The organism is Gordonia phthalatica (assembly GCF_001305675.1).
GTDB lineage: Bacteria > Actinomycetota > Actinomycetes > Mycobacteriales > Mycobacteriaceae > Gordonia > Gordonia phthalatica.
On record NZ_CP011853.1, the window covers coordinates 2860592 to 3313563 of the forward strand.

Below are 452972 nucleotides of genomic sequence, written 5' to 3' on the forward strand. Positions count from 1 at the left end.
CACCTGCGGCGCCATCGTCCTGAGTGCCGGCATCGGCACCTTCACTCCGCGCAAGCTGCCTGCCGGCGAGGACTTCCTGGGCCGCGGCCTGGAGTACTTCGTGCCCGACCCCGCGCCGTACGCCGGCCGCAACGTGGTGATCGTCGGCGGCGGCGACTCCGCCCTCGACTGGGCGCTGATGCTCGAGGAGTACGCGAGGTCGGTCACCGTCGTGCACCGCCGGAAGATCTTCCGCGCGCACGCCGCGACGGTCGCTCAGGTGGAGGCGTCGTCGGTCCGACTCATCACCGACGCCGAGGTCAGCGTCCTGGAGGGCGACGACCATCTGCAGCGCGCACACGTGCAGACCAAGGGCGTCGACGACGTCGAGGTGGTCGACTGTGAGCACGTGGTGGCCGCGCTCGGCTTCCTTGCGAACATCGGACCGCTGCGCGAGTGGGGTCTGGAGTTGAAGGACAACCGGCACATCGTCGTCGACTCGGCGATGCGCACCACGCGCCGCGGGATCTACTCGGCCGGCGACATCACCGAGTACGACGGCAAGGTCCGTCTGATCTCGGTGGGATTCGGCGAAATCGCCACCGCGGTCAACAACGCGGCGGTACACATCGATCCAGAGGCTCAACTGTTCCCCGGCCATTCGACCGACGAGCAGCCCGCCCCTGCTGCCGTCTGACAGCCCAATTACATATCGGGTTCCTGGGCGCGAAGCGTTCAGCGAACCACTTGCCACAGAGAGGAGTCGTCATGCCGTATGTGATCGCCAGCCCGTGCGTCGACGTGATGGACAAGTCGTGCACTGAGGAGTGTCCGGTCGACTGCATCTACGAGGGTGGCCGCAAGCTCTACATCAACCCCAAGGAATGCATCGACTGCGGTGCCTGCGAGCCGGTCTGCCCCGTGGAGGCCATCAGCCAGGATCGCCGTGTGCCTGACGAGGAGTCTGCGTTCATCGCCGACAACCGCGCCTTCTTCGAAACCGTTCTGACCGGCCGCGACGAGCCTCTCGGTGCTCCCGGCGGTTCCCACAAGGTCGGCCCCCTGGGCGTCGACACACCCATGGTGGAGGGATTGTGACTACTCCGATCGGGCGTCCGGCCCGCGAACTCAGCGACGAAGAGCTCGAGCATCAGGGCAAGCAGGCCCACGAGACCCGCAACTGGGTGTTCCTGCACGGCACGGCCGCGCAGTTCGCCACCCACACCGCGCGCATGCTGGAGCTGGAGCAGGAATACGTCCGCCGCTACCCCAAGCGGACGTGGCAGGGCTCCGGCGGCGCCCCCACTGCCCCGGGCGACGAGGTGGAGCAGATCAAGGCCGCGATCGCCGGCATCGTCGCGCAGCTGCAGTCCCTGCTGCAGATGACGCCGGTGACGGCCGACGAGCACTCCGGCGCCGCGCCCGACGACCCGATCAAGGCGCTGCTGCAGGCGATCGCTGACAAGCCCGACGGCCGTATGAACAAGCTGGCGGTCCACCAGTTGGCCCGCGAGCTCGGCATCCCCCGCGAGAACCTGGCGAAGCTCTACAAGGAGGTCCCCCACCTCCTGGAGACGGAGAAGTCCGACCGCGTGATCACGGACGCCGGCAGGGCTGCCATTTCCGCTGGTTGAGCGAGCGAAGCGAGTCGAAACCCCCACGCTCCTCGAGTACGCCCGCGAACGTAGTGAGCGAGCACATCGAGAGAGCCGCAGCTTCCCAAACAACCGAAGATCACGAGCGTTCCCAGTGACCAACCCGCAGTCACTGGGAACACTGCTGCCGCCGCTCCGTCGCCCCCAGGTCTGCCGAGTGCCGCCTGCGAGCTTGCGAGCACGCGGTGTATCGAGGCGACCGCGACGAACAGTGGTTCCCTCCGCCATCCGCTGGTTGAGCCTGCCGAAGCGAAGCGGAGGCAGTGTCGAAACCCGCAACGCGCGATCTGATCCAACAACTGAATGTCAACATCATTCTCAGCGACCAGCTGGCCATCCGTAAGTCACGCTGGCGGACGGAAGTGTCTGGTTGATCCTAATCTTGTCGGTACGTTGTGGTATTTAATCCTCGTGACGAGAGGACGTACCAGGCGATGAGCGAGAAGAAGCCGTCGACGGCGGTTGCAACCGATTTCGGGGTTCTTGATACCGCGATACGACAGGCCTCGAAGGTAGCGGAGTCGGCCGTCGGCAAACTTCGGAAGCAGTACCCGGACGCATCGGACGAGGTGCTGATCCGAAGGCTGGAAACGCTCTTCATCACGACTGTGACAAGCACCGGGACCGCTACCGGAGCAGCGGCAGCGGTGCCGGGGGTGGGCACCGTTGCGGCTCTTGCGGCAGCTGCAGGCGACGGCAGCTACTTCCTCGTCGCCGCCACATCCCATGTCTTGGCAGTTGCCAACGTCAACGGAATCCACATCGAGAACTACGAACGCCAGCGGGCCCTAGTACTGATGGTTCTTGCAGGAGGGAGTGTCGCGGGCGGCGTCGGCAAGGCCGCCGGTCGGACCGGGGCGCATCTCGGTAGCAAGGCAGCAAAGGCCGTTCCGATTGAGACGATCCGACAGATCAACCGAGTACTGGGCCCCCAATTCGTGACTCGCTACGGCACGCAGCGAGGCATCATCGTCCTCGGCCGAGCTGCACCGTTCGGGATCGGTGCAGCGATAGGTGGCGGAGGGAACTTCCTGCTCGCCAAGGGGATCGTCAAGGCTACGCGGCGAGTGTTCAAAGAGTCGGAGGACGAGTGAGTTCGCTCCACATCGGTGCCGCCGGCGAGCTACTCGTCCAATATCGACTCCTGCGGCTCGGCATTGACAGCGCCCGGCTCACCACTGACTCGGGCGTCGACCTGGTCGCATACTCATCGGAAGACAACACGGCTCGGACGATTCAGGTCAAGTCCACGGACAAGCCTGTGCGGGCTGGCGGCAAGGGCGCACTCGCCCTCGGCTGGTCCCTCCCAGTCGACTTGCACGCTGAACTGCTCGCCACAGTTCTGCTCAGCACTGACACAGTGTGGCTGTTCACACGCGACGAAGCGCGTGAACTCGCTAGCCCACGGGCGAGGGACACCATGCTGCTGAACTGGTATGTCGATCCGACAGTCCGCGGCAACCTCGCGCAACACCAAGTCGAGGCGCACAGAATCGAGCACAAAGCGTCCGTTCTGATCGGCTGAGGGCGACAGCAACCACCACATAATAGGTTCGGGCGTCGCGCGAGAGCACGAATTGCTACCGTCGCCCCATGGACGGGGAAGAAGCGTTCACCACTGCGATCGAGTTGCTTCGCGAGCACGGGCCGCTGAGCGAGGACGAGTGGATCGATCTCCTGGTGAAGCACGAGGTCGACGAGGACACTGCGACCGAGATCGTCGTCGACGGCGACCATCCCGCCGTGCTGCTTCTGGACAGCCGGCTGGCCGTCGTCGACGACCTCGTCGACCGGCTGCATTTCACTCACCGACTCACCGCCGACGAGATCGCGTCTGACATCCTGCTCGACACGATCGACCTGTACCCGATGACCGGCCGGGTCGCAGGGCTGACCGTAAGCATGCATACCGACCCCGACCTGTTCGCCGAACGCGGCCTCGACCCGGCACCCGATCAGTCCGGCATCGTCACCGAACGCGGAACCCTCAGCGAGTACCAGCCGGGCGACCTCGTCGAAGTCACCATCCGCTTCAACGCCGATCCCAACAAGGCGCAATCGCACGCCCACCTGATCGCACTCGAAGCGCGCCGCGAAATGCTCGGCCTGCCGGTCGCCGACATCGAGGTGACACCCGCCGACAACCCTGCCGAGGTCGACGTGACCGACGCCGTCGAGGAAGCACTCGCCGCCGGCCGCGGCGGGATCGTCTACTTCGACACCGTCGTCTGGCACCTGGTCGTGACGAAGGGCTTCTTCACCGAACCCACGCTGCCGCTGTCCGAACTGCTCGACACCGCGGGGTACATCGTCGCCCACGACTTCGTCGCCCGCGCCGGGACCGACGTCGACGACATCCTGGATCAGCAGCGCACCGCTCACATCCGCGAGGAGTACCAGCTGCCGTCCGCGCACGCCGCCGACGTCGCCCTCACCATTGGACGCCTGGTCGTCCGCACCGAGACCGAGCAGGATGAGCTGATCGAGAAGCGCATGCAGGCGGACCCGCACTACTTCGACGTCCTCGGCGACGACCGCGCTCACATGCCGGTGGTCGAGGTCGTCGTCAGTCGGATCAACCAGGCGCGGGACCGCTCCGATGATGACGGCAAGAGGGCGGTTACCGGCTTCCGTCGGGTCTCAACGACGCTCCTCCGGCACGTGTCCACCACCAAAGCGAAGGCGGGTGCCCTGTACCTCGCGGCCCGAGGCGCCGCGATCGACGGCGATCTCGAAAACGCCGAGAGACTTCTTCATGACGCCGCACGTATCGATCGCGACGCCTTCGCGCCGCGTTTGATGCTCTCGTCGCTCACCATCCTCAGGGATGACTTCACGCGGGCGCAGACGCTCCTCATCGAGATCGGAGCCTACGAGGGCGACCCGGTGCTCGACACTGTGAACGAGATCCTGGCGAACACCGGACCGGAACCCGGACGAAACGAACCTTGCTGGTGCGGGTCGGGTCGCAAGTACAAGTCCTGCCATCGGGGCAAGCCCCCGGTCAACGAGGAGCAACGCGCTTTCCTGGTGAGTCTGAAAGCCGCGGAGTTCCTCGGCTGGTCGGGCGGCCTCGATGCGGTCGAGTCCCTGCACGACCTCCGCGTCAGTTTCATCTCCGATCCCGACGTCTTCGACGTGCTCTCCGAAGACCGCGAACTCGCCATCGACATCATGCTGATCGAGGGCGGCGCTTACGCCCGACTGCTCGACGTGGCCCGCGACTACCTGACCGAAGACGACGTCACCTACATCGAGGGAATCCTCGAACGCGGACGGTCGGTCTTCGAGATCGAGGACGTCGAACCCGGTATCGGGATGACGCTGCGCGACCTCCGCGACGACCAGCGCTACCAGATCAGCGAGGAACGCGGGAGCAGCGCCGTCCAGCGCGGGACGTTCATCTGTACCCGCCTCGCACCGAAGGGCGACACGTTCACCGCTGTCGTGACGCCCGATCCGGTTGCTGCACACGATGCGCCGATTCTGACCCAGATGCTCGTCGACGGCATCCCGCCGGTCGAGCTCATCACCATGCTGAGCAGCCGATTCATCCAACAGTCCGCGCTCATCGACGACCTCGCCGAGAACGGCGCGCACCTCGCCTCACTACGCCTCACGCAGCCCGAGGCGGTGAAGGCATGGCTCGACGACAACCTCGAATGGTCCGTCGACTGCTGGATCATCGAGGACGACATGAATCTCCGGGGCCAGGTGCGTCTCGAAGTGATCGACAACGCGACCACAGCGAAGATCATCGCCTTCGCCGAAGACGGCCTCGAGTCGATCATCGACTCGATCGTCGAGGTCGATGCGGACGCGACCGTCGTCGACGAGCGTCACCTCACCGCCGACGAACTCGCGGACGAATTGGAGGCGGCGGCCGAGCCGAAGGGACCGCACTTGAGGTCGGTCGACTAGAACAGAGCGAATCGAGGGTCGCACGGAGCACCATGCGACCGACCTCCATGCCACACTCGTCTTCATGTCGACTCCACCCCGGATCAGTCTGGCGCGCCACCTGAACGACCAGCGACCCGAAGGCTCGTTCAGCACGCAATTGACGGCATCACCGGACGCCCTGGACATCCGTGTCGAGGGCGTCGGCGCTCTCCCCGCTCGCATGTACGCCGCTGACGCGAAGAAGCTGAAAGCCGTCGCCGGTCCCGCACATTTCGGCCGGGGCACGGAGACCCTGCACGACACCGACGTCCGTGACACCTGGGAGATCACCGCAGACAAGGTGACGCTCGGCGGCGTGGAGTGGGACGCCACTCTCGGACAGATCCTCACCGAGGTCCGCGACGACCTCGGACTCCCGTACGGTTCCACCCTCACCGCGGAACTGCACGGACTCCTCGTCTACGGCACCGGCCAGTTCTTCGCGCCGCATCAGGACACGGAGAAGGCCGACGCGATGGTGGCGACGCTCGTCGTCGTCTTGCCATCGGCACACAGCGGTGGCGAGCTCGTCGTCGCGCACGCCGGGCAGACCCGACTGCATCGTCCCGTCGACAGCCGACTCACGTTCATCGCGTTCTATGCCGACTGTCGGCACGAGATCCGACGCGTCCGTTCCGGTCACCGGATCACTCTCGTGTTCAACCTGCTGATCTCGGACGCCCAGGTCGGAGAGTCAGCGCCCGACGACGTCCTCGCAAGCCTGATCGCCGATCACTTCGCCACCCCCGCCCAGCCCCGGTGGCCGCAAGAACAGACGACGACGCCGTCGCGGCTCGTCGTTCTCCTCGATCACGAGTACAGCAAACACGGCCTCTCGCGCGGCCAGTTCAAGGGGCACGACGCCGAGCGGGTCTCAGCGATCCGGGCGGCCGCCGAGCGCACCGACTGCCGCACCGCGGTCGCGCTGACAAAGATTCACGAGACGTGGAATGAGGGATACGACGGCTATGCGGGCGACCTCGCCGACACGGAAACCGTTCTGAGCTGGTGGCAGCCCGTCGACGAGGACTGCGAGGAGATCGCCCTGCGCGTCGCCGAGTCCGAGATCTGCGCCCCAACGCCGACAGTGTCGCTGAACCCGTACGAGTCCGAGTACACGGGCAACATGGGGAACTACGGCAACACTGAGGAGTACTGGTACCGCCGCGCCGCGGTCGTAGTGTGGCCGCAGGCGCGCGACTTCGCAGTCCGCGCCGAAACCGATCCCGTCCGCGCGCTCGAGGACATCGCCGAACGGCTCCACGATGCGGATCTTGCGATGCGGACACAGTCCGCGATCGACGCGCGGGCGGTGCCGCTCTTCGTCAGACTGGCTCCAGCCGGAGCATTCTCGCCGTGCCTGAAGGTCGCCTCCAGCGTCGACGACACCGACCTCGCAACCCGCTTGCTCGAGCCGTTCAGCATCGCAAGTCTCCGGACCGACGACGCCCCGCACCTCGCCCGCGCCGCGCAGCGTCACGGTATGTCCTGGGTGTCCGAGATCGTCGCATCGTGGCTGTCGAGGCACTCCTTCGCCAGCGAACTCCACGACGACTGGACGCAGGCGACTCTGCCCGCCCTGTGTGACCGTCTGCGCGCGGAGGGAGCAGCCGACGTCGCCGACCTCGTCGCGACTCGCTTGCACGCGATGTTGCTCGCGTTCGTTCGCCGTTCGAGCAGCGCCGGCAATCCGCCGAGCAGGCGTCAGGACGGCTACCGGCACTCGGCTCCGACTGCCGCGGTGATCCTCGCCGAATGCGACGACGAAGCGCTGGCCGAGTTCCGTTCCGCAGTGGCCGAGAACCCGCGAGACGTGACTACCCTCCTCCTCGGCATCCTCGCAGCACTCCCCCAGGACGACCCGATCGCGATTGCCCTCGCCGAAGACACGACAGTCCTCCTGGAACGCCGAATCACCGAACTCACTCGACGGCACGCCGACTGGTCCATCGCGTTCGACGGGTGCGGATGCGACCTCTGCGGTCGCCTGGAACGGTTCGCGCGCTCGTCCGAATCGACGCGCACGGAGTGGCCGTTGAAGAAGGACTTCCGGCTGCACCTTCACCGCGAGATCGACAATGCAGAACTCCCAGTCGACCACACGACCATCCGCACCGGGCGCCCCTTCACTCTGGTCCTGACGAAGAAGAAGGCACTGTTCACCCGAGACGCCGCCGCGCGACGGCAGGCGACGAAGGATCTCGCGTGGGTAGCCGCCCGCCGATGACCTGACGCGACGGTGATTGTCCGACCCTTCTGCTTTCCTGTGCTGTTACCGCGAATGCGGGACGTACCGCGCCAGCGGTGCAGGCACCACAGGTAAGGCCCGACATGATCACGCGCGCAACGATTCTCACCGGCGACGCCGACTCCCCGGTCGTTCTGCACGTCCCGCAGTGCCCACCCGCGCCGGCTGCGGAGTTCACCCCCCGGATGCTCCTCGACGGGTCGCTCGACACTGTCGCCGACCGGATCGTCCACCATGCGCGGAAGCAGTCACGACGACGGCCTCACGCTGTGCTGAACCGGCTCCCGCGGTATCTGGACGATGCCGTGCCGGAGGCCGAGGAGAATGCACGTCGCGGCTGCCGCACCCAACTATGCAGTCACCACCACGTGGCCGTCGCGACCGCATCCGACCCCTACGTCGCCCTGCTACGCGGCATCATCGACGAGCGGATCGCGGCGGTCGGCCACGCCACCGTCATCGAGATCCGCACGATGTCCGTTGCGGCGGCAGATCCGATGCGGATCGTTCTCGGCGTCGACACCGGCATCACCCCGTCGTCACTGATCGACGCCGCCGCGACGGCATTCACGGGCTACGCGATCGACACCTGCCCGACGTCAGCGATCACCCGACGCGACGAATCCACGCCCGCCGGTGACAGCGCACAGGTCCAGACGCTCACCGTCACCATCGACTCGGGCGCCGTCTCCCCGTCCGAGATACACGGACTCGGCGATGCCCTCGCGACACTCGCGGACGGCGTCGGCTCCGCACTACCTGCGCCGACCAAACTCGCCCCACACCCGCACGATCGTCCTCCGATCAGACGAACGTCGGATCCGCGCGTATCGTACCTATTCACGAGTGACCCGTCCCACTTAGATTTACAGGTGGACATCACCCCGGACTCGATCGCGCGGTTCACCCAAACGGACGCATCCCGTCGAGCCCGATCCCGTCCGGGCCGTACCCTGCCGACCGTCTACCGAGGAGCTCCCCGTGGTTGCTGAACCCGTTCTCGGACACGAAGCGTCCACCGAATCCCTCCGGCTCGAGGTCATCGCGAACCCCGTCGCGAACCTCGCGCTTCTGCACAACCACGTGCCGATCGTGCAGCGGATCCAGGTCACCAACGTCTCCGACAGTGACCTCACCGAGCTTCGAGTCACCGCAGAGCTCACCGGCCTCGCCGACGGGTCCGCGCCCGAGTGGTCCGCGGAACTGCCCCGACTCGCCGCGGGGACGTCGCACTCGTGGGAGTTCCTCCACGACCTCGCGCCGTCGCGCCAGCACCTCGAGAGCCTGAACGAGGCGTACGACGCCCAGATCTCGTACGCCGTCACCGCCGACGAACAGAAGCTCTCACTCGATGTGCCCGTCCGCCTCCTCGCGCACAACGAGTGGTTCGCCGCCGCCTTCTGCTACGAGTCACTGGCCTCGTTCGTCCAGCCCAACACCGCAGGCGTGCACGCCGTTCTCAGCGAGGCATCGGACATCCTCGGCGCCTCCACCGGCGACAACTCGCTGCAGGGCTACCAGGCCGGCACACAGCGCGCAGGCACCATCGCAGCGGCGATCTACGCGGCACTGTGCGTGCGGAACATCCGCTACATCAACCCGCCCGCATCGTTCGAGAACACCGGCCAGAAGATCCGCAGCCCGCAGGACGTTCTCGATCAACGGTTCGGCACCTGCATCGACCTGACCGTCCTCTACGCCGCCTGCCTGGAGCAGGCCGGTCTGAATCCGCTGATCTGGATCGTCGACGGCCACGCCTTCGTCGGCTTCATGCGCGAGGAGTCGACACTCCCTCGCCCGGTCCTCGACGAACGCAACAGCATGCTGAACCTCGCCGAGTCCGGTCGCGCGGTGATCCTTGAAGCGTCCTTCTACGGCGGCGACAACGCCCCGACCTTCCGCGAAGCCGTCGACGCCGCAAAGGCGCACCTGCAGCAGCCGTTGGACCTGATGTTCATCGTCGACGTCCGCGCCGCGGGCAACGCAGGCGTCACCCCGTTCGTCGCCGGCGTGCAGACCGAGCAGCAGATCGCCGCCGCCGAAGCGTCCAAGGCCGCCGCCACCCGCGACCTCTCCCTCCCGGACGCGCTGATCGTCGAACGGGACGACGACCAGGTCCTCGACCTCGCCGACACCGCGCCCCTGCGCGTCAAGAAGTGGAAGCGCGCACTCCTGGACCTCAGCACGCGCAACCGGCTCCTCAACATGCGGCCGTCGCGCGAGGTGATCCCGCTCGCCCTTCCCGGGCAGGCGCTCGCCCTGGCCGACGACCTCGTCCACGCGGGCAAGAAGCTCACCATCCGGCCGAGCGACGACTTCAGCGGCGTCCAAGTCCTCAGCGGCATCCGCTCCCCGTTCGAGCTCGGCGAGCAGGTCCTGGTCGACGTCCTCGCCGACCGCCGCGAGGTGTTCGCCATCGTCACCGAGGCGAAGTACCTCTCCACCATGAAGCACCTGCAACGCACCGCGCGCACGCTGTACGAGGAGACCGGAAGCACCAATCTGTACATGGCGTTCGGTTCGCTGGTGCACACCACCACGACCGGCCGGGAGGCCAACGCGCCGCTGTTCCTGCTGCCGGTGAAGGTGGTCGGCGGCACCGGGAAGAGCCGGTACGAGATCATCGTCGACACCACCGGCATCGCCCTCCCCAACCACTGCCTCATCGAGTGGCTGCGGGTGAAGCACAACGTCGTCATCGACGCCCTCAACACCCCGCCGACCGACGACTCCGGCATCGACATCCCCGCAGCCCTGAAAGCCGTGCGCGCCGCCCTGCTGAAGAACCGTCTCGACTTCCGAATCGACGAGACGGCCGCCGTCGCCATCTTCAAGTTCGGCACTCTCGGCCTCTGGCAAGACCTCCAGCGCTCGTGGGACGTCCTCGAGAAGAGCCCGCTGGTCCACCACCTCACGCACACCGCCGGCGAGACCTTCGTCGACCCGGAGGCCACGTCCGACGACCCGCTCACCGCGATCCCCGTCCACGAGACCACCCACCCGCTGCCCGTCCACTACGACGCGTCGCAGCTCAAGGCCGTCGAGCTGTCGGCGATGGGCCGCACCTTCGTCCTTGAAGGCCCGCCCGGAACCGGTAAGTCGCAGACCATCACCAACCTGATCGCCCGCAACCTCGCGGCCGGTCGGACCGTTCTGTTCGTCGCCGAGAAGCAGGCCGCCCTGCAGGTGGTGAAGCGACGCCTGGAGGCTGTCGGCCTGGCGCCCTTCACGCTGGACCTGCACGGTTCAGCGCAGAAGAGCGACAACATCCGCAAGCAGTTGAAGGACGCACTGGAGTTCAAGCACGGCTACAACCAGCGCACCTGGGACACCGAGGTCGCCACCTGGCGCACCTACCACCAGAAACTCGACACCTACCCGTCGCTGATCCACGACCGCAACGCCGCGGGCGACTCCCTGTGGAGCGCCGCACAATCGGTCGCCGACAGCGCGAACACCCCCTACGTCGAGCTGCCGACCGTCTTCGTCGCTACCGTCACCGCCGCGCAGCTCCAACGCATCCGCGACGCGCTCCGCTCCTTCGGCCGTACCGCTCACCCGTCCGACACCGTCCCCGACAGCCCGTGGGTCATCGGCGCCGAGGTGGCCGACGACGCCGCTCTCAACGCCGCTGCCGATCGTGCGGCCGCCGCGCTCGCCCGCCTCACCGCCGACCCGACGGCCGACCGCATCGCCCGCGCGCTCGGTGATCCGGCTGCGATCGACGTCCTGGTCGCGCACGCCCGCACCGAGTTCGGTGCGCCCGTCGTGACCGTCGCCGAGCTCGCCCGTTTCAACAGCCCCGCGTGGCAGGCGCAGTACCAGCACGCCAGCCGGCAGTTCGCGACTTTCGTCGACCGCACCCGCCAATTCACGGAGCGGTTCATCCCGACCTTCCTCACCTCCGGAGACGCCGCGGGCATCGCCGCCCTCATCCGCGAATCCCAGCGCGGGCTGTTCAAGCGCAAGAAGATCGAGGAGGCGACCATCGCCCTCCGCGGTGTGCTGCACCCCGGCGTCGACCTTCCGCTCGACGACGCGCTCCCGCTCCTCGACTCCGTTCCCGGCCTCCGCGCCGAACACGAGAGCCTCCGCCAGACCGTCGCCGACGTCTTCGGTCCACACCTCCCGTACCTGTGGGATCCGCTCAGCCTCGACGCCCAGGGATCGCTCGCCGCGACAGTCGAACGCCTCCGCGCCGTGTTCCAGTTCGCCGAGCAGCATTCACGCGAGTGGGAAGTCCTCCGCGCCGAGCCGTCGCTCTCCCCTTCGTCGCTCGACGCTCTCATCGAGGCCACCACCGGCTGGCGCCAGTGGGCCGGTGCGCTCGGCGCCACCCCGGCGACCCTGCAGCGTTGGCAGCGCGGGCGCCCGTGGGTCGACGCGTGGGAGCAGACCCAGCAAGCGTGGTCGTCGGACATCAGCAGCCGCGGCATCGACGTCGTCCGCCGGTACGTCACCCTGCAGAATCAGCTCGAACCGCTCCGGCAGTCCGGGCTCGACGCCATCGCCGACGATCTGCTCGCCGGACGGATCCCGTCGGCGGAGGGCGAGACCCGGTTCCTCGCCGGCCTCGCACATGCGTCCCTCGCCGAGCGCACCCAGCACGGCGGCCTCACCCAGTTCCTGCACACGCAGCAGGACGGAAAGGTCACCGACTTCGCGGCCTCGTCGAATCGGATCCGCGAACTCCAGCAGGATGCACTGCCCGCCCAACTCGCCGCGCAGCGCCCCTTCGACCCCGACCGCCTCAAGGACAACTACGGCGAACTGCAGCGCGCGCTCGCCGGGAAACGCAACGCGGCGTCAGTCCGATCGCTGGTCCACAAGTACGGGCCCGAGATCCAGGCGGCGACGCCATGCTTCCTGGTGAGCCCCACCTCGCTCGCGCAGTATGTGCCGCCGGGCTCGATCATGTTCGATGTCGTCGTGTTCGACGAGGCGTCGCAGGTGACGGTCGCGCAGTCGGTCGGTGCGCTCGGTCGTGCCAAGTCCGCGGTCATCGTCGGAGACTCGAAGCAGATGCCGCCCACCATGATCGGCGTCGCGTCCGGCGGTGACGCTGACGACGAGGATGAGGAGGAGACCGTCCCCGAGGACCTCGAGAGCATCCTCACCGAGTGTGTCGAATCCGGTGTGCCGCGGCTTCCGCTGACCTGGCACTACCGGAGCCAGGACGAGTCGCTGATCGCGTTCTCCAACGAGATGTACTACGAGTCCAAGCTCGCCAGCCTCCCGAGTCCCGGCCACAGCGACGACGCGGGCATCCAGTGGCGCCGCGTCGACGGTCACTTCAACCGCGAGGACAAAAAGAACGACTACCGCACCAACCGCGTCGAAGCCGACGCGATCGTCCACGAGGTCACCCGCCTCGTGCACGCGACGCCGCCCGAGCGCAGCATCGGCATCGTCACCTTCAACCGCCAGCAGCAGGATCTGATCCTCAACCTCCTGGAGGAGACCGGAGACGAGACGATCCTCGAGCTGCTCGGCGACGACGTGGTCGACGGCCTCTTCGTGAAGAACCTGGAGAACGTGCAGGGCGACGAGCGTGACGTGATCCTGTTCTCCACAGCCTTCTCCAAGCGACCCGGCGAGAAGCAGATGCCGCTGAACTTCGGTCCCCTCACCCGGGTCGGCGGCGAGAAGCGCCTCAACGTCGCCGTCACCCGCGCCAAGCGGAAGGTCGTGGTCTTCAGTTCGTTCGACCCCACCGACATCGACCTCACCCGCACCCGCTCGGTCGGCATGGCGCATCTGCGCGGCTACCTCGAAGCTGCCGCTGCGCACACCAGCGGCGCCGACACCTTCGACCCGCGGACCGCAGACTCGCTGCAGACGCAGATCGCGGACGTGTTGCGCGACAGCCGTTTCGAGGTGCAGCAGAACTACGGGATGTCGGACTTCGTCGTCGACATCGCCGTCCGCTCTCCCCTGTCCGAGCGCTGGCAGGTGGCTGTGATGCTCGACGGCCCCAACTGGAATCGTCGCGAGACCGTCACCGACCGAGACGTGATGCCAGACCTGCTGCACGACCGCATGGGCTGGAGCAGCGTCCTGCGGATCTGGCTCCCCGAGTGGCTGAGCGACCGCGACGCCGCCGTCGAACAGGTGCGCGCCGCGATCGAGACGGCCGAGGAGGAACGGCTCGAAGAAGAGGCGGCCGACGCTGCCGACTCGGCCGCACCACAGCAGGACGGTGCGCAGCTTGAGCAGCCGTCCGGCGCCGCGGATGTTCCGCCGGAGGTGCCCACGTCGCCTGTCGCCGAGGAGTCTCAGGCCCCGACGGCGACCACGCCGTCCGCGAAGCCGACTCCGGTGCCGCCGGAGTTCGCTACTTCATCCGACGTCACGCCGCTGCCTCCGCAACCGGCCCCGGGCACGCCCGCTCCCGAGCACCGCCTCGTCGCCCGAGTCGCAGAACCTCCTGCGCCGCCTGCACCCGCCGACGCCATGATCGTCACACCGTCGTCGGCCGGTCTGCCGCCGATGGTGATCGCGTCAGCTCCGGCGTCCGATGCCGTGGCCGCGCCCGCACCGATTGGCCCGCCGGTCAAGGAGAAGTACCGTACCGCGCCGACCATGCCGCTCGGCACGCGCGATCAGCTCGACGGCACTCCCGACGCCGCGCTGCGCGAGACGATCCTCACCGCATTGCTGGAGACCGTCGACATCTGCGGCCCGATCGAGTTGGGGTCGCTGTGCGGAAGCATCGTGCGGCGGTTCGGATTCGAACGCGCCAGTTCGTCGCGCCGGCAGATCGTCGAGGCGATCCTGCCTGCCGAGCTCGTCCGCGACGGCGAGTTCGGAGCCTTCGTCTGGCCCGCGTCCCTCGATCCGGCGTCGTGGAGCACGTTCCGTGTGCCGACCGGTAGCAGTGGAAAACGGTCGCTCGACGAGATCGCGCCCGAGGAGCTCGTGAACGCGCTCGTCGCTGCCGCGAAACGCAGTCCGGGCGACGCGGAGAGCGTGATCCGCGCTGCCCTCACTGCGTTCGGTCAGAAGAAGCTCACGCAGGGCGCGAGAGATCGGGCATCGAGATGCCTAAGTCTTGCGGTAGCCAGCGGACGCGTTGCGTTCAAGGACGGAATCTTCCAAAAGCCGACTCCGGTTTAATGACCGCCGCTCGCGTCACTCCCGCTCCCAGCCCATCGCACGCTCAACGAGATACGGGTTGTGAACCGCCCGCTGCGTGGAGGGACCTACGCGGCACATACGCAGCGCGACCGTTGAGGCTGCTCGCGTAACGCGAGTGTCATCGAGTAGATCCTCCAGCGCATCCAGATCCGGCGCGTGAAGCAGGACCACCCCTGGACCGAACGACGCATGCGCCTCGTAGTTGATCCGAATGCCGGGGTGCTGACGAATCAGCCGCACCACTCCCAGGTCCTCGTCGCAACCCAGTTCTACTTCGTTCGCCGCGACGAAGCCCGAAACGTGTCCAGTCTGTTTGTTCCGCGTGATCGTCAGCGTTTCCGGCCGCGCGATCGAAAGGCAACAGAGGACCGACCACCGCTCCTTCTCGCCTCGTGCACCGCGAAGTGACTTCGGCATGCAACTGATCGCCCAGCTCGCGTACTCGGTCCGAGCCGGAAACGGCACACACCGTTCGAGGTAGGCACGGACGATCCGCAGTACCTGCTCCGCTTCAGACAGGTTGATGAACGCATTGAACGCCTGGCCGCGGGCTGCGGTGTGCTGCCGCTCCACCCTTTGGGCAACCGCGGAATCGTCGGCGTTGGCGGAAAGAGGCTGCGCCACCCATCGGTCGATCTCGTCCGCTGAGACAAGTTCGGAGAACGTCCTCGACACCTTGATCGGGTTAGCCATCTCCATCGTGTTCCGCAGAATCAACCCATCGTTCTGTGCCGCATGGATCAGCGCGCGTTCATCGCGTCGAAGACTGCGCTTTGCTGAGTCTCGGTTCCTGCTGATCAGTGTCTGTGCCGCTGCATCGGATCGAATATAGAAGGCCTCGATGTCGGAGTATGTAACGGAATGCTGTGCGAACCTCCCAACGAAGTCGATCGTTTCGCCGATGTATGCCTGCCCATCGGAGAAGGAGAGTAAGTAGTGGCCGGCTGCACTCGGACCGTCGGCGGAGAGATGGCTGCGCACCGCATCCCGATCAGGGAAGGGACCGTCGAATCCCTCATCGGCAAGCCACCGCGCGAGGCTCGCCTTCCGCCGGGCAAGTTCGTCCGCATCTGGTTCCGGTACAGGATGGAACGCGCTTGCCGGCAGCATCGACGCGGCGACATCTTCACCATCGGAGTGCTTCGTCGGTGCCCCGTTGGCTTCGTCCGGCATAACCCAGTCGGGCGCCAGCTCTAGACCCAAGATGAAGACATCCTCGGGGTGGAACGGCTCCGTGATCTCAGCGCCGAGCCGCCCCGACGTTCCGAGTTCCCAGTCCGCCCCATCGGTCGGCCTGACCCATTCAAATTTCAAGGCGGCCCCGGTCGGCAGAGCGAAGTACTTCCACGACCGCGCAGCCAAGTCACCGGTTCGCACCGATCTCGGCCTTGCGATAACGCTGCGGCGTGAACAGTCTGACGTGGCTTCAACCTGCCACCCCAAACCCAGCAGCGTGTAGGCAATACTCGGTGCAGCCTGCGGAGGCAGATCTCCCAGGACACCACGTCGTGGAATGTCTCGCCCATCGACGATCCACCCATCGTGATCATCCCAGTGCGCGACAAGTGTCGCCTCGCTGCGCCCAGTCCACAGCCCGGGTCGATCCTCCGTTGGGCCCAGCCGGAGTGTCACGGGCTCGCACCTGTCGAATGCTGCCTCAAACAGGGCAGGCATCGATGGATCCTCCGTCACCAGCACTGAATCGTCCGCAAGTTCTGCAGGCAGCACTTCATCCCCTTGCTCGACCACCGCCGCCGCAGTTTCATCACTCATTGAAATCCTGCTTTCCCCTCATCGAGAGTCCGAAGCACCATTCGCCCGTCGTACCGTGTCCTAGGATCGTTTCGTCGCTTAACAGGGTTTTCTCCCACGAACAACTGACGTTCGTCGCGGCCGGTCATTACTGGATACGCGTCGGCATCTTCAGCGGCGACAATCCGAGTTCCTCATCCGGTTCATCGATGCGTGACAACCTGTCCAGAATCGGCAGCACGTCCTGGTTCTCGAGCCTGCCGAGTGCCTCATCCTCAATCCGGACAACAGCTCTGGGTGCCAGTCCCAGTGCTTTCGCGGCTTCCCGAACCGAGTGCGTCGGCCCACCGTCGATCCCGAAGCGGAGAAGCAATACCTCGATCTGCTGTGCCGACAGGATCGACATGCACGACAACAGCAGGTCGAACGTCGCAAGGTCCGCGTGAAGCCCGCCGGCAAGCATGCAATCGCTGACTATCCCCGTACGCACCGGATCGACAACGTCCTGGCCCGCAATCACAGCGGTGAGCGCCTGCACACGGGGCATCGCACGCGCGGACTCAACCTCTGACATCGATTGCCCGAGCCAATTCGCCAACTGTCCAACAGCGTCTCCGGCCGGGACGTCAAGGGTCTGGTCTGCGATCTCCGTCAACTGTTCGAGGAACGATTCGTGCGCACCTCGCGCTGGATCCTCGATCGTGCCCTGGATGTATAGGACGATGAACGAGGCGGCGCGCCCGTCCGGCTTGGGCCGGATGATCCGACCGATGCGCTGAATCATCTGTCGGCGAGAAGAGCTGGCCGCCACGATGATGCCGACGTCCGCTTCAGGTACGTCGATTCCCTCGTCAAGGATCTTCGGGGCAGCGAGCGCCGTGACGTGGCCGTCTGAGAATCGGCGCAGCAACCTCGCACGCTCGTCAGACGTATTCGAACTGGACACCGATTCCGCATACACACCGGCGGTAGCCAACGCGTCCGCCGCGGTTTGCGCGGACGTTTTCGTCTCCGAGAAGACCAGCGTCCGGCCTGCGCCTGTCAATACAGAGCCAAGATTGTGGAGAACCTTTAGTTTGGCCTGACTGCTGGCCAGGAGTTCGCGCCGGGCGGAGAACGCATGCAGGTACGCGCCCGCCGATCGTGACGCGCGGTAGTCCCCGTCCTTCGCGAGGTCTTGCACATCTTGGAGGAACAGCCCGAACGGCTCGTCACGGCATCCGTACTCTGAGATCAACTTCCAGCGCTCACTAGAGAGCGTGCTTTCGATCTGCCGATACTTCGAGTACTCCATCGCGGAGAACTGCACCGGCACAGTCATGACACGGACTGGAGCGATGATCCCGTCAGCTCGCGCTCGCCTGAAGTCGCATCCGGTGATCGCCACACCGAAGAATGGAAGCAGTTTCTCTTCCACCCCACCATCCGAACGCTCCAGCGTTGCTGTCAGTCCCAATCTCTCACTGAAAGATGTCCGGAGCGCGCGGGAGAAGCTGTCCGAGCCATACCGATGGACTTCGTCAGCGATGCACATGGTCGGGCCATCAGGTATCTCGAAGTTGTCTCGGTACGCGGACTGCACCGTCGTGATCAGTACGTCGACGTCGCCGAAGCGGTCGCTATGCAGGTGCCCGCGACGACCGATGCGGACAGTCCCCAGGGTGCGACGTGCTGCGTGATACCACTGCTCGACAAGGTCGACTCCCGGCACGATCACGAGCACCCGGACGCCGCGGCCGAGTGCATCCGCAGCGGCCGCGAGTCCAAGCGTCGTCTTGCCGGTACCCGTGACGGCCTCGACAATTGCGCACCGATCGGCTGCGATCCACCGGTCCAGTGCTTCACGCTGCCATTCGCGCAACGAAAGTTGGGCATTGCTCACGGCCGCACCCACGTCTGTACCCCTCCATCTACGTTGCGAAGCAGTTCTCCCCGGATCACGAGGTCGTCGAGGATGTCCTCGAACTCGTCACCACTCAACCGTGTGATGGTCTTCGCTCGCTCGATGGTCAACGGCGCGCGGCTGGCGGCCGCTTTCAACAGAACCCTCGCAGACGCAGCTCGAGCAGGATCGAGTTTCTGCACCATGCGGGCTGCCTTCCGAAAGCGGTTCGTCACCGCAGCCGGCACCGCCTCCGGCTCGCTCGGCTTCTGCACTGAAGGCTCTGGCAGAACACCGCCCGTGTCCGGTTCCGTCGACGGACTCTTAGCCAAGTCGGCCAGAAGTTGCTCCAACCCATGACGGACAAGCCCGAAATCTAGTTGCAGTTCATCGGCGATGTCGTACGGATCATCAAGTCCTCGCGAGAGGCAGTCCGCTAGGAGCGCGCGCAGTTCTTCGCCTCCCGACGGCACGTCGCTTGCGGAGACCACTACCCACCCCAAAGGGACTTCCCAGTCCGGTGCTGGCGCGACGTCGTCGACTCCAATTTTCTGGGCCATCAGTCGATCGCCTCCGCTACCAGGTCCGCAATGGGTCGCCCATTGACCTTCCACTCACTCCAACCGTCACGAGGGAAGGGCACGTCCAAGCCAGTCTCTGCGACTACCGCGATCGCAGCCGAAGTCGGATCTAGGAACCTCCGACCGGCAAGCACCCCAGTCGTGATCGTCAGTCTTCCCGTCGAGGTGTCGCACACTGCACTCGCGCGGCGGTCACCGACCTTCAACGTCGCCCGCACGATCGAGCCGACCACTGCCGGCCATTCTCGCGCCAATCTCATGACGCCAGAGGTGTCCGAAGACTTCTCGTGTACGGGCTCGGCAGCGACGGCGGAGCCTGCTGCGGAGACGGATATCTTTGTGGCGGCCGCCGCCATGGCGAATGAACGCTCGTCGGCGTCAGCTCCGACAGCTGATTCGTCATCAGGCGTTGGACTGTCTGCAAATCCCAGTACATCGAGCAATGCCCTCGTTCGCGCCCCGCCGATGCAGAGCTCGAGTGCGTACTCATCGAGTTCGAGCTTGTCGCGACCGGATACTTCGTCGCGCGAGGCGATTGCTTGTAGCGCGGCGACGATCGGCCGATGCCCTGACTTCCCCTTCGCCGAAGACCACTTGACCACAACTGCGTGGTCGTGAACCTGAACCACCGTCGACAGTCCGCGGACGGCTTCCAGGACTTCTTCGGTCGCAGTCGTTCTGGAGTTCAGCGGTCCACGTCCGCCGCTGGTTCCAGCAATCAACTCATCCACGGTCGCAACACCCACGAGTCGATCAAGGCAGTCAACAACGGACCGCTTCGACCTGTGCGGGCGGTGCGGTGCTTGCTCTGCGTCTCGGGGCTCGGAGTTTCTCCGTTCTTTGCCCAACCGGGCTTCCCTCGCAGGATTGACGACGGGAATGCCGATGGTCTCGGCCCACGTCGTCAGTCTCTGGTACGCCCCGTACTCCAACCGAATCGTTGCAGTGTGCGGCACCGATTTCTTCGACGGGACCGGGCCTCTTACGTTCAGCCGGACCGAGTACGAGCGCGGATTCTCATGCTCGGAGACTGACAGGTTCTTTATCTGCGCGATCATAAGTCGGTGGGCGGCCCCCTCGTCAGTCCGGGTCATCCAGATGTGCTTACGATCTGCAACCAATGCGCCATTTCGCCCTTCGAACCGCCGCAAGTCTTTGAGTGCCGACACCACGTTCTCCTCGTCCGCGATCCAGTCCCTGTTCAGCCGGGGAATCGGAACTTTTGCAAGTTCGAATGCAGTGTTGCACGCCACTACGACAATCTAGGCAAGTCCCCTAAAGGGGTGACAGGCGAGGGTGCGCGTCCCGGTCTTCCTGCTCGACGAGCACCAGGTGGCGCGGCCGGGCGAAATGGGGTCGCTGGAGCAGATCACCGAGTATGCGGAGTCGTCAGGCCTCGAGGTGGTGCACATCGCGCTCGAGTCGCAGTTCCGGTGCGGCGGCAGCGAGGAGTACATCACCTGGGCCCAGCGACTGCTGGGGCTGGACCAGTCGAAGCCACTCACCCAGTGGTTCTGCAGACGCCTTCCCTCAGCCCAGTCGGCTCACCCCACCTACGACGAACCGACTATGTCACGCGCCACCGACAAAACGGCAGACGCACCCGGATCACCCTCGTCATGTCCCGATTGTCGCGTCGGATAGGTTGAAGATCAGCCCTGCACACGGAGGAGACAGCCACCCCATGCCCATGCGCGCCGACCTCAATCTCGCCCCCGGCTCCATCGTCGTGGTGCGGGACGAGGAATGGCTGGTCACCTCCGCCGAACAGGGCTCCGACGGTTGGCTGGTGCGGGCCCGCGGACTCTCGGAGTTGGTCGCCGACACCACCGCCACCTTCTATTCGAGCCTGGACGCCATCGACGTCCTCGATCCGCGCGACGCGCAGGTGGTGGCCGACGCCTCGTCCGGCTACCGCGACTCCCGGCTGTGGCTGGAGGCGCTGCTACGCAAGACGCCGTTCCCGTACGGCGATCAGACGCTCACCGTCTCCACCCAGATGCTCGCCGACTCCCTCGGATATCAGCGGGCAGCCGTCGCGAAAGCCCTTGACCCACAGCACATCCGGCCGCGAATCCTGATCGCCGACGCGGTGGGCCTGGGTAAGACCCTCGAGATCGGCATGATCCTGTCCGAACTCGTCCGCCGCGGGCGCGGTGAGCGGATCCTCATCGTCACCCCCAAGCATGTGCTCGAGCAGATGCAGCACGAGCTGTGGTGCCGGTTCGCCCTCCCCTTCGTCCGGCTCGATTCGGCCGGCATCCAGAAGGTGCGGCAGAAGCTGCCGGCCACGCGGAACCCGTTCACCTACTTCAAGCGGGCGATCATCTCCATCGACACCCTCAAGAGTCCTCGCTACAAGGCGCATCTGCAGCGTCAGCACTGGGACGCGGTGGTGATCGACGAGTCGCACAACCTCACCAACGTCGGCACCCAGAACAATGAGCTCGCGCGCGTCCTGGCACCGAACACCGAAGCCCTGATCCTGGCCTCGGCCACCCCGCACAACGGCCGCGAGGAGTCGTTCGCCGAATTGCTGCGGCTCCTCGACCCCACCGCGGTCGCCGCCGACGGCACCTTCACCAAGGACGACGTCGCGGCCCTACTGATCCGCAGACACCGCCACCATCCGGAGGTGGCCGCGGAGGTCGGCAGCGACTGGGCCGAGCGCGCCGAACCCGTACATCTGCTGGTCACGCCGTCACCGGCCGAAGACGCGGTGGCCCACGAGCTGTCGCAGACATGGCTACACCCGAGCGCCGGACGCTCCCCCTATTCGGGACAGACCGCCGCGCTGTTCCCGTGGACGCTGGCGAAAGCGTTCCTCTCGTCCCCCGCCGCACTGGCCGAGTCGATCAAGCAGCGTCGCACCAAGCTCGACGCCGCAGTTCCCGAGCAAGCCGCCGAACTCGCCGCACTCACCACCCTCAACGAGCTCAATGCGCAGGCCTTGAACGACGACGCCGGGAAGCAGGCCGCGCTCGTCAAGCGACTCAAAGACATCGGCGTCGGCAAACGCTCCACCACCCGCGCGGTGGTCTTCGCCGAGCGCGTGGCCACCCTGCGCTGGCTCACCGAGCATCTGCCGAAACAGTTGGGTCTCAAACCCGAGAACGTCGCGATGCTGCACGGCGGGCTCTCGGATGTGGAGCAGCAGGAGATCGTCGACAGCTTCAAACTCGAGACCTCCCCCATCCGGGTGCTGGTGACCGGCGATGTGGCCTCCGAGGGCGTGAACCTGCACGCCCAATGCCATCACCTGATCCACTACGACATTCCGTGGTCGCTGATCCGCATCGAGCAGCGCAACGGCCGCATCGACCGGTACGGGCAGCAGCATCCGCCGGTCATCTCGTCGCTGATCCTGGAACCCTCGGACGCGGAGTTCTCCGGCGACCTGCGGGTGCTCTCGCGTCTGTTGGAGCGGGAGAATCAGGCGCACGGCACCCTCGGTGACATCGCCTCACTGATGGGACAGCATTCGGTGACCGGTGAGGAGAACGCGATCCGCGATGTCCTGATCGGCGCCGCCACCCTCGACGAGCAGATCCGCGAAGTCGACGACGTGGCCGCCGGTGACGATCTGGACGCGTTCTTCGCGCAGTTCGACTTGGACGAGACCCCCGACGACGATCCGGCCTCCGCTCTGCCGCAGGCCCCGCGACAGAGCCTGTACACCGACGACCTCACCTTCCTCGACGAAGCCCTCAAGGCCGCCTTCCACGATGTGCCGCACGCCAACCCGGCGGCCGGCGGCGTCGACTGGACCATCCATCCCCATCATGCGATCGCCGAATTGACACCGCCGCGCGATCTGCGGCAGCGCCTGGGCCAGTTGCCGCAGAACTATCTGCAGCACGGCAAGGTCCTCGGACGCTTCACGCTCGCCACCTCCCCGGAGGTCGGCGGCGCACAGTTGGCCGCCGCGCGGGAAGGCAAGGGCGTGGCCAATACGACGTGGCCGGAGGCACATTTCCTGGGTCCGCTGCATCCGGTGCTCGATTGGGCCAGCGACCGCGCGCTCAGTGCCCTGGGCCGCAACCAGATCTTCGTGATCCGCGGCGACGTCGACTCCCCGACCGTGCTGCTGATGGGCACGCTGATGAATCGGCGCGGCCAGTTGATCTCGCGGGTGTTCTCCACCGCCGAGTTCCCGAACCCGAGCAATCCGTCGTTCTGCGTGGTCGAGACCCGCGAGAGTCTCGCCTTCCTCACCGAGGAGACGGGACTGCGACCGGGATCGGCCAATCCCGGGCCGGTGGCCGACGTCGAACGGTACGGGACATTGGTACCGATCGCAGTGGATGAGGCGACGACGGCGATGCAGTTGGTCCTGGGTGCACAGGAGGCGGCAGCCACCGAACGCCTGGATCGGTGGCGGGCCCGCGCCGACCGGTGGCGCAGCGGCGCCGAGCAGCTCGATCTCGTCGGCGGGCAACGCAAGAAGGTCGATACGCTCTCGCGCCGGATCGCCGAGGAGCAACGGCTGGCCGATTCCCTGGCCCCCACCCAGCAGTTGGTGCGTCCACTGCTGCTCATCGTTCCCGCCCACCAGCACTCCGGAGAGGACCAGTAGTCGTGGCGTCTTTCGATTCCATCGTCATCGGCGAGGCCTGGATCAGCGAGCATTACTTCACCACCGATTCGGCCAAGGAGTCATTCCACGGCAAGGTGCTGGAGCTGCGCAAACTGTGGGATGCGGAGAAGAAGGCCGACCGGGCGACGGTCCGCGACAGCCTGCTCGCCTCCGCCGGCGCCCTGCAGACCGCGCTCGCCGGGCTCGCGGAGAATCCGGATACCGCGCCGCAGGCGCACACCCTGATCCGCACGGCGTTCGGGTACCCGTCGACGCTGGGCACGTTCACCGCCGAGCGCGCAGGCTCCGAACTGGAGATTCCGAACGCCACACTCGGTGATGCGACGAGTGTGCTGTTCCTGCAAGCGGTTCCAGTCACCGCTATCGAGGATCTGCTCGATCCGGCAACGGGTCTGCTGATCTCGCCTGCCGTGGAGGACGGTAAGCCGATCGAGTCGGCGTCGAAGGCGGTGTCGGCGGCGTTCCGCTCGGATGCACCGCCGGCATTCGTGGTGGTGCAGGCCGGGCAGTGGCTGCTGCTGGCCGAGGCCGAACGCTGGGCGGAGGGCCGGTATCTGGCCGTCGACCTGCTGGTGGTCGCCGAGCGCCGACACGAGGCGCGCGGCGGCGAAATCGACCGTGTCGCCGCGATGTTCGGGCGGCAGGCGCTGCTGCCGGACGCGGACGGCAACATCTGGTGGTCGGGGGTACTGGCCGATTCGGTGAAGCACACCGTCGGGGTGTCGAAGGACCTGCGCGAAGGCATCCGCCTGTCGATCGAGATCATCGCCAACGAGGTGGTGCGGCGGCGCACCAAGAAGAGCTTGAGCCTGGACGGGATCGACGGGCAGGACCTGGCCAAGCATTCGCTGCGGTTCCTGTACCGGATCCTGTTCCTCCTGTATGCGGAGGCGTCCCCGGAGATGCGGGTACTGCCGACCGGCGCCGCCGAGTACGAGGAGGGCTACGGCCTGGACCGGCTGCGGGAGTTGACGCTCACCGAGCTGACCTCGGCGCGGGCCCGCACCGGCACACACCTGTACGAGTCGCTGGCGACGCTGTTCCGCCTCGTCGACGAGGGCCACACACCTGCCGTCCGAGCCGATGACGCCGACGATCCGGCACCGGGTCTGGAGTTTCAGCCGCTGCGTGCCGACCTGTTCGCGCCCGCGTCGACGGCCCTGATCGACGAGGTGGGGCTCGGCAACGAGGCGATGCAGCAGGTACTCGAACATCTGCTGCTGTCGAAGGAGTCCAAGGGCCGCCGGGGCGGCGATCGCGGTTTCATCTCGTACGCGGAGCTGGGCATCAACCAGTTGGGTGCGGTGTACGAGGGCCTGATGAGCTATACCGGTTTCTTCGCCGAGGAAGACTTGTACGAGGTCGCGAAGAACGGTGATCCCGAGAAGGGTTCGTGGGTGGTTCCGGTGGACCGCTCCGATCACCTGGATGAGAAGGACTTCGTCCGCGCGGTCGACGAGGCGACCGGCGAGGCGAAGCCTGTCCTGCACCGCAAGGGCACGTTCGTGTTCCGGCTCGCCGGCCGCGAGCGTCAGCAGTCGGCGTCGTACTACACGCCCGAGGTGTTGACGAAGTTCGTGGTCTCCCAGGCCCTGGAGGAACTGCTCGATCAGAACGATGAGCGGACCACGCCCGAGCAGATCCTGGAACTGAGCATCTGCGAGCCGGCCCTCGGCTCGGGCGCATTCGCCATCGAGGCGGTCCGCCAGCTCGCCGCCGAATACCTCAAGCGCAAGCAGGAGGATCTGGGCGAGCTGATCGACGCCGACCAGTACCCGATCGAGTTGCAGAAGGTGAAGGCGCACATTGCCCTACACCAGGTGTACGGCGTCGACCTCAACGCCACCGCCGTGGAGCTGGCGGAGATCTCGCTGTGGCTGGACACAATGGTCGCGGGCCTGCAGGCCCCGTGGTTCGGTCTGCACCTGCGCCGCGGCAACTCACTGATCGGTGCCCGCCGCGCGGTCTACGCCCCGAACCTGCTGACGAAGAAGCAGTGGCTCAAGGCCGTCCCCCGCGACGTCCCGCTGACCTCCCGCTGGTTGAGCCACGACGAACGAAGTGAGGAGTGTGTCGAAACCATAGGCACCGGCATCCACCACTTCCTCCTCCCCTCCGAGGGCTGGGGCGCCGTCATCGACACTACCGAAGCCAAGAAGTACGCGCCCGACAAGCGCGAAGAACTCCGTTTGTGGCGCAACGAAATCCGCAAGTCCCCGAACAAGGCGATCGTCAAACGCCTCACCGCCCTCGCACAGCGAGTGGAAACTCTCTGGGACTTCACTCTGCGCCGCTTGATGATCGCCGAATCGGAGATCCGCCGCGACATCCACCTGTGGGGCTCGGATCCTGTCGACCACACCCCCGCAGTGACGCGCGAGGACATCGAAACCGTCCTCCGCGACCCGAACGGCGCCTACCTACGCCTGCGCCGAGCAATGGACGCGTGGTGCGCAATCTGGTCATGGCCGCTGACCACCGATATCGAACCGCCGGACTGGGATCACTGGGTCGGTGGCCTGGAAGCCATTCTGGGTGTGTCACCGAAGGCCGGGAAGTTCGAGAAATACGGTCAGACCAGCCTCGCCGGCGACATGAACTGGCAAGAACTCGACGTCGCAGAAGACACCGACCGCACCTTCGCACAGGCGCAGCCGATCGAGAAGGCACTCAACGCATTCCCCTGGATGACGGTCGCGGCCGAGGTTGCAGACAAGCAAGGCTACTTCCATTGGGAGCTGGACTTCGCGCCGGTCTTCACCCGCGGTGGGTTCGATCTGCAGGTCGGAAATCCACCCTGGGTGCGACCAGATGTCAACATTGATGAATTGCTAGCTGAGGGCGACCCGTGGTGGCAACTCAAGACGAAGTCGACTCAGATCGAGGATGCTGAGCATGTCGAGATCGCGCTGAACCTCCCCGGGATGCGCGGCTTCGTTTTGGACTCCATCACCGAGACTTTGGCTGTGCGCGCCGCGTTGTCGTCTGCTCAGCTGTATCCGCTACAGGCGGGCCTGCGAGCGGACCTCTATCGCTGCTTCATGGAATTGACGTGGCGAAATGCCAAATCGACAGGTTCGGTCGGCCTCATCCACCTCGAATCCCACTTCACCGACGAGAAGGCCGGCAGCCTCCGCGCCGAGACCTACCGACGACTGCGGAGACACTGGCAGTTCATCAACGAACTTCAATTGTTCGAGATTCAGCACCAGAAGAGGTTCGGTGTGAACGTCTATGGTCCGACGCGTGAACCCAACTTCGTCCAGGCAGCGTCGTTGTACCATCCGGACACCGTCACCCGGTCACTCGAACATGACGGTTCAGGAACCGAACCGGGGATCAAGGATCCTGATGGAAACTGGGATCTTCGTCCCCACGCCGCTCGCATCGTTCAAGTTGATGTGGGGACTCTCCGGTCGTGGCACGCTGTCCTTGAGACTGACGATGTCCCGATCAACCAGACCCGCATGGTCTACGCCGTCAACCGATCCTCGGACGCGGTTCTCAACAAGATGTCGTCGGCACCGCGGTTGGCTGCACTCGATCTCCGCTTCTCCGCAGGCTGGAACGAAACAACCGATCGCGCAAAAAAGAGGTTCAAACCTGCTTGGGGCCGCGCGGAGTCATGGGGTGAGGTGATTCTCCAAGGACCTCACCTCTACGTCGGAAACCCATTCTACAAGAGCCCCAACGAGACGATGCGGAATCACCTCGACTGGACCGCGGTCGATCTGGAAAGCCTCCCCGCTGACGCCGTCCCGATCACATCCTACAAACCCATGGGCGACCGCGACCGCTATGACGCGGCTTACACGCACTGGCAAACCGAACCAGAGGATTCCGTATCGGCCCGTCAGTTCTATAGGGTTGCCTGGCGCAATCAGGCCGCGAACACCGGTGAGCGCACCCTAATCCCCGCCATCATTCCACCCGGCGCTGCCCACGTCGACGGCATCTATTCCGCGGGCGCACCCGATTCAAACATGACGATCATCCCGTTGCTGAACGCCTTCCTCTCCAGCCTCCTGGCCGATTTCAGCGTCAGATCTGCACCAAAGTCCAACATTCGGGCGAACGTCGCCGAGCGTATGCCGTTCGTAGACGACGCAGCCGGACGGAATGCTCTCATTCTACGGGCTCTTCGTCTGAACTGTCTGACGGACGCATATGCAGAATTATTTTCCGCCACTTGGCATAGTAACTTTCTTGAAGATTCATGGACGGACAGTCATCCCGTATTGATGGAGCGGCCTCTCGCCGTACCCGAGTCGGCCTGGTCGCCAGCCGTACCGCTCCGACGGGCCATCCTGCGTAGGCAAGCATTGCTGGAGATCGATGTCCTCGTCGCGATCTCGCTCGGGATCACCGTCGAGGAACTCTGCACAATCTATCGCACACAGTTCCCGGTGCTGGCAGGGTACGACCGCAAACAGGTGGCTTTCGACGCGAATGGGCGCACTGTGCCTACGCGGGTACTACAGGCGTGGAGAAGGTCGGGTGAGCCGTCCCAAGGGTTCCAGCAGGCTGAGATGCACCCGGGGAGCAAGATCTGGTATACATACCGGACGCCATTCATATTCTTGGATCGTGAGCAGGATATGCGGACTTCCTACGCGGAGTTCGTTATACGGCTCAAGAAAACTTGATGGGCGCGCCTTAGGTCATATTCGCGGTCGTAATTAACTGGCGAGGGCAACTTCAAGGATTTGCCGATGCTTTCTTGATGACCCGACTGGACTGTTACGCCCTGCAGCAGCCGACCGCGCGCGTCATACCAGTCACGCTTTCGATCGTATCCAAAAAGCACCGGGAACTGCGTACGGTACACGGATGCGAGCTCATCAGCAGTAATGCCGAGTGCAATTGCAACAAGCGCGTCTATTTCAAGAAGGGCCTGCCGTCGGTCTGACGCACGGCGGAGTGGAGTGGATGTGTTCCACCGATCTTCAGCGACACCGAGCGAGCCACCTACTACCCGCCTCTCATCGCAGGTCCAGGCGTCGTCAGCGAACTCGCTTGAGAAGCAGGCGGCCCATAGCGGTGCATACTTCTCTGTGAGGCAGTTCAGCCGCAATGAACGAAGCATGATCGATTTTGCAAGAGGGCTGCCGCGATCGCCTCCATCAGCTAGCGGAAGTCGACCTACTGTGGCAGCAGGAATTGTCGACTTCGGCGCGACCCGGATCGCAAAGTCTAATAGTAGCGAGGACATGCAGCCAGCAACCAGTGCGACATCTGTGGGTTCCCAATTGTAGCCGATCGAGAAGAGCCCGTGAACGTGGGCAGTGCCGGGTGGAATGATGGCGGGGATTAGGGTGCGCTCACCGGTGTTCGCAGCCATGTTTCGCCAGGCAACCCTATAGAACTGACGAGCCGATACGGAATCCTCTGGTTCGGTTTGCCAGTGCGTGTAAGCCGCGTCATAGCGGTCGCGGTCGCCCATGGGTTTGTAGGATGTGATCGGGACGGCGTCAGCGGGGAGGCTTTCCAGATCGACCGCGGTCCAGTCGAGGTGATTCCGCATCGTCTCGTTGGGGCTCTTGTAGAATGGGTTTCCGACGTAGATGTGAGGCCCTTGGAGAATCACCTCACCCCATGACTCCGCACGCCCCCACCTGGCGCTATAATATCCCTTTGCCTTTGTCGCATTGTTCTCCATCCAACCCAGCGAGAACTGGAGACCCAATGTCTCAATGCGCGAGGCCGCAGCGAGCTTGGCAAGCACTTCGGCAGAGGATCGGTTGACGGCGTAGACCATGCGGGTCTGGTTGATCGGGACATCGTCAGTCTCAAGGACAGCGTGCCACGACCGGAGAGTCCCCACATCAACTTGAACGATGCGAGCGGCGTGGGGACGAAGATCCCAGTTTCCATCAGGATCCTTGATCCCCGGTTCGGTTCCTGAACCGTCATGTTCGAGTGACCGGGTGACGGTGTCCGGATGGTACAACGACGCTGCCTGTCGAAAGGCCGGCTTCCTGCGTGAGGCATAGACGTTCACCCCGTATCGACGTTGGTTCTGGATCTCAAAGAGCTTGAGTTCGTTAATGAACTGCCAGTGTCGTCGCAGCCTCTGGTAGGTCTCGGCGCGGAGTCTGCCGGCCTTCTCGTCAGTGAAGTGGGATTCGAGGTGGATGAGGCCGACCGAACCTGTCGGTCTAGCGCCGGATACGCCTGCAGGTTCACAGTCGTCCCATGGCAAAGAGATTAGATATTCCCCCTCGATGGGCAGCTGAGGTGGTGGCTTGGCAGCCAGCGATGCACGCAATGCGACTGTCACCGCAGACCATCGAACTGCGGTGCTACCACGTGCGCCGACTAGCTCGTGCCGACCTTGCGCCAGATCCATGGAGTCTGGAACGCTCCGCACTCCTAGATTGGGCGGGCGGCCACGAATGGAGTCGCGAAACCGCACGTGCCATCCGATCCTCGTTCCGCAAGTTCTGGGCCTGGGGCGTTACCACGGGGCGTACAGACGACAACATCGCGGAAGTCCTACCACTTGTCAGACCTGAGCAACCTCGACCCCGGCCGGCGGGGAAGGCCACTGTATCGACCGCGATCAACACCTCGGACCACAGAGTGGTACTCATGCTCCGCCTCGCAAATGAGCTTGGCATGCGCCGCGGCGAGGTTGCTCAAGTGCACCCCGGAAACGATCTCGTTTGGGACGCCAACGGCTGGTCGCTAGTTGTACATGGCAAGGGAATGAAGCAGCGCATCTTGCCTGTTCCCGATGATCTGGCGTCAGCATTGCAGAGCGTCGACGACGGATTCCTGTTTCCCAGCCCCACAGGCGGTCACCTGTCAGCGCACTGGGTTGGGACTCTGGTATCGCGCGCGCTCGCTGACGGAACCACAATGCATCAACTCCGTCACCTGTGCGCGACTGAAATCCACAACGAGACCCATGATGTGCGGCTTGTCCAGACGCTCCTTGGACACGCCTCACTGGCGACGACCCAGCGCTATCTGGCGGTCGACGAGTCCCGCATGCGTGACGCACTTGTCCGCAGAGCGAAGGAGTGGTACGCAGATTGAGCGCCTGTAGGTTGCGCAGCGTCGCCCCTTCAACCGGGCACCGCAGCCCTGCAAAGGTGCGGCGCCCTCCATGAGGCATGATCCAGATAGCACTCATCTAGCAGGAAGGGCGGCAACATCCGTGGGGGTCCTACTGCCGACGATTCAAGCCAACCACTTGCGCGAAGGCCTCACCGACTACCTCGCGACCACCTTCGCCCTCACCGACCCGGATGCGCAGGGCGCGCTGTCGGACTTCGTCGGCCACCCTGACACCGGCATGTTCAAAGGCCCCTACGTGCGTCTGCGTCTGCCGTATGCGCCCGCCGGCGGCAACTGGAGGATGCACCTGGACTGGTGGCCGACGGGGTTCACCCCCTACGGCCACCAGGCCGCCGCCTTCGAGCGGTTGTCATCGAAGTTTCACGCGCGTCCGCAGCCCACCCTCGTCACCACCGGCACCGGCTCCGGTAAAACAGAGGCGTTCCTGTATCCGATCCTCGATCACGTCCTACGCGCCAAGGCTGCCGGCGTCACCGGGATGAAGGCGCTCATCCTCTACCCGATGAACGCCCTGGCCAACGACCAAGCCGAACGCCTCGCCCGGCTCATCACCGAGCATTCAGAGCTGTCCGGTGTCACCGCGGGCCTCTACACCGGTGAGCAGTCCACCGGTGGGCGCACCAAGGTCACCGATGAGGGTCTGATCACCGATCGCTCCCTGATGCATTCGGCACCGCCAGACATCCTGCTCACCAACTACAAGATGCTCGACCACCTGCTGCTGCACCCCGACCGCGCCGACATCTGGCGCCTGTCCGCCGACTCGCTGCAGTACGTGGTCCTCGACGAGTTCCACACCTACGACGGCGCCCAAGGCACCGACGTTGCCATGCTGCTGCGCCGCCTCGGCCTCACCCTCAAGGCCCACTGGACCGACGCCTCGCCCGTCACTGACGCCGACCGCACCCGCCCCCTCGGCCGCATCACCCCCGTCGCCACCTCTGCCACCCTCGGCTCCAAAGCCGAACCCACAGCGATGCTGGGCTTCGCCCACACCGTCTTCGGCGAAGCCTTCGACGCCGACGCGGTGATCGGCGAAACCCGGGTGACCGCCGACGCCTGGCTCGCCGACCGCGACCCCGCCCTCGGCCGGGATTACCAGCCCGCACCTCTGATCGTCACCGAGTCCGTCGACCGCCTCGACGCCGTTGCCGCCGCCTCCCCCACCAACAGTGCGCTCGCCGCTGCGGTGCTCGCCGAATTGTTCGAGCGGGCCGGGGTTTTCGAGCGCACCGAACTGTTCGAGACCACCGACCACCTCGACGCCGACCGGCGCCTGACCCCCGCCGACCTGCGTCGCCTCGACGCCGCCGAACAACTGCACCTGCTCAAAACTCATTCGCTGCTGGCAAAGGTCCTCGCCCACGCCGTCGACGCGATCTCGCTGGCCGACCTCGCCGACGCCGTCTTCGACACCCCGACATCCCCGCGCGAGCGGCCCCGCATCCACCACGCTCAGCAGCGTTTCCTCGACTATCTGTTCGCCGCGCTCTCACACCTGCGTGCCGAGGTCGGGCGCGCCGCACTGAATGTCGATGTGCACCTGTGGATCCGAGAACTGTCCCGGATCGACAGGGCCGTCACCGCCGTCACCGCCTACCGGTGGTCCGACGACGGCATCCACGACGACGCCGACGTGATGCACCTGCCCGCACTGTACTGCCGGCACTGCGGGCGCTCCGGATGGGGTGCCCGCCTGGCGCCCACCGGCCACACCCTGGATGTGACCGACGAATCCATCCGCGCCGACCACGCCGCCGGCACCTCCCGCTTCCGCGCCCTCATCTCAGCACCCGCCGAAGCCCTGCTCACCGCCACCCGCGCCGAACAGGTGGAGGGCCTGCGATGGTTCCGCATCGACGACCGCGAAATCGTCGACACCCCACCCGATCCCGACAGCGCAGAACAACTCGAAGGCAAAGTGCTGCCGGTCCTCGTCCTGACCGGCGATGCCGTGGAGGAAGCCTCCCAGAACGACATGTGCCCGGCGTGCGGTGCCGCCGACGGCATCCGCTTCCTCGGCAGCGCAGTCGCCACCCAACTCTCGGTGACCCTCTCGAACCTGTTCGGCGACGCCCGCCTCGACGCCGACGAGAAGAAGACGCTGATGTTCACCGACAGCGTGCAGGACGCCGCGCACCGCGCCGGCTTCGTCCAGGCCCGCTCCCACACCCTGAGCCTGCGCTCCACTCTCCGCAGCGCCATCGGCGACCAGGCGCTCACCCTGCCGGAACTGTGCGAGAGAGTCATCGCCCGCGCCGGCGACGACCCGGCCCGCCGCTACCATCTGCTGGCCCCCGACATCGTCGACCACGATGGATTCACCCCGTTCTGGAAACCGGATACCTCCACCGCGGCCCGGAAGAAGGCCGCGGGCAAGGTGCTGCGTCGCCTGCAGTTCGACATCGACATGGAGTTCGGGCTGCAATCACGGCTCGGCCGCACCCTCGAACTCACCGGCAGCGCCGTCGCCGAAGTCGACCTCGGCGGCGCCGAACGTCCCGCCCGCCTCGGTCGCGCCGCCCTCAACGCCGCCGAACACCAGCTCGCCCTCACCGCACCCGACTCCGCGGCCATCACCCGCTGGGTGCGCGGCACCGTCGAACGCGTCCGCACCCGCGGCGCCATCCACCATCCGTGGCTGCGCACCTACGTCGAACGTGACGCCAACCGCCGCTGGGTGTGGGGTGCTCGCCCCAAAGGCGAAGGCATGCCCGCCTTCCCGAAGGGCCGCCCCGCCGCCGCCTTCCCCGCCGTCGGATCCCGCTCGGTCCCCGAAGGATTCGACGCCATCACCGCCGTCTCGTCCTGGTATGCGCGGTGGGCCTCCCAATGTCTGGACGTCTCGCCCTACGACGGCAGTTTCCTGGCCCGCTCCCTGTTCTCGGTCCTGGCCGAACAACGCGTCCTGTCCGCAGTGCTCACCGAGAGCGGACTGACCGCCTACGGGCTGCCCGCGGCCGCCATCACCGTCACCGCCCCCACCGACGACGATCTCGCCGCCGGTCGGCACCTGCTGGTGTGCGCGGTGTGCCAGACGCCCACCCCCGGCAGCGTCACCGCCGTCGACCAACTCGACGGCGCCCCCTGCCTACTGGTCCGCTGCCCCGGCACCCTCGTCCGCGCCGCCAAGGGGCAGAACTTCTACCGTCGGCTCTACGACGGTTCGGAGATGAAACGCGTCGTCGCCCGAGAGCACACCTCGCTGCTCCCGACGCAGACCCGCCTCGGCTATGAGACCGCATTCAAACGCGGCGGCGCCGACCCGCAGGCCCCCAACGTCCTGGTCGCCACACCGACCCTGGAGATGGGCATCGACATCGGCGATCTGTCGACGGTGATGCTCGGCTCGCTGCCCCGCACCGTCTCCTCGTATCTGCAGCGCGTCGGCCGCGCCGGGCGCCTGACCGGCAACTCGCTGGCTCTGGCGTTCGTCCGCGGCCGCGGCGAGCACCTGCCCAAACTGTACGATCCCACCTCGGTGATCCAGGGCGAGGTCCGCCCGCCCGCCACCTTCCTCACCGCCGAGGAGATCCTGCAACGCCAGTACATCGCGCACATCATCGACCGCCTGGCCCGCGACCCGGGCACCGTCGCCCCCCGCGGTGCCCGCGCCGTCCTCGGCAGCTTCGACCCCGGCAGTTGGATGGCAGCCCTGCTGACCGCCGTCAGCACCGACGCCGACGCCCTGGTCGACGGATTCCTCGCCCAGTTCGACGATGTCCTCGACGCGCACACCCGAGACTCCCTGCGCGCCTGGGCCACTCCCGGCGACGACGGTGCCCCCAGCCCCCTCGCCTCGGATCTGCAGGAGGCGGTGCACCGCTGGAACCGGGACCTCACCGAGCTCACCGCGCGACGTGACACCGTCCAAGCCGAGATGCCCGAATTCGAACGACGGGCGGCATCGCCGGCGGCTACCGACGACGACCTGCGCGATCTACGGACCGCGAAGGGTTCGCTGCGGCTGCTCGGCGGCCAGATCCACGACCTCACCGACGACTACTGGATCTCCGTCCTCGAACGCTACGGTGTGCTGCCCAACTACACGCTGCTCGACGATTCGGTGACCCTCGACGTCGGCGTCACCTGGATCGACCCGGACACCAGCCAGTACATGGGTGAGGCCACCAGCTATCAGCGCGGCTCGCGCGTCGCACTCACCGAACTGGCGCCCGGTGCCACCTTCTACGCGCAGGGGCTGGCCGCCCGGATCGACGCCGTCGACCTCGGGGCCGGCGAGTCGAACATCCAGACCTGGCGGCTGTGCCCGCAATGCGGGTGGGCGGGCATCACCCTGGCGGGGGAACAGCCACCGACCATCACCACGTGCCCGCGCTGCGGGACCGGCGCCATCGCCGACGTCAGCCAGCAGTTGCCGGTGGTGGAGATGGCGCGGGTGTCCGCGGAGGTGCGTCGCGACGAGGCGTCCATTACCGATTCTCGCGACGAGCGGCACAAGGAGTCGTTCACCGTCATCACCGCCGCCGACATCGACCCGGTCAACGTCGGCCGGTCCTGGCATGTCGGCGACCTCGAATTCGGTGCCGAGTATCTGCGCCGCCTGGATGTGCGCTGGCTCAATATGGGGCGGCGCACCTCCCAGGGTGCCACCCGCACCGTCGCCGGGCAGGAGACCGCCACCGGACTGTTCCGGGTGTGCTCGGCGTGCGGGCAGCTCGACAAGTCCGCCGGCCGCAACTCGCGCTATGAGCATCGCAGTTGGTGTCGGCACCGCAATGCCGCCACCGAGCACGTTCGGGAGATCGCGCTGGCCCGCACCCTCCGCACTCAGGGGGTGCTGCTGCATCTGCCGAAGGCGTTGGAGTACGACCAGTTCGCCCATCCCAGCCTGTCCGCGGCGATCCTGCTGGGATTGCGGCAGGTGATCGGCGGTTCCCCCGAACACCTCGACGTCGCGACCATCACCGATGCTCTGCGGTCCCCCGACCAGCGGGCACTGCTGATCCACGACACTGTGCCCGGCGGCACCGGGTATCTCGCCGAGTTCGCCGACCCCGCGAAGGTGTGGGCGGTCCTGGCCGCGGCACGCACCGTGGTCCGCGACTGTGACTGCGCCGACTACGACCGGCTGGCCTGCCACAAGTGCCTGCTGCCGTTCGCGCCGCCGCACGAGCTCGACAAGGTGTCGCGCCAGACGGCGCTGCGGGTACTCGACCAGTTGCTCGGCGTCGACGACGGCGCCGAACCCGATGCCGCCCGGTGGCTCGACGCCGTCACCGCCGAGGCCCCCGCCGCTCGGGTCGGCAGTGAGGAGTCGCCGCTGGAGAAGGAGTTCTACGTCGCCTTCGTCGACCGGCTGCGCACCATGGGCGCCACCGTGAAGGAGTCTCCGGGCACCTACGGGCCGTCGGCGACGATCGTGCTGCCGGGCAAGAAGATTCGCACTTGGAAGCTCACTCCGCAGGTGCATGTGGCCAACTCGAAACCCGACTTCGAACTCGCGACCAACGATCCCGACGTGCCGCGGATCGCGATCTTCGCCGACGGCCGCAGGTATCACGCCGTCCCCGGCTGCAATCGTGTCGCCGACGACGCCGCCAAACGCGCGATTCTCCGCGGCAGCGGGCATCTGGTGTGGTCGTTCGGGCATGAGGATCTGCAACGGTTCATCACCGGTGAGTCGGTGGTGCCGTCGTGGTTCACCGAGAAGGGGGCGGCGAATGCGATGAAGGTCGGCGGTCTGCGGCCGGCGATCGTCCGACAGCTCACCGCCGACCCGATCACCGTGCTGCTGGCGTTCATCACCGATCCCGACCATTCGGCGTGGCAGGCGGTGGGCCGATCGTTGCCGATGATGTTCGTGCGACCCGACAACCGCGGCCCCGGTGATGCCGACGCCCTGGCGACCTCCGCACTCGGCCTCCTCGACGGCGAGGCAGCAGAGTTCGGTGTAGGCACCGACATGTGCTGGTGGTCCACCGACGGTCCCCTCGCCGTCACCGCCGCCATGCGCCCCGGAACCCGGACGCTCACCGCGGTTCTCGCCGTCGACGATCGCGACGAGAACCTCGAGATTCTCGACGGCCACGCCTGGAAGGAGTGGCTGCGGCTGTCGAACTGGTTCGGGCTCAGCGACGATTCCCGCATCACCACTCGCAGCCTCCTGACAGCCGACGGCAGCGGCCCGGCCGCCAAACCCAAGGCCGACCTCAGTTCGGAGTGGCAGGCCGTCTACGACTCCACCGTCTCCGACGAGGAGAAGCAGTTGGTCATCGCACTCGCCGCCGCCGAGCTGCCGGTGCCGACCCTCGGCTATGAGACCGACGACGGCGACGTCCTCGACTTCGCGTGGAGCGATCACAGACTCGGCGTGGTCCTCGACCCCGACGACAGCATCACCCATACGATGTCGGAGGCGGGGTGGACACTGTGTCCACCGAGCATTGATCAGATCGCGACCGCGTTGAAGAATGGAGCCACCCGGGCATGAAGGGCAGTATCAGCAGAATAGTCGAGCTCTTCGACGGAAGCAGCAAGCATCTCCTGATTCCGGTCTACCAGCGCAACTACGACTGGAAAATCAAGCATTGTGCCCGCCTGTTCGACGACCTCGTCGACATCATCCGTCAAGACCGCGAGACGCACTTCTTCGGCGCGATCGTCGGCCACCCCGAGACCTCGTTCACCTATGTGGTCATCGACGGCCAGCAACGGCTAACCACCACCAGTCTACTGATGCTGGCGTTGGTCCATTGCCTCGACGACGGCACAATCAGGTCGAAAGACCCTAATCTGGCGTCCGACATCCGCGAAAGCTACTTGGTTCTCAAGAGCAAGAACGACGCCGTCAAGTTCAAACTGAAGCCCGTCAAAAACGACAACGACGCGTACAGCCGCCTCCTGCGCGGCGATACCCCGATCGAATCATCCACGATCACCGCGAACTATCGCTACTTCCGCGAGCGGATTTCGCAGGGAGAGTTAGATGGCGACCAGATCTGGGAGGCCATCTTCCGACTGCAGGTGATGGCACTGGACTTGGAGAAACAGGACGACCCCCAGCGAATCTTCGAGAGCATCAACTCGACCGGACTCGAGCTCAGCGAGGCCGACAAGATCCGCAACGTGGCGCTGATGCACCAGCCGAGCCACGAGCAGGAGGACCTGTACGAGAACTACTGGAACCGCATCGAGACCGCTGTCGAATACCGTACCGACTGGTTCATCCGCTTCTACCTCGTATCGAAGACCGGCAAGACGCCGCGCCAGGATGCGGTGTACGAGGCTTTCCGCAACTTCCAGAACAGCTCGACCGCAACCACCCGCGAGCTGTTGTCCGAGATGCGCGACTATGCCGAGTACAGCCGCGAGCTGAACACCGCATCAACCGGTATCACACAGGCCGATCGGCGCCTGCGCCGTCTCAACATGATCAAGCATGATGTGACGCTGCCGCTCACCATGCCACTGCTCGGAGAAGTGAAGGCAGGGACGGTATCACCTGCCGATTTCACTGCAGTCATCGAGATCCTCGACGCCTACCTGTTCCGCCGATTCGTGTGCAGTGTTCCCACCAATGCGCTCAATAAGATCTTCGCCACGCTCTACTCCGAGATCCACCGCCTCCGCGGAGCCGATGACAGGTTTTCCGACGTTCTCATCTATTCGCTTCGCCGACGGGGAACGTCCGGAAGGTTTCCCGCAGACGATGAATTCACCGAAGCCTTCACCACCCGCGACCTCTACCACATCAAGGGCGAGAACCGAGCCTACCTGTTCGAGTGCCTCGAGAACAATTACTCTAACGACACTCATGACATTGCGACTGCACTCGAGAATCAGTCGATCAGCATTGAGCACATCATGCCCCAGACCCTGAGCTCGGCATGGCGGCAGGATCTCGGCGACGACGCCGAAGAGGTCCATGCGCTCTGGCGGAACCGTATCGGCAATCTGACCGTTACCGGCTACAACTCCAGCTACTCCAACGACCGATTCGCGGACAAGAAGAAGCGCGACAACGGATTCGACGAATCGCCTTACCGACTCAACGCGTTGCTCAAAGAAGTCGACCAATGGACGGCCGCAGAGATGGAGACTCGCACCCAAACATTGACCTCCGTTGCTGTTGGATATTGGGCTCTGCCGTCGACCACGTTCGAACCTCACATCCCGCCGATGCCGTCGGTTCCGATGGGCGATGACGAATCCTTCACCAATCAGACCATCGCTGCGTTCGACTTCGGTGACATCCACCAGACCGTCAGCAGTTGGAAGGATGCCCTCGTGCAGGTGCTCCGAGCGTTGGTCGATGAGCATCGCGAGGAGATCTTCGCCTATACCGCCGACGTAAACGACATGACACTGATCGGCGACTCATCTGACGTCCCCGCCGGGCAGTCGTTGATCGTTCCCGGGCTAACCGTCCAGTCCTCGACCTCGACGCACACCAAGCTGACCGTACTACGCAAGCTGTTCGACCACCTCGAGATCAGCACCGACGACCTCCTGTTCACCCTGCGCAATACAGACTCCGGCACGCCGGAATCATTGGAAAGCGAACCCTCCCCGTATGCAGAGCTGACCAAGTTCACCCCAGAGCTCGAACAGCTCACGTCCCCTGCCGTGACTGAGGAGGAGACTCGTCAGGTGCGCGCCGACTTCGCTGGCGCATTGACCGCGTTCAGTCTTCCCGACCCGAAGATCACGTTGCCGGGGCACACACTGCCCGATGTGGAGGCTCCCGATTTCACTGGTTCGGCCTCTCACGAGGAAGTACTCGCTGCTCTTCGACTAATGACGGAACTCGAATCGATGCTGCCTGGCCAGTTTCATCGACTGATCGTCTCCGGAGTCATCTGTCGTTGGCTCGCTGTACTGTCCGTGAACGGAGCTCGGTAATGGCAAACCTCGTCCTCGCGTCCAACAGCAAGTCGATGCCGAAACTCGACGGCTCCATCCGAGCCAAGGTGTGGGCGTTCATCGAGAAACTCAGTGCCGATCACACGGCCCCCGGACTGCACATCGAGCCGCTCAAGAGCGCCGTCGACAAACGGGTGCGCACCGGTCGGGTTGATCTGCAGTATCGCGCGATCCTGTTCAAAGTCAACGACAAGCTCGGCGACGACCCGACGTTCATCTACATGGGCACCTGGCCGCACGACGATGCCAACAAGCTCGCCGAACGCTCCTACCTGCAGGTCAATCCCATCAACGGAGTCCTCGAAGCCGTCATCGGCAAACTCGACGGCAATGACGATCGCAAGAAGCGAGTCGTGCTCCCCGACCACGATGGTGGTCTGGACCGTGCGCTCACCACTGAGACGGCGCCGGGTTACCTCGCCGGGCTCGGGTTCACCCTCGACGATTTCACCGAAAGGCTCGGCATCGATCCGCAGATCGCCGCCGACGCACTCGCAGCCGCCGATGAGAATGCACTGATGGATGTCATCGCGCGGGCAGTGACATGGCAGGCCGATGCCCTGCTCGAACTCGCCACCGGGATCGGCATCGACGAGTTGCGCGCCAAGTACGCACTCATCGACGCCACCACCGACGAGGAGCTCGACGAGGAGCTCGACGAGGATCGAAGGATCCTCAAGGCGCTCGATCAGCCGGCGTCGAAGATGCAGTTCCGTCTCATCGAAGACAACGAGGAACTCCGCCAGGCCATTGAGAGCGACGACTTCGCCGCCTGGCGGGTGTTTCTGCATCCCGAGCAGCGCAAGTACGCCGAGAAGAAGACCTACAATGGCGCGTTCCGGCTGTCCGGCGGGGCCGGTACCGGCAAGACTGTCGTCGCCGTTCACCGGGCGCGCAACCTGGCGCGCGAGAACCCTGATGCGCGAATCATTCTCACCACCTACAACAAGACACTGGCCGAAGCGCTGCACGGCGATCTGTTGGTGCTCGACTCCAAGGTGCCGATCGCAGCGCGTCCGGGCGACCCGGGCGTGTACGTCGGCGGAATCGACGCCCTCGGCTACGCAGTGCTCCGCCAGGCCGACAATCTCACCGAGGCGGCGCAATCAGTTCTCGGATATGCCGGTGTCGACTCGATCAGTTCACGGACGCGGTCGTCCCTGTGGCGTGATCTGCTGGCCGAGGCGTCGACCGATCTCCACCCCAAGCTGGCCACACCGACGTTCTTGGAGAACGAGTATGTCGCCGTCGTGCTCGCCAACCGGGTGACCACACTGGAGCAGTATGTGAAGGTGGCGCGGGCCGGTCGCGGCGTGCGGTTGAGCCGACCGCAGCGGATCGCCGTGTGGAAACTCGTCGACACGTACCGCCGACAGTCGCGGATGGACGGAACCCTCAGCTACGCAGAGGTTCTCGCGTTGGCCGCCGAATCTCTACGGTTGCGGACCGAGGCCGGTGGCGGACATCTAGTCGATCACATCGTCGTCGACGAGGCCCAGGACCTGCACGCCACACACTGGGCCCTGCTGCGCGATCTCGTCGCCGAAGGTGCCAACGACCTGTTCATCGCCGAGGATTCGCACCAGCGCATCTACGGTCAGCCGGTGGTGCTGGGGCGGCTCGGCATCAAGATCGTCGGCCGTTCCAAGCGGTTGACGTTGAACTACCGGACCACCGCCGAGAATCTGCACTTCGCGGTCAGCATCCTGCAGGGCGCCGAGTATCGCGACCTGGAGCAGGGCGATGAGTCGACCGCGGGCTACCGTTCCGCGCGCCGCGGCCCCGTCCCACAGTTGGTGGAATGTGCTTCGGTGGCCGACGAACTCGACACGGTCGCCGCCCAAGCGCAGGCGTGGATCGGCGACGGTGTCACTCCCTCGTCGATCGCGGTGCTCGCCCGTTCGGAAGCCACCCGCGATCAGTTCGTCCGCGCGCTCGGCGAACGCGGTGTGCCGGCGCGGGCCTTGGAGAACAAACCACTCAACGGCGAGCACGTGCGTGTCCTGACCATGCACCGATCCAAAGGCATGGAGTTCTCCCGCGTGGTGTTGGCCGGCATTGACGACACCCACGTCCCCTCGTCTGTGACCCTCAAGTCCGTACCAGAAGAGGAACGCACCGAGGCCCTACTGCGCGAACGGTCGCTGCTGTATGTGGCGGCCAGCCGGGCGCGCGATGAGCTCGTCGTGACGTGGAGTGGGACGAAGTCGGGGTTGCTTGGCAGTCCGATCACCGATCAGGGTTAGCGCATGCGATGTGTCTGCGGCTACTCGCCCCCGCCCGCGCTGGCGTAGCGGACTACCTCGGCGTCATGTCCGACATGCGGATACCGGCCGGCGTCGTCGACGTTGTCGGCTGTCGAGATATCGCTCCGCCACGTCCCCAGCGCATAAATGTAGGAGACGAACCGCCCCGGCAACACAGTTCAGCCCGAGCGTATGGATCACCTGCCGGACGGGTAGATCGACGACAGTCGTCCATCCAGCGTCCCCGACGGCCAGCCCGCGCGGAGACGGTGGGTGCAGTCGTCGAAGATCATCTGGCCGCCGGCCCGCTGAATGACCCCGTCAACGCCACCACCCGCCACGCATTCGGGTGTTCGCAGCGTTCACGGTCACGTCCGCGTCGACGCGGGTGATGTCTCCGGTGATGATCGTCAGGGGGCGGCATCGGTTCGTTTTGGCCTCCCTTCGGCATACGCGCGGTATGCGTCGCTACCGCAACGAGACCGCCGTGATCCGCAAATGAAGTTCCTCCACCCGCGGGCGTCAGACTTCAACGCCTGATAGGCGTGTTCGGCGCTCCGGGCCCGACCGAGTCCGGGCACATCGAAATCGCAGCGATAGAAGTTCGACAGTACAGAAGTACTCGCCCCGGAATCCGGTGATCGCGTCGGTCATCACCACAAGGTCTCATCCCGGTCCGACAACGCCGGACCACTGATGACACCGGGCGGATGGGGCGGGCTGCCAACGCAGGGCTGCTCCCCTCGTCCTCACCGCAGATCATGTGTCGACACGACACACAGATGGTTCGGCCCCGCTCGGTATCTTCCGCAAGGTCTCGTCGCGATCGCTCGACGGCACCGTCGACGGTTCGACCGTACGTCCGCGCCCTCGTCGCGAGCGATCTGTTCGAGACCGAACGCCGATGTCAACGAGGTCGGCGAGACTGTCGACCTCGACCAGCTGGTCGGCGCACACCCGTGAGCAGATGGAACCGACCGTCCGGCAATTCAGGCGAAGGCGAACACGGTCGTCCCGTCCGGTCACCGACCACGACACCTCGACCGCCCCGCGTAGCGTCATCACCTGGCCCGGCAGTGCCGAGTTGGTACTCGTATCAGTTGTCGATTCAAAGAGATAGTCTATAATGCCTTCGCTCAACATCGAGTTCGACGGTGCCGAGCATGCCTAGTGTCGGCAGCCACCTCGCGGGTGATGACCTCGTCGAGGGCGACGCCGTCGTTGAAGCCGATGGTGCCGCACCGGATGTCGAACTTGGCGGCAGGCTGATAGAAGACGATCACGGCGTCGTCCTTGGCGTACGACGGGAAGCCGTACCAGGTCTCGGCCGCCAGGTCGGGGCCCTCCTCGGAGACGATGACGCGCAGTCGTTCGGCGATGGTGCGGTCGGTGCCGGTCAGATCGGCGATCGCCGCCAGGCACGCCTCGTACTCGCGGGCGCGCTTGGCCGCCCCTTTGACGCCCTTCGTCGCCTTCAGCTCCGCGGCACGTTGGGCCATCGCCGCCGCTCCTGCTCCGAGAATCCCACTCCGCTGCTCATCGCCTTCTCCTCACTGTGCCGTGCGCGGGCGAGTCGTTCACCCCTTGCCGAAGGCCCTACGAGCGCACCGCCCCCGACGCTTCTTCATTCCTGATCGATCACCGATTGTTCGGTTCGGCTGCGCTGTCGGCCGAGCAGCACGGCGACGGCGACGGCCGCCGCGAAGGCGACACCGGAGGCGCCGAGCAGTGCGGCGTTGAGCCCCTCGGTGAAGGCAGCACGCGCCGGCTCGATCACCGGGTCCCCGATCTTGGCCGCCGCGGTGAACGACGACCGTGCGGCGTCGGCGACGGCGTCGGGCACCGCGGGCAGATGCAGTTGAGCGCGGTAGACGCCGTTGAGGATGCTGGCGAGGACTGCGATGCCGAGGGCACCGCCGAGTTCGCGGGCCAGGTCGTTGACCGCCGAGGCGACGTTCTGCAGGCGCGGCGGGACCGCGTCGGTGATCGCGGTGGTGGCCGGCGGCATCGCCAGCCCGAGGCCGGCACCGAGCGGGATCAGACCGGCGGCGATCGCCGGGTACGAGCTGGCGGCGTCCAACTGCGAGAGGACGGCCAGGCCGACGCCGAGGGCGAGCAGGCCGAGCGTCCACGGTCCGGGGACGCCGAATCGCTCCGACAGCCACGGGCTCAGCCGCGAGGCGGGCACCATTCCGAAGGGCATCACCAGCAGGCTCACCGCGGCCTGCAGCGCCGAATCGCCGCGCACCAGCTGCAGGTACTGCATGAGCACGAACATGAAGCCGAATAGCGCGAAGAACTGCATGGTCAACGACAAGGCACCGGCGGCGAAGTGTCGGTTGCCGAACAGCCGGGGGTCGAGCAGCGGGTGCTCGCGGGTGAACTCCCAGGTCACGAACCCGGCGATCAACGCCACGCCCGCACCGAGACCGGCGAGGGTGAGGGCGCTGGTCCAGCCGTTGACCGGCGCTTCGATGACCGCGTACACCAGGGCTGCGACGCCGGCGGCGGCCAGGACGGCGCCGACGACGTCGATGCGCGGGGCACCCGGTTCGGCAGATTCCGGCACCAGAACCAGCGCTCCGACGAGCGCGACGGTGACGACCCCGGCGTTGAACCAGAACACCGACGGCCACGACCACCGCTCCAGCAGCAGCCCCGAGGCCAGCATGCCGATGACACCGCTGGCTCCCGCGACCGCCGCCCAGATGCTTACCGCCCGCGACCGCCGCTCGGGCGCGAAGGTGCTGGTGATCGTCGACAGCGTCGCAGGCATTACCAGCGCCGCCCCGAATCCCATCACCGCACGCAGGGCGATCAGCATGTCGGGGCCGGAGGCCAGTGCGGCGCCGACTGCGGCCACCCCGTAGATCGCCAGACCGATGATCAGCGCGCGACGGCGCCCGAACCGGTCGCCGAGCGCTCCGGCGGGCAGCAGCAGCGCGGCGAACACCAGGCTGTAGGCGTCGATGATCCACGACTGCTGCGTCTGGTCGGCGCCGGAGGCGATCGCCATGTCGGGCAGGGCGACGTTCAGCGACGCCATCGCCGAAACCACCACGCCGAGGGCGAGGCTGGTGACGGCCAGAATCGGGCCGGGGCGCACCGTCCGGGCCGGAGCGGGGGCCGCCGCGGCGGCCGTTCGGCCGGTGAGCGGCGGCGGGGTGTGTGCCATGAGTGCAAGGACCTCCTGATCGATTCATCGGACCCGACCACGTTCGCTCGCCACCGACTAATATCTCAACCGTGATGAATTCCGGGGGCGGGCGGGGACGACGCCCCGGCGGCCCGGATACCCGCGGTCAGATCCTCGACAGCGCTCGTCGCCACTTCCTCGCCGACGGCTATCGCAGCGTGACGATGCGACAGATCGCCGCCGACGCCGACGTCGACCTTGCGCTCTTGTCGTACTACTTCGGGTCGAAGAAGGGACTGTTCAGCGCGGCCGTCACGGCGTCTGCCAATCCGGCGGAGGTCATCGCCCGAGCCCTGGACGGCGATCCTGCTCAGCTCCCCCAGCGCGTGCTGCGTGACCTGCTGATTCTGTGGGACGACCCGGTCACCGGTGCGCCGCTGAAGACGATGCTCGCCAATCTGTCGCAGGATGCGGCATTCGCCGATCTGATCCGCCAGATGCTCGAACGCGAGTTGATCGCCCGGCTGGCCGACCGCCTGTCCGGCGTCGACGCCCGCAGGCGCGCCGCAGCCTTCTGCACACAGATCGCGGGGATCGTCGTCACCCGCTATCTATTACGGCTGGAACCGGTGGCGTCGATGCCGGCTGATGAATTAGTGTCGCTGTTCGTTCCGGCCCTGCGCGACAGCCTTCAACCGACGCCCCGAAGGCCGCCGACGCGCGGACGGTGACGCGACCGAGCCATCCAAGCAGCCATATATCGCACACCTGTACGAGGAATCGTCAGCAGGATGTGGGACAGCAGTCCTGAACCGCACCACCGTCCTGAACCCCAGCACCGTCCTGAACCCCAGCACCGTCCTGGGCCCCAGCATCATGCTGAATCGTCCGCATTCGCGAAGGAGGCCCGCCATGCCTCCTCGTCGACGTCCGACCACCGAGCCCTCGGTCTCCGAGTCCCTGACCCCCGACGATCTGACCGCGCTGGCCGCCGCGGTTGCCGAAGGGCGCCGCGCGACGGTGTATCTGCGCGAAGGTACGCCGAGCCTGAATCTGGTTCCCGGCAGTTCGGCGCGGGTGATGTCGGTCTCGGGCAGCACCGTGGTGGTCCGGCCGCGCGGGTCGACGACGAATTGCCGTACGAGGCGGACGAATTGCGAATGACGAAGAACCCGTCCGCGGCACCGGAGCCGAAGAGCGCGGCGCCAAAGGCCAAGGCCGCTCCCCCGCGCCGCACCGCGACACCAACAACGTCGGCACCAACAACGTCGGCTCCGACGACCGCACCCACCACTCCGAACCCGACACCGGCGACCGCGAAACCCGCTTCCGCAGCAGCGTCGACGGCGGTGCCGACCAAGCCCCCGGCGAAGAAGAAGCCCCCGGCGAAGAAGGCGGCCCGCGCGAAGGCCACCGGCTCGAAGGCCGCCTCGGCGACGGTGACGCTGTACGGCTCGGCCGACAACGAGTGGGCGGTCGCCGCCACGCGCGGCGCACGCAAGCCGAACCGATCGCGGCCGGTGTCGGCGGAGACCGTGGAGGCCGCGGTCCGCGAACTCGGCGACGAGCAGACCGTCGACGCTGTGATCACGTCGACGCACGGTTGGCGCAGGCGCGCGAGGCGTTGGCCGCCCTGAGTGAGCCGCTCGGGGTTCGGTCGGCCGAGAACTCAGTAAAGTGGGTTCTGTCCGCGCAGTTCGACGATGGCGTCGATAATCTGCGCATCACGGCGCATGCAGCGACTGGGGCCGCGATTGGCATGCTCGAAGTACGTGGACCGGGCGATGGGCACACCATGTCCAGTGAGCACACGGCACATCGAACGACTCCTCAGACAAGACCATGGGCACCCGCCCGGTTTCCCTGGCGAGTGCCGACGAACACGCGCGATCAGCGGTGTGGCCGGTCGATCTCGGCCGCGAAAAGAGCCGACGCAGCCTTCAGGATCGGAGTTGGCGCGCTTGAGTTCCGCATCCTCCTTCCGCAACCGCCGGATCTGTTCGACGGCATCAGAAGGCCGCCGTCGGCGACGGCGACACCGTCGGCATCTTGCAGACCCACTGCCGCACCGCCTCACCCGATCCGACGCCGAGCAGAGCGGCGGTCTTGGTCATCGCCGCCCACTCAGTGAACCCCCCTGCTCCACCAAGTCCGTCACGTTCGCCACCGGGTCCCGCTTCAACTCCGCCGAGTAACGCTTCGACCCTCCCGCCATGAGGTTCATCCTTCCTTGACACGAACCCTCTGGAAACCCCGAGGGCCCACTTTTAAACACGGCCCGAACCGTATTTAATAGAGAGTGGTCGGCCGCACGTCTTCACCCTCCCCGCCGGCCACCACCTACGGAAGGACTCCCCACCATGCCGGACACCGTGGTCATGGCCTCGAACGAGGCCGATGCCAACACCGTCAACGAGCACAGCCAGGAACTCGCCTCACTGGTGGGTCGCGTGACGGCCCTGGAGACCGCGGTGGTCAACGCCGCACGCGGCGACACCGGCCTTGACGAAGCGACCACCGCACTCTCCGACTTCGCGGCCAAAGACCTCCGGCCCCGACTCGAAGTCGCCAAGACCGTCCTGTTCCCCGCCGCCGCGAAGGTCGACCGCGCCCGACTGCTCGTCGAAGGACTTCTCGGCGAAGCGCACGTGATCGGGCAGCTGCTCGACCGCGTGACCGGTCCCGTCGCCGACCCGGTCCAGGCCGCCGCCGACGCCCGAGGACTCCGCGTTCTCCTGGAAGTATTCTTCGGAAAGGTCTCTGACCTGCTACTCCCCGCTCTCGCCGAGGACAGTGCGACGTCGCTGACCGACATCATCCCCGACAACCCACTTCCCGACGCCGACGAACCGGCACAAAGCCACGGCCATGCGGGCTGCTCGTGCGGTGAGCACGACGACTACGAGCCCGAGCTCGATGTTCGCGAGATTCCCCACGCCATCCGGCACGCCACCGTTTTCGGCGCCTTCGACACCGTCGCACCCGGCAACTCGATGATCCTGATCGCCCACCACGACCCGATCCCACTGCTGCACCAGCTCGCAGACCGCAGCGGCGGCCGCATCCAGGTGGAGTACGAGGAGCGCGGGCCGGAAGCCTGGCGTCTGCGCTTGACGCGCGTCTAGAAGCCAGAGGCGACGGTCGCGCACCGTGCTCAACACCCCGCTCAACGTCCATCTCATCGAAGGCGCACCGCAGTTCCCCGTCGTCCTGCATGTGCCGCACGCGTCCCGCACCATCCCGCCGGAACTGCGCCGCGATTTCGCCCTCGACGACACTGCGCTCGTTCGGGAGCACGACGAGTCCGCCGACACCGCAACTGATCTCATCGCCGCGGCGGCGCGGCTGCAGCTGTCCCACGACGCGCAGCCCTGGTCGTTCGTCAACGGTTTGTCGCGGCTGGTGGTGGACCCCGAGCGCTTCCCGGACGAATCCGAACCCATGAACCGCCGTGGACGCGGCGCCGTGTACCACCGGTCGTGCGCCGACACTCCGCTGCGCACCCCGTCGGCCACCCCCGACGACATCCTGATCGACACCTATTTCCGTCCGTACGCTCAGGCGATGGCCGATCTGGTCACCGACCGCATCCGCGCCACCGGGCGAGCGATCGTCCTCGACATCCACTCGTACCCCATGCAGCCGTCGTGGTTCGAGGACGCCGGTCAGGCGCGGCCGGCGATCTGCCTGGGCGTCGATGAGCACCACACCCCGACCTGGCTTCATCGGGCCGCGCAGGAGTCGTTCTCGTCGTTCGGTGAGGTGGCCGACAACAGCCCGTACGCGGGCTGTTACGTCCCGCTGGACCGGTACCGCTCCGATACATCGGTCTCGGCTCTGATGATCGAGATCCGGCGCGACCTGTACCTGGACGAGAACGTCGCTCCCGTCCCCGACCGTGCCGCGGCATTGGGAGGCGCGCTCGCCGAGCTGATCGAGAGGATCGCTGCGCACTAACCGGGCTCTGCGTTCACCCCTGCACACGCTCCGCGGCCGCGTGCTCGGTGACCGCGGTCTGCCGCACCCACCGATGTCAGACCGCCGAGATATCTTCTCGCCATGACCTCAGCATTCGAGAACAACGGATCCGACCTCGGCCCGGGCATGCTCGCCATCATGCATCTCGACACGCTCGACGACCCACTCTCACCCGCCGAGCGCGCGTACCTTCTGGGGAACGATCCCGAGGCCATCGCCGCGGCCTCCGAGTTCGACGCCGCTCAGGAATCGCTGTGGAGCCAGCGTGCGTTGGCCGACGCGTCAGCCGACCCGGAACTCGGACAAGTGAATCTCGGCGAGGCGCGGTCGTGGGCGATCAGCGCCTCGCAATCGTCACGGGCGCACGACTTCGTCCGCAGTCGCAAACCCGCCGCGACCTCGTTCTCGTTCACCGAGGAGCTCACCGAGATCCGCCGGCACGAACGCGCCTGGCTGAGTATCCACACCGCGTGCGACTACCCGTGGAACAAGACCGAGGAATGTCCCCTCCACGGGGCAGAGATCATCGCCGGCCGGCAGCGGCAACATGAGGCGACCCTCGCCCTGCGCGAGGCGGTGCGGGCTGCCGTCGCATCGTCCTCGACCGAATTTCAAACCCGATCCGATCACACGACCGTGCCTCACCTCACCAGATCCTCTGCGAGCAGCGCGGCGACGGCCTCCTCCTCGACCGCGAGCCCGTGCTCGGCCATCGCGACGGAAAGGGCGGGATCCCACGCGGACTCGGCGCGGTCGTCCGACAACCCGATCGACGGCGCATCCGGCCCGATCGCCTCAAGGTAGTCCTGCACACCGTACCGCCACGGCGACCACGGAACCTTCGACGCCACGAACTGCGCGATCCGCAGGCCGGCCCAATCGAAGTCGCCGTGATACCGGCACCGCGCACCCCTGCTCGTGAGGATCGCGAGCACCTCCATCACCGCACTGCTCGGCTGCCCCTCGGTACACACCAGCACCGGGCTCCCGGCCCAGGCTTCTTCATCGTCGGCGGGCCCCGCACCGGCCTGCCCGTCGCCCGCCCGCGCAACGCCACCGCCGCGACGCCAGCCCTCCGACACCAGGTCCACGACGCTCGGATTCTCGCAGACGTGCACACTCTCGTGTGCGCCGAGCGGGTCGACGCCGCCGGACCGCACCTGGTCGAGTGTCAGGACCAGTGGACTCCGCGCAGCCCGCATCGCTTCCAGCGCCGCCGATGTCGCCGCAGCATGATCGGCCACACCCGCCCGGCCGCGGACACCGAGACACAACGCCGTCGACGACAACCCAGACATCACCACGCCCGCATCACCCCACACCTCGCGGGTCGACGCGTCCGCCGCGGACTCGAACGCGGCCGCGACCACGGCGCTCGTCAACCGGCCGAGCGGCCGCGCCTGATCGAGCGCATGGGCGTCGCCGAGCACGCGTCGCGCCAGCATCGCGAGCAGCACACCGTCGGCAGGCAGATCGTCGAATACGGCCACGACGGCCTCGACCAGACCGGCGCCGACGGCCGCGTCCGCATCACGCCCCATGCGCCGCGCCTCCGACTGCGCCACCCGCTTCAACTTCCCTGCCGCACACCAGGACTCCCACCACGGCCCGACTGCCGGAAAGCGTTCGACGACGGGTGCGATCCGCTGTGCGACGGCGGCCCAGCGAGCGTCGTCGGCCCGCCGCTGCGCGCTGCGATCGACCACCGGACCGCTCACGCTGACGACGAGGTCGGCGAGTCCGGCGGGCCAAGGACCGCGGCGCAGCATGGTTTCGACGTCGTCCAACTTCACCGAGAGCGTCACGCCCGACCGCCGCGGTCGACCGATCAAATCGGCCATCGCCGTCCGCTGCTGCGGCGTCGGATGAGGCAGCCGAACAGTCCCCGAGAGGGGTTCTCCGGCGACGGCTCCCGGCAGTCGGTTGCGGATGCGGTCGACGAACCACGCGAGCTCCGGCGCGCGCAGCAGCCGCTCCACGGAGCCGCGGTCTTCTCGCACCATCGCCGCCCCCTCAGCCGAACAGGGTCGCGTCGTCCGCGTCGACCGCCACCGGGTGCCCGGCGCGGGCGGCGGCGTCGACCTCCGGCATCGGCTCGCGGGAGATCCCGTCCCACCGCCAGCGCGTCACACCGACGGCGTCGACTCCCTCCACCCGCGACAGTTGCGCGATCGACAGCCCGGGAACCTGCGGGTAGCAACCCCATTCGCGCTCACTGGTCATGACGACGTCCAGATCGAAGGTCGCGAGCAGGCCGAGGGACTTGGCGCGCGAATCGTCGTCGACACCGGCGAACGCCTCGTCGAGCAGGATCAGTCGGGGCGCGAGGCCGCCCGCCGAGTTGTAGTGCGCGGACGCGGCGGCGAACAGCGGAATCGAGACGACGAGCGCACGCTCACCACCCGAGGCGGGACCCGACGCCGAGCGCCACTCCCCGTTCTGGCGGCGGTCGATCGCGAACCGGTGCCACTGCCGGTAGTCGAGCGCCTGCGCCAGATGCTCCTGCCATCCGCCCGCCGGGTCGGCGTCACGCACCTCGGCGATCTGGGCCTGCAGAAAGTCGCCGACCGCAGACCGATCGTCGAGCGTCCATGTGGCATCCGACCTGTTCAGGATGGCTCGCGCGGCGGCGAGACCCGCCGGACCGTCGGCACGCTCGCGCCACCGCACCCGCAACTGCATCCCGGTGGACGTCTTGCGCATCGCGAGCTCGTCGTTCATCCGGTCGATCTGTTCCTCCGCGGTGGAGATCAGTTCATGCAGATGCGCGGCGGCCTCATTCACCAGGCTGTTCTCCAGAATCTCCCGCTCACGCGCGCTGAGGAGCCGTTCACGCGCGTCGATGTCGAGGCTCAACCGCTGCGCGAGGACGTCCACGTCGACGTCCTCGTGGTTGTGCCGCACCCGCGCGACCAGGATCTCGCCGCGCTGCTCCATCGACGTGACGTGCCCGTGCACCGCCATCTGCGACGTCAGCTCGGTCCACGCACTCGACACCCGTTGCTGCACGCGAGCCCACTGATCGTCTTCTGCCGCAACGGAGTCGAGTCGCTGATCCACGGCCCGCGACAGCAGGACGGCGGCGCGCACGCTCGGATCGTCGACATCGTCGGAGTAGTCGAAGTCGGGTAGAGCGACGCGCAGCAGACCGGTCTCGATGAACAGCCGCAGTCGCTCGATCGCTCCCTCGCGCGTGGCCGCCGACTCCTCGCGGCGCGCCGTGAGATCGACGACGCGCTGGGCGAGAGTGCCCGACTCGGCGGCCGCCGCCAACTGGGCGACGCCGAGCCGATCGAGTTCGCTCGTCGCAGCGTCCATCTCGGTCGCGAGTGTCGCCAGTCGTTCCTGCAGTTCGGCGACCGTCGCGCCGACGGTCGCGAAGAGCTCGTCGTAGGTGGCGCGCAACGCGATCGCCTGCCCGCCGATCTCCTGCTGCTCGCGGGTGTGCCGTGCGCTGAGGTCGGCGGTCTCCGCGGCACGACGACCGGCCTGCGCCAACTCCGCCTCGGCGAGCGCCAGCATCGTGGCCGACGACCGCAGGGTCACCAGGCGCACGTCGTAGTCGGCGATGGCGACGTCGAGCACGTCGACGTCGGAATCGACCGCCGGCACCGACAGCTCCGCCGCCTGCTCGTGGAGCACCTGCGCTGCGGACTCGGCCCGTTCGACGGCGGCCTCCCACTCGACGCTGATCTCCGCCAGCCGCAGTTGCGCGGCATCGGCCTCGCGCTGCGCCGCCGCCACCCGACCGTGCGCGGACCGGACGTCGTGCTCGGCGGCCGACGGATACCGGCCGCGTTCGACGAGGATCTGCTCGCCGGCCCGCTCAGCGGCGGCGACACGCTCGGTCGCGGCGGCGAGACCGTCGGAGATCCGGTCCAACCGACGCCTCAGCTCCGCCAGCTGCTCGCGCCGGTACGCCTCGCGGGCGCCCGCGCCCACGAACTCCGCACGCGGCTTTCGCCACTGGCCGCGGGCGGGGCCGGCGCCCCACCGACCCGTGCCGTCGATCCACAGCGCGGCACCGGAGTCGGCACCCCAGCCAATCCGATCCAGCACACCGTCGACGGTCGCCGCGGAGACCTCGCTGTCCGGCCCGACCGCCGCCACCAGCGCCGACCCCGCCGACGGCACGACGACGGTGCCGACCGAACCGAGGACGACGTCACCGTCGGCCTCCACCGAACCGTCGGGGTGGATCCACGCGTCGAGCAGTCCGGCCGACGTGAGCGCCGCCTCCACGCCGGCGCGCGCGTCGTCGCCGAGGTCAGCCGCGAAATCGGCGACACGCCACAGCGGCGCACCGGGCCGCTCACCGCGATCGTCGGCGCGACCGGGTGCGGCGGACGGCGTCAGGTCGTCGCCCGCCTCCAGCCGTGCGATCTCGGCGACGGTGTCGTCGCGCTGGCCCGTCAACTCGCGTTCGGCGCTCTCGGCGTCGGCGAGGTCCCGGTGGATCCGCTCGGTGGCGCGCGCCGCCGAGCGGTCGAGTTCGGCCCGCACCGGGGACTCCCCGTCGAGGCTCTCCGCCCACACCTGTGCGTGGCCGACGAGTTCGTCCGGCTCGGCGTCGAGGCTGATCAGGCTCAGTCCGGTCGCCATTTCGCGGACCGCGTCACGGTACGCCTCGACGGCCGTCTCGACGCCCGCGACCTCACTGTGGAGCGCCTCGGCGCGCCGCGCGAGGTCGGACTCCGCGGAGTCGAGTCGGCTGCGCTGCTGGGCGGCCGCGGCGGTCGCGCGGTCGGCGTCGCGGATCAGTCCGCGCACGTGCCGGATCTGTTCGCGGCGTCGATCCAGGGCGCGACGCGCGGCCTGTTCGTCGTCGACCACCGACGGATGCTCGGTCGCCATCCCCGCCGCGGCGGCCGCAGTCAGCGCAGCGGCCGCGTTCCGCTGGTGGGCCTCGGCCGTGTGGGCGTGACGTTCGGCGGTCTCCTGGGCCGCGGCTTGATCGCGCTCGGCGCGCTCGCGGGACTGGGCGGCCTGGGTGGCCGCGGCCTCGGCGCGACCCTTGGCCTCGTCGGCCGAGCGTGCCGCGCGATCGAGGCTGTCGGCGTCCTTCATCTCCGGGCTGGCCCGCAGCGCCTGCTCCTGGCCGCGCAGAGCGCCCAGACGCTCCTGCGTCTGTACCTTCTCCGCGTCCAGCCGCGCCTCCGAAGCGAGCGCGGCCGCGCGCTGCTCCTGCGCTTCGTGCAGTTCGCGGCCCACTCCCTCGTACGCCGAATGAGCCAGCCGCACATCGGTTGTCGCTCGTTTGGATGCCACCGCGGAGTACCCGCGATAGTGCCGCAGGAAACCCTCCGCCGCGGTCAATGTCTGACGGGCGGCCGCGATGCCGACGCGCTCCTCGTCCAACGACCGGAACGATTCGGCGACGTCGGCGATCAGCGCCTGGCTCGGCGGCGCGAGGGCTTCGGTCAACGCCGACGACAGCGCCTTCTCGTCCGGCCGCTTCGACAGTTGCGGCTGACGCAGTTGGATCAACAGGTCGATCAGCGCGCTGTACCGGTCGGCTCCGAGACCGAACATCGCCTCGTCGACCGCACGGCGATACTGCTCCTGCGTGGTGTAGACCTGACCGCCCGAACCCGGTTCGAGCGCGTCGCGCAGCCGGTCCGGAGTCAGGACGGTGCGGTGCTCGTCGACCAGCAGCAACTGCTCGCCGATCCGCTGGGACGTGACGAAGAACCACTGTTTGACGATGCCGCGACCCGACGCCGCTTTGAGCCCGATGCCGATCGTCGTGAAGTGCTCCACACCGTCGTCGTCGATCCGCCCGAACTCGGCCCACGTGTAGCCGGTGCGTTCCGACTGCGGGTGCGCACCGCCCAGCAGCAGATTCCAGTCCATCTTCTTCTTGGGGTCGGCGTCCGGCTCCACCCGCCGCGACACGATCGACCCGTCGAGCAGGAACGGCAGCGTCAGCGCAAGCACCTTCGACTTGCCGGTGCCGTTGTTGCCGCGCAACAGCAGTCGGCCGTCGTGGAACCAGAACTGCTCGTCGTCGTAGTAGAACAGGTCCACGAGCCCGAGCCTGAGCGGCTGCCAGCGCGAGAGCGTCGGGCTCGGGAGGGAGTCCGGAACCGGTGTGCTGCGGACGGATTCGGTCATCGAGACTTCCTGTCGCGGGTGGGCTTGCTGCTGTCACGGATGGTCGGGGCGCTCACCGCGAAGCGTCGGAGAGCGGGCAGCGACTGCACGACGGCGCCCGCGCCGACGCCGGTGACGGACACCAGACCGAGGCCGACCAGGCGGTCGAGCGCCTCGTCGGTGAGGATCACCTCGGCACCCGGCTCACGGGTGGACTTGCGCCAGTACGACGAGTGGTCGGTGGCGAAGCCGCGCATCACCCGGTGCAGCGCACCGACGGTCGACGACCCGGCGGACGCCAGATGCTCGGCGAGCAGCAGCGTCGCATGGCCGTCGGTCCCCTGCTCCGGCATGCGCAGGTCGGTGAGCTGGTCGTCCGGGTCCACGAGGGCCACGCCCTCGGCGCGCAGTTCCGCGACGAGTCCGGTGGCCGCGACGAGACGGTTGGTCAGCGGCACCCGCTGCCCCGTGAGGTAGGCGCGCTCGGCATCGGGCAACTCGTCGTAGTAGACGACCGGGTCGCACAGCAGGCGACGGGAAACAGCTTGGCGCAGGAGACGATTCGATTCTTCGTCGGTGTACGCAGGCGGCGGCTCGTGGAGTGCTTCCTCGATCCGGTCGATGTTCGGCGAATCCCCGAGCGACGAGGCGATCAGGCCCGGTGAATGCCTGCTCGAGAGCATCGTCGAGAGCATGCGCCGGTCGACGTCGTACAGCGCGTCACCGTCGGCGGACACGTACGACTCCTCGTCGCCGGCGACACGGACGAGGACACCGTATTCGAGGAGCACCCGGATCGCGGCGACGAGATCGGACCGCTCCGCGCGCGTGCCGAGGGTGAATTCGATGCTCTCCAGTCCCGGTTGCCGCGCGGCGAGGACTAGATCACCGGCGAGTTTGCCGAGCGATGTCTGCAGGTCGGAGCGTTCCAGAACGGCCAGCGACAAGCAGAGCAGGACGTACCGGCGGCGGGTGAAGGGTGGATCGCCCTTCTTCGCGCGCGCCGGATGGCGCTCGGCGATCGCCGCGGCGGTCGGGCCGACCGGCGCGTACGAGGTCAAGAGGCGAATCGTCTCGCCGTCGACCACCAACCGCCAGCCGGTCTCCGCCGCGAACCATGCGCGCACGGCGTCGGCGTGACGTCGGGCCAGACGGAACAGTTCCCCGTCGCGTTGCGCGGACAGGACCGGGCGGGCCAGGAGCGCACGCACCACCCGGATGCGCGCCTCGGCGTCCCTGGCCTCGAGCACGTCGGCGACGCCGGTGCCGCGCTGCGTCATCGTGCCGCCGCCGGTTCCGCCGCCTGCCGACCGAGTAGTGAGCCGACGGCGGGGGCGATGTCGACGAGATGATCGGTGCCGACGAGGTCGCCGTCGGGCGTGCTGATCGTCATCTGGCCCGCGCCCTCGATACGGGTCAGCGTGATGACCAGTTCGCCGTCGGACGTGTTGACCTGTGCGTGCGTGCCCGTCGGACCGATCGCCGACAGCGCGTCGCCGAGCAGCCCGAGGAACAGGCGAAACGCCTGCGGGTCGAGGGTCCCGAACTCCGACATCAGGCGCGGCCCGTCGGTGAGGATCCGACGCCGCGCCTGTGCCGTCTGCTCGGACTCGGCGCGCGACTGCGCCGCCAGCATCGCCTTGGCCGCAGTCCGGTCGGCGACGCGCGATGCCTTACCGCGCCGCTCGTAGGATCCGGTGCGACGCAGTTGCGGACTGATCTCCACCGGTGGCGCCTCTGCCCACGGCACGTTGGTCGGCAGTTCGGCGTCGGCCCACGCGTCTTCGGTTGCCGTGGTCACGCTCAAGTGGCGGACCGGTGTCAGGCCGAAGGCGCTGCGCCACAGTCGATGCCGATCGCCGTCCGCGGGGAGCGTCGCGAACCAGGTGGCGAGGGTGAGGAAGTCGTGGGTGCGGTCGGTGCGGCCGCCCGCCTTCTCGTGCAGCGCTCGGACCACCGAGAGCAGCGCCGGGATCGCGGCGCGGGCGCGCGAGCGCAGGAGACGTGATTCGCTCTCGCGCTCGCGGGTGCTGACGAACCAGTCGGTCAGGCCCGACCACTGTCGCAGCCAGACCGACCGTGCCGCCTCGTACGCGGCGTCGGCGTCGCCCGGTGCGGCGTCGATCGTCTCGCGGGCGGCTGCCGTGTCGGCGAGGAAGTCGACGGCGTCCGGCGGAATGGCCGCGAGCAGTTCGCTGATCGCCGCCCCCTTGGTCAGCAGGTCGCCGATGAACCGCTCGAGGTACTCGATCAGTTGCTCCTTGTACGCCAGGAACGCTTCGACGTCGGCATCGTGCAGGTCGATGGTCCGCTGGATGGAGCCCATGAAGGCGACGGCGTTCTCCGCCAGCTCCGAGAACCGATCTCGCAGGCCGCGCAGCGTCTGATGCAGCAGTGCCGGGTCGGCGTCCGCGCGCGAGGCGGTATCGGCGACCGTTTCCCGCAGGGACGTCAACAGCACGACGATGTCTTCCAGCGCCACCGACTGGAGGGCTCCTCGTGATCCGAGGGCCGCATCGTATTGTGCGAGCGCGCGCTCGGCCGCCTCACCTTCGCGCGACAACTGGTACAGCATGCGCCGACGGTAGAAGTCCGCGAGCGCGGTGACGCGGCTGGAGTCCGCGAACGCGAGGACGTTGCCCCATTCCGGTCGTGCCAGCCGTTCGAGGGCGTCGCCGATCGTGTCTTCGTAGACCAGTTCGCCGCCGTCGGCGGAGACGGCGGCAGCCACCTGATCCGGTCGGACGTGGACGGTGAAGCGTTCCTTCTCGCTCATGAGCGCACGCATCACGCGCCGGTACAGCGGCGCGTTCGGCGCACTGAGGTATGCGAAGGGCCCATACCCGTCGAGGGGGAGGTCGGTGCCTTCCGTTGCATCGCCCACGCCGTGCGTCATGCCACCATGGTGTCATCTCCGTCTGACATCACCGGTACCCAGTGCTCGCTGAACTAGCCGTCACCCAGACGCATTCGCCTTCGGGCCTGTTGACGACCCGCGGGACCCTCGATGAGACTCTCGACCGGCGAGGCCGGCACGGCATCACCCGACGCTCGGCCACGGCGAGTCCCGCACCAGAACCCGGCATCGTGGGATGTGCTGCGGTTACGGCACCCGGTACGTCCACTCTCGGCTGCTGAACTTCGACGCCACCAACTCGCGCGCCTTCGTCAGCTCAGCCTCGGTGTAGGCGGCTTCGCGCGTCGCGTAACGGCTGCGGAAGTGCTGGAGGAAGGCATCGATGATGTCGGCGCGCGCCATGCCGGTCTGGGAGCGCATCGGGTCGACGCGTTTGCCGGAGCTGGTGATGCCCTTGTCGGACATCTTCTCCCGTCCGATCCGCAGGACTTCGGTCATCTTGTCGGCGTCGATGTCGTACGACATCGTCACGTGGTGCAGCACCGCCCCGTCGACGATCCGTTTCTGGGCGGCGCCGCCGATCTTGCCGTGCTCGGAGACGATGTCGTTGATCGGCACGTACCGCGCGGTGATCCCGACGTCGGCGAGGGCGCCCATCACCCAGCGGTCGAGGAACGCGTACGACTGCTCGAAGCTGAGGCCGTCGACCAGCGAGGTCGGCACCACCAGCGAATAGGTGATGCAGTTGCCGGGTTCCATGAACATGGCGCCGCCGCCGGAGATCCGCCGCACGATCCCGATGCCGTGCCGGGCCGCGGCCTCCTCGTCGACCTCATTGCGCACCGACTGGAACGAGCCGATCACCACCAGCGGTGAGTCCCAGTCCCAGAACCGCAGCGTCGGCGGCCGGATGCCCGCGGCCACCTCGCGGAGGAGCACCTCGTCGAGCGCGACGTGCATGGCCGGCGGCAGGACGACGGGTTCGATGACGTCGAAGACGTGGTCGTACCAGCCGGTCGCGTGGCCGAGGGCGCGACGGATCGCGATCCCCACCGACGTGGACGTGAAGCCGATCATCGACGCATCGTCGGGCAGGGCCGCGTCGATCCGCTCCCCCAACTGCGTGGCCGACGCCGACATCGGCGCACCGATCAACGCACCGGTGATGACCTCGAGGGCGTCGTCGGGTTCGAGGAAGAAGTCGCCGGAGAGCGCGACGCTCCTCAGCTGATCGCCTGCGATCTCGACGTCGACGACGACCAGCTTGCCGCCGGGGACCTTGTATTCACCGTGCACGCGATCCAGCGTATTCGAGGTGCCGCCTGTGACGTTTCGCTGTGAATGCCCGCACCGAACCGCCGACCGCGCGGCCTGACGGCGCATGCCTGACCGAACCCCGTCGAACAGATCACCTCGGACCGCTACCGTTACGCCATGGCCAGCATTCTGATCGGTGTTCTCGCCGCTGTCATCGGCGCCCTGTTCTGTTTTCGCGGCGTGGTCGCCATGCGCGTGGTGATCGCGATCTGGGGCGCGTTCGTCGGTTTCACCGTCGGTGCCGGCCTGGTCGCCGCGTTCACCGGCGACGGCTACCTGTCGACGGCGCTCGGTTGGATCGTCGGCGTCGTCGGCGCGGTGCTGTTCGCGTTCCTGGCGTACCTGTTCTACGTGGTCGGCGTGATCCTCGCGATGGCGTCGATCGGTTTCGCGATCGGCACCGCGCTGATCGCCGCCCTCGGCGTCACGTGGAGTTGGGTGGTGGTCCTGGTCGGCGTGATCGCCGGCGTCCTCCTCGCCGTCGCCGCAATCAAACTGAACCTGCCGTCCATCCTGCTCGTGGTGCTCAGCGCGGTCGGTGGTTCGACGGCGATCGTCGGTGGACTGATGCTCATCGTCCGCACCATCTCCCTCGACGACTTCAGCCGCGCCAACGTCACCGCGACCATGGGCCACGGCTGGTGGTGGTACGTCATCTACCTCGTGCTGATCATCGCCGGCGTCCTCGCTCAGGTGAAGGTGTTGGATCGGGAGAAGTCGCTGCAGCAGCAATGGTGACGCACTCCCTGACGGAGGCGCGACGACGGCATCGTTCAGGCCTATCGGCAGGTCGCTGCGGATCAGCGAGTTCGACTGCGACGGAGCGGACCAGACCCCACTGCTCGGACCTGCACTCTCCGGGCTTCTCGATACGCCGATTCCCGTCGTTGCAGCACAACACACCCGAGTTCGCACACCTGTGCGAAGGAGTCGGCTCGGTGTGCGAAAGTAGAGGAACCATTTCGTCCATGGGAAGGGCCCGCTCATGCCTCCGCGCCGTCGTCCGATCACCGCGTCTTTGACTGCCGACGACATCGCCGCTCTCGCCGCAGCACTGGCCGACGGTAAGCGTGCGACGGTCTACCTGCGTGAGGGAACGCCGAGCCTCGGCCTCGCCCCCGGTGCCTCGGCACGTGTCGTGTCGATCGACGGCACCACCCTGACGATCAAGCCGACCGGCGTCAACGACGAACTCCCCTACGAGGCCGACGAACTGCGGATCACCAAGGCCGCTCCCCCGGAACCGGAGAAGCCGAAGAAAGCGGCACCGGCCAGGAAACCCAGACCTGCCGCGCCACCGGCCCGCAAGCTCGCCGCGACGCCGACATCCGCCGCCCCGAAACCTATGCCGACTGACGGCAAGCCCGTGGCAGCATCCGCGAAGAAGGCGCCGACGAAACCCGCCCGCCGCTCCGGCGCCAAGAAGCCGCCCGCGTCCGTGACGGTCACGCTGTTCGGCTCGTCGGACAACGAGTGGTCGGTCGCGGTGACCCGAGGCGGCCGCAAACCGACCCGATCACGCCGCGTCCCACCGGATTCAGTGGAATCTGCAATGCAGGAGCTCGGCGACGCCGCCGCGCTCGACGCCGCCTCGTCGGTCTTGAACGCGGCTCGCGAGGAAGCACAGCGACGAGTCGAAGAGTTGAGTCGAGAGCTGCAGGCGGCCCGCGAAGCGTTGGCCGCACTGGAAGGCTCCGCCGACTGAAGCCAGTCGGCCGCCGTCTTCACCGGTCACGGATGCTGTGACCCCCGAAGCGCGACGGGCACAGCTGACCCCGCTGCGTTACTCCCCGGTAACTCCTGGGAGTGTCCCGGCACACAGACCCTCAAACCCTGAGATGATCAACATATGCGTTCGACGTGCAGCCTCTACATCGACACCGGATACCTCCTCGCCTCGGCCGCGACCCGCGTATCCGGAACCTCGCTGCGCGCCAGCATCAACGTCGACTACCCGTGCCTGATCAACACCCTGATCGACGCCGCAGAGGAGCTGTCAGGCCTGCCGATCCTGCGCGTGCACTGGTACGACTCCGCGCGGCACGGCGTACCCGACTCGCAGCAGGAACGGATCGGCGAGCTCGCCAAGGTGAAACTGCGCCTCGGCCGCTTCGGCTATGACGGCGAACAGAAGGGCGTCGACCTCCGCATCGGCCTCGACCTCGTCACCCACGCACGCAACAACACCTCCGACGTGTTCTTCCTGGTCTCCGGCGACGACGATCTGACCGAAGCCGTCGAAGAAGCCCAGGTCCACGGCGTGGAAGTGGTGGTGCTGGCGGTGCCCGCGACGGGCGGGAAGTCGCACGGCGTGAGCCGCCACCTGCTCCGCGCCGCCGACGACCTGCACACCATCGACGGCACCGCGATCGACAAGGCCGTACTGAAGGTGGAGCGGCAGACCGCCCCGCCTCCCGAGGAGCCGGTCACTGCGAAGCCCGGCCCGATTCCACAGAAGCCGGCCGCACGAACCCCGCTCGATGTCGCCGCTGCCGCCGCCGCTGCTCGCAACGCTCCGGCCGCACCGCAGCCGTCGGGAGTCCTCGCGTACAGCTCGACCACCGGTTCGGTGAGCCATGTGATGCCCGAGTACGACCTCGCCGAGGACGACGCCACGATCGACGGCGTCGTCGACCGCGTCCTCGTCGCCTTCCGCGAGAGCGCGACGCCCGAGCAGTTGCAGCAGCTCAAGCAAGCGCGGCCGTCGATCCCACCGGACATCGACCGCGCGCTGCTGCTCGATGCGTCCGAGGCGCTGGACCGCTACACGGTCGACGAAAGCGTCCGCTACCGTCTGCGCGCCCGGTTCTGGGAGATGCACGACGAGAAGTAGGCGGACCGCGCGTCTGTCCCGACGAGTCTTCAAGCACCTACCGCTGAAATCAGGCGTCTCAGCGTCCTCCGACGGCAATCTCGGGCTGTTGCAGTTTCGGAATTGACAATCGCGTTCCTCTCGTCGGCCGACTGGATACTCGGTCGTCGGGAGGGGCTGGTCCTTGCATTCGCCCTCTCAGGCGTTGGCCAGGTGGCCTCCGGTGATGGCCTTGTGGATGTTGTTGACCAGAGCGTGGAACGCGAATTCCGAAGCGGCCCGGTCGATTCCACGACTGGTGAATCGACGGAACCGCAGATTGTGCTTGGCGTGCCCGAACGGTGTTTCGGCGATGTGACTGCGCTGGGAGTACAACGCTCGCCCCTCCTCAGTGGCCAATTCGTAGGTCATCTTCTCGATCGGAGGAGCATCCCCGGCAGGCGGACTCAACTTGCTCGTGTCGCGTGGCAGCTTGTGTGATTTCGCGGTGGCGATCAACCGCTGAGGGCCGGCCGCAGTGATGTTGTCTTCGGAGAGATAGCCCGCATCGGCGAGCAGGGTCCCGATCTGAGCAGGGCCGGACTCAGGCCCGGGCGGCCGATGGGCGGCCAGGATCGCGGCGGCCTCGACGGCTTTGCCCATCATCGGAATGAACGTGGGTGCATCGATCGGACCGTCGCCGACGCTGGTGGCGATGATCAGACCGTCGGCGGTGGTGACGGCCTGGCAGTTGTAGCCCTGTACCCAACCGCCGCCTCGCAACGGCATCGGCCGCGACTGCGGGTCGGTGATGTTGCCGAGGTTGTCAGTGGTGGCGCGATGCGGTCTACCTGTCGCACGATTGGTCAAGATCCGCCGTTTGTACTCGCGCTGTTTCTGGCGTTCAGCATCCTGCTTGGCCTGCCAGGCCTGCGTTTTCGCGTGCGCCTTGGCGAGGCGATCGTGGGCATCGCGAACCCTCTTGGTGTCCTCGACCGGCACCGGCGGACGACCCAGCCCACTGGCGGCGTGACGGTCGATCTTGGCCTGTTGCCGATCACGCGCCTTCTGCACGCCGGCTTCGGCGACTGCGATGCGCATCTCGATCGGCGGAACACCGCCACGGCGAGAACCGTTGGCCCAGTCCTGTTTCCATTGCGCCACGAATTCGGCCCGCTCGGCGTCCTCGCCGGCCCGCTTGGCTTCGAGAGCGTCGAAATCGATCGGTGTGGACTGCTTGTCTTCGGCCGCCTTGTTCAACGCCCGAACATGCTCCAAGGCTGCATCGATGCGTGTGAGGCGATCAGATTTGAGCAGCTCGTCGGGAACGGACTGGTCATCATCGTCGTCGGCGTCGTTGGCCGCATGCTCGGCATCAGCCTCGCGAGCGGTTTCTGCGAGCTTGTCCCGCAACGCGGCCAACTCTGCCTCGCGGGCCTTCACCAACGATTTCTCGGTGCGGTTCTTCGACATCGAGGCGTTGGAGGCGATTTTGACCCCGTCCACGGCGACCACGCCGACCTTGCCCATCCCGAGCTGAGCGCACGCGGCCAGCACCTGCGTGAACAGGGCCGGCACCACCGGTGAGGCCTGCGCCCGGAACCGCGCGATCGTCGCGTGATCGGGCGGATCGCCACCACAAATGACCCGGAAGGCGATGTCCCGATGGCACAGGCGCTCCAACGTCCGCGACGAACGTTCCCCGTGCGCCCACCCCCAGATCAGCAATGTCAGCAGCATGTCCGGGTCATAACCGCGGCGCCCGACCCCACCGGTCTTGCGCAACGCATGCAGCCCCGAGGTATCCAAGCGCTCGACCAGCGAGATCACCAACCACACCGGATCCTCGGCCGGTAACCACTCCCGCATGCTCGGAGGCAACAGAAACTGCTGATCGCGGTCGACCGCCCGATAATCCTTCGCCACGCCACCATTATCGCAGGTCAGAGTCATATTCCGTGCAGATTTACTGACAAATCTCGTAAATCAAACTGCAACAGCCCGATCTTCCCTCGGAGGACGCTGAGAGGACTGATTTTTGCACTACCCGGCCGACGCACGCCAGCACAAAGGCCGACGCATCTCGTTCACAGACCGGCATCACCGCGGCGGCATGCCGGGCGGCGGGCCTCCGGTGCCCGGCCCAGGCATCGAACCGGCGGTCGGCGTGGTCCGCGTGTCGACGCCCACGCGCAGCGTCGCGGTGTAGCCGGCACCGGCCGACCCGGTGACGGTCGCCAGCTGGTTCTTGGCGCCGTCGTCGGAGAACACCGTGTCGGAGGTCAGCGAGACCCCCGCCAGGTTCGCCGCCGACCCGGCGTAGTCCGAGAGCCGATAGACGGTGTCGCAGATGTCCTTCGGGAGTGCGAGCTGCGAGGTGGCGACAGCCTTGGTGTGGTCGGTGATGTCGCCGACGGCGGGATAGACCTCGAAGTGGATGTGCGGCCATCGTCCCTGGTAGCAGCCGGGGACGATGGAGGTGAAGGTCACCGATCCGTTCGCGTCCGCGACCTGGACCCCGCGGAGGAACGACTCGTTCTCGACGCCGCTGGAGTACATCGAGTACCGCCCCTTGGCGTCGCAGTGCCAGATGTAGACGGCGGCGCCCTTGTAGGGCGCGTTCTTCGCGATGCCGGTCAGTTGCAGGGCCACGGTCAGCGGGACACCGGCGACGGCGGCACCGCCGCCGAGACTCTTAGTGATGTCGCGCCGGACGATGCCCGACCGGGTGAGGACGTCGGGTCCGTTGGAGCCGTCGCCCGGATAGGGACCGGCGGTCTCGTCGGGGATCTCGGCGAGGTCTCCGGTCTGCGCGGCGGTCGACGCGGCCGTGCTGGAGGCGCCGCCGTCGGACGATCCGGCGCCGCACGCCGCGAGCAGCGCCGTCCCGGCGCCGATGCCGAGGACGCCGAGCATGCGGCGGCGAGTCAGGAGGGTCTGGATGTCGAACGCGGCGCCCTGGTCGACGATGTCGTCGTCCGGGTGATGCAGTCGCCGCCCCTCGTAGGTCGGCCCCTGCGGGGTCGGTGTGGGTATCGGGAATCCTGGCATGGCACGTCCTTGTGCTGTCGGGTGCGGGTTGCTGGATTCGATCCTCACCGACGAACCGGACAGAAGGCTCCGCGGTGGCTGGGAGGTTGCTGTGGACCCAGCCCGGGACCCGGTGGCTTCGATACCCGACGTTGCTCGCAAGCTCGCATCGGCGGACTCGACCAACCTGAAATCAGCAACCTCGATGCCGTCGCCTGTCCCCGATCACCGCGGCTGCTGCCGCACCACGTTCTTCTGGATCTTCCCGGTGGCGGTCTTGGGGAGGGCGTCGACCACGACGACGCTCTTGGGCGCCTTGAAACCCGCGAGCCGTTCGCGTGCCCAGGCCTGGATGGTCTCGCCGTCGACGCCGTCGGTCGCGACGACGAACGCGGTCACCACCTCGCCCCAATGGTCGTCGGGAAGACCGACCACCGCAACCTCGCTGACCGCCTCGTGTCCGAGCAGCACGCGCTCCACCTCGACCGAGGAGACGTTCTCGCCGCCGGTCTTGATGATGTCCTTGGCGCGGTCGGTGAACCAGACGACGGCCTCGTCGTCGAGGTAGCCGATGTCGCCGCCGTGGAACCAACCGTGCGCGAAGGCCTCGGTATTGGCGGCGGCGTTGTTCCAGTAGCCCTCCATGAGTTGCGGTGCCCGGTAAACGATCTCACCGACTTCGCCGGTCGGCAGGAGGGTGCCGTCGCCGCCCATGATGGCGATATCGGTGCTGACGGTGGCCGGTCCCCACGAGTTGTCCTTGACGCCCTGGTGACCGGACCACTGGAGTTCGGACGCCGGGGTGGTCTCGGTCTGGCCGGAGCCGAGGATGAGCGCGGCCTTCGGGAAACGGGCGCGGAGCGCGGTCAGCAGTTCGGCCGGCATGGGTGCCATCGCGTACAGGCCGGTGATGAGGCTGTCGGTGTCGCCGTCGGCGAGGGCCGGCTGCTGCAGGAGCGCACCCCACATCATCGGCAGCATGGTCAGGTGTGTGACGGCCCGCTCGGTGAACACGTTCGCGAGTGCGGCGGGATCGAAGCCGCGGAGCAGGACGACGGTCGCGCCGACGGTCAGCGACGGCAGCAGCAGGGCGTCGAGCGCGGTGACGTGGAACAGCGGCAGGACGATCGGCTGGACGGCGGGCTCGGTATCCGGTCGGAGGCCGAGTCCGAGCGCGGAGCTGAGCGCCGAGACCTGCACGGCCACGTGGGAGGTGACGACGCCCTTCGGGCGCGACGTGGTGCCGGAGGTGTAGAGGCAGTGGACGATGTCGCGGTCCTCCACGATCACCTCGACCGACGACCGGTCGGCAGCGAACACGTCATCGTAGGCGACGGCCGCGACACCCGAGACATCGGCGGGTGCGGTGCCAGAGACGATCACCTCGGTGACGCTGGGACCCTCGGCCTGCGCGATTGCCGGCCCGAGGACGCCGAGGAACACGTCCTCGGTGATGACAGCGCGGACGCCGCTGTCGTCGAGCTGGTAGGCGATGTCCGACGCCGACAGCAGCAGGTTGACGGGCATGGCGACGACGCCGATCTTGGCCAGGGCGAAGAAGCTCGCCACGAACTGCCAGCTGTTCTGCATCTGGATCGCGACGGCATCGCCGCGCTGGTAGCCGCGGTCCAGAAGTCCGCGGGCGAGCGCGTTGGCGCGAGCGTTCAGCTCGACGTAGGAGACCTCGTCGGCACCGTCGACCAGCGCGATGCGCTCCCCGTAGTGCGCGGCGCTGCGCGTCAGCAGGTCGCCGATGCAGACGCGGTGGGTGAGGTTGACGGTCAGCGGATCGACTCCGGACAGGTCGGGGCGCATTCCGGACATCGGACATCTCCTAGCGGTGGCTCTCGTGGGAACACTGCCGACCGTAGTCGAAAAACAAGCGCGCTCGACTGTTTTTTCGAAACCGGTCTCGATCACCCAATTGACCAGGCATTCCACCTCCCAGCGACGCCTCCCAGCAATCGACGGTCACCGCCGCAAAAGCGGCGACCGCACCGACGCGACTACCCTGGAGGAGATGACCACCCCCGACTGGACCGCCGATCAGGTAGACGCGATACTCGCCGTCTTCGACTCGCGGACCCTGCAACGCGCGCGGCCGTACGCCGCCACGGGGATGATTCTGGACATCGAGTGGGACGGCACGACGCTGAAGGGCGTCTCCCGCGGGTCGGGCGCGCAACGGTACAACTGCCGCGTCCGTGTCGACATGAAGACCAAGCACGTCTCCGCCAGCTGCACCTGCCCGGTCGCGATCCGTTGCAAGCACTGCGCGGCCCTCGTGATGGCGGCGACCGGCGGCGGTGATCCCGAGGCCCCGGCCAAGCAGGAGGCCTCTCCCCTGACGCTGTCGCGGTGGCGAACCCTGGTGGACGAGATCACCAGGTCCGCCGCGCCCGCGGCCGCGAAGCCCGACGGGCCCGAACTCCAACTGGGACTGCAGTTCTCGATCCACCGCAACCGTCGCGGCGCCGACGACCTCACGATCCGCCCGCTCACCGTCAACGAGCAGGGCCGCTGGGTCAAGACCCGCCTCATGTGGAAGAACCTGGTGTCCGGTGCCGTCGCCGACCGCCACCCCGCCGCGGCGCTCGACGTCCTCACCCGCCTCGGCACCTCCCTCGCCGTCAACACCCCGAGCGCATCGGTCCGCGACGACATGTCGCTGCTCCTGGCCACCCCGAAGGTCTGGGACCTGCTCGACGACGCGCACGACGCCGGCGTCGCCTTTCTCAACGGCAACACCGCCAAGCACAGCCGCGTGATCTACGGCGACCACCTCAGCACCCGACTCCACGTGTCCGGGCAGAGCGCAGGCGTGCACGTCTCGCTGGAAGTCCTGGTCGATGGCGATCCGCTGCCGGAAGCCGCACGACGTTCCCTGTTCCCCATCGGGCGACCGCGCGCCCACGGCGTAGCGCAGGAGGTGGGCGACGACCTCTACGTGGGCCGCATCCCGCACCTGACGACCACCGAGTCCATGCTGCTGGTCAGCGGCGTCCCCCTCGAGGTGAGCGACGACGAGCTGTCCGACTTCCAGGCCGCCCTCCCGACCATCACCGCCGACCGGTCGATCGTCGTCGACCCCGACGCCTTCCCGTCCTCGTCGCTGACCGGCCCGTTCCCGATCCTGCGGATCCGGACCGGCGACGCGCCCGCGGCGGCGTGGTCCATCGGCTACGAGTCCGACGGCGAGCTCCACGAGTTCCCGGCGCAGGGGCCGCTGTCGGGCCGGTTCCGCACCGCGCGGACCGAGCAGGCGATGTGGGATTCGGTGGCTCCCGAACTGGAGATGGTGGCGCGCAGCAGTCACCGCTGGGTCGAGACCGCGGCCGCTCGCTTGGAAAAGCAGCTGCCCAGCTTCCGCGCCGACTACCGCCGTTTCAACCGCATGTACTCGGTCCTGCGGCAGCTCCGCGGGCGCTGCACCGTGCCCGACGCATTCAAGTCGATCCCCGAGTACCGGACCATCACCGCCCCGCTGTCGGAGCTCGAGGTCGCCATCCTCTGCGCCGAGACGCTCCCGAAGATCACCGAGCTGGGCCGCGTCCGCGTCGAACTCGAAGGCACCCCGCCCGACTACCGGCCCGCGCAGGCCCCGCCGGTCCTGAGCTTCGCCGGCGACGCGCAGAGCGACTGGTTCGACCTCCAGGTGACCCTCGACGTCGACGGCCACAAGATCCCGATCACCACCATCATCTCCGCGCTCGCCTCCGGTGAAACGCACATGGTGCTCGACGACGGCACCTACTTCTCGCTCGAGATCGCCCAGTTGCAGACCCTCCGCGACCGCCTGGAGGAGGCCCGCGAACTCGGTGAGCTCGACGGCGACCGCGTCCAGACGCACACCCTGAACGCTTCCCTGTGGGACGAGCTGCTGGAGCTCGGCGTGGTCGACGAGCAACTCAAGGAGTGGCGCGCGCGGATCGCGCAGTTGGCGGCCGCGAAGCCGCCGCACCCCGTCGTCCCGCCGGAGGGTCTGCACGCCGACCTGCGTCCGTATCAGCAGGACGGCCTCGACTGGCTCAGCTTCCTGTGGGACAACGGACTCGGCGGCGTCCTCGCCGACGACATGGGTCTGGGCAAGACCGTCCAGACGCTCGCACTGATGCAGCGGACCGTCGACGCCACCCCGAACGCCCGCTTCCTGGTCGTGGCACCCACCAGCGTCACCGCCAACTGGGCGGCCGAGGCCAAGCGGTTCACGCCCGGCCTGAACGTCGTCACGGCGTCGGCCACCGAGAAGCGGATGGGCTCCAAACTGTCCGAACGCGCCAACGACGCGCAGATCGTCATCACCTCGTACGCGCTGATGCGGATCGACTACGACGCCTTCGCGGCCGTCGACTGGGCGGGCATCGTCTTCGACGAGGCGCAGTTCCTGAAGAACCACAATTCGAAGACGTATCAGGCCGCACGACGGCTCGACGCTCCGTTCAAGCTCGCGATCACCGGCACCCCGATGGAGAACCGGGTGATGGAGCTGTGGTCGCTGGTGTCGGTGGTGGCGCCGGGCCTGTACAGCTCGCCGAAGCTGTTCAAGGACCATTTCGCGGAGCCGATCGAGAGCGGTCAGGCGCCCGAACGGCTGGAGGTCCTGCGCCGTCGCCTGCGCCCGATCATGCTGCGCCGCACCAAGGGGCAGGTCCTCGTCGACCTGCCCGAGAAGCAGGAGCAGCTGCTGCCGATCGAGTTGGAGCCGAAGCACCGCAAGATCTACGACACCTATCTGGCGCGCGACCGCCAGCAGCTCCTCGGTCTGCTCGACGACTTCGACGGCAACCGCATCCAGGTGCTTCGCGCACTGACCCGGCTGCGGCAGTTGAGCCTGCACCCCGGGCTCGTCGATCACGAGCACGACGCGGTGAAGGCCGCGAAGATCGAGTACCTGTCCGAGCAGTTGCCCGTCCTGATCGACGAGGGGCACAGCGCCCTGGTGTTCAGCAGCTTCACCGGCTTCCTGAAGTTGGTGGCGAAGGCGCTCGACGACCAGAGGATCGCCTACAGCTACTTGGACGGCTCCACGCCGATCGGCAAGCGCGGTGCGCAGATCGGGCAGTTCACAGACGGCACCACCCGCGTGTTCCTGATCAGCTTGAAGGCCGGCGGCTTCGGTCTCAACCTGACCGCCGCCGACTACTGCTTCATGACCGACCCGTGGTGGAATCCGGCCGCCGAGAACCAGGCGGTCGACCGCGCGCACCGCATCGGCCAGCACCGCGCCGTCAGCGTGTACCGGATGGTGTCGTCGGGCACCATCGAGGAGAAGGTCATCGATCTGCAGAACCGCAAGCGGCAACTCTTCGACGCCCTGATCGACGACGGTGCCGCCTTCTCCGGCGCGATCACCGCCGACGACGTCCGCGGATTGCTGAGTTGAGGACGCGGGCCGACGCCCCGCCCTTGATCGACTCCCGCGGTCATTCAGCCGATCGAGGGCTCGACTCTCCGAGTACGTAACCAGCGGTTTTCTCCGATACAGTCCGCATTGATGAAGAAGGTAAAGGGAATCGGCTACATCCTGATCGGGCTGATCTTGGGGACGGGAATACTCATCTTCGGCGTGCAGGAGGTGAGCTCTTCGGATGTGACGTGCAGCAGCAAGGTGATGTCGCCGGGTGACACGTGCACCACCACCAAGTCGGGTCGTCGTGGCCGCGGTGGTTCCAAGACCCGAACGTACGACGAGCAGCGCAGCCACAATCGCACCATCGGCTGGTCGAGCATCGGCGGCGGGTTGTTGCTGCTGATCGGCGGGACCTGGGTCGGCGTCACCGAGGTCCGCGGGGCGAAGCGGGATCCGCGGCAGGAACAACTGCAGCAGGAGAAGGCGAGGCACCTGGCGGAGTATCCCGGTGTGCCGCAGCAGACGCCAGCCTCTCCGGTCGTTCAGAATGCCGCCGCGCCCGCTGCTCCACAGTACCGGCCCGCGCAGCAGGCCCAGTACCCGCCATCCCAATACCCGCAGACCCAGTACCCGCAGGCCCCGTACCCGCCGGCGCAGCAGGCCGTGCCGCGACCCGCTCAGCCTCGACAGGGCCCGCCGCCCGGACAGCCGGCGCAGGACCCGCGCTACGGTCGCCCGGCGCCGACTCCCCCGCCTGCCCAGAACCCGTACCAGCAGTATCCATACCAGCAGAGCCCGTACCCGACCCCCGGTCGTCCGTATGACGTTCCGCCGCCGAGTCGGCCGCCGCACGGTCGCTGACGGCCCACGCACAACGCCGCCGTCGCCTCGGTGCGACACTGAGTAAGCAACCGCTCAGCCGACCCGAGGACTCGATGACCACCGCGACGGACCGCCGACATCTCTGGATCGTCCTCACGGTCCTGTTCACGGTCGGCTGGGCGACGAATCACTTCGTCGCGATGATGCCCGTCCTGCACGACCGCAACGGCATCAGCGACGCCGCCCTCGAAGCCGCGTTCGGGATCTACGCCGTCGGCCTGCTTCCCGGATTGTTGACGGGCGGCGGGATCTCCGACCGCGTCGGTCGCAAGCCGATCGTTCTACCCGGCGCGGCGGGTGCCGCCTTCGGCAACCTGCTGATGCTGGTCTGGCACACCGAGCCCGGCGTGCTGGTGGGGCGGTTCGCCGTCGGTCTCGGCGTCGGTCTGGCCGTCAGTGCCGGCACCGCGTGGTGCGCCGATCTGGGCGGCAAGCGCGGCACCGTGTTCGCGGGCGCCGTGTTGACGTCCGGTTTCGCGGCGGGTCCGCTGGCCTCCGGGTTGATCGCGCAGTTCACCGACAGCGTCGCGGTCCTCGCGCCGTTCACCGTGACCGTGGTGATGTCGCTGTTGGCTGTCGCCGCGGGGCTCACCGTCCCGAACGTCCGCCGCACGGTGACGCACGACGACCATCTCGTCGACTCCGGCACCGTCCGGAGCCTGGCTCGCGCCCTGTGGACCGGCATCCCGATGTCGCTGTGGGTGTTCTCGGCGATCACCCTGTCGATCGTGACGATGGCCGGTCGGATGACCGCCTTCAGCGGCCCGTGGGTGCCGGGTGTCGCCGCGGTCCTGTCGCTGGGGTCGGGTGTGGTGACGCAGGTGATCGCACGCCGCAGCATGTGGGGACCGCGAGCCGGTATCGGCGGCGCGCTCCTGGTGGCCGCCGGGCTGATCACGATGGCCGTCGCCGGTTCGGATCCGAGCCCGCTGCAGTTCATCGTCGCGTCGGTGCTGCTCGGCAGCGGCTACGGCCTCTGCCTCCGCGAGGGTCTGCTCGACGTCGAGACCTATGCTCCCGCCGCGAAGCGCGGCCTGGCGATCGGCGTGTTCTACGTTGGAACGTATCTGGGCTTCGGGCTGCCGCTGGTCCTCCGCGGTCTGGCGCCGTCGTTCGGCATCGTGGCGCCGATGATCGTGCTGGCGCTGATGGCCGTCGCGTCGGCCGCGATCCGCGGCGTCCAGCTGCGGACCGGCGTCCTCGACGGACGGTAAGTCAGTTCGGCGCGGTCCGCGTGCGACCGTCGTCGGTGCGGTAGCTGAGCGCATAGCTCGGGCACCGGTCGATCACCGTCACGAGGTCCTCGACGCTCGCCTCTTCCGGAGTGATCCACGGCCGCTTCTTCGGGTCGAAGACGCCCGGCAGCCCCATGACGCATTCGCGCGCGTGCTGGCAGCGCGTCGCCTCCCACGTGACGACGATGCCCGGCACCGGGTATTCCTTGATCGATTCCGACTCAGCCATGTCTGTGTCCTTCCCCCGAGGCGGGCGCGTGCCCCGACTATAGGGACCCGCGAAGACTTGCGTATGGATTCGTACCTCCCAGCGACGATTTCATACGCAAATCCAGTCGACTCAGTACAACCAGGTCGCGACGCCGTTGTGACCCGAGCACGCTCCTCGCCCAGTCCGTGAGTCGTGCGTCCCATCGTTGCAGATGGCACCGGTGCGACCGTTGGAACCAGGGTTCGCTGGAGGCGTGTACGCGGGCGGCGTGTACTCGGGGGTCGGCGTCTCGTACACGGGGGCCGGGCGCGGAGTGTGCGTCGTGCGCGGCGCAGGCGCCGGACGCCCCGTGGTTGTGACGTCGACGGTCTTCGTCACCGTCGCCGTGTGAGTGGTGGTCGACGTGGGCTTGGACGTCGTCGTGCTCTTCGACGTGGTGGGACGCTTCGACGACGTCGTGGTCGAGGTTGTCGGCTGCGAGGTGGACGCCGTCGTGGCGAGCAGCGGAGTGACCTTGTCGACCGGCTCCTCTGCGGGCTTCGGTGACAGTGCGCCGCCGATGAAGAGCAGCACCACGGCGATCGGTGTCGCGATCTTCCAGGTCAGGAACCGCCAGACGATTGCAGCCCCGGCGAACGCGAAGGCCAGTCCGATCAGGACGCCACCGAAGCCGCTTCCCGCGGGGATCGATGCGATCGCACCGATCGCACCGAAGGCCAGCAGCACCCAGCCGATGACCGTCACGATGCGATTCTTCGGCGCGGGCACAGCCGTCGGAGCCGGATCGTACGGGGCGGGCGAGGATTGAAACGGGTTCGTCGCCGGAGAATCTTCGCACCGACGACCTCGTATCGATCGTTCGAGCGATAGACCTCGTCAGCCCAGCGTCGCCTGCACGTCGGCGCCGGAACGGTCGAGCCGTTCCAGCCGCCCCTCGGTCATCGACGCGATCTGGTCGACGACGACGCGCATGCGCTCATCGTCGTCGGTCGCCTGCTTCCAGCGGACGGCGAACATGTGATCCAGCCCGCCCGGCGCGGTGACCAGGAGCATCTCGGCGACGCGATGGATGCGCTCGCGCTGGCGGTCCTGCTTGGCGCGGTGGCGGGAGTCGGAGAAGATGAAGCGCAGGGCGAGGGTCTTCAACACGGCGACTTCCGCGGCGACGTCGTCGGGCACCGACAGGTCGGCGTCGTAGCGACGGAGCGGTCGTTGCCCTTCGACAGCGCGGGTATGGGTGACGGCGGTGGTCGCGAACCGGCCGATCAGCTCGCTGGTCAGTCGCTTGAGCCGCACGTGTGCGTCGAGCGAGCCGTCGAACGCCCCGAGCGACGCGAAGATCTCCATCGCCGAGAGACGCTGGGCGGCGTCGACGAGTGGTTCGGACGTCAAGCCACTGAAATAGTGCATGCCGAGTTCGGCGAGGGCTCGTTGATCATCGGGCGACGACAGCTGCCGCAGATCGATTCGACCACCGATGACACCGTCCTCCAGATCGTGGACGGAGTAGGCGACGTCGTCGGACCAGTCCATCACCTGCGTCTCCAGCGGCCGCTTCCCCTCGGGAGCGCCGTCGCGCACCCACGCGAGCGCGGGCTCGTCCTCGATGTAGGCGCCGTACTTGGTGCCGGGCGCCTTGCGCGACCACGGGTACTTCAGCGTCGCGTCGAGCGAGGCCCGGGTCAGGTTGAGTCCGGCGCTGGTGCCGTCGGCATGGAGGATCTTCGGTTCCAGCGAGGTCAGGATGCGCAGGTTCTGGGCGTTGCCCTCGAATCCGCCGTGCTCACGCGCCACCTCTTCCAGGGCGCGCTCCCCGTTGTGCCCGTACGGCGGGTGCCCGATGTCGTGGGCCAGGCCCGCCAGTTCGACGAGGTCGGGGTCGCAGCCCAGACCGATCGCGATGCCGCGACCGATCTGGCCCACTTCCAGCGAATGGGTCAAACGCGTGCGCGGGTTGTCGCCCTCGCGGGGGCCGACGACCTGCGTCTTGTCAGCGAGCCTCCGGAGCGCCGCACTGTGCAGAACACGCGCGCGGTCGCGGGAGAAGTCACTGCGGTGATCGGCCTCCGGGTTGTCCCGGGTGGCGAGCTTCTGCCCTTCGACGACCATCCGTTCGGTGTCGTGGGCGTCGTACATCGCCACCGCGGGGTCGCCCGCGGCTCGATCGGAGTCGGTCAACTATTCGGACCAACCGCGCTGCGACGCGAGGTCGAGGATGCCGGCGCGAACCGCGAGGATCTGACGTGCGGTCAGATCGGGGGCCGCGTCGAGCAGGAGTTCGGTGATCTCGTTCGAGAGGCGGCCGCCGCTGCGCGGGCGACGCGGGCCGCGGTCGTCACGGCGGTCGTCACGACGACGATCGTCGCGGCGGTCGTGACGATCGTGGCGGTCGCCGAAGCGGCCGCGGCTGTCGTCGCGACGATGCGCGCGCTCCGCGGCGGGCGACTCGCCCTCCGGAGCCTCCTTGGTCACCTTGACGTTGAGGGCCTTGGAACCCCGATCGGTGTCCTCCACCTCGAACTCGACCTCGGCACCCGGACGGAGCAGGCTCTCGTCGATACCCACGTCGTTGATGTGCAGGAAGACGTCGTCTCCGCCCTCCGAGGGCGCGAGGAATCCGAAACCACGGTTGGTATCGAAATGCACAACCTTGCCGCTGACAGCCACCACAAACTCTCTCTCTACAAGCACGCCCACATCGCGAACCCCTTGCCCGCGCGACGAACTCTGTCCACAACTATGCCTCATCAGGCGTGGCAGACCCACCTGAAATGCCTGGTCGTGATCGGAATTTCAATCAGGAGGCCGCAGCGACGGCCATCGCGCGTGCGGAAGAGACGGCTTCGGCCCCCGCTCGGATCACGAACGGGGGCCGAAAGCACAGTGGAGGTTTACTCCGGCGAGACACTCTACTAGCCGGTAACTACGGTGGCCAATCGGGGTCCCTCAGGCCTGCTACTTGGTCGTGGCGATACCCAGCGACGGGAAGAAGAAGCAGGTGGCGTCACCCTTCTTGATGGTGCCGTAGATGGCGGAAAGAACTGTGCCGGAACCGGTCTCGACCAGGCCACCGCGGACGCCGTTCGACGGGAGCGCATCGAGAACCGGCTTCAGCGCCTTCTCGGCTGCTGCCTTCGCCAGCGGTCCCGAGAGGAGCGGGATCTTCGCTTCCTCGATCCGCTTGGTCAATGCCTTGACCAGAGTGTCGGCGAGACCGTCCATCGGCTCACCGATGTTGCCTTGGAAGGTGTTGACGTTGAACCACGCCACCTGCATGCCCGACTTGCTGCCGGTGTCGTCGAAGGTGCCGACCGGAACGAAGCCGTAGAGGACCTCACCCTTCTTCACGGCATTCAGATCAATCCCACCGATGGTCACATCGCCGACCAGCGGTGTGTTCGGACCGGGCATCGCGCCCCCGAGGGCCGGCGCCAGGGTGAAGTCGGTGCACGCGCCGAGAGTCGGCGTGAAGGGTGTGATCTTCAGTTTCTCCAACAGCGCGTTCGCTGCGGCGATGCCGTCGATGACGCCGGCTGCGTCAGTCGGCTTAATGTTGTCGAGTGCGGTCTTCGCGGCGAGCGCCTGACCGGTCGGAGCCGCGGGCGCGGCCTGGGCGGCCGGTGCGACCGCGCCGCCGAGCAGGGCGGCCGATGCGACGACGGATGCGAGTGCGAGACGAATCTTGCCGGTCAAGACAACCTCCGGGTATAGACATACTGAAGTGACAGTTGTTGCTGTTGTTTTGTATGAGTATGTCTGGAGATTCGCGCGTTACCACTTTCTGAGACCAACCTGAGACCGACACGCCGACCGACTCCACCGAGACGGAGGCACGAAAGCGGCGACGGACCTCTGCTCTTACGTCAGAGATCCGCCGCCTTCGAATTCCCCCAGCATCAATTACCGGAGGATTTGCCCTTCACCTTCCCGACGATCCACAGCAGGATCACCGAACCGAGGATCGCGGTGAACAGCGTGAACCACCAGCCGCCCTCCGCAGTGTTGAACCAGAAGCTCAAGATGAACCCGCCGAGGAAGGCGCCGATGATGCCGATGACGATGTTCATGAAGAAGCCGGAACCGCTGCCCTTCACGATCTTCCCGGCGATGAATCCCGCAATGGCGCCGATCACGACGTACGCGATCCAGCCGACGCTGGTCAGCGTCGTCGACCGTGCGAGAACCTCGCTCGCGATGGTGACATCCATGAAACCCTCCCCTTCTCCGCTGTGTCGGTCGCCTCACACTACGACTATCGGCGTCGTCATTTGAACAGATGGCGGAATGCGTTACCGCGACGCAATCGAAGCTCCACAGAGCGGACACGGTGGTGCGCAACATCGCGCCACGATCCCCAAGTCGATCGCGCCGACGCAAGCATCTCGTGGCATAGTGAGGACAAATGAAACATGTTCTAGTTTCCGGCGGGGGTCGGGGCAAAGGAGTCACCGATGACTGAGGTTCGTAGCGAGTTGGGCACCAGGCTGCCGTCGCGCATCCGACTGCCGGAGGTCGACGTCCCCGACGGCCGCATGGTGGACCTCCCAGGCCGCGGTACCACCTACGTCACCGACACCCCGGGTCCGACGCCGGACGCACCGCCGATCGTCCTTCTGCACGCATTGACCACGACGGGCCTGCTGACGTGGTTCCCGAGCATCCCGACCCTGGCGAAGAAGTTCCGCGTCATCACGCTCGACCAGCGCTGGCACGGCCGCGGCATCAAGTCCGACGAGTTCTCGCTCCGCGACTGCGCCGACGACGCCGTCGCCCTGCTCGACGTCCTCGGCATCGAGAAGGCGATGTTCGCCGGCTTCTCGATGGGTTCCCTGGTGGCGCAACGTGTCTGGCGTCAGCATCCGGATCGTGTCGGCGGCCTGGTGCTGTGCGCGTCCACCGACATCTTCCAGAGCCGCCCCAGCGAACGCGCGTTCCACAACGGGATGGACAGCATCGTCTCGCGGATCCCCGGCTTCGGCTCACGCAAGCGCGCCGATCGGGTGCACGCGGCGCAGGTGGACCCCGCGGTCGACATCAACCGGTGGGCGCTCAGCGAGTTCCGCTCCACCTCCCCGATCGCCGTCGGCAAGGCCGTCGGCGTCATCGGTCGGCATCACACGCGTCCGTGGATCGGGCAGATCGACGTGCCGACCGCCGTCGTCGTGCCGCTGCACGACCGCGCGATCCCACCCGCCCGCCAGATGGCGATGGCCCGGCGCATCCCCGGCGCCACGCTGCACACGGTGGACGCGGGGCACTCGTGCTGCGTGATGGACGCCGACAAGTTCGTGCCGGTGCTGGCGCAGGCGTGCAGCGAGGTCCTCGCGCGGTGGAAGGACCGAACGCAGGCCTGACGCCTCAGACGCGAGATCACCGCGGACTGGATGTTCCAGCCCGCGGCGATCTCGATGCGCTGCGCTTACTCGATCAGCATGGAGCGGCGTCGCTTACTCGGTCCCCGTGGGGGTCCGCTTACCCGACCCCCGTGGAGGGGCTGCGCTTACGCCCCGACTTCCGCCTTCAAGTGCGCGAGTTCGCTCGGGAACTTGGCGACCAGCTTGTCGGGGTTCCGAACGCTCTGATCGCAGGCGATGATCCCGACGTGGATGACGCCGTTGTTCGACAGCACCGTGATGTTGAGGCCTGCGCCGTGGAAGACGGGGCCCAGCGGGTACATGCCGTCGATCCGGGCGCCCGCGAAGTACAGCGGGATGGGCGGGCCGGGCACGTTGGAGATGACGAGGTTGTGGATCACCGGATGCTTCTCGGCCAACCGCATGCCGGCGTAGGCACGCACGGCGAGACCGAAGGTGCGCGGCGCGGCGAACTCGGCCCAGTCCTGCAGGGTGTCCGCGGAGATCGCGTTGTGGTGCTCCTTGGCGTTCTTGTTCTCCTCCGCCATCGCCTTGAGCCGCTCCAGCGGATCGGCGATGTCGGTGCCGAGGTGGGTGAACAACGCCGAGACCTTATTGGCGCCGCCGTCATGCTTGGACTCCCCGCGCACCGACACCGGCACCGTCGCCAGCAACGACGACTCCGGCAGCTCGTCGCGGTCGGAGAGGTACTCGCGCAAGGCACCGCCCGCGATCGACAGGACGATGTCGTTGACGGTGGCGCCGGTGGCGCGTCGCACGGCCTTGACGTCCTCGAGATCCATGTCTGCGGTCGCGATGACGCGGTCGCCCGTGATGGTGCCGTTGAACGACGTCCGCGGCGCGGTGAGCGGCGGTGCCATCGCGGTGCCGTGGCGGGCGCGTCCGATGGTCTCGGTGATGAGTCCGAGCGACGGCCCCAGCATCTTCGGGATGGTCAGCGGCCGGGCGAGAGTGTTGAGAACACCGCGGCCGAACAGTTCCAGCGAACCGGGGTCGCGACCGTCCATCTCCAGGACGTCGAGCGCCAGCGGCGGAGCGTCGGGCTCCAGGCTGCAGAGGTACGAGATGAGGTTGGCACCGGACGCGCCGTCGACCGTCGCGTGATGCATCTTGGTGAAGACGACGAGCTTCTCGCGACCGTCGGAGTCGCGGTAGCCCTCGATGACGTTCATCTCCCACAGCGGGCGACCGCGGTCCATCGGCAGTCCGGCGAGGTGTCCGCACATCTCCATGAGTTCGGCGTGCCCGGCCGGCTGCGGCAGCGCCATGCGGTGCAGATGGTGGTCGACGCTGAAGTGGTCGTCGTGTACCCAGACGGGGTGGCCGAGGTCCAGGGGAACCCGGCGCACCTTGCGGGTGAACTGCGGGACCTTCCGCACGCGCTCGTCAAGCGTCGACCGCAGCGTGGCATACGAGTATCCACCCGGCATCGTGTCCGGATCCAACACCATCACCGCGCAGACGTGCATCAGCTGCGAGGGGGACTCCAAGTACAAAAAGCTCGCATCCAAGCCGCTCAATCTCTCCATACGAGCAGGATAGCGCATGAATTAGAACTTGTTCTAGTTTGCAGCGCGAGGTTGGCGGAGGTCACATTTCCGGCGTGATCACCGTCGTCGCGAAAGCGCCACCGAGCCTTGGGTTCTGCGCTTTCACTACCCTGGAATCCGTGGGAACCCGGTATCAGCACATCGTTTACGGAGACGCCTCTCTCCTCCGAGAATACGACTCGGGCGGCCCGCGCGGATACGGTGCGGGAATCGATTCTCCCGACGAGGGACCGCAGGAGGTGACCGAGCGGGAGATCCGAATGCTCACCACCGCCTTCGCCTTCCACATGTCGACGGTGACGCCGTCGGGCTGGCCGTACGTGCAATACCGCAGCGGCCCACGCGGATTCGTCCATCATCTCGGCGGTAACCGATTCGGCTTCGCCGATTTCCGCGGCAACCAGCAGTTCGTCTCGGTCGGCAACATGAACCACGACGACCGCGTCGCCCTCTTCGTCGCCGACTACCCGCTCCGTCGTCGAATGAAGGCGTTCGGCCGGGCGACGACCGTCGAGGCCGCCGACGACCCCGATCTCCTCGACCACTTGCGTCAGGTGGACGGCGGGCAGATCGCCGCGCAGTGCGAGCGGAGCGTGGTGATCGAGATCGAGGCCTTCGACTGGAACTGCGGGCGCAGCATCGTGCCGCAGTACACGAAGGAGGAGGTGCGCGAACGCGTGCAGCCGTACATCGATCAGATCCACACCCTGCAGGACGAGGTGGCGGCGCTGAAGAAGCAGCTGGCTCAGGGCTGACGCCGCCCCACCCGCACCCACACGCCGTCGTCCTCCACGATCCGTGCCCGCACCCCGAACACCGCGTCGACGGTCTCCGCGGTGATGGTCCGGTCGGGCGTGCCGTTCTCGATCACCCGGCCGTCGGCGAGGACGACGACCCGGTCGCAGAACATGGCGGCGAGGTTGAGGTCGTGCAGCGCGATGACCGCCGAGGCGTCGGTCCGGCGGACGTGCGCGGACACCAGTTCCAGCAGGCTCAGCTGATACTTGATGTCGAGGTGATTGGTCGGCTCGTCGAGGAGCATGACCCGCGGTTCCTGCACGAAGGCCCGCGCGATCTGCACCCGCTGTCGTTCCCCGCCGGACAACGCGTTGTACTGCGCGTCGAGCAGACTCTCGATCTCGGTGTCGCGGGAGACGGCTCCGATGATCTCCGCGTCCCGCCTGGATCCGGCGCTCCACGACCTCCGGTGCGGCGTCCGACCCAGTTCCAGCACGTCGAGAACGGTGGGGTTCTGGTCGGTGACCGCGGCCTGTTCGACGACGGCGATGCGTTGTGCGACGGCGCGCCGCGGCAGCGCACCGATGGCGACGCCGTCGAGCGACACGGTCCCCCGCGTCGGTCGTCGCAGACCGGCGAGGAGCCGCAGCAGCGACGACTTCCCCGACCCGTTCGGCCCGATCAGCCCGACGATCTCACCGGGCGCCACGTCGATGTTCACCCCCGACAGGATGGTCCGTCGCCCCAGGTCCCAGCCGACCTCGCACGCCTGCAGGTTCATCGACGCCCCTGCCTGATGAGGACCAGCACGAACATCGGCACGCCGACGATCGCGGTGATCACGCCGATCGGGAGTTCGCGCGGCGCGATCACCACGCGCCCCACGACATCCGCCCACACCAGGAACAGCGCTCCCATGATCGCCAGCGTCGGCATCATGACCCGATGCCGCACGCCGACCACCGCCCGGGCCGCGTGCGGCAGCACCAGGCCGACGAACCCGATCGCGCCGGACACGCTGACGATGACCGCCGTCATCAGCGCGGTGACCGTCAGCAGGACCAGCCGGATGCGGGTGACGTCGATGCCGAGGGCCGCGGCCGCGTCGTTCCCGAACGAGAACGCGTCGAGCGCCCCCGCGGTCAGGACGCACACCACGAGCCCGATCGCCGTCGCCGCACCGCAGACGGCCACCTCCGTCCACGACGGCGACGACAGCGAGCCGAGCAACCAGAACAGCACGCTGCGCGTCTGTTCGGCGTCGGCCGACGAGTACACGATGAACGAGGTCAGCGCCGAGAACAGTTGGGTGGCCGCGATGCCCGCGAGCACGACGCGATCGGTGGTGCCGCCCGCGAGCCGGGCCAGCACCAGCACCACGGCGAAGGCGGCGACCGCACCGAGGAAGGCGCCGCCCGCCATGCCGATGACACCGGCACCCACGCCGAGGAGGATCACCGACACCGCGCCCACCGATGCTCCCGACGAGACTCCGAGGACGAACGGGTCGGCGAGTGGATTGCGCAGCAGCGACTGCAGGACGCCACCGCACACCGCGAGTCCGGCGCCGCAAACGGCGGCCAGCACCGACTGCGGCAGGCGCAGTCGCCAGATGATCGACTCATGCAGTTTCGACAGCCCCGAATCGCCGCCGAACACCTCGGCCCGCACCGACCGCACCACGTCCGACAGTCCCAGGCTCGACGGCCCGATGGTGATCGCGAAGCCGATCGACAGCAAGAGCAGCAGCAGACCGCCGAGCCAGAGCCCGGCGACTGCGGCGGGCCGCGTCCGGATCACCGTCACTTGCTCAAACCGAGCTTCGTCAACCCGTCGGCCACGTTCTCGACCCCGTAGGCGGTGCGCAGCGACGGGTTCAGCTCCGCGCCGGCCGCGATGATGTACCGCTTGTTCTTCACCGCATCCATTTCCCGGGTGACCGGGTTGGACTCCAGGAACGCGATCTTCGTGCGCGCCGACTCACCGGACTGGATGTCCCGCGTCAGGTCGCCGATCACCAGGACCTGCGGGTTGCGGGCGGCGACCTCCTCCCAACTGATCTGCGGCCATTCGGCGTGCGTGTCGTCGAAGACGTTGGTGAGGCCGAGCTCGCGGGTGATGACGCCGGGCGCACCGCAGCAACCCGCGATGTACGGCGACTCCGAGTCCGAGAACCAGTACAGGACAGTGGTGCCCTGCGCGTGCGTCGAGGCGGCCGCTGCCCTGATGCGTTCCTTCAGTCCGGCGACGACCTCGGCGGCACGGTCCGCGGTTCCGGTCAGGGCTCCGAGCTGCGTGATCTCCTTGTAGACCAGGTCCATCGTGAACGCGGAGGTGCGGGTCCCGTCGCCGCCGGTGTCGGACTGCTTCCCCTCACAGTCAGAGGGCGCTAGGTAGGTGGGGACGCCGAGCTCGGTGAAGCGTGCGCGGGGCGCGGTGCCGCCCTTGTCGAAAGTGGACGTGAACGAGGCGGTCACCAGGTCCGGCTCTTCGGCGAGCACCGACTCGAACGACGGCCAGTCGTCGGAGATGCGCTTGACCTTCGCGTTCTCGGCCGCGAGCGACGGCAGGATCGGGTCGGTCCATGTGGCGGTGCCCGCCATCCGATCGCCGAGTCCCAGCGACAGCAGCGCTTCGGTGGTCCCCTGGTTCAGGGAGACGATGCGCCGGGGCGGCGCGTCCACGGTGACCGTCTGGCCGCAGTCGACCAGCGATACCGGGTAGCCGGCGACGGCCGGGGTGGTGGACGGGTCGTCGGCCGATCCGCAGCCGACGAGCAGGGCGATGGAACTGGAGAGAGCCGCGGCGCCGATCAGCGCACGGCGAGAGTGGTACTGCATGGTGTCCTTCGGGCCGCGAGCTGTAGAACGCGAAGCTCGTCTGCGATCCCGCGGGGTTCTGGGCCCGCGCGAGCCAGCAGGTCTTCGGACTCGAGGTCTACCGCTGTCGGACGTCTTCCCAGATGCAATCCAGTGACATGTGCCCGGAGCGTCGCTCTCACCGCTGCGCGTCAGTCCCGGATTCCCACCGGATTCCCTACCCGACGAATCGGGTGCGCTGGCGGGGCCATCATATCCGGCGGTCGCGGCCGAGGAGAATCCCGCCCGGTTACTCGCGGGTGCGTTCGCGGTACCACCAGATGCCGAGGATCGCGAACCAGATCGGCAGCACGACGGCCATCATCGTCCACTCTCCTTTGCCCACCATCATTCCGGCGGCGATGATCATCAGCACGCCGCTCAAGATCATGATGAGTTTGGGATTCACGGACGGTCCTTCCGGTGGAGCGTGTCGGGTGCGGTTCGGTGCCCATTAGATCAGCCTCGGTGGGCGGCCGCGTCGTAGACTCTCATCCCATGGCACTGCTTCATCAGGCGACGATCACCCCGACCAAACTCGAACTCGTCACCGAGTACCTCGACAGCGTCCCGTGGGGCGAGGCCGGCGAGGTCGAGATGCTCGGCGGCTACCGGTTCGACGACCCCGACGGCGAAGTGGGCGTCGAGGGACTGCTGGTGGAGCGCGCCGGTCGCCCGCTGCACATCCCGGTCACCTATCGCGCGGCCCCGCTGCCGGGCGCCGACGAGTACCTCATCGCGACGATGAAGCACTCGGTCCTCGGCGACCGCTGGGTGTACGAGGCGGCCGCCGACCCCGTCGCCGTCGACTGCTACACCCGGGCGCTGCGCGGCGAGCAGCCGCAGGCGTCCCTCGAGGTCCGGATGGCCGACGGCACCGTGGTCCCGCGCGACAACCCGATCCGACTCCGCGTGGAGGGCGACGCCGCGACGCAGGCCCTCGCCTTCAGCGACGACCTCAGCTCCCCCGTCTCCGGCAGCGCCCGCCTGATCGCGTCGTGGGACGGCGGCGAAGGGATCGTCGCCGCGCTGCGGTAGCACTCAGACGACGAACCCCCGCAACCGTTCTGACGAACCGTTGCGGGGGTTTCGAGTCGTTGCGGTCAGCAGCCGATCAGCTTGCCGCCGAGGTACTCGACAACCTTGTCGAGGGCGACGCGCTCCTGGCTCATGGTGTCGCGCTCACGGATGGTGACGGCCTGGTCGTCGAGCGTGTCGAAGTCGACGGTGACGCAGAACGGCGTGCCGATCTCGTCCTGGCGGCGGTAGCGCTTGCCGATGCCCTGGGCGTCATCGAAGTCGACGTTCCAGTGCTTGCGGAGCTCGGCGGCGAGGTCGCGGGCCTTCGGCGACAGCTTCTCGTTGCGCGAGAGCGGCAGAACCGCGGCCTTGACCGGCGCGAGGCGGCGATCGAGCTTCAGCATGGTGCGGGTGTCGGTGCCGCCCTTGGCGTTCGGCACCTGCTCCTCGGTGTAGGCGTCGCAGAGGAAGGCCATCATCGACCGGCCGAGGCCGGCTGCGGGCTCGATCACATACGGCGTGTACTTCTCACCGCTGGCCTGATCGAAGTAGATGAGGTCCTCGCCCGACGCCTCACTGTGCGTCTTGAGGTCGTAGTCGGTGCGGTTCGCGACGCCCTCGAGCTCGCCCCACGGGTTGCCGCCGAAGCCGAACTTGTACTCGACATCGACAGTGCGCTTCGAGTAGTGCGACAGCTTCTCGGCCGGGTGCTCGTAGCGGCGCAGGTTCTCGGGGTCGATGCCGAGATCGACGTACCAGTTGTAGCGGGCCTCGAGCCAGTACTCGTGCCACTCCTCGTCCTCGCCGGGCTTGACGAAGAACTCCATCTCCATCTGCTCGAACTCGCGGGTGCGGAAGATGAAGTTGCCGGGCGTGATCTCGTTGCGGAAGCTCTTGCCGATCTGGGCGATGCCGAACGGCGGCTTGCGACGCGCGGTGGTCAGCACGTTCTTGAAGTTGACGAAGATGCCCTGCGCGGTCTCCGGGCGGAGGTAGTGCAGGCCCTCCTGATCGTCGACCGGGCCGAGGAAGGTCTTGAGGAGACCCGAGAACGCCTTGGGTTCGGTCCACTGGCCCTTGGTGCCGCAGTCGGGGCAGACGATGTCCGACATCTGCACCGAGTCCGGGTCGTCGATCTTCTTCTTCAGCGCGTAGGCCTCCTGCAGGTGGTCCTGGCGCTGACGCTTGTGGCAGTTGGTGCACTCGACCAGCGGGTCGGTGAAGACCTCGACGTGGCCGGAGGCCTCCCACACGCGGCGCGGCAGGATGACCGAGGAGTCCAGGCCCACCACGTCGTCGCGCGAGGTGACCATGCTGCGCCACCACTGACGCTTGATGTTGTCCTTCAACTCCACGCCGAGGGGGCCGTAGTCCCAGGCGGAGCGGGTACCGCCGTAGATCTCACCGCACGGGTACACCAGGCCTCGCCGCTTGGCGAGGTTGACGACAGCATCGACATTGGACTGGACAGCCACGGTTTACAGATCTCCACGACGTAGGGGGTTGGGACGTTGAGCAGTGCGCGACGGTGGTCGCGCACGTCGTTCTACAGGGTAGTCGGTTCGGCGCCGGTGGTGTGCGGCGCGTCGAACGAGCTCGGGAGAGGCTGGGATCAGGAGAGCTGGAGCTCGACGTACGGGATGTCGTCGATCCCGAGCCCGGTCGACTCTTCGATCACGCCGGCGAGTTGGGCGTACGCCTTCGGGTGGTCGTGCCGGTAGCGGAGCAGGACCTCCGCCGACTCCTCCCTCGACAAGGTCCGCGCCGTGGCCGGGCGGGCGCGGTCGAAGCCGATCCAGACTCGGCAGTTCGGGTCGGTCTGCAGGTTGCGATACCACTGCGCCTTCTCGCCGAAACCCGACGCGATGATGATGCGGTCCTTCGCCGGTCGGTCGACCTTCTCCAGCGCCACATAGCGCGGCTCCCCCGACTTCCTGCCGGTGTGCTGAAGCAGGAGGAGTCGCCGGCCGAAGAGGAATCCCAGACCCGCTTTGAACAGCGGGATCGGCGAACGGACGAACCATCGCGTCCGCAGGGCCTTCGCACCGATGCCGGTCATGATTCCACGGTACGCGGGCGGTCCAGCACGAAGGCAAATGAAAACCAATTCCCTTAGGATGGGGTGGTATCTCGGGAGAAGGAGCAGCGATGGACCACGCGGTGATGTCACCGTCATTGATCGCCGATCGGCAGGCGCACAGTTCTGCCAGCGACCTGCTGCGAGCGCTCGCTTCGCCGGCGCGGGTCTCGATCGTCATGTCGCTGCGCGACCGTCCGATGTGCGTGCACGAGTTGGTAGACGAACTCCAGTTGAACCAGCCGCAGGTGAGCCAGCACTTGAGCGTGTTGAAGAAGAGCGGCGTGGTGCTCGGCAGTCGCCGGGGACGCGAAGTGGAGTACTCCCTCGCCGACGACCACGTGGCCCACATCGTCGTCGACGCCGTCATTCACGCCACCGAGCATCAGACGGCGGCCGTGCCGTGACCGCACAGAAGCCCGTGGTCGGGCAGCGGTCCACCAAGCAGCGCGCGGCGATCGCCAGCCTCCTCGCCGACGCGAAGGACTTCCTGTCCGCGCAGCAACTGCACGACCGCCTGCGCGACCGCGGCGAGTCCATCGGCCTGACCACCGTGTACCGCAACCTGCAAGCGCTGACCGAGAGCAACCAGATCGACGCGATCTGGGACGGTTCCGGCGAGACGCGCTACCGCCACTGCTCCACCGATCACCATCACCACCTGGTCTGCCGCACGTGCGGCACCACCGTGGAGATCAAGGCCGACAAGGTGGAGAGCTGGGCCGACGCCGTCGCCACCGAGCACGGTTTCTCCGACATCTCCCACACCGTCGAGATCTTCGGCGTCTGCGCGGAGTGCTCGGCGAAGAGCTGAATCCCGAACGTTTCAAACTCTCTGCAATCTTCGTCCCCGTGACGCCCACTGTCGGGCAATATGTCCGGCAGCCGGTCTCACGGGGACGAAGTTTGCGCTGCCGATCAGGCCCGGCCGCAACAGACTTCGCAGCCGCTCGGCGCGTCGTGGAACCGGGTCGGCGCGCGCAGCGTCTAAGCATTATGGGCGAATTCGGCGTACATCGAAAACCGGAACTGAAGGCGCTGGGACTGGACGATGCGGCGATCAGGAGGGCGCAGGCCGCAGGCGACCTGGAGCGACTGCGATCCGCCTGGTACGCCGAGCGGCTTCACAACGCCGATGTGGCGGCTGCAGTGCGCGCGGGCGGTGTCCTCGGATGCGTCTCAGCACTCAGACTGCACGGCTTGTGGGTGCCACCAGGCTATTCCGATCTCCACATTCGAAGAACCAAAGCGCTCCGCGGACCGGGCGACCTGATCGGCTGCCGCCCATTTCGAGGTCGCCCACTGCCGGCGACCTCAGCAGTCGATCCTGTCGTGTACGCACTGGCGTGCGCCGCGCGATGCATGACCGCAGAGGACTGGATCGCGGTGTGCGATTCGTACCTCAACCTGCGCGGCGTCCACGTGGACGAGTTGCGCGCAGACATCGCGCCCTACGGAGGAGCCACTGTCGACGCGCTGCTCGGATAAGGTCGACGGCCGATCCCAGTCCGGAACCGAAAGCATCGCCAGGGTCCGGCTCCGCGCGCTCGGATTCAACGTTGTCGTGCAACCCAAGATCGATTACCGGATCTACGAAGGCCACCCGGACCTACGGATCGGCAAGTTGTTGATCGAATGCGACGGTGCGAAATTCCACTCGAAGGAGAAGGATCGAGAGAACGATTACACCCGAGATCGCAAGGCGTTGATCGAGGGATGGGAGTCCATGCGAGTCTCGTACCACCAAGTGATTCACAAAGACGAATGGGATGAGTTCGTCGAGGACGTCCGCGCATTCACCAACGAAGGCAGACACCGTTTTCGCGATCGACGGTCACTGGATGCACTGAAACGGTCACAGGAGATCTACCCGGACGAGGGCTACTGAAATCTTCGTCCCCGTGACGCCTACCCCCGGGCAATACGTCCGACAGGTCGCGCCACGGGGACGAACTCTGCACGCCGATCCCATCGTCAATCGATAGTTGACGATTGTCTCGCGTCAACCTACAGTTGACGCATGTCTGAGAACACCCCCATCACACCCACCGTCCGACTCGACGACCTCATCGCCGCCATCAAGAAGGTGCACGACGATCCGCTGGAGCAGCTCTCCGACGCGGTGCTCGCCGCCGACCACCTGGGCGAGGTCTCCGACCATCTCATCGGCCACTTCGTCGACCAGGCCCGCCGCACCGGCGCCTCGTGGACCCAGATCGGCGCGAGCATGGGCGTCACCAAACAAGCCGTGGCGAAACGGTTCTCGCCGAAGGACCCCGGGACCGGCGGCGACCTCGACGCGTCGCAGGGCTTCAACAACTTCACCCCGCGGGCCCGCAACGTCGCGGCCGCCGCGCACAACCACGCGAAGACGACCGGCAGCATCGAAGTGACGCCCGCGCACCTGCTGCTCGGCCTGCTCGACGACCGCGAGTCGCTCGGCGTCACCCTGCTGACGAAGCTCGGCGCGGACGGTGATGCGCTGGTCGAGGCCGTCGAGAAATCACTCCCGGCCCCGACCGAGACTCCCGAACTGATCCCCTACGACGCCGGCGCACGCAAGGCACTGGAGCTGACGTTCCGGCACGCGCTGCGCCTGGAGCACAGCTACATCGGGACCGAGCACATCGTCCTGGCACTGCTGGAGGTGGAGAACGGAACCGGTCCGCTGAGCGACGCCGGCGTCACGCCCGAGGCATTCGAAGCTCAGCTGGTCGACATCCTCGCCTCGTTCCACACGGTGAAGGAGGACTAGTGAAGCGCTAAGCGCTGCCGAACCGGCGGTCGCGCTTGGCGTATTCGAGGCAGGCGGCCCAGAGGTCGCGGCGGTCGAAGTCGGGGAACAGCTTCTCCTGGTAGACCATCTCGGCGTACGCGCTCTGCCACAGCAGGAAGTTCGACAGCCGCTGCTCGCCGGACGGGCGGAGGAAGAGGTCGACGTCGGGCATGTCCGGCTCGTCGAGGTACTTGGCGAAGCTCGCCTCGGTGATGCGGTCGGGGTCGATCTCGCCGCGGGCCGCGCGTCGCGCGATCTCCCGGGCGGCGTCGGCGATCTCCGCACGACCGCCGTAGTTGACGCACATGGTGAGGGTCATGACCGTGTTGTTCTTGGTCAGTTCCTCGGCGATCTCGAGTTCCTTGATGACGCTGCGCCACAGCTTGGGTCGACGACCGGCCCAGCGGACGCGGACGCCCATCTCGTTCATCTCGTCGCGGCGACGGTGGATGACGTCGCGATTGAAGCCCATGAGGAACTTGACCTCCTCGGGGCTGCGCGACCAGTTCTCCGTCGAGAAGGCATACGCCGACAGGTGGGTCACGCCCATCTCGATGCAGCCGCAGACGGCGTCCATCAGGACGGCCTCGCCGCGCTTGTGGCCCTCGGTGCGCGGCAGTCCACGCTCCTGCGCCCAGCGACCGTTGCCGTCCATGACCAGCGCGATGTGCTTGGGCACCAGCTCGGCGGGGATCTCCGGCGGCGTCGCGCCGGACGGGTGCGGATCCGGCGGCCGCACCGCGACGGGGGCGGGCGCGGACTTCGCGCGGCGGATGAGACGGGCCATCAGCTCCGGCCTTTCATGCGGTCTCGACGACTGCGGGTTCGGGGGTGGTCGGGCGCTCGATCAGCCTATGCGGCGCCTGCCGTTCGATGAGCGGCAAGGTGCGCAGCTGGCGCTCGAGATGCCACTGGAGGTGCGCGGCGGTGAGGCCGGTGGCCTGCCTGCGCTGGGAGTCGGTGGCGGCGGCGACCGCATCCCACTCCCCGCGCGCCAGCGACTCCATCAGATCCAGCACGCCGAGCGACGGGGTCGCCGCGCCCGCGGGACGACAGTGCACGCAGACTGCACCGCCGGCGGCGACGTGGAACGCGCGGTGCGGCCCGGGCTGCGCGCAGCGCGCGCACACCGTGAGCGCGGGCATCCAGCCGGCCGACGACATGGCGCGCAGCAGGAAGGCGTCGAGGATCAACTGGCGGTCGCGGCGGTTCTCGGCGAGCGCTTCGAGGGCGCCGACGGTCAACCGGTGCAGATGCTGCGCGGGCGCGCGTTCCTCGCCGGCCAGACGTTCGGCGGTCTCGAGGACGGCGCACGCGGTGGTGTACCGGCCGTAGTCGGCGACGATCGCGTCGCTGAACGCGTGCAGGCTGTAGACCTGCGTGATGATGTCGAGGTTGCGGCCGGGATAGAAGTGGACGTCGACGTGTGCGAACGGTTCGAGTCGCGCGCCGAACTTGGAGCGGGTCCGACGAACACCCTTCGCGACGGCGCGGACCAGGCCGTGCTCGGCGGTGAGGAAGGTGATGATGCGGTCGGCCTCGCCCAGCTTGTGCTGGCGCAGCACCACCGCTTCATCCTGATAGAACCTCACCGACCCATTGTGTCACCGGGTGCCGACAACTCCCAGCGGGCACGCGGGGAGTCAGGATGCACCGACGAACGCCCGGAGCTCCTCGGCGAACCGTTCCGGCTGGTCTTCGGGAATCAGCGTTCCGGAGTCGGCGATCTCCACGAGCGTCGCGTTCGGGAACTCGTCGACCATCTGCCGCGCATGCTCCACCGGCATCAACCGGTCGTCGGTGGCCCACAGCAGCAGGACCGGCCGATCGAACGAGACCACCTGTCGATGCCAATCCAGCAGCACGTCCGACGACGGCGTGCCGGTCACGAACTTCCGGAGATCGCGGCGGATGTCGGCGTCGTCGAAGGCGTGACTGAACCAGTCGTCCATCACGGCGTCCGGGATCCGCCCGTTCAGCAGGCCGCCGTACGCGGGCTTGCCGTGCCGGAACAGGGACAGCTGCGTCAGCCGGGTGAGCAGCCAGGTCCCGCCGGGGATGCGGCAGAGCGCGGCGGCGGGGCGAGCGGACTTGGGCGGGAAGTTGTCGTACGCCTCGCACGACGCGAGCACCATCCGGCCGAGCCGTTCGTCGCGACCCTCGGAGACGAGGAACTGGCCGCCGCCCCAGTCGTTGAGGATCAGGGTCACATCGTGCAGGTCGAGCGCCTCCATGAAGTCGGCGATGATCTGGCATTGTCCGGCGTGACTGAGGTCGGCGGACGGGTTCATCGCCTGGCGTTGCGCACCGAGCGGCCAGGTGGGAGCGATGCAACGATAATCGTCGAGCAGCGGGATCACCCGTCGCCACTGCGTCCGGTTCATCAGGAGCCCGTGCCCGAACAGGAGCACCGGACCGTCACCTCCCGTGTCGAGGTAGTCGATGGTCCCGGCGTCCAGTTCTACGCTCCCCATCTGTCGATGGTCGCGCACATCCGCGCCGATGTCGAGTGATCGGACTACGCTCGAGATCTCACCGCCCGCAGGCGACAGGAGTGCCCATGACCGCAATGATCGCGTTGGGCCTGGCCTCGCGCAGCATCCTCTCCATCGACGTCGACGACGGGTCGGTCCGCACGATCCTCAGCCGCGACGGCGCCTACTGCCCCGACGGCGTCGCGGTGGTCGGCGACACCGTCTATTGGACGACGATGGGCAAGCCCGCGATCCGGCCCGACGTCGAGGGCGAGGCCAAGTACGACTACTCCGCCGCCGACGGCGGACTCCACGCGATCGGACTCGACGGTTCAGGCCGCCGCGATCTCCTCCCGTCCGGCACCATCGTCACCGGCAAGCAGCTCGTGTCCGACGGGACGCGGCTGTACTGGGGCGACCGCGAGGGGCGCCGGGTGTCGTCGTGCCGACCCGACGGGAGCGACGTCGCCGACCTGATCGTGAATCCCGCCGAGCCGGACCGGATGGCCGAATGCGTCGGCGTCGCGGTGGCGGACGGCTATCTCTACTGGACGCAGAAGGGGCCGTCGAAGGGTGGGCGCGGCCGGATCTTCCGGGCCGGTCTGGCCGTGCCGGACGGGCAACCGCCCGAGTCGCGGACCGACGTGGAACTGCTGTGGGACTCGCTGCCCGAACCCATCGACCTCGCCGTCGCCGACGGGCACCTGTACTGGACAGACCGGGGCGCAGAACCCAACGGGAACACGCTCAACCGAGCTCTGCTGCCGATGGTCGGGCAGCCCGGCGCCGAACCGGAGATCCTGGCGCGCGGCCTGCAGGAGGCCATCGGCCTCGCGGTCGACGCAGCAGCGGGCGTCGTCTACGTCTCCGATCTGGGCGGGACCATCCGGGCGGTCGCGCTCGACGGGACCGGCGACCGTGTCGTGGTGGATCTGGGCGAGAAGGTGACGGGCGTGGCGCTGACCTAGAAGCCCAACCGCCCCAACTGCTTGGGGTCGCGCTGCCAGTCCTTGGCGACCTTCACGTGCAGGTCCAGATAGATGCGGGTGCCGAGGAGGCGTTCGATCTGCGCGCGGGCCGTGGTGCCGACCTCCTTGAGGCGGGAGCCCTTGCGGCCGATGATGATGCCCTTCTGGGAGTCGCGCTCCACGTAGAGGATGGCGTGGACGTCGACGATGTCGGAGTCCTCGCGCGGGATCACCTCTTCGATGACGACGGCCAGCGAGTGCGGCAGCTCGTCGCGGACGCCCTCGAGGGCGGCTTCGCGGATGAACTCGGCCATCAGGACCTGCTCGGGCTCGTCGGTGAGCTCGCCGTCCGGGTAGAACGCGGGGCCCTCCTCGCAGAGGGAGACCAGGACGTCGCCGAGGACGTCGAGCTGCTTGCCGGACTTGGCCGAACACGGCACCACCTCGGCGTCGGGCCCCATCAGCTTCGACAGTTCCAGCAGCTGCTCGACCACCTTGTCGTGGCCGACGCGGTCGATCTTGGTGACGATGCCGACTTTGCGGGTGCGCGGCGTGGTGGCCATGATCTCTTCGATGATCCGGCGGTCGCCGGGGCCGATGGCCTCGTCGGCCGGGATGCAGACGCCGATGATGTCGACCTCGGAGTAGGTCTCGCGGACCAGGTCGTTGAGGCGTTTGCCGAGGAGGGTGCGCGGCTTGTGGAGTCCGGGGGTGTCGACCAGGATCAGCTGCGCGTCGGGCCGGGTGACGATGCCGCGGATGGTGTGCCGGGTGGTCTGCGGCCGGTTGGAGGTGATGGCCACCTTGTCGCCGACGAGGGCGTTGGTGAGCGTCGACTTGCCGGTGTTGGGTCGCCCGACGAAGCACACGAAGCCGGAGCGGAAGGTACCGTCGCGGTTGGTGTCAGCGGTCTTGGTCACGGGTCAGTTCTCCTTCACATGGCCGGCGGGATCGGTGACGATCACCGTGGCGGCCGGGGAAATCTCGTGCAGCAGGGCGATGCCCGCGTCGTCGGCGCTGCCGCCGAACAGCAGACCGGCCTCGAAGCCCGGTGCGCCGGAGGCGAGGGCCGTCGCGGCCGCCACCTGCAGGGCGGTCAGCGTCAGATGGGTGCGCTCGACGGGGGCGCCGGCATACGTACGACCGTCCGTGTCGCGCACGGCGGCCCCCTGCCCGCCGCCGGTGCGGCCGGCCGCGCCGCGCGCCAGGATCAGCAGTTTGGCGTCTTCGTCATCGAGCGTCATGGGTGTCCCCTTCGGTGGTGTCGGCCGCGGCGACGGCCTTCTTGCTGCGCCGCACGACGACGGTCGTGATCCGCTGGCGGCCGAGTCGGTTGGGTCCGCCTTCGGCGGTCATCCGCAGGCCGTCGACCTTCACTTTGGCGCCGGGCAGCGGGACGCGCCCGAGGCGCAGTGCCAGCAGGCCGCCGACGGTGTCGACGTCGTCGAGGTCCAGGTCGATCTCGACGCCGAAGAGCTCTTCGAGGTCCTCCACCGGCAGTCGGGAGGAGACGCGGTAGACGCCGTCGGAGATCTCCTCGATGGGCGCGATCTCGTCGGTGTCGTACTCGTCGGAGATCTCGCCGACGATCTCCTCGAGGACGTCCTCGATGGTGACCAGGCCCGCGATGCCGCCGTACTCGTCCACCAGCAGCGCCATGTGGTTGCGTTTGGCCTGCATGTCGGCGAGGACGTCGTCGAGCGGTTTGGAGTCGGGCACGAACTCGGGGTCGCGCATCACGTCGCCGACGGTGATGCCGCTGGCCGCGTTCGACAGTTGCGGCAGCAGGCGTTCGACAACGTCCTTGAGGTAGACGACGCCGAGGACGTCGTCGGGGTTCTCGCCGATCACCGGGATGCGGGAGTGCCCGGACCGGACGGCCAGGCTCATGGCCTGCGCGGCGGACTTGTCGTTCTCGATCCAGATCATCTCGGGCCGCGGCACCATGACCTCGCGGGCGTCGGTGTCGCCGAACTCGAAGACCGACTGGATCATCCGGCGCTCGTCGGCGTCGACGACGCCGCGCTCCTGCGCCATGTCGACCACCTCGCGGACCTCCACTTCGGTCGCGAACGGGCCGTTGCGGTAGCCCTTGCCCGGTGTCAGTGCGTTACCGGTGAGGATCAGGACGCGGGTGACGGGCCGCATCAGGACGCCGACGGCGGTCAGGATCGGGGCGGCGACCAGCGAGATGGAGTAGGCGTTCTGCCTGCCGAGCGTGCGCGGACCGACGCCGACTGCCACGAACGAGACGACGGTCATCGCGACGACGGTGACGGTGATGCCCCATCCGCTGCCGAGGGCGTCGACGCTGACGACGGCGACCAGCGCGGTGGCCGCGACCTCGCACAGCACGCGCAGCAGGACGGCGAGTCCGACGTAGGTGGCGCGCTGGTCGATGACGGCCTTGAGTCGTCGAGCACCGGCGCGGCCCTCCTTGAGGAGGTCGTCGGTGCGGGCGACGGAGACGGTGGCGAGCGCGGCGTCGGTGGCGGCGAACGTTCCCGCCAGGATCGTCAGCAGCGCAGCGACGCACAGATAGACGATGTCGCTGAGCATCGGCGACATTCGCTAGCGTCCCTCCCGCTCGGAGAATCCGATGTTGTCGAGCAGTCGGGTGTCGCGGGCGGCCTGCTCCAGGAAGCGTTTGCGGTCGTCGCGCGCCGAGTACCAGTCGGTGATGATCTGGCCCTGCAGACCGAACATCTCGCGTTCGTCCTCGGGTTCGGCGTGATCGAAGCCGAGGAGATGCAGGACGCCGTGGACGGTGAGGACGGCGAGCTCATGCTCGAAGCTGTGGCGCTGCGACTTGGCCTGCTCGGCCGCGAACTCCGGACACAGCACGATGTCGCCGAGCATCGCCGGGCCGGGATCGTCGGCGTCGGGGCGGCCGCCCGGGGTGAGCTCGTCCATCGGGAAGCTCATCACGTCGGTGGGCCCGGGGAGGTCCATCCACTGCACGTGGAGTTCGGCCATCGAGTCGGAGTCGATCAACTGGATCGAGAGCTCGGCGCCCTGGTGCACCTCCATCCGGCGCATTGCGAAGCGCGCGGCCTCGATGATCAGCTGTTCGGGGACGTCGATCCCCGATTCGTTGAAGAGTTCGATGCTCATCGGCGACGGCCCCCGCTCGACTGGCGCAGTCCTTCGCGCCTCATGGTCCGGTTCCCGGCTTCCTCGGCGCGCCCGTAGGCCTCGACGATGTCGGCCACCAGCTTGTGGCGGACGACGTCGGCGCTGGTCAAGGTGGCGAAGTGGATGTCGTCGATCCCGTCGAGGATGCGAGCGGCCACCCGCAGGCCCGACTGCTTGCCGCCCGGCAGGTCCACCTGTGTGACGTCGCCGGTGACGACGATCTTGGCGCCGAACCCGAGGCGGGTGAGGAACATCTTCATCTGCTCGGCGGTGGTGTTCTGCGCCTCGTCGAGGATGATGAACGAGTCGTTGATGGTGCGGCCGCGCATGAACGCGAGGGGCGCCACCTCGATGACGCCGGCCTCCATCAGCTTCGGAATGGCCTCGGGATCCATCATGTCGTGGAGGGCGTCGTACAGCGGCCGCAGGTACGGGTCGATCTTCTGGTGCAGGGTGCCGGGCAGGAAGCCGAGCTTCTCCCCCGCTTCGACGGCCGGCCGGGTCAGGATGATGCGGCTGACCTCTTTGGCCTGCAGCGCCTGCACGGCCTTCGCCATCGCGAGGTAGGTCTTGCCGGTGCCCGCGGGGCCGAGTCCGAATACGATGGTGTTCTTGTCGATCGCGTCCACGTAGCGCTTCTGATTGAGCGTCTTGGGCCGGATCACCTTGCCGCGCCGCGACAGGATGTCGAGGCTGAGGACGTCGGCGGGGGTCTCGGCGTCGCCGGAGGCCAGGATCGACAGGCTCTGCCGCACCAGGTCGGGGGTGAGGGTGGTGCCGCCGCGGACCACGCGGAGCAGTTCTTCCATCACCCGCTCGGAGGCGGCGACGTCGGCGGCCGAACCGGACAGCGTGACGCGGTTGCCGCGGACGTGAATCCGGGCGGGCAGCTGCGTCTCCAGCATCCGGAGGTTGACGTCGGCGGACCCCAGAAGTCGCACCGCCAGGTCCTGCGGAACCTCGATATTCGAACTCACCACGGCGTCTACGGATTCGTCGCGGTTGTGGTCAGTCACTAAGTTTTCTCTCCCGAGGTGGTGCGGTCGGCGGTATGGGTACTTCTCTCGAGTCTATCGCCGCAGGTGCAACGGTGCGACCGGGTATCGGTGCGGGTCATATTCCGAGTACCCGCAACGTCTGCCTATGGGCGGCGCTCTTGAGGTCGAGGAAGGCGTTGTGCCCGCCGTCGGGGATCTCGTACAGGGTCGCGCGCTGCCCGCGGTCGGCGGCGTCCGCGACGTAGTGGCGGCTCATCTCGATGGGGACCGACTCGTCGTCGACGGTGTGGATCGCGGCGACGAGCGCGTCGAACGGTTCCTGCCTCGCGGGCGAGGCGGCCGCGTAGCGTTCCGGGATCTCGGCGTAGGTCCCGCCGAGGAGCCGCTGAACCGACGGGCGGTCGGTGGCGCCGACGGTGAAGTCGAGGACCGCTGACTGCGGGATCACCGTCGAGACGGCGAATCCCCTGGTACGCGCCTTCAACTGGGCGACCGCCCACACGGCGAGCTGCCCGCCCGCGGAGTGGCCGACCACGGCGACGTTCTTGCGGTCGCACTTGAGGCCGTCCATCGCGAGCTGGTCGGAGACGGGACCGTCGAGCGCATTGATGGCCGCGACCACGTCGCGACCGGTGCCGGGCCAGCCGCCGCCCTCCTCCTCCACGCGCCGGTACTCGACGTTCCAGACGACGGCGCCGCGGCGGGCGAGGTCGACGGCGACCGCGGAGTACACGATCAGCGAGTACTCGTTGGACCAGTAGCCGCCGTGCACCAGCACGACGACGGGCGCGCACTGGCCGGGCGCGGTGTTGGGCAGGTAGAGGTGACCGTAGGTGCTGTCGTGATCGCCGTAGAAGATCTTCTTGCGCCGCATCGTGTCGCTACCGGCTCCACCGGTCGGTGACGGCGCCGAGCGCGCCCAGCGCGACGGCGCCGGCCGCCGCGGTCCGCAGGACTTCGGGGCCCAGGACCACCGAGCGTGCACCGAGTGCGGCGAGATCGGCGATCTCGGCGTCGGCGAGTCCGCCCTCGGGGCCGATCACGAAGGCCACCTCACCGACGTCGTCGAAGCGGATCGACCGGAACGGAACGGCGCCGTCCTCGTGCAGCAGCGCGACGACGCCGCCGTCGGCCACCACGCGGGCGGCGAGGGCACGGACGTCGGTGGTGTTCGCGAGGTCGGCGACCTCCGGGATCCACGCGCGACGGGCCTGTTTGGCGGCGGTCGCGGCTGTGGTGCGCCATTTCTCGACGCCCTTGACGGCCTTGGCTCCGCTCCACCGGGCGATGCTCCGCGACGACTGCCACGGCACGATCGCGTCGACGCCGGCCTCGGTCATCAGGTCGACGGCCAACTCGCTGCGTTCGGCCTTCGGCAGAGCCTGGACGATGGTGACGACCGGCTTGGGCCGGGTCTGGAACTCGACCCGTCCGGCGCGGACGGTCAGCTTGTCCTTGCCCGCGACGTCGACCACTTCGCATTCGGCGGTGGTGCCGCGGCCGTCGCCGAGGATCACCGACTCCCCGGCCTTGATGCGGGTGACGGTGACGGCGTGCCTGCCCTCCGGGCCGCTGAGCAGCGCCGTGTCACCGGCGCGCGGGACCTCGTCGACCCAGAAGAGCGGGGGTGTCATCGGCCGGCGAACGCGTTCCGCAGCTTGGAGAACAGTCCGCCGTTCTCGGCGGCCTTGGACTTCGCGGTGACGAGTTCGACGTCCTCGCCGAAGGCTTCGCGGAGCTTGCCCAGCAGTTCGGACTGGTGGCCGTCGAGCTTCTTCGGGACCACCACCTCCAGGTGGGCGTGGAGGTCGCCGCGCACACCGGAGTTCAGATGCGGCAGGCCCTGGCCGCGGACGCGGACGACGGTGCCGGGCTGGGTGCCTGCGTCGACGGCGACGGTCGCGGTGCCGCCGAGGACGGTGTCGACGGTGATCTCGGTGCCGAGCGCGGCGTCGACCATCGGGACGCGGACGGTGCAGTGGAGGTCGTCTCCGTCGCGGACGAAGACGTCGTCGGCCTTCTCGGAGATCTCGACGTAGAGGTCGCCCGCGGGGCCGCCGCCGGGGCCGACCTCACCCTGCGAGGCGAGGCGGACGCGCATGCCGTCCTGGACGCCGGCGGGGATCTTGACGGTCATGGTGCGACGCGACCGGACACGGCCGTCGCCGCCGCACTTGAGGCACGGATCGGGGATGGTCTCGCCGACACCGCGGCACTCCGGGCACTCGCGGACGGTCATCACCTGGCCGAGGAACGAGCGCTGCACGGCCTGGATCTCGCCCGCACCCTTACAGGTGGCGCAGGTGACGGGCTTGGAGTTGTCGCGGGTGCCCGCACCGTGGCAGGTGTCGCAGAGGATCGCCGTGTCGACGGTGATCTCCTTGCGCGCGCCCGCCGCGATCTCCTCGAGGTCGAGCTTGACGCCGACCAGGGCCGGTTCGCCGGGGCGCACGCGGCCGCGCGGTCCACGACCGCCGCCGAAGCCGCCGCCTCCCCCGCCGAAGAAGGTCTGGAAGATGTCGCCGAGGCCGCCGGCACCGAACGGGTCGCCGCCGAAGCCGCCGCTGGGGCCGCCCAGCGGATCGCCGCCCGCGTCGACGATGCGACGCTTCTCGGGGTCGGACAGGACCTCGTAGGCGGTCGTGACTTCTTTGAACCGGTCCTCGGCGTCGGGGTTGACGTCGGGGTGCAGCTCGCGCGCCAGCTTGCGGTAGGCACGCTTGATCTCCTGGTCCGACGCGCCTCGCGACACGCCCAGGATTCCGTAGTAGTCACTAGCCACGGTGAGGTAGTTCCTTCACAATCACAGACATCAGTTATCGATCGGCGAGGATCTCGCCGACATACTTTGCAACCGTCGCAACGGACGCAATTGTTCCCGGGTAGTCCATCCTTGTGGGACCGACCACTCCGACACTGCCGAAGACAGTGCCCGAAGCACCGTACCCGGTCGAGACGACCGAGGTGTTCCGGAGGTTCTCGGTGTTGGTCTCCTCACCGATCTGCACGGTCACCTGACCGGTGCGTTGGGTGTGGGCCAGCAGTTTGAGGACGACGACCTGCTCCTCGAGGGCGTCGAGCACGATGTCCATGCCGCCCATGGACTGCGAGAAGTCCGCGGCCGACCGCGTGAGGTTGGACGTCCCGCCCAGCACCAGGCGGTCCTCCCCACGTTCGACGAGCGTCTCGACGAGGACGGTGGCGATGGTGATGACGACCGCGTGCAGCTCGGGCGGCGCGGAGTTGGCGAGTTCGGCGACGGCCGCCGACGCGTCTTCGAGGCGTTGACCGTCGAGTGCGGCGGAGAACATGTCGCGCACCAGCGTGAAGTGGTCGTCGCTGAGTTCGGCGGCCAGGTTCACCATCCGCTGTTCCACCCGACCGGTGTCGGTGATGACCACCAGGAGCAGTCGGCTCGGCGTCAGCGACACCACTTCAAGGTGGCGGACGCGCGCGGTGGACAGGACTGGGTACTGGATGACGGCGACCTGGCGGGTCAACTGGGCGAGGAGCTTCACCGAGCGGCGGAGGACGTCGTCGAGGTCGACGCTGTTGTCGAGGACGGACAGGATGGCTCGACGTTCGGCGGCCGACAGCGGTTTGATCTCGCTGATGCGGTCGACGAACGTCCGGTACCCCTTGTCGGTCGGGATGCGACCGGAGCTGGTGTGCGGCTGCGCGATGTAGCCCTCGGCTTCGAGGACCGCCATGTCGTTGCGAACGGTGGCACTGGAAACACCCAGCTGGTGGCGCTCGACCAGCGCTTTGGACCCGATCGGTTCCTGCGTGTCGACGTAGTCGGTGACGATGGCACGCAGGATCTCGAAACGCCTGTCATCTGTCGACGACGACAACTCGACACCTCCGCTCACGAGACTTTGCCTACAGTGGATACGACCATTCTACGAAACCGACGGAAAGACCAGGGCGGCGATGATCTTCAAGGGCGTGCGCGACGGCAAACCGTACGCCGAGCACGGTCTCACGCCGCGGGAGTGGGCACAGATCCCGCCGCGCCAATTCCGGCTCGACGAGCTGACGACGGTCACCACCGTCCTCGCGCTCGACAAGCTGCTGTCGGAGGACTCCACGTTCTACGGCGATCTGTTCGCGCACGTCGTCCTGTTCGAGGGAAACATGTACCTGGAGGACGGACTGCATCGCGCGGTCCGCTCCGCGCTCCGGAATCGGACGATCATCCACGCGAGGTTGCTGGACTTGGACGAGCGCCTCGCGGCGGGGGCGGTCGGACCGGCCGTCGGGTCCGGTGAGTCGCCGGTCGAGACGACGTCCCCCATCCCGCCCGTCGGCCGCGCGGTGCATCCCAGTCGCCGTCGTCGCGGCGGCGCACACCGGTTGGATTAGGCCCACCCTGCTGGTCGAGTGAGCGACGAAGGAGCGCATCGAGGCCGCCGCAGGCTGGGTCAGTCCACCAGGATGTCGCGCGTGATCCCGTCGGCGAGCAGACGGCCGGCGTCGGTCAGCACGTAGCGCTCCCCGTCGGAGACCAACAGCCCCTTCGCTACGGCGTCGTCGGCGCGTCCGCGCTCGTCGACGCTCAGCTCGGCGGCCGCGAGCCCGTCACGCATCCGCAACCGCAGCATGACGGCCTCGGTGTGGCGATCGTCGTCGGACAGGATCTCGGAACCGCCGATCGGGAGCGAGCCGGCTGCGAGCGACGCCGAGTAGGTGGCCGGATGCTTCTGGTTCCACCAGCGCACGCCGTTGACGTGCGAGTGCGCGCCGGGGCCGATGCCCCACCAGTCGTCGCTGCGCCAGTAGGCCTCGTTGTGGCGGCAGACCGAGTCCGGGATCGGCATGCCCACCGAGTCGGCGCGCGCCCAGTTCGACACCTCGTACCAGCTCATGCCGGCGGCCGTCAGTCGGGCGTCGATCATCTCGTAGCGGGCGGCGAGGACGTCGTCGTCGGGCATGGGGACCTCGCCGCGGCGCACCTTGCGGGCGAAGCGGGTGCCGTCCTCGACGATCAGCGCGTACGCGGACACGTGGTCGACGGGAACCGACAGCACGGCGTCGAGCGACGCGTCGAGGTCCTCGTCGCGCTCCCCCGGCGTCCCGTAGATGAGATCGAGGTTCAGGTGCTCGAAGCCTGCGGCCGCCGCCTCGCGGGCGGCGTCGAGCGCGCGGCCGGGCGTGTGCGTACGTTCCAGCACGCGGAGCACGTGGGTGGCGGCGGACTGCATGCCGAGCGAGATCCTGGTGAATCCGGCCTCGCGAAGAGTCGTGAAGAACTCCGGCGAGGTGGACTCGGGATTCGATTCGGTGGTCACCTCGGCACCGGGAGCGAGCGTGAAGGAGTGACGTACGGCACCCAGGAGGTCGGCGAGACCGTCGCCGCCGAGCAGCGACGGGGTGCCGCCGCCGACGAAGATCGTCGAGACGGGTCGACCGGAGTCGAGGAGCGACGACGCGTGATCGAGTTCGGCGCGGACGCCTTCCATCCAGCTCTGCGGCGACGACGAACTGCCGAGTTCGCCTGCCGTGTACGTGTTGAAGTCGCAGTACCCGCAGCGCGTCGCGCAGAACGGGACGTGGAGGTACAGGCTGAGCGGTCGGGTGGCGTCGGCGCCGGAGAGGGCCGCCAGAGCATCGTCGGAGAGCTCTTCGGGGGCGCGTCTGTCAATCACTCATCCATGATGACGCACGTCCTGTCAAGAGTATTAATCTCAGCGTGAAATAAAATAACCGCAAGTAGACGGCTTGGCCTCGGCCATGGCACCATGGCTCTCGTGACTTCCTCAGGAGTGTGGCTCGCCGAACGGCGGCACATCGATCTCAAGCGCGTCTGCAGCGCATTCTGTCGGCTCTGACCGACGGTTCGACCGCAGCGGTCACCCGCTGACCAGTCCCCACCCAGTCCGCACAGCCCGCGGATCCCTGAGGACGCCGACACCCGTCACACCTGATTTCAGCCCAACCGTTTCGTGCTGCCCGCTGGGCGGTGCGCTCAGGAGTTTTGATGACGATCACCCCGCCCCAGACCACCGCGCCGGCCACCGAGGCGCCGCGGAAGCGTGCGCGTCCCACCAAGCGCAAGACCGAAGCGCAGTGGGCGCTCGGCTACCGGGAGCCGCAGAACCCGGTCGAGCAGTTCAAGAAGGACGACCACCCGCTCAACGTCCGCGGCCGCATCAACGACCTGTACGCCGAGCTGGGTCACGACGCGATCGACAAGAACGACCTCCGCGGCCGTTTCCGCTGGATGGGGCTGTACACGCAGCGCACCGAGGGCTACGACGGCACGTTCACCGGCGACGACAACGCCGACCTGCTGGAATCGCAGTACTTCATGATGCGTGTCCGTGCCGACGGCCAGATCCTGGATCTGGACCGACTGCGCACCATCGGCGGCATCTCGCGTGACTTCGCCCGCGACACCCTCGACATCACCAACCGGCAGAACTTCCAGTACCACTGGATCGAGATCGAGAACGTCCCGGAGATCTGGCGTCGCCTGGGCGAGGTCGGCATGCAGACCACCTCGGCCTGTGGCGACTGCCCCCGCGGCATGCTCGGCTCCCCCCTCGCCGGCCTCGCGGTCGACGAGGTCCTGGACGCGAGCTCGGCGCTCGACGAGATCGTCCGCCGCTACATCGGCAAGCCCGAGTACGCGAACCTGCCGCGCAAGTACAAGACGTCGGTGTCGGGTCTGCAGGACCTGCCGCACGAGATCAACGACATCGCGTTCGTCGGCGTCAACCACCCCGAGCACGGTCCGGGCCTGGACCTCTGGGTCGGCGGCGGCCTCTCGACCGTCCCCCACTTCTCCGTCCGCTTGGGCGCCTGGGTTCCGCTCGAAGACGTCCCCGACGTCTGGGAGGCCGTCACCAGCCTGTTCCGCGACTACGGCTACCGCCGCCTGCGCAGCAAGAACCGTTTCAAGTTCCTCGTGAAGGACTGGGGCCCGGAGAAGATCCGCGAGGTCCTGGAGACCGAGTACCTGGGTCGCAAGCTGCTCGACGGCCCCGCACCCGAGCCGGTCACCAAGGTCCGCGACCACGTCGGCGTGCAGAAGCTGAAGAACGGCAAGTTCGCCGTCGGCGCCGCCCCGGTCTCGGGTCGCGTCTCGGGCACCATGCTGCTGCAGCTGGCCGACGCCGTCGAGCGGGCCGGCGCGAGCGAGGTCCGCACCACGCCGTACCAGAAGCTGATCGTGCTGAACGTCGACGAGGACAAGGTGGACCAGCTGGTCGCCGACCTCGAGGAGCTCGGCCTGCCCGTGAACCCGACGCCGTGGCGTCGCGGCATCATGACCTGCACCGGCCTCGAGTACTGCAAGCTGGCGTTCGTCGAGACGCGTCGTCGCGCCATCGCCCTGCTCCCCGAGCTGGAGGAGCGGATGGCCGACCTGAACTCGCAGCTCGACGTCCCGGTCACCGTCCATCTCAACGGCTGCCCCAACTCCTGTGCCCGCATCCAGACCGCGGACATCGGTTTCAAGGGTCAGCTCATCGAGCAGCCGGACGGCACCAAGGCCGAGGGCTTCCAGGTCCACCTGGGCGGCAGCCTGGGCGCCGACCTCGGCTTCGGTCGCAAGGTCCGCCAGCACAAGGTGCTCTCGGCCGACCTCGGCGACTACATCGAGCGCGTCGTTCGCAACTACATCGCCCAGCGCGAGGAGAACGAGCGCTTCGCACAGTGGGTGGCCCGCGCCGACGACGCGGACCTGCAGTGAGGAAGTGAAATGACAGTCACCGAAACCAGTACCGGCTTCGACACCGACGAGCTCAGGGCGATCGCGGAGAACGGCGCCGCCGAGCTCGGCCCCGACGCCAGCGCCGAGCAGCTCCTCCGCTGGACGGCCGAGACTTTCGGCCCCGACTTCGTGATCGCCGCGAACATGCAGGACGCGGTCCTGATCGACGTCGCCGACAAGGCGATCGAGGACAAGGCGACCGTCGGCGGCAAGCTGAAGGCGCTGTTCCTGGACACCGGCTACCACTTCGCGGAGACGCTCGGCACGCGCGACGCCGTCGCGCAGGTCTACGACCTCGAGCTGCTGAACGTCACCCCGGAGAACACCGTCGCCGAACAGGATCAGCTTCTCGGCAAGGACCTGTTCAGCCGCGAGCCGGGCGAGTGCTGCCGCCTCCGCAAGGTGGTTCCGCTGCGCGGTGCGCTGAAGCCGTACCGCGCGTGGGTCACCGGCATCCGCCGCGTGGAGGCGCCGACCCGCGCCAACGCGCCGCTGATCTCGTTCGACGACGCCTTCGGGATCGTCAAGATCAATCCGCTCGCCGCGTGGAGCGACGAGCAGTTCCAGGAGTACATCGACACCCACGGCGTCCTGGTGAATCCGCTGGTCGACGAGGGCTACCCCTCGATCGGGTGCGCACCCTGCACCGTCAAACCAGCCGCCGGAGCCGATCCGCGCAGCGGCCGTTGGGCCGGCAGCGCCAAGACAGAATGCGGGTTGCACGCGTCATGACCATCACTGAAAGCACTGACCTCCAGACCACGAACGCCTCGTCGTTCACGACGTTGGACGCTCTCGAGTCCGAGGCCATCCACATCTTCCGCGAGGTGGCGGGCGAGTTCGAGCGACCGGTGATCCTGTTCTCCGGCGGCAAGGACTCCACCCTGCTGCTGCACCTGGCGCTGAAGGCCTTCTGGCCCGCCCCGCTGCCGTTCACGCTGCTGCATGTGGACACCGGCCACAATCTCCCGGAGATCATCAAGTTCCGCGACGAGATCGTCGAACGCCACGGCCTGCGGCTGAAGGTCGCGAGCGTCGAGGAGTACCTGGCCGACGGTCGCCTGACCGAGCGTCCCGACGGCATCCGCAACCCGCTGCAGACCATCCCGCTGCTCGACGGCATCAGCGAGGGCCGCTTCGACGCGGTGTTCGGCGGCGCCCGTCGCGATGAGGAGCGGGCCCGCGCCAAGGAGCGGATCTTCTCGCTGCGCAACGCGTTCGGTCAGTGGGATCCGAAGCGTCAGCGTCCGGAACTGTGGAACCTGTACAACGGTCGCCACGCTCCGGGTGAGCACGTACGCGTGTTCCCGCTGAGCAACTGGACCGAGCTCGACGTGTGGCGCTACATCGCCCGCGAGCAGGTGCTGCTGGCTCCGCTGTACTACGCGCACGAGCGCGAGGTCTACGAGCGCGACGGCATGTGGATGACCGCCGGCCCGTGGGGCGGCCCCCGCGAGGGCGAGACCGTCGAGACCCGCATGGTCCGCTACCGCACCGTCGGCGACGGCTCCACCACCGGTGCCGTTCTCTCCGACGCCACCGATAACGAGGCCGTGCTGGCCGAGGTCGCCGCCTCGCGACTGACCGAACGCGGTGCCACCCGCGGCGACGACCGCGTCTCCGAGGCAGCCATGGAAGACCGCAAGCGCGAAGGATATTTCTGATGAGTGACCACAACCTCGCCCAGCGCGACAACGCGGATCTGCTCCGCATCGCGACTGCGGGCAGCGTGGACGACGGCAAGTCGACGCTCGTCGGCCGCCTGCTCTACGACACCAAGTCGGTGCTCGCCGACCAGATCGACGCCGTCACCAAGGCGTCGGTGGACCGCGGCATGGACACCCCCGACCTGTCGCTGCTGGTCGACGGCCTGCGCGCCGAGCGCGAGCAGGGCATCACGATCGACGTCGCGTACCGCTACTTCGCGACGCCGAAGCGGTCGTTCGTCCTCGCCGACACCCCCGGCCACGTCCAGTACACTCGGAACACGGTGTCGGGCGCGTCCACCGCGCAGCTGGTGATCCTGCTGGTCGACGCCCGCAACGGCGTCGTCGCGCAGACTCGCCGCCACGCCGCCGTGATGGCGCTGCTCGGCGTGCCGCGACTGGTGCTGGCCGTCAACAAGATCGACCTGGTCGAGAACCCGGCCGAGGTCTTCGCGGCCGTGTCGGCGGAGTTCAAGGAGATCACCGGGGCGCTCGGCTACGTACCCGATCAGGTGCAGGAGATCCCGGTCTCGGCGCTGCTCGGCGACAACGTCGCGATCCGCTCCGAGAACACGCCGTACTATGACGGCCCGACGCTGATCGAGCACCTGGAGACGGTGCCGAACGAACTCGACCGCGGGAACGTCGGCCTGCGCTTCCCCGTGCAGTACGTCATCCGCCCCCGGACCGCGGAATACCCGGACTACCGCGGGTACGCCGGCCTGGTGTCGGCGGGCAGCGTGTCCGTCGGCGACGAGGTCGTCATTCAGCCGTCCGGCAAGCGCACCACCGTCGCGAAGATCGACACCGCCGACGGCGAGTTGGAGACCGCGCACGCGGGCCGCAGCGTCACGTTGCTGCTCGCGGACGACATCGACATCTCGCGCGGCGACCTGATCGCGTCGGCCGCCGATGCTCCCGAGCCCGCCCAGGAGTTCACCACCACGGTGTGCTGGTTGGCCGAGAAGCCGCTGCGTCCGGGCGCCCGACTGCTGCTGAAGCACGGCACCAAGACCACGCAGGCGATCATCGGTTCGCTCGACGCCACGTTCGACGAGCAGAACCTCGCCCTGGTCGACGCGCCGGAGTCGTTGGAGCTCAACCAGATCGGCCGCGTCTCGCTGCTGACCGCGGAGCCGATCGCCGCCGACGACTACTCCGTCGACCGCGACTCCGGCAGCTTCCTGCTGATCGAACCGCAGACCGGCAACACCCTCGGCGCCGGCCTGATCGGCGACGCATTGGAGTCGCTGAAACTGTCCGCTCCGGCCCTGCTCTGATGTCGGCCCCGCTCTGATGTCCACGCTTCTGCTCGTCGCGCACGGCAGCCGCGATCCGCGCTTCGACATCACCGCGCGCCGCGTGGTCGACGCGGTGCGCGTCGCACTGCCGGGCGTGCGGGTGGAATTGGCGTATCTCGACCTCACCGCTCCCCTGGTCGCCGACGTGCTCGCCGACCTCACGGGGGAGGTCGTGGCGGTGCCGCTGCTGTTCGGCGACGGCTTCCACAGCAAGGTGGATCTTCCCGCCCTGATCGCCGACGCCGCGGCGGCGAATCCGTCGCTCCGCGTGCGGCAGACACCGGTCGTCGGGCGATACTCCCCCGTGCCGGCGCTCGCCGACCGACTCGTCGAGTCCGGCCTCTCCCCGCGTGACGGCGTGCTGATGACCGCCGTCGGATCGTCGGATCCGGGCAGCGACGCCTCGGTGATCGAGCGCGGCCACGAACTGTCGGGCGTGATCGGACTGCCGGTCCACACGCTCTTCGCGACACGCTTCGGGCGCGACGGTGCTGCCGTGCGCGCCGCCGTCCGGTCGTTGGCAGCCGCCGGCGCCGAGCGGATCGCGGTGAGTCCACTGTTCCTGTCGGCCGGTCTGCTGAGCGATCGCGTGGAGCGCTACCTCGACGCCATGAACGTTCCGATGATCGTCGCCGGTCCCGTCGCCGAGCACGCGTGCCTGATCGGTGCGGTGACGCGGTTGTACGCCGCGGCCGCCGTCGACTCGGTGCACACTGTCGTCTGATGGCCCTCCCCGGCTTGTCGAGTGCCGCCTGGGAGCGAAGCGAGCAAGCGGTGCATCGAGACGATCGTGAGTTCTGCTGGGACACAGACGTTCTCGTCGATTCCCACCCCGCTCGCCGATCGTGCGACCGGAATTTCTACGCCGACGCCATCAGCAGCGCCGCGAGCACCGGATTGTGCGCGTCACGCTCCTTGCCGATGCTGGCGGCGCGCATACCGATCAGGGCGGCGGTCGCCGCCGCCCGCGTGACCGCGGTTCCGATAGGCGTCGCCGACGCGGCGAACATCGTGCTCGCCGATGTCTACCGGACCCGCCTGATCGCGACACTGGACCGGAAGCACTTCGAAATTCTGCGACTTCGAGACGGAACTGCGCCGACATTGCTCCCGTGACAACGCAGTCGCCCCGTCAGCCCTTGATCCGCACCTTGGCACCACCCCAGGCTGCGTCCCGAAGCTCATTCTTACGAATCTTGCCGGTCGAGGTCTTGGGAAGATCGTCGACGAACTCCACTTCGCGCGGCGCCTTGTACGAGGCGATCTGGCTCTTCACGTGGGCGATCGCCTCGGCTTCGGTGAGCTCAGCGCCCGGCCGCAGGACCGCGAAGGCCTTCGGGCGCTCGCCCCACTTCTCGTCGGGGACACCGATGACGGTGACGTCGAGGACCGACGGATGGCTCAGAACGGCCTGCTCCACCTCGATGGTGGAGATGTTCTCGCCACCCGAGATGATGACGTCCTTGGCGCGGTCGAGGAGCTGGACGTACCCGTCGGGGTGCATGACCCCCAGGTCGCCCGAGTGGAACCAGCCGCCGGCAAAGGCCTCCGCCGTCTTCTCCGGATCCTCGTAGTAGCCCTTCATCACCACGTTGCCGCGCATCACGATCTCACCCATCTGCACGCCGTCGGGGGCGACGTCGACCAGCGAGCCGTCGTCGGCCTGCTCCGACAGCACCACGCGCAGGCGATCGGCGGTCAGCATGCCGACGCCCTGGCGCGACATCTTGACCGCCAGTTCGTCGGCGGACAGGTCCGACCATCCGTCCGACGGCTCACAGACCGAGTACGGACCGTAGGTCTCGGTGAGGCCGTAGACGTGGATGATCTTGATGCCGAGATTGCCGATGGCGCGGATGATGGTCGGACTCGGCGGCGCGCCTGCTGTCGCGATCGACAGCGGGCGGTCCATCGCGTGTGCTTCGCCCGCGGTCGCGAGCGTGGTGAGCACGGTGGGAGCGCCGCTCATCTGATTCACCTTCTCGGTGTCGATGAGGCGCCACATGTCCTCACCGCGCACCGCACGCAGACAGATGTGCGTGCCCGCGACGGAGGTCAGGCTCCACGGGCCGCACCAGCCGTTGCAGTGGAACATCGGCAGCGTCCACAGGTACCGCGAGTTCGCGGTGAAACCCTGCGTCATCGCGTTGCCGAGCGAGGCGAGGTACGCGCCGCGATGGGTGTACATGACGCCCTTCGGCTTACCCGTGGTCCCGGACGTGTAGTTCAGCGTGATGACGGTGTTCTCATCGGCGACCTCCCACGCGATCGGGGTGTCGTCGCCGCGGGCCAGCAGCTCGTCGTAGCGGGTGCCGGACCCGGTGTACGTGCCGTCCTGCTCCGGCGCCTGCACCACTTCACCGACGGTCTGGAAGTCGATGTCGGCGACGGACGCGAGGAGGGCCGGATCGCCGACGAGGAGTTTGGCACCGGAGTGATTGCAGATGTACTCGACCTCGGCGGGCGCCAGGCGGGTGTTGATCGCCACGAGGACGCCGCCCGCGAGCGGCACCGCGTAGTGCGCGACGAGCATCTCGATGGAGTTCGATGTCAGGTAGGCCACCCGCTCTCCCCCCGCGATGCCGGACGCACGCAGGGCGTTCGCCAGTCGCGTGGCCGTCGCCGCCAGGTCGCCGTAGGTGATGCGGCGGTCGCCATCGACTGCGGCCTCCTTGCCCGGGTGCACCTCCGCGGCGCGTTCCAGGAACCGGAGCGGCGTGAGAGGAGTGTCGAGTCCGGAACGGGTAGGCAGCGTCATGATGTGACCTCTTCGAGATTCCTGGTTGCAGTGTGACGAGAACATCATAATCCCATGGCACTCAGTGCCATGGGGGTTCGGCACGTTGTGCGACGAGCGGTCGTCTCACTGCGACGTGCGGTATCCACGCTCACACTCAGTGCCGTCGGTCGAGCTCCGGGACCTTGGTGGCGCGGGCGAAGATCTCCTCACCGGCGACCAGACCGAGTGCGTTCTGGTCGCCGCGCGTGATCTGGGCCAAGAACTCGTCACCGGTCGCCGCGGCGATCAGCTCCACTCGCGTCTCGAAGCCGAGGTTCACCACACGCTTGACGGTCGCCTTGATGACGCCGGTGTCGAGCGCGGTGTCGGCGGGCGGGTACACCATCTCCGGCGAGCGGCCCAGGCGGATGTCGTGCGGGCGGACCAGCTCGCCGTTGAGCCGCGACACGGAGCCGAGGAACGACGCGACGAAGACGTTGTCAGGACGGTCGTAGAGGTCGTCGGGTGCGCCGACCTGCTCGATCCGACCCCTGTTAAGCACGGCGATGCGGTCGGAGACGTCGAGCGCCTCCTGCTGATCGTGGGTCACCAGGACGGTGGTCACGTGCATCTCATCGTGCAGCTGTCGCAGCCACTTGCGGAGGTCCTCGCGCACCTTGGCGTCGAGGGCGCCGAAGGGCTCGTCGAGCAGCAGCACCTTGGGATCGACGGCGAGGGCGCGGGCCAGGGCCATGCGCTGTCGCTGGCCGCCGGAGAGTTGCGCCGGGTACCGCTTCTGGAAGACGGTGAGACCGACGATGTCGAGCAGCTCGTCGACCTTCGCCTTGATCTCGACCTTGGGCCGCTTGCGGATCTTGAGGCCGAACGCGATGTTGTCGCGCACGGTGAGGTGCTTGAACGCGGCGTAGTGCTGGAAGACGAAGCCGATGTCGCGCTGCTGCGGCGACGCGCCGGACACGTCGACGCCGTTGATGCGGACCGTGCCGGAGTCGAGGTGGTCGAGTCCCGCGATGGCGCGCAGCAGCGTCGACTTGCCCGACCCCGACGGCCCGAGCAGGGAGGTCAGCGAGCCCTGCGGGATGTCGATGGAGACGTCGTCGAGCGCCGCGAAATCGCCGTAGCGCTTGTTGGCGCCGGTCACCGTGATGGACATGTCAGTTCTCCTTGCCTGCGGCAGTGGTCAGAACGGGCTCGGGGGCCGGGGACTCCGCGTCCTCGGCGGCACGCTGGGCGGAGACGGCCTTGATGGTCTCCTCGCTCGCCTCGACGAGCTTGCCCTTGGCTCGGCGTTCGATCAGGGTCATGACGACGAGCACCAGGATCGCGACGAGCATCAGCAGGGTGGCGGCCGCGTACGCGCCGTACTCGTTGTAGTCGTCGGTGTAGCGCGAGTTCACCAGCAGCGTCAGCGTCTGCGAGACGCCCGGGAAGTTCGACGACACCATCGTGACGGCGCCGAACTCGCCGAGCGCACGGGCGATCGTCAGGACGACGCCGTACGTGAGGCCCCAGCGGATGGCGGGCAGGGTGACACGCGAGAAGGTCTGCCAGCCGGTGGCCCCCAGCGTGGCCGCGGCCTCCTCCTGTTCGGTGCCGATCTCGCGGAGCACCGGCTCCACCTCGCGCACGACGAACGGCAGGGTGACGAAGATGGTCGCGAGGACCATGCCGGGGATCCCGAAGATGACGCGGAAGCCGAGCGATTCGACGCCGCCGAACCAGCCGCTGCTCCCCCACAGCGCGATCAGGGCCACGCCCACGACCACCGGCGACACCGCGAACGGGAGGTCGACCACCGACTGCAGGAGTCCCTTGCCGGGGAACCGGCCGCGGGCCAGGGCGAGGGCGGTGAGGACGCCGAAGATCACGTTGAGCGGCACCACGATCACGACGATGAGCACCGTCAGCTGGAGTGCCGAGATTGCGGCGGGCGTGGTGATCCAGTCCCAGAACTGGCCGAGACCGTGCTCGAACGACCTCCAGAAGATCAGCGTCACCGGCACCACGAGCAGCACCAGCAGGTAGACCAGCGCGATGGTGCGCAGCGTCAGTCGAGTCAGACGCGAGACGATCATTCTTCAGCCCTCCCGACGGATCTGGACCTTGGCGATCACGCGCAGCACGAACAGCACGACGAACGCGATGAGGAGCAGTGCCACCGAGACGGCGGCCGCGTTGACCGGCTCGTCGACCTCGATCTGCTGCTGGATGTACTGCGAGGCGACCTGCGTCTTGCCCGGGATGTTGCCGCCGATGAGGACGACCGAGCCGAACTCGCCGATCGCGCGGGTGAACGCGAGGCCCGCTCCGGACAGGATCGACGGCAGCAGGGCGGGCAGAACGATCTTCGCCCAGATCACGCGGTTGCTGGCGCCGAGGACGGCGGCGGCCTCCTCGACGGAGGTGTCGAGTTCCATCAGGACCGGCTGTACCTGCCGGACGACGAACGGCAGCGTCACGAACGTCAACGCGAGGACGACGCCGGGCTGGGTGGCGGCGAGGTGGATGTCGAAGGGACTGTTGGGTCCGTACAGCGACAGCAGCACCAGGCTGGCGACGATCGTCGGCAGCGCGAACGGCAGGTCGATGATCGCGTTGACGACGCTCTTGCCGGGGAACTCGTCCCGGACCAGGACCCAGGCGATGATGGTGCCGAAGACGACGTTGACGGCGGCGACCAGCAGGGAGATCACCAGGGTGATGCCGAGTGTCTGCAACGCTGCGGAGTCGGTGACGCCCGCCCAGAAGCCTGCGGGGCCGTCGTCGAAACTCATGGCGGCGATCGCGGCCAGCGGCAGCAGCACGATGATCGACAGCCACAGTCCGGTGACGCCGAGGGACAGCGGGCCGTCCGGACGCCAGCCGCGGCGCGGCGCGAACGACGTCGTGACGGCGGATGGGGCGGTCATCGGCCGGCCTCCTTCTGGTAGATCTTGCTGATCGCGCCGTCGTTCCCGAAGAGCTGCTTGTCGACCTTCTTCCACCCGCCGAGGTCGGCGACGGTCCACAGCTTGCGGATGTTCCCGGGGAACAGGTGCGCGGTCCGGGCGGCGACGGTCGAGTCGACGGGCCGGAATCCGGCTTCGGCCCACAGCGTCTGGCCGCGCGGCGAGAACAGGAAGTTCACGAAGGCGCGGGCGGCGTCCTCGTCCTTGCTGGTGTTGACGACGGCGACCGGGTTCTCGATCTTGAAGGTGGTCGACGGGACCACGTAGTCGATCCGGTCGGCGGGCGGGGCTTCGGCGTTCTTGCGAGAGAGCATGATCGCTTCGTTCTCGTAGCTGATCAGGACGTCGCCCTGCCCCTGTTGGAAGGTGGAGGTCGCCTCGCGGCCCGACTTCGGCAGCACGGACACGTGGTCGCGGACCAGGCTGGTGATGTAGTCGAGACCGGCCTGCGGGTTCTTGCCGCCGTCGCTCTTGGCCGCGTACGGCGCCAGGAGGTTCCATTTCGCGGAGCCGGAGCTGCCCGGATTCGGGGTCACCACTTCGACGCCGGGCCGCAGGAGGTCGTCCCAGGTGCGAATGTTCTTCGGGTTGCCCTTGCGGACGACCAGCGCGACGACGGAGCCGAACGGCACCGAGTCGTGCGGCGCCTGCTTCTGCCAGTCCTCGTCGACGACGCCCGCCTTCACCAGGCGCGTGACGTCGGGTTCCACGGACAGGTTGACGACGTCGGCGGGGAGCCCGCGGGCCACCTTGCGCGACTGGTCGCCGGACGCGCCGTACGACTGCGAGAAGCCGATGTCGCCGCCCTCGGGGGTGCTGCGGAACGCCGGGATCACGGTGTCGAAACCGATCTTCGGCGTCGCGTAGGCCACCAGGTTCAGGTGTCGGCTGCCCGACGAGATGTCGTTGCCTCCCGGACGGTCGGTGGACCCGCCGCCGCATCCGGTCAACGCGACGACGAGTGCGACGACGACCGCGACAGCGATCGTCGCGGTCCGTGCCCGCGTGTTGGTTCCCGTACTCACCGGATGAACCTAACCGCGACCGCCGGTCGGTCTCAACGGTCTCCGGCGGGCGGTCGCGACGACGCCGCCGGACGCGAACCGATGTGCTAGCGGAGGAAGAACCAGGCGATCACGACGAGGACCAGCAGGGCGATCAGAGCCAGCGTGACTTTGGAACGAAACATCGACTCAGATTCCCAATCCGTGATCATCGTCGGCCTCTGCGCGGCCGAGCTTGGAGAAGAGTGTCCCCACCAGGTAATTCACGCCGTACGCGGCGAGGGTTGCGAGGGGGATCAGGACGAGTGCGGTGACGATCAACTGGGGTATGAAGGGCAGCCCGGTGAGCCACTCCTCCACTCCGTCCCACCAGGACAGAATGCCGTTCATCCTTCGATCACCTCATCTTCGCCGCGCGCACGCGGTTACGCCCACACTGATTTGAAACCCTACTCGTCAGGCCGCTGCGACGGCGCTCACGCCGGTCCGATCAGGCCAGCCCGCGGCGAACCAGGAGCGGTTCGATCCGCGCGGGATGTCCGATCATGGCGGCGTGCGCCTCGACGGGGTTCACGCTGTCACCACGCGAGAGCACCGCGTCGGCGAAGGCCGCGCCGAGGGCCGGTTTGAGGCCGCCGCCCGCGAGGAACCACTGCTCGGTCTCCGCGTCGAGGATCTCCGACCAGATGTACGAGTAGTACGCCGACGAGTAGCCGCCGCCGAAGACGTGGTTGAAGTAGGTGCTGCGGTAGCGCGGCGGGATCAGGTCGGAGGCGAGTCCGGCGTCGGCGAGCGCCTGCGCCTCGAACGCCAGGACGTCGGTCGGGATCTCGGCCTCGGTCAGGCGATGCCAGGCCAGGTCGAGGGCGGCGGCCGCCAGATATTCGATGGTGGAGTGCGCCGACTCGGTACCGCCTGCACCGCGGACGGCGTCGAGCAGTGCCTGCGGCGCCGGCTCGCCGGTCTCGTGGTGGCGGGCGTAGCGGCCGACGACGTCGGGATGCAGCGCCCACATCTCGTTGACCTGCGACGGGAACTCGACGAAGTCGCGCGGGACCGAGGTGCCCGACTGCGAGACGTAGTCGACCGACGACAGCAGCCCGTGGATCGCGTGACCGAACTCGTGGAAGATCGTGGTGAGCTGATCCAGCGAGAGCAGGCACGGGCGGCCGGGCTCGGGCTTGGTGAGGTTCAGGACGTTGACGATGATCGGCGACGTCCCGAGCTGGTGCGACTGGTCGACGATGTTGTTCATCCACGCGCCGCCCCGCTTGGACGGGCGAGCGTAGTAGTCGCCCAGGAACAGGCCGATGCCCTCCCCTTCGCGACTGACCTCCCACACGCGCACGTCCGGGTGGTAGCCGACGAGGTCGTCGCGTTCGACGAAGCTCAGGCCGTACAGCTGCCCGGCCGCGGCGAAGACGCCGTCGTTGATGACGGCGTTCAGTTCGCAGTAGTTCTCGAAGTCGGCGATGTCCACGTCCGTGTCACCGTCGGCCGCGGCGCGGGCGCGCTGGTCGGCGGCCAGGTAGAAGGTGACGTCTGCGGCGGTCAGCGGATGTCCGGCACGGTCGGCGAGCCGATCGAGCTCGGCCTCACCGGCGCGCATCGCGGCGGTGGCGAGTTCGGTGAGCAGGTCGGCGACGGCGGCGGGCGACGGCGCAGTGGCCCGGTCGATCACGTACTCGGCGTGCGAGGCGTAGCCGAGGAGGGCGGCGCGACGGGCGCGGAGCGTGACGATCTCCAGGATCATCGCGCGGGTGTCGTACTCGTTGCCACGGGCGCAGCGGTTCATCGAAGCGTCGAAGACCTTCTGCCGGGACAGCGGGTCGGTGAGCTTGGCGACCGACGACTGGCTGGTCGGCAGCTCCAGCGCCACCAGGTAGCCGCTCTGCCCGGCGGCTTCGGCGGCACGACCGGCCGCCGCAATCTCCGACGCGGACAGGCCGTCGAGGGCGGCGGCGTCGTCGAAGTGCGCGGCCGACGCATTGGTGTCGTCGAGCAGGTGCTGCCCGAAGTCGGTCGTCAGGGTCGCGAGGCGTCCGGAGATCTCCCGCATTTGTGCCTGTCCGGCCGCGTCGAGGGCGGCACCCGCGCGGATGGCGTCGCGGTAGCGGTCCTCCAGCAGCCGGGACTGCGCCTCCGACAGGCCGAGGTCGGCGCGGCGGTCGTAGAGGTCCGAGATCCGCGCGAACAGGTGCGGGTTCATCGCGATCGCATTGCCGTGCTCGGTCAGTCGGACCGCCAATTCCTGCGCGATGGCCGCGCGCTGCGGGTTGGTGTCGGGGCCCTCCATGTTGAAGAAGATCCCGTTGGCGCGGTTCAGCGCACCGCCGGCCGCTTCGAGGGCGCCGATGGTGTTGTCGAAGGTCGGCACCTCGCCCGACGTCGCGATGGCGTCCACCTCGGCGAGGTGCTCGGCCAGGGCGACGGTGTACGCGGGCAGGAAGTCGTCGTCGCTGATCGACGCGAAGTCCGGCAGCTCGTACGGCAGATCCGAGTGCGCGAGAACGGGATTGAGCTGTCCGTCAGCGGCCATCGGTCACTTCCCCTTCGGCTTGTCGCCCAGCTCATCGGTCGAGAGCGCGGCGACGAAGGCCTCCTGCGGGACCTCGACGCGACCGATGGTCTTCATCCGCTTCTTGCCTTCCTTCTGCTTCTCGAGCAGCTTGCGCTTACGGCTGATGTCGCCGCCGTAGCACTTGGCGAGGACGTCCTTGCGGATGGCGCGGATGTTCTCGCGCGCGATGATCTTGGAGCCGACGGCGGCCTGGATCGGCACCTCGAACTGCTGACGCGGGATCAGGTCCTTGAGCTTGAGCGCCATCTTATTGCCGTAGCCGTAGGCGGCGTCCTTGTGGACGATGGCGCTGAACGCGTCGACGGCCTCGCCCTGCAGCAGGATGTCGACCTTCACCAGATCGGCTTCCTGCTCGCCCGACTCCTCGTAGTCGAGGCTCGCGTAGCCGCGGGTGCGCGACTTCAGGGAGTCGAAGAAGTCGAAGATGATCTCGGCCATCGGCAGCTTGTAGCGCAGTTCGACGCGGGTCTCCGACAGGTAGTCCATGCCGCCGAGTTCACCGCGGCGGGACTGGCAGAGTTCCATGATGGCGCCGATGAACTCGCTGGGCGCGATGATCGTCGTGCGGACCATCGGCTCGAAGATCGACCGAGTCTTGCCGGTGGGCCAGTCGGACGGGTTGGTGACGATGTGCTCGGTCCCGTCGTCCATGATCACCCGGTACACCACGTTGGGTGCGGTGGAGATGAGCGTGAGGTTGAACTCCCGCTCCAGCCGCTCGCGGGTGATCTCCATGTGCAGCAGGCCGAGGAAGCCGCAGCGGAAACCGAAGCCCAGCGCCACCGACGTCTCCGGCTCGTAGGTGAGGGCGGCGTCGTTGAGCTGCAGCTTCTCCAGCGCCTCACGCAGGACCGGGTAGTCGGAGCCGTCGAGCGGATACAGGCCCGAGTAGACCATCGGGTGCGGTTCCCGATAGCCGGTGAGCGGCTCTTCGGCGCCCTTTCGGGCGGTGGTGACGGTGTCGCCGACCTTCGACTGGCGGACGTCCTTGACGCCGGTGATGAGGTAGCCCACCTCGCCGACGCCGAGGCCTGCGCTGGCCTTCGGTTCCGGGGAGACGATGCCGACCTCGAGGAGTTCGTGGGTGGCGCCGGTGGACATCATGGCGATCTTCTCGCGCGGGACGATCTTGCCGTCGACCACGCGGACATAGGTGACGACGCCGCGGTAGGTGTCGTAGACGGAGTCGAAGATCATGGCGCGGGCGGGGGCGTCCGGGTCGCCGACGGGTGCCGGGATCTGACGGACGGCCTCGTCGAGCAGTTCGGGGACGCCGACACCGGTCTTGCCGGAGACGCGGAGGACGTCCTCGGGTTCGCAGCCGACGATGTGCGCGAGCTCGGCGGCGTAGTGGTCGGGGTCCGCGGCGGGCAGGTCGATCTTGTTGAGGACCGGGATGATGGTGAGGTCGTTCTCCATCGCCAGGTACAGATTGGCGAGCGTCTGCGCCTCGATGCCCTGTGCGGCGTCGACCAGCAGGATCGCACCCTCACACGCTTCCAGGGCGCGGGAGACCTCGTACGTGAAGTCGACGTGCCCGGGCGTGTCGATGAGGTGGAGGACGAACTCCTCGTCGCCCACCTTCCAGGGGAGGCGGACGTTCTGCGCCTTGATGGTGATGCCGCGCTCACGTTCGATGTCCATGCGGTCGAGGTACTGCGCGCGCATCTGGCGTTCCTCGACGACTCCCGTCAGCTGCAGCATGCGGTCGGCCAGCGTCGATTTGCCGTGGTCGATGTGCGCGATGATGCAGAAGTTCCGAATTTTCGACGGGTCGGTGAACGTCTTGTCAGCGAAGCTGGGAATCTCACTCACTCCTTGCGCGGCGGGTCCCGGGTGGGGCCCGGTACAGATCGCCCTCCAGTTTCGCACGAGCGAGCGCCGTGCTTCACCTCGCCGCAGCCCGGGCGGTGAACGTTTGAAGGATCAGGGCCCTCAGAGGGCTCGGACCCATCAGGTTTTCGCCTACGCTCGACCTTCATGAGCGGGGAACGGTTCACGGTCGAGAAGGACACGGTGGCGGCGGACGTGTGGTGTCCGCCGGATGCGCGGGGGCTGGTGATTCTGGCGCACGGTGCCGGATCGAATCGCGATGCGGCGATCCTGAGGGCGGTCGCCGAACCGCTGGTGGGGCGTGGGCTCGCCGTCGCCCGGATCGATCTCCCCTACCGGCAGGATCGCCCGAAGGGGCCGCCGTCGCCGTCGAAGGCCGGTCGCGACCGGGACGGGATCCGCGCGGCGGTCGCCGCACTCCGCGAGGTGGCCGACGGCCCGTTGATCATCGGCGGTCACTCGTACGGCGGTCGACAGGCGTCGATGGTCGCGGCGGAGGATCGCGACCTGGTCGACGGGCTGCTTCTGACCTCCTATCCCCTGCATCCGCCGGGCAAGCCGGAGAAGGCGAGGACCGAGCACCTGCCCGACATCACGGCACCGACGTTGATCGTGCACGGCCGGTCCGACGCGTTCGGGACGTCGGACGAGTTCGCCGACGCACTGACCCTGTTCACCGCACCGGTCCGCCTGATCGACGTCGAGAAAGCCGACCACAGTCTGAAACCCGACCGCAGCGGTGTCGGCGAACTGACCGCCGACGCCGTCACCGAGTGGCTGCTGCCGCTCGCCACCGAACGGAGCACGAACCGATGAGCACACCCGGACACCCGACTCGCGATTTCGCGCGCACCGTCTCCTACTCCCCCGACCTGGACGGCGACGCCGACCCCGGCGAAGTGGTGTGGACGTGGGTGCCGTTCGAGGAGGACCCGACGCAGGGCAAGGACCGCCCGGTCCTCGTCGTGGGCCGCGACGACAGCCGGTTCGTGCTGGGGCTGATGCTGTCGAGCCAGGACTATCACCGCGGGGACGACGACTGGTATCCGATCGGGGCGGGCGCGTGGGACGGTGAGCACCGCGACAGCTATGTGCGCCTGGACCGGGTCCTGCGGATCGACGACGACAGCATCCGCCGTGAGGGCGCCGTCGTGGAACGGGCACGGTTCGACGCCGTCGCCGACGTCCTGCGCGACCGGTTCGGCTGGCAGTAGGTCGGGAGGCCCGCCTCCCGTCAGCGGGTGATGCGGCGGCGGGCTCGACGAACGACGTTCGCGACGCGCGTCTTCAGCGCCGGCGTGTGATCCGGGACGTCGGCTGTCGTGGCCCAGAGGGCGATCGCCTCGAGCGCTGCGTCGAGCGCGTCGTCGACCGTGGCGGGCGGCTCGTCGGTGTGGTGGACGGCGGTGACGCGGAGGTCGTCGACCGTCCCGGACACCGGGTATCCGTTCTCGACGATGGTGGCGACGAGTCTCTCGGATTCGGCGGTGGCCCAGGCGAGTTGCTCACCGCTCAGCGCTGCGGGAGCGCCGGTGCGCGTCTTGAAGAGGTACTGCCCGATCAACACGCCCTTGATGAGGCCTTCGTAGCGGCGCCATTCGATGTCGTCGGGCTGCAGCTTGTGATTGAGGCGGCGGAGGAGTTCTGTCTGACCCGCCGACAGGGACGAGTTGGAGCTCGGGACCTGTTCGGGGAGGTCGTCGGGGTCGATGCCGAGGACGCGCACGAAGCGTTCCCACAGGCCGTCGCCCGGCGTTTGCGTTCCGGGTGCCGGGACGGTGACGATGTGGACGCGGTCGGCGCCCACGACCTGTGCCCAGTCGGCGCAGATGCGGCGGTAGTCCTGGAACTCCCAGAACGGTTCCTCGCCGGGACCGTCCGGACCGCCCATGATGGAGTCGACGAAGTCCGGCAGCGTGGCGCGACGCTGGTTCTTGACGTTCTCCTGCCAGACCGACGGGACCTGGCGGGCCAGGTCCCGGACGGTGAGGACCACGTGGATCTCGTCGGTGAAGTCGAGGTCGGCGGTCAGCTTCCGGATGTGCTCGGGGCCGGCGTTCGCGAAGAGTTCGTGGGAGACCAGCGACGAGCCGTGCCACGCCTTCATCTGCGCGACCATCGCGGGCCAGACGTCGGCGTGGGCGGGGTCGGCCCAGTCCAGGTAGCGCTCGGGCTGCAGGTGGGCGGCCGCGTGGAAGTGGTCGTCGATCCGGTTGCCCGGGTACAGGAGGCCCGCGCGCGACGATGCGTGGTCGCGGTTGCGCCACAGTCGGTCCTGCAGGTGGGTGGTGCCGGTCTTCGGCAGACCGACGTGGACGTAGACGGCAGACATACGTGTCACCATAGAGGCGTACCGCCTGCTGATCGGCGTGCGCCACTGAAGCGCGTCGAGCAGTCCGTGTGCCACCTTCCGCCCCGGCGATTTTGGTGCATCGGATGGCGCTGGTATCGTTGACCGCTGTTGCGATGGACGCTGGCCACTGACCGCTCTGTCGCTATCGGAAACAGAACATTCGGCCTGAAACGGGTCGCACCGGAAGTCAGAAGAGGACATCGCGTGGCTAACATCAAGTCTCAGATCAAGCGGAACAAGACCAACGAGAAGGCTCGTCTGCGCAACCAGTCGATCAAGTCGGCTCTGCGCACCTCGATCCGCCAGTTCCGCGAGACTGTGGCGACCGGCGACAAGGAGAAGTCGGCCGAGCTGCTCGTCGTCACCAGCCGTGAGCTCGACAAGGCTGCTTCGAAGGGTGTCATCCACAAGAACCAGGCAGCCAACAAGAAGTCGGCACTGGCTCTCGCAGTCAACAAGCTCTGACGCGGCGCGGCTCCGGCCGCTCCCCCGCTCGGCTTCGCCGAGTGACAACAGAACAGCTTTCACGAACACCTCGATGACGGGCCACGCAGTCATCGAGGTGTTTGTCGTGTCCCAGCATGTTGTCACGAGGTTTCGCACGAACCTCCGCTGCGCTCCGACCCGCTCTGTTCAGCGCCTCCGCGGCCGCAGCTGCGCGACCGTCGCGACCGCGTGCTCGAGGGCGTATCCGGCGTCGGCGGCCTGCCCCTTCACGTCGCCGTTGAGTTGCGCGACCACCAGGAGCGCCTCCCCGATCGACTTCGAGTCCCAGGCGCGGGCCTGGGTCTGGACTTTGCCGACGCGGCCGGGCGACATGCCGAGTTCGGAGGCGAGCGAGTACTTGTCCATGTTGCCGATGGACCGCACGCGGGCGATCGCGTGGACGGCCTCCGCGAGGGCGTCGGCCAGCAGGACCCGGGCGGTGCCGTGGTGCTCAGCCCACGCGAGGGACTCCATGGCGCCGGCGAGGTCGCCGGTCACCGCCTTGTCGGCCACTTCGAAGCCGGTCACTTCGGCGCGGCCCGTGTAGTACAGGCGGACCGCGTCGACGTCGACCTTGTTGCCGGTGTCCGCCACGAGTTGATGGCAGGCCGCCGACAGCTCGCGGAGGTCGGAACCGACCATGTCGGTGACGAGTTCGACGACTTCCGCCGACACCTTGGCGCCGAGCTGACGGAACTCGCTGCGGACGAAGTCGGCCCGTTCGTTGAGCCATTTCGGTGCGGCACACGCGAACTCCTGGGCACCCGCCTTCTTGAGGTGTCCGACCATCGCCTTCTGTCGGCCACCGCCGGTGTGGACCACCATGAGGGTGATGCCCTCGGGGATCGACTTGGCGGTCGCGGTGATCAGGGCTGCCGGCTCCTTGCCCGCATCGGCCGCGGACATGACGACGATGATCCGTTCCTCAGCGAACAGCGACGGGCTGAGCAGTTCGGCCATCTCGGGACCGGTGACCTCGCCCGCGCGGATCCGCGTGACCGGCACGTCGACGCCGGCCTCGCGCCTGCGTTCGGCCGCCACGCGGGAGATGACGCGACCGGTCAGGAAGTCGTCGTCTCCGAGGAGTAGGTACAGCCGATCGTTCACGTCGTTCATGGTGCCAGACCGCTCCGACAGGAATGGCGGGAGTCTCGGCTACGCCGACGCCCTGGTCCGGGGAGGTCGGGATCGGACGACGTTGTCGTCCTCGTCGAGCAGTTCGACGCCACCTGTCACTCCACGCACGATCTCATCGAAGATCCGGATCGCCCACTCGTTGTGTTCTGCGTCGGGAAGGCCAGAGACGAGCGAGACAGCCATCGCTCGAACCCCTCGATGGACGTAGATGCGAACACCGTCCGGCGTCTCGAGGTGCACTCCAGTCCCGTAGGCATCCGGAACTGACGCAAATTCCAAGCAACGGCGAATCGCCTCATCCAACGCGTCGGTCGGCACCTCGGAAACCGTGATCACGTCGCACCTCACCCCGGTTCACCTCCGCCCGATCTCACGGTCATAGCCACTTCCGATGATTCGAATGTACCGCGAGTCACCATGTTCGACTATCCGCTCCATCTCCGCTTCGAGCTCCCATCGATTGATGTCTGATTGCGTCGCATTCACGTAGGTCAGGGACGCGTGCTGCTCATTCTGAACGCGCGCGACCCGGGCTCCGAATGCGGTCACGTTGTGCCCTTTCGATGTGAAGAGCGATTCCTGCAACCTCCTCGCCTTGACTGCGAGGTCGGACAAGGTCACTGTCGAATCGACGGTGACCCGTTGACCCGTGATGTCGAACTCCCATTCCAGGCGACGTTCGTCATCACGATACGAGTACCCGCGACCTCCGCGCATCGGCGTCCGACCAGGCACTGAACCACGAGGGCCGCCCCTCTGACCACGTGCACGCTGGGACCGCCGAGTTCGCGTCTCGTCGGCAGCCGAGTCATCCTCCGGTTCTTCATCCACGGTGTAACCGCCGCCCCGCTGATCGAGTCCGGTTCCGCCACCACAACACCGCCGCGATGAGCCCGCCCAATACGAACACCGTCATCCATCCCGGGACCTCGATGCTCGACCACGTCGGGCCGCCGAGGCGGTCGGCGACGGCGATGAGCCACCGCGTCGGCGGGCCCGCTGCGCGGATCAGGAACTCGGCGAGAACACCGCCGGGACCGTAGCGGGAGCCGAGGGCTCCGACCACCGCGGCGGCAGTCCCCAGGAGGCCCGCCATGCCGACCACCGGTATCGCCAGCAGGTTGGCGGGGACCGCGAGTACGTTGGCGGTGTCGGTGAGAACGATCAGCAGCGGTGTCGTCAGGATCTGGGCCGCGAGGGTCATCGACAGGAGCATCGCCGGGGCCTCCGGCATGCCCCGGATGACGAGCGCTCGCCGGATCGGCACCGACCACAGCACCAACCCGAGGGTGGCGACCACCGACAGCGCGAAGCCCGGCGCCACCGCCATCTGCGGCCACAGCAGGATCACGACGATCACCGCGGTTCCCAGCGCGGGCAGCGCCTGCGACCGCCGCGACCCGAGTCCTGCGACCAGGCCGACCGATCCCATGACCGCGGCCCGCAAGACGCTGTCGGAGGGGCGGACCAGGATCACGAAACCGACGATCGCCACCGCCCCGACGGCGACGACCGTCCGCGCGGACGCGCCCGTCATCCGGACGGCGAGGATCACGGTTCCGCACACGAGCACCAAATTGCTGCCCGACACAGCCACGAGGTGTGTGAGCCCGGCACTGCGGAAATTGTCCGACGTCCGCTGATCGAGCCCGCTCACGTCCCCGAGAACGAGTCCGGGCAACAGTCCCGCAGGACGCTCGCCGAGGGCGCGGGCGGCGACGTCGCGCAACCGCTCCCGCACTCGACCGGCAACGGTCTGCCACCACGGTGCCTCACCGATCTTCTCCAGTTCGCCGACGGCACTCAACCTGGCCGCGACCAGCCGATCCGCGACACCCTCCCGCGGTGGCCGGACACGCGCCCGCACTCGATAGCGTTCCCCCGGCAGCGGATCGACCATCGACGACCGCGCCAACAGCGTCGCCGCCACCGGCCGCTGCCGCGCCCCGCGAACAGCCTCGACTTCGACGGGCAGGCTCATCATCCCCGGAATCGAGAACGACGGATCACCCGCCACCGTCACCTCCACCACGGGCTTGCCGTCCACCGCGACGATCGGCGCCTCATCCACGGCGATGATCCGCAGCAGCACCACGATCGTCGACGCCGCCGTCACCCCGCACACGGCCGCCGCAGTGACGGCGACGGACCGCCCGAACTCCCCCGCCGACCGCGACCACCCGATCGCCGCCAGTCCCCCGACCACACAACCGGCGGCGATCCCCGCACTCACCCCGACCGGCGCCGCCAACGCGACCGCCGCAGCCGCCCAGCACCCCGCGGCAGGCGCCGCCAACCGCAGGTCGGCGGTCTTCACCCGACCGTGACGAGCGGCTTCAGCTTCGCGAGTCGCGCCGGCCCGATCCCGTCGACCTCCGCGAGCTGCTCCACCGAAGTGAACTTCCCGTTGGCCTGTCGCCACGCGATGATCGCCTCGGCGGTCACCGGACCGACGCCCGGAAGCGTGTCGAGCTGCTCGGCGGTCGCTGTGTTGAGGTTCACGAGGCCGGTGCCGTCGGCGGGGAGGCTGCCGCCCGCACCCGGCGGCGCTCCCCCGGACGGTTCGCCACCGGACGCACCGGACGCCGGGACCACCGCACTCTTCACCGAGCCGCCGTCGCCCTGCCCGACGAGGATCTGGTCGCCGTCGTGCAGCAACTGGGCCATGTTGAGACTGATGAGGTCGGCGCCGGGTCGGGCGCCGCCTGCCTGCGCGATCGCATCGGCCACCCGCGCCGTGTCGACGATCCGCACCAGACCCGGTTTGCGGACCAGCCCGACGACGCTGACGATGATCCGGCCGTCGGGCGCAGTCGACGAAGCGGACGCTGACGGAACCGTGCCCGATGACGGCCTGCCTGGTTCCGCCGATTCGACGGCGGCGTCGAACGCGACGACGGGCGCGGTCGGCTCATTCTGCTTCAAGAGCGAGTAACCGGCGATCGCACACGCGATGAGCCCCACGACGATCAGTCCGATCGCTGCGGGCGGGAGCATCGTCAGACGACGTCGCGGCGGCTCCCAGTCGTCCTCCCACTCATCGTCGTCACCGAGCGATTCCAGGCCGGGCAGTTCACCGTCCGACGCCGACTGCTCGTCGTCGCCGTCCCAGTCGTTGTCGAACCAATCGGTGTCTTCGGTCTCGCTCGACGGTCTCCAGTCCGGATCGTCGTTCCCCGCCGGTGTCGGGGGCGCCGCCGCCTCGGCCGGTTCAGCGTCGCGTGCGGCCCACGCGTCGCGTCCGGCCGGGGTGTCGAGCCAGCTCGGCATGCCGGTGACACCCCAGGGCTGCGTCGACGGTTCCGGCGGCGCCAGCCTCGCCAATGGATCGGGCCCGTTGTCGCGGTCGCGGCCCACCCGCTTGTTCCTCCCCATGAGCGCACGGTAGGTCCGACGCGACCGCGGGAGAAGGGACGTCGAGACCATTCGGCGGAACTGTGGATGAATCGGACGTTTTCCACAGATTCGGCACCGAGTCAGCCCCCACCATCGTCGGCGGAGAGCCCGTCGAGGAATCGGCGGAGGCCCGATTCGAAAAGCACGTCTGCGTCGTACGGGTAGCCGATCTCGATGATCCGATGCAGATGAGGGAAGCGGTCGCCGGGCGCGACGCGCTTGAGGTCGCCGATCCGGGTGTCCACCCACTCGTCGTTGGTGAGACCGGTCTCGGCGAGGTCTGCCAGCTCGGGTTCGAGGGTGAGGCCGACGCCGCGGATGAAGTGCAGCAGGCCGAGGTAGTCGGTGAAGGCCTGGATCGGGTCGCCGACCGCTTCGGTCAGGCACGCGAGCATCCGCTCCGACATCGGCATCGCGCTCGCGAGCGCGGCGGGCCGTGTCATCGACAGCGCGCCCGCGAACCACGGATGGCGAACCATCACCTGCCACAGCGCGCGGGCGACGCCTTCCAGGTCGGCGCGCCACGATCCGGACGCCGATGGGAGGACCATCTCGCGCAGCACGTGATCGAGCATCGCCGCCTCGAGATCATCCCGACTCGGCACGTACCGATAGACCGCCATCGTCGGGATCCCCAGCGCCGCCGCCAACCGCCGCATGGAGACGCCGGCCAGCGACTCGGCATCGGCGATGCCGACGGCGACTCCCACCACGCCGTCGGTGGTCAGCACGGCCGGATCGGCGCCGTCCGGCGCACACACCACAGTGCCCCGGCCGGGCGTCGACTCCACGAGCCCCTCCTGCTGCAGTCTCGCGAGCACCCGGCTCGCCGTCGCCATCGCGACGTTGTGGTCACGCATGATCGCGCGGGTCGACGGCACCGGATCCCCCGACCGCAGGACGCCGGCGGCGATCCGCTTCCGCAACTCCCCGGCGATCTCATCCACTCTCGACACGAGAAACCCTCCCACTGGGTGCACTAGTGCACTTTCTTCATATTCACTGTTCAACAGTGTATCCATGACGCCTTGTACGCCGTACGGTCGCACTATGAAAACGTTGAAGATCCTCATCAGCGGCGCCTCGATCGCCGGGCCCGCCACCGCCATCCTCCTCACCCGCCAGGGCCACGACGTGACAGTCGTCGAGCGCGCTCCGTCATTGCGGCCGGGCGGCCAGACCGTCGACCTGCGCGGCGCCGGCCGCACCGTCGTGGAGCGCCTGGGTCTCGCCGACGAGACCGACGCCCGACTGCTGCACCAGCGCGGCATCGCGACGGTCGGCGCAGGCGGCAGGCGCTACAGCTCGCTGCCCGTCGAAGCCTTCGACGGCAACGGCATCGTGTCGACGCATGAGATCCTGCGCGGCGACCTCGCCGAGATCCTCGTCGACGCGACCCCGTCGACCGTCAAATATCTCTGGGGCGACACGATCACCGCCCTCGACGAGGACTCTCGGGGTGTCACAGTCACCTTCGCCACCGCGGCACCGCGCCGGTTCGACCTCGTGATCGGCGCGGACGGTCTCAGCTCCGCCGTGCGACGCACCGCGTTCGGCGCCGACAGCGAATTCCTCGAACCGATCGGACTCCGCTTCGCCTGGTTCACCGCCGCCATCGACGACGACCTGGACGGCTGGTACCTGCTCCACCACGCCACCGGCGGCCGGGTCGTCTCCGCGCGCCCGTCCCGCACCGACGGCACGGTCAAGGCGTCACTCGCGGTCCGCGGCTCCGATCCCGTGCCGCGGACCGACCGCGCGAGCCAGTGGTCGCTGATGGAGGAGGCCTTCGCCGACGTCGGCTGGGTGGCACCGCAACTGCTCGATCAGATGCGCGACGCCGACGACTGGGCGTACGCCGATCTCGCCCGGGTTCGCATGGACCGATTCACGACCGGTCGCGTCGCACTCGTCGGCGACGCCGGCTACTGCCCCACTCCGCTCACCGGCCTGGGCACCACCCTTGCCCTCGTCGGCGCCTACGTCCTGGCCGGCGAACTCGGCCGCTCCGACGGCGGCGACGTCGCGTCCGCGCTGGCGTCGTATGAGCGGATCATGCGGCCGTTCGCCGCAGGGGCGCAACAGCTGCCGCCGGGAGGTGTCGGCGGCTACGCGCCCAACGGCCGCGCGATGATCGCCGCGAGCCGCTTCACCTACTGGGCGATGGACCGGTGGCCGCTCCGAAACCTCCTGGCGCCGGAGTTCGTGAAGGCCGACGGCATCGACCTGCCGGACTATCGACGAGATGCCCGCACGATCAGCTGAGCGGATCGAGCCCGTGACCGAGGGTGATGCCGACGGCACCGGGGCCGACGTGGGTGCCGAGGACGGCGCCGAGATCGACGACAATCGTCGAGGTGACCTTCTCGATCCGCTCGACGGCCTGCTCGAGGACCGACTCGGCGAGTTCCGGGTTCCGGCAGTGCTGGATGCCGACCGTCACCGGCTCGTCCTCGGCGAGTTCGACGGCGGCGTCGAGCATCTTGGCGATGGCCTTGGTGGAGGTCCGGTGTCGCTCGCGGAGCGTGAGGATGCCGTCGGCCATGTGCAGGATCGGCTTGATGGCCAACGCGGAGCCGAGCATGTGGCTCGCCGCGCTGATCCGACCGCTGGACCGGAGATTGTCGAGCGCCTGCACGCAGATCATCGACTCGGCGGTGGCTGCGGCGCGGACGGCGGCCTCGTAGGCGCCATCGCGATCGGCCCCCTTCTCGGCGGCCTGCACGGCGGCCATCGTCGTGAGCCCGACCGAGAGTCCGACCGAGCGCGAGTCGACGACGCGAACCTGTCCGTCCATGTTCTCGGCGGCCAGTCGCGCCGCGCTCCACGTGCCGGACAGCCGACGGGACATGTGCACGGCGACCACGCCGTCACCGTCGGACAGCTCCCACGCCTGCGCGTACGTCTTCTGCAGATCGCGCAGATTGGCCCCCGACGTGGTGACCTTCGGGGTGGTGATGATGTCGTCAGGCATGTCGTCGACGCCCTCGGCGTAACTGGTGCCGTCTTCGGTGGTCAGATACAGCGGGACCTGCAGGATTCCGTGCTCGTCAAGCAGTGACGCGGGCAACCGCGACGACGAATCGGTGACGATGACGACAGACACCCCTACACGGTAGCGGGTGCGGCGGCGGAGGCCGACGGCGGTCGCAGCGATCGGCCGCAGACGAAAGATTCCTTCAGGCAAGGGTTGGCAATATCGAATATCGCTGCCGACACATCGGTCATAGCTTTGTGACACCGACCACTCATCAGTGTCTGTGGCCGATCGCCATTTCTAGGAGCCTCCCATGATCGACATCTCCACGCTCTCCACCGGTCTCTTCATCGGCGGTGAGTGGCGCCAACCGAGTGAACGGTTCACCACCCTCAACCCCTCGACGGGAACACCGTTGGCCGATCTCGCGGCCGCGTCCGCCGCGGAGGTCGACTCCGCCGTCGACGCCGCGACCGCGGCCTTCCGCGGCGAGTGGGGTGCGCTGGCACCGTCGCGCAAGGGCGCGCTCCTCAACAGGCTGGCCGACCTCGTCGAGCGCGACCTGGAGCAGCTTGCACACCTGGAGTCGCTGGACATGGGCCGCCCCGTCGGCATGAGCGTGGCGCTGATGGTCCCGAACCTCATCGCGTCACTCCGCTACTACGCGGGCTGGGCCGACAAGATCAACGGTGAGGTCCTCAGCAACGACGGGTACATGGGCGGACCGGTCCAGACGCACGCGTACACGCGCCGCGACCCGATCGGCGTCGTCGCCGCGATCGTCCCGTGGAACGCGCCGCTGATGATTCTCGGCTGGAAGCTCGCACCGGCCCTGGCGTGCGGCAACACCGTCATCATCAAGCCCGCCGAGGACGCCTCGCTGGCGATCCTGAAGCTCGCCGAATTGGTTGACGAGGCCGGGTTCCCCGCGGGCACCGTGAACGTCCTTCCCGGCCTCGGCAGGGTCGCGGGTGAGGCGCTGTCGCTGCACCCCGGCATCGCCAAGATCTCGTTCACCGGGTCCACCGCCACCGGCCGCACCATCCTGCGGAATTCGGCGAGCAACTTCAAGCGCACCGCTCTCGAACTCGGCGGCAAGGCTCCGCAGATCGTGTTCGACGACGCCGACCTCGACGCCGCGATCCAGGGCTGCGCGATGGGACTGTTCTTCAATCAGGGCGAGGTGTGCGCCGCGGGCACCCGCATCCTCGCGCACCGCAGCGTGTATGACGCCGTCCTCGACGGGCTGCAGGGCGCGGCCAGGGCCCAGGTGATCGGCGATCCATTCGACGCGGACACCACCATGGGTCCCCTGGTGAACGAGCGTCAGCGCGACCGGGTCGTCGGCTACTTCGAGCAGGGACGCGCCGAGGGCGCCGCGATCGTCGCCGGCGGGTCGGCCCCCGACCGGCCGGGCTTCTTCGTGGAGCCGACCGTCTTCGCCGGCACCAACGACATGTCCGTCGCGCGGGAGGAGATCTTCGGCCCGGTCGGGATCGTCGTGCCCTTCGACAACGACGACGAGGCCGTCGCCCTCGCCAACGACAACCAGTACGGACTCTCGGCAACGGTGTGGACGAAGGACGTCTCCCGCGCGCACACCGTGTCGGCGCAGATCGACGCCGGCGCCATCGGGGTCAACGGCTGGTCGCCGCTGGCACCCCAGCTGCCGTGGGGTGGCGTGAAGGCGAGCGGCATCGGTCGCGAACTCGGCTACGAGGGGATCCTCGCGTACACCGAGACCAAGACCGTCACCGTCGTCCTGTAGTCGGCAGAAGATCTCCATGACTGCACAGAAGACTCCCTCCATCGTGTCCGACTCCGATTCATCGTCCGGTTCGTCGACGGCTCTCCGCGGCTCGATCGGCGTCGCGGGCATCGTCTTCCTCGTCATCGCGGCCGCCGCGCCGCTGACGTCGATCGCCGGGTCCCTGCCGGTGATGATCGCGATCGGCAACGGTTCGGGCGCTCCCCTCGCCTACATCGTCGCGGCCGTGGTGCTGCTCGTGTTCAGCGTCGGCTACGCGGCGATGAGCACCGCCGTCACCGACACCGGCGCCTTCTACGCGTACGTCACCCGCGGGCTCGGGCGCCCGACGGGCATGGGCGCCGCGAGCCTCGCCCTGCTGGCGTACACCACGATCCAGGCCGCGATCTACGGCCTCGCGGCGTCCACCATGCAGAGCGTCGTCGTCCGTTTCGGCGGCCCGGACCTGCCGTGGTGGGTGTGGGCGTTCGTCCTGATGGCGATCGTCGCGTTCCTCGGTTATCGCAGCATCGATCTCGGTGCCAAGGTGCTGGGCGTGGTGCTGGTCGCTGAGATCGCGCTCATCGTCGCGCTGACCGTCGGTGTGCTCTCGAAGGGCGGTGCGCACGGCATCGACTTCACGTCGTTCAGCCCGAGCTCGTTCATGTCCGCGTCCCCGGGCATCGCGCTGATGTTCGCGATCGGATCGTTCGTCGGATTCGAGGCGACGGCCATCTACGGCGAGGAGGCCAAAGATCCGAAGCGGACGATCCCGAAGGCCACCTACATCGCAGTCATCACGATCGGTGTGCTGTACGCGCTCGGCAGCTGGGCCGTCGTCCTCGCCTACGGCAGCGACGAGGTGCAGGCGGCGGCGCAGAACGACACCGCCGATCTGACGTTCAACGCCACCGCGAAGTACCTCGGCGGCTTCGCCTCCGACGTGATGATGGTGATGCTGGTGACGAGCCTGTTCGCCGCTCTGCTCGCCTTCCACAACGCCATCGCGCGCTACACCTTCGCGCTGGCCCGCGACGGTCGTGCGCCGCAACGGCTGAAGTCCGTGCACCCGAAGCACGGGTCGCCGCACGCCGGTTCGGTGGTGCAGACCATCTCCGCGATCATCCTGGTCGGTGTCTTCGCCGTCGTCGGCGCCGACCCGGTCCTGCAACTGTTCACCTGGATGGCAGGCGTGGCGATCGTCGCGGTCCTGCTCCTCATGGTCCTCACCAGCATCGCGATCATCGTGTACTTCGCGCGGCACTCGTCCGACGACCGCCTGTGGCACACCAAGATCGCACCGGTGCTCGGGGCCCTCGGACTGTGCGGCATCACCGCGCTGGTCGTCGCCAACTTCACCACTCTCATCGATGGATCGCAGGCCATGGCGAATCTCTTCATCGCCGCGATCGTCGTCACCCTCGTCGTCGGCGTGGCCGCAGGACTGGCCCTCGAACGCCGTCCCTGACGGCGACGTCGCGACCCGCCCGCACCCACGCCACAGCACCTCTGCACTAGCACCACTGCACTCGCACCACTGCACTAAGGAACACCATGTCCGACAACACCTCCCACCCCAGCGTCATCGTCGTCGGCGCAGGCTTCTCCGGACTCGTCGCCGCCCGCGAACTCGAGTCTGCGGGCGTCGACGTCCGCGTCTACGAGGCACGCGACCGGATCGGCGGCCGCGCCTGGACCGACCGCCGCCTCGGCGGGCACGACCTCGAGATGGGCGCCACGTGGGTCCACTGGATGCAGCCCTTCGTGTGGACGGAGATCACCCGGTACGGCCAGGAGATCTACCCGAGTCCCGACATCGACCAGGCCTACTGGTGGAGCGAGGGCGTCGTCCACCAGGGCACGGAGCACGACCTCGACGAGGCGCTCAGCGAACTCCAGGAACGGATCTTCGACGGTTCCCGGGACTTCTTCCCGTACCCGCACGATCCGCTGGCCATCCTCGATGATCCGAACACGGATCCCGAACTCATCGACCGGTTCCGTCGCGCAGACGAGGGCAGCGTCCTCGACTGCCTGCGCACCGGCGAGTTCACCCAGGAGCAGATCGACCTCGCCGACTCGTACTGGTCGGCCGGCTATCAGGGGTCCACCGCGACGGCGTCGCCCCTGATGGCCAAGCATTGGGCGTCGCTGAGCGATCACCGGAGTTCGCTGATGGACGAGCAGACTCTGCGATTCAAGCTGACCAAGGGAATGCGCGGACTGTACGAGTCGATCGCCGCGGACGTCCGCGGCCCGATCGCGCTCAGCACTCCGGTCGCCCGCATCGAGCACACCGCGGACGGCGTCGAGGTGACCCTGCACGACGGCTCGGTCCAACGGGCCGACGCGGTGATCGTGACCGCACCGATCGGGTCGCTGAGCAACATCGAGTTCGAGCCGCCGCTGGCCGGGGACCAGCAGGAGGTGATCGCCGACGGCACCAACTCGGTCGGGTTCAAGATCTGGATCAAGGTCGCCGGTCACCAGTCGGTCATCGCCGGCGCTCCGGGGCAGCACGCGATCTCCTTGCTGCGCAGCGAGAAGTTCCTCGACGAGGAGGATGCGACGATCCTGGTCGGCTTCGGCTCGGATCATTCGCGGATCGTCCTGGACGACGTCGCCTCGGCGCAGGCCGCGGTCGACGTGTGGCAGGCGGGTCTGACGGTCCTCGAGTGCGGCGGCCACGACTGGGTGGCCGACCCGTGGTCGGGTCAGACGTGGGCCACGCTGCGCTCGGGGCAGTTCTTCGGCGGCTGGAGCCGGTTCCACACCGCCGACACCCGACTGCGGTTCGCGGGTGCCGACTTCGCGAAGGGCTGGAACGGTGTCGTGGTCGACGGCGCCATCGAGTCCGGCATCGTCACGGCCCGGAAGCTGATCGGCGAGTTCGCCGGATCGCGGTGACTCCTCAGCCGTCAAGCGCCTCCCGCAGCACCGGCACGCTGATGTCCGCGATCCGGCGGTGCGCCTCCAGGCCCCAGTGGATGCCGTCGGGGTTCATGGCGACGTCGGGGTCGGCGAAGGCGTCCTCGGTGACCGGGTACCAGTCGATGGTCGGGAGGCCCTGCTCGGCGGCCCACTCCGCGATGGCGACGGTCGTCGAGATGCGGCCCGGGTGCACGTTGCCGTAGTACGGGCTGTCGTGCGTGGAGGGCAGGCAGACGACGATCGGCAGGTCGGGCCGCAGGTGTGCGAGCGCGGCGCGGATCTTCTCGAAGTAGCGGGCCGTCTCCGCAGCGGGCAGCGCCTTCGGCCAGCCGAGCGGCGACAGGCGCGGCTGCAGCCAGCCGTACGCGCCGCGGACCGCTTCGCGCAGCTTGGCGGGCCGCACGTAGCGGATCTGTTCGCGGAAGGCGGTCGGCAGCGGCGACGGCAGCGAGTCCATGCCGCCGAACGCGAGGACCAGGACCTCGGCGTGCGGGACGGCCGCCCAGATCCGCGGATCCTGGGTGATGGCCCACCAGATGTCGCGGCTGGTCCAGCCGATTCGGGCGAAGAGTTCGACGTCGCGGCCCAGTTCGGCACCGACGAGGTTGGGCCAGATCCGCGCGTCGTCGGCGGCCAGACCGCCGGTCTCGCCGTAGAACGAGAGGGAGTCTCCGAGAATCAGGATCGACATGGCGGTCTACTGCACCGTGCTCTCTGCGGATTCGGCGGACGCGTTCCACACGTCCAGCCGCCAGATCGGATCCTCACCGGGCAACGCGTGTCCGGACAGCTGCACCCAGCTGGTGTTGGCGAGGCCGCCGAAGATCGGCCAGTGCTCCACCCGCAGGTTCAGCAGCGCGGCGGTCATCGCGGCGATCACGCCGCCGTGCGCCACCAGCACGACCGGCGCCTCGGCGTTCTCGCCCTGCCCCCAGTCGTCGAGTTGATCGATGAGTTCGGCGACCACCGGGATCGAGCGGGCGGCCACCTCGACGCGGGACTCGCCGTTCGGCGGCGCCCAGTGCGCGTCGTCGCGCCAGTGCCTGCGGGCGCCGGGCGACGCCTCGTCGACCTCGGTGTGGGTCATGCCCTGCCAGTCGCCGAGGTTGGTCTCGCGCAGCCGGACGTCGGTGCGGACGTCCTGCCCGGTGACGGCGGCGATCGCGAGGGCGGTGTCGTGTGCGCGACGCAGGTCCGACGACCGGATCAGCAGCGGCTCGCGCGTCGCGATGGCGCGGCCCGCGACCTCGGCCTGGGCGACGCCGACCGCGGACAGGTCGGTGTCGAGCTGCCCCTGCATGCGCCGTCCGGCGTTGTACTCGGTCTCCCCGTGGCGCAGCAGGATCAGCCGACGGACGATCGGGGTCAGTCGTTCGACGCTGGTGTCGCCCGCGTCGGGCTCGCTCCTCATTCGGCGACGGTCTCGTCGGCCCCCGCCGCGTCGTCGGGCTTCCCCAGGCCCTCGATCTCGATGCGCGGGCAGTCGTTCCACAGCCGTTCGAGGCCGTAGAAGTCGCGCTCGTCGTCGTGCTGGACGTGGACGATGAGCTCGCCGTAGTCGAGCAGCGCCCACCGGCCCTCGCGGGTGCCCTCGCGACGCAGCGGCTTGTGACCGGCTTCGCGGAGCTTGTCCTCGATCTCCTCGAGGATCGAGTTGACCTGACGCTCGTTGTCGGCCGACGCGATCAGGAAGGCGTCGGTGATGACGAGGGTGTCGGAGACGTCGATCGCGATGATGTCGGTGGCCACCTTGTCTTCGGCGGCCAGGGCGGCGATCGTCACCATTTCGAGAGCTTCGGGGGACGCGGTCACGCGGGGTCCTTTCGGTACAGACCGTGCTTGGCGATGTACTGGACCACCCCGTCGGGCACCAGGTACCAGACGGGACGGCCGGCAGCGGCACGCTCACGGCAGTCGGTGGAGGAGATCGCCAGCGCGGGGATCTCCAGCATCTGAAGCACGTCGGCGGGTTTGGCCGCCAGGTGCTCCATCAGATGGGTGGCATTGAGTTCGTATCCGGGTCGCGAGACTCCGATGAAGTTCGCGAGCTCGAAGAGGTCTTCCCAATCATGCCAGGAGAGGATGGTGTCGAGCGCGTCCGCACCGGTGATGAAGAACAGTTCGTCGTCGGGGAACTGCTTCTTGAGGTCGCGCAGGGTGTCGACGGTGTAGGTGACGCCCTCGCGGTCCACGTCGACGCGGCTCACCGTGAACTGCGGGTTCGACGCGGTCGCGATGACCGTCATCAGGTACCGGTGTTCGGCCGGGCTGACGGTCCGGGTGGGGTCGGCTGCGCGCTCGCCCTCCTTCTGCCAGGGACGCCCGGTGGGGACGAAGACGACGACGTCGAGCCCGAGACGGTGCGCTACTTCGCTGCCCGCCACGAGGTGCCCGTTGTGGATCGGATCGAAGGTCCCGCCCATCACGCCGATACGGCGGGGGGTGCGTGCGCCCTGTGACATGCCGGTTGAGTTTACGCGGTTGCCGGGTTCGTCCATCACACCGGCAGCAGGTCGGCGATGACCTTGGAGAGCTGGTCGGCGTTGCGGCACTCGTGCATGTCGATCACTGCGCCGTACTTGCTCGCATCGGAGTCACCCGAGTCCCACGACGACTTCCGCTCGGGATTCAGCCAGTACGCGTTGCGGACGCGGTCGCGCATCTTGGCGAGCGCGTCGGCGTGGGTGGGTCGGAAGTTGTTGCGGGCGTCGCCGAGGATCAGCAGCGCGCTGCGGTGGGTCAGGGAGTCGCCGTACAGGTCTTCGAAACCCTTGAGCATGTGCCCGTAGTCGGAGTGGCCGTCGCGGGTGCTGATCGCCGACTCGGACAGCATCCGGGTCATCCGCTCGCCGAACTGCTCGTCGCTGTTGCCGCGGTCGAAGAAGTCGGTGACCTCGTCGACGCTGTCGACGAAGGCGAAGACCCTCACGTGTGAGAACTGTTGGCGCAGCGCGTACACCAGCTGCAGCGTGAACTGGCTGAAGCCGGCCACCGAGCCCGAGACATCGCAGATGACGACGAGTTCGGGTTTGCCGGGGCGCGGCTTGCGACGACGCAGGTCGATCGGCACGCCGCCGGTCGACATCGACGCCCGCAGCGTGGCCCGCACGTCCACCGGACCGTGCTGATTGCGACGTCGACGGAACTCGAGTTTGGCGGCGAGCAGCCGGGCGATCGGTTCGATGGTCCGCCGCATCTTCGCCATGTCCTGCGGGTTGGCGGAGAAGAAGTCGATCATCTCCGGCAGTTTCGGGACGGCGTATTCGCCGACGGCCTCGCGGCCGCGGATGTCGGCCATCCGCCGCTGCGTCTCGGTGGTGACCGCCTCCCGCAGTTGGACGGTGGCCTGGCGTGCGGCACGCCGGTTCATCGGGTCCGTGCCGGGGCGCTCCCCCGACTCGGTGTCCTGGTCGCCGGCCATCGCGGCGGCGATCCGCGCGATCAGCGTCTGCGGCGAGATCGCGGTCATCGCCTGGTAGACGGAGTACGACTCTCCGCGTGCCGACTCGTACTGCCCCACCTCGCCGACGATCATCGCGACGAGCTGATCGAAGCGGCCGTCGCTGCGCGCCTCCTGGTCTGCGAGGATGTCGGCGGTCAACTCGCGCAGGGCCTGCACGTCCACCTTGCCGTCGGCGTCCCGCGGCACCTGGATCGCTCCGCGGCGGGCCGCCGAGCCCAGCGGGAACCACAGCTCAAAGCAGAGGTCGAAGGTGTCGCGGTGGGTGTGGTCGTCGAGGAGGGTCGCGGCCAGCCCTTCGCGCAGCGACGTGCGGTCCAGCAGATCGATGACGCTCATCGCCTGCCCGGCGTCGATGAGGTTCGACGGCCCCACCGTGATGCCGCGGCTGCGGAGGTCGTCCACGAAGCCGGTGAGGGTGTCGACGAGCGGTTCGGTCACGACGGCTCTCCGGCTAGCCGAGCTTCAGCTCGCGCAGCGCGGTCGTCACATCCGGGCGGTGTTTGAGGACCACGCCGAGGGTCTTCGCGACGAGCGAGTCGTCGATCCGTCCCGCCGCGGCGTCGGCGCCGGTCGACATCGCGAGGAGGGTATTGCCCCAGTCGATGGTCTCCGCGACCGACGGCTTCTTTCGAATGTCGAGGGTGCGGAGCACGCCGACGATGCGGACGACCTCCTCCGCCAGCCGGGTCGGCAGCTCGGGGACGCGGGAGGCGAGGATCTCGCGCTCCAGCCCGGCATCCGGGAAGTCGATGTACAGGTACAGGCAGCGCCGCTTGAGCGCCTCCGACAGTTCGCGATTCGCGTTCGACGTGAGCAGCACGATCGGCCGACGCGTCGCCTCGACGGTCCCCATCTCCGGGATGGTGATCGCGAAGTCGCTGAGGACCTCCAGCAGCAGGCCTTCGATGTCGACGTCGGCCTTGTCGATCTCGTCGATCAGCAGGACGGTCGGCTCGGTGCGGCTGATCGCGGTCAGCAGCGGCCGGGCGAGCAGGAACTCCTCGGAGAAGATGTCGCCCTTGGTGGCCTCCCAGTCGCGCTGCCCCGCGGCCTGGATCGCGAGGATCTGCTTGGCGTGGTTCCACTCGTAGAGCGCACGCGCCTCGTCGATGCCCTCGTAGCACTGCAGGCGGACCAGCTCCGAGCCCGTCGCCTGCGCGAGCGCACGCGCCAACTCCGTCTTGCCGACGCCGGCGGGACCCTCGACGAGCAACGGCTTGCCCAGCCGGTCGGCGAGGAACGCGGTGGTCGCGGTGGCGTCGTCGGCCAGGTAGCCGGTCTCCTTCAGCCGCGCCCGGACATCGTCGACGTCGCTGAACAACGGCTGGATGGAATCGCGAAGGTTGAATCCCCCGTCGCTGCGCTCGTCCCTGTTGACGCTCATGCGGGACGGATCTGTCCGTCGCCCCACACCAGCCACTTGGTGGAGGTCAGCTCGGGCAGTCCCATCGGGCCGCGGGCGTGCAGCTTCTGGGTGGAGATCCCGATCTCCGCGCCGAAGCCGAACTGCTCGCCGTCGGTGAACGCGGTCGAGGCGTTGACCATCACGGCGGCGGCGTCCACTCGGCTCGTGAACTCGTTGGCGGCGGCGAGGCTCTTGGTGATGATGGCCTCGGTGTGGCCGGTGCTGTAGGCGGCGATGTGGTCGATGGCGGCGTCGATGTCGTCGACCACCTTCAGCGCGATGTCCAGCGACAGGTATTCGCGGTGCCAGTCGTCCTCGGTGGCCGGCTCCATGCCGGGCTCCTCGCCGTGGATGACGACGCCCTGCGCCTGCAGCGCCGAGGTGATCGGGGCGAGCGCCTCGTCGGCGATCCCGCTGTCGATCAGGACGGTCTCCACCGTGTTGCACACGCTCGGGCGACGCGTCTTGGCGTTGAGGATGATGCGGGTGGCGACGTCGACGTCGGCGTCCCGGTGCACGAAGATGTGGCAGTTGCCCGAACCGGTCTCGATGGTCGGGACCGTCGCGTTGGTGACGACGGCGCTGATCAAGCCCGCGCCACCCCGCGGGATGACGACGTCGACCAGACCGCGCGCCTGGATGAGCGCGGTGACGCTCTCGCGGGTGTCGCTCGGAAGGAGCGAGACGACGTTCGGGTCGATGCGGTGCTCCTCCAGCACGCCGCGGAGCACGGTGACCAGCGCCGCGTTGGAGCTGACGGCCGACGACGAGCCGCGCAGCAGCACCGCGTTGCCGGACTTGAAGGAGATGCCGAAGCCGTCGACCGTGACATTGGGTCGAGCCTCGTAGACGAAGCCGACGACGCCGAGCGGGACGCGGACCTGGCGGAGCTCGAGTCCGTTCGGGAGGGTCTTGCCGGACAGGACGGCGCCGATCGGGTCGGGCAGGGCGGCCACCTGGCGGAGGCCGCCGGTGATGCCCGCGACGCGGTCCGCGGTGAGGCGGAGGCGGTCGACGAGCGACGCCTCGGTGCCCGCGGCCTCGGCGCGCTGCACGTCCTCGGCGTTGGCGGCGAGGACGGTGTCGGCGGCCGCGTCGATCGCGTCGGCGGCGGCGAGGAGGACGGCGTTCTTCTGCGCGGTGGTCAGGGTCCCGAGCGTGCGGGACGCCCGCTTCGCGGCGGTGGCCAGTTCGGTGACCACGTGGGTGACGTCGGCGGTCACCTCGGCGGTCGTGTCGACCGGATCAGCGGTGGGTGCACTCATGGGTCCAGCGTAGCCGTGCGGTGCCGTCGGCCGGTGTTCGCGGCCTGCTCACGTGCGCGGCAGTCGGACGGCGAAGGCGGAGCCGGTTCCGGCGCCGTCGCTGGCCGCGGTCAGATCGCCGCCGTGCGCCTGCGCGAGGGCCCGGGCGATCGTGAGACCGATGCCGCTGCCGCCGTGGTCGCGGTCGCGGGCGGTGTCGGCGCGGTAGAAGCGGTCGAAGACGTGCGCGAGGTGCTCGGGGGCGATGCCGTCGCCGTCGTCAGCGACGGTGATGAGGAGGCTCTCGCCGTCCGACCTCGCATCGACCCGGACGGTTCCGCCGGCCGGGGTGTGCCGCAGCGCGTTGGTCAGCAGGTTGCCGAGGACCTGCCCGATGCGGGCCGGGTCGACGGTCAGCGGAGTCGGCGACGCCACGTCGACGCGCAGGTTCACGCCCTTGGCCGCGTACGCCTCCGCGACTGCGTCGACGGCGGCGTCGATGAGGGCGCGGTCGGTGATGGACTCGGGGACCACCGACATCGCGCCCTCCTGCGCCCGCGACACCGCGGACACATCCTCGGCGAGGCGGCGGAGACGGTCGGCGCCGTCGTGCAGGATGGCCATCGTGTCGGCGTCGGGCTGTCGGACGCCGTCCTCGATGGCCTCCAGATAGGAGTCGATGGTGGCGAGCGGGGTCCGCATCTCGTGCGCGAGGTCCGACAGCATGCGGCGTCGGGTGGCCTCGGTGTCGCCCAGCGTCTCCGCCAGCCGGTTCACCGCGACCGCGAGCTGATCGAACTCGCGCCCGATGCCGCCGCCGTCGACGCGGCTGTCGTAGCGGCCGTCGGCGATGCGCTCGGTGGACTGCACGACGGCGCTCATCGTCCGTTGGACCCGCCGCGCGAGGTACCAGCCGAGGGCGAGGGTGAGGAGGGCCGCGACTCCCGCGGCGACTCCCCACGACCACCGCACGGTGTCGGCGAACGCCCACTCCACGTGCATCGCCTCCATGGAGTCCTCGCTGATTCCGGCCTGATGCAGGTGGTCGTGGAAGATGCCGGGCGCGATGAACCAGCCGATGAGCAGCGCGCCGCCCGCGGTGGCGATGAAGACCGCCGCCATTGCGGCCACGAGTCCGGCCCCGACCGAGAACCGGCTGCGGCGCGAGTCCCTCACTCCCCTGTCCCCATCCGGTAGCCGACGCCGCGGACGGTCCGGACGTACTGTCCGCGGGCGGCGTCGTCGCCGAGTTTGCGGCGGACGTGGCCGATGTGGACGTCCACCATGTGGTCGTCGCCGACCCACGTCGGTCCCCACACGGCCTCGATGAGCTGGGCGCGGGAAAAGACCGTGCCCGGCGCCGACGACAGGGTCGCGAGGACGTCGAATTCGGTGCGCGTGAGGTGGATGGACTCCCCGTCGACGGTGACCTCGCGGCCGAGGACGTCGATGCTGAGCGGCCCGAAGACGCGGGCGGGTTCGGCGGTTCCGCGGTCGCCGGTGAAGCCGGTGCGCGGGCGACGCATCCGCGCCTGGATCCGGGCCGACAGTTCGCGCGGGCTGAACGGTTTGGTCATGTAGTCGTCGGCGCCGACCGACAGCCCGATGAGCGTGTCGACCTCGTCGGCGCGCGCGGTCAGCATCAACACGTAGGCGTCGGAGAAGGTCCGCAGTTGTCGGCACACCTCGACGCCGTCGAGGCTCGGCAGCCCCAGGTCTAGGACGACGACATCGGGATCCACCGTCCGCGCCAGCGCGACCGCATCGGCGCCGTCGCCGGTCGCCGTGACCTCGAAGCCGTCGCGCTCCAGGTACGACGTCACCAACGATGCGAGCGCGTGCTCGTCCTCCACCACCATGGCCCGTGCAGACATGGTCTCCATCATGTCCGGAACCTCTCCGCGGCGACCGTTCGGCGCGGATCTTGAGCAAACCTTCATACAAGCCTGACTGTTTGCGGTGGGTCGGTGCGGCAGACTGACTCTCGTCACCCACGGAAGGAATCCATCGTGAAAACCCGTCTCGTCGCCTCGACGATCGCCGCTGCCGCCGTCGTCGCCGGCGTCGCCGCCTGCAGCCCGAACGAGCAGGCTTCGGACGCCACGACCAGTTCGATGTCGCACGCGACCATGACCCACGACATGGGCTCCCATGACAAGGGCTCGAACGACACGGGAGCCACCGAGGCGAACACCGGCGAGCACAACGACGCCGACGTCATGTTCGCGCAGATGATGCTCCCGCACCACGAGCAGGCGATCGTGATGAGCGACATCATCCTCGGCAAGAAGGACATCCCGGAGAACGTCACGGCGATGGCCAAGCAGATCAAGGACGCTCAGGGACCGGAGATCACCACGCTCAAGGGCTGGTTGAAGGGCTGGAACGCTCCCGTCGACGCGCCGATGGATCACGAGATGGACGGCATGCTGTCCGACGCCGACCTCGACAAGCTCCGCGCCGCCAACGGCACCGAGGCAGCCAAGCTGTTCCTGACACAGATGATCGAGCACCACGAGGGCGCCGTCGACATGGCTGAGGAGCAGATCGAGACCGGCAAGAACGCGGACGCCGTCGAGATGGCCCGCTCCATCGTCGACTCTCAGCAGAAGGAGATCGACGAGATGAAGGCGATGCTGAAGGGGCTGTGACCTCCGTCGTCGTCCGTGCCGCGACCGCCGATGACCTGCCCGCCCTGCAGGACATCGAGGTCGCGGCCGGTCGTGCCTTCGCCGACCTCGGCATGGATCTCGTCGCCGGCGACGAGCCGGCTTCGCTGGGCACCTTGCTCACCTACGTCGAGGGCGGTCGTGCGTGGGTCGCGGTGGAGTCGGATCAGCCGTGCGGCTACCTGATCGCGGACCTCGTCGACGGATGCGGACACATCGAGCAGGTCTCGGTGCACCCCGACTTCCGCGGCCGGCGCATCGGCCACGACCTCATCGCTCGCGGCGAGGCGTGGGCGCGCACACTCGGTCTGCCCGCACTGACCCTGAGGACCTACCGCGACGTCCCCTGGAACGGGCCGTACTACGAGCGACTCGGCTTCAGGTATCTGACCGTCGAAACAGCCGGGTTGGCGGCGATTCGACGCCGGGAAGCCGATGCGGGCCTCGACGCGTGGCCGCGCGCGTGCATGCGCCGCGAGATCGTCTGAGCGGCGCAGGCCGCGTGGCGGCGATCAGCGCCGAGACAGCACCGGGAACACCGCATCGCGCAGCAACGGCGCAATGTCGGTGCGGGAGTCGTCGGCCGGATCCACCCACGCGAGTTCCGCGATCTCCGCGGAGGCGACCGGATCGCCGACGAGCGGATGCTCGAAGACCTCGGCGACGACCGTGAAGCCCTCCTCATTGGCGGCGGCAGCGTCGAAGCGGCCGAGGGGAGTCAGTGCCGCGAGGTCGATCTCGACGCCCAGCTCCTCGTGAGCCTCGCGGACGGCGGCCTCGGCGAACGTCTCCCCCGGATCGAGCTTGCCGCCGGGGAACATGAACAGCTCCGAGCCGTTCTTCCGCGCGGTGAGGACGCGGCCGTCGACGTCGCGCAGGACCACCGCGCTCACTGTCACCACTCGGTCGGTCACGGTTCCCCTCTCGTTCAACAACGGCGCAAAGCCTCATCGAGGGTATCCCTCGACGGCGCGTCGACCGGCAGTCCGTAGGCCGCCAGCACACTGATGAACGCGACCGCGTACTGGCAGTGGAAGGCGCGGAGCGGCGGCATCCACCGGGCTGGTTCGTAGTCGGATTTGGTCTGGTTGCTGTCCGCGTCGACGGCGACGAGGTTCGACGGGTCGTTCGCGAACGCCCAGCGTCGGGGCTGCGGCCACGCGGAAGCACCCAGGTCCCACGCCAACGCGAGCGGGACGACGTGGTCGATCTGGACGGCCGCCGACGCGCGGCCGCGTCGAAAGCTGATGGGCCGACCCGTGTACGGGCTGGTGAGGGAACCGGCTGCGACGGCATCGGGGCACGACTCGGTGGCGGTCCGGGCGGTGACGGCGAGGTCGCGGGCGAGGATGTCGTTGCGGGTGTCGCAGCCGTTACGACCGCCGCGGACATCGGCCGCATCGGTCCAGGCCGGCCCGAAGGCGTTGCGGTCGTAGTCGACGTCGTGCGGCGGTCGCCGGTCGAGCACCCGCAATCCCGCCAGTCGTGCGCGCGCCGCAGCGACGACGCGCGCGTCGACCCGCGGAGGTTCGTGAGGCGTCCCGACACCGGTCGCCACGATCACCGAGACGACGGCGAACACGACGAGCCACGTCCACTGCTTCCCGGTCAGCCGGATGCGTCCCGGCGTCCGGTGCGACCGGAACCACCGCCGTCGAAAGCCGAATGCACGCCGCATACCGATTGGACGCACGCGGACGGTGTTCGGTTCCGCGACACGCGGAAGCGGCCGCGCGAGGTCGGTGCTGGATGCGCGGTCAGTGCTGGATGTACTGGACCAGGTGCTCGCGTTCGGCTTCGAGTTCGTCTATCGCGCTCTTCACGACGTCGCCGATGCTGATGATCCCGACCAGTTCGCCGTTGTCCAGGACCGGCAGATGCCGAATGCGGTGCTCGGTCATCGTGGCGCGCAGGCCCTCGATCTGATCCTCCGGCGAGCACGTGTGCATCACCGGGGTCATGATCGCCGAGATCGGGCCGTCGAGAATCGACGCACCGGTCGAGTACAGCCGCCGGACCACGTCGCGTTCGGACGCGATCCCCTCCAGTCCGCCGCCGTCACCGATCACCACCACGGCCCCGATGTTCCATTCATCGAGGGTCGCGAGCAGGCTGCGCACCGATGCGCTCCCCCGCACGGTGATGACTCCGCTGCCCTTCTTGCCCAGAATCTGCGATATCCGCATGGCCGTCCTCCACCCGTCTGTGAGCTGACTTCGACTCCTCAAGGGTCCGCCATCTCGGGCGAAAAGACCAGGCCTTGACAGGAGACGGGGTCAGGACTTGTCGAGGTAGTCCACGCGTGACGGCAGCAGAATGGAGTGCACCAGGTCGGCGAGCGCGGTGTGCGCCAGGAGGTCGGGGTCGTCGAGGACGATCTCCTCGGCCAGTTCGCGGGCGTCGGCGATCACCTCGACGTCGTCGAGCAGCGACAGGAAGCTGAGCGAGCTCTTGCCGCCGGACTGCAGCGATCCGAGGATGTCTCCCTCGCGGCGTTGCGCGAGGTCGACGCGGGCGAGTTCGAAGCCGTCGGTGCTGGCTTCGACGGCCCGGAGCCGTTCCATGGACTGCCCCATGTCGCCTGCCATCGTCATCAGCAGGCAGAGTCCGGCGTGCTGCCCGCGACCGACGCGACCCCGGAGCTGGTGGAGCTGGCTGACGCCGAAGCGTTCGGCGTTGACGATCACCATCATGGTGGCGTTGGGGACGTCGACGCCGACCTCGATGACGGTGGTCGCGACGAGGACGTCGATCTCGCCGTGGGTGAAGGCGTCCATCACGTCGTTCTTCTCGTCGGCGTGCAGTCGGCCGTGCAGGATGCCGATGCGTCGACCGGCGAGCGGTCCGCCTTCGAGCTGTTCGGCGAGGTCGAGCACCGAGAGGGTCTCGTCCTCCGCGTCCTGCTCCTTGGCGGACTTCTTCGACTTCTTCGCATTGGTCTGCTCGTCGCCGATCTTGGTGCACACCACATACACCTGGCGGCCGGCGTCGATCTCCTCGTTGGCGCGGGTCCAGGCGCGGTCGACCCACTTCTGGTTCCGCATCGGGACGACGCTGGTCTTGATGGGCTGCCGTCCGCGCGGAAGTTCGGTCATCACCGAGGTGTCGAGGTCGCCGAAGGTGATCATCGCGACGGTCCGCGGGATCGGGGTGGCCGTCATGACCAGGAAGTGCGGCCGGGTGTCGTCGCGTCCCTTGCCGCGGAGGACGTCGCGCTGCTCGACGCCGAAGCGGTGCTGCTCGTCGACCACCACCATGCCGAGGTCGAAGAACTCGACGTGCTCCTCCAGGAGGGCGTGGGTGCCGATGACGATGCCCGCCTCACCGGTGACCGCATCCAGGAGTACTTGTCGTTTGGCGGCGGTGCCGAGTGAACCCATCAGCAGTCCGATGCGCGTCGCCTTGTCTGCGGCTCCGAGCTCGCCCGCCCGGGCGAGGTCGCCGAGCATCGTCATGACCGTCCGATAGTGCTGGGCGGCGAGGACCTCGGTGGGCGCCAGGATGGCGCACTGGTGTCCGTTGTCGACGACGCGGAGCATCGCGAGGAGGGACACGAGTGTCTTACCGGAACCGACCTCGCCCTGCAGCAGGCGGCTCATCGGGTGCTCGTCGGCGAGGTCCTCGCCGATCTCGAGGAGGACGTCCTTCTGCCCGTCGGTCAGTTGGAAGGGCAGTCGGGCGAGGAGTTCGTCCTCGAGGCCGCCGGGGACGTGGCGGCACGGATGCGCGGCTTCGACGACGGCGCTGAACCGGCGTCGGGCGAGTTCGGTCTGGACTGCGAGCGCCTCGTCGAACTTGAGTCGGGCACGAGCGGCCTCGATGTCGTCGAGCTTCTCCGGCAGGTGGACGCGGTGGATGGCCTCGTCGCCGGTCATGAGGCCCCGCTCGTCGCGCTGCGCCGCGGTGAGCGCGTCTTCGGCGGGTGCGGTGTCGGCGAGCACCTGGCGGACGGCTCGCCAGATCTCCCACGTCTGCACGTCTTTGGTGGCCGGGTACATCGGGATGATGTCGCGGGAGAAGTTGGCGACGTCGTCGGCCGACGCGGTGGACCCGTGTCTACTTTTGCCGTCTCCGTCGTCGGCGCCCTCGGCGTACATCTCGCCGATCATCGCGGCGTTGCCGACGACGTCGATGCCGTCGTCCTCGGGCATCACCATCCAGTCGGGATGCGACAGCTGCACCTGGTTCTGGAACAGTTTGACGGTGCCCGCCATCGCGACGCGCGTCCCGGGCTTGAGGACCTTCTGAATCCAGCGGGCGTTGAAGAAGCTGGCCTCGTAGTTGGCGCGGCCGTCATTGACGACGACCTTCAGGAACTGGCCGTAGCGGCGCTTCATCTGGATCATCTGCGCCTTCTGGATGCGCCCGATGACGGTGATCCACTCCCCCGGCTCGGGTCGTTCCGATTCGGTGAGGTGCCCGCGCCGGATGTAGCGACGCGGCACGTAGCGGAGGAGTTCACCGACCGTGGTCAGTTCCAGTCCGTGCAGCTTCGTGAGCAGTGCCGGATCGATCGACGACTCGCTGAGCGGGGAGGCGGTCGTCAGCATCATTCGACGCCGACCTGCAGCAGGTCGCTGGACTGTCCCGCCTCGTACAGTGCCAGCTCGATGCCCGCGTAGTGGGTGCGCACGTGGTTGGAGATGGCTTCGCGCGCCTCGTCGTCGAGGTCGCGGCCGGCGAGAACTGTGACCATCTCACCGCCGGTCGCGAGCATCAGGTCCAGCAGTGCGGTGGCGGCCTGTTTCTGCTCGGGTGCGATCACCAGGACGTCGGAGCCGATCAGCCCGAGGGTGTCGCCGATGTCGCAGGTCCCCGCGAGGGTCATCATCTTGCTGTTGGACCGCATCAGCGAGCCCCACCGGGTACCCGCCGCAGCCTCGGCCATGGCGAAGGCGTCGACGTCGGACTCCTCGTCGGGTTCGTGGACGGCCAGCGCAGACAGGCACTGCACCATCGACAGGGTCGGCAGGAAGACCACCGACCGCTGCGGCGAGCGCGCCTCGGCGCCCACCTGGACCAGATCCTGCGACGACATCATGCCGTTGCCCATCACGATCACGTGGGCGCTGTCGGCGGCACGGATGGCCTCCGACAGCGTCGCCGGGTGCACGCCGTGGTCGGCGCGGACGACGGACGCGCCGGCTTCGGTGAAGAGCTCCTCCGCGCCGTCGCCGATGACGAGGGCGACCACCGCCCGCTTGTACCGCGGCGGCGGGTCGTTGGCTCCGGGCGCGGACCGGATGGCATCGAGCGCGAAGCAGCTGATCCGGATGTCCGACAGGCAGCCGAGGGCGACGCCGGCCTCGACGGCCGCACCTGGCTCGTCGGTGTGGACGTGGACGGAGAAGCGCTCGGAGTCGGTGGAGCTGTCTCCGACGATGACGATCGAGTCGCCGAGCTCACCGAGCCGGTCGCGCAGCGCGCTGATCCGCGATCCGTCGGTCGTCTCCAGGAGGTACATGACCTCGAAGTCGGTGTCGCCGGCACCTGCGCACTCGCCGTTGTCGTGGCCGGTGAGGCCGCCGCCCGCGGTCAGGATGCCGCGGTAGGCGCGGCGCTTGTTCGCGACGCCGGTCACCACCAGGACCATCGCATCGGCCATCACCAGGAACCCGCGGGCACCCGCGTCGACGACCCCCGCGCTGGCGAGCTCCGGCATCTGCTCCGGGGTCAGCTCCAGGGCTTCGGCGCAGTCGTCGGCGACGGCGCGCGCAAGGTCGGCGGGCGACCCCTTCACGTTCGCGGATGCGCTGTCGGCGGCCACGGTGAGGACGGTGAGGACGGTGCCCTCGCGCGGTTGACTCACCGCGCGGCGGGCGGCGAGCGCGGCGAGACGGAGGCCGTTCTTGACGAGCCGGTTGAAGTCGGGGTCGTTCTCGGCGACGGCGAGGTCGGCGGCGTCGGCCAGGCCGATGAGGACCTGCGACAGGATGACGCCCGAGTTGCCGCGGGCGTTGGAGACGGCCGCGTCGGCGAGGGCGCGGGTCACCACCTGGAGGTCTGAGTGGTCGGCCAACTCGTCGAGGGCGGCCACCGCACCGGCCATGGTGTGGGCCATGTTGCTGCCCGTGTCGGAGTCGGGGATCGGGAAGACGTTGAGCGCATTGATCTCCGACCGCATGGCTTCGAGTCCGTCGGCGCACGACTGCGCCCAATCGCGAATGAGCTGCGGATTGATCGATGTGCTGCCGTCACCCATGGCCAGAGGCACTCTCCACCCACTTTCCTGTCCCCGCCGGGCGAGCCGACCGTCTACGCCAACCGTGTGTCTGAGATTACCGTCTGCCTCCGACAGGCACCGTCGGACAGTGCCCCGCGGCGACCGCGGGCGACCCGATTTGGTCACGATGGGTTTCACGGTTACTCTTGTCAAGTTGCCGATCGACGCGGCGCGCCTTGCAGCGCTCACGACCGGCTGACCACTGACCACGATTTTCTATCAAGGGAGTTCGAAATGGCTGCCGTATGTGACGTTTGCGGTAAGGGCCCTGGCTTCGGCAAGTCGGTCTCGCACTCGCACCGGCGCACCAACCGGCGCTGGAACCCGAACATCCAGTCCGTGCGCGTTGAGGTTGCCCCCGGCAACAAGAAGCGCCAGAACGTGTGCACCTCGTGCCTCAAGGCGGGCAAGACCGTCAAGGCCTGAATCTCTTAGATTCTCGCGATTCGCCGTCCGGCAGTGCCGGGCGGCGATTTCGTCGTTCTGTGGAATCGGATTCCGACCGGTGAGTGATCCCTACTCGTTCCGCACGGACCGAGCGTTCCGTAAGGTACCCGGCATGGCTTCCGATCTGATTCATGTCGACGACAACGGCGTCCTCACCCTCACCCTCTCGACCGCGGCGGCGGGCACCTCGCTCGACCACGGGCTGGTCCTCGAGGCGCGTGACACGTTGCGCGCGGTGGTGCGCGGTGCCATCGACGCCGACGCCGTCCTGCTGCGCGGCGACGGGAAGAACTTCTGCGCAGGCGGCAACGTCGCGAAGTTCGGTTCGGCCGACGACCGTTCCGACTACCTGCGCGGCCTGGCTGACGATCTCCACTCGGCCATCGGCTTCCTCTACGAGACGCAGTTGCCCGTGGTCGCCGCCGTCAAGGGCTGGGCGGCCGGCGCGGGCATGAGCCTGGTGCTGCACGCCGACGTCGCGATCGGCGGACCGGCCACCAAGATGCGCCCGGCGTACCCGGGTATCGGGCTCTCACCCGACGGCGGGATGTCGTGGCAGCTCCCCCGCGTCGTCGGCGCGGCGCGCGCCCGCTACATCATCATGACCGATCAGATCCTCGACGCCGACCAGGCGCTGAGCATGGGCATCCTGTCCGAGATCGTCGACGACGACGCCGTCGAGCAGTCCGCCTACGACCTGGCGGCGCAGCTCGCCGCGGGCCCCCGCGGCTCGCACCGCGCCATCCGCACCCTGGTCCACGAGAGCGCCACCCGCTCGCTCACCGACCACCTGGCGGCCGAGGCCGCGACCATCGCGGGACTCAGCGTCACCGCCGAGGGCGTCGAGGGAGTCGACGCGTTCCTGGCGAAGCGGAAGGCCGACTACCGCGGCGTGCGGTAGGTCAGGGCAGGCGCCAGTCCACCGGCTCGCCGCCGATGTCGAGGAGTTCGGTGTTGGCGCGCGAGAAGGGTCGGGAACCGAAGAACCCGCGCGACGCCGACAGCGGCGACGGGTGCACCGACTCGATGGTCGGGACGTCGGGCAGCCACTCGGCCGTTCTGCGGGCGTCGTTGCCCCACAGGATCGCGACCAGCGGCTCGTCGCGGGCGGCGAGTGCCTTGATGGCACACTCGGTGACCGCTTCCCACCCCTTGTTGCGGTGAGACGCGGGCTGACCGGGCATGACGGTCAGCACGCGGTTCAGGAGCAGCACGCCCTGCTCGGCCCACGGCGTCAGATCGCCGGTCGACGGCTTCGGGTAGCCGAGGTCCTCGCAGTACTCCTTGTAGATGTTCTGCAGGGACCGCGGAATCGGCTGGACGTCGGGCGCCACCGAGAAGCTCAGGCCCACCGCGTGGCCGGGCGTCGGATACGGGTCCTGACCGACGATCAGGACGCGGACGTCGGCGAAGGGCTGCGTGAACGCGCGCAGCACGTTCTTCCCGGCCGGGAGGTAGTGGCGACCCGCGGCGTTCTCGGCGCGCAGGAACTCGCCCATCTCCGCGACCACTGGCTCCACCGGACGCAGGGCGGTGGCCCAGCCGGGATCGATCAGTTCGGAGAGCGGTTTCGCGGTCATGCTCAGTCGAGCCTCCGCAGGCTCTGCCGGTAGTACTGCGCGTTCTGGTAGTACAGCTCCACGTTCTGGTCCAGGTGGCCCTCGGGCACCTGGTAGCCTTCGCGGATCTTGGCGGGCACACCGAGCGCCATCGAACGCTCCGGCACCTCGAAACCGTAGGGCACCACGGCGCCCGCACCGATCACCGAACCCGAGCCGATCACCGATTTGTTCAGCACGATGGAACCGGAGGCGACGAGGACGTCGTCGCCGATGGTCGAGCCCTCGATGTGCGCGTTGTGGCCGACCACGCAGCCCGAGCCGAGAACGGTGGCGTCGACGAACGTGCAATGGATGACGGTGCCGTCCTGAATGTTGCTGCGGTCGCCGATCGTGATGGTGCCGTAGTCGCCGCGCAGCACGCAGCCGGGCCAGATGGAGACGCCGTCGCCGAGCGTCACGGCGCCGATCACCGTCGCGTCGGGGTGAATGAAAACGTCTTTGCCGAGGGTCGGCTCACGATCGCCGAGTGCGTAGACAGCCATGCAGCGATCTAATCAGGTCAGGTGTCGGTGAACGACTGCCACCCGCGGATCTCCCCGACCGGCGCGTCGTCGATCCACGCGCCGGCCTCGCCCGCGGACACCCGTCCGATCACCGTCCACCCGGCGGGAACCGAGCCCGGCGCGAAGGTCGCGAGGAGTTCGTGCTCCTCCCCTCCGCCGAGCGCCCACCGCAAGGGATCCACGCCGAGCGCACGGCCGAGTCCGGCGAGACCGCGGGCCTGCGGGACCCGCGCGGAGTCGACGTCGAGCCGCACCTGCGAGGCCGCGGACAGGGTGATCAGCTCCTCGACGAGGCCGTCGGAGACGTCGGTCATCGCGTGCGCGCCGGCGAGTGCGGCGACGCGCCCCTGCGCCAGGTCCGGTTGCGGCAGCCGATAGTCCTCGACCAGGGACGGATACGCGTCCAACAGGTCGGGCTGCGCACCGTGCTCGACGGCCGCCAACGCGGCCAGTCCACCGGCAGGGCCGCCGAGGGGCCCGGAGACCGCGAGGACGTCGCCCGCTCGCGCGCCGGACAGAGCGACCGCGTCGGTCCCGTCGAGCACCCCGAGCGAGGTCACCGTCAGCACCACCTCGGCCGACGACACCAGATCGCCGCCGAGGACCCGGGCGCGGTAGGCGTGCGACTGCGCGACGATGCCCGCGTTCACCTCCAGGACGCGGTCGACGGGGGTGGTCGGCGGACATCCGATGGAGACGACCACACCGGTCGGAACGCCGCCCATCGCGGCGATGTCGGCGGCGCTCTGCACCACGGCGCGCGCACCGATCTGGCGGGGGCTGGACCAGTCGAATCGAAAGTGCCGTCCGGCGACGGCGGTGTCGGTGCTGACGACCACCGGTCCGGTCGGCGCGAACACCGCGGCGTCGTCGCCGGAGCCGATCACCACGTCGCCGGGACCCGTCTTCGCGGCCGCGGTGAACATCGCGATCAACGCGCGCTCGCCGACCTCGCCCACCGTCTTCACGGCTGCGATGCTACCGCCCCGACGCGACACGCCCGCACCTGCGATTTCCCGCAGACCCGGGTGATCGATAAGACTGGCAGCATGAGCGATGTGCCGGAAAAGCCTTCCGACGACGAGAAGGACGCGACGACCGCACCGGAGCCGTCCGCCGAGACGCCCGTGACGGACACCGCGGTGGCGGACCCCGAGGACACCCGGTGGAGCCCTGCGCTCATCGCCACGATGATCACCGTCCCGGTCCTGGTGATCGCGGGTTTCATCGCCTTCGCCGCGTTGAAGTACTCCGGCAGCGACACCCCGCAGACCCCGATCGACTCGTATGCGACCGGCGGTCCCGGCGCGGATCGGTGCGCTGAGTTCATCGCGAAGCTCCCCGCACAGCTGGGCGACTTCAACGACAAGACGATCGACGACACCACGGTCCGCTGGCGCAAGGAGGGATCGGATCCGCTGGTCCTCAAGTGCGGTGTGCAGCGCCCGGAGAAGCTGGAGCCGACCAGCGCCCTGCAGGTGATCAACCCGATCCAGTGGTTCCTGACCGACAGTCGGGACGACGCCGGTCAGGCGTATGTGAGCGTCGACCACCGGCCGTACATCGCAGTGTGGGTCCCCTTGCGGGCGGGCAACGCACCCATCACCGATCTGTCAGCGCTGATCGCCGACAACCTGACGGCCGCTCCCCTCGACTTCGGGGACTAGCGTCCTGCGCCGGATCTTCCGGCACCCGAAACGGAGTTGCCGCACCACTTGTCGACCAGCGGCACCACTTGTGTCTCCCGCACTCGGTCGCGACCTAGTGCGGGAGACAGAACTGGTGCGACGAGTCGCGAAGTGGTGCGGGAAGGCCGCCTCGTACGGCGAACTGCCGACGTCAGCCTCCTACCCACCGGGAATCAATCATCTCGGCAACACGGACTGAGCCGAGCTACGAGGCCGCGCCGCCGTACACCTCGGGCTTGGTGGTGCGGCCGAGGAGCGAGCTGACCATGTCCTGCACCGACATGCCCTCGTGGCAGACCTGGTTCACGGCTTCGGTGAGCGGCATCTCGACGCCGTTCTCCTTGGCGAGCGCGAGGATCGACGCGCACGACTTGACGCCCTCGGCCACCTGGCCGTTGGTCGCGGCCTGCGCTTCGGCCAGGGTCGCCCCCTCACCCAGGCGCGCGCCGAAGGTGCGGTTGCGCGAGAGCGGCGACGAGCAGGTGGCGACCAGGTCGCCGATGCCTGCGAGTCCAGCGAGGGTGGTGATGTCGGCGCCGAGCGAGGCGCCGAGGCGGATGGTCTCTGCCAGGCCGCGGGTGATGATGGTGGCGATGGTGTTCTCACCGAAGCCCATGCCCGACGCCATGCCGCAGGCGAGGGCGATGACGTTCTTGCCTGCGCCGCCGATCTCGCAGCCGACCACGTCGACGTTGGTGTACGGCCGGAAGTAGCCGGTGGCGAACGCGGCCTGGACGCGCTTGGCCTGGTCCTCGTCGACGCACGCGATGACGGTCGCGGCGGGCTGTCCCTGCGCGATCTCCTTGGCCAGGTTGGGGCCGGACAGGACTGCGATCTGGCGGGCCGGGAACTCGGTGATCTCAGCGATCACCTCGCTCATCCGCTTCCCCGAGCTGATCTCGACGCCCTTCGCCAGCGACAGCAGGATCGCGTCGGCGGGCAGGTGGTCGCGCCACTGCTCCAGGTTCCCGCGCAGCGACTGCGACGGCACCGCACACACCACGAGTTCGACGTCGGCCAGTGCCTCCTCGACGGACGCGACGCCGCGAATGCTCTCCGGCAGCGGATATCCGGCCAGGTAGTCGCGGTTCTCGTGGTGAGTGTTGATCTGGTCGACGAGCTCACTGCGGCGCGCCCAGATCTTCACGTCGTTGCCGGCGTCCGCCAACACCTTCGCCACGGCCGTGCCCCACGACCCCGCACCCATCACTACTGCTCGCAACTCGCACTCCTAGCCCGGTGGAAGAAACTGCGGTCCACCCTATCGCCACACCGATGCTGTTCGTCGCGATTGGGGCTCGACGTGACCACCGCCCCACCACCCGCGGTGGCCGGTGCTGCACGATGGTGTTCATGCCCGTCTCGTCCTCGGTCGCCGTCGTCCTCGCCGTGAAGCGACTCGACGCCGCCAAATCGCGGCTCGCGGCGGTCGTGCCCGACGATCGGCGGCGCGGCCTGGTGGCCGCGATGCTCGCCGACACGCTGGGCGCGGTCGAGGAGGCCGGCTTCGCTGCGGTGACGGTCGTGACCCCTGATCCGCGCGTCGCCGAGGTGGTCGCCGAGTTCGGGGCTCGCACCCTCGACGAGCCGGCGCGCGGCGACCTGTCCCCGCTCAACGCCGCACTGCTGCACGGCATCGACGACGTTCGCCCGACGGCCGACCTGGTCGCCGCGCTGCAGGCCGACCTGGCGGCGCTCGACGCCCCCGCATTGACCGAAGCGATCGACGCCGCCGCCGCGGTCATCGCGCGGGGAGCCGACGCCGCGTTCGTCGCCGACCGGAGCGGCGCGGGCACCGCGCTGCTGGTGGTCCGCGCGAGCGCAGCCTTCACCCCTCGCTTCGGCCCGGATTCGGCCGCGGCCCACCGGGAGGCGGGCGCCGTCGAACTGGATCCGGCGCACCGACGCTGGGCGCGCCTGCGGACCGACGTCGACACCCCCGACGACTTGTCGGTCGCCGTCGAACTGGGTCTGGGGCCGCGGACGCGTGACGCGCTCGACTCCGTTGCGGACATTGCCCGTTCCGACACCGACGGCGTGTTTCTCCGGCGCTGACAGGACAGGGTCCCCGCCATGGTCCACAATTGACGCGTGAGTGCCACGGACGAGATCGAGACCGAACCCCAGACGGACCTGCCGTCTGCCCTGCCTGCAGAGACAGTGGACCCCGACGAGACAGCCGACCTGCCCGTCGACCGCTATTTCAACCGTGAGCTCAGCTGGCTCGACTTCAATTCGCGCGTGCTCGCGCTGGCCGAGGATGTCTCGCTGCCGCTGCTGGAGCGCGCCAAGTTCCTTGCGATCTTCGCCTCCAACCTCGACGAGTTCTTCATGGTCCGCGTCGCGGGCCTCAAGCGCCGCGACGAGACCGGCCTCTCGGTCCGGTCGGCGGACGGCCGGTCGCCGCGCGAACAGCTGCAGATGATCGCCCTCCGCAGCCAGAAGGTGTCGAGCAGGCATGCTCGAGTCTTCCGCGAGTCGGTGCTGCCCGCGCTGACCGCCGAGAACATCAAGATCATCGGCTGGGACGACCTGAGCGCCGTGCAGCGCACCAAGATGCAGGAGCACTTCCACAACGAGCTGTTCCCGATCCTGACACCGCTCGCGGTGGATCCGGCCCACCCGTTCCCCTACATCTCGGGGCTGAGCCTGAACCTCGCGGTCACGGTCCGGGACCGCACGGAAGGCGGCGAGCACTTCGCGCGCGTGAAGGTGCCCGACAATGTGAGCCGGTTCGTCCGCGTCGACCAGCTGGTGCCGTCGCCCGCCGCGAGCGACGACAACGAGGCCCCGCGCCCGACGCTGTTCCTCCCCGTGGAGAACCTCATCGCCGCGAACCTGTCGGAGCTCTTCCCCGGCATGGACATCGTGGAGCATCACGTCTTCCGCGTCACGCGCAACGCGGACTTCGAGGTCGACGAGGACCGCGACGAGGACCTCCTGCAGGCCTTGGAACGCGAACTGGCCCGCCGTCGTTTCGGCTCGCCCGTGCGGCTCGAGGTCGGCGACGACATGACCGAGCACATGCTGGAGCTGCTGCTGCGCGAGCTCGACGTGGACCCGGCGGACGTGGTCGCCATCCCCGGGCTGCTGGACCTGACGTGCCTGTGGCAGATCTACGGCGTCGACCGGCCGCTGCTGAAGGAACGCCCCTTCGTTCCCGCCACGCACCCCGCGTTCGGTGAGCGCGAGACGCCGAAGAGCATCTTCTCCACGCTCCGCGACGGCGACGTCCTGGTGCAGCACCCGTACGACTCGTTCTCCACCAGCGTTCAGCGGTTCATCGAGCAGGCCGCCGCGGACCCGCAGGTCCTCGCCATCAAGCAGACGCTGTACCGCACGTCGGGCGACTCCCCGATCGTCCGCGCGCTGATCGACGCCGCCGCCGCGGGCAAGCAGGTCGTCGCCCTGGTGGAGCTCAAGGCCCGCTTCGACGAGCAGGCCAACATCAAGTGGGCGCGCACGCTGGAGCAGGCGGGCGTGCACGTGGTGTACGGCCTCGTCGGGCTCAAGACGCACTGCAAGACGTGCCTGGTGATCCGCCGCGAAGGCTCCACCCTGCGCCGCTACTGCCACATCGGCACCGGCAACTACAACCCCAAGACCGCGCGCCTCTACGAGGACGTGGGCCTGTTCACCGCGGCGCCCGAGATCGGCTCGGACCTGACGGACCTGTTCAACACGTTGACCGGGTACTCGCGCAAGCAGGAGTACCGCAACCTGTTGGTGGCGCCGCACGGCATCCGGACCGGGATCATCGACCGCATCAACGCCGAGATCCTGGCGCGTCGGGCGGGCGACGAGCGCGCTTGGGTGCGGTTGAAGGCGAACGCCCTCGTCGACGAGCAGGTCATCGATGCGCTGTACCGCGCCTCGCAGGCCGGCGTTCCGGTGGAGGTCGTGGTGCGCGGCATCTGCGCCCTCCGCCCCGGTGTGGAGGGACTCAGCGAGAACATCGTGGTCCGGTCGATCCTCGGCCAGTTCCTGGAGCACTCGCGCATCCTGCAGTTCGGGTCGCAGAACGAGTACTGGATCGGCAGCGCCGACATGATGCACCGCAATCTGGACCGGCGCGTCGAGGTGATGGTGCAGGTCCGTGACCGTCGGCTGGCCGCCGATCTGGAGGACATCTTCGTGTCCGCTCTGGATCCCCGCACCCGGTGCTGGGAACTCCAGGCCGACGGCAGTTGGCAGGCGCAGCCAGCCGCGGGCGAGCAGGTCCGCGATCACCAGCGGCAGATGATGATCCGTCAGCGCCATCACGCCGATCCGGCCAAGCCCTGATGGGTCGTCCGACACGCACGGTCTGGGCCGGAGGCGGAGTCCTCTGGAAGTCCAGCAAGTCCGCCGGGGTCAAAGTGGCGCTGGTGCACCGGCCCCGGTACGACGACTGGTCGCTGCCGAAGGGCAAAGCCGAGCCGGGTGAGATCCTGCCGGTGACGGCGGCCCGCGAACTCGTCGAGGAGACCGGGTACGAGGTCCGCATCGGTCATCATCTGCAGACAGTCGCCTACCGACTCGGTTCGGGAACTCCCAAGCGCGTGGGCTACTGGGCGACGGAGGCCGTCGGCGGCGGCTTCAAGACGAGCCACGAATGCGACGACCTCAAGTGGCTGTCGGTGCCCGACGCGATCACCAAGGTCAGCTACGACGCCGATCGTTCGGTGCTGCACACCTTCGCGGCCCGCCCGGTCCGCGACCTGCACACGACGATCCTGGTGCGGCACGCGTGGGCGGGGACATCGGAGGAATGGGACGGCGACGACCGTCTGCGGCCGCTCGACGACTGCGGTGAGCAGCAGGCGGCCGCGTTGCGCGAACTGATCCCCCTCTTCGGCGGGCACCGGTTGCACGCCGCCGATCGGACCCGCTGCGTGCAGACGCTCACGCCGCTGGCCGAGTCGCTCCGCACCGACATCAAGCTGGAGCCGACGCTGTCCGAGGAGGCCTTCGCCGCCGACCCCGCGGCCGGGTACGAGCGGATGCGCCGGATCGGCCGCAAGACCGGCTCCATCCACGTCGTCTGCAGTCAGGGCGGCGTGATCCCCGGACTGCTGCGGCGGTGGGCGGCGGTCGACGGCGTCGGCCTGCCCGCGTCCGACAATCTCAAGGGAAGCGTCTGGATCCTCACCACCCGCGACGGCGATCTGGTGGCGGCCGATCACATCCCGAGTCCACTCGTCCGGTGACCGCTCTCCCGCGTTGAGACGGGTTCGGCCCCTGCTCGCACTCAGCGAGCAGGGGCCGAACTCTTCTCCAGTACCCTGTGGCGGCAGTCTGATTCGTTAGGCGTCCTTCTTCGGGGTCGTCTTCTTCGCAGCGGTCTTCTTGGCCGCGGTCTTCTTCGCGGCGGTCGTCTTGGCTGCCGTCTTCTTGGCGGGCGTCGCCTTCTTGGCAGCCGCGGTCTTCTTCGCGGGCGTCGCCTTCTTCGCCGCGGTCTTCGTGGCCGGTGCCGCCTTCTTGGCCGCGGTCGTCTTCTTCGCGGGAGCGGCCTTCTTCGCAGCCGTGGTCTTCTTGGCCGCCGTGGTCTTGGCCGCCGTGGTCTTGGCCGCCGTGGTCTTCTTCGCAGCGGTCTTCTTCGCGGCCGTCGCCGTCTTGGCAGCCGTCTTCTTCGCAGCCTCGGCGGGCTCGGCGGCCGAGGCTCGCTTCACTGCGGGCTGGCCCACTTTGAGCTTCTGCTTGCCGGAGACGATCGCCTTGAACTGAGCGCCCGGACGGAACGCCGGGATCGACGTCGCCTTGACCTTGACGGTCTCGCCGGTGCGCGGGTTCCGCGCGACGCGTGCTGCGCGTCGTCGTTTCTCGAAGACACCGAAGCCGGTGATCGTGACGCTCTCGCCCTTGTTGACGGCGCGCACGATGGCGTCGATCGTCTGCTCGACGAAACTGGTCGCGGTCTTCCTGTCGGCATCGAGGCGTTTTGTCAGTTCCTCGATGAGTTCTGCCTTGTTCATCCGTACCTCCGCAGGTATTGAACTGGCCGGGTCGAGCCAGCTAGTCCTCACGGTAAACGGATTACGACGGGATTTAGGCCAACCAGTGCAAATTCGTGCGAGAAGTTCGGCCGCAGAACAGAACACTCACGGCGCGAGTCGAAATCGACTCTCGCCGTGAGTGTCCCGTATGTCCAGACGCCGATGTCAGGGCAGTGTCGTCGGTTTGAACGACGGGCGGCTCTTCTCGTACTCGGCGATCGCATCGGTCTGGCGGAGGGTGAGACCGATGTCGTCGAGTCCCTCCATCAGCCGCCAGCGCGTGTAGTCGTCGATCTGCATCGGCACCACGAGGTCGCCCGCAGTGACGGTCTTGGCGTCGAGGTCGACGGTGATCTCCAGACCCGGCTCGGCTTCGAGTCGCTTCCAGATCAGCTCGACGTCGGACTGCGCCACCTCGGCGGCGACGAGCCCGGCCTTGCCGGAGTTGCCGCGGAAGATGTCGGCGAAGCGCGACGAGATCACCACGCGGAAGCCGAAGTCCATGAGCGCCCAGACGGCGTGCTCGCGGGAGGAGCCGGTGCCGAAGTCGGGGCCGGCCACCAGGACCGAGCCGTGACTCCAGGGCTCGTTGTTGAGGATGAAGTCGGGGTCGCCGCGCCAGCCTGCGAAGAGTCCGTCCTCGAAGCCCGTGCGGGTGACGCGCTTGAGGTAGACGGCGGGGATGATCTGGTCGGTGTCGACGTTGCTGCGCTGCAGCGGAACTCCGACACCGGTGTGGGTGATGAACGGTTCCATGTTCTGGTCCTTCTCCGGTGCGGGTGGCTAGTCGAGGTCGGCAGGGGCCGCGAGGGTGCCGCGCACGGCGGTCGCGGCGGCGACGGCGGGCGACACCAGATGGGTGCGGCCGCCCTTGCCCTGACGTCCCTCGAAGTTGCGGTTCGACGTCGACGCGCACCGCTCGCCGGGGGCCAGCTGGTCCGGGTTCATGCCGAGGCACATCGAGCAGCCGGCCATGCGCCATTCGGCACCGGCGGCAGTGAAGATCTCGCCCAGGCCCTCTTCCTCGGCCTGCGCCCGGACCTTCATGGAGCCGGGAACGACGAGCATGCGAATGCCCTCCGCCACGGTGCGGCCCTTGAGGACCTCGGCGACGGTGCGGAGGTCTTCGATGCGACCGTTGGTGCACGAGCCGACGAAGACCGTGTCCACCTTGATGTCACGCAGCGGGGTGCCCGGCGTCAGATCCATGTACTCCAGGGCGCGGGCGGCGGCGAGCGACTCCGTCTCGTCGACGATGTCGGCCGGATCCGGGACGCTCGCACCCAGCGGCAGCCCCTGACCGGGGTTAGTGCCCCAGGTGACGAACGGGGTCAACTCGGAGGCGTTGATATGGACCTCGCGGTCGAAGACGGCGTCGGCGTCGGTCTTCAGCGAGTCCCAGTACTCGACGGCGGCGTCCCAGTCGTCGCCCTGCGGCGCGTGCGGGCGGCCCTTCAGGAACTCGTAAGTGGTCGCGTCGGGGGCGATCATGCCCGCGCGGGCGCCGGCCTCGATCGACATGTTGCAGATGGTCATCCGGGCTTCCATCGACAGCTTCTCGATGGCCGGGCCGCGGTACTCCAGGACGTGCCCCTGGCCGCCGCCGGTGCCAATCTTGGCGATGACGGCGAGGATCAGGTCCTTGCTGGTGACGCCGACCGGCAGTTCCCCGTCGACGGTGATCGCCATGGTCTTGAACGGGCGCAGCGACAGCGTCTGGGTGGCCATCACGTGCTCCACCTCGGAGGTGCCGATGCCCATCGCGAGCGCGCCGAAGGCGCCGTGGGTGGACGTGTGGCTGTCGCCGCAGACCACCGTCATGCCGGGCTGCGTCAGGCCCAGCTGCGGGCCGACGACGTGCACGATGCCCTGTTCCTTGTCACCCATCGGGTACAGCCGGACACCGAACTCCTCGCAGTTCTTGCGGAGGGTCTCCACCTGGAGGGCGGACACCTGGTCGGCGATGGGGCTGAAGATGTCGACCGTCGGGACGTTGTGGTCCTCGGTCGCGATGGTGAGGTCGGGGCGGCGCAGCTTGCGGCCCGCCATCCGGAGTCCGTCGAAGGCCTGGGGGCTGGTCACCTCGTGCACCAGGTGCAGGTCGATGTAGATCAGGTCGGGGTTGTAGTTGCCGCTCGCGTCGGCCTCGCCCGGGACGACGACGTGACTGTCCCAGACCTTCTCGGCCAGCGTGCGCGGTTTTCCGGCGCTCTGCGTCATGAGCTCACTCGCATCTTCTAGTAGTTGCCGCTCGTCCGGGCTGGGGACTCGCGACCGGGCCTGCGCCCGTGGACTTTCAATCTCAGTATATGGACGGTTAATATCGTCCTATGGGAAAGGATAGCGGAATCGGCGTGCTGGACAAATCTGTGATGATCCTCCACGTCGTCGCCGGGCAGCCGTGCAATCTGGGCGAGCTGTGCGATGCCACCGGACTGCCGCGCGCCACCGCGCATCGACTGGCGGTCGGACTGGAGGTCCACCAGCTCGTCGCCCGCGACGAGTCGGGCCGCTGGATCCCCGGCCCCACCCTGGGTCGACTGGCCGCGAACGCCCGCGACATCGTCCGCGAGGCCGGACTCATGGTGCTCCCCCGCCTCCAGGAGACCACCGGCGAGTCCGTTCAACTCTATCGCCGCGAAGGCGCCGAACGCGTCTGCATCGCGGCGGCAGAACCGCCCACCGGGCTGCGCGACACCGTCCCCGAAGGATCCCGACTCCCCATGTCCGCGGGCTCGGCCGCCAAGGTCCTCGCCGCCTGGGCCGACCCGGACACCGTGCGCACCCTGCTGGCCGACGCCGTCTACACCGAACGCTCTCTCGTCGAGATCCGCCGTCGCGGGTGGGCACAGAGCGTCGCCGAACGCACCGCGGGCGTCGCCAGCATCTCCGCCCCGGTCCGCGACGCCAACGGTGCAGTGGTCGCCGCCGTGTCCATCTCCGGCCCCATCGACCGCCTCGGCCGGCGACCCGGCGAGAAGTGGGCCGCCGATGTCATCGCCGCCGCCGACGCCATCAGCGCCCGCCTCACCTCGTCGGCGCGGAACTGACGACTGCGCCCGGGACACCAGATCCTGTACAGCGGTATAGCCGGGGCGCTAGCGTCACCAGAATGGGAATCAATCAGCGTTCGGCCATCGTGATGTCCGACGACGAGACCACGACATTCATCGAGCAGCACCGGATCGCCAACCTCGGCACCTACGGCAAGACCGGCATTCACCTCACCGCCATGTGGTACGCAGTGCTCGACGGTGAGATCTGGTTCGAGACCAAGGCCAAGTCGCAGAAGGTCGTCAACCTGCGCCGCGATCCCCGCGCGACCGTCCTCATCGAGGCCGGTGACACCTACGATCAACTCCGCGGAGTCAGCATCGAGGGCTCGGTCGAGATCTTCGACGACCCCGCCACCGCCCTCCGAGTCGGCATCAGCGTCTGGGAGCGCTACAACGGGCCGTACACCGACGACCTGAAGCCCGCCGTCGAAGCGATGATGAACAAGCGCGTCGCCGTCCGCGTCGTTCCGTCCCGCATCCGCTCGTGGGATCACCGCAAGCTCGGCCTGCCCGCCATGCCCGTCGCCGGGACCACGGCGGAGTGGCTGAACGACTGAGCTTCTGATCACGCGGTGAAATCTTCGTCCCCGTGGGGGCGGTTGTCGGGCAATACGTCCGGCAGTCGCCGTCACGGGGACGAAGTTGTCGGAGCGAGACTCCCGATCTCGGCGTAGACATCGCCGTCGCGCGTCACCCAGACGGCGGCCCCGTCGCGCAGTTCCGGCGTCAGCGTGCGGACCGACGCTTTTCCGACGTGCCCGTACACCGGCCACAGCGTGAACCGGTATCCGGCCAAGTCCGTCTGCACTGCGTCGGCGAGGTGCACGGTCGCCTCTGCCGCACCGTCGTCCAGGCAATATCCGCGTCCGATCGCGAAGGCGTCGGGCCCCGACATGCCGATCGCGATGCAGTCCTCGAAGGTGTGCTCCCAGTACCAGTCGACGTCGTCAGCATCCACCACGCGTACTGTTCCCGTCGGCGCCTCGTAGAGGTGCGCGAGGTCGCGGGTGACGGCCTCCGCCGCCATCGCCCACGCGTTCGGCATGGCTGCTGTCGAGGCGGCGAGGGACATGACCGGAGTGTAGGTCGACGCGGACGTCCGCAGCGCAGTTCCTGCACCACTTCTCGCCGAGCCGCACCACTTCCCTCCCAGTCGCACCACTTCCCTCCCAGTCGCACCAGTTGTGTTTCCCGCACTCGGTCGCGACCGAGTGCGGGAAACGGAAGTGGTGCGGGAGGGTGCGAAGTGGCGCGGGACCCAGCGTGCGTTCCGGTGGCCTCGATACGCGACGGTGCTCGCAAGCTCGCATCGGCGCACTCGACCGACCTGGGGGCCGGCCCCGACGGGACTCCGTCGCTTCGCTCCTCCTCGAATCGCTCTGTGCCCTTCTTCATGCCCGCGGATCTTGGGGTTCGTCGCTACTTCCTCACCCAGCTCGGCCCCGACGGGACTCCGTCGCTTCGCTCCTCCTCGAATCGCTCTGCTGAATTTACAAATGGAGGAAGGCCCCCGGCTCGCTTAGCGAGCCGGGGGCCTTCCTCCATTTGTAGCCCCGACGGGATTCGAACCCGCGCTACCGCCTTGAGAGGGCGGCGTCCTAGGCCGCTAGACGACGGGGCCCTAGAACAATTCATTGAATTGTGTTGAGGCACAAAGAGTATCACGCTTTGTGCATCGCTGGGGTACCAGGACTCGAACCTAGAATGGCGGTACCAGAAACCGCTGTGTTGCCAATTACACCATACCCCAAGGGTTTGCTCCGGCCGCGCTCCCGGCGTCTCCGCCGCCCGCTTTCCGAACCGGAAGAAACAATACCAACAACCCCCACCCTAAACACAAATCGGCTGGTCAGAGGGATAAATCAAGGGCTAACGGGGCGTGAACGGTCGTCGGGAGGACGCTCCCAGCGCACCGCGGTCTCGATACGCGTCGATGCTCGCAAGCTCGCAGCGTCGCACTCGACCACCCTGGGGTGGCGAAGCCGAGTCGAAACGAGCCTGCGCGCGGTGTCGGCGACACCGCGCGCAAGCGGACAACGAATCGGACCAGCGAACGACCGTCAGAGAGACGCCGCCAACTCCCGCGCCCGACGCAGACGGGCGAGCGACGACTCGCGACCCAGCAGTTCCATCGACTCGTACAGCGGCGGGCTCACCGCGGCACCGGTCACGCCGACGCGGACCGGCCCGAACGCCTTGCGCGGCTTCAGCTCCAACCCGTCGACGAGCGCGGTCTTCAGCGCCTCCTCGAGGGTGGCGGTGTCCCAGTTCTCGACGGCCTCGCAGGCGGCGATGGTGGCGTCGAGGACGGCGACGGCGTCGGCGCCGAAGTTCTTCTTGACCGACTTCTCGTCGTACTCGAGGTCGGCGTCGGAGACGAACAGGAACTTGATGAGCGGCCAGGCGTCGCTGAGCACCTGGATGCGGGTCTGGACGAGGTCTGCGATGACGGCCCAGCGGGCGTCGTCGACGTCGGCGGGCAGCTGGTCGGCCTTGACGAGGAACGCCTTGAGGCGGCCGGCGAAGTCGGCGGGCTCCAGGCGGCGGATGTGCTCGGCGTTGATCGAGTCCGCCTTGCGCTGGTCGAAGCGGGCCGGGTTCGAGTTGACGTTGCGGACGTCGAACGCCTCGATCATCTCGTCGAGCGTGAAGATGTCGTGGTCGGCGGAGATGCCCCAGCCGAGGAGCGCGAGGTAGTTGATGAGCCCTTCGGGGATGAAGCCGCGGTCGCGGTGGTGAAAGAGGCTCGACTCGGGGTCGCGCTTGGAGAGCTTCTTGTTGCCGTCGCCCATGACGAACGGGAGGTGCCCGAACTCGGGGACCTGCTGCGCGACACCGATGCGCATGAGGGCGCGGTAGAGCGCGATCTGGCGCGGAGTGGACGGCAGGATGTCCTCGCCGCGAAGAACGGTGGTGATGCGCATCATCGCGTCGTCGACGGGGTTGACGAGCGTGTAGAGCGGGTCGCCGTTGCCGCGGGTGAGGGCGAAGTCGGGGACGGTGCCCGCCTTGATGGTGGTGGTGCCGCGGACCAGGTCGTCCCAGGTGATGTCCTCGTCGGGCATGCGGAGGCGGATCACCGGCTTGCGACCCTCCGCCTCGTAGGCGGCGCGCTGCTCGTCGGTGAGGTCGCGGTCGAAGTTGTCGTAGCCGAGCTTGGGGTCGCGGCCGGCGGCCTTGTGGCGCGCTTCGACCTCGTCGTTGGTGGAGTACGCCTTGTAGGCCTCCCCCGTCTCGAGGAGTTTGGCGACGACGTCGAGGTGGATCTGCTTGCGCTCGGACTGACGGTAGGGCCCGTAGGGGCCGCCGACCTCGGGGCCCTCGTCCCAGTCCAGGCCGAGCCAGCGGAGGGCGTCGAGGATGGAGTCGTAGGACTCCTGGCTGTCGCGCGCGGCGTCGGTGTCCTCGATGCGGAAGACGAAGGTTCCGCCGACGTGGCGGGCTTGCGCGAAGTTGAAGAGCGCCGTGCGGGCGAGACCGACGTGCGGGGTTCCGGTGGGTGACGGGCAGAAGCGAACGCGAACGTTTTCAGCACTGGTCATGCAGGTCAGCCTATGTCATCGGGGCGTTTCCGCGCCGTTCGGGTCCCGCAGACTCTTGACTTGGTTGTTCTAGTTGAACTAGAACTAAGTTATGTTGTTTCGCATCGATCCAACGGCCGACACCCCGATCTTCACCCAGATCGCCGACAATGTTCGCGGGGAAGCGGCTGCGGGACGACTGAGCTCCGGGCAACGACTCCCGTCGGCCCGCGAGGTGGCCGGGTCGCTGGGCGTCAACGTGCACACCGTGCTGCACGCCTATCAGGACCTGCGCGACGAGGGACTCGTCGAACTGCGACGCGGCCGCGGCGCGGTCGTGACCGATGCGGCCGACACCCTCGCTTCGATGCACGACGACATCCGAAAACTGGCCGCGAAGGCGGCGAATGCAGGCCTGCCGCCGCAGACGGTGGCGGCCCTGATCCAGGAGGCACTCCGTGAACACAACTGACCGTCGCCCACCGGAAGACTCGACCCGACGCATCGTCGCCTACGTCGGTGTCGGTCTGGTGGTGCCACTGATCTCAGTCCTGGCTTCCGTCATCGCGCAGGTCATCGCCTGGCCGCGGCTCCCCGACCGGATCGCCGTCCATTGGAATGCGTCCGGCGAGGCGAACAATTTCGGGTCCCCGTGGATCCCCCTGGTCATGACCGTCGTGATCGGCCTCGGTCTCCCCGCACTGATCGTGGCCCCCAACCTGCATCCGCTGCGATCCGGCGCGCGCGGGCCGTCGTTCCGGTTGGTCGCTGCGATCGCCGCCGCCACCGCGGCAGGCGTCTCGTACCTCCTGGCGGCGTCGGTCGTCACGCAGACCGACGGTCAGGCCGCCCGCCCCGGCATGATGATCCTCGTCATGATCGCGGTGGCCGCCGTGGTCGGCGTGCTCGGCTGGCTGGTCATTCCCAAGGACCTGCCTCGCGAGACGCGCGCCGCGGATCCACTGCGCCTCGGTCGCGGGGAGAAGGTGGTGTGGATCGGCACCGAGACCATCAGTCGCTGGTTCGCGGGAATCGCGATCGCCGCCCTGATCTTCTCGGGTGTCTTCGTCGTCGGCGCTGCCATCGGCGGCACCGGCGGGCTGGTCTCCGCGATCGTCATCGTGATCGCCGTCGTCCTGGTGATCGCCACCTCGGTCGCGTTCCACGTGCGGATCGACGCCGACGGTCTCAGCGTTCGATCGATCCTCGGCGTCCCGCGCTTCCATGTGCCGGCCGACGACATCGAGCGCGTCGACGTGATCGAGATCCGCGCGATCGGCGACTTCGGCGGCTACGGCATCCGGATGCGCGGCGGCGCACTCGGCGTGATCCTGCGGTCGGGACCGGCGGTCGAGGTGACGCGGCGCAGCAACGGTCGACGATTCGTCGTCACGATCGGTGACGCCGGGACCGCTGCGGCGGCACTGGCGACCGTCGCGACCGCTCAGGCGTGACGATCCGGGTCAGCGATGGCGATCGAGGAAGCCGACGATCGCCGCGTTGACCTCGTCCGGCTGCTCGATGTAGCCGTAGTGCCCGGCCCGCTCCACGACCCGGTACTCGGCCGACGGGATCGCGTCCGCGACCTCCTTGGCGAGGTACGCGGGCAGCGTCCGGTCGTCGGCGAATCCGACCACCAGGCAGGGCGCGGTGATGCCGCGGTACGCCGCGAGGCGGTTCTGTTCGCGGTCGTGCAGCGCCAGCTGGGCGCGGACGCCGGCCGAGCGGGTCTGGCCGCTGAACCCGATGATGTCCAGCCAGTCGCGGGCTGAGCGGTCGTCGGCCAGGGTGTGCGGCGACAGGTTGAGGTGCGCGGTCAGCGCCGCGTGGTACGAGTCCGGGAGGGTGATGTTCTTGTCGAACAGTTCCCGCTCCCCCGCCGAGACCGCTTCAAGCATCGGCGTCGGGCGGCCGTAGGTCGCCAGCATGACGGCCGCGGTCACCAGGTCCGGCCGAGCGAGGGCCAGTTCCTGGGTGATGCGGGCGCCGAGCGAGGTGCCCACCACGAGGGCGGGGCCGCCGAGGTGCTCGATGAGCGCGGCGGTGTCGGCGACCATGTCGGCGAGGGCGAATCCCTCGGTGCATTCGCTCGACGGTGCGATTCCGCGGTTGTCGAAGGTGACGACGCGGTAGCCGGCCTTGATGAGGGCCGGCTGCTGGTGGGCGTGCCAGACGCGGCCGGGGCTCCCGGTGCCCATCACCATCACGACCAGCGGGCCGGTGCCGGCGTCGGTGTACGAGATCGTGATGCCGTTGAGCTGGGCTGTCTGCGGCCGAGCCATGGTCGGGCGGCTCACTTGTCGATCACCGGGTTGCTGAGGGTGCCGAGGCCCTGCACGGTGACGGAGACGCGCTGGCCGGCGACCATGGGGCCGATCCCCTCGGGCGTGCCGGTGAGGATGACGTCGCCCGGAAGGAGGGTCATGACGCGCGAGACCCATTCAACGATCTCACCGACGCTGTGGAGCATCAGCGAGGTGCGGCTGGACTGCTTGGTCTCGCCGTCCAGGCGCGTCTCGATGGCGACGTCGGACGGGTCGAAGTCGGTGATGATCCACGGGCCGAGCGGGCAGAAGGTGTCGTAGCCCTTGCCGCGGGTCCACTGGCCGTCGTACTTCTGCTGGTCGCGCGCGGTGACGTCGTTGGCGACGGTGTAACCAAGGATGACGTCCTTGGCCTTGGCTGCGGGAACGTCCTTGCAGGGGCGGCCGATGACGATGGCGAGCTCGCCCTCGTAGTCGACGCGCTCGGACGACGGCGGGCGCACGATGGGTGCGTCGGGGCCGATGATCGCGGTGTTGGGCTTCATGAAGATGACCGGATCGGCCGGCGCCTCGCTGCCCATCTCGGCGGCGTGCGCGGCGTAGTTCTTGCCGATCGCGATGATCTTGGTGGCCAGGATCGGCGCCAGGAGGCGCGTCTCCGACAGCTTCCAGGTGCGTCCGGTGAACGTCGGGGTGCCGAAGGGATGTTCGGCGATCTCGCGGGCGATCTCCTGCCCCGCGTCTCCTTCGACGGCGACGAAAGCGACACCGTCAGGACTGGCTACACGACCCAATTTCATGATGTCCAGGCTAACGCACTCTTTCTCGTTGCCTATACTGTGGAATATAAATATCAATATATGAGACGGGGAATGTGGGGCGCAGATGACCGACCGCATCGACGACATCTCGACAGCCAGACGCTGGACCATGCTCGTGTGCTCGCTGATCGCCGCGATGACCACCACGTGCGCCACCGCCGGCGTGGCCTATGTGATTCCGGAACTGCACCGCGCCCACGGGATGTCACTGTCGTCGGCGGCCACGCTCGCCGCGATCCCGACCATCGGCCTGACCGTCACGATCATCGCCTGGGGTGCGGCGCTGGACCGGTTCGGCGAACGTCGCGTACTCATCGTCTCGCTCCTCATCACCCTGGCCGGAACCGGTGCGACGCTCATCGCCGCGATGAGCGGTGCCGGCTTCGCAGTTCTCGCCGTCGGTCTGCTGGCGGGCGGCCTCGGTGCCGGCGCGGCGAACGGGGCCAGCGGCCGCATCGTCGTCGGTTGGTTCCCGGCGGATCAGCGCGGGACCGCGATGGGCATCCGCCAGATGGCGCAGCCGCTGGGCGTGGCGGTGTGCGCGTTGACGATGCCGGTGCTCGCCGACCGCGCCGGCGTGGCCGCCGCGTTCGCCGTCCCGACGATCGTGACGGCGATCGGGCTGGTCGCGGTGATCGCCGCCGTCGTCGATCCCCCGCTCGAGCGCGGTGCGGCGACCGGACGCGCGGCCAATCCCTACCGCCGCGCATCGTTCCTGCAACGCGTCCATGCGGTGAGCGTGCTCCTGGTGATCCCGCAGTCGATGCTGTGGACGTTCGTGCCCGCCTGGCTGATCGTCGCGCACGGATGGTCGCCGCTGAGCGCAGGCGTGCTGGTGACGGTGACGCAGGTGATCGGTGCGGCCGGACGAATCGTGGCCGGCAGGATCTCCGACGTCGTCGGCTCCCGGATGCGGCCGATCCGATCCATTGCGGTCGCCGCCGCAGTGTGCGCCGGGCTGCTGGCGCTGACCGACTGGCTCGACTCCCCCGTCGCCGCCGTGGTCATGGTCTTCGCGACCGTCAGTTCGGTCGCCGACAACGGCCTCGCGTTCACCGCGATCGCCGAGTTCGCGGGCGGTTCGTGGAGCGGTCGTGCGCTCGGCGTGCAGAACACCGGCCAGTACGTGGCGACTGCGGCCAGCACACCGGTCTTCGGTGCGCTGATCGAGTTCGCCGGCTATCCAGCCGCATTCGCGGTCGCGGCGGTCGCCCCGGTGCTCGCGATCCCCCTGGTGCCGAAGGACCCGCAGGTCAGCGAGGAACTGGTCGAGTAGCGGCCGCCTGCGCCTCGCACCGGACGCTAATACCACTCGCCGTCGATCTGCTGGAGATCGTCGACCGGGTACCCGTACCGATCGACCATCTCCTGCCGCGAGAACGAACGCGACTCGGGTGAGATCAGCCTGCAGAGCGGTCCGTCGATGATCCGCAGATCCTGGCGGATCCCATCGTTGACCTCACTCATCTGCGCGACGCCGATGTGCAGGAGCTTCGGAGCTGCGAGATAACCGCTGGTGAAGCGCAGCGGACGATCGACAGCGACGCGATACGCGAGCATGCCTTCGAAGTAGTACGACAACCGGCTGAAGTCGCGGGGCTTCAGGTGGAATCGTCGCTCGTGCGCTCGGTCGCCGCTGATCGCAGTGACGGTCGCGACGGACTCGTCGTCGACGTTGAAGAGTTCGGGAATCAGGTCGAGGTACCTCGAGTCGTCCTCACCGATGAACGCTCCCGCTTCGAACATCGTGATGGATGTGGGAAGCCCGAACGCCGTCAGCAATGCGATGAGCCTGCGGTATCTGAGCGCGCGGGGTGGGTTGTCGGCGAACTCGCGTTCACTCCAGCGCTGCGACGCAGGTGCGAGACCGTGAAGGTCCAGGTAGGCGTCGAGAAGTGTCTGGGCGGTGTAGTCCTGCGACGAGGTCATATGGTCTCCGTTCGTGTTCGGAGCAGTGATACCCCGCGCCTACGACAGACTCCCCCGCTGAACGCGAGAGGGCCCGCACCAACCGGTGCGGGCCCTCTCATGAATCGTGTCTCAGACGAGCGCCAGGATCTCGTCGCCCACTTCGGTGGTGGAACCGCGCGTCTCGCCGCGCTGGGCGACGGACTGCGCGACGGCCTTCTCCACCCGAGCGGCGCCCTCGTCGTCACCGAGGTGACGCAGCAGGAGGCTGACGGAGAGGATTGCGGCCGTGGGGTCGGCGATGTTCTGACCGGCGATGTCCGGCGCGCTGCCGTGGACCGGCTCGAACATCGACGGGTTGGTGCGGGTGGCGTCGATGTTGCCCGATGCCGCCAGACCGATGCCGCCGGAGACCGCTGCCGCCAGGTCGGTAATGATGTCGCCGAACAGGTTGTCGGTGACGATCACGTCGAAGCGGCCGGGGTCGGTGACCATGAAGATGGTCGCGGCGTCGATGTGCAGGTAGTCGGTGACCACCTCCGGGTACTCTTTGCCGACCTCCTCGACGGTGCGGGCCCACATGGAGCCTGCGAAGGTGAGGACGTTGGTCTTGTGCACCAGGGTCAGCTTCTTGCCGCGGACCTGGGCCCGGGCGAAGGCGTCGCGGACCACGCGCTCGATGCCGAAGCGGGTGTTGACGCTGACCTCGGTCGCGACCTCGTTCGGTGTGCCGACGCGGATCGCACCGCCGTTGCCGGTGTACGGCCCCTCGGTGCCCTCGCGGACGACGACGAAGTCGATCTTCGGATCGCCGGCGAGCGGTGAGTCGACGCCGTCGAACAGCAGCGACGGACGCAGGTTCACGTGGTGATCCATGATGAACCGCAGCTTCAGGAGGAAGCCGCGCTCCAGCGTTCCGGACGGGACCGACGGGTCGCCGATCGCGCCGAGGAGGATCGCATCGTGCTCGCGCAGCGATGCGACGTCCTCGTCGGTCAGCAGTTCGCCGGTCGCGTGGTAGCGACGCGCGCCGAAGTCGTACTCGGTGGTCTCGACGTCGGGGTGCAGCTTGCGCAGCACTCGGAGTGCCTGTTCGACGACCTCGGGGCCGATGCCGTCGCCCGGGATCACCGCGAGCTTCATGGGCGCGTCGGTCACGACAGATCCACCTGCTTGATGTTGGTGGCGGAGACGGCCTCGCCGACCGAGGCGAGCTCGGCGTCGGTGAGTTCGCGGTTCAGGCGCAGGATCATGGTGGCGCCCTCGCCGTCGGCGTCCTGGGCCAGCGCGGCGGCGACGATGTCGACGCCGGCGTTGCCGAGGACGGTGCCGATCTTGCCGAGCGAGCCGGGCTGGTCGGCGTAGCTGACGAGCAGGTTGCGACCCTCGGCGCGGAGGTCGAAGTTGCGGCCGTTGACGTTGACGATCTTCTCGACCTGCTTGGGGCCGGTCAGGGTGCCCGCGACGTTGACGACGCTGCCGTCTGCGAAGATCGCGCGCACGTCCACCTGGCTGCGGTGGTTGGGGCTCTCGGTCTCGGTGACGACCTCGTGGCTCACGCCGCGCTCGCCCGCGACCGACGGTGCGTTGACGAAGGTGATGGGCTCGTCGACGACGGCCGAGAACAGGCCGCGCAGGGCCGACAGGCCGAGGACCTCGACGGGGCTGGCGGCCAGCTCTCCGCGCACCTCGACGACCAGGTTGGTGGGCATGCCCTCGGCGACGACACCGGCGAGGACGCCGAGCTTGCGCGAGAGCTCCAGCCAGGGAGCGACCTCGTCGTCGACCGGGCCGCCGGTGATGTTGACGGCGTCGGGAACGAACTGGCCGGAGAGTGCGAGCTTCACGCTGGCCGCGACGTCGGTGCCGGCACGGTCCTGTGCCTCGGCGGTGGAGGCGCCCAGGTGCGGGGTGACGACGACCTGGGGCAGCTCGAACAGCGGCGAGTCGGTGCAGGGCTCGGAGTCGAAGACGTCCAGGCCTGCGCCGCGGACCTTGCCGGCGTTGATGGCGTCGGCGAGCGCCTGCTCGACGATCAGGCCGCCGCGGGCGGCGTTGACGATGATCACGCCCTCCTTGACCTTGGCGAGCTGCTCGGCGCCGATGAGGCCGGCCGTCTCCTTGGTCTTCGGGAGGTGGATGGTGATGAAGTCCGCGCGCTCGAGGAGTTCGTCGAGCGACACGAGCTCGATGCCGAGCTGCGCAGCGCGAGCGGCGGAGGCGTAGGGATCGTAGGCGATGATCTTGGCCTCGAAAGCCGCCAGACGCTGACCGACCAACTGGCCGATGCGGCCCAGGCCGATGACGCCGACGGTCTTGTCGAAGAGCTCGACACCCGAGAACGACGATCGCTTCCAGGTGTGGTCGCGCAGGGTCGCGTCGGCGGCGGGGACCTGGCGGGCGGCCGACATCAGCAGCGCGATGGCGTGCTCGGCGGCGGAGTGGATGTTGGAGGTCGGCGCGTTGACGACCATGACGCCGCGCTCGGTGGCCGCCGGGATGTCGACGTTGTCGAGGCCGACGCCTGCGCGGGCGACGATCTTGAGGTTCTTGCCCGCGTCGAGGACTTCCGCGTCCACGGTCGTGGCCGAACGGACGAGGATGGCGTCGGCGTCGACGACGGCTTCGAGCAGCTTCGGACGATCAGGGCCGTCTACCCACCGGACTTCGACCTCGGTGCCGAGGGCTTCGACGGTCGACGGGGCGAGTTTGTCAGCAATGAGGACGACGGGACGGCCGCTTTCGGTCACTGAGGATCTCCAAGGTTCTTCCGGTGGAGAGTGCCAGGTCCGGCACCCAAGACTTGCAAGAACATGGTAGTGCGCGTCACCCCGGCCGGCATATTCGGGCTGGTTTCGATGTGGTGTCCGCCACGCGGTCGGGGTAGATTTCTGACGTCGTCTCAATTCCGTCACAACATTCCCACGGTGTGACGTGAGCGTTGGGGGTTTGACGCGGGGGCATCTAGGGTGGGCAGGTCGCCGCATGCGCGGCCGAGAAGACTGAAGAACTGAGCGGAGATGCACATGAAGAAGTTGACGGTGCTGATCGCGGTGCTCGCGGCCGGCCTGTTGTCGCTGGTCGGAGTGGGTGTCGCCGATGCAGCCCCCAAGGTTCCGCTCGGCGGCGGATCCGGCATCCTGGTCCTCCAGGGTGGCAACAAGGCGGCGGCGTGCACGGTCACGACCGTGGGCCGTCCGACCGCAGGCGCCAACAAGGGACAGTTGATCGCCGTGACCGCAGGCCACTGCGGCAAGCCGGGCCAGCGAGTCCTCTCGGAGAACTTCCAGAGCCGCGGTGAGATCGGCCGGATCGCGTACAGCGCCTCCGACATCGACGTCGCCGTCATCAAGCTGAACTCGAACGTCGCACCGCTGCGCACCGTCCGCGGCGTCACGATCCGCAAGGTCAACACCGCACCGGTCCAGTTCCCGACCGTGCTGTGCAAGACCGGCCGCACCACGGGCAAGACCTGTGGCGTCACCTGGTTCTCGGACAACTCGTCGCACTTCAGCCAGATCTGCGTGGTCGAAGGTGATTCCGGCAGCCCGGTCGTCGTCGGCGATCAGCTGGTCGGCATGGTCAACGCGTACTACTTCGTCTCCTGCCTCGGCCCGGAGACCGGCACCAACGCGGGCGCGATCATGAACCGCCTCAACAAGATCGGCTACCAGAACTTCAAGCCGGTGTAGTCGGACAACAGCTCAAAGAGGTCGGGCCCCGAGATGTCATCTCGGGGCCCGACCTTTCTGCGTCGCTGCGATTCACGCCGTCGCGGACGTCTCCACGGCGGCCCGCAGCGCCTGCTCGGTCTGCTTCACCGCCTGTCCCACCACCGGCTCGATGAGCGCGCCGAGAGCGCGCCCGGCGAGGCCGCCCGGGAGGTTGTAGTCGAAGTTGACGTCGACCAACGTCTGGTCGCCGTCGGACGAGAAGCGCCAGCCGGTCTCGACGTCGAATCCATCGATGGAACTGAGGACGACGACCTCGTTCTCGACCCATTCGGTCACCTTCAGGGTGGACTTCAGGTTCTTGGGGCCGATCTTCATGATCGCGTCGTACGTGGCGCCCAGTCCGGACGTCTGCTCGGTGATCGGCGTGAACTTCGTGACGCCGAACATCCAGTCCGGGACGTTGCGGTAGTCGTCCACGTAGGCGAAGACGTGCTCGCGCGGCGCTCCGGTGGTCACGGTTTGGCGGACTCCAGGCATGAAGGCTCCTGAGTGATCGATCGTGGTCGGCATCAGGCACAGTGGCGTGCCTGATGTTGTCCATCCCACAATGCCATGCACCGATGGCAAGGTTCTACGCAGCCCCGGCATGTTCCGGCGAATGCCTGGCAAACGCGAACAGACCCCGCCGTCGGACCGTCCACTGATCGAATGACCAGCTGTCCGGTTCAGGCGGGGCCCATCTCTCGACTCAATCTCGCAAAGCGCGCGCAAACCGCGGCGCGCTCAGCCTTCGACGGCGTCGCGGATCTTGCTCTCGGTGTGCTTGACGCCCTGCTCGGCGAACGGTCCGATCAATCCGCCGAGCACCTTGCCTGCCAGGCCGCCCGGCAGCGTGTACCCGAAGAGCACGCTCAAGACGGTGGTTCCGGGCTCGTCGCCGTCGGCGAAGCGCCATTCGGTGTCGGCGCCGAAGCCCTTCACCGACTCCAGCTTGATCACCTCGCCCTCGACCCACTCGGTGCACTCGACCGTCGACGTCAGCTCCTTGGGTCCGATCTTGATGGCGGTCTCGAAGATCGAACCGAGACCGTGATCGACGTCGGTGGTCGGCGTGAACCGCCCGACGCCGAACATGTACTCGGGCACGTTGCGGTAGTCGTCGACGTACGCGAAGACCTTCTCGCGCGGGCTGTTGATGACTGCTTCGTGACGGACTTCGCCCATCGGGCACTCCCCTGCTTTCGTGACCGCGGGCCATTCCGCGGTGCGTTGCGCTGCATAGTATCTCGGTGACAGATGCGTCTGTCCCGGACACCATCCGCGTCTCCCGACGACATCTGCGTCGTCCGGGACGACGCAGGTGTCGGTGGGAGACGCATGTGTCGGAAAAGACCGCAGATGCGTCTCCCGGCGACAAACGCGTACGGCCCCGCACCCCTGGACGGGGTGCGGGGCCGTAGGTACAGCGGTGAGACTACGCGGTCTCGGTGATCGGGCGGTCGACCCAGCTCATCAGGTCGCGCAGCTTCTGGCCGGTGACCTCGATCGGGTGCTCGGCGTTCTCCTTGCGGAGACCCTCGAGCTCCTTGTTGCCGCCCTCCACGTTGGCGACGAGACGCTTGACGAAGGTGCCGTCCTGGATGTCGGACAGGATCGCCTTCATGCGCTCCTTGGTGTCGGCGTCGATGACGCGCGGGCCCGACAGGTAGCCGCCGAACTCAGCGGTGTCGGACACCGAGTAGTTCATGCGGGCGATGCCGCCCTCGTACATGAGGTCGACGATCAGCTTCAACTCGTGCAGGCACTCGAAGTAGGCCATCTCGGGGGCGTAGCCCGCCTCGATCAGGACCTCGAAACCGGTCTTGACGAGCTCCTCGGTGCCGCCGCACAGCACGGCCTGCTCACCGAAGAGGTCGGTCTCGGTCTCTTCCTTGAAGTCGGTCTTGATGACGCCGGCGCGGGTGCCGCCGATGCCCTTGGCGTAGCTGAGCGCCAGCGCCTGGCCCTCGCCCTTGGGGTCCTGGTGGACGGCGATAAGCGCCGGAACGCCCTTGCCGTCGACGAACTGGCGGCGGACCAGGTGGCCCGGGCCCTTCGGAGCGACCATGCCGATGGTGATGTTCTCGGCGGGCTTGATCAGCTCGAAGTGGATGTTGAGGCCGTGGCCGAAGAACAGCGCGTCGCCGTCCTTCAGGTTCGGCTCGATGTCGTTGGTGAAGATCGACGCCTGGCTGGTGTCGGGCGCCAGCAGCATGATGACGTCGGCCCACGCGGCGGCCTCGGCGGTCGTCATGACCTTGAGACCCTGCTCCTCGGCCTTCTCGCGCGACGGCGAGCCCTCACGGAGGCCGATGACGACCTCGACGCCCGAGTCGCGGAGCGACAGCGAGTGCGCATGGCCCTGGCTGCCGTAACCGATCACAGCGACCTTACGGCCCTGGATGATCGACAGGTCGGCATCATCGTCGTAGAACATCTCGACTGCCACGGTAAATCCCTTCAATACGGTCTAGCTCTTGATGTTGGTTGTGTCTATTGTGTCGTGTCGGTGTGACGGACGACGCGGGCGGGTGCCCGCTGCGACGTCAGGTCCGGTTCAGCGGTGCGCCGACATGCTCTTGGGTCCACGACCCAACGTGACGCCGCCCGACTGGGCGATCTCGCGGATGCCGTACGGGTCCAGCATGCGCAGGAGTGCCTCGAGCTTGTCCGAGGTGCCGGTGGCCTCGACCGTGACCGACTCCGGGGAGACGTCGACGACCTTGGCGCGGAACAGATTCACAACGTCGATCACTTCGGCTCGGTTCGTCGAGTCGGCACGAATCTTGATCAGGATCAGTTCGCGGGAGACCGAGTTCGCCGGCTCCTGCTCCACGATCTTGATGACGTTGATGAGCTTGTTGAGCTGCTTGGTGACCTGCTCCAGGGGGAAGTCCTCGACGGAGACCATGATGGTCATGCGCGAGATGCCCTTGAGCTCGGTCGGTCCCACAGCGAGGGACTCGATGTTGAAGCCGCGGCGGGAGAACAGTCCCGAGACGCGGGCCAGCACGCCGGGTCGGTCCTCGACCAGAACGCTCAGAGTATGGGTGCTCACTTCTCGTTCCCTTCCTGCGTGTCCGCGTCCTGCTGGACGGGGCTGTCGCCTGCTTCGTCGTCGTCGAACAGCGGGCGGATGTCGCGGGCTGCCATGATCTGGTCGTTGCCGGTGCCCGCGGCGACCATCGGCCACACCTGGGCGTCCTTGCCGACGATGAAGTCGATGAGGACGGGGCGGTCGTTGATCTCGCGAGCCTTGGCGATGGTCGGCGCGACGTCCTCTTCCTTCTCCACGCGGAAGGCGACGCAGCCGAGGGCCTCGGCCAGCTTCAGGAAGTCCGGGATCATCCGCGAGTGCGTCGACAGATCCGTGTTCGAGTAGCGCTGGTCGTAGAACAGCGTCTGCCACTGGCGGACCATGCCCAGGTTGCCGTTGTTGATCAGGGCGACCTTGATCGGGAAGCCCTCGATGGCGCAGGTGGCGAGCTCCTGATTGGTCATCTGGAAGCAGCCGTCACCGTCGACGGCCCAGACCTCGGTGTCCGGGGCCGCGGCCTTGGCGCCCATCGCCGCCGGAATCGAGTAGCCCATGGTGCCGAGACCGCCCGAGTTGAGCCAGGTGCGCGGGTGCTCGTACTTGATGAACTGCGCGGCCCACATCTGGTGCTGACCGACGCCCGCGACGTACACGGCCTCCGGGCCCGCAGCCTTGCCGAGCTCGGAGATGACGAACTCCGGCGACAGCGAGCCGTCGGACTGCTTGTCGTAGCTGAGGGGGTAGGTGTCGCGGACGTCGCGCAGGTACTCCCACCACTCGGCGGTGTCCGGCTTGGAGCCGCCGGCCGCCAGGTCGGTGCGGATAGCCTCGATGAGGTCCAGGATGACGGCCTTGGCATCGCCGACGATCGGGACGTCGACGTCGCGGTTCTTGCCGATCTCCGCGGGGTCGACGTCGGCGTGGATCACCTTGGCCTCGGTCGCGAACGAGTCGAGCTGACCGGTGACGCGGTCGTCGAAGCGAGCGCCGAGGGTGATCAGCAGGTCGCTGCGCTGCAGGGCGGCGACGGCGCCGACGGAGCCGTGCATGCCCGGCATGCCCATGTGGAGGTCGTGGCTGTCCGGGAACACGCCGCGGGCCATCAGAGTGGTGACGACCGGGATGCCCGTCAGCTCGGCCAGCTCCAGGAGCTCCTCGGAGGCCTCGGCCTTGATGACGCCGCCGCCGACGTAGAAGACCGGCTTCTTGGCCTGCGCGATCATGCGCGCGGCTTCGCGGATCTGCTTACCGTGCGGCTTGGTGGTGGGCCGGTAGCCCGGCAGCTCCAGCTGCGGCGGCCACGAGAACGTGGTCTGCGCCTGCAGGACGTCCTTCGGGATGTCGACGAGGACGGCGCCGGGGCGGCCGGACTCGGCGATGTAGAAGGCCTCGGCAATGATGCGCGGGATGTCCGCCGCACTGCTGACGAGGAAGTTGTGCTTGGTGATCGGCATGGTGATACCGGAGATGTCGGCTTCCTGGAAGCCGTCGGTGCCGATCAGCGGACGACCGACCTGACCGGTGATCGCGACCACCGGGACCGAGTCCATCTGCGCGTCGGCGAGCGGGGTCACCAGGTTCGTGGCGCCGGGACCCGACGTGGCCATCATGACGCCCGCACGACCCTTGACCTGGGCGTAGCCGGTGGCCGCGTGGCCCGCTCCCTGCTCGTGCCGCACCAGAACGTGGCGGACCTTCGGGGAGTCGAACAGCGGGTCGTAGACCGGAAGGATCGCCCCGCCCGGAATACCGAAAACGACCTCGACGCCGAGCTGCTCGAGCGAACGGACCACAGACTGGGCGCCGGTGACTCGCTCGGGCGCCACCGCAGCGCTCGGCGAGCGCATGCCCTCGGTGGACGGCGACTGCGGTCGGGTTCCTGACCCGCGTGCTGGTTGAGTACTCACTGCACGATCCTCATCATCTTGTGTTCTGGTCTGTCCGCGCTTCCCGCACCGGCCCCGGAAGACCTTGTTCCGGGTTCTGGCAAGAAAAAACCCTCGCCAGCGAGGCTGTGCGAGGGGCGCGTCGTAATTGATTCGAAAGGTCTACGAAGTGACCGATCAGGCGTCGACGCGCCGACCGATTACTACGAGAAGCTTCCGAGTCATCACGAGGACAAACTAAGGCAGTACGGGCGGTCACGTCAAATCGAAGGCGGGTCGGGCCCGACGGCGGTGATCGTAGCCCGCCGAACGTGCGACAATGGCGAATATGAGTGAATCGTCCAAGGTCTTCGCGATCTCTCGGCTCGCATACTTCGCCGTCCCGCTGGTCCTCCTGGCGTCCGTGGTGCTGATGGGCATCTCGGTCCCCTGGTTCGCGTGGACGCTGGTCTTCCCGGTCGTCCTCGCGTGGTGGATCCACCGCCTGCGGACGATCGTCGACGGGCAGGGCATCACCGCGGTCGGCACCTTCTCCACTACGCGCATCCCATGGCCGGACGTCGACGGTCTCCGCTTCTCGCGTTGGAAGGCGGTCCGCGTCGTTCTGACCGACGGCTCGTCGGTCTCGCTCCCCTCGGTCAGCTTCAACGACCTGCCGCTGCTCGCCGAGGTGAGCGGAGGCCGGGTACCCGATCCGTTCGCCGCGGAGCGGGCAACTCGCCTCGCCGCCCGCTGACACTCCGCGTCGCGCCGACGCCGTACTGATCGCCGCACCCGCCCGGCGCGTCGATCCACACCCCCGACAGTGATGCCGAGGACTCCATGCCGCCCGTGACCGCCAAAGACCTGAACACCGCGATCGACGACGGCCGCCTCGCCTACGTCGGGCGGGAGTTGTCGGCGCTGGCCCCGCAGGAGGCCGCGGCCGTCCTCGACGCGATGGACGTCGGCGACCGCACCATCGCCTTCCGCGTCCTCCCGAAGAACGACGCCGTGCATGTCTTCGACGAACTCACGCCCGGTGCACAGGCCGCGCTGATCCGGTCCCTCGGGACCGCCGAGGTCGCGGACGCGTTCGACCGGATGGACCCCGACGACCGCGCCGAACTGCTCGACGAGCTGCCGTCGAACGTGGCGAAGGCCCTGATCCGCAGTCTCTCCCCCGCCGAGCGCGACGCGACGGCGGTGGTCCTCGGCTTCCGCCGCGGTTCCGTCGGCCGCCGCATGAGTCCGGAGTTCGTGCACGTCTATCCCGACGAGACCGCAGGCTCGGCCATCGATCGGATCAAGGAGCGCGGCCGCGACGCCGAGACCATCTACACGATCCCGGTGGTCGACCATCAGCGACGCCTCGTCGGCGTCGCCAGCCTCCGCGACCTGCTGCTCTCGGCTTCCGACACGCTGGTCGACGAGTACACGAAGTCGCCGATCTACGCGTACGCCTCCGAGGACGCCGAGTCCACGGCGCAGCGCTGCATCGACCGCTCCCTGATGGCGATGCCCGTCGTGGACCGGGAGGAACGGCTCCTCGGCATCCTCACCCTGGACGACGCCGCCGAGGTGGTCGCGGCGGCGCGCGACGAGGACGAGGCCCGCGCGGGCGCCCGCGAAGTGCTGAAGACTCCGTACCTGCACGCGTCGATCCTGGCGATCACCCGGGCCCGCGTCGTCTGGCTGTTCGTGCTCGCGATCTCGGCCATCCTCACCGTCAACGTCCTGGAGATCTTCGAGGGCACCCTGGAGCAGCGGGTCGCTCTGGCGCTGTTCATCCCACTGCTGACCGGCATCGGCGGCAACACCGGCTCCCAGGCGGCCACCACCGTCACCCGCGCGCTGGCCACCGAGGAGGTGACCCCGCGCGACGCCGCCCGGGTGGCCGGCAAGGAGGTCCGCGTCGGCCTCACGATGGGCGCGGCACTCGGCATCGTCGGTTTCGCGGTGGCCTCCGCCGTCTACGGTTTCGACATCGGCACCGTGATCGGCACGACCATCATCTCGGTCTGCACCATGGCCGCGACGGTCGGCGGTCTGATGCCGCTGCTCGCCAAGACGGTGCGCGTGGATCCGGCCGTCTTCTCGACGCCGTTCATCTCCACCTTCTGCGATGCGACGGGCCTGATCGTCTATTTCATGATCGCCAAGACGGTCCTCGGGATCTGAGCGCCTGAAAACCGGTTGGCCCGCGCGCGTAAAGTGGACTCCAGTCCGGTCATTCAGCCCGACCGGCATCATCTTTCAGCGATTTGTAGCGAGGAACTCCATGCCAGCCCTGCGGTCTCGCACCACCACCGTCGGTCGTGAAGCATCCGGCGCGCGCGCTCTCTGGCGCGCCACCGGTATGACGGATGACGATTTCGGCAAGCCGATCATCGCGATCGCCAACTCATACACCCAGTTCGTGCCGGGTCACGTGCACCTCAAGGACGTCGGCGAGATCGTCGCCGACGCGATCCGCGAGGCAGGCGGCGTCGCCAAGGAGTTCCACACGATCGCCGTCGACGACGGCATCGCCATGGGCCACGGCGGCATGCTGTACTCGCTGCCGAGCCGCGAGATCATCGCCGACTCCGTCGAGTACATGGTGAACGCGCACACCGCGGACGCCCTGGTCTGCATCTCGAACTGCGACAAGATCACGCCCGGCATGCTCAACGCCGCGATGCGTCTGAACATCCCGACCGTGTTCGTCTCGGGCGGGCCGATGGAGGCGGGCAAGTCCGTCGTCATCGACGGCGTGGTCCGCCCCGGCACCGACCTGATCGACGCGATCTCCGCGTCCGCCGACAGCAACGTCTCCGAGAAGGAACTCCTCGAGGTCGAACAGTCGGCGTGCCCGACCTGCGGTTCCTGTTCGGGCATGTTCACCGCGAACTCGATGAACTGCCTCACCGAGGCACTCGGCCTGTCGCTTCCCGGCAACGGCTCCACGCTGGCCACCCAGACCGCCCGCCGCGACCTGTTCACCCGGGCCGGCGAGCTGATCGTCGACATCGCCACGAAGTACTACAAGAACGACGACGAGTCGGTCCTGCCGCGCAGCGTCGCGACCCGCGAGGCCTTCGAGAACGCGATGGCGCTCGACGTCGCGATGGGCGGCTCCACCAACACCGTCCTGCACATCCTCGCCGCAGCCCAGGAGGGCGAGGTCCAGTTCGACCTGCACGACATCGACCGCATCTCGCGCAACGTCCCGTGCCTGGCCAAGGTGGCCCCGAACTCGCCGAAGTACTACATGGAGCACGTGCATCGTGCCGGCGGCATCCCGGCGATCCTAGGCGAACTGAACCGCGCGGGCCTGCTGAACACGAACGTCCACCCGGTGCACGCACCGTCGCTCGAGGCCTACCTCGCGAACTGGGACATCCGCGGCGGCACCCCGTCGGACGAGGCGCTCGAACTCTTCCACGCCGCTCCCGGCGGCGTCCGGACCACGCAGCCGTTCTCGACGTCTAACCGGTGGGAGTCGCTCGACACCGACGCCGCCGACGGCTGCATCCGCGACAAGGAGCACGCCTACACCGTCGAGGGCGGCCTCTGCGTCCTGCACGGGAACATCGCGCAGAAGGGCGCCATCCTCAAGACCGCGGGCGTCGACGAGGAGCTGTGGCACTTCCAGGGGCCGGCGCGTGTCGTCGAGAGCCAGGAGGACGCCGTCCACGCCATCCTGTCGAAGGAACTGCAGAAGGGCGAGGTGCTGGTCATCCGGTACGAGGGCCCCGCGGGCGGCCCCGGCATGCAGGAGATGCTGCACCCGACCGCCTTCATGAAGGGCACGGGCATGGGCAAGTACTGCGGTCTCGTCACCGACGGCCGCTTCTCCGGCGGATCGTCGGGCCTGGTCATCGGACACGCCTCCCCGGAGGCTGCCGCGGGCGGTGACATCGGCCTCGTCGAGAACGGTGACGAGATCCTGATCGACGTCCACTCCCGCACCCTCAAGGTGCTCGTCGACGACGAGACGCTCGCGGAGCGTCGCGCCAAGATGGAGGCCTCGGAACACCCGTGGACCCCGCGCGACCGTCAGCGCGTCGTGTCGAAGGCGCTGCGCGCCTACGCGAAGCTGGCGACCTCCGCCGACCGCGGTGCCGTCCGCGTCGTCGACTGACACCCGCGCCAGAGAAGAAGCCGTCCGGCGTGATCCCCGAGGGGTTCACGCCGGACGGCTTCTGTGTGTGAGCGGATCAGCCCGCCGGATTGCCCGGCGACGCCAGCGGGTTGGTGCCGTTGAAGACCATCCAGGTCGCGACCGCGACGCCGATGCCGATCAGCAGCCAGGCACCCGAGCCCCACGCCGGTCGACGCGACCAGCCCCACCGACGGTCCACCGAGTAGGTGCCGGGGCCGGTCAGGATCAGGGCCGCCGCGGCCGCCGCGAGCACCGCCTCGAGTTCGATGCCGTTGCCGCCGCCGTCCGCCGCGAAGAACCAGAGTCCCCCGGCGAGCGTCACCCGGTAGGTGAGGGCCACGAGGATGCTGCTGAGCACGGCCGCCCCCGCGATCGGCGTCAGCAGACCCAGGACCAGCAGGATGCCGCCCGCGGTCTCGCTGACGCCTGCGACGAACGCGAGAATCGTGGTGATGTCGCTGTTGAAGCCGATGCTCGGGTTCGGTGCGTTGGTCAGGAAGTCGGCGAAGCCGTTCGGGCCGGGCCCGTTGAACCAGCCGGTGAGCTTCTGCAGGCCGTGCACGGTGAAGGTGGCGCCGATCGCCACGCGCAGCAGCAGGAGTCCGAGGTCGAGCGTGCCGCGTCGTGCGACGGGTGCGACGCCTGCGTCCGAGGCCGCGACGGTCTCCGGTTCCGCGTCGTCCGCGTGATCGCCGTCGAAGTGGTCCTCGTCGAGGTCGAACGGCGCGGTGGGCTGCGGCTCGATGTACGGGAGCGGCGGCTCGGTCATCTGCTCGGCGTAGCGGCGGCCGCTGCCGGAGCCGGTGTCGTCGTCATCGTCGTCGGTGAAGGGTTCGGTGTGGACCGGCTCGGTCGACACGCTCTTCTTCACCGGGTTCTGTGCCGCGGCGCCGACACCCGAACTGATGATCACCGCCGTCTTCCCGTCGTCCGCGACACCGTCGTCATCTGCGGCGCCGGTGTCATCGCCTGCGGGCTCGTCGGGCTCCGTCTGCGGCTCGGCCGCGGAGTACGCCTGCGGCGGTGCGTACGCCTCGGGAGCCGTCACTCCGCCGCCCGCGTCATCGGTCGCGTCGCCGACGACGGGCAGCGCCTCGGTGGGTGCGTCGGCGACGTCCGGCTCCGCCGCGCGTTCCCGCTCGGCCTTCGCGTCGATCGCGTCCTGGACGGCCGGAGCGGGCCGACGACGATGCTTGTCGTAGAAGTCGTCGTTATCGGGTTTGGGCCGACGGATCCTCGGCCGCTCGATGGCCTCCGTCGGCTCGTCATACGGACTGCCGGCGGTCGACGCGTCTGCGCCGACCGGAGGCTTGTCTTCGCCACTACTCACATCTACCGACTCTATGGTGGCCGACCCGTGCAGAGGCTTAGCGGCACCCGACGATTTGATAACGATAGTTACAGTGGAGGAATGCCGTCGCACTCCCGGACCGCCCGCCGCCTCCTCGCCGCCACGGCATCGGTGTTGACTCTGGTGACGCTGACCACCGCGTGCGCGGACTTCAGCGCGGAGGACCAGGTCGCCGAGCAGGGCAGCTTCACCGCCGAGCCGACCATGGTCCCCAAGGCCGAGCTCCCGCCGCCGCCTCCCGAGAACCCGAACGGCGGTCCCCCGCCGACCGGCCCGTGCGTCGACCCGGACCCGTCGGTGATCGCCACCTGTCTGGCGTCCACGTCCGGAGTCCGGCCGGCCGACTCCTCCGGGCAGACCACCTACGTCGCGGAGCGGACCACCGGCAAGATCATCCTGTCGAAGCGTTACGGTCCGCAGCGGACCGTGGCGACCGTGCCGGTGGACTCCTCCGGCGACGGCGGACTGATCGACTTCGAGATGTCCCCCACCTACCCCGAAGACCAGCTGATCTACGCGCTCGTCACCACCGGCTCCGACAACCGGATCGTGCGGATCGCGCCGACCGGATCGGTGAAGCCGATCCTGACCGGCATCCCGAAGGGCGCCACCGGGAATCTGGGCTCCATCTCGTTCACCTCGCGGTTCGAGCTGACCGTCGCGACCGGCGACGCCGGCGATCCCGCAGCCGCCAAGAACCCCGGTTCGCTGGCGGGCAAGATCTTCACCATCAATCCGACCGTCGAGAATCCCAAACCCGATGTGCGCGCATCCGGTCTGGGATCCAACGTCGCGCTGTGTCCTTCGCCGGGCACCGACGGCCAGCTGTACGTCGCGGACAGCGGAGCCGCGGGCGATCGGCTCTCGCTGGTCGGCCCCAAGAGCCTGCAGACGCTGTGGACGTGGGCCGACCGCCCCGGTGTCACCGGCTGCGCGGTCGGCGACGGCTCGATCTCCGTGTCCCTCGCGAAGGCGAAGCGGATCGACACCTTCATCCGGCCGTCGGCGGGCAGCGCCTCGATCGGTGAGCCGAGCCCCCAGCCGACCGACAAGACCTACGGCGCCGTCGGCCGCATGACGACGCTCGGCGGTGTGGCCATGCAGATCGCCACCGTCAACAAGACGACGCCCGGCACCACCACCAAGAGCTTCGACGACCGCGTCGCGACGTTCATGGCCAAGCCCGGCGACGACCTGCGGTAGGGACCGCACCGAGCGCAGCGCCGCACCGACGACGAATCCGCCCGACCCTCGCGGGGTCGGGCGGATTCTCAGTCTGTACGGCTTACTGGCAGGCGGCCAGCACCAGTTCCTTGACGCGGGCCGGGTCGGCCTGGCCGCGGGTGGCCTTCATGACGTCACCGACGATCTTGCCCGCGGCCTGGACCTTGCCGCCGCGGATCTTGTCGGCGATGTCGGGGTTCGCGGCGAGAGCGTCGTCGACGGCCTTCTGCAGCGCCGAATCGTCGCGCACCACTTCCAAACCGCGATCGGCGACCACCTGGGCGGGTTCACCCTCGCCGTCGAGCACACCGACGACCACCTGCTGAGCGAGCTTGTTGGTCAGCTTGCCCTCGTCGACCATGCCGATCACCTCGGCGACCTGCTTGGGCGTGATCGCCAGTTCGGCGAGCTCCACGTCGCGCGTGTTGGCCTGCTGCGCGAGGAACGACACCCACCAGCTGCGGGCGGCGTCGGCGGACGCGCCGGCCTCTGCGGTCTCGATGATGAGGTCGACGGCGCCGACGTTCACCAGGTCGCGCATCACCTCGTCGGACACGCCCCACTGCTCCTGGATGCGCGCGCGGCGCACCCACGGCAGCTCCGGCAGCGTGGCACGCAGCGAGTAGACCCACTCGGGGGTGGCGATGACCGGCGGCAGGTCGGGCTCCGGGAAGTAGCGGTAGTCCTCGGCTGTCTCCTTGCGGCGTCCGGCGGAGGTGGTGCCGTCGGCCTCGTGGAAGTGGCGGGTCTCCTGGATGATCTCGCCGCCCGCGGCCAGCACTGCGGCCTGACGTTGCATCTCGAAGCGGACGGCGGTCTCCACCGACTTCAGCGAGTTGACGTTCTTGGTCTCGGTGCGGGTGCCGAACTCGGTGGCGCCCTTCGGCTTCAGCGACAGGTTCACGTCGCAGCGCATCGAGCCCTGGTCCATGCGGACGTCGGAGACGTTCAGCGACTTCAGCAGGTCGCGGAGCGCGGTGACGTAGGCGCGGGCGATCTCGGGGGCGCGCTCACCGGCGCCCTCGATGGGGCGGGTGACGATCTCGACGAGCGGGACGCCGGCGCGGTTGTAGTCGAGCAGGGAGTGGCTGGCGCCGTGGATGCGGCCGGTGGCGCCACCGATGTGCAGCGACTTGCCGGTGTCCTCCTCCATGTGCGCGCGCTCGATGTCGACGCGCCAGGTGGTGCCGTCGGTGAGGACGACGTCGAGGTAGCCGTCGTACGAGGTCGGCTGGTCGTACTGGCTGATCTGGTAGTTCTTCGGCTGGTCCGGGTAGAAGTAGTTCTTCCGCGCGAAGACGCTCGACTCGCGGATCGAGCAGTTCAGCGCCAGGCCGATCCGGACGGCGGATTCGACGGCGGCCGCGTTCGCGACCGGCAGCGCGCCGGGGAGGCCGAGGCAGGCCGGGCACACCTGGGTGTTGGGTTCCCCGCCGAAGGTGGTGGGGCACCCGCAGAACATCTTGGTGGCCGTGCCGAGCTCGACGTGGACCTCCATGCCCATCACCGGGTCGTATGTCTCAATGACGTCGTCGAATTCCATCAGTTCGTCGATAGCCGCACTCATGACCCCCATCGTATCCGGGTGCGATTTCAGGGTGCTTCCCGATGCCCGGCAACGAGCTCCTTCCCTAGCCTGGAGTCATCAGGCCACCACCGGCCGACCCCGACCGAAAGGTGAGAGACCATGACCGGACCAGGCTTCCCCGACAGCTACGGCGCCTACGAACCGCAGCCCGTTCCACAGCGGAAGAGGCTCACGCGCTCGTCCACCGATCGGATGCTGGGCGGCGTCGCCGGCGGCCTCGCCGAGTACTTCGGCGTCGACTCGACGTGGGTGCGCATCGCGTTCGCCGCGTCGATCATCCTCCCCGGCCCGCAGGTCCTGCTGTACCTGATCCTGTGGCTGGTGATCCCGAAGGGCTGATGGACGCCCGTAGGAATCAGTCGGCCCGCAACCGCAGGCCGGCGAGGAGTTCCCCGACTTTGATGCCGACGCACAGACTGATGAAGGTGCCGAGCGCGGTCGCGATGGCGCCGGGGTCGGACGAGGTGAGCGAGACCAGGCCCACCGTCCCCGGCACCAGCAGCAGGAACGCCGGATAGAAGAAGACGACCGACGGGATGTCGGACCAGAACCGTTCGACCGCCTGCGACGCCAGGTACGTGACCCCGGCGATCACGCCGAAGGCGGCCACGTCGCCGATGATCGGTTCGAGCGCCGTCAGAACCCCGTAGACGCCGAGCATGACGATGAGTGCGACGCCGCTGAGCCGGTAGCCCGCACCGAACGCGAGGCCGAGACCGACGGCGAGGACGATGACGCCGAACCACGACATCCACACCGGGGGCAGCGCCTGCCAGGCGTCCGCCGCGTTCTCCAAGCGGGGTGCTTGAGCGAGTTTCGCCGCCGACGCGACATCGAGTTCGACACCGGAGACGTCGGCGCCGACTCGGATTCCCGCCGTCATGAAGCCGAGCATCGCGACGCCGTACATCAGGCGTGATGCGCCGGTGACGACATCGGCGGCTGTCAACTCCAGCAGGGCGTTGGTGATCAGCGCACCCGGCACCAGGATCGCGACGGGCGCACACACCGCGAACAGCGGAACCGGCCCGAGGTCGAAGGTGCGGTCGGCCAGGCCGACCAGGACCGTGGTCCCGAACGCCATCACGAACGGCAGCACCGCGATCGACGCGGGCGACTTGCGGATCGCGGCGATGCCCAGACCCACGAGCGCACCGATGATGAGCGACGACAGGATCGCCCACCACGGACAGCGAAAGACGATCGCCATGCCCGTCGAGATCAGGCAGGCGCCGGCGATCCCACCGGCGGCGGGATAGTGCCGTCGGCGGGCGCGGACCTGCTCGATGCGGTCCTGCACATCGGCGAACGCCACCACGCCGCCGATGATCCGTCCGACGAGTCGCACACTCAGCGCCGTCTGCCGCATCGACAACTCTTCGCCGGTCGACTTCACGGCGGACATGACGCCGGTCTCCCGGTCGGCGACGAAGATGTCGGCGGGCAGCACCGAGACGGTCACGTCGTCGACGCCCACCGATTCGGCGACGTTCGAGACGCGGGCGCTCACCTCGGTCACCGAGAGCCCGGCGTCCAGCAGCAGCGCGCCGAGTCGCCCGAGGGCCAGGCGTTCGGAATCGGTGCTCACAGCGGGAGCGAGGTAGGAGCGGCAAGCACCCGAGAACGATATCGCGGTCGGCACCGAAGACGAAGAAAACTTGGACGTCCAACCTATTGATTAGTTGGACATCCAAGTATACGGTGGTTCGCGTCACCATCTTCAGCCTCTGGAAGGACGGCTCATGACCGAACTGCGGACCATCGATCACTACCTGAACGGCGCCCGCGTCGCCGCGACCGGCGCCACCGCCGACGTCTACGACCCCAGCACCGGGGCGGTTCAGGCGACGGTCCCCCTGGCCACCGCGAGCGAGGTCGACGAGGCCGTCGCGATCGCTGCGAAGGCGCAGAAGGAGTGGGCCGCCTACAACCCGCAGCGTCGTGCGCGCGTGCTGATGAAGTTCATCGAACTGGTCAACCAGAACATGGACGAGCTCGCCGAGCTGCTCTCCAGCGAGCACGGCAAGACGCTCGCCGACGCCCGCGGCGACGTGATCCGCGGCCTCGACGTCATGGAGTTCACCGTCGGCATCCCCCACCTCCTCAAGGGCGAGTACACCGAGAACGCGGGCACCGGCATCGACGTCTACTCGATGCGCCAGCCGCTCGGCGTGGTCGCGGGCATCACCCCGTTCAACTTCCCGGCGATGATCCCGCTGTGGAAGGCCGGCCCGGCCCTCGCGTGCGGCAACGCGTTCATCCTCAAGCCCTCCGAGCGCGACCCCTCCGTCCCGGTCCGCCTCGCCGAGATCTTCACCGAGGCAGGCCTGCCCGACGGCGTCTTCCAGGTGGTCCACGGCGACAAGACCGCCGTCGACGCCCTCCTGGAGAACCCCGACGTCAAGGCGATCGGCTTCGTCGGATCGTCGGACATCGCGCAGTACATCTACGAGAACGCCGCCAAGAACGGCAAGCGCAGCCAGTGCTTCGGCGGCGCGAAGAACCACATGATCATCGCGCCCGACGCCGACCTCGACCAGGCCGTCGACGCGCTCGTCGGCGCGGGTTACGGCGCCGCGGGCGAGCGCTGCATGGCCATCTCCGTCGCCGTGCCGATCGGCGACGCCACCGCCGACGCCCTCCGCGCCAAGCTCGTCGAGCGTGTGCAGGCGCTGCGCGTCGGACACAGCCACGATCCGAAGGCCGACTACGGTCCGCTGATCACCGCCGCCGCCCGCGACCGCGTCCTCGACTACATCGAGCAGGGTGTCGCCGCCGGCGCCGACCTCGTCGTCGACGGCCGCGGCACCGGCTCCACCGACGCCGAATTCGAGGGCACCGATCTCTCCGGCGGCTACTACGTCGGCCCCACCCTCTTCGACCACGTCACCCGCGACATGTCGATCTACACCGACGAGATCTTCGGACCGGTGGTCTGCATCGTCCGCGCCCACGACTACGAGGAGGCCCTCGCGCTCCCCACCGAGCACGAGTACGGCAACGGCGTCTCGATCTTCACTCGCGACGGCGACACCGCCCGCGACTTCACCTCGCGCGTCGAGGTCGGCATGGTCGGCGTCAACGTCCCGGTCCCGGTGCCCGTCGCCTACCACACCTTCGGCGGCTGGAAGCGCTCCGGATTCGGCGACCTCAACCAGCACGGACCGGCGTCGATCATGTTCTACACCAAGACCAAGACCGTCACCTCGCGCTGGCCGTCGGGCATCAAGGAGGGCGCGGACTTCGCCATGCCCCAGATGCACTGACCCAGGTGCACTGACCGGCACAACGAGTCCACGACCTACGAGAGAACAGGCACGGCAGGAACCAATGCCCTATCCGAAATTGCCCGACGACGACCGCATCGTCGTCGAAGCGGCCCGGGACTTCGCCCGCAAGCGGCTGGCCCCGCACTCGCTCGAGTGGGATGCGAACGCGCACTTCCCGGTCGACGAGATGCGCGAAGCCGCGTCGCTCGGCATGGCCGGGATCTACACCCGCGAGGACGTCGGCGGCTCCGGCCTCCGACGCCTCGACGGCGTGCGGATCTTCGAGGAGCTCGCCAAGGCCGACCCGGTCACGGCGGCGTTCCTGTCGATCCACAACATGTGCACGTGGATGGTCGACTCCTACGGCACACCCGAGCAGCGCGACCGCTGGGTGCCGAAGATGGCGTCCATGGAGTGGCTGGCCAGCTACTGCCTCACCGAACCCGGCGCGGGCTCGGACGCGGCGGCGCTCGCGACCTCCGCGCGCCGCGACGGCGACGAGTTCGTCCTCCGCGGCAGCAAGCAGTTCATCTCGGGCGGCGGCGTCTCCGACGTCTACGTGGTGATGGCGCGCACCGGCGACGCCGGCCCGCGCGGCATCTCCACGTTCGTCATCGAGAAGGGCACGCCCGGTCTCTCGTTCGGTCCACCCGAAGCCAAGATGGGCTGGCACAACCAGCCCACCGCCCAGGTGATCTTCGACGACGTCCGGGTGCCCGCCGATGCCATGCTCGGCGGCCCGGCCGGCGAGGGCACCGGCTTCGGCATCGCCATGAACGGACTCAACGGCGGCCGCATCAACATCGCCGCCTGCTCTTTGGGTGGTGCTCAAGCCGCCTACGACCAGACGCTGACCTACACCACCGAGCGCGAGGCCTTCGGCAAGCCGTTGATCGCCGAACCCACCATCGCCGCGACGCTCGCAGAGATGGCCACCGCTCTCGAGGCGTCCCGCCTGCTCCTGTGGCGGGCCGCCGAGGCGCTCGACGCGAACGACCCCGACAAGGTCGAGCTGTGCGCGATGGCCAAGCGCTTCGTCACCGAGAACTGCTACACCGTCGCCGATCAAGCGCTCCAGCTCCACGGCGGCTACGGATACCTCCACGAGACCGGTATCGAGAAGATCGTCCGCGACCTGCGGGTGAATCGCATCCTTGAAGGAACCAACGAGATCATGCGGATGGTGATCGGACGCGCCGAGGCGCAGCGTGCCACCGCCGGAAAGGGCACACGATGAGCACAATCGCATTCCTCGGACTCGGCCACATGGGTGGACCGATGGCCGCCAACCTCGTCAAGGGCGGCCACGACGTCGTCGGCTTCGACCTGGTCCCCGAACTCCTCGACGCCGCCGTCACGACCGGCGTCCGCGCCGCGAAGTCGGCCGAAGAGGCCGTGTCCGGCGCCGACGCCGTCATCACCATGCTCCCAAGCGGTGCCGCGGTGAAGGCCGTCTACGACGCGATCATCCCCCACGCGACCCCCGGTCAGCTGTTCATCGACAGCTCCACCATCTCCGTCGACGACGCCCGCGCCGTGCACCAGCAGGCCACGGATGCCGGCCTCATGCAGCTCGACGCCCCCGTCTCCGGCGGCGTCAAGGGCGCGACGGCGGGCACCCTCGCGTTCATGGTCGGCGGCGATCCCGCATCCCTCGCGGCGGCGCAGCCGATCCTCAAGCCGATGGCGGGCAAAGTGGTCGCGTGCGGCGGGCCCGGTAACGGTCAGGCCGCCAAGCTGTGCAACAACATGATTCTGGCCGTCCAGCAGATCGCGGTCGGCGAAGCCTTCGCCCTCGCCGAGAAGCTCGGCCTGGCCGATCAGGCGCTGTACGACGTCGTCACCGGCGCCACCGGCAACTGCTGGGCCCTCCAGGTGAACTGCCCGGTCCCCGGCCCCGTCGACGCGGCGCCGTCGAACAACGGGTTCAAGCCCGGGTTCGCGACCAGCCTCATGAACAAGGACCTGCACCTCGCGATGGACGCCGTCGGTGCCACCGGTGCCACCGCCCCGCTCGGTTCCCACGCGGCCGCGCTGTACGACGCCTTCGCGGCCGAGAACGGCGGCCTCGACTTCAGTGCGATAATCAAGACCCTGCACTGATCAGCAGAATCAATCGTCATCGATAGGAGCGACGTGGCCGGGGTGGATCACGAGTCGAGCGAGCACGAGACCGGCGAGCACGACCCGATCGCCCTGGCCCGCCGCAACTGGGAGGACGCCGGCTGGGGCGACGACGTCGCCGACGGCATGGAGGCGGTCACCTCCGTGATGCGCGCCCACCAGATCATGCTCGCCCGCGTCGAGCAGGAGTTGAAGCCGTTCGGCCTCACCTTCTCCCGATTCGAGCTCCTCCGGCTCCTCGCTTTCAGCCGTCACGGATCGCTTCCCATCTCCAAGGCCAGTGACCGCCTCCAGGTGCACGTGTCGTCAGCCACCCACGCCATCGCGCGGCTGGCCGACGCCGGTCTCGTCGAACGCCTCCCCCACCCCACTGATGGCCGGACGACGCTCGTGTCCATCACGCCCGACGGGAGGGAGCTCGTCGAGAAGGCGACGGTGGTGCTCAACTCGGGCGTGTTCGCGCAGGTGGGGATGTCCCGTTCGTCTGCTCGCCAGTTGGTGTCCGCCATCCGCGAGTTGCGGTCTGCTAACGGAGATTTCTAGAGGGTTCGATCTCCCGGCCAGGAAAGCGATTGACGCGCAATTGTTTCCTCGCTAGTCCTCGCTCCTCGGCTAGCGCCTCGTCCCTGCGGAGGGCTTCGGAACTCAATTGCGCGTCAATCGCTTTCCTCGCCTGTCACGCTGGCTTCTTGCATTCCCCTTTCCCCGCTGGTTGAGCCGGTCCGGAGCGCAGCGGAGGACCGTGTCGAAACCCCGCCACGCGGGCTGGGTCTGCTACGCCAGTTCGACGCCGAACTCCAAGAAGCGCACCGTCCTCGTCGGATCCGTGTTCCCCTGATTCGCGCGGAGGGCGGCCAACTCGCTGTCGAAGACGCGCTCCACGCGCGGGCCGTCGTCGTCGCGGACGATCGCCCACACGCCCGGCTCGGCGTCGACGACCGTCGGAGTCTGCTCCTGCGACGGCTCCGATTTCCGCGGGCGGGCGGCCGACGCGGCGAGATCCGCCCACGACGCCGTCGCACGCGGATTGTCGAGGGCCTGCCGCAGCAGTCTCCGCAGGCCCTCTCCCGCTTCGCGCGCGAAGCGGTCGAACTCGTCGGGGCCGAAATCGTTCGGTGTGGGCATGGTCTCCATCATCCACGGGAACTGGCCGCCCCGCCACCGAGTGGGTAACGTCCTGGTCGACGCCCGCATGGGGCGCCCGGACGAGCCCGCCGTACCCGGTCAGCGACAAGACGGTGGCTTAGGAGCAACCATGCACTGGATCGTCCTCATCATCTCCGGACTCTTCGAAGCCGTCTGGGCCACTGCACTCGGCAAATCCGCCGGGCTCTCGCGGCTCTGGCCCACCGCCACCTTCTTCGTGGCCCTCGCCATCAGCATGGGCGGGCTCGCCTACGCGATGCGCGAACTCCCCACCGGCAGCTCGTACGCGATCTGGGTCGGCATCGGCGCCACCGGAGCCGTCCTCTACGGCATGCTGACCGGTGCCGAACCCACGAGCCTCGCGAAGATCGTCTGCATCATCGCCATCGTGGGCGGTGTGATCGGCCTCAAGCTCGTCAGCTGACGTCGCCGGGTCCCGGGATTCCCGCCCGCACGGCGAGCACGGCGGCCTGCACCCGCGACTGCACGTCGAGCTTCATCAGCACTCGCGAGACGTGGGTCTTCACCGTCGCCTCCCCGATGTCCAGCCGTCGCGCGATCTGCGCGTTCGACAGGCCGGCACCCAGCCCGCCCAGCACCTCGGTCTCTCGATCGGTGAGCTCGGGCAGATCGGGCTGGGCGTCGGCGGGCCGACTCCGCATCGCAGCCACCACCGTCCGCGTCACCGCGGGATCGAGCACCGCATCGCCCTCGGCGACGCGCTTCACCCCGGCGACCAGATCGGCGCCCGACGCCGACTTCAGCAGAAATCCGCTCGCCCCCGCGGACAGCGCACCGAGCACGTATTCGTCGATGTCGAAGGTGGTCAGGACCAGCACTCTGACATCGGAGTCGGCGAGCACCGCGGCGGTGGCGGCGAGCCCGTCCATCTCCGGCATCCGCACGTCCATCACGACGACGTCCGGCCGCAGGCGCGCCACGGCGCGGACCGCTTCGGCGCCGTCGCCCGCCTCGCCGACCACGCTGATCTCGCCCGACGCCTCCAGCACCAGCCGCAGGCCCTCGCGGACCGCGGCGTGATCATCGGCCAGCACCACTCTGATCCGACTCATGAGCGCCCCATCGGTAGCCGGGCCTGCACCGTCCAGTGCTCGCCGTCGGGTCCTGCGGTCACCGTGCCGCCGACGCTCTCCGCGCGAATCCGCATGTTCCGCAATCCGTTCCCCTCTGTCATACGGAGATCATTCGACCGCCGCTCGTCGTCGCTCAGGCGATTGCGCACGGTCAGCTCCGCCGTGTCGCCGACCGTCACCAGGTCGACGCCGATCGGGGATCCGGGCGCGTGCCTGGTCGCATTCGTCAGCGACTCCCCCGCGATTCGAGTCATCACCGTCTCCGCCAGGACGGTGAGTCCCGCCGACCCACCGGTGACCGTCACCTCCGAACCCACCGATCGCGCCGCCGCGATCAACGGCGTCAGCGACGCCCAGCGGACCGTCGCGGTGTCGTCGCCGTCGCCGGCGAGGACCTCGATCATGGCGCGCAGTTCGGTCAGTGCGGCGAGGCTGTTGCTGCGCATCGAGGCGATGATCGGCGCCGGATCCGGCACATCACGCGCGGCCTCGGCCAGGATGGCGATCGCGGAGACGTGCCCGGCGACGGTGTCGTGCAGTTCGCGGGAGACGCGGCGTCGTTCCTGCGCGAGTGCGGTCGCATGCTCGGCCTCCGCAGCGAGCTTCTCGGCCCGGGCAGCGCGCACGGTCGCGAGGACCGACTGCGCGTAGCCGAGCGGTGAGATCAGGAAGGCGACCCCCAACAGGCCGACGAGCACACCGGCGCGCGGATCCACCACGACCGCGACAACGATGGCACCGCCCATGGTCAGCGCGAAACAACCCGAACCGACCACCCGCCGGAGCATCGGGGACCCCACCGTGGCCGCCGCGAAGATCACGTCGGTGAACGAGATCCACAGCGGGAGCGAGACTCCCGACGGAAGGTCCACGGCGATCAGCAACAGCATCGCGACGACGGCGACCACCGGCCGCTTCGGCGCGATCCACTGCAGCACGAATGCGGCCAGCAGAATGGCGACCTTGACCGGAGCCGAGTGACCGCCCCAGTCCGGGACCAGGCTGAACGCGCCGCTGACCCACAGCAGCAGGCCCGCGATCAGCGTGCCGATCGACGACAGCGCCGTCGAAGAGGGCGACATCGACGACAGCTGCATCGACGAGAGCGAGGGAACCGACTTCATCAGGTCTCACTACAGCACACGATGGCGGCCGCCGGGTCCGTCGAAAGGAGGAGGCCCACGACGTCGTTCAGCGGATGTGCACCGACGGCCGAGCAGCGACTCTGGGTTCATGAGCACCGCGACCGATCCCGTCCTTCTCACCATCGCCGGCTGCGAGGTCGGCTTCTGGGTCCTCGTCGTCGGCGGCCTGGCCCTGCGCTATCTGGCGCATGCCACCCGGCTGTCGACCTGGGTCCTGGCCGCGGTACCCGTCCTCGATGTGGTGCTGCTGACCGCGGTGGCGATCGACCTGCACGGTGGCGGCGAGATCGGCTTCGCGCACCGGCTGGCACCGATCTACCTCGGCGTGACCGTCGCCTTCGGCAAACGGCTGGTCCGCTGGACCGACGTCCGGTTCGCCCATTGGTTCGCGCACGGCCCCGCGCCGGAACGGATCCCGAAGACCGGGCCTGCGCGCCGACGGTACGAGTGGGAGGACTTCGGTCGCTGGCTGATCGCCGCCGCCATCGCAGCGGCGATGATCCTGGTGCTCGGGTTCGGCGTGGCCGACGCCGAGCAGCGCGCCCAGCTGTTCGTCGGTTTCCAGACGCTCGGCATCATCACCGCGATCTGGTTGCTGACGGGGCCGGTTTGGTACCTGGGCTCGGCGCGGAGCGACGTGCGGCAGTGAGGCTCAGGCGTGGGTGCCGACGTTGACGACGCGACCGGAGGCGTCGCGGTAGAAGAATCGCTGCACGCCCCACTCCTCCGAAGTCAACGGGTGCACGATCTTGACGCCGGCCACGACCGCGCGACGGTGCACGGCCTCGACATCGTCGACGAAGACCGATAGGTCGGGGTTCATCGGCGCGGTGCGGTCGACGGTCATCAATCCGAGTTGTCGGCCGTCGTCGTCGGCGAGAAAGACGATCCATCCGTTGTCCATCACCACGTGCAGACCGAGTATCGCGGTGTGGACGCGGACGGCGTCTGCGAGGTCGTCGACGGTCAGGATGGGTGCGATGCGTTGAATGGCCATGCCCTCAGCCGATCATTCCGGACTGTCATCGCGCTTGATGAAATCGGCACGGTCCAGCCCCGTCACGAAGTCCAGACAGGAGCGCGTTTGCCGAGGAACGCCGACATGCCCTCCTGGGCGTCGGCGGTCATCGCGTTCTGCGACATGACCTCCGACATCTGCGCGTAGGCCTCGGGTTCGGTGCGGTCGATCTGGTCATAGAAGGCGCGTTTCCCGATCGCGAGGGTGTCACCGCTGAACTGCCCGATGCGCGCCGCCAGGTCGGCGACCGTGGCCTCCAACGCCTCGCCGGGAACGGCCTCGTTGATCAGACCCCAGTCGACGGCGGTGGCGGCTTCGATCATGTCGCCGGTCAGCAGCATCTGCATGGCGCGCTTGCGGCCGATCGCTCGGCTGAGCGGGATCATCGGAGTGGAGCAGAACAGTCCGATCCGCACGCCGGGCGTCGAGAAGCGCGCGGTGTCGGCTGCGACGGCGAGATCGCAGGTCGCCACCAACTGGCACCCTGCGGCGAGCGCCATCCCCTGCACCTGCGCGATGACGGGTTGCCGAACCGCGTGCACGGTCGACATCAGGTCGGCGCACGCCGCGAAGATTTCGCGTTCGTCGTCGAGCGTCCGGTCCACCATCTCCGACAGGTCGTGGCCCGCGGAGAACGCCGGGCCCGACGCCTTGATGACGATGACGCGGACGGCGGGATCGGCACCGAACGCACGCAGGCGTTCGGTTGCGTCGCGCATGGTCGCGAGCGACAGCGGATTGCGTCGCTCGGGCGCCTCGAAGGTGAGGACGCCGATCGAATCCTGGACGGTTGCGGTCACGGTGGGAGCGGTCATGACCCCATTATCGGCGGCGCACCCCATACGTACGATCGATTGACATGAACGAGTCGACAAAACTCATTCAGAATCCGATCGTCTATCAGGTCGCGGCCGCCGGGCAGTCGGCAGACGCCGTCGCCTGTCTCGGCCCGATCCCGTATATCGCGCGATGTCTCGACGACGTCGAGTTCCCCGCCGAACACCGGTGGATCTTCCCGGTCGTGAAGTTCGCCTCCGCCGCCGGGCTCGCCGCCGCTCCGCGGTTCCCCTGGCTGGCCCGGCTCACCGCGGTGATGCTGACGATCTACTTCAGTCTCGCCGTCGGCATGCACGTTCGGGCCCGCGACTTCCGGCTGAACTTCGCCGCGGCATCGTCGTTCCTGGTCTTCGACGGCTTCCTTGCTGCCACGGGACCGCGGGTCGCGCCCGCGCCCGCGCCTGAGCCTGAGCGGTAGCCGCTACGCCGACAGCGCCTTCAGCACACGGTCGGCGTGCACGTTCATGTTGACCTCGGAGGCGATCACATCGGCCACGACACCGTCGGCGCCGATCGCGAAGGTGACGCGCTTGGTCGGCATGCCCGCAGCGACGAGCAGGCCTCCGCGGCGCACGCCGTACGCCTTGGCGACGGCGCCGTCGACGTCGGCGAGGAGCGGGTAGTCCAGGGTGTGCTTCTCGGTCCAGCTCTGCTGCTTGGCGACGTCGTCGGCACTGATGCCGATCCGCTGCACGCCCGCAGCGGAGAACTCGGCGGCCAGGTCGCGGAAGTGGCACGCCTCCTTGGTGCACCCCGGTGTGAAGGCGGCCGGGTAGAAGAACAGTGCCACCGGACCGTCGACGAGGAGGTCGGACAGTCGTCGGCGGGTGCCGGTCTGGTCGGGCAGTTCGAAATCCGGTGCGGTGTCGCCGATCTTCATATCCGAACCCTACCCGCGGTGCGGCCGCTGCGTTCAGACGAGCCCGGCGTCGCGCATCGCGATCGCGACCTGCACCCGGTTGGTGACGTCGAGCTTCTGGAAGATCCGCGAGATGTGCGCCTTGACCGTCGCGACGGACATGAACAGTTCGGCGGCGATCCCGGCGTTCGACGCACCCCGCGCCAGACACATCGCGACGTCGCGCTCCCGGTCGGTCAGCGAGTCGATCGCCGCGCGAGCCCTCTGGTCGGGGCCGTTCCCGCGGCCGTCGACCACCTGCTTGATCAAGGCTGCGGTCACCGACGGACTGAGCGCGGGCTCACCGCCGAGGACGCGGCCGATGGCGGCGATGATCTCCGCGGGCGGCGTGTCCTTGAGGAGGAAGCCGTCGGCGCCGACCGCGAGGGCCCGCATCACGTAGTCGTCGGCGTCGAACGTCGTCAGCACGATGACCGCCGGCGGCTGTGGTCCCGCCTTGAACGCTTCGGTCGCGTCGATGCCATCCATCACCGGCATGCGGAGGTCCATCAGCACCAGGTCGACGGGGTCGGCGGCGTGCAGGTCGAGCGCATCGCGCCCGTTGCCTGCTTCGGCGACGACGTCGAGGCCCGGATCGCCGCCGATCAGGAGTCGCAGTCCGGACCGGACGAGCGCGTCGTCGTCGACGATCATCAACCTCGAAGTCATGCCTGCCACGGTAGCCACACCCTCAGCACGAAACGCTCGTCGGCGGTCAACGCCGTGGTCTGCCGTCCGCCACGCAGTTCCACCCGCTCGGCGAGACCGACCAGCCCGAAGCCCGATTCCGGTGCCACGGTGCGGCTGTCGCCGATCGGCATCGGATTGCTGACCACCAGGTCGATGCCGTGGTCCACGCTTCCGGAGATCCGCAGGTCGACGGCGGTGGCCGGCGCGTGTTTGCGCGCATTGGTGAGACCCTCCTGCACGCAGCGGTACAGGGCGCGGCCGAGACCGTCGGGCAGGGCCGCGAGGTCGACGTCGCAGGAGTACCGCAGGTTCATGCCGTACTCGCGGTTCTCCTCGACGAGTCCGTCGATGTCGACGGCACGCGCCTGTGGCGACTCCGGCTGAGCGTCCCCGGGACCCTCGCGGAGGACGCCCAGCAGGTCGCGGAGTTCGGTCAGCGCCGTCGCCGACAGGTCCTCGATGGTCTTGGCCGCGTCGCGCACCTGGTCGGGCGGGAGGTCGTCGCGGAAGGCGAGCGCTCCCGCGTACATGTGCACCGTGGAGATCCGGTGCGCGAGGACGTCGTGCATCTCGCGAGCGATGCGCCCGCGTTCGGCGATGCGCGCATGCTGCACCCTCGCGGCCTGCTCGGCTTCGGCGACCTTCGCGCGAGAGCGCCACGATGCCAGGAGTTCGCGCCGCGAGCCGATGTACAGCCCCCAGGCGATCACCATCAGGAGGACCACGGTGATGATCACCGAGTCGACCAGCGTCGGTCGCGCATGTTCGGGCACTTCGAACCACGACGATCCCAACGCCGTGACGATGGCCAGGAACCCGACCGGAATGATCTCGCGCCACCGGCGGCGGGTCGCGAGCGAGACCAGCGCGAGCATCGAGGGGCCCGACGCCGACGCCGACACGAGCGCGACGATCTGCGTGCCGACACCGACGGCCATCGGATAGCGGCGGCGGTACCAGACGGCGATCAGTGAGAGGATCCCGAGCGCCAGGTCGAGGTAGAACCACCATCGCACCGTCGTCCACTGGTACTCGACGCGTGACCCCCAGGCGACGCCCGACACCGTCAGGACGATGGCGAGGCGCCACAGGTGGCTCCGCCAGGTCAGCGGCGGTTGATAGTCGTCGGGGTGCACGTGGATCACGGTAGCCCGCCGATCGTCGGTCGCGCTGCGGCCATCGGTCGACGCCACCCCCTACTTTCGGATGACCCGGAAACAGCCGCGAGGCGGATGTGCGGAGCCGCGGCGGGCGGCAGAATTCTTCACCATGATCACTGTCGAGAACCTCACGAAGAGATACGGCGAGTACGTCGCCGTCAACGACGTCTCGTTCGCCTGCAAGCCGGGTCGCGTGACGGGCTTCCTCGGACCGAACGGCGCGGGCAAGTCCACCACGATGCGCATCATCGCCGGTCTCACGCCGCCCACCTCGGGCAGTGCGACCATCGCCGGCGTCCCCTACCGGGACATCCCGAACCCGGCGACCCAGGTCGGTGTCCTGCTCGACGCGTCGGCGCAGCACGCGGGCCGCACCGGCATGGAGATCCTCCGCCTGTCGGCGATGACCATGGGTCTGGACATGAAGCGCGTCGACGAGGTCCTCGAATGGGTCAGCCTGACCCCGGAGGAGGCCGGCCGCCGCGTCCGCAACTACTCGCTCGGCATGCGGCAGCGTCTCGGCATCGCCAACGCGCTGCTCGCGAATCCGAAGATCCTGATGCTCGACGAGCCCGCGAACGGCCTCGACCCGGCAGGCATCCACTGGATGCGCACCCTGCTCCGCGAGTACGCGGACCGCGGCGGAACGGTCCTGCTGTCGAGCCACCTGCTGCACGAGATCGAGATCATCGCCGACGACCTGGTCGTGATCGGTCGCGGTGAGATCGTGGCGCAGGGCACCAAGGACGAACTCCTCGCAGGCACCGGCGCGCACGTCAAGGCGGCCGACGACGAAGCTCTCGGCCAGGCGCTGGTGAACGCGGGGTTCGCCGCGTACCCGGCCCAGGGCGGCGGCATCAACGTGGAGGCCGACCCGGCCCAGGTCGGCCGCGTCGCCCTCGACAGCGCCATCCCGCTGATCGAACTCCGGGTCGGTGCCAACACCGGACTCGAAGCCATGTTCCTGCAGCTCACCGAACAGACCCAGCGTGAGCAGCCCGCCACCCAGGGAGCCCTCTGATGACCACCACGTACGCCGCCGTCGACAAGACGGTGAAGCCGATCCCGCTCACTCGCCTGATCAAGGTGGAACTCCGCAAGCTCGTCGACACTCGCGCAGGCTTCTGGCTGATCGCGGCGATGGCACTGATCGCGGTGCTGGTCACCGTGATCATGCTGATCGTCGCCGCGAACTCCAGCGAACCCGCAAACGTCGGATTCGCCGACTTCTTCGGCGTGATGAACACGCCGACCGGATTCCTGCTGCCGGTGATGGCGATCCTCCTCGTCACCTCCGAGTGGACGCAGCGCGGCGCGCTCGCCACGTTCACCATGGAACCGCGCCGCGAGCGGGTCGTGATCGCGAAGCTGGTCACGTCGCTGATCGCCGCCATCGCCGCGGTGGTCGCGGCCCTGCTCATCGGTGCCGTCGCGAACGTCATCGCGGGGTTGATGTTCGACGCACCCGCAGGGTCGTGGTCGCTGTCGGCGGCCGGCCTCACCGGTGCCGCGATCATCCAGATCGCGGGACTGCTCCTCGGCTTCGGCTTCGCGGCACTGTTCTTGAACACGCCGGCGGCGATCGTCGCCTACTTCATCCTGCCGTCGGCGATCGGCCTGGTGCTCCAGCTGATTCCCGCGCTCCGTGACCACCATGTCGCGGACTGGATCGACCCCAACACCTCGGCGGGTGCCCTGATGTCGGAGTCCTGGCCGACCGGTAGCTCCTGGGCACACTTCCTGGTGGCACACCTGATCTGGATCGGCATCCCGATGTCGGTCGGAATCTGGAGGATCTTGCGTTCAGAGGTCAAGTGATCTGACACCTCGCTCGGCCTGGAAGAGCTGAACGCAAACTCGACTGGCGCACCCGCTACTCCTCGGGTGCGCCAGTCCTCTTGTGTCTGCGGGCCTATCCCGCGAGGCGGTAACGGCCGTCGTCCGGCCCCACGGCGATGCCGCGGTCGACGAGTTCGTCGAGGTGCATGCGGATCATCGCGCGCTCGGCGGCTTCCGCATACCAGGGTGCCGTCTCGACGCGGTAGATGACGCCCCGCCCGATGAGCTCGTCGACCGTCTGCGATCCCGAGGCGAGCAGATCGAGCAGCCGCCCTTCACGGGCGTCGAGTGCCGCGGCGTGTGCCGCGAGGTCGGCGAGGAACTCGTCGCGGGTGAAGTACGGCCCCTTGTGGTGGTACGAGGCGACGACGTCCGCCTCCACCTCGGTGACCGCTGCCAGCGTCGCTCGGATGTCGGCGAGGCTCGATCCGACGTCGCTGTACATGGGTCCGAAGGTCGAGAGGTCGACGTCGGCGATGTAGAAGACGCCGTCGGGTTCGATGAGGAATCCGCAGTGTCCCGCGGTGTGTCCGGGCAGCGGCACGGTCCGCACGCGAACGCCGTCGCCGACGTCGAAGACCGCGTCATCGTCGAACCGGTCGACATCCGGCAGCGGCTGCCACCCGAACTGTTCACGGAAGTCGGCCTCCCACTCCCCCTCCGGGATGCCGCCGGCGGCGCGGAAGTCGGCCCACGACTGGAGGGCGAACGCGTCACGGTGATGGATCGCCACCGACGACGCCCGCTGCACGGCGTCGACCGTGTGGTCCTCGTGATAGTGGCTCAGCAGGAGGAGGTCCGCAGGCGGCGCTTCGATCTCCAGCCCGGAGTCGAGCAGCACGACGGTGTTACCTGCGCGCACGGTCAGCGGATTGCCGAACGGGACGCGACCGTCGTTCGGCCCCATCCACCGGGTGACGTGGGGGCCGAGGGCCAGCTGCGCTGTGGTCATGGGTCTATGATGCCAACCCCGGAAACAGCACAGCCGGTTACCATGACAGCTATGACGACGCAGGTCCTGGGCCTTCCCCGTCGATCATCGCGTGGCCCTGGCCGACGACGAGTACGAGACGGCCGCGGAGGCGCACGGGGACGACGAGTTCCACGTGACCGACCCCGTGGACGTGCGGTTCACGCCGGCGTCCCTGATCGGCTGATCAGACGCTGCCGCCTCGACGCACCACTTCGCGATGACCGGCGTCGATCCGTCGCGTCCAGCCGCGGCCGTCGAGGTGTTCCAGCAGCGGGATCGCCACACGACGCGAGGTCCCCAACGCCTGCCGCGCCTGCGAGGTGGTGAACGGCTGCGGCAGTCGTGCGAGTTCCCGCATCGCCTGAGCGGGCGCCTTCGGCAGGAGAACGAGCCCTTCGGCGAGCCGGATCAGCCGACCCGCGCGCTCGGCCGCGGCGAGTTCCCGGACACCCAGCCGGAGTGCGACGAGGTCGTCGGCCTCAGGCGCGACGAACGGTGCGGCGGCGAGCCGTCGTTCCAGCTCTTCGACGGCGGCTTCCGCGGGCCCCAGGTCACCGCGATGCTCGGGGAGGAAGAGGCGCCCTCCTTCGGCGACGACCCCGGCGCCCTGAACAACGGCGGGCAGCAGGACCGCGGAGGGAAGTCCGAGCAGACCCTGCGCTGCGCCGTCGGTGAGTCCCGCCGACAGCGGATCCCGTTCGTGCAGGTCGACGACCGCTCCGCGTAGCGCCGCCTGCCAGCGGTGCAGCGTCTCGCTCGCCACCCACCAGTCGCCGATCACGTCGACGCCGTCGGGAACCTCGTCCGTCTCCAGTCCCGCCTCGGCGAGCCTGGCAAGCAGCACGGCGCCGCGGCGAGCGACCTCGGCGGCGGTCGCGTCGACGTGCTCCCCCAGTGCCCGCCCTCGTCGGACGCCGTCGCCCCGACGCTCCAGCGGCGGCGGATCGATGTCGAGGACCGTGACACCGCCGACGATCCGCCCGGCACCGGGATCACGGAGCACGAGGCGATCGTCGCGGCGCAGCGGGAGTTCCCGCGACAGCGTCAGCCGCAGATGGTGGTCGTCGAGTGCCCGCACGCGAACAGGGGTCGACGCGGTGCCGACGTGCACGGTCAGCCATGCGGGGACGTCGTTCTCGCCGATGTCGCGGCGGACGTCGACGAGCGCGGTGGTGGGCCACGCGCCGGTGTCGAGGAGGGCGTCGCCGCGGTGGATCTCGTCGTGCGCGATGCCGCGCAGGTTCACCGCGACCCGGCTGACCGGCTTCGCCCGGTCGGTGTCGCGACCGTGGCACTGCAGGCCGCGCACAACGACGGTGCGGAACCCGTCGCGGCCGAAGACGTTCAACTGATCGCCCACCGCGAAGCGGCCTGCGGCGAGCGTGCCGGTCACCACGGTGCCGGCACCGGTGATCGTGAACGAGCGGTCGATCCAGAGGCGGACGCGGCCGTCGTCGGGCACGATCGTCGCCGCAAGCACATCGTCGAGCGTCTGGCGGAGCTCGGTCAGCCCGGTGCCCGCAACCGCGGACACGGCGACGATCGGCGCGTTCGCGAGGCCGGTGTCGGCGAGCTCGGTCCGCACCTGCTCGGTGACCTCGGCGATGCGCTCGGGCGTCGCGCGATCGGCGCGGCTGATGACGACGACCCCGCTGCCGATGCCCCACGCCGCGAGGGCGTCGCGGTGGTCGGACGACTGCTGCCGCCAGCCCTCGTCGGCGGCGACCACGAAGCACACCGAGGGAGCCGGCCCGAGGCCGGCGAGCATGTTCGGCAGGAAGCGTTCGTGCCCCGGGACGTCGACGAACCCGACCTCCCGACCGGACGGCAAGACCGTCCACACGAAGCCGAGGTCGATGGTCAGTCCCCGCTGCCGCTCCTGTTCCCACCGGTCGGGTTCCATGCCGGTCAAGGCTTTCACCAGGGTCGACTTGCCGTGGTCGACGTGCCCGGCGGTCGCGACGACATGCACGGTCACCGTGGCTCCATGGCGGCGCGGACGGCGTCGGCGACGCACTGGTCGTCATTCTCGGGGATGCATCGGAGGTCGACGAGGGTGGCACCGTCGTGCACGCGCGCCAAGACGGCGGGGGTGCCGGTGCGCAGCGGGCACGCCGCGGATTCGGGGAGTCGGACGGCGAAGCCCGGCAGTGGGATGCCGGGCGCACCGCCTCCGCCGACGCGGCCGTCGTGCGCGACGAGTTCGCCGCCGACCGCGTCGGCGAGCGCCTCGGTCCGCTCCCGCAGCCGCTGCGGATCGGCGTGCAGCGACCGCATGACCGGCGCGACGGGACCGGCGACGGTCGCCTCGAGTGCGGCCAGCGCCAGCTTGTCGATGCGGACGGCTCGGGCCAGCGGGTGCTTCGACAGGCGCTGAACGAGGTCGGCGCGACCGAGGATCACCCCGGCCTGTGGTCCGCCGAGCAGTTTGTCGCCGCTGGCGGTGGTGAGGTCGGCGCCCGCGCGCAGAGCGGTGGTGGCATCGGGTTCGTCGGGCAGCACCGGGTCGGGTGTCAGGAGTCCGCTGCCGAGGTCGACGACCAGCGGGATCCCGCGATCGCGACCGAGTCTCGCGAGCGCCGCCACGTCGACTCCGCTCGTGAAGCCGCTGACCCGGAAGTTGCTGGGATGCACCTTGAGCAGGCAGCCGGTGTCGGGTCCGACCGCGTCCGCGTAGTCGGCAAGATGGGTGCGGTTGGTGGTGCCGACCTCGCGCAGCCGGGCACCCGTCGACGCGATGAGGTCCGGCAGTCGGAAGCCCGCGCCGATCTCGATCAGTTCGCCGCGCGAGACGATCACCTCGCGTCCGGCGGCGAGCGCGGTGGTCGCCAGGACGAGGGCCGCCGCGCCGTTGTTGACGGCGAGCGCGTCCTCGGCGGCGGGGCAGGCCGTCAGCAGCGCGTCACGGGCGCCGACGCCGCGCTTGCTGCGGACTCCGGTGTCGAGGTCCATCTCGACGTCGACGTAGCCCGCCGCATCGACGATCGCTGCGATCGCGGCGTCACCGAGCGGCGCACGGCCGAGATTGGTGTGGACGACGACGCCGGTCGCGTTGAGGACCGACGTCTGCGTCGACGGTCCGGTCCGGGTCACCGCGTCGACGACTGCGGCGACGACATCGCCGGGAGCGAGCTCGCAGCGTCGTGCGCGGTCGGTGACCGCACGGATCCGCGCCGCGATGGTCGCCTCGGACAGTCGTTCCCGGGCCGCCACGACGTCGGGTAGCGCCAGCAGGGCGTCGGTCCGCGGGATCGATCGTCGCGGATCCACCTGCCCGGCACCCTGATTCACTGCGGCTCCTCATTGGGGGAAGTTGGCGGAGACGGACGGGAATCGAACCCGCCAGACCGAGGTACTCGATCTCACCGGTTTTGAAGACCGGGGAGCCCACCAGGTGCCCAGACGCCTCCGCTCACCAAGATAGCGGGCTAACCTCGGCCCTGTGACACAGGTGAAGCGACTGACCGATTACGCGCACGGCGGCGGATGTTCGTGCAAGATCCCGGCGGGTGAGCTCGAGGACGCGGTCCGCGGGCTGATCGGCCAGACCTCCCCCGACGTGCTCGTCGGACTGGACGACGGCGACGACGCGGCCGCGGTCCGGATCGCCGACGGCATGGCGGTCCTCTCGACCGCGGACTTCTTTCCGCCGGTGGTCGACGACCCCTACGCCTGGGGTGCCATCGCGGCGGCCAACGCGCTGTCGGACATCTATGCGATGGGCGGTCGACCGGTGGTCGCGATCAACCTGGTCGGTTGGCCGCGCGCCGAGTTGCCGATGGAGATGATGACCGAGGTGCTGCGCGGCGGCCTGGATGTCGGCACCCGTGCAGGCTGCCCGGTGATCGGCGGTCACACCATCGACGATCCCGAACCCAAGTACGGCATGGCGGTCACCGGCATCGCCGACCCGAATCGGCTGCTGCGCAACGACGCCGCCGAGCCCGGGCTGCCGTTGACGCTGACCAAGCCGATCGGCGTGGGCCTGCTCAACAACCGTCACAAGGTGACGGGCGAACGGTTCGAGGCGGCGATCGCGTCCATGACTGCGCTCAACCGGGACGCCGCAGACGCCGCCCTCGCCAACGGGGTGCGCGCCGCGACCGATGTCACCGGATTCGGTCTGCTGGGCCACCTGTTCAAACTGTGCCGTGCGTCCGGTGTGAGTGCGGTGCTCGACGCGGCGGCGGTCCCGGAGATCGACGGCGCCCGCGACACCCTGAACGACGGCTACATCCCGGGCGGCACCCGTCGGAACCTCGACTGGGTGCGCCCGCACCTGACCGCAGGACCTGGGGTGAGCGAGAACGATTTGCTGATGCTGGCCGACGCCCAGACCTCGGGTGGTCTGCTGGTGGTCGGCGAAGTGCCGGGCTATCCGGTGATCGGCCACACGGTGGCGCTCGATCCCGCGAGCGGCGGTCGTCCGGGCATCACAGTCCGGTGATCGAGTCGTCGATGATTCCCGCCGCTCGACGCTCGGCGAGCCTGCGCTTCTGCGGTTCGATGGTGTAGCGGGGGTCCTGCGCCGAGTTCATCCCCGCGTGGAAGACGCCGAAGCGGGTGCATGTGGAGGCTGCGACGAGCGTCGCACCGGACAGGGCCGCGATCAGGCGATTGCGGCGACCCGCCCGACCTCCGCTGACCAGAGCGCCGAGGCCGCCGACGACGGCGAGCCCCTCGGCCCACCGCATCAGGGTGCCGGGCAGCCCGTCGTGCAGCGGTTCCACGGCCACCGGGTCCATCCGCGACTCCATGATCCGGGTGGCGGCGACGTCGCCGATCACGCCGAGCACCGCGAGGTTGCGTGCCGGCCCCGCCTCCGCGGCGGGGGTGGTGACCAGCGCGAGGCCGCCGGCCGCGAGGCTAGCCGAGCTGACGAAGACGAACGGCAGGTCGCGATGCATGTCGTGCCAGGTGGGCATCGCGGTGTCACCGAGGAGGATCGCGGTGTACGCGGCGAGCGGGGCGCCGAACACCGCGCCGCCCAGACCCGCAGGCGCTTCGACGGCGCGCAGCACCGGGCGCAGCGGACCGAGCGGAAGTCGTTCGCCGAGAAGACGGTCCACCTCTCCCGCCGCGGCGACGCCGATCATGCCGCTGTAGCCCATGAGGATCCACGAGCCGACGCTCATCGGTGAGGTGACCTTGAACGTCCGCATCATGTGCAGGAAGCGTTCGGGGCGGCCGAGGTCGGCCACGAGTGCGAGCGCCCCGGCTCCGGCGGCGCCGAGTCCCGCGAGTCGTGCGTTGCGGCGCAGCCGCATGCGCCCGGTCAGCTGGGCGCCGGCGGCGAGCACCCCGGAGCCGCCCGCGATGCCGCCGAGGACCAGGTACGCGGCGATCTCCTTCTCCCACGGCGGGGCCTTGACGACCGGGTGGCCGTAGTAGCCGCGGGAGTCGAGGTGCTCCACCTGCGCCTGCGGCACCATGAGGTCGTCGCCGCCGCGGCCGCGTCCACCGCGCCGCTTGCCCTTGCCGCCACGCCTGCGTTCGGGGCGCGGCGGTCGGAACTGGTCGAAGTCCGAGCTCGTCACCGGCGGCCTCCGCGTCCACCGAGGAACGACACCGCCGTGGCGGCCAGCATGCCCGCCACGGCGACGCCGGCCCGGCGGTACATGGTCGGCAGGTCCGCGGTCGGCACCCGCGGATCCGGCGGCAGCCCGTACACCTCGGGCTCGTCGAGCAGCAGGAACACCGATCCGGTACCGCCGACGCCGTCGTTCGGGTTGGCGCCGTACAGGCGCGCCTCGGTCATGCCGCGGGCGTGCAGATCGGCGACGCGCTCGTGGGCTTTGGCGACCATGTCCTCGCGGGTGCCGAAGCGGATCGATTCGGTGGGGCAGGTCTGCGCGCAGGCCGGGGTCTGTCCGTCTTTCAGGCGGTCGTAGCAGAGGGTGCATTTCTGGGCGACGCCGTGGTTCGGGATCTCCGGCTGCTCACCCTTGCGTTCGCCGGTGCGCGTGGTGGGTGCGACGGTGCCGTCGCTGCGACGTTCGACGACGCCGAACGGGCAGCCCGCCACGCAGTTGCCGCAGCCGTTGCAGATGTCGTCCTGCACCACCACGGTCCCGAACTCGGTGCGGATCATCGCGCCGGTCGGGCACACGTCCAGGCAGCCCGCGTGGGTGCAGTGCTTGCAGACGTCTGACGACATGAGCCACCGGAACTCCGGGGTGTCGGGCGGGGTCAGATCGGGTGCCTCATCGGTGTCGTCGTCGCGCCAGGTCGGCATGCCGAGCGAGACCAGGGCGGCGCCGGTCTCCCGTGCCTGTTCGATGCGGTCCTCGTCCTGCTCGATGAACGCGACGTGCCGCCAGGTGCTGGCGCCGAGGGACACCGAGTTGTCGTACGACATGCCGGTGAACTCGAGGTCGCCGTCGCGTGGATTGTGGTTCCACTCCTTGCACGCCACCTCGCAGGCCTTGCAACCGATGCAGACCGACGTGTCGGTGAAGAATCCACGCCGGTCCTCGTGGATGTGCCACGCGGCGTCCGCGCTCGGATCGCTCGGTCCGGTCAGCTGCCCCATCACTCCTCCTGATCCGTCGGTGCACCGGATGCGCGATGCGGGATGTCGGTCTCGATGGTCGCACCGGCTCGACGCTGATAGTCGAGAACCAGCTCGTTCAGCGCGGCTCCCCGCGGTCGTCGCCCGGCGATCACCGCGCATGAACCGACCTTCGACTCCTGGATGAAGACGTTGGGCTCCATCGCGACGCCCACGAGGTCGTTGGCGGCGTCGCCGGAGACGACGGCATCGCTGCCCTGTCCCCAGTGGTACGGCAGGCCCACCTGGTGCACAGTGGCACCGTTGATGGTGAGCGGCTTCATCCGGTCGGTCACCAGGACGCGGGCCTCGATGGCGGCGCGCGGCGAGATGATCGTCGCCCACCCCTCGTTCTCCAGGCCGCATTCGGCGGCGAGCTCCGGTGAGACCTCGCAGAACATCTCGGGCTGCAGCTCCGACAGGTACGGCGACCAGCGGCTCATGCCGCCTGCGGTGTGGTGTTCGGTGAGACGGTAGGTGGTGAAGACGTACGGGTAGACGCCGACACCGGGGTCGCCGGCACTCGGCGCACCCAGGTTGTCGGTGCGCGCGATCGTCAACCGCGTGGGCGACTGCTGCTGGTCCGGGTACAGGGCGTTGGCGACTGGCGACTCCTGCGCCTCGTAGTGTGTCGGCAGCGGGCCGTCGACCAGCCCCGAGGGCGCGAACAGCCAGCCCTTGCCGTCCGGCTTCATGATGAAGGCGTCATTGCCGCCGATCGCGTCGGCGCCCACGGCACCCGGCTCGGGGATGCTGCCCGGTGCGCGGTCGACCGGGAAGTCGGGGACGTCATCGCCGGTCCAGCGACCCGCCTCGGCGTCCCACCACACGTACTTCTTGCGGTCGCTCCACGGCTTGCCGTCCGGGTCCGCCGAGGCACGGTTGTAGAGGATCCGGCGGTCCGACGGCCACACCCAGCCCCATTCGCTCTGGGTGACGGTGTCGCCGCCGTGCGGAACGCGGCGGGCCGACTTGTTGACGCCGCCCGCGTAGACGCCGGTGTAGATCCAGCAGCCGGCGATCGTGGAGCCGTCGGACTTCAGCTGCGTGTACGAGTCGAGCGGCTCGCCCGCCCGCGGCCCGGTGAGGAACCGGCCGTTGATCTCGGCGAGCACCGCTTCGGGATCGACGTCGCCGTGCTCGTTGCGCGGGTAGTCCCACGTCATCTCCTGCAGCGGCTTGTCGCGCGGGTCGGTGGAGTCCGCGACTCGTTCGCGGATCCTGCAGCCGAGGTCGTGGTAGAAGTCCAACTCGCTCTGCGCGTCGCCCGGCGGGTTCACGGCCTGGTGCCGCCACTGCAGCATCCGCTGGGTCTGGGTGAACGAACCCGCCTTCTCGACGTGAGTGGCGGCGGGCATGAAGAAGACCTCGGTGGCGATCTCCTCGGTCTTGAGTTCGCCCGACTCGATCTCCGGCCCCTCCTTCCACCAGGTGGCGGATTCGATCATGTTGAGGTCGCGGACCACCAGCCACTTGAGCTTCGACATGCCCATCCGCTGCTGGCGGGCGTTGGCCGAGCCGACGGCCGGGTTCTGCCCGACGATGAAGTAGCCGTCGACGTTGCCCTCGAGCATCTCGACGACCGTCTGGTAGGTGCCCGCCGGTCCGGTGAGACGCGGCAGGTAGTCGTAGCACCAGTCGTTCTCGGCGGTGGCGGCGTCGCCCCACCACGCCTTGAGCAGGCTGACGGTGTACTCCTCCGCGTACTCCCAGTACCCCTTGCGGGATGCGGGTCGGACGGCGGCGAGGTAGTCGGCGAAGGTGTCGTGCTTGCCTGCGGCGGGCATCGGCAGATAGCCGGGCAGCAGATCGAACAGCGTCGGGATGTCGGTGCAACCCTGGATGCTGGCGTGGCCGCGGAGCGCCATGATGCCGCCACCCGGTCGGCCGACGTTGCCGAGGAGCAGTTGCAAGACGCTCGCGGTGCGGATCACCTGGCCGCCCATGGTGTGCTGGGTCCAGCCGGTGGCGTAGCCGAAGCAGCCGGTGCGCTCGGGCCCGGAGTTGTCGGCGAGCGCCCGCGCCAGGTACTCGAACTCGGCTTCGGCGATGCCGCACATCTGCGCGACCATCTCCGGCGTGTAGCGGGCGTAGTGCCGCTTGAGGATCTGGAACACGGTCTGCGGGTGTTGCAGCGTCTCGTCGCGTACCGGGCCGTTCTCGTCGTCGAGGTACTTCCAGGTGCTCTGGTCGTAGGTGCCGGTGGCGTCGTCGAACCCGGAGAACAGTCCGTCGAGGTCGTCGGTATCGCGGTAGTCGTCGTTCACCAGGGTCGCCGCGTTGGTGTAGGCGACGACGTACTCGTGGAAGTAGCGGTCGTGGGTGAGCATGTAGTTGATCAGCCCACCGAGCAGCACGATGTCGGAGCCGGCGCGGATCGCGATGTGCTTGTCGACCACCGCCGAGGTACGCGTGAACCGCGGGTCCACGTGGATGACGCGAGCGCCGCGTGCCTTGGCTTCAGCGACCCACTGGAATCCGACGGGGTGCGCTTCCGCCATGTTGCCGCCCATCAGGACGACGCAATCCGCGTTGGCCATGTCCTGCAGGGACTGTGTGGCGCCGCCGCGACCGAAGGAGACTCCCAGACCGGGAACCGTGGCGGAGTGTCATATGCGCGCCTGGTTCTCGATCTGGATGGCGCCCGCGGCGGTGAAGAGCTTCTTGATCAGGTAGTTCTCTTCGTTGTCGAGGGTGGCGCCGCCCAGTGACGCGATGCCCATGGTGCGGTGCAGCGGCCGTCCGTGAGCGTCGACGTCCTGCCAGTGATCCCGTCGCGCCTTCACGAAGCGGTCGGCGATCATGTCGATCGCGGTGTCGCGGTCGAGGTCCTGCCATTCGGTCGCGTAGGGCGCCCGGTAGCGGACCGTGGTCTGCCGGAGCGGACTGTTCACGAGTTGCTCGCTCGACGCACCCTTCGGGCAGAGTCGCCCGCGTGAGATCGGCGAGTCCGGGTCGCCCTCGATCTGGGTGACGCGCCCGTCCTTGACGAAGACCTTCTGGCCGCAGCCGACGGCGCAGAACGGGCACACGCTCTGGACCACGCTGTCCGCGGTACTGGTGCGCGCCTGCATCGACTTGGTCTTCGGGGATTCGACGGCAGGTCCGCGTCCGAGCTTGTCTCCGGTGCGCAGCTGTCGCATCACCGGCCACTCGAGTGGGCTGAACCGTGCCATAGTCACCGATGCTAGCCCTCTTTGTCCGACCTCGCGCTGAATCTGAACGCCTCGCGAATCGACTGACGCCGACGCCCGGAATCGGTAGTGTCCGAGGCACTTCGCGTCACCTCCCAGACGTGGAAAGAGAGGTTCGGACACGCCCATGCCCGTCTACCAATTCCTGTGCGCAGACTGCGGCCGATTCGAGGCCAGGTTCTCGATGGCCGAGGTTCCCGACTCCACCACCTGCCGTTGCGGTGCCTCCGCTCGACGCGGCGTGAGTTCTCCCGCGTTCGGTCGCGGCGGGCGCGCGATGGCTTTGATGGACGCGACGAAATCAACTGCTGAACGGCCCGCCGTCGTCGACCGCGTTCCCGCCGGGAACAGGCGCGGTACGCCGACATCGACGAATCCGCTGCACGCCAAGCTGCCGCGACCCTAGACACCGGCTCGACCGCCGGTCTGCTTTCTCTCCCAAAGCCCGAAAGGATCCGTGCCATGCCCGAGCTCGTATTCCCACTCGATTCGACGAAGAAGTTCGTCGACCAGGAGATCCTCGGCCACAACCGGTGGCATTACGCCATTCCGCCGGCCGTCACCGTCAAACCCGGCGACACGTTCCGCGTCGACTGCCGCGAATGGTTCGACGGCGAGATCCACAACGACGACTCCGCCGAGGACATCCTCGACGCGCCGTTGAAGACCGTCCACACGCTCTCGGGTCCGTTCGCCGTCGAGGGTGCGCAGCCGGGTGACCTGTTGATCGTCGACATCGTCGATGTGGGTCCGATCCCGCAGGAGGACAGCGGCCCGCTGGCCGGGCAGGGCTGGGGTTACACCGGCATCTTCGCGAAGGACAACGGCGGCAGCTTCCTCACCGATCAGTTCCCGGACGCCTACAAGGCGGTGTGGGACTTCAAGGGCCACACCGCCACGTCGCGCCACATCCCGCATGTGAGCTTCACCGGCATGATCCACCCTGGCCTGATGGGCACTGCGCCGTCGAAGGAACTGCTCGGCAAGTGGAACGCCCGCGAGGCCGCGCTGATCGCCACCGATCCGGATCGTGTTCCGCCGCTCGCGCTTCCTCCGGAGCCGGAGTTCGCCATTCTCGGCGGTCTGACCGGGGACGCGTTCACCTCCGCTGCCGCGGAGGCCGCCCGTACAGCGCCACCGCGTGAGAACGGCGGTAACCAGGACATCAAGAATCTGACCCGCGGTACTCGCGTGTTCTATCCGGTGTTCGTCGACGGTGCGAACCTCTCGGTCGGCGACCTGCACTTCAGCCAGGGCGACGGTGAGATCACCTTCTGCGGCGGCATCGAGATGGGCGGTTTCATCGACCTGCACGTCGACATCATCAAGGGCGGCATGGAGACCTACGGTGTCACCGAGAACGCCATCTTCCTGCCGGGCGGCGACGTGGGTCCGCGCTACGAGCAGTTCGTCGCGTTCTCGGGCACGTCGGTGACACTCGACGGTGAGCAGCGCTACCTCGACTCGCACCTCGCCTACCAGCGGGCCTGCCTGCATGCGATCGACTACCTGTCGAAGTTCGGTTACAGCCCGGAACAGGCTTTCCTGCTGTTGGGTGCCGCGCCGATCGAGGGCCGTTTCTCCGGAGTCGTCGACATCCCGAACTCCTGCGCCACGGTGTACATTCCGACGTCGATCTTCGACTTCGACGTGACGCCGGGCAAGGACGGGCCGACCCAGATCGATCCGGGAATCGGCGCACCGCACGCCTCCCGGTAACCGACACCCGCTGTACGGCGAGGGCCGTCGTTTGCAACGGCGAACGACGGCCCTCGTCGTATGTCGTCGCATCCGAGGTGATGCGTGCCGCGGGAAATGCTCCCGCTACGGTGCGACCGGGTAGTGGCTGCGGATCGCGAGTCGGTTCCACGCGTTCATCACGATCACCAGCCAACTGATCGCCGACACCTGCTCAGCGGTGAGCGCGCCGTCGTCGGTGTCGTGCTCGTCCTGCACAGGCAGTTCGGTTACCTTCTCGGCGAGTGCGAGCGCGGCCTTCTCCTGCTCGGTGAAGTACTGCGACTCCCACCACGCTGCGATGACCGCGAGGCGGTCCGTCGTCTCCCCCTTGGCGATCGCATCACGCGTGTGCATCCGCAGGCAGAATGCACAGCCGTTGAGCTGCGAGACGCGGATCTTGACCAGTTCGGCGAGCAGCGGATCGATCCCCGCAGCGGCCAGTGCAGACGCCACCGATGCATCGAGGCCGGCGAGGAGCTTGTACTGCTCGGGGTGCTGCTTGCTGAGGTTCACAGTGTCCATTGAGTTCTCCTTCGAGGTTGCCACCACGGTCTCCTCGAACTCTACGACCGCGGTCCGACATCCTCAGCGGTCAGCGCGACAGGGCCCACTGGGCTGTGCCGACGGCGGCATCGAGCGCGAACGTCGTCCCGACAAGGACGCGGCCCGATGTCGGCAGTGGTCGGGACAGCGCTGCGACACAGGCCGCCACCCACCCCGCATTCACCAGGGCCGCGCATCTCATGGCCGACTGCGTCGGCGACTGCCGTGCTGCGCTTCCGAGCAGGATCGTCGACGTCGCACCGAGCGCGAGTCCGACCGGGAGCCGCCAGGCCTGCGATGGATGCACCAGGTCACCGACCCGGCGATCCGCCATCAGCGCCGCCGCGGCCGCGAGGCAACCACCGCCGTCGACGACCAGCACTGCTCGAGCGACCGCTGCCTTCTCCATTCCTCGACGCTACCGAGGTCGTGGCGCGCAGTAGGGTCGAACGCATGAGCTTCACCGGTTTCCCCGAGGCCGCCCTCGACTTCTACGACGATCTCGAGATCGACAACAGCAAGGTGTTCTGGGAGGCGCACAAGGACGTCTACCGGGACAGTGTCGCGGCCCCGATGAATGCGTTGACGGCCGAGCTCGCCGACGAGTTCGGACCCGCGAAGGTGTTCCGGCCCTACCGGGATGTGCGCTTCTCGAAGGATAAGACCCCTTACAAGACTCATCAGGGTGCCTTTGTGGCGGTGGGCCCAGCTACCGGCTACTACGTTCAGATCGGTGCGCCCGGCATGCGGGTCGGTGCCGGTTTCTATCATGCGGAGTCCGACCGTCTGGCGAGGATTCGGCGCGCCATCGATGACGACCTTCACGGCGCCGAACTCGAACACCTCATCGCGGGCCTGACGCGGAAGGGGTGGGAAGTGAGCGGCGACCAGTTGAAGACTGCACCTCGCGGATTCGCGAAGGACCATCCGCGGATCGAACTGCTCCGTCACCGATCGCTGACGGTGAGCCGCGATTACGGCTTCGACGAAGTGATTCACTCAGCGGCCCTGGTCGACCAGATCCGCACCCATTGGCGCGAGACGCGTCAGTTGCTGAACTGGCTGATGCAGCACGGCTGATCCGTCGCGGGTGCGCACCGCTGCTCGCGCGGTCAGCCGCGCTTGATCCTCATGTGCAGCAGCGGGTACGCGCGACCTTGGTCGTCGAGTTCGCTGCGGCCCACCACCTCGAAACCGCGCCGCAGATAGAACTCGACGGCCTTGCTGTTCTGCTCATTGACGTCCACTTTTGCCACATCATCGTGGTCGACGACGTACGCAAGCAGAGCCGTCCCGGTTCCCCGCCCTCGCTCGGCGGCGTCGACGAACAGCATTTCGAGGTTCTGCTCTGCGGTGCCTGCGAAGCCGACCGCGATGCCGTCACGCTCGGCGACGATCAGGTTCACGTGCGGAAAGTAGTCGGACGCGAGGTGCTCCTCGATGTCGGCACGATCGTCCGCCGCAAGGAAATGATGCGTCGCATCAACGGCGCTGCGCCAGATCTCGACGAGCCGCGGGTACTCACCCTCGCCGACGGATCGACGAACGACTACTTCTGGCACGGCGCGTCCCTCTCGCTGCGGTCGATTCCTCGCGCCGACTCTACCGATCACCGATCCCGTTCACGCTGCGGCGGTGGGTTCGAGTGTCATCGTCCGTCGCGCGTTGGAGCGGATCGGTTCCCGGAACCGTTCCGGATGCTCCGGATCCAGCGGCGGCCGGAACCACGGATGACGATCGTGACCGATGAAGACTTCCCACCCGGTCTGATGCATCACGGTGTGGTGCATCCGGCACAACAGCACGCAGTTGTCGATCGCCGTCTCGCCGCCCTCCGACCACGGAGTGCAGTGATGCGCATCAGTCCACGAAACCGGACGCCCGCACCCAGGGAACGTACATCCGCGATCCCGCGCTTCCAAGGCCTTGCGTAGTCCCGCGGTCACCAGACGATGCTCACGACCCACATCCAACGGCGCCGAATCAGCATCCATCACCACCCGACGCATCGCCGCCTCACAAACGACCAGCCCGACCGTTGCGGACGAGACCGGACCGGTGAACCCGAGCGAAGCAACCCGCGAAGCCTCCGACGGCGTGCCACTGCCCGCACTCGCAGCCTGCTCGATCGGCACGATCAACGACACATGCGGCAACACCCCACCGGACACTGTCGGACGGTCACGACCTGCCAGATACTCGCGAATGATCTGCGCATGCGCGTCAGCACGACGCTGACCCGCCGATCTCGGATCCTCAGACCCGTCGGGCTGGAGCACCGGCTTACACAACGGGTCGAGCGCCTGACTCAACTCTTCCCCCGACAACGCGTCGGTGTCGAGCGACACCATCGTCCGACCATCGTCGCCGGTCACCACCGTCATCTCGTTCAACTCGGGATTCTCGGCGATCGGCACAGCATCGGGATCGGTCTCATCGACTGCGGGTGCCCATTCGATCGCCAACTCGCGTGCTCGGTGGTCGACGTCTTTCGGCGTGACTTGGGATGACAGGCGGCGCACCAGGTCGGCGCGTGCCTCGTCGTCGAGCGGGACTCGCTTCTGCACGAACGAGATCCCCCGTGCGACAGCGTCGGCCTGCTCGATCGGCACACCACCGACCCTCGCCCGACTCATCAACCCCGGCATCTGCCGTGCGGCCTGCCCGACACGGACCAACCGCTGCGCCAATGCCGGCACGACCCCCAACTGCTTCAACAACTCCACCGGACTCTTCAACCGCTTACGACGTCGAGTCCCGGCACGTTCGGCCACCTCCGTCACTTGGGACAGGGCGGTCGTGGACAGGTTCAGCACTCTCGCCAGGCCCACCATCATCGCCAGGATCCGATCATCATCGGATCCGACTGCGGACGGTGCCGCACACAACCGTGCGAGCTCACCACCCGGAGTGGATTCCCCTGGCGGGCAGAGCGCTTCGGTCAACACATCAGCGAACTGATCAACAACATCAGCAAACACTGCTTCGGTACCAGCCATCACAATCCCCTCACCTTCACAAAACTCTTCCGCGCGATCGCCAACCCGGCCGCGGGATCGCCACGGGCGTCGGCGACCACGCATCGAACTCACACACTTCCCGAAATCAGACGCACGAGCAGACCACCGCGACCACACCCCGATGCAGCCACGAACGCAGGAGACACCGTCGCCGAGACTCGGCACTGGACCCGCATCACCCGAACCCAGAGACTCTCCCGAGACCCCGGCCGACGGCGTCCCACCTTTTGCCGTCGGACACCCACCGGCCACCCCTCCAGCTCCCACGCCCCGGAAATGGCCCGTGTCGCCTGTGCCGCGACGCGCTATGAACTTCTCAAACAACCCGACACGACCCGCAGGCCGTCTCCCGTATTGCACCTATTATGATACGCGTCACATTTCATTAGTTCAATAGTTCGACGAACGACAGTGACACATGCTTCGAAACAGCGCATACAGCCCTGAATCGCGCTATGAGAGGGTCCGATACTTCAGAATTTTCGACTGCGGCCACCCCAGCCCGTCGCCGATCTCGATACACCGTTGCGGGCTTCGCTCGCAGCGGCACTCGATCACCCTGGGCAGACAACACACCGCCCCAGCCCATCGCCGATCTCGATACACCGTTGCGGGCTTCGCTCGCAACGGCACTCGATCACCCCGAGCCCAACGATCACCCGATCAGATAGACCATCCCCCGCCCCGTCTCAACCAGGCCGGCGACGAACTCGCGGGCTCGGGCGAGGTAGTCGAGCACGTAGTCGACCTCACCGTCAGGATCGCCGAAGCAGGGTTTCGACCGAACGTGGTCGGCGACGTCTTCGTCGATGAGCAAGGCGAGATCGGCAGCGATCTCCGGCATCGTTTCGGGCGCCAACGTCCGCTCAACAGGACGTCCGTACCAACCCGGCTCCCCCTCGAACATTCGGTGCGCGGGTCGCTTCGGCTCCCCGGAGACCGGCGCGGTCACTCGCTGGAGGTGCCTCCAGGCCTTGTCGAGATAGAGCATGTCGCTTTCCGACAGTCGTTGGACGCCGGTGGCCGGACCCGCATCGACCCCCGGCTCCAGCCCCCACGCGTCGGCGAACGGGTCGTCGGAGAGGGCCGACGCGGGGTCGGCCGTAGCCTGTTCGGCCTGATCTGCCTTGAACGCATATGCGTAATACCTGATTCCCATGACCCGACTGTCACGGACCTGCGCCGGGATCGGAAGATGCTGACGCCATTGTGGATTCATTCGAACGTTGTCCACAGATTCTCCTGCGCGAATGCGCAGCGACGGCCCCAGGTCGGAGACTCAGCGATGCGCGCGAACGAACGCAGCGACTCCCGCATCGATGACGTCGGCGAGTTCACCCGCACTCATCGGCTGAGCGATCCCCGCGAACATCGTCCGATTACTGGGGATCCACAGCAGCATGCCCGCGAGCTGCTGCGCGGACAGCGCCGGTTGCGGCACGCGGAGGAGTCGTCGTTCATCGAGCACCGTCAAACACTGAGCGAGGGACGCCGACACCCGCACAAAGCCGCGCTCCCAATACAGCTCGCCCAGTGCAGGAAATCGCGTTGCCTCCGCGATGACGAGACGCCGAAGCTGCTGAACGCGCTGGGACATGATGAGGCGGGCGGACTGCTCTGCGAGCCTGCGGATGGCCGCCTCGGCGGACTCGACGTCACGCATCTCCTCCACCAGTGGTGCGAACGGGTCGTAGACGCGATCGCATTCAGTTCGGATCAGCGCTTCGAAGAGTCCTTCCTTGTCGCCGAAAGCGCGGTAAAGCGTCTGCTTCGACACAGACGCCGCAGCAGCTAATTCGTCGGTGCTTGCCCCGACGTATCCGCGCTCGACGAAGACCGCGAGCGACTTCTCCAGCATCTGCGCTCGCTTCTCGGCGGAGATCGGCGGTCGTTCTTTGCTCACCATCAGTACCGAATAGTACTCTCGGTCCATGAGTACTAATCAGTACTCACTTTATCGGCATCACCGACCCAGGAGTCGCCATGTCCTTCCAGGCCTACTTGGACACCATCGAACGCAAGACCGGATTGACCCCGCGCCAGTTGGTCGAGATCGCGAAAGCGAAGAACTTCGACGCTCCCGACGTCAAGGCCGGCCAGATACTCGCGTGGCTCAAGGACGACTACGAGCTCGGTCGCGGCCACGGCATGGCGCTCGTGCACGTCATCAAGAAGGGGCCGGAGATCGATGCGAAGCACGTCGGCACCACCGGCACCCACCGCGACGAATCGGCGACGCTGTGGCTCGACGGCGTCGCCACCAAGCCGACGGCCTGACCTCGCACCGTGGGCGTCGGCACAGCTGAACGCGGTGGCTCCGTTTGCAGCGTTGCGGCCGATGCGATGATGACCTGGTGCCGATGCGTCCTCCCCTCCCCGTCAAGGACGGGGTCGGCCCCACTCGTCTCCGCATCCCGTCCGACGGCTCGTGGCCGACGGTGGGAGCATTTCTGATCGACCGCTTTCCGCATCTCGACCCCACCGAGGTCGAGCGTCGACTGGCCGCGGGCGAGTTCGTCGGCATCGACGGCGCGGTCGTCACCCAGCACACCGCACTCGGCGAGCACGAGTTCGTCTGGTACTACCGCGAGATCCCGAACGAAGAACCGCTGCCCTACCGGGAGACGGTGCTGCACGTCGACGACGACCTGATCGTCATCGACAAGCCGCACTTCCTGCCGACCACCCCTGGTGGACGCTATCTCCGCGAATCCGCGCTGGTTCGCCTGCGGCTGGCCTTCGACAACCCCGACATCACCCCGATCCACCGACTCGACCGGCCGACGGCGGGACTGGTGATGTTCTCGACTCGCCCCGACACTCGGGGCCTCTACCAGACGCTCTTCGCCGAACGCCGCGTCAGCAAGACGTACGAGGCCGTCTCCGCACTCCCCGACGATTGGAATCCGAGCACTCCGACCGCCGCCGGTCACGCATTTCCGATCACGTACCGCAACCGGATCGTCCGCGATCGCGATGCGCAGGGCTTCGGCCTCCGCGTCGCCGTCGACGAGGGCGGGGCGCCGAACGCCGAGACGACGATCGAAGCGATCGGGGCCGGAACCAGCCGCACGGGACGCCGCGTGGTGCACACCGCACTGCACCCGAAGACCGGTCGGACGCATCAGCTCCGCGTGCACCTGTCGGCGCTCGGCATCCCGATTCTGGGCGACCGCTGGTACCCCGACCTGCTACCCGAGGCACCCGACGACCCGTCGCTGCCGCTACAGCTGCTGGCACGCGAACTTCGGTTCACCGACCCGCTGACCGGCCGATCGAGGACGTTCATCAGCGGGATGGACTTGTCAGAACGTCCAGTCGACGGCGACGTGGCACCCACTCCCGGCGCTCCGCGCTAACCTGTGGCGATGAGCGACGCGCTGGACGACGGTCCGTTCTTCCACGGCACGAAGGCGGCACTCCGGGTCGGCGACCTTCTGACCGCCGGATTCCGTTCGAACTATCGCCCCGACGTCGTGATGAATCACATCTACTTCACCGCGCTGCGCGACGGCGCAGGCCTCGCGGCCGAGTTAGCTTGCGGCGACGGAGAACCCCGCGTCTACCGCGTCGAGCCGACCGGCGACTTCGAGAACGATCCGAACGTCACCGACAAGAAGTTCCCGGGGAATCCGACGCGCTCGTACCGGAGCACGGAGCCGCTGCGCATCGTCGAGGAGATCGACGACTGGCAGCGTCGCACACCGGAGGCTCTGCAGAGTTGGCGCAACCGACTGGACGCGCTCGATCGCTCCGGGAACGCCGAGATCATCAACTGACGAACCGCCGATGCAGGCCGCACGGAGAGACACCGCAATCGCGCGGCACTAGGCCGTGGTGGATGAGTCCACTGCCTTGGATCGGTGGATCCGATGGACGGCTGGCAAGGCGGAGGAGGAAGGCATAGCGGTAGCTATGTCGACCGACGACAACGCAGCCAGGCGTTCATCGGGCCGCCGAGACAGGCAAAGGGACTCATCCAACACGGCCTAGGCCGGCCGTGTTGGACTACCGTGCACCCATGGCCCGCTACACCGACCCCGTCGACGGCAGCACGTATCCGCTCGATGAACCGCGGTGGCGGTCGGACGCCGGCCGACCCCTGTGGATTGGACCCGGCCCCGGCATCGGGCGCGACGACATCGACACCACGACACGCTCCCTGTGGCGCTACCGCGCTGCACTCCCCGTCGGCATCCCGGCGCCGATCACGCTGGGCGAAGGGACGACACCCGTCGTCGAACAGGACTGGCACGGTTCCCGACCGCTGTTCAAACTCGACTTCCTCAATCCCACGGGAAGCTTCAAGGACCGCGGGACCTCCGTGATGCTGTCGTATCTGCGCAGCCGCGGCGTGTCGTCGATCCTCGAGGACAGTTCGGGGAAACGGCGGCTCGTCGGTCGCGGGCTACGGCGCGGCGGGTGGTCTGCGCGTGAAGATCTTCGCGCCCGCGTCTACGTCGTCGTCGAAGATCGCACAGGTGCGTGCCTACGGGGCCGACATCGAACTGGTCGACGGCCCGCGCGAGCAGTCGCAGAACGCGGCGATCCGCCAGTCCCACGGCGACGCCTTCTATGCCAGCCACAACTGGCAGTCGTTCTTTCTGCAAGGAACCAAGACGCTCGCCTACGAGATGTGGGAAGACCTGGACTTCCGCGCACCGGACAACGTGATCGTCCCGGTCGGCGCCGGCAGTAGCCTGCTGGGCTGTTGGCTCGGATTCACCGAACTTCTGGCCGCCGGGCAGATCGAGCGTCTACCTCGGCTGTTCGCCGCGCAGCCGGTGAACTGTTCGCCGATCGACGCGAGCTTCTCCTCGGGAACCGATGGGCCGGTGGACCGCGTTGTGCGGCCCACGATCGCCGAGGGGACGTCGATCGCGCGGCCGTTGCGTCGCCGACAGATCGTTCACGCGCTCCGCAACTCCGGCGGCGCCAGTGTTGCCGTCCCCGAGGACGACATCGTCCGCGCTCTCCGTGAGCTCTGCGCCCGCGGACTGTTCGTCGAACCGACGAGTGCGACGGCCGCCGCCGCGTTCACTGCTCTGACAGCGTCGGGAACCATCGCGTCGTCCGAGGCGACGGTCGTGCTGCTGACGGGTTCCGGGTTGAAGGCTCCGTCGATGGTGGCCGAACTCCTCGGATGAACCGCGTTCGTCCGGCCGAAATGGTGAGAGCCGGACACTCAGTCTCACCCCCGCCGATAGTGCAGGTAGGCGAAGCCGTTGTCGTAGGTCGTCGACTCGACGAGCTTGAGGTCGAGCCGCGCGCCGTCGGGCAGGGCTCGCACTCCCCCGCCGACGACCTTCGGCACCACGAAGAAGCGGAAGTCGCGGACCATGCCGGCGACGATCGCCGGTGCGGCGGTGGTCGGGCCGAAGATCTCGACCTCGCCGGCAGCATCGGCCACGATCTGTTCGAGGGCGGGCAGCGTGAGGTCGGAGATCAAGCGCGCAGTTCCCGACCCGAGGTCGTCGTGCGTCAGGGTCGACGACGCGACGATCAACTCCAGCGCCTGCCATCGGCGCGAGAACTCCCGCTCCGCGTCGGCCCATTCCTCGTCATCCGGTTCCGCTTCCCAGTACTTCATCAGCAGGTAGGTGTTCCTGCCGAGAACTTCGGTGGAGACCTCGTGCATGCGGTCGAGGTGGACCTGAAAGATCTCGGGTGTCGGTGCACCCCACTGGAAGTCGCCATCGGCATCGACGGCGTAGCCGTCCAGGGAAATCGTCGCGGTGTAGCTCAAGCTGCCCATGCGTCTCTCCGTGTGGTCGGGGCCGTTCCACGACCCAACCACAGATCAGTGGATCGGTCGCGCGTTTCGGCAACGCGCAGGAGCGTGAGCCCGCACCGGTGATCCGACCTATCCGACGGCAGCCGCGATCCGCTGAGCCTCCGTCTCGTCGTGCACGACGACCTGGATCCGCGACCCATCCGTCAGACGGATCGTGACCGACGCTGATCCGCCCATGTTCAGCCTGATCAGTTGCTCGCCACGCACCGGCGCCACCGGCCAACTCACGAACCCGTGATTCAAACCGTCGTCCGGCGCGACGTCGACCGCGACGACCTCGTCGCGCGCACAGCGTTTCCGATACAGCGGTCCGCTGACAGTCACCCACCCGTCATCGACTGTCACCCGATTGGACGCGGCCGTCGCCCACCACGCATGCGCTCACGGTAACGCGCCGCGATCACTTCCGATTCCGGCTCGACTCATGCGTGTCGTCCGTCGACGCTGTGACTCCCGGCGCACTCGCACCGGTATCCGGCCGCGTGGGTTGCCCGCGGCGTACAGTTTATTTGTCACGGAATATTCCGTGCTTAAAACAGGAGTGTGCAACAGATGCCGACGGACTGCCCTCACGACGATGCACTCGTCACGACCGTCGGATATCTGATCAAGGCGCTCCGAGCACTCGGCCAGTCGGGCGACCCCGACGCCGCCAATCGGCTCGCCGCACAGGCATGGCTTGCGCTGCGCGACGACCACCCTCGCGAAGCCGAGCGACTCAACGGCGCCATGCACTACCTGGTTCGGCTTCCTCAAGAACCCGGGAAAGACTCCACGAATCCATCCACCGATCAGGAGATCAAATGAGCGACGATCCCAAGCTCGACGTCCGCAACGATGTGCCGCAGCGGCGCCACGAGCTGATCTTGCAGAACTACCACGACCTCGAGTCCGGCAAGGGATTCGAGCTCATCAACGACCACGACCCGAAGCCGCTCTGGTACCAGTTCGACGCCGAGTTCAAGGGCCAGTTCACCTGGGACTACTTGGAAGAGGGCCCAGAGGTGTGGCGCGTGCGGATCGGCAAGCCCGCCTGACGTCGACTCGGCATCTCGCCGACGCCGCCGGATCGTTCCTCCCTGCGACCCGGCGGCGTTCGCATCACCGACGCATCGCAGTCTCGGGACTACCCTTCTCGTCGTACGGTCGGCGGACGACGTGGCCATCGCGATCCCAGACCCCCTCCTCCGACGCTCACCCAGTCCGACATGGAGCAGGAGCCCTGATGACACTCATCGCGATCGAAGAACACTGGACCACACAGGAGCTGACCGCACGCCTCAAGGCACTGCCCGCCGATCGCCGCGACGACAGCATCGCGTTCAACGAAATGGGCGACCACCTGCAACGGCTCGAGGACATCGGTGAGGCACGGATCGCGGCGATGGACGAGCAGGGCATCGATCTGCAGATCCTCTCGGTGGCCCCTCCCGCGACGGGACCGCTGGCGCCGAGCGATGCCGTCGCCGTGAGCCGCGACCTCAACGACCTCGCCGTCGCAGCGACCTCGACTCATCCAGATCGGTTCCGCGCCTTCGCGACCCTGCCGATGCCCGCGCCGTCGAAGGCCGTCGAGGAACTCGAACGGGCGGCGCACGCGGGGATGGTCGGCGCGATGCTCTACGGCCGTACCGGGGAAACGCCGCTCGACGATCCCCGGTACGACGACGTCCTCGGCGCCGCTGCGCAGCTGTCGATGCCGATCTTCATCCATCCGCAGATCCCGTCACCGGCGCTCCGCTCCGCGGCGTACGGAGGATTCGACGACGACACCGGCCTCGCTCTCTCGACGTATGCCTGGGGTTGGCACATCGAGGCCGCCGTCGCCGCCCTCCGACTGATCGCGTCAGGCACCTTCGACCGGCACCCCGACCTCCAGCTGGTCCTCGGCCACTGGGGCGAACTCCTCCTGTTCTGGCGGGACCGCGTCGACAGCCTGACCCGCGCCGCCAGACTCCAACGATCCGTCGCCGACGTCTTCCGAGAGAACCTCCACATCACCAGCTCGGGAATGTTCTCACCGACGCTGATGCAGCACGCCCGCGACGTGGTCGGGCCGGACCGGCTTCTGTTCTCCACCGACTACCCGTTCCAGCATCCGACGCGCACACAGATCGACGTCTTCCTCGCCGAGTTCGAGGACGTGGACCGAGCACGGTTCACCCATGAGAACGCGCAGCGACTGTTTCGGATCGATCAGTAGGCGACGCGCCTACCGTCGGACTCGTCGGTCCCGCGTCAGTCGACGACGGAACGCACGATCTCGGCGATCCGCTGCTCGGTGTGCTCGTCCACGGCCTCGAAGTACCAGGCTGCGGGCATCAGTGAACCGTCAGCACCACCGGCGACCTGGAACGGCGCCTTCTCCGTGATCGCGAGATTCATGCGATCGTCGTTGCGGAGCGTTACCAGGGCAGGCGTACTCGCCGACCTGGCGTAGGCGGGCATTCCATACCAGATCCGCGGCTTCAGATCGGGCGCCGCCGACACGATGACGTCGTGCACGCGGCGCATGATCGAACGTCGCGGCTCGTCCATCTTCGCGAGCTTGTCGATGACCTGGGCCAGGTTCTTCTCGTCTTTGGAAGGCATGTCATGTCCTCTCGTCCGCCGATGACTTGCATCGGCACGCTGAAGTCGGCGCTGCTACGCGCCGCACCCCATCCGGACATGTCCCGAGTCTCTCAGGCCTCTCCGCAATGATTCACGTGATCGTCACGTGGAAGTGCGCTGGTGGCCTGTGGCCACCGGACCAAGGATACCGGTGACGCCTCCCCGCCGCATCGTCCACTGTGGCGATGCGGCGGGCGGTCGTGCAGATCAGGTGTCAGGCGAGCGGCTGCTGCAGTTCAACCACCCACCGTGTGCCGCCGGGATCCATCGGGGTCTCGTGGTAGATCTCGCGGCAGGTCCCCGACGGCGTCAGGCCGCGGCTCTCGACTTCGACGACGAGCGACTGCCACGCGGCCTGGATGCCGGCGAGATCGTCGGCGTCGTAGGTCGTCGCGAGCGCCTGCGGCACCGCAGGCAGCTCACCGGTCGTGAATCCTTCTGGAACCGGTGCGTCGCCGATCTGTTCCGCGGCCGCCGCGATCAACCCGTCGTCGGTCTGCGTGTAGTGCGCGACGCCGGGACCGGTGCGGGTGAGTCCCGCCTGTTCGATGACAGCGTTGACCCGCCTGAACATCGGTCCGATCTCCGACTCGATGTCCTCCATCTCCGTGACAGTGGTTGCGAGCTGCATGAGCCGCAGCGCGGGCATGGAGACTTCGGTGAATGTGAGTGTGGACATGGTGTTTCCCTTCTCGATCGACCGGAGCCTCGCCGTGACCCTGAGCAGCCGACGCTGGTCGGCGTCGATCCGCTCGGCGAGCACGGCCGCCCGCTCCCGCAGCAGGTCCACCAACCGTTCCTCGCGGAGGTCGTCGGCGAGCAGTTCGCCGACTTCTTCCAGGGTGAATCCCAGTTCCTTGGTGGCGACGAGCTGATTGGCCCGAGCGAGTTGGGAGGCTGAGTAGTAGCGGTAGCCCGTCCACTCGTCGACCCGTGCAGGCGTGAGCAGTCCGAGCCGGTCGTAGTGGCGCAGCATGCGCACCGATACGCCGGCGAGTCTGGCGAAGTCTCCGATTCCTAACATGGCCCCTTCACTTCATCGGCTGACACGGTGTCAGAGTCAACAGATCGCCGAACGTCACTCGCGCTCGATCGGAAACCACAGTTCGCACGTGGCCGTCGAGAAGTCCTCCGCGTGCTCGAGAACGGCGACGATCGACGGCCCCGGACGCAACCGCCACGGAGACGACGGGAACCACTCCGTCGCAGATCTGGCGTAAGCCTCCTGAAGAGCCGCCGGGTGCGGCCCGGAAGTCCGGAAGGCTACCCACGTTCCGGCCCCGAGATCGATCACGTCGAGGTCTGTCGGCACGTCCGCGTCGGCGTCGACTGCGACACCGTGCAGATAGGTGAGTTCGCTCCCCTCCCGATAGTCCGGGTCGACGTCGGCGCTGACCTGCAGCAGCCCGCGCGGATCGGCACCACTGAGGCGCTTCAGCCGCGCATGCTCCTCAAGGGGCAGTGCCGCGATGTGCTGCTGGATGTGCGGGTTGATTCCCTCGTGGATCAGCGGCACGCGCGCGGCGTGACCGATGAGACGAAAGGCTGGTCGTTCGATGATTCGGGCGTCCATTCGGGCGCTCCCTTCGACGGTCAGGCGGAACCTGAGGGTGGGTTGAGTTCGAAGGGGGCCGCCGTCACGGCGGACGTCGCCGTGACTCGCACCGTGAACCGACCGGAACGCCCGTCCGAACGCTTCGACGGATCCGTAGCCGTAGCGCACCGCGATCGTCAGCAGGTCCTCATCACCGAGCACGTCGGACGCGGCGACGGTCATCCGGCGTCGGCGCACGTACTCCGACACCGGCATGCCCGCCAACGACGAGAACATTCGACGCAGGTGATAGCCCGTGGTCCCCATCGATGCCGCGATCGCGTCGACGTCGATCTCGTCGACGAGACCGTCCTCGATCTCATCGATCACGCGGTCGAGGATCTCGATCATCACTGCTCCCTTCGCACTCCACTCTCGCCCGACCCACTCTGCCCGCGCCCGACGATTCCGGTCCGCTTTTATCGGGTACGGCAGGCTCCGACACGGATCGCTACTCCCAGGCCTGCGACCCGTGGACGGAAAGGTCGATGACGAGGCCGATCACCCGCTCGAACCCGTCACCGGGGTCCGCAGCATCGCGGTCGGCGGCGAGCACCGCGGCGAGATGCGGGTGCGACTCGGAGACCGCCGTCGCACGCAGATGGTCGGCCATCGCCGCCTGCCACTCCGGCGACAGACGTCCGCGCCCCGGCGACGCCTCACCGAGCGCCAAGACGCGGACCAGTCCTGACACGATGCCGACGACCTCCAACTTCGCCCTCTCCGTGAGGTCGGTCGACGACAGCGTTCCCAGCGCCCGGTCGAGATAGTCCATCGCATTCGGACCGAGAACCGGAGCCGTGTCGGGAATCTCGAGTAACCAGCGATGGCGGGCATAGATCGCCCTCCCCTGCCTCGCGAGGCTGCGCATGCCCACGGTTCCCGACCCCGCGCCGACGGTCGAGTAGTCGAATTCGGCGTTGACCCGGTCGGCCATGAGTTCGAGGAGCTGGTCGCGCGAGTCGACGATGCGGTACAGCGACGCCCCCGCGGTACCGAGCCGTGAGGCAACCGATCGCATCGTCACCGCCGCCAGTCCATGCTGGTCTGCGACGTGCACTCCGGCATCGGCGACGTCATCACGGGTCCACCGAGACGTCGGCCCGCGCGAACCGTGCTCCGGCCGCCGCCAGACACTGGGCGCCGCGGCCGTCGGGGATGTGTCAGAGTCGTTCATCCCGCTAGAATACTGCGAACATCGTTAGCAGTGGAGGATTGATGACCAACTCGTGGAGTCCGACCGCATATGCCGACAACAGCGACGTCCGAATCGCCTACGACCGCCTCATCGAATCATCGGGCGATCCACTGCTCCTCGTCATGGGCTTGGGCACGTCGCGATTCTGGTGGCCGCTCGGCTTATGTCAGGCGTTCGCCGAACGAGGCTTCGAGGTAGTCCGCTACGACCAGCGCGACGCGGGCGAGTCCACCCGCATGCCCGACACCTCGGCGTCGAACCCCTTCGCGGCGCTCGCCGGCCGCAAGAGCGAGAGCTACACGGCTGAGGACATGACGGACGACGCCGTGGCAGTGATGGACGCGTTGGGATGGGAACGCGCACACGTCTTCGGCCACTCCATGGGCGGCACGCTGAGTCAGCGCATCGCGCTGCGACACCCGGATCGTGTGCTCTCCATCGTGTCCTCGGCGGCGGTACCGAGTGACGCCTCAGGTCTCTCGGCGTTCCGCTATCTCCGCTTCGGTCTCCTCGCCAAGCTCGCTCGAACCAAGTTCCCGGAGGGCCGCGAAGGCGACATCGCCGCTGACTTCGCGGTCGCCCGCGGAGTCGCGTCCCGGACCTACCCGTTCGACGAGGGCCGCAGCACGTGAATGGATCGAGCGGGAGGTCGACAGCGGGCCGCGCGACGCCAAGGCGCAGAGCCGTCAGATCGGCGCGAAGTGGCATGGACCGAAGCTGGAGTCCATGGCCGTCCCGGCACTCGTGCTCGCCGGCGACGAAGACCCCATCGTCAAGACGAAGGCCGGCGAAGCCACGGCACGACGAATCCCCGGAGCCCGGTTCGAGATGCTTCGCGGCGCCGGACACGACATCCCCGAACCGCTCTGGGACCGCGTCGCCGACGCGGTGCGCGGCAATGCGGACCGTGCCGGGAAACCATAGATGATCGATTCCGGTGGAAATCTCTCTCGTCGGACTCATCGGTGATTCGGGCAGCGCCGAAGGACAGGCGCCCGAACACTTGAGTGCCATCGCGGCCGGCGCGTCGGGTGACCTAGGTTCTGTTACGAAAGTGGCCGATGTGGTGTCGGCGTGTCCGCGTGCATGACGGGAGGCCTCCGCGCTAACGCAGTTGGTGTCTAATCATCAACGCTCGCAGGGAGGCCTCCCATGGCCACCGTATCGGCATCAGCGCGCCATGACCTGACCGACAGGCAGTGGACGGTTCTCCAGCCGCACCTTCCAGCCCCGCCCAGACGCGGTCGACCCCGCCAATATTGCCTGCGAGCACTGATCGACGGGGTCCGCTACCGAACTCGCATCGGCTGCCCGTGGAGAGACGTTCCAGACTGTTACGGCCCGTGGTGGCGGGTGTATGCCTTGTTCACTCAATGGCAGATCGCCGGAATCTGGGCACGTATCGACGCCGAACTACGCGCTGATGCTGCCGCCTCGGAACGGCTGTCATGGCAGGTCAGCGTTGATTCGATGACGTCCAGAGCGCATGCGCACGCCGCAGGTGCTCGCGCCGACAGCCTCGAGAAGGTGCCCGACGAACCGCCCGATCACGCGCTCGGACGATCCCGCGGCGGCTGGTCGACGAAGACCCACGTGGCGATCGATCAGCATCGCGGAGTGCTCTCCTTCCGCCTGACCGCCGGGCAGTGCGGCGATAGCCCCGAGATGATTCCCGTTCTGGAAGGCATCCGGGTCTGCCGCGCCGGTGCCGGTCGGCCGAGGTCTCGTCCCGACCGGGTCCTGGCGGACAAGGCCTACTCCTCGAAGGCCAACCGGACCTGGCTGCGAACCCACCACGTCAAGGCCACGATCGCTCAACCGTCCGACCAACAGGGACACCGCAAGCGACGAGGATCGGCCGGCGGACGCCCACCGGCGTTCGACTCCGAGCGATACAAGGACCGCCATGCCGTCGAATGCGGCATCAACCAGCTAAAACAACACCGAGCCTGCGCAACCCGCTACGACAAACTCGCCGTCCGCTTCGCCGCCACCATCGAAATCGCCAGCATCAATCACTGGCTCAGACGACTTTCGTAACAGAACCTAGCCGCCGATATCGCTGAAACCAGGCCAGCTGCGGCTCTCCGACGGCAATTTTCCCTCGGTGAGGCGCAGACGGCCTGATTTTGGCAGTAGTGCCCCACGGTCAACGGCGCACGGACCGGCGGGGTCCGGCGACACCCGAAGAGAGGTTGCCGCAACATGTGTCGACCAGTGGCACCACTTGTGTTTCCCGCACTCAGTCGCGACCGGGTGCGAAAAACAGAGGTGGTGCGACTCGCCGACAAGTGGTGCGGGAAGGCCACCTCGTCCGGCGAACTGCCGACATCTGCCTCTGATCACCTGGAATCAATCATCTGGGAACCTCAACGACCCGAATCAGGGCAGCGCACTGTCGCTAGTCCAAAGCCGCGCCGATGAGAAATGCGGCGCCGCACGCAGGGCAGACCGCACGGCCGAAGAGGGAGCGCCGTTTCGAAAAGACCTGAGGTCGATTGTTCTGGGCCGCAGGCAGTTCCGCGATCTGGACCAGCAATCCCTTGCCGCAAGATGTGCAGTCCAGCGGCACCTCGCCGTCCGCGAGGTAGCCGAGGACCAGGACCGGCGCAATCGCACCATGGTCGTCACGATGGATGGGAGCGCGCTCAGACGTTGAAGCGGAACTCCACCACGTCGCCGTCGTGCATCACGTACTCCTTGCCCTCCATGCGGACCTTGCCCGCAGCCTTGGCCGCCGTCATGGAGCCGTTCTCATCGAGGTCGGCGAAGGAGACGATCTCCGCCTTGATGAAGCCCTTCTCGAAGTCGGTGTGGATGACGCCGGCGGCCTTCGGGGCGGTGTCGCCCTGACGGATCGTCCACGCGCGCGACTCCTTAGGGCCTGCGGTCAGGTACGTCTGCAGACCGAGAGTGTTGAAGCCGGCACGAGCGAGCTGGCGAAGGCCGGGCTCGTCCTGGCCGATCGAGTCGAGCAACTCCTGCGCGTCCTCTTCATCGAGCTCGAGGAGCTCGCTCTCGACCTTGGCGTCGAGGAAGACACAGTCGGCCGGAGCGACGGCGTCGCGCAGCTCCTGCTTGCGCGCGTCGTCGGTGAGCACTCCCTCGTCGGAGTTGAAGACGTACAGGAAGGGCTTCGCGGTCAGCAGGTGCAGCTCACGAACCGACGACAGGTCGAAGGTGTCCTTGGCGGCGAACAGCGTCTTGCCCTCATTGAGAATCGCCTGCGCACCCTGAGCGGCCTTCAGGACCTCGGCCTGGTCCTTGTTCTTCTTCGCTTCCTTCTCGAGGCGCGGGATCGCCTTGTCGAGGGTCTGCATGTCGGCGAGGATCAGCTCGGTCTCGATGACCTCGATGTCCGACAGCGGGTCCACGCGGCCGTCGACGTGCACGACGTCGTCGTCGGAGAAGACACGGACCACCTGGCAGATCGCGTCGGCTTCACGGATGTTCGCGAGGAACTGGTTGCCCATGCCCTCGCCCTCGGAAGCGCCCTTGACGATGCCCGCGATGTCGACGAACGACACGGTGGCCGGCAGGATGCGCTCGCTGCCGAAGATCTCGGCGAGTCGGGTCAGCCGGGCGTCCGGCAGTTCCACGACGCCGACGTTCGGCTCGATGGTCGCGAACGGGTAGTTCGCGGCCAGCACATCGTTACGGGTCAGGGCGTTGAAGAGGGTCGACTTTCCGACATTGGGCAGGCCGACGATACCGAGGGTAAGACTCACGGGAGGTCAGTCTATCTGCGCTGACGCCTCAGACCTATCCGACCCGCGTCGACGACGCTTCTTCTCCTTCGCGGCCGCTCTCGCAGCCTCATCCTCCGCTGCGACCTCTTCACCGGCAGCGAACCCGATCTGCTCCAGGATGTACCGCAGCGCGACCGCGAGGCAGGACGCCGCGGGCACTGCGAGGAAGGCGCCGGTGATGCCGAACAGGGTGCCGCCGAGCGTCACCGACAACAGCACGACCACCGCGTGCAGGTTCATCGACTTGGACTGCAGCCACGGCGAGAGGACGTTGCCCTCGAGCTGCTGGACGGCCAGGATGATCGCGAGCACGATCAGCGCCGAGGTGACGCCGTTGGAGACGAGCGCGATCAACACCGCGAGGGCACCGGCGACGAACGCACCGACGATCGGCACGAAGCCGCCGAGGAAGGTGATGACGATCAGCACCGCCGCGAGCGGCACATCGAGGACGACCAGGCCGATGCCGATCAGGGCCGCGTCGACGAAGCTGACGATGGCCTGCGTCCGGATGAAGCCGCCGAGCGTGTCCCACATGCGACGAAGCACCTCGCTGAGGTGATCGGACCCGCCCTTCCCCATCGTCCGTTCCAGCCACGGCAGGAACTTGGGTCCGTCCTTCAGGAAGAAGAACACGAGGACCAAGGTGGTGAACAGGGTGATCAGCGCCGACGTCGCCACGCCCACGCCGCTGAAGACGCCGCTGGCGATGGCGCTGGCACTCGACTGCAGCTTCGACGTGATCTCGTTGGCGAGCGAACTGATCTGCTCGTCGCCCACGTTCAGCGGCGGTCCCTGCACCCAGTCCTGAACCTTCTTGACGCCGTCGACGGCCTTGTTGGCGAGCTCGGGAGCCTGATCGACGACCGACGGCACGATGAGCCCGATCACGCCGCCGACCACCGCGATCGCCGCCAGCAGCGTGATGAAGGTGGCGCCGGCCGGCGGCACCCGGTGGGCCAGCATCCATCGCACGGGCGGCCAGAGGACAGTCGCGACGACGATTCCCAGGATCACCGGAAGGAGGATGACCCAGAACTTCGACAGCACCCACAGCAGTGCGAAGAGGAACGCGAGGACGACGAGCATCTGCCCGCACAGGACCGCGGTGGAACGCAGGCCGGCGCGGAACACCCGACCGCGGGTCGGATACGGGCGGCCCGTGTCAGGGTTCACCAGGACCTCCACCGTGTCCGACTTCGGTGCGTCGGCAGCGTCGGACGCTCCATCGACGACGGCGTCGGACTCGTTCTTCTGATCGCTCACGCGCCAATCTTCACACAGCCCTCCGACATTCGCCGTGCAGACGCGCAGGCGTCATTCGGTGTCGGTACCCGCCGCTACGGTGCGTGCATGACCGACTTGATCAGCCGATTGACACAAGCGCTCGCCGGCCCCGAGCACGACCGCCGCACCGCGGTCGACGAACTCTGGGCGACGTTGCCCGCCGACGACCACGCAGCGCGGTGCATCGTCGCCCATTACGCTGCCGACCTGCAGCCGACCCTCACCGACGAGGTGCAGTGGGACGAGGTGAGTCTGGCAGAGTCGGCACTGCTCACCGACGAGTCGCTGCGGGCCATCCAGCCGAGCCTGACTGTCGAAGGATTCCTCCCGTCCCTGCATCTGAACGTCGCCGACGGCTACCGACGACAGGAACGGTTCGCGGAGGCGATCGCACAACTCGACGCCGGGCGATCCCACCTGCACGTGTTCGATGACGCACCCGCAGAGCAGGGCGCCTACGTCGCGGTGATCCGCGACGGGTACACCCGCGTCGCACGCCTGATCGCCGAACGATCGACGGCACCGAGCGCACCCTCCGCCGACTGACGATTCGCAGACCTGTGGACAACCGATGGAACCGATCGGGCGCCCGGTGCGTCCAATCACTGAGCGGTGCGGGACCGCACCGCCGCACGTATCCATCAGGGGGATCTCATGGGCGCACGACCGTCCGCACCAGCCACCGCCGACAACAAGCTCGGCTGGACCACGCTCACCACGCCCGACGGACCGTTCACGATCGTGTTCGACGACGCTCAGACCGTCTACGCATCGGGTTGGACGGAGACGCCCGACTACCTGGACGCACTCATCGCCCCCGCACTGCGCGGTCCGGAACTGTCGCAGCGGACACCGGGAGCCGCCGCCGACGCTGTGCTCGCCTACTACGACGGGGACCACGACGCGCCGTCGCGCATCGCGGTCCGGCAGTCGGGCGGCCCGTTCATCGAGGCCTGCTGGACGGCGCTGCGCGCGGTGGCCCCGGGCCACCCGGTGACTTACACGCGGCTGGCCGAACAGGCCGGGCGCCCGACCGCTGTCCGCGGCGCCGCCCAGTGCTGCGTCCGCAACGCCGCAAATCTGTTCGTCCCGTGCCATCGGGTCACGCGGTCGAACGGCACGCTCGGCGGCTATCGCTACGGCCTCGACGTGAAGGCGAGTCTCCTCGCGCGGGAGGCGACCAACCCGGACGTCGCGGTATGACGGACCCGAATTGTCAGAGGGTCGGTCCATGATGTCGGCATGACACCTGCAGCGATCATCGGCCCGGTCTGCCTCATCATCGGCGCGCTCCTCGGTTGGTTCGCGCGCGGTGCGACCGGCTCGCACCGCGCAGGCCCCGGCGAGGGCTACGACGGCCCGCGCGTTGGTGCGGAGGTGGACCTGGTGGTCGGCCCGCTCCGCGACACGCTCGGCAGACTGTCCGAGGAACTGCGTCGCACCGAGTCCGGGCGTGCACACGCCTACGCCGGCCTCGCCGAACAGATGCGCGGCGTCTACGCGACGTCGGAGCGGCTGCAGCAGCAGACGAGTCGGTTGGCGGGCGCGCTGCACGCACCGCAGGTCCGCGGACGATGGGGCGAGGTGCAGTTGGAGCGCATCGTCGAACTGTCGGGAATGTCGCGGCACTGCGACTTCTCCACGCAGGTGCACGGACAGTCCGACGCCGAACGCGCCGTGCGACCCGACCTCGTCGTGCAGTTGGCCGGTGGCAGGCGGATCGTCGTCGACTCGAAGGTTCCCCTGCACGCGTACCTGGAGTCGGTGTCGGGAACCGCCGCCGACAACCGCGAACCGATCGCGCGGCACGCCCAGGCGGTGCGGGCCCACGTCAATGCACTCTCATCCAAGAATTACTGGTCGGCGCAGCCGGTGTCGCCCGAGTTCGTCGTGTTGTTCCTTCCGGGCGACGGCGTGCTGGAGTCCGCGCTGCGGGGCGACCCCGGCCTGCTCGACTACGCCTTCTCCCGCGACGTGGTGCTTGCGACCCCGAGCACGCTCATCGCGCTGCTACGCACGGTCGCACTGGGCTGGCGGCAGTACGCACTCGCCGAGGACGCCGAGACGATCCATGCCCTCGGCAGGCAGCTGTACCAGCGCATCGACCAGGTGCTCGGACATCTCGAGAAGACCGGGGCCTCACTGCGGCGTGCGGTGGAGGCGTACAACTCGACGGTCGGTGCCATCGATTCCAGGCTGGGCGTGACTGCGCGAAAACTGGCGGACCTCGAAGCGCTCTCGGGGCCGGAGAATCGTTCCTCCCGCGTGGTCGAGGGTGTTCCGAATGTCGATTCTGTCGTGAGATCCGTGTCACCGCTCCGCTGAAATTCAGGAAACTCACGGCTGCGGATCGCGGCATTCGCTGTTGTTAACGGTACCGTTTAGATGTGTTTTCGCCCCTGCTCGCCGGTCCCGCCGCGCCCGCCAATGAGCGGTCCGTGCTGCCCGCTCTCAAAGGTCTGCCGTGGTGGGGAGCGGTCCTCGTCGCTGTCGGAGCCACGACGATCGGTGCCCTCATCGACACCGATTCGGGGTCATCGCTCGGCCGCTGGTTCAAGCTCTTCTACCTCGGCGGCTGCCTCCTCGCCGCCCTCGCGGTTCGCCAGCGCGCACTGTTCACCGCGGCTGCCCAGCCGCCGCTCGTCGCGTTCATCGTCGGCGTCACCGTTCTCTACACCGCGAACTCCGGTAACGGTTCTCTCGGCGTGCGGGAACTCATCCTCAAGGTGATCCTGCCGACCGCCTACAGCTTCCCGTGGATTCTACTGACCTTCTTGATGACGCTGGCCGTCGTCGTCGCACGCTGGTTCCTGGTCCGGCCCAAGGGGCAGGCTCTGTTCGGCAAGGCCACTGGACGCAAGCCCGCAGCCAAGGCCAAGACCGCCTCGGGCAGGAGCAGAACCAGACCTGACGCACCGAAGCCGGCATCGAAGTCGGCAGTGAAGAAGGCCGCGCCGAAGACCGCGGGAGCAAAGGCGTCGCGCACCCGGCAGGCGGCAGCCGAAAATGCGACGGCACGACCGGCGAAGAAGGCTGCACGACCGCGCACGGACGACGCCCGTTCGGCGCGCGTACGCACCGACAAGCCGCAGCGGACCGCACGTCCCGCCGCGAACCGCGAAGGTCGTCCAGCGGCACGTCCCGCCGCCCGGGCTTCGGAAGGCGAGACGGTGCGTACCGCTCGACCCGCAGCGCGCTCCTCTCAGCGAGGCGATGAGCGTCCCGCACGCCCGCAGAAGCGACCGGCTCCCGTTCCCCGACCGGCTCCGGCGAACGCCGCCGAGTCGAGTCGTCGTGCCGCGCCGCAGACGATCCCGGCGCGCGACCCGCGTGTCCCCCGCAAGACGGCGGGTCAGCTGCGCGACACCGGTGCGATCGAAGACCTGACCGCGGGCGCCGACGAGCGCTGAGCGCACGTCGGCCCGGTCCGGATCACACCGCGCCGAAACCTGTTTCAGCCAGCCACGTACCGAGGTCCTGCGCCGCTGCGTCGATCACCGTCGGCCAGTCCATCGCGGAGTCGTCAGCGTTGTCGCTGACCACCTTGACCAGTCGGAGCGGGACGGCGAAGTCCGCGCAGACCGCAGCGATGGCCGATCCTTCCATGTCGACCAGGTCGGCACGCCGCGCCAGCCGGTCGCGGTAGACAGGGTCGCTCACGAACGTGTCGCCGGTCGCCAGGACGCTGCCGTCGCCGCCGGGGATCTCCCACTCGTCCGGCTGATGGAACCCCATCGCGGCGAGTTCCGCAGCGCTGATGTCGTGCTCGATGGCGCGGGACGGCGTGAACAGTCCGCTCCGGCCGTCGCGGAGCGCGCCCGACGTCCCGATGTTGACGACGCGACGGTAGTCGCCGAGGGCGAGCCGTCGGGCGACCGCACTTGCGGCGCGCACCTTTCCGATGCCGGTGATCAGCAGGTCCGCGCCTGCGGGCACGTGAGCGGCCTCGGCACGCGTCGCCGAGACCACCAGGACGCCCGCGCCGTCCGAGTCGCTCACTCGGCGCGCTGGGACGTCGCGGTCCCGGCCTGCTCGGCGAGCGCCACGTCGCTGAGTCCGCTGATCCGCGACAGCTGATCGAAGCGATTGTTCGCGATCCGCATGACGACCTCGTACGGGAGCGCGAACTTGCGAGCCCACCAGTAGCCGAAGCGGATGTCGAACGACGTGTAGACCATGTACTTGTTGCGCGTGACACCGCGCAGGATGGCCTTGGCCGCGGTCTCCGGCGTCACCGCGATCTTGTGGAAGCCGGCCACTTGTTTCTGAACGGCGGTGTTGCTGCGGTCGAGACCGACGATGTCGACGGTGTCGACCAGCGGAGTCGCGACGCCGCCGGGGCAGACCAGCGAGACACCGATGTGATGCCGGCGGAGGTCGTAGCGCAGCACCTCGGAGACGCCGCGGATTCCGAACTTGCTGGCGCTGTACGCGGCGTGCCACGGCAACGCGAGGAGCCCGGCCGCCGAGGAGACGTTGACCAGGTGGCCGCCCTCGCCGCGCCGCACCATCTGCGGGACGAAGCACTCGATGATGTGGATCGGCCCCATCAGGTTGACGTCGACGAGCTTCTTCCAGTGCCGGTGCTCCAGGTTCTCGACGGTCCCCCACGCCGAGACGCCCGCGATGTTCATGACGACGTCCATGACGCCGACCTCGGCGTCCACGCCGCGGGCGAACGCCGCCACCCACTCGTAGTCGGAGACGTCGCCGGCCCGGTGATAGAGCACCGTGCCGTGCGCGTCGAGGATCTCGGCGACGACCTCGTCGAGCGGACCGGTCTGCAGATCGGTGAGTACGAGTTGGGCGCCCGCCTTCGCCGCGGCGATCGCCGTCGCCCGTCCGATACCGCTCGCCGCACCGGTGATGAGGACCTTGCGACCGCTCAGGGACGGGACGGGCGTCGGGACGACGAACAGTTCTCGAACGGTCTTCAGGCTCGGAAGTTGCGGAATTCTCAGGAGACCCATGCCACAACCCTAGCCTTGCCGGGCAGGTGGATGGAGGACCGAAGACACTCCTAGATCGGCAACTTGCCGCCGAAGACCGCGTAGACCACGGAGAGGATGGCCTTCAGGACGTCGGCCGAGACGTCCTGGCCGTCGGTCATCAGGATCCGCTGCGCGTCGCCCGGGCTCTTGGCCTTGGCCAGCTTGTTGATCAGCGGACCGATCGCCTCGACCCCGGACAGCCCGGAGAGGTCGGTGGACGTGGACGGGTCCTCCGGTGCGGCGGGCGCCGACGGCTTGGCGCCGTCGTCCGGGGCCGGCGCGGTCGGGTTGGCCTGCGCAGCGCGCCCGCTGAGGTAGGAGGTGATGCCGTCGGTGAGCGCGACCGCGTACTTGGTGGCTCCCTGCGGCGACGACAGGACGGCGGCTTCGGCCGGGTCGGACAGGTTGCCCATCTCGACGAAGGCGAGCGGGATCCGCGTCAGGTTGGCTCCCGCGATGTCCGAGCGGGTCTGGATGCCGTCGACGGCACCAGCGTAGTTGGCGGGAGCGAAACCGGCCTTCTTCATGGCGTCGCGCACCGTGTTGGACGCCTTCCGCCCACCGTTGGACTGCGCGGCATCGGCGGCCTTGTCCGGCAGGGGCAGCGTCGGGACGATCAGGTGGAAGCCGGACTTGGTCGGGTCGGCACCGGTGCTGGTGGAGTCGGCGTGGATGCTGACCGCGAGGTCGGCACCCGACCGGCTGGCGGCCTCGGCGCGCTCATCGACGCAGCCGCCCCATCCGGTGTCGTCCTTCCGGCTCATCAGGACGCGGGCGCCCTTGCTCTCGAGGGCGGCCTTCACCAGCTGGGACACCTCCCACGTAATGGTGTGCTCGGCTTTGCCGCCGATAGCCGTGGCACCGGTGGTCTGGCAGTCCTTCTTGCCGCCGCGACCGTCGTTGACCTGCTTGTTCAGTTGGTGGCCTGCGGCCGACCCCTGGTGGCCGGGATCGAGGAAGACGGTCTTGCCCGCCAGCTCGCCGGTCTTGGGCGCGGCGTCAGAGGGAGCTGCGACGAGCAGGGCTCCCGCCGTCGCCGCCGAAGCCAGCAGGGACGACGCGATCATCACGCGACGACGAGTACGTAGAGCAGCCATGAGCGGTTCGGGTGCGCGCCGCCGATGAGGCCGCGATACACCGCTCTCCTTCCGAATCCAGACATCACCTGTCACACAAAACACTTCCGTAACAGTCAACCAGTGGTTGAGACCGGCTCGCAAACCGAGTTTCAGGACTCGCTCGGAATTGTTAGCTTCCCGTGATCAGATGACGCGTCAGCGAGAGGATTCCGTTCGTGTCGTCGCGATCGCCGGGCTGCACCACCCGATCGAGGGCCTCTCGCGCCGCCACTGCGTCGAGCCCGGCCCCGATCACGACCAGTGACGTAGCCGGCGTTCGTCCGCGCCACGAACCCGCGTCCACCCGGACGAAGCCTCCGACGGACTGCACCGTGTACGCGATGTCCCGATGCTCGGGCAGATCCACGAACACGGTGCCCTTGATCCGGTAGGCGCCCTCGGGCGGCCGTTCCAGAAAACGCGCGAGGCGGCGCGGATCCACAGGCGACGCGGTGTCGAGCGCCGCCGAGTCGAAGCCGCCGTGCAGGTGCTCATGCTCCGGCTCCGTATCCTCGCGCAGCAGTTCGTCGAAGGTGAGCTGACGCGGCCCGTCGTCGGTCGCGATGCGCTCGGCCGGTTCGAAGAACAGGTCGGGGTCGACGGCGGCGTGGCTGACCGGCAGCAGCGGCGCGCTCGGATTGCACTCGCGGATCCGATCGGCGAGTCGATCGACCTCGGCGGCGTCGACCATCTCGACCTTGTTGCAGACGACGAGGTCCGCGATCGCGAGGTGATCGGTGAGTTGCGGATGCTCGGCGACCGTCCGGTCGAAGTTCGCGGCGTCGACGACGTAGACGAGTCCGCCATACGCGATCGACGCGCTGCGCGCCGCGAGCACCATCTTGACGAGCGCCTTCGGCTCGGCGATTCCGCTGGCCTCGATCAGGATCGCATCCAGACCGGTCCCGGGCGCCGCCATCGTCTCCAGGGTCTCCGCGAAGTCGCCCGCGTCGGTGGTGCAGCACATGCAGCCGTTGGCCAGATCCACCGTCCCGCCGGATTGACCCGACACCAGCAGCAGATCGATGTTGATGGATCCGAAGTCGTTCACCAGAACACCGATGCGACGACCGTCCGCATATCGCAGGACGTGATTGAGCAGTGTGGTCTTGCCTGCGCCCAGGAAGCCGGCGAGGACGACCACCGGAATCGCGCGCGTCGTCATGCCGACATCGCCGCCCGGCACTCGGCGCACACCACGGCGAGGTCACGACCGTCGCCGTCCGGATAGTTGGCGACCTCACTGGTCGGCATTCCGCACCGGACACATGTGCCGATCACGGCGGCGTCGTCACTGAAATCGATACTCATTCGACTGTCGAAGACATAGAGGGACCCCTCCCAGAGGCCCCGGTCACCATATTTCTCGCCATATCGGACAATGCCGCCGTCGAGTTGATAGACCTCGTCGAATCCGCGCGACGTCATCAATGCACTCAGCACTTCGCACCGCACACCACCCGTGCAGTAGGTCACGACCGGCCGACCTTTGAGGTGGTCCAACGCACCGCTTTCGATCAGCGGAATGAAGTCGCGCGTCGTATTCACGTCCGGAACGATCGCGTCCTTGAACCGGCCGATCTGCGCTTCGATCCGATTGCGCCCGTCGAGAAAGACCACGTCATCGCCGCGTTCATCGACCAGTGCGTGCAACTCTTCCGGCATCAGGTGTCGGCCGCCGCCGACCACCCCACCGGCGTCGACCACCACTTCATCGGGAGCCCCGAAGGTGACGATCTCCGGGCGGACCTTGACGCTGAGTCGAGGGAAATCGTCACCCGTGCCATCGGACCATTTGATATCGGCATCGGCGAAAGCCGGGTAGCTTCGGGTGGCACGGACATATCTCTTCACGTCACGAATGTCGCCGCCGACTGTTGCATTGATGCCGTGAGGTGACACGATGATCCTGCCGCGCAGGCCCGCAGCCTCGCAGACGGCCTGCTGCCAGAGCTTGATCGCTTCGGGATCGGCCAGCGGCGTGAAGACATAGAAGAGAACGATCTTGGGGGTTGCCACAGTGCAAGGGTACGGATCTCGGAAGCGCGCCGTCCTCATCGGTGCCGCAGCAGTCGTGGCGCTCGCGGCGTCCTCGTGTTCGGTGCTGAACATCGACGCTCCACCCAGCAAGATCGTGATTCCTGGCACCGATGCTCCGCTGACCGAGTCGCCGTCGTCGTCGCTGGCTCCGACCACCGCGACGCGCACACTGGGCGACGACGAGGAGACCGCGTCGCCGTGGAGTTACGAACGCGTCATCAAAGCCGCGCCGCGTGTCAGCAATTCGCGCTTTCAGATCGGTGCGACGTCCGCATCGGGTGAGCGGTCGGACGTCTCCGGGTATCACTTCTCGAACGAGGACCGCACTCTCCGCTGCTCCACCGGCACCAACGGCGCCGACGCCCTTGTTTGTGTCGGCACCAATGTGAAAGGCGCGAAACGGCCGCCAAAGGAGGGTTCCGCATGCGACTGGAAGGCGGATTTCGTCGTATTGGACGCGAACGGACCGCAAGAAGGCGCCTGCGCTAACAGCTATCCTGTGCTGTTCCGGTCACGAATCCTCTCGTCCGGACAATCCCTTTCGTTCGGCAGTTTCGCGTGCCTGGCGGACAATGACGACGTCTACTGCATCGAATCCAGTTCCAGTCAGGGTTTCGTCGTGACGTCCGCCGGATTCAAGGCGATCAACGCCAAGGACCGAGCCCCGCAGTCTCTTCTGGGATTCAGCTCGGAGACACCGTCGTCAACGCCGAATACTTCGGACTCGTCTCCTGTCGTTCCAACAGACTGATTACGTGTACTCTGACCGAAGACAGTCAGGTCACCTTGAAATGAATCAAGGAACCTCCAATCGCATTCTCCTGACCGAAGGACCCGATTTCATGGCAAAGAAGACCGTCATCCAGATCGTCGACGATATCGACGGAGCAGAACTGGAAGAATACGAGACCGTTCGCTGGAGTCTCGACGGTAAGAACTACGAGTTCGACACCTCTCCCGAGCACGCCGAGGAGTTCCGCAATCACGTCGCGACCTATGTCGCCGCATCGCGCTCCACCGGCGGTCGTGCCGCAGCGGGCCGTCGCGCTGCAGGTTCGGGCCGCACTGCGTCCAACACGCGCGTCATCCGTCAGTGGGCCGCCGACAACGGCTACACGGTCAGCGACCGCGGCCGCATCCCCGCCGACATCGTCGCCGCCTACGAGGCAGCGAACTGACGTTCCGCACCCCGCGTGATGAATGCCCCGGCTGAAACCGGGGCATTCATCATTTCTGGCGATCGCCCCGAATCGCCGATCGGGCCTTTGCCTCATCCTGGTTTTAATTGCGGGATTCGGGACCGAGCAGATTACGCTTTCCAATCATGACTCTGCTTTCTGCAGCCCGGCGCCGCTGGCTGCCACTGCTGCTGGTCGCCTTCCTCGTGGCACTGGTCGCTTCGTGCTCCACCTCGTCGTCGACTGAGGACACCGGACTGTGTGCTCCCCCCGGACCCGACAGCGCGTCGACGGCACCGACGAATCTCGCCAGCGCCGCCGCCCAGGCGCCGGACAAGTTCACGACGCAGAATGTGACGCCGCTCGATCAGATCGACACCTCCAAGCTCGACCTGATCAAGCCGGGAACAATCATCGTCGGCACCCTGTCCGACGCCCCGCCGAGCATCTGTGTGAACTCCAAGCAGCAGTTCACCGGCATGGACAACGAGATGCTGAAGGCCATCGCAGACAAGCTCGGCCTGAAGGTGGAGTTCGTCGGCACCGAGTTCTCCGGTCTCCTCGCCCAGGTGGCGAGCCATCGGTTCGACGTCGGTTCGTCGTCCATCACGACCACCGATGAGCGCCGCCAGACCGTCGACTTCACCAACGGCTACGACTTCGGCTACTTCGCGCTGGTCGGCAAAGCCAAGGGCAAGGTGCAGACCTTCCAGGATCTGAACGCCGGCACCCGCATCGGCGTCGTGCAGGGCACCGTGCAGGACGATTACGTCGTCAACACCCTGCACCTGACGCCCGTGAAGTTCCCCGACTACGCCACCGCCTACGCCAACCTCAAGTCCGGTCAGATCGACGCGTGGGTGGCACCGAGCCAGCAGGCCGAGGGCACCGTCCAGGCCTCCGACGGCATCAAGATCCTGGAGAACACCTTCAGCATCAACAACTTCACCGCCTGGGCCGTCGCCAAGAACAACGCGAAGCTCGCCGAGGCGCTGAACAGCGGCCTCGACGCGATCATCGCCGACGGCACGTGGGCCAGGCTGTACAGCGACTGGGCTCCGCGTCCCCTTCCCCGGGGGTGGCGTCCGGGCTCCAAGTCGTCTGCCGTTCCGGTGCTCCCCGACTTCCAGGCGATCGCTGAACGCAACGCGCAGAAGCCGAAGGAGGACGCCGCGGACGCGGCACCGAAGAGCACGCTGACGCAGTTGCGGGAGACGTTCTTCAACGGCGATCAGTTCCGCAAGGCCCTGCCCGAGCTGTTCAAGACCGGTCTGCCGAACACTCTGAAGATCGCCGTCACGTCCGGCATCATCGGCACCGTCCTCGGCATGCTGCTGGCGGTCGCGGGCATCTCGCGGTCGCGTTGGCTGCGGTGGCCGGCGCGCGTCTACACCGACATCTTCCGCGGCCTCCCCGCCGTCGTCGTGATCCTCATGGTCGGCCTCGGATTCGGTCCGATCGTTCAGGACCTCACCGGCGGCAACCCGTTCTGGCTCGGCTCCATCGCCCTCGGCCTGTTGGCCGCCGCCTACATCGGCGAGATCTTCCGATCCGGCATCCAGAGCGTCGAGTCCGGGCAGATGGAGGCGGCCCGAGCGCTGGGCTTCTCGTACCGGAGTTCCATGTCGCTCGTCGTGGTCCCGCAGGGCGTGCGCCGGGTGCTCCCCGCACTCATGAACCAGTTCATCGTGCTGATCAAGGACTCGTCCCTGATCTACTTCCTGGGCCTCACCCTGATGCAGCGCGACCTGTTCGCCGTCGGTAAGGACTTCAACGCCAACGGCGGAAACCTGACCCCGCTGTTGGCGGCAGGCCTGCTGTATCTGGTGATGACCGTCCCCCTGACCCACCTCGTCAACTACATCGACGATCGACTCCGCACCGGAAAGGCGTGACCATCGTGACGAACACGCACCATCTCGCCGACGCGGGCGAGGCCGTCTCGCTGACCGGCCGGAACCTGCACCTGTCGTTCGGCGACAATCACGTCCTGCGCGGCGTCGACATCCAGGTCGACGCAGGCACGACCACAACGGTCATCGGTCCGTCCGGCTCCGGCAAGTCGACGCTGCTGCGCGTCCTCAACCGACTGCACGAACCGCAACAGGGCGACATCCTGCTCAACGGTCGCAGTGTCCTGAAGGACAACCCCGACGAGCTGCGCCGACGGATCGGCATGGTGTTCCAGCAGTTCAACCTGTTCCCGCACAAGAGCGTCGCCGACAACGTGGCGCTGGGGCCGCGCAAGCTGCTCGGACTCAGTCGCGACGAGGCCCGCGAGATCGCGGTGAAGCAGTTGGACAGCGTCGGGCTCGCCGCGAAGGCCGACGCCCGTCCGTCCACCCTGTCGGGCGGTCAGCAGCAGCGTGTGGCGATCGCCCGCGCCCTCGCGATGAAGCCGCAGGTGATGTTCTTCGACGAGGCGACCAGCGCACTGGACCCGGAACTCGTGAAGGGCGTGTTGTCGTTGATGACCGAGCTGTCGCAGGACGGTATGACGATGGTCGTGGTGACGCACGAGATGGGGTACGCCCGCGACGTCGCCGACAACGTTCTGTTCATGGACGACGGCGTGGTCGTGGAGACGGGTTCGCCGGAGCAGATCTTCAGTGACGCGAAGAGCGATCGTCTGAAGTCGTTCCTGTCGCAGGTTCTCTAGCCGCCTCGGCGAACTCCGCCGACTGATAGAAGTCCGCGAAGCGGCGGCGCAACGCGCTCTCGATGACGCCGTCGGCGTCGAGGCGCGCCAGGACCGGCGGTCCGAATCGCATGGCCTCCTCCACGAGGTCCTCGCGGCCGACGCCGAGCTCTTCCAACAGTTCGGACAGCGGGGTGCGGCCGTAGGTGTCGAAGACCTCGTCGACGCCTTCGTCGAGGAGTCCCTGGAAGTACGTGGTCTCGCGGAAGCTGCGCCAGAACTCGAAGACCAGGACGACGACGTCCTCGACGTCGGCGTCGGCCAGGACGTCGCGGACGCTCTGATCGGAGCCGGCGAGCCATACTTCGCGGGCGGCGTCGAGCACCAGGTGGTCGGATTCGGCCTCGTTGGCCGCGAGCAGTCGTCGGGCACCGCGCCTGGCGATGCGCTCGACGAAGGAGTCGAGGGTCTCCCCCATCCGACCCGGCAGCCGCGACGAGTCGACGGCGCGCTGCACCGCTTCGACGCAGGCGTCCTCGGTCGCGGGGCTGGCGAGGACACGCTTCACCACCCGCCGCGACAGTCCGAGCTCTGCGACGCCCGTCGCCAGTTCCTCGAAGCGGCGTCGTTCCAGCACGTCGGGCAGGCGGGTGTCGTTGGCGATGGAGTAGCCGTAGAGCCGCGAGGCGACGGTCCCGACCAGTTCCGGGATCGCACCTTCGACGGGGAAGGCGATCGCGTACTTGCGGGCGACGGACGTGATCAGGTCTCGGGACACCGCCTCCTCCAGCGGCAGGTCGTCGGCCACGGCGAGGAAGTTGTCGATCTCCTCCTGCACCATCTCGGCGAAGGCTGCCGGGTCGGTCAGTTTGCGGCGTTCGAATGCGACGTGGGCGTCGAGGAGGCGCGCGGCGAGATCTGCGGAATCCGTGGACATGCCCTTCATGCTACGAAATGCGGTCGGGCCCACCGGAGCCGCCGAGCACCGGCGTCTCCCGGTATCGACGCACCGCGCCGCCGTCCTGCCACCTTCCGGTCCGTCGACGCACTGTCGCGACCGCGACGGTCACCGCCAGGACCACTCCCACCGCGATCCAGACGGCGATCGACGGCCCCAGGAGTCGATGCGATACGGCGCCGAGGAGGCCGCCGAGGGCCAACGCCGCCCACAACGACAGGTTCCGCACCCACCCCCACCGCGGCCCGCCGACGAAGGCGTCGACGAGCTGCTGCCCCGCCTTCACGAGGGTTCCGGTCATGTAGGTGAGCCCGATGCTGACCTCGCCGTGCTTGAGGAAGGTCGCGTTGATCGCGCCCATCGCGGTCGGCAGTCCGACCATGACGGCGGTCCGCGGCTCCACGAGCAGGGTGGCGACGGCCGTCGCAGCCAGCAGCGCGGTGGTCACTATCAGGACGGTGGTGCGGGAGTCCCCGAATCTTGCGGCGACGGCCCCGAGGACGACGCCGAGGAAGAACATCCCGATGAGCAGAGCCATCAACCCGACCCCGGCGAAGTCACCGGTGCCGAGGAAGGTGGCGAGTTCGGTGGTGTTGCCGGTCATGAACGACACGAACTGTCCGCCGAGGACGATGAAGCCGACGGCGTCCAGGTAGCCGGCGACCGCGGACAGGACCGCCGCGAGTCCGACCTCGCGGCGAAGGGCGGACCTCATCGGCCGTCGAGCATCTCGCGGAGAACGGTCACAACGCCCGCCTCCGAGTTCCGCGGTGCACGGTAGCGGGCCCGGGCGAGGACGTCGGGGTGAGCGTTGGCCATGGCGAACGACCAGTCCGCGACGTCGAGCATCTCGAGGTCGTTGAGGTAGTCCCCGAAGACCATGGTGTTCTCGCGGCCTGCGCCGAACAGCTTCTGCAGTGCGACGACACCGGTCGCCTTGTGCGTGCCCGGCGCGGTGACGTCGATCCAGTGGCGCCCGGAGACGGCGATCTTGTGGTCGCCGGCGAGCGGGGCGAACAGCCCGATGCTCTGCTCGGCGTCGTCGGCGTCGAAGATCGCCAGCTTCACGACGTCGCCCGGCACTCGGGACTGGTCGGCGACGTGCTCGAGGCGCGCGCAGTACTGACGAGCGTGACCGATGAAGCTCTCGTCGTCGGATTCGACGAAGGCACCGTCGATCCGGTGCACGATCAGCTGAAGGCGGAAGCCGTGGTCGGCGGCTTGTCGGACGGTCTCGACGACGGCCGCGGTGATGGCCGGGTCGACGGCCGACGACGCGATCAGGTCGCCGTCGTGCATCACCATGCTGCCGTTCTCGGCGACATACGAGAGGGTGCCCGGGTGCTGGGCGAAGATGTTCCTCAACGTGTAGTACTGCCGCCCGCTGGCGGGGACGAAGACGATGCCGCGATCGGTCATGTCCTGCAGCAGCGGCCAGAACTCATCGGGCACACGGCCGGTGTCGTCGAGCAGGGTTCCATCCATGTCGCACACGACCATCCGGATGTCAGCGCCGGCGAGCCCTTCAGTCATGGGCCCCATGGTATCTGCGCGGCCTTGGCGAGCAGGACGGCGCGACGCCGCTCATTGGCACTGCGCGCGGCGGCGTCCTCGAAGGCGGCGCGTGCCTCGTCGAATCGTCCACTGCGCTGCAGGAGTTCACCGCGGACACTCGGCACCAGTGGAGAATCGAGCAGGTTCTTCGACGACGCGACGGCGTCGACGTCGGCCAGGGCGCGCTCCACGTCGCCGGTCATCGCGACGGCGATCGCCCGGTTCAGCGCGACGACCGGGCTCCCCGTGAGGGCCAGCAGCTCGTCGTAGAAGCCGACGACGGCCGGCCAGTCGGTCTGCGCGACGGAGGCCGCGACAGCGTGCTCCTGGGCGATGGCGGCCTGCAGCGCATACGATCCGCGGCCGCCGCCGAGTGCGGTGGCTCGGGCCAACCGGTCTCGTCCGCGGGTGATCTGGCCGCGGTCCCATCGGCGCCGATCCTGGTCTTCCAGGAGCACGGCCGATCCGTCGGCCGCGACGCGCGCCGCGAATCGGGAGGCTTGAAACTCCATGAGCGCGACGAGGGCCTGCACCTCCGGTTCGTCGGGCACCAGGGCCGCCAGGATGCGTCCGACCCGGAGGGCTTCGGCGGCCGTGTCGGGTGCGACGACCGCGGTCCCGGAGGTCGGCGCGTACCCCTCGGTGAAGATCAGGTAGATCACCCGCAGCACCCCGCCGAGCCGGTCGGCCCACTGATCGCGCGGCGGCGTCTCGAACGGGACGTGCGCCGCTGTCAGCGACTTCTTGGCCCGGGTGATCCGCGCCTGGACGGTGGCCGTCGGCACCAGGAACATTCGCGCGATGGCCTCGCTGGAGAGCCCGCCGACCGCCCGCAGTGTCAACGCGATCTGCGCTTCCCTGGTCAGCACCGGGTGGCAGGCGGTGAACAGGAGTCGAAGGAGGTCGTCGTCGATCGGCTCGCGGTCGACGACGACGGTTCCCGGATCGTCGACCGGTTCCGCCCGTTCGGCGTCGGCGATGAGGGTGCGCACGCGATCGTCGAAGGCCGCCTCACGTCGCCATGCGTCGATGGCACGCCGCTTGCCGACGGCGGTGAGCCAGGCGCCGGGATTCCGCGGGATCCCGGACTCGGGCCACTGCGCCAGGGCTGCGGCGACCGCCTCCTGCGCGAGGTCCTCCGCGGCGGCGACATCGCCGGTCATGGCTGCGAGCGCCGCGACCACGCGGCCGCCCTCCGACCGCCACACCGCATCGAGTGCGGCGGTCAGATCAGCGGTCGCGTCGTCAGTCATCGCGGGTCACTGGCCGAGTTCCTCACGCCAGCCAGCCTGCTTCTGGATGTACTCGTTGTCGGCGAACTCCTCGAAGTCGCTCTCATCGGTGACGCGGCGGACCTCGAGCTTGGTGCCGGGGCCCAGCGGGCAGCGGCGCGCCCAGTGCACGGCCTCCTCCTTCGAGGCCACCTGGATCATCCAGAAGCCGTTGAAGAGCTCGTGGATCTCGCCGTACGGACCGTCGGTGACGATCGGATCGTCGGCCGAGAAGTCGACGACGAAGCCCTCCGCGGCGTCCGAGAGTCCATCGCCGGCGAGGAGCACGCCCGCGGTCACCAGCTCCTCGTTGTACCGGCCCATCTTGTTGATGATCTCTTCGAAGGGGACGTCCTCGGCTGCGGCGACGGCGGCTTCGGTGACTCGCATGATCAGCATGTACTTCATCGGTTCTTCTCCCTGAGTGAGTTCTGGTCTTCGGTTGGCGGAGCGCATCGCTGAGGTCCGCTCACTACTACGTCGAACGGGCTCGGCCCGGATCGACAACGAATCGAAAGAAATTCTGCCGGAGAGTTCTGTTGCACTAATCATTCCGGCCGTCGTCAGGCAACTCGCGGATCGACAGCAGGTACGACGCCGTCCGCGACACCATCTCGTCGTCGTCCGCGGCGAGCTCGGTGAGCGCGCCCGACGCCCGCGTGCCGCGTAGATCCCCGAGGGCCTGGGCGATGCGGCAGCGCGCGGGAGCATCCACGGTGGACAGCGGAGCGACGAGGCACGCGACGACCGCATCCACGTCGTCGTCGGTCTCGGCGAGCAGCGCGAGGGCGTCGGCGGCGTCGACGTCACGGATGCCGTCGACGACGAGTCCGACGAGTTTCTCGACGGGGTCCTCTCGCCCGCGGTCGGCCAATTCGAGGGCTGCGTGCGACCGCACCTCGTCGTCGGGGTCGGCGAGCGCATCGATCAACGCATCGGTGGCCTCGGGTCCCGGAGTGTCGACGAGCGCCAGAACGGCACGACGGCGCCGGGTCACGTCCGCGTCGTGGACGGCGGCCGCCAATGGCGCGACCACGCCTTCCCCGCTGCGGCCGACGGCCCACCGGAGTGCCCCGGCGACGTTGAGGTCGGCTTCGTCGAGGAGCGATTCGACGAGTGCGGTCGGCGACACCGCGGTCCCGTCGACGGTCAGCGCCGCACGCTGACGTCGCTGCGCGAGCGGCGACTGCAGTGCCGCAAGCAGTGCGACGGTGTCGAGGACCTGCTCCCAGTCGTCGGGGGCGGACTCGTCGATCCGGTCCAGCCGGTGGAGCAGGTCCTGCTCGGTCCGGATGCGTTCGGCACTGCGCCGCTTGAGTTCGGCGACGAGGGCGGCGGGCGCGAAGTCCGGGTCGTCGAGCGCCTGGCCCACCTCCCGCAGCGACAGCCCCAACGTGCGGAGGCTCTCGACGTGGAAGATGCGGGTGACATCGGCGGGCGTGTAATCCCGGTACCCCGCCGACGTGCGACCGCCGGGCCGCACCAGGCCGAGGTCGTCGTAGTGCCGCAGCATCCGTGCACTGACGCCCGACCGTCTCGCGACTTCTCCGATTCGCACCGCGCCGCTCCTTCTAGATCGTCGTCCCGTCCGCCGTCTTCCCGTCCACCGCCGCCCCGTCCACCGCCGTCCCGTCCACTGCAGCCCCGTCCACCGTCGACGCTGCGGGCCCGAGCGCCGCGAGTCGTCATGCGGCGTCGATGTCGAAGGCGAAACTGGACTCGGGGTCGCGCATCAGGGCTTCGGTCGCGACCGCGTGACCGCGGACCACGGGGTCGGACGATGTCTGAGACTGTCGCACGGCGGGCAGCGCCGCGTCGCCGATTTCGGCGAAGGCCCGACTGAGACTGCGATGCACGTCGGGCCCGCCGCGGCCGAACTGGGACGTCAGGATCGCGGCGACGGCCCGCACCTCGGTGGCGGGCGCCAGTGCCGCGGCGACCCGCCAGGCGGTGCGCGCCACCTCGTCGTCGGGGTCGGTCATCAACGCCTCGACCGTCGGCGTCCACGACTCGGGATCGCCGAGCTTGGAGATCGTGTGCAGTGCTTGACTGCGCGCCTGCGGGTTCGGCGACGTGAGTTCTGCCGTCACGGCGGGCAGGACCGTGTCGACGTCGTGCCGGGTCAGCGCCCAGGTGAGCATGTCCCGGACGTAGAAGTCCGGTTCCACCCCGCACCGCTCGATCAGGACCGCGATGCACCGCGGCTCGGGATCGGTGCCTGCGGCCAGCGCCGCCCGCAGTCGCGTGGTGGACGACGGTGCGCGCAGCGCCCGGATCACGTCGTCGGTTCGGGTGTGCTGGTCGGTCATGGGGACCACCTCCTGTCAGAGGTGAACTCCACACCTTCTCATCGTGTGAAGGTCAAGCCCCGGTCGTGGGACGACGATCAGAAGTCGAACCCGCCGAAGTCCCCGCCCCCGAAGTCACCGCCACCGAAGTCACCGAACCCGCCGCCGTCGAAACCCGAGCCGTCGACGTCCCCGCCGTCGAATCCCCCGCCGTCGAAGCCTCCATCGTCGAAGCCGCCCCCGTCGAAGTCACCGGCCGCCACCTCGGACGACACGCCGTCCATCCCCGAGAAGAGCGACGTGAACAGGAAGGCCGAGCCGACGCCCCACGCACCGGCTATCAGTGCGGGACGCCACCAGGGCGTCGAATACCAGCCGGCGGGAACGGCGCGGCCGGCCACCCGCCCGCCCGGGAAGTAGTTGGGGGTCTGCTTCGAGGGCGCGGGCGACGCCGCCACCGACTGCCCCTCGAAATCGACCGTGCGGTCCTCGGTCACCGATCCCGCCGCACGCTGCCCGTCCAACTCCGGGATGGGCGGGCCGGGGTCGAACTTCAGCGCGGTCCGCGCGGCACGGATGTAGTAGAGCCCTTCGACAGCGGTCTGCTTGGCGAGCATCGCCTGGCCCGGTGTGGTCGCCTGCTCGATCTGTGAGCCTGCGGCGGTGAAGCGTTCGCCGGCGTCGGCGAGCGCCTGTGTCGCGGCGGGATCGTCGCCCGGATTCAGCGAGTACACCTGGCCGCCGAGTCGTTCGATGGCCTGCCGTGCATCAGCCTTGGCGTCGTCCAGTCGGAGGTGCTGGTTCTGGACGCCGTTGGACCGGTTGCGGAGGAGGGAGAACGCGCCGAACACGATCAGCGCGAGGATGACGATCAGGAGGAGATCCGGCATGCACTCCACCGTACGGAAGTCAGATGAGGGGAGGTTGAGGAGAATCTGACACGGTTGAGGAGAATCCGACACGAGTGAGGAGAATCTGACACGCGCTGTGATCTGGACAATCGCCGTTCGGGTTTGAAACCTGAGGTCACGGCCCCCATGGTGGAGGCCATGTCTGACGATAGTGAGAATCCCGACAGTAGTCTGTCCGCAGCCGCCGCCCGCTACGGCTCGGACGTCCCACCTTCGCCTCCCGGGGCCGACGATTCGGCCGAGAACGGGGTCCGTCGTGCCGCCACCGTCTTGGTGGATCCGTTCACCAAGAAGACCACCCCGATCGTACCGAGCATCGCACCCGTCCCGGACAGTTGGCACGTCGCCGAGAACGACACCGACGAACAGATCACCGAGAAGCTGAAACGTCAGGGGGTGCGACTCGGCAGGGGCGGGATCGCGCCCGCCGTCTTCTGGCCGTCGCTGGCGATCATCGTCGCCGTCAGCATCATCGCCGTCGCGTTCCCGGACGGGACGAGCACGTTCTTCACCGACGTCCAGAACTGGATCGTGACGAACCTCGGTTGGTACTACATGCTGATCATCGCGTGCTTCGTGGTGTTCACCGTCGGCCTGTGCTTCTCGAAGCTCGGGCGGATCCGGCTCGGCAAGCCGGAGGAGAAGCCGGAGTTCGGCCGCATCAGCTGGTTCTGCATGCTGTTCGCCGCGGGCATGGGCATCGGCCTGGTGTTCTACGGCGTCGGCGAACCCCTGACCTACGCCACCGTGCAGCCCAAACCCGGGTGGAGCGGCGACGAGGGCGACCTCGCCGGGCTGGCGATGGCGCAGACCTTCATCCACTGGGGTCTGCATCCGTGGGCGGTGTACGCGGTCATCGGACTGGCCCTCGCCTACGCGATCCATCGTCGCGGCCGCCCGGTCTCCATCCGGTGGGCGCTGGAGCCGTTGCTCGGCGACCGCGTCAAGGGATGGGCGGGCGATGTCATCGACGTCCTCGCCGTCTGCGGAACCATGTTCGGTGTCGCCACGTCGCTGGGTCTGGGTGTTCAGCAGATCTCCGCGGGCATGGAGTCGATCGGTGTCATCGGCACCGCCGACAACGCCCTGCTGGTGACGCTGATCGTGGTGATCACGTTCCTCGCGACCATGTCGGTGGTCAGCGGTCTCGGCACCGGGATCAAGTGGCTCTCGAACATCAACCTGTCGCTGGCCGGGCTGCTGGTGATCGCGATGCTGCTGATCGGCCCGACGCTGTTCCTGCTCAAGAACTTCGTGCAGTCGCTGGGTGTCTACTTCGCCAACAACTTCGACATGACTCTCGACGTCGGCGCGTTTCAAGGCGACGAGGCGCAGGGCTGGTTGAGCGACTGGACCATCTTCTACTGGGGTTGGTGGATCGCGTGGGCGCCGTTCGTCGGCGTCTTCATCGCCCGCATCTCCCGCGGCCGCACCGTCCGCGAGTTCATCGCGGGCTGCCTGCTGGTGCCGAGCCTCGTCGGTTTCGTGTGGTTCTCGGTGCTCGGCGGCACCGGTCTGCACCGCCAGTTCTTCGGTGCGAAGGACCTCGTCGAGACGAAGGTCGTCGACGGCGTCGAGACCCAGGTGGTGTCGGCGGAGGGCTCGCTGTTCCAGGTGCTCACCGACCTGCCGCTGGGCACCGTGTTCTCGATCCTCGGCATCATGCTGGTCGCGATCTTCTTCATCACCTCGTCGGACTCAGGGTCGCTGGTGGTCGACATGCTGGCCTCGGGCGGTCACCCGAACCCGCCGGTGTGGTCACGCGTGCTGTGGGCCGGTCTGGAGGGCGTCGTCGCCATCGCGCTGCTGCTCGCGGGTGGATTACGGTCCCTCCAGGCGGCGTCGCTCGCCACCGCGCTGCCGTTCAGCATCGTGCTGGCCATGATGTGCATCGCGACGATCCGCGGACTGCGATTCGAGAATCAGAAACTGCAGCACGCCGAGCGTCAGCAACGGCTCGATGCGGCCACCGAGTTCATCGCCGGCGAGGTCTTCCACACCATTCCGGAGGATCCGAACCTGCGCGAGTACGTCGACGACCGCATCGACTACCGGCTGTCGCGGACGCGTGGCGTCCTGGATCGGCCGGGGGTCAGGACGAAGAACCGTCCCGGCGGTCCGAACTGATCCGGAAGCCCTCGAGCTTCTCAGGATTCCGGACCGCGTAGACCGCGGTCACCAGACCGTCGGCGACCTCGACGCTCATCACGGTGTCGAGGTCGCCGTCGATGGTCACGACCACCGCAGGCATCCCGTTGGCGGTGGTCATCCGCATGCCGACGTCGCTCTCCACCGATGCCCGTTTCAACAGGCCGATCAGCATCCGCGCGACATGGTCGGCCCCTTCGACGGGGCGGCGAGCCGCGGCGACCACGCCCCCGCCGTCGCCCAGGTAGACCACGCCGGGCGCCAACAGATCCATCAGCGTCTGGACCTCGCCGGTCGCTGCGGCCAGCAGAAACCGTTCGACGACGGCCTGTGCCTGCGTGGGATCCGCGACGGCCGTCGTCCGGTGGGCCCGGACGTGATTGCGCGCACGGTGGGCGATCTGCCGGACGGTCGGCTGGGTCTTGCCGACGGCGTCGGCGATCTCCGGGTACCCGAAGTCGAACACTTCGCGGAGCACGAAGACGGCGCGCTCGTCGGGGGTCAGCGACTCCAGCACCAGGAGCATCGCGGTCGTCACCGCCTCCCCGGTGAGGACGTGGTCGAGTCCGGTGTCCTCGCTCGGTTCCTCGAGCGGTTCGGGCAGCCACGGGCCGACGTACGTCTCGCGGCGGCGACTCGCCGATCGTGCCGCGTTGAGCGCCTGCCGCGTGACGATCCGCGCCAGGTAGGCGCGCGGATTCTCGACGTCGCTGCGGTCGCCGTCCTGCCATTTCAGCCAGCTCTCGGAGAGCACGTCCTCGGCGTCGGCCACCGAGCCGAGGATCTCGTAGGCGATCGAGAACAGGAGCGGTCGGTGCGCCGCGAAGTCCGCCAGACCCGGGACCTGCTCGGTGCGTTCGGCGGGCCCGGTCATGACGGTCCCGGAAGCCAGGCGTTGCGAGAGGTGCGCGCGATGATCATGGTGCTCCGGCACACCTGTTCCTTCACGAGCGCACCGGTGCGACCGCCGAGCCAGAAGCCGGCCGGGCTGTCGTCGCGGTGGACCCGCTGCACCACGCCGTCGCTCCGCCCGAGGGAGACGCACTGCGCCGCGAACCCCATCGAGTACGGCCGGGCCGTGCGTCCGCGGAGTTCGCGCACGATCGCGTCGGCCGCGTAGGTGCCCTGCGGGAGTGCCGCCTGGCAGCTCATCCGCGAGCGCGGGACCGCCGCGGCGTCGCCGACCGCGTAGACGCGCGGATCGCTGACGCTGCGGAGTCGTTCGTCGACGATCACGCGGCCGTCGTCGTCCACGGCCCACCCGCTGCGACGGGCGACGTCGCTGACCTGCCGGGCGACGGCCCAGAGCGTCAACTGCGCCTGCCCGTCGTCGTCCCACGTGCCTCGGATCCGCTGGACGTGCAGTCCGTCGAGAACCTGCTCCACCCGCCGACGTGCCGGCTCGCCCAACGATGGCGCGAGCGGACCGTCGCTGATGAGCCGGACCGTGAGGTCGGCGCGTTCCGACGCGACCTCTGCGGCGGTCTCGACACCGGTGAGGCCGCCGCCGATCACGTCGACGACGCTGCCCTCGGGCAGCGCGCCGAGGCGCTGTGCGGCCTCGCGGGCGTCGTCGACCCCGCCGACCGCAAGGGTGCCCCGCGGTGCGGTCACCGCTCCTCCGGCCGCGTAGACGAGCCGGTCGAAATCGAGTTCCGTGCCGTCGTCGAGCCGCACCACGCCGTCGCCGATCTTGTCCACCGATGCCACGCGTACGCTCACGCGGCGGTCGAGGACGTCGGCCAGCGGTCGCGCGGCGCTGTCGGTTCCGGCGATGAGCTGGTGCAGTCGGATCCGTTCCACGAAGTCGACCCGCGGATTGACGATCGTCACCTCGGCCTCGCGCGCCCGCCGTGCCAGGCGGTTCGCCGCCACCGTCCCCGCGTACCCCGCTCCTACCACCACGACCTTCATGACAACCTCCAAGGAGTTCGTTTCCGATTGGTTGCTCATAGGACACCGTGCCACGCGAGCGTGTGACAGGCCTGCGTGTGATTCAGGCCACCACCGTCAACGGAGGTGCTTCGCCAGGTAGCTGCCGGTGATGCTGTCCGCGGAGGCGGCGATCTGCTCGGGGGTCCCGCTCGCCACGATACGACCGCCGGCCGCTCCCCCTCCTGGGCCGAGGTCGATCACGTGGTCGGCGTTGGCGATGAGATCGAGGTCGTGCTCGATGACGACGACGGTCGCCCCCTGGTCGACGAGCCGCTGCAGCACGTGGATCAGGGTGCGGACGTCGAGCGGGTGCAGGCCGACGCTGGGCTCGTCGAAGACGAACATCGTGGCGGCCTGATCGCGGCCCAGCTCGGCGGCCAGTTTCAGGCGTTGCGCCTCCCCACCGGAGAGCGCGGGCGTCGCCTCCCCGAGGGTGAGGTAGCCGAGCCCCAGGTCGACGAGCGTCTGCAGCTTGGTGCGGATCCGACGGATGTCGCCGATTCGGTCGACGGCGGCGGCCACCGACAGTGACAGAACTTCGGGCAGCGACAGGGCTTCGGGCAGCGACAGTCCCGGCTGCTCGCCGACCGGGCGGCGGATCCGCTGCGCTGCAGGCCCGAAGCGGGTGCCGTCGCAGTCGGGGCAGACGATGTCGAGGTCGGGCAGGAACTGGACGTCGAGGACCACCTGCCCGGTGCCCGAGCAGCGTTCGCAGCGCAGGCTGCCGGTGTTGTACGAGAAGTCTGCGGCGGTCAGGCCTGCCGCGGCTGCATCCGTGGTGGCCGCGTAGGCGCGGCGGAGGTCGTCCATGACGCCGCTGTAGGTGGCGACGGTGGAGCGGACGTTGACGCCGATCGGGTCCGCGTCGACCACCTGGACGCGGCCGACGCCGTCCGCGTCGACGCTCGCGACGTGGGCCGGGAGGTCCCCGTCGGCTGTCAGTGCGGGAACCAGCGTCTCCAGCACCAGCGTCGACTTCCCCGAGCCCGACACCCCGGTCACGACGGTCAGGCGGTTCTTCGGGATCTCCAGTGACAGCGGCGCCACCGTGCGGAACGCGGTGGCCTCCACGACGATCCGACCGGCCGCGAAGGTTCGTTCCGCCGCGACCCGGTCGCGGACGACCACGGCTTCCGATCCGTCGAGGAAGCCTGCGAGTCGCGAACCGGCGGCTGCGGAGAGTCCGGCGGGCGGCGCCTCGGCGACGACTGTGCCGCCGTCCGCTCCGGAGCCGGGACCGATCTCGATCACCCAGTCGGCCTCGACGAGCACCTGGACGTCGTGGTCCACCACGACCACCGAGTTGCCGTCGCGGAGCAGGTCGCGCATCACCCCGACCAGTCCGTCGACGTTGGAGGGATGCAGTCCGATCGACGGCTCGTCGAGCACGTAGAGGACGCCGGTGGTCTCGTTGCGCACCGCTCGGGAGAGTTGGACGCGTTGGCGTTCGCCCGTGGAGAGGGTCGACGCGGCGCGGTCGAGCGTTAGGTAGCCCAGGCCCAGTTCGTGCAGGCGACCGGCTGTGCCGAGGAGCGTCACGACCAGGTTCTGCGCCATCGCCGTCATGTCCGGCGGGAGCGTCGGCGGCACGGTGTCGGCCCACGCGATGACGGCGTCGAGGGTCATCGCGGCGGCGTCGGCCAGCCCGATCCCGTCGATCCGCGGTGCTCGGGCGGCTTCACTGAGCCGGGTGCCGCCGCAGTCGGGGCAGTCGTGCACGGTGATGAATCGGTTGACGCGCGCCAGGCCCTTCTCCGTCGTCGCCTTGCTCAGCGCCTCCTCGACCGCGCGCCGCGCGTTCCGGTAGGTGAAGTTCAATTCGAAGAGCTTGCCGTTCTTGGAGCGGACCGCGATGTGCCGCTTCTCGTCCGGCCCGTTCATCACGATCTCGCGCTCGGCGTCGGTGAGCTCGCGGTACGGGACGTCGATCCGGACGCCTAAGGCCTCCGCGACCTGCGGCATCACCGTGAGTCCGAACATCGACCACGGACGGACGGCACCGTCGGCGATCGTCTCGTCGGGGTTCGGGACGAGCGTCGCGTCGTCGATCCCGCGGACCTGCCCGGTGCCCTGGCAGGTGGGGCACGCGCCGCCCGAGTTGAAGGCCAGCGCTTCCGCGCCGGGCGGGGTGAACGTGACCCCGCACTCGGGGCAGGTGAAGTCGAGGCCGACTGCGACGTCGATCGTCGGCGGCACGCGGTGTCCGTTCGGACAGCGGTGCGACGCGAGGCGCGAGAACATCAGCCGGAGCACGTTGAGCAGTTCGGTGGACGTGCCGAACGTGCTGCGGACGCCCGCGACTGCCGGTCGCTGCCGCAGAGCGAGGGCCGCGGGGACGTGGCGCACCGAGTCGACCGCCGCGCGCGGCGCGTGCGACATCCGCCGACGCGTGTAGGTCGACAACGCTTCGATGTACCGCCGTGAACCCTCGGCGTAGAGCACGCCCATCGCCAGGGACGACTTCCCCGACCCGGACACACCGCCGATCGCGACCAGCCGCTGCAGCGGAATGTCGACGTCGACGTCGCGCAGGTTGTGGACCCGCGCCCCGCGGACCTCGATCACCGTGGGTTGACCGAACTCCCCCGCCGCATCCATGCCCCCAGGTTAGCGAGCGGGACGATGAGTCGAGTCGCTACCGCTGCACCGCCGACCCGTCCTCGGTCCACCGCTTCCGCAGGTCGCGCTTGAGGATCTTGCCGGTCGCGGTGCGCGGGAGGGCGTCGACGAAGTGGACGGCTCGGGGACTCTTGAAGTGGGCGATCTGCTCGCGTGTCCACGTGATCAGATCCGCCTCGCTGACCTCGGCGTCCGGCTTCACCGCGACGACGGCGGTCACCGACTCGCCCCACTTGTCGTCGGGGATCCCGATCACGGCGACCTCGCCGACCGCCGGGTGCCGGTGCATCACCTGCTCCACCTCGGAGGCGTAGACGTTCTCACCGCCGCTGACGATCATGTCCTTCTTGCGGTCGACGATCCGGTAGTAGCCTGCGTCGTCACAGGTCGCGAGGTCACCGGTGAAGAACCACCCGTCGCGCAGCGCTTCGGCGGAGGCCTCCGGCTTGTTCCAGTACCCGACGAAGACGTTGGGTCCGCGGACCAGGAGTTCGCCGATGGTCCCCCGCGGAACCTCGGCACCCTGCGCGTCGGCGACCTTCAGATCCACGTGCAGCGCGGGCTTGCCGACCGAACCCGCGAACCGGACGGTGTCCTCGATGTCGAGGACGCAGGCGATGGGTGCGGTCTCGGTGAGGCCGAAGCCCTCGGCGAAGCGGACGCCGCGCCGGGTCAGGCTCTCGATGAGGACCACCGGGCACGGTGCGCCGCCGCACAGCCCGAACCGCAGGGAGCTGAGATCGGTCTCGGACTCAGCGAGCGCCGCATCGATCGCCGCCCACATCGCAGGGACGGCGAACGCGACGGTGACACGGTGCCGCTCGACGGCCGCCAGCCACGCGTCCGGGGTGAAGGTCTCCAGGACGACGGTGGTGCCGCCGCCGTACAGCAGCGGCAGGCTGAAGATGCCGAGCGCGCCGATGTGGAACAGCGGCGCACCGGCGAGGCTGATGTCGCGGGGGCCGACGCCCTCCACCGCGACCAGATTGTTGATCGCGTTCCAGTGGTGGTTGGCGTGCGTCAGCATCGCGCCCTTGGGGAATCCCGTGGTGCCCGAGGTGTACATCAGCATGGCCAGGTCGTCGGGGGCGACGTCGGCCTCGGCCCGCTCGGTGTCGCCGCCGGTGATCAGCTCCTCGTAGCGCGACGGCTCCCCCGCGGTGCGCTGCTCCCCGGACGGGATCTCGATGATCTCCGCGACGTCCGTCCCGTCGACGGCCGCGGCCACCACCGTCGCGGTCTGCGGGGAGGAGAAGACGACCCGCGCACCGCTGTCGCCGAGGATGTACTGGACTTCAGGCGCCTGCAGTCGGCAGTTGATCGGCACGGCCACACCGCCGAGTTTCGCGACGGCGAAGATCACCTCGAGCATCTGTGGACTGTTCAGAGTCACGAGCGCGACGCGGTCGCCCTTGCCGATCCCCATGCCGCGGAGGACGTCGGCGAGTGCGTTGGTGCGCAGATCCAGGTCCTCGAAGGTGAGTTCGGCGCCGTTCGCGGCGTCGATCAGCGCGACCCGATGCGGGTGCCGCACGCGATGAATCGTGGGCCAATTCCCGATTCCCTGATCCGTGTACCTGTCCATGTGACGATCCCGTCGATCCGTGCGGCCGCGCCGCGTATGCCGTGACGAGCATCACCGTAGTCGGTTGCGGGAGATGTCGGTCGCAGGAGTAGTCGGTTGAGGAAGAGGAGGTGTCGCTCTCAGCGGCGCAGGGTGCTGCACACTCCGGTTCGGTTTCCGGTCACCCGGTTGCCGGTGCCGTTCGCACGGCGGACGTCGCATGTCAGGTCGCCGCCGATCGTGTTCTTGACGACGGTCGCATGCTGGGCGCCGGTGAGCTCGAGTTCCCCGTTGATCGTCGACGTCTTCACCACGATCCCGCCGGTCGACTCGATGTCGAGGTCTTTGGCGAACGTCGAGCCGGTCACGACGGCTTCCTTGGCGCCGGAGATCTCGACGTCGCCGGAGATCTGAACGTCGATCAGCTTCACGACGCGGTAGCGCGTGAAGTCGAGTTCGCCGGTGACCTTCTCGCCGCGGATCACGCACGCCTGGTCGCTCGAATCGCCGCCATTCCGGCAGAGCGCGTCGGCGCGCAGGTTGGGCGGGACGATCCCGGAGTTGCCGGGCGCCGACGTCGTGGCGGGTCCCTCGGGGGCCGTGCTGACGACGGTCTTCGTCACGGTCGTGGCGGCATCACCGGAGTCGCCACCGCACGCGGTGACGCCGAGACCCGCGACGGCGAGGAGGACGGTGAGGAGCAGTGCGCGACGGATGGGTGCCTCCAGGGTCGATGAACGGCGTGTCGAAGTAGATCGGCTGGTCCCGACCGTACCCGGTGGCGCGCGTCCGGACCGGGATGCGACGCGCACCGCATCCCTCGGAAAGCGACCACACGGACGCCGCTCGCCGCCTAGCGTCTCCACTGTCCCGGGAATCGTTGATGGAGCAAACAATGCGCGCAGTGAAGCTGACCTCACCAGGCACTCTCGAACTCGTCGAGACCCCGATCCCGGAGCCCGGCCCCGGCCAGGTGCGCGTGAAGGTGGCAGGCGCCGGTCTGTGCCACTCCGACCTCCACGTCCTGCACCTGAAGAGCCCGTGGCCCGGCCCGGCCTTGACTCTCGGCCACGAGGGATCCGGGTGGATCGACGCGCTGGGTGCCGGCGTGACCGGAGTGACGGAGGGCGACCCCGTGCTCGTGAACCTCATCTGGAGTTGCGGACACTGCCGTCCGTGCGTGATGGGCCGCGACAACGCGTGCGTCTCCGGTGGCCGTCACAACCATCCGCCGACTCCCGGGCTCGGCCCCGACGGTGCGATGGCCGAGTACATGCTGGTGCCGGTTCGGCACGCACTGCCGCTCGGCGACATCGATCCGGTGACCGCCGGACCGCTCGCCGACGCCGCGCTCACGCCGATGCGCGCGATCAACTCGGTGCGCGACCGACTGACCCCGGGTTCCACCGCGGTCGTGATCGGTGTCGGCGGCCTCGGCCACCTGGCGGTGCAGATCCTGCACGCATCCACCAGTGCCCGCATCATCGCCGTCGACATGTCGGACGACAAGCTGGACTTGGCGCGCAGGCACGGCGCCGACCTCGCCGTCGACTCACGCGGCGACGCGGCCGAGCAGATCCTCGCCGAGTCCGACGGCTACGGCGTCGACGCGGTGTTCGACTTCGCGGGTGTGCAACCGACGGTCGACCTCGCGACGAGCATCGTCGCACCGGAGGGCGTGGTGCGGCTCGTCGGCCTCGGCGGCGGCGGACTCCGGTTCGGCGCCGACGCCGACACCCGCGCGCTGCCCTGGGGCGTCGACATCCGGAAGTCGTACGGCGGCACTCTTGCGGACCTGACCGAGGTGATCGCCCTGGCCGCTCAGCAGAAGCTGACGGTGGAGAGCACCGTGTACCCGCTCGACGACTTCCAGCGCGCGTTCGACGACCTCGATGCGGGCCGGGTCACCGGCCGCGCGATTCTGCAGCCGTGACCGGGGCGGACGCATGCGGGTTCATCGAGCCGGGGTCATGGCGCTCCGGATCAGTGACACTGCATGATCGCCCACACCGCGTCCCAGTTCCGGGTCCGCAGATCCGCATCGCGGATCCAGAAATAGAGGCGTCCGCAGTCGCCCCACATCATTCCCAGATCCTCGTGACTGTCGATCTGAGCGAGTAGCCGCCACTCTCCGGAACCCCGGCGCAACTCGGCCACCCGCGGGTCGGACGACCCGTCCCAGAGTCCGTGGCCGGCGAGTTGGCACGTGTCCTGCATGTCCCCCTGCAGCGGGTCCGGGTGCCCGAGCAGCCGGGTGTTCAATCGGTCGTCGGACGCACCGATGAGCTCCTCGTACGCCTCGATCGCACTGGGAGTTCCGAGGATGTCCCGGGCCTCCGCCGATTCGTCGGGCGCCACCGTCCATTCGATCGTCGGGACGATCCGCCGAGCCTCGAACTCAGCATCGACGTGGAGGTCGTCTGGTGGCAGTCGGCGTGCGATGCCTGGGACTCTCCGAAACCCTCTGACGGGAGATCCGGCGCCTCGTCGAACCTGACCGAAGGCCTCAGCAACCTGCCGAGGTCATCGTAGGTGACCGACAGTCCCGCACGCGTCAACCCCTCGCGGAACTGCTGGAGACCGGTCGTCCACTTCATGCATCCCCCGAATACTCGTCGTCGCGGCCAGGGCCGTCCCATCATCCTGCGCCACCGCGGGAGGAGTCACATCGACACCCGCCCGCCGCGACTTCCGGACCGCCGAACCGAGCAACACGCCGCCCACCACCAGCACGCCGCCGACCGCCTCGATCGGAGTCACGGCCTGCCCGAGGACGATCCACGCGGCCGACATGCCGAACACCGGGACCAGCATCGAGAAGGGCGCGACGACGCCTGCGGGATGGCGCGTCATCAGCCAGGTCCAGATTCCGGAGCCGGCCAGGGTAGCGATGACGATGGTGTACAGCAGACCGAGCGTGGCGGGGAGTCCGTCGAGGCTCGCGCCTTCGCGCAGGGCCGCCTCGATCCGAGCCGGTCGTTCGACGACCAGGCTGACGATCAGGAGCGGGACGGGCGGGATCACCGACATCCAGAGCGTCAGGCGCAGCGGATCCGCGGCACGCGCCTGACGGTTGCAGACATTGCCGATGGCCCAGCCGAGGGCGCCCGCAAGGGTGAGGAGGAACGGCAGGATCGCCGCGTTCTCCGACTGCTCCCAGCCCACCACGGCCAGTCCGATCACCGCGATCGCGATGCCTGCGAATCGGACCGGGGTGAGGCGCTCGCGCAGGAACACCGCGCCGAGCACCACGGTGAACGGCGCCGACGCCTGCAGCACCAGTGACGCCAGACCGGCCGGCATGCCCGCCGCCATCCCCCAGTACAGGAACGCGAACTGGAGGAAGCCGAAGCCGATGCCGAATCCGACGAGCCAGCGCCATTCGACATTCGGGCGGGGAACCAACAGCACCGTCGGAATCGCGATCAGGCCGAAGCGCAGGGCGGCGCACAGGAACGGAGGGAACGTTTCGAGGGAGTAGTGGATCGCGATGAAGTTGATGCCCCAGAACGCTGCGACGGTGATGGCGAGGAGACGGTGGCGCATCGGCATGGATCCATCGTCGTCCCACCCATGAGTTCAGCACAACTGAAATGATTTGAATATTCACTGTAGGTTGACTTCATGGATGTGCGTCACCTGCAACTTCTTCGAGAACTCGACGAGCGCGGCAGCGTGACCGCGGTGGCCCAGGCGACGCACCGCACCGTGTCCGCGGTCTCCCAGCAGCTGCGGACCGCGCAGCGCGACTTCGGAATGAACCTGGTGGAGCCCGACGGTCGCGGTCTTCGACTGACTGATGCCGGTCGGCTTCTCGCCGCAGGCGGCGTCGAGGTCGACACCGCGATCGCCGCGGTCCAGGCCCGGTGGGACGCGTACCGCCGCGACCCCGGCGGCGACGTCTCGGTCAACGCCTTCCAGAGCGCGGCGGCCCTGCTCTTCCCGCACCTGCTGGCGACGGCCGACGAGCGGCGGATCTCCCTGCGGCTCGACGACGTGGATCCCGCTGAGTCCGAGTTCGCCGCCATGACCGCGGACTACGACATCGTCGTCGCGCACAGTCTCGACGGACCGCGACCGATCGGATCGGCGGGGCTGGTGGTGCGCGACCTGGTGACCGAACCGCTCGACATCGCCATGCGCGCCGACCATCCACTCGCGGCGAAGCGACGCCTGCGGGCGGCGGACGTCGCCGATGAGACCTGGCTCGGCGTCCCCCGCGGCTATCCGTTCGACTCGGTGCTGCGCGGCATCGAGCAGGCCCTCGGCGCGCCACCGCGGGTGGCCCAGCGTCTGCGCGACAACCGCCTGATCGAGCACCTCGTCGCCGCGACCGATTGTCTCGCAGTCCTCCCCAGGTACACGACGCGCGTCGACGCCTCCTTCGTCCTCCGCGAGATCGTCGACGTCCCGGCGCGCCGCTACCTGTCGGCACTGATGCGTCCCGATCGAGCCGAGCGCCTGGCCGTGCAGACTGTGTTGGCGGCACTCATCGAAGCCGCGCGATCCCATGAGACGGCGTCGGGTCCGCAGGCCGGCCGACCCGAGTAATCTGCGGTCATGCTCTTCGCCTTCTCCATCGCCCCCGGAACCTCCGACAGCGCCGACGGCTCGGTCAGTGCCGCCGTCGCCGAAGCAGTCCGCGTGGTGCGCGCGTCCGGGCTGCCGAACGAGACCACGTCGATGTTCACCACCATCGAGGGCGAGTGGGACGAGTGCATGGCCGTGATCAAGGCTGCGTGCGAGGCGGTCGCCGCCACCAGTCCCCGCGTGAGCCTCGTGTTGAAAGCCGATATGCGCGAGGGATTCTCGGGGCAGATCAGCGCGAAGGTGGAGCGCGTCGAGGAGCGGCTGCGCGACGACGCCTGATCGCCGATCCGTGTCATACTCGCGGCATGTCCCTCGGTGCCGCTGACTCGACCTCTCGCGACGCGGTGCACCCCACCGAAGTCCTCGCCTTCGAGACCGCGACGCGCGACCTCGTGGGCGTCGCCCTGCGGAGTGTCGAGGGCATGGACGTCTCGCTGCCGCAGTTCCGCCTCCTGTTGACGCTTCACGAATCGGGACCGTCGACTTCCACCGCCTGCGCCGCCGCCCTGGGCGTGGTCGGCTCGTCGATCACCCGGCTGGCCGATCGCCTCGACGCCTCCGGTCACCTGGTTCGCGGCACCGACCCCGACAACCGGAGCGTCGTGATGTTGGAACTGACCGACGCCGGGCGGGCCGTCGTCGTGCGGGCGACCGAGCATCGACGTCGCGTGCTCAGGGCGGCTCTGGCGGACTTGGATCCGGAGGTTCGAGCCGCCTGCGCGGCGGCCCTTCGGCAGGTTCACGCGGCGCTGGACGCTGAATCCTCGGACGAGGTCCTGCGTCGGCATCTACCGTTATGACCGTGTGGTGAACAAGTCACGACAAAGTCGCTGATTTGACTGAATCAAGTCTTGCTATGTGCAAGACTTGCGGTGAGCAACACATGTGCCAGCGCAAATTTCTTGCGTTGACCCGCCGACGCTCGTCAGCCCCGACGATTGGAGAAAGTCATGAGCACACCCGTTCCGGAGATCAAGGACATCCGCGGCCCGCAGAAGCTGGGCCCGCTGACGCCACTGGTCGGCGTCTGGGAAGGCAACGTCGGCGTGGACCTCTCGTACCACAACAACGACGACGAGACGAGCCACACCTCGTACTTCGAGCGCGCCGTCTTCAAGCCGATCCCGATCCAGGAGAACGGCCAGCAGAGCCTCTGGGGCATGAACTACACCATGACCGCGTGGCGCCACGGCGAAGAGGGCATGGACGCCTTCCACGACGAGGTCGGCTTCCTCCTCTGGGACAAGGCCAACGGTGAGGTCATGCGCACGGTGGTCTTCGGCCGCGGCATCGCGATCCAGGCCGGCAGCTCGGCGGGCCCGCACGACACCGAGATCCACTTCGACGCCACCCCCGGCGACCCGTCGTACGGCATCCTGCAGAACAAGTACCTGATGCAGCGCGCCGAGATCAAGGACTTCAAGAGCACCTTCACGATCATCGACGAGGACACCTTCAGCTACACGTCCGACCTGCTGCTGAAGCTGGCGGCGACCGGCACCGAGATGCACCACACCGACCAGAACACCCTGCGTCGCGTGCAGCGCTTCCACCCGGGATCCGAGTTCAACTGATCGACCCCGCCTGAGCGAAGAATCGGCCGATGCCCGCATCCGCGGGTGTCGGCCGATTCTGTTCGGCAGCGATCCACACACCCCGACCATTTTGGAATTTATAGTCCAATATCTGTTACGGTGACCGCCATGGGCAGACCACGCACTTTCGACGAGACCGCCGTGCTCGACGCGGCGGCCGGACAGTTCCGGATCCACGGCTTCGCAGACACCTCGACCGAACGTCTCTGCGAGGCGGCCGGCGTGCGCCGCAGCAGCCTGTACAACACCTTCGTCAGCAAGGACGAGCTCTTCGTCCGCGCCCTGGAGCGCTACATCGAGACGGTCCGCATGAGGCAGACCGAGATCCTCACCGACACCGGCACCCTCGCCGTCGATCGCCTCCGCACACTGATCGACGTCGTGATCGCCGACGAGGAGGCCGCAGCGCGGGACGGGCACGCCGCCGGCTGCATGGTGGTCCACGGCCTGATGAGCCCCGACCTCCGCGACCGCGACGAGCGCGTCGCCCACATCCTGGACCGCGACGTCCGCGATCGCACCGCCCTGGTCGCCGACGCACTCCGAGCCGGGCACGCCGACGGCAGCATCACGACCGCGATCGACGCCGAGACCGGCGCGATGCTGGTCAACACCGTCATCTCCGGGATCCGCGTCACCGCGCAGACCGGCGTCGGGGCGGCGCAGTTGCGTCGCATCGCCCTGGCCGGAATGCACGCTCTGTTCGCCTGATCCACCCCGCCTCGCCGCCCGCTCACGCATGTCTCGATTTTGGACTCTTGATTACAGAAAGAAGATGATGACTTCCGTTTCCACGACCCGACCCACACCGCCTGCGGTGTACATCCTCGCCGCGGGCGTCTTCGCCCTCGTGACGAGCGAGTTCGCCGTCGCCGGACTGATGCCCCAGCTCGCGGAGGGGCTCGGCACCGACCTGACGCGGATCGGCTACCTGGTCACGATCTTCGCGCTCGCCATGGCGGTCGGCGGCCCGATCCTCACCGTTCTGCTCACGCGCGTCGCCCCGAAGTCCGCGCTCCTCACCGTCATCGCGATCTTCCTCGTCGGCAATGTTCTGGCGGCTGCGGCGCCGTCGTACGCGGTGATGGTGGTGGCGCGCGTGATCAGCGGCGTCGCCTCCCAGGCCTTCTTCGGCCTGGCGCTCTCCCTGTGCTCGAGGTTGGTGGCCGAGGACATGCGAGGTCGGGCGATCGGCGTCGTGATGAACGGGTTGACACTCGGCACCCTGCTCGGCTTGCCGCTGGAGACCTTCGTCGGCGGGCACTGGGGTTGGCGGGCCGCGTTCTGGATCATCTCCGCGATCACCGTGGTCGCGGCGGCGCTGATCGCCGCGTTCGTCCACGTCTCCGGCGCGTCGGTCGAAGACAGCATGCCGGCGGCGACCCGAGCCACCGTGCTGCGACGCCCGCACCTGCTGCTGGCCTTCGCCTCCAGCACGCTCATCATCGGCGCCACGTTCGCGGCCTTCAGCTTCTTCACGCCGATCCTCACCGAGGTCTCCGGCTTCTCGGTCGGCGTCGTCCCGCTGCTGCTCCTCGCGTACGGCGCGGCGACGTTGATCGGGAACATCGTGGTGGCACGACTCGCCGATCGCCGCACCATTCCGACGATGCTCGTCGGTACCGGACTCAACGCCCTGTTCCTGCTCGGCTTCGCCGTCTTCGCCGGCGTCCCCGCCGTCGCCGTTCTGTTCATGATCGGCATCGGGTTCGTCGGCGTCACGATGAATCCGGCGATGGCTGTGCGCGTACAGCGCGAGGGCGACACCTCACCGCTCGTGAACACCGTGCACGCCTCATTCATCACGCTCGGCGTGATCATCGGATCCGCGGTCGGCTCGGCACTGATCCCGACCTTCGGGCTGCGGGCGCCGATCGTCCTGGGCGTCGTGCTCGCCGTGGCGGCGTTGCTGACCATCGCTCCGGCACTCGCACGACGACCTGTCAGTTCGGTCGCGTCGTCCGCAGGTACGCACTCGGCGCCAGCGGCACCTCCAGCCCGTCGTACAGTCCCGGCGGAGCCGTGCGCAACCACGGGATCGCGTTGACCAGCCGGTTCGCCGCGGTCGCGTTGCCGCCGGCGGATCGGTTGCCGCCCTCGTCGGTCGCCTCGATGGTGATCTCGATGCGTGGTCGGCCCTCGATGATCACCCGGTGGGCGCCGTCGCCGCCGTCCGCAGGAACCGGCCAGTCGGGAGCGACGTCGCCGGTGATGCGGGTGACGTGTTCGATGACGATCAGCGGACGGCCGTCGACGACGCCCTGGACTTCGAAGCGCAGCGCGCCCTGCGTCCCTTCGGCGAAGTCGCCGAGGGCCGTCGTCACGGATGCGGCGAGGGGCCGCCGGTCGACCACCTCGCGCAGCTCGTCGAGTTCCACTCCCAGCTCGCGCGCGATGAGGCGGATCTGGCCGCCCCAGACCATCGAGGGGATGCCCGGCACCACCATCGGCGGGTCGTAGTCCATCGGCTGGCCCATGCCGACGATGTAGCGGACCGAGTCCTCGGCGGCGTAGGTGGAGTAGTCGAAGATCTCCTGGCAGCGGATCTGCTCGATCTCCGAGCTCAGTCCGCTGGCGAGGACCGGCAGGAGGTCGTTGCCCCAGCCGGGGTCGATGCCGCTGACGAAGAGCGCGGACTCGCCGGCTGCACAGGCCTGCTGGACCGCGGCGCGCATCTCCGGTGCGGCGTTGCGGTGGTCGTAGAGCGGGTACACGGACTCAGAGCTCGCGGACCCGACCGCCCTCGACGTGCCACCGACGGTCGACGTTCACGTTCGCGAGCATTCGGCGGTCGTGCGTGACGAGCAGAAGCGCACCGTCGTAGGAGTCGAGGGCCTGCTCCAGTTGTTCGATGGCGGCGAGGTCGAGGTGGTTGGTCGGCTCATCGAGGACCAGCACGTTGACCCCGCGCGCCTGCAGCAGCGCGAGGGCCGCGCGGGTCCGCTCCCCCGGCGAGAGATCCGCGGTGGCGCGTCCGACGTGGTCGGCGCGGAGCCCGAACTTCGCGAGCAGCGTCCGCACCTCCTCGGTGGTGAACTCAGGCACCAGCTCCTCGAACCGATCGGCGAGGACTTCGGGTCCGGAGAACAGACCGCGAGCCTGATCGATCTCGCCGATCGCCACATCGGCGCCGAGCCGCGCGGTGCCCGAGTCTGGCTCGGCGTGCCCGAGGATCAGGCGCAGGAGCGTCGACTTCCCGGCCCCGTTCGGCCCGGTGATGCCGATCCGCTCCCCCGCGTTCACCTGCAGGGATACCGGGCCGAACTGGAAGTCGCCCTGCCGCAGTGCGGCCTCGTTGAGCGTCGAGACCACCGAGCTCGACCGCGGTGCCGCCCCGATCGTGAACTGCAGCACCCACTCCTTGCGCGGTTCGACGACCTCTTCCAGCCGGGCGATCCGGCTCTCCATCTGCCGCACCTTCTGCGCCTGCTTCTCGCTCGACTCCGACGCGGCCTTGCGTCGCACCTTGTCGTTGTCGGGGTTCTTCTTCATCGCGTTCCGCACGCCCTGACTCGACCACTCGCGCTGCACCCGCGCGCGGGCGACGAGATCGGCCTTCTTCTCCGCGTACTCCTCGTACTCCTCGCGCCGGTGCCTGCGGGCGACCTCGCGCTCCTCCAGATAGCTCTCGTAGCCGCCGCCGTAGACGGTGTTGGTGTGCTGGGCCAGATCCAGTTCCAGCACCCTGGTGACGCTGCGCGCCAGGAACTCGCGGTCGTGGCTGACCAGGACGACGCCGCCGCGCATGCCCTGCACCACGTCTTCGAGTCGGGCGAGTCCGTCGAGGTCGAGGTCGTTGGTCGGCTCGTCGAGCAGGACGATGTCGAATCGGGAGCACAGCAGCGCGGCGAGTCCCACGCGCGCGGCCTGTCCGCCCGACAGCCCGGTCATCAGCTGTTCTTCCGGCGCGTCCTCGCCGGTGCCGAACCCGAGGTCGGCGAGGACTGCGGGGAGTCGTTCGTCGAGATCGGCGGCACCGGTGGCGAGCCAGTGGTCGAGTGCGGCCGCGTAGGCATCGGCCCCGTCGCCGGATTCGTCGGCGAGTGCGGCCGCAGCCGCATCCATGGCGGCGGTCGCCGCTGCGCACCCGGTGCGGCGCGCGACGTACTGTCCGACCGTCTCGCCGTCCACCCGCTCGTGCTCCTGCGGCAGCCAGCCGACGAAGGCGTCCGACGGCGACCGGGTCACCGTTCCCTCCAACGGATCCAGGTCGCCGGCGAGTACCCGGAGGAGCGTCGTCTTGCCCGCCCCGTTGGCACCGACCACGCCGACCACGTCGCCGGGCGAGACGGTCAGATCGAGCCGGTCGAACAGCACGCGATGCGCGTAGCCGCCGGAGACGTTCTTGGCGACGAGGGTTGCGGTCATGCAGCCAATCGTCGCACCCCGTCAGTCAGGGCCGTCGACGACCTCGGCCGGCGCTCCCTCCACCTGCAGTCGACGCACTGCGTAGGCGGCGATCACGAAGATCGTCCCGGCCACCCCGTCGTCGCCGAGGGATTGCCTGCTCCACTCGTCGGCGAGCCGGTTCGCCTCCTCGGTCCGGCGGCTGAGGCGATCCAGTGCCGATTCCAGTGCTGCCAACGCCGCGTCCCCGCCCTCCGGGTACTCAGCATCCGGCTCCTCGTCGAGGCCCGGCAGCACGTCGTCGGTGTATCGCGCCGACGTCTCGGACATGACCATCGCATTGCCCGCGCCGACGGCAGCGCCCGTCATGAGAATGATCAGACACACCACGCCGTGGACCAACGCGAATCCGCGCCGATCGTCGACCGCGCGGCCGCCACCGGGGGTCACCAACCGACGGCCTTCATCACCTTCGCGGCCTGCGGCACCAGCGACCTGCACAGGTCCGGGGTCGGTTCGAAATTCGGATCGTCGTAAGAGATCAGGAGGAGGAACTCGCTGGGCGTCCGCGGCGAGGTGACCAGGGCGTTGCAGGAGAACTCGGTGACAATGTTCTTGTACAGCATCCCGTCGCCGACCGGGATCGGCTGCTCCTTGATGGTGGACAGCAGAATCTCCGCACTCACCGGTTTGAACACAGACATCTCGAGCCAACCCCAGCCGTTTCGCACCGGCCATTTGCATCCGGGGAGACCCTCTTTGTCCGTGGGCACAGGTCTGTCGGTGACTTCACCGTCGGTGAGCGGCGCAACGTCGTCGGCACTGAGGACATCGCAGAACTGTTTCGCGGAGAGCGGTGTCGGATTCGTCTCTCGCTGCCGTGTCTGAGTACCCGCGTCGGCACGGTCGGGCGCGGGTTGCTCGCTGGAGCACGAGACTCCGGCTCCGACGATCATCAACGCGATGAGGATCGACCTACCGAGAACGCCGCGTTTCCGGGCGCGCCCTCTCCTGTGCCCGCGTTCATTCCGCCCCGCCGCTTAGTGGACGTCGTGAAGTCTGCCGATTCTTCTCACCTTCCCCGTCATCGGTTTCGGCGCATTTCTGATGCCCGTCGAGTGTCCTCGCCGACCCTAAGCGGTCGAGACGCGATCCGACAGTCCGTGTCATTCAGTCGTGTGCGTCGACGGCTTCACCTGCCCCGTCACACGTGCTCGTCGGTCGCCCGCGAGTCGGTCAACGTGAGCGCGCCCCAGGTCGCGACGATTCCGACGACGACGGCCAGGAGTGCGTAGGCGATCCGCTCGCCGTCGAAGAACGAGGCGACGAGGTCGGCGCTCCATTCGCCGGCGGGCAGACTCGCGGTGACCAAGGCGGCGATCAGGGTGCCGATCACCGCGGTGCCGACGCTGGTACCGACCTCCTGTGCGGTGTCGTTCAAGGCGGTGCCGATGGACGTGCGATTCTCGGGCATCGCGTCGACGAGGGCGACGGCGCCCACGATCATGACGGTCCGCAGCCCCAGGGTCATCAGCACCATGCAGACTGCGATGACGAGATAGCCGTGCTCCACGCCCCAGGCCATACCGAGGAGCGACGCGGTGAGGAAGCCGGAGCCGACGAGGCACGCGATCCGGTGGCCGTAACGGGCGACGAGGCCTTCCGAGAACGGTGTCGCGGCGATCATCGTGACGATCATCGGCAGGTTCGCGAGGCCGGCACGCATGGGACTCCACCCGTACGCGTACTGGAAATGCAGGATGAGGCCGAACATCACGCCCGCCATCGCGATGGACGTGCCGACCTGTGCGATCGCCGCCCCGCGGACGGTGCCGACGGAGAACAGGCTCAGGTCGAGCATCGGCTGTGCCGTTCGACGTTCATGCCGGACGAACAGGGTCGCGGCGACGGCCGCACCGATCACCGAACCCCAGGCCCAGACCGACGTCCACCCGTGTTCCACTCCTGCGGTCAGCGCATAGCAGCCGAGTCCGATCGCCAGCACGCTCAGCGCGGCCCCGGGCAGATCGAGTCGATCCGAGGTGAGGTCCTCGGGACGGTCGGCAGGGACTCCGAGTCGCACCCCGATCCAGGCCACGAGCGCGATCGGCGCGTTGATCAGCAAGAGCCATTTCCAGCTCACGTGTGCGAGCGCGCTGCCGCCGAGGACCGGGCCGAGAATGAACCCGCTCATGCCGACCACGATCATCACGGTCATCGCGCGCATGCGCAGTGCGTCGTCGTCGAAGAGCCGGAACACCAGGGAATTCGTGATGGGTGCCATCGCTGCGGCGGCGATACCGAGCGCGGCGCGCAGGCCGATCAACTCCCCGGTCGACGAGACCGCGACGACGCCCAGGCTGATCAGGCCGAAGACCGTGAGACCCATGAGCAGGACCCGGCGACGACCGAGCCTGTCGGCCATGGATCCGGCGGTCAACAGCAGACCACCGAACGTCAGCGAGTAGGCGCCGGTCACCCATTGGAGTGCGGTGGTGCCGCTGCCGAGGTCGCGGCCGATGGTGGGCAGCGCGATGGTCAGCAGGGTGTTGTCGACCATCTCGACGAAGAACGCCAGGCAGAGGGCGAACAGCGGAATCCATGCGGCGCGCAGCGACGGATAGGTGCGCGCGGTCGAGGTCACAGCGGCGGTAGCCATCGGGACACCTCCTTCGTATCGAACGGCGTTCGGTTATCGAACGATGTTCCATAAGATAGAACAGTGTTCGATACGATGCAAGGGAGGAGGAATCGATGACAGCCGCTCAGAACCATGAGATCGCGAAGAAGCCCCGTCGACGACGCGCGTCCCACTCGATGGAGACGGTGATCGGCGAGGCCGTCGCCATCCTTGACGAGTCCGGCGAACAGGCACTGACCTTCCGTGCGCTCGCCGCCCGGTTGGGCGGCGGGGTCGCCAGCATCTACTGGTACGTCTCGAACAAGGAGGAGCTGCTCGATCGCGCGACCGATCTTGTGCTCGGCGATGCGCTCGTCAAAACCGACGAGCTGAGCGAGACCGACGACCCGATCGACGACCTACGCGCCGTCGCCGTCGTCCTGTTCGACGCCGTCGTCGACCGGCCGTGGCTCGGCGGCTACCTGATGCGCGACACCGGAACCCAGCCGAACGGTCTCGCGGTCTACGAGCTGATCGGACGGCACGTGATGCGCCTGGGGCTGGGGCCGCGCGACACCTTCCACGCGGTGTCGGCAGTGATGGGTTTCGTGATCGGCACGGCCACAGACCTGGGACAGCAGCCGCCTGCGGAGGTGGTCGACGGAAGCGTGACCGCGTCGGAGTACATCAGACGCTTCGCAGACCAGTGGCGGGCGACGGACCCCGCCGAGCACCCGTATCTGCACTATGTGGTCGACGAGTTCGACGGTCACGACGACGGCGATCAGTTCCGCGCGGGTCTGGACCTACTCCTGGCCGGCCTTCGGCTGAAGGCCGACCGCTGACCGCCTGTCAGTCGTCTGTCTCGATGACCTGTCCGGTCTTCGCGTCGACGGTCACGTCCACGCTGCGGCTGCCGTCGCGGATCTCGACGTCGTAGACCACGCGCCCCTTGTCGCGCTCGATGGTCCACTCCACGATGCGTCCCGGTGACGCCTTGACGGCGGCCGCGATCGCACGGTCGGGTTCGATGATGCCGTCGAGGTCGATCACCTCGGACATGTCACCGTCGTGGTCGACGTCGCGTTGGAAGACCGTCCCGCTGGTCGCGTCGACGTCGATGGACGTCTCCTGGGTACCGGACACGAGCTCGATCTCGTAGACGAGGCGGTTGTCGTGCGAGAGCCGGATGGAGGTGGGCTCGCCGCCTGCCTCCTTCTTCGCCGTCGCGAGAGCGTCGCGCCAGGCGACCTTCGGTTTCAGGGTGGTCAGGCCCACGCTGTCCTGCACCGACGGCTGAGTGACTGACGCGGACACGGTGACCGTGTTCGCTGCGGTGTCGGCGGAGTCGTTGGAGCAGGCTCCCACCAGTGGAATCGCCATCAGAGCGGCGGTGGCGATCGCGATCTTCACAGCACGACGTTCCATGACCCGATGGTAGTCCGATCGACCGAGTCGCGGTCAGCGAAAAGCTCGGGTGAAGAAGTCGTCGAACGCCGCCCACTGCTGCGCATTCATGTCGGTGTGCGAGCCGTTGCCGAGCACCATCCGGTAGTCGACGCGGTTCAGCGCGAGATCGGCGGCGAGTTTCGCATGCAACGGCGACGGCACCGTGGTGTCCAAGGTGTTGAGCAGCAGGAGGATCGGCGCGTCGTAGCCGCTGGTCGGCACCGCCATGTAGCGGTTGAGCGCGGGTGAGAGCGGCCCGACGCCGAGCGGTTTGGCGAAAGCCGACCCGAGTGCCATCGCGGGATCGTTGGGCGCACCGCACGTTCCGTTGCCCACTCCGTCGACGAGAGCACGGCCGAGCGGCGTCAGGTAGGAGTCGACGGCTGCGGCGGGATCGGACTGACGCAGCCCGGCGAGTACCGCGAGGAGAAAGCCGTACGTCTTGTTGATCGGCGCGGGCACGGCCGGAACGTACGGCCCGAGGAACGGCATGATCTTCTCAACGTCCGATTCCGGATCGATGGCGACGGTTCCGCGGAAGTCGAGGCCGAGGTGTTCGCTGCGCTGCCGGTGCGCAGTGGCGAGTGCGGCCTGTCCGCCCTGCGACGGTCCGACGACCGCCCACCGCTTCGAGAGGGACGGGTCCAGACTGCGGGCGGCACGGACTGCGTCGATCGTGGCCGTCGCCTCGCTGCGGGTGTTGAGGTACGGGTGGACGCCGGTGTCGAATCGACCCAGCCCCACGTAGTCGGTGGCGACCACCGCGTACCCGGCCGTCACCAGCCTGGTGATGAAGTCGCTCGGCTGCGCATCGAGTCCGCTCTGTCCTCCGCACCCGGTTCCATACCCGGAGGTGCCGTGGGTGAACGCGACCACCGGCCAGCCCGCCCGCGGCGCAGTGCCGGACGGAACGAACATCGCCGCACCGGTCGGGACCGGTTTGCCGCGGGCGTCGCGCGTCCAGTAGTCGAGGGCCCGTCCGTTCGACAGACCGCGCCACCCGTCGGGCCGAGCCGTGCTGTCGATGACGGTTCCGGGCGCCGTGCTCGGTGCGGCCACCGCGGCGGCGGGGACGATGACCACCGTCGCCGCCATCGCCGCGACCATCGCCAGAAGTCCGCGCGCCCAGTTGCGCACACGCTTCGTCGTCGACATGTCGTCACCGTCCTCGAGTCGTAGTCGAACGGTAACCGCGTTCGATCAGGACGACCGGGCGTTCCACCGAGTCGTCGACGTTCTGTGATCGAACCGCCGACCCCGGGTCTTCTCACCAGCCGTCGCCGACCACCGGTAGCGTCTGCTGACATGCCTCCTCGTGCCCGCGCCGCTCGCTACGCCCGTCGACGGAAGCTGCGGATGGCTCAGAAGGAGCACGATCTCACCGACGTTCAGTGGGCGTCGCTGCTCGACGCCTGGGGCGGGTACGCGTACTGCGGCGCACCGGGACCCGGCCTGCAGAAGGACTGCATGCTGGCGATCTCGCGAGGCGGCCGGTACACGATCGACAACGTGGTGCCGTGCTGCCGCTCGTGCAACGCGAGCAAGTGCAACACCGAACTCACCACGTGGATGCGACGCAAGAAGCTCGACGAACGACTGTTCCTGGAACGGCACTACCTCATCCGACGCGAACTCACCGCCGAGGCACCCGACGCCTCAGACTCCTGACGGCAAGAGAGCCCTGACAGACAACAGAGTCCCGACAGACGAGAGAGCCCTGACAGACGACAGATCCCGAGCCGGTACGACGACCGACTCGGGATCTGTGCGGGATTCGCTACGCGCTGTAGTCGTAGAAGCCGCGACCGCTCTTGCGGCCGAGGCGACCGGCGTCGACCATGCGACGCAGCAGGGCCGGCGGCGCGAAGTGCGGCTCGGCGAACTCGTCGTACAGCGACTCGGCGGCGGCCAGGCAGATGTCGAGGCCGACGGTGTCGCAGAGGGTCAGCGGACCCATCGGGTAGCCGCAGCCGCCCTTCATCGCGGCGTCGATGTCCTCGGCGCTGGCGTAGCCCGAGTCGTACATGCGGATGGCCTGGCACAGGTACGGGATCAGCAGGGCGTTGACGATGAAGCCCGAGCGGTCGCCAGCCTGGACGGTGGTCTTGCCGAGCACGTTCTTGGCGTAGTCGGTGACGGTGGCGGCGGTCTCCGGAGCCGTGGTGAGCGCGGAGATGATCTCGACCAGCGGCATCACCGGGACGGGGTTGAAGAAATGAACGCCGACGACCCGCTCCGGGTGGGCGGTGGCGGCTGCGATCTTGATGATCGGAATCGACGAGGTGTTGGTCGCGAGGATGGTCTCCGGCTTCACGACGGCGTCGAGCTTGGCGAAGATGTCGTGCTTGATGGCCTCGACCTCGGGAGCGGCCTCGATGACCAGCTCGCGGTCGGCGAACTCGTTGACGTCGAGGGTCAGCTTCACGCGAGCGATGGCCGCGTCGGCGTCCTCCTGCGAGATCTTGCCCTTGGCGACGCCGCGGCTGATCGACTTGGTGATGCGCGCGGTAGCGCTGTCCGCGAACTCCTGCTTGGTCTCCAGCACCAGCACATCACTGCCCGCCTTGGCACACACCTCGGCGATGCCCGCACCCATGGTGCCGCCGCCGATCACGCCGATTCGATTCACATGCACTCCAAACGCTGGGCCGCCGCCCTCGGCGGCCGGATGAACAACCTTCGACGGCAAGCGTAGTAGTCGACGGCGACGTCGCAAGCGGGTGGTCTGGAGGCGCGGACGCCGACGGCGGCGCCCTCGATCACCGGATCGAGCCGCGCCGCCGTCACGGAATCACTTGCGGCCGAGGCGGATCTTCCACGCGTCGGGGCCCTGCTGGACGTAGCTGATGTCGATGGCGTCGCCCTCGATCTGCACCAGCTGGGCGAGCAGCGGCTTCGGGTCGTGCGGCGCCTTCAAGATCATCGCGGCACCCGGTCGGACCTGGTGGAACGCGCCGATGACCGAGCCGTGACGAATCGCGTGCGGGATGGCGCTGGCGTCCAGTTCGGGGAGTCCGTGCTCCTCTTCGCACTGGCAGGTGGAGGCGGCCTCGGTGATGGGCAGTTCCTGCATGGTGGGTCCTTCCGTAGTCGGTGTCGCCCATTTAATCACAAAGTAATTGTGAGAAAATATTGTGACCGTATGGTTCTGTGGACGCCGAGGGGAGCGTGATGATGAACACCGAATCCACGCTCGACGGCACGCGTCGTCGGGTACTCGACGAGATCCGGACCGCGTCGATTCCGCCGACCGTCGACGAACTCGCGGCGGCACTCGACCTGCATCCGAACTCGGTTCGGCTGCACACCTCGGCGCTGCGCGATGCCGGCCTCGTCACGCAATCCAGTCGCGGTGGCGGTGGACGCGGCCGGCCGCTCGCGGCCTACTCCCCCACGATCCGCGGCGCCCGCGCCGGACACCGGAACTACGAGGTGCTCGCCGAGGTCCTCGTCGACCATCTCGCGACGTCTTCGGACGACCCGTCCACCGCCGCCCGAAACGCCGGACACGCCTGGGGCGCGCGCCTCGCCTCCGACCGGAACGACACCACGGCACTGACGCCGACGATCCTCCACGAGCTCGGCTTCGAACCGGACCACCGCGGCTCGACGATCGAGCTGCGGAACTGCCCGTTCCGCGAACTCGTCGATTCGCATCAGCGGGTGGTCTGCGCCCTGCACGCGGGAATGCTCGACGGCCTCGCTGAGCGCGACGACGCTCCGGTCACGCTCGTGCCCTTCACTTCGCCGACGTGCTGCACGGTGCGGTTCGACGAGTAGCCCCAGCAGAAACCTGCCAGCACGGCGTGTCGGATTCGTCGGCGTGTCGTCTGACACCTTGCTGATCGAGCACCTCCGGCGCGCAGCGCCGCAGCGTCATCGAGATCAACCATCCAGCGAAACCTGCCATCACGGCGTGTTGGATTGTTCGGCGTGTCGTAACCCCTTGCCGATCGAGTAGCTCCGGCGCGCAACGCCGCAGCGTGATCGAGATCGGCCCTCCCATAGAAACCTGCCACCACGGCGTGTCCAGATTCCCGGCGTGTCGCAACCCCCTGCCGATCGAGTAGCTCCGGCGCGCAGCGCCGCAGCGTCATCGAGATCGACCCCTCCAGCAAAACCTGCCACCATGGCGTGTCGGATTTCCTCGGCGTGTCGTGTCCGCCAGGGCAGCCCTCCATTTCCGTATCCGAAAATGTCAGACCCCCTCACTACAATCGAATGTGAGTTCGATGACAGATTCGGAGGGTGTCATGGCAACGACAACAGCAGAACGAACCAGTTCGACCCGCTCGTCGGTGGTGGTGACCGACGACGCGATCCAAGTGCGGATCCCGCGACCCGACACGGCAGGACCACAGTCGGCCAGGGCGGCCACACTCGCCTTTGCCGCCCGAGCGGACTCCTTCCAAGGGCTGGTCCTGTGGCACCGGTACGAGGCCATCTACGCGCTGTTGGTGGCGCGGATGGCGCAGGCCGACGCGAACGGCGCGAACACCGAGTACACGCGGGTCTACGACCCGCTGTGCCAGGTCGCTGCGTCGTACGCGGTCGCCGCCGGGGTGCGGCAGAGGTCGGCGGAGCACTTCGTCGAAGCCGCCCAGGCATGCTTCGAGAAGATTCCGACGGTGGGGCGTCTGCTGCGCGACGGACTGATCACCCCGGCATGGTTCACCCGGGTCGTCGAACAGACCTCCCTGGTCATCGACCCCGACCTGATGGCGTTCCTCGATGCGGAGATCGCCCACCGCCTCTCCACCCTCGGCGGCCTCACCTCCAAGCGCGTCGAGGACGCCGTCAAGGTGATCGTCGCCGAACACGACCCGGACGCGGTCATGCTGACCCGCGAAGAAGTCACAGCGCAGAAGAACGTGATCGTGAACCCCCTCAACGAGGGCATGTCGGAGGTCATCGTCACCACCACCGCCGAGGACGCCATCCTCATCAAAGACGCCCTCGACGCGGTGATCGCCGGAGTCTGCCCATTCGATCCGCGTACCCGTGGGCAGTTGCGCTCCGATGCGGCCGCCGCCCGCCTGACCGGTGCCCCGTTCGTCTGCGCGTGCGGTCGTGAGGACTGTGCCGCCGAACTGTCGGACGAGGCTGTGGCCGCCCGCTGCGCCCGCGTCGTCCTGCACGTGGTGGCCCGCAAGGACACCCTCGACGGCACCTCCACGCTCCCGGCGCTGCTCGACGGCTACGGTCCCATCTCCGCCGACCACGCCCGCGAGCTCGCCGCCCGCCCGGACGCGGTCCGCCGGGAGTTGAACCTGGATGAGTTGATGGATCATCAGGCCCAGCCGGGCAACCCGTATCGGCCGACGGCCGCGTTGGACACCGCGGCGCGCGCCGTGCACGGGACGTGCTCGTGGGTCGGGTGCGATCGTCCGGCGTGGAAGTGCGACCTGGATCATGTGACCGAGTTCAATCACGCCGACCCCGCCGCGGGCGGTGCGACGTGTGCGTGCAACCTGAACCCGAAGTGCAAGTTCCACCACGGTCTGAAAACCCACGCGGCCGGCTGGCTCGACGATCAGATCGTCGGTGCGGACGGGGTGATCTGGACCGAGATCACCACCCCCGAAGGGCTGACAGTGCGGAAGCAGGCCGCGAACGGGTGGCTGATTCCGGAGTTGGGTTTGATTCCGTGTTCGCATGGCGGGGCGACACGCCCGGGTTCCGGACACGCCGAGGGTGCACCGGAACCGGGGCGGGCGCGTACTCGGTTGGAGGCCAAGCACCGGTACCGGATGCGGCAGCGGGCGGCGAACCGCCGGGCTCGCGAGGCCGCGATCGCGGCGATGGAGGCCGCCGACGGCGAGCCACCGTTCTGACAGAACTCGATCCTCGTTCACGGCGCTCGGCGATGACACGCCGAGCGCCCCGACACGCCGTGATGGACCGAATGGGACCCGTTCCAGCCCGCGGCGATCTCGATGACGCTGCGGCGCTGCGCGCCGGAGCTACTCGATCAGCAAAGGGGTAGGACGGCGACACGCCAGCGAATCCGACACGCCCTGGTCGGTCCCTTTCGGCCGGGTGCCTCAACCCCGATGCTGCGACGAGTACTCCGGGTTGGGCCGCATGTCGATGCCACTGGCGATCGGCGCGGTGCCGCAGTCTTCACTTTCGCACGAAACCGGCGATGTCCTCGCGGCGACCCACCACCGTCACGCGACCGCCGTCGCCGGGGTCGGGGTCCGGTAGCACACCATCGGGGTCGATGAGGAAGAGGTCGTGACCGTCGAGGGTGAGTCTGCGGATCGCCTCGAGAATCATGCGGCGCGCGACGTCGCCGACCGAACCCACGCGGACCAGGCTGATCGCAATGCGCTTCTGCTCGGGCGGGTCGTCCTCGAAGTCACGGAGGATCCGCTCGGCACCGGCGAACCGGATCGAACCCTGCAGTGACACCACCTGCACGGCGAGCGGGCCGTGTCCGAAGACCCGTCGACTGCGCACCACCGACGGGCCCGGCGGCGGGACCTCCATCAGGTGCATGCCCATGTCGGACGTGAAGCGCTGGAACAGGTCGACGCCGCGGACACTGTTGCCGTGGTCGTCGAGGCGCGGCGAGAAGGTGGCGAGGCCGGCCTGCCCCGGCAGAGCTCCGATGAGCCCTCCGGAGACACCGCTCTTGGCGGGGATGCCGACGCGCGTCATCCAGTCGCCGGCACCGTCGTACATTCCACACGTCGCCATCACGCTGAGCGTCTGGCGGACCGCCGGCGCGGGCACGACCGGTGCACCAGTCCGCGGGTTGACACCCCGGTTGGCGAGGGTCGCGGCCATCAGCGCGAGGTCTTCGACGGTGACACGGACCGAGCACTGCCGCGTGTATCCGCTGACTGCGATCAGTGGATCCTCGTCGATGATCCCGTTGGCGCGCAGCATGTTCGCGAGTGCCCGATTGCGATACGCGGTGGCGATCTCGGACTCGTACACGGCCTCGTCGACGTCGAGAGGTCGGCCGGCGAAAGCACTGAGTCCGTCGATGATCCGCTCGATCCGATCCTTCGGGTCGGCGCCGCGGCGGCCCGCCAGGGTGTGTGTGGCGATGGCGCCCGCATTGATCATCGGGTTGCGGGGGCGTCCCGTGCCCTCCTCCAGCGACATGTCGTTGAAGGCGTCGCCGCTCGGCTCCACGCTGATCTTCCCGAGCACCTCGTCGAAGCCCCGGTCGGCCAACGCCAGGGCGTAGACGAACGGCTTGGAGATGGACTGGATGCTGAACGCGACATCGACATCGCCCTGCGAATACAGTCGCCCGTCCTCCGTGCAGAACGCCGCCGCAAGGAGATCGGGATCGGCATCTGCGAGCTCGGGGATGTAATCGGCCGTCGCACCGGTGGTGTCGGACTCGACGGACTGCAAGGCCTCGGCGAGGTAGTCAGGAATCGGAGAGCGCACACTCGCACGGTACGTCGTCTGCGGCCGATTCGGTCACTCCCCGGCGGAGGGCCGTTCCGATGTCAGGTCGACGACGAGCCGCGCCACCAGTTCAGCTCGCCGGCCAGGTGACCGCGACTTCAGGATCGGCAGGATCGCCAGGTATCGCTCAGACCTGCTCAGCGAGTGGAACGCCGCACCGGCCGCCGGGCTGTCAGCGAGTGCGGTCGCCACGTCGCCCGGTGTCGCGGCAGTACGCTGCGATTCGTAGGCGGCATTCCACCGGCCGTCTGCCTTCGCTGCGTCGACCGCCGCGAATCCGGCCGGACGGACCCGCCCCGCCGCGGCCAGCGCTTCGAACTTCTCGACGTTGATCTTCGACCACGAACTGGTCCGACGCCGCGGCGAGTACCGCTGCAAGAAGCTGTCGTCGTCGTTCGAGCGCCGCTGGCCGTCGATCCACCCGAAGCAGAGGGCACCGTCGAGCGCGTCGCCGATCGAGAGCCCACCGGCCTTCGACCTGCTCTTCGCGATCCGCAACCAAGCTTCGGCAGCAACGTCGTGGTTCGCTTCCAACCAGCGTTCCCACGCATCACCGTCGTCGAAGACCAGGATCTGATCGGGCTGCGTCATCGGTTGATCGTAGGTGCCGAAGCCTGTCAGACGTCCGACAACTCCACGTCCCGCGTCTCCTTGACCGCGCACACCGCGAGGAAGGTGAGCGCGCCGGCGACCGCCAGGTACACGCCGACCCAGCCGACGCCGTAGCTGTGGACCAGCCACGTCGCGAGGAACGGAGCGACCGCCGCGCCGAGGATCGACGCGAAGTTGTACGCGATCCCCGACCCCGTGTAGCGGACGTTGGTCGGGAACAGTTCGGGGAGCACCGCGCTCATCGGCCCGAAGGTCAGACCCATCAGGATCATGCCGACCGACAGGAAGACGAGCATCACGGTCTCGTCGATGCCGTTCGGGTCGAGGAACCAGCGGAACGACAGGCCGAAGACGATGATCGCAGCGGTGATGATCAACAGGACCGGACGACGCCCGTAACGGTCCGCGAGCCAGCCGGAGACCGGCACGAACGCCGCGAAGAACAGCACCGAGATGAGCTGCAGGGTCAGGAAGTCGGTGAACGAGATGCTCAGCTTGATGCCCGACGCGTCGACCACCTTGCCGGTTCCGTACGACGTGACCCACGTCGTCACGACGTAGAACAGCGTGTACGTGGCGAGCATGACGAAGGTGCCGATGATCAGCTGACGCCACGACGAGCGGACCACCTCGGCGAGCGGGGCGCGGACCTTCTTGCCTTCGGCGACGGCTTTTGCGAAGACCGGGGTCTCAGTGAGCTGCAGGCGGACGTACAGGCCGAGAATGACGATCACAGAGCTGGCGAGGAACGGAATGCGCCATCCCCACGTGAGGAAGGCGTGGTTGGTGGCGGCGGTCTTGGCGTCGAAGTCCATCCACAGCATCAGCAGCAGGAACAGTCCGTTGGCGAACAGGAAGCCGATCGGCGCACCGAGCTGCGGCCACATCGCGGCCCAGCCGCGCTTGCCCGGTTCGGAGGTCTCAGTCGCGAGCAGCGCGGCTCCCGACCACTCTCCGCCGAGCCCGAGTCCTTGGCAGAAGCGCATCAGCGCGAGCAGTGCGGGCGCCAGATAGCCGACCGAGTCGAACGTCGGCAGCAGGCCGATGATGAACGTCGCCGCGCCCATCGTGAGGAGCGACCCGATCAGCGTGGCCTTGCGACCGATCCGGTCACCGAAGTGCCCGAACAGCATCGAGCCGATGGGGCGTGCGACGAACGCGAGGCCGAAGGTGGCGAATGAACTGAGGAGCGCGGCGGTGTCGTCGCCCTTCGGGAAGAAGAGCGCCGGAAACACCAGGACTGCGGCGGTCGCATAGATGTAGAAGTCGAAGAACTCGATGCTTGTTCCGACCATCGACGCGATGATGATCCGCGATCGCGGTACCGCCTTCATCGCTGCGAGGTCGGCCTCGGAGACTTCACCGGTGGGAGCTGTCATCTGCTTGTCTGACACCGGCTGAGCGTACAACCGCGCCTGTTGCGGCGATCACACGACCGGGCCGACACGCATCGCCACTACCCCGAGCGGCGGAGTTCCGCTCGGCGCGCGAAACGATCAAAACGAGAGTTACGCGCACAAGCGTGACTGTGACTTCGACTACTCCGAAACTCGATTCCAGTCCACATCACACGATGTGGTGACGACGACGAGAATCGAGACGACGATGCTGGTAGCCCTCGGCCTGGGGATGGTGGCCACGTTCATGTACCTGATCATGACGAAACGTGCGACGCCGGTCGTCGCCCTGATCCTGGTGCCCGTGGCCTTCGGACTGTTCGCCGGTGCGGGCCTGGGCATCAGCGACATGATCTCCGACGGCATCAAGGACCTGGCACCGACGGCGGCGATGCTGTTCTTCGCCATCGTCTTCTTCGGCATCATGATCGATGTCGGGCTGTTCGATCCGATCGTCAGGGCCGTCGTCCGTCTGGTCCGCAATGATCCGGCTCGGCTGGTGGTCGGCACCGCGATCCTCGCTGCGGTCGTGTCCCTCGACGGCGACGGATCCACCACGTTCATCATCGTCACGTCGGCGCTGCTTCCGCTCTATCTGAAACTCGGGGTGAGCCCGGTGGTGCTGACGGTGACTGCGGGCTTGGCGAACGGAACGCTGAACATCCTGCCGTGGGGCGGTCCGACCGCCCGCGCCGCCGCCGCGCTGAAGATCGACGCCGCCGACGTGTTCGTCCCGATGGTGCCGTCGCTGGTCGTGGCCATGATCGTGGTCCTCGCCTTCGCGTACCACCTCGGACTGATGGAGCGACGCCGCATCGGCCGCATCGAGATCCGCGAGTCGATCCTGGTCGGCGCCGGCGTCGCCTCGGGGGGATCGTCGACAGACGGCCCGTCGAACGACGGCCCCATCCGCCGCGCCTCCGGCAGCGCCGATCTCGGCGACGAGTACACGGCCGGCGGCGGGGAAGGCGACGCCTTCTCCGGAGTCCTGGATCCCCATCGTGCGACGCTCCGCCCGCGACGCCTGTGGGTCAACGCGGCCCTCACCGTCGGACTGCTCGCCGTGCTCGGCGCCGACGTCATCGCCATTCCGGTGCTGTTCATGATCGCCGCGGGCCTGGCGCTGGTCATCAACTTCCCGCACATCAAGGAGCAGCAGGCGGCGATCACCCGACACTCGTCGTCGATCGTGTCGGTGGTCGCGATGGTCCTGGCCGCGGCCGTCCTGACCGGCGTCTTCACCGGCACCGGTATGGTCGAGGCGCTCGCGCACTGGCTGACCGGTGCGATCCCCGACTGGATGGGCCCGCATCTGGCGATCGTCACGGGCCTGCTGTCGATCCCGCTGACCTTCCTGATGAGCAATGACGCCTTCTACTTCGGCGTGCTGCCGGTTCTGTCGGAGACCGCGTCGCGGTACGGCATCGACCCGACGGAGATGGCGCGCGCCTCGATCACCGGGCAGCCGTTCCACATGCAGAGCCCGCTGGTGCCCGCCATCCTGCTGCTGGTCGCACTGGCAGCCGTCCCGCTCGCCGATCACCACAAGAAGGTGCTGTGGCGTGCGGCCGTGGTCTCGGTGACGATGCTCGGTGTCGGCGCGCTGGTCGGCGCGATCCCGTTCTGAGATCCGCGTTCTCATCAGCGACGCACCGCCTACCCTGACTCGCATGCTCCACGACGCGCGCCCGGCCCCACGGACCGGGCGTGTGTCGTTGGGCATGCAGATCCTGCTCCTCCAGATCGCAGTGTTGGCGGTCAGTCTGGGAGTCGGCTTCGGCTGGCACATCAGCACCGTCGACGACAGCCTTCGCGACGAGTACGCACAACGCGCGCTCGCCGTCTCCCGCGCGGTGGCCGACGACCCCGACGTCCGGATCCTGCTCTCGCAGTTGCAGGGCACTCGCCTCGACGCTGCGGCATTGCGCAGCGGGACGCTTCAGCGTGAGGCCGTCGCCGTCGCGCAGCGGACCGGCGTCCTGTTCGTCGTCATCGCCAACCGGGACGGCATCCGCGTGGCGCATCCCGAGCCCGATCGACTCGGGCAGCACGTGTCGACCGACGCCGGCGACGTCTTGTCCGGTGATGACGTCGTCGACACCGACCGCGGCACGCTCGGCGAATCGGTGCGCGGTAAGGCCGCGGTCCGGGACGCCGACGGCCGCGTGATCGGCTTCGTCAGCACCGGTATCTCGACCGAACGGGTGCGGGCCGCGACGTGGCGCGACATCCGCATCGTCGTCGGGCTGGCGGGCGTGGCACTCGCGATCGGCATCGTCGGGTCCGGTCTGCTCGCGCGGCGCTGGCGTCGCCTGACACTCGGGCTCCAACCCGACGAACTCGTCGACCTGGTCGGACAGCAGCGCGCCGTCCTCCATGCGCTGGCCGACGGGGTCCTCGCGACCGACGAGACCGGCCGCCTCCGGATGATCAACGACCACGGGCGACGACTGCTGGGCGTCGAGGCTCCACTCGGAACCGACGTCGACGATCTCGGGCTGCCCGATCGGCTTCGGGCGCTGCTGCGGAACGAGCAGCACTCCCCCGTCTCCGCGACGGTCGGCGACCGGATCGTGCTGGCGACGTCACGGCGCATCGAGGCCGACCACCGCGACCTCGGCATGCTGCTGTCGGTGATCGACCGCACCGATGTCGAGGAACTCACCCGCGAACTCGGCTCGGTGCGCACGATGAGCGAGGCACTGCGCGCACAGCGGCACGAGACCGCGAACCGCTTCCACGTGCTCGCCGGACTCCTCCGTCAGGGCGACGTCGATGAGGCCTCCGACTATCTCGCCGAGATCGCAGGCACCCGCGGTCGTGCCGGAGTGGCCGGCCTCGACAACGTGCAGGAACCGCACCTGCATGCCTTCCTGGATGCGAAGGCCACCCTCGCGCGGGAGCGGCGCGTGCAGTTGACGCTCGGTCCGCAGACCTGGGTGGACGGCGATCTCGTCGATCCGGTCGCGGCCACGACGGTCATCGGCAATCTGATCGACAATGCGGTCGACGCGGCGGCGCCGGCCCTTGACGCCGAGGACGGTCGAGTGGACGTGGAACTGCTCGGCGACGGCAGCACACTGTGGGTCACCGTGGCCGACTCCGGTGCCGGCATCGCCTTCGATCGACCTGACGATGTCTTCGTCGACGGGATGACCTCCAAGGACGGCACCGGCATCCCCGGCGGCCGCGGCATGGGCCTCGCGCTCGCCAGACAGTTGTGTCGCCGCGATGGCGGCGACCTGACCGTCGCCGATTCCGGCGGCGGATCGTCGGACCTGGGCGGTGCGGTGTTCGTCGCAGAGATGCGGCATGCGGTGAGTGAAGGAGTTGAGCAATGAAGGAGACGGGAATGGCCGGACCGCTCGACGAGATCCGAGTGCTGATCGTCGACGACGACTTCCGCGTGGCGCGACTGCACGCATCCATCGTCGATGCACTCCGCGGATTCCGAGTCGAGGCGCAGGTCGGCAACTGTGCGGACGCGCGCGCCGCGGCAGCCGCGGGCACCGTCGACCTGGCCCTGCTCGACGTCTACCTGCCCGACGGGTCGGGCATCGACCTGGTTGCCGAACTCCCCTGCGACAGCTTCGTGGTCGGCGCCGAGTCCGGTGGCGAAGCGGTCCGTCGCGCCACCCGATCGGGGGCGCTGACCTATCTGATCAAGCCCTTCGAGGACACCGAGTTGGCGCGACGGCTCGCCGGCTACGCCCACTATCGGCGGCTGCTCGCCGAGGACGACGTCGATCAGCAGCGCGTCGACGAAGCGCTGTCGGCGATACGCTTCGGCCGCGTCGGGCGGGACCGTGCCGACGCGTCGTCACCGACCGAGACGAGAATCCTCGAGTTGTTCACCGGGCCGGACGTCGTGCTGTTCGCCGACGACGTCGCCGACAGGGTCGGTATCGCCGCCCCGACCGCACGTCGTCACCTGGCGCACCTGATCTCCGCGGGCCGACTGCGCATGACACTGCAGTACGGCGGGACCGGTCGTCCACGGCAGGAGTATCGGCTGCGTTAGGCAGTCGCTATGCCCTACTGTCGGCACTGTGCAGCCACTGTCAGCCTTGGCCGAGCGCTGCTGCCGACGGCGGGAGATAGTTCTCGACGACATCACGGACGACGTCGACATCGACGCCGAAATACTGATGAATGAGAATGTTTCGGAACCCCCGTATTTCCGGCCAGGCAATTTCCGCGTGCGACGCACAGACTTCCGACGGAAGATGATTCGCCGCCTCGCCGATTATCTGTAGATTTCTTTCGATCGCGTCCTCGCCATTTCAACCAGCTCCGGACGATCGGAACCTAGTGACGGGAGGTACCTCTCACATCGAGCGATCGTATCCAATATGTCAGCGATTCGACGTTCAGTCGATCGACTCATAGAGCGATCGCATCCCGTAACGCCGATTCTGACACCGGATCATTCAGAAGTTGAGCCGGAAATATATCGATGTCGTCGCGACCGAACAATCGTCGAGTCTCTTCCATCAGTCCCGATGCGCGCATAAGGATGTTGCCATCGAATGCATCCATGTCGACGAGAATGTCGATATCGCTTCCCGCATGCGCCGTCCCGTGTGCGACGGATCCGAAAAGCCGCGGGTTGCGCGCACCGTATTTCGCAAGGAGCAGCAGGAACTCACCACGTCGATCGTCTATCGCCGCGTACAGCGCCGAAGTTTCCGGCGTGACCACTACGTTCGACATGCTCTCACGATACCGATTATCGCGGGGACCGTCGTATCGCTCCTACCACGTCCTCAGCACGAACTACTCCCGAACCGCCGGAAACACGGTGATCGTCCGCGAGTCGACGGCGAACGGCCGCCCCTGCGTGAACCCTGTCGCGTACGGGAGTCGTTGCGCCTCCACGCCGGGGCGCAGCGGCAGCAGGGTGAGGCCCGGTACGTTGTCGCGAGCCAGTGCCAGGAAGTCATCCGAGTAACCGACGCACTCCACTCCCTGTGCGACGCGGTGCTCCGGGTCCGGTTGCGGACCGATCCGCACTGCGACGCCGTCGTTCCGCTGCACGACGACGCGCGACGGATCGTCGACGTCGAGCCGGACCGAGTACGGTCCGCACGACTTCAGGGCGGCTCGGCCTGTCGGCAGCGTGTCGACCACCCGTCCGTCGGCGGCGATCACGAAGGTCTCCACCGCGGGATCGATGAACTGTGATCGCGCGAGCTGCGTGATCCCGTCAGCTCCGACCAGCCAGCGGCCGGTGTCCGGTTGGTACGAGACACGGTTGATCTTGATCCACTGCATCTGTTCGATCGGCCACCGTGTCCGGCCGAAGGTGAAGGGCAACGTGACGCTGAAGTCTGGCGCGGCCGTCGTGACCGGGACCGCGCCAACCCGAGGTGCGCTCGGCGAATACAGCGCCGTCACCTGGTCGACCCGGTTCGCCAGCCGTCCGTCGGCGTACTGCAACGATCCGACAGCGGGTCCCCACGCACCACTACGGGGTCGGATCACCTGCGCGGACGTCATGACCCAGTCGGCGCCGGCGGCCAGACACTCCCCGACTCCGGCGTTCAAGCCGGGCGGGGTGAATGGGGTTCCGTCGACGATCGAGATCACCCGGTCGGGACGGATCAGCCAGTCGCCGCAGACCGTCGGATACGTGGCAGGAGTCCCGGAGCCCTCCCAGAGGATGCGCCCGTCGACGGTGCGGATACGCTGCGTCGGCCTCCCGTCATCCGTCTGCCCGGCCGGTTCGGTGATCACGGTGCGGGTGCCGCCTGGGACCACCCGAACATCGGGCGGATAGGTCGCGACCTTGCGCCCGTCGAGGGAGTACAGGGTTGTCGGACCATTCAGTGTCTCCGCAGGCTGCGACGCGAAGCCGTCGGAGAGGAGCGTGACGGTGCAGTCGCATTCGGCGATCACGGCACCGGTGGTCGCGTTCCGAACCGCGGAGTGGACGAACCGTGAGTCCGTGGTCACCATCTGATCTCCCCGACTGAAGACCGGTCCTCGAGGTTCTGGCGCCAGCATCTGTTGGTCCGCGGGGAACCGCCACCGCACTTCCCCCGTCTCCGAGATGACGCGGCGTGCGCCGTTCACACCGATCACCCACCCGTCGGCCAGCGGCATCGGTTCGACGAGTTGTCCGAGTGTGTCCTCGACTGCGCGGACATCCCGATGCCCGGTCTCCAGATCGATGATCGAGAACGTCGCTCCGATCTGGCACCCCAGCACGCCGGAGCGAGTGCGGGCACAGGCGCCGCGCTGCGCGCGGAAGTCGTCACCGACCGTGCGCCCCGCAGCATCCTTGATCGAGAAGCTGAAGCCGTTCTGATCCCCGGTCCGGATCATCCACCGGTTCTCCGACGCCGCGATGAGCTCCCCGCGGACGGTGTAGATCTCGGCGGGTGGCCGGGTCCAGTCTCCGTCGGCCGCGGGCGGTGCCGAGTGCACGGGGCCGGCCCCGAGGTCGGTGGTTCGTGGCGGATCCTCGCGGGGCGTCGTCGCGACGAAGGCCGCGATGAGCCCTCCGACGAGCACCAGCGCTCCGCCCGCGAACAGCCACCATCGCGCTCTCCCCCGCATGATCTGCCTCACGTACCGACTATCGGTCAATTGATCGCAGCTGCAACACGGAATCGGCTGATCGTGCACAATGGCCGACATGTCGAGGCGTCGCAGGACCGCGATCGGCATGGCGATCGCCGTCGCGATGGTCGTGTCGGGGTGCGACTCGGGTACGGCGGGCTCGGGCGACACCACAGCTCTCGACCTCGGTCGCGACTGTCTCGCCAAGGAAGCACCGACCCTCGATCTGCAGAAGCCACTTCGCGAACGCTGGCACGTGAAGGCTTCTGCGATCGTCCCCGAATGGCAGGTGGTCGACACGGTCTCGCTGATCGACATCAATCCGGATTCAGATCGCAACGCGAGCCCGGCCACGACGACGCGGCCGATTCTGTGCGGTCACACGTTCGTCGTCGTCGCACCGTCGATCCTCGGTGAGCAGCCCGCAGAGCAGCAGACGATCGCCGGCATCGACGTGTCGACGGGCTCCGTCGCCTGGCGGGCGCCCTTGGCTGCGCACGCGAAGTGCGCGCAGATGGGTGAGCGCTTCGGTTGCGTCGCGACACTGCCCGACCACGTCTCCGTGCAGGTCTTCTCGCCCGTCGGCGGCGACACGCACGAGTACCGTCTCCCCGCGGCCGACGCCGCCGTCCCCGTCTCAGACGGCATCGTCACCGCCATCGCCGACGGCGATCGCACCCGCATCACGAAATACAGCGCCGATGGCCAGGCGTGGAGCAGTACGACTCCGGTCGGCCCGTCGACGTCCCGGCACGACGACCTCGTCCTGCAGACGGTCGGGGCCGACTTCGCGATCGTGCACCGGACCTACGGGCGGTCCGCCGCCGTGTTTGCGACGCGCACCGGGAAGGTCGTCGCCGAGGTGCCATCGCGAGCGAGCAATTTCGCTGTGAGCGCGTTCCCGGGTCGCCGAGTGATCGCGAACGCCGCCGACGGTGCCGTGATCGTGGACGAGTCGGGGCGGACCGTCCGGCGTCATCCCGGGGCCGGACTCGGCGACGCCCAAGGCTGGCCGCACCTGCAGTCAGCCGCGGCCGGCGCACAGGTCTACGCGTTGCAGGACGGCCTGTACGACGTCGAGACCGGGCAGAAGTCACCGATCCCTCAGCAACTGCGAATTCCCGGACAGCCGCCGTCGCCGCCGTATACCGCGATTCTCGGACCGGTCATCGGACGAACCGCCTGGTACACGGCACAACCGACGAACTCGTACGCCTCGCTCGCCGATCCCCGAACGGCCGGCGTCGACACCGTCACCGGCAGGGTGCGCTGGGTGAGGCCCGCCCGGACACTCGGAAGTTCGGCCGGGCCGATCATCGGTACGACGACGCTGCTCGTCGATACGGTGGGGAACCGAACCATGCTCAGCGCCGTCGCCGCAGGCACCGCCCGCGCCCTGTGGTCGCAACGGCTGGGTCCCGGTGACGTCTCACCGGTGGAGACCCGCGGGGCCTTCGACATCGACGTGCACGGCGTGAACCTGACCCAGTACGGAATCTCCCTGTGGGGTGCCCGGTGACCTCACCCGGCGTGCCCGTCGATCGCACTCGGCAGGCGTCGCATCACGCCTTCTCTGCGTCGCCGAACTCCCTCACCAGCGAGGTCATGGTGCGGGCGACACAGTCGGCGTCGCATCGTCCCGCTTGAAATCCGCCGCCGCAGGCGATGAGTTCCTGCAGGACCGGGAAGAGCTTCACCGACCGGGTACCGAGCGGCCTCATGCCGCGGCCGGCCGCTTCCTCCTCCGCTTGGAAGCTGTGAACCGCGGCGATCATCGCGTCGGTCATCTCCTTCACCGCGACATCGCCGTTCAGGAATCCGGGTCCCATGCTGATCGGCACGTCGATCGCGGCCTGGATGCGGTCCGCCTGCTGCTCCGATTCGATCGTCTCCGGCATGGTGTGCTCCTTCACGCTCGACTACGGACCCCATTGTCCTCCGGCGTGGACCTCCGCGTCGGATCAGCCGATTCTGCGGCGAAGGTCCGCAATGAGATCCTCCCCTACTGAAATCGATGATTCATCATCGCGCCCACCCGCGACCCGCAGTGTGTGTTTCCCTCGATGTCATGGAGGTGCGCCACGTCCGCAAAGTGTCCATCGAATTCAAGCGCAAGTACCGGCTGTTCAACGACGACGGTCGAGGTCGGCCCGGCGCGGTCACCGGCTATGCCGAAAAGCAGTTGACGGCGAGCGACGAGTTCACGCTGTACCGAGACGACACGCGCACGGAGCAACTCGCTGTCGTCAAAGAGAGCAGCGCCGGCTTCCTCGCCTCGTTGACCGGTTACGAGGTCTTCACACCGGGAGGAGGTGGCCTCGGCACCTTCGGCGTAGTGACGAGCAGATCCATGCAGCGCACGACGTGGCAGTTCGACCAGCCCGGACTCGGGCAGCTCACCGGCACCGAACGCAGCCTCGCGACGGCCCGATCCCGACGGGTGATCGCGTTGCTCGGCGACGTCGCGGGCGAGGTCGTCAACTCGGTGATGAAATACCACTTCGATTTCGCCGACATCGACGGCACCATCGTCTTCAGCGTCGAGAAGCCGAAGGTGTTCGACGACTGGTATCGGCTGGTGCTGCACGACGACTCGGTGGATCCGCTATTAGTGTCGGCGCTGGCGATCACGATGGAGGCTCGGTCGCGGTGAGCGCTCGCTGCGCTCGCAGGCGGCACTCGACCAACCTGAGAGGCCGAGTCTGACTGTGATACGAAGAATCCCGCTCCGACCGAAGGTCGAAGCGGGATTCTCGAAGTGGAGCTAAGGGGACTCGAACCCCTGACCCCCACACTGCCAGTGTGGTGCGCTACCAGCTGCGCCATAGCCCCGTGTTCACTTGTGCGCACCGGATTGTTTGCCTCTCCGAGTGCGCTAGCTAAGTTACCCCACCCGCTTAACCGGCACCAAATCGCCTGGTCAGAGTTCGATCGCCGAAGGCCGCCGGGTCACCCGAAGACGAGGCTCACGACCGCTTGATCGTCAGGCTGCTCATGCCGCTGAGGGCACCGGTCACCATGATCACGTGCCCGCCGGGACGCGCAGGCGACCCGGCCTTGTCCTTGATCGACGACCAGCCGCTCTTCGCGACGGCGTCGTACCGAACCTCGTGCTCGGGACCGACCCGGAGTCGGACGGTCGACGCGCTGACCTGAAGCTGCAGTTCGACGACGGGCGCGGCGAACGTCGCGAGCCGGTAATCGAGCTCGAAGGTGCCCATCTCGCCGGTCAGGATCGTCCGGGCAGGCACCGTCCACGCGCCCTTGCGGCGCTGCGACTCCCAGTCCGCGGTGATGGTCTCCGGAACGTGCGCCACCGGTGGCACCGCAGCCACCACAGCGTCTGCGACGGCCGGCGTGTCGGGGAAGAGCAGCTGCGCATTCGGCAAGTCGGCAACGACACCGCGGAGGTCGCCGCGCGTGCGCGCTTCGTAGATGGTCCCGGACCGCTCCTCGAACTCGGTGATGTCGAGGTAGCCCTGGGAGAAGGCGTCGTTGATCAGCCCGATGGCGCGCTCCCGTTCGGGATGCCCCACTCGGACGTCGTCGTCCGGGTATGCCTGCGTCACGACAGTCACCTTACGGAAGACTGTCGTCCGTTCGGGCCACTCCCCTACTTGGTGGGGCGCGCCCCGGCGAGGATCTCGTCGAGCCAGCCCGGGCCGCTGCCGATGTTCTCGACCTGCTTGCCCGCGAGCAGGACAGTCGGCGTCGCAACCTGGCCCTCCGTGGAGTTGCTCAACTGTCCCTTCGACGCGTCGGCCATGGTGCGTGCCTCGTCGACCAGCTTCCCCGCGGCGATGCAGTCGCGGCTCACCGGACTGGCACCGTTGGCGACCGCTAGATCGGCGATCTTCTGGTTGTCGAGGTCGTCGTTCCAGCGCTGGAAGAGCGCGGAGTGCAGCTTCCAGAACACCTCGCGGTCGTCGTTGCGGGCCACGCACAGGGCTGCGCCGGCGGCGCGCGACGAGTAGTCGCCGGAGTCCGAGGCGCCGTCGAGGAAGTTCAGCATGTGATAGCGGGCGCGGATCTTGCCGTCGATCACGTTCTGCCGAATCGCGGCGCCGGACTGCTTCTCGAACTCGCTGCAGTGCTCGCAGTGGAAGTCCTCGAAGATGTCGATGGTGATCGGCGCCGCCTTGTCACCGACGATGAACGACGCGTTCTCGGCGAGGACCTTGTCGTCGACAGGCGGATACGACTTGTTGTTCATCCAGATGAAGCCGCCGACGACGAGCGCGATCACGACCGCCAAGCCGATACCGACATACAGGTACGACGACGCTCCCGCCGCCTGCGGCTGGTAGTCGGGGTTCTCGCGCGGTTTCTTGCCGTTGGTCACGGTGTCGACTGTAGCGGGAGGTCACGGGGGCTGGTGCGACCCAGCCTGCGGCGGTCTCGATGTGGTCGTCGCTCCGCTCCTCCCGTACTCGACCAGCGTGAGGGAGCCCCAGTGTGGGGTCAGGGGTTCGAGTCCCCTTACCCCAGCACCGAGTCCACCAGCGCCTGTGCCTCGGCCTGGACCTGCGCCAGGTGGTCGGCGCCGCGGAACGACTCCGCGTAGATCTTGTAGACGTCCTCCGTGCCGGAGGGACGGGCGGCGAACCAGGCGTTCTCGGTGGTGACCTTCAGCCCGCCGATGGCGGCGCCGTTGCCGGGCGCCTCGGTGAGGATCGCGGTGATCGGCTCCCCGGCGAGCTCGGACGCCGACACCTGACTCGCCGAGAGCTTCGCAAGGCGAGCCTTCTGCTCGCGGTCGGCGGGGGCGTCGATCCGGGAGTAGGCACTGGCGCCGTACTTCTCGGCGAGGTCGACGTACCGCTCCGACGGCGTCTCACCGGTCACCGCCAGGATCTCGCTCGCGAGCAGGTTCATGATGATGCCGTCCTTGTCCGTCGACCAGGGCCGGCCGTCGAAGGTGAGGAACGACGCGCCTGCGCTCTCCTCGCCACCGAAGGCGATGGTGCCGTCGAGCAGACCGTCGACGAAGAATTTGAAGCCGACCGGGACCTCGACCAGCGGCCGCCCGATGCCTGCGGCGACGCGGTCGATGAGCGACGACGACACCAGCGTCTTGCCGATGGCAGCGGCCTCGCTCCAGCCCTCGCGGTGAGTGAAGAGGTAGTCGATCGCGACTGCCAGGTAGTGGTTCGGGTTCATCAGCCCGGCGTCGGAGGTGACGATGCCGTGGCGGTCGGAGTCGGCGTCGTTGCCGGTGGCGATGTCGTACGACTCGCGCGCGGCGATCAGCGAGGCCATCGCGTTCGGGGAGCTGCAGTCCATCCGGATCTTGCCGTCGGTGTCGAGCGTCATGAAGCCGAACGCCGGATCGGTGTTCGGATTGACGACCGTCATCGAGTCCAGACCGTAGTAGTCCTTGATCTCGCCCCAGTACGCGACGGACGCGCCGCCGAGCGGGTCGGCGCCGATGCGGACGTCGGCGGCGCGGATCGCGTCGATATTGACGACTTCACCGAGGGCGGTGACGTACTCACCGAGGAACGGGTAGTCGATCACCAGCTCCGAGATGCGGGCACGCTCGAACGGAACTCGCTGCACGGCGAGCAGACCTTCTTCGAGGATCTCGTTGGCGCGGGCGGCGACCACCGAGGTGATGGTGGAGTCGGCCGGGCCGCCGCTGGGCGGGTTGTACTTGAAACCGCCGTCGGCCGGCGGATTGTGCGACGGGGTGACGACGATCCCGTCCGCCTGCACACCGGGGTTCTCCCGGTTGAACCGCAGGATCGCGCGGCTCACCGCGGGGGTCGGCGTGAACTGGTCCTCATCGGCGGTGAACACCGAGACGCCGTTGCCGACGAGCACCTCCAGGGCACTGCGCCACGCCGGGATGGAGAGGGCGTGGGTGTCGAAGCCGATGAACAGCGGCCCCTCGATGCCTGCCTTCTCGCGGTGCTCGACGATCGCCTGCGTCATCGCGAGGACGTGCGCCTCGTTGAACGCGCCGTCGAGGCTCGAACCGCGGTGGCCGGAGGTGCCGAAGACGACGCGCTGGTCCGGGTTCGCCGGATCGGGCTTGATCTCGTAATAGGCGTTCTCGACGGCCGCCACGTCGATCAGATCGTCGGCGGTCGCGGGGGTGCCAGCTCTCGGGTGTGCCATGCGGTTGATTCTGCCACCGCGCCTCCACCGACACCGGTCCGACGACCGAACGACGCGATCCACCGGTTCCCGACAGATCCCGGATACTCTGACGACGACTCACCCGTGACCGTGGAGCGAGGAGCCTCGTGTTCTCAACCAGCCTGCTGGCACCGATTCGCAGCCGGACCTCGCCCGATCTGGCGGTCCTCATCCTCCCCGGCGGCACCGACTTCAGCTATCGCCGATTCTCGCCGACGCAGGGCTCCGCGCTCCGGATGTACCCGTTCACTGCATCGATCCAAGCCCGATTCGGGACCCGCGTCCGGGTGAAGCAGGCGCAGTACCGGGTCTACGGCTGGAACGGCGGTCAGGCCAGCCCGATGCCGCATGCCCGCGCCGCACTCGACGCCCTCGCTTCCGAACATCCCGGCGTTCCGATCGCCGTCATCGGGCACTCGATGGGCGGTCGGATCGCCGCCCTCCTCGGCGACGATGAACGGGTCACCGACATCCTGGCCCTGGCCCCGTGGTGGCAGTTCGCCGACTGGCGCCACATCCGCGACGGTGTCCGGGTCCGCGCGATCCACGGCGACGCCGACACCGTCACCCGAGCACCCCGCACCGCGAAGGGCATCGCCGAACTCGCGGCCCGTGGGTTCGACGCCGAGTACCTCGCGGTCCCCGGCGGCGGCCACCCGATGCTCGACCACCTCGACGTGTGGCAGGGCGGTGCCCTCCGCTTCGTCGGCGAAGCCCTCGAACGGTCGCGTCGATGATCGGCCCCGTCCTCGCCGCGAGAGGGCTCGCCCGGCAGTTCGGCGACCACCTGGCCGTCACCCACGCCGATATCGACCTGCACGCCGGCCGGATCACCGGACTCGTCGGACCCAACGGCGCGGGTAAGACAACCCTTCTGCTGATGCTCGCGGGCCTGCTGGAACCCGACCGCGGCACCATCGAGTTCGACGGGACCGCCGTGGAGCACGCGAAGCTGCGCGCCGCGATCGGCTGGATGCCCGACGCGTTCGGCACCTGGGAGTCGCTGACCCCGCGGGAGATCCTCGTCGCCTTCGGCAGGCTGTACGGGATGGCCGCGACCGACGCCGACCTCCGCGCCCGAGAACTGCTGACGTTGGTGCACCTGGAGGATTTCACCGACAGCCCCGCGTCCGGACTGTCGCGCGGACAGAAGCAGCGTCTCGGGCTGGCGCGCGCCCTGGTGAACCGGCCCCGGATCCTCCTGCTCGACGAGCCGGCGTCCGGGATGGATCCGCGCTCGCGCATCGAGCTCCGCACGCTTCTCCGTCAGATGGCCGACGCGGGAACCGCCGTGCTGGTGTCGTCGCACATCCTGGCCGAGCTGGACGAGATGTCCGACGACATCGTCATGATGCAGGGCGGTGCCACCCGGATCCCCGAGCCGAGCAGGCACGCGTCGTGGCGGATCCGCCGGGTGGGCGACGCACCCGACCGCGCCGTCACCGTCGAACTGGCCGACGACGCCGCGGCGGCCGCCTACCTCGCCAAGCTGATCGCCGACGGCCACGCGATCGCCGAGTTCACCCGGGTCGACACCGGCCTGGAGCAGGTCTACCTCGACCTCGACGCCGACAGGACCTGACATGAATGTCTCCGCCATCACCACGATCGCCGGCCTCGAGGTCCGCCAACGCATCCGCTCCACCCGCTGGCGGTGGACCCTCGGGATCCTGTTCGCGCTGATCAGCGTGTTCATCCTCGGGACGCTGTACCTGACCGTCGGGGTCGCCGACGAGGACTACGCGACGTGGTCGCACTACCTGTTCGACCTCGCGCTCGGACTGGTCCTGTTCCTGGGCCTCGCCGCCGCCCCGACCATGTCGGCGACGTCGATCAACGGCGACCGTCGCGACGCGACCCTCGCCCTGGTGCAGGCCACGCCCATCACGTCGGCCGAACTGACGATCGGCAAGCTCCTCGGCTCGTGGCTCGCATCCTTGACGCTCATCGGCGTCGCCCTGCCGTATCTGATCTGGGGTCTGTTCACCGGTCCGATGGCGGTGTGGTCCGGAATCCTCGGCATCGGCGTCACCGCGCTGCTGCTGGGCTGCTACTGCGCGCTCGGTCTCGGGTTCTCCGCCCTCACCGTGCGGCCCGCGGCGTCGGCGATGCTCACGCAGGCCACCGTCCTGCTCCTGCTGATCGGCCTGCCGATCGGCTTCGGGATGTCCGTGCCGATGTCCATCGCAGAGCACACCGTGCCGTACGCCAAGGTGGACTACCGCGACTCGTCCAACGTGGCCGACAGCTGCGTCGACTCGACGGCGACGCAGAGCTTCGTCCACACCGAACGCACCTGGTGGCTGCTGCTGCCGAACCCGCTGCTGGTGGTCACCGACGCCGTCGCAGGCGGCATCGACCGCGACTCCCGCCTCTCCGGCGAAGGCGTCTCGCTGTTCCCCGCGATGGGGCAGTCGTTGGCGCGCTCGGGCCCCAACCTCGCGGGCCGCACCTGCGCCGATCTCGCCACCGACGGGGCGCGCGAGGACTGGAACGACGCGAACGAGCGCCACGACATGCGCTTCATCGGCCACAGCTGGTACCTGGGGCTGCTGGTCAACGTGGTCATCGGCGCGCTGGGACTGTGGGTCGCGATCCGCAGACTCCGCGTCCCCGCCCACCGTCTGCCGAGGGGTGTGCGGGTGGCGTAGCGTCGGGGATACCGACACCTCAGGCGAAAGGAGCACCGATGACAGTCTCTATCGCCCGCGTCTACGACGCCCCCGGCGACGGCCGCGTGCTGGTCGACCGACTGTGGCCGCGCGGAATCCGCAAGGACGATCCGCGGATCGGACGGTGGATCAAGGAGGCGGCGCCGTCGAAGGAGCTGCGCACCTGGTACCACGCGAACATGGACCAGTACGACGCGTTCCACACCCGCTACCTCGCCGAACTCGAGACGCCCGGCCCCGCCGCCGACGCCTTGAACGAACTCGTCGAGCTGGCGAGGGCGGGCGATCTAGAACTCGCGACCGCGATGAAGGATCCCGCGCACAGCGAGGTCCCGACGCTCGTCGAGGCGATCGAGGCGAAGCTGGCGAACGCCTAGCGCGGGAACGCGGGGCGCAACCAGGCCGGCGGACGGAACGGCGTCAGCTCGCCTGCGGGCATCGCGAGCCGATCGGCGACGCCCCACACGGCGGCCAGATTGTGGCCGAACCCGAGGTGCGAACTGAGGACCTCGATGTTCTCGCTCAACGCCGACGGCTCGTCGCGGCACACCTGCCAGGCGACGATCCCGTCGAGCCTGCTGTAGAACGACGTCGACGGCATCGTCAACGGTTCCGCATCCGCCTCGAGCGGGGTGCCGAGTTCGCGCGCGTGGAAGCGCGACAGCAGGTCGAACAGGTGCTTGGCGCGACTCTGGTCGTGCGTCTCCATCCGGAACGGGCTGCCCAGGGTGATGACCTGCCGGACCTTCTCGGGCGTCTCGCGCGCCAGTTCACGCGCGAAGATCCCGCCGAGGCTCCAGCCGATGAGGCTGACCGGCTGCCCGTGGCGGCGGTAGACGTCGTCGAGCTTGGTGCGCATGCCGCGCAGGATCCGATCGCTGGGGCCGATGTTGACGCCCAACCCCCAGCCGTAGGTCGGGTAACCGAGGTTCTTCAGCGTGGTCCGCAGCGGCGTGGTCGTGAGGTCCGACGTCGTGAAGCCCGGCAGCACCAGGACGGGCTGGGCGTCGTCGCTCATCGGCGCCGCCGCCATCGTCGGCCACGTGGACGCGTAGGCGCCCAGCTCCCACAGGGATCGAGTGAAGTCGGTCGACGTCAACGCCAGGCGCGGCTTGCGTGCCGGTCGATGCTGTTCGGTCATCGGGGTCGCGGTCGTCAGTGTCGTGGTCATCAGTTCGTCAACATTCCGCCGTCGACCGGGAGGGTGATCCCGGACATGTAGCTGCTGGCGTCGCTGGCGAGGAAGATCAGCGCGGAGTCGAGCTCCCCGGGGCTGCCGAGGCGGCCGAACAGGGTGCGCGGGACCACGTACTGCTCGAGGACGCCTTCGGCGAACTCGCCGGTCATCTCCGATTCGAAGTAGCCGGGTGCGAGGGCGTTGACGCGGATGCCCTTGCGCGGCGTCCACTGCTGGGCGAGGTCGCGGGTGAGGCCGATGACGGCCGACTTGCTGGCCGAGTACGCGGCCTGCGGCATCAGCACACTGGTGATGCCGAGAATGCTGGCGAGATTGATGATGGAGCTGCCGGGCTGCATCACGCGGGCGCAGGCCTGCGCCATCCAGTACGAGCCGTTGACGTTGATATCCATCACCTTGCGGAACTCGTCCGGCGACTCGCGCAGGGCGGGCACCGACGCGGCGACACCCGCGTTGTTGACGAGGACGTCGAGGCGACCGAACTCGGCCATCGCGGCCTCGGCGGCCGCGGTGCACTGGTCGGGGTCGGCGACGTCGGTGGTCACGGCGATCGCGCGACGCCCCATCGCCTCGATCGCCGCCTTGGTGTCGGCGAGGCGGTCGGCGCGGCGGGCGGCGAGGACCACATCGGCGCCGACATCGGCGAGGGCTTTGGCGAAGCCGACACCGAGGCCGCTGGATGCGCCCGTGACGAGCGCGACTTTTCCGTCGAGCCGGAAGTTGTCGAGGATGGCAGACATCGGAGGTCTCCTGATCGGGTGGGAGGGTTCAGGGGGGTGAGGGGATGGAACAGGAATCAGCCGAGGGCGTCGACGACACCGATGGCGTCGAGGGTCTCGAGGCCCTCCTGCGCGAAGTGCGCGAGCACGATGAGGTCGTGGAGCTCGCCGTCGCGGTCGCGGATGTGGTCGCGCAGGAGCGCTTCGCCGGTGAAGCCGAAGCGGGAGAACATCTCGATCACCGGTTCCTGGTCGGTCGCGAGCTCGATGACGATCTTGCCCAGCCCGGCGCCGAATCCGCTGCGCAGCGCCTGCTTGGTGAGGTCACGCCCCAGGCCGGTGCCGCGGGCGTCCGGATCGACGACGATCCGCAGCTCGCCGACGTGGTCGGACCAACCGGGCAGTCGCTGCACGGCGGCCCAGCCGACCACCGCGCCGTCGTCGACGGCCACCCACCGCAGATCCGGGGAATCGGCGAGGGAGACGACGTGCTCGGGGTCGTTGAGGTCCTCGCGGATCAGGGTGAGGTCGAGGTCCGAGAGCTTGGCGAACATCGCGGCCAGGCCGGTGACGTCGTCTCGGGTGAGATTGCGAATCTCAGCAGTCATGGTCAACGCGCCTCGCTCTGCTTCTGGAGGAATTCGATGATGGTGGGGATGGTGGTCTTGGCCGCGGTACGGCCGACGACCAGGCCGATGTGTCCGCCCTTGAGCCGCAGCTCGGTCTTCTGCTCGGACCCGACCAGGTCCATGACCGGCGCCGCCGCCGCGGCGGGCACGATGTGGTCCTTCTCCCCCAGCACCGCCATGAACGGCACGGTGATGGATTTGAGACTGACGTGATCGCCGCCGATGACCAGCTTGTCCTCGACGAAGGCGTTGTCGCGCATCAGCATGGTCGACATCTGGCGCGCGAGCTCACCGGCGAGCGGCACGTGGTCGCTCGCCCAGCCGTTCATCGACTGGTAGGCCTTCACGTAGTCGTCGCTCCACAGCTTCTCGAGCAGGTCCACGTAACCGTTGATGTCGGCGGTCGGCTTCAACGAACGGAAGGCCGAGAAGACAACGTCCGCGGGCACGTTCCCGTCGTCGCCGAGGACCGCGTCGACGTCGTCGCCGATGGACCCCAGCGACGGCGGCATCTGTGTGAAGTCCACCGGGCACGCGGTGACGGTGTGCGAGCGGACCGGTGCGTCCGGGTGGTGAGCGCCGTGCAGCAGGGTCAGGACTCCGCCGAAGCAGTAGCCGAGCAGGCTCACCTCGTCGGCCTCCGACCGCTTGCACACCTCGCGGATCGCGGCGGGGATGGCGCCGTCGACGTAGTACTCGAAGCCGTTGCGCGCGTCGCGCTCGTCGGCCTCGCCCCACTCCAGCATGTAGACGTCGAAGCCGCCCGCGAGCAGGTGCTCGATGAAGCTGTTGCCCGGCGTCAGATCGAGGATGTAGGCGCGGGAGACGACGCTGAACACGATGAGCAGCGGTGGTCGGTAGCGGATGTCGTCGTTCCGATAGCGGTACAGCTCGGCGCGGCCGTTGCGCCACACCAGGTCGCGCGGGGTGACGCCGTTTTTGACGCTCGAGACGCCCGCGGCCATCTTGATGCCGTTGCGGGCGCGGAGCGCGTTGCGTTCCACCTCTTTGCGGATGCTGTCGACGATGCTCACTTCTCGTCCTTCCGCTGGGCGTCGCGCTCGGCGAGCTCCATCCGAAGTTGGCGAACCTCGTAGTCGAGTTCACCGATCTGCCTGCGCAGCTTTTTCACGTCAGTGCCCGCGGGCAGGTTGGCCAGGTGCAGGGCCGAGGCGACGACGCCGCCGACCTTCCGGCCCGCGGCCCGACGCAGCCCGCCGACCACCTGATTCGCGGTGCGGAACTCGTCGGAATGCACCACGTCCTCGACCACCGGCGTCACCCGCTTCTCGACGGCGTCGTAGACCGATCGCAGAGAGAATCCCATCAGCTCGCCTTTCGGAATCCAGTGCCGCCGGTCGGGGCGCCGAGCATGGCGGCACAGGCCTGACGAACCTTCACCGCATCGGGTTCTTCACCCGTGATCAGATTCGCATACACGAAGGTCTCGGTGATGCGAACCAGGATCAACGCGAGGTCGTCGATCGGCAGGGACGGCGCGAGCTCGCCCGCATCCACACGCTCGTCGAGGAATTCACTCACCTTCCCGACGATCCGCGGCTGCACACCGCCACCCCAGGTGGTCATCACCTTGAACGCGCGTTCGGGTTCGCGGGCCAGGAATCCTCGGAACGACGCGTCGCGGTTGGCGATGGCGGCGAACTCGCCGAGGGTGTTCGCGATCTTCGTCGGCCCCGCGCCCGCCGCCCTGCGGTGGGCGGTGTCGAGAGCGAGTTCGGCCATCGCCCAGATCACCTCGGCCAGGAGTCCGTCACGGCCGTTGAACCTGCGGTAGATGGTGCTGCGATTGACGCCGACAGTCTGCGCGAGCTCGCCGACCTCGATGCGCCCCTTGGTGACGAAGGCCTCGCGCGCAGCGGCCAGGACGGTGCTCTGATCGATCATGCGAACCACTCCTCCTCGCGCGACACACTCGGCTGTTTGTGCACCATTTCGGGAAAATGATGCAAATTCGGGCGTAATCAGGAACACTATCCCGATGGGTCCATTAGGTGACCCACGTTGAGAAATCCGGTGGCACTTCACACGTGCGACGGCTTCCGAAGGAGAAACATGATCGAAACGACAATGCAGCACGGAGATCTGCTGATCTCCGACGTACTCGAGTACAGCCGCCGTGTATTCCCCGAGGCCAAGGTCATCACCTGGACCGGCGAAGGCACCCGCGAGGCGTCGTTCTCGGAGATCGGCGACCAGGCTGCACAGCTCGCCAACGCGCTCGTCAAGCTGGGCGTTGAGCAGGGCGATCGTGTCGCGACGTTCATGTGGAACAACAACGAGCACCAGGCGCTCTACGCCGGCGTCCCGTCCATGGGCGCCATCCTGCACACCCTGAACCTGCGCCTGACACCGGAACAGGCCGTGTTCATCATCAACCACGCCGACGACAAGGTGATCTTCGTCGACGCCACCGTCGCACCGCTGCTGTCGCCGTACCTGGCGAGCACCCCGAACGTGCAGCACGTGGTCGTCGCCAACGGCCCGGTCGAGTCGCTCACCGCCCCCGACCACATCACCGTCCACGCCTACAACGACCTCATCGCGGGCGAGGCCACCACGTACGACTGGCCGAAGATCGACGAGAACACCGCCGCCGTCATGTGCTACACCTCGGGCACCACCGGCGACCCGAAGGGCGTCGTCTACTCGCACCGCAGCATCTACCTGCACTCGATGCTCGCGACCACCACCATGGCGATGCAGCTGTCGAACCAGGACAGCATGCTGGCGATCGTCCCGATGTTCCACGTCATGTCGTGGGGACTCCCCTACGCCGCGATGATGGCCGGCTCGACCCTCGTCATGCCCGACCGCTTCCTGCAGCCCGAGCCGCTGCTGGCGATGATGGCCGCGACCAAGCCGACCCTCGCCGCCGCCGTCCCCACCATCTGGCAGGGCGTCGCCGCCCAGCTCGACGCCAAGCCGCAGGACATCACGCACCTGCGCGAGGTGGTCGTCGGCGGTGCCGCCGTCCCGCCGTCCATGATCAAGAAGTTCGACGGCTACGGCGTCACCATCATCCACGCCTGGGGCATGACCGAGACCTCGCCGCTCGGCAGCGTCGCGCGTCCGCCCGCCGGTCTGACCGACCCGGACGAGATCTTCTCCTACCGCGTCACCCAGGGCCGTTTCCCGGCCCCGGTCAAGGCCCGCATCGTCGGCGACAACGGCGAGGAGCAGCCGTGGGACGGTGAGGCACGCGGCGAGCTCGAGGTGGCCGGCCCGTGGATCACCGGCGCCTACTACCAGCCGGAGGGCAACGTCACCGACCCGAGCAAGTTCGACGACGGCTGGCTGCGCACCGGCGACGTCGCGACCGTCACGCCGAACGGCTTCATGACGATCGTCGACCGCGCCAAGGACATCATCAAGACCGGCGGCGAGTGGATCTCGTCGGTCGAACTCGAGAACGTCATCGCCTCCAACCCGGCGGTCGTCGAGGCCACCGTCATCGGCGTCCCCGACGCCAAGTGGGACGAGCGTCCGTTCGTGCTCGCCGTGGTTCGCAGCGAGGCCGACACCGACGTCGACGCCCACAAGGCGTACCTGGCCGAGCGGCTGCCGAAGTGGCAGATCCCGGAGCGCTGGTCGTTCGTCACCGAGGTCCCGAAGACCTCGGTCGGCAAGTTCGACAAGAAGCGCGTCCGCCAGGCCTACGCCGACGGCGACTACACGGTCCTCGGCGGACCGGAGGCCTGAGCCTCGGCCGCGTCGAATCGACTGCACTGACCGGAGGCCCGGTCGCCCTCGACGGGCGACCGGGCCTTCCCCGTCGACGTGGTCCGCGCGGTCTACACTCGCTGCGTGAGCCGCACCAAGAAATTGACGCTGGCCGCGGTGGGGGTGATCGTCGCGCTGGGTCTCGGCACCGCGGCGTGGGTGCTGGCGGTCCACGACTTCGGACTTCACCAGGAGCGGGTCACCATCGAGGGACCTCGCGGCGAACTGTCCGCGGTCCTCGACACCCCGGCGAAGCGAGACGGCCCGTTCGGCTTGATCGTCGTCGTCCACGACGCGGGGCCGGCGCAGGCCCGCACCGACCGCGACAAGCCGCTGTGGAACGCCTACGCGAAGGCCGGTTTCGCCATCCTCTCGTGGGACAAGCCCGGTGTCGACGGCGCCTCGGGGAACTGGCTGGATCAGTCGATGCACGATCGCGCTGCCGAGGTGGAGGCGGCGATCTCGTGGGCGTACACCCGTCCCGACCTGGACACCACGCGTCTGGGTGTGTGGGGCATCGGGGAGGCCGGCTGGGTGGTGCCGCAGGTGCTCGCCGCTCGCAACGACATCGGTTTCGCAGTCCTCGTCGGACCGGCGATCAACTGGTTGCGGCAGGACGAGTTCGCGTTGCGCGCCGACCTCGCAGCCCGGCAGGCGAAGCCCGCCGAGGCGGCCGTCGAACTCGATCGTCGCGCTCGCCGGGTGGCACTGCTGAAGGACGGAGCCGACTATCGGCGCTACGTCGCATCGCGCATCGACCCGACGCCGATGTCCGCGGCGCAGTGGGGTTTCGCCGCACGCAATTTCCGCGCCGACGCGACGGCATCGCTGAGCCGGATCTCGGTGCCGTTGCTGTTGGTTCTCGGCGGCGAGGATCGCTACGCCGACGTGAACGAGACCGAGGCGGTGTACCGCCGGAAGGTGCAGCCCTCGGTGCTGACGATCAAGCGGTTCAGCGAGGCCACGCACGCCATCACGCGCAAGGGCATCGAGTACCGGAGCGACTTCCGCGTGTCCGCACGTGAAATCTTCGCTCCGTCGACCGTGTACGCGCCCGGATACCTCGACGCGTTGCGAATCTTCGCCCAGCGCAACACCAAGTGACTCCGATTCGCGCGCACCGGACGTTCAGCGAATCGCTGACGCACCGGGTACGGTGGTTCTCGTACCTCCCGTTCACTACAGAAAGGCACGGTTCCGATGGACTCCGCACTGTGGGCAACCCTGACTGACCACCCTCAGCTTCTCGAGCTTCTGAAGTCCGTTTTCTCGGGCGTTCAGTAAGAGTTCGGCATCGAGAGCGCCTCGCCCGGTTTCGGGCGAGGCGCTCTCTGTCGTTGTCGGGGTTCAGACCAGGTCGAGGCGTCGCGCCATGTCGGAGACGAAGACCCCGTCCGGATCCACCGCGCGACGGACCCGCCGCCATTCATCGATCCGCGGGTACATCGTATGAAAGGTCTCGGCAGAGGTGACCGAGTCCTTCGCCGAGTAGAGGCGTCCGCCGGCGTCGAGGACCATCCTGTCGAGCCGGGTGGTGAGGCGGTGCAGGTCGGGACCGATCGCGAAATCGAAGGTCGCCGTCACACCGGGCATCGGGAACGACAGCGGTGCCCGGTTGCCGTCGCCGAACATCTTGAGGACGTTGACGAAACTGGCGTGACCCGACTCCTTGACGGTTCGCAGGATCGGAGCGAACTCGTCGAGTGATTCGTGGGGCAGCACGAACTGGTACTGCAGGAAGCCGTTCGGTCCGTAGAAGCGGTTCCACTCGCCCATGAAGTCGAGCGGATGCAGGAACTGGGAGATGTTGAGGATCTTCCCGTCGAACGTCGATCCGGTGCGGAAGTAGCCCTTGGACATCAGCCCGAAGGTCAGCCGATTGCCGAGCCCGCTGGGGAAGACGTCCGGGACCGTCAGGTACTGCGGGGCGTCGAACTTCAGCGGGTGACGCCGCAGTCGCGCGGGCAGTTCGTCGCGGGTGGCGAGTCGGCCGCGGGTGAAGTAGCCGCGACCCAGCGTGTCACCGCCGGAGACGGCGTCGAACCAGCCCGCGCTGTAGTCGGCGTCGGCGTTCCATTCGTCGCGGTGCAGGTCGATGGTCTCCCGCAGTCCCCCGGTGACGACGCCGTCGGCCAGGAAGTAGGCCGTCTCGGTCCGTTGCAGGCGGAGCCGGGCGCGCAGCACGATCCCGGTGAGGCCCATCCCGCCGACCGTCGCCCAGAACAGTTCACCGCCGGGATCCTGGGCATCTCCGTCGGGGGTCAATTCGCGGATCCGGCCGTCCGCGGTGAGCAGTCGGAGACCGAGGACCTGATTGCCGAAGCTGCCCGTGCTGTGGTGGCTCTTGCCGTGGATGTCGTGGGCGATGGCGCCGCCGATCGTCACCTGCCGGGTGCCGGGCAGGACCGGCAGCCACAGCCCCAGCGGCAGAATCATCCGCATTAGCGCGTCGAGGGACACCCCGGCGTCGACGTCGGCGACGAGTTCGTCCGCGTCCACACTGTGCACCCGCTGCAGCGGTGTCATGTCGACGGTGAGACCGCCGCTGTTCTGTGCCGACTCGTTGTATGAGCGTCCCAGGCCGCGGGCGATGACGCCGCGCCCGTCGGACTCACGCACCGCGCGGGCGATGACGTCGACGTCCGGGGTCGAGAGCACCGACGCGGCGGTCGTGTTGGTCCGCGACCAACCGCTGATCGATCGGGTCCGAATGGGCAGTTCCAGTTATTCAGTCACTCGCCGCAACCTATTCGGGTGGGCTGAGCCGGGATTCAGACCCGCCTGTGTGTCGCCTGTGCGTCAGCGGGCTCCCACCGACTGGCGCCGGTAGTCGTCGGTAGAGAGTGCCTCGACGGCCGATCGATGCCATTCGCCGCGGTCATGGGCCTTGGTGGCCAGCACCGCGGGTCCGTGGACGGCGACCGCGTAGGCGCGGTCGCGCGCCGTCGTCACGCTGCCCGCCGGATACTTCTGCGCCATCGTCCGCAGGTAGTCGTCCCCGGCTCGGGTGCGCCCGAAGCGCGCTCGGAGGACTCCGGCGGCCAGCAGCACGCCGACCATCAACACGAGCGGCACGATGACGTCCACCCCGCCTCCGTCGACGAGGATGAGGATCGCCACCACCGCCAGCAGGACCAGCACGGCGCCGAGCGGTGCCAGCACGAGCCGCCGATCGTGTTTGCTCGCGAGGAGGTCGCGGCCGATGAGGTAGTCGGTCATCTGTCCCAGGTGGTCGTGCGTCGCGGCGCTGACGGCCTCGACGGTCGGGCTGGTCAGGACGCGTCCGCGCTGTGCCACGTAGGCCGTATAGGCGTCGCCGCCCACCGCTTCGGCGGACCGGTGGCCGTGTTCGTCGGCCGACTCGTCGAGCCAGAGGAGTGCGACGGCGACGGCATAGCGGTGCCCGTACAGGCAGCCGACCTCGGTGGGCGTGAGGTCTCGGCCCGGGGACGGCACCCGCTTGCGCCACAGGAGGAACTGCCGCCACGCGAAGGTCGCACAGACGATCAGAAGCACGGCGACATAGAGACGAGTCAACGCTTCAGGGTTCCCGACAAAGCCCATCGCACCAGGGTGTCACATCCTTCGATCGTGCGACAGTGATCCGTGCACCCGCGGCACGAATCAGGGGAGGTCGCGGCCCGCCGAACGCAGGAAGTCGCCGCTGACCTGCACGGCCGGGGCGGAGCTGTCACCGCCGACGACGAGGGTCGCGAACGCGACGTCGCCGATGATTCCGGTGAACCAGCCGTGCGCGTGCTTGTTGTCCCCGAACTCCGCCGTTCCGGTCTTGCCGCCGAGCCCGGCGATGTCGCGCAGCGCGGTCGCGGTGCCTGCCGTGACGGTCTCCCGCATCATCGAGCGCAGGGCGTCGGCGACGTTCGGGGGAACGTCCTGCGGCTTGGTGTTCTCTCCGGTGCCGAGGCCCTGGATCAGGGTGGGCGTCACGGTGCGGCGGGCGGCGAGGCTCGCCTCCACCATCGCCATGCCGAACGGAGAGGCGGTGACGGCTCCCTGCCCGATGCCGCTCTCGACCTTCTGCGCGTCGTTCTTCGCGGCAGGCACCGAGCCGGTGATGGTCGTGAGCCCGGGAATCGTGTAGTCGACGCCGAGCCCGAACATCCTCGCGGTGTCGGTGAGCGCGGTGTCACCGAGCTTCGTCGACAACCCCGCCATCGTGGTGTTGCACGAGCGCGCGAAGGCCGTGTGCAGCGGGACTGTCCCGAGGTCGAACTCGTCCTCGTTGGGGATCACGCGATCGCCGAACCGCTGTCTGCCCGGGCACTTCAGCATCGAGTCCGGCTTCACGATGCCCGCGCGGAGCGCCGCGGCCGTGGTGATGGTCTTGAACGTGGACCCCGGCGGGTAGAGACCGGTGAGCGCCACCGGTCCCTGTTTGTCGGCGGCGGCGTTCTGCGCGACCGCCAGGATGCCGCCGGTCGACGGCCGGATCGCCACCAGCATCGTGGGACGCTTCTCCTTCGTGACCGCCGCGGCCGCCGCCCGCATCAGCGCCACGTCGAGGGTGGTCTCGACCGGAGTCGGGGTACGGCCGTCGAAGGTCCGCACCTGGCCGGTCGGCTTCCCCTTCGCGTCGACCAGGAGCACAGTGGCGCCGGCGGCGTCGTCGATGGACGCGCGCCATTTCTCCTCGAGACCCGACACGACCGGGGAGTTCAAGTCTTTGGTCGCGGTGAGCAGGCGCCCCTCGGTACGCGTGGTGACGCCGGCGATGCGGTCGAGCCGGCCCACCTTCTTCGCGTCAGCCGCCCGCAGCGAGACGACCGTGACGGGCGTCTTCGCCTTCGCCAGATCGGCGCGGATCGACGCGGAGGTGATCGACGGGGCCACCGGCTTCAGTCTGGTCGCCAGCTCCCCCGCCGAGTCCGCGCGACTCGGATCCAGGGAGACGACGGTGACCTCCTGCCAGGTCATGACCGGCTTGTTCTTGCGATCGACGACGGGGACGTCGTAGGTCTTGTCATCGCTGTAGAGCAGTCGTCCGCCGACGGTGAGTTTCGGGTGGATGAGCTGCGGGTTCCACCGCACGGCCCCATCGGATTCGGTGACGGAGGTGGTGTATTCGACGGTCCGGTTGTGCGGCAGCAGCCACTTCCACGACAGCTGGTTGTCGTCGTCCCCCGCCACGCCGACTTCGACCTTCGCGTCGCCCATGCCGTCGAAGGTGTCGGTGAAGGCCTTCTTCGCCGCAGTCGGATCGGAGGTGAGCTCCGCTGCCGCACCGGCGTCCTTGCTCGTCAAGACGTCGGCCAGGCGCTGCGCGGGCGACGGGTCGGAACCACAAGCGACGGCGACCGCCGCGATCAGGACCAATACAACGGCAAGAACGAGACGGCGCATGTCCTCCAGTCAAGCGATCACCCGTCGACCGGGCAACCTCCCCGGTAGCGTGTTGCCATGGCACGGATCGAGAACGCTGCGGACGACGACGTCGCGACCTGGCTGTCCCACTCTCCGACCTTGGCCGCGGGCCTCGGCGCGTACACGGACGCGGTCTACAACAAGTCGCGCCTTCCCCTTCGGGTCCGAGAGATCGCGCGAATGAACATCGCGCTCGCCAACGAATGCATGGTCTGCCAGAACACTCGCGAGACCGCCGACGCCACGCTCGACGAGGACTTCTACGAACACGTGGGACTCTGGGCCACTTGGCCCGGATACAGCGACGCCGAACGGGTGGCGGCGGAGTTCGCGGAGCGGTTCGCCGCCGATCACACCGGTCTGCGCGACGACGAAGACTTCTGGTTGCGCTGCAAGGTCCACTTCGACGACGACCTGCTGGTCGAGCTGACCCTGTCGTGCGGCCTGTGGCTGGCGGCCGGTCGTGCGATGCGGGTCCTCGACGTCGGGCAGTCGTGCAGGCTGACGCTGCACACCGAGTCCGGGCCCGCGTGAGCTCCACGGAGCCGACCACCGCGGTCGAGGCGATCATCGACTCCGCCCGGTTCGCCACACTGCTGTTCCGACCGACGGCCCGGGCGGTCGTCGACATCGACGGTGTCGAGCACGTCGTCGGATGGCGGAGCTCGAAGGTCATCCCGGTCGTGCCCGGCGTTCACCGGGTCGGTGTCACCTGCCGCTGGTTTCACCGGTTCGACAGCCGTCGTGTCTGGCTCGAGGTCGATGTCCCTCGCGGCCGGACCACACCGGTGTGGATGCGCGTCGGCAACTACGGCGGCGAACAGTTCACGATCAGCACCGCCCCGCGCGGAACCTATCTGTGGGGATCGTGATTCCACCCCTCAGCGTTCGGTGATCAGCCACTGCGACCGAAGGGTGTCGACATCGGCGGCCGCGGTGAAGACGGCGGGCTCGAACGGATCCGCCGTGATCCGCTGAGAGGCGGGTGGGTTCTCGACGATCATCTGTGCGACGTCCGTTCCGAGCATCGGTGCCGCCGCGACCTCGCGCGCGACCGCAGACGCCGCATCCCTGGTCTCGTCCACGCTCGCGTCCGGCGCACAGAGGTGGACCTCGACGATGAGCGAGTCCGAGTCGGCGACCCGCTTCACTCGCGCGTCGCCCGTGCTGAACCGGACCGGCAGCGCGGCCAACGCAGGCACCGCGGCGTGCACGGCGTTGCCCAGCCCGAAATCCGAGGTGGCGACGCCGTCGCAGGGAGGTGCCGTCGCAGACTGATCCGCCGAGGAGTCCGCACAACCGACGAGGCCGACGCTCAGCGCGATGGCACCCGCGGCCGAAAGTGCGCGCACCCGAACAGACATCATGTCCCCCCGTTCCCGGCGGTCGGGTTCCCGACCGCCCATATGTATCAATCAATTGATACACTAACACGCACCGCTTACAGTTCCGCGTATCAATCAGTTGATACACCGATACACGGAGGCTCCATGGGAATCCTGCTCTTCCTACCCGTCATTCTCGGCATCGCTGCCGCTTTCGGCCTCGCGGCGCTCGCTCGCTCGCGATCAGCCGTGTCCGGCGATCACCTGATCATCACGAAGGTCTTCCGGCGACTGCTCGGGTGGCGTGTCGGCGGCTTCGTCCTCGGCATCGCCTCCGCCGTTGCCGTGCCGTTCATCGCGGTGGGACTCTTCGATGTCGATTCGCCCGTGGTGATCCTGATCTGGGTTCCCGCGGTGCTCGCCCTGGTGTACCTGGTCAGCCTGTCCATCGGCGAACGTCTCGCCTACCGGCCCGCGTCGGAACGGCGAAGCGCGACGTTGACTGCGCGAGCCGCCGGCCGCTACCTCTCCGTGCGTGACGCAGTGGTCCCATTGATCGCGACACTGGGTTTCGCGACACTCGCCGCCGCGACGCTGGCCGTGACCAACGACCAGGGCAACGTGGAGATCGTCTGTGCGAGTCCCTACCCCGGCGACTCCGGTTCCAGCGCCCATTCCTCGATCGACGACGCGTCGACCTGGGCAGCCCTCGGGCTCGTCGTCGTTGCCGCGGCGCTCGCCGCGCTTGTTGCGCGCACAGCGACCAACCGTGCCCGCCCGGATCAGGGCGTCTTCGCCGCCGCGGAGGACGACGCCCTTCGCCGCTCGACGATCCGCGCCGGTCTCGGCATCTACACCGCGTTCGCCGCCATCATGGGCGCCGTCTTCACGCTCGCGCTCGCCGACATCCTCACCTCAGACTTCGCGCCGTGCACCGCACCGAGCTGGTGGCACCCGGTCGGCGTCGCCCTGGGCTGGTCGCTGATCGGCTGGCTCGGGGTGTACACCTGGAGCGTGGTTCAGATCGTCGCGCGACCGGTTGCGACTCGCACGTTCGCGAGCATCGGATGAGTACCTCCATCACCGTCGACACGACCGACCCGACGCCACCGTATGAGCAGATCCGCAGGCAGATCGCGGACGCCATCGAACGCGGAGCCTTCGATGTCGGTGCCAAGCTCCCGTCCGTGCGGCAGTTGGCCAACGACCTCGGCATCGCCACCGGTACCGTCGCGCGCGCCTATCGCGAACTCGAACACGGCGGCCTGATCCAGTCCCGGCGTGGGCTGGGGACCACCGTGCGGGCGGCACCGCGACCGGTCGCCGACCTGCTGGATGAGAAGTCGCGCCTGTTCATCGCCGAGGCACGGGCGCTGGGAGTCGACGACGCCGCCATCGTCGCCGCGGTGACACGGAACCTGACACCGCCGAGCCGATGACTCGTGAAGAGAAGAGGACCCCTACCGGAATCGGTAGGGGTCCTCGTCGGTGGAGCCGCCGGGAATTGAACCCGGGTCCTCCGTCACTTCGGTGGGGCTTCTCCGTGTGCAGTCCGCTGTGTCTCTACTTGGATCTCTCGGTCTCACGAACAAGCCGAGATGACGATCCCAGTCGCTGTTTGATGTCCTGCCGTCGTCCGCGACCGGCGACGGCAGTGAGTTCCCTAGCTGATGCCGGCATCCGGTTCCGGGAGCTTAGATCCGGGCCGACAGACTAGCCTCGCTGATTAGGCAGCGAGAGCGTAGTCGCGCTGATTGGTATCGGCGCTTAATTGTTTGCTGCGACGCTTACGGTGGTCTCTAGCCTGCACCGACACGCTTCCCCCACCTCGATGCACGTAGTCGAAACCGATCGGCCCCGAGGGGGTTGCCCACCGATTTCTCGGTGGACATCTAATACTAACGAACACCGGCGACAGAATCATCCCGATATACGGCGGAACCTTCGTCGATGGTCTCTGTGGCGGATCAGCCGATCCGCAGCAGGGCCGTGTCGTCGGCCGGAACCCGGATCGTGAGCGCTCCGTCGCTCGCCTTGATCCGCTGGCCGGTCCAGACGTTGCGTGCGGGAACGAGATCGTCGCCCGCCAGGTTGAGGTCGGTGACCTGTACCGACATGTCTCGGGCGACAGAGGTGCGATTGACGAGGGAGATCAGCAGTCCTTTCTCCCCGATCGCCCGCGAAAAGATGTCGGGCGCGTCGAGGACGGGGGCGCCCGGCGCGTTCCTCGAGTCACGGACGAAGTCGACGACCTCCCGGGTGCTGAGCGCGGCGAGGGTCGGCGGGGAGACTGCCGCGAGGTCTGCGGAGGCGACGAGCGGCTCGGCGCGGATCACCCGTTCGGTGACGGCGGTCCGGACCTGCGCGGTACTGCCGCGCTCGACGTCGATCGCCGCCGAGCGTTCGGTGCGGTCGGGGAAGGCGACGTCGAGTCCACGCGCTGCCAGGTCGCGGGTCAGCTGGGCGTCGCCGGTGTAGCGCTTCCGCTCACCGCCGTCGCAGTCGACGAAGACGGTGCGGAAGCCGACGTCGCGCAGGCCGGTGCGGACCAGCTCATCGGCCTGGGTGCGGATCTGGTCCGCGCTCGCCCGGCAGGGCGGAGCCGCGACCAGCCAGCCCACCTCGGGCGGTGGACCCGACCGGTCGGGCTCGGTCCGAACACAGCCGGTCAGCAGTGCCGCGCCGGCGACGACGGCCGACGCCGCCGCGGTCAGTCTCCGCAGTGCCGCCAAACCGTCGCTACATTCCCTTGACGCGCCGACCGACGATCCGCTCCACCTCACGCTTGGCGGTGCGTTCGGCGATGTCACGTCGCTTGTCGTGCGCCTGCTTGCCCTTGGCGAGCGCGAGCTCCACCTTGGCGTAGCCGTCGGAGAAGTACATCGACAGCGGCACCAGGGTCAGGTTGCCGTCTCGCAGTTTGCCGATGAGCCCGTCGATCTCGCGACGATGCATCAGCAGTTTGCGCTTCCGGCGCGGCGGGTGATTGGTCCAGGTGCCGCTGCCGTATTCGGCGATGTGCACGGCGTTGAGCCACACCTCGCCGTCGTCGACCGTCGCGAAGGCATCGACCAGGGACGCCTTGCCCTCGCGGAGCGCTTTGACCTCGGTCCCCTGCAGGACCATGCCCGCCTCGTAGGTGTCGAGAATCGTGTAGTTGTGCCGAGCCTTGCGGTTCGTCGCAATCACCGACTTACCTTTTTCCCTGGGCACGGCCGACCTCCGAATCTGTCAAGTGTTGATGGTCATTCACGAACGTAGACGCGCAGGGTCCCGTACGCGGTGACGCCGGCGAGCACGATGCCCGACAGAACCAGCCACGGCGAGACGAACCACACGTCCGCGGACGTGATGCGCGCCAAGATGTTCACACCGTAGAGCTCTTCGAGCGCTTTGTCGAAGAAGAATAGCTTCGCGAGGAACAGGCCGCCGATCGCCAGCAGCGCACCGACAACCGCGGCGATCACCGCCTCCAGCAGGAACGGCAGCTGCGTATACCAGCGGGTGGCGCCGACCAGTCGCATGATCGACACCTCCGTCCGTCTCGTGTAAGCGGCGATCTGAACGGTGTTGACGATCAGCAGGATCGCGGCGATCGCCAGGATCGCGGCGATCGTGAACGCCGCGTTCCGCGCACCGTCGAGCACGCTGAAGATCCGCTTCACCAGTTCGCGTTGGTCGAGGACCCCGTCGACGCCCTCGGCGCGCGAGAACTTGTCCAGCACCGCGCCGAAGCGCTCCGGATCGGCCATGCGGACCCGCAGCGCACCCTGGTACGCCTCCTTGCGGATGAAGTCGGCGAGTTCGGGCGACTCCTTCTCCCACGACTGCTTCGCCGTCTCGAAGGCCTGCTCCTGGCTGATGAAGGTGACCGACGCGACGCCCTGCTCTGCTTCCAGGTCGCCGCGCAGCGTGGTGCACGGTGCCTCGAGGCAGTTCGGATCCTTCGCCGTGACGGCGTCGTTGATGAAGAACTGCATCTCGACGCGGTCGAGGAAGATCTTCTGACTCTGATTAGCCATCTGGATGACGAGCAGGCCGCCGCCGAGCATGCCGAGGGTGATGGCCGTGGTGAGGACCATGGCGATGGTCATCGTGATGTTGCGACGGAATCCGTTGAGGACCTCGCCGAGGATGAAATTCAAACGCATGAGGTGCTTTCAGCCGATTCCGTAGACGCCGTGCTCGTCGTTGCGGACGAGCTTCCCGTTGTCGAATTCCAGGACGCGTCGCCGCATCGCGTCGACGATGTGGCGGTCGTGGGTGGCCATGACGACCGTGGTGCCCCCGCGATTCACTCGATCGAGGACTTCGACGATCTCCTCGCTGGTCTCCGGGTCCAGGTTGCCGGTCGGCTCGTCGGCCAGGAGCAGCGCGGGCCGGTTGACCACGGCGCGGGCGATGGCGACACGCTGCATCTCGCCGCCGGACAGCTCGTGCGGCATGCGATCGGCCTTGCCCGCCAGTCCCACGTATTCGAGGGTCTGCGGGACGGCCTCGCGGATCGTGGAGGCGGGCTTCCCGATCACCTCGAGGGCGAACGCCACGTTGGCGGCGACCGTCTTCTGCTGGAGCAGCCGGAAGTCCTGGAACACGCACCCGATGGACTGCCGAAGCTTCGGGACCTCGCGATTGCGGAGCTTGTTGACGTGGAAGTCGCCCACGTAGACGTCCCCGGCCGTCGGCCGGTCCTCCTTCAACAGCAGGCGGAAGAACGTCGACTTGCCCGAACCCGAGGGCCCGATCAGGAAGGCGAACTCCTCCTTCTCTACCTCGAGGGACAGATCGTCCAGCGCGGGTCGCGAAGACGCAGCGTATTGCATCGTCACGTTCGTCAGCTTGATCACGACAGCCAAGTGTACTGACGAGTCGGGGTCACGGGCGGCCGCTGCCGGTGGGTGTCGTCGTCGGTGCGACGCTCGTCTCGTCCGTCGGCGTCTGCGGTTGGAACGGGTTCGGGAACAACGGGCGGTTCGTCTCCGACGTCGTCGTCGGCGACGATCCCTCGGTTGCTGTCGGGGTCGACGACGTGGTCTCCGGGGTGCTGGTCGGCGTCTCGGAGACGGTCGGGGTCGGCTCATCCGTCGTGGTCTGGCTCTGCTGCACGTTCCGGACGGGCTGCTTCACCGTCTCCGGGTAGTAGTGCTGCGAACTGAACGCGTAGAACACCGACAGTGCGATGAAGGCGACCACCAGCACCACCGTCGTCGTCCGCACACGGGTCTTGTAGACGTGTCGCATCCGGCGAGCCAGCTGCCGCAGCGCCGTCGGCTCGGGCTGCCGGTCGTCCTGCGGAGTCTCCTCGTCGCTCATCCGTCGCTCCGTTCACCCTGCTCGGCCGCGGCCTCGGCGACGGTCTTGCCGACCTGATGCGGCACCGCCTGGACGAAGATGCCGTGCCGGGCGAGCCCGTAGACGACGTCGCCGCGCAGGGCGCGACCGACCTCGAACTGCTGGCCGGGCAGCGTCCGCGCCACCATGCGGACGGTCGCCGAGTCGAGCTCCAGGTTGGTGATGCCCAGCGGGGTGGGCGCGTCGAGCAGCAGGCGCCGCCACTTGTCGTTCTCGAAGAAGGTCTGTCCCACTTCGCGCAGGGTCGCGTTGACCTCGTTGATGTCGGCGTCGAGCGGGATCGGGATGTCGACGACGGCGCGCGCCCAGTCCTTCGACAGGTTGGTGGCCTTGATCATCTGCCCGTTCGGCACGATGATCAGCTCGCCGTCCGTGTTGCGCAGGCGGGTCACGCGGAGGGTGACGTCCTCGACGGTGCCCTCCGCGGCCAGGCCGCCGGTGACCGACAGGTTCACCACGTCGCCGTAGCCGTACTGGTGCTCGGCGATGATGAAGAAGCCGGCCAGCAGATCCTGCACGACGCGCTGCGCACCGAAGCCGAGCGCGGCGCCGACGACAGCCGACAGGCCCACCAGGCTGCCGCCGGTGATCCAGTTGCCGAGCACGTTGATCAGCACGACCACCGCGGTGAGCGCCACCAGCGTCCAGGTCACGACCTCCACCAGCGCCCGCCGATGCTTCATGTCCTCGGATTGGACGATCGCGTCGCTCGACTCGAACTGCCGCACGACGTGCGTCCCGTACCGGGACGCCACCCACCGCAGGAACCGGACGACGAGGACGCCGCCGATGATCCACAGAACGATGCTGACGAATTCGACGGCCAGCCACCGCTCGAACTGCCGCAGAAAGACGGGGAGGCCGAGTTCGTCGACCAGGTACGTCACGTTCATCGCGACACGATCACTGATGGTCCTCGTCCATGCGCCATCGGATGCCGGCCTCGATGAACTGGTCGAGGTCGCCGTCGAGCACCGAGGACGGGTTGTTGCTCTCGACGTTGGTCCGCAGGTCCTTGACCATCTGGTACGGGTGCAGCACGTACGACCGCATCTGATTGCCCCAGCTGGCGCCGGTGTCGCTCTTGAGGGCGTCCATCTGGGCGCGCTCCTCGAGGCGCTTGCGCTCCAGCAGCTTGGCCTGCAGGACGCGCATCGCGGAGACCTTGTTCTGCAGCTGACTCTTCTCGTTCTGACAGGTCACGACGATGCCCGTCGGGATGTGCGTCAGGCGAACCGCGGAGTCGGTGGTGTTGACCGACTGTCCGCCGGGGCCGGACGAGCGGTAGACGTCCACCTTGAGGTCGTTCTCGTCGATGTCGATGTGGTCGGTGGTCTCGACGACGGGCAGGACCTCGACCTCGGCGAACGACGTCTGGCGCCGGCCCTGGTTGTCGAAGGGACTGATCCGCACCAGGCGATGCGTGCCCTGCTCCACCGAGAGGGTGCCGTACATGTAGGGCGCCTTGACGGCGAAGGTCGCCGATTTGAGGCCTGCCTCTTCGGCGTAGGAGGTGTCGTAGACCTCCACCTTGTGGTCGTGCTGCTCGGCCCAGCGGATGTACATGCGCATCAGCATCTGCGCCCAGTCCGCGGCGTCAACGCCGCCGGCGCCGGAGCGGATGTTGACGAGGGCCTCGCGCTGGTCGTACTCGCCGGCCAGCATCGTCTTGACCTCCATGGCCTCGATGTCGCGGCGGAGCTCCTCGCGCTCGGCGTCGGCGTCGGCCGCAGCGGCGACGGCGGCGTCGCCCTCCTCGGCGTCGACGAGCTCGTACAGCACGGGCAGGTCGTCGAGGCGCGACCGCAGCGACGTGACCTTGCGGAGTTCGGACTGCGCGTGCGAGAGGTCGGATGTCACCTTCTGCGCGTGGTCCTGGTCGTTCCACAGGTCGGGGTCGGACGCCTGCATCTCGAGCTCGTCGATCCGACGACGGAGCTCCTCGAGGTCCATCACCTTCTCCACGGTCGTCAGAGTGGCGTCGAGCGATTCGAGGTCGGAGGAAACATCAGGCTGCACGGAATACGAGGTTACCCGAGGGCGCCGAACCGCCAGGAGGACTCCACCTTGCCGGGGCGGTAGACGACGGGCAGATCCGCTCCGATGCCAGGCGACGGTTCGGTCGAGCCGAGAACGAGTCGACCGTAGACGTCGGTCGGCGCGGTCTGCGGACCGAGGATGGTGCCCGAGATGGTGCAGTAGCGGTGACCGTTCTTGTCGGGTGCCCCCTCGGAGCCGACTCCGGTGACCGTGAGGGTCCCGCCGACGAAGCCCGACGCTGCGTCCGCGCTGCCGCCGAATCCGCGACCGCCGTTGCGTCGCATCACGATTGCGACGATCGTGGTCGCCACCAGCAAGATGAAGACCACGGAGATCCAGAGAGGCATGCGCAGGAGTGTACCGCGTCGATCAGGTGCTCACGCTTGGACTTTCGACGCGCACCACGGTGGGCGGTAATCTCGTCTTCCGTGGCTATGAACTCCGACGCCGGACGCGGCGCTGATCTCCAGTTGGCGCTGGCCTTGGCCGACGCCGCCGACCGTCTGACGTCGAGCCGATTCGGCGCGGTGGACCTGGTCGTCGATTCGAAGCCCGATCTGACTCCCGTCTCCGACGCCGACCTCGCGTGCGAACGCCTCCTGCGCGACACCATCGCGCAGGCCCGGCCGGGCGACGCCGTCCTCGGCGAGGAGTTCGGCGGCGATCCCCTCCTCGAGGGACGGCAGTGGGTCGTCGATCCGATCGACGGCACCAAGAACTTCGTCCGCGGCGTCCCGGTCTGGGCCACGCTCATCGCCCTGCTGGAGGACGGCGTCCCGGTGGTCGGCGTGGTCAGCGCCCCGGCCCTGGACCGTCGCTGGTGGGCTGCCGAGGACCTCGGCGCCTTCGCGTCGCATCGCGGCGGCGCCGAGCGACCGATCCGTGTCTCGAAGGTCGACGAGACGGCCTCGGCCTCCCTCGCCTTCTCCAGTCTGTCCGGGTGGGCCGACCGCGGTATCCGCGAGAACTTCATCACTCTGACCGACGAGGTCTGGCGCGTCCGCGGGTACGGCGACTTCTACAACTACTGCCTCCTCGCCGAGGGCGCGGTCGACATCGCGGCCGAGCCCGAGGTGTCGCTGTGGGACCTCGCCGCCCTCGACATCGTCGTCCGCGAGGCCGGCGGCCGGTTCACCGGACTCGACGGCGAACCCGGCCCCGGTCGCGGCAGCGCGGTCGCGACCAACGGGTTGCTGCACGACCGCGTGCTCTCCGCACTGCAGGGCTGATCGGCAGTCCCGGGACCTTCGACGGGATTCCGCGCACGTCACACCGTCCGCGAGTAACGTCCGAATCGGAGCGACCACTCGGGCCGCGAGCCGAACATGCGGAGGCGTCATGAGCAACGAAGTGAAGATGATCGTCCTGTCGACGGACAACCTCGACGAGTCGATCGAGTTCTACAGCGGGACGTTGGGCATGGCCCTGAAGTTCCGCGACGGCGCCCACTTCGCGGCCCTCGACGGCGGCGGCATCACCGTCGCACTGGCCACCTCCGTCGACCATCCGATCCACGGCCAGGTGGTCGTCGGCATCAAGACCGACGACGTCGACGCCGCGGCGAAGGCGGTCGAGGCCAGCGGCGGCGGCATCGTCACCCAGGCGTACAACGATGCGCACGAACGTCGCGCCGTCGTCTACGACAACAAGGGCAACGGTCTGGTGTTCTACAGCCCGCTGCCGAAGCAGTAGCCGGCCCCACTCTTATGCCGTATTCCTGTCCCCCATTCGGGGACAGGAATACGGCATAAGCATTTCTGCGACCTACAGATCGGTCGGTACGCCCTCCTCCAGGACCGTGAACTCGGTGCCCGCGGGCTTCATGTCGTCCAGTCGCGCGTTGTGGATGGCGCGGCCGGGATCGGACTGGATGCCCTGGTGGATCGGGAAGGCGACGCGGGGCGCGACGGCACGCAGGTAGTCGACGGGCTCGCTGAGTTTGAGCCACGGCGCCGCGGCGGGCAGCGCCAGGACGTCGATCCTCTCGAACGGGATGTAGAGACTGTCGCCGGGGTGCATGAACGCCCCGACGCGGTCTGCGGTGTCGACCACGTACGAGATGTTGTCGACCACCGGCAGCTCCGGATGGATCACCGCGTGCCTGCCACCGGTGCCGCGCACCGTCAGGGCGCCGATCGTCACGGTCTCGCCCGGCCCCATCACCGCCCATTGCCCCGCGTCGCCGCGCTCGGCGCGCTGCGCTGCCGTCTGCGGATCGGCGTAGCGGACGGCGTCCGGATTGGCCGCGACCAGGCCGGGCAGCGCGGCCGGGTCGGCGTGATCCGGGTGCTGATGGGTGATCAGGACGGCATCCAGGCCGGTCAATTCATCGAAGCCCGACGAGAGGTTGCCGGGGTCGAAGAGCACGCGGGTGCCGTCGTGCTCGAGCAGTACGCAGGAGTGTCCGAAGTGTGTGACGCGCATGCCATCCAACGTAGCCACGGGTCAGTTCGGCCACATGCGTGACAAGGTTCTTACCGAGGAGTAAGGTTTGGACTTACTAAGGAGTAAGAAACTGAGCTCCACGGATCCCTTCCGCTTCGAGAATCTGGTGAGGAAATGACCACGAAAACCGAACCCCGCGACACATCCTCCGTCGGTGCACAGCCGCACAAGCTGAGCCCGATCGGCGCCGCCATGCGCGTGCTGACCACGATCACCGGCTCCGAGCTCGCTGAGAAGTACAAGCTGCGCGAGCCGATCAACCGCGTCGCCTACGAGGCCACCAAGACCGGCTTCAAGACGCTCGGCGCCGCGAACCGCGCGTTCTCCCAGGTCGCAGGAAGCGGAAAGCCGCAGCGCCCCGCCACCGGATCCAAGGGCTTCTTCAATCTGAACCCCGACGAGGAGCAGGAGATGATCGCGGAGACCGTCCGCGACTTCTCCACCGAGATCCTCCGTCCGGCCGCCTACGACGCCGACCACGCGGCGACGACGCCCGAGGACATCATCAAGCGCTCGGCCGAGCTCGGCATCACGATGATCAACGTGCCCGAGGCCTTCGACGGTGCCGCCTCCGAGCGCGGCGTCGTCACCAACGCGCTGGTCGCCGAGGCGATGGCCTACGGCGACATGGGCCTGGCGCTGCCGCTGCTCGCTCCGAGTGGCGTGGCGACCACCCTGACCAACTTCGGCAGCGACGGCCAGCAGAAGACCTACCTCCCCGACTTCGCCGGCGAGAACGTCCCGACCTCGGCGGTCGTCATCGCCGAGCCGCGACCGCTGTTCGACGCCTTCGACCTGCAGACCAAGGCCACCCGGGTGCCGAGCGGCTACCGCCTGACCGGCGTGAAGTCGTTCGTCCCGGCCGCGGGCAGCTCCGAGCTGTTCATCGTCGGCGCCCAGCTCGACGGCCGGCCCGCGCTGTTCATCGTCGAGTCCGACACCCGGGGCCTGTCCGTGGAGGCCGACCCCGGCATGGGTCTGCGCGCGGCGGGCATGGGCCGACTGGTCCTCGACGACGTCTCGGTCAACGCATCGGCGCTGCTGGGCGAGGTCGACGGCGACGAGGCCGCGGACGCGTACCGCGATGTGGTGCGTCTGTCGCGCCTGGGCTGGGCCGCTCTCGCTGCGGGCACCGGCAAGGCGATGCTCGACTACGTCATCCCCTACGTCAACGAGCGCGAAGCGTTCGGCGAGCCGATCTCGAACCGCCAGGCCGTGGCCTTCATGGTCGCGAACATGGCCACCGAGCTCGACGGCCTCCGCCTGGTGACCCTGCGCGGCGCCTCGCGCGCCGAGCAGGGCCTGTCGTTCGCCCGCGAGTCCGCCCTGGCCCGCAAGCTCACCATCGACAAGGGCCTGCAGATCGGTCTCGACGGCGTTCAGCTGCTCGGCGGGCACGGCTTCACCAAGGAGCACCCGGTGGAGCGCTGGTACCGCGACCTGCGCGGTGCGGGCATCGGCGAGGGCATCGTCGTCCTGTAGACGGTCGACGAATCAGAGGAGAACCAGACATGGCCATCAATCTCGAACTGCCCAAGAAGCTGCACACGACGATCGACCAGGCGCGCGACGCCGCCCTGCAGATCTTCCGCCCCATCTCGCGCAAGTACGACCTCGCCGAGCACGAGTACCCGGTGGAGCTCGATACCCTCGCCCACCTCTACAACGGTCTCGCGGCCGCAGGCCAGGCAGGCGCCGGCGCCGCCGGTGGTCGCGGGGACGCGAACAAGGAGCGCCCGGAGGGCTACAACGCCAACGGCGGCAACATGCAGTCCGTCCTCAACGCGATGTGGGCGTCGTACGGCGACGTGGGCCTGATGCTGTCGATCCCGTACCAGGGCCTCGGCAACGCCGCGATCGCCGCCGTCGCCTCCGACGAGCAGATCGAGGCGATGGGCGGCGAAGTGTGGGCGTCGATGGCGATCACCGAACCGAGCTTCGGCTCCGACTCGGCCGCCGTCACCACCACCGCGACCCGCGACGGCGACGAGTACGTCATCAACGGCGAGAAGATCTTCGTGACCGCGGGCTCGCGCGCCACGCACATCGTCGTCTGGGCGTCGGTGGACCGCAGCCTCGGCCGCGCCGCCATCAAGAGCTTCGTGGTCCCCCGCGAGCACCCGGGCGTGACGATCGTGCGGCTGGAGCACAAGCTCGGCATCAAGGCCTCCGACACCGCGGTGATCCGCTTCGAGGACTGCCGCATCCCGGCGACGTTCCTGCTCGGTTCACCGGAGGTGGACGTCAAGAAGGGCTTCGGCGGGGTCATGCAGACCTTCGACAACACGCGTCCGATGGTGGCCGCGATGGCCGTCGGCGTCTCGCGTGCCGCCCTCGAGGAGCTGCGCACCCTGCTCGAGGACGCCGGCTTGGAGATCGACTACGACCGTCCCGCCGCCGATCAGCCGGCCGCCGTCGCCGAGTTCATCCGCATGGAGGCCGACTACGAGGCCGCATATCTGCTCGCGATCCGTGCCGCCTGGATGGCCGACAACAAGATGCCGAACTCGCTCGAGGCGTCGATGTCGAAGGCCAAAGCCGGTCGTACGGGAACCGACATCACCAACAAGGCCGTCGAGCTGGCGTCGACCTTCGGCTACTCGGAGCGCTCGCTGCTCGAGAAGTGGGCACGCGACTCCAAGATCCTGGACATCTTCGAAGGCACCCAGCAGATCCAGCAGCTGATCATCGCCCGCCGCGTGCTGGGCAAGAGCAGCTCGGAACTGAAGTAGGCCCCGACCTCGATCAGGCAAGGCCTCCCGCTCACCCGGGAGCAGACGTCGACCCCGGTCCGCACCCGCGCGGACCGGGGTCGAACTGTGTCTGGCGCGTCTCCCGCGCTATCCGTTGTGATTCACGGAACCGTCGGTGTACTCTCAACGAACATTGTGAAATGAGATCGTTTCAACAAGGGGAACCGCATGAGAATCCACACCCGCATCGTCGTCGCGCTGGCCGCGACGGCCATGCTCGCCGCACCGCTCACCGCCGTGGGCGACGCCTCCGCCGCACCGTCGGTCTCGGTGGCACCCGCGCCGCTGCTACCGCTCCCCCAAGAACTCGATCCGTCCTTCTACCGGCCGTCACCGTCGAAGCTAGCCGCCGCGGAGCCCGGCGAGATCCTCGGTGCCCGCCGGATCACGCCCGCGAACCTCGGGCTGGTTCCGATCAACGTCGACGCCTGGCAGCTGTCGTTCCGCTCCACCGACACCAGCGGTCGTGCCATTCCGGCGGTCACCACCGTCCTCAAGCCGCGCGGCACCGCGAAGGGCCCGCGCAAGGTGATCTCGATGCAGATCGCCGAGGACTCCACCGCGGGATACTGCGCGACGTCGTACGCGGTGCAGCAGTTCAACGCCAGCTCGCTGCTCGGACAGGTGGTCGCACCGGCCGAGCTGCTCATCGCGCAGGGATTCCTCAGCCAGGGCTACGCCGTCGTCCTCCCCGATCATGAGGGCCCGAACCACGCCTACGGCGCAGGACCCCTCGGCGCGCGGATCACGCTCGACAGCCTCCGCGCCGTCAAGAACTTCACGCCGTCGACCATCACCGACGCCTCACCGATCGGCCTCTACGGTTACTCGGGCGGAGCCATCGTCACCGGCCACACCGCCGAGCTGAAGAAGTCGTACGCGCCGGAGCTCAACATCGTCGGTGCCGCGGAGGGCGGCGTTCCCGCGGACTTGAAGGTGGTCCTGCAGGCCGCCCAGAACAACGTCACCAGCGGCCTGGTCCTCGGCGCGGTACTCGGCCTCTCCCGCGAGTACGACTACTTCCGCACCTTCTTGAACCGCCACATGAATCCGGTCGGCAAAGCGGTGCTCGCGCTCAAGGGCCCGCTGTGCGTCCAGCACCAGGCCATGACCTTCCCGTTCCTGAACAACATCGGCTTCCTCGAGTATCCGGGCGGCGCTCTGCGCGCGCCGGCGGTCAAGCGCGTCTTCGACGACACTCGGATGGGCAAGACCGTCCCGGACATGCCGATGTACATCTGGAACTCGGCGCTCGACGAGATCATCCCGGTCAGCCAGGTGAACACCCTGGTGTCGAAGTACTGCCGAGACCCGCAGGCACGGGTCACCTACACGCGCGATCATCTGTCCGAACACGGCATCGCCGAGGCATCGGGAGCCCCGATGGCACTGCTCTGGCTCAAGGACCGGCTCGACGGGAAGCCCGCGACCGCCGGCTGTCGTACCAGCGATCAACTGACCATGGCGTCGGACAGCCGCTGGTGGCCCACCTTCTCGCGCGTCGTCGGAGACGATCTGGCCGGTCTGTTCGGGAAGGCGCTCGGCGCGGGCCGGTGAGTCGGGCACCCGGATCCACCGATCCAAAGCAGTGAACTGTCGTAAGACGGCCTAGCCTGGATGCGTGACAGAACCGAGGACGTATCGAGGCCGATCGATGGAGGATCGTCGACGCGACCGCCGCCGCCGGTTCTGCGAGTCCGCGGTCGAGCTCTTCGGGACGCGCGGTTACGCCGCGACCTCCGTCGCCACGGTCTGCAAGCACGCGTCGCTGTCGTCTCGACAGTTCTATGAGGAGTTCGACGACCGCGAGCATCTGCTGCGTACGGTCTACGACAACGCCGAGGACGCAGCCAGTTCCGCCGTAGTGCAGGCGGTCGGTGAAGCGCTGGCGGTGGCGACCAGCATCGACTCGGTTCTCGAGTCCGGGATCAAGGCCTTCGTCGACTACTTCAGCATCGATCCGCGCCTCACCCGGATCTGTTTCGTCGAGGCGGTCGGCGTGAGCCCGGCTTTCGAGGAGCATCGCGCTCAGCGCCGGGTCCGCTGGGGTGAGTCGCTGGCCGGGATCGCGAACGCAGGCGTCGAGCGGGGCCTGATCTCGAACGGCACCGACCCGCTCCTGTGGACCGGATTCATCGGCGCGGTGAACGCGGTGATCGTCGCCCAGGTGAATTCCGACGACCTCACCCCCGACGACACCCTCCGGGTGATGCGCGCCCTGCTGCGCCACGGCGTTCTCGGCTGATCGAATCCGGCGCCGCGACCGTCGCACTCTTCCTAAACTGGGCGGGTGACCACCTCCCAGCGAGTCTGGCGCGGCGCGCTCGCCGTCGTCACCGTCGCACTCGGCGTCCTGCTGATCCTCCGCCCGTTCTCGAGCGTGCCGTGGGCGGCCGCGGCCCTGGCCGTCGGACTGATCGTGGCGGGTGCCGTCGACCTCGCCGACGCCGAGGTCCGTCGCAGCCCGCTGCGCCTGGCCGCCGCGATCGCGATGCCGATCGTCGGCATCGTGCTGCTGGCGTGGCGGGGACTGTCGGTCTTCGCCGTGGCAGTCGCGGCGGCGGTGGCCCTGGTCGCCTGGGCGATCGGCCGGTGGGGACGAGCGCTGAAACGCGGGCCCGGCTGGTGGGCGGATGCACTGCTCGGCGTCGCAGCGATCGCCGCCGCCGTCCTCGCGATCTCCTGGCCCGGCGTCAGCATCTTCCTCGTGATGGGAGCCCTCGGCATCGCCTTGATCTGGCGCGGCGTCGGCGCCCTCATCGGACTGTTCCGCAGCCCCGACCGCACGCCCCGCGCCCACGTCGCCCTCCGAACGATCGGTGCGGTGGTCGCGGTCGTGGTCACCGTGCCGCTCACCGTCGCGACTTTCTACGTGCGCGGCACCGCTCCCGAACCCGGCGCCTTCTACTCGGCGACGCTCCCTTCGAACGCGAAACCGGGGACCCTGCTGAAGTTCGAACCGACGACGCAGGGCGTCCCCGACGGCGCCCGAGCATGGAAGATCCTCTACACCACCACCCGCGGCGACCGACCCGCACTCGCCAGTGGCACCGTCCTGGTTCCCACGGCGCCCTCGACGACGCCCCGACCGGTGATCGCCTGGGCGCACGGCACCAGCGGGATCGCCGAGAACTGCGCCCCCTCGATGATGGCGGCGCCGTTCGCCCACATCCCAGGCCTCGCGCAGGTGGTTCAGAACGGTTGGGTGCTCGTCGCCACCGACTACATCGGCATGGGGACACCCGGCCCGTCGCCGTACGTGATCGGCGACGGGGAAGCACGGTCGACGCTCGACTCGGTCCGCGCCGCACGAGCGCTGCCCGGCATCGCGATGGCGCCGCAGACCGTCGTCTGGGGCCACTCGCAGGGCGGTCACGCCGCACTGTGGACCGAACTGCTGGCGCCGTCGTACGCACCGGACGTCGGCGTCGTGGCGACCGCCGCACTCGCTCCGGCCTCCGACCTGAGCGCGTTGGCCGTCGGCATGGAGTCCATGGCCGGCGGTGCACTGCTGGCGTCCTACGTCCTGGCCGCCTACGACGCCGCGTACCCCGACGTGCATTTCAACGACTACCTGAAGGTCCAGGCACGACTGCCGATCCGCGGCATGGCGGAGCGCTGCCTGTCGTCGCTCGCCATGCCCGTCTCACTCGCCGAGGCGCTGATCCTCGGCACGGACTTCTACTCCCAGGATCCGACGTCGGGACCGCTGGGCGCACGACTGCTCGCGAACACCCCGAGCGCCCGTCTCCCCCACCCCACGTTCATCGCGCAGGGTTTGGCCGACGAGGTCATCTCGCCGTCGTCCCAGAACACGTTCGCCACGCAGCAGTGCCGGACCGGAAGCGATCTCGTCTACCAGACATATCCGGGGCTGGGACACATGACGCTGATCGACGACGAGTCGCCCGCCGTGGCCGCTCTGCTGTCGTGGACGCAGGCGCGGTTCGCCGGTCAGCCGCAGAGTCCCGCGTGCCCGACCTGACTGTCACCTGATCGAACCACCCTCGCGGCATGTCGTCGCCCCACCGTCCACCCGCTCCGTAAAATCGACGAATGTCGCTTTTCCGCTTCAGCCGCGCAATCCTCGCAGCTGGCGCACTCATCGTTGGCGTGATCCTGATCGTCCGCCCCTTCTCGACCCTCACCGCGCTCGCCGCAACGGCGGGGATCGCCCTGGTGATCGTCGGCGCCGCCGAGATCCTCCGCGGCCGTGACTACGCGAGTGCCACGGCGGCACCGGCCGGATTCCTGATCATCGCGACCGGCATGGTGACCGCCGCATGGCCGGGACTGTCGATCTCGACGGTGAGCATCATGCTCGGTGCCGGGCTCGCGATCTTCGGCCTGGCTCGTCTCGTCGACGCGATCCGCGGCACCGGCGCCGCCCGCGTCGCCGACGGGCTCATCGGCGTCAGCGGCGTGTGTCTGGCCGTCGTCGCAGCCCTGCCGGGTCTCACCCTCTTCGCGGTGTGCCTCGCGCTGGGCGGCGCGCTGGTGTGGTCAGGTGTCGCGGGACTGTTCTACAGCTTCGGACGGAGTGCCGGAGTGGTGCGACCCCAGGCCCCGCGCGTCGTCGCGGCGTCTCTCGCACTGGTCGTGACGGCCCCGCTGGTGGGCTTCGCCGTCGGCGGGTACTCGTCGCCACCGGTCCCCGGCGGGTTCTACCACGCAGCCGCCGACGGCGCACCCGGCACACTGCTGCGCGTGGAGCCGTTCAACGGAGACACCCCGCAGCACTCACGCGCCTGGCAGATCCTGTACACCACGCAGAACGAGGCCGGACGGCCCGCGGTCGCGAGCGGTCTCGTCATCGCTCCGGCACAACCGCCGACGACACCGTCAGCCGTGATCGCGTGGGCGCACACGACCACCGGCGTCGCACAGGACTGCGCACCGTCCCTGCGCGACGACCTGTTCACCGCAGGGCCGCGACCGGCGTTGGCCGGGGCGTTGGCTCAGGGGTGGACGGTGGTCGCGACCGACTACATCGGTCTCGGCACCCAGGGCCCGCACCCGTATCTGATCGGCCGCGCCGAAGCGCGGTCGGTGCTCGACGCCGTCCGGGCCGCACGATCGATCGACGCCCTGATCCTCGCGGACCGGACCGTCGTGTGGGGCGTCTCGCAGGGCGGGCACGCAGCGTTGTGGGCCGACGTGGTGCGGCCCGAGTATGCACCCGACGTTCCGCTCGCCGGCGTCGCCGCAGTCTCTCCGATGGCTGATCTGCGGGCCCTCGCGCAGACCCTCGACTCGTCATCCGGCGACCCGTCGATCGGCGCGTACCTGCTCAGCGCCTACGCCTCCGCCTACAGCGACGTCGACGCCGACGATCACCTGCGCGTGCAGGCACGACTGCCGATGCGCGAACTCGCCAAACGATGCCTGACGGCCGACCGCCGCGGCACCGGGCTGATGGTGGCGTTGGCCGTCGGCGCCGACCCGTACTCGGAGCCGCTCGATCACGGAGCCCTGGGACGGCGCTTGTCGGAGAACACTCCCGTCGGAGCCACCGGCACACCGCTGCTGGTGCTGCAGGGCGACGAGGATCGCATCGTCACACCAGCCGCGCAGGCGGGCTATGTGGAACGCCGCCGGGCGATGGGCGCCGCCGTCGACTACCGCACGTACCCCGGCCGCGGCCACGACGACGTCCTCACGTCCGGCCCCGCCGGCGTCGACGACCTGATCGCCTGGACCCGCGACCGCCTCGGCTGATCGCGGATCCGGGCGGCCGTCACCGACCGAGCTGCTCCACGAGCGCCTCCAGCACCGACATGTCCTCGATGGTCGACGGCACCGTGTACTCCTCGCCGTCGACGATCTGCCGCATCGTCTTGCGAAGGATCTTGCCCGACCGGGTCTTCGGCAGCGCCTCGACGACGGTGACGTCGCGGAACGTCGCGACGGCGCCGATCGCCTCGCGCACCAGCGCCACCAGTTCGGCCCGCAGGTCGTCCGCGCTGATCGTCGCACCCGACTTCAAGACCACGTAGCCGCTGGGCCGCTGCCCCTTCAAATCGTCGTGGATGCCCACCACAGCGCACTCGGCGACGGCCGGATGGGCCGCGACCACCGCCTCGATGCTGCCGGTCGAGAGCCGGTGCCCCGCGACGTTGATGACGTCGTCCGAGCGGCCGAGGACGAAGACGTAGCCGTCGCCGTCGATGTAGCCGGAGTCGCCCGTGAGGTAGTAGCCGGGGAACGCCTCCAGATAGGAGGAGCGGAACCGCGCCTCGTCCCGCCAGAGGCCGGCGAGCGTACCGGGCGGCATCGGGAGCTTGACCACGATGTTGCCCTCGGCGTCGGCACCCAGCCGGTTGCCCTCGGCGTCCACCACCTGGACGTCGTAGCCGGGAACGGCGACGGTCGCGGTGCCGGGCTTGAGCGGCATCGGCTCCAGGCCGCGCAGGTTGGCGACGATCGCCCAGCCGGTCTCGGTCTGCCACCAGTGGTCCACGACGGGGACGCCGAGCGTCTCGGTGCCCCACGCGAAGGTGTCCGGGTCCAGCCGCTCGCCGGCGGCGAAGAGCGTGCGGAAGCTCGACATGTCGTACTTCGCGAGCTCGGCGGCCTCCGGGTCCGCCTTCCGAATGGCGCGGATGGCGGTCGGCGCCGTGAAGAGCGCCGACGCGCGATGCTCGGAGATGACCCGCCAGAAGGCACCTGCGTCGGGCGTTCCGACCGGCTTGCCCTCGTACATGATCGTGGTGGCGCCCAGGAGCAGCGGCCCGTAGACGATGTAGGAGTGCCCGACCACCCAGCCGACATCGGAGGCGGTCCACCAGACGTCGTCCGGGCCGACGCCGTAGACGTACTTCATGGACCAGACCAGCGCGACGGCGTGCCCACCGTTGTCCCGGACCACGCCCTTCGGCTTCCCGGTGGTGCCGGACGTGTAGAGAATGTAGAGCGGATCGGTGGCCGCGACCTCCACCGGCCCGACGGCGTCGGCCGACGCCATCTGCTCGTCCCAATCCAACCAGCCGTGGTCGACGGCCGAACCCGGCACCTGCGCTCGGTCCTTGACGATCACGGTGGCCGGTGCCGACGCAGAGAGCGCGAGCGCGTCGCGCACCATCGGCAGGTATTCGATGACGCGTCCGGGCTCCAGACCGCCCGACGCGGTGACGACGGCGACCGGCTGCGCGTCGTCGATCCGCGTCGCGAGTTCGGGGGCGGCGAATCCGCCGAAGACCACCGAGTGGACCGCGCCGATCCGAGCACACGCGAGCATCGCGATCGCCGCCTCGGGGATCATCGGCATGTAGATGATGACGCGATCCCCCTTCGTGACGCCCTGCGCGGCGAGCACGCCGGCGAATCGCGCGACCTCGTCGAGCAGTTGCGCATAGGTGTAGGTGCGCTTCTCACCGACCATCGCCGAATCCCAGATCAGCGCGTCGCGGTCGCCGCGCCCGGCGGCCACGTGACGGTCCAGTGCGTTGGCCGAGGTGTTCAACGACGCGTCCGGGTACCAGCGGTAGATGGGCGGATTGGAGTCGTCGAGCGCACGGGTCGGCGGGGTGATCCAGTCGATCGCCTCTGCGGCATCCAGCCAGAAGCCGTCGGGATCGTCGATACTGCGCGAAAACGCGTCTGCATAGGTGGCCATACCGGTAACGCTAGCCACCGGGACCGTGACGGACACCACTTTTTCGACGTGGGTCCGCTCACAAACGCCGTCGTTTTGATTACGGAAAGATAACGGGAATATTCGCACTCTTACCTGCATATTTGCCGGCAAATCAGCGCTTGCAGGAGTTAGCACTTTGTGTCGGCGACCACATTTTCCGGCGTGACCTTTGCTTTTCCGACCCGTAGTGTCGCTTCAGTCCACGAACGCAGCCCGCTTAGGAGGGTCTGCGCCCAAGGAGGAAATCGCTCTATGAGCATCAAGAAGCTCGCTACCCGTACCGCCATCATCGGTGCCCTGTCCATCGCTCCCCTGACCCTGGCCGCCGGCGTCGCCTCGGCTGACAACGGTCACAACTGGGACGCTGTCGCACAGTGCGAGAGCGGCGGCAACTGGGCCATCAACACCGGCAATGGCTACTACGGCGGCCTGCAGTTCTCGCAGTCCACCTGGGAGGCCAACGGCGGCAGCGGCATCGCTTCGAACGCCACCCGCGAAGAGCAGATCCGCGTCGCCGAGAACGTGCTCGCCACCCAGGGCCCCGGCGCGTGGCCGACCTGCGGCGCGTACCTGTAAGACGTTCCGCGTGTAGAACGCTCCGCACCTCCCGCGAGGGAGTCGTGCTCCGGTGAGGCCGGTCGCTCTCGCAGCGACCGGCCTCACTGCATTCGACGCCCCGCCATCCCCGTCCGTCCTACTGTCGGAGATGAGACATGAGGAGGCGGAGAAGGATGTCGACCCTTTCATTCACCAGTCTCGGCGCCGCGGGCACCGTCACCGGTTCCAAGCATCTGCTGGAGCGCGACGGCCGCACCCTGCTGATCGACTGCGGGCTGTTCCAGGGGATCAAGAATCTCCGTGAGGCCAACTGGCGGCCGCTGCCGATCGACGCCGCCGCGCTCGACGGCGTCATCATCACTCACGCTCACCTCGACCACACCGGGTACCTCCCGCGGCTGATCCGCTCCGGTTTCCGCGGCCCGATCTACGCCACCCCCGCGACGCGCGATGTCGCCGAGATCATCCTTCGCGACTCCGCCCATCTGCAGGAGCGCGAGGCGTCACTGGCCAACAAGCACCGTTCGTCCCGTCACGACCCGGCACGGCCCCTCTACGACGTGGACGACGTCGAGCAGACCATGGATCAGTTCCACCCGTGCCGCACGGGCAAGTGGTTCAGTCCGGTGCGCGGTGCGCGGGCCATGTTCCGCGGCGCCGGCCACATCCTGGGCGCGGCGACCGTCGAGATCGACTGGGACGGCACCACCGTCGCCTTCAGCGGCGACCTCGGGCGCTACGACGATCCGCTGATGCGCGACCCGGAACCGATCCGCCGTGCCGACTACCTGGTGTCCGAGTCGACGTACGGCGACCGCGTGCGCGACGACGCCGATCCGGCCGCTGAACTTCTGCGGATCATCACCGACACTGTCGGTCGCGGCGGCACCGTCGTGATTCCGGCGTTCGCGGTGGGGCGCACCCAGGCGATCCTGTACCACCTGTGGATGCTCAAGAGCGACGGCCTACTCCCCGATGTTCCCGTCTACGTCGACAGCCCGATGGCGATCAACGCCGGTGAACTGATGCGGACGCACCCGTCCGCACACCGTCTCGATGCCGCTCGCACCGATGAGATGTTCGCGATCGCCGAGTACGTCCGCGATCCGGAGGCGTCGAAGGCGGTCTCCGCCGACCGGCGGCCGAAGATCGTGCTGTCGGCGAGCGGGATGGCGACCGGAGGCCGGATCCTGCATCACCTCCAGGCCTTCGCCCCCGGTGCGCAGAACACCATCGTGCTGGTCGGCTATCAGGCGGTCGGGACGCGCGGGCGGTCGTTGGGCGACGGCGCGCAGCATCTCAAGTTGTTCGGCGACTGGGTGCCGGTGCGTGCCCGCGTGGAGAACCTGCACATGCTGTCGGCTCACGCCGACTCCGACGAGTTGATCCGCTGGATGCGCGGTTTCGAGGAGGCTCCGCGACGCACCTTCCTGGTGCACGGTGAGCCGAATGCCTGCGAGTCGCTCCGCCACCGCCTCGACCACGATCTCGGCTGGCGCGCGTCCATCCCCAAGCAGAACCAGACGTTCGACCTGAGCTGAAGCTGCGACGCCTTCGGGTCAGCCCCAGGTCCCCGCCTGCTCGACGATGAAGCCGGCGACGATCACCGCACTGCCTCCGACCTCACCGACGATCAGCGCGACCATCGCCGCGGTCAGCACCGCGGGTGCCGGGTGGAACTGGTTGGTGGTGTCCTGCAGGGCGCCGTGCAGGCAGTACGACGCGATCGCGCCGACGAAGAAGACGATCACCACGGTCAACGCGATCACGTTCACCGCGGTCGACCAGGCACTGAACTGGACGAACGCCGCGAGCATCGCCGTCGCGAACGAGTACATCAGCGCCGCGCGGTGCGCGATGTCGACGTAGACGTGCGCCTGACCGTTCTCGCTGCGCATGATCTGGACGTACTTCCACACGCCGAGCAGCAGCGCCCACAGGAAGATGACGCCGGCTGCGATCAGGGCCAGTTGAGCGGCGACGGTGAGGTTCATGCCTCAATTCTGGCAGACCGACCACTCCGGCAGACCGGCCGCCACCTCATCGGCCGGGTCGTCGTGCGATCACCGATTCCAACGGTGACCGGGTCGCCACCCACGCACCGGCGTCCGGATGCACCCACGTCGCGAGCTCCACCGCGGCGCGCAGATCCGCGCGGAGGTCGCGACGATGGATCGGCTCGTGGTGCGCCGCGCGGTTCCGGACGATCGTCAGCGCCGTCAACCGCCGTTCGACGCCGCGTCGTCGTTCCCGCAGATCCCGGTATCCGTGTGGGAACGCCTTCCCGAGCGCCGGCACCCACAGCGAGGTGAGGTAGCGCTGCGCGGTGAGATACCGCCAGAAGCCGAAGCCCAGTTCGGCCACCACGTGGTCGTGGAAGCTGGTCGAGACGCCCCGTGCTTCCACCGCCCGCTCGGCTCGCTCCAGATCGGCGAGCCCGCGCGGTTCCAGCGGCACGATCTCCAGCCACGACGCCTCGCCCCGCAACCGAGCCCACCTGCCGAGTTGCACGTCCATGGCGTTGCGCACCACCACCTCCACCATTGCAACGGTCGCCATCGCCGCTGCAGAGACGACGGTGTTCCAGTCGTACAGTCGCAGTGCCGCCGGAAGATCACCCTGCGTCGCCTCCAGGTACGACCTCAGCCGCACCGTCGTCAGCAGCCTGCCCATCACGGCAGGGTCGGTCGACGTTGACATCCCCCATCACCCCCGTATCCTCGACAGAGGAAGACCCCGGAACGATCCCTGGCGCGAGCCACATCGCCGGGGTTACGTCCTCTCCGGGCACCTGCCCTTCGGCACCCGCCTCCTCGATCTGATGGCGCCAAGCTAGCAGCCACCTACGACATTTCCGGCGTACCGTCACCGTGAACTCCGTTCCGAAAGCTGCTCAGCCCCGAGGTCCGCGGCGTCGAGAGCGACCTCCGTCGATTCGATGGCGCGGAGGTAACAGTATTCACGGACATCTCCGAACCGGTTCCCCTCCGCCGACGGATGGCCCACCATGGAGACATGACTGGGCAGGACACTGATTTGGCGGCAGTGATCGACCTCGAGCGGGAACTCCTGACTTCGAGCACTCGGTCCAACGGCGACCGTCTACGCGAGTTGCTGCATGAGGACTTCGTCGAGATCAACTGCGGCGGCGTGGTGCGCAATCGCGCGCAGTCCATCGAGGCACTGCTGCGGGAGGACTCCTCGGAGCGCCTCATCATGCACGACGCGGTGGCCGCGCGCGTCGGCGACGGCCTGATCGCGTTGCGGTGGCGTTCCGAGCGCGCGGGCCAAGGTGCGGTCCGGACGTCGCTCTGGCGACGCGACGAGGTCGGGTGGCAGCTCCTTCGGCACCAGGGCACACCGATCAAGTAGCTTACGACTCCTGAACTCGACCGCGGAGCAACGGCGGAGGCGATGACGCGGCCACCCGGGAAAGCAGAAAGACCCGGACCGAAGTCCGGGTCTTTCCTCTTTGTAGCGGGGGCAGGATTCGAACCTACGACCTCTGGGTTATGAGCCCAGCGAGCTACCGAGCTGCTCCACCCCGCGTTGCACCGATAACGTTACACAGCGGTGAACCCGCGTGCAAATCGATTCGCCTGCACCGTGATCGAGGACACGATGAGTGGCGCGGAGTGACTGTCCGCGTTGCTGATTCGGCCTCTGACAGCACAGCCCACCCAGCTATCGCGGCCGCACGCCCATCAATGTCGCCAGCTGAGCGGCGAGAGGGTTCAGGTTCAGTCTGTCGGCGTCCTTCTTGGGCGTGCCGTCCCACGGCTGGGCGACGGTGGGATTGCCGAGCGGGGCACGAGCGGCACCGCGGACGTCGGTCGGGTTGCCGACCGGCACGTCGCAGCGAGCCTTCGTGTTGAACGGGAATTCGTCGTTATTGATGTCGAAGTCCGGGTTCTTGCGCTTGATGGCGGCGATCATCGCCTGCGTCGACTCGTAGCCGCGGGTGCAGCTGGGCGGGTTCCCGGTCTCGAGGACGACGCCGAAGCGGATGGTGCCGTCGGACGAGGTGTTGGTGTGGCTGCTGGCCGACAGCATGGACAGCAGAGCGAAGGTCATGCCGGTCGCGTATGCGGCGGGCTCTGCGACGTGGACAGTCTTCCCCAGCTGCCCGATGAGCGTCGTCGCGTCGGCCCCGTTGTCGTTCAGGAACGCGGACAGGGCGGAGGCGGCGCGGGGGCCGTCGGTCAGGATGCGGCGGATCGACGGGTCCGAGGCAGCGAGCTGCGCGGCCACCGCGTCGAGGCTCCGCGACCAGTCGAGGATCGCGTCGGACTGCTCCGCCTGGGTGTCGAGCACGACGTGTGCGTCGGTGATCAGGCCGATCGTGTCGTCGAGGCTGCGCAAACCCTTGTCCGACAGCTCATCGAGCGAGTCGACGAGACCGGCGAGGTCGTCGCCCTTGCCGTTGAACGCCCGCCCCAGCTCGCCGACCACGGTCCGCAGTGAGTCGACGGGCACCGTTCTCGTCAGGTCGATGGTCGCGGCGACGACGTCCTGGATGGCGGGAGGCAGTTCGACCGCCGAGATCTCCGAACCGTCACGCAGGAAGGGGCCGTCGCCGGACTTCGGCCGGAGGTCGACGAACTGCTCGCCGATCGCCGATCGGTTGGCGATCACCGCGACCGCCGAGTCCGGGATCGCGGCGCGACCGTCCTCCATGGTGAGTTCGACGTCGACGCCGCCCGGCACCAGTCGCATGTCGCTGACTCGGCCGGCCGCCACACCGCGGTAGGTCACCTGCGCGCCGGTGAAGATGCCTCCGGTGTCTCGCATGTGCACGACGACGCGGTAGCCGGAGACGCCGAGCGCCTGATCCATCCGCGCATAGCGGACACCCGCATACATCGCCGACAGCAGGCCGAGGACGACCACGACGACCAGTTGGATCTTCACCATTCGACTGAGCGGTGGCATGAGGCGACTCCCTGCGATGTGATTCGCGAGTCCCCGACGGCCCGCTTACCGCAGAGTAAGTTCCGGCGGGTTCAATTCCCATACCCCAGACCCCAAAAGTGACAAACGGATTAGTCAGATTGACCCTGTGAGATCTGTCACGTTGGGGGTACGGTGGAGTTGCACCGAAAGGTGGCCCTACCAGGCAGGTCGCCCACGATCAGGAGTTCTGAGGAGGAGTCATGGCGAATCACACGGTCAGGCGAGAGAGTCACGGCAACCATTGGATGGGCTTCATCGCGTTCATCCTGTTGCTGGCCGGCGGCGCGTTCTCCGGGCTCTGGCTCATCACCCTCGCCGACCTCCCCGACAACAAGCCGATGAACATCACCTACGGAGTCCTCGCCCTCGGCGGCATCATCGCGGCGTCGATGATCTTCGGAGTTCTCATCAAGGAGCTCCGTCACTCTCCGGTGATGCCCGACAACACGCAGGCGGAGATCAACCGGTACCTCGCGAAGGTGCGCCCGTAGCACCGCCCCGCCCCCCGGGGACGACGAGACCGGCCGAGCAGATCAGCTCGGCCGGTCTCGTCGTCTGTGGGCTCAGCCGCCCGTCGACTCGTACTTCTTCACTGCCTTGTCGAGCTGGTCCAGTGCTTCGCCGTAGGCCTTGAAGTCGCCGCTGGACTGCGCCTTGCGGACGTTCTCCAGGGCCGCGCCGATCTCCTTGACCGCAGCGTCGCGAGCGGCGTTGTCACCGGTCGACGGCTTCTCCGGCTTCTCCACCGGCGGCTTCGGCTGCTCCGGCGTGCCCGGCGTGGACGGAGTGCCACCGTCCTTCTCCGGTGCCGTCGCGGCGGTCGGCGAGATGCCGACCTGGGCGAGCGCCTCGGCGACGGTCGGCGCGTAACCGACGTTGGCCGCATCCGCACCCGACGCCGCGTTGTAGTACGTCAGCACGCGGTACAGCTTCGGAATGGACGAGTTGCCCGCCTTGGCCTCGGTGTACATCGGCTGCACGTAGAGCAGCCCGTTTCCGCCGACGTTCAATGCCAGCAGGTTGCCGTAGGTGACCTTGGTGGTGTCCTCCACCAGCTTGCGGTCACTCGCGACCGTGCCGTTGGAGGTCATGTTCTCCCACGCCTGCTGCGGACCCATGGCCTGCCTGGCGGTCGGCAGCACCTTGACGCTGATCTTGCCGTAGCCGTCCGGATCCGAACCCACCGTCATGTACGCCGCCAGGTTCGGCCGGTTCAGCGCGGTGACGACACTGGTCAGCTGATACTGAGAGCCGGAGTCGAACGGCCGCGCCGCGGTGAAGTAGTACGGCGGCTGCTGCAGCCGGTTCTCGTCGGTGGTCGGATCGTTCGGCACCGTCCAGAAGTTGTTCGACCGGTAGAAGGTCGCCGCGTCCGAGACATGGTACTTCGTCAGCAGCGCGCGCTGCAGCTTGAACAGGTCCTCCGGGTAGCGGACGTGGGCCAGCAGATCGGGCTTCTTGTCGAGCTCCGACCGCGGCTCCACTGTTCCGGGGAACACCTTCATCCACGTCTTGAGGACCGGGTCGCTGGTGTCGAACTGGTACAGGGTGACCTCACCGGTGTACGCGTCGACGGTCGCCTTCACCGAGTTGCGCGCGTAGGAGACCTCCTTGTCCTCCTGCGTCCGACCGGTCTGACCCGCCGTCGTCTCCCGGGAGTCCGCGGTCGCGTCGGCCAGCGACATGCGCTGCGCGTACGGGTAATTCTTCAGCGTGGTGTAGCCGTCGACGATCCACTTGATGGAACCGTCGGCCATCACGGCCGGGTAGGTCTTCGAGTCGACCGTCAGCCACGGAGCGACCTTCTTGACGCGGTCCCGCGGATCGCGGTTGTAGAGCAGCCGCGAGTTGTCGTTGATCTGGTCCGACAGCAGGAAGTTCCGCTCGCCGTACTTCAGCGCGTACAGCAGGCGGGTACCCATGTTGCTGAGCGGAACACCGCTCTTGGCGGTGTAGGTGTAGGTCTTGTCGTCGCCGTCGTACTCGCGGTCCGAGCCGTCGAGCGAGCCGACGATCGAGTAGTCGGGATCCACCTTCGCGATCAGCTCACCGAAGTAGATCCGCGGCTGCTTGACCTGAATCGGCGAGGACTTGTAGCCGTCGGTGCCGATCGTCGTGGAGTCCGACACCAGGAATACCGGCTGACCGCCCTTGTCGGAGCGCGAGTCGTTGCCGCTGGCCTCGTCGACCTTGTTGGCCTGCGCGGCGATGAAGCCGTTGCCGTGCGTGTACACGGTGTGCTTGTTGATCCAGTTGTTCTGGTTGTCGTCGTACTTCGACGGGTCCAGCTCACGGGCCGCCACCACGAAGTCGCGCTGACGCTGCACCGTCTGATCGCTGCCGTCGACCTTCTCGGTCACCGTGTACCGGTCCAGCGCCAGCTGGTTCGGGAATCCGTAGAAGTTCTTCAGCTGCTGCCGCTGCTCGAAGGCCTTCGACAGCACCATCGGATCCAGGATCCGGATGTTGGAGAGGGTGGCCTCGTCGGAGTTCACCTTGTTCGGGTCGGCGGGCTTGCTGGCCCAGTTCTGCTCGTACGTGACGTCGACGCCGTTGCGGATCCGGTAGGCGTCGGTGGTCGCCGCGATGTTCCGCTGGATGTACTCGGCCTCCTTGGTCACGGCGCTCGGCTTCACCGAGAACTGCTCCATGGCGGCCGGCCACACGACGCCGATCGTCAGCGCCGACACCAGCATCAGAACCGCGGCGAGAGCCGGGATCCGCAGATCGCGCAGCACGATCGCGGCGAAGAACGCAAGTGCGCACACGATCGCGATCGCCATCAGGATCAGCTTGGACGGCAGGACGAAGTTGATGTCCGTGTAGCTGGCGCCGGTGAAGATGTCGCCGCGACGGCCGTTGCTGAGGAGGTCGTAGCGGTCGAACCAGTAGCCGACGGCCTTGGCGATCATGAACAGGCCGGCGATCACGGCCAGCTGGATGCGGGCTGCACGGGTGAGTCCCCCGCGGCGTCCGCCGCCGCCCAGCCGCAGGCCGCCGAACACGTAGTGGGTGATCAGGTTGCCGATGAAGGCGATCACCAGGGAGATGAACAGGATGTCGAGAACCATGCGCAGGAACGGCAGCGTGAACGCGTAGAAGCCGATGTCGAGGCCGAACTGCGGATCGGTGGTGCCGAACGATTCACGGTGCAGGAACATTTGGACCGTGGACCAGGAGCCCTGCGCGATGAGCCCGGCCATGATGCCGATGAACGCCGACGGCACCAGCATCGAGACCTTCGGCCGCACGCCGATCGCGGTGCGGTACCGCGACAGCGGATCGTTGGGGCTGGCCAGCATCACGAAGTCCGGCCGCACCCGGTACGCGGCGAACAACGCCCCGAAGACGATGGCGCCCACGATGAGTGCGACCACCGCGAAGATCACCAGTCGAGTGGTGATCATCGTCGACATGACGCTCGTGTAGTCGACGTCGGAGAACCACATCCAGTCGGTCGTCAGCGCCACGACCTGCGGTCCCACCAGCACCAGAATCAAGATTCCGACACCGATTCCGAGGAGGATCTTGGCCCGACGCGACAAGGTCGGCCTGCCGGTCGATCCGGTCATACTCACCACTTGAAAAGCTCCTGATTCATCTCGCACTCACACGATGCGACGGCAATGAGGACCACCTTACCGATTCGTCCGTGTCGACTCCCTGCGCCGTCGCAGCGAACGGCCTGCACAATGGGGCCGTGACGTCATCGCCTGATTCCGCGCCCGCCGCATTCTCGCAAGCCGATCTCGGCAACGCCCTCGCCCAGTGTCTCGCCTACACCGGCGACCTGCCGTGGGGCGCCCGCCCGACACTGTTCGCGCTGGTCCCCACCACTGTCCTGGCCGCGCAGGCTCCCGGCCTCATCGATCCCGACGACGACTCCGCGCTGAGTCCCGTGGTCCAGGAGACCGACTCCGACGACCTCGAAGAACTGCTGACGACCGTCACCTGGCCGTCGTCCGTGGTGGGATGTGCCCTGGTCAGCGAGATCACACTCCTGCCGCCCGATGCGGAGGCCGATCTCGATGCGGCGCTGGAACCGTTGCTCGCCGATCCGGTCGCCGCGGACGAGGCCGCACGTCAGGCGGCGCAGGCCCATCCCGGTCGGCAGACCGCACGACTGGCCGCGGGCGTGCTCCGAAACGGCAAGCGGGTGGCGCTGCTGGCGCTCCGCGACGGCGACGCGCAGTCCGGCGAACTGCAGACGCACCCGAACCTGGCACCGAACCTGCTCGACGCTCTGGCGCAGACCCTGCACGGCTGACCGCAGGAGACCCTGACCGCGGGAAACCTCTGCGTCAGCAGTGCGGGAGCGGCTTGCCCTCGCCGAGCTTCGTGAGTGCGTCCATCGCGCCGGTCAGCGTCTCCACCTTCACCAGCTCGATGCCGTCGGGCGCGCCGTCGACGGCGGCCGCGCAGTTGCCCGCGGGGACCAGGAAGACCGTGGCGCCCGCTGCGCTCGCCGCGTCGATCTTGTGCGGGATCCCGCCGATCTCGCCGACCTTGCCGTTCGGGTCGATGGTTCCGGTGCCTGCGATGAACTTGCCATGCGACAGGTTCCCGGGCGTCATCTCGTCGATCACCGACAGCGTCAGCATCAGCCCGGCCGACGGCCCGCCGATCTGCCCGACGTTGAACGTGATGTTCGTGTTCGGATCCGCGGCCAGCAGCGTCGGCGTGATGCCGAGGAGGGCCCGCCCGGCGTCGTCCTTGCGGGCGGCGAGCGTCACCTGCTGCGTCAGTCGCTGGTCGCCGCGCTGCACCACGATCTCGATCTGATCGCCCGGCTTGTGCTTCTTGAGGACGTCGAGCAGTGCCTGCGGCGTAGTGACCGACACCCCGGCGACGCTGACGATCCGGTCGTTCACCTTCAACTTGCCGGTCGCCGGACCGCCCTTGGCCACGTCTCCGACACCGAGGGCGATCGGCTTGTGGAGGTAGTTGAGCGCGGCGAGGGTCGCATTGAGCTCCGAGCCGGACATCTGGGCGTCGTTCTGCTGCTGCACCTGCTCCACGGTCTGGTCCGGCGGGAAGTACAGTTCGCGCGGCTGCATCTCATTGCTGCCCGACACCCACAGTCCGAGCGCCTGGAACAGGGTGAGTCCGTCGCGCAGCGAAACGGTCGTCAGATTCAGGTTGCCCTTGGGGTTCGGATCGACGGCGTTCGACACCGACACCACCGGTTTCCCATCGACCTCGCCAAGAGTGTTCACCGTGGGACCCGGTCCGAGTGCGACGTACGGCACCCGGAGAGTCATCCCCGCGATGATGAAGGCGATGAGCAGGACCACCCCCACGACGAGCGTGGCGATGCGGCGATGGGCGGGCTTGATGGTCACCCGGCCCAGGGTAATGCAGCGGCCTGCACAGAGCCCGCACGCGCACGCCCGCGACCGGTACCGTTGACGGTATGAATGATCTGCCCTTCGGATTCTCGTCGTCGGACGACCGGGACAAAGACGACCAGAACAGCGGCAAGAACAGCGGCGCAGGCAACAGCGGCGGCAACGACCCGGCGAACCCCTTCGGCTTCGCGCTGGGCGACGGCGGCGCCGTGGACCCCTCCCAGCTCGGTCAGCTGTTCAGCCAGCTCGGCAACATGTTCAGCGGCATGGGCTCCGGGATGGCGAGCGGCGGTTCCGGTCCGGTGAACTACGACGTCGCCGCCAACCTGGCCCGGCAGCAGATCGGCGACTTCACGCCCATGCTCGACAAGGAGCATCAGGCCGTCGCCGACGCGGTCCGCCTCGCCGAGGTGTGGCTGGACGAACAGACGACGCTGCCCGCGGGGATCAGCACCACCGCCGCGTGGACTCCGGTGGACTGGTTGGAGAACACCATGCCCACCTGGCGCACGCTGTGCGATCCGATCGCCGAGCAGATGGCGAAGACCGTCGACATGGGGTTGCCCGAAGAGGCCAAGGCATTCGCCGGTCCGATGATGGCGATGATCGGCCAGCTCAGCGGCACCATGTACGGCACGCAGCTGGGGCAGGGACTCGGCCAGCTGGCCGGCGGCGTCCTGACCTCGACCGACATCGGCCTCCCCCTCGCCGGAGACCGGGTGGGCGTGCTGCTGCCCGAGGCGATCGCGAAGTTCGCGGAGGGCCTCGACCTGCCCGCCCAGGAGATCGTCGTGTTCCTCGCCGCTCGCGAGGCCGCGCACGTCCGACTGTTCACGCATGTGCCGTGGCTCAAGCAGCGCCTGCTCGCGACCGTCGAGGAGTATGCGCGCGGCATCCGCGTCGACCTCGGCGGACTGCAGAACCTGGCGACCGAGATCGACCCGCAGGAACTGTTCACCAATCCCGGCAAGCTCGAGGAGCTGATGGGATCGGCTGCGTCGTTCGAGCCCCAGACCACCCCCGAGCAGCAGGCGGCGCTGAGTCGACTGGAGACCCTCCTCGCCCTGATCGAGGGTTGGGTGGAACAGGTGGTGTCGAATGCTCTCGGCGGCCGCATCCCGAGCACGGCGGCCCTCACCGAGACGATGCGACGTCGCCGTGCGTCCGGAGGTCCGGCCGAGCAGACCTTCGCGACGCTGATCGGCATGGACCTGCGTCCCCGCAAACTCCGCGAGGCCGCCGCACTGTGGCGCGCACTCGTCGAAGCGTCCGACATCACCGTCCGCGACGGTGTGTGGGGTCACCCGGACCTGCTGCCCGACGCCGATGATCTCGACAATCCCGCGCGCTTCGTCGACCGCGTGATCGGCGGCGACACCTCCGGCATCGACGACGCGATCGCCGAACTGGAGCGTCAGTTCGCCGAAAAGGGCGGGACCACCGAGAACCCGAAGTCCGACGACAACCGCGGTGACGACGAAGACAAAGGCTCCGACCAGGCCTGATCGGCGTCGTTCGCAGAACTGTGGATAACTGATTCGCGGTAAATGCCGGACTCTGCAACGGTGACGGCATGGCCGCTCGGGATGCTCTTCCGGTACTCACCGCCGGCACGCCGGTGCTCGCGAGAACCGATCGTCGGATTCACGTGGGCTCCGACCCGCGCACCGCACTCGTCATCGACGTACCGCCTGCGGTGACCATCGCGACGGTCGTCGCGGTGCTGCAGCGACTGCGGACTCCGCAGCGCTTCCTGCACCTGCGGCGGGCGGTGCGCTCCTCCGGGCTCACGGTGACCGGGTTCTGGGCGATCGTCGACCAGTTGGTGTCCGCGGGTAAGGCGGTCCCACCGTCGGCCGTTCGGCAGCTCCCCCTCCGGGTCGGCGTCGTCGGACACGGGGAGCTGGCGGGCCTGCTGCTCACCGAGCTGCCGCACGACGGTTACGCTGCCGTCCCGTACGACCCGGCCATCCTGTTCCGATCCGGCGAGAAGCGCCCGAATCTGGTGGTGATCGCAGACCAGCCGGTACCCGACCCCACCCTGTGGGAGCCGCTCGTCGCAGGCGCCGTCCCGCACCTGAGCACCTACCTGAACGACGACGTCGGGGTGGTGGGACCGCTGGTCCTCCCCGGGCTGTCGAGCTGTCTGCGATGCGTGGACCTGTATCGCGCCGACCTGGACGAGCACTGGCCGATGCTGGCGGCGACCCTGCACGGGGTGGCCGGCGCCGCCGCACCGGCGACCGGTCGGGCGACGGCGGCGATCGCGGCGGCTCAGATCGCCGAGATCGCGGTGCGTCTGCGGAACCGAACCGCGGATCCCCCGTCGATCACCGGACGGATCCTGGAGTTCCGGTCGTCGCCGAGCACTGTGACGTCGCTTCCGGCGCCGGTGCACCCCCGCTGCGACTGTCAGCTGAACGACAGCGTGAGGCACGGATCGCGGACGTCAACTATTCTCGATCACGCGGCGAAAGGACTGAATTGAGCGAGATCACACGCGGTCAGGGACGGCGAAACGTCAAACTGGCATCTCTCCCGCTCGGCATGGCCGGGCGCGCAGCAGCAGGCCTCGGTCGACGCATCGCGGGCGCCAGCAAGGAAGAGGTCAGCGCCGACCTCATGAACAAGACCGCCGAGCAGCTCTTCGCCGTCCTCGGCGAACTCAAGGGCGGCGCGATGAAGGTCGGCCAGGCCCTCTCGATCATGGAGGCCGCGATCCCCGACGAGTTCGGTGAACCGTTCCGCGAAGCCCTCACCAAACTGCAGGCCGAAGCGCCGCCGCTCTCCGCCTCCGCCGTCCACAACGTCCTCGACCACCAGCTCGGCACCCGCTGGCGCGAGCGGTTCCGCGAGTTCAGCGACGAGCCGGCCGCCTCCGCCAGCATCGGACAGGTTCACAAGGCCGTCTGGTCGGATGGTCGCGAGGTCGCGGTCAAAGTGCAGTACCCGGGCGCCGACCACGCGTTGAAAGCCGACCTGAAGACCCTCAGCCGCATGTCCGGGCTCATTCAGAAGCTCTCCCCCGGCACCGACGTCAAGGGGATGGTCGACGAGTTGATCGACCGCACCGAGGACGAGCTCGACTACCTCGCCGAGGCCGACAACCAGCGTGCATTCGCCCGCGCCTTCGACGGCGACCCCGACTTCCTGGTCCCCAAGGTCGTCGCGAGCTCCCCCAAGGTGATGGTCTCCGAGTGGATCGACGGCATCCGCCTGTCGAAGCTCATCACCGACGGCACGCAGGAACAGCGCAACGACGCCGCCGCCAAGATGACGACCTTCGAGATCAGTTCGCCCGCTCGCGTCGGACTGCTGCACGGCGATCCGCATCCCGGCAACTTCTACGTGCTCGACGACGGCCGGTTCGGCATCCTGGACTTCGGCGCCGTGGGTCACTATCCGGACGGTCTGCCGCCCAAGACCGGGCAGATCCTGGCACTGGCTCGGGACAAGAAGTACGACGAGCTGCGCGAGATGATGGTGGACGCCAACTTCATCCAGGCCTCCCACGCGAACCGCGTGACGCCGGACGATCTGGCCAAGTACCTGCAGCCCTATGTGGATCCGCTGTACAGCGACACGTTCCACTTCACCCGCAAGTGGCTGCAGCACGCCGCGGGCAAGGCCACCGATTTCAACGGCGACGTGTACAAGACGTCGCGGAACCTGAACGTCCCGCGCGAGTACGTGATGGTGTTCCGCGTGCTGATCGGCTGCGTGGGCATCGCCGCCCAGCTCGACGCCGAGGCACCCTACCGCGCCATCCTGCGCGAATGGATGCCCGGCATCGACGGCTGAGCACGCCCGGCCCGCGGCGGTTTCGACACGGCCCGCTTGATGATTGATTCCCGGTGATCAGAAGGGGCTGAAGTCGGTGGTTCGCCGGAAGGGGGCCTTCCCGCACCACGTGTCGGCGAGTCGCACCACTTGTGTTTCTCGCACTCGGTCGCGACTGAGTGCGGGAAACACAAGTGGTGCTCCTGGTCGACAGATGGTGCGGCCATGTCGCTCCGCTCCATCAACCCGCGAGTCCCTCGCGCTTCCGCGGGCGGCCGCGCGGCCGCTTGCGGGCGATGATGACGCCGCGGTCGAGGATCTCCCCGCCCCAGACACCCCAGGGCTCCTCGCGTTCGAGCGCGGCGTCCAGGCAGGCGGTCTGCAGCGGGCACTCGCGGCAGAGGCTCTTGGCCTCTTCCAGCTGGCTCGGCTGATCGGCGAACCACAGGTCCGCGTCGTTGTCGGTGCTCTGACAGGGCAGTTCTATTCGGGGAATGGTCAAGGTAGACAAAGTAAGTCGGCTTTCTCGTCGCAGATGCTTTTCGGGTGAACCCGAACCGCCTGCCGGAAAGCAGAAGGCCACGGGTTCGCTATCGCGATTCGCCGTGGCCTGGAATGTTCCGCTGGGGTCTCTACGGATGAGACCTTGTGAGGGACGTCGTACTGCCGTCCTTGCGGGCCACGGGGAATCGCCGGCGCGCTCGCGCCAGATGTGCTGCGGGTGCAGCGATATGTACGGCCTGCCACTTCATTGGTCGACTCCCTTCCTTCTCGTTTGGCTCGCTGTAACACGTACCGGTCACGGCACAGGAAGATCCCGCGCTGCTCTCAAGTACTCCTCGTACTCTAGGCGGACGACGAAATGTGCACAACTTATTTTCTACCTGCGGTTTTACCCGGCAAGGCGGAATCGACGACGGCGATGACCGCGGCACCGATCTCGTCCGTGCGAGCTCTGCCGAACCCGCGGACCTTCGCGAGGTCCTCGAGCGTGGTCGGCACCGCGGTCGCGATGGTGCGGACCATCGTCTTGCTCATCACGTTCGACTCCATGATCTCGTGCGACTCCGCGAACTCCTTGCGCCACACGGTCAGCGCCTTCAGGACGTCCGGATCCGGTTCGGTGCGCTCGGGCAGCGGTTCCAAGTCCAGGCCGGCCGACGGCGCGGGCACCAGGGCGTCGAGGAATCGGGACCGACGGCGCTTGGTGCCGCGCCCCTCCCCTCGCGAGAGGCTCCACGACAGGTGCAGGTGCTCGCGCGCTCGAGTGATGCCGACGTAGAAGAGCCGACGTTCCTCCTCCACCTCGTCGACGGTCTTCGAGGCGCGGCCCAGCGGCATGGATCCCTCGTGCAGTCCGGTCAGGAAGACCGCATCCCACTCGAGGCCCTTCGCCGCGTGCATCGACGACAGGGTGACGCCGCCGCCGATCGGCGCGTGCCGCATCCGCGAACGTTCGTCGAGCTTGCCGACGACACCGGCGAAGTCCAGTTCCGGCGCTTCGGAGGCGATGGTCTCGACGATCTCGACCAAGCGCAACAACTGCTGCCATCGCGCGCGGGCGTTGGCGCCCTTCGGCTCGGACTCGGTGAGCCCCACCTGGTGCAGCGCGTGCCGGACTGCGTCGACGGGCTGCATGGGCGGCGGCGGACCGCCCGCGAGGGAGGTGAGTCGTCGCATCGCCGCCACGATCTCGGGTCGTTCGAAGAAGCTCTGCGCGCCGCGGACCTGGTAGTCGATGCCTGCCTCCGCCAGCGCCTCCTCGTAGGCCTCGGACTGGGCGTTCACGCGGTACAGCACGGCGATCTCGGAGGCGGGCACCCCTGCGCGGATCCGTTTGCGGATCTCGGCGACCACACCGACCACCTCGGAGATCTCGTCGTCGTAGCCCGCGAACACCGGTTCGGGACCGGCGTCGCGCTGCCCCACCAGCTGCAGTCGGGTGCCTGCGATCCGCCCGCGGGCCTTGCCGATGGCCTCGTTGGCCAGGTTCACCACCTGCGGGGTGGACCGGTAGTCGCGCTGCAGGCGGACGAGCGTCGCGTCCGGGAACCGTCGCGTGAAATCCAGCAGGTACGACGGCGTGGCGCCGGTGAAGCTGTAGATCGTCTGGTTGGCGTCGCCGACGACGGTGAGGTCGTCGCGGCCGCCGAGCCACGCGTCGAGCAGATTCTGCTGGATCGGCGTGACGTCCTGGTACTCGTCCACCACGAAGCTGCGGTAGCGCGACCGGAACTCCTCGCCGATCGACGGATCGGACTGCAGGATCATCGTCGTGTAGATGAGCAGGTCCTCGAAGTCGAGGAGGCGGTCGCCGTTCGGTGCGACCTTCGCGGCCTCGTACGCGGCGAACACCTGCATCACCGTCCGCGGATCGGTCGGCACGTCCCGGTGTGCGCGCTGCGCGGCGTCGGCGTACTGGTCCGGCCCGATCGCCGACGACTTGGCCCACTCGATCTCCGAGGACAGATCGCGCAACAGGTCGCGATCGGACACGTCGATCCCGACCTCGCGCGCCACCCGCGCCACCATCCGGAACTTGTGTTCCAGGAGGTCCCAGCGCAGGTCGCCGAAGGTCATCGGCCAGAAGTAGCGGAGTTGACGCATGGCTGCGGCGTGGAAGGTCTGCGCGGCGACCGAGTTCCCCGGCCCCGAGACACCGAGGGAGGCGAGTCGCTCCCGCATCTCGGCCGCAGCCCTCGAGGTGAAGGTGACGGCCAGGACCTGCTCGGGATTGACCTGCCCCGATTCGACGAGGTGCGCGATCCGCCGCGTGATGGTGCGCGTCTTGCCGGTCCCGGCGCCGGCGAGGACGCAGACCGGCCCCCGGGGTGCGAGGACGGCTTCGAGCTGGTCGGGATCCAGTCCCGCCGTCGCTCCGCCTTCCACCCGCTGTCCCATCGCCGTCGTCATGCTCCTACAGTCTCACGCCCCTGTGACAATCCGCAGATGCGTCTCCCCACGACACCATCCGCGTCTGCCGACGACATCTGCGTCGTCCGGGACGACGCAACGGTCGGTGGGAGACGCGGATACGACGGATGGCCGCAGATGCGTCTCCCGGCGACGCGAAGGAGGCTACGCCCTGCCGATCTTGGTCAGCACGTCGCCGACCGACGGGTTGGTGGCGGTGGAGCCGTCGGCGAACAGGGCCGTCGGGACGACGTGGTTGCCGTTGTTGACGCTGCCGACGAACTCGGCGGCCTCGGGCGTGTCCTCGATGTCGATCTCGGTGTACTCGACGCCCTCGCGCGCGAGACCGGTCTTGAGCCGGATGCAGAACGGGCACCACGAGGTGGTGTACAGGGTCAGTTCCGGGGTTGCTGCCGCATCACTCATACCGCAATTGCAGCACATCGGGCCGTCGTGCGGCGACACGAGTCGGGCACGCCACAGGGAATCGCCTCGCCGTCAGGGCCGCGGGGCGTGCGCCCACGCGGTGATCAGACTGCGGGCGATGGAGATGGACCCCGGCAGCTTCAGCGGGACGTCGTCGTCGCCTGCACCCCAGTCGCCGCCCCGATCGAGCGCCGCCAGCACCTCGTCGCGGTGGAACCAGCGGGCGTCGCCGAGTTCGCCGTCGCGCAGGACCAGCGGCGCGGTCGGGTCGCCGACCGCCTCGAACCCCAGCATCAGCGACCGCGGGAACGGCCAGGGCTGCGAGCCGAGGTAGTTCGGCGAGTGGACGTGGATGCCCGCCTCCTCGAAGACCTCGCGGCGCACGCACTGCTCCAGCGACTCGCCGGGTTCGACGAAGCCGGCGAGCGTGGAGAACCAGCGGTCCGGCCACACGGTCTGCCTGCCGAGCAGCACTTGGTCGGCGCCGTCGTGGATCACCATGATGACGGCCGGGTCGGTGCGCGGATACTCCTCGGCGCCGGTCTCCGGATCGCGTCGCAGCCAGCCGCCCTGGGTCAGCTCCAGTGCCTTGCCGTCGATCGGCGAGTATCCGGTGGTGCGATGCCAGTTCAGCAGACCGAGCGCCGTCGCCAGCAGGCCGGCGCCGTCGGAGGTGAGCTTGTCTGCGCCCGAACGCGGTTCGGCGACCGGTTCGGGGACCTCGTCGACGCGCAGCGCCCACCGGTCACTGCCCGCGACGCCGAGGAAGACCGCACCCGGGACCGGCTCGGCACCCAGATCGGCGGCGGAGACCCAGCGGAGAGTGCCGTCGTCGTTGACCGGGAACTGTCCGCGGTGGTCGACGAGGAGTACCCGGGCGCTCGGCCAGCCCGCGATGAGCCGGTCGGGGTCCTTGCGGACGAGGGCCGCGCGGTCGAACTCGGCGCGGGACAGGATGGGCGGTTCACGGAACTCGAAGGTCGCCATCAGGCCGGTCCGCCCTGGCGCACGTAGAGGAGACGGTCGCCGGCCTCGATCTCTTCGACCTCTTCGTCGCCGACGCGGTACAGCTTGCCCGCCCGGACGACGCCGAGGACGAGGTCCTTGGTGTGCGCGGGCGACCCGCCGGTCTCGGAGGGCTCCACCTCGCGTTCGGCGATGGCGTATCCCTCCTCCGGGCTGAGCAGGTCCTCCACCACCTCCACGACGGACGGCGTGATGGTCGCGATGCCGAGCAGACGGCCCGCGGTCTCCGACGAGACGACCACCGAGTTGGCGCCGGACTGGCGCATCAGGTGGGTGTTCTCGGACTCGTTGATGGAGGCGACGATCTTGGCGTGCCCGTTGATCTCACGGGCCGTCAGGGTCGCGAGGACCGCCGTGTCGTCGCGGTTCGCGGCGACGACGATCGCGGCCGCGTGCTGGACGCCGGCCAGGCGCAGGACGTCGGACTTGGTCGCGTCGCCGCGAACGGTCACCAGACCGTGCGCATTGGCGACGTCGAGCGCCGCCTGGTCCTTGTCGACGATCACGATCTCCGCGGGTTTGCCGCCGTCGGCGATCACCGCGTCGACCGCGGTACGGCCCTTGGTGCCGTAGCCGATCACGATCGTGTGGTTGCGCACCCGGTTCCTCCAGTTCTGGATCTTCATCGCCTGGCGCGAACGCTCGGTCAGCACTTCGAGGGTCGTGCCGATGAGCACGATCAGGAAGAGGACGCGCAGCGGGGTGATGAAGATGATGTTGATCAGTCGCGCCGACTCGGTGATCGGAGTGATGTCGCCGTAGCCGGTGGTCGACAGCGTCACGGACGTGTAATAGAGCGCGTCGATGTAGGACATCTCGCCCTCTTTGGCGTCGATGTACCCGTCGCGGTCGAGGTAGACGATGACCGAGCAGACGAACAGCGCGGCCAGCGCCCACAGCACACGGCGGCCGATGGCGCGCGCCGGACTCTTCTCGCTCTCCGGGATCCGAACGACGCCGACGAGCGCGTAGTCCGGTTCGTCTACCAGCCCGCCGCCTTGTCGACGGCGCAATCGCTTACGCACATCTGGAGGCTACTGCATCCGCTCGGTCAGCATTCGCGCAAGCGCGTCCGGGCCGGGCAGATCCGCGGGTTCGAGAGTGAAGTCGTGTCGGACGTAGACGAATGCCGCGCGAACCCTGTCGAGCGGGATCCCGGACAGCTGCGACCACGCGACCCGATAGGCGGCGAGCTGGATGAACAGCGCTTTCCGCTTGGCGGGTTCGGGGACCGCGCCGGTCTTCCAGTCCACCACCAGCGCGCCGTCGCCGTCGGCGAAGACCGCGTCAATCCGACCGCGGACCACCGTGGAGCCGATGACGGTCTCGAATCCCACCTCCACCTCCTGCGGTGTGCGGTCGGCCCACGGCGACGCCAAGAACTTGCTGCGCAGCAGATCCAGGTCGTCTTCGACGGCGCCGGCCGCCGCGTCGGCGGCACCGGGCAGCTCGTCGACGTCGAGCAGCCGGGTGGCGCCGAACCGGCGTTCCACCCAGGCGTGGAACGCGGTGCCGCGGCGCGCCATCGGGTTGGGGCGATACGGGACGGGTCGACGCAGCCGCGCGGCGAACGCCTCCTCATCGGAGTCGAGTTCCACCAGCTGGCTCACCGACAGGTGCCCGGGGAGCTCCACGTCGACGACGGGGTCGACCGTCTGCGCCTTCTCCTCCAGCAGGACCGTCACCTCCCGCTGCCATTCGCGGGCGTCGAGGTCGGTGGGTTCGGCGTCGGCGACGGCGAACAGCGCGCGTTCGGCGCGGGCCGCGGCGACCAGTTCCGCAGCGGCCACCATCGGCGCCCGCCGATCGCCGAGGAGATCCACCGGCCAGTCGACGCTGATCTGCTGCTCGGTGAGCGGGTTGCTCGCATCCGGCGCGGGCGGCGGCGCGTCGACGTCGATCGACAGGCCGCTCGGATCCGCGCGGTCGCCCGCCGCTCCCGCGGCGCCGTCCGCCACCAGTGCGGCGAGCTCGGTGTAGAACTCGGATCCGCCGCGCGGTTTGTCACCCGTCTCGGACCAGTGGTGCGCCGACACGAGCAACGTGTGCTTGGCACGGGTGAGGGCCACGTACAGCAGGCGCCGGTCCTCTTCCAGGCGCCGCTCCCCGATCGCCGCCTTGTGATCGTCGATCGCCTGCTCCAGCTCCTTGCGATCGGAGACCTCGGTGAGGTCGAGCGGTGGGAAGCCCTCGTCGCCGTCTCGGGAGAGGTCGCCGCGGAGTTCGGCGGGCAACTCCTTCGCCGATCCCAGCCAGGTGGTCTCGGCCTTGCCGCTCGGGAAGATCCGGTCGGCGACGTGCGGCAGCGCCACCACATCCCATTCCAGGCCCTTGGCGGCGTGCACGGTGAGGATCTGCACGCGCTGCGCCGCCACCTCCACCTGCCCGGCTTCGAGGCCCTTCTCCACCACTTCGGCGGTCTCCAGAAACGAGAGCAGGCCCGGCAGGGTGGCGCCGGACCGTTCTGCGTAGTGCGTCACGTATTCGGCGAAGGCGTCGAGGTGCTCGCGACCGGTCACCTCGCCGCGCATCCGACGGGCCCGGATCTGTGCCTCCACCGCGACGCCGATGGTCTGCTCGACGTCGGCGACGAGTTCGGGCAGCGGCTGCCCGATCCGCCGTCGCAGGCTCTCCAACTGGGCGCCGAAGGTGGTGATCCGCTCGTACCCCGCCGCGCTATACCGGCTGGGGTCGCCGGGATCGGCGAGGGCGTCGCACAGGCCCGCGGAGTCGACGGCCTCGCCCGGCAGCGCGGCGTCGAGGGCGTCGTCGAGTGCTTCTCGGCTGGTCACGGCGCCGGTCGTCGGAGCTCCGGTGCCCGCGGTCAGTTCGCGGGCACGGCGCCACAGGGCGGCCAGGTCCGCGGCGCCGAGCTGCCAGCGTGCTCCGGTGAGCAGTCGCACGGCGGCGGTCCCGGCCATCGGATCGGCCATCAGCCGGAGGGTGGCGACGATGTCGGTGATCTCCGGGACGTGGAGCAGCCCGCCGATGCCGACCACTTCGGCGGGGATGCCGCGACGTTCGAGTTCTGCGGCCAGCGGTGCCGAGTCCTCGTTGCGGCGCACCAGGATCGCGGTGGTGGGCGGCGCGGTCTCATCGCGTTCGGCCGCCCGGTAGTAGTCCTCGATGCGGTCGGCGATCCACTCGCGCTCGTCGATCACCGTCTCGGTCAGCGCCAGTCGGACCGTGCCCGCCGGCGCGTCGGGACGCGGGCGCAGGACGCTCACCGGCACGCCGCGGCGGCGCAGCTCCTCGGAGCTCTCGTTCGCGAGGTACAGGGCGTTGACGCAGTTGCGCCAGCTGGTCAGCAGTTCTCGACGCGGGGCGTCGCGGCTGTCCGCGCGGGGGAAGTCGCGGGCGAATCGCGGCAGGTTGGCGGCCGATGCGCCGCGCCAGCCGTAGATGGACTGGATCGGGTCGCCGACCGCGGTCACCGCAATGGGCCTGCGACCGGCGACGGCGTGGCCGCCGAACAGCGACGACAGCAGGATCCGCTGCGAGTGGCCGGTGTCCTGGTACTCGTCCAGGAGCACCGCGCGGATGCTCGCGCGTTCGGCGTCGACCACTTCGGGGTGCGTCGCGACGAGTCGGGCGGCCAGCGACATCTGACTGCCGAAGTCGAGGGCGCCCTGCGCGGCCATCGCCTCCCTCAGGGCGATGACGAGCGGGATCAGCTCCCGGCGCTCGTCCATCACCGCCTGAATCTTCCGCAGGTTCTGGCTCGGTTCCGCCCGCTGCCCCTTCCCCTTGGGGAGGGTGTCGATCATCCGGTACAGGTCCTCGCCCGCGGCCTGCAGCTCCTCGACGTCGACGAGGTGCTCGGCCATCTCCGAGTACAGCCGCAGCACCGCTTCGGTGACCGACGACGGCACTTTGCTGGTGGTCAGTGCTCCCGGCCAGGTGGTGACGACCGAGAACGCGAGCTGCCACAGCTCGGTCTCGGAGAGGAGTGTGGCCGTCGGTTCGACGGGGAGCAGCAGGCCGTAGTCGGCGATCAGGCGTCCGGCGTAGGCGTGATAGGTGCTGACCTCGGCGTCCGCGCTGCGGAGCCGGCTCGCGAGTTCGCCGCCCGGATCCCATTCGAGGAGCGCCGGGCTGCCCGCGAGCATCGACAGGCGGCGACGGATGCGTGCTGCCAGCTCGCTGGCGGCCTTGCGGGTGAAGGTGAGGCCGAGGATCTCCTCCGGGCCGACGAGGCGGTTGGCGACCAGCCACACCACGCGCGACGCCATGGTCTCGGTCTTGCCCGCACCGGCGCCCGCGACCACGAGCATCGGTTCGAGCGGTGCCTCGATGACCTCGATCTGTTCGTCGGTGGGCGGCGGCAGTCCCAGCGCGGCGGCGAGCGAGCGGGCGCCGATCATCGGTCGGCGATCAGCGTGAACCGTGTCAGTCATCGATGACCGCCTTCCCCCGCAGCTGTGCCGGGCACGACTGCTGCAATCCGCAGTGCGAGCATCCGCTGTTGGGCGTCGCCGTGAACACCGGGCCGATGCTGGCCCGTGCCGCACCGCGCACCACCTCGGTCCACTCCTGGACCTGTTCGGCGGTGAGCGGCGACTGGGTCCGCTCGGCGGCTCCCGTCTTCTTGTTCGAGTTCGCGACGTAGACCAGGCGGCCGCCGCCGGGTTCCCGCCCCTGCAACTGCAGCGCCAACTGGTAGGTCGCGAGCTGCGGATGCTCTTCGGCGTCGACCGCGCGGACCGGGTTCTTCCCGGTCTTCACGTCGACGATCACCGGTCGACCCTGCGAGTCCGTCTCCAGGCGGTCGATCCGGCCCACCAGCCGCACCGGCAGCAGGGCGTTGCCGCGGTCGTCGACGCCGGTCGGCAGCGTGGCGTCGACCTCCACCTCCACCCCGGCCTCGGTGAGCTGATCCCGCGAGATCCGGAGCCAGTCGCGGAAATTGGTCAGCATCCCCTCGGCGCGTTCGAGTTCGCGATCGCTGTACCACTGGGCGGGCGAGGCCACCCGCTCCCACACCTCGTGCAGGGCGGCGTTGACCTCGGCGCGGTCGAGCTTGCCCGCGACCGCCTGCACCAGCGTGTGGACGAGGGTTCCGGTGAGCGCCTGCTCGGCGTCGCCGTCGCGGCCGCCGTTGCGTTCCAGCATCCACCGCAGGGAGCAGCGGGTCAGCGCGTCGATGTTCGACGGCGACAGCGTCCGCGGCCCGTTCTCCGGGGTCCACAGCGGAGTCTGGGAACTGGGTCCCATCAGACCGAACCAGTCGGCGGGGGCGGCGCCCGGTACCCCGGCCTGAGCGAGATCGGCCAGCAGCGCCGCCGCCACCCGGGTCCGTTCGTCCGGTCCGCCCTCGGCGTCCGCACCGGCGACCGCGACGGCCCTCAGTTCGGCGACCAGCGACGGCAAGGACAGCACGCGTCGCACACCGGGATCCAGCGGGACCTCGTCGTCGCCGGGCGCCTCGGTGCCGCCGTCCGCGCCGTAGCCGCCGAGGGCGTCGGCGATCTCGGGGACGAAGCGCGACGGGGAGGCGTCACCGCTGCCGTCCTCGATGGCCGTCACCATCAGTCGGCGTCGCGCTCGACTGCACGCCACCAGCAGCAGCCGACGTTCGTCGGCGAGCATCACCGAACCGCGGGCGATGGTGTCGACGGCGTCGGCGCCGACCCCGTCGAGCAGGTCGATCAGGGCCGGGGTGCCGAGGATGCTGCCTCGGCTGCGGAGCGACGGCCACAGTCCGTCGAGGACGCCCGAGACCGCCACCACCTCCCATTCGCGGCCGGACGCCGCGTGCGCGGAGACCACGGCCACCGATTCGGCGTCGGCCACCGCCATCCGCGATTCCCGCGGGATCTGCAGCTGACCGAGGTAGTCGATGAAGCCGAGCGCACCGGCCGCGGGCAGGTTGTCGGCGAAGTTCCCGGCGGCCTCGAACATGGCGAGCATCGCGTCCAGATCGCGGTCGGCCTGATCGCCGCCCCGACCGCCGCGCAGCGACTGCGCCGTCCAGCGTCGTTCCAAGCCGCTGGCCCGCCAGGCGCGCCACAGCATCTCCTCCACGCCGACGTGCGTCGCGTGTGCGACGCGGGCCGCGTCGATCACCTTCCGCAGGTGCTTGAGCGACAGCGACTCGAAGTCGGTGAGCCCGGTGAGGAGTTCGTCCATCCGCTCGGTGTCGGACAGTGCGACGGCGAGCGAGGTCAGCGAGTCGATGTCGCGGTCGTGGCCGTCGTCGACGCGCCGGACACCGCGGCGCAGTCGTCGCAGCATGGTCGGGTCGGCGGTGCCGATCGGGCCGCTGAGGAGGGCCACCACCTCGTCGCCGTCGAGGGGTGCGCCGCCGGCCGCGACGCGCAGCACCAGGGTGAAGGCTTCGACGGCGCGTTGCCGGTGGATCGGAATGTCGCTCGCCGGGGTCGCCATCGGGACGCCGGCGGACGAGAAGGCGCGACGCAGCGCGGGCAGCGCTCGTGGCACCGAACGCACGATCACCGCCATCTGCGACCACGGCACCCCGTCGAACAGGTGCGCGCGGCGCATCATGTCGGCGACCGCCGTCGCCTCCTTGGCACCCGAGGAGAACACCTGCACGCCCGCGCGGCCGGGATCGGACTCGTCGGCGGGCACCGGGTACGGGTGCGGTCGTGCGCCCGGCAGTCGCGACGCGAGCACGCGTCCGACCGCGGTGACCGATGGTCGGCTGCGGAAGCAGACGTCGAGCAGCACATCGCGGTCCGGGTCGTCCTCGGCGATCGAGTCCGCGAACTTGGAGTCGGCACCGCGGAAGCCGAACACCGACTGGTCGGTATCCGACGCGATCACCGCGGAGTCCGCGCCGGTTCCGAGGAGGCGGACGAGGAACGCGGCCTGCGGATCGAGGTGCTGGGCGTCGTCGACCAGCAGGTGTCGGATGCGATCGCGCTGACCGCGCAACACGTCCGGGTCGGTGGCGAACGCCGACAATGCGGATCCGATCAGCTCGGCGGCGTCGACGGCCGTCACGCTGGCCTCGGGCGCGTCGAGGCCGACCGCGCCGCGCAACAGCATCCCCTCCTCGTACTGCCGGAAGGCGTAGCCGGCGGCGACCCATTCGGGACGCTTGTGCCGCTCCCCCAGTTCGGTGAGGTCGGCGGGCCCCAGGCCGCGCTCCGACGCCCGCATCATCAGGTCGCGCAGGGCCTGCGCGAAACCGTCGGTGGTGAGTGCGGGTCGCAGCGACGGCGGCCAGTACGCCGCGCCGTCCTCGACGTCGCCCGCGAGGAGTTCACGCAGGATCACGTCCTGCTCCGACCCGGTGATCAGTCGCGGCGGCGGGTTGCCGTGGGCCTGCGCCTGCAGCCGCAGGACCGCGAACGCGTAGGAGTGAATGGTCCGCACGAGCGGTTCGCGGAGGGCGCCGCCGAGACGACCGCCCGCGGACAGCACCCGCCGGGTGATCTCCGACCGCAGCTGGCCCGCGGCCCGCCGGTTGGCGGCGAGCACCAGTACCGACTCCGGCTCCACCTCCGGATCCAGCAGCCTGGCGACGGCGGCGTCGACGATCAACGCCGTCTTCCCCGTACCCGGACCGCCGTGCACGCGCCACGGCCGCCAGGGGTGCGCCGGGTCGGCCCGATGGCGCCCGTCGATCACAGCGGCCGCAGCCTCCGGCCACCGACGCGCGGCGTCGGCCGGTGCCGGGGCCGCGACGAGTCGGGTGCCGGGTCTGGTCATGACACCTATGCAATCACGCCGCTACGACATTTCCGGCCCGAGGTCCGTTGCCGAAGCCGGGCGTCCGGCCCTGGAGTGCCCAGCGACCTTAACGGCGGCTTAAATCAGGGATTCGAACGCCGTGCCGACTGAGGTCTACTGTCCCTGAAGTGAGCTTCTCAATAGGTTTGCCTAATCTGATCATCGGATTGCGCGAATCGCTCGAAGCGGGTCTGGTGATCACCATCCTGCTGGCCGCGATCCGTCGCGGAACCGGCGATCGTCGCGACATCGCGGCGATCTGGATCGGTGTCGTCGCCGCGCTCTCGGTGTCGATCAGTGCCGCCGTCGTCCTGACCGCGGGTCTCGACGCGCTGCCCGCCACCGGTCAGTCGATCCTGAGCGGCCTCCTGGGCCTCCTCGCGGTGGTCCTGGTGACGCGGATGATCTTCACGATGCGGGCCACCGCGCGCACCATGAAACGAGACATCACAGAGAAGGTGACGGCCGGCGCGCAGCTGGGCACCGCGGCCCTCATGCTGACCGCGTTCACCGCGGTCGCGCGCGAGAGCCTGGAAGCCACCCTGTTCCTCTGGACGGCGTCGCGGCAGACCGGCGACGCGTCCGGTGCCCTGGTCGGCGCCGTCGTCGGCATAGCCCTCGGCCTCGGCCTCGCGTATCTGCTCTACCGTCGCGCGCTGTCGCTGAATCTGGCGACCTTCTTCACCTACACTGCGGTCCTGCTGGCCGTCGTCATCGCGGGCATCCTCGCGTACAGCATCGGCGAGTTGCAGAACGTCGGCTGGATCCCGGGCCGCACCGCCGTCGCGTGGGACGTCTCGGCGTCCATCGACGCGAGCAGTTGGTGGATGGCGATCATTACCGCGCTCACCGGGATCGCCGTCCACATGACGGTGATCCAGGTGACGGCGTGGGTCGCCTATCTGGTGGTGGTGCTGTGGTGTCTGTTCCGGGTGCCCGCGTCCGCGCCCGCCGCAGACGGCGAACCCTCCCGGTTCGACGCCGTCGCCCGCCGGATCGCGGGCGGCGGCAAGGTGGTCGGCGCCCTGATCCTGATCGTCCCGATCGCGATCGCCGCCACCGTCGCGACGCTGCTCCCCAAGTCGGTTAGTACCGAATCCACCGTGACGGTGGCCGACGGTTCATGCGGCGCCGACGCCGCCGTCACCTCGGCGGGCGCGCACACGTTCACCGTCGTCAACAAATCGTCTCGCACCGGAGAGGTCACCTTCGAGGACGTCGCGGGCAACATCCTGGGTGAGATCGAGACGCTCGCGCCGAAGACGTCCGCGCCGATGCACGCATCGATCCCGGCCGGGAACTTCCGATTCCACTGCGCGATGGCGGGAACCGCTCCGGCGTACTCGCCGGTGATCGCGGTCTCCGGGGTCGACGACGCTCCGCTGCCCACCCCGAAGGCACCGGTGAGCGACGCCGATCTGCAGGGGCCGGCCGACGCCCTCCGCGCCGACGTCCTCACCCGCCTGTCCGCACTGCACGACGCCTCGCAGGCCCTGGCCGCCGCTGTCGCGTCGGGTGACACGGCGGCCGCGCAGCAGCGGTGGCGCGACGCGATCTGGATCTGGCAGCAGTCGAGCGCCTCGTACCGCGCGTTCGGCGAACTTGGCGACGCAGTCGGCGGCGAACCCTGGGGCCTCCCCGGCGGCGTCGACGATCCGAGCTTCCGCGGCCTCCGCCGTCTCGAATACGGACTGTGGAACGGCCAGTCGACGGAGGTCCTCGCCCCGATCGCCGCGCGACTGACCACCGACGTCGACGCGCTCCGCGCGGCCGTCGCCGCCCACGACGACCGCGTGGCCCTCGATCCCAAGGACATCCCGCTGCGTGCGCATGAGGTCCTCGAGGAAGCCGAGCGGCATCTGACCAACGGCTTCTCCGATCTCGGGGCGGGCACCGAGTACTTCGAGACCGACGCGATGATCGCCAACACCCGCGTCGTTCTCGCCTGTCTGGAGCCGTTGTTGACAGCGCGGGCCCCGCAGCTCCTCGCGCAGTCGCAGGCCGCACTCGACCACCTGCAGCAGGTCCTCACCGCGACGGCCCGCACCCCGCAGGGCACGTGGCTCTCGCGCCACCAGATCTCCCCCGATCAGCGACTGGCGATCAACGCCGCGCTCTCGTCCACGCTGGAGGTGCTCGCGCAGTTGCCCGGCGTGCTGGAACCCCCGCTCGCTCGTACCCCGGGAGGCAACTGACATGCGCGACATCAACCGGCGTTCACTCCTCAAGGGCGGACTGCTCGGCGCCGCGGGCGCGGCCGCGACCATCGGCGTCGTCGGGCAGGGCGTCGCCGCCGACCGTCGAGCGGCCGAGCCCGCCTCCATTCCGACGTTGGACTCGTATCCGGTCCACGGCGCACGACAGTCCGGGGTCGACGCCCCGCCCGCCGGACGCCAGCAGGCCGCCTCGGAGTTCATGGCGGTCCGCGTCACCGCCACCGACCGAGCGGGCCTCGAAACACTGTTCACCCAGCTCACCGTGATGATCCGCCGGCTCGCGGGCGGCCTCGCCTCCCCCGACACCCCGGTCGCCCGGCCGCCCGCCGACAACGGCGTCCTCGGCGCCGGCCCCGGCATCGACGGACTGACCATCACCGTCGCGGTCGGCGCATCACTGTTCGACGACCGCTTCGGTCTCGCCGACAAACGCCCGGCGGGCCTGACGCCGATGCGCGTCTTCGGCAACGACCGCCCCGAACCGGCGTGGACGGGCGGCGACCTGCTGATCCAGGTGTGCGCAAACCACGCCGACGCCACCCACCGCGCGGTTCGCGAACTTCTACGCGCCACCCGCGAGAACATGCAGGTGCTGTGGCGGATCCGCGGCTTCGGTTCGCCGCCGCGGCCCGAGGGCACCCCGCGCAATCTGCTCGGCTTCAAGGACGGCACCGCCAACCCGCAGGGCGACGACGCCCGGTCCCTCATCTGGGTCGAGGACGATCGCGACCAGCCGTGGACGGTCGGCGGCACCTACGTGGTGGTCCGGCTTATCCGGATGTTCACCGAGTTCTGGGACCGGATCTCGATCAACGAGCAGGAGCGGATCTTCGGCCGCCGCCGCGACAGCGGAGCACCGCTCGACGGCAACGCGGAGTTCGACGTCCCCGACTACCGCGCAGACCCGCACGGCTTCGCAGTGCCCACCGACGCGCACATCCGCCTTGCGAATCCGCGGACCGACGCCACCGCGGGCCAACGGCTGATCCGGCGGTCGTACAACTACGACCTCGGCGTCGACGCCAACGGCAACCTGCAGGCCGGCCACATCTTCGTCTGCTTCCAGAAGAGCATCCAGGAGCAGTTCGAGACCGTGCAGGAACGGCTCGACGGCGAGCCCCTCGAGGACTACGTCCAGCCCTTCGGCGGCGGCTACTTCTTCGTGCTGCCCGGCATCCGCGACTCGCACGACGTGCTCGGCAGCGGCCTGCTGGCACGGTCGTCGAAGCACTGACGGCGCTCCGCTGACGCGACGTTCGGGAGGCACGCCCTAAGCTCGACGTCATGCCCGACATCCCCGCACGCGACCTCCACGTCCACCTGTTCGGGCCCGACGATCCGGACGTCCCCCACGTGCTGGCCGTCCACGGTCTCACCGGTCACGGGCAGCGGTGGGGGCGATTGGCCGACGCGCACCTCCCTGGTGTCCGCGTCGTCGCGCCGGACCTGCTGGGGCACGGGCACAGCCCGTGGGAGCCGCCGTGGGGAATCGCCGACAACGCCGACGCCCTCTCCGCGGCCCTCGACCGGTACATCGCCGAACAGTCGCGTCCGGTCGTGATCCTGGCGCACTCGTTCGGCTGCGCGATCAGCCTGGAGCTCGCCGCGCGACGCCCCGACGACGTCGCCGGACTGGTGCTGCTGGATCCCGCACAGGGCCTCGACGCCGGTTTCGCACGCACCATCGCCGAATCCGCCATGGCCCGCTGGGGCAACACCGACGCCGAGGACGCGAAGGCCGCCAAACGCATGGAGGGCTGGGGCGAGGTCCCCGCGGAGATCCTCGACGCCGAGGTGGTCGAGCACCTGATCCCGACCGCGGACGGTCGGGTGTCCTGGCGGGTGTCCGCTCCGGCGGTCGCGACGGCGTGGAGTGAGATGGCCGGACGGTTCCGCCTGCCGCCGGTCGGCGTGCCGACGCACGTGGTGATCGCCGGTCGCGTCGACCCGCCCTTCGTCCGCCCGGCCTTCCTCGCCGCCTGCGCCGACCAGCGAGCCGACTCGGTGACCGTCCACCGCGTCGACACCGAGCACATGGTGCCGTTCCTGGTCCCGGAGCTGTGCGCCGACATCGTCAAGGGACTGCTGAGGTGACGGCGCGATGGCGAAGGTGACCGAGGAGCAGGTGGAGGAGGTCCGCGCCCTGATCGCGGCGATCCCGCGCGGCATGGTCAGCACGTACGGCGACCTCGCAGCCGTCGTCGGACTGTCGAGTCCGAGGATCGTCGGCTGGATCATGCGGACCGACGCCGCCGACCTCCCCTGGCAGCGGGTGGTCCCCGCGTCGGGCCGACCGGCCGTCGGACTCCGCACTCGGCAGTTGGCGAAGCTCCGCGAGGAGGGCGTGCGGATCGTCGACGACCGCATCGACATGACAGCGCACCGGGTGCAGTGGTGAGCGGTGTGCGCAGGCGGTTTCGACTCGCTTCGCTCGCTCAACCAGCGGTGGAGGCGGCCGTTCAACCAGCGGTAACGGCACCCCACGCTGGTTGAGCCGACGCGAGGCGCAAGCCGAGCGGCGTGTCGAAACCCCGTGAGAAGACGCTGGTACGACGCGTCTCGGAGAGAGCCCTACACCATCATCCGAACCAGATCGACGACCCGCAGCAGGCCCGGCAGGGCACCCGCCGTCGACCTCGGATGCAGGCTGTGGACGGCGAGGCGGAACATCAGCGCGCGCAACAGCATCTGCGGCCACTCCGGATGATCCGACCACCGTTCGATCAGGTCCTCGCTGGCACCGCCCCACGCGATGGCGTCGACGACGACCACCGCGGCGGCCCACGACGCGGGACGCCAGTACGGGACGATGTCGGTGATGGCGGGCGCTGCGGCGCCGGCGAACAGCACGGTCCCGAACAGGTCGCCGTGCACCACCTGCGAGGGCAGGTCGACGGGGCGACGAAGCTTCCCGAGGATCTTCATCTCCGCGATGCTCCGCTGACCGTCGTCGCTGGTCGGCTCCCCCATGCCCGCGGCGCGTGCACTGCGGAGCGGCGTCTCCTCCCACGCGGCGCGGTCGGAGGCGACGAAGACGTCGACGTCGTTGAACGGCGGGGCCGGCGGCTGCAGCAGGAACCGCGGGCGCTCGAACTTGGCGGTCGCGGCGTGCAGACGGTCGGCCAGCGCCACCACTTCGTCGTGGCGCGGCTCCGGGCTGCCCGCGACGTAGGTGTCGGCTCGCCAGCCGGAGACGACGTACCGGCCGTCGGAGGCGCGGATCGGCCGCGCGATCCGCATGCCCTCGACGTACAGGTGCTCGCGGGCCGTCGCCGACCAGGCGGCACGGGCGTGATCGGGAACCAGGGTCAGCACCACTTCACCGACGCGCCACGCCGCGACATCCATCGCGATCGGCGGATGCGCGGTGAGGCCGAAGGTGGTCAACACCTGTTCGGGGGGCTCGACAATGCTGGTCACGATCGTCAGATTACCCAGGACACTGCGGGTTTCCCTGCAGCGACACCAACGGGTGAGTCACGACGATCAGTAGACGGCCATCTCCGGGTCCAACTGCGCGGCCCACGCTACGATGCCGCCCTGCATGTGGGTGGCGTCCTCGAAACCGTTCTTCTTCAGTGCGGCGAGCGCCTCCGCGGACCGGACTCCGGTCTTGCAGTAGAGGACGATCGGGCGGTCGTGCGGCAGGTCGCCGAGCGCCTTCCCCGACAGGATGTCGCCCTTCGGGATCAGGGTGGCGCCGTCGATCCGGTTGATCTCGAACTCGACGGGTTCGCGGACGTCGATCAGTGCGGGCGGCGTCGTCGAGTGCAGTCGCTCGTCGACCTCCGCTGGGGTCAGGGTGGAGCCGACGGCTGCGGCGGCCGCCTCGTCGGAGACCACGCCGCAGAACTCCTCGTAGTCGATGAGCTCGGTGACCGCGGCACCGGCGGGATCCTTGCGGACCTTGACGGTGCGGTAGCTCATCTCCAGCGCGTCGTACACCATGAGTCGGCCGAGCAGCGATTCGCCGATGCCGCAGATCAGCTTGATGGCCTCGGTGCCCATGATCGAGCCGATCGACGAGCAGAGGATGCCGAGCACGCCACCCTCCGAGCACGACGGCACCATTCCGGGCGGCGGGGCCTGCGGGTATAGATCGCGATAGTTGATGCCGCGACCGTCCGGCGCGCCCTCCCAGAACACGGACACCTGGCCCTCGAACCGGAAGATGGAGCCCCACACGTACGGCTTGCCCGCCAAGACGGCGGCGTCGTTCACCAGGTACCGGGTGGCGAAGTTGTCGGTGCCGTCGAGGATGAGGTCGTACTGCGAGAACAGTTCGACGGCGTTCTCCGGCTCCAGCCGGAAGTTGTGCAGATGCACGTCGACGAACGGGTTGATCTGAGCGATCGAGTCGCGGGCGCTCTCGGTCTTGAGTCGGCCGACGTCGGCGATCCCGTGGATCACCTGGCGTTGCAGGTTGGAGGTGTCGACGACGTCGAAGTCGACGATGCCGATGGTGCCCACCCCGGCCGCGGCCAGGTACATGAGCGTGGGGGCGCCGAGCCCGCCGGCACCCATCACGAGCACCTTGGCGTTCTTCAACCGTTTCTGACCGGTCATCCCGACGTCCGGGATGATCAGGTGGCGGCTGTAGCGCTCCACCTCGTCACGGGTCAGTTCAGCTGCGGGTTCCACCAGTGGAGGCAGCGGCATCACCGATTGGGGCATCAACGGCTGGGACATCTCAGGACACCTTCCGAGCGCGAATATCTCGTGGAGTGCAACCTGCCGCGGTCCGCCGGTTATTCCCGGCTCGGGTCACTTGGTCGGGTACGGCCACGCGTTCGGCTTGCAGACCAGGCTCCGGTCGACGTCCTTCATCTCCGGATCCAACGCCATGATCTGCGAGTTCGCCGTGCCGAAGGTCTGCTGCATCATGATCGGCGCCAGCGCACCGTTCTGCTTGCACGGCTGATGCTTCTCGTAGCCGATGCCGTGGCCGGTCTCGTGATTGATGAGGTACTGCCGGTAGGTCAGGTCGTCGCCCTCGAACGCCATCGCACCGCGCACCCACCGAGCCTCGTTGAGCACCACCCGCGCGTCCGGAGGGTAGTAGCAGGAGGTCTCCAATTTGATCTGGTAGCCGCACAGTTCGCGAGCGGTGTCGGTCGACGTCAGCGAGATCCGCAGGTCGGGCTCACCGGAGTCGACGCGACGGAACGACACCTTGCCGTCGCCGATCCAGCTCTTCGGGTTGGCGAGCGTCGCGTCGACGAGCTTGGCGAACGCGGCGTCTCCGCCGTACTCCTGCGAGCTGATGCCGCGCTCCACCTCGACGCTGTAGGTGTAGACCTGGCTGCCGGTGCCGATCTTCGGCCCGGTGCCGCGCACCGTCCGGTAGACGCGTTCGCCCGTCTTCGTGAAGGCCCCGCCGTCGGGAAGTGCGCCGCCCGGAAGCGCCGCCTCCTGGATCGGTCCGGTGGGCGCACCGATCGGCGTGGTCTCGTCCTGAACGTGCGTGTTTCGGACGTCATCGCCTGCGGTCGTCGACTCAGCGGGGGCCGCGTCACCGTTCCGGACCGTCATAACGAGCAGGACGACGGTGAGGATCGCGAGCACGGGGATGGCGTAGGCACGCCACCCGTAGGCGCCGATGAATCGGCTGACGGCACTGCGTTCCCGGCGGTCGGCGTTCTCTGGTCCCGACGGCCCGTCGTCGCCCACCGGATCCCACCGAGCACGCAGCGGCTGATCTGGCCGCGGGCGGCGGGGACGCTGCGTCCCTGGCTGAGGAGTACCGGTCACGCGATCAACTTTCTCACAGATGATGATCGGCACCGCGCATCCACCCTTCCCCGTGTGTGATCTGGAGCGCTCCGAGTAGGGTCTAAGAATGTCCTCTCCCACTCCCCAGGCATCGACCTCGGCCGGATCCGGGCGCACCAGCACCCGTCTCCCTCGCAGCGCGCGACGCCGCCAACTCCTCGACGCAGCGAGCGAGATCTTCGTCGAGCGGGGCTACCACTCTGCCGGTATGGACGAGATCGCGATTCACGCCGGAGTCAGCAAGCCCGTCCTCTACCAGCACTTTCCGTCGAAGCTCGACCTCTACATCGCGGTCGTGGACTCGCACGCCGAGAAGCTGGTCGCCGACGTGAACCGCGCTCTGCTCACCACCAGCGACAACCGCAAGCGCGTGCAGGCCGCCGTCGAGGCGTTCTTCGACTTCATCGACGACGACAACTCCGGCTACCGGCTGATCTTCGCCTCCGATGCGATGGACCCGGCCGTCATCCGGCGTGTCGAGGGCGCCACCGAGGCCTGCGTCGACGCGGTCTACGGACTCGTGATGCAGGATTCGGGCATGGACCCGCACCGTTCGCGGATGCTGGCCACCGGCCTTGTCGGCGCCAGCGTGATGAACGCCCGCTACTGGGTGGACGCCAGCCGTCCGATCGACAAGTCCAGCGCCGTCGACACCACGGCCGCACTCCTGTGGGGCGGATTGGCGGGCGTCCCGAAGCTGCAGGCCGAGCGCGACGCCGCTGCCGAGTAACGGCCGTCAGGCCATCTCCCGGTACACCCGGGTCTCGAACTCCAGCGCCGCAGCCATGGCGGCCGGGTCAGCGAAGGGCAGCACCTGCGTGCCCCACACGCCGGCGACGTCGGCGGTGCGGTCGATCCAGAAGTAGATGTTGGCGAGGCCCGCCCACCCGAGCGAACCCGCGCTGCGTCCGGTCGGGGCGGCCTCGTCGTTCACCAGGAACGTGTACGCCCACGACTTCGACTGTCCGGGAAAGAACTCGGCATCGTGTGTGACGACCGGGTCCACGCCGTGGAGCTTCGTGACGTGAACACCGTCGGCCAGGCCGTTCCGCGCGGCCCAGGCGACCGTCTCCGCGCTCAGCACGCGACCGTTGTCGCCGACGCCGTCGCGCAGCCACATCTGCAGGAAGCGCGCGTAGTCGTCGACGGTGGAGTAGAGCCCCTGCCCGCCCATCTGCACTTCGGGCTGCTGCGGCATCACGATGCGCGTCGACTTCAACGCGTCGCCTCGCCGGAGATGCACCGTGGCCCGGCGCGACTCCATGTCGTCGGTGAGGACGAAGCCCGAGCTCGCCATGCCGAGCGGAGCGAAGACGCGGTCGCGGAGCATCTGCTCGAGGCGTGCGCCGCGGACGGCTTCGACCACCAGGCCGGCCCAGTCCATGCTGGTGCCGTAGTTCCATCGGGTGCCGGGTTCGAAGAGGATCGGCGTCGTCAGCGACGCCTTCTGGGCGGTGACCGGGTCCGGGTAGCGACCGTCCTTCACGAGCCGCTGATAGTCGGCGTCGAAGAACGGGTATGCGAATCCCGCGGTGTGCAGGAGCAGCATCCGCGTGGTGATCGGCGTCGACACCGAACGGGTCAGCGGCGCACCGTCGGCGTCGAATCCGTCGAGGACCTCGATCTCACCGATCTCGGGCACGTACTCCGCTGCCGGGGCGTCGAGGTCGAGCAGGCCGTCGTCGACGCACTGCAGCACCGCGGTGCCGGTCAGCGGTTTGGACGCCGAGTACAGCGCGATCACCGTGTCGGTGGTCATCGGCGCAGCGCCGTCGGGTTCCGCGCCGCCGAGGGCACGGACTCCGGCCGCACCCGAGTACTCGACGCCGTGCGAACGCACCACCGCGGCCGCGACGCCGGGAACCCGCGTGGAGTCGGGGCCGTGAACGGCGGCGGCCAGCAGACCGTCGAGCCGGTCCATGAGGAGGTCCTCTCTCAGGCGGCGCCGAAACCGACGCGACGGCTCTCCGCGCTGCCGACCTCGATGTAGGCGATCTTCGCCGCGGGGACCAGGACGCGCGCGCCCTTGTCGTCGGTCAGGGCCAGCACGGAGTCGGTTCCGTCGAGCGCCCGCTGGGCGGCCGCATACACGTCGTCGGCCTTGTCTGCCGAGGTGAAGGCGAGTTCGCGGGGGCTGTTCTCGATACCGATCTTGACGTCAACGCTCATGCGCTAGATCCTACCGTCACGCGAGCGACAGGTCGGCCATGCGCTGCGAATGACGCGCGGCCATGTTGTCGAAGAAACCCGCGGCGTTGTTGAGGGTGGCGGTGCCGTCGAACAGCAGGGCCATCACCTCCTCCTCTTCGGCCAGCACCCACTGCATGTGGGTGATCGCCTCGCCGAGCAGACGACGACCCCACAGCACCAGCGGCGACGCGATCGCCGGATCGGCGGCGACGGCCGCGCGCACCTGGTCGACGGCGAACTGCGACGATCCGGTCTCGGCCATCACCGATTTCATCGTCGGGCGCACCTCCTCCGGGAGGACGTCGGCCATCTCGGCGTAGAAGTCGGCGGCCAGACCGTCGCCGACGTGCATCTTGACCAGCACCTCGAGCCAGGAGGTCGGCATCGTGACGCGGTGGTACTCGTCGAAGACCTTGGTGTGCGAGGCGACAGCCTGGTCGGGATCGCCGCCGCCGGCGCGGATCTGCTCCGACAGCACCTCGAAGTGCCCCATCTCCACCGCGATGAGGCGCGCGATGGCCACGCGATCGGCCGTCGTCGGCGCCATCGCCGACTCCTCGATGAGTCGATAGCAGGCGGCGAACTCTCCCGCGAGGAGGACTTCGTAGAGCTTCGTGACAGCGGCAGAGTTGTTCGACATGCCAGTCAGAGTAGGCAAGGCGCTACACTGAGGGCCAGGCATGTCGCCTTTCCGCCCGACGAAGTCACACTTCTCGGTCCCTCGCACACCGTTGCGGAGGGGTTTGCGAGCGACGTGTCAGACCTTGAGCGCGCACCTGCGAACGGCTTCTTCAGCCCGGTCCGCCCGAGGGGCCTACAGTACGGGACCCCGCGGATCCTCTTGTGTGCGTGCATGAACACCGCGAGAGGCTTGAACAACATAATGACCACGAACACCACGGTGGACGGCTCCGCCGAAGGCCACGACGTCCAGACCACGATCGTCGCCGAGGACCATGCGGCACCCACCTTCGCCGAACTCGGCGTCCACCCGTCGATCGTCGCCGCACTCGACGCCGACGGCAAGACCCACACCTTCGCCATTCAGGAGCTGACCCTCCCCCTCGCCCTCGCCGGCTCCGATCTCATCGGTCAGGCGCGCACCGGCATGGGCAAGACCTACGGCTTCGGCGTTCCGCTGATGCATCGTCTGATCACCGCGGAGACCTCGGGCCTGCGCGCCCTGGACAACACCCCGCGCGCCCTCATCATCGTCCCGACCCGCGAACTGTGCGTCCAGGTCACCGAGGACCTGGAGACCGCCGCGAAGGGCGTCAACGTCTCCCTCGCCGACGGCACCGAGCGCGCACTGAAGATCACGTCGATCTACGGCGGCCGCCCGTACGAGCACCAGATCGAGGAGCTCGAGGCCGGCGTCGACATCGTCGTCGGCACCCCCGGACGTCTGCTCGACCTGGCTCAGCGCGGCAACCTGGTCCTCGGCAAGGTCGCGGTCCTGGTCCTCGACGAGGCCGACGAGATGCTCGACCTCGGCTTCCTCCCCGACATCGAGCGCATCATGGGCGCCCTGCCCGCGGACCGGCAGACGATGCTCTTCTCTGCCACCATGCCGGGCCCGATCGTCACGCTCGCACGCACCTTCCTGCACAAGCCGACGCACATCCGCGCCGAGCACGCCAACGACTCCGCCGTGCACGAGCGCACCACCCAGTTCGTCTACCGAGCGCACGCGCTCGACAAGGCCGAGCTGGTGGCCCGCGTCCTGCAGGCCGACGGCCGAGGCGCGACGATGGTCTTCACCCGCACCAAGCGCACCGCCCAGAAGGTGGCCGACGACCTCGCCGAGCGCGGCTTCTCCGTGGGCGCCGTGCACGGCGACCTGGGCCAGGTGGCCCGCGAGAAGGCGCTGAACAAGTTCCGCGAGGGCAAGATCGACATCCTGGTCGCCACCGACGTCGCGGCCCGCGGCATCGACGTCGACGACGTCACCCACGTCATCAACTACCAGTGCCCGGACGACGAGAAGAACTACGTCCACCGCATCGGCCGCACCGGTCGTGCCGGTCGCAACGGCATCGCGATCACCCTCGTCGATTGGGACGAGCTGCACCGCTGGAGCCTCATCGACAAGGCCCTCAAGCTCGGCATGCCGGAGCCGGTCGAGACGTACTCCACCTCCGATCACCTCCGCGAGGACCTCGGCATCCCCGAGGACGCCACCGGCCGCATCGGTGCCCCGACCCGCTCGGAGGGCCGCCGTGAGCCGCGTGAGCCGCGCACCGATCGTCCGAAGCGCACGCGGCGCCGCACCCGCGGCGGCAAGGCCGCCGACGGCTCGGCGAAGCCCGTGACCGTCTCCGCAGGCCCGGCCGACAAGTCCGACGTCGAGCCGAAGGCCGACGGGGAGGCCACCGCCTCGCGTCCGCGCCGTCGTCGTCGCCGTCGCAGCGGCGGCAAGTCCGCCGAGGGCGCCACCGCACCGGCCGCCACCTCGGCCGCCACCGAATAGTTTTTCGCCCGAGCCGATTTCGCATACCCTCGCGAGAATGGGACGGATCAAACCGGAACGCCGCACCCGCACCGACCTCATCGTGACGGCCCTCATCGTCGTCGCAGTGGTCGTGGCGGGTGTCGCCGTCTGGTGGACCAGCAGCGCACGCCAGAGTCGTCTGGAGCCGGCGACGCAGCCGGCACCGGTGCAGTTGCCCGCCGAGAACGTCCCGAGGACGGTCGGCGTCAAATGGTCGGCGCGTTCCGACGTGACGTCGGTCCCGCAGATCACCCGCGACACCGTCGTCACAGCCGCCGACGGCGTCGTCACGGCGCACGACGTCGACGGCGGGCAGGTGTGGCAGTACCGTCGTGCGGCACCGCTCTGCGCCGCGGCCGCGGGCTGGCCGGGCGGCGACAACAGTGTCCTGGCCGTGTACCGGAACAACCGCGGCTGCAGTGAGGTGACCTCGCTGCGCGCGTTGGACGGCGGCCGTCACGGTGCCCGCACCAGCGACGCCGACGACACGGTCGAACTATCGATCGGCACCGACTACGCCCTGCTGTACGGACCCACGCGTCTGGAGACGTGGGGCGCCAACCTGGTGCGCGGGATCGAGTACGGCCGCGTGGACGCCCCGGTGAACCCCGACGTCTCGCCCGCACGCACCCACTGCCGCCTCTATTCGGCCCTCTCCGGCGCCGACCGCGTCGCTGTGGTGGAACGCTGCGACGACGACCACGGCTACCGCCTGTCGGTCTTCAGCTCCGACCAGACCAGCGACGAGAAGATCCGCCAGTGGGGATCGACGATGCTCACCACGTCCGCGCGCGGTCCCGCTCCCCGCATCATCGCCGCGACCGACACCACCATCGCCGTGTACGACGGCGGCGCGGATCCGACCGGCACCGTCGGCGGGCCCGTCGGCCCCCGGATCCGGCTGTTCACCCCGCAGGCCGAGTCGACCGGCGAGCATCCCGTCGCCGGCGATCCCGGCGCCCCCGAACGGAGCCGTCCGATCAACGATCAGGGCGTGATCTCGTTCTGGACCGGCAAGGCGACCGTCGTCCTCAATGCGAGCAACGGCGCCCCGATCTTCCAGGTCGCCGACGCGATCGGTCCCGGCTCGGTGATGGCCGGTCAGCTCCTGGTGCCGATGCCGGGGACCATCAGCGTCCGCCGCGTGTACGACGGCCACGAGGAGTTCACGATCCCCGTCGACCGCGGCGACGTCGTGGGCCCGGTGTCGCTCCGCGTCCTGGGCGACACGATCATCGAGCAGCGCGGCACCGAGCTGGTCGCGCTGCGCTGACGCGCCGACCGCTCCCCGTACGACCTCGCGCCCCGTACGACCTCGCGGCTACGAGACCTCGAGCTCGTAGGTGCGGACGTCAGCGCCGTTCCAGGACTCCCACAGGTTGTCGGCGAGCTCCCGGTAGGCGGTGGCGCCCTTGTTCTTGCGTCCGTGCATCACCGACGAGCCCGACGCGGACGCCTCCGCGAAGCGGACGGTCCGCGGGATCGGCGGCGCGAGCACCGGGATCGAGTAGCGGTCGGTGACATCGGCGAGGACATCGCGGCTGTGCGTGGTGCGGGCGTCGAACAGGGTGGCCACCGCACCGACCATCTCCAGGTTCGGGTTGGTGATCTGCTGGACCTCGGTGACGGTGCGCAGCAGTTGCCCCACGCCCCGGTGGGCCAGGGTCTCGCACTGCAGCGGGACCACCACCTGGTCGGCGGCCGTCAGCCCGTTGAGCGTGAGGACGCCGAGCGACGGCGGGCAGTCGATGATGATCACGTCGTAGTCCTGCGCCACCTCGGCCAGCGCCCGCTTGAGGGCGTACTCGCGGCCGGGTCGCATCAGCAGCAGTGCTTCGGCGCCCGCGAGGTCGATGGTGGCAGGCAGCAGCGTCACATCGTCTTCGGTGTCCAGCAGCACGTCGGCGATGTCCTCCGCGCCGATCAGCACGTCGTGCACCGACTTCGACAGCTGGTCGGGGTCGTGCCCGAGCGAGAAGGTGAGGCTGCCTTGCGGATCGAGGTCGACGACGAGGACGGAGACGTCCTTCTCGGCGAGGGCTGCGCCGACAGACGCGGTGGTGGTGGTCTTCGCCACCCCACCTTTCTGATTCGCGATGGCAAGGGTGCGCGTCATGGCCCCCACCTTACGATGACGGCCGTCACGTGCCTGGGTCAGGCGTGGTGTCAGGCATCCGGGGGCAGATCGTCGGCGTCCAGCCAGGACGTCGAGGCCGGCGCGAACAGCAGTGCCAGCAGAACCAGTGCGACCGCGATGATCGGGTAGCCGAGCCATCGGGACAGGCCCGCTTCCAGCAGGTAGTCGCCGGTGATGATGGTGTAGCCGGTCGGCAGCAGCAGCAACTGCGTGATGAGCGAGAGTCCGCGACCCCAGCGGCGCCCACGGGTGAGCGCGAGGCCACCCGCCAGGACCGCACCGCCGATGACGACGAACCAGACCGCGGTGCCGTATCCGCTGATCCCGACCTCGTGATGTCCGGCGAGTTCACGGATCACCAGGATCACCGCCACGATGAGGGCGAGAGCACCCTGGGCCGCGGTGCCCAGGCCCGCCCACCGGAGGGTCTTCGGAATGCTCGGGCCGCGTCGGACGGGGTCGCTACTGCTCACTACTCCAGAGTATGGCCGGGGACCCCCGACTCGTGAATCGGGGCCGGGCCAGATATCGTGATGCCTCGTGCGCGTCATGCTCATCACCAATCCGTTCGCCACCTTCACCACGCCTGAAGGTCGTGACGCGCTGGCCAATACCCTCGACTCCCGTTTCAAAGTGGACGTGGAGCACACGACGCACCGCGGTCACGCGGGCGAACTCGGTGCCCGCGCCGCCGAGGAGGGATACGACGCCGTGGTGGTCCACGGCGGAGACGGCTCGGTGAACGAGGCCGCGAACGGCATCATCGGCAGCCCGGACGCGCCGCGCCGCGATCCGTCGAATCTGCCCGCGCTCGGCGTGGTGCCGGGCGGCAGCGCGAACGTCTTCGCCCGCGCCCTGGGCATCGACCGCGATCCCCTCACCGCGACCGCCCAGTTGATGACGCTGCTCGACCAGGGTTCACGACGCTCCATCAGCCTGGGTCACACACTGAACCGCTGGTTCCTGTTCAACGCAGGCATGGGCATGGACGCCATCGTGGTGCGCCGCATGGAGGAACTCCGCGCCAAGGGCCGCAAGGCCACGGCGGGCCGCTACTTCCGGACCACGGTCGGCTCGTTCTTCAAGCCCTCGGTCGTGAACCCGCACTTCACCGTCGAGGTCCCCGACCACGCGCCCATCGAGGGCGTCAAGTTCGGCTTCGTCAGCAACACCGGCCCGTGGACATACCTCGGAACCCGGGAGATCCGGACCAATCCGGGCACCGACTTCGAGCACGGCCTCGGCATCTTCGCCGCCACCTCGGTCTCGGTTCCGCGGAACATCGTGCTCGGCGGCAAGCTGCTGTCGGGTTCGGAGCCGAAGGCCGCGCATCTCTACCGAGACGACGATGTGGAGTGGGTGCGTTTCAGTTCCCCGGAGCCCGCCGACGTGCAGATGGACGGCGACTACCTGGGGCTTTACCAGGATCTGGAGTTCGGTTACCGCCGCGCAGTGCTCGACGTCGCGGCACCCCCGAAGGCTCATTAACCTCCGCGCTACTGGCCGGTAAGCATGAGTTCGGCGTCTTGCCAACCCCTTGTGATGTATCCGGCATTCACTTCAGAACTATAGCCAAAGGTCTGCACAGAGTAGTACAACAGTTATTGACGCAATCACCCACCCCTGCCAAGCAGCGTCCTGCGCCCCAAGCCAGGTGAATTCGGAATTGCAACCCAAGTCATAACCTGACCGTGATGCAAGTGCGTGCTGAGTACGCCGTAGAGCTTTGAAGGAGTTAGTAATGGATTGGCGCCATAAGGCCATCTGCCGTGACGAGGACCCGGAACTGTTCTTCCCGGTCGGTACGTCCGGCCCTGCCATCGCGCAGGTCGCCGACGCCAAGCTGGTCTGCCAGCGCTGCCCCGTGACGGCCGAGTGCCTGTCGTGGGCCCTCGAGACCGGTCAGGACGCCGGCGTGTGGGGCGGTATGAGCGAGGACGAGCGTCGCGCGCTCAAGCGTCGCAATGCCCGGACCCGCGCCCGCAGCGCCGTCTGAGCACACTTTCTTCGACGAGAGCCCCGGCCATTCGGCCGGGGCTCTCGTCTTGTCGGGGCTCTCGTCTTGTCCGGGGCCGCCGGCGCAGCGACCGGTGGCCGTCAGCGCAGCGGGATGTCGACCTGCGCCAGGGTGCCGACACCGCTCGGCGCCTCCACCAGGGCGATGGTCCCGTCGAGGTCGTTGGACACCAGGGTGTTGACGATCTGCAGCCCGAGATGATTCGACGTGCTCAGGTCGAAGCCCGCGGGCAGCCCCTGCCCGTTGTCGGTGACCGTGACCCGCAGGTCGCGGACGTCGCGCTGAGCGCCGATCACGATCTCGGCGCCCTCCTGCCCGGGCGTGAAGCCGTGCTCGATGGAGTTCTGGATGACCTCGGTCAGCACCATCACCAGCGGCATCGCGAGGTCGGCGGGCAGCACGCCCAGCCTGCTGTCGCGGCGCACGGTGACGCGGGTGCCGCCGTCGGGCAGCCACACGTCCACGAGCGACGACGCCAGTCGGTCGACGACCGCGTCGAGGTCCACCTCCTCGTCGACGCTGCCCGAGAGCATCTCGTGCACCAGGGCGATGGACGAGACCCGACGCACGGCCTCGTTGAGCGCCGCGATGGTGTCGGCGTTGCCCGACCGTCGAGCCTGGAGCCTCAGGAGCGCGGAGACGCTCTGGAGGTTGTTCTTGACGCGGTGGTGGATCTCCCGGATCGTCGCGTCCTTGCTGATGAGCGCGAGGTCGCGGCGACGTACCTCGGTCACGTCGCGGATCAGCAGGATGGCGCCGCGGGACTGCCCCGCCGACCGCAGCGGCACGGTGCGCAACAGCACCGTGGCGCGGCGCGCGTCGAGCTCCATGCGCAGCGCCATGTCCGGCGGAGGCAGTGCGCCGTCACCGGTGGTTCCTGCCGCAGCCGCGATCATGGCGCCGGCGTCTGCGGACTCGAAGGGATCGGTCAGCAGGGCTGCCAGCACCTCGGCGACCTGTGAGCCGCCCAGGTCGGTGGTCCACCCCATGCGGTGCACGGCGGACAGGGCGTTCGGACTCGCGAAGGACACGGCACCGCCGGCCGCGATGCGGATGAAGCCGTCACCGGCACGCGGTGTGGACAGCCCGAGGGTGTTGGCCTCGTCGAGCGGGAAGGTCCCCTCCACCACCATGCGGCAGAGCGCCTCCGAGGCGTCTCGATAGGCCGATTCCAGTGGGGACGGCGGCCGCGGATCGGAGGCGTCGCCCGCACGTCCGAGGACCGCGATCACCTGCCCGTCGAACGACACGGGCACAGCGACGCGCTCGATCAGGAAATTGCCGAATCGGCTCGCGATACCCTCGCGTTCGATGACGCCGGACCTCAGGGCCGCCGCCATCAGCGGGTTCGCTCCCTGCACGCTGGCAGGCTGATCGACGCGGTGCCCCACCTCGTCGCGCGGGAACACCGTCGACGCCGTGTTCGGCCGCACCTGAGCCACGTAGACGATGGCGCCCGAGGTGCCCGGGACCGCCAGCAGGTAGTCCGCGAACGACAGGTCGGCGAGGAGTTGCCACTCTGCCACCAGCCGCTGCAGGTGTTCGGCAGCGGGCGCCGACAGGGTGGTGTGCTCGGCGAGCAGATCGGTCAGGGTCGCCATGCGCCGCCGACTCCCCCGACCTCGGGCACGCCGTCTAGTCCTGCTTGTAGGTGGCGATGATGTCGCCGGCCTGGATCACATCGCCGACCTTGACCTTCACTTCGGCCAGCACGCCCGGGTCCTCGGCGAGCACCGGGATCTCCATCTTCATCGACTCGAGCAGCACCAGGGTGTCACCCGTCTCGACACGCTGCCCTGCCTCTGCCGAGACCTCGAGAACAGTCGCAACGATTTCATTGACCACGTCTTCCGCCATGGGACACATCGTAACCGAGCGCGCGCTCGGCACGGGGGTGAGTCACGCTGATTAACGTCAGGCCGCCCCGCCGTGAAATACTGGTCGACGCACTGGAGCACAGACTGAAGGAGGTCCGTCATGAGCAAGCGCGGACGTAAGCGGCGCAGCCGCAAGAAGAACGCAGCCAACCACGGCAAGCGTCCTAACGCCTGAGTCCGAGTCGCACTCGGCTCGACCGCGAAGCGGCCCGATCCCCTGGGGGACCGGGCCGCTTCGTCGTCCGATGTGCGTCTGAAGGCCTACTCGGGGTCGACGCGATACGTGGTCTGCCGCACCGTGACCGTGCGACGGATCTCGACGCGCAACCGCTCACGCAGCCCCTCCGGCGCGTGCTCGCCACCGCACTTGCGGCTGATCAGCGCTTTGAGCTGCTGCTGAACTCCGTAGTGCTCCAGGCACGACGGGCAGCCGTTCACGTGGCTCTCCAACCGGGCACGGGCACCGGCGTCGCACTCGTTGTCGAGCAGGAGATAGATGTCGGCGAGGACCGCCGAACAGTCGAGGTTCTCGAATTCGCTGTCGCCCGGTTTCATTTCGCCACCTCGGAGGTGCGGCCGAAGCCGCGCTCGCGGGCGACGTCGGCCAGCAGGTCGCGGAGCTGGCGGCGCCCGCGATGCAGACGCGACATGACGGTGCCGATCGGTGTGTTCATGATTTCGGCGATCTCCTTGTACGGCAGTCCTTCGACGTCGGCGTAGTAGACAGCCATGCGGAAATCCTCCGGCAGCTTGCCCAGCGCCTCCTTGATCTCATCGTCCGGCAGGCCCTCGAGGGCCTCGATCTCGGCCGACTTGAGACCCGTCGACGTGTGCTCGGCGGTCGCCGCGAGCTGCCAGTCGGTGATCTCGTCGGTCGGATACTGCGCAGGCTGTCGCTGCTTCTTCCGGTACGAGTTGATGTAGGTGTTGGTCAGGATCCGGTACAGCCACGCCTTGAGGTTGGTGCCCTCGCGGAACGACGCGAATGCCGAGAACGCCTTGATGTACGTCTCCTGCACCAGATCCTCCGCGTCGGCCGGATTCCGCGTCATGCGGAGGGCGGCGCCGTACATCTGGTCGAGGAGCGGCAGTGCATCCCGCTCGAAGCGCTCAGTGAGCTGCTCGGGGGTCTCGGTGGGGCCTGGACTCTCAGAGGACACGAACTTCCCTTCGCTGGAAATGTGCTCCACCAAGTCTAGTGCCTGACCCGGACTGCGGACGCCCGCCGGTCGACCCGTCACGGTCGCACCGCGAACCAGCGTTGCTGTGGGCACGTTCGGGTCACCTCCTTCTGTACCGATCCCAATGGACCTGTCGGTCCCGATGGATTTCTTGATCATCGCCTCGGTCAACAACACCTCCCGACGGTTTGTTCCGGCGATGCCGCCCCGGACCGTCGGACATGCCAGCATGGAGGCATGTGCGGGCGCTATGCAGTCACCACCGATCCGGCGAAGTTGGCCGCCGAGATCGACGCGATCAACGAGGTCCCCGAGGAGACGGTTCGGGAGTCGTACAATGTCGCACCGACGACCACCGTCATGACGGTCGTGCAGCGGCACGAGCACGGCAGCCCCGAGGACGTCGCCGCCCGCCGGGTCCGCGCGATGCGCTGGGGTCTGGTCCCGTCGTGGACCAAGGAGCTCGGCAAGGGTCCGCTGCTGTTCAACGCCCGCGCCGAGACCCTCGCGGAGAAGCCTGCCTTCCGGAAGTCCCTGCCGGGCAAACGCTGTCTGATCCCGATGGACGGCTGGTTCGAATGGAAGCCGGGCCCGCCCGGACCGAACGGCAAACCCACCAAGATCCCGTTCTACATGTCGCCGAAGGACGGCACCCGGCTCTTCATGGGCGGCCTGTGGGCGGCGTGGCGGCCGCCGGAGGCGCGGGCCGCGGGCGACGACTCGCAGTGGCTGTCGAGCACCACGATCATCACGACCGACGCGGTCGGACCGCTCCAGGACGTCCATCACCGGATGCCGTTGATCATGCCGGTCGAGTACTGGGACGCCTGGTTGGATCCCGATCACACCGTCGATCCGGCCCTCCTCGCCCCGCCGGACCCGGTCCTGGCGGAGGCGATCGAGATCCGCGAAGTGACCCCTTTAGTGAATCGCGTCGCAAACAATGGTCCAGACCTTCTGGAACCGGCAATTAACATGGGATAGTTCTTGTTTATGAGTGCAGATCGCCCTGGACTGTTCCAGAAAACCGGTTACCTTCTCGGCCGCCCGCTGCCCGAGTCGATGCGTGAGTGGGTCAAGGAGGACCTGACCGGCCCCGGTCATGTCCGCCGCTACTTCATCCGCGGCATCATCCCGGTGATCCCCCTGTTCATCATCTTCCTGCTGATCCCCGGTACCCCGTACATGCGGGTCGGCATGATCGTGCTGCTGCTGATCCCGTTCCTGTACTTCCAGATCGCACTGAGCAGCGTGTACCGCAAGCACCTGCTGGTGAATAACGGATTGGATCCCAAGCTCCTCAACAAGGTGCAGATCCAGCGCGCCGACGCGGCACGCGACGAGTACAACGCCCGCCACGGCAGGTAGTTCCGCCGCGACCTCCGGGGTCCCGCTCGCGGCCTACGCGTACTCGTAGTCCTCGAGCGGGAAGCTCCCCTGCTCTCGCAGCGTGGACAGGGTGGAGTTGGGACGCAGCAGCGTCGCCTCTCCGTGCTGGTTGAAGTAGTAGCTGCGCGACGTCGCACAGTTGCCCGCGTAGAAGACCGACGACGCCAAGTTCTTCGTGGCCCGATCGAGGAACTCGGCGTTCGCCTTCTCGGTGACTTCGAACCGCTGGGTGCCGCGACGGCGCATCTCGCCGAACAGCCGGCCGATGTGCTTCATCTGCCCTTCGATGGTGGTGAAGTACGACAGCCCGCTGTACGAATACGGGCTGTTCAACGTCAGGAAGTTCGGGAACTTGGGCACGGTGATGCCCTCGTAGGCCTGGAACCGACCGTCGCGCCACCACTTCCCCAGGTCGCGGCCGTCGCGCCCGATGATTTGGAAGGCCGGGAAGTTGACGTCCCACAGGTTGAAGCCGGTGGCGAGCACGAGGGTGTCCGCGAGGACCTTGGTGCCGTCCTCGGTGACGATCCCGTCGGCGTCGATGTGGTCGATGGTCCCGGTCTCCAGTGCCACGTTCTGCTGATTGAAGACCCGGAAGTACGTGTTCGAGAACGTGGGTCGCTTGCAGCCGAAGTCGTAGTCCGGGGTTAGGTCCTTGCGGGTCTGCTTGTCGCGCACCTGCAGCCGCATGTGCGCCTTGGCGAGCAGCGCCGCCAACTGGTTGCCGGGCTTGGCCTGCTTGTAGTGCAGGACGCCGGTCACCATCAGCGCCTCCAGCATCGAGGTGTTGACCACTCGCGCGGCCTTCTGTGCCAGCGGCACGGCCGCGAACAGCCGCTGCACCGGTCGCGGGATCGGGAAGTCCACCTTGGGCACCACCCAGATCGCGGTCCGCTGGAACACCGTCAGCGACCGCGCACGCCGCGCGATCTCGGGAATCAGCTGGACCGCTGTCGCGCCGGTGCCGATGACCGCGGCCCGACGTCCGCCGAAGTCGTAGCCGTCGCGCCAGTCGGTGGTGTGGATGATGTCGCCGGCGAAGGTGTCGATGCCCGGGAAGTTCGGCGTGTACGGCTGGGACAGGAAGCCGGTCGCGGTGACCAGGTAGCGCGCGGTGATCTCCCGGCCGCCGCGGGCGCGGACCGTCCAGAACTCGCCGTCGTCATCCCATTCCGCGCGTTCGACGATGACGCCGAACTCCATGCGCCTGCGGAGGTCGTACTTGTCGGCGATGTGGCCGGCGTACTGCTTCAGCTCGGCGCCGGGCGCGAACAGTCGGGACCAGTACGGGTTCGGTTCGAAGGAGTACGAGTAGGTGACCGACGCGATGTCGACAGCGAGGCCCGGGTAGTGGTTGACGTGCCAGGTGCCGCCCAGGTCGTCCTCGCGTTCGAGGATCAGGAAGTCCTCGATCCCGAGCCGGGTGAACTCGATCGCCGCACCCATGCCGCCGAAGCCCGCGCCGACGATCACCGCTTCGTGGTCCAACTGCCGATCGCTCATCGCCGACTCCGTTCCGACTCTGATTACTGTGACCTTTGGTACACAGTAACGCGCGAGGGTGAGGGTGAACAGGCTTCGCCCGAGCAGGTCCGGCGAATGTTGGCATGATGGGCGTCGGCAGAAGAAGATCACACGTCGCACGCAGAGGATCGGTGGAAGAACACATGGCCAAGAAGATCATCGCCGCCGCATACGGGGACCCGACCGAGGTGCTGGAGGTCGCGGACGTCCGCGTCCCGACGCCCGGGCGCGACCAGGTGGTGGTGCAGGTCCGGGCCGCGGGCCTGAACCCGTTCGACGTGAAGGTGGTCAGCGGTGTGATGGGTCGGAACTCTGACAAGCTGCCGATCTCCCCCGGCGCCGAGGCCGCGGGCGTGGTGCACGCTGCGGGCACCGACTCGGGATTCGTCGCGGGCGACGAGGTGGTGGTCTATCCGGCGACGGCCGCCCTGGCCGAATACGTTCTCTCACCGGCCGCCAATGTCCACTTCAAGCCCGCGGGCCTCGGTTTTGCGGAGGCCGCATCCCTGCTGCTGGCGGGCGTCACCGCCGTCGACACCCTGGCGACGCTGCGCGTCTCGAGCGACGACGTGGTGCTGGTGCACGGCGGCGCTGGTGCCGTCGGGTCGATCGTCGTCACCGAGGCGCTGGCCGCCGGTGCCACCGTGATCGCGACGGCTTCACCGCGCAACCACGAGCATCTGCGTGAGCTCGGCGCGATCCCCGTCGCGTACGGCGTGGGTCTCGCGGCGGCGATCGACGAGGCACGCGGAGAGCAGCGGATCACTGCGGTCGTCGACACGGTCGGCACCGACGAGGCGATCGACGTCTCCCTGGAACTGGTCGCACCGCACCGGATCGTCAGCATCGCCGCGTGGGGTCGCGTCGACGACGGCATCGTGATCGTCGACGGCAGCAGCGAGCAGAGCCGGCATCACCGTCGCGAGGCCGTCGAGCCGTTGCTGGCCGACGCCGCCGCCGGTCGGATCGGTGTGGAGATCGCCCGCACGTTCTCCTTCGACGATGCGGGTGAGGCCTTCACCGAGCTCGCCGGTTCGCATCCGCGCGGCAAGCTGGTCTTCGAGCCGAAGTAGACCCCGGTCAGGATTTCTTGCCGCTGAAGAACAGTGCACCGGCGCCGACGATCGCGAGACCGATCAGCACCAGCCAGAAGGCCGCCTTCAGGAGCGGGCCGATGATCGACAGTCCGATCAGGACGGCGATGACAATCAGCACGACCTTCCAGATGGACGTGCCGCTGGACTTGTGGGGTTCAAGCTGTGTACTCATGACTCCACCGTGACTGTTCTGCCGTGGAAAGTCACGCGCTGACCAGGGAAATCGGGGAAAGCTCAGGGTGCTCCCCCACCCGACTTCCCGTCACACTCGGTGACCGCCCCACTCCCGGTCGTCGCGCGCGGTGCGCCGCATAGGGTTGGGCCATGAAGTTCTCGCAACGCGCCGAAGCGGTGACGCCGTTCTACGCCATGGAGTTCGGCAAGCACGCGGCCGCGCTCGAAGCATCCGGCGTGCACGTGGTGAAGCTGAACATCGGTGAGCCCGACTTCGGCGCCCCGCCGGCCTTCCTTCGCGAGGTGCAGCGGATCAGCGACGGACGGTCGCTCGCCTACACCGGCGCGCTCGGCCTCGACGAGTTGCGTGCCGCGATCGCGAATTTCACCGCCGACAAGTTCGGTGCGGAGGTGGCGCCCGAGCGCGTCGTCGTCACGACCGGCGCTTCGGCAGCACTGCTGCTCTCCTGCGCCGCACTGATCGATCCGGGCGACGAGGTCCTCGTCGCCGACCCGTCGTACCCGTGCAACCGCCGCTTCGCCGAGAGCTTCGGCGGCCGCGTGCGACTGCTCGAGACCACCCCGGCGTCGCGGTTCCAACTCGACGCCGCCGGCGTCGCCGACGCGTGGTCGGACGACACCCGCGGCGTGATGGTCGCGACGCCGTCGAATCCCACCGGCACTTCGCTGCCGTACGACGAGCTCGTCGACCTGTGCGACGTCGTCGCCGACCGCGGCGGCTGGCGCATTGTCGACGAGATCTACCTCGGCCTGGCCGACGACGGTCCGGACGGGCCGCCGCGCAGTATCGCCGCCGTCGATCCCGGCGCCATCGTCATCAACAGCTTCTCCAAATACTTCGGCATGACCGGGTGGCGCCTCGGCTGGGCGATCGTCCCCGAGGAGATGATCCCGGTGGCCGAGCGGCTGGCGCAGAACTACTACATCTGCCCGCCGACGCCGTCGCAGATCGCAGCGCTCACCTGCTTCGAGTCGGAGACGCTCGCCGTCGCCGAGGACCGTCGCGCACAGTTCCGACACCGCCGAAAGCTGGTGCTCGACGGCCTGCAGCGGATCGGCCTCGACGTCCCGGTGGCACCGGACGGCGCCTTCTACGTCTACGTGGACGTCAGCGGGACCGGTCTGACGTCCACCGAGTTCTGCGAGACCGCACTGCAGCAGGCGCACGTCGCACTCACCCCGGGGAAGGACTTCGGGACGGCCGGCGCCGAGCAGTTCGTCCGCCTCAGTTACGCCGCGTCCGAGGAAGACCTGACCCTCGCGATCGATCGACTCGGAGAGCTCCTCGACCGGATCTGACGCGGCGACTGATCATGCAGACCCCGCCGTCGACCGCCCCTCGCGGACGACGGCGGGACCCGATTCGCCGTCGAACACCCACCGGCCACCCCTCCAGCTCCCACGCCCCGGAAGTGGCCCGTGCCGCCGACATTTCGGGCTTTCGACTGCGGATGTCCCAGCCCATCGGCGATTTCGACACGCCACTCGCTAGCGCGAGCGTCGGCTCAATCCGCGTGAGGATGTGCCCGCTCAATCGGCGTGAGGGTGTACCCCGCTCAATCCGCGTGAGGGTGTACCCCGCTCAGTCGGCACGAGCGTCCACCGCGACCACTCAGCGACTCAATCAGCGTGAGGTGACGTGGGGGACGAGCCGATCGAGAAACGCGACCTGCGCGGCGTTCAGCTTCACGCGGGCGGCGTCGAGCGGGAACCACTCGCCGCGGTCGACCTCCGGGAACGACTGCATCCTCCCCGACCGCGGCGGCCACGCCATCTCGAAGGTGTTGCTGACGATGGAGGCCGCGTCGAGGTCACCCTCCAGCGCGAACCCCACCACGCGCTTGCCGCTCTTCAGTCGCACCTCCCCCAACTCGAGGGCGTCGCCGCCGGGAGCGGAATGTCCCGTCTCCTCGGCGAATTCGCGTCGGGCGGCCGTCAAACGATCCTCGTCCGGATCCAGCAGGCCCTTCGGAATGGACCACGCACCGTCGTCCTTGCGCGCGAAGAACGGGCCGCCGGGATGGACCAGCAGGACCTCCAGGCCCTCCGCTCCTCGTCGATACAGCAGAATCCCGGCACTCGTCTGAACCTTCGCCATGGGACGAGCGTAGTCGCGCAACGATACGGTGGACGGCATGGAGATCCTCTCGAGCCGAACCCTGCTGATCTCGTCCGATCCCGCCGCCCTGACCGAGTTCTACCGCGACCGCCTCGGCCTGGCCGTGGCCCGCGAGTACCCGGGCGGGACCGTCTTCCACGCCGGCGCAGGCTTCCTGGAGATCCCCGCGCATCTCTCCGCCGACGCCCCCGCGCACGCCGCCGACATCCTGTGGCTCCAGGTTCGCGACGTCGCCGCCGTCCACCGGGACCTGGCGGCGAAGGACGTCCGGATCCTCGCCGCCCCGGAGATCAAGCCGTGGGGTCTGATCGAAATGACCATCGTCGACCCGGACGGCCGGAAGCTGATCGTCGTCGAGATCCCAGCCGACCATCCGCTGCGCCGTGACGTGCGGAAATGACGCCGTGAGAGACTGAGGGACATGAGCAACTGGGTCGCACCGTTCCCCGCCAGCCCCATCGACGCCACCGTCGACCTCCCCGGTTCCAAGTCCATCACCAACCGCGCCCTCATCCTGGCCGCACTGGCCGACGGACCGTCGCGCATCACCGGCACCCTGCGCTCCCGCGACACCGACCTCATGCTCGACGGCCTCGCCGCCATGGGCACCGGCATCGCGTACGACGCCACCGACCCCACGACCGTCACCGTGACCCCCGATCCGCTCCACGCCGGCACCGTCGACTGCGGCCTCGCGGGCACCGTGATGCGGTTCCTCCCCGCGGTCGGCGCCCTCGCCTCCGGCGACATCGCGTTCGACGGCGACGAGCAGGCCCGCAGCCGTCCCCTGGACACGGTCCTCGACGCCCTCCGCGCGCTCGGCGTCGACATCGACGGCGACGGCCTCCCCTTCGTCGTCCACGGCACCGGATCGGTCCGCGGCGGCGAGGTCACCATCGACGCCTCCGCGTCGTCGCAGTTCGTCTCGGGCCTGCTGCTCTCGGCCGCGCGCTTCACGAACGGCGTCCAGATCACCCATGTCGGCCCGCCCGTGCCGTCGATGCCGCACATCGACATGACCATCGAGATGCTCCAGACCGCGGGCGTCGCAGTGGAATTCGACCGGGACGCCACCCGATGGACCGTGGCACCCACCACCGTCCGCGCCGTGGACTGGGCCATCGAACCCGACCTCTCGAATGCGTCTGTCTTCCTCGCCGCCGCGGCAGCGACCGCCGGGCGCGTGAGCGTTCCACGCTGGCCCGTCACCACCACGCAGCCCGGCGCCGCGATCGTGGACGTCCTGCAGCAGATGGGCGCCGCCGTCGACCACTCCGCCGACGGCCTGTTGACGGTCCGGGGGCCTGAGTCGCTGGCGCCGGTCGACGCCGACCTGCACGACATCGGCGAGCTGACGCCCACCATCGCCGCACTCTGCGCCCTCGCCGACGGCACCTCGACGCTGCGCGGGATCGCACACCTGCGCGGCCACGAGACCGATCGACTGAAGGCGCTGAGCACCGAGATCAACCGCGTCGGCGGCGACTGCCGCGAGACGGACGACGGTCTCGTCATCATCGGCGGCGGCACTCTCCACGCCGACGTCTGGCAGAGCTACGCCGACCACCGGATGGCCACCGCGGGCGCGATCCTCGGCCTCCGCGTGAACGGAATGCAGGTGGAGAACGTGCAGACCACCGCGAAAACCATGCCCGACTTCGTCGCCATGTGGGAAGCGATGGCGGGTACCGCATCTTGAGCCGCAACACCGCACGGAACGCACGCCGGTCGTACGACGAATCGGATGTGCGGATCCGTCCGGGCAAAGGCAGTCGGCCGCGCACCAAGAACCGGCCGTCGCACGACGACGCCGAGACCGCGATGGTCGTCTCGGTGGATCGCGGGCGGTGGGGTTGCGTGCTCGACGGCGACCCCGACCGGCGCATCGTCACCATGCGCGCTCGGGAACTCGGGCGCACCCCGATCGTGGTCGGCGACCGCGTCGGCGTCGTCGGCGACCTGTCCGGCAGGCCCGACACCCTGGCCCGCATCGTGCGGGTGGAGGACCGCACCACCGTCCTCCGCAGAACCGCCGACGACAACGACCCCTACGAGCGGATCGTCGTCGCGAACGCCGATCGCCTGTTGATCGTGACGGCACTCGCCGATCCGCCGCCGCGCACCGGGTTCGTCGAACGCGCTCTCGCCGCCGCGTACGCAGGCGGACTCGAGCCGGTCCTGTGCCTGACGAAGTCCGATCTCACCGCACCAGACGAGTTCGCCGCGAACTTCGCCGACCTCGATCTTCCGGTCGTCACCGCCGGCCGGGACGACGACCTCGACGAACTGTGGACGGTCCTCGACGGACGCATCACCGCGCTCATCGGGCACAGCGGCGTCGGGAAGTCGACGCTGGTGAATCGCCTGGTCCCCGACGCGGATCGCGCCACCGGAGTGGTCTCCGGCGTGGGCAAGGGCAGGCACACGTCGACGCAGTCGGTGGCCCTCCCCCTCCCCGGCAGCACCGCGGACGCTCCCCCGCGCGGCTGGGTGGTCGACACCCCCGGCATCCGCTCGTTCGGTCTCGCACACGTGACGCCGGATCAGATCGTCGACGCCTTCGACGACCTCCGCGACGCGATCGACGACTGCCCGCGCGGCTGCACCCACCTGGGTCCGCCTGCCGACCCCGAGTGCGCGCTGGACGCACTGGAAGGCAGTTCGCATCGACGCGCGATGGCCGTGCGGGAACTGCTGATGTCGGTGTCGTCGACACCGCCCACCGATGAACCGGTGTCAGCGGACTGAGCTCGCACTACCAACGCGTAGAGCGGGCGCCCTTCGCAGAAAGGGCCGAAATCAGCCGATTTCGTGGTGGCTGTGCGAGAGAACGTTCAGCGCAGTCGTCGGCGACGCGTCCGACGGGCCTGCTTCACGTGAGCGAGGGCGGTCTTGAGGCCGCCGCCCACTCGGGGCACGCCGTCGAACCGCCGCTCCGACGCCGTCTCCGGAGCATCGTCGACGGTGTCGATGAGCCACTGATCCGGCAGCGCCAGCTTGTTGATGGTCCGCAGGGTCCGCAGGTACTGCATGGTGAACGACCCGGTGTTGTACGGGAGGTCGTACTTCTCACACAGTTCGCGCACCCGCACCGAGACCGCGGCCAGCCGGTTGCTCGGCATGTCCGGGTACAGGTGGTGCTCGATCTGGTAGCAGAGGTTGCCGCTCATGAAAGCCAGCGCGGGGCCGGCCTCGAAGTGCGCGGTACCCAGCATCTGCCGCAGGTACCACTGGCCGTGCGTCTCGTCCTCGAGCGTCGCGACGGTGAACTTCTCCGCGCCGTCCGGGAAGTGCCCACAGAAGATCACCACGTACGCCCACAGGTTGCGAATGAAGTTCGCGGTGAGGTTCGCGGTGATCGTGTGCTTGTAGTTCGGGCCGGTCAGCGCCGGGAACAGGACATAGTCCTTGCCGAGCTGCCTGACGGCCTTGCGAGCGAAGAGCTTGATCTCCGGGCGCGCCTGCTCCATCGGCTTGCGACCGGCGATGACCTCTTTGAGCTCGAGGTCGTGCAGGGCGATGCCCCACTCGAAGGTCGCGGCCAGCATCAGATTGAAGAAGGGCTGGAAGGCCCGACGCGGCTCCCACGCCTCGTCGCGCGTCACGCGCAGGATCTTGTAGCCCACGTCGTGATCCATGCCGAGCACGTTGGTGTACTTGTGATGGATGTAGTTGTGCGAGTGCTTCCAGTGCGGAGACGCACACACCATGTCCCACTCCCACGTCGTGGAGTGCACCTCGGGATCGTTCATCCAATCCCACTGGCCGTGCATCACGTTGTGGCCGAGTTCCATGTTCTCGATGATCTTGGCCACCGACAGGGCGCCGACGCCCAGCAGCCACAGCGGTCGCCGGTGGCTGCCGAGCAGGGCGACGCGGCCGAGGACTTCCAGACCGCGCTGAGCGTAGATGGTCCGCCGCAGGTAGCGGCGGTCCTTCTCGCCCAGGCTCGACTCCACCTCCCGACGGAGCGCGTCGAGTTCGGCACCCAGCGCCTCGACGTCAGCGTCGGTCAGGTGCGCGTACTCGTTGATATCTGAAATGGCCATCGATCACATTATGCCCGTGCGGGTGACCGTCGGCTCGCCCGGCGCTCCTTGAGCCCGACGATCGCGGTCTTCAACCCCTTCCGACGGCCCGTGACCGGGTCGACGGTGGACACCAGGTGCGCCTCCGGGGTCTCCTTGAACCGCTTCTCCGACGCGGTTTCGGGCGCGTCGTCGACGGTGCCGGTGAGGTACTGGTTCGGCAGCGACAGCTTGGCGATAGTCCGCCAGGTCTTCGCGTACTGAACCGGGAACGAACCGGTGGTGTACGGGATGTCGTACTTGGCGCACAATGCCCGCACGCGCACCGAGATCTCCGGCAGCCGGTTGCTCGGCAGGTCCGGGAAGATGTGGTGCTCGATCTGGTACGAGAGGTTACCGCTCATGAAGCCGAGCACCGGACCCGACCGGAAGTTGGCGCTGCCGAGCATCTGCCGCAGGTACCACTCGCCGCGGGTCTCGCTGTCGACGTCCTGCTTGGTGAACTTCTCGGCACCGTCCGGGAAATGCCCGCAGAAGATGACCGCGTTGGACCACACGTTGCGGATGACGTTGGCCGTCAGGTTCGCGGTCAGCGCCTTGCGGCCCGCGGTCTTGGACCGCGTCAACAGGGCGATGCCGACCGGGTAGGCGAAGTAGTCCTTGTGCGTCTGCTTGGCGATCTTGGTGCCGACGTCGCGCAGATCCTGGTGGAACTGCGCCTTGGCCTCCGGCGTCTTCCGCTTCTTGCCGAGCTCCAGGTGCTGGGCGGCGACGCCGTACTCGAAACCGAGCGCGAGCAGCGTGTTGTAGAAGATGTTGCCCAGGTTGAAGGGCTTCCACCGCTGGTCACGCGTCACGCGGAGCAGGCCGTAGCCCACGTCGTCGTCCATCCCCAGCACGTTGGTGTACTTGTGATGGATGTAGTTGTGGGTGTGCTTCCAGTGCGCGCTGGGACCGGTCAGGTCCCACTCCCACGATGTGGAGTGCACCTCTGGGTCGTTCATCCAGTCCCACTGGCCGTGCATCACGTTGTGGCCGAGTTCCATGTTCTCGATGATCTTCGAGACACCGAGCACGGTGGCGCCCGCCCACCACAGGCGACGATCCCGGGCGCCGACGGTGAGTGCGCGGCCGGCCACCTCCAGCGAACGCTGGAAGAGGATCGTGTTGCGGATGTATCGGGCGTCGCGAGCACCGCGGTCGGCCTCGATGTCGGCGCGGATCTGATCCAGCTCGGCACCGAGCGCCTCGACGTCCGCGTCGGTCAGATGGGCGTATTCGGGGATGTCGGAGATCGCCATGCCACTCCTGAAGTTGGGAGACTTTATAACTTACGCAATCGTAGGTTACGGTTCCGTAGCCTGTCCACCCCGAGAGCCAGTGGCCCGCGTCATAGGCGCAGAAATGCGCCCCGACCTCAGACGTCGAGCGTGCAATCACCCGCCGCCGCGCTGACACAGGTCTGAATCCGTTCGCCCTCGACGTGCTCGGCACCGGTCCGCAGATCGCGCACGCACCCCTTGTCGAGCATCACGACGCAGCTCTGGCAGATGCCCATGCGGCAGCCGAACGGCATCAGCACGCCGGCCTGCTCCCCCGCCTCCAGGAGCGTGGTGGCGCCGTCCACCTCGATCTGCCGATCCGGCGTGCCGAAGGTGACGACGCCGCCCTCCGCACCGACGGCGCCGCGCTCCAGCGCGAACCGCTCGATGTGCAGCGACTCGGGGACGCCGGCCTCCTCGAACTGCTCACCGAGCATGTCCAGGAATCCGCCCGGGCCGCACGCCCAGGTCTCGCGCTCCGCCCAGTCGGGGCACAGCGCCCGCAGCTGCGCGGGCGTCACCTTGCCGTCCACTCGGGTGAACTGCAGATGCAGGTCGATGAGACCCTCGGCGGCCATGGAGCGCAGTTCGTCACCGAACAGGAGGTCGTCCTCGGTCGGCACCGAGTGCACCACGGTCACGTCGGCGTTCTGACCGCGACGACGCATCGCGCGCAGCATGGAGATGATCGGCGTGAGCCCACTGCCCGCGGTCGCGAAGAGCATCTTCTCCGGCAGCGGGTCGGGCAGCACGAACTCGCCGGCCGGCGCCGCGAGCCGCACCACGGAGCCGGGTTCGAGCCCGCTCACGAGGTGCGACGACAGGAAGCCCTCCGGCATCGCCTTGACCGTGATCGACACCGTCCGGTCGGCGCGCGACGCCGCGGGCACCGAGGTCAGCGAGTACGACCGCCACGTCCATCGACCGTCCACCAGGACGCCGATGCCGATGTACTGGCCGGGACGGTAGTCGAACGAGAATCCCCAGCCCGGGCGGATCACGATGGTCGCGCTGTCGGCGGTCTCCGGCCGCACCTCCAGCACCTTGCCGCGCAGCTCACGCGCCGACCACAGCGGGTTCGCCAGGTGCAGGTAGTCGTCGGGCAGCAGCGGCGTCGTCACGCGCGCGACGGCGGCGCGCAGCCACGTCGACCGCTTGTGCCGGGCCGCGACATCGGCCGCCGGTGCTTCGAAACGTTCGCGCCACGCCATCTTGGAGACTCCTCCGTCGGTTCCGGAGCTCGCCCCGAAACAGCTAAGTTACGATTCCGTAGGTTAGCGTTTCGGGGCGTTCTACGCCAGATGAGCCGCCTCACGCGGCACGCGGGCGACTCACGCCAGCAGCGTGCCCGACTGCGGGACGTAGGGCGTGAAGAAGTCGTTCGCCGGCGCCCCGGCGAGCGACATCTCCAGGGCCGGAACGGTCATCCCGTCGAGTTGCTCGCGGATGATGTCGGCGTGCCCGGCGTGTCGGGCGTACTCCTCGATCTGGTGGACCATGAAGTAGCGGGTCTTCATCGGCCGGGAGTCGAAGATCCCCGCCCACGGCGCGGGCTGTGCCATCGCGTCGGCATCGGGGTCCGCGGCGCGCATGGCCTCGAGGAACGCGGCGCGAGCGTCGTCGAAGTCGGCGATGATCTGCGCGGCGGTCTCGTCGTCGGTGAGGGCGAAGCTTCCCATGTACTCGGCGAACGCCGACGCGTCGAGCGCACGCACTTCCGCGGTGCCGTCGAACTCCTTCACCGCGCCGCGCATGCCGCGGGTGACGTGCTTGAGCAGGCCGCCGATCGAGAGCGTGCTGCGGCACGGCGTCTCCCGCGCCTGCGCCTCGGTCAATCCGTAGACGGCGGCTCGCAGTGCCGACAGTTGCTGGTCCGCGTAGTTGATGAGTCCGGTCAGTTCGTCGTGCGAAGCAGGTGCGTACATGGGGTCCTCCGGTGCCGTTCTTCAGTGGGCCGAGTCTCGGTGTGCCCCACAAGCATGTCGCCCCAACCGGTCAGATTCTGTCCGGTATTGAGAAATCTTCTACAGAAGTTCCAGGAGGAACGGGAGTTCCTGGGTCGCGTACCAGCCGAGGTCGTGGTCTTCGACGTCGCCGATCGCGAGTTCGCCGTCCTCGTCGCCGAGGTCGGCGGCGTCGATGAGTTCGACGGCTGCGGCCACCGCCTTCTCTGCGTCGGCTCCGTCGACGTGGACGGCGACGATGTCGGCGTGCGGAATCGACGGCGCCACCTTCACGACCGCGTCGTCGAGGTCGGGGCGGACGGTGGCGTCGGCGTCGACGACCACCACGACTCGGCGGACCGGGAGATCGGACTCGTCGGCGGCCAGGAGGCGAAGCGACGCGCGGGCCGCCTCGCGCAGGGCCACCTCCTCGAGTTCTTCGTCGTCACCGGCGGTGTACGCCTCGCGGAGCGCGGGGGTCAGCGCGAACCCGGTGCCTCCGACGGGGGTGAACGGACTGCCGGTTTCGGCGACCATCGTCTGGATCATCGCGAGTGTTGCGGGCAGGTAGACGCGCATGCATTCCCTTTCGGCGGGTGTTCCCCGACGTCAGTGGTCTCGTCCGGCGGACTGCCCGCCGGCGAGGAGTTCTTCCAACGACTCTGTCACGTACCCGGCCATGGCGGGGAGGTCGACGACCACCGCGCGGTCGGCGATGAAGGCGAACTGGACCTGGTTCGCGTACTCGTTGACGCTGATCCCGAGGGCCCGCTGGGTGGCGAGCGTGGGGATGGTGAAGATGCCGGTGACGGGGATTCCGTCGACGTATTTTCGGTCGATCCGCTTGGAGCTCATGGAGATCGGGACGTTGTACGACCGTTGGAAGATGCCGGCGAAGGCCCGGGTGGAGAAGTCGGCGAAGGGCACGAGCCCGATCTCCGGCAGCAGGGGCCGGAAGCCCTGCGACATGCGTCGGGTGGACTGCGAGTAGCGGTCCGCGAGACCTGCCACCTGCATCAGCCGGACGGCGGGCGCGTCTTCGCCGACGGGGAGGTCGGTGACGAATTCGGTTCCGCCGGTGATGATCCACGCGCCGGAGGCCTCGCCTTCGACGGTGTCGGGGATCCGCGCGGACAGCGGCATGGTGGCCCGCATGGTCTCGCCGTGACCGACAGTGTCCTTCACCGAGAGCGACCACCGGCGCAGGACTCCGGTGACGATGGCGAGTACGACGTCGTTGAACGTGCACTCGAACTTGCCGACGACGGCTTCGAGGTCGCGGCGGGAGACGGATGCGAAGGCGAACAACCGGGACGAGGTGGTGACGGTGTTGAGGGGGCTGTCGGGCGCGGCGTTGACCATCTGGCTGACGGCGTCCCCGACGAGACGTGCGGACTTGTCGGCGACGGACCACAGGTCGGCGACGGGGCCGTTGCCACGCAGCAGCGAGTCGACGACTTCGCCCGGGCGGGCCATCGCTTCGGCGAGCGCTCCGAGGGTCAGCGAGGTGTTGCCGGGCGGTCGGCCCGGCATCCAGAGGTCGTCGGCGAGGGGATCTCGGTCGGCGACGTCGTCGCACAGGACTTCACTGAGTTCGAGGTGGGCGTGTCCGCTGAGCATGCACCGGTGGGTCTTGGTGAGGATCGCGGAGCGTCCGCCGGAGAGCCCTTCGATGAGGTACATCTCCCACAGCGGCCGGGTGCGGTCGAGGGGTCGCGACATGACGCGGGCGATGAGCTCTTGGAGTTGTTCGACGGTCCCGGGTTGCGGGAGCGCGGACAGCCGGACGTGGAAGTTGATGTCGAAGTCGCGGTCGTCGACCCAGACAGGGCGGGCGAGTCCGAGTGTCACTTCGGTGACCGTCTGCCGGTAGCGGGGTGCGGTCTGCAGGCGGTTCTCGACGAGGGAGACGAGCGCGTTGTAGTCCAGTTCCGCGCCGGGCCGCCGAGTCTTCTTGTTCGGATCGAGGATGAGGAGTGCGCCCAGATGCGCGGATGTGCCCGCCCCGTCCAGGAAGTAGAACATCGCCTCGTCGGGCGACAGTCGATTCACCATGATGGGGTCGAGTTTAGCCGCGGTGAGCATTGCAGTAGGTCCGCGGTCAGACGACGCTCAGTTCGACGATCACCCATCGCTGGTCGACGGGTTCGCCGTGGGGGTGGCCGATGCGGGGTTGGGCGGTCTTCTCGATGCGGCCGGCGACGGCGCGAACGCGGGTTCCGCGTTGGAGGGTGCCGAAGTAGTCGGCGCGTCGGGTTCCGTGCATCTGCAGGTGGACGCGGACGAGTCGGCCGGTTTCGGTGCTGCCTGCGGGCAGTTTTCCGAGTCGACCGAGTTGTTCACCGACCGTGTCGATGACGTCGGCGGCGACCCACCGTTGCAGGTGCGACGCGGCACGTCGTCCGTCGATCACTTCGAGCAGTTGTTGCAGCGCCGTTACGGTCGCCGCCCGCGCCGCCCGCGCCGTCTGCACTTCGTCCTCGGCTCCCAGCGCGGCGAGCCCGTCCTCCACCAATGTGTTGACCGTCATACCGATTGGACGCAGCAGCCCCCACTTCGGTTCCGCGACACGCCGACGACTGCCGAAACTCGTTGCTGCGCGACCCAGCCCGAGGCGGTTTCGACACGTCCCTCCGCTTCGCTCCGGGTCGGCTCAACCAACGTGGACGGCGAACGTGGGCCGGGGACGCGGCGAAGCGAGCGAATACAGCGAAGGGCCGAGCGGTGAAAAGTTCTGTCGACCTCTCCGCAGGGACGAGCCCCAAGGGCGAGGAGCGAGGACTGCGGAGACAGAACTTTTCACCGCCCGGCCCGACCCAGGACAAGGACAGCCGGACGAGAAACCTACCGCCTCTTCTTACGCGACTTAGCCGGCTTGTTGGAAGGCTTGGCAGAAGAACGAGCAGCGGCGCGCCGCTCCTTCCGACTTCCCACCACTTCGGACGGGGTGCCGGATGCGTACTCTTCGACGTCGGACATCACTTCGGGGTCACCGGACTCGTCGGGACCGCTGTAGGTGACGGCGCCGTCGTCGCCGAGATCGCTGTCGCTGCCGCCGAAGGCCGCACCGGCGAGCATGTCGCTGACGGAGGTGCCGAGCTGCGGCGCGGGCGCCTGGGTCTCGACCTGCGCGTTGAAGATGTAGGTGACAGCCTCTTCCTTCATCGCCTCGAGCATGCCGGTGAACATCTCGAAGCCCTCGTGCTGGTACTCGACGACGGGGTCGCGCTGGGCGACGGACCGGAGGTGGATGCCTTCGCGGAGGTAGTCCATCTCGTAGAGGTGGTCACGCCACTTGCGGTCGAGGACGGTCAGCAGGATGGAGCGCTCCAGCTGCCGCATGGCACCGTCGCCCGCCATCTCGGTGAGTTCGGCTTCGCGGCGGTCGTAGGCGGCGAGGGCGTCTTCGACGAGGATCTCGCGGAGTTCGTCGCGGGAGATGTCGTCGCGCTCGCCGTACTCGTTCTCGCCGACGGCCTTCTTCGGGTCGAGGGAGATCGGGTACAGCTTGCCGAGCGCCTCCCACAGGGTGTCGAGGTCCCAGTCCTCGGCGTAGCCGAGTTCGGTGGCACTGTCGCTGTAGGCGCCGACGACGGAGGTGACCATGTCGCGGACCTGCTCGTGGTGGTCCTGGCCTTCGAGGATCTCGCGACGCTCGCCGTAGATGACCTTGCGTTGCTCGTTCATCACCTCGTCGTACTTGAGGACGTTCTTTCGGATCTCGAAGTTCTGCTCTTCGACCTGCGTCTGGGCGCTGCGGATGGCGCGGGTGACCATCTTGGCGTCGATCGGGACGTCGTCGGGCAGGTTGAGGCGCATCATGATGGTCTCGAGCGCGGCACCGTTGAAGCGACGCATCAGTTCGTCGCCGAGCGACAGGTAGAAGCGCGATTCGCCGGGGTCTCCCTGGCGGCCGGATCGGCCGCGGAGCTGGTTGTCGATGCGGCGCGACTCGTGGCGTTCGGTGCCGAGCACGTAGAGGCCGCCGGCTTCGCGGACGGCGTCGGCTTCCTTGGCGGCGTCGTCGCGGGCGATCTCGATGGCCTCGTCCCAGGCCGCCTCGTACTCGTCGGGGGTGTTGACGGGGTCGAGGCCCGCCTTGCGGAGGCGGGTGTCGGCGATGATGTCGGGGTTGCCGCCGAGGACGACGTCGGTACCGCGGCCTGCCATGTTGGTGGCGACGGTGACGGCGCCGAGGGTACCGGCTTCGGCGACGATCTGCGCTTCCTGCTCGTGGTACTTGGCGTTGAGCACGGTGTGCTTGATGTCGCGCTTGGTGAGCAGGTTGGAGAGGTATTCGGAGCGTTCGACGCTGGTGGTGCCGATGAGGACCGGCTGGCCCTTCTCGTGACGCTCGGCGATGTCGTCGACGACGGCGGCGAACTTGGCCTCTTCGGTCTTGTAGATGAGGTCCGTCTTGTCTTTGCGGATCAGCGGCTTGTTGGTGGGGATGGGCACCACGCCGAGCTTGTAGATCTGCTGGAATTCGGCGGCCTCGGTGTCAGCCGTGCCGGTCATGCCCGCGAGCTTCTTGTAGAGGCGGAAGTAGTTCTGGAGGGTGATCGTGGCGAGAGTCTGGTTCTCGGCCTTGATCTCGACGCCTTCCTTGGCCTCGATGGCCTGGTGGAGGCCTTCGTTGAAGCGGCGGCCGTCGAGGACGCGTCCGGTGAACTCGTCGACGATCATGACCTCGCCCTTGCGGACGATGTAGTCCTTGTCCTTGTGGAAGAGTTCCTTGACCTTGATCGCGTTGTTCAGGTAGCTGACGAGCTGCGCGTTCTCGGGCTCGTACAGGTTGTCGATGCCGAGGCGGTCTTCGACGAGCTCGACGCCGAGTTCGTGGACGCCGACGGTCTTCTTCTTGATGTCGACCTCGTAGTGGACGTCCTTCTCCATGAGCGGCGCGATGCGCGCGAACTCGGAGTACCACTTGCTGGAGCCGTCGGCGGGGCCGGAGATGATGAGCGGGGTGCGCGCCTCGTCGATGAGGATCGAGTCGACCTCGTCGACGATGGCGTAGGCGTGGTCGCGCTGGACGAGGTCTTCGATGGTGTGCGCCATGTTGTCGCGCAGGTAGTCGAAGCCGAACTCGTTGTTGGTGCCGTAGGTGATGTCGGCGGCGTAGGCCTCGCGGCGCTGGTCGGGTGACATGCCGGTCAGGATGACGGCGGTCTCCAGGCCGAGGAAGCGGTGGACACGGCCCATCCACTCGGCGTCGCGCTTGGCGAGGTAGTCGTTCACGGTGATGACGTGGACGCCCTTGCCGTTCAATGCGTTCAGGTACGCGGGGAGCACACAGGTGAGGGTCTTGCCTTCACCGGTCTTCATCTCGGCGATGTTGCCGAAGTGCAGTGCGGCGCCGCCCATGATCTGGACGTGGAAGTGCTTCTGCTGGAGCACGCGCATGGCGGCTTCGCGGGCGACGGCGAACGCCTCGAGGAGCAGGTCGTCGAGCGTCTCGTCCTTCTCGAGCCGCTCGCGGAACTCGACTGTCTTGGCGCGCAGTTCGTCGTCGGACAGCGCCTCCATCTCGTCGGAGAGCGCCTCGACGCTCGTCGCGATCGCGTCCAGTCGCTTGACCATGCGACCTTCGCCCAGTCTGAGCAGCTTGTTGAGCACCGGCAATCCTCTGAGTTCTTTAGTGGCTACATCCCCCGCCCGTCGCTTCGCCGTGCGATGCGAAGGGCAGAACTCGGTCCATGGTACGGGTCTACCGACGTCGATGCCCCATGCAGGGACGATCGACCGACCGACGTCACCGCCGATTGTCAACGTTGGTTGACGCACATCCCGATGTCAACCTAGGATGACAGGCATGGTGAGAACGTCGATCGATTCAGCCTCCGGCGACGACGATCCGGTGGAATCGCTGGTGAAGTTGCGCGCGATCGCCGACGAGCGCACCGAGCTGGACCGCCGCGAGTACTTCCTCGTCTTGGGCCTCCGAGAACAGAACGTGAGCTGGGAGGCCATCGCCGCCGCGCTGGGGGTGTCGCGGCAGGCCGTTCACAAACGCTTTCGACGGAAGATGGTCGGCCCCGTCCGCTGAGCGATGGCGATCTCCCGCAGACAGCGCCGCGGCCGCCGCTCCCGGTGGGAACGACGGCCGCGGCGGTCGGTCGGTGCTCAGGCCAGTCGGATGAGGCCGTAGTCGAAGGCGTGGCGACGGTAGACCACCGATGCCTTGTCGGTCTCACTGTCGTGGAACAGGTAGAAGTCGTGGCCCACCAGTTCCATCTCGTAGAGCGCCTCGTCGACGGACATCGGCGACGACGGGTGGTCCTTGGTGCGGACCACCTGGCCGGGCTGGTAGTCCTCGACGCTGTTCTCGAAGGGATCGGCGGCCTTCTCCGGCGGCGCGGGCATCAAGTGCGGCGCGTCCGCTGCGGCCTCGGCGAGCGAGGTGGGGCGGTGCATGCCGTCCTTGCGGATCCGCTTGCGGCTCTTGGCGCGGCGGAGGCGCTTGTGGAGCTTCTCGAAGGCGAGCTCGCTGGCGGCGTAGAAGTTCTCACCGGCCGCCTGTGCACGCACCACCGGCCCCTTGCCGCGGCCGGTGATCTCGACGATCTCGGCGCTCTTGGCCTGACGGGGATTCGGCTCGTGGTACAGGATCACCTCGAACCGGAAGATCGAGTTGTCGAAGTGTTCGAAGCGCGCGAGCTTGCTGCTCATGTAGACGCGGAAGTGATCCGGAATCTCAACGTTCCGACCACTCATCGTGAGGTCCGCCTGGAGTTCGGAAGCGCCCGACGTGTCCACCGACGACGGAACTTCGAAGGCGGCTCTGAGGTCGAGGCGTTCTACAGGTGCGGCTTTCGATTCACGCTGACCCTTGCGATGAACGACCGTCATTTCGACATCCTCCTCAGGTTGCTCTCGTCCCGGATCCTTGTGTCCGGTCGAGGTACCAATTCGCTTGTCGCACAACCGCACTGAAGTCGGCGGTCCAATGCGAAGACAGTGACCCGCCTGCAGGAGAAGCGGTGGATTCCAGTGCGCAGATGAAGGCATCGGCGCGGTGGAAAAGGCCTTGTCACCTCCCGGCACTCGATGTTCATCACTGCCACTTCCGAAGGTATCCGCAATCTCGCCGTCAGGCCACGTTTTCCCGATCATGCACCCGAGAGAACGACGACCGCGGCCACCTGCGCACCGCAGGCACGCAGTCGCGCGACGGCGTGGGCGGCTGTCGCACCGGTCGTGAGGACGTCGTCGACAAGGACCACCGGAACCCCGGAACGACCCTCGCGGCCGACGACGGCGGGCGGCAACGGTCGCCGCAGTCGTACCGCACCGGCGAGGTTGGCGTTGCGCGCGCCGGCGCCCAGTCCGGCGGAGTCGCGGGTCAAGGCGGCGGTCGCCAGGACCGGTGCCACGCGCACGCCGTCGCCGAGGCGGTCGGCAGCGGCCTGCGCGACGGCGGTGACGGTGTCTCCCCCGCGACTGCGTGCGGCCAGCACCCGCGTCGGTGCGGGCACCAGGACCAGCCTGCGCGGTGCGGGAAGCTCCTCCCATCGGGCGAGGTCGACGAGACCGTTCGCGAGGACCCCGCCGAGGACCGGCGCGAGGTCGCGACGACGGTGCTCCTTGAGGTTGACGATGGCCGACGCCATCGGGCCGCCGTAGCGGGCCATCGCCCAGACCGGGACGCCCGGGTCGATGCGCGGCGTCAACGGTCGGGGCACGTCCGCGAGCCGCCGGTCGCACTGCTCACACCAGGGGATCCCGGGTCGTCCGCAGCCGCCGCACTCCAGCGGCACGACGAGATCGGCGAGCGCCGCGAAGACGGCGCGGGCACCCCGTCGATCCCCCGTCATGCCTGCCGATTGTAGAGACCGGGCCGACACGCGGCGCCGGAGTCAGCGTCCCGGAACCACCGGCACGGTGCCGTGACCGGCGTCGGGGCCGACGGCCGTCCAGTACTGGTCGGGACGGACCTGACCGGTGCTGATCTGCTGGACGCCCCGGTTGTCGCTGACGTAGACGGTGGTGCCGGACGCCGCGATCTGCACCACGGGCGGCTTCAGGTTGCCGCTGACGAGCTCGGACGACTGCGTGCCGGCGATCGACGCCCGCCAGACGGGCGTGTCCTCGCCGCGTCGGGCGATGTACAGCGTCTTGGTGGTGGACCACGCCACGCCGACGGCCTCCCCCACCAGGTCGGGGGTCAGCGGATAGACGCCGGTCAATGACGGGACGCCGCGATCGTTCACCGAGATGACGGCCATCAGCACGCGACCGCCGACGATCAGCGCCACGCGCACCCCGTCTGGCGAGACCTGCATGTCGGTGATCGGCCCGGGCGCCACGGCGGCGACGGCGCTCGCATCCAGCGGCCCCGACCGCGCCGAGCCGCTGGCCGCGTCGTAGATCCACTGGTACGGGCGACCGTCCACGGCCACGTAACCGGTGTCGGTGGCCGCCCCGTACGACGGCGTCGTCATCGTCGCGCCGTCGGCGGCTTCGACCGCACGACCGTCGTACGGTCCCACCATCAGCGTCCGGCGGCCACCGCGGTCGACGACCGCCGCCGCCTGGCTGAGGTCGGCGGAGACCGCGGCCGCGGAGATGTCGCGCATGGTGCCGAAGTCACCGCGGACGGCCACGGCACGGTTGCCGGTGAGCCGGGTCAGCGCGCCGTTGCGCACCAGATGCAGCGGTGAGTCCTTGCGAACGGGATCGGGTTCGAAGGAGCTGACGTCCGCGCTGCGCCAGCCCTCGTCGCGGCCGGACACCAGGGCGGCGCCGTCCGCGGTGATCCGGTAGGTGCCGGAGATCCCCGCGTAGTCGAGGGTCCACACGATCTGTGCAGCGAGGACGGTCCGGCTCTTCGCGTCGGAGTCGGTGACATTGCCGAGCGGGACCGTCAGAACGTCGTTCGACGACGTGACCGGTCCGAGCAGGTTCACTCCGCGGGCCGCGCCGACCGCGACGGCGCCGTCGAGCACCGTCGTCGGGCCGCCGAGCAGCCGGTTGACGACGGCCGACGGCTCGGGTTCGGCACCGAACAGCCACCTCGGGTCGGCCACCAGTCGCGTCATGGTCCGGTCCGGGAAGAAGAGGTCCACCTGTCGGTAGGCGGTGAGGAATTGGGAGGCGTCGGTGACCGTCCCGGACGGAACGTCGCCGGACACCCGCCACGCGCCCTTGATGCGCGACAGGGACACCGCGATCACCAGCGAACCGGCTTCCGGTCTCAAGGTGCCCTCCGCCGAGAGGACGCCGGTCTTGTCGCCGGTGATGCGGAGTCGGACCGCGTTCTCGGTGCGCTCGTCGATGGTGACGCCGAGATTGCGCATCACCGTCATCTCGCCCTGGTCGTCCCAGCTCTGGCTGGCGGCGGGCGTCAGGAACTTGCGGGCCGAGCGGTGACCGGCCGTCGGGTCGGACATGGCCTTGACGAAGTTCCGGGCCACCGTCTCGGGGTCGTCGCTCTGTTTGGGCGCCGGGACGACGTTGGTGGGTCGTTTCCGGTCGAAGGCCTGAATGGGTTGCGGTGACGACGATTCGGGGATGTCGACGCACCCGGTGAGGACCATCGCGCCGGTCAGAATCGTGGCCAGGAGTGCCACCAGTCGTCTCATCGGCCCGCCTCCATCGGCTTCAGCGGAAGCGGACTGCCGAGCAGCTTGTGCCCGCGCACCAGCGGCAGGGTCAATCGGAAGCAGGAGCCCGCACCGGGTTCGCCCCATGCTTCGAGGCGCCCCTGGTGCAGTCGCGCGTCCTCGATGCTGATGGCCAGGCCGAGGCCGGTGCCGCCCGAACGGCGCACGCGCGACGGGTCCGACCGCCAGAAGCGGTTGAACACCAGCTTCTCCTCTCCCGGGCGCAGTCCGATGCCGCGGTCCCGGACGGTGATGGCGACGGCGTCGCCGTCGGATCGCATGGTCAAGGTCACGGGCTTGTGCTCACCGTGGTCGATGGCGTTGGCCAGCAGGTTCCGCAGGACGCGTTCGATGCGTCGGGGATCGATCTCGGCCAGCACGGGTTCGGCGGGCAGGTCCAGGACCAGGTCGCTGCCGGATTCGGCGGCCAGGTGCGAGACGGTGGCGACGGCGGCGTCGATCGGGACGGCCATGTCGAGTCGTTCGGCGGCGAGCTCGGCCATGCCGGCGTCGTGCCGGGAGATCTCCAGCAGTTCGGTCAGGAGCGTCTCGAACCGATTGAGCTCCTTGTCGAGGAGTTCCACGGATCGGCGTTGGATCGGGTCGAGGTCGTCGCGGCCGTCGTACAGGAGGTCGGCGGCCATGCGGACGGTGGTGAGCGGGGTGCGGAGCTCGTGGCTGACGTCGGAGGTGAACTGCCGCTGCAGACCGCCGAACTCTTCGAGGTGCGAGATCTGCCGGGAGAGGCTCTCGGCCATGTCGTTGAAGGCGACGGCGAGCCGCGCGAACTCGTCCTCGCCGTTCACCGGCATCCGTTCCGAGAGTCGACCGTCGGCGAAGCGGACGGCGATGCGCGTCGCGGACCGCAGCGGCGCGATGACCTGCCGGGTCACCAGCCAGGCGATCGCGGCGAGGAGGCCGAGCAGCACGACGGCGCCGGTCAGCAGGGTCCCGCGGACCAGCGACACGGTGTTCTGTTCGCTGGCGAGCGGAAACACCAGGTACAGCTCGAGGCCTTGGATGGGACTCTCCACGGGAGAGCCGATGACGAGCGCGGAGACGGTGCCGTCGCCCTGTTTGATGGTCGTGTACTGGTAGGCCACCTGGCCGCCGGCGACCATCTTCCGCAGGGAGAACGGCACGTCGTCGACGGGGCCGACGGCGATCTCCTGTTCCGGGCGGGTCTCGCCGGGTACGACGAGGACGCTGTCGAAGGAGCCGGCGACGGCTGCGGTCTGCGCCGTCTCGGGGTCCTGATCGGTCATCAGGGAGCGCGCGCGGGCGAGGCGGTTCTGCACCGCGGAGTTGGGTTCCGCACTGGACAGGACACGTTCGACCACGGAGCGCATGCGGCCGATCTCCTCGGTCGCCACTTCCTGCTTGGCGTCGAGGAGGCGGCCGGTGATCTGACTGATCAACACGAAGCCGAGGATCAGCAGCACCACGAACGACAGCACCAGCGTCGAGACGATGACGCGGGTCTGCACCGACCGGCGCCAGACCTGACCGGCCACTCGTCCGACGGCCGCGATGGCGCGCCGGATCAGTGCGAGGAGTCGGTCGATCGGCCCCCGGTTGATCCGGCGGCCTCCGATCACGGCGGCCCGGCCTTGTAGCCGACCCCTCTCACGGTCAGCACGATCTCCGGGTTCTCCGGGTCGGTCTCGACCTTGGCGCGCAGTCGCTGGACGTGGACGTTCACCAGGCGGGTGTCGGCCGGATGGCGGTAGCCCCACACCTGTTCCAGCAGGACGTCACGGGTGAAGACCTGGCGCGGTTTGCGGGCGAGGGCGACGAGGAGGTCGAATTCGAGCGGCGTCAGCGAGATCGGGATGCCGTCGCGGGTCACCTTGTGCGCGGGCACGTCGATCTCGACGGGGCCGATGGCGAGCAGCTCGGCCGGATCGTCTTCGTTGCGGCGCAGGCGCGCACGGATGCGGGCGACGAGTTCCTTCGGCTTGAACGGCTTGACCATGTAGTCGTCGGCGCCGGATTCGAGGCCGAGGACCACGTCGACGGTGTCGGATTTGGCGGTCAGCATCACGATCGGGACGTTGGAGTCGGAGCGGAGGACGCGGCACACGTCGATGCCGTTCATGCCGGGGAGCATCAGGTCCAGCAGCACGAGGTCGGGGCGGACTTCGCGGACGGCGGTCAGCGCCTGGGTGCCGTCGCCGACGACGAAGGGCTCGAATCCTTCGTTCTTGAGGACGATCGTGAGCATCTCGGCGAGGGCGGCGTCGTCGTCAACAACCAAGATGCGTGGCTTCATGCCTGCCATGGTGTCACCTCGATCGCGAATTGGCCGGTGCGACACGCCCGCACGCTCTCGACGCCCGGCGCGCCTGGGTCGCCGACCCCGCGGCTCTGCCTACACTGTGTGACGTGGGCATTCTGGTGGCCGTGGAAGGCCTGGACGGTGCAGGCAAGCGCACCATCGTCGGACGCATCGAGCAGGCCGCCGCCGAGCGCGGCGCGTCGGTGAGTTCGATCGCGTTCCCCCGGTACGGGGAGTCGATCACCGCGGACATCGCGTCGGAGGCTCTGCACGGACGGCACGGCGATCTGCGCGAGAGCGTGTACGCGATGGGTCTGTTGTTCGCCTTAGATCGTGCGGCCGCCCGCCCGCTCCTCCGTCAGGCGCTGGCCGAGCACGATCTGGTCCTCTGCGACCGCTACACGGCGTCGAACGCCGCGTACAACGCCGCCCGTTTGGGCCAGGGCGCGGAGTCGGAGGTCGTGTCGTGGGTGGCGGATCTGGAGTTCGGCCGTTTCGGCCTTCCGGTCCCCGATCACCAATTGCTGCTGGGTGTGCCGCCCGAGGTCGCGATGGGTCGCGCCGTCGGCCGCGCCGAGACCGACGCCGACCGCCCCGTCGACTCCTATGAGCGCGACTCCGACCTCCAGCGCCGCGTCTACCGCGTCTACGGAGAGCTGGTGGAGTCGAACTGGATGTCGACCTGGTCCTGGGCCGACGGCGACAACGCGGTTGAGCAGGTCCTAGCCCAGCTCAACTGACGAACTCGCTCCCCCCCAACCGACATCCGCGTCTCCCACCAACACTTGCATCGTCCCGGACGACGCAGCCGTCGCCACCAGACGCAAACGCACGCAACAGCGCAACGAAAAGCGCCAACCGCACAACCCGGCCAGAGCACTGCCGGAGCACAACGGCAGCAACCTCCGCACTGGACTCACGTGGCGCGGCAAGAGAAACGAGCCCGTGGTCGGGGTGCCGGTGGCATCGATCGCCGAGCTCTCCGCAGGGACGAGGCGCTAGCCGAGGAGCGAGGACTGTCTCGGTGACGAGGCCACCGGCACCCCGGCCACGAGCGGACGCACGATAGAACAAACCGCCGCACCGAAGGAAACCCCTCGATGCGGCGGCAGGCAGGAACCGAAACGATCAGTACCGGTAATGCTCAGGCTTGTAAGGCCCTTCGACATCCACCCCGATGTACTCCGCCTGCTCCTTGGTCAGCTTGGTGAGCTGTCCGCCGAGCGCTTCGACGTGGATGCGCGCGACCTTCTCGTCGAGGTGCTTGGGGAGGCGGTAGACCTCGTTGTCGTACTCGTCGCCCTTGGTCCAGAGCTCGATCTGTGCGATGACCTGGTTCGCGAAGCTGTTGCTCATGACGAACGACGGGTGGCCGGTGGCGTTGCCGAGGTTCAGCAGGCGGCCTTCGGAGAGGACGATGATGCTGTGGCCGTCGGGGAAGACCCACTGGTCCACCTGGGGCTTGATGTTGATACGGGTCATCCCGTCGGCGGCTTCGAGGCCGGCCATGTCGATCTCGTTGTCGAAGTGGCCGATGTTCCCCAGGACGGCCTGGTTCTTCATCTTCTTCATGTGCTCGTACGAGATGATGCCGAGGTTGCCGGTGGCGGTGATGATGATGTCGGCGTTGCCGATGGCCTCGTCGACGGTGACGACGTCGTAGCCGTCCATGAGGGCCTGGAGGGCGTTGATGGGGTCGACCTCGGTGACCTGGACGCGGGCGCCCTGGCCGGCGAGCGATTCGGCGCAGCCCTTGCCGACGTCACCGTAGCCGCAGACGAGCACCTTCTTGCCGCCGATGAGGACGTCGGTACCGCGGTTGATGCCGTCGACGAGCGAGTGGCGGGTGCCGTACTTGTTGTCGAACTTGCTCTTGGTGACGGAGTCGTTGACGTTGATGGCCGGGAAGTCGAGCTCGCCGGCGGCGGCGAACTGGTAGAGGCGCAGGACGCCGGTGGTGGTCTCCTCGGTGACGCCGCGGACGGATTCGGCGATGGCGGTCCACTTGCCCGCGTGCTTGGCGATGGAGTCGCGCAGGAGCTGCAGGAAGACCTTGTACTCGGCGGGGTGGCTGTCGTCGGTGGGCGGCACGACGCCGGCCTTCTCGAACTCGGAGCCGCGGAGGACGAGCATGGTGGCGTCGCCGCCGTCGTCGAGGATCATGTTGGCGGGGCGGGGTTCACCGTCGGCGGTCGGGGGCCAGGTGAGCATCTGCTCGGCGGCCCACCAGTACTCCTCGAGGGTCTCGCCCTTCCATGCGAACACGGGGACGCCCTTCGGCTCCTCGACGGTGCCGTAGGGCCCGACGACGACGGCCGCGGCAGCGTGGTCCTGGGTGGAGAAGATGTTGCACGACGCCCAGCGGACCTCGGCGCCGAGGTCGACGAGGGTCTCGATCAGGACGGCGGTCTGCACGGTCATGTGCAGGGACCCGGAGATGCGGGCGCCCTGGAGCGGCTTCACGTCGGCGTACTCGCGACGCAGTTCCATCAGGCCAGGCATCTCGTGCTCGGCGAGGCGGATCTCCTTGCGACCGAACTCGGCCTCGGAGAGGTCGGCGACCTTGAACTCGATGCCGTTACGGGTTTCGGTGGTCAGGGCGCTGGCAGGCGCGGTCATCTGGTCCCTCTCGATTGGAAAGTCTTGACTTCATGAACGACGGTACCGGCCGCCTCGTCGGCGGCCGGTACCGTGTCGTGGTTCTTCTACGCTATCGCGCTCAGGTCTGGTCGGCCTGCCCGCCGCCTCCGGCGGGTTCGGGTTCGACCGGCGGATAGCCCGGAAGCTCCTTGCGTTCGCGCATGCCGAGCACCGAGTGCTTCACGCCGTACGACAGGTAGACGACGATGCCGATCATCATCCAGACCAGGAATCGCACCCAAGTCTCGATCGACAGGTTGATCATCAGCCAGAAGCAGGCGAGGACCGCGAGGATCGGCACCAGCGGGACCAGCGGAACGCGGAAGCCGCGCTTGAGGTCCGGGCGGGTGCGTCGCAGGACGACCACGCCGATGCAGACGAGCACGAACGCGAACAGCGTGCCGATGTTGACCATCTCGCCCAGCGTTCCCATGGGGAAGAAGAACGCGAGGGCGGCCGACGCGACGCCGACGATCGCGGTGATCCGCGCCGGGGTGCCGCGACTGCTGGTCTTGGCGAGGCCGCGCGGGAGCAGACCGTCGCGCGACATGGCGAAGGCGACGCGGGTCTGGCCGAGGAGCATCACCATGACGACGGTCGTCAGGCCTGCGAGGGCGCCGACGTTGATCGCCCACTGGGCCCAGGTGACGCCGTTGATCTCGAAGGCGGTGGCCAGCGTCGACGTGACGGTCTTGCCGTCGGGCGTCTTCTTGTCCGCGAGGTCGGTGTACTTGACCATGCCGGTCAGCACGACCGAGACGCCGACGTAGAGGACGGTGACGATCGCGAGGGAGCCCAGGATGCCGCGCGGCAGGGCCTTCTGCGGGTCCTTCGTCTCCTCGGCGGTGGTGGCGACGACGTCGAAACCGATGAAGGCGAAGAAGACGAGCGACGCCGCGGCGAGGAGGCCGTACCAGCCGTAGTCGCTTCCCGTGCCGCCGGTCATCCACGAGAACAGGGTCTGGCGGAGACCGGTCTCGCCGGTGGCTTCCTTCGGTTCCGGGATGTACGGGGTGAAGTTCGCCTTCTTGACGTAGAACGCGCCGACGACGATCACGAGGATGACGACCGACACCTTGACCGCGGTGATGATGAAGGACACCCGGGACGACAGTTTGGTCCCGATGATCAGCAGGGTCGCCAGGACACCGATGAGGAGCGCTGCTCCCCAGTCGTACTCGTGTCCGCCGGCGACGAACGTGGTGCCGCTGCCGCCGACGACGTCGGCCAGATACGACGACCAGCTCTTCGCGACCACCGAGGCGGCGAGCGCGAACTCCAGGATCAGGTCCCAACCGATGATCCACGCGATGAACTCGCCGAAGGTGGCGTACGAGAAGGTGTAGGCCGACCCGGCGACGGGGACGGTCGAAGCGAACTCGGCGTAACAGAGTGCTGCGAGGCCGCAGGCGACGGCCGCGAGCACGAAGGCCAGCGACACCGAGGGGCCGGCGACGTTGCCCGCAGTGGTGGCGGTGAGGGTGAAGATGCCCGCACCGACGACGACCGCGACGCCGAACACCGTGAGGTCCCAGGCGGTCAGGTCTTTTCTGAGTTTGGTGTCCGGCTCGTCGGTGTCTGCCATCGATTGCTCGACCGACTTCACCCGGAACAGAGGGTTACTCACGATGTCTCCTCTTCAATTATGGATGTGTGACAGTTCGCCGGCCCTCCGGCGCTTATCGGGTGCTCCATTTCTCTATGTGTCACGGGTGGGGTGCGGCTGCGACGCGCGGACGATGTCCTCCGCCGCCATGACCGGCCCCTCGTCGGGAAGATCGGTGACCTCGGGGTGCGTGGTCAGGAAGGTGATGCTGGCGATCAGTCCGCCCCAGACGACGAACGCGGCGACCAAGAGGAGGGCGACGGCGGATGCGGTCATCGGACGGCCTCCTTTCCGGCTGCGGCGGCGGTCGTCGCGGAGCTGTCGAGCGGTGGCCACGGGGCGAACGTCGAGTCGTCGCGCCCACCCCACCGGATGGCGGTGAAGACGACGGCGAACGCGACGAGGAATGCGACGGTGCCCCAGCCGAAGACGCCGACGTACCACGTCGGGTAGCCCTCGTAGCCGTTCTGGACGAGGTCGTACACCTTCTGGATCAGCATGATGCCGAGGAAGATCGGCGCATAGAGTCCGATCACCGGGATCCACCACTTGCCGACCTTGAACGTCGACACGGCGTTCAGGTGCCCGCGCAGGGTCTCGATGGTGCGGCCGAGCCAGACGGCGATCACGCACATCGCGATCGCCGAGACGACGATGCCGATGTTGTTGGCGAACTGGTCGACGGTGTCGAGGGCGATGAGGCCGGTGGTGGTCGCGAACAGCGCGAACGACACGATGGCGGAGACGACGCCGACCGTGACGGCGGCGGTGGTCTTCGAGAGGCCGAACTTCTCCTGGAACGCGACCGAGACGCCGAGCACCAGGGAGATCAGCGACGTGAAGCCGGCGATCGCGAGCGAACCGAAGAACAGCGCACCGAAGAGCGTCGCGCCCGGCATCTGCGAGATGACCGCGGGGAACGTGATGAACGACAGTGTCGGTCCGGTGATGCCTTCGAGGTCGCCGACGCCGACGCCCTGCTGGTGCGCGAGGAAGCCGAGGGTCGAGAACACGCCGATGCCTGCGAGGATCTCGAACGACGAGTTGGCGAAGCCGACCACCAGACCGGAGGAGGTCATGTTGGCCTTGCGACGCTGGAAGGAGGCGTACGAGATCATGATGCCGAAGGCGATCGACATGGAGAAGAAGATCTGGCTGTAGGCCGCGATCCACACGTTGAGATCGGTCAGCGCGCCCCAGTCGGGGGTGAACAGCGCGTTGAGACCGTCCGACGCACCGGGCAGGGTGAGTGCCTTGATGACGAGGGCCGCGAAGCCCAGCACCAGCAGCGGGAGGCCGATGACGTTGAGCTTCTCGACGCCCTTGGTGACGCCGAGCGCGAGGATGACGATGATCAGGCCCCACACCGCGATCAGCGGCCAGGCGACTCCGCCGACCAGTTCCGTGGACACGCCGGGATCGCCGACCTTGAGGTAGTCCGAGAGGAAGAAGGTCTTCGCGTCGTCGCCCCACTTGGTGCCGAACGAGAAGTAGAAGTAGCTGAGCGACCACGCGATGATCACCGCGTAGTAGGTGGAGATGACGAACAGGATGGCGGTCTGGAACCAGCCGAGGGCTTCGGCTTTGCGCCACATGCGGCGGAACGCCAGCGGGGCGGCCGCGCGGAAGCGGTGGCCGACCGCGTAGTCGAGGAACAGGATGGGGATGCCTGCGGTGACGAGAGCGATGAGATAGGGAACCAGGAAGGCGCCGCCGCCTCCCTCATAAGCGACACCCGGGAATCGCCAGATGTTGCCCAGTCCCACAGCGGACCCGATCGCGGCCAGGATGAAGCCGCGGTTACTGGTCCACGTCTCCCGCCCTTCTGGGGCCGGGGACACAGATGTGGTCACGAAGTGACTCCTTTCACACTAATCGGTGCGTGTCGCACGGTAGCGCATGATGCGGCTCACAGAGGTCGCATCCGCAGCATTGCCGGGTCAGGAGTTTTCGCCGCGATCGATGTCGGGCTCCAGGTAGATGACGCGAGCCTGCGGCACCGCCGCTCGGACGCGTGCTTCGGCGCCGTCGATGGCGTGCGCGATCTCGATGGCGCCGAGCCCGGGCGCGATGGCGATCTTGGCCGCGACCAGCAGTTCTTCGGGACCGAGGTACTGCGTCTTCATGTGGATGACGCGGTCGACGTCCTGCCCGGGCAGCGCCGCACGCAGGGCCGCGTCCTCCTCTTCGGTGGCGCCCTCGCCGATGAGGAGACTCTTCATCTCGATGATCAGCAGGATCGCGATCAGACCGAGCAGGATGCCGATGCAGAGCGTGCCGATGCCGTCCCAGACCGCGTCGCCGGTCAGCATGGTCAGGCCGACGCCGGCCAATGCGAGCACCAGACCGATGAGGGCGCCGGCGTCCTCCAGGAGCACCACGGGGAGTTCCGGGCTGCGGGAGGAGCGGATGAAGCGCCACCACGACGCGTCGCCCTTGAGCGGTCGCGACTCCTTCTGCGCGGTGTGGAAGCTGTAGCCCTCGAGGCATATGGCGACGACGAGGATCGCGACGGCGACGATCGGCGAGTCCAGCCCGTGGTCGCCGGCGTGCCGGATCTTCTGGACGCCCTCGTACAGCGCGAACATGGAGCCGAGGGTGAAGATGACGAGCGCGACGACGAAGGAGTAGAAGTAGCGGTTCCGCCCGTACCCGAAGGGGTGGAGTTGGTCGGCCTCCTTCTTCGCCGCCCGCTGCCCCACCAGCAGCAGCCCCTGGTTGGACGTGTCGGCCACCGAGTGCACGCCTTCGGCGAGCATGGACGACGATCCCGTGATGGCGAACCCGACGAACTTCGCCGCCGCAATCCCCGCGTTCGCCGCGAGCGCGGCGATGATCGCCCGAGTCGATCCCTCTGTTGACATTCCTGACCCCTCAGTCGATCCGACGTGCGTATATGTGCGGAAAACACTAGTCGCACTTGCCGACTCCCCACTCCTCGCTCCCCAAAGCAACGCCCGCCCCCCTTGTTGACGCTCGCTCCCCTCCGGAGGTGAGCGAGCGTCGACTGAGGGAGCGACGGCAGCCGAAGTGAGCGAAGACAGAACCACAGCGACGAGCCCCAAGGGCGAGGAGCGAGGACTGCGGAGCAGAGAATTTTCACGGCGACCCCACGCCCGCACAAAGCCAGACAACGAACAGGGAATGAAACGGACCGAGGTCCGGTTATACCCACCGACAGCCGCAGAAGCGGTCAGACACTTAAGGAGCCTGCGATGCAGTTCGGCATTTTCACTGTCGGCGACGTGACGACCGACCCCATGACCGGCGAGACGATCAGCGAGCACGACCGGATCGAGTTGATGACGGCCATCGGACTGAAGGCCGAGGAGGTCGGCCTCGACGTCTTCGCGACCGGTGAGCACCACAACCCGCCGTTCGTGCCGAGTTCGCCCACGACGATGCTGGGCTGGATCGCGGCGAAGACCGAGAAGCTGCGGCTGACCACGACGACGACGCTGATCACCACGAACGATCCGGTGAAGATCGCCGAGGACTTCGCAATGCTGCAGCACCTGTCGAACGGTCGCGTCGACCTGACCCTGGGCCGTGGCAACACCGGCCCGGTGTACCCGTGGTTCGGCAAGGACATCCGTCAGGGCATCCCCCTCGCGATCGAGAACTACCACCTGCTGCGTCGTCTGTGGCGGGAGAAGAACATCGACTGGCAGGGCAAGTTCCGCACGCCGCTGCAGGGCTACACCTCGACGCCCGCACCGCTCGACGACACTCCCCCGTTCATCTGGCACGGTTCCATCCGCTCGCCGGAGATCGCCGAGCAGGCCGCGTTCTACGGTGACGGCTTCTTCCACAACAACATCTTCTGGAACAAGGAGCACACCGAGCAGATGGTGAAGCTGTACCGCCAGCGCTTCGAGCACTACGGTCACGGTGCCGCCGATCAGGCGATCGTCGGCCTCGGCGGACAGGTGTTCATGGCGGAGACCGAGGCGGAGGCCAAGCGCCGGTTCCGCCCGTACTTCGACAACGCGCCGGTGTACGGTCACGGCCCGTCGATGGAGGACTTCACGGAGATGACGCCGTTGACGGTCGGCACGCCGGAGATGGTGATCGAGAAGACGTTGAGCTTCGCGGACTACGCGGGCGACTACCAGCGTCAGCTGTTCCTGGTGGATCATGCCGGTCTGCCGATGGAGCAGGTGCTGGAGCAGGTCGAGATCCTCGGCAAGGAGGTGGTCCCGACGCTGCGCGCCGAGTTCGAGCGTCGTCGTCCGGCCCACGTCCCGTCCGATCCGCCCACTCACGAGAGCCTGGTCGCGGCCGGTCCCGACGCGCCTCACCACCTGGTGACGCCCGCCGAGAGCCTGGTCGGCGCCGGCACGGAAGGACACTGACATGGCACGGAAGCTGCTGGTGATCAGCGCGGGGGTGTCGACGCCGTCGTCGACCCGCCTGCTGGCCGATCAGCTCGCCGACGCCGTCGGGACCGGTGTCACCGCCCGCGGCGAGGCCGTCGACGTCGATGTTCTGGAGTTGGCGCCGCTCGCCGCATCGCTGGCGACGACGGTCACCTCGGGTGTCGCTCCGGCCGATGTGACGGCGGCGCGGGACCTGGTGGCGTCGGCCGACGGTGTGATCGCGGTGACGCCGATCTTCACCGCGTCGTACAGCGGACTGTTCAAGATGTTCTTCGACGTGTTGGATCCGGAGGCGTTGACCGGGGTCCCGATGGTGATCGCCGCGACGGCGGGGACTCCCCGCCACAGCCTGGTCCTGGATCATGCGGTGCGGCCGCTGATGAACTACCTGCGGGCCGACGTCGTGCCGACCGCGGTGTTCGCGGCGACGGAGGACTTCGGGACGTCGGAGCTGGGTGGCCGGATCCGTCGCGCCGCCGGCGAGCTGGCGCAGCGGCTGGTCGGGACGGCAACGGTCGCCGGTTTCGGCGGTCCCACGGATCGGAGCGATGCCCCTCGTCGTTCCGGTGGTGCCAACGATCTCGGCGCGGTGACCCCGTTCGCCGAACTCCTGCAGGGCCACACCGGATCCTGACCCGAGAGTGGCACCGAGGCGGTGGGGTCGAGCGACGTGCTCGGCCCCACCGCCTCGTCTCACGGCGATGCGTGCCGTCCGGTCATGCGTTGAAGGTCTTCCCCACTCGGACGTCGGTGTCGCGCATGTGACTGGCCGCCTTGGCCACTCCCGTGCCCAGCGAGTCCAGTCGCAGTCGGGCGTCGAGGAAGATCCGATCCCAGTTGGCCTGCGCCTGCTGGTAGGCGCCGGCACCGCCGGAGTCCCAGTTCGTGGCGAGCGCCGCGACCTGTCGTTTCAGCTGGCCGGACAGTTCTTCGAGCCGCTGGAACTGCCCACGGATGTCGCCCGAGAGCGTGCCGAGGTTGGCGAAGTCGTAACGGATGAGCCCACCGCTCATGTCGTCCCCCTTTGTGTCAGGTGTCGGTGTGGAGTGCTGGTGTGGTTGTGGTCGGCCGTGCCGGATCGGCTACGACATCAGGCCGTTGAGCAGTGAGGCGACGGTGGTGTCTTCGTCGTCGTAGCCGCGGAAGCCAGTCGTCAGTTTCGCCTCGATCTCGTCGAGCGCGGTCTGCAGCTTCATTGCGACGGCGTGCCAGTCGGTGTGGGTGGTCTCGAAGGCGGTCGACGCCCGACCGTCCCAGCCCGCGCGACCGCTGACCGCCGACTTCTGGATCTGCGTGACGATGCGCTGCATCTCGTCGACGACGCCCTTGATGGATGCGGCGGACGCCTGGCCCGCCGCTACGTCGAGTCTCACTCCTTGCATTTCGCTGTCCTCTCATTGTCGTTCTTCGGGTGTTCCTCATGGGGTCCGGATCAGGCTGATCCGGCGAGGTCGTGGTCGCCGAGACCCAGCGCCAGTGCGACGTCGAAGTCGAACGACTCGGCTGTCATGGCGGAGAGCCGACCTGCGTCGTCCGGCTGTTCGGAGACGGTTGCGGGCACCGCGGGCACGGTGCGGGCGACGTCAGTGGGGCGGGCCGCGGCGGTCGCGACGGGTGCCATCGGCAGCGCGGTACCGGTACCCGCCGCCGTCATCTGCGGGCCGCCCGCGCTGACAGTCGACGTGCTCGCGGTCACCGCGTTCGTGGTGGTCGGGCAGTCCGCGAGCGGGCTCGGCGCGGGTGCGCTGACGCCGACGGCGGTCGGGACACCACCGGTAGTCGGGGCACCGCCGCTCACAGCGGACGCAGCTTTGACCGTGGGGCCTCCTGCACCCGGTTTCGGCGCTCCGGTGCTCGTCGCACCGGTACCGGTACCGGATGTGGCCGCCCCGGACTTCTCACACGTCGTCGGGCAGGGTGCTGCGGCACCGGGTGCGGGCGATGTCTGGTCGCCGATCCGGGTCTCGGGTTCGTTCGACGGCAGCCCGGTACCCGACAGCAGCGAGGTCGCGAGCTGCGCCCCCGCCTGGACCAGCGGCAACGCCGATTGCAGGAGGGTCGCGGCCGTCCCGAAGACATCGCCGCCGGGCACTCCGGTGACCGGTACCGGCGTACCGTTGGCCGCCATGTGCGCGGTGGGCGCCACGAGCTGCGCCCGAGTCGCAGCCACCACTGCGAGCCCTTCGGCCAGCCCTTCCGCCGCGATCCCCAGCGCGGCGATCTGGCCGGGCGGTGTTGCGATCGCGGGCAGCGCGGCCGACAGCAGCCCGGCGGTCTTCACGACCACACCCTGCAGCTGGAGAGCGCCGGTGGCGACGACGGCGGCCGCGGCCTGCAAGTCCATCGACATGCCCGCGCCCTGCGCCGCGACGACGCCGGATTCGCCCGCGGTGCGCGTCGCCGCGGTAATCGCGGCCGTCGCCGCCTGGCCCAGCCAGCCGCCGTCGAGTGAGGACGCCGCGTTCAGGAGGACCCCGACGCCGTTCTCGAGCAGCCCCGCGATCTGCTGGTGGGTCGCGGACGGGTCACCGCCCGGCGCACCGCCCAGGAGCCCGGTGCCGAAGACCCCGAGCAGGTCGGTGATCGGCTTCAACAGCATCATCGGATCGATCGTCGGGAGCACCGGCAGTGCAGGGAGGTCCGGCAGGGCGGGCAGCCCCGCGGGCAGTTCCACCGTCGCCGGTGCGGGAAGCGATTTCACTCCCAGCCCCTCCAGCACTCCGGTGACCGGACTGCCGACGACGTCGCCTCCCGCTGCCCCGAGCTGGGTCGCGTCGGCATCGGCGGCGCCGGCCTCGCGCGGGCCGTACATCAGGCCTCGATTCCGGAGGCGGCAGCCGCATCGGCGCCGGTGAACGAGGCCAGTCCCGCGGTGACCGCGGCCGCCGTCGCCGCGTGGGCGGCCGCCACCTGGCCGACGGCCCGGAGGTGATTCGCCTGTGCCACCGCGTAGGCCGCCGCGAACTCCTGACCGATCAGGCCGAACACCGCCGTGACCGCCGCACTGACGGCCGCGGTGTCGACGGCGCCCACGGCCGCCGTCGCCGTGCCGAGCGCCGCGGCCGTCGCCCCGAAGGTCTGCACCGCTTGCGGGTGCACCACGATTGGATTCACGTCTCCCCCTGAGTTCGCTGATCGGGTGTCATGAGATTGGACGCACGAGCACGTCGTTCGGTTCCATCGACGCGCCGACGCCTCCGGTCAGCGCTTCGAACTCGCCGCAGAAGTCCTGCATGATCTCGGCCCGTCGCGCGAAGACGTCGATGGCGGCGCGCACCGCCGCGCCGACGATCTCATCGGCCAGGCGGGTCCCCTTGCCGCCGCCTGCACCCGGCGCCAGCCGCAGGTCCATCAAGGTGCCGTTGCCGTCCACCTCCACGCTCACCCGTCCGCGATCGCCCGTTCCGGTGGCCCGGAGCTCCTGCAGCCGTCGGTGGACGTCCTCGAGCGCACCGAGCTGACGTTGCGCCCGCTCCTGTACCGCATCCATCGCCGGGTTCATCGCCGCCCCCGCCCCGAGAACGCGTCGGCAGCAGCCTCAGCCGCGACCAGGTCGCGCCGTGACGGGAGGCCGAGCAGGCCGAGCGTGTCGTCGTCGAGCCCCTGCCCGCCGAGGTCGCCGCGGGTGCGCACCCCGGCGGCCGTTCCCGCGAGTCGACAGAGCGCGAGGATCTCGCGGGCCAGCGACTCCGGTTTCCGCCGCGCCGACGCCGCCGCGATCGTCATCTTGACCGGGAGCCCGGCCGCCGTGCAGGTGACGCTGATGCTCCCCGTCCGCGACGAGACCGTCGTCAACCCGTCGTCTCCGACCACCGGCACCGGTTGCTTCTTCTGTGCTGTCATAGCCCTTAGACGCAGCGGAGCCGACTTCGGTTCCATCGACGTGATTCCCGGGCGTGTCGCGACCGACGGCAGGCGGGTCAGACCGCCTTCATGAAGCCCTTCTCCTCGACGCGCTCAGCGATCCGCCACCCGGCGTCGGTGCGGACCAGCCGGTCGCGGTACCAGAGCCCGACGAACAGCACGTGCTCCTCGCCCTGGTCGTCGCGCGACACCATCGGGTTGAACAGGATGGTGCGGGCCTGCGCGATGTCGCCGTCGAGGTCGAGTTTCGTGGTGGTCGCCAGGTGCTGGGTCACCGCGAACGCGGGCAGCACCGAGGCCAGCCACGCCTTGATCTCGGGGTACGGTCCGACGGCGCCTCCCGCTGCGGTGTAGTCGATGTGCGCGTCGGCGGTGAACACGGTGTCGAGCGCGTCCCAGTCCTGGCTGTCGATCGCGTGGCTGTAGCGCGCGAGCAGATCCTGGATCTCCAGACGATCGGACATCTCCTGAAGGGGCATCATCGGCGTCCTCCTCGGTTCGGGGTCAGGGGCGGATTCCGGTCAAGATGAGGTCGGTCATGTCGTTGCGCCACGCAGCGTCGAGCCCGTCGGAGCCGCGCAGCATCGCCGCGATCATCGCGCCGCCGAAGACCGATTCGACCAGCGTGCCCGGATCCACCTCCAGTTCGATGCCGTCCCGTCGCGCGGCCTCGGCGAACCGTTCGGTCAGGTCGCGCCAGACCGCGCCTCGCAACCGATCGGTGAGCTCGCGCTGCAGGTCGTCGTTGGCGGCCAGCTCGCTGAACAAGCCGGTGATGGCGCGCAGCACCGAAGGCACGGACATCATTGCGGCGCAGGCGTCGACGATGGCCGCCGCCTCGTCGCGGACGCCGGTGTCGGTGCGTCGGGGCGGAATGGCGACGTCGGCCGGAAAGACGGCCTGGTGGACCAGGTGAGCCTTGCTCGGCCAGCGTCGGCGGATCGCAGGCACGGAGGTCCCGGCCCGCGCGGCGACGGCCTTCAACGTGAAGTCGGTGTAGCTGACCTCCGACAGTTCCTCGAGGGTCGCCTGGAGGACGGCCCGATCGATCCGCTCGTCTCTCGGTCGGCCCAGATTCACGGTCTCCATGTCGACTCCCCCTCACCTCGACGCCGCCTCCGCGGGCCGTCTCATCAATTGTGCGCCATCGGACTTTTCCTGAACCGCTTGACGCAGATCACAGTTGAACACTACATTTCGTTTCATCGAACAACGAAACTCGGAGCGAAGATGACTGACGCCGACAGCCCATCACCGGTCACCACCGCCGACCTCCTGCAGGACCGCCGCGACGACGACGCGACCGCGCTCCTGTTCCAGGATCGTGCCTGGACCTGGCGCGAGTACGTCGCCGAGTGCGCGATCCGCGCGGCCGTTCTCACCGCTCTCCGCGCCGAGGCGCCGGGCGAAGCGCCGTGGCACGTCGGCGTCCTGATGGACAACGAGCCCGAATACCTGTTCCTCATCGGCGGCGCCGCCCTCGCCGGCGCCACGATCGTCGGCGTCAACCCGACGCGGCGGGGCAACGAACTCCGCACCGACATCACTCGCACCGACACCCAGGTGGTACTCGTCGACGACGCCCACCTGGACCTGGTGGACGACATCGCGGGCGAGGTCCCCGTCGTGCGCGTCGCGGGCGACGACTACCGCGCGCTCCTCGACGACGCCGCCGCCACGACCGCCGCCGACTGGACCGACCGCAGCATCCAGAACCACAACCTGCTGCTCCTGTTCACCTCCGGCTCCACCGGTGCCCCGAAGGCGGTTCGCTGCAGTTCCGCGCGTCTGGCCGCGATCGGTGTGCTGAACGTCCACGGCATCACGCCCGACGACGTCGCGTACAACGCCATGCCGCTGTTCCACGGCAACGCGATCATGAGCGCCTGGGCGCCGATCGCCGCGGTCGGCGGCACCTACGCCCTCCGCAGCAAGTTCTCCGCGTCCGGCTTCCTGCCCGACATCCAACGGTTCAAGGCGACCTTCTTCAACTACGTCGGACGCTCCCTGGCGTACATCCTGGCGCAGCCCGAGAAGCCCGAGGAGAAGGACAACCAGCTGCGATTCGGGTGGGGCACCGAGGCCTCCGCGCGCGACCGCGAGGAGTTCACCCGTCGCTTCGGCGTTCCGATCACAGAGTCGTACGGCTCGTCGGAGGGCGTCTGCGTCATCGTGCGCGACGAGACCACCCCGCGCGGTGCGCTCGGCAAGCCGAACCCGATGCTCGGCATGGTGATCCTGGACCCGAACGGTCAGGAGGTGCCCGACGCCCGGTTCGACGCCGACGGCTCCCTCCTGAACGGCTCCGAGGCCATCGGCGAGATCGTCGCCCGCGGCGGCGGCGCCCGCTTCGAGGGCTACTACAACAACCCCGAGGCCGACGCCGCGAAGATCCGCGACGGCGACTACTGGTCGGGCGACCTCGCCTACCGCGACGCCGACGGCGTCTTCTGGTTCGCCGGCCGCACCAACGACTGGATCCGCGTCGACTCGGAGAACTTCTCCACCGCACCGCTCGAACGCATCGTCGCCCGCTACCCCGGGGTCACCGGAGTGGCCGCCTACGCGGTCCCGGATCCCCAGACCGGCGACCGCGTGATGATCTCGCTGGAGTACGACGGCCCCTTCGACCCCGCCGATTTCCTGACCTTCCTCGGCGAGCAGCCCGACATGGGCACCAAGTGGACCCCGCACTTCGTTCGCATCACCGACGGCTTCCCGCTCACCGCGACCCGCAAGCTCAACAAGGCTCCGCTCCGCGCGGCGGGCTGGCGCACCGACGACCCTGTCTACGCCCGCATCGACGGGACCTACCGACTGCTCGACGACGCGGCCGCCGCCGCACTCGCCGACGAGTTCCGCACGCACGACCGCGCGCACCTGCTGCCGTCCTGAGCAGCCCCACGAATGTGCAGTCCCCTCCCACTGCGCCCCGAACAACTGAATAGTGCATCCACCTCCCCCAGCCCGAGAGGAAACTCGAATGGTTTAGATCAATCAAGAAGCCCTGTGCGACGTCATCAAGGCGCGCCTGGAGAAGACCACCAATGAGCGGCACCGCACCATGCTCGAACGCATGCTGGAGCACGCCCACTACGACCACCAGGGCAACCTGGACGGCCTGATGGGCACGCTCGGCCCGGACACCAACTATCACTTCTGGGAGATGGCCTCCGGCGATGTCGGCCCCAAGGGTCTCGACGGTGTCCGCGCCTACTACTCGCACCTCGTCGAGATGAACGCGCACGTCCTGGAGTTCGACTGCGACCGCATGCTCGTCGACGACGACTGCATCGTCATCGAGGGCTGGCTGACGATGATCTCCCCGGGTGCCTACCTGAAGGAGAACCCGCTCGCCGCCGCGTTCGCCGACGAGTCCAAGAACTACCTCCTGAAGATGCGCAACGTCATCTTCTGGCCCTTCGATGAGAACCTCTACATCGTCGGCGAGGACTCCTACACCGGCGGCCCGATGGAACTGCGCGAGCTCTCCGACGACGAGCTCCCCCGGCCCTTCCGCGAGGCCATCGGCATGGCCACCGCCGGCTGACCGAGCCCGCCTGTCACTCCGACCGCGGCGCCTCGCACTCCAAGTCCGAGGCGTCGCGGCGGTCGCGCGTCGCCTCGCTGCGCGCCGCCCACTCCTCCGCGGGCGGGTACGCGACGTGCATCAACGACAGTCCGCGCGCCTGAGCGACCGGGACGGACGCGGAGCGTTCACGTTCGTCGAGGAGGTCCGTGCACCACTGCACGCTCCGACGACCGTCGCCCACCGAGGCGACGGCCCCGACCAGGGAGCGGACCATGGACCAGCAGAAGGCGTCGGCGACCACGGTCCCGACGAGCACGTCGCCGTCGCGCAGCCAGGAGAACCGCTGGAGTTCGCGGATGGTGGTGGCGCCCTCGCGGCGTCGGCAGAAGGCGGCGAAGTCGTGCAGGCCGACGAGTGCGGCGGACGCCTGATTCATCAGGTCCACGTCCAGCGAGCGCGTCCAGTCGGCGGTGCTGCGGGCGAGCGTCGGCTCCGCGCCCCACAGGGCGTCGGTGAGCCGATATTCATAGGTTCGTGCGAGCGCGGAGAACCGCGCGTCGAAGTCGGCGGAGACGGCGTCGATCCGCTTCACCCGGACGTCGTCGGGGAGCATCTTCGCGAGTCGTCGGACCAGCCGTGACGGGTCTCCGTCGATGGATCGTGCCTGCAGGGACGCGACGGGCACGTCGCAGTGCGCCACCTGCCCGGATGCGTGCACGCCGGCATCGGTGCGGCCGGCGACGGTCAATCGGATCGGGGCCCGGAGCACCGTGCTGAGGGTCTGTTCGACGGTCTCGCACACGGTGCGACGGCCGGGCTGCGTGGCCCAGCCGGAGAAGTCGGTGCCGTCGTAGCCGATCAGCAGACGAAGACGACACAGCCCGCCCTCATCAGCGATGAGGGCGGGCTGTGTCGTCATGAAGTACCACCGTCCGCGCCGGACCTCACGGTCCGACGCGGAGTCGGTTACTTGGCCTCGTCGGCGGCTTCGTCAGCAGCGGTCTCGGCGGCAGCTTCCTCGGCGACCTCAGCGGTCTCCTCGGCAGCCTCGTCAGCCGGGGCGGCCTCTTCGGCAGCCTTCGCCTTCGACGCAGCCGCGCGGGTGGCGCGGTTGGCCTCGGACGAAGCGGTCTTCTCCTGCACCAGCTCGATCACTGCCATGGGGGCGTTGTCGCCCTTGCGCGGCAGGGTCTTGATGATGCGGGTGTAGCCGCCGTTGCGATCAGCGAAGTGCGGACCGATCTCGGCGAACAGGGCATGCACGATGTCCTTGTCGCGGATGTCCTTCATGACCTCGCGGCGGTTGGCCAGCGAGCCGGCCTTGGCGTGCGTGATCAGCTTCTCGGCGTACGGGCGGAGCCGCTTGGCCTTTGCTTCGGTGGTGGTGATGCGGCCGTGCTCGAAGAGCGCCGTGGCGAGGTTCGCCAGGATCGCCTTCTGGTGGCTGGCCGACCCGCCGAGGCGGGCACCCTTGGTGGGCTTGGGCATGTCTTTCTCCTAGGAGGGACTCACGATCTCGCGACCGGAAGTCCGTAGGTCTGAAACCAGGTGGTCTTGAGCGCCTTACAGCTGCTCGGTCTCGGCGTAATCCTCGCCACCGTCGTTGTCGAACGACGCGTCATCGGCCCACGTGCCGGTGGCCGGGTCGTAACCGGCGACCTGCGACGGGTCGAAGCTCGCCGGGCTGTCCTTGAGGGACAGGCCCAGGCTGTGCAGCTTCACCTTGACCTCGTCGATCGACTTCTGACCGAAGTTGCGGATGTCGAGCAGATCCGACTCGGTGCGTGCAACCAGCTCGCCGACGGTGTGAACACCCTCGCGCTTGAGGCAGTTGTACGAACGGACGGTCAGCTCGAGATCCTCGATCGGAAGGCTGAACGCGGCGATGTGGTCGGCCTCCTGCGGCGACGGACCGATCTCGATGCCCTCGGCCTCGACGTTGAGCTCCCGAGCCAGGCCGAAGAGCTCGACCAGGGTCTTGCCGGCCGACGCCAGGGCGTCACGCGCGGTCATGGAGTTCTTGGTCTCCACGTCGAGCACCAGACGATCGAAGTCGGTGCGCTGCTCGACGCGGGTGGCCTCAACCTTGTAGGTCACCTTGAGGACCGGCGAGTAGATCGAGTCGACCGGGATGCGGCCGATCTCGGCGCCGGTAGCCTTGTTCTGCACGGCCGGAACGTAACCGCGGCCCCGCTCGACGACGAGCTCGATCTCGAGCTTGCCCTTGTCGTTGAGGGTTGCGATGTGCAGGTCCGGATTGTGCACCGTGACGCCCGCGGGCGGAACGATGTCAGCACCGGTGACGGCGCCCGGGCCCTGCTTGCGGACGTACATGGTGACCGGCTCGTCCTCTTCGGAGCTGACCACAAGACCCTTGAGGTTCAGGATGATGTCGGTGACATCCTCCTTCACGCCGGGGACGGTGGTGAACTCGTGCAGGACGCCGTCGATGCGGATGCTGGTGACTGCCGCGCCCGGGATGGACGAGAGCAGCGTGCGCCGCAGCGAGTTGCCCAGGGTGTAGCCGAAGCCCGGCTCGAGGGGTTCGATGGTGAACTTCGAGCGGTTCTCGGCGATGACCTCTTCGGACAGACCAGGTCGCTGTGAGATGAGCATGTGGTGGGATTCTCCTTCGACCGTCCGCTATTTGACGGCCTCGAGGTGGACCGAGCAGCTGTTGCTGCTCAGCAGGTTGCTTACTTCGAGTAGAACTCGACGATGAGCTGCTCGGTGAGCGGCACGACGATCTGCGAACGCTCGGGCAGCGAGTGCACGAGGATGCGCAGCGTCGACGGAACCACCTGGAGCCAAGCCGGAGCCGGACGCTCGCCGAGGGTCTCCTTGGCGATCTGGAACGGCGTGGTCTGCAGCGACTTCGGGCGAACGTCGATGATGTCGTACTGGCTGACGCGGTAGCTGGGCACGTCGACGCGCACGCCGTTGACGGTCAGGTGACCGTGGCTGACCATCTGGCGAGCCTGGCGACGGGTCCGAGCCAGACCGGCACGGTAGACGACGTTGTCCAGACGCGACTCGAGGATCTGCAGCAGCACGTCACCGGTCTTGCCGGAGCGACGGTTGGCTTCCTCGTAGTAACGACGGAACTGCTTCTCCATGACGCCGTAGGTGAAGCGAGCCTTCTGCTTCTCCTGCAGCTGGAGCAGGTACTCGGTCTCCTTGATCCGCGCGCGACCGTGCTGGCCGGGCGGGTAGGGACGCTTCTCGAACGCCTGGTCGCCGCCGATCAGGTCGACGCGAAGACGACGGGACTTCTTGGTTGCGGGGCCGGTATAACGAGCCATAGTTCTTTCTTCCTCCCTTTCCCGCTAGACCCGGCGCCGCTTGGGCGGACGGCAGCCGTTGTGCGGCTGCGGGGTCACGTCGGAAATGGTGCCGACCTCGAGGCCGGCTGCCTGCAGCGACCGGATGGCGGTCTCACGACCCGAGCCCGGTCCCTTGACGAATACATCGACCTTCTTGACGCCGTTCTCCTGCGCCTTGCGGGCAGCGTTCTCGGCGGCGAGCTGCGCGGCGAACGGGGTGCTCTTGCGCGAGCCCTTGAAGCCGACGTGGCCGGAGGAGGCCCAGCTGATCACGTTGCCCTCGGGGTCGGTGATCGAGACGATGGTGTTGTTGAACGTCGACTTGATGTGGGCGTGGCCCAGCGGGACGTTCTTCTTGTCGCGACGACGGGTGCCCTTCTTGGGGCCAGCGCTACGTGACTTGGGTGGCATTACTTCTTCTTCCCGGCGATGGTCTTCTTCGGGCCCTTACGAGTACGGGCATTGGTCTTGGTGCGCTGACCGTGGACCGGCAGGCCGCGACGGTGGCGCAGACCCTGGTAGCAGCCGATCTCGATCTTGCGGCGGATATCGGCCTGCACCTCGCGGCGCAGATCGCCTTCCACCTTGACCGAGGCCTCGATGTACTCGCGGAGCTTCGCGACGTCAGCGTCGGTCAGATCCTTGGAGCGCAGATCGGCCGAGAGGCCGGTCGCGGCGATGATTTCCTTCGAAGTGGTACGACCCACTCCGTAGATGTAGGTGAGCGCGATCTCCAGCCGCTTCTCGCGGGGGAGATCCACACCTGCAACACGTGCCATGTGGCGGTTCCTTACATTCTCAGAGGTCTGCTCCCAGTCCGTCCTGGACTCTGCGCCAGGCCCCGGCCTCTGAACCGGGGGTCGGCGACCGCGCGTCTGCGATCGCTGGTGCTGGGAGTGCTTCTTCGGTATTCAGTTGTGTGTCTTCAAGCGACCTTGAAGAAGTCGATCAGCCCTGACGCTGCTTGTGACGCAGGTTCTCGCAGATCACCATGACTCGTCCGTTACGACGGATCACCTTGCACTTCTCGCAGATCGGCTTGACGCTCGGCTTGACCTTCACGTCAGCTTCTCCCTTGTATCTTCTTGTGGCGAGTGCCATTGCCCGGGCAGCACGAAGCGACGCGTCGCCGCGATACCACCCGCACGAAGGTTACTTGTACCGGTAGACGATGCGTCCGCGCGCCAGGTCGTAGGGCGAGAGCTCTACGACGACGCGATCCTCGGGCAGGATGCGGATGTAGTGCTGCCGCATCTTGCCACTGATGTGGGCAAGAACCTTGTGTCCGTTCTCCAGCTCAATGCGGAACATCGCATTGGGCAGGGGCTCGACCACGCGACCCTCGACCTCAATGGCCCCATCTTTCTTCGCCATATCCTCCGCGATTCTCCGGCGACCCGGCTTTCCCGTGTCTACCGACTTCTGCTTCGTCTATCCGCTACGGTGGCGGTACGAACGGCCCCCTGAGTCCGGTGCATCAAGCTCCGGGCGCAGGCACGCGTGACCGCACGACGCACCGACGTTCGATCTTACGCCAGTCCGGGCGTCTCACCAAACGAAGTGACAGACTGGACACATGCGCGCATTCATCATCCGCAGCGGCCTCACCGGCCTCGCCCTCTGGATCGCCACGCTGATCGTGCCCGGAGTCGATTTCGAGTTCGGCGACATCGACAACTGGTGGACCAAAGTGGGGGTCGTCTTCCTGGTGGCCGTGGTCTTCGGCTTCGTGAACGGCTTCATCAAGCCGATCATCCAGATCCTGTCGATTCCCCTGTACATCCTCACTCTGGGCCTGGTCCACATCGTGATCAACGCGCTGATGCTGGTGATCACCAGTTGGCTGACCCACAACGTCTTCGACATCGGCCTCGTGGTCGACGACTTCTTCTGGTCCGCGGTCTTCGGTGCCATCGTCGTCTCCGTGGTCGGCTGGTTCACCGCCCTGATCGCCAAGGATGCGGTGGAGAACCTGTGAGCCCGGATCGCACCGTCGCCGTCACCGGTTCGGGGCAGGCCTCCGCCGTCCCGGACGTGATGCGCCTGCAGATCGGCGTCGCGGTCGTCGAACCGAATGTGTCGACAGCGATGGAGCGGGCCGGCGCATCCATGCGCGCGGTGATCGACGCTCTGCTGGCCGCAGGCGTCTCCCGCCCCGACCTGGCCACCGCGCAGTTGGCTGTGCACCCGCAGTACCGGACCGGCGACGATCCGGGGATCTCCGGCTACGAGGTCTCCAACATGCTGACCGCGATCGTCCGCGACCTCGACTCCGCAGGCGATGCCCTGGCCGCGGCGGCGCAGGCGGGCGGCGACGACCTCCGCGTCCACGGCGTGTCCCTGACGGTCGACGACCCGACCGCTCCCCTGGCCGCTGCCCGTGACGCGGCCTTCGCCGACGCCCGCCGTCGTGCCGAGCAGTTCGCCGGGCTGGCCGGCGTCCGGCTGGGCCCGGTGCTCTCCATCCGGGAGGGCGCGGCCGGTCCGGGACCCGCGCCGCGGATGGCGGCGTTCGCCGCCTCCATGCCGGTCGAGGCCGGCGAGCAGCAGGTGTCCGCCGCCGTCGACGTCGTCTTCGAGCTGATCTGATGCGCGCCGTCGTTCAGCGGGTCAGTTCCGCATCCGTCACCGTCGACGGCGAGACCGTCGGGCGTCTCGACCTCTCCGACGGACGCCTCGGTCTGGTCGCTCTCGTCGGTGTCACGCACGACGACGATGCTGCGAAGGCCGCCAAGCTCGCCGACAAGCTCTGGCGGATCCGGATCCTCGAGGGCGATGACGGCCGCGAGGTCTCCGCCGCCGACCTCGACGCGCCGATCCTGGTGATCAGCCAGTTCACCCTGTACGCCAACACCGACAAGGGCCGACGACCGTCGTGGAACGCTGCCGCGCCCGGCCCGGTCGCCGAGCCGCTGGTCGACGCGGTGGTCGACGAACTGCGGGCGCTCGGCGCGACCGTCGAGACCGGCCGCTTCGGCGCCCACATGCACGTCGACCTGGTCAACGACGGGCCGGTGACGCTGGTCCTGGACGTCTGACGCGCAGCGGCGGTTCCGGAACCGCACCCCCGGCATTGCTAGGCTGACGCAGTGTCGAACCCGCCTGTCGTGACCGGATCGTCCCGCCGGGCCCGCATCCTCCTCCTCGCCGCGATCGTGCTGCTGACCGTCACCACGACGGCCGGCGTCCTGATGAACGTCTGGCACAGCTACCTGGATCTGCACGTGTACCGGACCGGTGCGCGCGTCCTGCTAGACGGCCATCCCCTCTACGGACCGATGCCCTCGGTCGACGGCACGCACCTGCCATTCACCTATCCCCCGCTGGCCGCGATGCTGTTCACCCCGTTCGCGATCATGCCGGTGACACTCGCTGACGTCCTGATGTTCGCGGCCACCCTCGCCGCCCTGGCGGTCAGTCTGTGGATGATCCTCGACCGACTCACGCCCCGCACCGATCCGCCCCTGCGCGTCGCGATCGTCATCGCGTTGACCAGTGTCTTCACGTTCCTCGAGCCGGTCCGGGAGAACCTGGGTTTCGGCCAGGTCAACATGATTCTGATGGCGATGGTCGTGTTCGACGTCCTGTGCCGTCACCCCCGGTGGCCCCGCGGGCTCCTCATCGGCATCGCCGTGTCGATCAAACTGACTCCCGCGGGTTTCCTGCTCTACTTCGTGCTGCGCCGCGACTGGCGGGCCGTCGGCTGGCTGCTGGCAGGCACCGTCGGATCCATCGGCCTGGCCTGGCTCATCTCGCCGTCGGACTCCGTCCAGTACTGGTTCCACACGCTGCGGGAGACCGGTCGCATCGGTGCGCCGTACTTCGCGGGAAATCAGTCCATCAAGGGCGCGATCTTCCGATTCGGGCTCCCCGATTCGGTGTCGACCCTCCTGTGGCTGGGACTGTCCGCTGCGGCCGTCGCCGTCGCCGCGGTGTGGATGCACCGGCTGCTGGCGGAAGACCGTGACGCGGTGGGAGTCGGCAGCGTGCTCGCGCTACTGGTGAACGCCGCCGTCATCCTGCTGATCTCGCCGGTCAGCTGGTCGCACCACTGGGTGTGGGCGGCACCGGCCCTCATGGTGGCCGGTTATGCGGTCGTCACCCTCCGCGTGGGCCCGCCGTTCGCCGCCGCCTGGACCCTGGCCCTCGTCGTGTTCGCGGTCGGACCGCACTGGTTGATGCCCGCGCGCCACGACGCCGAGCTGACCTGGACGTGGTGGCAGCACCTGGTCGGCAACAGTTACGTCTGGCTCACCGCCGCCGTCCTGGTGGCCGGCGCCGTCCGCCGACGGTCGTCCACAGATCTTCGGTATTCGCCGTCACCATCGGCTGGTCACCCCGAACTCCGCTGATCAGCTCCAGACGCACCAGGCGTTGTCGACCTTCCGCAGTTCCAGCGGGAGCGGCACATTGGTGCCCATCGTGTTGAGCGAGCCGTCGACGTTCGCCGCGTCGCCCTTGACGGTGATCGACGCGATGTTGACCCGGATCGTGCTACCCGCGGTGCCGATGCCGCCGATCATCCCGGTCGTCTGCGTCAGCTTGCCCTTCGGCTCGGACCGGTCGGCGCAGATACCCGCGGACGCGATGTCCGACGACTGCACGGCCTTCGCGAACTGGTTGTAGACCGCTTCCACCGCGGCCCGATCCCCCCGATCACCGCTGCTCGGCTCATCGGCGTCCTTGATGACGAAGAAGACGACGGCGACCACCGCGATCACGACCACCGCGACGCCGAGCACCGTGAACCGATGACGCCACCGGAAGCCGCTGCCCGCGGGCTTGACGTCCGTCTCGTTGTCGCTCATGCCGTGTGGCCCATCCCTTCTCGCACCGCGCGTCGCCTCGGCGACCTCCTTGCTGCATCGTAGGCCCCGCGACGCGGCAGGCGGGGGTTCGCTGCCAAAGCGTGGCCACAAAGAGTTCGACCCCGACCGGCCTGCGGGCCGAGCGGGGTCGAAACGGTGGAGAGCCTGACGTCAGGGACGCGGTGTCAGGATGCGCGGTCCGTCCTCGGTCACGGCGACGGTGTGCTCCCAGTGCGCGGCCCGGGTGCCGTCGTCGGTGATGACGGTCCAGTCGTCCTCCAGGACGGTGGTGTCCTCGGTGCCGAGCGTCAGCATCGGCTCGATCGCGAGAGTCGATCCGACCACGAGCAGCGGCCCGCGGTTCGGCTTGCCCTCGTTCGAGAGGAACGGCTCCATGTGCATCTCACGTCCGATGCCGTGACCGCCGTAGCCGTCGACGATGCCGAACTTGCGTCCGAACTTCTTGATGGCGCTCTTGGTGCCGAGCTCGATGGCGTGGGAGACGTCGGTGAGCCGGCTGTCCGGGATCATCGCGGCGATGCCTGCCTCCAGCGACATCAGCGTCGCCTCGTTGAGCTGCTGATCCGCCTTGCTGAGCTTGCCGATGCCGAACGTCCACGCCGAGTCACCGTGCCAGCCGTCGAGGATGGCGCCACAGTCGATGGAGACCAGGTCCCCTTCGGCCAGCACCACGTCCTTGGACGGGATGCCGTGGACGACGACGTCGTTGACCGAGCTGCAGATGGACCCGGGGAAACCGTGGTAGCCCTTGAACGAGGGCACCGCGCCCGCATCGCGGATCACGGCCTCGGCGACCGCGTCCAACTCCAGGGTGCTGACCCCGGCCTTGGCTGCGTCACGGACCGCGACGAGGGCGCGGCCGACGATCACGCCGGCCGCCTCCATCGCGTCGAGCTCGCCCGCCGACTTGAACGGGACGGGTTTCGGCTTACGGAATGCCACTCGTCTCAGGCTTTGCCGAGAGCCTGGAGCACGCGCTGGTGCACCTCGTCGACCGTGCCGACGGCGTCGATCTCGGTGACCTGACCGGCGTAGTGGTCCAGCAGCGGAGCCGTCTCGGCCTCGTACACCGACATGCGGTTGCGGATGACCTCTTCGGTGTCGTCGCCGCGGCCGCGGGCCAGCATGCGCTCCACGACCACCTCGGTGTCGACCTTGAACGACAGGACGCCGTCGAGCTTGGCCTGCAGCTCTTCGAGGATGCCCTCGAGGGCGACCGCCTGCTCGGTGGAGCGCGGGAAGCCGTCGAGGATGAAGCCCTTGGCGGCATCCGGCTCGGCGACGCGGTCGCGCACCATGTTGACGGTGATCTCCGGCGGGACCAGGTTCCCGGAGTCGAGGTACTTCTTCGCCTCGACACCGATGGGGGTGCCCTGGGAGATGTTGGCGCGGAACAGATCGCCGGTGGAGATGTGCGGAATGCCGAGCGCTTCCGACATCAGTTCTGCCTGTGTGCCTTTGCCCGCTCCGGGCGGTCCGAGGATGACGAGTCTCACTTCAGGAACCCTTCGTACTTGCGTTGCATCAACTGACTGTTCACTTGCTTGATGGTGTCGAGGCCGACGACCACGATAATCAGCAATGCCGTGCCGCCGAACGGGATGTTCTGACCGCTGCCACTGCTCATATCCAGGAACAGGTTCGGGAGGATCGAGATGATGCCCAAGTAGAACGAACCGGGCAGCGTGATCCGGCTGAGCACGTAGCTCAGGTAGTCGGCCGTCGGCTTGCCGGGGCGGATGCCCGGGATGAAGCCGCCGTACCGCTTCATGTCGTCGGCGCGCTCTTCGGGGTTGAAGGTGACCGCGACATAGAAGTATGTGAAGAAGATGATGAGCAGGAAGTAGAACGTGATGTGGAACCAGCTCGACGGGTTGATCAGGTTCGCTTCCAGCCACAGCTTCCAGCCCGCGGCTTCGCCGTCGGTGTTCTGTCCGCCGGTCAGCTGAAGGATCAGCTGCGGGATGTACAGGAGCGACGAGGCGAAGATGACCGGGATGACGCCCGCGGTGTTCACCTTGATCGGCATGTAGGTCGACGAGCCGCCGTACATCTTGCGGCCCACCATGCGCTTGGCGTACTGGACCGGCACGCGACGCATGCCCATCTCGATGAAGACGACGGCGATCAGGATGACGACGATGGCGGCGCACATCAGGCCGAACACGAGGCCGCCCTGCTGCTGCAGGATGGTGCGCCCCTCGGCCGGGATGCGGGCGGCGATGCCGACGAAGATCAGCAGCGACATGCCGTTGCCGATCGCGCGCTCGGTGATGAGCTCGCCGAACCACATGACGATGGTGGCACCCGCGGTCATCGTGAGGACGATGATCGACAGTCCGATGATCGAGGTGTCCTGCAGGATCTGGTCGGGTTGGCAGTCCTCACCGCTGGAGGGCAGGAGGTTGCCGGTGGCGGCCAGGGCCACGATGCCGGTCGACTGCAGCAGTGCCAGCGCCACCGTGAGGTAGCGGGTGTACTGCGTCATCTTGTTCTGGCCGGACTGGCCTTCCTTGCGCAGCTGCTCGAACCGCGGAATGACGACGGTGAGCAGCTGGACGATGATGCTGGCCGTGATGTACGGCATGATGCCGATCGCGAACACCGACAGCTGCAGCAGGGCGCCGCCGGAGAACATGTTGATCAGCGAATAGATCTGGCCCGAGTCGCCTTGGCTCGCGGCGTCCACACACCGGTTGATCTCGCGGAAGTCCACGCCGGGGGACGGCAACGTCGTGCCGATGCGGTAGAGCACGAGGATGCCGAGGGCGTAGAAGATCTTCTTCCTCAGGTCGGGCGTCCTGAAGGTCGCCACGAGGGGGGAAAGCACTAACTCCTCCTATTGCACCGCAGTATCGGTGGGCGCACGTCTGCTGACGCGCGACCTCATCGTGCATTGGCGGTCGGCTCGGAAAAATACCCGGGCGCCCGACGAGGACGCCCACGGGTGAAACTTTAACAGTCCCAGATGCAAAGCCGGTCAGGTGAGCGGCCGAACGACGTGTGACGTCGCCCGGTTTCGCTCACCTGACCGGTTTGATGCGTCTGCATGCGGCGAAGGCTCAGGCCTGCGTCGCGGTGCCGCCGGCAGCGGCGATCTTCTCCTTGGCGGAGCCCGTGAACTTGTCGGCGGTGATGTCGACCTTCACGGTCAGCTCACCGTCGCCGAGCACCTTGACGAGCTCGTTCTTGCGGACGGCGCCGGCTGCGACCAGATCGGCGACACCGATGGTGCCACCCTCCGGGAACAGACGGGAGATGTCGCCGACGTTGACGACCTGGTACTCCACACGGTTGCGGTTGGTGAAGCCCTTGAGCTTCGGCAGGCGCATGTGAATCGGCATCTGGCCGCCCTCGAAGCGGGCCGGAACGTTCTTGCGCGCCTTGGTGCCCTTGGTGCCGCGGCCTGCGGTCTTACCCTTGGAACCCTCACCGCGACCCACGCGGGTCTTCTCGGTCTTCGCACCCGGTGCGGGGCGAAGGTGGTGCAGCTTGATGGTCATGACTAAACCTCTTCGACTGTCACGAGGTGACGAACCACGTTGATGAGGCCGCGGTTGATCGGGGTGTCCTCGCGGGTGACGGTCTTGCGGATGCCCTTGAGGCCAAGGGTGCGCAGGCTGTCACGCTGGTTCTTCTTGGTACCGACGGTGCCCTTGATCTGGGTGATCTTCAGCTCGGCCATGGTTATGCTCCCTTGTTGGCTGCGGCAGCGGCGCGTGCGCGCAGCATGCCGGCCGGGGCGACGTCCTCGACGGGAAGTCCACGACGGGCGGCGACCTCTTCAGGCTGCTGCAGCATCTTCAGTGCGGCGACGGTGGCGTGAACCACGTTGATCGCGTTGTCCGAGCCGAGGCTCTTCGCGAGGACGTCGGTCACACCGGCGCACTCCAGGACGGCACGCACGGCGCCACCGGCGATGACACCGGTACCCGAGCTGGCCGGACGCAGCATCACGACACCGGCTGCGGCCTCACCCTGAACCGGGTGGGTCACGGTGCCGCCGATGAGCGGAACGCGGAAGAAGTTCTTGCGAGCCTCTTCGACGCCCTTCTGGATGGCCGCGGGAACTTCCTTGGCCTTGCCGTAGCCGACGCCGACCAGGCCCTGACCGTCGCCGACCACCACGAGAGCGGTGAAGCTGAAGCGACGGCCGCCCTTGACGACCTTCGAGACGCGGTTGATGGTCACCACGCGCTCGAGGTGGTTCTTCTCCTCGCGCTCGCGGTTGCGGTTGTCGCGACGATCGCCGCGTCCACGGCGCTCGCCGCGGTTGTCGTTGCTGTTGTTGCCGGCGGGTCCGTTTCCGCCGTCACGCTGACGTCCGGGCATCAGAAGTCCCCTCCGTTGATCTTGTTGGTCATCTGCAGGTTCGACATCAGAGCTTCAGGCCTCCCTCGCGGGCGGCGTCAGCCAGAGCCGCGATGCGACCGTGGTACTTCTTGCCGCCGCGGTCGAAGACCACAGCCTCGATGCCTGCGGCCTTGGCGCGGGCTGCGACCAGCTCGCCGACCTTGGCAGCCTGAGCGGACTTGTCGCCGCCGGCGGCGCGCACGTCAGCCTCGATGCTGCTGGCGGCGGCCAGGGTGTGGCCGGTCAGGTCGTCGATGACCTGGACGTGGATGTGGCGGCTGCTGCGCTTGACTGCCATGCGCGGACGCTCGGCGGTGCCGTTGACCTTCTTGCGCAGACGGAAGTGACGACGGTTGGTCGCGGTGCGACGGCGGGTCGAGACGTCCTTGCCGAGGGGCTTACGAACAGTGGATTCACTCATGTCTTACTTACCCGTCTTTCCGACCTTGCGGCGGATCTGCTCACCCTCGTAGCGAACGCCCTTGCCCTTGTACGGGTCCGGACGACGCAGGCGGCGGATGTTCGCCGAGATCTGGCCGACTAGCTGCTTGTCGATACCCGACACCGAGAACTTGGTCGGGGACTCCACCTGGAAGGTGATGCCCTCCGGAGCCTCGATCGGCACGGGGTGGCTGTAGCCGAGGGCGAACTCGAGGTCCTTGCCCTTGGCATGAACGCGGTAGCCGACACCGTAGATCTCCATCTTGGTGGTGTAGCCCTGCGTGACGCCGACGACCAGGTTGTTCAGCAGCGAGCGGTTGAGGCCGTGGAGTGCACGGTTCTCACGCTCGTCGTTCGGCCGGGTGACGACGATGTTGTTCTCTTCCACCGCAACCTGGATCGGCGAGGTGACGGTCAGGCTGAGTTCGCCCTTCGGTCCCTTGACCTTGACATCCTGGCCGTCGACGGTGACGTCGACTCCGGCGGGGATTGCGATGGGGTTCTTACCAATACGCGACATTGTTCTTCGCTCCCCTACCAGACGTAAGCGAGGACTTCGCCGCCCACGCCCTGGTTTGCTGCCTGGCGGTCGGTGAGGAGGCCGGACGACGTGGAGATGATGGCCACGCCGAGGCCGCCCAGGACCTTGGGCAGGTTGGTGGACTTTGCGTACACGCGCAGACCCGGCTTCGAAACGCGGCGGAGACCGGCGATGCTGCGCTCGCGGGTGGGGCCGTACTTCAGGGTCACGGTGAGCTTCTTGCCGACCTCGGCGTCTTCGACGCGGTAGTCGGTGATGTAGCCCTCACGCTTGAGGATCTCGGCGATGTTCACCTTGATCTTCGACGAGGGCAGCGACACCTCGTCGTGGAACGCCGAGTTGGCGTTACGCAGACGCGTCAAGAAGTCTGCGATCGGGTCAGTCATGGTCATGGTTCGACCGTCAACCTTTCTCGTAGCGGTTCCCATGCAGCGGTGTCCCCGAGATCACTCTCGGTTGGCACTGGTGGGCCTTCCACGAAGTGGATAGTTGTGCATTTTCACGCCCTTCGATGCCATTGGCTTTTCGCCGGCACCGTCGAGCTGTATGAAGTTGTGGGCCCTGGGGGCACACTTCACCCAGGCAACCTGAAATATTGTAGGGCCCTGCCAGGCAGAACCCAAATCAGAGCGGCGCTCCACTCCACACGATGTCGAAACCGCCGCGGGCTGGGCCTCCGCAGCTCCGTCATACATCACCGGCGCTTAACGACGCGACCGCATGCCGGGAACGCGGAGCACTACCGATTCGCCGGGGAGACACCCCTACGCTGAACCCATGAACAGTCCTCAGTACCGGCCCAGCTCCGCTGGGCCGGCCGCGCCCCCGTTCCCGCCTCGGGGTGGGAACGGATTCAAGATCGCAACGCTGATCGCCGGGGTCGTCTTCGTCGTCGTGGGCATCGCGGCCGCCGCCACCGTGGTCATGGCGCACCTGCGCGACGCACCGAGGACCGATCCCATCGCCCCTGATCCGTCTTTGACTGCCCGCGCGACGGAGATCGCCTGTCTCCCGCTGGTATTTCACGGCGGTCGCTTCGACGATGACGTCGCCCGAGCTGCCAAAGTGTTGACCGGCGCCGCGAAACGGCAGTATCTGGCGACGACGGAGGACGCTCGGAAGCTGCTGTCCCAGAAGCCGGGTGCCGCAATCGACTGCACCGTGACTGCGGTCGGCGTCATCAGTCAGACCGGCGACTACGCACGGATCCTCGCCTTCATGACGACCCGGTCGTTAGCCGGCGCGTCCGACGCAGCCCACATGGAGTACGTGATGACACAGGTCGACGGAACCTGGTTGATCAGCACGATGACCCCACTTCCTACGACGTGAGAGGCGCACACCATGTCTGAATTCCAGCCCGGAGCCCCCGCGCCCTACCCGACGTTCGCCGCACAACCGTCGCACCTCCCCCAGCCGCCCGAATCTCGTCACGGCCGCGGATGGATGATCGCAGCGCCGATCGCCGTCGTGTGCGCGATCGCAGCGGTCGTCGTCGCCGTGTTGGCGGGAACCGGCAGATTCGATCCGGCAGAGTCCGCGGAGACCGCTGCCGACCAGGTGATGACGCGCGCTGAGGAGATCGTCTGTCTCCCGTTCACCTACTCCGCGGCGACCTGGGACGCCGACCTCGCCCGGACCGCGGAGGTGCTGACGGGACCGGCCAAGAGGCAGTGGAACGCGATGTCCGAGTCCAACGGTCGGGTGATCCGCGAGAGCGATGTGATCGCCGAGTGCACCGTGGATCGACTGGCGCTGGAGAAGCTCGACGAGCCCACCGCGAAACTCCTTGCTCATTTGAAGGTGCACACGCGCACAAACGGCACCTCTAACGAACCGACCTTCACGTCGACCCGCGTCACGCTCACCCGGGTCGACGGCCGCTGGCTGCTCAGCGAGTTCGCCATGATGTGACCGTCGCATCCGTCTCCGCGTCAACAGTGTTCGTTGTGACCAGATCGTGGTCACAACGAACACCGACGATGCGAAACCTGTGGACGAGCCCGCGAAACGACCGGACGCATCCACAGCCCGCCCTGATCGACGGCGCCGCGATCGTCCTGGGCGCAAGGTCACCGACATGGGGACCTCCGGGGAGAACAGCATTGCAATGGCGCGACTGATCGGACTGCTGCGGGAACAGGAGGGAGCGGTATCGCGTCAGCAGGTGCTGGCGTGCGGGTTGGACTCCGGCTTCATTCGCAGACGCCTGCGCCGCGGGGAATGGGTGACGGTCCATTCCGGCGTCTACATCACGCACAACGGGCCGATGACCTGGTTGCAGCGCGCGTGGTGCGCGATCCTGTCGGCAGAGCCCGCAGCACTGTGGGACGAGTCTGCACTGCTCGTCGCGTCAGGGCGAGCGGACCGACTCGGCGGAACCGACCCGATCCACGTCGCCGTGGCTTCCGGCCGACGAATGGTGCCGAAGTCGGGCGTCGTCTTCCACCACCGCCTCGATCTCGCGGCCGACGCCCTGCCGAACGCGCGTCCGCCGCGGCTCCGAGTGGAGGAGGCGGTGCTCGACGTCGCCGCTCGCGCAACGACCGAACTGGCGGCGATCGCGGTGCTCGCCGATCCCGTGCAGGCACGGCTGACGACGGCCGAGCGGCTCCTCGCCCACCTCGAACGTCGGACTCGCATCCGCCGGCGCACACTCCTGCACGACATCCTTCTCGACGTGGCGCGCGGCAGTTGTTCGGTGCTCGAGCATCGCTTTCTCACGCAGGTGGAACGTGCGCACGGCCTGCCCGCTCCCGATCGACAGGCGCCGACGCAGACCGCCCGCCCCGGATTCCGCGATCTGCACTATCCCGAACTGGGGCTGATCGTCGAACTGGACGGCCGACTCTTCGACGACGACGCACTGTCGCGCTTCCACGACATGGAGCGGGATCTCGATGCCGCCGTCCATCTCGACGACCGCACCATCCGACTGTGCTGGGGGCAGGCCGTCGTGCGGTCGTGCTCGACGGCCGACAGGCTGGGCGTCATCATGAATCGCCACGGCTGGGCCGGGCGAGCGACGCCGTGCTCATCACCGGACTGCGCGGTCCGGTGACGAGCACGGGAATCAACAGTGTTCTCTGTGACCCGAATCCGGTCACAAAGAACACTGACGATGCGTATTCACTCGATCGACAGGATTCCGAATCCGAGATTCCCCCGCTGTACGGTATGGCGGATCACGAAGTTCGGGGGATTTGATGAACCCGCTCCAGCCCGGCGACGCCTTCGCCGGTTACACGATCGAACGGCTCCTCTCGGAAGACGGGATGCGCGAGGTCTACCTGGCACGCGACCCACGGCTGCCGCACCGCGACGCACTGACGATCTTCGCCGCTCCCCTCACGGACGACGACCAATTCCGTGCCCGACTGGACCGCGAAGCGGGCCTGGTCTCCCGACTCCGGCACCCCGTCATCGCCGGGATCTCCGACCGCGGCGAGTCCGACGGCCGCCTCTGGATCGCCTCCGAGTACATCGACGGCCCCGACCTCGCCGCCGTCGCCCGGAGCGGACCGATGCCGCACGAGCAGGTCGCTCAAGTGATCGGCCAGGTCGCCGACGCCCTCGACGCGGCCGGTGCACTCGGCCTGGTCCACGGCACCGTCGCACCCGCGACCATCCGACTGGCCCCCGGCGGACACGCCCGCCTCACCGGATTCGGCATCGCGCACGCACAGCCCGCCACCGACACCGCTCTCTTCTCCTCGCCGGAGCGACTGCAGCAGCAGGCCACCGACACCCGATCGGATCAGTACTCGCTGGCCTGCACCGCGTTCCTTCTGCTGACCGGTACCGCTCCCTACGGTGCGACGGCGGAGGTCGCCCGCGCCCACATCCACGAGCCGGTCCCGAGCATCTCCGCCCGCCGCCCGGGGCTCCCGACAGCCCTCGACGCGGTCTTCCAGCGGGCTCTCGCGAAGAATCCCGCCGACCGCTACCCCAGCAGCCGGGAGTTCGCAGCCGACCTCCAGCGGGCCCTCTCCGCGCCCACGCAGCCGCCGCCGCCTGCCGCGCCACCGAAGCGCCGCTCCCGCAAACGCCTCGCGATCATCCTCGGCGCCATCGCGCTCGTCAGCGTCCTGATCGTCGCTGGCGGCGTCTACGTGGTGCGGACCTACATCAACCCGCCGACGGTGACCGCCTCGGACGACGCCGCCGATCTGACGAAGGATCCGGTGGGCACGCCGCTGCCGTCGCTCGACGACAAGCCGTCGACCGTCAAATGGGAGTTCACCGTGCCCGGCGAAGACTCGGACGTCCCCGTCCCGATCGGCGGGACCCGCGACTACGCCCTGTTCACCACCGGTGACTACCTCGCAGACACCACCGTTCTGCACATCGTCGACGCCGAGACCGGCAAGAGCGTCCGGGATCTGACGTTCCCCGGGCCGGGCGGCATCGGGGCCTGCGAGAACTTTCAGACCCCGAACACCGTGGTCTGCCGCGTCGACGCTTCCACCTTCGCGACCATCGACCTCACCACCGGCACGGTCCACCGCTTCACCGGCCCCGAATCCGGCGACATCAGCGTCACCGGCGACGTCGTCTTCATCGGCAATGACGAGAAGACCGGGTCGGCGTACGACATCACCGGACGCAAGCTCTGGTCGTCGTCGGGTCGTCTCGACTTCATGCCTCCGCCGGGGTCTCCCGTCGTCGGCCAGACCGACGGGACGGTGTTCACCGTTCGCGACATCAAGACGGGTGACGCCGTGTACACCCGCGACACCTCGAAGTCGGTCGACGGGCATCACATCGTGAATTTCCACTGGGCCCCGTTCCTCAGCGGTTTCGCGGTGAAGATCCTGGGTCGAGATCAGGTCGAGTTGTTCGACGCGGCAGGCAAGCGGACGGCCGTCGCCGAGGAGGGATGGCTCCCCGTCGAGTACTCGCCGTCATCGCACAACGGGCAACCCGCCGCCACCCCGCTGCCCGTCCTCGTCAACGAGAAGGGCAGTCGCACCGCGACCTTCCACCCCGGAACCGGGGAACCCGCGGTCACCGTCTCGCTGATGTACCCCGCCCAGTTCATCAAAGGCGCGGTCGGAACCAGGATCGTCGTCTCGTACAGAGCAACATCGCTGGAGGCGCCGAAGGTCGGCAAGAACGGCACCGCGTTCCAGTGGTTCGACGCCTACGAAGCGAAGTCCGGCGCACTCTCCCTCGGTGTCCCGACCGTTCTCGGCACCGACGGGACCACGATCGTCGTCGACGACGATGACGACCGCGTCAAGGCCTACGGCCCCGACTCCGGAACCGAGGCCTGGACCATCCGCACCCGAGGCGAGGTGGTCGGCGGCGGCGGACGGGTCTACGACGCGAACCGGCGCGTGATCTGAGGTCGACGGTGCTCGACGCGACCGCAGATGGATGACGCCGAACACCACCGATCCGCGCGAGTGGCGCATCCCGCGGCCTTTGTTCTTTTCGGGTACGCGCGACGGATCGAAGGCCATCGACCCCGAGCGGGCCGTGAAGGTGCGGTGGGCGCCGTTCCGCGGGGGGCTTCGCCGTGCAGGTCGGCGATTACGACGACTACCAGGTGGAGTTGTACGACGCGTCGGGCAAACGCACAGCCGTCGCCCCGAAGGGCTGGCGCGTCGTCGATTACGCGTCGACCGGAGGCATGACCGCCACGTTCGATCCCGCGACCGGGAAGCCCGTCGTCACCGTGCGACTGGAGTCGTACGCGGGACAGATCGAGCGCGCCGACTACGGCCTCATCACCGCCGGCGGCAGGCCCTACGACCGGAACCGTCGCCTCATCTGATCTCGCGTCAGCGATCGCGACCAACCCGGGCCTAAGAATTCTGATGTCGGCCCCTCGGACCAAATATGCCCCAAGATTCGCAATGGGGGCCATCAGCGGGCAGAGTGGTGGCGCTGGTTCGCGCGTGGAAGGACGGTAGTTGCGAGCATTTCGGTCCCCGAGTCCCGACGAACGCGAGTTCCACGCCTCGTATGTCGAAGCGGGACGTGCCAACAAGTTCGAGCTCTGGCTGGTCCTGCTGGTGATGCTGAGCGGGCTCCTCCTGCTCCAAGCCGTCGTCCTCGGCGTTCCGTCGAGCGTGCTCCCGCCATGGACGTACTTCGGGATCGCAGTCCTGATCCCCGCCGCCCTCCGCTAGCTCAGCAGCAGTCCGCACAGCCCCGTCCATCGCTGGTCGACGGAGCTGTTCATCCTGTCCGTCTTCATCGACACCGGATGTCTGATGGCGGCGCGCGTGATATGCCTCCGCCACGGCTACGACGCGGTCCCGATCATCGTGCCCGTCGCCGTGATCGCGGCACTCCTGGTGGTGCAGATCCCGTTCCGGACCTTGGCGCCGACCGTCATCGCGGCCTTCGCGGCGGTCGCCTCGGTCGAACTCACGATGATCCCCGTCACCAGCAATCGGCTCTTCGGACTGGCAGCGGGCGGCGCGATCCTCCTGGTGCCGCTGGCGTCGTCGTTCCAGTTCGAGCGGATGACCCACAACGCCTGGCGCCGCAGGCAGCAGTTGAACGTTCTCGCCGCCACCGAACTCGCTGACCGGCCTCGCGAACCGCCGCACGTTCCGCGACGCCTTCCGGGACGCCGCGCGCGACGCCTCCTCAGTGTCGGTCGCGATCCTCGACGTCGACCACTTCAAGGCCCTCAACGACCTCCGCGGGCACATCGTCGGCGACGAGTGCCTGGCCGCGGTCGGCGCGCGGCTCACCGCAGAGTCCACGGACGGCGAGTTCGTCGCCCGGATCGGCGGCGAGGAGTTCATCGTCTTCTGGGTGGACGCCGCACCCGAACAGGTACGGGCTCGCACCGAGCAGCTGCGCCGGGCGGTCCGCGACGCCGACCTGCCGTCCGGGATCGACGGCGCCCCGCTGACCCTGTCCACGGGCCTCGCGACCACCGCCGATCTCGACGCGGACCTCGACGCGATCCGGCGACGTCTCACCGCCGAAGCCGACCGGGCCCTGTACCGCGCCAAGTCCTCCGGTCGCGATCGCAGCGCCGTCTTCGCCGAAGATCCGGTCACGGTTCCGGAGACCGACGACGTCGACCGCCCGTCCCACGAGCAGGTGACGGCCGTCCACGACGATGCCGCGGAGCGGCGTTTCCTCTCCGACTTCAACGCGCACGGCCGCCGGTCTCGGCAGGTGATCATGGCCGCCTTCCTGCTGGTCTGCGCATTGATCCTGGTCTTCCAGAACACCGTCCTGCAGATCCCGGCGGCCGCCGGCCGGATCGGCAGCCGTTTCCTGATCTTCGGCATCATGCCGCCCGGAGTGGTGTTCCTGGCGACCAGCCTCATCCGACGCTTCGACCGCTGGTCCGCGGAGATCTACGTCGTCTGCGTCGCGGTCATCGTGATGGCGCAGGACATCCAGCGGGTGATCCAGCTGCCGAAGGGCTACGACGTGGTGCCGATGCTGATGCCCGCAGCAGTCATCTTGAGTCTCGGCGTCGTCAGCATTCGCCTGCGCCTGTTGCTGCCGGCGATGGCACTGCTGGTCGGCGCCCTGACCGTCGTCGAACTCGCCATGTTGCCGATCACGGGGTACGGCGTAATCGAACTCCTCAGCGTGATCGTCATGGCGGGCGTCGTCGCCCGGTTCGCACAGCGGGTCCAGGACGCGTCGCGCCTCGACTGGCAGACGTCGGAGGAGTTGACGCATCGCTCGCTGGTCGACGCGCTCACCGGGCTGCCGAACCGACGCCGGTTCGACATCGACCTGGGCCGACTCGTCGCCGGTGTCCGCAGTGCGCCGTGGGGTGTGGTCATCCTCGACGCGGACCGGTTGAAGGACTACAACGACGCCTTCGGGCATCCCGCAGGCGACGCCCTCCTCTCCCGGATCGGGAACGCCGTCGACGCCGTCGCCATCACGGCGGGCATGCGGGCCTACCGTCTCGGCGGCGAGGAGTTCGCAGCGATTCTCACCGCCACCACGGTGACCGAGATCGAGCGCACAGCGCGCACGATGGTGGCCGCGGTGGAATCGCTGAGCAATCCGGCGCCGAGCGCCGGCACGGTGATGACGGCATCCGCCGGCCTCGCGATCCTCCACCCGGACGACGACGCGGCAACCGCGTACCGGCGGGCCGACAACGCGCTCTATCGCGCCAAGTCCACCGGCCGCAATCGCCTCGTCACCGATCGAGGGCCGGCACGCTCTGCTGGTGCTGCTTCACGCGGTTGATGAGGAGCGACGCCATCCCGGCGATCGTGTTGCGGGCCCGCAGAGCGGGTTTCATCGCGACCAGGAAGACGGTGTTGAGCGGCGCCTCACTGTCGTCCGCGACCCGCACCAGGCGCCCGTCGGCGACTTCCTGCTCCACCAGGTAGCTCGGCAGCACCGACATCCCGAAGCCCGCGAGAACCGCCTGCTTCACGCCGAGCAGATCCGGAACCGTCAGGACCGCGTCGAACAGCGGCTCCGCGCCGAAGACCGCGTTCCAGAAGCGGCGGACGATCGCCAGTTCGCGATTGAACGAGACCATGGGGACGGTGGAGAGTCGCGAGACCGAGCCTTCCGGGATGTCCAGGCTCGGAGCGGCGACCAGCCAGAACTCCTCGTCCATCAGCGGCCACGACTGCATCTCGGCACTGCGCGGCCGGATCGTCGAGACGACGAGGTCCAGCTGTCCGGCCTGGAGATCGGCCAGCAGCTCGGTGGACGAGTCGAAGGAGAGCGACAGGATCGGGAGCTTCCCCGCGTCACCGGCCAGGGCGGGCAGGATCACCGGGATTAGCAGTTCCCTCGACGCACCGATCCGCAACTCTCGGATCGCCGCCTGGCGGTGCTCATCCGACGAGAAGTAGCGGTCGATGTGGTCGACCTGGTCGGCGATGCTGACCGCCACCTCGTGCGCGTACGACGTCGGCGTGACACCGGTGATGGTGCGGATGAACAGTTCGGTGCCGAACCACTTCTCCAGCGACACCACGTGATTGGTCACGGTCGGCTGCGAGAGGTGCAGGGTGCGGGCAGCATCGCTGAACGAGCCGGACCGGTACACCGTGACAAAGGTTCGAAGCTGATCGAGCGCCGGCCGCTTCGGCTTATCCTGCACGCCGCAACTCCATCTGACGTTCTCCTACCGTGTCGCGGTTTTCATGAACAAGCATGCAGGCGTCGCCCGAATCGGGACGCTCCGGGTGGCACCTCCGTACGACAGGCTGGTGACCGACCCTGTGCATTCGTCACGACGATTCTAGACCCCGAGAACGACATTTCCGTAACCGTCCATCACCAAATATGGACCGATCATAAAATGATTGTGAGCCTCTCGGACGTGAGACGACCCGCGAATTTCGTTTCACCTTTCATTCAAATAGCCAGCGAGGATGCCAATTCGGGCGACCTACTCCGTCAATCGAGTAACGCATGCGAATCCACTTCTCGATCACCGATAGGTGCAATTCCGGGGCATATTCACGACACACGAGATTGCACGATTCAAAGGAATTGTCGTCCGTGAGATTCAGGCCGTCATTCACCTGATCGGAGCGATTCCAGGCAGATGCCGGGTCCGCGGTATGGTCTTGCGGAAATCAAAATCTTCGGGGGACACAGTGAACGAGTTCGAATCCGGCGACGACCTCGCCGCCATCGCCGCACGCGGACCGCTTCCCGTCCAGCACGTGATCACCGTCCTCCGCGACACGGCGGCCGCCCTCGACGAGGCCGCTGCGCGCGGCCGCATCCACGGCGACGTCCGCCCCGGCACCATCCGACTCGATCCCGGCGGACACGCCCACCTCACCGACGTCGACGACGCCCGCCCAGCAGCGACCGCAGCGACCCTCGACACCGTCGCCCATGCGTCCCCCGAACAACTGCAGGCCTGGCCCGTCGACCCCCGGTCCGATCAGTACTCGCTCGCCTGCACGGCCGTCACCCTCCTCACCGGGGTACCGCCCTACCCTGCGACCATCCCCACCGCCGTCGCGCTCGCCCACGCGCAGCACCCGGTTCCGGCGATCACTGCACGACGACCCGATCTGCCGCCGGCCGTCGACGCGGTCTTCTACCGCGCCCTCGCGAAGAACCCCGCGGAGCGCTACCCGACGAGCAGCGCCTTCGTCTCCGACCTCACCGCAGCACTCGGCGGACCGACGACGCCCGCCGCGCACCCGATCAGCTCGGCCCCCGCGGCCCCGGCCCCGGCGCTGCCGAAGAGGCGGTTCGGACGGATCTCGCTGATCATCGCCGCCCTCGTCGTGGTGGTCGCACTGGCCGCCGGGAGCGCCTACTGGTTGACGCGCCCCGAGACCGCGCCCGACGCGGAGTCGCGCTCCCACTTCGACGCCACCGCCGCCGTGACGGTGGCACCCGAGGCCGCAGAGCTCCGGCGACAGTCGGTGACGCCGAACCTGCCGTCGCTCGAATCCCGGCCGAGTCGTCCGCGCTGGGAATGGAATCCCGCGGGCGAGTTCAGCACCGTCGAGATCATCGGCGGGACCGACCGATACGTACTCGGCGCCGCAGACCGCGCCGACAGCGTCTTCGCGACCTTCGCCGTCCTCGACGCTCAGACCGGCCGTACGGTCCACACGGTGTCGGTGCCGGTCGTCGGACGTCCCGGTCGTCCGGTCGACTGCGTCGACTTCCGCGGCAAACAGCTGCTGTTCTGTCTGGTCTCCGACAGCATCGGCGACGACTCCACGCGATCGGCGTACTCGGTGATCGATCTCGAGAAGGGCACGTACTCCGATCCCGTGGCAGTCGCCGGGTATGCCCCGGTGATGTTCGCGACCGCTGACCGCGCGGTGCTCGCCACCGATGCCGGAACCGTCGCCTTCGACACCGCCGGTCGCGAGGTCTGGTCCGACAGCCGCCTGCAGCCCGGACACGTCGGCATCCCGCAGGGCTCCCCCGTCGTCGACAACGGCGGCGGGCGCGACGGCGAGACCCTGACGCTCCACTCGGCGGTCGACGGCCGCGTGGTTCATCAGTCGACGCCGCCCGGGCACCCGTTCGCCCCGTGGGCCCCCTTCCTGGGCGGGTTCATGGTGGTCGAAGACGGCGGCGTGGGCCTGTTCGACGAAGCGGGCCGCAGGACCTCCACCCTCGAGGGCTGGTGGCCGGTCGGATACGACGAACGATTCAACACCGTCACCGCGCTGCCCATCGTCTTCAACGACACGTCGATCGCCGCGGTTGATCCGGCCACCGGCACGGTGCTGTGGGAACGCCCGAACGGCGTGTTCAAGCACGCGGGCGGCGTCGGCAGCCTCGTCGTGATCCCTCCCGACGACGATGATCCCGAGAAGTTCCCCGGCTACTGGCTCGACGTGTACACCGGAGTCGGCGGCGAGTTCACGTCCGGTCGACTCTTCGCGGGCACCGACGGCACCCGTCTCGCCTCGGCCGAGGGTGACGCCGGAGGAAGCACACTCGCGGTCCACGCACCCGACGGTCGCCGGCTGTGGGAGCTCCGGGAACCGGAGGGATCGAAGTACATGTACTCGCTCATCGGCGGCCACATCTATTTCGGGAACCGCCAGATCCTCTGAGTCGTCACAGCGTCGCCGGCCCGGGCTGCCCGAGCGCAGGCACGACAACCCCTTCACTCTCCCCTCAGTCCCCGTGTCCCGCAGCGCTTTGAAAACGAAAGGGACCTCTGGCCCAATCGATTCGGGGACTTCACCCCACCCCGTTACGGCCTAAGCGAAGAGATTCACTGGGAAGGCGCTTTTCAGACCAAATCCCTTGCCTCCGAGTCCTACTGTGAGCGCATGACTGCGTCTGACTCGGTGCAGGGCCCGGCCGCTCAAGCCCTGCTGGATATCGGAAAATTCTTCACCCGATGGGACGAGACGGCCGACAGCCGTGCCGTCTTCCGCGAAGGCGGCCGTGAGGGCGACGTCTTCTACCGCGACCGCTGGAGCCACGACAAGATCGTCCGCTCCACGCACGGTGTCAACTGCACCGGCTCCTGTTCGTGGAAGGTGTACGTCAAGGACGGCATCATCACCTGGGAGACGCAGCAGACCGACTACCCCAGCGTCGGCCCCAACCGCCCCGAGTACGAACCCCGCGGCTGCCCTCGCGGCGCCGCGTTCTCCTGGTACACCTACTCCCCCACGCGCGTCCGGCACCCGTACGCGCGCGGCGTGCTCCTCGAGATGTACCGAGAGGCCAAGGGCCGCTTGAAGGATCCCGTCCTCGCGTGGGCCGACGTCGTCGGCGATCCGATCCGCAGGCGGTCGTACCAGCAGGCCCGCGGCAAGGGCGGTCTGGTGCGCGTCTCGTGGGAGGAGGCCACCGAGATAGCGGCCGCCGCCCACGTGCACACCATCAAGACGTACGGCCCCGACCGCTGCGCCGGATTCTCGCCGATCCCAGCGATGTCGATCGTCAGCCACTGCGTCGGCACCCGCTTCATCCAGCTCATCGGCGGCGTCATGACGAGCTTCTACGACTGGTACGCCGACCTGCCGGTCGCCAGCCCGCAGGTCTTCGGCGATCAGACCGACGTCCCCGAGTCCGGCGACTGGTGGGACGCGTCGTACCTGATGATGTGGGGTTCCAACGTCCCGGTCACCCGCACCCCGGACGCGCACTGGATGGCCGAGGTGCGCTACCGCGGCACCAAGGTGGTCTCGGTGTCGCCCGACTACGCTGACAACACCAAGTTCGCCGACGAGTGGCTGCCCGCGCAGGCCGGCACCGACGCCGCCCTCGCGATGGCGATGGGTCACGTGATCCTCAAGGAGTTCTACGTCGACCGTTCGACGCCGTTCTTCTCCGACTTCACCCGCAAGTACACCGATCTCCCGTTCCTCATCCACCTCGACGAGCGCGACGGGACGCTGGTGCCCGGCAAGTTCGTCACCTCCGACGAGCTCGGCGGCACCACCGACGACGACCATTGGCGCACCGTCTTGATCGACGACGCCACCGGGCAGATGCACGTCCCCAACGGCACGCTCGGCGACCGCTACTCGGAGGCGGGCGAGGGCAACTGGAACCTGGACCTGCAGGGCGTCACCCCGCGCCTGACCCTGCTCGACGAGGTCGGCGCGCAGAATGTCGAGGTCTCGTTCCCGGTCTTCGACGCCCCCGACGGCAGCGGTGCCGTCATGACCCGCGGCGTGCCCGCCCGCAGCTTCGGCGGCGGCCTGGTCACCACCGTCTACGACCTCCTGCTCGCCCAGTACGGCGTGGGCCGCGACGGCCTCCCCGGTCAGTGGCCCACCGGGTACGACGACCCCACCAGCCCGTACACCCCGGCGTGGCAGGCCGAGATCACCAACGTCCCCGCCGAGGCCGCGATCCGGGTGGCTCGCGAGTTCGCGACCAACGCCGAGGAGTCCGGCGGGCGTTCCATGATCATCATGGGCGCGGGCATCTGCCAGTGGTTCCACGGCGACGCCACCTACCGCGCCATCCTGTCGATGCTGATCCTCACCGGTTCCATGGGACGCAACGGCGGCGGCTGGGCGCACTACGTCGGCCAGGAGAAGTGTCGTCCGCTGACCGGCTGGCTGTCACTCGCGAACGCCCTCGACTGGAGCCGGCCACCGCGGACCACCCCGGGCACGTCGTACTGGTACATGCACACCGATCAGTGGCGCAACGACGGCTACTCGACCTCGGCGCTCACCTCGCCGCTGTCGTCGGGGACGCTCGACGGGATGCACACCGCGGACGCGATCGCGCAGTCCGCGCGCCTGGGCTGGATGCCGTTCTACCCGCAGTTCTCCACCAATCCCCTCGAGGTGGCCGACGCCGCGCGCGCCGCCGTCGACGCCGGCGAGGCGGAGAATCCCGCCGCCTACGTGGCGGGCAAGCTGGGCGACGGGGAGCTGACCCCCGCCATCTCCGACATCGACGCCCCGGAGAACTGGCCGCGCACCCTGGTGCTGTGGCGGTCCAACCTGCTGGGTTCGTCGGCGAAGGGCAACGAGTACTTCCTCCGGCACCTCCTCGGCACCCACCACAACGTGCTCGGCACCGAGAACCCCGAGGCACCCCGCCCGCGCGAGGTGAAATGGCACGACCAGGCGCCCGAGGGCAAGCTCGATCTGCTGCTGTCGGCGGACTTCCGCATGACGTCGACCACCCTGCTGTCCGACATCGTGCTGCCCGCCGCGACCTGGTACGAGAAGCACGACCTGTCCTCCACCGACATGCACCCGTTCGTGCACGCGTTCAGTCCGGCGATCGATCCGCCGTGGGAGGCCAAGAGCGACTTCGACCTGTTCCACCGGTTGGCGCAGGAGTTCTCCCGGCAGGCGAAGACGCATCTCGGCACCCGGTACGACCTCGTCGCCACCGCCCTCCAGCACGACACGCCCGGCGAGACGGCGCAGCCGCACGGCCGCGTCGTCGACTGGCGGGAGACCGGGAATCCGGCCAAGCCCGGCGTCAACACGCCGGTGTTCCAGGTGGTGGAACGGGACTACACGGCGATCGCCGACAAGCTCGCGACCGTCGGACCGCTCGTCGACGAATTGGGATTCACCACCAAGCACGTCACCTTCGACGCCGGGTCGCAGGTTCCGAAGCTGGCGGCGTCGAACGGCGTGATGCCGCCGGGCCACACCGGCGAGGGCCGTCCCGCGATCGACACGGACGCCAAGCTGGCCGAGGCCATCCTGCTCTTCTCCGGCACCACCAACGGCGAGCTCGCCGTCGACGGCTTCAAGAAGTTGGAGCGGCGGGTCGGCAAGAAGCTCGCCGACCTGGCCGAGGGCTCGGAGGAGAAGCGCATCACCTTCGCCGACACCCAGGCCGCACCGGTCCCGGTGATCACGTCCCCCGAATGGTCCGGGTCGGAGACCGGCGGCCGCCGGTACGCGCCGTTCACGGTGAACATCGAGCGGGACAAGCCCTTCCACACGCTGACCGGCCGGCTGCACTTCTACCTCGACCACGACTGGATGCTCGACATCGGCGAGGCGATGCCGACCTATCGGCCGCCCCTCGACATGCATCGCCTGTTCGGCGAACCCAAGCTGGGTCAGGACGGCAGCAAGGAGATCACCGTCCGGTTCCTGACGCCGCACAACAAGTGGTCCATCCACTCCGAGTACCAGGACAACCTGTTCATGCTGTCGCTCTCCCGCGGCGGCCCCACGGCTTGGCTGTCCGCGGAGGACGCCGCGTCCATCGACGTCCGCGACAACGATTGGATCGAGTGCGTCAACGCCAACGGCGTGTACGTGGCGCGCGCCGTCGTCAGCCACCGCATGCCCGAGGGCGTCTGCTACGTGCACCACGCGCAGGAGCGGACCATCGACGTCCCGAAGTCGGAGGCCACCGGTCGACGCGGCGGCATCCACAACTCCGCGACGCGGCTGCTGGTGAAGCCGTCGCACCTGATCGGCGGCTACGCGCAGCTGTCGTACGCCTTCAACTACCTCGGACCGACGGGCAATCAGCGCGACATCGTGTCCACTATCCGCAAGCGAAGCCAGGAGGTGACGTACTGATGCGTGTCATGTCGCAGGTCGCGATGGTGATGAATCTCGACAAGTGCATCGGCTGCCACACGTGTTCGGTCACGTGCAAGCAGGCGTGGACCAACCGAGCGGGCACCGAGTACGTGTGGTTCAACAATGTGGAGACCCGGCCCGGTCAGGGCTATCCGCGCCGGTACGAGGATCAGGACGAGTGGAAGGGCGGCTGGGAGCTCAACAAGAAGGGCAAGCTCCGCCTCAAGACCGGCGGCCGCATGCAGAAGCTGTTCACCATCTTCCACAGCCCGGTGCAGCCGACGCTCGACGACTACTACGAGCCCTGGACCTACGATTACGAGACGCTGATCAACGCGCCGCTGGGCGACGACTTCCCCGTCGCCCGCCCCAAGTCGCTGATCACCGGTGAGGACACCAAGGTCACGTGGTCGGCCAACTGGGACGACAATCTCGGCGGCTCCATGGAGTACGGCGAGATGGACCCGATCGTCGCCAAGCTCCGCAAGGAGAGCTCGGACAGGATCAAGTTCGAGTACGAGCAGACGTTCATGTTCTATCTGCCTCGCATCTGCGAGCACTGCCTGAACCCATCGTGCATGGCGTCGTGCCCGTCCGGCGCCATCTACAAGCGCGAGGAGGACGGCATCGTCCTGGTGGACCAGGACCGCTGCCGCGGTTGGCGCCAGTGCATCACCGGCTGCCCGTACAAGAAGATCTACTTCAACCACCGGTCGGGCAAGGCCGAGAAGTGCACGTTCTGCTATCCGCGCATCGAGGTCGGTCAGCCCACCGTCTGCGCCGAGACCTGTGTCGGCCGCCTCCGCTACATCGGCATCTTCCTGTACGACGCCGACGCCGTCACCGCGGCCGCCGCCGTCCCGGACCCGCAGGACCTGTACGAGGCCCAGTTGGAGCTGATGCTCGACCCGACCGACCCGGAGGTGATCCGCCAGGCCAAGGCCAACGGAATCCCCGACGAGTGGCTCGAGGCCGCGCGTCGCTCCCCGGTGTACGCGCTGGCCAAGAAGTACAAGGTGGCGCTGCCGCTGCATCCGGAGTACCGCACCATGCCGATGGTCTGGTACGTCCCGCCGCTCTCCCCGATCACCGATCTGCTGGCCGAGCAGGGCCACGACGGCGAGGACCGCGACAACCTGTTCGGTGCCATCGAGTCCCTGCGCATCCCGATCGAGTACCTCGCCGAGATG

Annotated in this window: 431 protein-coding genes, 5 tRNA genes, 1 other RNA gene, 2 pseudogenes and 2 riboswitches (2 of these 441 running past the window's edge); of the genes and pseudogenes, 181 read left to right on the top strand and 258 right to left on the bottom strand. The window is 68.0% G+C overall.

Translation table 11 applies throughout. From position 1 onward, the window contains the following. The 9 genes from ACH46_RS13385 to ACH46_RS13425 all read left to right on the top strand — a co-directional run. Positions 1-676 carry the 3' portion of an NAD(P)/FAD-dependent oxidoreductase gene (locus ACH46_RS13385; protein ID WP_062393365.1) on the top strand. The gene continues 326 nt to the left of window position 1, outside the view, so only the last 676 of its 1002 coding nucleotides appear in the window; its start codon lies off the left edge, out of view; its stop codon occupies positions 674-676. A 71-nt stretch (positions 677-747) separates the two neighbouring features. Beyond that, entirely contained in the window at positions 748-1077 is a 330-nt protein-coding gene (fdxA, locus tag ACH46_RS13390; protein WP_062393366.1) for a ferredoxin, read from the top strand. Then, positions 1074-1613, top strand: a complete 540-nt coding sequence (locus ACH46_RS21480; RefSeq protein WP_062393367.1) for a DUF6158 family protein — start codon at positions 1074-1076, stop codon at positions 1611-1613. The genes fdxA and ACH46_RS21480 overlap by 4 nt, the downstream gene beginning before the upstream one ends. 455 nt (positions 1614-2068) lie before the next feature. Continuing rightward, positions 2069-2728, top strand: coding sequence for a hypothetical protein (locus tag ACH46_RS13400; RefSeq protein ID WP_062395405.1), 660 nt, complete (start codon positions 2069-2071; stop codon positions 2726-2728). Beyond that, entirely contained in the window at positions 2725-3159 is a 435-nt protein-coding gene (locus ACH46_RS13405; protein WP_062393368.1) for a hypothetical protein, read from the top strand. Before ACH46_RS13400 ends, ACH46_RS13405 begins: the two co-directional genes overlap by 4 nt. A 68-nt stretch (positions 3160-3227) precedes the next feature. Then, complete coding sequence (locus ACH46_RS13410) at positions 3228-5555, top strand: YecA family protein (RefSeq protein ID WP_062393369.1); 2328 nt, start codon at positions 3228-3230, stop codon at positions 5553-5555. Positions 5556-5619: 64 nt separating this feature from the next. After that, positions 5620-7803 carry a 2OG-Fe(II) oxygenase gene (locus tag ACH46_RS13415; protein ID WP_062393370.1) on the top strand — a complete coding sequence of 728 codons (2184 nt, stop codon included), beginning with the start codon at positions 5620-5622 and terminating at the stop codon, positions 7801-7803. A gap of 104 nt (positions 7804-7907) precedes the next feature. Continuing rightward, positions 7908-8816, top strand: coding sequence for a hypothetical protein (locus tag ACH46_RS13420; protein WP_062393371.1), 909 nt, complete (start codon positions 7908-7910; stop codon positions 8814-8816). Then, positions 8806-14940, top strand: a complete 6135-nt coding sequence (locus ACH46_RS13425) for a DUF4011 domain-containing protein (protein WP_062393372.1) — start codon at positions 8806-8808, stop codon at positions 14938-14940. The genes ACH46_RS13420 and ACH46_RS13425 overlap by 11 nt, the downstream gene beginning before the upstream one ends. Positions 14941-14955: 15 nt before the next feature. Here ACH46_RS13425 and ACH46_RS13430 read toward each other — a convergent pair whose 3' ends face one another. From ACH46_RS13430 to ACH46_RS21305, 4 genes are all read right to left on the bottom strand, one after another. Next, positions 14956-16734 (bottom strand): hypothetical protein, encoded by a 1779-nt coding sequence (locus ACH46_RS13430; protein WP_157851052.1) that lies wholly within the window; start codon positions 16732-16734, stop codon positions 14956-14958. A gap of 127 nt (positions 16735-16861) precedes the next feature. Further along, positions 16862-18595 (bottom strand): DEAD/DEAH box helicase, encoded by a 1734-nt coding sequence (locus ACH46_RS13435; RefSeq protein WP_226995624.1) that lies wholly within the window; start codon positions 18593-18595, stop codon positions 16862-16864. After that, a complete protein-coding gene (locus ACH46_RS13440) occupies positions 18592-19155 on the bottom strand; it encodes a hypothetical protein (protein WP_062393375.1) in 564 nt (187 codons plus the stop codon). Before ACH46_RS13440 ends, ACH46_RS13435 begins: the two co-directional genes overlap by 4 nt. Further along, positions 19155-20429, bottom strand: coding sequence for a hypothetical protein (locus tag ACH46_RS21305; protein WP_157851053.1), 1275 nt, complete (start codon positions 20427-20429; stop codon positions 19155-19157). The genes ACH46_RS13440 and ACH46_RS21305 overlap by 1 nt, the downstream gene beginning before the upstream one ends. A 43-nt stretch (positions 20430-20472) precedes the next feature. Between ACH46_RS21305 and ACH46_RS21875 the strand changes: the two genes are divergently transcribed. From ACH46_RS21875 to ACH46_RS13465, 3 genes are read left to right on the top strand one after another with little or no spacing between them, the layout of a single operon-like run. Further along, on the top strand, positions 20473-20820 hold the full coding sequence (locus ACH46_RS21875; protein WP_062393378.1) for a DNA/RNA helicase domain-containing protein: 348 nt from the start codon (positions 20473-20475) through the stop codon (positions 20818-20820). 40 nt (positions 20821-20860) lie between these two features. Beyond that, positions 20861-23752: a helicase-related protein gene (locus tag ACH46_RS13460; protein WP_062393379.1), complete on the top strand. Its 2892-nt coding sequence runs from the start codon at positions 20861-20863 to the stop codon at positions 23750-23752. 2 nt (positions 23753-23754) lie between these two features. Beyond that, on the top strand, positions 23755-28419 hold the full coding sequence (locus tag ACH46_RS13465; protein WP_062393380.1) for an Eco57I restriction-modification methylase domain-containing protein: 4665 nt from the start codon (positions 23755-23757) through the stop codon (positions 28417-28419). Here ACH46_RS13465 and ACH46_RS21310 read toward each other — a convergent pair. Continuing rightward, complete coding sequence (locus ACH46_RS21310) at positions 28383-30053, bottom strand: restriction endonuclease (protein ID WP_157851054.1); 1671 nt, start codon at positions 30051-30053, stop codon at positions 28383-28385. The two genes, ACH46_RS13465 and ACH46_RS21310, sit on opposite strands and share 37 nt — an antisense overlap. A 338-nt stretch (positions 30054-30391) precedes the next feature. On the opposite strand from ACH46_RS21310, the gene ACH46_RS21795 reads away from it, so the two are divergent. From ACH46_RS21795 to ACH46_RS13485, 4 genes are all read left to right on the top strand, one after another. Further along, complete coding sequence (locus ACH46_RS21795; protein WP_236995101.1) at positions 30392-30814, top strand: tyrosine-type recombinase/integrase; 423 nt, start codon at positions 30392-30394, stop codon at positions 30812-30814. A gap of 121 nt (positions 30815-30935) precedes the next feature. After that, the gene (locus ACH46_RS13475; protein ID WP_062393382.1) at positions 30936-37310 is read left to right on the top strand and encodes a DEAD/DEAH box helicase; all 6375 of its coding nucleotides are present in this window, start codon (positions 30936-30938) and stop codon (positions 37308-37310) included. Next, complete coding sequence (locus tag ACH46_RS13480) at positions 37307-39721, top strand: DUF262 domain-containing protein (RefSeq protein ID WP_062393383.1); 2415 nt, start codon at positions 37307-37309, stop codon at positions 39719-39721. The genes ACH46_RS13475 and ACH46_RS13480 overlap by 4 nt, the downstream gene beginning before the upstream one ends. Further along, positions 39721-41988 carry a 3'-5' exonuclease gene (locus tag ACH46_RS13485; RefSeq protein ID WP_062393384.1) on the top strand — a complete coding sequence of 756 codons (2268 nt, stop codon included), beginning with the start codon at positions 39721-39723 and terminating at the stop codon, positions 41986-41988. The genes ACH46_RS13480 and ACH46_RS13485 overlap by 1 nt, the downstream gene beginning before the upstream one ends. A 1136-nt stretch (positions 41989-43124) precedes the next feature. Here the strand turns inward: ACH46_RS13485 and ACH46_RS13490 are convergent. Next, positions 43125-43487, bottom strand: a complete 363-nt coding sequence (locus ACH46_RS13490; RefSeq protein WP_062393385.1) for a hypothetical protein — start codon at positions 43485-43487, stop codon at positions 43125-43127. Positions 43488-43612: 125 nt separating this feature from the next. After that, entirely contained in the window at positions 43613-45163 is a 1551-nt protein-coding gene (locus ACH46_RS13495; protein WP_062393386.1) for an MFS transporter, read from the bottom strand. A 74-nt stretch (positions 45164-45237) separates the two neighbouring features. On the opposite strand from ACH46_RS13495, the gene ACH46_RS13500 reads away from it, so the two are divergent. From ACH46_RS13500 to ACH46_RS13515, 5 genes are all read left to right on the top strand, one after another. Then, positions 45238-45855: a TetR/AcrR family transcriptional regulator gene (locus ACH46_RS13500; protein WP_062393387.1), complete on the top strand. Its 618-nt coding sequence runs from the start codon at positions 45238-45240 to the stop codon at positions 45853-45855. A 181-nt stretch (positions 45856-46036) separates the two neighbouring features. Then, positions 46037-46288 (top strand): hypothetical protein, encoded by a 252-nt coding sequence (locus ACH46_RS21320; RefSeq protein ID WP_157851055.1) that lies wholly within the window; start codon positions 46037-46039, stop codon positions 46286-46288. Continuing rightward, positions 46285-46761, top strand: a complete 477-nt coding sequence (locus ACH46_RS21325; RefSeq protein ID WP_157851056.1) for a hypothetical protein — start codon at positions 46285-46287, stop codon at positions 46759-46761. The genes ACH46_RS21320 and ACH46_RS21325 overlap by 4 nt, the downstream gene beginning before the upstream one ends. Positions 46762-47484: 723 nt before the next feature. Further along, positions 47485-48249, top strand: coding sequence for a DUF2249 domain-containing protein (locus ACH46_RS13510; protein ID WP_062393388.1), 765 nt, complete (start codon positions 47485-47487; stop codon positions 48247-48249). A gap of 25 nt (positions 48250-48274) precedes the next feature. Beyond that, entirely contained in the window at positions 48275-49081 is an 807-nt protein-coding gene (locus ACH46_RS13515) for an N-formylglutamate amidohydrolase (protein WP_082399659.1), read from the top strand. Between the two features lie 662 nt (positions 49082-49743). Here the strand turns inward: ACH46_RS13515 and ACH46_RS13520 are convergent. The 5 genes from ACH46_RS13520 to ACH46_RS13540 form a co-directional block, all read right to left on the bottom strand. Next, positions 49744-51105, bottom strand: a complete 1362-nt coding sequence (locus tag ACH46_RS13520; RefSeq protein WP_062393389.1) for a TIGR02679 family protein — start codon at positions 51103-51105, stop codon at positions 49744-49746. A gap of 10 nt (positions 51106-51115) precedes the next feature. Beyond that, complete coding sequence (locus ACH46_RS13525; RefSeq protein ID WP_062393390.1) at positions 51116-55216, bottom strand: TIGR02680 family protein; 4101 nt, start codon at positions 55214-55216, stop codon at positions 51116-51118. After that, on the bottom strand, positions 55213-56475 hold the full coding sequence (locus ACH46_RS13530) for a TIGR02678 family protein (RefSeq protein ID WP_062393391.1): 1263 nt from the start codon (positions 56473-56475) through the stop codon (positions 55213-55215). Before ACH46_RS13530 ends, ACH46_RS13525 begins: the two co-directional genes overlap by 4 nt. Further along, positions 56472-58091 carry a TIGR02677 family protein gene (locus ACH46_RS13535; RefSeq protein ID WP_062393392.1) on the bottom strand — a complete coding sequence of 540 codons (1620 nt, stop codon included), beginning with the start codon at positions 58089-58091 and terminating at the stop codon, positions 56472-56474. The genes ACH46_RS13530 and ACH46_RS13535 overlap by 4 nt, the downstream gene beginning before the upstream one ends. Before the next feature lie 207 nt (positions 58092-58298). After that, positions 58299-59348: a lipoate--protein ligase family protein gene (locus ACH46_RS13540; protein WP_062393393.1), complete on the bottom strand. Its 1050-nt coding sequence runs from the start codon at positions 59346-59348 to the stop codon at positions 58299-58301. A 138-nt stretch (positions 59349-59486) separates the two neighbouring features. On the opposite strand from ACH46_RS13540, the gene ACH46_RS13545 reads away from it, so the two are divergent. The 3 genes from ACH46_RS13545 (at position 59487) to ACH46_RS13555 (ending at position 62202) form a co-directional block, all read left to right on the top strand. Further along, positions 59487-60107 carry a TM7S3/TM198-like domain-containing protein gene (locus ACH46_RS13545; protein ID WP_062393394.1) on the top strand — a complete coding sequence of 207 codons (621 nt, stop codon included), beginning with the start codon at positions 59487-59489 and terminating at the stop codon, positions 60105-60107. 247 nt (positions 60108-60354) lie between these two features. Further along, complete coding sequence (locus ACH46_RS13550) at positions 60355-61074, top strand: DUF6319 family protein (RefSeq protein WP_062393395.1); 720 nt, start codon at positions 60355-60357, stop codon at positions 61072-61074. Between the two features lie 144 nt (positions 61075-61218). Beyond that, on the top strand, positions 61219-62202 hold the full coding sequence (locus tag ACH46_RS13555; protein WP_082399660.1) for an NYN domain-containing protein: 984 nt from the start codon (positions 61219-61221) through the stop codon (positions 62200-62202). Between the two features lie 177 nt (positions 62203-62379). Here the strand turns inward: ACH46_RS13555 and ACH46_RS13560 are convergent, their stop codons facing one another. The 3 genes from ACH46_RS13560 to ACH46_RS13570 all read right to left on the bottom strand — a co-directional run bounded on the left by ACH46_RS13560 (position 62380) and on the right by ACH46_RS13570 (position 67014). Beyond that, positions 62380-64086 (bottom strand): transposase, encoded by a 1707-nt coding sequence (locus ACH46_RS13560; RefSeq protein WP_062393396.1) that lies wholly within the window; start codon positions 64084-64086, stop codon positions 62380-62382. Between the two features lie 174 nt (positions 64087-64260). Then, the gene (locus ACH46_RS13565) at positions 64261-65211 is read right to left on the bottom strand and encodes an intradiol ring-cleavage dioxygenase (protein ID WP_062393397.1); all 951 of its coding nucleotides are present in this window, start codon (positions 65209-65211) and stop codon (positions 64261-64263) included. 204 nt (positions 65212-65415) lie between these two features. After that, a complete protein-coding gene (locus ACH46_RS13570) occupies positions 65416-67014 on the bottom strand; it encodes a class I adenylate-forming enzyme family protein (protein WP_062393398.1) in 1599 nt (532 codons plus the stop codon). A gap of 196 nt (positions 67015-67210) precedes the next feature. Here ACH46_RS13570 and ACH46_RS13575 point away from each other — a divergent pair, with 196 nt between their 5' ends. From ACH46_RS13575 to ACH46_RS13585, 3 genes are all read left to right on the top strand, one after another. Then, on the top strand, positions 67211-70573 hold the full coding sequence (locus tag ACH46_RS13575; protein ID WP_062393399.1) for a DEAD/DEAH box helicase: 3363 nt from the start codon (positions 67211-67213) through the stop codon (positions 70571-70573). Positions 70574-70684: 111 nt separating this feature from the next. Continuing rightward, on the top strand, positions 70685-71401 hold the full coding sequence (locus ACH46_RS13580; RefSeq protein ID WP_062393400.1) for a hypothetical protein: 717 nt from the start codon (positions 70685-70687) through the stop codon (positions 71399-71401). 74 nt (positions 71402-71475) lie between these two features. Further along, positions 71476-72636 (top strand): MFS transporter, encoded by a 1161-nt coding sequence (locus tag ACH46_RS13585; protein WP_062393401.1) that lies wholly within the window; start codon positions 71476-71478, stop codon positions 72634-72636. A 1-nt stretch (position 72637) separates the two neighbouring features. Here ACH46_RS13585 and ACH46_RS13590 read toward each other — a convergent pair whose 3' ends face one another. From ACH46_RS13590 to ACH46_RS13615, 6 genes are all read right to left on the bottom strand, one after another. Then, on the bottom strand, positions 72638-72886 hold the full coding sequence (locus tag ACH46_RS13590; protein WP_062393402.1) for a (4Fe-4S)-binding protein: 249 nt from the start codon (positions 72884-72886) through the stop codon (positions 72638-72640). A gap of 111 nt (positions 72887-72997) precedes the next feature. After that, the gene (locus tag ACH46_RS21330) at positions 72998-73612 is read right to left on the bottom strand and encodes a hypothetical protein (RefSeq protein WP_157851057.1); all 615 of its coding nucleotides are present in this window, start codon (positions 73610-73612) and stop codon (positions 72998-73000) included. Between the two features lie 132 nt (positions 73613-73744). Next, a complete protein-coding gene (locus tag ACH46_RS13600) occupies positions 73745-75004 on the bottom strand; it encodes a deoxyguanosinetriphosphate triphosphohydrolase (RefSeq protein WP_062395409.1) in 1260 nt (419 codons plus the stop codon). Between the two features lie 42 nt (positions 75005-75046). Continuing rightward, positions 75047-75535, bottom strand: coding sequence for a cold-shock protein (locus tag ACH46_RS13605; protein WP_062395411.1), 489 nt, complete (start codon positions 75533-75535; stop codon positions 75047-75049). Positions 75536-75823: 288 nt separating this feature from the next. Next, positions 75824-76561, bottom strand: coding sequence for a hypothetical protein (locus tag ACH46_RS13610; RefSeq protein ID WP_062393404.1), 738 nt, complete (start codon positions 76559-76561; stop codon positions 75824-75826). Positions 76562-76764: 203 nt separating this feature from the next. Next, complete coding sequence (locus tag ACH46_RS13615; protein ID WP_062393405.1) at positions 76765-77076, bottom strand: GlsB/YeaQ/YmgE family stress response membrane protein; 312 nt, start codon at positions 77074-77076, stop codon at positions 76765-76767. A gap of 243 nt (positions 77077-77319) precedes the next feature. Between ACH46_RS13615 and ACH46_RS13620 the strand changes: the two genes are divergently transcribed. Then, positions 77320-78222: an alpha/beta fold hydrolase gene (locus tag ACH46_RS13620; protein WP_062393406.1), complete on the top strand. Its 903-nt coding sequence runs from the start codon at positions 77320-77322 to the stop codon at positions 78220-78222. A gap of 146 nt (positions 78223-78368) precedes the next feature. On the opposite strand, the gene ACH46_RS13625 is transcribed toward ACH46_RS13620, so the two are convergent. Next, a complete protein-coding gene (locus tag ACH46_RS13625; RefSeq protein ID WP_062393407.1) occupies positions 78369-79772 on the bottom strand; it encodes a WS/DGAT/MGAT family O-acyltransferase in 1404 nt (467 codons plus the stop codon). 140 nt (positions 79773-79912) lie between these two features. Here ACH46_RS13625 and ACH46_RS13630 point away from each other — a divergent pair, with 140 nt between their 5' ends. Then, positions 79913-80548, top strand: coding sequence for a pyridoxamine 5'-phosphate oxidase family protein (locus ACH46_RS13630; RefSeq protein ID WP_062393408.1), 636 nt, complete (start codon positions 79913-79915; stop codon positions 80546-80548). Here the strand turns inward: ACH46_RS13630 and ACH46_RS13635 are convergent. The 4 genes from ACH46_RS13635 to ACH46_RS21485 all read right to left on the bottom strand — a co-directional run bounded on the left by ACH46_RS13635 (position 80539) and on the right by ACH46_RS21485 (position 83798). Beyond that, positions 80539-81312: an ABC transporter ATP-binding protein gene (locus tag ACH46_RS13635; protein ID WP_062393409.1), complete on the bottom strand. Its 774-nt coding sequence runs from the start codon at positions 81310-81312 to the stop codon at positions 80539-80541. The genes ACH46_RS13630 and ACH46_RS13635 overlap by 10 nt on opposite strands. Further along, positions 81309-82328, bottom strand: coding sequence for a FecCD family ABC transporter permease (locus tag ACH46_RS13640; protein WP_417935303.1), 1020 nt, complete (start codon positions 82326-82328; stop codon positions 81309-81311). The genes ACH46_RS13635 and ACH46_RS13640 overlap by 4 nt, the downstream gene beginning before the upstream one ends. Before the next feature lie 5 nt (positions 82329-82333). Then, entirely contained in the window at positions 82334-83371 is a 1038-nt protein-coding gene (locus tag ACH46_RS13645) for an ABC transporter substrate-binding protein (protein ID WP_062393410.1), read from the bottom strand. A gap of 58 nt (positions 83372-83429) precedes the next feature. Then, positions 83430-83608, bottom strand: a riboswitch (cobalamin riboswitch). A 31-nt stretch (positions 83609-83639) separates the two neighbouring features. Further along, entirely contained in the window at positions 83640-83798 is a 159-nt protein-coding gene (locus ACH46_RS21485; RefSeq protein WP_193392905.1) for a hypothetical protein, read from the bottom strand. 89 nt (positions 83799-83887) lie between these two features. On the opposite strand from ACH46_RS21485, the gene ACH46_RS13650 reads away from it, so the two are divergent. After that, complete coding sequence (locus ACH46_RS13650) at positions 83888-84427, top strand: maltokinase N-terminal cap-like domain-containing protein (protein ID WP_062393411.1); 540 nt, start codon at positions 83888-83890, stop codon at positions 84425-84427. A 65-nt stretch (positions 84428-84492) separates the two neighbouring features. On the opposite strand, the gene ACH46_RS13655 is transcribed toward ACH46_RS13650, so the two are convergent. Continuing rightward, positions 84493-85884 carry a glycine--tRNA ligase gene (locus tag ACH46_RS13655; protein ID WP_062393412.1) on the bottom strand — a complete coding sequence of 464 codons (1392 nt, stop codon included), beginning with the start codon at positions 85882-85884 and terminating at the stop codon, positions 84493-84495. Between the two features lie 137 nt (positions 85885-86021). Next, entirely contained in the window at positions 86022-86468 is a 447-nt protein-coding gene (locus tag ACH46_RS13660; protein WP_062393413.1) for a nitroreductase family deazaflavin-dependent oxidoreductase, read from the bottom strand. An 89-nt stretch (positions 86469-86557) separates the two neighbouring features. Between ACH46_RS13660 and ACH46_RS13665 the strand changes: the two genes are divergently transcribed. The 5 genes from ACH46_RS13665 to ACH46_RS13680 all read left to right on the top strand — a co-directional run bounded on the left by ACH46_RS13665 (position 86558) and on the right by ACH46_RS13680 (position 89241). Then, complete coding sequence (locus tag ACH46_RS13665; RefSeq protein WP_062393414.1) at positions 86558-86893, top strand: ArsR/SmtB family transcription factor; 336 nt, start codon at positions 86558-86560, stop codon at positions 86891-86893. Then, the gene (locus ACH46_RS13670) at positions 86890-87300 is read left to right on the top strand and encodes a Fur family transcriptional regulator (protein WP_062393415.1); all 411 of its coding nucleotides are present in this window, start codon (positions 86890-86892) and stop codon (positions 87298-87300) included. Before ACH46_RS13665 ends, ACH46_RS13670 begins: the two co-directional genes overlap by 4 nt. Before the next feature lie 182 nt (positions 87301-87482). After that, positions 87483-87974, top strand: coding sequence for a hypothetical protein (locus ACH46_RS21490; RefSeq protein WP_193392906.1), 492 nt, complete (start codon positions 87483-87485; stop codon positions 87972-87974). A gap of 76 nt (positions 87975-88050) precedes the next feature. Next, the gene (locus ACH46_RS21495) at positions 88051-88374 is read left to right on the top strand and encodes a hypothetical protein (RefSeq protein WP_062393416.1); all 324 of its coding nucleotides are present in this window, start codon (positions 88051-88053) and stop codon (positions 88372-88374) included. Positions 88375-88506: 132 nt separating this feature from the next. Further along, on the top strand, positions 88507-89241 hold the full coding sequence (locus tag ACH46_RS13680) for a Clp protease N-terminal domain-containing protein (RefSeq protein WP_062393417.1): 735 nt from the start codon (positions 88507-88509) through the stop codon (positions 89239-89241). 7 nt (positions 89242-89248) lie between these two features. Here ACH46_RS13680 and ACH46_RS13685 read toward each other — a convergent pair whose 3' ends face one another. The 3 genes from ACH46_RS13685 to ACH46_RS13695 are packed head-to-tail and all read right to left on the bottom strand — an operon-like array spanning position 89249 to position 91736. Beyond that, positions 89249-90049 carry an isoprenyl transferase gene (locus ACH46_RS13685; RefSeq protein WP_062393418.1) on the bottom strand — a complete coding sequence of 267 codons (801 nt, stop codon included), beginning with the start codon at positions 90047-90049 and terminating at the stop codon, positions 89249-89251. Positions 90050-90062: 13 nt separating this feature from the next. Beyond that, on the bottom strand, positions 90063-90854 hold the full coding sequence (recO, locus tag ACH46_RS13690) for a DNA repair protein RecO (RefSeq protein ID WP_062393419.1): 792 nt from the start codon (positions 90852-90854) through the stop codon (positions 90063-90065). A gap of 51 nt (positions 90855-90905) precedes the next feature. Next, a complete protein-coding gene (locus tag ACH46_RS13695; protein WP_062393420.1) occupies positions 90906-91736 on the bottom strand; it encodes an alpha/beta fold hydrolase in 831 nt (276 codons plus the stop codon). 86 nt (positions 91737-91822) lie between these two features. Here ACH46_RS13695 and ACH46_RS13700 point away from each other — a divergent pair, with 86 nt between their 5' ends. Next, entirely contained in the window at positions 91823-92704 is an 882-nt protein-coding gene (locus ACH46_RS13700; RefSeq protein ID WP_062393421.1) for a hypothetical protein, read from the top strand. Here ACH46_RS13700 and era read toward each other — a convergent pair. The 9 genes from era to hrcA all read right to left on the bottom strand — a co-directional run bounded on the left by era (position 92701) and on the right by hrcA (position 100691). Then, a complete protein-coding gene (era, locus tag ACH46_RS13705; protein ID WP_062393422.1) occupies positions 92701-93624 on the bottom strand; it encodes a GTPase Era in 924 nt (307 codons plus the stop codon). The genes ACH46_RS13700 and era overlap by 4 nt on opposite strands. Before the next feature lie 3 nt (positions 93625-93627). Continuing rightward, positions 93628-93948, bottom strand: a complete 321-nt coding sequence (locus ACH46_RS13710; protein WP_062393423.1) for a hypothetical protein — start codon at positions 93946-93948, stop codon at positions 93628-93630. Beyond that, positions 93935-95263, bottom strand: coding sequence for a hemolysin family protein (locus ACH46_RS13715; protein ID WP_062395414.1), 1329 nt, complete (start codon positions 95261-95263; stop codon positions 93935-93937). The genes ACH46_RS13710 and ACH46_RS13715 overlap by 14 nt, the downstream gene beginning before the upstream one ends. A gap of 12 nt (positions 95264-95275) precedes the next feature. Next, positions 95276-95818 (bottom strand): rRNA maturation RNase YbeY, encoded by a 543-nt coding sequence (gene ybeY, locus ACH46_RS13720; protein ID WP_062393424.1) that lies wholly within the window; start codon positions 95816-95818, stop codon positions 95276-95278. Beyond that, positions 95815-96855 (bottom strand): PhoH family protein, encoded by a 1041-nt coding sequence (locus tag ACH46_RS13725; RefSeq protein ID WP_062393425.1) that lies wholly within the window; start codon positions 96853-96855, stop codon positions 95815-95817. Before ACH46_RS13725 ends, ybeY begins: the two co-directional genes overlap by 4 nt. A 97-nt stretch (positions 96856-96952) precedes the next feature. Then, on the bottom strand, positions 96953-97711 hold the full coding sequence (locus tag ACH46_RS13730; RefSeq protein ID WP_062393426.1) for an alpha/beta hydrolase family protein: 759 nt from the start codon (positions 97709-97711) through the stop codon (positions 96953-96955). 7 nt (positions 97712-97718) lie between these two features. Further along, on the bottom strand, positions 97719-98471 hold the full coding sequence (locus ACH46_RS13735; protein WP_062393427.1) for a 16S rRNA (uracil(1498)-N(3))-methyltransferase: 753 nt from the start codon (positions 98469-98471) through the stop codon (positions 97719-97721). Then, positions 98468-99619 carry a molecular chaperone DnaJ gene (dnaJ, locus tag ACH46_RS13740; protein WP_062393428.1) on the bottom strand — a complete coding sequence of 384 codons (1152 nt, stop codon included), beginning with the start codon at positions 99617-99619 and terminating at the stop codon, positions 98468-98470. The genes ACH46_RS13735 and dnaJ overlap by 4 nt, the downstream gene beginning before the upstream one ends. A gap of 34 nt (positions 99620-99653) precedes the next feature. Further along, positions 99654-100691 carry a heat-inducible transcriptional repressor HrcA gene (gene hrcA / locus ACH46_RS13745; protein WP_062395416.1) on the bottom strand — a complete coding sequence of 346 codons (1038 nt, stop codon included), beginning with the start codon at positions 100689-100691 and terminating at the stop codon, positions 99654-99656. A 79-nt stretch (positions 100692-100770) separates the two neighbouring features. Here hrcA and ACH46_RS13750 point away from each other — a divergent pair, with 79 nt between their 5' ends. Further along, complete coding sequence (locus ACH46_RS13750; protein WP_062393429.1) at positions 100771-101202, top strand: type II toxin-antitoxin system VapB family antitoxin; 432 nt, start codon at positions 100771-100773, stop codon at positions 101200-101202. Between the two features lie 59 nt (positions 101203-101261). On the opposite strand, the gene hemW is transcribed toward ACH46_RS13750, so the two are convergent. Then, complete coding sequence (hemW, locus tag ACH46_RS13755) at positions 101262-102485, bottom strand: radical SAM family heme chaperone HemW (protein WP_062393430.1); 1224 nt, start codon at positions 102483-102485, stop codon at positions 101262-101264. 332 nt (positions 102486-102817) lie between these two features. On the opposite strand from hemW, the gene ACH46_RS13760 reads away from it, so the two are divergent. Genes ACH46_RS13760 through ACH46_RS21975 form a run of 6 tightly spaced genes read left to right on the top strand, consistent with a single transcriptional unit; the run spans position 102818 to position 108677 of the window. Beyond that, positions 102818-104533 carry a nitrite/sulfite reductase gene (locus ACH46_RS13760; protein ID WP_062393431.1) on the top strand — a complete coding sequence of 572 codons (1716 nt, stop codon included), beginning with the start codon at positions 102818-102820 and terminating at the stop codon, positions 104531-104533. Between the two features lie 9 nt (positions 104534-104542). Continuing rightward, positions 104543-105286 carry a phosphoadenylyl-sulfate reductase gene (locus ACH46_RS13765; RefSeq protein ID WP_062393432.1) on the top strand — a complete coding sequence of 248 codons (744 nt, stop codon included), beginning with the start codon at positions 104543-104545 and terminating at the stop codon, positions 105284-105286. Continuing rightward, positions 105283-106218 carry a sulfate adenylyltransferase subunit CysD gene (gene cysD / locus ACH46_RS13770; protein WP_062393433.1) on the top strand — a complete coding sequence of 312 codons (936 nt, stop codon included), beginning with the start codon at positions 105283-105285 and terminating at the stop codon, positions 106216-106218. Before ACH46_RS13765 ends, cysD begins: the two co-directional genes overlap by 4 nt. Beyond that, positions 106218-107540, top strand: coding sequence for a sulfate adenylyltransferase subunit 1 (locus ACH46_RS13775; protein WP_062393434.1), 1323 nt, complete (start codon positions 106218-106220; stop codon positions 107538-107540). The genes cysD and ACH46_RS13775 overlap by 1 nt, the downstream gene beginning before the upstream one ends. A 16-nt stretch (positions 107541-107556) precedes the next feature. Then, positions 107557-108285 (top strand): sirohydrochlorin chelatase, encoded by a 729-nt coding sequence (locus ACH46_RS13780; RefSeq protein WP_062393435.1) that lies wholly within the window; start codon positions 107557-107559, stop codon positions 108283-108285. Further along, entirely contained in the window at positions 108285-108677 is a 393-nt protein-coding gene (locus ACH46_RS21975) for a PIN domain-containing protein (protein ID WP_062393436.1), read from the top strand. Before ACH46_RS13780 ends, ACH46_RS21975 begins: the two co-directional genes overlap by 1 nt. A 16-nt stretch (positions 108678-108693) precedes the next feature. Here ACH46_RS21975 and ACH46_RS13790 read toward each other — a convergent pair whose 3' ends face one another. The 8 genes from ACH46_RS13790 to lepA all read right to left on the bottom strand — a co-directional run bounded on the left by ACH46_RS13790 (position 108694) and on the right by lepA (position 118649). Further along, on the bottom strand, positions 108694-110319 hold the full coding sequence (locus ACH46_RS13790; protein WP_062393437.1) for an AMP-binding protein: 1626 nt from the start codon (positions 110317-110319) through the stop codon (positions 108694-108696). Positions 110320-110455: 136 nt separating this feature from the next. Beyond that, positions 110456-111454 (bottom strand): sulfate/molybdate ABC transporter ATP-binding protein, encoded by a 999-nt coding sequence (locus ACH46_RS13795; RefSeq protein WP_062393438.1) that lies wholly within the window; start codon positions 111452-111454, stop codon positions 110456-110458. Between the two features lies 1 nt (position 111455). Further along, positions 111456-112376, bottom strand: coding sequence for a sulfate ABC transporter permease subunit CysW (gene cysW / locus ACH46_RS13800; protein ID WP_062393439.1), 921 nt, complete (start codon positions 112374-112376; stop codon positions 111456-111458). 3 nt (positions 112377-112379) lie between these two features. Continuing rightward, entirely contained in the window at positions 112380-113210 is an 831-nt protein-coding gene (cysT, locus tag ACH46_RS13805) for a sulfate ABC transporter permease subunit CysT (protein WP_062393440.1), read from the bottom strand. Then, complete coding sequence (locus ACH46_RS13810; RefSeq protein ID WP_062395418.1) at positions 113207-114235, bottom strand: sulfate ABC transporter substrate-binding protein; 1029 nt, start codon at positions 114233-114235, stop codon at positions 113207-113209. The genes cysT and ACH46_RS13810 overlap by 4 nt, the downstream gene beginning before the upstream one ends. A gap of 207 nt (positions 114236-114442) precedes the next feature. Next, entirely contained in the window at positions 114443-114643 is a 201-nt protein-coding gene (locus tag ACH46_RS13815) for a hypothetical protein (RefSeq protein WP_062393441.1), read from the bottom strand. 100 nt (positions 114644-114743) lie between these two features. Beyond that, a complete protein-coding gene (locus tag ACH46_RS13820; protein WP_062393442.1) occupies positions 114744-116792 on the bottom strand; it encodes a M3 family metallopeptidase in 2049 nt (682 codons plus the stop codon). A 3-nt stretch (positions 116793-116795) separates the two neighbouring features. Next, positions 116796-118649, bottom strand: a complete 1854-nt coding sequence (gene lepA / locus ACH46_RS13825) for a translation elongation factor 4 (protein WP_120298732.1) — start codon at positions 118647-118649, stop codon at positions 116796-116798. Between the two features lie 165 nt (positions 118650-118814). Here lepA and ACH46_RS13830 point away from each other — a divergent pair, with 165 nt between their 5' ends. Together ACH46_RS13830 and ACH46_RS13835 are read left to right on the top strand one after the other, a co-directional pair. Beyond that, positions 118815-119483 carry an alpha/beta hydrolase family protein gene (locus ACH46_RS13830; RefSeq protein WP_062393443.1) on the top strand — a complete coding sequence of 223 codons (669 nt, stop codon included), beginning with the start codon at positions 118815-118817 and terminating at the stop codon, positions 119481-119483. Then, complete coding sequence (locus ACH46_RS13835) at positions 119480-119881, top strand: type II toxin-antitoxin system PemK/MazF family toxin (protein WP_062393444.1); 402 nt, start codon at positions 119480-119482, stop codon at positions 119879-119881. The genes ACH46_RS13830 and ACH46_RS13835 overlap by 4 nt, the downstream gene beginning before the upstream one ends. A 20-nt stretch (positions 119882-119901) precedes the next feature. Here ACH46_RS13835 and ACH46_RS13840 read toward each other — a convergent pair whose 3' ends face one another. Beyond that, positions 119902-120999, bottom strand: coding sequence for a hypothetical protein (locus ACH46_RS13840; protein ID WP_062393445.1), 1098 nt, complete (start codon positions 120997-120999; stop codon positions 119902-119904). Positions 121000-121224: 225 nt separating this feature from the next. Between ACH46_RS13840 and rpsT the strand changes: the two genes are divergently transcribed. Then, a complete protein-coding gene (gene rpsT, locus ACH46_RS13845; protein ID WP_062393446.1) occupies positions 121225-121485 on the top strand; it encodes a 30S ribosomal protein S20 in 261 nt (86 codons plus the stop codon). 168 nt (positions 121486-121653) lie between these two features. Here rpsT and holA read toward each other — a convergent pair whose 3' ends face one another. The 5 genes from holA to ACH46_RS13875 all read right to left on the bottom strand — a co-directional run bounded on the left by holA (position 121654) and on the right by ACH46_RS13875 (position 126995). Further along, entirely contained in the window at positions 121654-122613 is a 960-nt protein-coding gene (gene holA, locus ACH46_RS13850) for a DNA polymerase III subunit delta (RefSeq protein ID WP_193392907.1), read from the bottom strand. Between the two features lie 48 nt (positions 122614-122661). After that, complete coding sequence (locus ACH46_RS13855; protein ID WP_157851058.1) at positions 122662-122979, bottom strand: hypothetical protein; 318 nt, start codon at positions 122977-122979, stop codon at positions 122662-122664. Positions 122980-123466: 487 nt separating this feature from the next. Beyond that, positions 123467-124960, bottom strand: a complete 1494-nt coding sequence (locus ACH46_RS13865; RefSeq protein WP_062393450.1) for a ComEC/Rec2 family competence protein — start codon at positions 124958-124960, stop codon at positions 123467-123469. Then, positions 124957-126018 (bottom strand): ComEA family DNA-binding protein, encoded by a 1062-nt coding sequence (locus ACH46_RS13870; protein ID WP_120298871.1) that lies wholly within the window; start codon positions 126016-126018, stop codon positions 124957-124959. The genes ACH46_RS13865 and ACH46_RS13870 overlap by 4 nt, the downstream gene beginning before the upstream one ends. A 101-nt stretch (positions 126019-126119) precedes the next feature. Then, positions 126120-126995, bottom strand: a complete 876-nt coding sequence (locus ACH46_RS13875) for a TetR/AcrR family transcriptional regulator C-terminal domain-containing protein (RefSeq protein WP_062395422.1) — start codon at positions 126993-126995, stop codon at positions 126120-126122. Positions 126996-127089: 94 nt separating this feature from the next. Between ACH46_RS13875 and ACH46_RS13880 the strand changes: the two genes are divergently transcribed. Beyond that, positions 127090-128304, top strand: a complete 1215-nt coding sequence (locus tag ACH46_RS13880; protein WP_062393451.1) for an FAD-dependent monooxygenase — start codon at positions 127090-127092, stop codon at positions 128302-128304. Here the strand turns inward: ACH46_RS13880 and ACH46_RS13885 are convergent. Continuing rightward, positions 128297-129145 (bottom strand): DegV family protein, encoded by an 849-nt coding sequence (locus ACH46_RS13885; protein WP_062395426.1) that lies wholly within the window; start codon positions 129143-129145, stop codon positions 128297-128299. The genes ACH46_RS13880 and ACH46_RS13885 overlap by 8 nt on opposite strands. Positions 129146-129329: 184 nt before the next feature. On the opposite strand from ACH46_RS13885, the gene ACH46_RS13890 reads away from it, so the two are divergent. From ACH46_RS13890 to ACH46_RS13900, 3 genes are all read left to right on the top strand, one after another. Beyond that, on the top strand, positions 129330-130784 hold the full coding sequence (locus ACH46_RS13890) for an aldehyde dehydrogenase family protein (RefSeq protein WP_062393452.1): 1455 nt from the start codon (positions 129330-129332) through the stop codon (positions 130782-130784). 16 nt (positions 130785-130800) lie between these two features. Next, on the top strand, positions 130801-132231 hold the full coding sequence (locus tag ACH46_RS13895) for an APC family permease (RefSeq protein ID WP_417935255.1): 1431 nt from the start codon (positions 130801-130803) through the stop codon (positions 132229-132231). 86 nt (positions 132232-132317) lie between these two features. Continuing rightward, a complete protein-coding gene (locus ACH46_RS13900; RefSeq protein ID WP_062393453.1) occupies positions 132318-133670 on the top strand; it encodes an NAD(P)/FAD-dependent oxidoreductase in 1353 nt (450 codons plus the stop codon). Between the two features lie 4 nt (positions 133671-133674). On the opposite strand, the gene octT is transcribed toward ACH46_RS13900, so the two are convergent. The 9 genes from octT to ACH46_RS13945 are packed head-to-tail and all read right to left on the bottom strand — an operon-like array spanning position 133675 to position 141665. After that, complete coding sequence (octT, locus tag ACH46_RS13905) at positions 133675-134385, bottom strand: diglucosylglycerate octanoyltransferase (protein ID WP_062393454.1); 711 nt, start codon at positions 134383-134385, stop codon at positions 133675-133677. A 6-nt stretch (positions 134386-134391) separates the two neighbouring features. After that, positions 134392-135105, bottom strand: coding sequence for a histidine phosphatase family protein (locus ACH46_RS13910; protein WP_062393455.1), 714 nt, complete (start codon positions 135103-135105; stop codon positions 134392-134394). Continuing rightward, entirely contained in the window at positions 135102-135506 is a 405-nt protein-coding gene (rsfS, locus tag ACH46_RS13915) for a ribosome silencing factor (RefSeq protein WP_062393456.1), read from the bottom strand. The genes ACH46_RS13910 and rsfS overlap by 4 nt, the downstream gene beginning before the upstream one ends. Further along, a complete protein-coding gene (gene nadD, locus ACH46_RS13920; RefSeq protein ID WP_062393457.1) occupies positions 135503-136156 on the bottom strand; it encodes a nicotinate-nucleotide adenylyltransferase in 654 nt (217 codons plus the stop codon). Before nadD ends, rsfS begins: the two co-directional genes overlap by 4 nt. 35 nt (positions 136157-136191) lie before the next feature. Continuing rightward, entirely contained in the window at positions 136192-137595 is a 1404-nt protein-coding gene (locus tag ACH46_RS13925; RefSeq protein WP_062393458.1) for a vWA domain-containing protein, read from the bottom strand. 13 nt (positions 137596-137608) lie between these two features. Then, on the bottom strand, positions 137609-138541 hold the full coding sequence (locus ACH46_RS13930; protein ID WP_062393459.1) for an AAA family ATPase: 933 nt from the start codon (positions 138539-138541) through the stop codon (positions 137609-137611). After that, positions 138538-139827 (bottom strand): glutamate-5-semialdehyde dehydrogenase, encoded by a 1290-nt coding sequence (locus ACH46_RS13935; protein WP_062393460.1) that lies wholly within the window; start codon positions 139825-139827, stop codon positions 138538-138540. Before ACH46_RS13935 ends, ACH46_RS13930 begins: the two co-directional genes overlap by 4 nt. A 48-nt stretch (positions 139828-139875) precedes the next feature. Beyond that, on the bottom strand, positions 139876-140928 hold the full coding sequence (locus ACH46_RS13940; RefSeq protein WP_062393461.1) for a sensor histidine kinase: 1053 nt from the start codon (positions 140926-140928) through the stop codon (positions 139876-139878). A gap of 50 nt (positions 140929-140978) precedes the next feature. Further along, positions 140979-141665, bottom strand: a complete 687-nt coding sequence (locus ACH46_RS13945) for a response regulator transcription factor (RefSeq protein ID WP_062395431.1) — start codon at positions 141663-141665, stop codon at positions 140979-140981. 150 nt (positions 141666-141815) lie between these two features. On the opposite strand from ACH46_RS13945, the gene ACH46_RS13950 reads away from it, so the two are divergent. Beyond that, on the top strand, positions 141816-142457 hold the full coding sequence (locus ACH46_RS13950; RefSeq protein ID WP_062393462.1) for a DUF305 domain-containing protein: 642 nt from the start codon (positions 141816-141818) through the stop codon (positions 142455-142457). Continuing rightward, positions 142454-142963 (top strand): GNAT family N-acetyltransferase, encoded by a 510-nt coding sequence (locus tag ACH46_RS13955; RefSeq protein ID WP_062393463.1) that lies wholly within the window; start codon positions 142454-142456, stop codon positions 142961-142963. Before ACH46_RS13950 ends, ACH46_RS13955 begins: the two co-directional genes overlap by 4 nt. Positions 142964-142987: 24 nt before the next feature. Here ACH46_RS13955 and ACH46_RS13960 read toward each other — a convergent pair whose 3' ends face one another. The 5 genes from ACH46_RS13960 to ACH46_RS13980 form a co-directional block, all read right to left on the bottom strand. Next, complete coding sequence (locus ACH46_RS13960) at positions 142988-143389, bottom strand: NUDIX hydrolase (RefSeq protein ID WP_193392908.1); 402 nt, start codon at positions 143387-143389, stop codon at positions 142988-142990. Positions 143390-143403: 14 nt separating this feature from the next. Further along, positions 143404-144153 carry an HNH endonuclease family protein gene (locus tag ACH46_RS13965; RefSeq protein WP_062393464.1) on the bottom strand — a complete coding sequence of 250 codons (750 nt, stop codon included), beginning with the start codon at positions 144151-144153 and terminating at the stop codon, positions 143404-143406. Between the two features lie 79 nt (positions 144154-144232). Continuing rightward, on the bottom strand, positions 144233-144661 hold the full coding sequence (locus tag ACH46_RS13970; protein ID WP_062393465.1) for a CBS domain-containing protein: 429 nt from the start codon (positions 144659-144661) through the stop codon (positions 144233-144235). A 90-nt stretch (positions 144662-144751) separates the two neighbouring features. Beyond that, entirely contained in the window at positions 144752-147025 is a 2274-nt protein-coding gene (gene recG, locus ACH46_RS13975; protein WP_062393466.1) for an ATP-dependent DNA helicase RecG, read from the bottom strand. After that, complete coding sequence (locus tag ACH46_RS13980; protein ID WP_062393467.1) at positions 147025-148677, bottom strand: DAK2 domain-containing protein; 1653 nt, start codon at positions 148675-148677, stop codon at positions 147025-147027. The genes recG and ACH46_RS13980 overlap by 1 nt, the downstream gene beginning before the upstream one ends. A gap of 255 nt (positions 148678-148932) precedes the next feature. Here ACH46_RS13980 and rpmB point away from each other — a divergent pair, with 255 nt between their 5' ends. Further along, positions 148933-149124: a 50S ribosomal protein L28 gene (gene rpmB / locus ACH46_RS13985; protein ID WP_009677560.1), complete on the top strand. Its 192-nt coding sequence runs from the start codon at positions 148933-148935 to the stop codon at positions 149122-149124. A 133-nt stretch (positions 149125-149257) separates the two neighbouring features. Then, the gene (locus ACH46_RS13990; RefSeq protein ID WP_062393468.1) at positions 149258-150046 is read left to right on the top strand and encodes an enoyl-CoA hydratase/isomerase family protein; all 789 of its coding nucleotides are present in this window, start codon (positions 149258-149260) and stop codon (positions 150044-150046) included. A gap of 1 nt (position 150047) precedes the next feature. Here ACH46_RS13990 and ACH46_RS13995 read toward each other — a convergent pair whose 3' ends face one another. From ACH46_RS13995 to thiL, 3 genes are read right to left on the bottom strand one after another with little or no spacing between them, the layout of a single operon-like run. Further along, positions 150048-150725, bottom strand: a complete 678-nt coding sequence (locus ACH46_RS13995; protein ID WP_062393469.1) for a uracil-DNA glycosylase — start codon at positions 150723-150725, stop codon at positions 150048-150050. Positions 150726-150727: 2 nt separating this feature from the next. Then, positions 150728-151249 carry a gamma carbonic anhydrase family protein gene (locus ACH46_RS14000; RefSeq protein WP_062393470.1) on the bottom strand — a complete coding sequence of 174 codons (522 nt, stop codon included), beginning with the start codon at positions 151247-151249 and terminating at the stop codon, positions 150728-150730. A gap of 17 nt (positions 151250-151266) precedes the next feature. Continuing rightward, positions 151267-152238, bottom strand: a complete 972-nt coding sequence (gene thiL / locus ACH46_RS14005) for a thiamine-phosphate kinase (protein ID WP_062395434.1) — start codon at positions 152236-152238, stop codon at positions 151267-151269. A gap of 81 nt (positions 152239-152319) precedes the next feature. Here thiL and ACH46_RS14010 point away from each other — a divergent pair, with 81 nt between their 5' ends. Beyond that, positions 152320-152937 (top strand): DUF3515 domain-containing protein, encoded by a 618-nt coding sequence (locus tag ACH46_RS14010; protein ID WP_062393471.1) that lies wholly within the window; start codon positions 152320-152322, stop codon positions 152935-152937. A 226-nt stretch (positions 152938-153163) separates the two neighbouring features. Here the strand turns inward: ACH46_RS14010 and ACH46_RS14015 are convergent, their stop codons facing one another. Then, the gene (locus ACH46_RS14015; protein WP_335334143.1) at positions 153164-154180 is read right to left on the bottom strand and encodes an NAD(P)H-dependent glycerol-3-phosphate dehydrogenase; all 1017 of its coding nucleotides are present in this window, start codon (positions 154178-154180) and stop codon (positions 153164-153166) included. Between the two features lie 122 nt (positions 154181-154302). Here ACH46_RS14015 and cofC point away from each other — a divergent pair, with 122 nt between their 5' ends. The 3 genes from cofC to ACH46_RS14030 are packed head-to-tail and all read left to right on the top strand — an operon-like array spanning position 154303 to position 158147. Further along, positions 154303-155013 carry a 2-phospho-L-lactate guanylyltransferase gene (gene cofC / locus ACH46_RS14020; RefSeq protein WP_082399917.1) on the top strand — a complete coding sequence of 237 codons (711 nt, stop codon included), beginning with the start codon at positions 154303-154305 and terminating at the stop codon, positions 155011-155013. 36 nt (positions 155014-155049) lie between these two features. Then, a complete protein-coding gene (locus ACH46_RS14025) occupies positions 155050-157242 on the top strand; it encodes an RNA degradosome polyphosphate kinase (RefSeq protein ID WP_062393473.1) in 2193 nt (730 codons plus the stop codon). Beyond that, the gene (locus tag ACH46_RS14030; protein WP_062393474.1) at positions 157242-158147 is read left to right on the top strand and encodes an NUDIX hydrolase; all 906 of its coding nucleotides are present in this window, start codon (positions 157242-157244) and stop codon (positions 158145-158147) included. The genes ACH46_RS14025 and ACH46_RS14030 overlap by 1 nt, the downstream gene beginning before the upstream one ends. A gap of 96 nt (positions 158148-158243) precedes the next feature. On the opposite strand, the gene ACH46_RS14035 is transcribed toward ACH46_RS14030, so the two are convergent. The 3 genes from ACH46_RS14035 to leuC all read right to left on the bottom strand — a co-directional run bounded on the left by ACH46_RS14035 (position 158244) and on the right by leuC (position 161153). Further along, entirely contained in the window at positions 158244-158912 is a 669-nt protein-coding gene (locus ACH46_RS14035) for an HU family DNA-binding protein (RefSeq protein WP_062393475.1), read from the bottom strand. 186 nt (positions 158913-159098) lie between these two features. Continuing rightward, a complete protein-coding gene (gene leuD, locus ACH46_RS14040; protein ID WP_062393476.1) occupies positions 159099-159689 on the bottom strand; it encodes a 3-isopropylmalate dehydratase small subunit in 591 nt (196 codons plus the stop codon). 27 nt (positions 159690-159716) lie between these two features. Beyond that, positions 159717-161153, bottom strand: coding sequence for a 3-isopropylmalate dehydratase large subunit (leuC, locus tag ACH46_RS14045; RefSeq protein WP_062393477.1), 1437 nt, complete (start codon positions 161151-161153; stop codon positions 159717-159719). Positions 161154-161263: 110 nt separating this feature from the next. Here leuC and ACH46_RS14050 point away from each other — a divergent pair, with 110 nt between their 5' ends. Then, positions 161264-161983, top strand: a complete 720-nt coding sequence (locus ACH46_RS14050; RefSeq protein WP_062393478.1) for an IclR family transcriptional regulator — start codon at positions 161264-161266, stop codon at positions 161981-161983. A gap of 62 nt (positions 161984-162045) precedes the next feature. Next, entirely contained in the window at positions 162046-162546 is a 501-nt protein-coding gene (locus tag ACH46_RS14055; protein ID WP_062393479.1) for a pyridoxamine 5'-phosphate oxidase family protein, read from the top strand. A 71-nt stretch (positions 162547-162617) separates the two neighbouring features. On the opposite strand, the gene ACH46_RS14060 is transcribed toward ACH46_RS14055, so the two are convergent. The 4 genes from ACH46_RS14060 to gltX form a co-directional block, all read right to left on the bottom strand. Next, positions 162618-163061, bottom strand: coding sequence for a hypothetical protein (locus ACH46_RS14060; protein WP_062393480.1), 444 nt, complete (start codon positions 163059-163061; stop codon positions 162618-162620). Positions 163062-163537: 476 nt separating this feature from the next. After that, positions 163538-163610: transfer RNA gene (locus ACH46_RS14065), tRNA-Glu, on the bottom strand. 57 nt (positions 163611-163667) lie between these two features. After that, a tRNA-Gln gene (locus tag ACH46_RS14070) sits at positions 163668-163739 on the bottom strand. Positions 163740-164049: 310 nt separating this feature from the next. Continuing rightward, positions 164050-165531 carry a glutamate--tRNA ligase gene (gene gltX / locus ACH46_RS14075; protein WP_062393481.1) on the bottom strand — a complete coding sequence of 494 codons (1482 nt, stop codon included), beginning with the start codon at positions 165529-165531 and terminating at the stop codon, positions 164050-164052. A 91-nt stretch (positions 165532-165622) separates the two neighbouring features. On the opposite strand from gltX, the gene ACH46_RS14080 reads away from it, so the two are divergent. Together ACH46_RS14080 and ACH46_RS14085 are read left to right on the top strand one after the other, a co-directional pair. Then, a complete protein-coding gene (locus tag ACH46_RS14080; protein ID WP_062393482.1) occupies positions 165623-165982 on the top strand; it encodes a GntR family transcriptional regulator in 360 nt (119 codons plus the stop codon). After that, positions 165969-166964 (top strand): DUF1648 domain-containing protein, encoded by a 996-nt coding sequence (locus tag ACH46_RS14085; RefSeq protein ID WP_062393483.1) that lies wholly within the window; start codon positions 165969-165971, stop codon positions 166962-166964. Before ACH46_RS14080 ends, ACH46_RS14085 begins: the two co-directional genes overlap by 14 nt. Before the next feature lie 9 nt (positions 166965-166973). Here the strand turns inward: ACH46_RS14085 and ACH46_RS14090 are convergent, their stop codons facing one another. Together ACH46_RS14090 and ACH46_RS14095 are read right to left on the bottom strand one after the other, a co-directional pair. Then, positions 166974-167792 (bottom strand): alpha/beta fold hydrolase, encoded by an 819-nt coding sequence (locus ACH46_RS14090; protein WP_062393484.1) that lies wholly within the window; start codon positions 167790-167792, stop codon positions 166974-166976. A gap of 11 nt (positions 167793-167803) precedes the next feature. Then, on the bottom strand, positions 167804-168574 hold the full coding sequence (locus ACH46_RS14095; RefSeq protein ID WP_062393485.1) for a fumarylacetoacetate hydrolase family protein: 771 nt from the start codon (positions 168572-168574) through the stop codon (positions 167804-167806). An 85-nt stretch (positions 168575-168659) separates the two neighbouring features. Between ACH46_RS14095 and ACH46_RS14100 the strand changes: the two genes are divergently transcribed. Then, positions 168660-169871, top strand: a complete 1212-nt coding sequence (locus ACH46_RS14100) for an MFS transporter (RefSeq protein ID WP_062393486.1) — start codon at positions 168660-168662, stop codon at positions 169869-169871. A gap of 26 nt (positions 169872-169897) precedes the next feature. On the opposite strand, the gene ACH46_RS14105 is transcribed toward ACH46_RS14100, so the two are convergent. The 3 genes from ACH46_RS14105 to serA form a co-directional block, all read right to left on the bottom strand. Next, the gene (locus tag ACH46_RS14105) at positions 169898-170524 is read right to left on the bottom strand and encodes a hypothetical protein (RefSeq protein WP_062393487.1); all 627 of its coding nucleotides are present in this window, start codon (positions 170522-170524) and stop codon (positions 169898-169900) included. 111 nt (positions 170525-170635) lie between these two features. Continuing rightward, on the bottom strand, positions 170636-171646 hold the full coding sequence (locus ACH46_RS14110; protein ID WP_062395436.1) for a 3-isopropylmalate dehydrogenase: 1011 nt from the start codon (positions 171644-171646) through the stop codon (positions 170636-170638). A gap of 11 nt (positions 171647-171657) precedes the next feature. After that, positions 171658-173253 carry a phosphoglycerate dehydrogenase gene (serA, locus tag ACH46_RS14115; RefSeq protein ID WP_062393488.1) on the bottom strand — a complete coding sequence of 532 codons (1596 nt, stop codon included), beginning with the start codon at positions 173251-173253 and terminating at the stop codon, positions 171658-171660. Between the two features lie 270 nt (positions 173254-173523). On the opposite strand from serA, the gene ACH46_RS14120 reads away from it, so the two are divergent. Then, complete coding sequence (locus tag ACH46_RS14120; RefSeq protein WP_062393489.1) at positions 173524-174195, top strand: trypsin-like serine protease; 672 nt, start codon at positions 173524-173526, stop codon at positions 174193-174195. 72 nt (positions 174196-174267) lie between these two features. Here the strand turns inward: ACH46_RS14120 and ACH46_RS14125 are convergent, their stop codons facing one another. The 5 genes from ACH46_RS14125 to ACH46_RS14145 all read right to left on the bottom strand — a co-directional run bounded on the left by ACH46_RS14125 (position 174268) and on the right by ACH46_RS14145 (position 179100). Beyond that, positions 174268-174714 carry an SRPBCC family protein gene (locus tag ACH46_RS14125; RefSeq protein WP_062395447.1) on the bottom strand — a complete coding sequence of 149 codons (447 nt, stop codon included), beginning with the start codon at positions 174712-174714 and terminating at the stop codon, positions 174268-174270. Between the two features lie 246 nt (positions 174715-174960). Next, on the bottom strand, positions 174961-175401 hold the full coding sequence (locus ACH46_RS14130; protein ID WP_062393490.1) for an SRPBCC family protein: 441 nt from the start codon (positions 175399-175401) through the stop codon (positions 174961-174963). A gap of 250 nt (positions 175402-175651) precedes the next feature. Continuing rightward, a complete protein-coding gene (ilvC, locus tag ACH46_RS14135) occupies positions 175652-176653 on the bottom strand; it encodes a ketol-acid reductoisomerase (protein ID WP_193392990.1) in 1002 nt (333 codons plus the stop codon). Between the two features lie 120 nt (positions 176654-176773). Further along, positions 176774-177274, bottom strand: a complete 501-nt coding sequence (gene ilvN, locus ACH46_RS14140; RefSeq protein WP_062393492.1) for an acetolactate synthase small subunit — start codon at positions 177272-177274, stop codon at positions 176774-176776. Then, the gene (locus ACH46_RS14145; protein WP_062393493.1) at positions 177271-179100 is read right to left on the bottom strand and encodes an acetolactate synthase large subunit; all 1830 of its coding nucleotides are present in this window, start codon (positions 179098-179100) and stop codon (positions 177271-177273) included. Before ACH46_RS14145 ends, ilvN begins: the two co-directional genes overlap by 4 nt. A 367-nt stretch (positions 179101-179467) precedes the next feature. On the opposite strand from ACH46_RS14145, the gene ACH46_RS14150 reads away from it, so the two are divergent. The 3 genes from ACH46_RS14150 to ilvD all read left to right on the top strand — a co-directional run bounded on the left by ACH46_RS14150 (position 179468) and on the right by ilvD (position 183244). After that, complete coding sequence (locus tag ACH46_RS14150; RefSeq protein ID WP_062393494.1) at positions 179468-179875, top strand: PH domain-containing protein; 408 nt, start codon at positions 179468-179470, stop codon at positions 179873-179875. A gap of 86 nt (positions 179876-179961) precedes the next feature. Next, positions 179962-181299 carry a magnesium transporter gene (mgtE, locus tag ACH46_RS14155; protein ID WP_062393495.1) on the top strand — a complete coding sequence of 446 codons (1338 nt, stop codon included), beginning with the start codon at positions 179962-179964 and terminating at the stop codon, positions 181297-181299. 100 nt (positions 181300-181399) lie between these two features. Further along, positions 181400-183244: a dihydroxy-acid dehydratase gene (ilvD, locus tag ACH46_RS14160; protein ID WP_062393496.1), complete on the top strand. Its 1845-nt coding sequence runs from the start codon at positions 181400-181402 to the stop codon at positions 183242-183244. Positions 183245-183320: 76 nt separating this feature from the next. Here ilvD and ACH46_RS21500 read toward each other — a convergent pair whose 3' ends face one another. Then, positions 183321-184595, bottom strand: coding sequence for a DoxX family protein (locus ACH46_RS21500; protein WP_082399665.1), 1275 nt, complete (start codon positions 184593-184595; stop codon positions 183321-183323). A gap of 81 nt (positions 184596-184676) precedes the next feature. On the opposite strand from ACH46_RS21500, the gene ACH46_RS14170 reads away from it, so the two are divergent. Beyond that, a complete protein-coding gene (locus ACH46_RS14170; RefSeq protein ID WP_062393497.1) occupies positions 184677-185819 on the top strand; it encodes a PQQ-dependent sugar dehydrogenase in 1143 nt (380 codons plus the stop codon). A gap of 82 nt (positions 185820-185901) precedes the next feature. Here ACH46_RS14170 and gatB read toward each other — a convergent pair whose 3' ends face one another. After that, positions 185902-187407, bottom strand: coding sequence for an Asp-tRNA(Asn)/Glu-tRNA(Gln) amidotransferase subunit GatB (gene gatB, locus ACH46_RS14175; protein WP_062393498.1), 1506 nt, complete (start codon positions 187405-187407; stop codon positions 185902-185904). A 120-nt stretch (positions 187408-187527) separates the two neighbouring features. Between gatB and ACH46_RS14180 the strand changes: the two genes are divergently transcribed. Next, the gene (locus ACH46_RS14180; protein WP_062393499.1) at positions 187528-187767 is read left to right on the top strand and encodes a PspC domain-containing protein; all 240 of its coding nucleotides are present in this window, start codon (positions 187528-187530) and stop codon (positions 187765-187767) included. Between the two features lie 16 nt (positions 187768-187783). Here the strand turns inward: ACH46_RS14180 and ACH46_RS14185 are convergent, their stop codons facing one another. Then, positions 187784-189016 carry a threonine/serine exporter family protein gene (locus ACH46_RS14185; RefSeq protein WP_062393500.1) on the bottom strand — a complete coding sequence of 411 codons (1233 nt, stop codon included), beginning with the start codon at positions 189014-189016 and terminating at the stop codon, positions 187784-187786. A 154-nt stretch (positions 189017-189170) separates the two neighbouring features. On the opposite strand from ACH46_RS14185, the gene ACH46_RS14190 reads away from it, so the two are divergent. The 4 genes from ACH46_RS14190 (at position 189171) to ACH46_RS14205 (ending at position 193364) form a co-directional block, all read left to right on the top strand. Then, the gene (locus tag ACH46_RS14190) at positions 189171-190694 is read left to right on the top strand and encodes a CoA-acylating methylmalonate-semialdehyde dehydrogenase (protein WP_062393501.1); all 1524 of its coding nucleotides are present in this window, start codon (positions 189171-189173) and stop codon (positions 190692-190694) included. A 64-nt stretch (positions 190695-190758) separates the two neighbouring features. Beyond that, positions 190759-191934, top strand: a complete 1176-nt coding sequence (locus ACH46_RS14195; protein ID WP_062393502.1) for an acyl-CoA dehydrogenase family protein — start codon at positions 190759-190761, stop codon at positions 191932-191934. Continuing rightward, complete coding sequence (gene mmsB, locus ACH46_RS14200) at positions 191931-192800, top strand: 3-hydroxyisobutyrate dehydrogenase (RefSeq protein ID WP_062393503.1); 870 nt, start codon at positions 191931-191933, stop codon at positions 192798-192800. The genes ACH46_RS14195 and mmsB overlap by 4 nt, the downstream gene beginning before the upstream one ends. Before the next feature lie 33 nt (positions 192801-192833). Then, positions 192834-193364 carry a MarR family transcriptional regulator gene (locus ACH46_RS14205; RefSeq protein WP_062393504.1) on the top strand — a complete coding sequence of 177 codons (531 nt, stop codon included), beginning with the start codon at positions 192834-192836 and terminating at the stop codon, positions 193362-193364. Positions 193365-193595: 231 nt separating this feature from the next. Here the strand turns inward: ACH46_RS14205 and ACH46_RS14210 are convergent, their stop codons facing one another. Then, entirely contained in the window at positions 193596-193946 is a 351-nt protein-coding gene (locus ACH46_RS14210; protein ID WP_062395451.1) for a hypothetical protein, read from the bottom strand. Between the two features lie 55 nt (positions 193947-194001). Beyond that, a riboswitch (guanidine-III (ykkC-III) riboswitch) is annotated at positions 194002-194066 on the top strand. Between the two features lie 10 nt (positions 194067-194076). Here ACH46_RS14210 and ACH46_RS14215 point away from each other — a divergent pair. Next, on the top strand, positions 194077-194391 hold the full coding sequence (locus ACH46_RS14215; RefSeq protein ID WP_062393505.1) for a DMT family transporter: 315 nt from the start codon (positions 194077-194079) through the stop codon (positions 194389-194391). Here ACH46_RS14215 and ACH46_RS14220 read toward each other — a convergent pair. Further along, the gene (locus ACH46_RS14220; RefSeq protein WP_062393506.1) at positions 194384-195040 is read right to left on the bottom strand and encodes a response regulator; all 657 of its coding nucleotides are present in this window, start codon (positions 195038-195040) and stop codon (positions 194384-194386) included. The genes ACH46_RS14215 and ACH46_RS14220 overlap by 8 nt on opposite strands. Then, entirely contained in the window at positions 195037-196185 is a 1149-nt protein-coding gene (locus ACH46_RS14225; protein ID WP_226995628.1) for a sensor histidine kinase, read from the bottom strand. The genes ACH46_RS14220 and ACH46_RS14225 overlap by 4 nt, the downstream gene beginning before the upstream one ends. A gap of 109 nt (positions 196186-196294) precedes the next feature. Between ACH46_RS14225 and ACH46_RS14230 the strand changes: the two genes are divergently transcribed. Beyond that, positions 196295-196855, top strand: a complete 561-nt coding sequence (locus ACH46_RS14230) for a hypothetical protein (protein WP_062393507.1) — start codon at positions 196295-196297, stop codon at positions 196853-196855. A 3-nt stretch (positions 196856-196858) separates the two neighbouring features. Here the strand turns inward: ACH46_RS14230 and ACH46_RS14235 are convergent, their stop codons facing one another. Beyond that, positions 196859-197203, bottom strand: coding sequence for a VOC family protein (locus ACH46_RS14235; protein ID WP_062393508.1), 345 nt, complete (start codon positions 197201-197203; stop codon positions 196859-196861). 62 nt (positions 197204-197265) lie between these two features. Further along, a complete protein-coding gene (locus ACH46_RS14240; RefSeq protein WP_062393509.1) occupies positions 197266-198039 on the bottom strand; it encodes an enoyl-CoA hydratase in 774 nt (257 codons plus the stop codon). 44 nt (positions 198040-198083) lie between these two features. Here ACH46_RS14240 and ACH46_RS14245 point away from each other — a divergent pair, with 44 nt between their 5' ends. Next, positions 198084-198479, top strand: a complete 396-nt coding sequence (locus ACH46_RS14245) for a DoxX family protein (RefSeq protein WP_062393510.1) — start codon at positions 198084-198086, stop codon at positions 198477-198479. A 3-nt stretch (positions 198480-198482) separates the two neighbouring features. Here the strand turns inward: ACH46_RS14245 and ACH46_RS14250 are convergent, their stop codons facing one another. From ACH46_RS14250 to ACH46_RS14260, 3 genes are read right to left on the bottom strand one after another with little or no spacing between them, the layout of a single operon-like run. Then, entirely contained in the window at positions 198483-198941 is a 459-nt protein-coding gene (locus ACH46_RS14250; protein ID WP_062393511.1) for a peroxiredoxin, read from the bottom strand. A 33-nt stretch (positions 198942-198974) separates the two neighbouring features. Further along, positions 198975-199628, bottom strand: a complete 654-nt coding sequence (locus ACH46_RS14255; protein WP_062395453.1) for a response regulator — start codon at positions 199626-199628, stop codon at positions 198975-198977. Next, complete coding sequence (locus ACH46_RS14260; protein ID WP_226995629.1) at positions 199625-200842, bottom strand: sensor histidine kinase; 1218 nt, start codon at positions 200840-200842, stop codon at positions 199625-199627. Before ACH46_RS14260 ends, ACH46_RS14255 begins: the two co-directional genes overlap by 4 nt. Before the next feature lie 76 nt (positions 200843-200918). Here ACH46_RS14260 and ACH46_RS14265 point away from each other — a divergent pair, with 76 nt between their 5' ends. Together ACH46_RS14265 and ACH46_RS14270 are read left to right on the top strand one after the other, a co-directional pair. Continuing rightward, positions 200919-201830, top strand: coding sequence for an ABC transporter ATP-binding protein (locus ACH46_RS14265; RefSeq protein WP_062395455.1), 912 nt, complete (start codon positions 200919-200921; stop codon positions 201828-201830). Then, positions 201830-202627 (top strand): ABC transporter permease, encoded by a 798-nt coding sequence (locus ACH46_RS14270; protein ID WP_062393512.1) that lies wholly within the window; start codon positions 201830-201832, stop codon positions 202625-202627. Before ACH46_RS14265 ends, ACH46_RS14270 begins: the two co-directional genes overlap by 1 nt. Positions 202628-202721: 94 nt before the next feature. On the opposite strand, the gene ACH46_RS14275 is transcribed toward ACH46_RS14270, so the two are convergent. From ACH46_RS14275 to ACH46_RS14290, 4 genes are all read right to left on the bottom strand, one after another. Beyond that, entirely contained in the window at positions 202722-203600 is an 879-nt protein-coding gene (locus ACH46_RS14275) for an MBL fold metallo-hydrolase (RefSeq protein ID WP_062393513.1), read from the bottom strand. Between the two features lie 205 nt (positions 203601-203805). Beyond that, positions 203806-205593, bottom strand: coding sequence for a selenocysteine-specific translation elongation factor (selB, locus tag ACH46_RS14280; RefSeq protein WP_062395456.1), 1788 nt, complete (start codon positions 205591-205593; stop codon positions 203806-203808). Between the two features lie 2 nt (positions 205594-205595). After that, positions 205596-206912 carry an L-seryl-tRNA(Sec) selenium transferase gene (gene selA, locus ACH46_RS14285; RefSeq protein ID WP_062393514.1) on the bottom strand — a complete coding sequence of 439 codons (1317 nt, stop codon included), beginning with the start codon at positions 206910-206912 and terminating at the stop codon, positions 205596-205598. A 23-nt stretch (positions 206913-206935) separates the two neighbouring features. Next, positions 206936-207031: transfer RNA gene (locus ACH46_RS14290), tRNA-Sec, on the bottom strand. Positions 207032-207063: 32 nt separating this feature from the next. Here ACH46_RS14290 and selD point away from each other — a divergent pair. Further along, the gene (gene selD, locus ACH46_RS14295) at positions 207064-208068 is read left to right on the top strand and encodes a selenide, water dikinase SelD (protein WP_062393515.1); all 1005 of its coding nucleotides are present in this window, start codon (positions 207064-207066) and stop codon (positions 208066-208068) included. Here selD and nrfD read toward each other — a convergent pair. Genes nrfD through fdnG form a run of 3 tightly spaced genes read right to left on the bottom strand, consistent with a single transcriptional unit; the run spans position 208055 to position 213347 of the window. Beyond that, entirely contained in the window at positions 208055-209158 is a 1104-nt protein-coding gene (nrfD, locus tag ACH46_RS14300) for an NrfD/PsrC family molybdoenzyme membrane anchor subunit (protein ID WP_062393516.1), read from the bottom strand. The two genes, selD and nrfD, sit on opposite strands and share 14 nt — an antisense overlap. Then, positions 209155-210153, bottom strand: a complete 999-nt coding sequence (locus ACH46_RS14305; protein WP_062393517.1) for a 4Fe-4S dicluster domain-containing protein — start codon at positions 210151-210153, stop codon at positions 209155-209157. The genes nrfD and ACH46_RS14305 overlap by 4 nt, the downstream gene beginning before the upstream one ends. Further along, on the bottom strand, positions 210153-213347 hold the full coding sequence (fdnG, locus tag ACH46_RS14310) for a formate dehydrogenase-N subunit alpha (protein ID WP_193392909.1): 3195 nt from the start codon (positions 213345-213347) through the stop codon (positions 210153-210155). Before fdnG ends, ACH46_RS14305 begins: the two co-directional genes overlap by 1 nt. Positions 213348-213492: 145 nt before the next feature. Here fdnG and ACH46_RS20860 point away from each other — a divergent pair, with 145 nt between their 5' ends. Then, positions 213493-213771 (top strand): FmdB family zinc ribbon protein, encoded by a 279-nt coding sequence (locus tag ACH46_RS20860; protein ID WP_082399671.1) that lies wholly within the window; start codon positions 213493-213495, stop codon positions 213769-213771. Between the two features lie 56 nt (positions 213772-213827). Further along, complete coding sequence (gene fmdA / locus ACH46_RS14320; RefSeq protein ID WP_062393520.1) at positions 213828-215084, top strand: formamidase; 1257 nt, start codon at positions 213828-213830, stop codon at positions 215082-215084. A 105-nt stretch (positions 215085-215189) separates the two neighbouring features. Here the strand turns inward: fmdA and ACH46_RS14325 are convergent, their stop codons facing one another. Next, entirely contained in the window at positions 215190-215627 is a 438-nt protein-coding gene (locus tag ACH46_RS14325; protein ID WP_062393521.1) for a carboxymuconolactone decarboxylase family protein, read from the bottom strand. Positions 215628-215697: 70 nt separating this feature from the next. Next, a complete protein-coding gene (locus ACH46_RS14330) occupies positions 215698-216057 on the bottom strand; it encodes a hypothetical protein (RefSeq protein WP_062393522.1) in 360 nt (119 codons plus the stop codon). 44 nt (positions 216058-216101) lie between these two features. Between ACH46_RS14330 and ACH46_RS14335 the strand changes: the two genes are divergently transcribed. Further along, positions 216102-216728, top strand: a complete 627-nt coding sequence (locus tag ACH46_RS14335; RefSeq protein ID WP_062393523.1) for a DUF2461 domain-containing protein — start codon at positions 216102-216104, stop codon at positions 216726-216728. A gap of 32 nt (positions 216729-216760) precedes the next feature. On the opposite strand, the gene ACH46_RS14340 is transcribed toward ACH46_RS14335, so the two are convergent. The 4 genes from ACH46_RS14340 to ACH46_RS14355 all read right to left on the bottom strand — a co-directional run bounded on the left by ACH46_RS14340 (position 216761) and on the right by ACH46_RS14355 (position 220574). Continuing rightward, the gene (locus ACH46_RS14340) at positions 216761-217210 is read right to left on the bottom strand and encodes an acetyltransferase (protein ID WP_062393524.1); all 450 of its coding nucleotides are present in this window, start codon (positions 217208-217210) and stop codon (positions 216761-216763) included. Between the two features lie 60 nt (positions 217211-217270). After that, positions 217271-218647, bottom strand: coding sequence for an HNH endonuclease signature motif containing protein (locus ACH46_RS14345; RefSeq protein ID WP_062393525.1), 1377 nt, complete (start codon positions 218645-218647; stop codon positions 217271-217273). 676 nt (positions 218648-219323) lie between these two features. Then, positions 219324-219827 carry a hypothetical protein gene (locus ACH46_RS14350; RefSeq protein ID WP_062393526.1) on the bottom strand — a complete coding sequence of 168 codons (504 nt, stop codon included), beginning with the start codon at positions 219825-219827 and terminating at the stop codon, positions 219324-219326. Positions 219828-219947: 120 nt separating this feature from the next. After that, positions 219948-220574, bottom strand: a complete 627-nt coding sequence (locus ACH46_RS14355; RefSeq protein WP_062395457.1) for a TetR/AcrR family transcriptional regulator — start codon at positions 220572-220574, stop codon at positions 219948-219950. Positions 220575-220651: 77 nt separating this feature from the next. On the opposite strand from ACH46_RS14355, the gene ACH46_RS14360 reads away from it, so the two are divergent. The 5 genes and pseudogenes from ACH46_RS14360 to ACH46_RS14375 all read left to right on the top strand — a co-directional run bounded on the left by ACH46_RS14360 (position 220652) and on the right by ACH46_RS14375 (position 223815). Continuing rightward, positions 220652-220945 carry a DUF4287 domain-containing protein gene (locus ACH46_RS14360; protein ID WP_062393527.1) on the top strand — a complete coding sequence of 98 codons (294 nt, stop codon included), beginning with the start codon at positions 220652-220654 and terminating at the stop codon, positions 220943-220945. A gap of 83 nt (positions 220946-221028) precedes the next feature. Then, positions 221029-222027 (top strand): pseudouridine synthase, encoded by a 999-nt coding sequence (locus ACH46_RS14365; RefSeq protein ID WP_062393528.1) that lies wholly within the window; start codon positions 221029-221031, stop codon positions 222025-222027. A gap of 9 nt (positions 222028-222036) precedes the next feature. Beyond that, entirely contained in the window at positions 222037-222447 is a 411-nt protein-coding gene (arr, locus tag ACH46_RS14370; protein WP_062395459.1) for an NAD(+)--rifampin ADP-ribosyltransferase, read from the top strand. Positions 222448-222689: 242 nt separating this feature from the next. Next, positions 222690-222986 (top strand): annotated as a pseudogene (locus ACH46_RS21880) (pyridoxal-5'-phosphate-dependent protein subunit beta); the annotation flags it as partial. Positions 222987-223101: 115 nt separating this feature from the next. Beyond that, a complete protein-coding gene (locus ACH46_RS14375; RefSeq protein WP_236995102.1) occupies positions 223102-223815 on the top strand; it encodes a pyridoxal-phosphate dependent enzyme in 714 nt (237 codons plus the stop codon). Positions 223816-223859: 44 nt separating this feature from the next. On the opposite strand, the gene ACH46_RS14380 is transcribed toward ACH46_RS14375, so the two are convergent. After that, the gene (locus ACH46_RS14380) at positions 223860-224423 is read right to left on the bottom strand and encodes a dihydrofolate reductase family protein (RefSeq protein ID WP_062393529.1); all 564 of its coding nucleotides are present in this window, start codon (positions 224421-224423) and stop codon (positions 223860-223862) included. Positions 224424-224531: 108 nt separating this feature from the next. Continuing rightward, the gene (locus tag ACH46_RS14385) at positions 224532-224786 is read right to left on the bottom strand and encodes a hypothetical protein (RefSeq protein ID WP_062393530.1); all 255 of its coding nucleotides are present in this window, start codon (positions 224784-224786) and stop codon (positions 224532-224534) included. Positions 224787-225014: 228 nt separating this feature from the next. On the opposite strand from ACH46_RS14385, the gene ACH46_RS14390 reads away from it, so the two are divergent. From ACH46_RS14390 to ACH46_RS14400, 3 genes are all read left to right on the top strand, one after another. Next, the gene (locus ACH46_RS14390; protein ID WP_062393531.1) at positions 225015-225269 is read left to right on the top strand and encodes a hypothetical protein; all 255 of its coding nucleotides are present in this window, start codon (positions 225015-225017) and stop codon (positions 225267-225269) included. Then, positions 225266-225499, top strand: a complete 234-nt coding sequence (locus ACH46_RS14395) for a DUF2249 domain-containing protein (RefSeq protein WP_062393532.1) — start codon at positions 225266-225268, stop codon at positions 225497-225499. Before ACH46_RS14390 ends, ACH46_RS14395 begins: the two co-directional genes overlap by 4 nt. 188 nt (positions 225500-225687) lie before the next feature. Next, on the top strand, positions 225688-226665 hold the full coding sequence (locus ACH46_RS14400; protein ID WP_062393533.1) for an amidohydrolase family protein: 978 nt from the start codon (positions 225688-225690) through the stop codon (positions 226663-226665). Positions 226666-226700: 35 nt separating this feature from the next. Here ACH46_RS14400 and ACH46_RS14405 read toward each other — a convergent pair whose 3' ends face one another. The 4 genes from ACH46_RS14405 to ACH46_RS14420 form a co-directional block, all read right to left on the bottom strand. Then, positions 226701-227054: a DUF1801 domain-containing protein gene (locus ACH46_RS14405; RefSeq protein WP_062393534.1), complete on the bottom strand. Its 354-nt coding sequence runs from the start codon at positions 227052-227054 to the stop codon at positions 226701-226703. 235 nt (positions 227055-227289) lie between these two features. Continuing rightward, positions 227290-228099, bottom strand: coding sequence for a MerR family transcriptional regulator (locus ACH46_RS14410; protein WP_062393535.1), 810 nt, complete (start codon positions 228097-228099; stop codon positions 227290-227292). Between the two features lie 54 nt (positions 228100-228153). Beyond that, positions 228154-229020 (bottom strand): AraC family transcriptional regulator, encoded by an 867-nt coding sequence (locus tag ACH46_RS14415; protein ID WP_062393536.1) that lies wholly within the window; start codon positions 229018-229020, stop codon positions 228154-228156. Between the two features lie 100 nt (positions 229021-229120). Continuing rightward, positions 229121-229846 (bottom strand): TetR/AcrR family transcriptional regulator, encoded by a 726-nt coding sequence (locus ACH46_RS14420; protein WP_082399673.1) that lies wholly within the window; start codon positions 229844-229846, stop codon positions 229121-229123. Between the two features lie 41 nt (positions 229847-229887). Here ACH46_RS14420 and ACH46_RS14425 point away from each other — a divergent pair, with 41 nt between their 5' ends. The 3 genes from ACH46_RS14425 (at position 229888) to ACH46_RS14430 (ending at position 231907) form a co-directional block, all read left to right on the top strand. After that, a complete protein-coding gene (locus tag ACH46_RS14425; RefSeq protein ID WP_226995630.1) occupies positions 229888-230499 on the top strand; it encodes an alpha/beta fold hydrolase in 612 nt (203 codons plus the stop codon). Between the two features lie 94 nt (positions 230500-230593). Continuing rightward, a complete protein-coding gene (locus tag ACH46_RS21640) occupies positions 230594-230791 on the top strand; it encodes an alpha/beta fold hydrolase (RefSeq protein ID WP_226995631.1) in 198 nt (65 codons plus the stop codon). Positions 230792-231019: 228 nt separating this feature from the next. After that, entirely contained in the window at positions 231020-231907 is an 888-nt protein-coding gene (locus ACH46_RS14430) for an IS5 family transposase (RefSeq protein ID WP_062393538.1), read from the top strand. A gap of 608 nt (positions 231908-232515) precedes the next feature. On the opposite strand, the gene ychF is transcribed toward ACH46_RS14430, so the two are convergent. Continuing rightward, a complete protein-coding gene (gene ychF, locus ACH46_RS14435; protein ID WP_062393539.1) occupies positions 232516-233595 on the bottom strand; it encodes a redox-regulated ATPase YchF in 1080 nt (359 codons plus the stop codon). Positions 233596-233601: 6 nt separating this feature from the next. Then, on the bottom strand, positions 233602-234882 hold the full coding sequence (locus tag ACH46_RS14440) for an AI-2E family transporter (protein WP_062393540.1): 1281 nt from the start codon (positions 234880-234882) through the stop codon (positions 233602-233604). A gap of 87 nt (positions 234883-234969) precedes the next feature. Here ACH46_RS14440 and ACH46_RS14445 point away from each other — a divergent pair, with 87 nt between their 5' ends. The 4 genes from ACH46_RS14445 to ACH46_RS14460 all read left to right on the top strand — a co-directional run bounded on the left by ACH46_RS14445 (position 234970) and on the right by ACH46_RS14460 (position 238313). Continuing rightward, positions 234970-235449 carry a hypothetical protein gene (locus ACH46_RS14445; RefSeq protein WP_062393541.1) on the top strand — a complete coding sequence of 160 codons (480 nt, stop codon included), beginning with the start codon at positions 234970-234972 and terminating at the stop codon, positions 235447-235449. A gap of 108 nt (positions 235450-235557) precedes the next feature. After that, positions 235558-236106, top strand: coding sequence for a methylated-DNA--[protein]-cysteine S-methyltransferase (locus ACH46_RS14450; RefSeq protein WP_062395460.1), 549 nt, complete (start codon positions 235558-235560; stop codon positions 236104-236106). Between the two features lie 39 nt (positions 236107-236145). Then, complete coding sequence (locus tag ACH46_RS14455) at positions 236146-237228, top strand: DNA recombination protein RmuC (RefSeq protein ID WP_062393542.1); 1083 nt, start codon at positions 236146-236148, stop codon at positions 237226-237228. A 62-nt stretch (positions 237229-237290) separates the two neighbouring features. Continuing rightward, positions 237291-238313 carry a DUF6542 domain-containing protein gene (locus ACH46_RS14460; protein ID WP_062393543.1) on the top strand — a complete coding sequence of 341 codons (1023 nt, stop codon included), beginning with the start codon at positions 237291-237293 and terminating at the stop codon, positions 238311-238313. Between the two features lie 22 nt (positions 238314-238335). On the opposite strand, the gene ACH46_RS14465 is transcribed toward ACH46_RS14460, so the two are convergent. The 5 genes from ACH46_RS14465 to trhO form a co-directional block, all read right to left on the bottom strand. Beyond that, positions 238336-238902, bottom strand: coding sequence for a nucleosidase (locus ACH46_RS14465; RefSeq protein ID WP_062393544.1), 567 nt, complete (start codon positions 238900-238902; stop codon positions 238336-238338). Further along, positions 238899-239873, bottom strand: a complete 975-nt coding sequence (locus ACH46_RS14470; protein ID WP_062393545.1) for an SDR family oxidoreductase — start codon at positions 239871-239873, stop codon at positions 238899-238901. Before ACH46_RS14470 ends, ACH46_RS14465 begins: the two co-directional genes overlap by 4 nt. Positions 239874-239923: 50 nt before the next feature. Beyond that, entirely contained in the window at positions 239924-240991 is a 1068-nt protein-coding gene (locus ACH46_RS14475) for an N-acetylmuramoyl-L-alanine amidase (protein WP_062393546.1), read from the bottom strand. A gap of 151 nt (positions 240992-241142) precedes the next feature. After that, the gene (locus ACH46_RS14480) at positions 241143-242177 is read right to left on the bottom strand and encodes a CobW family GTP-binding protein (protein WP_062395461.1); all 1035 of its coding nucleotides are present in this window, start codon (positions 242175-242177) and stop codon (positions 241143-241145) included. Continuing rightward, positions 242174-243031, bottom strand: a complete 858-nt coding sequence (gene trhO, locus ACH46_RS14485) for an oxygen-dependent tRNA uridine(34) hydroxylase TrhO (protein ID WP_062393547.1) — start codon at positions 243029-243031, stop codon at positions 242174-242176. The genes ACH46_RS14480 and trhO overlap by 4 nt, the downstream gene beginning before the upstream one ends. 82 nt (positions 243032-243113) lie before the next feature. Here trhO and ACH46_RS14490 point away from each other — a divergent pair, with 82 nt between their 5' ends. The 4 genes from ACH46_RS14490 to ACH46_RS14505 all read left to right on the top strand — a co-directional run bounded on the left by ACH46_RS14490 (position 243114) and on the right by ACH46_RS14505 (position 246889). After that, a complete protein-coding gene (locus tag ACH46_RS14490) occupies positions 243114-243803 on the top strand; it encodes a hypothetical protein (protein WP_157851059.1) in 690 nt (229 codons plus the stop codon). Between the two features lie 91 nt (positions 243804-243894). After that, positions 243895-244230 (top strand): histone-like nucleoid-structuring protein Lsr2, encoded by a 336-nt coding sequence (locus ACH46_RS14495; protein ID WP_062395463.1) that lies wholly within the window; start codon positions 243895-243897, stop codon positions 244228-244230. A gap of 146 nt (positions 244231-244376) precedes the next feature. After that, the gene (locus ACH46_RS14500) at positions 244377-246125 is read left to right on the top strand and encodes an ABC transporter substrate-binding protein/permease (RefSeq protein WP_062393549.1); all 1749 of its coding nucleotides are present in this window, start codon (positions 244377-244379) and stop codon (positions 246123-246125) included. 5 nt (positions 246126-246130) lie between these two features. Then, on the top strand, positions 246131-246889 hold the full coding sequence (locus ACH46_RS14505; RefSeq protein ID WP_193392910.1) for an amino acid ABC transporter ATP-binding protein: 759 nt from the start codon (positions 246131-246133) through the stop codon (positions 246887-246889). On the opposite strand, the gene ACH46_RS14510 is transcribed toward ACH46_RS14505, so the two are convergent. From ACH46_RS14510 to ACH46_RS14545, 8 genes are all read right to left on the bottom strand, one after another. Further along, positions 246837-247805, bottom strand: coding sequence for a hypothetical protein (locus tag ACH46_RS14510; RefSeq protein WP_082399919.1), 969 nt, complete (start codon positions 247803-247805; stop codon positions 246837-246839). The genes ACH46_RS14505 and ACH46_RS14510 overlap by 53 nt on opposite strands. Positions 247806-247815: 10 nt before the next feature. Continuing rightward, the gene (locus tag ACH46_RS14515) at positions 247816-248541 is read right to left on the bottom strand and encodes a YoaK family protein (protein WP_062393552.1); all 726 of its coding nucleotides are present in this window, start codon (positions 248539-248541) and stop codon (positions 247816-247818) included. Continuing rightward, positions 248538-249359: a Cof-type HAD-IIB family hydrolase gene (locus ACH46_RS14520; protein ID WP_062395467.1), complete on the bottom strand. Its 822-nt coding sequence runs from the start codon at positions 249357-249359 to the stop codon at positions 248538-248540. The genes ACH46_RS14515 and ACH46_RS14520 overlap by 4 nt, the downstream gene beginning before the upstream one ends. Next, positions 249356-250633 carry an RNA polymerase sigma factor gene (locus tag ACH46_RS14525; protein ID WP_062393553.1) on the bottom strand — a complete coding sequence of 426 codons (1278 nt, stop codon included), beginning with the start codon at positions 250631-250633 and terminating at the stop codon, positions 249356-249358. The genes ACH46_RS14520 and ACH46_RS14525 overlap by 4 nt, the downstream gene beginning before the upstream one ends. Before the next feature lie 6 nt (positions 250634-250639). Beyond that, positions 250640-251059, bottom strand: a complete 420-nt coding sequence (locus ACH46_RS14530) for a YciI family protein (protein ID WP_062393554.1) — start codon at positions 251057-251059, stop codon at positions 250640-250642. A 136-nt stretch (positions 251060-251195) separates the two neighbouring features. Beyond that, the gene (locus tag ACH46_RS14535; RefSeq protein WP_062393555.1) at positions 251196-252209 is read right to left on the bottom strand and encodes a MerR family transcriptional regulator; all 1014 of its coding nucleotides are present in this window, start codon (positions 252207-252209) and stop codon (positions 251196-251198) included. Between the two features lie 127 nt (positions 252210-252336). Then, positions 252337-252960: a HEAT repeat domain-containing protein gene (locus ACH46_RS14540; RefSeq protein ID WP_062395475.1), complete on the bottom strand. Its 624-nt coding sequence runs from the start codon at positions 252958-252960 to the stop codon at positions 252337-252339. Between the two features lie 77 nt (positions 252961-253037). Continuing rightward, a complete protein-coding gene (locus ACH46_RS14545; protein ID WP_062393556.1) occupies positions 253038-253829 on the bottom strand; it encodes a hypothetical protein in 792 nt (263 codons plus the stop codon). Positions 253830-253988: 159 nt separating this feature from the next. Between ACH46_RS14545 and ACH46_RS14550 the strand changes: the two genes are divergently transcribed. Then, on the top strand, positions 253989-255977 hold the full coding sequence (locus ACH46_RS14550) for a BCCT family transporter (protein ID WP_226995632.1): 1989 nt from the start codon (positions 253989-253991) through the stop codon (positions 255975-255977). Here the strand turns inward: ACH46_RS14550 and ACH46_RS14555 are convergent. From ACH46_RS14555 to ACH46_RS14575, 5 genes are all read right to left on the bottom strand, one after another. Beyond that, positions 255943-256872, bottom strand: coding sequence for an RNA polymerase sigma-70 factor (locus ACH46_RS14555; RefSeq protein ID WP_062393557.1), 930 nt, complete (start codon positions 256870-256872; stop codon positions 255943-255945). The genes ACH46_RS14550 and ACH46_RS14555 overlap by 35 nt on opposite strands. Then, positions 256869-257912, bottom strand: a complete 1044-nt coding sequence (locus tag ACH46_RS14560; protein ID WP_062393558.1) for an NAD(P)/FAD-dependent oxidoreductase — start codon at positions 257910-257912, stop codon at positions 256869-256871. Before ACH46_RS14560 ends, ACH46_RS14555 begins: the two co-directional genes overlap by 4 nt. 96 nt (positions 257913-258008) lie before the next feature. After that, positions 258009-260531, bottom strand: a complete 2523-nt coding sequence (locus ACH46_RS14565) for an excinuclease ABC subunit UvrA (protein ID WP_062393559.1) — start codon at positions 260529-260531, stop codon at positions 258009-258011. 37 nt (positions 260532-260568) lie between these two features. Beyond that, positions 260569-262137, bottom strand: coding sequence for an acyl-CoA synthetase (locus ACH46_RS14570; RefSeq protein WP_062393560.1), 1569 nt, complete (start codon positions 262135-262137; stop codon positions 260569-260571). 119 nt (positions 262138-262256) lie between these two features. Continuing rightward, positions 262257-262928, bottom strand: coding sequence for a hypothetical protein (locus tag ACH46_RS14575; RefSeq protein WP_062393561.1), 672 nt, complete (start codon positions 262926-262928; stop codon positions 262257-262259). A gap of 83 nt (positions 262929-263011) precedes the next feature. Here ACH46_RS14575 and ACH46_RS14580 point away from each other — a divergent pair, with 83 nt between their 5' ends. Next, complete coding sequence (locus tag ACH46_RS14580) at positions 263012-264049, top strand: NAD(P)-dependent alcohol dehydrogenase (RefSeq protein WP_062393562.1); 1038 nt, start codon at positions 263012-263014, stop codon at positions 264047-264049. A gap of 50 nt (positions 264050-264099) precedes the next feature. On the opposite strand, the gene ACH46_RS14585 is transcribed toward ACH46_RS14580, so the two are convergent. Together ACH46_RS14585 and ACH46_RS14590 are read right to left on the bottom strand one after the other, a co-directional pair. Continuing rightward, complete coding sequence (locus ACH46_RS14585) at positions 264100-264474, bottom strand: DUF1963 domain-containing protein (RefSeq protein ID WP_062393563.1); 375 nt, start codon at positions 264472-264474, stop codon at positions 264100-264102. Positions 264475-264639: 165 nt separating this feature from the next. Next, positions 264640-265668 (bottom strand): EamA family transporter, encoded by a 1029-nt coding sequence (locus tag ACH46_RS14590; protein WP_062393564.1) that lies wholly within the window; start codon positions 265666-265668, stop codon positions 264640-264642. A 72-nt stretch (positions 265669-265740) separates the two neighbouring features. On the opposite strand from ACH46_RS14590, the gene ACH46_RS14595 reads away from it, so the two are divergent. From ACH46_RS14595 to ACH46_RS14620, 6 genes are all read left to right on the top strand, one after another. After that, complete coding sequence (locus ACH46_RS14595) at positions 265741-266667, top strand: LysR family transcriptional regulator (RefSeq protein WP_062393565.1); 927 nt, start codon at positions 265741-265743, stop codon at positions 266665-266667. A 9-nt stretch (positions 266668-266676) separates the two neighbouring features. Beyond that, positions 266677-266985, top strand: a complete 309-nt coding sequence (locus ACH46_RS14600) for a thiamine-binding protein (protein WP_062393566.1) — start codon at positions 266677-266679, stop codon at positions 266983-266985. A gap of 26 nt (positions 266986-267011) precedes the next feature. Further along, positions 267012-267506: a MarR family winged helix-turn-helix transcriptional regulator gene (locus ACH46_RS14605; protein WP_062393567.1), complete on the top strand. Its 495-nt coding sequence runs from the start codon at positions 267012-267014 to the stop codon at positions 267504-267506. Positions 267507-267656: 150 nt separating this feature from the next. Continuing rightward, the gene (locus tag ACH46_RS14610; RefSeq protein ID WP_062393568.1) at positions 267657-268280 is read left to right on the top strand and encodes a heme-binding beta-barrel domain-containing protein; all 624 of its coding nucleotides are present in this window, start codon (positions 267657-267659) and stop codon (positions 268278-268280) included. A gap of 129 nt (positions 268281-268409) precedes the next feature. Then, positions 268410-269012 (top strand): TetR/AcrR family transcriptional regulator, encoded by a 603-nt coding sequence (locus tag ACH46_RS14615; protein ID WP_062393569.1) that lies wholly within the window; start codon positions 268410-268412, stop codon positions 269010-269012. Between the two features lie 64 nt (positions 269013-269076). Then, entirely contained in the window at positions 269077-270348 is a 1272-nt protein-coding gene (locus ACH46_RS14620) for an MFS transporter (RefSeq protein ID WP_226995633.1), read from the top strand. Here the strand turns inward: ACH46_RS14620 and ACH46_RS14625 are convergent. The 5 genes and pseudogenes from ACH46_RS14625 to ACH46_RS14645 all read right to left on the bottom strand — a co-directional run. Then, positions 270245-271018: pseudogene (locus ACH46_RS14625) on the bottom strand (dihydrodipicolinate reductase); the annotation flags it as partial. The gene ACH46_RS14620 and the pseudogene ACH46_RS14625 overlap by 104 nt on opposite strands. A gap of 1 nt (position 271019) precedes the next feature. After that, positions 271020-272669: an ABC-F family ATP-binding cassette domain-containing protein gene (locus ACH46_RS14630; protein WP_062393571.1), complete on the bottom strand. Its 1650-nt coding sequence runs from the start codon at positions 272667-272669 to the stop codon at positions 271020-271022. A 21-nt stretch (positions 272670-272690) separates the two neighbouring features. After that, a complete protein-coding gene (locus ACH46_RS14635) occupies positions 272691-273101 on the bottom strand; it encodes a hypothetical protein (RefSeq protein WP_157851060.1) in 411 nt (136 codons plus the stop codon). Then, the gene (locus ACH46_RS21335; RefSeq protein WP_157851061.1) at positions 273095-273334 is read right to left on the bottom strand and encodes a hypothetical protein; all 240 of its coding nucleotides are present in this window, start codon (positions 273332-273334) and stop codon (positions 273095-273097) included. The genes ACH46_RS14635 and ACH46_RS21335 overlap by 7 nt, the downstream gene beginning before the upstream one ends. A gap of 518 nt (positions 273335-273852) precedes the next feature. Further along, positions 273853-275307 carry an MFS transporter gene (locus ACH46_RS14645; RefSeq protein WP_062393574.1) on the bottom strand — a complete coding sequence of 485 codons (1455 nt, stop codon included), beginning with the start codon at positions 275305-275307 and terminating at the stop codon, positions 273853-273855. Between the two features lie 95 nt (positions 275308-275402). Between ACH46_RS14645 and ACH46_RS14650 the strand changes: the two genes are divergently transcribed. After that, positions 275403-276113, top strand: a complete 711-nt coding sequence (locus ACH46_RS14650; RefSeq protein WP_226995634.1) for a TetR/AcrR family transcriptional regulator — start codon at positions 275403-275405, stop codon at positions 276111-276113. A 7-nt stretch (positions 276114-276120) separates the two neighbouring features. Here the strand turns inward: ACH46_RS14650 and ACH46_RS14655 are convergent, their stop codons facing one another. Next, entirely contained in the window at positions 276121-276696 is a 576-nt protein-coding gene (locus ACH46_RS14655) for a PepSY domain-containing protein (RefSeq protein WP_062393575.1), read from the bottom strand. Positions 276697-276729: 33 nt separating this feature from the next. Next, a complete protein-coding gene (locus ACH46_RS14660; RefSeq protein WP_062393576.1) occupies positions 276730-277872 on the bottom strand; it encodes an alpha/beta hydrolase family protein in 1143 nt (380 codons plus the stop codon). A gap of 150 nt (positions 277873-278022) precedes the next feature. Here ACH46_RS14660 and ACH46_RS14665 point away from each other — a divergent pair, with 150 nt between their 5' ends. After that, entirely contained in the window at positions 278023-278385 is a 363-nt protein-coding gene (locus ACH46_RS14665) for an HNH endonuclease (protein ID WP_062393577.1), read from the top strand. A 109-nt stretch (positions 278386-278494) separates the two neighbouring features. On the opposite strand, the gene ACH46_RS14670 is transcribed toward ACH46_RS14665, so the two are convergent. Both ACH46_RS14670 and ACH46_RS14675 read right to left on the bottom strand, forming a co-directional pair. Continuing rightward, positions 278495-279346 carry a 3-hydroxybutyryl-CoA dehydrogenase gene (locus ACH46_RS14670; protein WP_082399686.1) on the bottom strand — a complete coding sequence of 284 codons (852 nt, stop codon included), beginning with the start codon at positions 279344-279346 and terminating at the stop codon, positions 278495-278497. A 162-nt stretch (positions 279347-279508) separates the two neighbouring features. Then, entirely contained in the window at positions 279509-279790 is a 282-nt protein-coding gene (locus ACH46_RS14675) for a DUF2249 domain-containing protein (RefSeq protein ID WP_062393578.1), read from the bottom strand. Between the two features lie 98 nt (positions 279791-279888). Between ACH46_RS14675 and ACH46_RS14680 the strand changes: the two genes are divergently transcribed. Both ACH46_RS14680 and ACH46_RS14685 read left to right on the top strand, forming a co-directional pair. After that, complete coding sequence (locus ACH46_RS14680; RefSeq protein ID WP_157851062.1) at positions 279889-280497, top strand: helix-turn-helix transcriptional regulator; 609 nt, start codon at positions 279889-279891, stop codon at positions 280495-280497. Positions 280498-280970: 473 nt separating this feature from the next. Beyond that, positions 280971-282551, top strand: coding sequence for a DUF222 domain-containing protein (locus ACH46_RS14685; protein WP_062393580.1), 1581 nt, complete (start codon positions 280971-280973; stop codon positions 282549-282551). 289 nt (positions 282552-282840) lie between these two features. On the opposite strand, the gene ACH46_RS14690 is transcribed toward ACH46_RS14685, so the two are convergent. Genes ACH46_RS14690 through ACH46_RS14700 form a run of 3 tightly spaced genes read right to left on the bottom strand, consistent with a single transcriptional unit; the run spans position 282841 to position 286094 of the window. Continuing rightward, a complete protein-coding gene (locus ACH46_RS14690; protein ID WP_062393581.1) occupies positions 282841-284127 on the bottom strand; it encodes a glutaminase in 1287 nt (428 codons plus the stop codon). A 33-nt stretch (positions 284128-284160) separates the two neighbouring features. Further along, positions 284161-284739, bottom strand: a complete 579-nt coding sequence (locus ACH46_RS14695) for a YdeI/OmpD-associated family protein (RefSeq protein ID WP_062393582.1) — start codon at positions 284737-284739, stop codon at positions 284161-284163. Positions 284740-284765: 26 nt separating this feature from the next. Next, positions 284766-286094 carry an MFS transporter gene (locus tag ACH46_RS14700; RefSeq protein WP_062395481.1) on the bottom strand — a complete coding sequence of 443 codons (1329 nt, stop codon included), beginning with the start codon at positions 286092-286094 and terminating at the stop codon, positions 284766-284768. A 244-nt stretch (positions 286095-286338) separates the two neighbouring features. On the opposite strand from ACH46_RS14700, the gene ACH46_RS14705 reads away from it, so the two are divergent. From ACH46_RS14705 to ACH46_RS14715, 3 genes are read left to right on the top strand one after another with little or no spacing between them, the layout of a single operon-like run. After that, positions 286339-287784 carry a CitMHS family transporter gene (locus tag ACH46_RS14705; protein WP_236995103.1) on the top strand — a complete coding sequence of 482 codons (1446 nt, stop codon included), beginning with the start codon at positions 286339-286341 and terminating at the stop codon, positions 287782-287784. A 43-nt stretch (positions 287785-287827) separates the two neighbouring features. Continuing rightward, the gene (locus ACH46_RS14710) at positions 287828-289498 is read left to right on the top strand and encodes an ATP-binding protein (RefSeq protein WP_226995635.1); all 1671 of its coding nucleotides are present in this window, start codon (positions 287828-287830) and stop codon (positions 289496-289498) included. Further along, positions 289495-290178 (top strand): response regulator, encoded by a 684-nt coding sequence (locus tag ACH46_RS14715; RefSeq protein WP_226995636.1) that lies wholly within the window; start codon positions 289495-289497, stop codon positions 290176-290178. The genes ACH46_RS14710 and ACH46_RS14715 overlap by 4 nt, the downstream gene beginning before the upstream one ends. 40 nt (positions 290179-290218) lie before the next feature. Here the strand turns inward: ACH46_RS14715 and ACH46_RS21645 are convergent, their stop codons facing one another. The 3 genes from ACH46_RS21645 to ACH46_RS14725 form a co-directional block, all read right to left on the bottom strand. Further along, positions 290219-290425 (bottom strand): HepT-like ribonuclease domain-containing protein, encoded by a 207-nt coding sequence (locus tag ACH46_RS21645; protein ID WP_226995878.1) that lies wholly within the window; start codon positions 290423-290425, stop codon positions 290219-290221. A 115-nt stretch (positions 290426-290540) separates the two neighbouring features. Continuing rightward, on the bottom strand, positions 290541-290870 hold the full coding sequence (locus ACH46_RS14720; protein ID WP_062393584.1) for a nucleotidyltransferase family protein: 330 nt from the start codon (positions 290868-290870) through the stop codon (positions 290541-290543). Positions 290871-290933: 63 nt separating this feature from the next. Then, positions 290934-292730 (bottom strand): hypothetical protein, encoded by a 1797-nt coding sequence (locus ACH46_RS14725; protein WP_157851063.1) that lies wholly within the window; start codon positions 292728-292730, stop codon positions 290934-290936. 67 nt (positions 292731-292797) lie between these two features. Here ACH46_RS14725 and ACH46_RS14730 point away from each other — a divergent pair, with 67 nt between their 5' ends. Beyond that, positions 292798-294240, top strand: a complete 1443-nt coding sequence (locus ACH46_RS14730; protein ID WP_157851064.1) for a hypothetical protein — start codon at positions 292798-292800, stop codon at positions 294238-294240. Between the two features lie 43 nt (positions 294241-294283). On the opposite strand, the gene ACH46_RS14735 is transcribed toward ACH46_RS14730, so the two are convergent. Further along, positions 294284-294619, bottom strand: a complete 336-nt coding sequence (locus ACH46_RS14735; RefSeq protein ID WP_157851065.1) for a hypothetical protein — start codon at positions 294617-294619, stop codon at positions 294284-294286. A gap of 170 nt (positions 294620-294789) precedes the next feature. Between ACH46_RS14735 and ACH46_RS14740 the strand changes: the two genes are divergently transcribed. Next, the gene (locus ACH46_RS14740; protein WP_062393588.1) at positions 294790-295374 is read left to right on the top strand and encodes a hypothetical protein; all 585 of its coding nucleotides are present in this window, start codon (positions 294790-294792) and stop codon (positions 295372-295374) included. A gap of 106 nt (positions 295375-295480) precedes the next feature. Here the strand turns inward: ACH46_RS14740 and ACH46_RS14745 are convergent. The 4 genes from ACH46_RS14745 to pgm all read right to left on the bottom strand — a co-directional run bounded on the left by ACH46_RS14745 (position 295481) and on the right by pgm (position 298841). Continuing rightward, positions 295481-295553: transfer RNA gene (locus tag ACH46_RS14745), tRNA-Ala, on the bottom strand. Between the two features lie 134 nt (positions 295554-295687). After that, positions 295688-296290: a DUF1707 SHOCT-like domain-containing protein gene (locus ACH46_RS14750; RefSeq protein ID WP_062395486.1), complete on the bottom strand. Its 603-nt coding sequence runs from the start codon at positions 296288-296290 to the stop codon at positions 295688-295690. A 44-nt stretch (positions 296291-296334) separates the two neighbouring features. Beyond that, on the bottom strand, positions 296335-297063 hold the full coding sequence (locus ACH46_RS14755) for a DsbA family protein (protein WP_062393589.1): 729 nt from the start codon (positions 297061-297063) through the stop codon (positions 296335-296337). A 137-nt stretch (positions 297064-297200) separates the two neighbouring features. After that, positions 297201-298841, bottom strand: a complete 1641-nt coding sequence (gene pgm / locus ACH46_RS14760) for a phosphoglucomutase (alpha-D-glucose-1,6-bisphosphate-dependent) (protein WP_062393590.1) — start codon at positions 298839-298841, stop codon at positions 297201-297203. A 128-nt stretch (positions 298842-298969) separates the two neighbouring features. Here pgm and ACH46_RS14765 point away from each other — a divergent pair, with 128 nt between their 5' ends. Genes ACH46_RS14765 through ACH46_RS14780 form a run of 4 tightly spaced genes read left to right on the top strand, consistent with a single transcriptional unit; the run spans position 298970 to position 301911 of the window. Beyond that, entirely contained in the window at positions 298970-299599 is a 630-nt protein-coding gene (locus ACH46_RS14765) for an alpha/beta hydrolase (RefSeq protein ID WP_082399690.1), read from the top strand. After that, on the top strand, positions 299596-300444 hold the full coding sequence (locus ACH46_RS14770; protein WP_062393591.1) for an ABC transporter ATP-binding protein: 849 nt from the start codon (positions 299596-299598) through the stop codon (positions 300442-300444). The genes ACH46_RS14765 and ACH46_RS14770 overlap by 4 nt, the downstream gene beginning before the upstream one ends. A gap of 1 nt (position 300445) precedes the next feature. Continuing rightward, on the top strand, positions 300446-301513 hold the full coding sequence (locus tag ACH46_RS14775; RefSeq protein ID WP_062393592.1) for an ABC transporter permease: 1068 nt from the start codon (positions 300446-300448) through the stop codon (positions 301511-301513). Positions 301514-301551: 38 nt separating this feature from the next. Continuing rightward, the gene (locus ACH46_RS14780; RefSeq protein ID WP_062393593.1) at positions 301552-301911 is read left to right on the top strand and encodes a DUF488 domain-containing protein; all 360 of its coding nucleotides are present in this window, start codon (positions 301552-301554) and stop codon (positions 301909-301911) included. Here the strand turns inward: ACH46_RS14780 and ACH46_RS14785 are convergent. Genes ACH46_RS14785 through ACH46_RS14810 form a run of 6 tightly spaced genes read right to left on the bottom strand, consistent with a single transcriptional unit; the run spans position 301908 to position 305985 of the window. Continuing rightward, on the bottom strand, positions 301908-302705 hold the full coding sequence (locus tag ACH46_RS14785) for a GPI inositol-deacylase (protein WP_226995637.1): 798 nt from the start codon (positions 302703-302705) through the stop codon (positions 301908-301910). The two genes, ACH46_RS14780 and ACH46_RS14785, sit on opposite strands and share 4 nt — an antisense overlap. Then, on the bottom strand, positions 302705-303472 hold the full coding sequence (locus tag ACH46_RS14790; RefSeq protein ID WP_062393594.1) for an SDR family NAD(P)-dependent oxidoreductase: 768 nt from the start codon (positions 303470-303472) through the stop codon (positions 302705-302707). The genes ACH46_RS14785 and ACH46_RS14790 overlap by 1 nt, the downstream gene beginning before the upstream one ends. 56 nt (positions 303473-303528) lie before the next feature. Then, a complete protein-coding gene (locus ACH46_RS14795) occupies positions 303529-304059 on the bottom strand; it encodes a GNAT family N-acetyltransferase (protein ID WP_062393595.1) in 531 nt (176 codons plus the stop codon). Positions 304060-304061: 2 nt separating this feature from the next. Next, entirely contained in the window at positions 304062-305114 is a 1053-nt protein-coding gene (locus tag ACH46_RS14800) for an alpha/beta hydrolase (protein ID WP_226995638.1), read from the bottom strand. Next, positions 305111-305407 carry a hypothetical protein gene (locus ACH46_RS14805; protein ID WP_062393596.1) on the bottom strand — a complete coding sequence of 99 codons (297 nt, stop codon included), beginning with the start codon at positions 305405-305407 and terminating at the stop codon, positions 305111-305113. Before ACH46_RS14805 ends, ACH46_RS14800 begins: the two co-directional genes overlap by 4 nt. Next, entirely contained in the window at positions 305407-305985 is a 579-nt protein-coding gene (locus ACH46_RS14810) for a TetR/AcrR family transcriptional regulator (RefSeq protein ID WP_062393597.1), read from the bottom strand. Before ACH46_RS14810 ends, ACH46_RS14805 begins: the two co-directional genes overlap by 1 nt. Positions 305986-306153: 168 nt before the next feature. On the opposite strand from ACH46_RS14810, the gene ACH46_RS14815 reads away from it, so the two are divergent. Both ACH46_RS14815 and ACH46_RS14820 read left to right on the top strand, forming a co-directional pair. After that, positions 306154-307800, top strand: coding sequence for a long-chain fatty acid--CoA ligase (locus ACH46_RS14815; RefSeq protein WP_062393598.1), 1647 nt, complete (start codon positions 306154-306156; stop codon positions 307798-307800). 105 nt (positions 307801-307905) lie between these two features. Continuing rightward, positions 307906-308925: an alpha/beta hydrolase family protein gene (locus ACH46_RS14820; protein ID WP_062395494.1), complete on the top strand. Its 1020-nt coding sequence runs from the start codon at positions 307906-307908 to the stop codon at positions 308923-308925. A 243-nt stretch (positions 308926-309168) separates the two neighbouring features. On the opposite strand, the gene ACH46_RS14825 is transcribed toward ACH46_RS14820, so the two are convergent. From ACH46_RS14825 to ACH46_RS14835, 3 genes are all read right to left on the bottom strand, one after another. Beyond that, complete coding sequence (locus ACH46_RS14825; protein WP_062393599.1) at positions 309169-310545, bottom strand: FAD-binding oxidoreductase; 1377 nt, start codon at positions 310543-310545, stop codon at positions 309169-309171. Between the two features lie 75 nt (positions 310546-310620). Then, positions 310621-311358 (bottom strand): TIGR04222 domain-containing membrane protein, encoded by a 738-nt coding sequence (locus ACH46_RS14830; protein WP_157851066.1) that lies wholly within the window; start codon positions 311356-311358, stop codon positions 310621-310623. 87 nt (positions 311359-311445) lie between these two features. After that, complete coding sequence (locus tag ACH46_RS14835) at positions 311446-313182, bottom strand: penicillin-binding transpeptidase domain-containing protein (protein WP_062393601.1); 1737 nt, start codon at positions 313180-313182, stop codon at positions 311446-311448. A 57-nt stretch (positions 313183-313239) separates the two neighbouring features. On the opposite strand from ACH46_RS14835, the gene ACH46_RS14840 reads away from it, so the two are divergent. Together ACH46_RS14840 and ACH46_RS14845 are read left to right on the top strand one after the other, a co-directional pair. Beyond that, complete coding sequence (locus ACH46_RS14840; protein ID WP_062393602.1) at positions 313240-313737, top strand: carboxymuconolactone decarboxylase family protein; 498 nt, start codon at positions 313240-313242, stop codon at positions 313735-313737. After that, entirely contained in the window at positions 313734-314075 is a 342-nt protein-coding gene (locus ACH46_RS14845) for a hypothetical protein (protein WP_062393603.1), read from the top strand. The genes ACH46_RS14840 and ACH46_RS14845 overlap by 4 nt, the downstream gene beginning before the upstream one ends. A gap of 9 nt (positions 314076-314084) precedes the next feature. Here the strand turns inward: ACH46_RS14845 and ACH46_RS14850 are convergent, their stop codons facing one another. Further along, positions 314085-314555 carry a hypothetical protein gene (locus ACH46_RS14850; protein ID WP_157851067.1) on the bottom strand — a complete coding sequence of 157 codons (471 nt, stop codon included), beginning with the start codon at positions 314553-314555 and terminating at the stop codon, positions 314085-314087. A 138-nt stretch (positions 314556-314693) separates the two neighbouring features. Between ACH46_RS14850 and ACH46_RS14855 the strand changes: the two genes are divergently transcribed. Beyond that, complete coding sequence (locus ACH46_RS14855; protein ID WP_062393605.1) at positions 314694-315599, top strand: hypothetical protein; 906 nt, start codon at positions 314694-314696, stop codon at positions 315597-315599. Further along, positions 315596-315967 (top strand): GntR family transcriptional regulator, encoded by a 372-nt coding sequence (locus ACH46_RS14860; RefSeq protein WP_062393606.1) that lies wholly within the window; start codon positions 315596-315598, stop codon positions 315965-315967. The genes ACH46_RS14855 and ACH46_RS14860 overlap by 4 nt, the downstream gene beginning before the upstream one ends. Positions 315968-316014: 47 nt before the next feature. Here ACH46_RS14860 and ssrA read toward each other — a convergent pair. From ssrA to ACH46_RS14905, 9 genes are all read right to left on the bottom strand, one after another. Continuing rightward, positions 316015-316387: a transfer-messenger RNA gene (gene ssrA / locus ACH46_RS14865) on the bottom strand. 108 nt (positions 316388-316495) lie between these two features. After that, positions 316496-317260: a hypothetical protein gene (locus tag ACH46_RS14870; protein ID WP_062393607.1), complete on the bottom strand. Its 765-nt coding sequence runs from the start codon at positions 317258-317260 to the stop codon at positions 316496-316498. 7 nt (positions 317261-317267) lie between these two features. Next, positions 317268-317741, bottom strand: coding sequence for an SsrA-binding protein SmpB (smpB, locus tag ACH46_RS14875; protein ID WP_062393608.1), 474 nt, complete (start codon positions 317739-317741; stop codon positions 317268-317270). Between the two features lie 32 nt (positions 317742-317773). Continuing rightward, positions 317774-318679: a permease-like cell division protein FtsX gene (gene ftsX, locus ACH46_RS14880; RefSeq protein WP_062393609.1), complete on the bottom strand. Its 906-nt coding sequence runs from the start codon at positions 318677-318679 to the stop codon at positions 317774-317776. A 9-nt stretch (positions 318680-318688) separates the two neighbouring features. Beyond that, complete coding sequence (ftsE, locus tag ACH46_RS14885) at positions 318689-319375, bottom strand: cell division ATP-binding protein FtsE (RefSeq protein WP_062393610.1); 687 nt, start codon at positions 319373-319375, stop codon at positions 318689-318691. Positions 319376-319403: 28 nt separating this feature from the next. Further along, positions 319404-319841, bottom strand: a complete 438-nt coding sequence (locus tag ACH46_RS14890; RefSeq protein WP_062393611.1) for a hypothetical protein — start codon at positions 319839-319841, stop codon at positions 319404-319406. Continuing rightward, entirely contained in the window at positions 319838-320773 is a 936-nt protein-coding gene (locus tag ACH46_RS14895) for a mechanosensitive ion channel family protein (RefSeq protein ID WP_062393612.1), read from the bottom strand. The genes ACH46_RS14890 and ACH46_RS14895 overlap by 4 nt, the downstream gene beginning before the upstream one ends. A 10-nt stretch (positions 320774-320783) precedes the next feature. Continuing rightward, entirely contained in the window at positions 320784-321899 is a 1116-nt protein-coding gene (gene prfB, locus ACH46_RS14900) for a peptide chain release factor 2 (RefSeq protein WP_062393613.1), read from the bottom strand. Between the two features lie 11 nt (positions 321900-321910). Next, entirely contained in the window at positions 321911-322267 is a 357-nt protein-coding gene (locus ACH46_RS14905; protein WP_062393614.1) for a hypothetical protein, read from the bottom strand. 87 nt (positions 322268-322354) lie between these two features. On the opposite strand from ACH46_RS14905, the gene hisN reads away from it, so the two are divergent. Beyond that, positions 322355-323149, top strand: a complete 795-nt coding sequence (gene hisN / locus ACH46_RS14910; protein WP_062393615.1) for a histidinol-phosphatase — start codon at positions 322355-322357, stop codon at positions 323147-323149. A gap of 109 nt (positions 323150-323258) precedes the next feature. Beyond that, a complete protein-coding gene (locus ACH46_RS14915; protein WP_062393616.1) occupies positions 323259-323612 on the top strand; it encodes a VOC family protein in 354 nt (117 codons plus the stop codon). A 72-nt stretch (positions 323613-323684) separates the two neighbouring features. Here the strand turns inward: ACH46_RS14915 and ACH46_RS14920 are convergent, their stop codons facing one another. Beyond that, positions 323685-324344 (bottom strand): MBL fold metallo-hydrolase, encoded by a 660-nt coding sequence (locus ACH46_RS14920; RefSeq protein WP_062393617.1) that lies wholly within the window; start codon positions 324342-324344, stop codon positions 323685-323687. Positions 324345-324479: 135 nt separating this feature from the next. Here ACH46_RS14920 and ACH46_RS14925 point away from each other — a divergent pair, with 135 nt between their 5' ends. The 6 genes from ACH46_RS14925 (at position 324480) to ACH46_RS14950 (ending at position 332836) form a co-directional block, all read left to right on the top strand. Then, complete coding sequence (locus tag ACH46_RS14925; protein WP_062393618.1) at positions 324480-325847, top strand: acyl-CoA dehydrogenase family protein; 1368 nt, start codon at positions 324480-324482, stop codon at positions 325845-325847. A gap of 29 nt (positions 325848-325876) precedes the next feature. Continuing rightward, positions 325877-327097 (top strand): acyl-CoA dehydrogenase family protein, encoded by a 1221-nt coding sequence (locus ACH46_RS14930; RefSeq protein WP_062393619.1) that lies wholly within the window; start codon positions 325877-325879, stop codon positions 327095-327097. Between the two features lie 189 nt (positions 327098-327286). Further along, positions 327287-328675 carry a lipase family protein gene (locus ACH46_RS14935; RefSeq protein WP_062393620.1) on the top strand — a complete coding sequence of 463 codons (1389 nt, stop codon included), beginning with the start codon at positions 327287-327289 and terminating at the stop codon, positions 328673-328675. A 64-nt stretch (positions 328676-328739) separates the two neighbouring features. Continuing rightward, positions 328740-329363 carry a TetR/AcrR family transcriptional regulator gene (locus ACH46_RS14940; RefSeq protein ID WP_062393621.1) on the top strand — a complete coding sequence of 208 codons (624 nt, stop codon included), beginning with the start codon at positions 328740-328742 and terminating at the stop codon, positions 329361-329363. A gap of 45 nt (positions 329364-329408) precedes the next feature. Further along, on the top strand, positions 329409-331103 hold the full coding sequence (locus ACH46_RS14945) for a lipase family protein (RefSeq protein ID WP_062393622.1): 1695 nt from the start codon (positions 329409-329411) through the stop codon (positions 331101-331103). A 71-nt stretch (positions 331104-331174) separates the two neighbouring features. Further along, the gene (locus ACH46_RS14950; RefSeq protein WP_062393623.1) at positions 331175-332836 is read left to right on the top strand and encodes a lipase family protein; all 1662 of its coding nucleotides are present in this window, start codon (positions 331175-331177) and stop codon (positions 332834-332836) included. Between the two features lie 19 nt (positions 332837-332855). On the opposite strand, the gene ACH46_RS14955 is transcribed toward ACH46_RS14950, so the two are convergent. After that, the gene (locus ACH46_RS14955; RefSeq protein ID WP_062393624.1) at positions 332856-334733 is read right to left on the bottom strand and encodes a propionyl-CoA synthetase; all 1878 of its coding nucleotides are present in this window, start codon (positions 334731-334733) and stop codon (positions 332856-332858) included. A 273-nt stretch (positions 334734-335006) separates the two neighbouring features. Here ACH46_RS14955 and ACH46_RS14960 point away from each other — a divergent pair, with 273 nt between their 5' ends. Both ACH46_RS14960 and ACH46_RS14965 read left to right on the top strand, forming a co-directional pair. Next, positions 335007-335330, top strand: coding sequence for a transglycosylase family protein (locus tag ACH46_RS14960; protein WP_062393625.1), 324 nt, complete (start codon positions 335007-335009; stop codon positions 335328-335330). A gap of 155 nt (positions 335331-335485) precedes the next feature. Then, complete coding sequence (locus tag ACH46_RS14965; RefSeq protein ID WP_062393626.1) at positions 335486-336853, top strand: MBL fold metallo-hydrolase RNA specificity domain-containing protein; 1368 nt, start codon at positions 335486-335488, stop codon at positions 336851-336853. 18 nt (positions 336854-336871) lie between these two features. Here ACH46_RS14965 and ACH46_RS14970 read toward each other — a convergent pair whose 3' ends face one another. Together ACH46_RS14970 and ACH46_RS14975 are read right to left on the bottom strand one after the other, a co-directional pair. Continuing rightward, positions 336872-337306 (bottom strand): hypothetical protein, encoded by a 435-nt coding sequence (locus ACH46_RS14970; protein ID WP_062393627.1) that lies wholly within the window; start codon positions 337304-337306, stop codon positions 336872-336874. Positions 337307-337352: 46 nt separating this feature from the next. Continuing rightward, the gene (locus ACH46_RS14975) at positions 337353-338012 is read right to left on the bottom strand and encodes a hypothetical protein (protein WP_062393628.1); all 660 of its coding nucleotides are present in this window, start codon (positions 338010-338012) and stop codon (positions 337353-337355) included. Positions 338013-338327: 315 nt separating this feature from the next. Here ACH46_RS14975 and ACH46_RS14980 point away from each other — a divergent pair, with 315 nt between their 5' ends. Then, entirely contained in the window at positions 338328-338684 is a 357-nt protein-coding gene (locus ACH46_RS14980; RefSeq protein WP_157851068.1) for a nuclear transport factor 2 family protein, read from the top strand. 103 nt (positions 338685-338787) lie between these two features. Here ACH46_RS14980 and ACH46_RS14985 read toward each other — a convergent pair. Together ACH46_RS14985 and ACH46_RS14990 are read right to left on the bottom strand one after the other, a co-directional pair. Beyond that, positions 338788-338861, bottom strand: a tRNA-Met gene (locus ACH46_RS14985). Positions 338862-338996: 135 nt separating this feature from the next. Further along, a complete protein-coding gene (locus tag ACH46_RS14990; RefSeq protein WP_062393630.1) occupies positions 338997-340244 on the bottom strand; it encodes an MCE family protein in 1248 nt (415 codons plus the stop codon). A gap of 221 nt (positions 340245-340465) precedes the next feature. On the opposite strand from ACH46_RS14990, the gene ACH46_RS14995 reads away from it, so the two are divergent. Beyond that, the gene (locus ACH46_RS14995; protein ID WP_062393631.1) at positions 340466-340756 is read left to right on the top strand and encodes a hypothetical protein; all 291 of its coding nucleotides are present in this window, start codon (positions 340466-340468) and stop codon (positions 340754-340756) included. A 72-nt stretch (positions 340757-340828) separates the two neighbouring features. On the opposite strand, the gene ACH46_RS15000 is transcribed toward ACH46_RS14995, so the two are convergent. Further along, complete coding sequence (locus tag ACH46_RS15000) at positions 340829-343837, bottom strand: UPF0182 family protein (RefSeq protein ID WP_120298735.1); 3009 nt, start codon at positions 343835-343837, stop codon at positions 340829-340831. 128 nt (positions 343838-343965) lie between these two features. Here ACH46_RS15000 and ACH46_RS15005 point away from each other — a divergent pair, with 128 nt between their 5' ends. Further along, positions 343966-344532, top strand: coding sequence for a PPA1309 family protein (locus ACH46_RS15005; protein WP_062395497.1), 567 nt, complete (start codon positions 343966-343968; stop codon positions 344530-344532). A 34-nt stretch (positions 344533-344566) separates the two neighbouring features. On the opposite strand, the gene ACH46_RS15010 is transcribed toward ACH46_RS15005, so the two are convergent. Next, positions 344567-345607, bottom strand: coding sequence for a YlbL family protein (locus tag ACH46_RS15010; protein WP_226995639.1), 1041 nt, complete (start codon positions 345605-345607; stop codon positions 344567-344569). Between the two features lie 71 nt (positions 345608-345678). Between ACH46_RS15010 and ACH46_RS15015 the strand changes: the two genes are divergently transcribed. From ACH46_RS15015 to ACH46_RS15025, 3 genes are all read left to right on the top strand, one after another. Then, the gene (locus ACH46_RS15015) at positions 345679-347118 is read left to right on the top strand and encodes a zinc-dependent metalloprotease (RefSeq protein WP_062393632.1); all 1440 of its coding nucleotides are present in this window, start codon (positions 345679-345681) and stop codon (positions 347116-347118) included. 68 nt (positions 347119-347186) lie between these two features. Beyond that, positions 347187-348101: a hypothetical protein gene (locus ACH46_RS15020; RefSeq protein WP_062393633.1), complete on the top strand. Its 915-nt coding sequence runs from the start codon at positions 347187-347189 to the stop codon at positions 348099-348101. Next, on the top strand, positions 348098-349414 hold the full coding sequence (locus ACH46_RS15025; RefSeq protein ID WP_062393634.1) for an ABC1 kinase family protein: 1317 nt from the start codon (positions 348098-348100) through the stop codon (positions 349412-349414). The genes ACH46_RS15020 and ACH46_RS15025 overlap by 4 nt, the downstream gene beginning before the upstream one ends. A 220-nt stretch (positions 349415-349634) precedes the next feature. Here the strand turns inward: ACH46_RS15025 and ACH46_RS15030 are convergent, their stop codons facing one another. The 7 genes from ACH46_RS15030 to ACH46_RS15060 form a co-directional block, all read right to left on the bottom strand. After that, positions 349635-349904, bottom strand: coding sequence for a WhiB family transcriptional regulator (locus ACH46_RS15030; protein WP_062393635.1), 270 nt, complete (start codon positions 349902-349904; stop codon positions 349635-349637). Positions 349905-350266: 362 nt separating this feature from the next. Next, positions 350267-352306, bottom strand: coding sequence for an ATP-dependent DNA helicase UvrD2 (locus tag ACH46_RS15035; RefSeq protein ID WP_062393636.1), 2040 nt, complete (start codon positions 352304-352306; stop codon positions 350267-350269). 165 nt (positions 352307-352471) lie between these two features. After that, positions 352472-352732 carry a mycoredoxin gene (locus ACH46_RS15040; RefSeq protein WP_082399698.1) on the bottom strand — a complete coding sequence of 87 codons (261 nt, stop codon included), beginning with the start codon at positions 352730-352732 and terminating at the stop codon, positions 352472-352474. Between the two features lie 72 nt (positions 352733-352804). Then, a complete protein-coding gene (gene nudC, locus ACH46_RS15045; protein WP_062393637.1) occupies positions 352805-353719 on the bottom strand; it encodes an NAD(+) diphosphatase in 915 nt (304 codons plus the stop codon). Continuing rightward, positions 353719-354783 carry a potassium channel family protein gene (locus ACH46_RS15050; RefSeq protein WP_062393638.1) on the bottom strand — a complete coding sequence of 355 codons (1065 nt, stop codon included), beginning with the start codon at positions 354781-354783 and terminating at the stop codon, positions 353719-353721. Before ACH46_RS15050 ends, nudC begins: the two co-directional genes overlap by 1 nt. Before the next feature lie 9 nt (positions 354784-354792). After that, a complete protein-coding gene (locus ACH46_RS15055) occupies positions 354793-358155 on the bottom strand; it encodes a UvrD-helicase domain-containing protein (RefSeq protein ID WP_062393639.1) in 3363 nt (1120 codons plus the stop codon). After that, the gene (locus ACH46_RS15060; protein WP_062393640.1) at positions 358148-361435 is read right to left on the bottom strand and encodes an ATP-dependent helicase; all 3288 of its coding nucleotides are present in this window, start codon (positions 361433-361435) and stop codon (positions 358148-358150) included. Before ACH46_RS15060 ends, ACH46_RS15055 begins: the two co-directional genes overlap by 8 nt. A gap of 149 nt (positions 361436-361584) precedes the next feature. On the opposite strand from ACH46_RS15060, the gene ACH46_RS15065 reads away from it, so the two are divergent. The 4 genes from ACH46_RS15065 to ACH46_RS15080 are packed head-to-tail and all read left to right on the top strand — an operon-like array spanning position 361585 to position 366070. Beyond that, on the top strand, positions 361585-363651 hold the full coding sequence (locus ACH46_RS15065) for an FTR1 family protein (RefSeq protein ID WP_082399700.1): 2067 nt from the start codon (positions 361585-361587) through the stop codon (positions 363649-363651). A 1-nt stretch (position 363652) separates the two neighbouring features. After that, complete coding sequence (locus ACH46_RS15070) at positions 363653-364906, top strand: Dyp-type peroxidase (RefSeq protein WP_062393642.1); 1254 nt, start codon at positions 363653-363655, stop codon at positions 364904-364906. A gap of 50 nt (positions 364907-364956) precedes the next feature. Continuing rightward, positions 364957-365766, top strand: a complete 810-nt coding sequence (locus ACH46_RS15075; protein WP_062393643.1) for an alpha/beta hydrolase — start codon at positions 364957-364959, stop codon at positions 365764-365766. Between the two features lie 7 nt (positions 365767-365773). Next, positions 365774-366070 (top strand): MGMT family protein, encoded by a 297-nt coding sequence (locus ACH46_RS15080; RefSeq protein WP_062393644.1) that lies wholly within the window; start codon positions 365774-365776, stop codon positions 366068-366070. 173 nt (positions 366071-366243) lie between these two features. Here the strand turns inward: ACH46_RS15080 and ACH46_RS15085 are convergent, their stop codons facing one another. From ACH46_RS15085 to ACH46_RS15095, 3 genes are all read right to left on the bottom strand, one after another. Beyond that, a complete protein-coding gene (locus ACH46_RS15085; RefSeq protein WP_062393645.1) occupies positions 366244-367092 on the bottom strand; it encodes a TIGR02569 family protein in 849 nt (282 codons plus the stop codon). A gap of 66 nt (positions 367093-367158) precedes the next feature. Further along, positions 367159-368331, bottom strand: coding sequence for an adenylyltransferase/sulfurtransferase MoeZ (gene moeZ, locus ACH46_RS15090; protein ID WP_062393646.1), 1173 nt, complete (start codon positions 368329-368331; stop codon positions 367159-367161). A gap of 105 nt (positions 368332-368436) precedes the next feature. Next, positions 368437-369423, bottom strand: a complete 987-nt coding sequence (locus ACH46_RS15095) for a DUF3152 domain-containing protein (protein WP_062395503.1) — start codon at positions 369421-369423, stop codon at positions 368437-368439. 88 nt (positions 369424-369511) lie between these two features. On the opposite strand from ACH46_RS15095, the gene ACH46_RS15100 reads away from it, so the two are divergent. Beyond that, a complete protein-coding gene (locus tag ACH46_RS15100; RefSeq protein WP_062393647.1) occupies positions 369512-370174 on the top strand; it encodes a TetR/AcrR family transcriptional regulator in 663 nt (220 codons plus the stop codon). A 6-nt stretch (positions 370175-370180) separates the two neighbouring features. On the opposite strand, the gene ACH46_RS15105 is transcribed toward ACH46_RS15100, so the two are convergent. Genes ACH46_RS15105 through ACH46_RS15115 form a run of 3 tightly spaced genes read right to left on the bottom strand, consistent with a single transcriptional unit; the run spans position 370181 to position 372274 of the window. Next, a complete protein-coding gene (locus ACH46_RS15105; RefSeq protein ID WP_062393648.1) occupies positions 370181-371365 on the bottom strand; it encodes a serine hydrolase domain-containing protein in 1185 nt (394 codons plus the stop codon). A gap of 14 nt (positions 371366-371379) precedes the next feature. Continuing rightward, a complete protein-coding gene (locus ACH46_RS15110; RefSeq protein WP_062393649.1) occupies positions 371380-371613 on the bottom strand; it encodes a DUF3107 domain-containing protein in 234 nt (77 codons plus the stop codon). 16 nt (positions 371614-371629) lie between these two features. Continuing rightward, positions 371630-372274: a ferritin-like fold-containing protein gene (locus ACH46_RS15115; protein WP_062393650.1), complete on the bottom strand. Its 645-nt coding sequence runs from the start codon at positions 372272-372274 to the stop codon at positions 371630-371632. Between the two features lie 243 nt (positions 372275-372517). Here ACH46_RS15115 and ACH46_RS15120 point away from each other — a divergent pair, with 243 nt between their 5' ends. Together ACH46_RS15120 and ACH46_RS15125 are read left to right on the top strand one after the other, a co-directional pair. Continuing rightward, a complete protein-coding gene (locus tag ACH46_RS15120; RefSeq protein WP_062393651.1) occupies positions 372518-374104 on the top strand; it encodes a DEAD/DEAH box helicase in 1587 nt (528 codons plus the stop codon). Positions 374105-374141: 37 nt separating this feature from the next. Continuing rightward, the gene (locus tag ACH46_RS15125; protein WP_062393652.1) at positions 374142-375398 is read left to right on the top strand and encodes an Rv3212 family protein; all 1257 of its coding nucleotides are present in this window, start codon (positions 374142-374144) and stop codon (positions 375396-375398) included. A gap of 48 nt (positions 375399-375446) precedes the next feature. Here the strand turns inward: ACH46_RS15125 and ACH46_RS15130 are convergent, their stop codons facing one another. Together ACH46_RS15130 and ACH46_RS15135 are read right to left on the bottom strand one after the other, a co-directional pair. Beyond that, positions 375447-376241: a ParA family protein gene (locus ACH46_RS15130; RefSeq protein WP_062393653.1), complete on the bottom strand. Its 795-nt coding sequence runs from the start codon at positions 376239-376241 to the stop codon at positions 375447-375449. 50 nt (positions 376242-376291) lie between these two features. Then, positions 376292-376735 (bottom strand): hypothetical protein, encoded by a 444-nt coding sequence (locus tag ACH46_RS15135; RefSeq protein ID WP_062393654.1) that lies wholly within the window; start codon positions 376733-376735, stop codon positions 376292-376294. Positions 376736-376802: 67 nt separating this feature from the next. Between ACH46_RS15135 and ACH46_RS15140 the strand changes: the two genes are divergently transcribed. Beyond that, positions 376803-377750, top strand: coding sequence for a diacylglycerol/lipid kinase family protein (locus ACH46_RS15140; RefSeq protein WP_193392911.1), 948 nt, complete (start codon positions 376803-376805; stop codon positions 377748-377750). Positions 377751-378003: 253 nt separating this feature from the next. Continuing rightward, the gene (locus tag ACH46_RS15145; RefSeq protein ID WP_062393655.1) at positions 378004-378258 is read left to right on the top strand and encodes a WhiB family transcriptional regulator; all 255 of its coding nucleotides are present in this window, start codon (positions 378004-378006) and stop codon (positions 378256-378258) included. A 101-nt stretch (positions 378259-378359) separates the two neighbouring features. On the opposite strand, the gene ACH46_RS15150 is transcribed toward ACH46_RS15145, so the two are convergent. Together ACH46_RS15150 and ACH46_RS15155 are read right to left on the bottom strand one after the other, a co-directional pair. Continuing rightward, positions 378360-379880, bottom strand: a complete 1521-nt coding sequence (locus tag ACH46_RS15150; protein WP_062393656.1) for a sensor histidine kinase — start codon at positions 379878-379880, stop codon at positions 378360-378362. Positions 379881-379914: 34 nt separating this feature from the next. Next, positions 379915-380136, bottom strand: coding sequence for a biotin/lipoyl-binding carrier protein (locus ACH46_RS15155; RefSeq protein ID WP_062393657.1), 222 nt, complete (start codon positions 380134-380136; stop codon positions 379915-379917). 120 nt (positions 380137-380256) lie between these two features. Between ACH46_RS15155 and ACH46_RS21980 the strand changes: the two genes are divergently transcribed. Further along, a complete protein-coding gene (locus tag ACH46_RS21980) occupies positions 380257-380331 on the top strand; it encodes a 50S ribosomal protein bL37 (protein ID WP_372434446.1) in 75 nt (24 codons plus the stop codon). A gap of 86 nt (positions 380332-380417) precedes the next feature. On the opposite strand, the gene rsrA is transcribed toward ACH46_RS21980, so the two are convergent. Together rsrA and ACH46_RS15165 are read right to left on the bottom strand one after the other, a co-directional pair. After that, positions 380418-380711 carry a mycothiol system anti-sigma-R factor gene (gene rsrA / locus ACH46_RS15160; protein ID WP_062393658.1) on the bottom strand — a complete coding sequence of 98 codons (294 nt, stop codon included), beginning with the start codon at positions 380709-380711 and terminating at the stop codon, positions 380418-380420. Further along, positions 380708-381430, bottom strand: coding sequence for a sigma-70 family RNA polymerase sigma factor (locus tag ACH46_RS15165; RefSeq protein WP_120298882.1), 723 nt, complete (start codon positions 381428-381430; stop codon positions 380708-380710). The genes rsrA and ACH46_RS15165 overlap by 4 nt, the downstream gene beginning before the upstream one ends. A 144-nt stretch (positions 381431-381574) precedes the next feature. Between ACH46_RS15165 and ACH46_RS15170 the strand changes: the two genes are divergently transcribed. Next, the gene (locus ACH46_RS15170) at positions 381575-382321 is read left to right on the top strand and encodes an SOS response-associated peptidase (protein WP_062393659.1); all 747 of its coding nucleotides are present in this window, start codon (positions 381575-381577) and stop codon (positions 382319-382321) included. Between the two features lie 9 nt (positions 382322-382330). Further along, a complete protein-coding gene (locus tag ACH46_RS15175) occupies positions 382331-382705 on the top strand; it encodes a DUF5313 family protein (RefSeq protein WP_062393660.1) in 375 nt (124 codons plus the stop codon). Positions 382706-382738: 33 nt separating this feature from the next. On the opposite strand, the gene ACH46_RS15180 is transcribed toward ACH46_RS15175, so the two are convergent. Then, entirely contained in the window at positions 382739-384229 is a 1491-nt protein-coding gene (locus ACH46_RS15180; RefSeq protein WP_062393661.1) for a flavin-containing monooxygenase, read from the bottom strand. Between the two features lie 164 nt (positions 384230-384393). Between ACH46_RS15180 and ACH46_RS15185 the strand changes: the two genes are divergently transcribed. After that, entirely contained in the window at positions 384394-385323 is a 930-nt protein-coding gene (locus ACH46_RS15185; RefSeq protein WP_062393662.1) for an NADP-dependent oxidoreductase, read from the top strand. 7 nt (positions 385324-385330) lie between these two features. Here ACH46_RS15185 and ACH46_RS15190 read toward each other — a convergent pair whose 3' ends face one another. Beyond that, positions 385331-385519 carry a hypothetical protein gene (locus ACH46_RS15190; protein ID WP_062393663.1) on the bottom strand — a complete coding sequence of 63 codons (189 nt, stop codon included), beginning with the start codon at positions 385517-385519 and terminating at the stop codon, positions 385331-385333. Positions 385520-385671: 152 nt separating this feature from the next. On the opposite strand from ACH46_RS15190, the gene ACH46_RS15195 reads away from it, so the two are divergent. Next, complete coding sequence (locus tag ACH46_RS15195) at positions 385672-386841, top strand: aminotransferase class I/II-fold pyridoxal phosphate-dependent enzyme (protein ID WP_062393664.1); 1170 nt, start codon at positions 385672-385674, stop codon at positions 386839-386841. Positions 386842-387166: 325 nt separating this feature from the next. On the opposite strand, the gene ACH46_RS15200 is transcribed toward ACH46_RS15195, so the two are convergent. After that, entirely contained in the window at positions 387167-387640 is a 474-nt protein-coding gene (locus ACH46_RS15200) for an NUDIX hydrolase (RefSeq protein WP_062395509.1), read from the bottom strand. A 37-nt stretch (positions 387641-387677) separates the two neighbouring features. Between ACH46_RS15200 and ACH46_RS15205 the strand changes: the two genes are divergently transcribed. The 3 genes from ACH46_RS15205 to rsgA are packed head-to-tail and all read left to right on the top strand — an operon-like array spanning position 387678 to position 390409. Next, on the top strand, positions 387678-388061 hold the full coding sequence (locus ACH46_RS15205) for a VOC family protein (RefSeq protein ID WP_062395508.1): 384 nt from the start codon (positions 387678-387680) through the stop codon (positions 388059-388061). A 21-nt stretch (positions 388062-388082) separates the two neighbouring features. Next, a complete protein-coding gene (aroA, locus tag ACH46_RS15210) occupies positions 388083-389360 on the top strand; it encodes a 3-phosphoshikimate 1-carboxyvinyltransferase (RefSeq protein WP_062393665.1) in 1278 nt (425 codons plus the stop codon). Then, positions 389357-390409, top strand: coding sequence for a ribosome small subunit-dependent GTPase A (gene rsgA, locus ACH46_RS15215; RefSeq protein ID WP_062395511.1), 1053 nt, complete (start codon positions 389357-389359; stop codon positions 390407-390409). Before aroA ends, rsgA begins: the two co-directional genes overlap by 4 nt. Before the next feature lie 86 nt (positions 390410-390495). On the opposite strand, the gene ACH46_RS15220 is transcribed toward rsgA, so the two are convergent. The 8 genes from ACH46_RS15220 to secA form a co-directional block, all read right to left on the bottom strand. Beyond that, positions 390496-391710, bottom strand: coding sequence for a fatty acid desaturase family protein (locus tag ACH46_RS15220; RefSeq protein WP_062393666.1), 1215 nt, complete (start codon positions 391708-391710; stop codon positions 390496-390498). 8 nt (positions 391711-391718) lie between these two features. Continuing rightward, on the bottom strand, positions 391719-392990 hold the full coding sequence (locus ACH46_RS15225) for a fatty acid desaturase family protein (RefSeq protein WP_062393667.1): 1272 nt from the start codon (positions 392988-392990) through the stop codon (positions 391719-391721). Between the two features lie 116 nt (positions 392991-393106). Then, positions 393107-394222 carry a ferredoxin reductase gene (locus ACH46_RS15230; RefSeq protein ID WP_062393668.1) on the bottom strand — a complete coding sequence of 372 codons (1116 nt, stop codon included), beginning with the start codon at positions 394220-394222 and terminating at the stop codon, positions 393107-393109. Positions 394223-394342: 120 nt separating this feature from the next. Beyond that, positions 394343-394936 (bottom strand): mycothiol transferase, encoded by a 594-nt coding sequence (locus tag ACH46_RS15235; RefSeq protein ID WP_062393669.1) that lies wholly within the window; start codon positions 394934-394936, stop codon positions 394343-394345. Between the two features lie 99 nt (positions 394937-395035). Next, positions 395036-395533, bottom strand: coding sequence for a DUF6912 family protein (locus ACH46_RS15240; RefSeq protein ID WP_062393670.1), 498 nt, complete (start codon positions 395531-395533; stop codon positions 395036-395038). 30 nt (positions 395534-395563) lie between these two features. Beyond that, complete coding sequence (locus ACH46_RS15245; protein WP_062395513.1) at positions 395564-397009, bottom strand: wax ester/triacylglycerol synthase family O-acyltransferase; 1446 nt, start codon at positions 397007-397009, stop codon at positions 395564-395566. Positions 397010-397055: 46 nt separating this feature from the next. Further along, positions 397056-397484 (bottom strand): Rv3235 family protein, encoded by a 429-nt coding sequence (locus tag ACH46_RS15250; RefSeq protein ID WP_120298737.1) that lies wholly within the window; start codon positions 397482-397484, stop codon positions 397056-397058. 314 nt (positions 397485-397798) lie between these two features. Beyond that, a complete protein-coding gene (gene secA / locus ACH46_RS15255) occupies positions 397799-400573 on the bottom strand; it encodes a preprotein translocase subunit SecA (RefSeq protein WP_062393671.1) in 2775 nt (924 codons plus the stop codon). Positions 400574-400769: 196 nt separating this feature from the next. On the opposite strand from secA, the gene ACH46_RS15260 reads away from it, so the two are divergent. Beyond that, the gene (locus tag ACH46_RS15260; RefSeq protein ID WP_226995640.1) at positions 400770-401003 is read left to right on the top strand and encodes a helix-turn-helix transcriptional regulator; all 234 of its coding nucleotides are present in this window, start codon (positions 400770-400772) and stop codon (positions 401001-401003) included. A 77-nt stretch (positions 401004-401080) separates the two neighbouring features. Here the strand turns inward: ACH46_RS15260 and hpf are convergent, their stop codons facing one another. The 5 genes from hpf to mtrA all read right to left on the bottom strand — a co-directional run bounded on the left by hpf (position 401081) and on the right by mtrA (position 406840). After that, on the bottom strand, positions 401081-401806 hold the full coding sequence (hpf, locus tag ACH46_RS15265) for a ribosome hibernation-promoting factor, HPF/YfiA family (protein ID WP_062393673.1): 726 nt from the start codon (positions 401804-401806) through the stop codon (positions 401081-401083). Positions 401807-402066: 260 nt separating this feature from the next. Then, positions 402067-402771, bottom strand: a complete 705-nt coding sequence (locus ACH46_RS15270; protein ID WP_062393674.1) for a ComF family protein — start codon at positions 402769-402771, stop codon at positions 402067-402069. A 42-nt stretch (positions 402772-402813) separates the two neighbouring features. Further along, a complete protein-coding gene (locus tag ACH46_RS15275; RefSeq protein ID WP_062393675.1) occupies positions 402814-404538 on the bottom strand; it encodes an LpqB family beta-propeller domain-containing protein in 1725 nt (574 codons plus the stop codon). Further along, entirely contained in the window at positions 404535-406157 is a 1623-nt protein-coding gene (gene mtrB, locus ACH46_RS15280; protein ID WP_082399704.1) for an MtrAB system histidine kinase MtrB, read from the bottom strand. The genes ACH46_RS15275 and mtrB overlap by 4 nt, the downstream gene beginning before the upstream one ends. Further along, positions 406154-406840, bottom strand: a complete 687-nt coding sequence (mtrA, locus tag ACH46_RS15285) for an MtrAB system response regulator MtrA (RefSeq protein ID WP_062393676.1) — start codon at positions 406838-406840, stop codon at positions 406154-406156. Before mtrA ends, mtrB begins: the two co-directional genes overlap by 4 nt. Before the next feature lie 104 nt (positions 406841-406944). On the opposite strand from mtrA, the gene ACH46_RS15290 reads away from it, so the two are divergent. After that, positions 406945-407577, top strand: coding sequence for a dTMP kinase (locus ACH46_RS15290; protein ID WP_062393677.1), 633 nt, complete (start codon positions 406945-406947; stop codon positions 407575-407577). 388 nt (positions 407578-407965) lie between these two features. On the opposite strand, the gene ahcY is transcribed toward ACH46_RS15290, so the two are convergent. From ahcY to ACH46_RS15315, 5 genes are all read right to left on the bottom strand, one after another. Continuing rightward, positions 407966-409456, bottom strand: coding sequence for an adenosylhomocysteinase (ahcY, locus tag ACH46_RS15295; protein ID WP_062393678.1), 1491 nt, complete (start codon positions 409454-409456; stop codon positions 407966-407968). 100 nt (positions 409457-409556) lie between these two features. Beyond that, positions 409557-411104, bottom strand: a complete 1548-nt coding sequence (locus ACH46_RS15300; protein WP_062393679.1) for an amino acid permease — start codon at positions 411102-411104, stop codon at positions 409557-409559. Positions 411105-411176: 72 nt separating this feature from the next. Beyond that, complete coding sequence (locus ACH46_RS15305; RefSeq protein WP_062393680.1) at positions 411177-411359, bottom strand: MetS family NSS transporter small subunit; 183 nt, start codon at positions 411357-411359, stop codon at positions 411177-411179. Continuing rightward, the gene (locus ACH46_RS15310; protein ID WP_062393681.1) at positions 411356-412936 is read right to left on the bottom strand and encodes a sodium-dependent transporter; all 1581 of its coding nucleotides are present in this window, start codon (positions 412934-412936) and stop codon (positions 411356-411358) included. Before ACH46_RS15310 ends, ACH46_RS15305 begins: the two co-directional genes overlap by 4 nt. Before the next feature lie 87 nt (positions 412937-413023). Then, positions 413024-413947 (bottom strand): cation diffusion facilitator family transporter, encoded by a 924-nt coding sequence (locus tag ACH46_RS15315; protein WP_062393682.1) that lies wholly within the window; start codon positions 413945-413947, stop codon positions 413024-413026. Positions 413948-414298: 351 nt separating this feature from the next. Here ACH46_RS15315 and ACH46_RS15320 point away from each other — a divergent pair, with 351 nt between their 5' ends. Together ACH46_RS15320 and ACH46_RS15325 are read left to right on the top strand one after the other, a co-directional pair. Next, entirely contained in the window at positions 414299-415438 is a 1140-nt protein-coding gene (locus ACH46_RS15320; protein ID WP_062393683.1) for an LLM class flavin-dependent oxidoreductase, read from the top strand. A gap of 1 nt (position 415439) precedes the next feature. After that, positions 415440-416096 (top strand): CE1759 family FMN reductase, encoded by a 657-nt coding sequence (locus ACH46_RS15325; RefSeq protein ID WP_062393684.1) that lies wholly within the window; start codon positions 415440-415442, stop codon positions 416094-416096. Positions 416097-416178: 82 nt separating this feature from the next. Here ACH46_RS15325 and ACH46_RS15330 read toward each other — a convergent pair whose 3' ends face one another. The 8 genes from ACH46_RS15330 to ACH46_RS15365 all read right to left on the bottom strand — a co-directional run bounded on the left by ACH46_RS15330 (position 416179) and on the right by ACH46_RS15365 (position 420415). After that, a complete protein-coding gene (locus tag ACH46_RS15330; protein WP_062393685.1) occupies positions 416179-416475 on the bottom strand; it encodes a WXG100 family type VII secretion target in 297 nt (98 codons plus the stop codon). A gap of 69 nt (positions 416476-416544) precedes the next feature. After that, on the bottom strand, positions 416545-416844 hold the full coding sequence (locus ACH46_RS15335) for a WXG100 family type VII secretion target (RefSeq protein WP_062393686.1): 300 nt from the start codon (positions 416842-416844) through the stop codon (positions 416545-416547). Positions 416845-416894: 50 nt separating this feature from the next. Beyond that, positions 416895-418274, bottom strand: a complete 1380-nt coding sequence (locus tag ACH46_RS15340; protein ID WP_062393687.1) for a hypothetical protein — start codon at positions 418272-418274, stop codon at positions 416895-416897. Next, entirely contained in the window at positions 418274-418576 is a 303-nt protein-coding gene (locus ACH46_RS15345; protein WP_062393688.1) for a hypothetical protein, read from the bottom strand. Before ACH46_RS15345 ends, ACH46_RS15340 begins: the two co-directional genes overlap by 1 nt. 28 nt (positions 418577-418604) lie before the next feature. Further along, a complete protein-coding gene (locus ACH46_RS15350; protein WP_226995641.1) occupies positions 418605-418952 on the bottom strand; it encodes a YbaB/EbfC family nucleoid-associated protein in 348 nt (115 codons plus the stop codon). 8 nt (positions 418953-418960) lie between these two features. Continuing rightward, entirely contained in the window at positions 418961-419305 is a 345-nt protein-coding gene (locus ACH46_RS15355; RefSeq protein ID WP_226995642.1) for a hypothetical protein, read from the bottom strand. 77 nt (positions 419306-419382) lie between these two features. Then, a complete protein-coding gene (locus ACH46_RS15360) occupies positions 419383-419808 on the bottom strand; it encodes a nuclear transport factor 2 family protein (protein ID WP_062393690.1) in 426 nt (141 codons plus the stop codon). Between the two features lie 22 nt (positions 419809-419830). After that, positions 419831-420415: a TetR/AcrR family transcriptional regulator gene (locus tag ACH46_RS15365; protein WP_062393691.1), complete on the bottom strand. Its 585-nt coding sequence runs from the start codon at positions 420413-420415 to the stop codon at positions 419831-419833. A 141-nt stretch (positions 420416-420556) separates the two neighbouring features. Between ACH46_RS15365 and ACH46_RS15370 the strand changes: the two genes are divergently transcribed. After that, the gene (locus tag ACH46_RS15370) at positions 420557-422221 is read left to right on the top strand and encodes an AMP-binding protein (RefSeq protein WP_062393692.1); all 1665 of its coding nucleotides are present in this window, start codon (positions 420557-420559) and stop codon (positions 422219-422221) included. Positions 422222-422390: 169 nt separating this feature from the next. Next, positions 422391-422876: a nuclear transport factor 2 family protein gene (locus ACH46_RS15375; RefSeq protein WP_226995643.1), complete on the top strand. Its 486-nt coding sequence runs from the start codon at positions 422391-422393 to the stop codon at positions 422874-422876. Between the two features lie 13 nt (positions 422877-422889). Here ACH46_RS15375 and truA read toward each other — a convergent pair whose 3' ends face one another. From truA to infA, 8 genes are all read right to left on the bottom strand, one after another. Continuing rightward, on the bottom strand, positions 422890-423777 hold the full coding sequence (gene truA, locus ACH46_RS15380; RefSeq protein WP_062393693.1) for a tRNA pseudouridine(38-40) synthase TruA: 888 nt from the start codon (positions 423775-423777) through the stop codon (positions 422890-422892). A 47-nt stretch (positions 423778-423824) separates the two neighbouring features. Continuing rightward, positions 423825-424346 carry a 50S ribosomal protein L17 gene (rplQ, locus tag ACH46_RS15385; protein ID WP_062393694.1) on the bottom strand — a complete coding sequence of 174 codons (522 nt, stop codon included), beginning with the start codon at positions 424344-424346 and terminating at the stop codon, positions 423825-423827. Between the two features lie 75 nt (positions 424347-424421). Continuing rightward, positions 424422-425474 (bottom strand): DNA-directed RNA polymerase subunit alpha, encoded by a 1053-nt coding sequence (locus ACH46_RS15390; RefSeq protein WP_062393695.1) that lies wholly within the window; start codon positions 425472-425474, stop codon positions 424422-424424. 80 nt (positions 425475-425554) lie between these two features. Continuing rightward, complete coding sequence (gene rpsD, locus ACH46_RS15395) at positions 425555-426160, bottom strand: 30S ribosomal protein S4 (protein ID WP_062393696.1); 606 nt, start codon at positions 426158-426160, stop codon at positions 425555-425557. A 24-nt stretch (positions 426161-426184) separates the two neighbouring features. Next, positions 426185-426592: a 30S ribosomal protein S11 gene (rpsK, locus tag ACH46_RS15400; protein ID WP_006895581.1), complete on the bottom strand. Its 408-nt coding sequence runs from the start codon at positions 426590-426592 to the stop codon at positions 426185-426187. Further along, on the bottom strand, positions 426592-426960 hold the full coding sequence (gene rpsM / locus ACH46_RS15405) for a 30S ribosomal protein S13 (protein ID WP_062393697.1): 369 nt from the start codon (positions 426958-426960) through the stop codon (positions 426592-426594). The genes rpsK and rpsM overlap by 1 nt, the downstream gene beginning before the upstream one ends. A 169-nt stretch (positions 426961-427129) precedes the next feature. Beyond that, a complete protein-coding gene (rpmJ, locus tag ACH46_RS15410) occupies positions 427130-427243 on the bottom strand; it encodes a 50S ribosomal protein L36 (protein WP_026917227.1) in 114 nt (37 codons plus the stop codon). Between the two features lie 90 nt (positions 427244-427333). Then, entirely contained in the window at positions 427334-427555 is a 222-nt protein-coding gene (gene infA, locus ACH46_RS15415) for a translation initiation factor IF-1 (RefSeq protein ID WP_007616247.1), read from the bottom strand. Positions 427556-427757: 202 nt separating this feature from the next. Here infA and ACH46_RS15420 point away from each other — a divergent pair, with 202 nt between their 5' ends. Genes ACH46_RS15420 through ACH46_RS15435 form a run of 4 tightly spaced genes read left to right on the top strand, consistent with a single transcriptional unit; the run spans position 427758 to position 430533 of the window. Next, positions 427758-428159, top strand: a complete 402-nt coding sequence (locus tag ACH46_RS15420; RefSeq protein WP_062393698.1) for a phage holin family protein — start codon at positions 427758-427760, stop codon at positions 428157-428159. Then, positions 428156-428770, top strand: coding sequence for an SIMPL domain-containing protein (locus tag ACH46_RS15425; protein ID WP_062393699.1), 615 nt, complete (start codon positions 428156-428158; stop codon positions 428768-428770). The genes ACH46_RS15420 and ACH46_RS15425 overlap by 4 nt, the downstream gene beginning before the upstream one ends. Beyond that, on the top strand, positions 428770-429219 hold the full coding sequence (gene dtd, locus ACH46_RS15430; protein WP_062393700.1) for a D-aminoacyl-tRNA deacylase: 450 nt from the start codon (positions 428770-428772) through the stop codon (positions 429217-429219). The genes ACH46_RS15425 and dtd overlap by 1 nt, the downstream gene beginning before the upstream one ends. Before the next feature lie 51 nt (positions 429220-429270). Then, positions 429271-430533: a glycosyltransferase 87 family protein gene (locus ACH46_RS15435; protein ID WP_082399706.1), complete on the top strand. Its 1263-nt coding sequence runs from the start codon at positions 429271-429273 to the stop codon at positions 430531-430533. Here ACH46_RS15435 and ACH46_RS15440 read toward each other — a convergent pair whose 3' ends face one another. From ACH46_RS15440 to rpsH, 10 genes are all read right to left on the bottom strand, one after another. After that, a complete protein-coding gene (locus ACH46_RS15440; RefSeq protein ID WP_062393701.1) occupies positions 430534-430989 on the bottom strand; it encodes a hypothetical protein in 456 nt (151 codons plus the stop codon). 171 nt (positions 430990-431160) lie between these two features. Beyond that, entirely contained in the window at positions 431161-431952 is a 792-nt protein-coding gene (gene map, locus ACH46_RS15445; protein ID WP_062393702.1) for a type I methionyl aminopeptidase, read from the bottom strand. A 5-nt stretch (positions 431953-431957) separates the two neighbouring features. Then, positions 431958-432506 carry an adenylate kinase gene (locus ACH46_RS15450; RefSeq protein WP_062393703.1) on the bottom strand — a complete coding sequence of 183 codons (549 nt, stop codon included), beginning with the start codon at positions 432504-432506 and terminating at the stop codon, positions 431958-431960. Continuing rightward, positions 432503-433840, bottom strand: coding sequence for a preprotein translocase subunit SecY (gene secY, locus ACH46_RS15455; protein WP_062393704.1), 1338 nt, complete (start codon positions 433838-433840; stop codon positions 432503-432505). Before secY ends, ACH46_RS15450 begins: the two co-directional genes overlap by 4 nt. A gap of 232 nt (positions 433841-434072) precedes the next feature. Next, a complete protein-coding gene (rplO, locus tag ACH46_RS15460; RefSeq protein WP_062393705.1) occupies positions 434073-434513 on the bottom strand; it encodes a 50S ribosomal protein L15 in 441 nt (146 codons plus the stop codon). 2 nt (positions 434514-434515) lie between these two features. Beyond that, positions 434516-434695: a 50S ribosomal protein L30 gene (gene rpmD / locus ACH46_RS15465; protein ID WP_062393706.1), complete on the bottom strand. Its 180-nt coding sequence runs from the start codon at positions 434693-434695 to the stop codon at positions 434516-434518. Between the two features lie 2 nt (positions 434696-434697). Beyond that, positions 434698-435342, bottom strand: coding sequence for a 30S ribosomal protein S5 (gene rpsE / locus ACH46_RS15470; RefSeq protein ID WP_062393707.1), 645 nt, complete (start codon positions 435340-435342; stop codon positions 434698-434700). Positions 435343-435388: 46 nt separating this feature from the next. Beyond that, on the bottom strand, positions 435389-435784 hold the full coding sequence (rplR, locus tag ACH46_RS15475; protein ID WP_062393708.1) for a 50S ribosomal protein L18: 396 nt from the start codon (positions 435782-435784) through the stop codon (positions 435389-435391). A gap of 3 nt (positions 435785-435787) precedes the next feature. Then, positions 435788-436324: a 50S ribosomal protein L6 gene (rplF, locus tag ACH46_RS15480; RefSeq protein WP_062393709.1), complete on the bottom strand. Its 537-nt coding sequence runs from the start codon at positions 436322-436324 to the stop codon at positions 435788-435790. Between the two features lie 14 nt (positions 436325-436338). Beyond that, positions 436339-436737, bottom strand: a complete 399-nt coding sequence (rpsH, locus tag ACH46_RS15485) for a 30S ribosomal protein S8 (RefSeq protein WP_062393710.1) — start codon at positions 436735-436737, stop codon at positions 436339-436341. A 385-nt stretch (positions 436738-437122) separates the two neighbouring features. Here rpsH and ACH46_RS15490 point away from each other — a divergent pair, with 385 nt between their 5' ends. From ACH46_RS15490 to ACH46_RS15515, 6 genes are all read left to right on the top strand, one after another. Then, positions 437123-437677: a hypothetical protein gene (locus ACH46_RS15490; protein ID WP_062393711.1), complete on the top strand. Its 555-nt coding sequence runs from the start codon at positions 437123-437125 to the stop codon at positions 437675-437677. 12 nt (positions 437678-437689) lie between these two features. Continuing rightward, positions 437690-438259, top strand: coding sequence for a hypothetical protein (locus ACH46_RS15495; RefSeq protein ID WP_157851069.1), 570 nt, complete (start codon positions 437690-437692; stop codon positions 438257-438259). Positions 438260-438425: 166 nt separating this feature from the next. After that, a complete protein-coding gene (locus tag ACH46_RS15500) occupies positions 438426-439406 on the top strand; it encodes a type IV toxin-antitoxin system AbiEi family antitoxin domain-containing protein (RefSeq protein WP_062393713.1) in 981 nt (326 codons plus the stop codon). A gap of 145 nt (positions 439407-439551) precedes the next feature. Continuing rightward, a complete protein-coding gene (locus ACH46_RS15505) occupies positions 439552-441693 on the top strand; it encodes a protein kinase domain-containing protein (protein WP_062393714.1) in 2142 nt (713 codons plus the stop codon). Positions 441694-441866: 173 nt separating this feature from the next. Next, positions 441867-442124, top strand: a complete 258-nt coding sequence (locus tag ACH46_RS15510; protein WP_062393715.1) for a hypothetical protein — start codon at positions 441867-441869, stop codon at positions 442122-442124. A 139-nt stretch (positions 442125-442263) separates the two neighbouring features. Continuing rightward, positions 442264-442482: a hypothetical protein gene (locus tag ACH46_RS15515; RefSeq protein ID WP_062393716.1), complete on the top strand. Its 219-nt coding sequence runs from the start codon at positions 442264-442266 to the stop codon at positions 442480-442482. Positions 442483-442598: 116 nt separating this feature from the next. On the opposite strand, the gene ACH46_RS15520 is transcribed toward ACH46_RS15515, so the two are convergent. Next, entirely contained in the window at positions 442599-442874 is a 276-nt protein-coding gene (locus ACH46_RS15520; RefSeq protein WP_157851070.1) for a hypothetical protein, read from the bottom strand. Positions 442875-442882: 8 nt separating this feature from the next. On the opposite strand from ACH46_RS15520, the gene ACH46_RS15525 reads away from it, so the two are divergent. Further along, positions 442883-444535 carry a GGDEF domain-containing protein gene (locus tag ACH46_RS15525; protein WP_226995880.1) on the top strand — a complete coding sequence of 551 codons (1653 nt, stop codon included), beginning with the start codon at positions 442883-442885 and terminating at the stop codon, positions 444533-444535. Here the strand turns inward: ACH46_RS15525 and ACH46_RS15530 are convergent. After that, the gene (locus ACH46_RS15530; RefSeq protein ID WP_082399708.1) at positions 444486-445409 is read right to left on the bottom strand and encodes a LysR family transcriptional regulator; all 924 of its coding nucleotides are present in this window, start codon (positions 445407-445409) and stop codon (positions 444486-444488) included. The two genes, ACH46_RS15525 and ACH46_RS15530, sit on opposite strands and share 50 nt — an antisense overlap. Before the next feature lie 502 nt (positions 445410-445911). On the opposite strand from ACH46_RS15530, the gene ACH46_RS15535 reads away from it, so the two are divergent. From ACH46_RS15535 to narH, 3 genes are all read left to right on the top strand, one after another. Continuing rightward, positions 445912-447855 (top strand): outer membrane protein assembly factor BamB family protein, encoded by a 1944-nt coding sequence (locus ACH46_RS15535; protein ID WP_062393720.1) that lies wholly within the window; start codon positions 445912-445914, stop codon positions 447853-447855. Between the two features lie 222 nt (positions 447856-448077). Then, positions 448078-451779 (top strand): nitrate reductase subunit alpha, encoded by a 3702-nt coding sequence (locus ACH46_RS15540; RefSeq protein ID WP_062393721.1) that lies wholly within the window; start codon positions 448078-448080, stop codon positions 451777-451779. Then, positions 451779-452972: the 5' portion of a nitrate reductase subunit beta gene (gene narH, locus ACH46_RS15545; protein ID WP_062393722.1), read on the top strand. Its footprint extends 486 nt past the window's final position; 1194 of the gene's 1680 nt are visible here — the first part of the coding sequence; it begins with the start codon at positions 451779-451781; its stop codon lies off the right edge, out of view. The genes ACH46_RS15540 and narH overlap by 1 nt, the downstream gene beginning before the upstream one ends.

Excerpts from the sequence above, each read along its gene's own strand:
- fdxA (WP_062393366.1), top strand. The coding sequence starts at position 748 with ATGCCGTATGTGATCGCCAGCCCGTGCGTCGACGTGATGGACAAGTCG.
- ACH46_RS13400 (WP_062395405.1), top strand. The coding sequence starts at position 2,069 with ATGAGCGAGAAGAAGCCGTCGACGGCGGTTGCAACCGATTTCGGGGTT.
- ACH46_RS13410 (WP_062393369.1), top strand. The coding sequence starts at position 3,228 with ATGGACGGGGAAGAAGCGTTCACCACTGCGATCGAGTTGCTTCGCGAG.
- ACH46_RS13415 (WP_062393370.1), top strand. The coding sequence starts at position 5,620 with ATGTCGACTCCACCCCGGATCAGTCTGGCGCGCCACCTGAACGACCAG.
- ACH46_RS13420 (WP_062393371.1), top strand. The coding sequence starts at position 7,908 with ATGATCACGCGCGCAACGATTCTCACCGGCGACGCCGACTCCCCGGTC.
- ACH46_RS13430 (WP_157851052.1), bottom strand. The coding sequence starts at position 16,734 with ATGAGTGATGAAACTGCGGCGGCGGTGGTCGAGCAAGGGGATGAAGTG.
- ACH46_RS13440 (WP_062393375.1), bottom strand. The coding sequence starts at position 19,155 with ATGGCCCAGAAAATTGGAGTCGACGACGTCGCGCCAGCACCGGACTGG.
- ACH46_RS13460 (WP_062393379.1), top strand. The coding sequence starts at position 20,861 with ATGCCCATGCGCGCCGACCTCAATCTCGCCCCCGGCTCCATCGTCGTG.
- ACH46_RS21795 (WP_236995101.1), top strand. The coding sequence starts at position 30,392 with ATGCGCCGCGGCGAGGTTGCTCAAGTGCACCCCGGAAACGATCTCGTT.
- ACH46_RS13480 (WP_062393383.1), top strand. The coding sequence starts at position 37,307 with ATGAAGGGCAGTATCAGCAGAATAGTCGAGCTCTTCGACGGAAGCAGC.
- ACH46_RS13485 (WP_062393384.1), top strand. The coding sequence starts at position 39,721 with ATGGCAAACCTCGTCCTCGCGTCCAACAGCAAGTCGATGCCGAAACTC.
- ACH46_RS13490 (WP_062393385.1), bottom strand. The coding sequence starts at position 43,487 with ATGGCCCAACGTGCCGCGGAGCTGAAGGCGACGAAGGGCGTCAAAGGG.
- ACH46_RS13495 (WP_062393386.1), bottom strand. The coding sequence starts at position 45,163 with ATGGCACACACCCCGCCGCCGCTCACCGGCCGAACGGCCGCCGCGGCG.
- ACH46_RS13500 (WP_062393387.1), top strand. The coding sequence starts at position 45,238 with ATGAATTCCGGGGGCGGGCGGGGACGACGCCCCGGCGGCCCGGATACC.
- ACH46_RS21320 (WP_157851055.1), top strand. The coding sequence starts at position 46,037 with ATGCCTCCTCGTCGACGTCCGACCACCGAGCCCTCGGTCTCCGAGTCC.
- ACH46_RS21325 (WP_157851056.1), top strand. The coding sequence starts at position 46,285 with ATGACGAAGAACCCGTCCGCGGCACCGGAGCCGAAGAGCGCGGCGCCA.
- ACH46_RS13510 (WP_062393388.1), top strand. The coding sequence starts at position 47,485 with ATGCCGGACACCGTGGTCATGGCCTCGAACGAGGCCGATGCCAACACC.
- ACH46_RS13520 (WP_062393389.1), bottom strand. The coding sequence starts at position 51,105 with ATGGTGCGAGAAGACCGCGGCTCCGTGGAGCGGCTGCTGCGCGCGCCG.
- ACH46_RS13525 (WP_062393390.1), bottom strand. The coding sequence starts at position 55,216 with ATGACCGAATCCGTCCGCAGCACACCGGTTCCGGACTCCCTCCCGAGC.
- ACH46_RS13530 (WP_062393391.1), bottom strand. The coding sequence starts at position 56,475 with ATGACGCAGCGCGGCACCGGCGTCGCCGACGTGCTCGAGGCCAGGGAC.
- ACH46_RS13535 (WP_062393392.1), bottom strand. The coding sequence starts at position 58,091 with ATGACGCACGGCGTGGGCGATGCAACGGAAGGCACCGACCTCCCCCTC.
- ACH46_RS13545 (WP_062393394.1), top strand. The coding sequence starts at position 59,487 with ATGGCCAGCATTCTGATCGGTGTTCTCGCCGCTGTCATCGGCGCCCTG.
- ACH46_RS13550 (WP_062393395.1), top strand. The coding sequence starts at position 60,355 with ATGCCTCCGCGCCGTCGTCCGATCACCGCGTCTTTGACTGCCGACGAC.
- ACH46_RS13555 (WP_082399660.1), top strand. The coding sequence starts at position 61,219 with ATGCGTTCGACGTGCAGCCTCTACATCGACACCGGATACCTCCTCGCC.
- ACH46_RS13565 (WP_062393397.1), bottom strand. The coding sequence starts at position 65,211 with ATGCCAGGATTCCCGATACCCACACCGACCCCGCAGGGGCCGACCTAC.
- ACH46_RS13570 (WP_062393398.1), bottom strand. The coding sequence starts at position 67,014 with ATGTCCGGAATGCGCCCCGACCTGTCCGGAGTCGATCCGCTGACCGTC.
- ACH46_RS13575 (WP_062393399.1), top strand. The coding sequence starts at position 67,211 with ATGACCACCCCCGACTGGACCGCCGATCAGGTAGACGCGATACTCGCC.
- ACH46_RS13580 (WP_062393400.1), top strand. The coding sequence starts at position 70,685 with ATGAAGAAGGTAAAGGGAATCGGCTACATCCTGATCGGGCTGATCTTG.
- ACH46_RS13585 (WP_062393401.1), top strand. The coding sequence starts at position 71,476 with ATGACCACCGCGACGGACCGCCGACATCTCTGGATCGTCCTCACGGTC.
- ACH46_RS13590 (WP_062393402.1), bottom strand. The coding sequence starts at position 72,886 with ATGGCTGAGTCGGAATCGATCAAGGAATACCCGGTGCCGGGCATCGTC.
- ACH46_RS13600 (WP_062395409.1), bottom strand. The coding sequence starts at position 75,004 with ATGTACGACGCCCACGACACCGAACGGATGGTCGTCGAAGGGCAGAAG.
- ACH46_RS13615 (WP_062393405.1), bottom strand. The coding sequence starts at position 77,076 with ATGGATGTCACCATCGCGAGCGAGGTTCTCGCACGGTCGACGACGCTG.
- ACH46_RS13620 (WP_062393406.1), top strand. The coding sequence starts at position 77,320 with ATGACTGAGGTTCGTAGCGAGTTGGGCACCAGGCTGCCGTCGCGCATC.
- ACH46_RS13625 (WP_062393407.1), bottom strand. The coding sequence starts at position 79,772 with ATGGAGAGATTGAGCGGCTTGGATGCGAGCTTTTTGTACTTGGAGTCC.
- ACH46_RS13635 (WP_062393409.1), bottom strand. The coding sequence starts at position 81,312 with ATGAACCTGCAGGCGTGCGAGGTCGGCTGGGACCTGGGGCGACGGACC.
- ACH46_RS13645 (WP_062393410.1), bottom strand. The coding sequence starts at position 83,371 with ATGCAGTACCACTCTCGCCGTGCGCTGATCGGCGCCGCGGCTCTCTCC.
- ACH46_RS13650 (WP_062393411.1), top strand. The coding sequence starts at position 83,888 with ATGGCACTGCTTCATCAGGCGACGATCACCCCGACCAAACTCGAACTC.
- ACH46_RS13660 (WP_062393413.1), bottom strand. The coding sequence starts at position 86,468 with ATGACCGGCATCGGTGCGAAGGCCCTGCGGACGCGATGGTTCGTCCGT.
- ACH46_RS13665 (WP_062393414.1), top strand. The coding sequence starts at position 86,558 with ATGGACCACGCGGTGATGTCACCGTCATTGATCGCCGATCGGCAGGCG.
- ACH46_RS21490 (WP_193392906.1), top strand. The coding sequence starts at position 87,483 with ATGGGCGAATTCGGCGTACATCGAAAACCGGAACTGAAGGCGCTGGGA.
- ACH46_RS13680 (WP_062393417.1), top strand. The coding sequence starts at position 88,507 with ATGTCTGAGAACACCCCCATCACACCCACCGTCCGACTCGACGACCTC.
- ACH46_RS13685 (WP_062393418.1), bottom strand. The coding sequence starts at position 90,049 with ATGGCCCGTCTCATCCGCCGCGCGAAGTCCGCGCCCGCCCCCGTCGCG.
- ACH46_RS13695 (WP_062393420.1), bottom strand. The coding sequence starts at position 91,736 with ATGGGGAGCGTAGAACTGGACGCCGGGACCATCGACTACCTCGACACG.
- ACH46_RS13700 (WP_062393421.1), top strand. The coding sequence starts at position 91,823 with ATGACCGCAATGATCGCGTTGGGCCTGGCCTCGCGCAGCATCCTCTCC.
- ACH46_RS13710 (WP_062393423.1), bottom strand. The coding sequence starts at position 93,948 with ATGACGCTCGATGACGAAGACGCCAAACTGCTGATCCTGGCGCGCGGC.
- ACH46_RS13715 (WP_062395414.1), bottom strand. The coding sequence starts at position 95,263 with ATGCTCAGCGACATCGTCTATCTGTGCGTCGCTGCGCTGCTGACGATC.
- ybeY (WP_062393424.1), bottom strand. The coding sequence starts at position 95,818 with ATGAGCATCGAACTCTTCAACGAATCGGGGATCGACGTCCCCGAACAG.
- ACH46_RS13730 (WP_062393426.1), bottom strand. The coding sequence starts at position 97,711 with ATGCGGCGCAAGAAGATCTTCTACGGCGATCACGACAGCACCTACGGT.
- ACH46_RS13735 (WP_062393427.1), bottom strand. The coding sequence starts at position 98,471 with ATGACACCCCCGCTCTTCTGGGTCGACGAGGTCCCGCGCGCCGGTGAC.
- ACH46_RS13750 (WP_062393429.1), top strand. The coding sequence starts at position 100,771 with ATGATCTTCAAGGGCGTGCGCGACGGCAAACCGTACGCCGAGCACGGT.
- ACH46_RS13760 (WP_062393431.1), top strand. The coding sequence starts at position 102,818 with ATGACGATCACCCCGCCCCAGACCACCGCGCCGGCCACCGAGGCGCCG.
- ACH46_RS13765 (WP_062393432.1), top strand. The coding sequence starts at position 104,543 with ATGACAGTCACCGAAACCAGTACCGGCTTCGACACCGACGAGCTCAGG.
- cysD (WP_062393433.1), top strand. The coding sequence starts at position 105,283 with ATGACCATCACTGAAAGCACTGACCTCCAGACCACGAACGCCTCGTCG.
- ACH46_RS13775 (WP_062393434.1), top strand. The coding sequence starts at position 106,218 with ATGAGTGACCACAACCTCGCCCAGCGCGACAACGCGGATCTGCTCCGC.
- ACH46_RS13780 (WP_062393435.1), top strand. The coding sequence starts at position 107,557 with ATGTCCACGCTTCTGCTCGTCGCGCACGGCAGCCGCGATCCGCGCTTC.
- ACH46_RS21975 (WP_062393436.1), top strand. The coding sequence starts at position 108,285 with ATGGCCCTCCCCGGCTTGTCGAGTGCCGCCTGGGAGCGAAGCGAGCAA.
- ACH46_RS13790 (WP_062393437.1), bottom strand. The coding sequence starts at position 110,319 with ATGACGCTGCCTACCCGTTCCGGACTCGACACTCCTCTCACGCCGCTC.
- ACH46_RS13795 (WP_062393438.1), bottom strand. The coding sequence starts at position 111,454 with ATGTCCATCACGGTGACCGGCGCCAACAAGCGCTACGGCGATTTCGCG.
- cysW (WP_062393439.1), bottom strand. The coding sequence starts at position 112,376 with ATGATCGTCTCGCGTCTGACTCGACTGACGCTGCGCACCATCGCGCTG.
- cysT (WP_062393440.1), bottom strand. The coding sequence starts at position 113,210 with ATGACCGCCCCATCCGCCGTCACGACGTCGTTCGCGCCGCGCCGCGGC.
- ACH46_RS13815 (WP_062393441.1), bottom strand. The coding sequence starts at position 114,643 with ATGAACGGCATTCTGTCCTGGTGGGACGGAGTGGAGGAGTGGCTCACC.
- ACH46_RS13820 (WP_062393442.1), bottom strand. The coding sequence starts at position 116,792 with ATGGCCGCTGACGGACAGCTCAATCCCGTTCTCGCGCACTCGGATCTG.
- ACH46_RS13830 (WP_062393443.1), top strand. The coding sequence starts at position 118,815 with ATGAGCGGGGAACGGTTCACGGTCGAGAAGGACACGGTGGCGGCGGAC.
- ACH46_RS13835 (WP_062393444.1), top strand. The coding sequence starts at position 119,480 with ATGAGCACACCCGGACACCCGACTCGCGATTTCGCGCGCACCGTCTCC.
- ACH46_RS13840 (WP_062393445.1), bottom strand. The coding sequence starts at position 120,999 with ATGTCTGCCGTCTACGTCCACGTCGGTCTGCCGAAGACCGGCACCACC.
- ACH46_RS13870 (WP_120298871.1), bottom strand. The coding sequence starts at position 126,018 with ATGGGGAGGAACAAGCGGGTGGGCCGCGACCGCGACAACGGGCCCGAT.
- ACH46_RS13880 (WP_062393451.1), top strand. The coding sequence starts at position 127,090 with ATGAAAACGTTGAAGATCCTCATCAGCGGCGCCTCGATCGCCGGGCCC.
- ACH46_RS13890 (WP_062393452.1), top strand. The coding sequence starts at position 129,330 with ATGATCGACATCTCCACGCTCTCCACCGGTCTCTTCATCGGCGGTGAG.
- ACH46_RS13895 (WP_417935255.1), top strand. The coding sequence starts at position 130,801 with ATGACTGCACAGAAGACTCCCTCCATCGTGTCCGACTCCGATTCATCG.
- ACH46_RS13900 (WP_062393453.1), top strand. The coding sequence starts at position 132,318 with ATGTCCGACAACACCTCCCACCCCAGCGTCATCGTCGTCGGCGCAGGC.
- octT (WP_062393454.1), bottom strand. The coding sequence starts at position 134,385 with ATGTCGATCCTGATTCTCGGAGACTCCCTCTCGTTCTACGGCGAGACC.
- ACH46_RS13910 (WP_062393455.1), bottom strand. The coding sequence starts at position 135,105 with ATGAGGAGCGAGCCCGACGCGGGCGACACCAGCGTCGAACGACTGACC.
- nadD (WP_062393457.1), bottom strand. The coding sequence starts at position 136,156 with ATGTCACAGGGCGCACGCACCCCCCGCCGTATCGGCGTGATGGGCGGG.
- ACH46_RS13930 (WP_062393459.1), bottom strand. The coding sequence starts at position 138,541 with ATGAGCGTCAACAGGGACGAGCGCAGCGACGGGGGATTCAACCTTCGC.
- ACH46_RS13935 (WP_062393460.1), bottom strand. The coding sequence starts at position 139,827 with ATGAGTGCACCCACCGCTGATCCGGTCGACACGACCGCCGAGGTGACC.
- ACH46_RS13940 (WP_062393461.1), bottom strand. The coding sequence starts at position 140,928 with ATGGCGGCGGTCTTCATCGCCACCGCGGGCGGCGCGCTGCTCATCGGC.
- ACH46_RS13945 (WP_062395431.1), bottom strand. The coding sequence starts at position 141,665 with ATGGTGGTGGAGGACGAGCACGCGCTCGCATCGTTGGTGACGTCGTAC.
- ACH46_RS13965 (WP_062393464.1), bottom strand. The coding sequence starts at position 144,153 with ATGCGGCGTGCATTCGGCTTTCGACGGCGGTGGTTCCGGTCGCACCGG.
- ACH46_RS13970 (WP_062393465.1), bottom strand. The coding sequence starts at position 144,661 with ATGCGGATATCGCAGATTCTGGGCAAGAAGGGCAGCGGAGTCATCACC.
- recG (WP_062393466.1), bottom strand. The coding sequence starts at position 147,025 with ATGCTGACGACCGCCTCCCCGCTCAGCGAGTCGTCGATCGATCCGGCA.
- ACH46_RS13980 (WP_062393467.1), bottom strand. The coding sequence starts at position 148,677 with ATGGGTGACGGCAGCACATCGATCAATCCGCAGCTCATTCGCGATTGG.
- rpmB (WP_009677560.1), top strand. The coding sequence starts at position 148,933 with ATGGCTGCCGTATGTGACGTTTGCGGTAAGGGCCCTGGCTTCGGCAAG.
- ACH46_RS13990 (WP_062393468.1), top strand. The coding sequence starts at position 149,258 with ATGGCTTCCGATCTGATTCATGTCGACGACAACGGCGTCCTCACCCTC.
- ACH46_RS13995 (WP_062393469.1), bottom strand. The coding sequence starts at position 150,725 with ATGACCGCGAAACCGCTCTCCGAACTGATCGATCCCGGCTGGGCCACC.
- ACH46_RS14000 (WP_062393470.1), bottom strand. The coding sequence starts at position 151,249 with ATGGCTGTCTACGCACTCGGCGATCGTGAGCCGACCCTCGGCAAAGAC.
- ACH46_RS14010 (WP_062393471.1), top strand. The coding sequence starts at position 152,320 with ATGAGCGATGTGCCGGAAAAGCCTTCCGACGACGAGAAGGACGCGACG.
- cofC (WP_082399917.1), top strand. The coding sequence starts at position 154,303 with ATGGTGTTCATGCCCGTCTCGTCCTCGGTCGCCGTCGTCCTCGCCGTG.
- ACH46_RS14030 (WP_062393474.1), top strand. The coding sequence starts at position 157,242 with ATGGGTCGTCCGACACGCACGGTCTGGGCCGGAGGCGGAGTCCTCTGG.
- ACH46_RS14035 (WP_062393475.1), bottom strand. The coding sequence starts at position 158,912 with ATGAACAAGGCAGAACTCATCGAGGAACTGACAAAACGCCTCGATGCC.
- leuD (WP_062393476.1), bottom strand. The coding sequence starts at position 159,689 with ATGGAACCGTTCATCACCCACACCGGTGTCGGAGTTCCGCTGCAGCGC.
- leuC (WP_062393477.1), bottom strand. The coding sequence starts at position 161,153 with ATGACGCAGAGCGCCGGAAAACCGCGCACGCTGGCCGAGAAGGTCTGG.
- ACH46_RS14050 (WP_062393478.1), top strand. The coding sequence starts at position 161,264 with ATGGGAAAGGATAGCGGAATCGGCGTGCTGGACAAATCTGTGATGATC.
- ACH46_RS14055 (WP_062393479.1), top strand. The coding sequence starts at position 162,046 with ATGGGAATCAATCAGCGTTCGGCCATCGTGATGTCCGACGACGAGACC.
- ACH46_RS14060 (WP_062393480.1), bottom strand. The coding sequence starts at position 163,061 with ATGTCCCTCGCCGCCTCGACAGCAGCCATGCCGAACGCGTGGGCGATG.
- gltX (WP_062393481.1), bottom strand. The coding sequence starts at position 165,531 with ATGACCAGTGCTGAAAACGTTCGCGTTCGCTTCTGCCCGTCACCCACC.
- ACH46_RS14080 (WP_062393482.1), top strand. The coding sequence starts at position 165,623 with ATGTTGTTTCGCATCGATCCAACGGCCGACACCCCGATCTTCACCCAG.
- ACH46_RS14090 (WP_062393484.1), bottom strand. The coding sequence starts at position 167,792 with ATGGCTCGGCCGCAGACAGCCCAGCTCAACGGCATCACGATCTCGTAC.
- ACH46_RS14095 (WP_062393485.1), bottom strand. The coding sequence starts at position 168,574 with ATGAAATTGGGTCGTGTAGCCAGTCCTGACGGTGTCGCTTTCGTCGCC.
- ACH46_RS14100 (WP_062393486.1), top strand. The coding sequence starts at position 168,660 with ATGACCGACCGCATCGACGACATCTCGACAGCCAGACGCTGGACCATG.
- ACH46_RS14105 (WP_062393487.1), bottom strand. The coding sequence starts at position 170,524 with ATGACCTCGTCGCAGGACTACACCGCCCAGACACTTCTCGACGCCTAC.
- ACH46_RS14110 (WP_062395436.1), bottom strand. The coding sequence starts at position 171,646 with ATGAAGCTCGCGGTGATCCCGGGCGACGGCATCGGCCCCGAGGTCGTC.
- ACH46_RS14120 (WP_062393489.1), top strand. The coding sequence starts at position 173,524 with ATGCACATGAAGAAGTTGACGGTGCTGATCGCGGTGCTCGCGGCCGGC.
- ACH46_RS14125 (WP_062395447.1), bottom strand. The coding sequence starts at position 174,714 with ATGCCTGGAGTCCGCCAAACCGTGACCACCGGAGCGCCGCGCGAGCAC.
- ACH46_RS14130 (WP_062393490.1), bottom strand. The coding sequence starts at position 175,401 with ATGGGCGAAGTCCGTCACGAAGCAGTCATCAACAGCCCGCGCGAGAAG.
- ilvC (WP_193392990.1), bottom strand. The coding sequence starts at position 176,653 with ATGTTCTACGACGATGATGCCGACCTGTCGATCATCCAGGGCCGTAAG.
- ACH46_RS14145 (WP_062393493.1), bottom strand. The coding sequence starts at position 179,100 with ATGCGCTCGCCGAGCGCTGCGGTGGCGCCCGAGCGAGTCACCGGCGCC.
- ACH46_RS14150 (WP_062393494.1), top strand. The coding sequence starts at position 179,468 with ATGAGTGAATCGTCCAAGGTCTTCGCGATCTCTCGGCTCGCATACTTC.
- mgtE (WP_062393495.1), top strand. The coding sequence starts at position 179,962 with ATGCCGCCCGTGACCGCCAAAGACCTGAACACCGCGATCGACGACGGC.
- ilvD (WP_062393496.1), top strand. The coding sequence starts at position 181,400 with ATGCCAGCCCTGCGGTCTCGCACCACCACCGTCGGTCGTGAAGCATCC.
- ACH46_RS14170 (WP_062393497.1), top strand. The coding sequence starts at position 184,677 with ATGCCGTCGCACTCCCGGACCGCCCGCCGCCTCCTCGCCGCCACGGCA.
- gatB (WP_062393498.1), bottom strand. The coding sequence starts at position 187,407 with ATGAGTGCGGCTATCGACGAACTGATGGAATTCGACGACGTCATTGAG.
- ACH46_RS14180 (WP_062393499.1), top strand. The coding sequence starts at position 187,528 with ATGACCGGACCAGGCTTCCCCGACAGCTACGGCGCCTACGAACCGCAG.
- ACH46_RS14190 (WP_062393501.1), top strand. The coding sequence starts at position 189,171 with ATGACCGAACTGCGGACCATCGATCACTACCTGAACGGCGCCCGCGTC.
- ACH46_RS14195 (WP_062393502.1), top strand. The coding sequence starts at position 190,759 with ATGCCCTATCCGAAATTGCCCGACGACGACCGCATCGTCGTCGAAGCG.
- mmsB (WP_062393503.1), top strand. The coding sequence starts at position 191,931 with ATGAGCACAATCGCATTCCTCGGACTCGGCCACATGGGTGGACCGATG.
- ACH46_RS14210 (WP_062395451.1), bottom strand. The coding sequence starts at position 193,946 with ATGCCCACACCGAACGATTTCGGCCCCGACGAGTTCGACCGCTTCGCG.
- ACH46_RS14215 (WP_062393505.1), top strand. The coding sequence starts at position 194,077 with ATGCACTGGATCGTCCTCATCATCTCCGGACTCTTCGAAGCCGTCTGG.
- ACH46_RS14220 (WP_062393506.1), bottom strand. The coding sequence starts at position 195,040 with ATGAGTCGGATCAGAGTGGTGCTGGCCGATGATCACGCCGCGGTCCGC.
- ACH46_RS14225 (WP_226995628.1), bottom strand. The coding sequence starts at position 196,185 with ATGAAGTCGGTTCCCTCGCTCTCGTCGATGCAGCTGTCGTCGATGTCG.
- ACH46_RS14230 (WP_062393507.1), top strand. The coding sequence starts at position 196,295 with ATGAGCACCGCGACCGATCCCGTCCTTCTCACCATCGCCGGCTGCGAG.
- ACH46_RS14235 (WP_062393508.1), bottom strand. The coding sequence starts at position 197,203 with ATGGCCATTCAACGCATCGCACCCATCCTGACCGTCGACGACCTCGCA.
- ACH46_RS14240 (WP_062393509.1), bottom strand. The coding sequence starts at position 198,039 with ATGACCGCTCCCACCGTGACCGCAACCGTCCAGGATTCGATCGGCGTC.
- ACH46_RS14245 (WP_062393510.1), top strand. The coding sequence starts at position 198,084 with ATGAACGAGTCGACAAAACTCATTCAGAATCCGATCGTCTATCAGGTC.
- ACH46_RS14250 (WP_062393511.1), bottom strand. The coding sequence starts at position 198,941 with ATGAAGATCGGCGACACCGCACCGGATTTCGAACTGCCCGACCAGACC.
- ACH46_RS14255 (WP_062395453.1), bottom strand. The coding sequence starts at position 199,628 with ATGACTTCGAGGTTGATGATCGTCGACGACGACGCGCTCGTCCGGTCC.
- ACH46_RS14265 (WP_062395455.1), top strand. The coding sequence starts at position 200,919 with ATGATCACTGTCGAGAACCTCACGAAGAGATACGGCGAGTACGTCGCC.
- ACH46_RS14270 (WP_062393512.1), top strand. The coding sequence starts at position 201,830 with ATGACCACCACGTACGCCGCCGTCGACAAGACGGTGAAGCCGATCCCG.
- ACH46_RS14275 (WP_062393513.1), bottom strand. The coding sequence starts at position 203,600 with ATGACCACAGCGCAGCTGGCCCTCGGCCCCCACGTCACCCGGTGGATG.
- ACH46_RS14305 (WP_062393517.1), bottom strand. The coding sequence starts at position 210,153 with ATGGGGCAGCTGACCGGACCGAGCGATCCGAGCGCGGACGCCGCGTGG.
- ACH46_RS20860 (WP_082399671.1), top strand. The coding sequence starts at position 213,493 with ATGCCCGTCTACCAATTCCTGTGCGCAGACTGCGGCCGATTCGAGGCC.
- fmdA (WP_062393520.1), top strand. The coding sequence starts at position 213,828 with ATGCCCGAGCTCGTATTCCCACTCGATTCGACGAAGAAGTTCGTCGAC.
- ACH46_RS14325 (WP_062393521.1), bottom strand. The coding sequence starts at position 215,627 with ATGGACACTGTGAACCTCAGCAAGCAGCACCCCGAGCAGTACAAGCTC.
- ACH46_RS14330 (WP_062393522.1), bottom strand. The coding sequence starts at position 216,057 with ATGGAGAAGGCAGCGGTCGCTCGAGCAGTGCTGGTCGTCGACGGCGGT.
- ACH46_RS14335 (WP_062393523.1), top strand. The coding sequence starts at position 216,102 with ATGAGCTTCACCGGTTTCCCCGAGGCCGCCCTCGACTTCTACGACGAT.
- ACH46_RS14345 (WP_062393525.1), bottom strand. The coding sequence starts at position 218,647 with ATGGCTGGTACCGAAGCAGTGTTTGCTGATGTTGTTGATCAGTTCGCT.
- ACH46_RS14350 (WP_062393526.1), bottom strand. The coding sequence starts at position 219,827 with ATGGGAATCAGGTATTACGCATATGCGTTCAAGGCAGATCAGGCCGAA.
- ACH46_RS14355 (WP_062395457.1), bottom strand. The coding sequence starts at position 220,574 with ATGGTGAGCAAAGAACGACCGCCGATCTCCGCCGAGAAGCGAGCGCAG.
- ACH46_RS14360 (WP_062393527.1), top strand. The coding sequence starts at position 220,652 with ATGTCCTTCCAGGCCTACTTGGACACCATCGAACGCAAGACCGGATTG.
- ACH46_RS14365 (WP_062393528.1), top strand. The coding sequence starts at position 221,029 with ATGCGTCCTCCCCTCCCCGTCAAGGACGGGGTCGGCCCCACTCGTCTC.
- arr (WP_062395459.1), top strand. The coding sequence starts at position 222,037 with ATGAGCGACGCGCTGGACGACGGTCCGTTCTTCCACGGCACGAAGGCG.
- ACH46_RS14380 (WP_062393529.1), bottom strand. The coding sequence starts at position 224,423 with ATGGGCAGCTTGAGCTACACCGCGACGATTTCCCTGGACGGCTACGCC.
- ACH46_RS14390 (WP_062393531.1), top strand. The coding sequence starts at position 225,015 with ATGCCGACGGACTGCCCTCACGACGATGCACTCGTCACGACCGTCGGA.
- ACH46_RS14395 (WP_062393532.1), top strand. The coding sequence starts at position 225,266 with ATGAGCGACGATCCCAAGCTCGACGTCCGCAACGATGTGCCGCAGCGG.
- ACH46_RS14400 (WP_062393533.1), top strand. The coding sequence starts at position 225,688 with ATGACACTCATCGCGATCGAAGAACACTGGACCACACAGGAGCTGACC.
- ACH46_RS14405 (WP_062393534.1), bottom strand. The coding sequence starts at position 227,054 with ATGCCTTCCAAAGACGAGAAGAACCTGGCCCAGGTCATCGACAAGCTC.
- ACH46_RS14410 (WP_062393535.1), bottom strand. The coding sequence starts at position 228,099 with ATGTTAGGAATCGGAGACTTCGCCAGACTCGCCGGCGTATCGGTGCGC.
- ACH46_RS14415 (WP_062393536.1), bottom strand. The coding sequence starts at position 229,020 with ATGATCGAGATCCTCGACCGCGTGATCGATGAGATCGAGGACGGTCTC.
- ACH46_RS14420 (WP_082399673.1), bottom strand. The coding sequence starts at position 229,846 with ATGAACGACTCTGACACATCCCCGACGGCCGCGGCGCCCAGTGTCTGG.
- ACH46_RS14425 (WP_226995630.1), top strand. The coding sequence starts at position 229,888 with ATGACCAACTCGTGGAGTCCGACCGCATATGCCGACAACAGCGACGTC.
- ACH46_RS21640 (WP_226995631.1), top strand. The coding sequence starts at position 230,594 with ATGGCCGTCCCGGCACTCGTGCTCGCCGGCGACGAAGACCCCATCGTC.
- ACH46_RS14430 (WP_062393538.1), top strand. The coding sequence starts at position 231,020 with ATGGCCACCGTATCGGCATCAGCGCGCCATGACCTGACCGACAGGCAG.
- ACH46_RS14445 (WP_062393541.1), top strand. The coding sequence starts at position 234,970 with ATGACCGACTTGATCAGCCGATTGACACAAGCGCTCGCCGGCCCCGAG.
- ACH46_RS14450 (WP_062395460.1), top strand. The coding sequence starts at position 235,558 with ATGGGCGCACGACCGTCCGCACCAGCCACCGCCGACAACAAGCTCGGC.
- ACH46_RS14455 (WP_062393542.1), top strand. The coding sequence starts at position 236,146 with ATGACACCTGCAGCGATCATCGGCCCGGTCTGCCTCATCATCGGCGCG.
- ACH46_RS14470 (WP_062393545.1), bottom strand. The coding sequence starts at position 239,873 with ATGGGTCTCCTGAGAATTCCGCAACTTCCGAGCCTGAAGACCGTTCGA.
- ACH46_RS14475 (WP_062393546.1), bottom strand. The coding sequence starts at position 240,991 with ATGGCTGCTCTACGTACTCGTCGTCGCGTGATGATCGCGTCGTCCCTG.
- ACH46_RS14480 (WP_062395461.1), bottom strand. The coding sequence starts at position 242,177 with ATGACGACGCGCGCGATTCCGGTGGTCGTCCTCGCCGGCTTCCTGGGC.
- ACH46_RS14495 (WP_062395463.1), top strand. The coding sequence starts at position 243,895 with ATGGCAAAGAAGACCGTCATCCAGATCGTCGACGATATCGACGGAGCA.
- ACH46_RS14500 (WP_062393549.1), top strand. The coding sequence starts at position 244,377 with ATGACTCTGCTTTCTGCAGCCCGGCGCCGCTGGCTGCCACTGCTGCTG.
- ACH46_RS14510 (WP_082399919.1), bottom strand. The coding sequence starts at position 247,805 with ATGTCCACGGATTCCGCAGATCTCGCCGCGCGCCTCCTCGACGCCCAC.
- ACH46_RS14515 (WP_062393552.1), bottom strand. The coding sequence starts at position 248,541 with ATGAGGTCCGCCCTTCGCCGCGAGGTCGGACTCGCGGCGGTCCTGTCC.
- ACH46_RS14520 (WP_062395467.1), bottom strand. The coding sequence starts at position 249,359 with ATGACTGAAGGGCTCGCCGGCGCTGACATCCGGATGGTCGTGTGCGAC.
- ACH46_RS14525 (WP_062393553.1), bottom strand. The coding sequence starts at position 250,633 with ATGACTGACGACGCGACCGCTGATCTGACCGCCGCACTCGATGCGGTG.
- ACH46_RS14530 (WP_062393554.1), bottom strand. The coding sequence starts at position 251,059 with ATGAAGTACATGCTGATCATGCGAGTCACCGAAGCCGCCGTCGCCGCA.
- ACH46_RS14540 (WP_062395475.1), bottom strand. The coding sequence starts at position 252,960 with ATGACCGACCAGCACACCCGAACCGACGACGTGATCCGGGCGCTGCGC.
- ACH46_RS14545 (WP_062393556.1), bottom strand. The coding sequence starts at position 253,829 with ATGCCGGATCTCCTCCTGATCGTCATCCTCGCGCTGATCGTGTTCGGC.
- ACH46_RS14550 (WP_226995632.1), top strand. The coding sequence starts at position 253,989 with ATGTCTGACGATAGTGAGAATCCCGACAGTAGTCTGTCCGCAGCCGCC.
- ACH46_RS14555 (WP_062393557.1), bottom strand. The coding sequence starts at position 256,872 with ATGACCGGGCCCGCCGAACGCACCGAGCAGGTCCCGGGTCTGGCGGAC.
- ACH46_RS14560 (WP_062393558.1), bottom strand. The coding sequence starts at position 257,912 with ATGAAGGTCGTGGTGGTAGGAGCGGGGTACGCGGGGACGGTGGCGGCG.
- ACH46_RS14565 (WP_062393559.1), bottom strand. The coding sequence starts at position 260,531 with ATGGATGCGGCGGGGGAGTTCGGTCAACCCACGGTGATCGAGGTCCGC.
- ACH46_RS14570 (WP_062393560.1), bottom strand. The coding sequence starts at position 262,137 with ATGGACAGGTACACGGATCAGGGAATCGGGAATTGGCCCACGATTCAT.
- ACH46_RS14580 (WP_062393562.1), top strand. The coding sequence starts at position 263,012 with ATGCGCGCAGTGAAGCTGACCTCACCAGGCACTCTCGAACTCGTCGAG.
- ACH46_RS14590 (WP_062393564.1), bottom strand. The coding sequence starts at position 265,668 with ATGCCGATGCGCCACCGTCTCCTCGCCATCACCGTCGCAGCGTTCTGG.
- ACH46_RS14595 (WP_062393565.1), top strand. The coding sequence starts at position 265,741 with ATGGATGTGCGTCACCTGCAACTTCTTCGAGAACTCGACGAGCGCGGC.
- ACH46_RS14600 (WP_062393566.1), top strand. The coding sequence starts at position 266,677 with ATGCTCTTCGCCTTCTCCATCGCCCCCGGAACCTCCGACAGCGCCGAC.
- ACH46_RS14605 (WP_062393567.1), top strand. The coding sequence starts at position 267,012 with ATGTCCCTCGGTGCCGCTGACTCGACCTCTCGCGACGCGGTGCACCCC.
- ACH46_RS14610 (WP_062393568.1), top strand. The coding sequence starts at position 267,657 with ATGAGCACACCCGTTCCGGAGATCAAGGACATCCGCGGCCCGCAGAAG.
- ACH46_RS14615 (WP_062393569.1), top strand. The coding sequence starts at position 268,410 with ATGGGCAGACCACGCACTTTCGACGAGACCGCCGTGCTCGACGCGGCG.
- ACH46_RS14620 (WP_226995633.1), top strand. The coding sequence starts at position 269,077 with ATGATGACTTCCGTTTCCACGACCCGACCCACACCGCCTGCGGTGTAC.
- ACH46_RS14630 (WP_062393571.1), bottom strand. The coding sequence starts at position 272,669 with ATGACCGCAACCCTCGTCGCCAAGAACGTCTCCGGCGGCTACGCGCAT.
- ACH46_RS14645 (WP_062393574.1), bottom strand. The coding sequence starts at position 275,307 with ATGGCTACCGCCGCTGTGACCTCGACCGCGCGCACCTATCCGTCGCTG.
- ACH46_RS14650 (WP_226995634.1), top strand. The coding sequence starts at position 275,403 with ATGACAGCCGCTCAGAACCATGAGATCGCGAAGAAGCCCCGTCGACGA.
- ACH46_RS14655 (WP_062393575.1), bottom strand. The coding sequence starts at position 276,696 with ATGGAACGTCGTGCTGTGAAGATCGCGATCGCCACCGCCGCTCTGATG.
- ACH46_RS14660 (WP_062393576.1), bottom strand. The coding sequence starts at position 277,872 with ATGTCGACGACGAAGCGTGTGCGCAACTGGGCGCGCGGACTTCTGGCG.
- ACH46_RS14665 (WP_062393577.1), top strand. The coding sequence starts at position 278,023 with ATGCCTCCTCGTGCCCGCGCCGCTCGCTACGCCCGTCGACGGAAGCTG.
- ACH46_RS14675 (WP_062393578.1), bottom strand. The coding sequence starts at position 279,790 with ATGCAGGAACTGCCCATCACCGAGGCCGCCTCCACCTGCCAGTGCGAA.
- ACH46_RS14680 (WP_157851062.1), top strand. The coding sequence starts at position 279,889 with ATGATGAACACCGAATCCACGCTCGACGGCACGCGTCGTCGGGTACTC.
- ACH46_RS14685 (WP_062393580.1), top strand. The coding sequence starts at position 280,971 with ATGGCAACGACAACAGCAGAACGAACCAGTTCGACCCGCTCGTCGGTG.
- ACH46_RS14695 (WP_062393582.1), bottom strand. The coding sequence starts at position 284,739 with ATGACGCAGCCCGATCAGATCCTGGTCTTCGACGACGGTGATGCGTGG.
- ACH46_RS14700 (WP_062395481.1), bottom strand. The coding sequence starts at position 286,094 with ATGAAGGCGGTACCGCGATCGCGGATCATCATCGCGTCGATGGTCGGA.
- ACH46_RS14710 (WP_226995635.1), top strand. The coding sequence starts at position 287,828 with ATGCTCCACGACGCGCGCCCGGCCCCACGGACCGGGCGTGTGTCGTTG.
- ACH46_RS14715 (WP_226995636.1), top strand. The coding sequence starts at position 289,495 with ATGAAGGAGACGGGAATGGCCGGACCGCTCGACGAGATCCGAGTGCTG.
- ACH46_RS14720 (WP_062393584.1), bottom strand. The coding sequence starts at position 290,870 with ATGTCGAACGTAGTGGTCACGCCGGAAACTTCGGCGCTGTACGCGGCG.
- ACH46_RS14730 (WP_157851064.1), top strand. The coding sequence starts at position 292,798 with ATGTCGAGGCGTCGCAGGACCGCGATCGGCATGGCGATCGCCGTCGCG.
- ACH46_RS14735 (WP_157851065.1), bottom strand. The coding sequence starts at position 294,619 with ATGCCGGAGACGATCGAATCGGAGCAGCAGGCGGACCGCATCCAGGCC.
- ACH46_RS14740 (WP_062393588.1), top strand. The coding sequence starts at position 294,790 with ATGGAGGTGCGCCACGTCCGCAAAGTGTCCATCGAATTCAAGCGCAAG.
- pgm (WP_062393590.1), bottom strand. The coding sequence starts at position 298,841 with ATGGCACACCCGAGAGCTGGCACCCCCGCGACCGCCGACGATCTGATC.
- ACH46_RS14770 (WP_062393591.1), top strand. The coding sequence starts at position 299,596 with ATGATCGGCCCCGTCCTCGCCGCGAGAGGGCTCGCCCGGCAGTTCGGC.
- ACH46_RS14775 (WP_062393592.1), top strand. The coding sequence starts at position 300,446 with ATGAATGTCTCCGCCATCACCACGATCGCCGGCCTCGAGGTCCGCCAA.
- ACH46_RS14780 (WP_062393593.1), top strand. The coding sequence starts at position 301,552 with ATGACAGTCTCTATCGCCCGCGTCTACGACGCCCCCGGCGACGGCCGC.
- ACH46_RS14785 (WP_226995637.1), bottom strand. The coding sequence starts at position 302,705 with ATGACCACGACACTGACGACCGCGACCCCGATGACCGAACAGCATCGA.
- ACH46_RS14790 (WP_062393594.1), bottom strand. The coding sequence starts at position 303,472 with ATGTCTGCCATCCTCGACAACTTCCGGCTCGACGGAAAAGTCGCGCTC.
- ACH46_RS14795 (WP_062393595.1), bottom strand. The coding sequence starts at position 304,059 with ATGACTGCTGAGATTCGCAATCTCACCCGAGACGACGTCACCGGCCTG.
- ACH46_RS14805 (WP_062393596.1), bottom strand. The coding sequence starts at position 305,407 with ATGGGATTCTCTCTGCGATCGGTCTACGACGCCGTCGAGAAGCGGGTG.
- ACH46_RS14810 (WP_062393597.1), bottom strand. The coding sequence starts at position 305,985 with ATGATCGATCAGAGCACCGTCCTGGCCGCTGCGCGCGAGGCCTTCGTC.
- ACH46_RS14815 (WP_062393598.1), top strand. The coding sequence starts at position 306,154 with ATGATCGAAACGACAATGCAGCACGGAGATCTGCTGATCTCCGACGTA.
- ACH46_RS14835 (WP_062393601.1), bottom strand. The coding sequence starts at position 313,182 with ATGCGCCGTCTCGTTCTTGCCGTTGTATTGGTCCTGATCGCGGCGGTC.
- ACH46_RS14840 (WP_062393602.1), top strand. The coding sequence starts at position 313,240 with ATGGCACGGATCGAGAACGCTGCGGACGACGACGTCGCGACCTGGCTG.
- ACH46_RS14855 (WP_062393605.1), top strand. The coding sequence starts at position 314,694 with ATGGGAATCCTGCTCTTCCTACCCGTCATTCTCGGCATCGCTGCCGCT.
- ACH46_RS14860 (WP_062393606.1), top strand. The coding sequence starts at position 315,596 with ATGAGTACCTCCATCACCGTCGACACGACCGACCCGACGCCACCGTAT.
- ftsX (WP_062393609.1), bottom strand. The coding sequence starts at position 318,679 with ATGCGTTTGAATTTCATCCTCGGCGAGGTCCTCAACGGATTCCGTCGC.
- ACH46_RS14890 (WP_062393611.1), bottom strand. The coding sequence starts at position 319,841 with ATGAGCGACGAGGAGACTCCGCAGGACGACCGGCAGCCCGAGCCGACG.
- ACH46_RS14895 (WP_062393612.1), bottom strand. The coding sequence starts at position 320,773 with ATGAACGTGACGTACCTGGTCGACGAACTCGGCCTCCCCGTCTTTCTG.
- ACH46_RS14905 (WP_062393614.1), bottom strand. The coding sequence starts at position 322,267 with ATGCCTCTCTGGATCTCCGTGGTCTTCATCTTGCTGGTGGCGACCACG.
- hisN (WP_062393615.1), top strand. The coding sequence starts at position 322,355 with ATGAACTCCGACGCCGGACGCGGCGCTGATCTCCAGTTGGCGCTGGCC.
- ACH46_RS14915 (WP_062393616.1), top strand. The coding sequence starts at position 323,259 with ATGAGCAACGAAGTGAAGATGATCGTCCTGTCGACGGACAACCTCGAC.
- ACH46_RS14920 (WP_062393617.1), bottom strand. The coding sequence starts at position 324,344 with ATGCGCGTCACACACTTCGGACACTCCTGCGTACTGCTCGAGCACGAC.
- ACH46_RS14925 (WP_062393618.1), top strand. The coding sequence starts at position 324,480 with ATGACCACGAAAACCGAACCCCGCGACACATCCTCCGTCGGTGCACAG.
- ACH46_RS14930 (WP_062393619.1), top strand. The coding sequence starts at position 325,877 with ATGGCCATCAATCTCGAACTGCCCAAGAAGCTGCACACGACGATCGAC.
- ACH46_RS14935 (WP_062393620.1), top strand. The coding sequence starts at position 327,287 with ATGAGAATCCACACCCGCATCGTCGTCGCGCTGGCCGCGACGGCCATG.
- ACH46_RS14950 (WP_062393623.1), top strand. The coding sequence starts at position 331,175 with ATGTCGCTTTTCCGCTTCAGCCGCGCAATCCTCGCAGCTGGCGCACTC.
- ACH46_RS14955 (WP_062393624.1), bottom strand. The coding sequence starts at position 334,733 with ATGGCCACCTATGCAGACGCGTTTTCGCGCAGTATCGACGATCCCGAC.
- ACH46_RS14960 (WP_062393625.1), top strand. The coding sequence starts at position 335,007 with ATGAGCATCAAGAAGCTCGCTACCCGTACCGCCATCATCGGTGCCCTG.
- ACH46_RS14965 (WP_062393626.1), top strand. The coding sequence starts at position 335,486 with ATGTCGACCCTTTCATTCACCAGTCTCGGCGCCGCGGGCACCGTCACC.
- ACH46_RS14970 (WP_062393627.1), bottom strand. The coding sequence starts at position 337,306 with ATGAACCTCACCGTCGCCGCTCAACTGGCCCTGATCGCAGCCGGCGTC.
- ACH46_RS14975 (WP_062393628.1), bottom strand. The coding sequence starts at position 338,012 with ATGTCAACGTCGACCGACCCTGCCGTGATGGGCAGGCTGCTGACGACG.
- ACH46_RS14980 (WP_157851068.1), top strand. The coding sequence starts at position 338,328 with ATGACTGGGCAGGACACTGATTTGGCGGCAGTGATCGACCTCGAGCGG.
- ACH46_RS14990 (WP_062393630.1), bottom strand. The coding sequence starts at position 340,244 with ATGCCACCGCTCAGTCGAATGGTGAAGATCCAACTGGTCGTCGTGGTC.
- ACH46_RS14995 (WP_062393631.1), top strand. The coding sequence starts at position 340,466 with ATGGCGAATCACACGGTCAGGCGAGAGAGTCACGGCAACCATTGGATG.
- ACH46_RS15000 (WP_120298735.1), bottom strand. The coding sequence starts at position 343,837 with ATGACCGGATCGACCGGCAGGCCGACCTTGTCGCGTCGGGCCAAGATC.
- ACH46_RS15015 (WP_062393632.1), top strand. The coding sequence starts at position 345,679 with ATGAATGATCTGCCCTTCGGATTCTCGTCGTCGGACGACCGGGACAAA.
- ACH46_RS15020 (WP_062393633.1), top strand. The coding sequence starts at position 347,187 with ATGGCCGCTCGGGATGCTCTTCCGGTACTCACCGCCGGCACGCCGGTG.
- ACH46_RS15035 (WP_062393636.1), bottom strand. The coding sequence starts at position 352,306 with ATGACGACGGCGATGGGACAGCGGGTGGAAGGCGGAGCGACGGCGGGA.
- ACH46_RS15040 (WP_082399698.1), bottom strand. The coding sequence starts at position 352,732 with ATGAGTGATGCGGCAGCAACCCCGGAACTGACCCTGTACACCACCTCG.
- nudC (WP_062393637.1), bottom strand. The coding sequence starts at position 353,719 with ATGGCGACCTTCGAGTTCCGTGAACCGCCCATCCTGTCCCGCGCCGAG.
- ACH46_RS15055 (WP_062393639.1), bottom strand. The coding sequence starts at position 358,155 with ATGACTGACACGGTTCACGCTGATCGCCGACCGATGATCGGCGCCCGC.
- ACH46_RS15060 (WP_062393640.1), bottom strand. The coding sequence starts at position 361,435 with ATGACCAGACCCGGCACCCGACTCGTCGCGGCCCCGGCACCGGCCGAC.
- ACH46_RS15070 (WP_062393642.1), top strand. The coding sequence starts at position 363,653 with ATGCGCGACATCAACCGGCGTTCACTCCTCAAGGGCGGACTGCTCGGC.
- ACH46_RS15075 (WP_062393643.1), top strand. The coding sequence starts at position 364,957 with ATGCCCGACATCCCCGCACGCGACCTCCACGTCCACCTGTTCGGGCCC.
- ACH46_RS15080 (WP_062393644.1), top strand. The coding sequence starts at position 365,774 with ATGGCGAAGGTGACCGAGGAGCAGGTGGAGGAGGTCCGCGCCCTGATC.
- moeZ (WP_062393646.1), bottom strand. The coding sequence starts at position 368,331 with ATGCCGCTGCCTCCACTGGTGGAACCCGCAGCTGAACTGACCCGTGAC.
- ACH46_RS15100 (WP_062393647.1), top strand. The coding sequence starts at position 369,512 with ATGTCCTCTCCCACTCCCCAGGCATCGACCTCGGCCGGATCCGGGCGC.
- ACH46_RS15105 (WP_062393648.1), bottom strand. The coding sequence starts at position 371,365 with ATGGACCGGCTCGACGGTCTGCTGGCCGCCGCCGTTCACGGCCCCGAC.
- ACH46_RS15110 (WP_062393649.1), bottom strand. The coding sequence starts at position 371,613 with ATGAGCGTTGACGTCAAGATCGGTATCGAGAACAGCCCCCGCGAACTC.
- ACH46_RS15115 (WP_062393650.1), bottom strand. The coding sequence starts at position 372,274 with ATGTCGAACAACTCTGCCGCTGTCACGAAGCTCTACGAAGTCCTCCTC.
- ACH46_RS15120 (WP_062393651.1), top strand. The coding sequence starts at position 372,518 with ATGACCACGAACACCACGGTGGACGGCTCCGCCGAAGGCCACGACGTC.
- ACH46_RS15125 (WP_062393652.1), top strand. The coding sequence starts at position 374,142 with ATGGGACGGATCAAACCGGAACGCCGCACCCGCACCGACCTCATCGTG.
- ACH46_RS15130 (WP_062393653.1), bottom strand. The coding sequence starts at position 376,241 with ATGACGCGCACCCTTGCCATCGCGAATCAGAAAGGTGGGGTGGCGAAG.
- ACH46_RS15145 (WP_062393655.1), top strand. The coding sequence starts at position 378,004 with ATGGATTGGCGCCATAAGGCCATCTGCCGTGACGAGGACCCGGAACTG.
- ACH46_RS15150 (WP_062393656.1), bottom strand. The coding sequence starts at position 379,880 with ATGGCGACCCTGACCGATCTGCTCGCCGAGCACACCACCCTGTCGGCG.
- ACH46_RS15155 (WP_062393657.1), bottom strand. The coding sequence starts at position 380,136 with ATGGCGGAAGACGTGGTCAATGAAATCGTTGCGACTGTTCTCGAGGTC.
- rsrA (WP_062393658.1), bottom strand. The coding sequence starts at position 380,711 with ATGAAACCGGGCGACAGCGAATTCGAGAACCTCGACTGTTCGGCGGTC.
- ACH46_RS15170 (WP_062393659.1), top strand. The coding sequence starts at position 381,575 with ATGTGCGGGCGCTATGCAGTCACCACCGATCCGGCGAAGTTGGCCGCC.
- ACH46_RS15175 (WP_062393660.1), top strand. The coding sequence starts at position 382,331 with ATGAGTGCAGATCGCCCTGGACTGTTCCAGAAAACCGGTTACCTTCTC.
- ACH46_RS15180 (WP_062393661.1), bottom strand. The coding sequence starts at position 384,229 with ATGAGCGATCGGCAGTTGGACCACGAAGCGGTGATCGTCGGCGCGGGC.
- ACH46_RS15185 (WP_062393662.1), top strand. The coding sequence starts at position 384,394 with ATGGCCAAGAAGATCATCGCCGCCGCATACGGGGACCCGACCGAGGTG.
- ACH46_RS15190 (WP_062393663.1), bottom strand. The coding sequence starts at position 385,519 with ATGAGTACACAGCTTGAACCCCACAAGTCCAGCGGCACGTCCATCTGG.
- ACH46_RS15195 (WP_062393664.1), top strand. The coding sequence starts at position 385,672 with ATGAAGTTCTCGCAACGCGCCGAAGCGGTGACGCCGTTCTACGCCATG.
- ACH46_RS15200 (WP_062395509.1), bottom strand. The coding sequence starts at position 387,640 with ATGGCGAAGGTTCAGACGAGTGCCGGGATTCTGCTGTATCGACGAGGA.
- ACH46_RS15205 (WP_062395508.1), top strand. The coding sequence starts at position 387,678 with ATGGAGATCCTCTCGAGCCGAACCCTGCTGATCTCGTCCGATCCCGCC.
- aroA (WP_062393665.1), top strand. The coding sequence starts at position 388,083 with ATGAGCAACTGGGTCGCACCGTTCCCCGCCAGCCCCATCGACGCCACC.
- ACH46_RS15220 (WP_062393666.1), bottom strand. The coding sequence starts at position 391,710 with ATGGCCATTTCAGATATCAACGAGTACGCGCACCTGACCGACGCTGAC.
- ACH46_RS15225 (WP_062393667.1), bottom strand. The coding sequence starts at position 392,990 with ATGGCGATCTCCGACATCCCCGAATACGCCCATCTGACCGACGCGGAC.
- ACH46_RS15230 (WP_062393668.1), bottom strand. The coding sequence starts at position 394,222 with ATGGCGTGGCGCGAACGTTTCGAAGCACCGGCGGCCGATGTCGCGGCC.
- ACH46_RS15235 (WP_062393669.1), bottom strand. The coding sequence starts at position 394,936 with ATGTACGCACCTGCTTCGCACGACGAACTGACCGGACTCATCAACTAC.
- ACH46_RS15240 (WP_062393670.1), bottom strand. The coding sequence starts at position 395,533 with ATGCGCGTCTACCTGCCCGCAACACTCGCGATGATCCAGACGATGGTC.
- ACH46_RS15245 (WP_062395513.1), bottom strand. The coding sequence starts at position 397,009 with ATGGTGAATCGACTGTCGCCCGACGAGGCGATGTTCTACTTCCTGGAC.
- ACH46_RS15250 (WP_120298737.1), bottom strand. The coding sequence starts at position 397,484 with ATGACGGTCAACACATTGGTGGAGGACGGGCTCGCCGCGCTGGGAGCC.
- ACH46_RS15260 (WP_226995640.1), top strand. The coding sequence starts at position 400,770 with ATGGTGAGAACGTCGATCGATTCAGCCTCCGGCGACGACGATCCGGTG.
- hpf (WP_062393673.1), bottom strand. The coding sequence starts at position 401,806 with ATGACGGTCGTTCATCGCAAGGGTCAGCGTGAATCGAAAGCCGCACCT.
- ACH46_RS15270 (WP_062393674.1), bottom strand. The coding sequence starts at position 402,771 with ATGACGGGGGATCGACGGGGTGCCCGCGCCGTCTTCGCGGCGCTCGCC.
- ACH46_RS15275 (WP_062393675.1), bottom strand. The coding sequence starts at position 404,538 with ATGAGACGACTGGTGGCACTCCTGGCCACGATTCTGACCGGCGCGATG.
- mtrA (WP_062393676.1), bottom strand. The coding sequence starts at position 406,840 with ATGGCAGGCATGAAGCCACGCATCTTGGTTGTTGACGACGACGCCGCC.
- ahcY (WP_062393678.1), bottom strand. The coding sequence starts at position 409,456 with ATGACCGCGCCTGCCAGCGCCCTGACCACCGAAACCCGTAACGGCATC.
- ACH46_RS15305 (WP_062393680.1), bottom strand. The coding sequence starts at position 411,359 with ATGACCGCATCCGCCGTCGCCCTCCTCTTGGTCGCCGCGTTCGTCGTC.
- ACH46_RS15315 (WP_062393682.1), bottom strand. The coding sequence starts at position 413,947 with ATGTCAACAGAGGGATCGACTCGGGCGATCATCGCCGCGCTCGCGGCG.
- ACH46_RS15320 (WP_062393683.1), top strand. The coding sequence starts at position 414,299 with ATGCAGTTCGGCATTTTCACTGTCGGCGACGTGACGACCGACCCCATG.
- ACH46_RS15325 (WP_062393684.1), top strand. The coding sequence starts at position 415,440 with ATGGCACGGAAGCTGCTGGTGATCAGCGCGGGGGTGTCGACGCCGTCG.
- ACH46_RS15330 (WP_062393685.1), bottom strand. The coding sequence starts at position 416,475 with ATGAGCGGTGGGCTCATCCGTTACGACTTCGCCAACCTCGGCACGCTC.
- ACH46_RS15335 (WP_062393686.1), bottom strand. The coding sequence starts at position 416,844 with ATGCAAGGAGTGAGACTCGACGTAGCGGCGGGCCAGGCGTCCGCCGCA.
- ACH46_RS15340 (WP_062393687.1), bottom strand. The coding sequence starts at position 418,274 with ATGTACGGCCCGCGCGAGGCCGGCGCCGCCGATGCCGACGCGACCCAG.
- ACH46_RS15350 (WP_226995641.1), bottom strand. The coding sequence starts at position 418,952 with ATGGATGCGGTACAGGAGCGGGCGCAACGTCAGCTCGGTGCGCTCGAG.
- ACH46_RS15355 (WP_226995642.1), bottom strand. The coding sequence starts at position 419,305 with ATGACAGCACAGAAGAAGCAACCGGTGCCGGTGGTCGGAGACGACGGG.
- ACH46_RS15360 (WP_062393690.1), bottom strand. The coding sequence starts at position 419,808 with ATGATGCCCCTTCAGGAGATGTCCGATCGTCTGGAGATCCAGGATCTG.
- ACH46_RS15365 (WP_062393691.1), bottom strand. The coding sequence starts at position 420,415 with ATGGAGACCGTGAATCTGGGCCGACCGAGAGACGAGCGGATCGATCGG.
- ACH46_RS15370 (WP_062393692.1), top strand. The coding sequence starts at position 420,557 with ATGACTGACGCCGACAGCCCATCACCGGTCACCACCGCCGACCTCCTG.
- ACH46_RS15375 (WP_226995643.1), top strand. The coding sequence starts at position 422,391 with ATGCTCGAACGCATGCTGGAGCACGCCCACTACGACCACCAGGGCAAC.
- truA (WP_062393693.1), bottom strand. The coding sequence starts at position 423,777 with ATGACGACACAGCCCGCCCTCATCGCTGATGAGGGCGGGCTGTGTCGT.
- rplQ (WP_062393694.1), bottom strand. The coding sequence starts at position 424,346 with ATGCCCAAGCCCACCAAGGGTGCCCGCCTCGGCGGGTCGGCCAGCCAC.
- ACH46_RS15390 (WP_062393695.1), bottom strand. The coding sequence starts at position 425,474 with ATGCTCATCTCACAGCGACCTGGTCTGTCCGAAGAGGTCATCGCCGAG.
- rpsD (WP_062393696.1), bottom strand. The coding sequence starts at position 426,160 with ATGGCTCGTTATACCGGCCCCGCAACCAAGAAGTCCCGTCGTCTTCGC.
- rpsK (WP_006895581.1), bottom strand. The coding sequence starts at position 426,592 with ATGCCACCCAAGTCACGTAGCGCTGGCCCCAAGAAGGGCACCCGTCGT.
- rpsM (WP_062393697.1), bottom strand. The coding sequence starts at position 426,960 with ATGGCACGTGTTGCAGGTGTGGATCTCCCCCGCGAGAAGCGGCTGGAG.
- infA (WP_007616247.1), bottom strand. The coding sequence starts at position 427,555 with ATGGCGAAGAAAGATGGGGCCATTGAGGTCGAGGGTCGCGTGGTCGAG.
- ACH46_RS15420 (WP_062393698.1), top strand. The coding sequence starts at position 427,758 with ATGCGCGCATTCATCATCCGCAGCGGCCTCACCGGCCTCGCCCTCTGG.
- dtd (WP_062393700.1), top strand. The coding sequence starts at position 428,770 with ATGCGCGCCGTCGTTCAGCGGGTCAGTTCCGCATCCGTCACCGTCGAC.
- ACH46_RS15440 (WP_062393701.1), bottom strand. The coding sequence starts at position 430,989 with ATGAGCGACAACGAGACGGACGTCAAGCCCGCGGGCAGCGGCTTCCGG.
- rplO (WP_062393705.1), bottom strand. The coding sequence starts at position 434,513 with ATGACCATCAAGCTGCACCACCTTCGCCCCGCACCGGGTGCGAAGACC.
- rpmD (WP_062393706.1), bottom strand. The coding sequence starts at position 434,695 with ATGGCCGAGCTGAAGATCACCCAGATCAAGGGCACCGTCGGTACCAAG.
- rpsE (WP_062393707.1), bottom strand. The coding sequence starts at position 435,342 with ATGCCCGGACGTCAGCGTGACGGCGGAAACGGACCCGCCGGCAACAAC.
- rplR (WP_062393708.1), bottom strand. The coding sequence starts at position 435,784 with ATGAGTGAATCCACTGTTCGTAAGCCCCTCGGCAAGGACGTCTCGACC.
- rplF (WP_062393709.1), bottom strand. The coding sequence starts at position 436,324 with ATGTCGCGTATTGGTAAGAACCCCATCGCAATCCCCGCCGGAGTCGAC.
- rpsH (WP_062393710.1), bottom strand. The coding sequence starts at position 436,737 with ATGACCATGACTGACCCGATCGCAGACTTCTTGACGCGTCTGCGTAAC.
- ACH46_RS15490 (WP_062393711.1), top strand. The coding sequence starts at position 437,123 with ATGAACAGTCCTCAGTACCGGCCCAGCTCCGCTGGGCCGGCCGCGCCC.
- ACH46_RS15495 (WP_157851069.1), top strand. The coding sequence starts at position 437,690 with ATGTCTGAATTCCAGCCCGGAGCCCCCGCGCCCTACCCGACGTTCGCC.
- ACH46_RS15500 (WP_062393713.1), top strand. The coding sequence starts at position 438,426 with ATGGGGACCTCCGGGGAGAACAGCATTGCAATGGCGCGACTGATCGGA.
- ACH46_RS15505 (WP_062393714.1), top strand. The coding sequence starts at position 439,552 with ATGAACCCGCTCCAGCCCGGCGACGCCTTCGCCGGTTACACGATCGAA.
- ACH46_RS15540 (WP_062393721.1), top strand. The coding sequence starts at position 448,078 with ATGACTGCGTCTGACTCGGTGCAGGGCCCGGCCGCTCAAGCCCTGCTG.